General features: G+C 63.2%; 414 protein-coding genes, 4 tRNA genes, 1 other RNA gene, 4 pseudogenes and 1 riboswitch (2 of these 424 running past the window's edge). Of the genes and pseudogenes, 173 read left to right on the plus strand and 250 right to left on the minus strand.

The annotated features are described in order from the left end of the window. The 4 genes from PPGU16_RS08200 to mscL all read left to right on the plus strand — a co-directional run. On the plus strand, positions 1-884 hold the 3' portion of the coding sequence (locus tag PPGU16_RS08200; RefSeq protein ID WP_180722471.1) for a M20 family metallopeptidase. It extends 304 nt beyond the left edge of the window; the window shows 884 of its 1,188 coding nt (coding positions 305-1,188); the start codon falls outside the window, past its left edge; the stop codon is at positions 882-884. 146 nt (positions 885-1,030) lie between these two features. After that, on the plus strand, positions 1,031-2,278 hold the full coding sequence (gene argE / locus PPGU16_RS08205) for an acetylornithine deacetylase (RefSeq protein WP_180722472.1): 1,248 nt from the start codon (positions 1,031-1,033) through the stop codon (positions 2,276-2,278). 74 nt (positions 2,279-2,352) lie between these two features. Continuing rightward, positions 2,353-3,375, plus strand: coding sequence for a threonine/serine dehydratase family protein (locus PPGU16_RS08210; RefSeq protein ID WP_180722473.1), 1,023 nt, complete (start codon positions 2,353-2,355; stop codon positions 3,373-3,375). A gap of 192 nt (positions 3,376-3,567) precedes the next feature. Then, complete coding sequence (gene mscL / locus PPGU16_RS08215) at positions 3,568-4,017, plus strand: large conductance mechanosensitive channel protein MscL (protein ID WP_180722474.1); 450 nt, start codon at positions 3,568-3,570, stop codon at positions 4,015-4,017. 120 nt (positions 4,018-4,137) lie between these two features. Here mscL and PPGU16_RS08220 read toward each other — a convergent pair whose 3' ends face one another. The 3 genes from PPGU16_RS08220 to PPGU16_RS08230 form a co-directional block, all read right to left on the minus strand. Beyond that, complete coding sequence (locus tag PPGU16_RS08220; RefSeq protein ID WP_180722475.1) at positions 4,138-6,129, minus strand: hybrid sensor histidine kinase/response regulator; 1,992 nt, start codon at positions 6,127-6,129, stop codon at positions 4,138-4,140. 95 nt (positions 6,130-6,224) lie between these two features. Continuing rightward, positions 6,225-6,719, minus strand: coding sequence for a response regulator (locus tag PPGU16_RS08225; protein WP_180722476.1), 495 nt, complete (start codon positions 6,717-6,719; stop codon positions 6,225-6,227). 164 nt (positions 6,720-6,883) lie between these two features. Continuing rightward, positions 6,884-8,494, minus strand: coding sequence for a sensor histidine kinase (locus PPGU16_RS08230; protein ID WP_180722477.1), 1,611 nt, complete (start codon positions 8,492-8,494; stop codon positions 6,884-6,886). Positions 8,495-8,992: 498 nt separating this feature from the next. Here PPGU16_RS08230 and PPGU16_RS08235 point away from each other — a divergent pair, with 498 nt between their 5' ends. Continuing rightward, positions 8,993-9,490, plus strand: coding sequence for a hypothetical protein (locus PPGU16_RS08235; protein WP_007750376.1), 498 nt, complete (start codon positions 8,993-8,995; stop codon positions 9,488-9,490). Between the two features lie 109 nt (positions 9,491-9,599). On the opposite strand, the gene PPGU16_RS08240 is transcribed toward PPGU16_RS08235, so the two are convergent. Further along, on the minus strand, positions 9,600-12,053 hold the full coding sequence (locus PPGU16_RS08240; RefSeq protein WP_180722478.1) for an AsmA family protein: 2,454 nt from the start codon (positions 12,051-12,053) through the stop codon (positions 9,600-9,602). A 121-nt stretch (positions 12,054-12,174) separates the two neighbouring features. Here PPGU16_RS08240 and PPGU16_RS08245 point away from each other — a divergent pair, with 121 nt between their 5' ends. Both PPGU16_RS08245 and PPGU16_RS08250 read left to right on the plus strand, forming a co-directional pair. Next, positions 12,175-12,900: an ABC transporter ATP-binding protein gene (locus PPGU16_RS08245; protein ID WP_180722479.1), complete on the plus strand. Its 726-nt coding sequence runs from the start codon at positions 12,175-12,177 to the stop codon at positions 12,898-12,900. Continuing rightward, a complete protein-coding gene (locus PPGU16_RS08250) occupies positions 12,897-13,700 on the plus strand; it encodes an ABC transporter permease (RefSeq protein ID WP_180722480.1) in 804 nt (267 codons plus the stop codon). Before PPGU16_RS08245 ends, PPGU16_RS08250 begins: the two co-directional genes overlap by 4 nt. A gap of 104 nt (positions 13,701-13,804) precedes the next feature. On the opposite strand, the gene PPGU16_RS08255 is transcribed toward PPGU16_RS08250, so the two are convergent. Together PPGU16_RS08255 and PPGU16_RS08260 are read right to left on the minus strand one after the other, a co-directional pair. Further along, a complete protein-coding gene (locus tag PPGU16_RS08255) occupies positions 13,805-14,371 on the minus strand; it encodes a DUF6013 family protein (protein WP_180722481.1) in 567 nt (188 codons plus the stop codon). Positions 14,372-15,447: 1,076 nt separating this feature from the next. Next, positions 15,448-16,464, minus strand: a complete 1,017-nt coding sequence (locus PPGU16_RS08260) for a zinc-binding alcohol dehydrogenase family protein (protein WP_180722482.1) — start codon at positions 16,462-16,464, stop codon at positions 15,448-15,450. A 164-nt stretch (positions 16,465-16,628) separates the two neighbouring features. On the opposite strand from PPGU16_RS08260, the gene PPGU16_RS08265 reads away from it, so the two are divergent. Further along, positions 16,629-17,585 (plus strand): LysR family transcriptional regulator, encoded by a 957-nt coding sequence (locus tag PPGU16_RS08265; protein ID WP_180722483.1) that lies wholly within the window; start codon positions 16,629-16,631, stop codon positions 17,583-17,585. Positions 17,586-17,628: 43 nt separating this feature from the next. On the opposite strand, the gene PPGU16_RS08270 is transcribed toward PPGU16_RS08265, so the two are convergent. From PPGU16_RS08270 to PPGU16_RS08290, 5 genes are all read right to left on the minus strand, one after another. Continuing rightward, positions 17,629-17,940: a hypothetical protein gene (locus PPGU16_RS08270; RefSeq protein ID WP_180722484.1), complete on the minus strand. Its 312-nt coding sequence runs from the start codon at positions 17,938-17,940 to the stop codon at positions 17,629-17,631. A gap of 70 nt (positions 17,941-18,010) precedes the next feature. After that, positions 18,011-20,869 (minus strand): DNA ligase D, encoded by a 2,859-nt coding sequence (ligD, locus tag PPGU16_RS08275; RefSeq protein ID WP_180722485.1) that lies wholly within the window; start codon positions 20,867-20,869, stop codon positions 18,011-18,013. Positions 20,870-20,921: 52 nt separating this feature from the next. Continuing rightward, positions 20,922-21,908, minus strand: coding sequence for a non-homologous end joining protein Ku (gene ku, locus PPGU16_RS08280; protein WP_180722486.1), 987 nt, complete (start codon positions 21,906-21,908; stop codon positions 20,922-20,924). Positions 21,909-22,109: 201 nt separating this feature from the next. Beyond that, complete coding sequence (locus tag PPGU16_RS08285) at positions 22,110-23,345, minus strand: cytochrome P450 (protein WP_180722487.1); 1,236 nt, start codon at positions 23,343-23,345, stop codon at positions 22,110-22,112. A 135-nt stretch (positions 23,346-23,480) separates the two neighbouring features. Continuing rightward, complete coding sequence (locus PPGU16_RS08290) at positions 23,481-25,430, minus strand: glycoside hydrolase family 28 protein (RefSeq protein WP_180722488.1); 1,950 nt, start codon at positions 25,428-25,430, stop codon at positions 23,481-23,483. A 374-nt stretch (positions 25,431-25,804) separates the two neighbouring features. On the opposite strand from PPGU16_RS08290, the gene serB reads away from it, so the two are divergent. Then, positions 25,805-26,644 carry a phosphoserine phosphatase SerB gene (serB, locus tag PPGU16_RS08295; protein WP_180722489.1) on the plus strand — a complete coding sequence of 280 codons (840 nt, stop codon included), beginning with the start codon at positions 25,805-25,807 and terminating at the stop codon, positions 26,642-26,644. Positions 26,645-26,759: 115 nt separating this feature from the next. Here the strand turns inward: serB and PPGU16_RS08300 are convergent, their stop codons facing one another. The 5 genes from PPGU16_RS08300 to rimO form a co-directional block, all read right to left on the minus strand. Then, complete coding sequence (locus PPGU16_RS08300; RefSeq protein ID WP_180722490.1) at positions 26,760-27,944, minus strand: cystathionine beta-lyase; 1,185 nt, start codon at positions 27,942-27,944, stop codon at positions 26,760-26,762. A 40-nt stretch (positions 27,945-27,984) separates the two neighbouring features. Beyond that, positions 27,985-28,587 (minus strand): hypothetical protein, encoded by a 603-nt coding sequence (locus tag PPGU16_RS08305; protein WP_180722491.1) that lies wholly within the window; start codon positions 28,585-28,587, stop codon positions 27,985-27,987. Between the two features lie 155 nt (positions 28,588-28,742). After that, positions 28,743-29,927, minus strand: a complete 1,185-nt coding sequence (bktB, locus tag PPGU16_RS08310; RefSeq protein ID WP_180722492.1) for a beta-ketothiolase BktB — start codon at positions 29,925-29,927, stop codon at positions 28,743-28,745. 160 nt (positions 29,928-30,087) lie between these two features. Beyond that, on the minus strand, positions 30,088-31,026 hold the full coding sequence (locus PPGU16_RS08315) for a sugar kinase (RefSeq protein WP_180722493.1): 939 nt from the start codon (positions 31,024-31,026) through the stop codon (positions 30,088-30,090). A gap of 3 nt (positions 31,027-31,029) precedes the next feature. Continuing rightward, a complete protein-coding gene (rimO, locus tag PPGU16_RS08320) occupies positions 31,030-32,421 on the minus strand; it encodes a 30S ribosomal protein S12 methylthiotransferase RimO (RefSeq protein WP_180722494.1) in 1,392 nt (463 codons plus the stop codon). Positions 32,422-32,866: 445 nt separating this feature from the next. On the opposite strand from rimO, the gene PPGU16_RS08325 reads away from it, so the two are divergent. Continuing rightward, positions 32,867-33,253 (plus strand): aggregation-promoting factor C-terminal-like domain-containing protein, encoded by a 387-nt coding sequence (locus PPGU16_RS08325; RefSeq protein WP_180722495.1) that lies wholly within the window; start codon positions 32,867-32,869, stop codon positions 33,251-33,253. Positions 33,254-33,258: 5 nt separating this feature from the next. Then, a complete protein-coding gene (locus tag PPGU16_RS08330; protein ID WP_180722496.1) occupies positions 33,259-33,720 on the plus strand; it encodes a hypothetical protein in 462 nt (153 codons plus the stop codon). Positions 33,721-33,792: 72 nt separating this feature from the next. Here PPGU16_RS08330 and phaR read toward each other — a convergent pair whose 3' ends face one another. The 6 genes from phaR to PPGU16_RS08360 form a co-directional block, all read right to left on the minus strand. Further along, positions 33,793-34,371: a polyhydroxyalkanoate synthesis repressor PhaR gene (phaR, locus tag PPGU16_RS08335; protein WP_007742570.1), complete on the minus strand. Its 579-nt coding sequence runs from the start codon at positions 34,369-34,371 to the stop codon at positions 33,793-33,795. A 148-nt stretch (positions 34,372-34,519) separates the two neighbouring features. Continuing rightward, positions 34,520-35,260 (minus strand): 3-ketoacyl-ACP reductase, encoded by a 741-nt coding sequence (locus tag PPGU16_RS08340; RefSeq protein ID WP_180722497.1) that lies wholly within the window; start codon positions 35,258-35,260, stop codon positions 34,520-34,522. 179 nt (positions 35,261-35,439) lie between these two features. Continuing rightward, entirely contained in the window at positions 35,440-36,621 is a 1,182-nt protein-coding gene (locus PPGU16_RS08345; protein WP_036005719.1) for an acetyl-CoA C-acetyltransferase, read from the minus strand. 189 nt (positions 36,622-36,810) lie between these two features. Then, a complete protein-coding gene (gene phaC, locus PPGU16_RS08350) occupies positions 36,811-38,802 on the minus strand; it encodes a class I poly(R)-hydroxyalkanoic acid synthase (RefSeq protein WP_224032967.1) in 1,992 nt (663 codons plus the stop codon). Positions 38,803-39,229: 427 nt separating this feature from the next. Next, positions 39,230-40,069, minus strand: coding sequence for a peptidoglycan editing factor PgeF (gene pgeF, locus PPGU16_RS08355; RefSeq protein ID WP_180722498.1), 840 nt, complete (start codon positions 40,067-40,069; stop codon positions 39,230-39,232). Beyond that, the gene (locus PPGU16_RS08360; protein WP_180722499.1) at positions 40,066-41,349 is read right to left on the minus strand and encodes an RluA family pseudouridine synthase; all 1,284 of its coding nucleotides are present in this window, start codon (positions 41,347-41,349) and stop codon (positions 40,066-40,068) included. The genes pgeF and PPGU16_RS08360 overlap by 4 nt, the downstream gene beginning before the upstream one ends. Before the next feature lie 38 nt (positions 41,350-41,387). Between PPGU16_RS08360 and PPGU16_RS08365 the strand changes: the two genes are divergently transcribed. Then, on the plus strand, positions 41,388-42,245 hold the full coding sequence (locus PPGU16_RS08365; protein WP_036005095.1) for an outer membrane protein assembly factor BamD: 858 nt from the start codon (positions 41,388-41,390) through the stop codon (positions 42,243-42,245). Positions 42,246-42,355: 110 nt separating this feature from the next. Here PPGU16_RS08365 and rlmD read toward each other — a convergent pair whose 3' ends face one another. Further along, complete coding sequence (rlmD, locus tag PPGU16_RS08370) at positions 42,356-43,780, minus strand: 23S rRNA (uracil(1939)-C(5))-methyltransferase RlmD (RefSeq protein ID WP_180719572.1); 1,425 nt, start codon at positions 43,778-43,780, stop codon at positions 42,356-42,358. Between the two features lie 83 nt (positions 43,781-43,863). On the opposite strand from rlmD, the gene PPGU16_RS08375 reads away from it, so the two are divergent. Next, positions 43,864-44,727, plus strand: a complete 864-nt coding sequence (locus tag PPGU16_RS08375) for an endonuclease/exonuclease/phosphatase family protein (RefSeq protein WP_180719573.1) — start codon at positions 43,864-43,866, stop codon at positions 44,725-44,727. Between the two features lie 711 nt (positions 44,728-45,438). Next, on the plus strand, positions 45,439-46,578 hold the full coding sequence (locus PPGU16_RS08380; protein WP_180719574.1) for an IS481 family transposase: 1,140 nt from the start codon (positions 45,439-45,441) through the stop codon (positions 46,576-46,578). A gap of 178 nt (positions 46,579-46,756) precedes the next feature. Here PPGU16_RS08380 and PPGU16_RS08385 read toward each other — a convergent pair whose 3' ends face one another. Genes PPGU16_RS08385 through surE form a run of 5 tightly spaced genes read right to left on the minus strand, consistent with a single transcriptional unit; the run spans position 46,757 to position 51,426 of the window. Beyond that, positions 46,757-47,533 carry a 3'-5' exonuclease gene (locus PPGU16_RS08385; protein WP_180719575.1) on the minus strand — a complete coding sequence of 259 codons (777 nt, stop codon included), beginning with the start codon at positions 47,531-47,533 and terminating at the stop codon, positions 46,757-46,759. A 6-nt stretch (positions 47,534-47,539) separates the two neighbouring features. Continuing rightward, entirely contained in the window at positions 47,540-48,634 is a 1,095-nt protein-coding gene (gene rpoS / locus PPGU16_RS08390) for an RNA polymerase sigma factor RpoS (RefSeq protein WP_042315126.1), read from the minus strand. A gap of 16 nt (positions 48,635-48,650) precedes the next feature. After that, entirely contained in the window at positions 48,651-49,589 is a 939-nt protein-coding gene (locus tag PPGU16_RS08395) for a peptidoglycan DD-metalloendopeptidase family protein (RefSeq protein ID WP_180719576.1), read from the minus strand. Positions 49,590-49,594: 5 nt separating this feature from the next. After that, the gene (locus PPGU16_RS08400) at positions 49,595-50,671 is read right to left on the minus strand and encodes a protein-L-isoaspartate(D-aspartate) O-methyltransferase (protein WP_180719577.1); all 1,077 of its coding nucleotides are present in this window, start codon (positions 50,669-50,671) and stop codon (positions 49,595-49,597) included. Continuing rightward, positions 50,668-51,426 carry a 5'/3'-nucleotidase SurE gene (gene surE / locus PPGU16_RS08405; RefSeq protein ID WP_180719578.1) on the minus strand — a complete coding sequence of 253 codons (759 nt, stop codon included), beginning with the start codon at positions 51,424-51,426 and terminating at the stop codon, positions 50,668-50,670. Before surE ends, PPGU16_RS08400 begins: the two co-directional genes overlap by 4 nt. Before the next feature lie 290 nt (positions 51,427-51,716). On the opposite strand from surE, the gene PPGU16_RS08410 reads away from it, so the two are divergent. Next, complete coding sequence (locus PPGU16_RS08410; RefSeq protein WP_180719579.1) at positions 51,717-52,691, plus strand: NADPH:quinone oxidoreductase family protein; 975 nt, start codon at positions 51,717-51,719, stop codon at positions 52,689-52,691. A gap of 79 nt (positions 52,692-52,770) precedes the next feature. On the opposite strand, the gene PPGU16_RS08415 is transcribed toward PPGU16_RS08410, so the two are convergent. The 8 genes from PPGU16_RS08415 to ffs all read right to left on the minus strand — a co-directional run bounded on the left by PPGU16_RS08415 (position 52,771) and on the right by ffs (position 60,780). Further along, positions 52,771-53,595: an ABC transporter permease gene (locus PPGU16_RS08415; protein WP_180719580.1), complete on the minus strand. Its 825-nt coding sequence runs from the start codon at positions 53,593-53,595 to the stop codon at positions 52,771-52,773. Position 53,596: 1 nt separating this feature from the next. After that, positions 53,597-54,421: an ABC transporter ATP-binding protein gene (locus PPGU16_RS08420; protein ID WP_180719581.1), complete on the minus strand. Its 825-nt coding sequence runs from the start codon at positions 54,419-54,421 to the stop codon at positions 53,597-53,599. Between the two features lie 117 nt (positions 54,422-54,538). Next, a complete protein-coding gene (locus PPGU16_RS08425) occupies positions 54,539-55,576 on the minus strand; it encodes an ABC transporter substrate-binding protein (RefSeq protein ID WP_180719582.1) in 1,038 nt (345 codons plus the stop codon). Positions 55,577-55,646: 70 nt separating this feature from the next. After that, positions 55,647-56,891 (minus strand): CaiB/BaiF CoA transferase family protein, encoded by a 1,245-nt coding sequence (locus PPGU16_RS08430; protein WP_180719583.1) that lies wholly within the window; start codon positions 56,889-56,891, stop codon positions 55,647-55,649. A gap of 71 nt (positions 56,892-56,962) precedes the next feature. Continuing rightward, positions 56,963-57,559, minus strand: a complete 597-nt coding sequence (gene recR, locus PPGU16_RS08435; protein ID WP_180719584.1) for a recombination mediator RecR — start codon at positions 57,557-57,559, stop codon at positions 56,963-56,965. Between the two features lie 142 nt (positions 57,560-57,701). Then, positions 57,702-58,028: a YbaB/EbfC family nucleoid-associated protein gene (locus PPGU16_RS08440; RefSeq protein ID WP_006048866.1), complete on the minus strand. Its 327-nt coding sequence runs from the start codon at positions 58,026-58,028 to the stop codon at positions 57,702-57,704. A 73-nt stretch (positions 58,029-58,101) separates the two neighbouring features. Further along, on the minus strand, positions 58,102-60,489 hold the full coding sequence (dnaX, locus tag PPGU16_RS08445; RefSeq protein ID WP_180719585.1) for a DNA polymerase III subunit gamma/tau: 2,388 nt from the start codon (positions 60,487-60,489) through the stop codon (positions 58,102-58,104). 192 nt (positions 60,490-60,681) lie between these two features. Further along, positions 60,682-60,780: signal recognition particle sRNA small type (gene ffs / locus PPGU16_RS08450), an RNA gene on the minus strand. A 434-nt stretch (positions 60,781-61,214) separates the two neighbouring features. Here ffs and trxA point away from each other — a divergent pair. The 7 genes from trxA to PPGU16_RS08485 all read left to right on the plus strand — a co-directional run bounded on the left by trxA (position 61,215) and on the right by PPGU16_RS08485 (position 68,524). Further along, complete coding sequence (trxA, locus tag PPGU16_RS08455) at positions 61,215-61,541, plus strand: thioredoxin TrxA (protein ID WP_007586494.1); 327 nt, start codon at positions 61,215-61,217, stop codon at positions 61,539-61,541. A gap of 285 nt (positions 61,542-61,826) precedes the next feature. Beyond that, the gene (rho, locus tag PPGU16_RS08460) at positions 61,827-63,092 is read left to right on the plus strand and encodes a transcription termination factor Rho (protein ID WP_007586495.1); all 1,266 of its coding nucleotides are present in this window, start codon (positions 61,827-61,829) and stop codon (positions 63,090-63,092) included. Between the two features lie 145 nt (positions 63,093-63,237). Continuing rightward, positions 63,238-63,738, plus strand: coding sequence for a MerR family transcriptional regulator (locus tag PPGU16_RS08465; protein WP_180719586.1), 501 nt, complete (start codon positions 63,238-63,240; stop codon positions 63,736-63,738). A 71-nt stretch (positions 63,739-63,809) separates the two neighbouring features. Continuing rightward, a complete protein-coding gene (locus PPGU16_RS08470) occupies positions 63,810-64,646 on the plus strand; it encodes a M90 family metallopeptidase (RefSeq protein ID WP_180719587.1) in 837 nt (278 codons plus the stop codon). Between the two features lie 179 nt (positions 64,647-64,825). Continuing rightward, on the plus strand, positions 64,826-65,089 hold the full coding sequence (locus PPGU16_RS08475; RefSeq protein WP_036005045.1) for a type B 50S ribosomal protein L31: 264 nt from the start codon (positions 64,826-64,828) through the stop codon (positions 65,087-65,089). Between the two features lie 295 nt (positions 65,090-65,384). Continuing rightward, positions 65,385-67,142, plus strand: a complete 1,758-nt coding sequence (locus tag PPGU16_RS08480; protein ID WP_180719588.1) for an ArnT family glycosyltransferase — start codon at positions 65,385-65,387, stop codon at positions 67,140-67,142. 2 nt (positions 67,143-67,144) lie between these two features. After that, a complete protein-coding gene (locus PPGU16_RS08485; RefSeq protein WP_180722579.1) occupies positions 67,145-68,524 on the plus strand; it encodes an MATE family efflux transporter in 1,380 nt (459 codons plus the stop codon). A 195-nt stretch (positions 68,525-68,719) separates the two neighbouring features. On the opposite strand, the gene PPGU16_RS08490 is transcribed toward PPGU16_RS08485, so the two are convergent. Together PPGU16_RS08490 and PPGU16_RS08495 are read right to left on the minus strand one after the other, a co-directional pair. After that, positions 68,720-69,130, minus strand: coding sequence for a carboxymuconolactone decarboxylase family protein (locus PPGU16_RS08490; protein WP_180719589.1), 411 nt, complete (start codon positions 69,128-69,130; stop codon positions 68,720-68,722). Beyond that, positions 69,127-69,540 (minus strand): MerR family transcriptional regulator, encoded by a 414-nt coding sequence (locus tag PPGU16_RS08495; protein ID WP_180719590.1) that lies wholly within the window; start codon positions 69,538-69,540, stop codon positions 69,127-69,129. The genes PPGU16_RS08490 and PPGU16_RS08495 overlap by 4 nt, the downstream gene beginning before the upstream one ends. Positions 69,541-69,723: 183 nt before the next feature. On the opposite strand from PPGU16_RS08495, the gene PPGU16_RS08500 reads away from it, so the two are divergent. From PPGU16_RS08500 to PPGU16_RS08515, 4 genes are all read left to right on the plus strand, one after another. Continuing rightward, entirely contained in the window at positions 69,724-75,780 is a 6,057-nt protein-coding gene (locus tag PPGU16_RS08500; RefSeq protein ID WP_180719591.1) for an alpha-2-macroglobulin family protein, read from the plus strand. A 13-nt stretch (positions 75,781-75,793) separates the two neighbouring features. Next, a complete protein-coding gene (pbpC, locus tag PPGU16_RS08505) occupies positions 75,794-78,205 on the plus strand; it encodes a penicillin-binding protein 1C (protein ID WP_180719592.1) in 2,412 nt (803 codons plus the stop codon). Between the two features lie 182 nt (positions 78,206-78,387). Next, a complete protein-coding gene (locus tag PPGU16_RS08510; RefSeq protein WP_180719593.1) occupies positions 78,388-78,945 on the plus strand; it encodes a ComEA family DNA-binding protein in 558 nt (185 codons plus the stop codon). Positions 78,946-79,096: 151 nt separating this feature from the next. Continuing rightward, the gene (locus tag PPGU16_RS08515; protein WP_180719594.1) at positions 79,097-79,543 is read left to right on the plus strand and encodes a YidB family protein; all 447 of its coding nucleotides are present in this window, start codon (positions 79,097-79,099) and stop codon (positions 79,541-79,543) included. A 132-nt stretch (positions 79,544-79,675) separates the two neighbouring features. Here PPGU16_RS08515 and clpB read toward each other — a convergent pair whose 3' ends face one another. Next, positions 79,676-82,273 (minus strand): ATP-dependent chaperone ClpB, encoded by a 2,598-nt coding sequence (clpB, locus tag PPGU16_RS08520; RefSeq protein WP_180719595.1) that lies wholly within the window; start codon positions 82,271-82,273, stop codon positions 79,676-79,678. Between the two features lie 348 nt (positions 82,274-82,621). Beyond that, the gene (locus tag PPGU16_RS08525) at positions 82,622-83,119 is read right to left on the minus strand and encodes an Rrf2 family transcriptional regulator (RefSeq protein WP_180719596.1); all 498 of its coding nucleotides are present in this window, start codon (positions 83,117-83,119) and stop codon (positions 82,622-82,624) included. 240 nt (positions 83,120-83,359) lie between these two features. On the opposite strand from PPGU16_RS08525, the gene PPGU16_RS08530 reads away from it, so the two are divergent. Then, positions 83,360-83,920: a group III truncated hemoglobin gene (locus PPGU16_RS08530; protein ID WP_180719597.1), complete on the plus strand. Its 561-nt coding sequence runs from the start codon at positions 83,360-83,362 to the stop codon at positions 83,918-83,920. Positions 83,921-84,082: 162 nt separating this feature from the next. Here PPGU16_RS08530 and moaE read toward each other — a convergent pair whose 3' ends face one another. The 6 genes from moaE to PPGU16_RS08560 form a co-directional block, all read right to left on the minus strand. Further along, on the minus strand, positions 84,083-84,553 hold the full coding sequence (moaE, locus tag PPGU16_RS08535) for a molybdopterin synthase catalytic subunit MoaE (protein ID WP_180719598.1): 471 nt from the start codon (positions 84,551-84,553) through the stop codon (positions 84,083-84,085). Between the two features lie 20 nt (positions 84,554-84,573). Then, the gene (gene moaD, locus PPGU16_RS08540) at positions 84,574-84,831 is read right to left on the minus strand and encodes a molybdopterin converting factor subunit 1 (RefSeq protein ID WP_180719599.1); all 258 of its coding nucleotides are present in this window, start codon (positions 84,829-84,831) and stop codon (positions 84,574-84,576) included. Between the two features lie 62 nt (positions 84,832-84,893). Next, positions 84,894-86,159 carry a molybdopterin molybdotransferase MoeA gene (locus PPGU16_RS08545; protein WP_180719600.1) on the minus strand — a complete coding sequence of 422 codons (1,266 nt, stop codon included), beginning with the start codon at positions 86,157-86,159 and terminating at the stop codon, positions 84,894-84,896. Between the two features lie 872 nt (positions 86,160-87,031). Further along, on the minus strand, positions 87,032-88,480 hold the full coding sequence (gene thrC, locus PPGU16_RS08550) for a threonine synthase (protein ID WP_180719601.1): 1,449 nt from the start codon (positions 88,478-88,480) through the stop codon (positions 87,032-87,034). A gap of 30 nt (positions 88,481-88,510) precedes the next feature. Next, on the minus strand, positions 88,511-89,842 hold the full coding sequence (locus tag PPGU16_RS08555) for a homoserine dehydrogenase (protein ID WP_180719602.1): 1,332 nt from the start codon (positions 89,840-89,842) through the stop codon (positions 88,511-88,513). Between the two features lie 58 nt (positions 89,843-89,900). Then, a complete protein-coding gene (locus tag PPGU16_RS08560; protein ID WP_035539403.1) occupies positions 89,901-91,148 on the minus strand; it encodes a pyridoxal phosphate-dependent aminotransferase in 1,248 nt (415 codons plus the stop codon). Positions 91,149-91,712: 564 nt separating this feature from the next. Here PPGU16_RS08560 and PPGU16_RS08565 point away from each other — a divergent pair. The 11 genes from PPGU16_RS08565 to PPGU16_RS08610 all read left to right on the plus strand — a co-directional run bounded on the left by PPGU16_RS08565 (position 91,713) and on the right by PPGU16_RS08610 (position 102,901). Beyond that, entirely contained in the window at positions 91,713-92,087 is a 375-nt protein-coding gene (locus tag PPGU16_RS08565) for an Mth938-like domain-containing protein (protein WP_180719603.1), read from the plus strand. Positions 92,088-92,469: 382 nt separating this feature from the next. Continuing rightward, positions 92,470-94,314, plus strand: coding sequence for a glycosyltransferase family 39 protein (locus tag PPGU16_RS08570; RefSeq protein WP_180719604.1), 1,845 nt, complete (start codon positions 92,470-92,472; stop codon positions 94,312-94,314). 28 nt (positions 94,315-94,342) lie between these two features. Further along, positions 94,343-94,714 carry an SMR family transporter gene (locus PPGU16_RS08575; protein ID WP_180719605.1) on the plus strand — a complete coding sequence of 124 codons (372 nt, stop codon included), beginning with the start codon at positions 94,343-94,345 and terminating at the stop codon, positions 94,712-94,714. Between the two features lie 242 nt (positions 94,715-94,956). Beyond that, positions 94,957-96,108, plus strand: a complete 1,152-nt coding sequence (locus PPGU16_RS08580; protein WP_180719606.1) for a DegT/DnrJ/EryC1/StrS family aminotransferase — start codon at positions 94,957-94,959, stop codon at positions 96,106-96,108. A gap of 42 nt (positions 96,109-96,150) precedes the next feature. Then, positions 96,151-97,200 carry a glycosyltransferase gene (locus PPGU16_RS08585; RefSeq protein ID WP_180719607.1) on the plus strand — a complete coding sequence of 350 codons (1,050 nt, stop codon included), beginning with the start codon at positions 96,151-96,153 and terminating at the stop codon, positions 97,198-97,200. Next, positions 97,197-98,144, plus strand: a complete 948-nt coding sequence (locus PPGU16_RS08590; RefSeq protein WP_180719608.1) for a formyltransferase — start codon at positions 97,197-97,199, stop codon at positions 98,142-98,144. The genes PPGU16_RS08585 and PPGU16_RS08590 overlap by 4 nt, the downstream gene beginning before the upstream one ends. After that, positions 98,141-99,187: a bifunctional UDP-4-keto-pentose/UDP-xylose synthase gene (locus tag PPGU16_RS08595; protein WP_180719609.1), complete on the plus strand. Its 1,047-nt coding sequence runs from the start codon at positions 98,141-98,143 to the stop codon at positions 99,185-99,187. The genes PPGU16_RS08590 and PPGU16_RS08595 overlap by 4 nt, the downstream gene beginning before the upstream one ends. 12 nt (positions 99,188-99,199) lie before the next feature. Then, positions 99,200-100,096 (plus strand): polysaccharide deacetylase family protein, encoded by an 897-nt coding sequence (locus PPGU16_RS08600; protein WP_180719610.1) that lies wholly within the window; start codon positions 99,200-99,202, stop codon positions 100,094-100,096. Positions 100,097-100,268: 172 nt separating this feature from the next. Next, positions 100,269-100,730 (plus strand): peroxiredoxin, encoded by a 462-nt coding sequence (locus PPGU16_RS08605; RefSeq protein WP_180719611.1) that lies wholly within the window; start codon positions 100,269-100,271, stop codon positions 100,728-100,730. 123 nt (positions 100,731-100,853) lie between these two features. Then, positions 100,854-100,985 (plus strand): hypothetical protein, encoded by a 132-nt coding sequence (locus tag PPGU16_RS43045; protein WP_255221895.1) that lies wholly within the window; start codon positions 100,854-100,856, stop codon positions 100,983-100,985. 98 nt (positions 100,986-101,083) lie between these two features. Continuing rightward, on the plus strand, positions 101,084-102,901 hold the full coding sequence (locus PPGU16_RS08610) for a PhoH family protein (protein WP_180719612.1): 1,818 nt from the start codon (positions 101,084-101,086) through the stop codon (positions 102,899-102,901). 19 nt (positions 102,902-102,920) lie between these two features. Here PPGU16_RS08610 and PPGU16_RS08615 read toward each other — a convergent pair whose 3' ends face one another. Further along, positions 102,921-103,136 carry a hypothetical protein gene (locus tag PPGU16_RS08615; protein WP_180719613.1) on the minus strand — a complete coding sequence of 72 codons (216 nt, stop codon included), beginning with the start codon at positions 103,134-103,136 and terminating at the stop codon, positions 102,921-102,923. On the opposite strand from PPGU16_RS08615, the gene PPGU16_RS08620 reads away from it, so the two are divergent. Beyond that, positions 103,135-104,286 carry a C40 family peptidase gene (locus PPGU16_RS08620; protein WP_180719614.1) on the plus strand — a complete coding sequence of 384 codons (1,152 nt, stop codon included), beginning with the start codon at positions 103,135-103,137 and terminating at the stop codon, positions 104,284-104,286. The genes PPGU16_RS08615 and PPGU16_RS08620 overlap by 2 nt on opposite strands. 90 nt (positions 104,287-104,376) lie before the next feature. Further along, positions 104,377-105,183, plus strand: a complete 807-nt coding sequence (locus PPGU16_RS08625) for an SDR family NAD(P)-dependent oxidoreductase (RefSeq protein ID WP_180719615.1) — start codon at positions 104,377-104,379, stop codon at positions 105,181-105,183. A 27-nt stretch (positions 105,184-105,210) separates the two neighbouring features. Here PPGU16_RS08625 and PPGU16_RS08630 read toward each other — a convergent pair whose 3' ends face one another. The 9 genes from PPGU16_RS08630 to PPGU16_RS08670 form a co-directional block, all read right to left on the minus strand. After that, entirely contained in the window at positions 105,211-106,221 is a 1,011-nt protein-coding gene (locus PPGU16_RS08630; protein ID WP_180719616.1) for an inorganic phosphate transporter, read from the minus strand. Beyond that, a complete protein-coding gene (locus PPGU16_RS08635; protein WP_042310193.1) occupies positions 106,221-106,847 on the minus strand; it encodes a DUF47 domain-containing protein in 627 nt (208 codons plus the stop codon). Before PPGU16_RS08635 ends, PPGU16_RS08630 begins: the two co-directional genes overlap by 1 nt. A 148-nt stretch (positions 106,848-106,995) precedes the next feature. Further along, the gene (locus PPGU16_RS08640; RefSeq protein WP_007735136.1) at positions 106,996-108,384 is read right to left on the minus strand and encodes a replicative DNA helicase; all 1,389 of its coding nucleotides are present in this window, start codon (positions 108,382-108,384) and stop codon (positions 106,996-106,998) included. 165 nt (positions 108,385-108,549) lie between these two features. Next, on the minus strand, positions 108,550-109,002 hold the full coding sequence (rplI, locus tag PPGU16_RS08645; protein ID WP_180719617.1) for a 50S ribosomal protein L9: 453 nt from the start codon (positions 109,000-109,002) through the stop codon (positions 108,550-108,552). A gap of 27 nt (positions 109,003-109,029) precedes the next feature. Next, entirely contained in the window at positions 109,030-109,305 is a 276-nt protein-coding gene (gene rpsR, locus PPGU16_RS08650; protein WP_036004965.1) for a 30S ribosomal protein S18, read from the minus strand. A 2-nt stretch (positions 109,306-109,307) separates the two neighbouring features. Continuing rightward, positions 109,308-109,607 (minus strand): primosomal replication protein N, encoded by a 300-nt coding sequence (gene priB, locus PPGU16_RS08655; protein ID WP_180719618.1) that lies wholly within the window; start codon positions 109,605-109,607, stop codon positions 109,308-109,310. A gap of 65 nt (positions 109,608-109,672) precedes the next feature. Continuing rightward, on the minus strand, positions 109,673-110,047 hold the full coding sequence (gene rpsF, locus PPGU16_RS08660; RefSeq protein ID WP_036004960.1) for a 30S ribosomal protein S6: 375 nt from the start codon (positions 110,045-110,047) through the stop codon (positions 109,673-109,675). Between the two features lie 234 nt (positions 110,048-110,281). Continuing rightward, positions 110,282-111,232 carry an anti-sigma factor family protein gene (locus PPGU16_RS08665; RefSeq protein WP_180719619.1) on the minus strand — a complete coding sequence of 317 codons (951 nt, stop codon included), beginning with the start codon at positions 111,230-111,232 and terminating at the stop codon, positions 110,282-110,284. After that, positions 111,222-112,028 carry an RNA polymerase sigma factor gene (locus PPGU16_RS08670; protein ID WP_180719620.1) on the minus strand — a complete coding sequence of 269 codons (807 nt, stop codon included), beginning with the start codon at positions 112,026-112,028 and terminating at the stop codon, positions 111,222-111,224. The genes PPGU16_RS08665 and PPGU16_RS08670 overlap by 11 nt, the downstream gene beginning before the upstream one ends. 155 nt (positions 112,029-112,183) lie before the next feature. Between PPGU16_RS08670 and PPGU16_RS08675 the strand changes: the two genes are divergently transcribed. Next, positions 112,184-113,077 (plus strand): metallophosphoesterase family protein, encoded by an 894-nt coding sequence (locus PPGU16_RS08675; protein WP_180719621.1) that lies wholly within the window; start codon positions 112,184-112,186, stop codon positions 113,075-113,077. A gap of 11 nt (positions 113,078-113,088) precedes the next feature. Next, positions 113,089-113,466, plus strand: coding sequence for a cupredoxin domain-containing protein (locus PPGU16_RS08680; RefSeq protein ID WP_180719622.1), 378 nt, complete (start codon positions 113,089-113,091; stop codon positions 113,464-113,466). Positions 113,467-114,217: 751 nt separating this feature from the next. Here the strand turns inward: PPGU16_RS08680 and PPGU16_RS08685 are convergent. After that, positions 114,218-115,129: a LysR family transcriptional regulator gene (locus PPGU16_RS08685; protein WP_180719623.1), complete on the minus strand. Its 912-nt coding sequence runs from the start codon at positions 115,127-115,129 to the stop codon at positions 114,218-114,220. Between the two features lie 181 nt (positions 115,130-115,310). Between PPGU16_RS08685 and gcl the strand changes: the two genes are divergently transcribed. The 3 genes from gcl to PPGU16_RS08700 all read left to right on the plus strand — a co-directional run bounded on the left by gcl (position 115,311) and on the right by PPGU16_RS08700 (position 118,978). Then, positions 115,311-117,086, plus strand: a complete 1,776-nt coding sequence (gene gcl / locus PPGU16_RS08690; RefSeq protein ID WP_180719624.1) for a glyoxylate carboligase — start codon at positions 115,311-115,313, stop codon at positions 117,084-117,086. Positions 117,087-117,203: 117 nt separating this feature from the next. Further along, positions 117,204-118,004 (plus strand): hydroxypyruvate isomerase, encoded by an 801-nt coding sequence (gene hyi, locus PPGU16_RS08695; protein ID WP_180719625.1) that lies wholly within the window; start codon positions 117,204-117,206, stop codon positions 118,002-118,004. Positions 118,005-118,069: 65 nt separating this feature from the next. Further along, a complete protein-coding gene (locus PPGU16_RS08700) occupies positions 118,070-118,978 on the plus strand; it encodes a 2-hydroxy-3-oxopropionate reductase (protein WP_042310176.1) in 909 nt (302 codons plus the stop codon). 973 nt (positions 118,979-119,951) lie between these two features. On the opposite strand, the gene PPGU16_RS08705 is transcribed toward PPGU16_RS08700, so the two are convergent. The 8 genes from PPGU16_RS08705 to PPGU16_RS08740 form a co-directional block, all read right to left on the minus strand. Then, complete coding sequence (locus PPGU16_RS08705) at positions 119,952-120,239, minus strand: c-type cytochrome (protein ID WP_405032220.1); 288 nt, start codon at positions 120,237-120,239, stop codon at positions 119,952-119,954. A gap of 23 nt (positions 120,240-120,262) precedes the next feature. After that, positions 120,263-121,525, minus strand: coding sequence for a PQQ-dependent sugar dehydrogenase (locus tag PPGU16_RS08710; protein WP_180719627.1), 1,263 nt, complete (start codon positions 121,523-121,525; stop codon positions 120,263-120,265). A 313-nt stretch (positions 121,526-121,838) separates the two neighbouring features. Beyond that, the gene (locus PPGU16_RS08715; RefSeq protein WP_180719628.1) at positions 121,839-122,900 is read right to left on the minus strand and encodes an asparaginase; all 1,062 of its coding nucleotides are present in this window, start codon (positions 122,898-122,900) and stop codon (positions 121,839-121,841) included. Positions 122,901-122,954: 54 nt separating this feature from the next. Next, positions 122,955-123,881, minus strand: coding sequence for a CysB family HTH-type transcriptional regulator (locus tag PPGU16_RS08720; RefSeq protein ID WP_042310150.1), 927 nt, complete (start codon positions 123,879-123,881; stop codon positions 122,955-122,957). Between the two features lie 76 nt (positions 123,882-123,957). Continuing rightward, the gene (locus PPGU16_RS08725; RefSeq protein ID WP_180719629.1) at positions 123,958-125,016 is read right to left on the minus strand and encodes a sulfate/molybdate ABC transporter ATP-binding protein; all 1,059 of its coding nucleotides are present in this window, start codon (positions 125,014-125,016) and stop codon (positions 123,958-123,960) included. A gap of 15 nt (positions 125,017-125,031) precedes the next feature. Beyond that, complete coding sequence (gene cysW, locus PPGU16_RS08730; RefSeq protein WP_180719630.1) at positions 125,032-126,000, minus strand: sulfate ABC transporter permease subunit CysW; 969 nt, start codon at positions 125,998-126,000, stop codon at positions 125,032-125,034. After that, entirely contained in the window at positions 125,997-126,893 is an 897-nt protein-coding gene (gene cysT / locus PPGU16_RS08735; protein ID WP_180719631.1) for a sulfate ABC transporter permease subunit CysT, read from the minus strand. The genes cysW and cysT overlap by 4 nt, the downstream gene beginning before the upstream one ends. A 105-nt stretch (positions 126,894-126,998) precedes the next feature. After that, positions 126,999-128,057, minus strand: coding sequence for a sulfate ABC transporter substrate-binding protein (locus PPGU16_RS08740; protein ID WP_180719632.1), 1,059 nt, complete (start codon positions 128,055-128,057; stop codon positions 126,999-127,001). Between the two features lie 345 nt (positions 128,058-128,402). On the opposite strand from PPGU16_RS08740, the gene lexA reads away from it, so the two are divergent. The 3 genes from lexA to PPGU16_RS08755 all read left to right on the plus strand — a co-directional run bounded on the left by lexA (position 128,403) and on the right by PPGU16_RS08755 (position 130,191). Continuing rightward, the gene (lexA, locus tag PPGU16_RS08745) at positions 128,403-129,053 is read left to right on the plus strand and encodes a transcriptional repressor LexA (RefSeq protein ID WP_007587989.1); all 651 of its coding nucleotides are present in this window, start codon (positions 128,403-128,405) and stop codon (positions 129,051-129,053) included. 27 nt (positions 129,054-129,080) lie between these two features. Further along, positions 129,081-129,425: a hypothetical protein gene (locus PPGU16_RS08750; RefSeq protein ID WP_180719633.1), complete on the plus strand. Its 345-nt coding sequence runs from the start codon at positions 129,081-129,083 to the stop codon at positions 129,423-129,425. 118 nt (positions 129,426-129,543) lie between these two features. Then, a complete protein-coding gene (locus tag PPGU16_RS08755) occupies positions 129,544-130,191 on the plus strand; it encodes a DUF2939 domain-containing protein (protein WP_180719634.1) in 648 nt (215 codons plus the stop codon). Positions 130,192-130,227: 36 nt separating this feature from the next. On the opposite strand, the gene PPGU16_RS08760 is transcribed toward PPGU16_RS08755, so the two are convergent. After that, positions 130,228-130,692, minus strand: a complete 465-nt coding sequence (locus PPGU16_RS08760; RefSeq protein WP_036004912.1) for a universal stress protein — start codon at positions 130,690-130,692, stop codon at positions 130,228-130,230. Positions 130,693-130,970: 278 nt separating this feature from the next. Here PPGU16_RS08760 and nodI point away from each other — a divergent pair, with 278 nt between their 5' ends. Beyond that, the gene (gene nodI, locus PPGU16_RS08765; protein WP_180719635.1) at positions 130,971-131,885 is read left to right on the plus strand and encodes a nodulation factor ABC transporter ATP-binding protein NodI; all 915 of its coding nucleotides are present in this window, start codon (positions 130,971-130,973) and stop codon (positions 131,883-131,885) included. Between the two features lie 45 nt (positions 131,886-131,930). Then, positions 131,931-132,755 (plus strand): ABC transporter permease, encoded by an 825-nt coding sequence (locus tag PPGU16_RS08770; protein ID WP_180719636.1) that lies wholly within the window; start codon positions 131,931-131,933, stop codon positions 132,753-132,755. Positions 132,756-132,809: 54 nt separating this feature from the next. Here the strand turns inward: PPGU16_RS08770 and PPGU16_RS08775 are convergent, their stop codons facing one another. The 3 genes from PPGU16_RS08775 to PPGU16_RS08785 form a co-directional block, all read right to left on the minus strand. Beyond that, positions 132,810-133,232: a hypothetical protein gene (locus PPGU16_RS08775; RefSeq protein ID WP_180719637.1), complete on the minus strand. Its 423-nt coding sequence runs from the start codon at positions 133,230-133,232 to the stop codon at positions 132,810-132,812. 249 nt (positions 133,233-133,481) lie between these two features. Next, positions 133,482-134,540 carry a permease gene (locus tag PPGU16_RS08780; RefSeq protein WP_180719638.1) on the minus strand — a complete coding sequence of 353 codons (1,059 nt, stop codon included), beginning with the start codon at positions 134,538-134,540 and terminating at the stop codon, positions 133,482-133,484. Between the two features lie 266 nt (positions 134,541-134,806). Continuing rightward, positions 134,807-135,859 carry an NADP(H)-dependent aldo-keto reductase gene (locus PPGU16_RS08785; protein WP_180719639.1) on the minus strand — a complete coding sequence of 351 codons (1,053 nt, stop codon included), beginning with the start codon at positions 135,857-135,859 and terminating at the stop codon, positions 134,807-134,809. Between the two features lie 160 nt (positions 135,860-136,019). Between PPGU16_RS08785 and PPGU16_RS08790 the strand changes: the two genes are divergently transcribed. The 3 genes from PPGU16_RS08790 (at position 136,020) to PPGU16_RS08800 (ending at position 138,327) form a co-directional block, all read left to right on the plus strand. After that, a complete protein-coding gene (locus PPGU16_RS08790) occupies positions 136,020-137,465 on the plus strand; it encodes an MFS transporter (RefSeq protein ID WP_180719640.1) in 1,446 nt (481 codons plus the stop codon). A 29-nt stretch (positions 137,466-137,494) separates the two neighbouring features. Next, positions 137,495-137,707 (plus strand): DUF3820 family protein, encoded by a 213-nt coding sequence (locus PPGU16_RS08795; protein WP_180719641.1) that lies wholly within the window; start codon positions 137,495-137,497, stop codon positions 137,705-137,707. A gap of 341 nt (positions 137,708-138,048) precedes the next feature. Then, the gene (locus PPGU16_RS08800) at positions 138,049-138,327 is read left to right on the plus strand and encodes a hypothetical protein (protein ID WP_180719642.1); all 279 of its coding nucleotides are present in this window, start codon (positions 138,049-138,051) and stop codon (positions 138,325-138,327) included. Here PPGU16_RS08800 and PPGU16_RS43050 read toward each other — a convergent pair. From PPGU16_RS43050 to PPGU16_RS08835, 7 genes are read right to left on the minus strand one after another with little or no spacing between them, the layout of a single operon-like run. Further along, positions 138,324-139,127 carry a patatin-like phospholipase family protein gene (locus PPGU16_RS43050; protein WP_180719643.1) on the minus strand — a complete coding sequence of 268 codons (804 nt, stop codon included), beginning with the start codon at positions 139,125-139,127 and terminating at the stop codon, positions 138,324-138,326. The genes PPGU16_RS08800 and PPGU16_RS43050 overlap by 4 nt on opposite strands. Beyond that, complete coding sequence (locus PPGU16_RS08810; protein WP_180719644.1) at positions 139,124-139,603, minus strand: hypothetical protein; 480 nt, start codon at positions 139,601-139,603, stop codon at positions 139,124-139,126. Before PPGU16_RS08810 ends, PPGU16_RS43050 begins: the two co-directional genes overlap by 4 nt. A gap of 9 nt (positions 139,604-139,612) precedes the next feature. Continuing rightward, positions 139,613-139,945 carry a hypothetical protein gene (locus PPGU16_RS08815; RefSeq protein WP_180719645.1) on the minus strand — a complete coding sequence of 111 codons (333 nt, stop codon included), beginning with the start codon at positions 139,943-139,945 and terminating at the stop codon, positions 139,613-139,615. Continuing rightward, the gene (locus tag PPGU16_RS08820) at positions 139,942-140,277 is read right to left on the minus strand and encodes a hypothetical protein (protein WP_180719646.1); all 336 of its coding nucleotides are present in this window, start codon (positions 140,275-140,277) and stop codon (positions 139,942-139,944) included. Before PPGU16_RS08820 ends, PPGU16_RS08815 begins: the two co-directional genes overlap by 4 nt. Before the next feature lie 44 nt (positions 140,278-140,321). Then, the gene (locus PPGU16_RS08825) at positions 140,322-140,885 is read right to left on the minus strand and encodes a glycoside hydrolase family 19 protein (protein ID WP_180719647.1); all 564 of its coding nucleotides are present in this window, start codon (positions 140,883-140,885) and stop codon (positions 140,322-140,324) included. Between the two features lie 36 nt (positions 140,886-140,921). Further along, the gene (locus tag PPGU16_RS08830) at positions 140,922-141,488 is read right to left on the minus strand and encodes a hypothetical protein (protein WP_180719648.1); all 567 of its coding nucleotides are present in this window, start codon (positions 141,486-141,488) and stop codon (positions 140,922-140,924) included. Beyond that, on the minus strand, positions 141,485-141,922 hold the full coding sequence (locus PPGU16_RS08835; protein WP_180719649.1) for a hypothetical protein: 438 nt from the start codon (positions 141,920-141,922) through the stop codon (positions 141,485-141,487). Before PPGU16_RS08835 ends, PPGU16_RS08830 begins: the two co-directional genes overlap by 4 nt. Positions 141,923-142,110: 188 nt before the next feature. On the opposite strand from PPGU16_RS08835, the gene PPGU16_RS08840 reads away from it, so the two are divergent. The 3 genes from PPGU16_RS08840 to PPGU16_RS08850 all read left to right on the plus strand — a co-directional run bounded on the left by PPGU16_RS08840 (position 142,111) and on the right by PPGU16_RS08850 (position 144,417). Then, on the plus strand, positions 142,111-142,410 hold the full coding sequence (locus PPGU16_RS08840) for a chromo domain-containing protein (protein WP_180719650.1): 300 nt from the start codon (positions 142,111-142,113) through the stop codon (positions 142,408-142,410). A gap of 2 nt (positions 142,411-142,412) precedes the next feature. Beyond that, positions 142,413-143,159 (plus strand): SGNH/GDSL hydrolase family protein, encoded by a 747-nt coding sequence (locus tag PPGU16_RS08845; RefSeq protein ID WP_180719651.1) that lies wholly within the window; start codon positions 142,413-142,415, stop codon positions 143,157-143,159. 70 nt (positions 143,160-143,229) lie between these two features. Continuing rightward, positions 143,230-144,417, plus strand: a complete 1,188-nt coding sequence (locus PPGU16_RS08850) for an acyltransferase family protein (protein WP_180719652.1) — start codon at positions 143,230-143,232, stop codon at positions 144,415-144,417. Here PPGU16_RS08850 and PPGU16_RS08855 read toward each other — a convergent pair. The 25 genes from PPGU16_RS08855 to PPGU16_RS08975 form a co-directional block, all read right to left on the minus strand. Beyond that, positions 144,389-145,432, minus strand: a complete 1,044-nt coding sequence (locus PPGU16_RS08855) for a hypothetical protein (RefSeq protein WP_180719653.1) — start codon at positions 145,430-145,432, stop codon at positions 144,389-144,391. The two genes, PPGU16_RS08850 and PPGU16_RS08855, sit on opposite strands and share 29 nt — an antisense overlap. 8 nt (positions 145,433-145,440) lie before the next feature. Continuing rightward, positions 145,441-146,037: a YmfQ family protein gene (locus tag PPGU16_RS08860; protein ID WP_180719654.1), complete on the minus strand. Its 597-nt coding sequence runs from the start codon at positions 146,035-146,037 to the stop codon at positions 145,441-145,443. A 3-nt stretch (positions 146,038-146,040) separates the two neighbouring features. Beyond that, positions 146,041-147,159 carry a baseplate J/gp47 family protein gene (locus PPGU16_RS08865; protein ID WP_243460514.1) on the minus strand — a complete coding sequence of 373 codons (1,119 nt, stop codon included), beginning with the start codon at positions 147,157-147,159 and terminating at the stop codon, positions 146,041-146,043. A 46-nt stretch (positions 147,160-147,205) separates the two neighbouring features. Continuing rightward, positions 147,206-147,655 (minus strand): phage GP46 family protein, encoded by a 450-nt coding sequence (locus PPGU16_RS08870; RefSeq protein ID WP_180719656.1) that lies wholly within the window; start codon positions 147,653-147,655, stop codon positions 147,206-147,208. 3 nt (positions 147,656-147,658) lie between these two features. After that, positions 147,659-148,219 (minus strand): phage baseplate assembly protein domain-containing protein, encoded by a 561-nt coding sequence (locus PPGU16_RS08875; RefSeq protein ID WP_180719657.1) that lies wholly within the window; start codon positions 148,217-148,219, stop codon positions 147,659-147,661. Continuing rightward, on the minus strand, positions 148,216-149,271 hold the full coding sequence (locus tag PPGU16_RS08880; RefSeq protein WP_243460515.1) for a phage baseplate assembly protein: 1,056 nt from the start codon (positions 149,269-149,271) through the stop codon (positions 148,216-148,218). Before PPGU16_RS08880 ends, PPGU16_RS08875 begins: the two co-directional genes overlap by 4 nt. 23 nt (positions 149,272-149,294) lie before the next feature. Beyond that, the gene (locus tag PPGU16_RS08885; RefSeq protein ID WP_180719659.1) at positions 149,295-150,719 is read right to left on the minus strand and encodes a DNA circularization protein; all 1,425 of its coding nucleotides are present in this window, start codon (positions 150,717-150,719) and stop codon (positions 149,295-149,297) included. Beyond that, positions 150,716-152,446 (minus strand): phage tail tip lysozyme, encoded by a 1,731-nt coding sequence (locus PPGU16_RS08890; protein WP_180719660.1) that lies wholly within the window; start codon positions 152,444-152,446, stop codon positions 150,716-150,718. Before PPGU16_RS08890 ends, PPGU16_RS08885 begins: the two co-directional genes overlap by 4 nt. Then, on the minus strand, positions 152,439-152,612 hold the full coding sequence (locus tag PPGU16_RS08895) for a hypothetical protein (protein ID WP_180719661.1): 174 nt from the start codon (positions 152,610-152,612) through the stop codon (positions 152,439-152,441). Before PPGU16_RS08895 ends, PPGU16_RS08890 begins: the two co-directional genes overlap by 8 nt. A gap of 2 nt (positions 152,613-152,614) precedes the next feature. Beyond that, a complete protein-coding gene (locus PPGU16_RS08900) occupies positions 152,615-153,157 on the minus strand; it encodes a phage tail assembly protein (protein WP_243460516.1) in 543 nt (180 codons plus the stop codon). Positions 153,158-153,172: 15 nt separating this feature from the next. Continuing rightward, the gene (locus PPGU16_RS08905; protein ID WP_180719663.1) at positions 153,173-153,541 is read right to left on the minus strand and encodes a phage tail tube protein; all 369 of its coding nucleotides are present in this window, start codon (positions 153,539-153,541) and stop codon (positions 153,173-153,175) included. A gap of 58 nt (positions 153,542-153,599) precedes the next feature. After that, on the minus strand, positions 153,600-155,096 hold the full coding sequence (locus tag PPGU16_RS08910; RefSeq protein WP_180719664.1) for a phage tail sheath subtilisin-like domain-containing protein: 1,497 nt from the start codon (positions 155,094-155,096) through the stop codon (positions 153,600-153,602). A 2-nt stretch (positions 155,097-155,098) separates the two neighbouring features. After that, positions 155,099-155,353, minus strand: a complete 255-nt coding sequence (locus PPGU16_RS08915) for a DUF2635 domain-containing protein (RefSeq protein ID WP_180719665.1) — start codon at positions 155,351-155,353, stop codon at positions 155,099-155,101. A 9-nt stretch (positions 155,354-155,362) separates the two neighbouring features. Next, positions 155,363-155,944 carry a hypothetical protein gene (locus PPGU16_RS08920; protein ID WP_180719666.1) on the minus strand — a complete coding sequence of 194 codons (582 nt, stop codon included), beginning with the start codon at positions 155,942-155,944 and terminating at the stop codon, positions 155,363-155,365. 19 nt (positions 155,945-155,963) lie between these two features. Then, on the minus strand, positions 155,964-156,314 hold the full coding sequence (locus tag PPGU16_RS08925) for a head-tail joining protein (RefSeq protein WP_180719667.1): 351 nt from the start codon (positions 156,312-156,314) through the stop codon (positions 155,964-155,966). 4 nt (positions 156,315-156,318) lie between these two features. Further along, complete coding sequence (locus tag PPGU16_RS08930; RefSeq protein WP_180719668.1) at positions 156,319-157,356, minus strand: major capsid protein; 1,038 nt, start codon at positions 157,354-157,356, stop codon at positions 156,319-156,321. A 73-nt stretch (positions 157,357-157,429) separates the two neighbouring features. Then, positions 157,430-158,086: a head decoration protein gene (locus tag PPGU16_RS08935; RefSeq protein WP_180719669.1), complete on the minus strand. Its 657-nt coding sequence runs from the start codon at positions 158,084-158,086 to the stop codon at positions 157,430-157,432. Positions 158,087-158,128: 42 nt separating this feature from the next. Next, on the minus strand, positions 158,129-158,731 hold the full coding sequence (locus PPGU16_RS08940; protein ID WP_180719670.1) for a hypothetical protein: 603 nt from the start codon (positions 158,729-158,731) through the stop codon (positions 158,129-158,131). Between the two features lie 65 nt (positions 158,732-158,796). Continuing rightward, entirely contained in the window at positions 158,797-159,681 is an 885-nt protein-coding gene (locus PPGU16_RS08945; RefSeq protein ID WP_180719671.1) for a S49 family peptidase, read from the minus strand. Continuing rightward, the gene (locus PPGU16_RS08950) at positions 159,678-161,330 is read right to left on the minus strand and encodes a phage portal protein (RefSeq protein ID WP_180719672.1); all 1,653 of its coding nucleotides are present in this window, start codon (positions 161,328-161,330) and stop codon (positions 159,678-159,680) included. Before PPGU16_RS08950 ends, PPGU16_RS08945 begins: the two co-directional genes overlap by 4 nt. Beyond that, positions 161,330-161,599, minus strand: a complete 270-nt coding sequence (gene gpW / locus PPGU16_RS08955) for a gpW family head-tail joining protein (protein ID WP_180719673.1) — start codon at positions 161,597-161,599, stop codon at positions 161,330-161,332. The genes PPGU16_RS08950 and gpW overlap by 1 nt, the downstream gene beginning before the upstream one ends. 5 nt (positions 161,600-161,604) lie before the next feature. Continuing rightward, on the minus strand, positions 161,605-163,698 hold the full coding sequence (locus tag PPGU16_RS08960; RefSeq protein ID WP_180719674.1) for a terminase gpA endonuclease subunit: 2,094 nt from the start codon (positions 163,696-163,698) through the stop codon (positions 161,605-161,607). Further along, entirely contained in the window at positions 163,691-164,410 is a 720-nt protein-coding gene (locus tag PPGU16_RS08965; RefSeq protein ID WP_180719675.1) for a DUF1441 family protein, read from the minus strand. Before PPGU16_RS08965 ends, PPGU16_RS08960 begins: the two co-directional genes overlap by 8 nt. Before the next feature lie 196 nt (positions 164,411-164,606). Then, entirely contained in the window at positions 164,607-165,296 is a 690-nt protein-coding gene (locus PPGU16_RS08970) for a hypothetical protein (RefSeq protein WP_180719676.1), read from the minus strand. 22 nt (positions 165,297-165,318) lie between these two features. Further along, the gene (locus PPGU16_RS08975; RefSeq protein ID WP_180719677.1) at positions 165,319-165,570 is read right to left on the minus strand and encodes a hypothetical protein; all 252 of its coding nucleotides are present in this window, start codon (positions 165,568-165,570) and stop codon (positions 165,319-165,321) included. A 98-nt stretch (positions 165,571-165,668) separates the two neighbouring features. Between PPGU16_RS08975 and PPGU16_RS08980 the strand changes: the two genes are divergently transcribed. Beyond that, a complete protein-coding gene (locus tag PPGU16_RS08980; RefSeq protein ID WP_180719678.1) occupies positions 165,669-166,043 on the plus strand; it encodes a 4-fold beta flower protein in 375 nt (124 codons plus the stop codon). A gap of 114 nt (positions 166,044-166,157) precedes the next feature. Here the strand turns inward: PPGU16_RS08980 and PPGU16_RS08985 are convergent, their stop codons facing one another. From PPGU16_RS08985 to PPGU16_RS09075, 19 genes are all read right to left on the minus strand, one after another. Next, positions 166,158-166,862 carry a hypothetical protein gene (locus PPGU16_RS08985; RefSeq protein ID WP_180719679.1) on the minus strand — a complete coding sequence of 235 codons (705 nt, stop codon included), beginning with the start codon at positions 166,860-166,862 and terminating at the stop codon, positions 166,158-166,160. Continuing rightward, the gene (locus PPGU16_RS08990) at positions 166,846-167,049 is read right to left on the minus strand and encodes a hypothetical protein (RefSeq protein ID WP_180719680.1); all 204 of its coding nucleotides are present in this window, start codon (positions 167,047-167,049) and stop codon (positions 166,846-166,848) included. The genes PPGU16_RS08985 and PPGU16_RS08990 overlap by 17 nt, the downstream gene beginning before the upstream one ends. Further along, positions 167,046-167,615 (minus strand): hypothetical protein, encoded by a 570-nt coding sequence (locus PPGU16_RS08995; RefSeq protein WP_180719681.1) that lies wholly within the window; start codon positions 167,613-167,615, stop codon positions 167,046-167,048. The genes PPGU16_RS08990 and PPGU16_RS08995 overlap by 4 nt, the downstream gene beginning before the upstream one ends. A gap of 34 nt (positions 167,616-167,649) precedes the next feature. Beyond that, positions 167,650-168,087 (minus strand): hypothetical protein, encoded by a 438-nt coding sequence (locus tag PPGU16_RS09000; RefSeq protein ID WP_243460517.1) that lies wholly within the window; start codon positions 168,085-168,087, stop codon positions 167,650-167,652. Further along, the gene (locus tag PPGU16_RS09005; RefSeq protein WP_180719682.1) at positions 168,081-168,434 is read right to left on the minus strand and encodes a hypothetical protein; all 354 of its coding nucleotides are present in this window, start codon (positions 168,432-168,434) and stop codon (positions 168,081-168,083) included. Before PPGU16_RS09005 ends, PPGU16_RS09000 begins: the two co-directional genes overlap by 7 nt. Positions 168,435-168,448: 14 nt before the next feature. Next, positions 168,449-168,853, minus strand: coding sequence for a hypothetical protein (locus tag PPGU16_RS09010; protein WP_180719683.1), 405 nt, complete (start codon positions 168,851-168,853; stop codon positions 168,449-168,451). Between the two features lie 25 nt (positions 168,854-168,878). Next, complete coding sequence (locus tag PPGU16_RS42635) at positions 168,879-169,463, minus strand: PDDEXK family nuclease (RefSeq protein ID WP_243460518.1); 585 nt, start codon at positions 169,461-169,463, stop codon at positions 168,879-168,881. Then, entirely contained in the window at positions 169,460-169,894 is a 435-nt protein-coding gene (locus PPGU16_RS09020) for a hypothetical protein (protein WP_180719684.1), read from the minus strand. Before PPGU16_RS09020 ends, PPGU16_RS42635 begins: the two co-directional genes overlap by 4 nt. Continuing rightward, positions 169,891-170,106 (minus strand): hypothetical protein, encoded by a 216-nt coding sequence (locus PPGU16_RS09025; RefSeq protein WP_180719685.1) that lies wholly within the window; start codon positions 170,104-170,106, stop codon positions 169,891-169,893. Before PPGU16_RS09025 ends, PPGU16_RS09020 begins: the two co-directional genes overlap by 4 nt. Next, on the minus strand, positions 170,103-170,393 hold the full coding sequence (locus tag PPGU16_RS09030) for a hypothetical protein (protein ID WP_180719686.1): 291 nt from the start codon (positions 170,391-170,393) through the stop codon (positions 170,103-170,105). Before PPGU16_RS09030 ends, PPGU16_RS09025 begins: the two co-directional genes overlap by 4 nt. Next, positions 170,390-170,806 (minus strand): hypothetical protein, encoded by a 417-nt coding sequence (locus tag PPGU16_RS09035; protein WP_180719687.1) that lies wholly within the window; start codon positions 170,804-170,806, stop codon positions 170,390-170,392. Before PPGU16_RS09035 ends, PPGU16_RS09030 begins: the two co-directional genes overlap by 4 nt. Then, complete coding sequence (locus tag PPGU16_RS09040) at positions 170,803-170,991, minus strand: hypothetical protein (protein WP_180719688.1); 189 nt, start codon at positions 170,989-170,991, stop codon at positions 170,803-170,805. The genes PPGU16_RS09035 and PPGU16_RS09040 overlap by 4 nt, the downstream gene beginning before the upstream one ends. A 76-nt stretch (positions 170,992-171,067) precedes the next feature. Continuing rightward, the gene (locus PPGU16_RS09045; RefSeq protein WP_180719689.1) at positions 171,068-172,102 is read right to left on the minus strand and encodes a helix-turn-helix domain-containing protein; all 1,035 of its coding nucleotides are present in this window, start codon (positions 172,100-172,102) and stop codon (positions 171,068-171,070) included. Between the two features lie 59 nt (positions 172,103-172,161). Next, entirely contained in the window at positions 172,162-172,722 is a 561-nt protein-coding gene (locus PPGU16_RS09050; RefSeq protein WP_180719690.1) for a hypothetical protein, read from the minus strand. Next, positions 172,709-172,993: a helix-turn-helix domain-containing protein gene (locus tag PPGU16_RS09055; RefSeq protein WP_180719691.1), complete on the minus strand. Its 285-nt coding sequence runs from the start codon at positions 172,991-172,993 to the stop codon at positions 172,709-172,711. Before PPGU16_RS09055 ends, PPGU16_RS09050 begins: the two co-directional genes overlap by 14 nt. Then, complete coding sequence (locus tag PPGU16_RS09060) at positions 172,978-173,295, minus strand: hypothetical protein (protein ID WP_180719692.1); 318 nt, start codon at positions 173,293-173,295, stop codon at positions 172,978-172,980. Before PPGU16_RS09060 ends, PPGU16_RS09055 begins: the two co-directional genes overlap by 16 nt. Before the next feature lie 10 nt (positions 173,296-173,305). Beyond that, positions 173,306-173,494 carry a hypothetical protein gene (locus PPGU16_RS09065; protein ID WP_180719693.1) on the minus strand — a complete coding sequence of 63 codons (189 nt, stop codon included), beginning with the start codon at positions 173,492-173,494 and terminating at the stop codon, positions 173,306-173,308. After that, a complete protein-coding gene (locus PPGU16_RS09070) occupies positions 173,491-173,904 on the minus strand; it encodes a hypothetical protein (protein ID WP_180719694.1) in 414 nt (137 codons plus the stop codon). The genes PPGU16_RS09065 and PPGU16_RS09070 overlap by 4 nt, the downstream gene beginning before the upstream one ends. 75 nt (positions 173,905-173,979) lie before the next feature. Then, positions 173,980-174,261, minus strand: coding sequence for a hypothetical protein (locus PPGU16_RS09075; RefSeq protein ID WP_180719695.1), 282 nt, complete (start codon positions 174,259-174,261; stop codon positions 173,980-173,982). Positions 174,262-174,352: 91 nt separating this feature from the next. On the opposite strand from PPGU16_RS09075, the gene PPGU16_RS09080 reads away from it, so the two are divergent. Further along, on the plus strand, positions 174,353-174,577 hold the full coding sequence (locus tag PPGU16_RS09080; protein WP_180719696.1) for a hypothetical protein: 225 nt from the start codon (positions 174,353-174,355) through the stop codon (positions 174,575-174,577). A gap of 314 nt (positions 174,578-174,891) precedes the next feature. Here the strand turns inward: PPGU16_RS09080 and PPGU16_RS09085 are convergent, their stop codons facing one another. Continuing rightward, positions 174,892-175,155: a transcriptional regulator gene (locus PPGU16_RS09085; RefSeq protein WP_180719697.1), complete on the minus strand. Its 264-nt coding sequence runs from the start codon at positions 175,153-175,155 to the stop codon at positions 174,892-174,894. Between the two features lie 75 nt (positions 175,156-175,230). Here PPGU16_RS09085 and PPGU16_RS09090 point away from each other — a divergent pair, with 75 nt between their 5' ends. From PPGU16_RS09090 to PPGU16_RS09170, 17 genes are all read left to right on the plus strand, one after another. After that, a complete protein-coding gene (locus PPGU16_RS09090; protein ID WP_180719698.1) occupies positions 175,231-175,872 on the plus strand; it encodes a helix-turn-helix domain-containing protein in 642 nt (213 codons plus the stop codon). After that, on the plus strand, positions 175,865-176,092 hold the full coding sequence (locus tag PPGU16_RS09095; RefSeq protein ID WP_180719699.1) for a hypothetical protein: 228 nt from the start codon (positions 175,865-175,867) through the stop codon (positions 176,090-176,092). The genes PPGU16_RS09090 and PPGU16_RS09095 overlap by 8 nt, the downstream gene beginning before the upstream one ends. A gap of 147 nt (positions 176,093-176,239) precedes the next feature. Then, complete coding sequence (locus PPGU16_RS09100; RefSeq protein ID WP_180719700.1) at positions 176,240-176,449, plus strand: hypothetical protein; 210 nt, start codon at positions 176,240-176,242, stop codon at positions 176,447-176,449. Between the two features lie 7 nt (positions 176,450-176,456). Continuing rightward, positions 176,457-176,732, plus strand: a complete 276-nt coding sequence (locus PPGU16_RS09105; protein WP_180719701.1) for a hypothetical protein — start codon at positions 176,457-176,459, stop codon at positions 176,730-176,732. A gap of 4 nt (positions 176,733-176,736) precedes the next feature. Continuing rightward, the gene (locus tag PPGU16_RS09110) at positions 176,737-177,585 is read left to right on the plus strand and encodes a hypothetical protein (RefSeq protein ID WP_243460519.1); all 849 of its coding nucleotides are present in this window, start codon (positions 176,737-176,739) and stop codon (positions 177,583-177,585) included. A gap of 3 nt (positions 177,586-177,588) precedes the next feature. Then, positions 177,589-178,323, plus strand: a complete 735-nt coding sequence (locus tag PPGU16_RS09115) for a hypothetical protein (protein WP_180719702.1) — start codon at positions 177,589-177,591, stop codon at positions 178,321-178,323. Positions 178,324-178,408: 85 nt separating this feature from the next. Beyond that, positions 178,409-178,765, plus strand: a complete 357-nt coding sequence (locus tag PPGU16_RS09120; RefSeq protein ID WP_180719703.1) for a hypothetical protein — start codon at positions 178,409-178,411, stop codon at positions 178,763-178,765. 150 nt (positions 178,766-178,915) lie between these two features. Continuing rightward, entirely contained in the window at positions 178,916-179,356 is a 441-nt protein-coding gene (locus PPGU16_RS09125; RefSeq protein ID WP_180719704.1) for a hypothetical protein, read from the plus strand. A 12-nt stretch (positions 179,357-179,368) separates the two neighbouring features. After that, positions 179,369-181,129: a ParB/RepB/Spo0J family partition protein gene (locus PPGU16_RS09130; RefSeq protein ID WP_180719705.1), complete on the plus strand. Its 1,761-nt coding sequence runs from the start codon at positions 179,369-179,371 to the stop codon at positions 181,127-181,129. After that, on the plus strand, positions 181,126-181,383 hold the full coding sequence (locus tag PPGU16_RS09135) for a hypothetical protein (protein WP_180719706.1): 258 nt from the start codon (positions 181,126-181,128) through the stop codon (positions 181,381-181,383). Before PPGU16_RS09130 ends, PPGU16_RS09135 begins: the two co-directional genes overlap by 4 nt. Before the next feature lie 58 nt (positions 181,384-181,441). After that, complete coding sequence (locus PPGU16_RS09140) at positions 181,442-181,879, plus strand: hypothetical protein (protein ID WP_180719707.1); 438 nt, start codon at positions 181,442-181,444, stop codon at positions 181,877-181,879. Between the two features lie 64 nt (positions 181,880-181,943). Continuing rightward, positions 181,944-182,477 carry a hypothetical protein gene (locus PPGU16_RS09145; RefSeq protein WP_180719708.1) on the plus strand — a complete coding sequence of 178 codons (534 nt, stop codon included), beginning with the start codon at positions 181,944-181,946 and terminating at the stop codon, positions 182,475-182,477. Beyond that, positions 182,477-182,689 carry a hypothetical protein gene (locus PPGU16_RS09150; RefSeq protein WP_180719709.1) on the plus strand — a complete coding sequence of 71 codons (213 nt, stop codon included), beginning with the start codon at positions 182,477-182,479 and terminating at the stop codon, positions 182,687-182,689. Before PPGU16_RS09145 ends, PPGU16_RS09150 begins: the two co-directional genes overlap by 1 nt. A 57-nt stretch (positions 182,690-182,746) precedes the next feature. Beyond that, complete coding sequence (locus PPGU16_RS09155) at positions 182,747-182,986, plus strand: hypothetical protein (protein WP_180719710.1); 240 nt, start codon at positions 182,747-182,749, stop codon at positions 182,984-182,986. Then, positions 182,983-183,591: a hypothetical protein gene (locus PPGU16_RS09160; RefSeq protein WP_180719711.1), complete on the plus strand. Its 609-nt coding sequence runs from the start codon at positions 182,983-182,985 to the stop codon at positions 183,589-183,591. Before PPGU16_RS09155 ends, PPGU16_RS09160 begins: the two co-directional genes overlap by 4 nt. Beyond that, complete coding sequence (locus PPGU16_RS09165; RefSeq protein ID WP_180719712.1) at positions 183,591-184,004, plus strand: hypothetical protein; 414 nt, start codon at positions 183,591-183,593, stop codon at positions 184,002-184,004. The genes PPGU16_RS09160 and PPGU16_RS09165 overlap by 1 nt, the downstream gene beginning before the upstream one ends. Then, a complete protein-coding gene (locus tag PPGU16_RS09170) occupies positions 184,001-184,492 on the plus strand; it encodes a hypothetical protein (protein ID WP_180719713.1) in 492 nt (163 codons plus the stop codon). The genes PPGU16_RS09165 and PPGU16_RS09170 overlap by 4 nt, the downstream gene beginning before the upstream one ends. Before the next feature lie 112 nt (positions 184,493-184,604). On the opposite strand, the gene PPGU16_RS09175 is transcribed toward PPGU16_RS09170, so the two are convergent. Continuing rightward, entirely contained in the window at positions 184,605-184,844 is a 240-nt protein-coding gene (locus PPGU16_RS09175) for a hypothetical protein (RefSeq protein WP_180719714.1), read from the minus strand. Positions 184,845-184,886: 42 nt separating this feature from the next. Here PPGU16_RS09175 and PPGU16_RS09180 point away from each other — a divergent pair, with 42 nt between their 5' ends. Further along, positions 184,887-185,387 (plus strand): Lar family restriction alleviation protein, encoded by a 501-nt coding sequence (locus PPGU16_RS09180; RefSeq protein ID WP_180719715.1) that lies wholly within the window; start codon positions 184,887-184,889, stop codon positions 185,385-185,387. Here the strand turns inward: PPGU16_RS09180 and PPGU16_RS09185 are convergent. Further along, entirely contained in the window at positions 185,384-185,929 is a 546-nt protein-coding gene (locus PPGU16_RS09185; RefSeq protein ID WP_180719716.1) for a DUF6680 family protein, read from the minus strand. The two genes, PPGU16_RS09180 and PPGU16_RS09185, sit on opposite strands and share 4 nt — an antisense overlap. Before the next feature lie 32 nt (positions 185,930-185,961). On the opposite strand from PPGU16_RS09185, the gene PPGU16_RS09190 reads away from it, so the two are divergent. After that, positions 185,962-187,032, plus strand: coding sequence for a phage Gp37/Gp68 family protein (locus PPGU16_RS09190; protein ID WP_180719717.1), 1,071 nt, complete (start codon positions 185,962-185,964; stop codon positions 187,030-187,032). 32 nt (positions 187,033-187,064) lie between these two features. On the opposite strand, the gene PPGU16_RS09195 is transcribed toward PPGU16_RS09190, so the two are convergent. Then, entirely contained in the window at positions 187,065-187,592 is a 528-nt protein-coding gene (locus tag PPGU16_RS09195; RefSeq protein WP_180719718.1) for a hypothetical protein, read from the minus strand. 35 nt (positions 187,593-187,627) lie between these two features. On the opposite strand from PPGU16_RS09195, the gene PPGU16_RS09200 reads away from it, so the two are divergent. Genes PPGU16_RS09200 through PPGU16_RS09220 form a run of 5 tightly spaced genes read left to right on the plus strand, consistent with a single transcriptional unit; the run spans position 187,628 to position 190,307 of the window. After that, positions 187,628-188,101, plus strand: a complete 474-nt coding sequence (locus PPGU16_RS09200; RefSeq protein ID WP_180719719.1) for an ASCH domain-containing protein — start codon at positions 187,628-187,630, stop codon at positions 188,099-188,101. Continuing rightward, positions 188,098-188,313: a hypothetical protein gene (locus PPGU16_RS09205; protein ID WP_180719720.1), complete on the plus strand. Its 216-nt coding sequence runs from the start codon at positions 188,098-188,100 to the stop codon at positions 188,311-188,313. Before PPGU16_RS09200 ends, PPGU16_RS09205 begins: the two co-directional genes overlap by 4 nt. Further along, entirely contained in the window at positions 188,310-188,897 is a 588-nt protein-coding gene (locus PPGU16_RS09210; protein ID WP_180719721.1) for a J domain-containing protein, read from the plus strand. Before PPGU16_RS09205 ends, PPGU16_RS09210 begins: the two co-directional genes overlap by 4 nt. Next, complete coding sequence (locus tag PPGU16_RS09215) at positions 188,894-189,121, plus strand: DUF4224 domain-containing protein (RefSeq protein WP_180719722.1); 228 nt, start codon at positions 188,894-188,896, stop codon at positions 189,119-189,121. Before PPGU16_RS09210 ends, PPGU16_RS09215 begins: the two co-directional genes overlap by 4 nt. Next, positions 189,090-190,307 carry a site-specific integrase gene (locus PPGU16_RS09220; protein WP_180719723.1) on the plus strand — a complete coding sequence of 406 codons (1,218 nt, stop codon included), beginning with the start codon at positions 189,090-189,092 and terminating at the stop codon, positions 190,305-190,307. Before PPGU16_RS09215 ends, PPGU16_RS09220 begins: the two co-directional genes overlap by 32 nt. A gap of 669 nt (positions 190,308-190,976) precedes the next feature. Here the strand turns inward: PPGU16_RS09220 and PPGU16_RS09225 are convergent. From PPGU16_RS09225 to dusA, 3 genes are all read right to left on the minus strand, one after another. Continuing rightward, positions 190,977-191,447 carry a hypothetical protein gene (locus PPGU16_RS09225; RefSeq protein WP_180719724.1) on the minus strand — a complete coding sequence of 157 codons (471 nt, stop codon included), beginning with the start codon at positions 191,445-191,447 and terminating at the stop codon, positions 190,977-190,979. Between the two features lie 389 nt (positions 191,448-191,836). Further along, positions 191,837-191,912, minus strand: a tRNA-His gene (locus tag PPGU16_RS09230). Between the two features lie 92 nt (positions 191,913-192,004). Beyond that, on the minus strand, positions 192,005-193,006 hold the full coding sequence (dusA, locus tag PPGU16_RS09235) for a tRNA dihydrouridine(20/20a) synthase DusA (RefSeq protein WP_180719725.1): 1,002 nt from the start codon (positions 193,004-193,006) through the stop codon (positions 192,005-192,007). A gap of 341 nt (positions 193,007-193,347) precedes the next feature. Here dusA and PPGU16_RS09240 point away from each other — a divergent pair, with 341 nt between their 5' ends. After that, complete coding sequence (locus PPGU16_RS09240; protein ID WP_007588017.1) at positions 193,348-193,614, plus strand: hypothetical protein; 267 nt, start codon at positions 193,348-193,350, stop codon at positions 193,612-193,614. A gap of 336 nt (positions 193,615-193,950) precedes the next feature. On the opposite strand, the gene PPGU16_RS09245 is transcribed toward PPGU16_RS09240, so the two are convergent. Then, a complete protein-coding gene (locus PPGU16_RS09245) occupies positions 193,951-194,202 on the minus strand; it encodes a hypothetical protein (RefSeq protein WP_180719726.1) in 252 nt (83 codons plus the stop codon). A 35-nt stretch (positions 194,203-194,237) separates the two neighbouring features. Then, positions 194,238-194,438: a hypothetical protein gene (locus PPGU16_RS09250; protein ID WP_180719727.1), complete on the minus strand. Its 201-nt coding sequence runs from the start codon at positions 194,436-194,438 to the stop codon at positions 194,238-194,240. 198 nt (positions 194,439-194,636) lie between these two features. Here PPGU16_RS09250 and PPGU16_RS09255 point away from each other — a divergent pair, with 198 nt between their 5' ends. Then, positions 194,637-194,912 (plus strand): hypothetical protein, encoded by a 276-nt coding sequence (locus tag PPGU16_RS09255; RefSeq protein WP_180719728.1) that lies wholly within the window; start codon positions 194,637-194,639, stop codon positions 194,910-194,912. Positions 194,913-194,979: 67 nt separating this feature from the next. On the opposite strand, the gene PPGU16_RS09260 is transcribed toward PPGU16_RS09255, so the two are convergent. The 4 genes from PPGU16_RS09260 to ssuD are packed head-to-tail and all read right to left on the minus strand — an operon-like array spanning position 194,980 to position 198,197. Beyond that, a complete protein-coding gene (locus PPGU16_RS09260) occupies positions 194,980-195,195 on the minus strand; it encodes a TOBE domain-containing protein (RefSeq protein ID WP_012401038.1) in 216 nt (71 codons plus the stop codon). Positions 195,196-195,240: 45 nt separating this feature from the next. Beyond that, positions 195,241-196,149 carry an ATP-binding cassette domain-containing protein gene (locus PPGU16_RS09265; protein WP_180719729.1) on the minus strand — a complete coding sequence of 303 codons (909 nt, stop codon included), beginning with the start codon at positions 196,147-196,149 and terminating at the stop codon, positions 195,241-195,243. Then, on the minus strand, positions 196,146-196,976 hold the full coding sequence (gene ssuC, locus PPGU16_RS09270; protein WP_180719730.1) for an aliphatic sulfonate ABC transporter permease SsuC: 831 nt from the start codon (positions 196,974-196,976) through the stop codon (positions 196,146-196,148). The genes PPGU16_RS09265 and ssuC overlap by 4 nt, the downstream gene beginning before the upstream one ends. 57 nt (positions 196,977-197,033) lie before the next feature. Continuing rightward, positions 197,034-198,197, minus strand: a complete 1,164-nt coding sequence (gene ssuD, locus PPGU16_RS09275) for an FMNH2-dependent alkanesulfonate monooxygenase (protein WP_180719731.1) — start codon at positions 198,195-198,197, stop codon at positions 197,034-197,036. A gap of 593 nt (positions 198,198-198,790) precedes the next feature. Between ssuD and PPGU16_RS09280 the strand changes: the two genes are divergently transcribed. After that, a complete protein-coding gene (locus PPGU16_RS09280) occupies positions 198,791-199,210 on the plus strand; it encodes a hypothetical protein (RefSeq protein ID WP_180719732.1) in 420 nt (139 codons plus the stop codon). A gap of 32 nt (positions 199,211-199,242) precedes the next feature. On the opposite strand, the gene PPGU16_RS09285 is transcribed toward PPGU16_RS09280, so the two are convergent. Then, on the minus strand, positions 199,243-200,373 hold the full coding sequence (locus PPGU16_RS09285) for an enoyl-CoA hydratase/isomerase family protein (protein ID WP_180719733.1): 1,131 nt from the start codon (positions 200,371-200,373) through the stop codon (positions 199,243-199,245). A gap of 102 nt (positions 200,374-200,475) precedes the next feature. After that, the gene (locus PPGU16_RS09290; RefSeq protein ID WP_180719734.1) at positions 200,476-201,225 is read right to left on the minus strand and encodes a TetR/AcrR family transcriptional regulator; all 750 of its coding nucleotides are present in this window, start codon (positions 201,223-201,225) and stop codon (positions 200,476-200,478) included. 130 nt (positions 201,226-201,355) lie between these two features. Here PPGU16_RS09290 and PPGU16_RS09295 point away from each other — a divergent pair, with 130 nt between their 5' ends. Further along, positions 201,356-202,339 (plus strand): NAD-dependent epimerase/dehydratase family protein, encoded by a 984-nt coding sequence (locus PPGU16_RS09295; RefSeq protein WP_180719735.1) that lies wholly within the window; start codon positions 201,356-201,358, stop codon positions 202,337-202,339. 30 nt (positions 202,340-202,369) lie between these two features. Here the strand turns inward: PPGU16_RS09295 and PPGU16_RS09300 are convergent, their stop codons facing one another. Together PPGU16_RS09300 and PPGU16_RS09305 are read right to left on the minus strand one after the other, a co-directional pair. Next, entirely contained in the window at positions 202,370-202,657 is a 288-nt protein-coding gene (locus PPGU16_RS09300; protein ID WP_180719736.1) for a DUF1488 family protein, read from the minus strand. A 208-nt stretch (positions 202,658-202,865) separates the two neighbouring features. Further along, complete coding sequence (locus PPGU16_RS09305) at positions 202,866-203,141, minus strand: hypothetical protein (protein ID WP_180719737.1); 276 nt, start codon at positions 203,139-203,141, stop codon at positions 202,866-202,868. Between the two features lie 165 nt (positions 203,142-203,306). On the opposite strand from PPGU16_RS09305, the gene PPGU16_RS09310 reads away from it, so the two are divergent. Both PPGU16_RS09310 and PPGU16_RS09315 read left to right on the plus strand, forming a co-directional pair. Continuing rightward, positions 203,307-203,531 carry a hypothetical protein gene (locus tag PPGU16_RS09310; RefSeq protein WP_180719738.1) on the plus strand — a complete coding sequence of 75 codons (225 nt, stop codon included), beginning with the start codon at positions 203,307-203,309 and terminating at the stop codon, positions 203,529-203,531. 149 nt (positions 203,532-203,680) lie between these two features. Further along, positions 203,681-204,034, plus strand: coding sequence for a hypothetical protein (locus PPGU16_RS09315; protein ID WP_036005681.1), 354 nt, complete (start codon positions 203,681-203,683; stop codon positions 204,032-204,034). Positions 204,035-204,061: 27 nt separating this feature from the next. On the opposite strand, the gene PPGU16_RS09320 is transcribed toward PPGU16_RS09315, so the two are convergent. Both PPGU16_RS09320 and PPGU16_RS09325 read right to left on the minus strand, forming a co-directional pair. After that, positions 204,062-204,400, minus strand: a complete 339-nt coding sequence (locus PPGU16_RS09320; protein ID WP_180719739.1) for a DMT family transporter — start codon at positions 204,398-204,400, stop codon at positions 204,062-204,064. 3 nt (positions 204,401-204,403) lie between these two features. Further along, the gene (locus PPGU16_RS09325; RefSeq protein ID WP_180719740.1) at positions 204,404-204,901 is read right to left on the minus strand and encodes a heme-degrading domain-containing protein; all 498 of its coding nucleotides are present in this window, start codon (positions 204,899-204,901) and stop codon (positions 204,404-204,406) included. 256 nt (positions 204,902-205,157) lie between these two features. Between PPGU16_RS09325 and PPGU16_RS09330 the strand changes: the two genes are divergently transcribed. After that, positions 205,158-205,234: transfer RNA gene (locus PPGU16_RS09330), tRNA-Met, on the plus strand. A gap of 451 nt (positions 205,235-205,685) precedes the next feature. Here the strand turns inward: PPGU16_RS09330 and PPGU16_RS09335 are convergent. From PPGU16_RS09335 to PPGU16_RS09420, 18 genes are all read right to left on the minus strand, one after another. Then, complete coding sequence (locus PPGU16_RS09335) at positions 205,686-205,964, minus strand: hypothetical protein (RefSeq protein WP_180719741.1); 279 nt, start codon at positions 205,962-205,964, stop codon at positions 205,686-205,688. Positions 205,965-206,042: 78 nt separating this feature from the next. Beyond that, the gene (locus tag PPGU16_RS09340) at positions 206,043-206,990 is read right to left on the minus strand and encodes a hypothetical protein (RefSeq protein ID WP_180719742.1); all 948 of its coding nucleotides are present in this window, start codon (positions 206,988-206,990) and stop codon (positions 206,043-206,045) included. Then, a complete protein-coding gene (locus PPGU16_RS09345; protein ID WP_207795225.1) occupies positions 206,971-211,065 on the minus strand; it encodes an RHS repeat-associated core domain-containing protein in 4,095 nt (1,364 codons plus the stop codon). The genes PPGU16_RS09340 and PPGU16_RS09345 overlap by 20 nt, the downstream gene beginning before the upstream one ends. 308 nt (positions 211,066-211,373) lie before the next feature. Then, entirely contained in the window at positions 211,374-212,729 is a 1,356-nt protein-coding gene (locus PPGU16_RS09350) for a hypothetical protein (RefSeq protein ID WP_243460520.1), read from the minus strand. Positions 212,730-212,742: 13 nt separating this feature from the next. Beyond that, positions 212,743-214,983 carry a type VI secretion system Vgr family protein gene (locus PPGU16_RS09355; protein WP_180719744.1) on the minus strand — a complete coding sequence of 747 codons (2,241 nt, stop codon included), beginning with the start codon at positions 214,981-214,983 and terminating at the stop codon, positions 212,743-212,745. Positions 214,984-215,403: 420 nt separating this feature from the next. Then, a complete protein-coding gene (locus tag PPGU16_RS09360) occupies positions 215,404-215,667 on the minus strand; it encodes a PAAR domain-containing protein (protein ID WP_345961135.1) in 264 nt (87 codons plus the stop codon). Positions 215,668-215,758: 91 nt separating this feature from the next. Continuing rightward, positions 215,759-216,565, minus strand: coding sequence for a DUF6708 domain-containing protein (locus PPGU16_RS42640; RefSeq protein WP_243460521.1), 807 nt, complete (start codon positions 216,563-216,565; stop codon positions 215,759-215,761). Beyond that, complete coding sequence (locus PPGU16_RS09370; protein WP_275944271.1) at positions 216,565-219,735, minus strand: T6SS effector BTH_I2691 family protein; 3,171 nt, start codon at positions 219,733-219,735, stop codon at positions 216,565-216,567. Before PPGU16_RS09370 ends, PPGU16_RS42640 begins: the two co-directional genes overlap by 1 nt. 9 nt (positions 219,736-219,744) lie before the next feature. Then, a complete protein-coding gene (locus tag PPGU16_RS09375) occupies positions 219,745-220,641 on the minus strand; it encodes a hypothetical protein (RefSeq protein ID WP_180719747.1) in 897 nt (298 codons plus the stop codon). A gap of 20 nt (positions 220,642-220,661) precedes the next feature. Further along, the gene (locus PPGU16_RS09380) at positions 220,662-222,827 is read right to left on the minus strand and encodes a type VI secretion system Vgr family protein (protein ID WP_180719748.1); all 2,166 of its coding nucleotides are present in this window, start codon (positions 222,825-222,827) and stop codon (positions 220,662-220,664) included. 130 nt (positions 222,828-222,957) lie between these two features. Beyond that, positions 222,958-223,377 carry a lysozyme inhibitor LprI family protein gene (locus tag PPGU16_RS09385; protein WP_180719749.1) on the minus strand — a complete coding sequence of 140 codons (420 nt, stop codon included), beginning with the start codon at positions 223,375-223,377 and terminating at the stop codon, positions 222,958-222,960. After that, complete coding sequence (locus tag PPGU16_RS09390) at positions 223,374-223,943, minus strand: lysozyme (protein ID WP_434064392.1); 570 nt, start codon at positions 223,941-223,943, stop codon at positions 223,374-223,376. The genes PPGU16_RS09385 and PPGU16_RS09390 overlap by 4 nt, the downstream gene beginning before the upstream one ends. Continuing rightward, positions 223,867-224,985, minus strand: a complete 1,119-nt coding sequence (locus PPGU16_RS09395; RefSeq protein WP_180722584.1) for a type VI secretion system protein TssA — start codon at positions 224,983-224,985, stop codon at positions 223,867-223,869. Before PPGU16_RS09395 ends, PPGU16_RS09390 begins: the two co-directional genes overlap by 77 nt. After that, the gene (gene tssG, locus PPGU16_RS09400; protein ID WP_180719751.1) at positions 224,978-226,090 is read right to left on the minus strand and encodes a type VI secretion system baseplate subunit TssG; all 1,113 of its coding nucleotides are present in this window, start codon (positions 226,088-226,090) and stop codon (positions 224,978-224,980) included. The genes PPGU16_RS09395 and tssG overlap by 8 nt, the downstream gene beginning before the upstream one ends. Beyond that, positions 226,090-227,979 (minus strand): type VI secretion system baseplate subunit TssF, encoded by a 1,890-nt coding sequence (gene tssF, locus PPGU16_RS09405; protein ID WP_180719752.1) that lies wholly within the window; start codon positions 227,977-227,979, stop codon positions 226,090-226,092. Before tssF ends, tssG begins: the two co-directional genes overlap by 1 nt. Before the next feature lie 18 nt (positions 227,980-227,997). Beyond that, positions 227,998-228,534: a type VI secretion system baseplate subunit TssE gene (gene tssE, locus PPGU16_RS09410; protein WP_180719753.1), complete on the minus strand. Its 537-nt coding sequence runs from the start codon at positions 228,532-228,534 to the stop codon at positions 227,998-228,000. After that, entirely contained in the window at positions 228,531-229,391 is an 861-nt protein-coding gene (locus PPGU16_RS09415; RefSeq protein WP_243460522.1) for a type VI secretion system accessory protein TagJ, read from the minus strand. Before PPGU16_RS09415 ends, tssE begins: the two co-directional genes overlap by 4 nt. Positions 229,392-229,411: 20 nt before the next feature. Continuing rightward, the gene (locus tag PPGU16_RS09420; protein ID WP_180719755.1) at positions 229,412-230,113 is read right to left on the minus strand and encodes a TagK domain-containing protein; all 702 of its coding nucleotides are present in this window, start codon (positions 230,111-230,113) and stop codon (positions 229,412-229,414) included. Between the two features lie 579 nt (positions 230,114-230,692). Here PPGU16_RS09420 and tssH point away from each other — a divergent pair. The 14 genes from tssH to PPGU16_RS09490 all read left to right on the plus strand — a co-directional run bounded on the left by tssH (position 230,693) and on the right by PPGU16_RS09490 (position 248,250). Next, a complete protein-coding gene (gene tssH, locus PPGU16_RS09425; protein WP_180719756.1) occupies positions 230,693-233,413 on the plus strand; it encodes a type VI secretion system ATPase TssH in 2,721 nt (906 codons plus the stop codon). Positions 233,414-233,449: 36 nt separating this feature from the next. Further along, the gene (gene tssB, locus PPGU16_RS09430; protein ID WP_180719757.1) at positions 233,450-233,995 is read left to right on the plus strand and encodes a type VI secretion system contractile sheath small subunit; all 546 of its coding nucleotides are present in this window, start codon (positions 233,450-233,452) and stop codon (positions 233,993-233,995) included. 63 nt (positions 233,996-234,058) lie between these two features. Further along, on the plus strand, positions 234,059-235,555 hold the full coding sequence (gene tssC / locus PPGU16_RS09435; RefSeq protein WP_180719758.1) for a type VI secretion system contractile sheath large subunit: 1,497 nt from the start codon (positions 234,059-234,061) through the stop codon (positions 235,553-235,555). A 75-nt stretch (positions 235,556-235,630) separates the two neighbouring features. Then, positions 235,631-235,993, plus strand: coding sequence for a tlde1 domain-containing protein (locus tag PPGU16_RS09440; RefSeq protein ID WP_180719759.1), 363 nt, complete (start codon positions 235,631-235,633; stop codon positions 235,991-235,993). Beyond that, the gene (locus PPGU16_RS09445; RefSeq protein WP_180719760.1) at positions 235,990-236,496 is read left to right on the plus strand and encodes a hypothetical protein; all 507 of its coding nucleotides are present in this window, start codon (positions 235,990-235,992) and stop codon (positions 236,494-236,496) included. Before PPGU16_RS09440 ends, PPGU16_RS09445 begins: the two co-directional genes overlap by 4 nt. Positions 236,497-236,599: 103 nt before the next feature. Beyond that, positions 236,600-237,082 (plus strand): Hcp family type VI secretion system effector, encoded by a 483-nt coding sequence (locus PPGU16_RS09450; RefSeq protein ID WP_180719761.1) that lies wholly within the window; start codon positions 236,600-236,602, stop codon positions 237,080-237,082. 69 nt (positions 237,083-237,151) lie between these two features. After that, entirely contained in the window at positions 237,152-237,664 is a 513-nt protein-coding gene (tssJ, locus tag PPGU16_RS09455) for a type VI secretion system lipoprotein TssJ (protein WP_180719762.1), read from the plus strand. A gap of 12 nt (positions 237,665-237,676) precedes the next feature. Then, positions 237,677-239,023 (plus strand): type VI secretion system baseplate subunit TssK, encoded by a 1,347-nt coding sequence (tssK, locus tag PPGU16_RS09460; protein ID WP_180719763.1) that lies wholly within the window; start codon positions 237,677-237,679, stop codon positions 239,021-239,023. Positions 239,024-239,162: 139 nt separating this feature from the next. Then, positions 239,163-240,410, plus strand: a complete 1,248-nt coding sequence (tssL, locus tag PPGU16_RS09465; protein ID WP_180719764.1) for a type VI secretion system protein TssL, long form — start codon at positions 239,163-239,165, stop codon at positions 240,408-240,410. A gap of 28 nt (positions 240,411-240,438) precedes the next feature. Further along, positions 240,439-244,425, plus strand: coding sequence for a type VI secretion system membrane subunit TssM (gene tssM / locus PPGU16_RS09470; protein WP_180719765.1), 3,987 nt, complete (start codon positions 240,439-240,441; stop codon positions 244,423-244,425). 389 nt (positions 244,426-244,814) lie between these two features. After that, positions 244,815-245,360 (plus strand): NUDIX hydrolase, encoded by a 546-nt coding sequence (locus PPGU16_RS09475; RefSeq protein WP_180719766.1) that lies wholly within the window; start codon positions 244,815-244,817, stop codon positions 245,358-245,360. A gap of 19 nt (positions 245,361-245,379) precedes the next feature. Further along, positions 245,380-246,117 (plus strand): leucyl/phenylalanyl-tRNA--protein transferase, encoded by a 738-nt coding sequence (gene aat / locus PPGU16_RS09480; RefSeq protein WP_180719767.1) that lies wholly within the window; start codon positions 245,380-245,382, stop codon positions 246,115-246,117. Between the two features lie 135 nt (positions 246,118-246,252). Further along, positions 246,253-247,092, plus strand: coding sequence for an arginyltransferase (locus PPGU16_RS09485; RefSeq protein WP_180719768.1), 840 nt, complete (start codon positions 246,253-246,255; stop codon positions 247,090-247,092). A 123-nt stretch (positions 247,093-247,215) separates the two neighbouring features. Then, positions 247,216-248,250 (plus strand): quinone-dependent dihydroorotate dehydrogenase, encoded by a 1,035-nt coding sequence (locus PPGU16_RS09490; RefSeq protein ID WP_180719769.1) that lies wholly within the window; start codon positions 247,216-247,218, stop codon positions 248,248-248,250. Between the two features lie 55 nt (positions 248,251-248,305). On the opposite strand, the gene lepB is transcribed toward PPGU16_RS09490, so the two are convergent. From lepB to PPGU16_RS09505, 3 genes are all read right to left on the minus strand, one after another. Beyond that, positions 248,306-248,995, minus strand: a complete 690-nt coding sequence (lepB, locus tag PPGU16_RS09495) for a signal peptidase I (RefSeq protein ID WP_180722585.1) — start codon at positions 248,993-248,995, stop codon at positions 248,306-248,308. Positions 248,996-249,133: 138 nt separating this feature from the next. Then, complete coding sequence (locus PPGU16_RS09500; RefSeq protein WP_180719770.1) at positions 249,134-250,138, minus strand: Gfo/Idh/MocA family protein; 1,005 nt, start codon at positions 250,136-250,138, stop codon at positions 249,134-249,136. A 157-nt stretch (positions 250,139-250,295) separates the two neighbouring features. Continuing rightward, positions 250,296-251,006, minus strand: a complete 711-nt coding sequence (locus PPGU16_RS09505; RefSeq protein WP_180719771.1) for a FadR/GntR family transcriptional regulator — start codon at positions 251,004-251,006, stop codon at positions 250,296-250,298. 812 nt (positions 251,007-251,818) lie between these two features. Here PPGU16_RS09505 and PPGU16_RS09510 point away from each other — a divergent pair. Continuing rightward, positions 251,819-252,067: pseudogene (locus PPGU16_RS09510) on the plus strand (acyl carrier protein); the annotation flags it as partial. Positions 252,068-252,142: 75 nt separating this feature from the next. Here the strand turns inward: PPGU16_RS09510 and PPGU16_RS09515 are convergent. Next, positions 252,143-252,370 carry a hypothetical protein gene (locus tag PPGU16_RS09515; RefSeq protein ID WP_180719773.1) on the minus strand — a complete coding sequence of 76 codons (228 nt, stop codon included), beginning with the start codon at positions 252,368-252,370 and terminating at the stop codon, positions 252,143-252,145. Positions 252,371-253,117: 747 nt separating this feature from the next. Between PPGU16_RS09515 and PPGU16_RS09520 the strand changes: the two are divergent. From PPGU16_RS09520 to PPGU16_RS09550, 7 genes and pseudogenes are all read left to right on the plus strand, one after another. After that, positions 253,118-253,851: pseudogene (locus tag PPGU16_RS09520) on the plus strand (Crp/Fnr family transcriptional regulator). A gap of 449 nt (positions 253,852-254,300) precedes the next feature. Then, a complete protein-coding gene (locus tag PPGU16_RS09525; protein ID WP_243460523.1) occupies positions 254,301-254,966 on the plus strand; it encodes a 4'-phosphopantetheinyl transferase family protein in 666 nt (221 codons plus the stop codon). A gap of 527 nt (positions 254,967-255,493) precedes the next feature. Then, positions 255,494-265,378: a non-ribosomal peptide synthetase/type I polyketide synthase gene (locus tag PPGU16_RS09530; RefSeq protein ID WP_180719775.1), complete on the plus strand. Its 9,885-nt coding sequence runs from the start codon at positions 255,494-255,496 to the stop codon at positions 265,376-265,378. Between the two features lie 3 nt (positions 265,379-265,381). Then, on the plus strand, positions 265,382-267,718 hold the full coding sequence (locus PPGU16_RS09535; RefSeq protein ID WP_180719776.1) for a condensation domain-containing protein: 2,337 nt from the start codon (positions 265,382-265,384) through the stop codon (positions 267,716-267,718). Positions 267,719-267,799: 81 nt separating this feature from the next. Beyond that, positions 267,800-268,954, plus strand: coding sequence for a GDSL-type esterase/lipase family protein (locus tag PPGU16_RS09540; RefSeq protein ID WP_180719777.1), 1,155 nt, complete (start codon positions 267,800-267,802; stop codon positions 268,952-268,954). A 269-nt stretch (positions 268,955-269,223) separates the two neighbouring features. Then, positions 269,224-271,188: an HAD family hydrolase gene (locus tag PPGU16_RS09545; protein WP_180719778.1), complete on the plus strand. Its 1,965-nt coding sequence runs from the start codon at positions 269,224-269,226 to the stop codon at positions 271,186-271,188. Beyond that, entirely contained in the window at positions 271,176-272,360 is a 1,185-nt protein-coding gene (locus tag PPGU16_RS09550; protein WP_243460524.1) for an oligosaccharide flippase family protein, read from the plus strand. Before PPGU16_RS09545 ends, PPGU16_RS09550 begins: the two co-directional genes overlap by 13 nt. Positions 272,361-272,729: 369 nt before the next feature. On the opposite strand, the gene PPGU16_RS09555 is transcribed toward PPGU16_RS09550, so the two are convergent. After that, positions 272,730-273,464, minus strand: coding sequence for a glycosyltransferase family 25 protein (locus PPGU16_RS09555; protein ID WP_243460525.1), 735 nt, complete (start codon positions 273,462-273,464; stop codon positions 272,730-272,732). Here PPGU16_RS09555 and PPGU16_RS09560 point away from each other — a divergent pair, their 5' ends adjacent. Together PPGU16_RS09560 and PPGU16_RS09565 are read left to right on the plus strand one after the other, a co-directional pair. Then, entirely contained in the window at positions 273,465-273,842 is a 378-nt protein-coding gene (locus PPGU16_RS09560) for a hypothetical protein (protein WP_180719564.1), read from the plus strand. After that, a complete protein-coding gene (locus PPGU16_RS09565; RefSeq protein WP_180719780.1) occupies positions 273,823-274,995 on the plus strand; it encodes an acyltransferase family protein in 1,173 nt (390 codons plus the stop codon). The genes PPGU16_RS09560 and PPGU16_RS09565 overlap by 20 nt, the downstream gene beginning before the upstream one ends. Before the next feature lie 290 nt (positions 274,996-275,285). Here the strand turns inward: PPGU16_RS09565 and PPGU16_RS09570 are convergent, their stop codons facing one another. The 7 genes from PPGU16_RS09570 to PPGU16_RS09600 form a co-directional block, all read right to left on the minus strand. Beyond that, a complete protein-coding gene (locus tag PPGU16_RS09570; RefSeq protein ID WP_180719781.1) occupies positions 275,286-276,356 on the minus strand; it encodes an acyltransferase family protein in 1,071 nt (356 codons plus the stop codon). 167 nt (positions 276,357-276,523) lie between these two features. Continuing rightward, the gene (locus PPGU16_RS09575) at positions 276,524-277,627 is read right to left on the minus strand and encodes an acyltransferase family protein (protein ID WP_180719782.1); all 1,104 of its coding nucleotides are present in this window, start codon (positions 277,625-277,627) and stop codon (positions 276,524-276,526) included. A gap of 283 nt (positions 277,628-277,910) precedes the next feature. Beyond that, on the minus strand, positions 277,911-279,008 hold the full coding sequence (locus PPGU16_RS09580) for a glycosyltransferase family 4 protein (protein WP_180719783.1): 1,098 nt from the start codon (positions 279,006-279,008) through the stop codon (positions 277,911-277,913). Positions 279,009-279,124: 116 nt separating this feature from the next. Then, a complete protein-coding gene (locus tag PPGU16_RS09585; RefSeq protein WP_180719784.1) occupies positions 279,125-280,021 on the minus strand; it encodes a glycosyltransferase family 2 protein in 897 nt (298 codons plus the stop codon). A 308-nt stretch (positions 280,022-280,329) separates the two neighbouring features. Next, positions 280,330-281,730 carry a hypothetical protein gene (locus PPGU16_RS09590; protein WP_224030187.1) on the minus strand — a complete coding sequence of 467 codons (1,401 nt, stop codon included), beginning with the start codon at positions 281,728-281,730 and terminating at the stop codon, positions 280,330-280,332. Positions 281,731-281,788: 58 nt separating this feature from the next. After that, positions 281,789-283,006, minus strand: a complete 1,218-nt coding sequence (locus tag PPGU16_RS09595; RefSeq protein WP_180719785.1) for a glycosyltransferase family 4 protein — start codon at positions 283,004-283,006, stop codon at positions 281,789-281,791. Further along, the gene (locus tag PPGU16_RS09600) at positions 282,994-284,097 is read right to left on the minus strand and encodes a glycosyltransferase family 4 protein (RefSeq protein WP_180719786.1); all 1,104 of its coding nucleotides are present in this window, start codon (positions 284,095-284,097) and stop codon (positions 282,994-282,996) included. Before PPGU16_RS09600 ends, PPGU16_RS09595 begins: the two co-directional genes overlap by 13 nt. Positions 284,098-284,499: 402 nt before the next feature. On the opposite strand from PPGU16_RS09600, the gene PPGU16_RS09605 reads away from it, so the two are divergent. After that, the gene (locus PPGU16_RS09605) at positions 284,500-285,876 is read left to right on the plus strand and encodes a glycoside hydrolase 5 family protein (RefSeq protein ID WP_180719787.1); all 1,377 of its coding nucleotides are present in this window, start codon (positions 284,500-284,502) and stop codon (positions 285,874-285,876) included. A 95-nt stretch (positions 285,877-285,971) separates the two neighbouring features. Here PPGU16_RS09605 and PPGU16_RS09610 read toward each other — a convergent pair whose 3' ends face one another. Beyond that, complete coding sequence (locus PPGU16_RS09610; protein ID WP_243460526.1) at positions 285,972-286,829, minus strand: cupin-like domain-containing protein; 858 nt, start codon at positions 286,827-286,829, stop codon at positions 285,972-285,974. 278 nt (positions 286,830-287,107) lie between these two features. Then, positions 287,108-287,962 (minus strand): methyltransferase, TIGR04325 family, encoded by an 855-nt coding sequence (locus PPGU16_RS09615; protein WP_180719789.1) that lies wholly within the window; start codon positions 287,960-287,962, stop codon positions 287,108-287,110. Between the two features lie 424 nt (positions 287,963-288,386). On the opposite strand from PPGU16_RS09615, the gene PPGU16_RS09620 reads away from it, so the two are divergent. After that, on the plus strand, positions 288,387-289,484 hold the full coding sequence (locus PPGU16_RS09620; protein WP_180719790.1) for an acyltransferase family protein: 1,098 nt from the start codon (positions 288,387-288,389) through the stop codon (positions 289,482-289,484). Positions 289,485-289,997: 513 nt separating this feature from the next. On the opposite strand, the gene PPGU16_RS09625 is transcribed toward PPGU16_RS09620, so the two are convergent. The 7 genes from PPGU16_RS09625 to rnr all read right to left on the minus strand — a co-directional run bounded on the left by PPGU16_RS09625 (position 289,998) and on the right by rnr (position 301,509). Continuing rightward, complete coding sequence (locus PPGU16_RS09625) at positions 289,998-292,232, minus strand: GNVR domain-containing protein (RefSeq protein WP_180719791.1); 2,235 nt, start codon at positions 292,230-292,232, stop codon at positions 289,998-290,000. Between the two features lie 51 nt (positions 292,233-292,283). After that, complete coding sequence (locus PPGU16_RS09630; RefSeq protein WP_180719792.1) at positions 292,284-293,567, minus strand: polysaccharide biosynthesis/export family protein; 1,284 nt, start codon at positions 293,565-293,567, stop codon at positions 292,284-292,286. Between the two features lie 165 nt (positions 293,568-293,732). After that, the gene (locus PPGU16_RS09635; protein ID WP_180719793.1) at positions 293,733-294,806 is read right to left on the minus strand and encodes a sugar transferase; all 1,074 of its coding nucleotides are present in this window, start codon (positions 294,804-294,806) and stop codon (positions 293,733-293,735) included. A 958-nt stretch (positions 294,807-295,764) separates the two neighbouring features. Further along, positions 295,765-296,460, minus strand: coding sequence for a ribose-5-phosphate isomerase RpiA (rpiA, locus tag PPGU16_RS09640; RefSeq protein WP_180719794.1), 696 nt, complete (start codon positions 296,458-296,460; stop codon positions 295,765-295,767). A gap of 95 nt (positions 296,461-296,555) precedes the next feature. Next, entirely contained in the window at positions 296,556-297,434 is an 879-nt protein-coding gene (locus tag PPGU16_RS09645) for an N-acetylmuramoyl-L-alanine amidase (RefSeq protein WP_180719795.1), read from the minus strand. Between the two features lie 750 nt (positions 297,435-298,184). After that, on the minus strand, positions 298,185-298,928 hold the full coding sequence (rlmB, locus tag PPGU16_RS09650) for a 23S rRNA (guanosine(2251)-2'-O)-methyltransferase RlmB (protein ID WP_180719796.1): 744 nt from the start codon (positions 298,926-298,928) through the stop codon (positions 298,185-298,187). Positions 298,929-299,043: 115 nt separating this feature from the next. Continuing rightward, on the minus strand, positions 299,044-301,509 hold the full coding sequence (rnr, locus tag PPGU16_RS09655) for a ribonuclease R (protein WP_180719797.1): 2,466 nt from the start codon (positions 301,507-301,509) through the stop codon (positions 299,044-299,046). 397 nt (positions 301,510-301,906) lie between these two features. On the opposite strand from rnr, the gene PPGU16_RS09660 reads away from it, so the two are divergent. Then, a tRNA-Leu gene (locus PPGU16_RS09660) sits at positions 301,907-301,993 on the plus strand. Positions 301,994-302,216: 223 nt separating this feature from the next. Further along, a tRNA-Leu gene (locus tag PPGU16_RS09665) sits at positions 302,217-302,303 on the plus strand. 91 nt (positions 302,304-302,394) lie between these two features. Here the strand turns inward: PPGU16_RS09665 and PPGU16_RS09670 are convergent. Beyond that, positions 302,395-302,907, minus strand: coding sequence for a GNAT family N-acetyltransferase (locus PPGU16_RS09670; protein WP_180719798.1), 513 nt, complete (start codon positions 302,905-302,907; stop codon positions 302,395-302,397). A gap of 261 nt (positions 302,908-303,168) precedes the next feature. On the opposite strand from PPGU16_RS09670, the gene PPGU16_RS09675 reads away from it, so the two are divergent. The 9 genes from PPGU16_RS09675 to PPGU16_RS09715 all read left to right on the plus strand — a co-directional run bounded on the left by PPGU16_RS09675 (position 303,169) and on the right by PPGU16_RS09715 (position 316,685). Next, complete coding sequence (locus PPGU16_RS09675; RefSeq protein WP_180719799.1) at positions 303,169-304,392, plus strand: MFS transporter; 1,224 nt, start codon at positions 303,169-303,171, stop codon at positions 304,390-304,392. Positions 304,393-304,661: 269 nt separating this feature from the next. Beyond that, complete coding sequence (locus PPGU16_RS09680) at positions 304,662-305,597, plus strand: TetR/AcrR family transcriptional regulator (RefSeq protein WP_180719800.1); 936 nt, start codon at positions 304,662-304,664, stop codon at positions 305,595-305,597. Between the two features lie 246 nt (positions 305,598-305,843). Beyond that, entirely contained in the window at positions 305,844-308,342 is a 2,499-nt protein-coding gene (locus PPGU16_RS09685; protein WP_180719801.1) for an acyl-CoA dehydrogenase, read from the plus strand. A 252-nt stretch (positions 308,343-308,594) separates the two neighbouring features. Beyond that, a complete protein-coding gene (locus PPGU16_RS09690) occupies positions 308,595-309,779 on the plus strand; it encodes a M60 family metallopeptidase (RefSeq protein ID WP_224030177.1) in 1,185 nt (394 codons plus the stop codon). 203 nt (positions 309,780-309,982) lie between these two features. Beyond that, positions 309,983-311,410, plus strand: coding sequence for a 3-oxoacyl-ACP reductase (locus PPGU16_RS09695; protein WP_180719803.1), 1,428 nt, complete (start codon positions 309,983-309,985; stop codon positions 311,408-311,410). Between the two features lie 6 nt (positions 311,411-311,416). Next, a complete protein-coding gene (locus PPGU16_RS09700) occupies positions 311,417-312,334 on the plus strand; it encodes a MaoC/PaaZ C-terminal domain-containing protein (RefSeq protein ID WP_180719804.1) in 918 nt (305 codons plus the stop codon). A 142-nt stretch (positions 312,335-312,476) separates the two neighbouring features. Beyond that, entirely contained in the window at positions 312,477-313,796 is a 1,320-nt protein-coding gene (locus PPGU16_RS09705) for an acetyl-CoA C-acetyltransferase (protein WP_180719805.1), read from the plus strand. An 80-nt stretch (positions 313,797-313,876) separates the two neighbouring features. Beyond that, complete coding sequence (locus PPGU16_RS09710) at positions 313,877-315,664, plus strand: AMP-binding protein (RefSeq protein WP_180719806.1); 1,788 nt, start codon at positions 313,877-313,879, stop codon at positions 315,662-315,664. Between the two features lie 61 nt (positions 315,665-315,725). After that, the gene (locus PPGU16_RS09715) at positions 315,726-316,685 is read left to right on the plus strand and encodes a DUF1571 domain-containing protein (RefSeq protein ID WP_180719807.1); all 960 of its coding nucleotides are present in this window, start codon (positions 315,726-315,728) and stop codon (positions 316,683-316,685) included. Between the two features lies 1 nt (position 316,686). On the opposite strand, the gene PPGU16_RS09720 is transcribed toward PPGU16_RS09715, so the two are convergent. The 6 genes from PPGU16_RS09720 to PPGU16_RS09745 form a co-directional block, all read right to left on the minus strand. Next, positions 316,687-317,079 (minus strand): hypothetical protein, encoded by a 393-nt coding sequence (locus PPGU16_RS09720; protein WP_180719808.1) that lies wholly within the window; start codon positions 317,077-317,079, stop codon positions 316,687-316,689. Positions 317,080-317,101: 22 nt separating this feature from the next. Then, positions 317,102-318,685 carry an FAD-binding oxidoreductase gene (locus tag PPGU16_RS09725; protein ID WP_180719809.1) on the minus strand — a complete coding sequence of 528 codons (1,584 nt, stop codon included), beginning with the start codon at positions 318,683-318,685 and terminating at the stop codon, positions 317,102-317,104. 121 nt (positions 318,686-318,806) lie between these two features. After that, entirely contained in the window at positions 318,807-319,283 is a 477-nt protein-coding gene (locus tag PPGU16_RS09730; protein ID WP_180719810.1) for a hypothetical protein, read from the minus strand. 245 nt (positions 319,284-319,528) lie between these two features. Beyond that, entirely contained in the window at positions 319,529-320,323 is a 795-nt protein-coding gene (locus PPGU16_RS09735; RefSeq protein WP_180719811.1) for an anti-sigma factor family protein, read from the minus strand. A gap of 10 nt (positions 320,324-320,333) precedes the next feature. Next, entirely contained in the window at positions 320,334-320,852 is a 519-nt protein-coding gene (locus PPGU16_RS09740; RefSeq protein ID WP_042315018.1) for a sigma-70 family RNA polymerase sigma factor, read from the minus strand. Positions 320,853-320,885: 33 nt separating this feature from the next. Beyond that, a complete protein-coding gene (locus tag PPGU16_RS09745) occupies positions 320,886-321,035 on the minus strand; it encodes a hypothetical protein (protein WP_180719812.1) in 150 nt (49 codons plus the stop codon). A 514-nt stretch (positions 321,036-321,549) separates the two neighbouring features. Here PPGU16_RS09745 and hfq point away from each other — a divergent pair. Beyond that, complete coding sequence (gene hfq, locus PPGU16_RS09750) at positions 321,550-322,008, plus strand: RNA chaperone Hfq (protein WP_180719813.1); 459 nt, start codon at positions 321,550-321,552, stop codon at positions 322,006-322,008. A gap of 78 nt (positions 322,009-322,086) precedes the next feature. Here the strand turns inward: hfq and PPGU16_RS09755 are convergent, their stop codons facing one another. Continuing rightward, the gene (locus PPGU16_RS09755; RefSeq protein WP_180719814.1) at positions 322,087-322,314 is read right to left on the minus strand and encodes a hypothetical protein; all 228 of its coding nucleotides are present in this window, start codon (positions 322,312-322,314) and stop codon (positions 322,087-322,089) included. 270 nt (positions 322,315-322,584) lie between these two features. Here PPGU16_RS09755 and PPGU16_RS09760 point away from each other — a divergent pair, with 270 nt between their 5' ends. After that, positions 322,585-322,755: a hypothetical protein gene (locus tag PPGU16_RS09760; RefSeq protein WP_180719815.1), complete on the plus strand. Its 171-nt coding sequence runs from the start codon at positions 322,585-322,587 to the stop codon at positions 322,753-322,755. A gap of 264 nt (positions 322,756-323,019) precedes the next feature. Here the strand turns inward: PPGU16_RS09760 and PPGU16_RS09765 are convergent, their stop codons facing one another. The 14 genes from PPGU16_RS09765 to PPGU16_RS09830 form a co-directional block, all read right to left on the minus strand. Then, positions 323,020-323,733, minus strand: coding sequence for a DUF2968 domain-containing protein (locus PPGU16_RS09765; protein WP_180719816.1), 714 nt, complete (start codon positions 323,731-323,733; stop codon positions 323,020-323,022). Between the two features lie 48 nt (positions 323,734-323,781). Continuing rightward, positions 323,782-325,173, minus strand: coding sequence for a sigma 54-interacting transcriptional regulator (locus tag PPGU16_RS09770; protein WP_180719817.1), 1,392 nt, complete (start codon positions 325,171-325,173; stop codon positions 323,782-323,784). A gap of 31 nt (positions 325,174-325,204) precedes the next feature. Then, positions 325,205-326,980 carry a TadG family pilus assembly protein gene (locus PPGU16_RS09775; RefSeq protein ID WP_243460527.1) on the minus strand — a complete coding sequence of 592 codons (1,776 nt, stop codon included), beginning with the start codon at positions 326,978-326,980 and terminating at the stop codon, positions 325,205-325,207. Between the two features lie 7 nt (positions 326,981-326,987). Continuing rightward, positions 326,988-327,281, minus strand: coding sequence for a DUF3613 domain-containing protein (locus tag PPGU16_RS09780; RefSeq protein WP_224030169.1), 294 nt, complete (start codon positions 327,279-327,281; stop codon positions 326,988-326,990). Positions 327,282-327,409: 128 nt separating this feature from the next. Next, the gene (locus PPGU16_RS09785; protein ID WP_180722589.1) at positions 327,410-328,285 is read right to left on the minus strand and encodes a tetratricopeptide repeat protein; all 876 of its coding nucleotides are present in this window, start codon (positions 328,283-328,285) and stop codon (positions 327,410-327,412) included. A 36-nt stretch (positions 328,286-328,321) separates the two neighbouring features. Further along, positions 328,322-329,356: a type II secretion system F family protein gene (locus PPGU16_RS09790; RefSeq protein ID WP_180719818.1), complete on the minus strand. Its 1,035-nt coding sequence runs from the start codon at positions 329,354-329,356 to the stop codon at positions 328,322-328,324. 2 nt (positions 329,357-329,358) lie between these two features. Continuing rightward, complete coding sequence (locus PPGU16_RS09795) at positions 329,359-330,360, minus strand: type II secretion system F family protein (protein ID WP_180719819.1); 1,002 nt, start codon at positions 330,358-330,360, stop codon at positions 329,359-329,361. Beyond that, the gene (locus tag PPGU16_RS09800) at positions 330,353-331,705 is read right to left on the minus strand and encodes a TadA family conjugal transfer-associated ATPase (protein WP_180719820.1); all 1,353 of its coding nucleotides are present in this window, start codon (positions 331,703-331,705) and stop codon (positions 330,353-330,355) included. Before PPGU16_RS09800 ends, PPGU16_RS09795 begins: the two co-directional genes overlap by 8 nt. Positions 331,706-331,708: 3 nt before the next feature. Next, positions 331,709-333,070 (minus strand): fimbrial protein, encoded by a 1,362-nt coding sequence (locus PPGU16_RS09805; protein ID WP_180719821.1) that lies wholly within the window; start codon positions 333,068-333,070, stop codon positions 331,709-331,711. A gap of 57 nt (positions 333,071-333,127) precedes the next feature. After that, entirely contained in the window at positions 333,128-334,537 is a 1,410-nt protein-coding gene (locus PPGU16_RS09810) for a type II and III secretion system protein family protein (RefSeq protein WP_180719822.1), read from the minus strand. A gap of 95 nt (positions 334,538-334,632) precedes the next feature. Then, entirely contained in the window at positions 334,633-335,580 is a 948-nt protein-coding gene (cpaB, locus tag PPGU16_RS09815; protein ID WP_180722590.1) for a Flp pilus assembly protein CpaB, read from the minus strand. A gap of 85 nt (positions 335,581-335,665) precedes the next feature. Further along, a complete protein-coding gene (locus PPGU16_RS09820; RefSeq protein ID WP_238271239.1) occupies positions 335,666-336,142 on the minus strand; it encodes a TadE/TadG family type IV pilus assembly protein in 477 nt (158 codons plus the stop codon). A gap of 23 nt (positions 336,143-336,165) precedes the next feature. Next, entirely contained in the window at positions 336,166-336,660 is a 495-nt protein-coding gene (locus PPGU16_RS09825) for a prepilin peptidase (RefSeq protein ID WP_180719823.1), read from the minus strand. Positions 336,661-336,830: 170 nt separating this feature from the next. Beyond that, positions 336,831-337,019 (minus strand): Flp family type IVb pilin, encoded by a 189-nt coding sequence (locus tag PPGU16_RS09830; protein WP_180719824.1) that lies wholly within the window; start codon positions 337,017-337,019, stop codon positions 336,831-336,833. Positions 337,020-337,686: 667 nt separating this feature from the next. Here PPGU16_RS09830 and PPGU16_RS09835 point away from each other — a divergent pair. The 4 genes from PPGU16_RS09835 to PPGU16_RS09850 all read left to right on the plus strand — a co-directional run bounded on the left by PPGU16_RS09835 (position 337,687) and on the right by PPGU16_RS09850 (position 343,022). After that, the gene (locus PPGU16_RS09835) at positions 337,687-339,096 is read left to right on the plus strand and encodes a collagen-like triple helix repeat-containing protein (protein ID WP_180719825.1); all 1,410 of its coding nucleotides are present in this window, start codon (positions 337,687-337,689) and stop codon (positions 339,094-339,096) included. Positions 339,097-339,226: 130 nt separating this feature from the next. Then, positions 339,227-340,510, plus strand: coding sequence for a collagen-like triple helix repeat-containing protein (locus PPGU16_RS09840; protein ID WP_434064393.1), 1,284 nt, complete (start codon positions 339,227-339,229; stop codon positions 340,508-340,510). A 160-nt stretch (positions 340,511-340,670) separates the two neighbouring features. Beyond that, a complete protein-coding gene (locus PPGU16_RS09845; RefSeq protein ID WP_180719826.1) occupies positions 340,671-342,356 on the plus strand; it encodes a ShlB/FhaC/HecB family hemolysin secretion/activation protein in 1,686 nt (561 codons plus the stop codon). A 180-nt stretch (positions 342,357-342,536) separates the two neighbouring features. Continuing rightward, entirely contained in the window at positions 342,537-343,022 is a 486-nt protein-coding gene (locus tag PPGU16_RS09850) for a DUF2147 domain-containing protein (protein WP_180719827.1), read from the plus strand. Positions 343,023-343,146: 124 nt separating this feature from the next. Here the strand turns inward: PPGU16_RS09850 and PPGU16_RS09855 are convergent, their stop codons facing one another. The 6 genes from PPGU16_RS09855 to typA all read right to left on the minus strand — a co-directional run bounded on the left by PPGU16_RS09855 (position 343,147) and on the right by typA (position 352,989). Continuing rightward, positions 343,147-343,599 carry a transposase gene (locus PPGU16_RS09855; protein WP_180719828.1) on the minus strand — a complete coding sequence of 151 codons (453 nt, stop codon included), beginning with the start codon at positions 343,597-343,599 and terminating at the stop codon, positions 343,147-343,149. A gap of 158 nt (positions 343,600-343,757) precedes the next feature. Further along, complete coding sequence (gene zapE / locus PPGU16_RS09860) at positions 343,758-344,855, minus strand: cell division protein ZapE (protein WP_180719829.1); 1,098 nt, start codon at positions 344,853-344,855, stop codon at positions 343,758-343,760. A gap of 107 nt (positions 344,856-344,962) precedes the next feature. Further along, complete coding sequence (lpdA, locus tag PPGU16_RS09865) at positions 344,963-346,393, minus strand: dihydrolipoyl dehydrogenase (protein ID WP_180719830.1); 1,431 nt, start codon at positions 346,391-346,393, stop codon at positions 344,963-344,965. Between the two features lie 143 nt (positions 346,394-346,536). Next, a complete protein-coding gene (gene odhB / locus PPGU16_RS09870; protein ID WP_007587415.1) occupies positions 346,537-347,811 on the minus strand; it encodes a 2-oxoglutarate dehydrogenase complex dihydrolipoyllysine-residue succinyltransferase in 1,275 nt (424 codons plus the stop codon). Between the two features lie 142 nt (positions 347,812-347,953). After that, a complete protein-coding gene (locus PPGU16_RS09875) occupies positions 347,954-350,809 on the minus strand; it encodes a 2-oxoglutarate dehydrogenase E1 component (RefSeq protein ID WP_180719831.1) in 2,856 nt (951 codons plus the stop codon). 353 nt (positions 350,810-351,162) lie between these two features. After that, complete coding sequence (gene typA, locus PPGU16_RS09880; RefSeq protein WP_180719832.1) at positions 351,163-352,989, minus strand: translational GTPase TypA; 1,827 nt, start codon at positions 352,987-352,989, stop codon at positions 351,163-351,165. Between the two features lie 300 nt (positions 352,990-353,289). Here typA and PPGU16_RS09885 point away from each other — a divergent pair, with 300 nt between their 5' ends. From PPGU16_RS09885 to PPGU16_RS09905, 5 genes are all read left to right on the plus strand, one after another. Beyond that, on the plus strand, positions 353,290-353,805 hold the full coding sequence (locus PPGU16_RS09885) for a MarR family winged helix-turn-helix transcriptional regulator (protein WP_180719833.1): 516 nt from the start codon (positions 353,290-353,292) through the stop codon (positions 353,803-353,805). 57 nt (positions 353,806-353,862) lie between these two features. After that, a complete protein-coding gene (locus tag PPGU16_RS09890) occupies positions 353,863-355,371 on the plus strand; it encodes an efflux transporter outer membrane subunit (protein ID WP_180719834.1) in 1,509 nt (502 codons plus the stop codon). Between the two features lie 98 nt (positions 355,372-355,469). Continuing rightward, entirely contained in the window at positions 355,470-356,690 is a 1,221-nt protein-coding gene (locus PPGU16_RS09895; protein WP_180719835.1) for an EmrA/EmrK family multidrug efflux transporter periplasmic adaptor subunit, read from the plus strand. A gap of 50 nt (positions 356,691-356,740) precedes the next feature. Then, complete coding sequence (locus tag PPGU16_RS09900) at positions 356,741-358,303, plus strand: DHA2 family efflux MFS transporter permease subunit (protein WP_180719836.1); 1,563 nt, start codon at positions 356,741-356,743, stop codon at positions 358,301-358,303. A 674-nt stretch (positions 358,304-358,977) separates the two neighbouring features. Then, positions 358,978-359,994, plus strand: a complete 1,017-nt coding sequence (locus tag PPGU16_RS09905; protein WP_180719837.1) for an IS30 family transposase — start codon at positions 358,978-358,980, stop codon at positions 359,992-359,994. A gap of 162 nt (positions 359,995-360,156) precedes the next feature. On the opposite strand, the pseudogene truB reads toward PPGU16_RS09905, so the two are convergent. The 9 genes and pseudogenes from truB to PPGU16_RS09950 form a co-directional block, all read right to left on the minus strand. Then, positions 360,157-361,082 (minus strand): annotated as a pseudogene (gene truB, locus PPGU16_RS09910) (tRNA pseudouridine(55) synthase TruB). A 24-nt stretch (positions 361,083-361,106) separates the two neighbouring features. Continuing rightward, the gene (gene rbfA, locus PPGU16_RS09915) at positions 361,107-361,472 is read right to left on the minus strand and encodes a 30S ribosome-binding factor RbfA (protein WP_036005647.1); all 366 of its coding nucleotides are present in this window, start codon (positions 361,470-361,472) and stop codon (positions 361,107-361,109) included. 164 nt (positions 361,473-361,636) lie between these two features. Then, entirely contained in the window at positions 361,637-364,525 is a 2,889-nt protein-coding gene (gene infB / locus PPGU16_RS09920; protein WP_180719838.1) for a translation initiation factor IF-2, read from the minus strand. Between the two features lie 96 nt (positions 364,526-364,621). Next, positions 364,622-366,097, minus strand: a complete 1,476-nt coding sequence (gene nusA, locus PPGU16_RS09925; RefSeq protein ID WP_180719839.1) for a transcription termination factor NusA — start codon at positions 366,095-366,097, stop codon at positions 364,622-364,624. Beyond that, on the minus strand, positions 366,094-366,552 hold the full coding sequence (rimP, locus tag PPGU16_RS09930; RefSeq protein ID WP_036004653.1) for a ribosome maturation factor RimP: 459 nt from the start codon (positions 366,550-366,552) through the stop codon (positions 366,094-366,096). The genes nusA and rimP overlap by 4 nt, the downstream gene beginning before the upstream one ends. A 438-nt stretch (positions 366,553-366,990) precedes the next feature. Further along, on the minus strand, positions 366,991-368,802 hold the full coding sequence (gene rluB / locus PPGU16_RS09935) for a 23S rRNA pseudouridine(2605) synthase RluB (RefSeq protein ID WP_180719840.1): 1,812 nt from the start codon (positions 368,800-368,802) through the stop codon (positions 366,991-366,993). Between the two features lie 60 nt (positions 368,803-368,862). Next, positions 368,863-369,939: an SMC-Scp complex subunit ScpB gene (gene scpB / locus PPGU16_RS09940; RefSeq protein WP_180719841.1), complete on the minus strand. Its 1,077-nt coding sequence runs from the start codon at positions 369,937-369,939 to the stop codon at positions 368,863-368,865. A gap of 350 nt (positions 369,940-370,289) precedes the next feature. Next, the gene (locus PPGU16_RS09945; protein ID WP_434064394.1) at positions 370,290-371,522 is read right to left on the minus strand and encodes a pyridoxal phosphate-dependent aminotransferase; all 1,233 of its coding nucleotides are present in this window, start codon (positions 371,520-371,522) and stop codon (positions 370,290-370,292) included. A 107-nt stretch (positions 371,523-371,629) separates the two neighbouring features. Next, positions 371,630-372,532, minus strand: coding sequence for a LysR family transcriptional regulator (locus PPGU16_RS09950; RefSeq protein WP_180719843.1), 903 nt, complete (start codon positions 372,530-372,532; stop codon positions 371,630-371,632). Positions 372,533-372,947: 415 nt separating this feature from the next. Between PPGU16_RS09950 and PPGU16_RS09955 the strand changes: the two are divergent. Then, a pseudogene (locus PPGU16_RS09955) lies at positions 372,948-373,343 on the plus strand (transposase); the annotation flags it as partial. A 411-nt stretch (positions 373,344-373,754) separates the two neighbouring features. Continuing rightward, positions 373,755-374,024 carry a hypothetical protein gene (locus PPGU16_RS09960; RefSeq protein ID WP_180719844.1) on the plus strand — a complete coding sequence of 90 codons (270 nt, stop codon included), beginning with the start codon at positions 373,755-373,757 and terminating at the stop codon, positions 374,022-374,024. Positions 374,025-374,362: 338 nt separating this feature from the next. On the opposite strand, the gene PPGU16_RS09965 is transcribed toward PPGU16_RS09960, so the two are convergent. After that, positions 374,363-374,677 carry a hypothetical protein gene (locus tag PPGU16_RS09965; protein ID WP_180719845.1) on the minus strand — a complete coding sequence of 105 codons (315 nt, stop codon included), beginning with the start codon at positions 374,675-374,677 and terminating at the stop codon, positions 374,363-374,365. Positions 374,678-374,968: 291 nt separating this feature from the next. Between PPGU16_RS09965 and PPGU16_RS09970 the strand changes: the two genes are divergently transcribed. The 3 genes from PPGU16_RS09970 (at position 374,969) to PPGU16_RS09980 (ending at position 376,741) form a co-directional block, all read left to right on the plus strand. Next, entirely contained in the window at positions 374,969-375,655 is a 687-nt protein-coding gene (locus PPGU16_RS09970; RefSeq protein WP_180719846.1) for a YdcF family protein, read from the plus strand. A gap of 316 nt (positions 375,656-375,971) precedes the next feature. Continuing rightward, entirely contained in the window at positions 375,972-376,202 is a 231-nt protein-coding gene (locus PPGU16_RS09975; protein ID WP_131242816.1) for a hypothetical protein, read from the plus strand. Between the two features lie 281 nt (positions 376,203-376,483). Further along, positions 376,484-376,741, plus strand: a complete 258-nt coding sequence (locus PPGU16_RS09980; protein WP_007588495.1) for a hypothetical protein — start codon at positions 376,484-376,486, stop codon at positions 376,739-376,741. 103 nt (positions 376,742-376,844) lie between these two features. On the opposite strand, the gene PPGU16_RS09985 is transcribed toward PPGU16_RS09980, so the two are convergent. After that, the gene (locus PPGU16_RS09985; RefSeq protein WP_036004624.1) at positions 376,845-377,135 is read right to left on the minus strand and encodes a putative quinol monooxygenase; all 291 of its coding nucleotides are present in this window, start codon (positions 377,133-377,135) and stop codon (positions 376,845-376,847) included. A 315-nt stretch (positions 377,136-377,450) separates the two neighbouring features. On the opposite strand from PPGU16_RS09985, the gene PPGU16_RS09990 reads away from it, so the two are divergent. After that, positions 377,451-378,725: an EAL domain-containing protein gene (locus PPGU16_RS09990; protein WP_180719847.1), complete on the plus strand. Its 1,275-nt coding sequence runs from the start codon at positions 377,451-377,453 to the stop codon at positions 378,723-378,725. A 36-nt stretch (positions 378,726-378,761) separates the two neighbouring features. Here the strand turns inward: PPGU16_RS09990 and arfB are convergent, their stop codons facing one another. Continuing rightward, positions 378,762-379,169 carry an alternative ribosome rescue aminoacyl-tRNA hydrolase ArfB gene (arfB, locus tag PPGU16_RS09995; RefSeq protein WP_180719848.1) on the minus strand — a complete coding sequence of 136 codons (408 nt, stop codon included), beginning with the start codon at positions 379,167-379,169 and terminating at the stop codon, positions 378,762-378,764. A gap of 189 nt (positions 379,170-379,358) precedes the next feature. On the opposite strand from arfB, the gene PPGU16_RS10000 reads away from it, so the two are divergent. After that, entirely contained in the window at positions 379,359-380,018 is a 660-nt protein-coding gene (locus PPGU16_RS10000) for a VC0807 family protein (protein ID WP_180719849.1), read from the plus strand. On the opposite strand, the gene PPGU16_RS10005 is transcribed toward PPGU16_RS10000, so the two are convergent. Genes PPGU16_RS10005 through recC form a run of 3 tightly spaced genes read right to left on the minus strand, consistent with a single transcriptional unit; the run spans position 380,015 to position 389,108 of the window. Then, complete coding sequence (locus PPGU16_RS10005; protein ID WP_180719850.1) at positions 380,015-382,027, minus strand: AAA family ATPase; 2,013 nt, start codon at positions 382,025-382,027, stop codon at positions 380,015-380,017. The genes PPGU16_RS10000 and PPGU16_RS10005 overlap by 4 nt on opposite strands. Next, positions 382,024-385,743 carry an exodeoxyribonuclease V subunit beta gene (recB, locus tag PPGU16_RS10010; protein WP_180719851.1) on the minus strand — a complete coding sequence of 1,240 codons (3,720 nt, stop codon included), beginning with the start codon at positions 385,741-385,743 and terminating at the stop codon, positions 382,024-382,026. The genes PPGU16_RS10005 and recB overlap by 4 nt, the downstream gene beginning before the upstream one ends. Then, positions 385,740-389,108: an exodeoxyribonuclease V subunit gamma gene (gene recC / locus PPGU16_RS10015; protein WP_180719852.1), complete on the minus strand. Its 3,369-nt coding sequence runs from the start codon at positions 389,106-389,108 to the stop codon at positions 385,740-385,742. The genes recB and recC overlap by 4 nt, the downstream gene beginning before the upstream one ends. 223 nt (positions 389,109-389,331) lie before the next feature. Between recC and PPGU16_RS10020 the strand changes: the two genes are divergently transcribed. Continuing rightward, positions 389,332-391,773: an FUSC family protein gene (locus PPGU16_RS10020; RefSeq protein ID WP_180719853.1), complete on the plus strand. Its 2,442-nt coding sequence runs from the start codon at positions 389,332-389,334 to the stop codon at positions 391,771-391,773. Between the two features lie 12 nt (positions 391,774-391,785). On the opposite strand, the gene PPGU16_RS10025 is transcribed toward PPGU16_RS10020, so the two are convergent. Together PPGU16_RS10025 and PPGU16_RS10030 are read right to left on the minus strand one after the other, a co-directional pair. Further along, positions 391,786-391,992, minus strand: coding sequence for a hypothetical protein (locus PPGU16_RS10025; protein ID WP_180719854.1), 207 nt, complete (start codon positions 391,990-391,992; stop codon positions 391,786-391,788). A gap of 135 nt (positions 391,993-392,127) precedes the next feature. Continuing rightward, positions 392,128-392,610: an Lrp/AsnC family transcriptional regulator gene (locus PPGU16_RS10030; RefSeq protein ID WP_036004599.1), complete on the minus strand. Its 483-nt coding sequence runs from the start codon at positions 392,608-392,610 to the stop codon at positions 392,128-392,130. Positions 392,611-392,742: 132 nt separating this feature from the next. On the opposite strand from PPGU16_RS10030, the gene PPGU16_RS10040 reads away from it, so the two are divergent. After that, positions 392,743-393,375 (plus strand): cysteine dioxygenase family protein, encoded by a 633-nt coding sequence (locus tag PPGU16_RS10040; RefSeq protein WP_180719855.1) that lies wholly within the window; start codon positions 392,743-392,745, stop codon positions 393,373-393,375. Between the two features lie 94 nt (positions 393,376-393,469). On the opposite strand, the gene PPGU16_RS10045 is transcribed toward PPGU16_RS10040, so the two are convergent. The 5 genes from PPGU16_RS10045 to PPGU16_RS10065 form a co-directional block, all read right to left on the minus strand. Continuing rightward, positions 393,470-396,082, minus strand: a complete 2,613-nt coding sequence (locus tag PPGU16_RS10045; RefSeq protein WP_180719856.1) for a mechanosensitive ion channel family protein — start codon at positions 396,080-396,082, stop codon at positions 393,470-393,472. A 183-nt stretch (positions 396,083-396,265) separates the two neighbouring features. Continuing rightward, positions 396,266-396,871, minus strand: coding sequence for an NAD(P)-dependent oxidoreductase (locus PPGU16_RS10050; protein WP_243460528.1), 606 nt, complete (start codon positions 396,869-396,871; stop codon positions 396,266-396,268). Between the two features lie 148 nt (positions 396,872-397,019). Then, entirely contained in the window at positions 397,020-397,478 is a 459-nt protein-coding gene (locus PPGU16_RS10055) for an Rrf2 family transcriptional regulator (protein ID WP_180719857.1), read from the minus strand. Positions 397,479-397,584: 106 nt separating this feature from the next. Next, on the minus strand, positions 397,585-398,049 hold the full coding sequence (locus PPGU16_RS10060; protein WP_491565745.1) for a BCAL1086 family glycoprotein: 465 nt from the start codon (positions 398,047-398,049) through the stop codon (positions 397,585-397,587). After that, positions 398,046-398,540, minus strand: coding sequence for a GNAT family N-acetyltransferase (locus tag PPGU16_RS10065; RefSeq protein ID WP_180719858.1), 495 nt, complete (start codon positions 398,538-398,540; stop codon positions 398,046-398,048). The genes PPGU16_RS10060 and PPGU16_RS10065 overlap by 4 nt, the downstream gene beginning before the upstream one ends. 78 nt (positions 398,541-398,618) lie before the next feature. Between PPGU16_RS10065 and PPGU16_RS10070 the strand changes: the two genes are divergently transcribed. Both PPGU16_RS10070 and PPGU16_RS10075 read left to right on the plus strand, forming a co-directional pair. Beyond that, complete coding sequence (locus tag PPGU16_RS10070) at positions 398,619-399,200, plus strand: DJ-1/PfpI family protein (RefSeq protein WP_180719859.1); 582 nt, start codon at positions 398,619-398,621, stop codon at positions 399,198-399,200. A gap of 137 nt (positions 399,201-399,337) precedes the next feature. Further along, on the plus strand, positions 399,338-399,661 hold the full coding sequence (locus PPGU16_RS10075) for a hypothetical protein (protein ID WP_180719860.1): 324 nt from the start codon (positions 399,338-399,340) through the stop codon (positions 399,659-399,661). A 24-nt stretch (positions 399,662-399,685) separates the two neighbouring features. Here PPGU16_RS10075 and PPGU16_RS10080 read toward each other — a convergent pair whose 3' ends face one another. Next, complete coding sequence (locus PPGU16_RS10080) at positions 399,686-401,341, minus strand: sensor histidine kinase (protein ID WP_180719861.1); 1,656 nt, start codon at positions 401,339-401,341, stop codon at positions 399,686-399,688. A gap of 457 nt (positions 401,342-401,798) precedes the next feature. Between PPGU16_RS10080 and PPGU16_RS10085 the strand changes: the two genes are divergently transcribed. From PPGU16_RS10085 to PPGU16_RS10100, 4 genes are all read left to right on the plus strand, one after another. Next, entirely contained in the window at positions 401,799-403,001 is a 1,203-nt protein-coding gene (locus tag PPGU16_RS10085; RefSeq protein WP_180719862.1) for an ammonium transporter, read from the plus strand. A 123-nt stretch (positions 403,002-403,124) separates the two neighbouring features. Beyond that, a riboswitch (Fluoride riboswitch) is annotated at positions 403,125-403,185 on the plus strand. Between the two features lie 75 nt (positions 403,186-403,260). Continuing rightward, positions 403,261-403,641: a fluoride efflux transporter CrcB gene (gene crcB, locus PPGU16_RS10090; protein WP_180722595.1), complete on the plus strand. Its 381-nt coding sequence runs from the start codon at positions 403,261-403,263 to the stop codon at positions 403,639-403,641. Between the two features lie 281 nt (positions 403,642-403,922). Beyond that, on the plus strand, positions 403,923-404,174 hold the full coding sequence (locus PPGU16_RS10095) for a hypothetical protein (protein WP_180719863.1): 252 nt from the start codon (positions 403,923-403,925) through the stop codon (positions 404,172-404,174). Between the two features lie 15 nt (positions 404,175-404,189). After that, positions 404,190-404,456 carry a hypothetical protein gene (locus tag PPGU16_RS10100; protein ID WP_180719864.1) on the plus strand — a complete coding sequence of 89 codons (267 nt, stop codon included), beginning with the start codon at positions 404,190-404,192 and terminating at the stop codon, positions 404,454-404,456. 48 nt (positions 404,457-404,504) lie between these two features. Here the strand turns inward: PPGU16_RS10100 and PPGU16_RS43205 are convergent, their stop codons facing one another. The 3 genes from PPGU16_RS43205 to PPGU16_RS10115 all read right to left on the minus strand — a co-directional run bounded on the left by PPGU16_RS43205 (position 404,505) and on the right by PPGU16_RS10115 (position 407,039). Continuing rightward, the gene (locus PPGU16_RS43205) at positions 404,505-405,125 is read right to left on the minus strand and encodes a hypothetical protein (RefSeq protein WP_180719865.1); all 621 of its coding nucleotides are present in this window, start codon (positions 405,123-405,125) and stop codon (positions 404,505-404,507) included. A gap of 97 nt (positions 405,126-405,222) precedes the next feature. Beyond that, positions 405,223-406,098, minus strand: coding sequence for a CHAD domain-containing protein (locus tag PPGU16_RS10110; RefSeq protein ID WP_180719866.1), 876 nt, complete (start codon positions 406,096-406,098; stop codon positions 405,223-405,225). 110 nt (positions 406,099-406,208) lie between these two features. After that, positions 406,209-407,039, minus strand: coding sequence for a hypothetical protein (locus PPGU16_RS10115; protein WP_243460529.1), 831 nt, complete (start codon positions 407,037-407,039; stop codon positions 406,209-406,211). Positions 407,040-407,246: 207 nt separating this feature from the next. Between PPGU16_RS10115 and PPGU16_RS10120 the strand changes: the two genes are divergently transcribed. The 6 genes from PPGU16_RS10120 to PPGU16_RS10145 all read left to right on the plus strand — a co-directional run bounded on the left by PPGU16_RS10120 (position 407,247) and on the right by PPGU16_RS10145 (position 418,060). Further along, positions 407,247-407,714: a PRC-barrel domain-containing protein gene (locus tag PPGU16_RS10120; protein ID WP_180719868.1), complete on the plus strand. Its 468-nt coding sequence runs from the start codon at positions 407,247-407,249 to the stop codon at positions 407,712-407,714. A 305-nt stretch (positions 407,715-408,019) separates the two neighbouring features. Beyond that, positions 408,020-408,274 carry a hypothetical protein gene (locus PPGU16_RS10125; RefSeq protein ID WP_180719869.1) on the plus strand — a complete coding sequence of 85 codons (255 nt, stop codon included), beginning with the start codon at positions 408,020-408,022 and terminating at the stop codon, positions 408,272-408,274. Between the two features lie 572 nt (positions 408,275-408,846). After that, positions 408,847-409,683, plus strand: coding sequence for an IclR family transcriptional regulator (locus PPGU16_RS10130; RefSeq protein WP_180719870.1), 837 nt, complete (start codon positions 408,847-408,849; stop codon positions 409,681-409,683). A gap of 486 nt (positions 409,684-410,169) precedes the next feature. Then, a complete protein-coding gene (locus PPGU16_RS10135) occupies positions 410,170-411,585 on the plus strand; it encodes an MdtA/MuxA family multidrug efflux RND transporter periplasmic adaptor subunit (RefSeq protein WP_180719871.1) in 1,416 nt (471 codons plus the stop codon). 17 nt (positions 411,586-411,602) lie between these two features. Next, positions 411,603-414,740 (plus strand): MdtB/MuxB family multidrug efflux RND transporter permease subunit, encoded by a 3,138-nt coding sequence (locus PPGU16_RS10140; RefSeq protein WP_180719872.1) that lies wholly within the window; start codon positions 411,603-411,605, stop codon positions 414,738-414,740. 17 nt (positions 414,741-414,757) lie between these two features. Beyond that, positions 414,758-418,060: an efflux RND transporter permease subunit gene (locus tag PPGU16_RS10145; protein ID WP_180719873.1), complete on the plus strand. Its 3,303-nt coding sequence runs from the start codon at positions 414,758-414,760 to the stop codon at positions 418,058-418,060. A gap of 804 nt (positions 418,061-418,864) precedes the next feature. On the opposite strand, the gene PPGU16_RS10150 is transcribed toward PPGU16_RS10145, so the two are convergent. The 3 genes from PPGU16_RS10150 to PPGU16_RS10160 form a co-directional block, all read right to left on the minus strand. Further along, on the minus strand, positions 418,865-419,329 hold the full coding sequence (locus PPGU16_RS10150; protein ID WP_180719874.1) for a hypothetical protein: 465 nt from the start codon (positions 419,327-419,329) through the stop codon (positions 418,865-418,867). 109 nt (positions 419,330-419,438) lie between these two features. After that, a complete protein-coding gene (locus PPGU16_RS10155) occupies positions 419,439-419,996 on the minus strand; it encodes a peroxiredoxin (RefSeq protein WP_180719875.1) in 558 nt (185 codons plus the stop codon). 173 nt (positions 419,997-420,169) lie between these two features. Beyond that, complete coding sequence (locus PPGU16_RS10160; RefSeq protein ID WP_180719876.1) at positions 420,170-421,492, minus strand: EAL and HDOD domain-containing protein; 1,323 nt, start codon at positions 421,490-421,492, stop codon at positions 420,170-420,172. Positions 421,493-421,799: 307 nt separating this feature from the next. Here PPGU16_RS10160 and PPGU16_RS10165 point away from each other — a divergent pair, with 307 nt between their 5' ends. Both PPGU16_RS10165 and PPGU16_RS10170 read left to right on the plus strand, forming a co-directional pair. Further along, positions 421,800-423,629: a putative bifunctional diguanylate cyclase/phosphodiesterase gene (locus tag PPGU16_RS10165; RefSeq protein WP_180719877.1), complete on the plus strand. Its 1,830-nt coding sequence runs from the start codon at positions 421,800-421,802 to the stop codon at positions 423,627-423,629. A gap of 85 nt (positions 423,630-423,714) precedes the next feature. Beyond that, entirely contained in the window at positions 423,715-425,172 is a 1,458-nt protein-coding gene (locus PPGU16_RS10170; protein ID WP_180719878.1) for an HDOD domain-containing protein, read from the plus strand. A 66-nt stretch (positions 425,173-425,238) separates the two neighbouring features. On the opposite strand, the gene PPGU16_RS10175 is transcribed toward PPGU16_RS10170, so the two are convergent. Together PPGU16_RS10175 and PPGU16_RS10180 are read right to left on the minus strand one after the other, a co-directional pair. Beyond that, positions 425,239-426,588 (minus strand): EAL and HDOD domain-containing protein, encoded by a 1,350-nt coding sequence (locus PPGU16_RS10175; protein ID WP_180719879.1) that lies wholly within the window; start codon positions 426,586-426,588, stop codon positions 425,239-425,241. Between the two features lie 315 nt (positions 426,589-426,903). Then, on the minus strand, positions 426,904-427,695 hold the full coding sequence (locus PPGU16_RS10180; RefSeq protein ID WP_180719880.1) for an ABC transporter substrate-binding protein: 792 nt from the start codon (positions 427,693-427,695) through the stop codon (positions 426,904-426,906). 514 nt (positions 427,696-428,209) lie between these two features. Between PPGU16_RS10180 and PPGU16_RS10185 the strand changes: the two genes are divergently transcribed. The 7 genes from PPGU16_RS10185 to PPGU16_RS10215 all read left to right on the plus strand — a co-directional run bounded on the left by PPGU16_RS10185 (position 428,210) and on the right by PPGU16_RS10215 (position 438,810). After that, positions 428,210-429,496 (plus strand): anaerobic sulfatase maturase, encoded by a 1,287-nt coding sequence (locus tag PPGU16_RS10185; RefSeq protein ID WP_180719881.1) that lies wholly within the window; start codon positions 428,210-428,212, stop codon positions 429,494-429,496. A gap of 126 nt (positions 429,497-429,622) precedes the next feature. Beyond that, positions 429,623-431,314 carry an arylsulfatase gene (locus PPGU16_RS10190; RefSeq protein ID WP_197986834.1) on the plus strand — a complete coding sequence of 564 codons (1,692 nt, stop codon included), beginning with the start codon at positions 429,623-429,625 and terminating at the stop codon, positions 431,312-431,314. Between the two features lie 109 nt (positions 431,315-431,423). Further along, positions 431,424-431,681 carry a YtcA family lipoprotein gene (locus PPGU16_RS10195; protein ID WP_180719882.1) on the plus strand — a complete coding sequence of 86 codons (258 nt, stop codon included), beginning with the start codon at positions 431,424-431,426 and terminating at the stop codon, positions 431,679-431,681. Between the two features lie 30 nt (positions 431,682-431,711). Beyond that, a complete protein-coding gene (gene mdtN, locus PPGU16_RS10200; RefSeq protein ID WP_180719883.1) occupies positions 431,712-432,764 on the plus strand; it encodes a multidrug transporter subunit MdtN in 1,053 nt (350 codons plus the stop codon). 7 nt (positions 432,765-432,771) lie between these two features. After that, complete coding sequence (locus PPGU16_RS10205) at positions 432,772-434,859, plus strand: FUSC family protein (RefSeq protein ID WP_180719884.1); 2,088 nt, start codon at positions 432,772-432,774, stop codon at positions 434,857-434,859. Position 434,860: 1 nt separating this feature from the next. Beyond that, positions 434,861-436,318 (plus strand): MdtP family multidrug efflux transporter outer membrane subunit, encoded by a 1,458-nt coding sequence (locus tag PPGU16_RS10210; RefSeq protein WP_180719885.1) that lies wholly within the window; start codon positions 434,861-434,863, stop codon positions 436,316-436,318. A gap of 638 nt (positions 436,319-436,956) precedes the next feature. Next, positions 436,957-438,810 carry an IPT/TIG domain-containing protein gene (locus PPGU16_RS10215; RefSeq protein WP_180719886.1) on the plus strand — a complete coding sequence of 618 codons (1,854 nt, stop codon included), beginning with the start codon at positions 436,957-436,959 and terminating at the stop codon, positions 438,808-438,810. Between the two features lie 105 nt (positions 438,811-438,915). On the opposite strand, the gene astE is transcribed toward PPGU16_RS10215, so the two are convergent. The 10 genes from astE to PPGU16_RS10265 all read right to left on the minus strand — a co-directional run bounded on the left by astE (position 438,916) and on the right by PPGU16_RS10265 (position 450,402). Beyond that, complete coding sequence (gene astE / locus PPGU16_RS10220) at positions 438,916-439,968, minus strand: succinylglutamate desuccinylase (protein ID WP_180719887.1); 1,053 nt, start codon at positions 439,966-439,968, stop codon at positions 438,916-438,918. Next, complete coding sequence (gene astB / locus PPGU16_RS10225; protein WP_180719888.1) at positions 439,952-441,301, minus strand: N-succinylarginine dihydrolase; 1,350 nt, start codon at positions 441,299-441,301, stop codon at positions 439,952-439,954. Before astB ends, astE begins: the two co-directional genes overlap by 17 nt. 9 nt (positions 441,302-441,310) lie before the next feature. After that, on the minus strand, positions 441,311-442,774 hold the full coding sequence (gene astD / locus PPGU16_RS10230) for a succinylglutamate-semialdehyde dehydrogenase (protein ID WP_180719889.1): 1,464 nt from the start codon (positions 442,772-442,774) through the stop codon (positions 441,311-441,313). Positions 442,775-442,782: 8 nt separating this feature from the next. Further along, the gene (astA, locus tag PPGU16_RS10235; protein ID WP_180719890.1) at positions 442,783-443,808 is read right to left on the minus strand and encodes an arginine N-succinyltransferase; all 1,026 of its coding nucleotides are present in this window, start codon (positions 443,806-443,808) and stop codon (positions 442,783-442,785) included. Next, complete coding sequence (gene aruF / locus PPGU16_RS10240; protein ID WP_180719891.1) at positions 443,805-444,857, minus strand: arginine/ornithine succinyltransferase subunit alpha; 1,053 nt, start codon at positions 444,855-444,857, stop codon at positions 443,805-443,807. The genes astA and aruF overlap by 4 nt, the downstream gene beginning before the upstream one ends. 29 nt (positions 444,858-444,886) lie before the next feature. Continuing rightward, entirely contained in the window at positions 444,887-446,116 is a 1,230-nt protein-coding gene (locus tag PPGU16_RS10245; protein WP_180719892.1) for an aspartate aminotransferase family protein, read from the minus strand. Between the two features lie 925 nt (positions 446,117-447,041). Beyond that, positions 447,042-448,094, minus strand: coding sequence for a GlxA family transcriptional regulator (locus PPGU16_RS10250; RefSeq protein ID WP_180719893.1), 1,053 nt, complete (start codon positions 448,092-448,094; stop codon positions 447,042-447,044). A 24-nt stretch (positions 448,095-448,118) separates the two neighbouring features. Further along, positions 448,119-448,910: an ABC transporter ATP-binding protein gene (locus tag PPGU16_RS10255; protein ID WP_180719894.1), complete on the minus strand. Its 792-nt coding sequence runs from the start codon at positions 448,908-448,910 to the stop codon at positions 448,119-448,121. A gap of 63 nt (positions 448,911-448,973) precedes the next feature. Then, a complete protein-coding gene (locus tag PPGU16_RS10260; RefSeq protein ID WP_180719895.1) occupies positions 448,974-449,687 on the minus strand; it encodes an ABC transporter permease in 714 nt (237 codons plus the stop codon). A 25-nt stretch (positions 449,688-449,712) separates the two neighbouring features. Further along, positions 449,713-450,402 (minus strand): ABC transporter permease, encoded by a 690-nt coding sequence (locus tag PPGU16_RS10265; protein WP_054930207.1) that lies wholly within the window; start codon positions 450,400-450,402, stop codon positions 449,713-449,715. A 410-nt stretch (positions 450,403-450,812) separates the two neighbouring features. Here PPGU16_RS10265 and PPGU16_RS10270 point away from each other — a divergent pair, with 410 nt between their 5' ends. Next, the gene (locus PPGU16_RS10270) at positions 450,813-451,421 is read left to right on the plus strand and encodes a class I SAM-dependent methyltransferase (protein ID WP_180719896.1); all 609 of its coding nucleotides are present in this window, start codon (positions 450,813-450,815) and stop codon (positions 451,419-451,421) included. Between the two features lie 19 nt (positions 451,422-451,440). Here the strand turns inward: PPGU16_RS10270 and PPGU16_RS10275 are convergent, their stop codons facing one another. Beyond that, entirely contained in the window at positions 451,441-452,484 is a 1,044-nt protein-coding gene (locus PPGU16_RS10275; protein ID WP_180719897.1) for a patatin-like phospholipase family protein, read from the minus strand. A 123-nt stretch (positions 452,485-452,607) separates the two neighbouring features. Further along, the gene (locus PPGU16_RS10280; protein WP_434064395.1) at positions 452,608-453,177 is read right to left on the minus strand and encodes a hypothetical protein; all 570 of its coding nucleotides are present in this window, start codon (positions 453,175-453,177) and stop codon (positions 452,608-452,610) included. Between the two features lie 945 nt (positions 453,178-454,122). Here PPGU16_RS10280 and PPGU16_RS10285 point away from each other — a divergent pair. Next, positions 454,123-455,115 carry an LLM class flavin-dependent oxidoreductase gene (locus PPGU16_RS10285; RefSeq protein WP_180719898.1) on the plus strand — a complete coding sequence of 331 codons (993 nt, stop codon included), beginning with the start codon at positions 454,123-454,125 and terminating at the stop codon, positions 455,113-455,115. A gap of 100 nt (positions 455,116-455,215) precedes the next feature. Here PPGU16_RS10285 and PPGU16_RS10290 read toward each other — a convergent pair whose 3' ends face one another. After that, complete coding sequence (locus tag PPGU16_RS10290) at positions 455,216-456,241, minus strand: alpha/beta fold hydrolase (protein ID WP_180722598.1); 1,026 nt, start codon at positions 456,239-456,241, stop codon at positions 455,216-455,218. Between the two features lie 547 nt (positions 456,242-456,788). Between PPGU16_RS10290 and glgC the strand changes: the two genes are divergently transcribed. The 4 genes from glgC to PPGU16_RS10310 all read left to right on the plus strand — a co-directional run. After that, positions 456,789-458,063 carry a glucose-1-phosphate adenylyltransferase gene (gene glgC / locus PPGU16_RS10295; RefSeq protein ID WP_180719899.1) on the plus strand — a complete coding sequence of 425 codons (1,275 nt, stop codon included), beginning with the start codon at positions 456,789-456,791 and terminating at the stop codon, positions 458,061-458,063. 186 nt (positions 458,064-458,249) lie between these two features. Further along, positions 458,250-459,710 carry a glycogen synthase GlgA gene (gene glgA, locus PPGU16_RS10300; RefSeq protein WP_180719900.1) on the plus strand — a complete coding sequence of 487 codons (1,461 nt, stop codon included), beginning with the start codon at positions 458,250-458,252 and terminating at the stop codon, positions 459,708-459,710. Positions 459,711-459,971: 261 nt separating this feature from the next. Next, positions 459,972-460,835, plus strand: coding sequence for a pyridoxal kinase PdxY (pdxY, locus tag PPGU16_RS10305; protein ID WP_180719901.1), 864 nt, complete (start codon positions 459,972-459,974; stop codon positions 460,833-460,835). A gap of 125 nt (positions 460,836-460,960) precedes the next feature. Beyond that, positions 460,961-461,373: the 5' portion of a hypothetical protein gene (locus PPGU16_RS10310; protein ID WP_180719902.1), read on the plus strand. It continues 49 nt past the right edge of the window; only the first 413 of its 462 coding nucleotides appear in the window; the start codon lies at positions 460,961-460,963; the stop codon falls past the right edge of the window.

Here is a 461,373-nt window from a genome sequence, read left to right on the forward strand (position 1 = left end):
GCTGGCTCTATGGACGCGGCAGCGCGGACAGCAAGGCGGCCGTCGCGATCTTCGCGCATCTCGCCGCGGCATTCGCGCAGCGCACCGATACGCTTGCTGGGACGCTCTGCGTGCTGTTCGATCTCGACGAGCATACGGGCCGCTTCGGCGGCGCCCGCGCGTTTTTCGATGCGCCTGATGCGGTGAAGCCCGATGGCGTGTTCATCGGCTATCCGGGACTCGATCGCATCATCGTTGGCGCGCGCGGGTTCATTCGCGCGAGGCTCGTCGTGCGCGGCATCGCTGCACACTCCGGCGCAAGCAGCACGCGCGGACTCAATGCGGCGATACGCGGCGCGCGCCTCGCTGCGGCTCTGAACGCAGCCACGCTGCCCGTGGACCGCGCATTCGATCGCCCCGCGCAGTTGACCGTCACCGGCATCCGCGCGGGCGACGGCACCTTCACCAGCGTGCCGGATCGTTGCGAACTCACCCTCGATTGCCGCCTCACGCCAGGCTTCGATGCCGTCGAAGCGCGACGCCTGATCGAAGGCATCGTTTGCGATCAGGATGCGCAACATGATCCATCGCTCGCGACGTCGATCGAATGGATCGACGGCTGGCCCGCGTACCGCGTGCCGGAATCCCATCCGATGGCACACGCGCTGTATCACGCGGCACGCAACGCGCTGGGCGCGGCTCTGCCGCTGGCCGTCGCGGGACCGTCGAACATCGGCAATTACCTCGCGTCGCTCGGCGTGCCCGCGTTGTGCGGTTTTGGCGTGCGATGCGAAGGCATTCATGCGGCCAACGAGCGCGTCGAACTCGCCAGCATCGCGCCCGTCTATCGCGCGTACGAACACGCGTTGCTCACGTTGCTCGCGCCTGACAAGCCACGAGCCTGACCCGTCGCCAATAACGATTTCAGCGCGCACCATCAATTGCTGCATCGCGCAAAGCCCCGTCCCACAAGCAACCTGGCTTTATGAGCTTTGGCTAATTAAGCGTTTTTTGGGTATCATCAAAACACACCCAAGCTGGAGCCCAAGTCATGTCACAGGTCGCTGACAAAGCGCTGTCCGCCCAAACGTCGTCCCCTTCCGCTGCTTCCGCCGAGTCTTCTTCCCCCGCTTCGCTTCCCTGGGTCACACGCCTCGTGTCGATGGACACGGTCAGCCGCAATCCGAATCTCGGCCTGATCGAGACGGTGCGTGACGCGCTGCGCGAACGCGGCGTCGAAGCCACCCTCACGCACGACGAAAGCGGCAAATGGGCCAACCTGTTCGCGACGATTCCGGCGCATGACGGCGAGACGAATGGCGGGATCGTGCTATCGGGACACACGGACGTGGTGCCCGTCGACGGTCAGAAATGGGACAGCGACCCGTTCAAGCCCGAAGTGCGCGGCGACAAGCTCTATGGGCGTGGCACCTGCGACATGAAAGGCTTTATCGGCGCGGCGCTGACGCTCGTGCCGCAAATGCAGCAGACCAGACTGGCCAAGCCGATCCATCTGGCGTTCTCGTTCGACGAAGAAGTGGGCTGCGTCGGCGCGCCGCTGATGATCGCCGATCTGATGAAACGCGGCGTCAAGCCGGACGGCTGCATCGTCGGCGAGCCGACCAGCATGCGTCCCATCATCGCGCACAAGGGCATCAACGCTTACCAGTGCTGCGTGCGCGGCTTCGCGGCGCATTCGTCGCTCACGCCCAAAGGCCTGAACGCAATCGAATACGCGGCGCGGCTGATCTGCTACATCCGCGACATGGCCGACCAGTTCCGCGAGCAAGGCCCGTTCGACGAGCTCTACGACGTGCCGTTCACGACGGCGCAAACCAGCACGATCAAGGGCGGCAACGCGATCAACACGGTGCCCGCCGAATGCAGCTTCGAGTTCGAGTTCCGCAATCTGCCGACGCTCGATCCCGAGCCGATCTTCGCGCGCATCGATCAATACGCGCGTGAAACCCTGCTGCCGAAGATGCAGCGCGAACACGAAGCAGCCGCGATCGAGTTCACGAAAATCGCCGCAGCGCCCGGCCTCGATTCGACGGAACAGGCGGCCATCACGCAGCTGGTGCGCGCGCTCACGGGCGATCAGGACAAGCGCAAGGTTGCGTACGGCACGGAAGCGGGCCTGTTCTCGCTGGCGGGCATTCCGAGCATCGTGTGCGGCCCCGGCGACATCGTGCAGGCGCACAAGGCAAACGAATTCGTCACGCTCGATCAGCTGGCGCAGTGCGAGCGGTTCCTCGGCAAGTTCATTCACAGCATGTCGGTCGATGCGCACGCGCACTGACGCAAGCAACACATAACAACAAGCACAACAACAAGGCATACAACGCGGACCTCACCCACAAGACGACGCACGCCATGTCCACCGCCACGCCGCAGCACACCGACCGCACGATCGACGGCGAACCGATACCGACGCTCGACGACATCGCTTCGCAGCATTTTGCGCTGACGCCGTGGGTCGTGCGAACGCCCGTGTTCGACCGGATGGATTTTCCGACGCTCGAAGGCACGCTTGTCAACTTCAAGTTCGAGCTGCTGCAGGCGGGCGGCAGTTTCAAGGCACGCGGCGCGTTCTCGAATCTGCTCGCGCTCGACGAAGCGCAGCGTATTGCGGGCGTGACCTGCGTGTCGGGCGGCAATCACGCGGTCGCCGTCGCCTACGCGGCGATGCGTATGGGCATTAGCGCGAAGGTCGTCGTGATGCACGCGGCGAATCCGGCGCGTATTGCGCTGTGCCGGCAATATCGCGCGGAAGTCGTGATGGCCGACAACGTGAATGAAGCGTTCGAGATCGTGCGGCGTATCGAGGCCGAAGAAGGCCGCTATTTCGTGCATCCGTTCAATGGTTACCGGACCGTGCTCGGCACCGCGACGCTCGGCTACGAATGGGCGACACAGACACCCGATCTCGATGCCGTGATCGTCCCCATCGGCGGCGGCGGGCTTGCGGCGGGCATATCGACGGCGCTGCGTCTCGCCAATCCGCGCGTGCATGTGTTCGGCGTCGAGCCGGAAGGTGCGGACGTGATGAGCCGCAGCTTCGCCGCGAATCACACGGTCAAGATGTCCCACATGCATTCGATCGCCGATTCGCTGATGGCGCCGCATACCGAGCAATACAGCTACGAGCTGTGCCGTCGGCATGTCGACCGTCTCGTCACCGTCACCGACGACGCATTGCGTGCCGCGATGCTCACCCTGTTCACGCAACTGAAGCTGGCCGTCGAGCCCGCGTGCGCCGCCGCCACGGCCGCCCTGCTCGGCCCGTTGCGTGAGCAACTGCAAGGCAAGCGCGTCGGTGTGTTGCTATGCGGGACGAATACCGATCCTGGCACGTTCGCCGCGCATATCGAACAGGCGCGGGCAGCAGAAATTTAAGCGCTTCGCTTCACGTTCTGTCCGATTGCTGGCGCAGCGTTTGCACGCTCGACGTTTCCTCGTCACTTCTGCGACATATCGGCCGAACGAGCCTGGTGTACTGAAGGATCGTTGCGATCCGGCGCCAAATCATTTCACGTCGTGCCGATCGTTGGCTATCATGTCGCCATCGACTTCAAGGAGAACTGCCCGATGAGCATGATTACTGAATTCAAGGAATTTGCCCTCAAAGGTAACGTGATGGACCTCGCGGTCGGTGTGATCATCGGCGGAGCGTTCTCGACTATCGTCAACTCCGTCGTGAAGGATCTGATCATGCCTGTCGTCGGCGTCGCGACGGGCGGCCTCGATTTCTCCAACAAGTTCGTCCTGCTCGGACACATACCCGAGAATTTCAAGGGCAACCCCGAGTCTTACAAGGACTTGCAGACGGCGGGCGTCGCCGCGTTCGGCTATGGCTCGTTCATCACGGTGGCGATCAACTTCGTGATTCTCGCGTTCATCATTTTCATGATGGTGAAGTTCATCAACAAGCTGCGCGCGCCCGCCCCCGCCGCGCCCGAAGCGCCGCCGCCCACGCCCGAAGACGTGCTGCTGCTGCGTGAAATCCGCGATTCGTTGAAGAATTCGCCGCGTATCTGACGACGGTACTTCGAATCGGCACGCAAGCGGTGCCTGCATCAACTGAAGGGCGTGTTGCGCTTTGCGCGCAACACGCCCTTTTCTTTTACCAGGCTCAAGCGCAGCGCGCCTCCAACCCCGCTAGCCCGCTCGGGCTTCGCCCGCGTTTTTCTGCGTCTTCACGGCTGCCGCGCTCTCGATCACCTGCTCGAGTTGCGAGAAATTGACAGGCTTGGTCAGATGCGACGTGAAGCCCGCTTCGAGGCAGCGCCGGATATCCTCATCGCTCCCAAAGCCCGTCAATGCCACGGCAGGCGCATCGTCGCGCTCGCGGAATGCCTTGACGAAGTCGAGGCCGGTGCCGTCGGGCAGGCCTACGTCGCTGACGATCAGATCGAAGGTGGCGCTTTGCGTCGCCGCGAGTGCATCGGCCACCCTCCCGACGACGGTCACCTCATGGCCGAGCGTGCGCATCAGTTGCGCCATCACTTCGGCTGTGTCCGCGTGGTCCTCGATCAGCAAGATTCCCAGCCCGCCTGCCGGCTGCACGCTCGCCGCCTCAGGCGCGACCGGCTCGGCGTGCGGCTCCGCGGCCGTGGGCAGCGTGATCGTGAACGTCGCGCCGCAGTGTGCGCCGGGGCTTTGTGCCGTCACCGTGCCGCCGTGCGCGTCCGTCAGCGCCTTGGTGATCGCGAGTCCCAGCCCCAGCCCGCCGAACTGCCGCGACATGTTCTGGCTGCCCTGCTCGAACGCGTTGAAGAGCTTGCCGATCTGCTCGGGCTCGATGCCGACGCCCGTGTCTTCTACCGAAATCTGCACGTGCATCCGCTCATCGCGCGTGCGCACATAGATATGGCCGCCGTCCGGCGTGAACTTCGCGGCATTACGGATCAGGTTCCACAGCATCTGCTGCAGCCGCGCTCGGTCGGCGAGCACGAAATGATGATGCGCATCCGTGCTGATGTGCACGTCCTGCTGCTTGGTCTGGATCTCGCTGCGAAACAGTTCGAGCACGCTGTCGATCACGTCGTGCACGTCGACCGTTTCCAGCGACAGCCGCAGCTTGCCGTTCGCCACCCGCGTCAGATCGAGCAGATCGTCGATCAGACGCGCCTCCAGTTCGACGTTGCGGCGAATCATCACGACGCCCGCGCGCACCGCGTCCGGCAGGTCCTGCATCATTTCGAGCATGCGCGCGCCCGCCAGCACCGGCGTGAGCGGTGTGCGCAATTCGTGCGACAGCATGGCCAGAAAACGGTCTTTCGCGCGGTTCGCTTCTTCCGCCGCCTGGCGCGCGGCCTGCTCCGATGCAAGCAGACGCTCGCGCTCCTCGATGGCTTCGCGTTGCGAATGGATGTCCGTGCAACTGCCGAACCATTTGCTGACGACGCCACCCGCATCGCGCACCGCGGCAATGCGCGCGTCGAACCAGCGGTACGCGCCGTCGTGGCGGCGAATGCGGAATTCGCTGCGATAGTCGGCGCCGTCGCCGCGCACCGTTCTGAGCCAGGTGCGGCGCGTCGCTTCGCGGTCGTCGGGATGCACGGCGTCGAGCCATGCGAGGCCCTGCACCTGCGCGCCGTCGAGCCCCGTGTATTCGACCCATTGCTTCGACACGAAATCGCAGTCGCCATGGGCATCGCACGTGAAGACGAGGTGAGGCAGCGCCTCCGACAGCATCCGGTAATGCGCCTCGCGCTCACGCAGCAGCAGCGCTTCCGCCGATGCGCGCTGCAGCCGCATCTGCGATAGCACGCGTTCGACGGCTTCGGGCAGATAGTCGAGATAGTCGCCCGTTTTCGGCACGACGTCGGACACGCCCGAGCGCAGCGCTTCGATCACGCGCGATTCATCGGTAAAGCCGGTGACGAGAATGGCAGGGATGCGCACGCCTTCGTTGCGCAGGCGCCGGAAAAAATCGAGCCCCGTCTCCGCGCTGTCGAGCTGATAGTCGAGCACGATCAGATCGGGCGGATTCGCGACGATCGCGCGATGCGCCGCCTCGACGCTGCTGCTCAGTTCGACCCGGCAGCCGGCGCGCTCCAGCGACTTGCGCGCAAGGCGCAAGATGCCTTCGTCGTCGTCAACGACGAGCACGAGGGCGGCGGGTAGCGTGGTCACGTCTTCTGTCATGCCAGATGATTCAGTTCAATGGGACGAACGAGGATTGCGGCGTTGTTTCGTGAACATTGCGTGACTATCCGTGAAATGCTTCAACGCATCGGCAGTCATGCTGCCGGTGCGTAGCGCTGCCCCGGCGGCAGCTTCACGACCTGCAGGAAAAAGCCCAGCCGTCGCACGGCTTCGATGAATGCATCGTATTCGACCGGCTTCGTGATGTAGACGTTGCAGCCCAGTTCGTAACAGCGTTCGATTTCGCGTGGATCGTCGGTGGTCGTGAGCACGATCACGGGCATCGACGACGTCGACGGCGACTCCTTCAGCCGCCGCAACACTTCGAAGCCATCGACGCGCGGCATCTTCAGGTCCAGCAGCACCACGTAATTCGCGAGTTCGTCGCGCGCCGGGCGGCCATTGGCGCGGTCGCCGGCGCGCGGCTCGCCGAAGAAATAATCGAGCGCCTCCTGGCCGTCGCCGAAGCGGACAAAACCGTTTGAAATCCCCGCACGCCGCAGATTGCGCTCGACGAGCGTAGCATGCCCGTCATCGTCCTCGACCAGCACGATGCCGACCGACTTACCGACCGCTTCCCCGTGTGACATGTTCCCTCCGAAGCCCGTGCGCCGCATCTGTTTGATGCGTTGCGCGTGATCTGCGACCGCGTCATGGTACGACTCACCTGCCCGCTATTATGCGGCCGTTGGCTTACGGCTTGCCGCGCCTTTGCGCAGGGGCGCCGCTGGTTTTCATGTGCGTCGATTGTGCATCAATAGCGCATCGGCTGGTCGGGCAGCGTGACGAAGAACGTCGACCCCGCGCCCTCCGCCGATTCGACCCACACCCGCCCGCCGTGACGTTCGACTGTGCGCCGCACGAGCGCGAGGCCAATGCCGTCGCCTTGCGCGACATCGCCATGCAGCCGCTGGAACGCGCGAAATACTTTCGACATGTAGGCGGCCGGAATCCCTAACCCATTGTCGCGCACAAAGTATGTGCGCGTTCTTGGCGCCGACGCTTGCGTGGTGTCCGGCTGGAGACCGTCGAGCGCCCCGACTTCGATGCGCCCCGGCCGCGACGGATCGAGAAAATTGATTGCGTTCGAAAGCAACTGGCTGAACACCTGTTCGATTGCGGACGGATCGCCCCATGCCGAGGGCAGATCGCGCACGACGACCACGACCTTGCGCTCGTCGATGCGCTTTTGCAGCGCGTCGACGGCACGCGCGACCGCGCGGCCGACGCTCACACGCTGCCATTGATATTCGAGCCGCCCCACGCGGGAAATGCGCAACAGCGCTTCGATAATGGCCGCGGCGCGCGTCACCGACGAGCGCACATAGCGCAGCGATTCCTGCACGTCGCCATCGAGCACGTGCGCAAGGCGCCTGTGTTCGACGTCGGGCAGATGCGCATCGTCGATGGTCGCGCGCAGTTCGTCGCACGAAACCTGCAGTTCTTTCGAGAAACCCTGCATGTTCACGAGCGGCGAACGCAGATCGTGCGACACGCTGTAGATGAACATCTCGTTGTCCTGCGTCTCCTGGCGCAAGGTCTCGTTGACGCCCGCCAGTTCCTCCGCGCGCATTTGCAGCGACGTCTTGAGCGCGGCCTGTTTCTCGTCTGCCTCACGCAACAGCGCGCTGGTGCGATTCAACGCGGAATCGAGCGCGGCGATTTCGTCGTTGCCCGATAGCGGTGTGGGCAGCGGTTTCCCGCTGGCGAGCCGCTGCGCGTTTTCCGCCAGCACGTCCAGGCGCCGGCCAATGCTGCGCGCGAAGCCGAATGCCGTGCCCGCCCACAGCAGCATCGAAGCGATCACGGCGCCCGCCAGCGTCCATTGCTGGCGCTGGCGCGTTTTCGCGAGCGTCGCATTACGCTCGACTTCGAGCCGCGACGCTTCGTCGATGAATTCTTTCAACTGCGCGCGAAAGCGCATCACCTGCGCGGGCAACTCGCCGCCTTCGAGCGTGACGAACGGCTTCATCGTCGCGCCCGTGCGCAGCGACTGCGCGACGGACAGCGCCTGCTGCCGGTAGCTGTCCACCTCTTCGCGCATGCGTTGCACGCGCGCGGCCTGCTCGGGCGTGTCGGCGACGGCCGTTTCGAGCCGCGCGAGCCGGTCGCCGATATCGACCCACGCCGCATGGCGGTCCATGAATGACGCGTCGCCCGCGACGATCCCCGTACGCACGCGCGCGACTTGTCGAAGCACGGGGTTTTCGAGCGCGGTCGCCTGATAGAGGACCTGCTTGCTGTCCGACGAGCGCTCGACGGCGCGCGTGGTCTGAGCCTGCATGTCGAACACGACACCGAGCAGCGCCAGTTCGATGGCGCTCGGCAACGCGATCAGCAGTAGGCCTTTGGTGAACAGTTTCATGGATGGCTGGCGCAATGCGGCATGAACGTGCGAGGCAACGCAAACCGCTTCCCGACATGTGGAACAGGCGCGCAATCATGAGCCATGCGCATGCATCATCGCTGTGCGCCGCGCTTCTAACGTCGCGGCGCGACCAATGCTATCGATATTTTCACCCATACGCCGCGCCGTCGACGCGCCGGACCGGTGCAATCTGCGTCAAAGCCGCGCCGCAACTGGGACGCGGCCATTATCGGCGGGCCGAACGGATATTTCAATGCGCGCCGAGCAGGGCTTGGCGCACATAAAAATGTCTTTTTTTAAGGTGTCGGAAACACGCGCAGCGCGGGTGAGTCTATTATTGAGACCAGATGCACAGGGGATGCGAAAGCGCACGGCGACGCGATTCGGCCTGGTTCGCACGGAACGATGGAGTGAGACAGACGAATCACCGTGTATCCGGCATTTTCGTATGCTATAAAAGATCGACGTGCGGCGCGCGAAGCCGGGAGTGGTCGCATGAGGACGCTGCGTTTCTTGCAATTCTTTTTCAGGCGAGTTTTTATGTCCTTCCCGAAAAAGCGCAGGCGCGCGAAGGTGGACGGCGATGAGTCGTTCCTCGCCGTGCTGCGACACTTCAAGCCCTTCGGTCAGCTCGACACCAAGATTGCGCGCGCCCGCGCGCAAGATGAGCCGGTGCTCTACGCGCATGTGCTGCCGGGACTCGACGTCCTGCTATGCAGCGTGCGCGGCGCGCATCCGCCCTATCCCGCCGTCGCCGAGTTGCGGCGGCGCTGCATCGAATCCATCGCAAATGCGCTCGAGCAGCCGCTAGACGGACTGGAGAACGGCGGTTACTGGTACGAGGCCGACGGTTTCGGTTTTCTCGTGTTCGCGAGCCGCGCGAGAGCGCGCATCCTGCCCGAGTTCGGCGCGACGCGCACGGCCGCCAGTACGCGGCGCGGCGTGCGTCGTCAGGATGCAGCGGGCGACGCAACACCGCGCTCGCTACGTTGAATCCCGCCAGGTATCCGTAGCAATTCACACAAAAACACGGCCGCGAAGCTTCGCGGCCGTGGCGTTTTTTGCGGGTCAATCATTGCGGGCAATACATCCCCGCCCGCGCTCAACTTCCTTTGTATTCGGCCGCGTTTGCGGGCCCCGGCAGTGTCGCGCCGTTGTTCGGCTTTGCAGGCTGCTTCGACGGTGCTGTCGACGGCGAGACGGCCGACGCACCCGGCGTCCCCGGCGGCAGCGCCACGGCCTTGGCCTTTTCGCGCTGTCCCGGCGGCGGCGCCGTCGGATGCTGCGCCTCCATTGCCGCCATCAGTTGCTGACACGGTAGGGGCTTGTTGTTGCTCGGCGCGATCAGGGGAATCAGCGCGGCGAACGGATTGATCAGACCGAGCCCGACCATCGCGCCGCCGCGCACCGCGAGCGCCGCCGCATTCACGCCGACGTGCGGGTCCTTGAACGTGCCCTTCACATAGAGCGGCGAGCGCAGCGAGAAGATGCGGAAGCCCTTCGTATGCGGATGCACGCCGAGGTCCATCGACTCGTTCTTCAGGTTCACCGTGCCGTCCACGTTGATCACGGCGTCCTGCGTGTCGAGCGCGAACACGCGTGAATCGAGCACGCCGTCCGTCACGACGAAGTCGCCCGCCGCGCAATTGATCTGCACGTCGCGATTGCCGAACAGCTTTTCATAGACGACGTTCGCCACGTTCAGCCCGGCCGCTTCCATCAGCAAGCGGCTCACGGCGCCATCGGTGACGAGCAGCTTCACTTCGCCGTTCGACGAAGCTGCGAGCGCCGCGGGCGAATTGCCCGTCGCCGACAGCGCGGCATCGCCGTTGACTTCGCCGAGCGCGTTTTGCATGGTCTTCGCGGTCGGCATCAACTGCTTGAGCTTCAGGTGACGCGCTTCTGTCGAGACACGGCCTTTGAGCGGTGTCGCGCTGCCGTCGAGATGAATGTTCGATGCGAGTGAGCCGCCCGCGACGCCGAACTTGAGCGGCTCGAACGACAGCACGCCGTCCGTCATCACGACGTGCGTGTACAGATCGGTGATAGGCAGCGTCGGGTCCTTGATGATGCGGCGCCCCGTGAATTTCACGTTCGCGTCGATTGCCTTCCAGCGGTCGGTCTTGAACTCTTCGGTCGGCAGCGCCTTGTCGGATGGCTGGCGCGCGGTGTCGCCGCGCTTCGCCTTGCTCGCGTTGCTGTCCGCGCCGATGATCGGCGCCAGGTCCTTGAACTGCAACAGATTCGAGACAAGCGTGCCTTCGAGCAGCGGACGCGTCGCGCGCTGGGTGTAGATGACCGTGCCGTTCACATCGCTGCCGCCCACGCGGCCTGTAAAATTTTCATAGCGGAACACGCTGGCGCCCGGCTTGAAATTACCGATCAGATGGCCTTCCGTCGCGTACGGCGGCGTCTCGGGCAGCGTGATGCCCGTCAGGTCATACAGATGATCGAGACTCGTGCCCTGCAGCCACAGGCGCAGATCGACGGCGGCCAGATGCGCGGGATCCGTGACGGTGCCGACCAGTGCGATGCGCAGATCGCCCGCTTTCACGTCGGCCTGCACAGGGAACGGTCGCGCAGTGTCCTGCAATGCGAGCACGCCACCGAGCTTGCCGCTGCCCGATATCGGCGAGCGGTTGTAGGTGCCCTTCACGGTCCAACCGATTCCATATTGCGGCGCGTTCGTACCCTGCGCGACGGCGATGCCTGCGGCGCTCGCGGGCGTGCCGGACGCGGCCACGGACGCCGAAGCGCCCACGCCGGCCGTCGCCGCCGGCGCGGACGCGCCCGATGCAACAGGCACGGCAGGCGCCACCGCCGACGCGCCTGACGCCTCGGATGCAGCGGCCGCCTTCGCTTGCGCGGTCAACTGCTTTGCGCCCTGCTTGCCGACCACTTCCGCCGACGACCTGCGCGACGCCTCTTCCTGCTGCTTCATCGCTTCGCCGATCGGGATGGGCTGGCCGAGCGTATCGACGACAGCCTGCATGTCGATTTTTTTCTGCTGATCAGAAAGCGCGATATTGCCTTTGTTCAGCTGGATGTCGTGCAGATCGAGCTTCCATTCCGACGGTCCCGCCGACGACTTCAGCTTGAACGTCCAGTTGTTGCGTCCGTCAAGGAGCCGTTCGAGATCGACGGATGGATTCACCACATTGATTGCCGGGATCACGATGTCATGCGCGAGCAGCGGCAGCACCTTCACCTGAAAGTCGATTTCGTCGAGCGTCGCGAAGTGCTTCTGTTTAGTCCAGTCGGGATTGGCGATCGTGATGTTTTGCGCCGAGAAGCGCGGCCACGGCACCCACGAGCGCCAGCCCGTTTCGCCGATGGGATGGCGCCAGCCCACCTTCAGATCGCCTTCGATCGCGAACGGCCGGCCGATTGCCTCACTGACCTTGTCGTTCACATAGGGCCGCGCGCGGTTCCAGTCGAACGTCAGAACAAAGACCGCCAGCGCGACGATCAGGATCACCAGCACCGCGAACAGCCATGCAAAGGTCTTGCCGATTGTCTTGCCGACGGATATGCCAGTCGAATGCAGCACAGCCATGGGGGCTCCGAGAAATTACCAGCGTCATTCGTCTGCGCAGCACGTGCTGTGCCCGCGTGCGCGCTTCGTTATGATGATGCGCTGCGACACATTCCAATATGCCATGCCCCACGACACTCACATGACGGACGCGCCCCTCGTCCACGCGCAAGACCTCGTGCGGCGCGACGCGACGCGCGGCCAGACACTGCTGCACGCCACCAGCATCGCCATCCGTGCGGGCGAGCGGATTGCGATCACGGGCCCCTCCGGGTCGGGCAAAAGCGTGTTCATGCGCGCGCTCGCGCTGCTCGATCCACTCGATAGCGGCCAGGTGCTGTGGCGCGGCAGGCGCATCGCGCGCGCGGCGATCCCGCGCTACCGGCGCCACGTCGCGTATATCCGTCAGCGGCCCGCGCTGCTCGACGGCACCGTCGAAGACAATCTGCGTTATCCGTACACGCTGCGTGCGTATCGCGATGTGCGTTTCGATCGCGCGCAGGCGGCCGCACTCGCGTCGCAGGCAGGACGCGCGAGCGATTTTCTCGAGCGTTTTGCGAGCGAACTGTCGGGCGGCGAAGCGCAGATCGCTGCGTTGATCCGCGTCCTGCAGCTCGCGCCGGACGTGCTGCTGCTCGACGAACCGACGGCATCGCTCGATCCCGAATCCGCGCTGGCGATCGAAGGCCTGGTGCGCGCGTGGTTCGATGCCGCGCCGCAGGTGCGCGCATGGCTATGGGTATCGCACGATCCGGCGCAAGCGGCGCGCGTGAGCAACCGTCATCTGACGATGCGCGCCGGCGTGCTCGACGATGCGCAGTCCACTCTGCCGGATACGTCCGCGCACACCGGAGAGACGCCGCGATGACCTTGCAGAACCTCAGCCTCTGGGACGTCGCGCTCGCGGCGCTGCTGATCGTGGTGAACGGCGCGGTCTCCGTTCTGCTCAAGCTCGATCTCGAACGCAAGCTCGCGTGGGCGGCCGTGCGCACCGTCGTCCAGCTGCTCGCGATCGGCTATGTGCTGGCGTGGGTGTTCGCGTACTCCCGCTGGTATGTGGTGCTGCCGCTGATGATCGCGATGACGCTGATCGCGGGCTTTGCGGGCGCGGGACGCGGCTCGCGCACGTATGCCGGGCAGCGCGTCGACAGCATCCTGTCGATCTGGGCGAGCGCGTGGCTCGTGGCAGCCGTGGGACTGTTTGCCGTGATCCGGATTCGACCGTGGTACGAGCCGCAATATGCGATTCCGATTCTCGGGATGATTCTCGGCAATACGCTGACGGGCGTGTCGCTGGGTATCGAACGGATGACGGAGGAACTGACGGCGCGCCGCGACCGCGTCGACATGGCGCTCGCGCTCGGCGCGACGCGCTGGGAAGCTGCGCAGGGACCGGCGCGTCAGGCGGTGCGCGCCGGCATGATTCCGACGCTCAATCAGATGGCCGTGGTCGGCGTCGTGAGTCTGCCGGGGATGATGACGGGCCAGGTGCTCGCCGGGCAATCGCCGCTGCAGGCCGTGCGCTATCAGATCGTGATCATGTTTCTGATCGCGGCATCGTCGGCGCTGGGGACCGTGGGCGCCGTGCTGCTCACGTACCGGCGACTGTTTTCGCCGGAGCACCGGTTTCTGGCATCGCGGCTTATCGAACGGCGTTCGAAACGCTGACGTGCGGCGCGAGGCGCGCGCCGCAATCGATGCATGCACGCCGCATGCAATTCAGTCGATGTGCACGGCTTGCGATAACCGGCTCAGATGCCGGGATGCTTGCGTCAACGTTTGGCCGACACGGCTACCTGTGAGCCATCGCTGAGTGTCAGCGTCTTCGTGCTGCCATTGGTCGGCATGGTGAAGCGCAGCACCTGACTGACGCTCGTGTAGTTCGGGCACTTCAGCGACTTGCCGTTGTTCGACACGGCCTTCGTGCCCTTCGGCGTCTGCGCCTGGAAGTTCATCTGCACGGTCGCGGTGCCGTCTTTGGCGACGACAGGCGCGAACCGGATCTGCGTCTGCCGGATCATGGCGCCGTTCGTGTCGAGCGGCAGCGACGACAGGTCTGGGCAGTCGCCATCGGCTGCAACGGGGCCGCCGGGCGGCACGGTTTTCCACGTGAAGTCGTCCGATTCGCCGGAGCGGATGGTGCGCGTTTCCTGCGAGTTGCCGAACTGTTTCGACGTGACCTTGACCGTATAGCGGATGGGACCGTCGGTCGGCGCCTGCGAGGTCACGGTGATGGGTGTCGCCGCGTGCGCGGGTGCCGGCAATGCGGCGAGCGCAAGCGTTGTGCATGCGATAGAAGCGACAACAGAAACGGCGGGAAGTTTGAAGCTGATGCTCATACTGTCACCTCGTTGTTGTGCTGCCGCGCGGCGCCATGCAGGTGCGATCGCGCTGGCCGCGCGCGGCGGTTTTTTTGCATGTTGCACGGGAAGTCTAACGCCAAGTGGTTGGCGTGGAGTTGGGTTTGGGCTGGGATTAACCCGGGGGTTGGCGTTGTTTTTTGCGCTGCGCGCGGCGGGGGTGTTTGGCTGCGCATGCGTTGTCGGTGTCGTCTCGCTTTTGCGCTGGTATTTGGTGTTTGCGTTGGTGCCTTCGCGGTGCGGTTTGCTTTGGTTTGCGCTGGTAGTTTGCGCTGGCAGTTTGCGCTGGCATCCGCGTGATGTTATTGGTTTGCAAGCGTTGCCCCTGTGCGGGGCGGCACCTACTTTTCTTTGCCGCCGCAAAGAAAAGTAGGCAAAAGAAAGCGGCTCACACCGCCAATCCTTGTGTTTGCCTGAGGGCCCTCACAGGGTCTTACGCTTCACACGGCAACGCCCTGGTTCGGGTCCGTTGCCAACGTTCTCTCTGTATGCCTCACCCGCTTCGCGCGCCCGCATTACCGCATGCCGTGCCAGACAGTCCACCGCCGCCCAGGTGGCAAACTGTGTGTAGGCCCCTGGTGCTCCGCACGCCTCACTCCGGACCGATAGCGCACGCGTTCCACCCTGTAAGAGCGCCAGGCTATACGACGCGACAACCTACACACAGTTTGCCACCTGGACGGCGCAGACCGTTCGCTGCCGGTGGCCCAGGTACGGGTATTCGAAGCGGGTGAGGCGTTCATTCAAAGCGCTGGCGACAAGCACCAACCAGGGCACTGCCGTGTGAAGCGTGGGGACGTTGGGGGCCCGTGGATAAGAACAAGGATTGGCGGTGTGAGCCGCTTTCTTTTGCCTACTTTTCTTTGCGGCGGCAAAGAAAAGTAGGTGCCGCCCCGCACAGGGGCAACGCGTGAAGCACGCTAACAAAACGCGGATGCCAGCGCAAAGGCAAACCGCAGAAACCAACGAAAAACCCAAAAAACCAAAACACCAAACATCAACGCCCGCGCCGCAAAAGGCGCAATCCCCCGCGACATCGCAGGCAGAAAAAAACCCTAAAACCCGGTCAACACCAACTTCCCAATCGCCCGCCCCTCCTCCAGCAACTGATGCGCGCGCCGCAAATTCCCCGCATTGATCTTGCCAAGATCCTCACCCACCGTCGTCCGCAACGTACCCGCATCGATCAGCCGCGCCACTTCAGTCAGAAGCTTATGCTGCTCGATCATATCGGGCGTCCCGAACATCGACCGCGTGAACATGAACTCCCAATGAAACGCGGCGCTCTTCGCCTTCAGCAACTCGACGGGAACAGGCCGCGCATTCTCGACGATCGTCGCAATCCCGCCCTGCGGCTTGATCACAGCAGCGGCAGCCGGAAAATGCCGATCGGTGTCGTTGAACATCAACACATAATCGACCTGCTCAAATCCGATCTCCTTCAACTGCGCAGGCATATCGCCAAAATGATCGACGATATGATCCGCGCCCAGCTCCTTTGCCCATTTCGCCGATTCCGGCCGCGACGCCGTCGCAATCACCGTCAGCTTCGCCAGTTGCTTCGCGAGCTGAATGCCAATCGAGCCAACCCCACCCGCGCCGCCAACGATCAGCACCGACTTGCCCGCATCCGCGCCCTGCGGCGACACGCCAAGCCGGTCGAACAACGCTTCCCACGCGGTGATCGCCGTCAGCGGCAACGCGGCCGCATGCGTGAAATCGAGCGTCGCCGGCTTGCGGCCGACAATGCGCTCATCGACCAGATGAAACTCGCTGTTCGCGCCCGGTCGCGTGATGCTGCCCGCATAGAACACGGGATCACCCACCTTGAATAGCGTCACGTCCGGCCCGACGGCCTCGACCGTGCCCGCTGCGTCCCAGCCGAGCACGCGCGGCGTCTTCTCGACCGTGTCCTTCGGTGCGCGCACCTTGGTATCCACCGGGTTCACGGAAATCGCCTCGACCTTCACGAGAATGTCGTGGCCGCTGGGTTTCGGTTTGTCGAGTTCGATATCGATGAGCGACTCGGGGTTATTGATGGGCAGATAACGGGTCAGGCCAATAGCTTTCATGACGGCTCCTTGATTCTGTGACGGTTTTCCAGAGATTCGAAGGCAACGGCGGGCAATTCATTCGAAGCACCGCGCCGATCGCATTGACTCCACTGTAGAAAATTCTTTACGCTGCGAAAACCAACATAATGACTGAAACATCTTCTGGAATTTCCGAATAATCCATGGATCCGATCCCCCAGGCGTCGACCGATGAACGCGAGCGACTCGATCTGCTCGACGTCGCGCTGTTCGTGCGCGCCGCTTTGCTCGCCAACGTGTCGGCGGCGGGACGCGAATTCGGGCTGTCGCCCGCCGTCGCGAGCGCGCGCATCGCCAGTCTCGAACGGCTGCTGGGTGCGCGCCTGCTGCACCGGACCACGCGCCGCGTCAGCCTCACGCAGGAAGGCGAAGTCTTCATGACCCGCGCCGAAACGCTGCTCGACGCGGCGGCCGCCGCGCGTGCGTCGGTTGGGCGTGGCCAGGCCGAGCCGCAGGGGCGGCTGCGCGTGTCGATGCCGTCGTCGTTCGGACGGCAGCATGTGTCGCCCGTGATTACGCAGTTTCTGCGCCGCTATCCGGGTGTGAGCGTCGATCTGCGGCTCACCGACAAGATCGTCGATCTCGTCGATGCCGGCGTCGACGTCGGCATCCGGCTGGGCGCGCTGAAAGATTCGACGCTCATCGCGCGGCGGCTCGCGGCGAACCGTCGCGTGATCTGCTGCGCGCCATCGTATCTGGCCGCGCATGGCACGCCGCATCATCCGTCGGATCTCGCGCAGCATGAATGCGTGATCCTCTCCGATCAGCGCGACTGGTCGTTCGTCACGCCAGCGGGACCGTTGACGGTACGCGTCGGCGGGCGTCTCGCGACTGATAACGGCGAAGTGATCCGCGATGCGTTGCTGGCGGGATTCGGCATCGCGTTGAAATCGACCTGGGATGTCGCGCCGCATCTGCGCAGCGGCGAACTCGTGACGGTGCTCGATTCGTATCCACTTGGGGAAACCGTCGCGATCTGGGCGGTCTATCCGTCGCGCGCGTTCGTACCGCCGAAAACGGTCGCGTTCATCGACTTCCTCGCCGCGCATTTCGGCGACCCGCCCTACTGGGACAACGAACTGGACCGCGCGGCGAGCTGAAGCGCGCTAACGTGTGCCCGTTGCGCGCGCATCGGCTTGCGGGTCAGCGGCGCTTGCCTGGTTCGGTGGAGTTTTCGTTGGCCTGCGCGTCGTTCTGTGTGCGTTCCTGATAGTCATCGCCGCCGCGCCGGTCGGTGTCTTCGAGCCCGCGTTCGAGATCGCGATGCGCCTGCTTGCCGACGCCGCGTGGCTCATGTTCCTGCTGCGAGTCCGCGCTCTGATCCGATTCATGCGGCAATGGCGCGGCCTGTTCGTGAAACGGGCGCTTCGGTACGTTGGATTGATCGTTGCCTTCGGGACGCGTGGCCTGCTTTTCGTGCTCGTCGCCCGTCGCATGTTGTGGCGATGTCTTCATGATTCTCTCCCTGATGTGCACGCGATGACGCTGATGCGTCTCGTGCGTTGCCGCTGCGTGGAAGCAGCGCTCAATCGTGATCGGCCATATTCAGCCTGCGCCGCATGGCAGCCGTGATGCGCTGTTTCGTCTTTGCATAGTCGGCCCACGGGTCGCTTTTCAGCGCGTCTAGCCGCTCTTGCAGGTTCGCGATATTCCATTGATCGCCCGCCGTCGTGCCGGGCACTTCATCCCATGCGATCGGCACCGACACGCCCAGCCCCGGCCGCGCGCGCGGCGAATAGGCGCAGACGGTGCTCGACCCACGGTTGTTGCGCAGGTAGTCGACAAAAATCTTGCCCTTGCGATTCTGCGCGCCCATCTTCGCGGCAAAGTGCTTCGGCAGCGCCGTCGCCATATGCTGCGCGACGGCTTGCGTAAACGCTTTTACGTCGTCCCAACCCAGTTGCTTCGCAATCGGCACGACGACATGGAACCCTTTGCCGCCGCTCGTCTTGCAAAACGACACGAGGCCGAGTTCCTGGAGCAATTCGCGTGTAAGCTGCGCCGCTTCGATCATCCGCTTCCAGCCGAGCGCGGGGTCCGGGTCGAGATCGAACACCATGCGGTCGGGCTTCTCGATGTTCGCGGCCACCGCGTTCCATGTGTGCAGCTCGATCGTGCCCATCTGCGCGGCGCCCACCAGCGCCGCTTCGCTTTCGATGGTCAGCAGCGGCGGATGGTCCGGGTCCAGCCCCGGATGCTGCGTGATGTTCGGAATCGCGAGCTTCTGGCTGTGTTTCTGGAAGAACAGCTCGCCGCCGATATCCTCCGGCGCGCGCACGAGCGCGACCGGCCGGTCCTTCAGAAACGGCAGCATCCATGACGCGACCGACGCGTAATACTCGGCAAGCTCGATCTTGCGGGTGCCGGTGCTTTTGTCGATCACGCGGTCCGGATGCGAAATGCGCACGCCGGCAACCGTCGCGGTCGCTGTCTTGCTGGCGGACTTCGTCGCCGTCTTGCCTCCCGATTCCACGCCGCTCGCCTTCGCACGTTTCGTCGCAGGCGTCGGCTCGGCATCCGCCGCTTTCGACGCGCGCTTTTTCGCCGTCGATGTCTTCGCCTGAGCGGCGTTCATCTCTTCCGTGATCTGTTGCACGTCGGCTCCTTTGCCTGGCGCTTCGTGGACGATCTGCTTTGCAGGCTTGTCGCTGCGCAAACCGACGAACGACGCTTGTCGCACGACGCCGTCGCTCGTCCATTCCGCAAAATTGCATTCGGCGACGAGTTCCGGCTTCACCCAATGCACGGGCGTGCGGCTTCGTTCGCTCGGCTCGCTCGCGAAGGGCATCCAGGTCGTCTCCCGCGCATCGAGTTCCTTCTTGATCGAACGCAGTCTGGCCGCGTCGAAACCCGTGCCGACGCGCCCCGCGTATTGCAGCTTGCCCTTCGTGTCGTAGACGCCGAGCAGCAGCGCGCCGAATGCCTGGCGGCTGCCCGCCGGTTCCGAATAGCCGCCGATCACGAATTCCTGGCGGCGCCTGCACTTGAGCTTGATCCATGCAGGCGAGCGGCCCGACACGTAATAGCTGTCGCGCCGTTTGCCGATGATGCCTTCGAGCTGCATGTCGCAGGCGCTTTTCAGCAACTGGTCGGCGTCGAAGCCGAAGTCCTCGGAAAAGCGCAGCGTGTCGTCGTCGACCGTTTCGAGCACCGCATGCAGGATCGCGCGACGCTGTTCGAGCGGCACGCCGCGCAAGTCGTAGCCGTTCAGATACGGCAGGTCGAACAGGTACAGCGTGATGTCCTGCGGCCGGTTTGCATCGAACGCGTTTTGTAGCGCCTGGAAGCTCGGCACGCCATTGCTATCGAGCACGACGGCCTCACCGTCGAGCCACGCGTTGTCCAGTCCGATGCGCGCAACAGCCTTGACCTGCTTGCTGAACTTCGCGGTCCAGTCGTTGCCTGCGCGCGTAAAAATCTGCACGGCGTCTTTCGACGCGTGATCGATGCGCGCCAGCACGCGATAGCCGTCGAACTTGATTTCGTAGACCCAATCGTCGCCCGTGGGCGCGCTGTCGACGAGCATCGCCAGGTGCGGCTTCAGCGCGGCGGGAAGCTTCGCCTTCACCGCGCCTTCTATCGACGGATGACTGGCCAGTTCGCGCAGCGATTCGGCATTGCGAGTCGCGACGATGTCGGGGCGGTCGCTGCGCACGCCTTTCGCCTTGCGCGATGCGGCGGCCTTCGTCGCCTTGATCGATGCGTTTGCACGCTCCTCTTTACTCGTCGACTTGCCTGCAGCGGCTTTGCCGGAGCCGCTTTTGCCATTCGCGCCGCCGCGCGCGCCCGGCGCATCCGACAGCACGCTGCCCTGCAACTGTTCGAGCACGTCGAAATCGGCTTCGCTGCGCGCGTCTTCGTCGCGTTCCTTGATGAGCAGCCACTGTTCCTTGTCGCCGCTGCCGCGCATGTGGCTACGCACGAGTGTCCAGCCGCCGTGCAGTTTCTCGCCGTTCAGGTGAAACTTGAGCTTGCCGGCCTTGTACGCGTCGCGCGCGCCTGCTTCGCCGCCCGTCGGTTCCCACGTGCCGCGATCCCACACGATGACCGACCCCGCGCCGTAGTTGCCTTCGGGAATCGTGCCTTCGAACGAACCGTAATCGAGCGGATGATCTTCGACACGCACGGCCAGCCGCTTGACGGACGGATCGAGGCTCGGCCCTTTCGGCACTGCCCAGGACTTGAGCGTGCCATCGAGTTCGAGACGGAAGTCGTAATGGAGGTTTCGCGCGTCGTGTTCCTGGATCACGAACGACAAGCTGTCCTGTTTCGCGGTCTTGCGCATGGCAGTCTTCGAACGCTTCGCGCGTGCCGCGACACCCGACGGCTCCGGCGTGTCATCGAAGCGGCGCTTGCGCTGATAGGTTTCGAGCTTGTCGGCCATGGTCGATGTGCGCTGTGCGTTGCGTGGGCCTGGTCAGCGGCGCGAACCGTGCTCAGGCCGCGCGGCGCTTGCGCGCGGCCGTGCCCGTGCTCTTGCGCGCAGTTGTCCCGGAGCCTGTCTTCGCAGTGGCCCCGGTCGCGCGGCGGGTCGCTTTCTTCGCTGGCGCGCGTCGTTTCGCGGGTGCCGCTTCCTCGTCGTCCGCGTCCTCGCTGGCCGCTGCGCGCGTGGCGCCCTTGCCTTTGCCGCCGCGTCCGAGGCTACGCTTGAGCAGATCGGACAGGTCGAGAATGTCCGCCGACCGGCGTGCCTCGCGAGGCGTGTCGATATCCATCACTTCTTCCGTCTTACCGGCCTGCACCTTCTTGTCGACCAGCGCGAGGATGTCGTCGCGGAACGTGTCCTTGTATTGGGACGGGTCCCATGTGTCGCTCATGTCGGCGATCAGCTTTTTCGCCATGTCGAGTTCGCGCGCGGTCACGCCCGTCTTCTTCGCACTTTCGTCGGGCACCTTGAACTCGTCGAATGGACGCACTTCCGAGGCCCAGCGCAGCGTATTCAGCGCGAGCATCGGCCCGACAGGAATCAGCGCGGCCAGATGCTGCTTGTTGTGCATGACGACATTTGCGACGCCGATCTTGCCCGTCGCCTTCATCGCGTCGCGCAACAACGCGTACACCTTCTCGCCCTTGCGATCGGGTGTGAGGTAGTACGGCGTGTCGAGATAGAGAAACGGGATGTCGGGCGCGTCGACGAACGCGAGAATATCGACGGTCTGCGTCGACTCGGGATTGGCCGCGCGAATTTCCTCGTCGGTCATCACGACATATCGGTCTTTCTCGTACTCGAAGCCGCGCACGATGTTGTCGCGCGTCACTTCCTTGCCCGTGCGCTTATTGATCTGCCGATAGCCGATGGGATCGATCGAGCGCTTGTCGAGCAGGTTGAAGCCGACTTTTTCGGACTTGGTCGCTGGATACAGTTGCACCGGCACATGGACGAGACCGAAGCTGATCGCGCCTTTCCAGATCATATGAGCCATCGCGCGCTCCCGGGAGTTGAACTCCTTTCGAAGCAGCAAGCGTGCCCAGCGCCCACGCTGGCCGCTTCGCACGCCCCGCCATGTTCATGCGGGACGGTCGCAGCAGCGCGCCGCCATCCCGCTGTAAGTCTTGCCTCGGAGGCGGAAAAAGCTACGGATGCCGGAACACCGCTTCGAGTCTGCGCTTAGGGTGCGCCGAATTCACCCGACTGCGCACGGCACGGCCGCGTATCCGCGAAAACGCACGCGCCCGCCGCGCGTCGGCTCGCCGCTGATCCGGTATGAAGGAAAGCGCCGCACGAAGCGTCCAATGGCGATGCGCGCCTCGAGGCGCGCAAGCGACAATCCCGCGCATTGATGAATGCCGAAGCCGAACGCGAGATGCCGGTTCGGCATGCGGCGGATGTCGAAGCGGTCCGGCTGCGCAAACTGCTCGGGATCGCGGTTCGCCGCGCCGATGCACAGCGTGACGGGTGTGCCCGCCGCCACCGGCACGCCGCCGATTTCCGTATCGAGCATCGTCATCCGGTTGCCGAGCTGATTCGAACTCTCGAAGCGCAGGCATTCTTCGACGGCGCTGTCGATCAACGCTGGCTCGCGCAGCAACGCTTTGCGTTCGTCCGGCCACTCGCTCAGCGTGACGAGGCCGTTGCCGATCAGATTGGTCGTCGTTTCGTGACCGGCGTTCAGGATGAAGATGCAGTTTTGCAGCAGCTCGACTTCGGACAACTGCTCGCCATTTGCCTCGCCCTGGATCAGGCGCGTGAGCACGTCGTGTTGCGGATCGCCGGGCGCCGCGCGGCGTCGCGCGACGAGATCCTTCAGATACGCGACGAACTCCGTTACCGCGCGGTTGCCTCGCTCGTGTTGCGCAGGCGTCAGCGAAGGTTCGAGCGCGCCGAGAATCGCGAGCGACCAGTCGCGCAACGGCTCGCGTTCGTCGTGCGGCACGTCGAGCAGATTGCCGATCACCTCGACGGGAATCGCCGCCGCGAAGTCGCCGATCAGATCGATTTCTCCGCGCTCCGTCGCGCGATCGAGCAGGCCGTCGACGAGGAGCACCAGCCCGTCCTCCATCGCGGCAATCGCACGCGCCGTCAGCGCGCCTGCAATCAGCTTGCGCACCCGCGTATGCAGCGGCGGATCGTTGAAGACGAGGCTCGTCGTGTGATGCTCGAAAAGCGGCGTCGCGCCGTATTTCGGCGCGAACTCGACTTTCTTGTCGGAACTGAACGTCTTCGGATCGCGATAGACGGCCTGCACGTCGCGATAGCGCGTGAGAAAAAGCGAGCCGTCCGGCATGCGCTTGACGGGCTCGTGCGTGCGCAACGCGTGATAGACGGGATACGGGTCCGCGTGGAACGACGCGTCGAGGTGTCGCAAATCGAACTGGCGGGCGATGTCGGCATCGTTCGACGTCGCGTTGGACGGGTGCATGGGCGTCTCCTTTTTGATCTTCGCCGCGAGCGCGGCTGAACGTTTCGAGCCGTCAGTATGAACCATGCCGATGCCGTGTTGCTTGCATGCTGCGACGGGCGTGACGTCGATGCGCATCACGCCCGCCACTTTCGATCAGGACTTCGCCGGGAACGGCACGAACGCCTTGCTGCAATCGACGGGCGACACTTGCGAGCCCGCCGCGCGCATCAACGTCACGCCGCTGCCGGGCTGCAACGGCAACGTCGTGCCGCCTTCGCCAATCGAGAATTGTGCGTCCGCAACGGTCATATTCAGCGGCGCCACATCCGCAACCACGTTGTTCAGCGAGATCAGCAAGGGATTGACCACGGGCGGTGTCGGGAATCCAATCGTTCCCGCCGACCAGCCCGACCCAAGCAGAACGGGACTCGCCGAATTGAAGCCCTGGAACGTGTACTTCGATGCGTTCACGATGCGTATGCCGTCGAGCACGATACTTTGGAGGTTCGGATACAGCCCGAGGCTTTTCGTGGGACTGTAGTACGGCGAGAAAATCAGCGCCTCCGGGTCCGACGTCTGGTTGCCCGTGCGAATGCACACATTCGAATAACGGATGTTCGAGACGAGGCCGCCGCGGCTCCAGTCGGACTTGATGCGCAAACCGTTGTCGGCGCCGTCGATGGTCAGGTCATAGACGTTCACGTTGCTCACGCTCGGATACACGCCGCCAACGGGCGTCACGTCTGCATTGGCCACACCGTTGTCCGACCCCGCCGACTCGCTGCCGATCGACATCCCATGTCCTTCGTAAAAGTGGCTGTGCGCGACCGTGATGTTGTACGTGCGACCGTTGACGGCCGCAGTGCCGCCTTTGATCGCCATGTTGTCGTCGCCTGTGCGGATCGATGTGTACGCGATCAGCATGTTGCTCGCGTCGCCCGTCAGCTTGCCTGGGTTGCCCGGATTGCTGGTGATCTGACCGGAACTCGCCGGGTCGATGCCGTCGGTGTTCTTCGCGTTGACCGTGCTGTAGGGCACGCCTTTGTAGTTGTTCATCGCCTCGTAGGCGGCCGTCGGCGTGTAGATCTTGACGCCCCATGCAGTGAAGCCCTGCACGCCGCTCGGCACGACGTGAAACTTCGGCGCGTTCTGCAACGTCACGCGATACAGCGTGAAATTGCTGCCATTGTTGATCTGGATGAGACGCGGGTTGTTCTGCGACTTGTTCTGCACGACGTTCGCCTCATAGCCGATGTCCCACCAGCTCATCGCGGAGCCGTCGGCGCGCTTGAGCAGATTCGGATCGTCGCGCACGCTGCTGACGAGCTGGCTCCCACCGCGCCCGTCGATCGTGCCATCGCCAACGACCGCGCTGTTGCTCGTTTTGGCGGCTGTCATCAGCGCGTTGCAGCCGTTGTCGCTGGCAGTGATCAGGCCGCAGCTCGCCGTGCCTGGGGTCTTGTCGAACTGGCGCGGATCGCGCGATGCGAACAAGGTCACGCGTTCGTCGATCCATAACGTGACGCCGCTCGGCAGATTCAGCGGGCCGGACAGGAACGCGTTCGCCCCGTTCGCGCCAGACCGCAGACGCACCACTTTGTTTGTCGAAAGGCCTGTGCTCGCGGCGTTCGTGCATGCCGTCAGCGCGGCCTGGATGCGTGCGGTGTCGGGGGCCGTGTTGGCTGCGTCGGCGCTATCGGGCAGCAGGCCATTCGGTTGCGCCGTCAGTGCCGCGTCCAGCGACTGACAGATTTGCGTGGACGTCGGTAGGGTTGGTTCGGGCGGCAGCGCGGCGTCGAAGGTCGTCGTGCCAACCTGGAAGCCTGGCGTGGGCTGGCCGCCTGGGTCGCTGGCTGGCGTGGCGCCTGAGGCAGGCTGATCGGGTGTGGTCGCGCTGGCGTCGCTTGCGCTGGAAGCCGCAGCGGGCGCAACCGCTCCGTTGTTGTTCACGTTGCCGCCCGCTACGTCCGACGCTGCCACCCCCGACCCGCCGCCGCAGGCCGCGAGAAGCAGCGCCGTCGAAAGCGACGCGATCCACACCGAGGCCGTCCGTGCGGCTCGTGTCAACGTCGATGCAAGATGCTCGATGATACGGGTGTCCATAATCGCTCTGTTTTCCCTGGAATTTTCTAAGACAGGCAATCGCATCGGCAGACTTCCGACAGGCGCATCACGACCGCCCGTCATCTGACAAGCCGCGCCATTTGCCGAGATGTTGTCAAACAACGCAGGGAATATTAGCGATCCGAATCAATTAAAGGCCGTGTGGTAAACCCCGCTTGGCTCATCGATTCATTCCGTAGTACAAAGTATTATTAGCGGGATATTTTTGAGATAGCCCGGTCGCGAAGTCAGAACCGACGGCACGTCGACACCGTCACCCAACGCGCCCTCCCCGTCTGCCCGGCCGCGACGCGCGGAACCGTTACAATAGGCGGATTTCCCGTGCTGTCTTGCCGCCCACTTTCCGCGTCGACATGAATCTCGTCATCCAAAGCCTCACGCCGCTTGCCGCCGAACACCACAAACCGCTCGTCGCGCTGTCGCGCGGCTCGAAACTGTCCGTGATCGATTCGTGCGCGGTGCGCATCGACAATGCAGACCTCGCGCAGCGCGCCGACCTCGACGTCTACTGCGGAACGCATGCGCTCGACTACGCGTTCGTCGAAGCCGGCCGCCGGCTGACCGATTTCGGCCTCGTCGCAATGGACATGGATTCGACGCTGATCACGATCGAATGCATCGACGAGATCGCGGATTTCTGCGGACTGAAGGCGGAAGTGGCAGCCATCACGGAAGCGTCGATGCGCGGCGAGATCAAGGACTTCAACGAGAGCCTGACGCGCCGCGTCGCGCTGCTGAAAGGCCTCGACGCCAGCGCGCTCGAAAAGGTCTACGAAGAGCGTCTGCAACTGTCGCCGGGCGCGGAGAAAATGCTGGCGGGCGCGAAGGCCGCGGGCATGAAGACGTTGCTGGTATCGGGCGGCTTTACGTTTTTCACCGACAAGCTGCAAGCGCGCCTCGGTCTCGACTTCACGCGTGCCAACACGCTGGAGATCATCGACGGCAAGCTGACGGGCCGCGTGCTCGGCGAGATCGTCAACGCCGACGTGAAGGCGCGCACGCTGCGTGAAGCCTGCGACAAGCTCGGCATCGAGCCGATCCGCGCCATCGCGATGGGCGACGGCTCGAACGATCTGAAAATGATGGCGGCGGCCGGCCTGTCCGTCGCGTTTCGCGCGAAGCCGGTTGTGCGCGAAGCGGCGAGCGTCGCGTTTAATCACGTTGGTCTGGATGGGCTGTTGCGGCTTTTCTGAGCCCGCGCCGTTCGCTGCGCTTCGTTGGATCAAAACAAAAAGCCCGCTCGAAACCGAGCGGGCTTTTTAGTTTCTGCCTCGACGAAGCGCTACGAGCGCTTCACGCGCGACAGCTTCAACCCAGCGCGACGAGGCAACGCTCGATATCCGCGCGCAGATCCGCTTCTTCTTCGAGACCGACGTAGAAGCGCACCAGCGTGCCGCGATGCGGCCATTGCGCTTCGGTTCGCATCGACGCGACGTTGTACGGCATCGCCAGGCTTTGCGCGCCACCCCAGCTCCAGCCGAGCGAGAACAGTTCCAGCGATTCGCAGAACGTGTCGATCTGCTCCGGCGTATAGCGTGCGTCGAACACCACCGAGAACAGGCCGCCCGCGCCCGTGAAATCGCGTTCGTAGAATTCATGGCCGGGACAATCGGGCAGTGCCGGATGCAGCACCACAGCGATTTCCGGACGCGTCTTCAGCCACTTCGCGAGGTCGAGCGCGCTTTTATCGTGCTGTTCGAAACGCACTTTCATCGACGGCAGGCTGCGCAGGATCAGCGAGCAATCGTCCGCCGACACGCCAATGCCCATCCGCATGCGCGCCAGCTTCAGCTTCAGATGCAGTTCGCGGTCGACCGTGATCGTCGCGCCCATCAGCACGTCGCTGCCACCCGACTGATACTTCGTGAGCGCCTGCATCGAAATGTCGACACCGTGATCGAACGGACGGAACGAGAGACCCGCCGACCACGTGTTGTCGATCGCCGTGACGACACCGCGCGCGCGGGCCACAGCCGTGATCGCGGGAATGTCGGACACTTCCATCGTCACCGAACCCGGCGCTTCGAGCCAGATCAGTTTCGTGTTCGGCTGGATCAGGTCGGCGATGCCCGCGCCGATCATCGGATCGTAGTAGCGCGCCGTGATGCCGAAGTCCTTCGCGAGCCACTCGGCGTGATCGCGGTTCGGCGAATAGACGTTGTCGGGAATCAGCACGTCGTCGCCCGATTTCATAAGGCCGAAGTACACGTTCGAAATCGACGACAGCCCCGACGGCTGCAGCAGCGCATGATTGCCACCTTCGAGCGCGGCAAGGCGCTGTGCGAGCGCGATCGACGTCGGCGTCGCGTGCAGGCCGTAGCGCCATTGCGCGTCGTTGCGCCAGTCGAGCGCGCGCATCGCCGCGAGGTCCGGGAAAACGACCGTCGAGGCGCGCGCCACGGGCACCGAGAACGATTCCCAACCGGGTGTCAGCTGATCATCAGGCTGAACGATGCGGGTTTGCAAGCCGTGCTTCGGAGTCTTTTGAGTCATGGTCAGAGATAGTTGGATTCGTCAGTGATGCGCGCGGCGCTTATTCGCCGATCGTCAGATTGTTCACGCCGTTGACGGGCTGGCCGCCGGTGCGAGGCTGCGCGGGTTGCTGCGTTGGCAGTTGCGCTGGCTTCTGAGCCTGAACAGGCGCGGCCGACGGCGCTTTCTGTCCCGCTGCGAGCGGCCGCAACGAAAATTCCAGGGGATTGGAATCGTCGACATTCATCCGTTCGCCTTCGATCGAGCCATCGGCGGCGAACTTGCCGACCCAGTTGCCCGTGATATGCGTGCCGTCGTTCGACTCTTCGACTTCGAGCGTGTCGCCGTCGCGGTCACCCGCGATCAGGATCACCTCGCCCGTGTCGGCGAATTGATATTCGCCGTGCACGCCGGATGGGTCGTCGGTTTTCGCGCCCAGGCGCAGCACGATCTGCCGCTGGCCGAGCGTACCCGCGTACTGCGGAAACTTCGCGAACTCGGGGCTGGGCTTGAGCGGCAACTGGATCGGCGGCGGCGCCGCGAGTTCCTTGACGGCGTCGCTCTCCGCATGAGTCGCGACGGGCATCGCCGCCGCAACAGCCAATGCCGCGGCCGCGATCATCGCGGGCCACGACGCCCTGTGTTTCGACCTGGTTTCCTGCATCCGTTATTTCCTTTCAACCGGCTTGTTGGCGTCCTGTCTGGTGTCCTGCTAACACCTGATACCTCGATAACCCGCTTCGACCGGTTATACCGCAAGTTCGTTCAGAGACGGAGCGGCGAGACGTCACGTCGTCGCCGTCCCGACTCCCGAACGGATCAGATCCGCTCGAAGATCGCTGCAATGCCCTGCCCGCCGCCGATGCACATCGTCACGAGCGCATAACGGCCGCCGATACGCTGCAACTCGTACAACGCCTTGACGGTGATGAGTGCGCCCGTTGCGCCGATCGGATGGCCGAGCGAAATGCCCGAGCCATTCGGGTTCACCTTTGCGGGATCGAGGCCCAGTTCCTTGCTGACGGCGCACGCTTGCGCGGCAAACGCTTCGTTCGCTTCGATCACGTCGAGATCGCCGACCTTCAGGCCGGCGCGCTCCAGCGCCTTCTGTGTCGCGGGCACGGGGCCGATGCCCATGTAGTTCGGATCGACGCCCGCATGCGCGTACGAGACCAGCCGGCCGAGTGGCTTCGCGCCGCGCTTCTCGGCGACGCTGCGCTCCATCAGCACGACGGCCGCTGCTGCGTCATTGATGCCCGACGCATTGCCCGCCGTGACCGTGCCGTTTTCCTTCGCGAACACAGCTTTCAGTTTCGCGAAGTCGTCGGCTGTCGCGTTCATGCGGACGTGCTCGTCCGTGTCGAAGACGGTGTCGCCTTTCTTCGACGCGATCGTGATGGGGAGAATCTGTTCCTTGAAGTAGCCGCTTTCGATCGCCCTCGCCGCGCGGCGGTGCGATTCCAGCGCGAGCGCGTCCTGCGCGTCGCGGGAGATATCGTATTTCTTCGCGACGTTTTCGGCCGTTACGCCCATGTGGATCGTCTGAAACGGGTCGTGCAGCGCGCCAAGCATCATGTCGACGATGCTCGCGTTGCCCATGCGCTGGCCAAAGCGCGCCGACGGCATGATGTACGGCGCGCGGCTCATGCTTTCCGCGCCGCCACCGATCGCGATGTCCGCGTCGCCGAGCAACACGGATTGCGCCGCCGATACGATTGCCTGCAGGCCCGAGCCACACAGCCGGTTCACGGTGAGCGCAGGCGCATGCTGTGCGACGCCGCCGTCGAGCGCTGCGACGCGCGCGAGGTACATGTCCTTCGGCTCGGTATGGATCACGTTGCCGAACACGACATGGCCGACTTCGTCGCCGGAGACGCTCGCACGCGACAATGCCTCGCGCACGACGCGCGCGCCGAGATCCGTTGGCGCAAAGTCTTTGAGGCTGCCGCCGAAGTCGCCGATTGCCGTGCGTACGCCGCTCACTACCACCACTTCACGTTGCATCGCTTGCTCCTCTCTCTTTGTCTCAGATGAATGTCATGGGCGTCGTTGAAGACGCGCGTGACCTTGCCTTGCTGAACATACCCGAGTTGGCGGATTTCCGCGTTGAATCTGACGCCATTGTGCTGCGATGCGGGCGAACCCTGCGCGCTTCAGTGTGGGCTCAGGCGCCGAGAAGTTTTTCGACCGTCGCGCGGTCGGGAATCGGCGCGACGGCGCCGAAGCCTTGCGTCGACAGCGCCGCTGCGACGTTCGCGTAACGCGCCGCCTGGAAGGGATCGTCACCCTCGGCGATACGCGCGATGAATGCGCCGCCGAAGCAGTCGCCCGCGCCCGTCGCGTCGACGGCATTGACGACATGACCGGGCACGACGCGGCGCTCGTCAGGCGTCGCGATATACGAGCCTTCCTTGCCGAGTTTCAGCGCGACGACGCGCGGCCCTTGCGCGAGCAGAAAATCGACGATGTCGTCGCGCTCCGTCAAACCCGTCAGTTCGGTGACGTCGTCCCAGCTGGGCAGGCAGATGTCCGTCTGGCGGATCGCTTCGAGCATCACGGCACGCGCCCGCGCGAGCGGCCACAGCTTGAGGCGCAGATTCGTGTCGAAGCTCACGAGCACGTTGTTCGCGCGCGCGTGCGCTATCGCGGCGAACGCGGCATCGCACGCGCTCACGCTGATCGCGAGACTGATGCCGGACAGATGGACGACCTTGGCCGCTGCGATGGCATCGAGCGGCAGATCGCGCGGCGCGTAACGGCTCGCGGCGGAACCCGCGCGCAGATAGTCGAACTGATGGCCCGACGGACCGTGCGACACGAAATACACGCCCGTCGGCGCCTGATCGTCCACCCGCACGAACGAGGTATCGACATGCTCGCGCTGCCACAGATCGAGCAGCAATCGACCGAACTGGTCGTTCCCGACAGCCGATACGAAGCCCGTCGACGCCCCTTGCCGCGCAGCCGCGAAGCAGAAGTTCGACGTGTCACCGCCGAAGCCTTGCAGATAAGTCGGCTGGCCTTTTTCGGACTGGTTGAATTCGATCATGGCCTCGCCGAGCGCGAGGATCGAAGGCGTGCTTGCGCGCGAGATCGTCGACATTGCTTAGACCTCGCCCCACAGATCGTGGCCGTCGGCGCCCGTGATTTTCACCGACACGAAATCGCCGACCTTGTAGCGCTTCGACGCCTTGGTCGCGGGCGCGATATAGACGACGCCGTCGATCTCCGGCGCATCCGCCGCCGTGCGGCCGATACCGCCATCGGCATTGATTTCGTCGACCAGCACCTTCAGCGTCTTGCCGACCTTGCGCGCGATGCGCTTCGCCGACACTTCTTCCGCCACTTCCATGAAGCGCGCGCGGCGCGCCTCGCGGACTTCGTCGGGCAGCGCGCCGTCGAGTTCATTGGCACCCGCGCCTTCGACGGGCGAATACGCGAAACAACCAACACGATCGAGTTCCGCCTCGCGGATGAAGTCGAGCAGCGTTTCGAACTGCTCTTCCGTCTCGCCGGGGAAGCCCGCGATAAACGTGCTGCGAATGGTCAGGTCCGGACACATCTCGCGCCATGCGCGCACACGCTCGAGCACTTTCTCGGCGTTCGCGGGACGCTTCATGCGCTTGAGCACTTCAGGGTGCGCGTGCTGGAACGGCACGTCCAGATACGGCAGCACGTGGCCCTTGAACGGGCCTTCCGCCATCATCGGAATCACTTCGTCGACGCTCGGATACGGATAGACGTAATGCAGACGCACCCATGCGCCGTATTGCGCGGCGAGTTCGCCGAGCGCGCCGACGAGGTCCGTCATGCGCGTCTTGATCGGCTTGCCGTTCCAGAAACCCGTGCGGTACTTGACGTCGACGCCATAGGCGCTCGTGTCCTGCGAGATGACGAGCAGTTCCTTCACGCCCGACTTGAAGAGATTCTCCGCTTCGAGCATGACTTCGGCGACGGGACGCGACACGAGGTCGCCGCGCATCGACGGGATGATGCAGAACGTGCAGCGGTGGTTACAGCCTTCGGAAATCTTCAGATACGCATAGTGACGCGGCGTGAGCTTGACGCCCGCGGCGGGCACGAGATCGACGAACGGATCGTGCGGTTTGGGCAGATGGCTGTGCACGGCTTGCATCACTTCGCCCAGCGCATGCGGGCCCGTTACGGCGAGTACCTTCGGATGCACTTCCTCGATCAGGTTCGAGCCGCTCGCGCTCTGCTTCGCGCCGAGGCAGCCGGTCACGATCACCTTGCCGTTTTCGGTGAGCGCTTCGCCGATGGCATCGAGGCTTTCCTGAACGGCTTCGTCGATGAAGCCGCAGGTGTTGACGACCACGAGGTCCGCGCCGTCATAGGTGCCGGAGATCTCGTAGCCCTCCGCGCGCAGTTGCGTGATGATCTGTTCGGAGTCGACGAGGGCTTTCGGGCATCCGAGTGAAACGAACCCGACCTTCGGATTCGAAGCGGTCGGCGCGGCGGGGGTGGAAGTCTGCGACATAGAGAATGGTCCGGCGAGAGCGATGAGTGACGCGATATATGAGGGCTTGGGCGTGCAGCCCGGGCGCCGGAATCGCGGCAAACGTGGGTGCACCGTGCGACGGTGCACTCGTGGCGAGGTCCGTCGCGAAATGGGGCCATGTGGATCTTGTGGGAAGTCGGTTGGGCCCGCGCAAGCAACCTCGGATTATACCGTGGACGGGGTGCGCCGGGTTTGCCGGGGCGCGTCCCTTCGACGACGCTGTTCCTGCTCCGTGCAACTGCGAAACGACTGCGTCAAGTCCGGCTATCCAGCTTGCACAAGTATTGACAAATCATTACATCACTCCGATTCCATCGGAATCGTTTCTCTATTACTTTTCTTTCTCAAACGCAAAGTGACCAACCGCGGACACGGAAGAACAACGTCTACAAATAGAATTAATCTTAATGACAGAGACTAATAGATGAACGCTCAACACCCGCATGATCACCGGCCAATTAAACATGCGAAAAGAACCTGGCAGCAAAAAGCGACCACTGTGATTCCGCTTTATGTTCAATCGGCGCTAAGAACCGCCATCGACCTCGAGTCCGTTTCCTCCGCCGACTTCGACGATCTACTGTGGATCATGGCTCAGGAATCAGCCGGGATTGTCAATGCCCGCAATGGCGCTTCCACGGCTCGCGGCCTTTATCAGCTGCTTCATGCTCAGTACGGGTTGAATCCGCATGGTGAACATTCTTTCGGAAATGCCGTCGAAGAATGTCAGGGCGGCATCCGGTATATATACGGGCGATATCATTCCGCCAAGACAGCGCGAGATTTCTGGAAAAAACATCATTGGTATTAAATCTTATGCGCCAATTACTCAGCCTTATCGTGTTGCTATGCGCGGTGTCGATTCCCGGTTTCGCCTCGGACGTGATCCCGAAATTCGAGAACTATCCTGCTGCTCCAGAAACAGTACATAGAAAAGCAGCCGTGAAATTGGCGACCGCGCAAACTCGACGTTATGCGACGCAGTTGAGAGAAGCCCAGAAGCATCCCGTTGATTTCGCCGGCCATTTCGTGATGGCCAGTTGGGGATGCGGCGCGGGGTGCGTCATGGCGGCGGCCATCGACGCACCGACGGGCGCCGTCACCATGCTTCCCTTCACGGTTTCCGACTGGCCACTCGACGTAACCGAACCGCTGTCCTACCGGAAGGACAGTAGCCTGCTCGTGATTCGGGGCAGCCGAAGCGAAAAAGGCAACGGGACGTACTATTACGACTTCGGCGGCAAAGCCTTCCGCCTTCTGAAGGCGATCGAAGAATAACTGTGCCGGCGACGACGCGCCGCCCGGCGCGTGTCCGGGCGGAGTCAACCACGCGACGGGCGCTTTCTCGCCCTACTTCTTCTCCGGCTCCGGATTCCCTTGCGGCGTCGGCTGCGTAAACGGGAACGTGCTGAACATCGTCTTCGCCTGGTTCTGCATCTGCTCCTGCATCTGCACGAACATGTTCTTCGACTGCTCGATATAGCTGGTCATCATGCCTTGCATCATCGGAGCCTGCATGTTCATGAACTGCGACCAGACCTCCGGATTCATCGTCTTGCCCTCGTAGAGGCCCTTCGACTGATCCGCGAGTTTGCTCTGAATGTCGATGAACGCCTGGATGTTCTTTTCCAGGTACGTGCCCATCATGCCCTGCATCGCATGCCCGTAGAAACGGATGATCTGCGACAGCATGATCGACGAGAACATCGGCAGGCCGCCACTCTCCTCCTCGAGAATGATCTGAAGCAGGATGCTGCGCGTCAGGTCTTCGTTGCTCTTGGCATCGATGACCTTGAAATCCTCCTGATCCAGCACGAGCTGCTTCACATCGGTCAACGTGATGTAAGTGCTGGTCTCTGTATCGTACAGTCGACGGTTCGGATATTTCTTAATGAGTCGTTCGGCTGTTTTCTTTGTAGTAGTGGTCATGTAACGCCTTTGAGCGCGAATGAAGCGCAGAAACGGCGTCCTGTCGCACGCACAGCGAAACACTGCGCGTACGAGACGCCGCCAGAAACATCTGAACCATGTAACGTCCTGCGTTGTTCTTGCTGCGACAAAACAGGACGCTCACGGATCAGCCCATATGCAGGCCGCCGTTCAGCGAGAAGTCGGCCCCCGTCGAGAAGCCCGACTCGTCCGACGCCAGCCATGCAACGATCGACCCGATTTCATCCGGCGTGCCCAGACGGCGCACCGGAATCGTCGCGACGATCTTTTCCAGCACATCGGCGCGAATCGATTTCACCATGTCCGTGCCGATGTAGCCCGGCGAAACGGTATTGACCGTCACGCCCTTGGTGGCCACTTCCTGCGCGAGCGCCATCGTGAAACCGTGAATCCCCGCCTTCGCGGTCGAATAGTTCGTTTGACCGAACTGGCCTTTCTGGCCGTTCACCGACGAGATGTTGATCACGCGGCCCCAGCCACGCTCGACCATGCCGTCGATCACCTGTTTCGTCACGTTGAAGAGGCTGGTCAGGTTCGTGTCGATCACGGCCGTCCAGTCTTCATGCGTCATCTTGCGGAACACGACGTCGCGCGTGATACCCGCATTGTTCACCAGCACATCGATTTCGCCGACTTCGGCTTTCACCTTGTCGAACGCGGCCTTGGTCGACTCCCAGTCGCCCACGTTGCCTTCCGACGCAACGAAGTCGAAGCCCAGCGCCTTCTGGTCTTCGAGCCACTTCACGCGACGCGGGGAATTCGGGCCGCAGCCCGCGACGACCTTGAAGCCATCCTTAAGCAGACGCTGGCAAATGCTCGTGCCGATGCCACCCATGCCGCCCGTTACGTACGCAATTCGTTGTGACATAACACACACTCCATTATCGTTTTACGAGACGCCAGCCGCCTCGTGCTTCGCCTTCCAATGTCCGATGCATCGGGCGCGTTCGATGCAGCCATCCGCGCCAAAGTACCGGACCGCGCCGCGCTGCCAGTCGCCGTCAGGCGACACCGGCACGCGCGGCGGCCTCCTTGTGAAACGACCGCTTACGGACGCTCGAGCGCGAGCGCCACGCCCATGCCGCCGCCGATACACAGCGACGCGAGGCCCTTCTTCGCATCGCGCTTCTGCATTTCGTGCAGCAGCGTGACGAGAATCCGGGCGCCGGATGCGCCGATCGGGTGGCCGATCGCGATCGCGCCGCCGTTCACGTTCACCTTCGACGTGTCCCAGCCCATCTGCTTGTGCACGGCCAGCGCCTGCGCCGCGAATGCCTCGTTGATTTCCATCAGGTCGAGGTCGTTCACGCCCCAGCCCGCACGTTCCAGACAGCGGCGCGATGCCGGCACCGGGCCCATGCCCATCACCTTCGGATCGACGCCTGCGTTCGCGTACGCCTTGATGCGCGCGAGCGGCGTGAGACCGAGCGCCTCAGCCTTCTTCGCCGACATCACGACGACCGCCGCCGCACCGTCGTTCAGGCCCGACGCGTTCGCCGCCGTCACCGTGCCTTCTTTCGAGAAAGCCGGCTTCAAACCTGCCAGCGATTCGGCCGTGACGCCGTGGCGCACGAACTCATCCGTTGCGAACGACAGCGGATCGCCCTTACGCTGCGGAATCTGGATCGGCACGATTTCATCATCGAAGCGGCCCGACTTCTGTGCGGCTTCCGCCTTATTCTGCGAAAGTGCTGCGAACTTGTCCTGGTCTTCGCGCGAAATGCCGTATTCCTTCGCGACGTTTTCAGCCGTCACGCCCATGTGGTACTGGTTGTACACGTCCCACAGGCCGTCGACGATCATGCTGTCGATCAGCTTGGCGTCGCCCATGCGGAAGCCGTCGCGCGAGCCCGGCAGCACGTGCGGCGCCGCGCTCATGTTTTCCTGGCCGCCCGCGATGACGATGTCCGCGTCGCCCGCGATGATCGCGTTGGCGGCCAGCATCACGGCCTTCAGGCCCGAGCCGCACACCTTGTTGATGGTCATGCCGGGCACGGCCATCGGCAGACCGGCCTTGATCAGCGACTGACGCGCCGGGTTCTGTCCCGAGCCTGCCGTCAGCACCTGACCGAGGATGACTTCGCTAATTTGCTCAGGCTTGAGGCCCGAGCGCTCCAGCACGGCACGGATCACCGTGGCGCCCAGTTCCGGCGCCGCAATCTTCGCCAGCGACCCACCGAATTTGCCGACAGCCGTGCGGGCCGCCGATACGATCACTACGTCAGTCATTTTCGTTTCCTCCGGGGCTGCGGCGACATGCTCCACAGTACCCCGTCAAGTTGATAATCCGGTCAAGTCAGCATTACTGCGATACAGCGTCTGTCTCACTCCATCCGTCGTCACTCGTTATCCGTGTCGCGGCGGTCGCTCTTTTTACTTCGACGGCGACCGTAGCCAAATGATTCGGCACCCGAACGATTATTCGCGCTGCTGCACGTAGCGTCCAGGCGCGGGCTCGATCACCGGGAACTCGGCCGAGCCCGCTTGCGCCGCGGGCTTCACCTTCTTGCCGGCGAACTGGCCGAGCCAGCTCGTCCATTCGGGCCACCAGCTGCCGGGCGTTTCCGTGGCGCTCTCGAGCCAGTCGGCGGGATTGTCGGGCAGCGTTTTATCGTCGCCGGCTACCGACCAGAAACTGCGCTTCTTCTTCGCCGGCGGATTGATCACGCCGGCAATGTGCCCCGACGCGCCCAGCACGAACTTGCGCGGCCCCGTCAGCAGCGGCACCGACGCATACGCCGTTTCCCACGGCACGATGTGGTCTTCGCGCGAGCCGTAGATGAACGTCGGCACGTCGATACGCGACAGGTCCACCTTCTCGCCGCATGTGGTCAACGCGCCCGGATCGCGCAGCTTGTTTTCCAGATACGTGTTGCGCAGATACCAGCAGTACATCGGACCCGGCAGGCTCGTCGAATCGCTGTTCCAGTACAGCAGGTCGAACGGCATCGGCGTGCGGCCCTTCAGGTAGTTGTCGACCACGTAGTTCCACACGAGGTCGTTCGGGCGCAGGAACGAGAACGTATTCGCGAACTCGAGGCCGCGCATCAGACCAGGCGGCGTACCGTTCTTGCCGCCTATGGTCTGCTCGCGCATCTGCACATGCGCTTCGTCGACGAAGATGTCGAGGATGCCCGTGTCGGCGAAGTCGAGCATCGCCGTGAGCAGCGTCATCGACGCCGCCGGATGCTCGCCGCGCGCCGACGCCACGGCCAGCGCCGTCGCGAGCAGCGTGCCGCCGATACAGAAGCCGAGCGTGTTGATCTGCTCGCGGCCGCTGATCTGCCGCGTGGTTTCGATCGCGGCCAGCACGCCGTCGCCGATGTAGTCGTCCCATCCCTTCTCGGCGATCGACTGGTCGGCGTTGCGCCACGAAATCAGATACACCTGATGGCCCGACTCCACCGCGTGCGCGACGAGCGAGTTCTCAGGCTGCAGATCGAGGATGTAGTACTTGTTGATGCAAGGCGGCACGATCAGCAGCGGCCGCTCGTACACGGTGGCCGTGCGCGGCTTGTACTGGATGAGCTGCATCAGCTCGTTTTCGAACACGACGGAACCTTCCGACATCGCCAGATTCTTGCCGACGACGAAACGCGATTCGTCCGTCTGCGAGATCTTGCCGCGCTGCATGTCGTTGAGCAGGTTCATCACGCCCTGGCGCAGGCTTTCGCCGTTGCTTTCGAGCAGCGTCTTTTGCGCCTCGGGATTCAGCGCGAAGAAGTTGCTCGGCGAGGCGGCTGCCGTCCATTGCTGCACGGCGAAGCGGATGCGCTCGCGGGTTTTCTGATCGGTTTCGAGCGCATCGACCAGTTCCTGCAGATAACGCGCGTTCAACAGATACCACGCTGCCGTGTACGCGTAGACGGGCGTCGTCTTCCACGCATCCGAACTGAAGCGGCGGTCCTTGAGCTCGATAGCCGACGAGCTGGTCTGTGTGGACTGCTGCAGCAACTGCATCGCCTCGCGCGAATAGTCGGACTGCAACTGCTGAAGTCGCGTGGACGGGATCGATGCGCTCGGCACCTTCAACCCGGCAAGCTGCTGCGTGAACTGTTGCGCAAGCTGCGGATTGAATGCCTGCCCGAAGAATGCGTTGAACGGTTGCTGGCCTTCGGCCTGACCGCCCGGTTGAGCTTGCGTTTGCGCAAACTGTTTGGCCAGCTGTTCGAAGAAGGGATTCGCGAACGGCAGCGAGCCGGTCTGCGCCGTCGCCGCTTTCGCGAAGTCGGGCATGGCCGGAACACTAAATGGATTGCCGTTTGCTGCAGCCTGCGCGCCTATCGAACGCCATGCGTTCATCCAGGCATCGAACCATTGATGCACCCCTGCCGCATCCGCTTGCTGCTGCGTGCGGTCCGATGAGGTGTCCGTGCGAGAAGAAGTCGAGGAAGTTTGAGATGCAGCCATGCCTGCTTTTAACCGAAAGGTCCTCGCGGACGGGTTGAGAGGCAGGTACTTGCGCGGAAGGCGCGAGTGGATCGCGACCGCGTTACGCCCTTGCCCAGTGGAGAACATTCTTGCGCCCCATCGCAAGGCATGTCAATGCTTGTTCCCGATTTTGCCGCACTGCGATAATTTTTTCATCATCGTTTTCCCGATGTATATCAAGGCGATTTACCAGCGGATCAAACGTTCGTGGTGTGCAATGCAAAACGAGCCCGTTATGACGGGCTCGTCTGGCTCATGGAGGAACGCGCGGAACGCTTATGCACTGCGCAACCGCATAGGTCTTCTTACGTTCGCGCAGTGCAGCATAAGAATGTATGAGACCCTCATCGACGTCATCTCGCGCGCAGCAAAATTGTCTTTGCTCAGCGGCAGTTAGCGGCTTTTGTCATTGATCCGCGAGCCAGATCAGCGCGGCCATCCGGCCCGTCTCGCGATCGCGTCGATATGAGTAGAAACGCTCGCGTTCGGTGACCGTGCAATGATCGCCGCCCACCACGTTCGTCACGCCGATCTGCGCAAGACGCCAGCGTGCGAGCCGCGGCAGATCCGCGAGGTACTTGCCGGCGTTCAACGGGTGCTCGGCGAAGGCGCTGGCGACAATATCGCGTTGTGCGCCGCCGACACCCTTCATGAAGGCGTCACGCACGTCTGGTCCGACCTCGAAGGCCTGCGGACCGATGCAGGGGCCGAGATACGCATGCAGAACTGACATGTCAGTGCCCGCGAGCGACGCGACACGCTGCGCCGTGTTCTCCACGACACCCGACGCGAGACCGCGCCAGCCCGCATGCGCGGCGCCCACCGCGCGCCCCTGCGGATCGCACAGCAAAACGGGCATGCAATCGGCGATCATCACCACGCATACCGTGCCCGTCCGGTCGGTCACGCTGGCGTCGGCTTGCATCAGAGGCTCTCCGCGCTGTGTGGCGGCCAGCACGTCGTCGGCATTCACGACGGTCGCGCCATGAACCTGCGAGAGCCACGCGGCTTCATCTTGGCCTGTCAGCTTCATCAGACGTGCGCGGTTCGCTTCGACATGCACGGGCTCGTCGCCCGACTTCCTGCCGAGATTCAGCCCGCCCGGTCCGTCGACGCCATCGCGCCACGTGCCGAACGGCGGCAGGCTCACGCCGCCATTGCGCGTCGTGACGACTGCCCGCACGCGCGGCGACACGGACCACTCGGGGCGCAGCACATCGTTCGTGGTCAGCTCAGGCAGCGTCATGCGCGGTCGTCCTTGTCGGGTGAGGCTTCGTCGTCGGCATCGTCTTCATCGTCGTAGCCGTCTTCGATCGATGCTTCGGCTTCATCGTCGTAGTCGTCGTCATACTCGTCGAAATCCTCTTCGTACGCGGCTTCGTGCTCGCGGCCGAGGCCCAACGCTTCGGACAGTTCAGCGATATCGTCCGGCACGTCCGCGCGCCATTGCATCGTGCGGCCCGTGCGCGGATGAACCAGCGCGAGCCGCCACGCATGCAGCGCCTGGCGCGCGAAGCCGCCCGGCAGCGGCGCCACCGAACGCTTGCCGCGCGCCCGCCCATAAACGGGGTCGCCCAGCAGCGGATGGCCGATGTGCGCGCAATGCACGCGAATCTGATGTGTGCGGCCCGTTTCGAGATCGCAGTGAATGGCCGATACGGGCTGCCGCTCCCATATCGCCGAATCGATGCGCCGGAAGTGCGTGCGCGCCGGCTTGCCCGCTGCGCCCGTCACCACGGCCATGCGCGTGCGCTCACGCGGATCGCGGCCGATCGGCGCGTCGATCGTGCCTTCGTCGCGCATGTTGCCCCACACGAGCGCGAGATAGCGGCGTTTCACCGTACGCGCCTGCAGCTGGCGCACGAGATCGGTTTGCGCTTCGAGCGTGCGCGCGACGACCATCAGCCCGGACGTCTCCTTGTCCAGCCGATGCACGATGCCCGCGCGCGGCAGGCCCGCCGCCGCTTCGCCATAGCGATGCAGCAGGCCGTTGAGCACCGTGCCGCTCCAGTTTCCCGCAGCGGGATGCACGACGAGGCCGGCCGGCTTGTTGATCACGACGAGCGTGTCGTCCTCATAGACGATATCGAGCGGCACGGGTTCGGGCGTGAACGCGAGTTGCTCGGGCAGCAGATCGGGCACGAGCTCGATCGAGGCGCCAAGCGGCACCGGGTGGCGGATCTTCGCGGGCTGCCCGTCGACGCGCACGCGCTGCGCCTCGATCCAGCTTTGCAGCCGGCTGCGTGAAAACTCCGGAAAGACTTTGGCGAGCACCTTGTCGAGCCGCTCGCCAGCAAGCTCGGGCGGCACCGTGACGACGCGCGGCGTTTCGTCTGCACGCCGCGCGGAGCCTTGCTCCGCAGCGGATACAGACGGCGGGGCCAGCGCGTCGTCGACGAGATCGTCGTCGAGGGTATCGGCGCCCGGCTCACCTGCCGATACGTTGGCGGGGTCGGCGCTTGGGCTATAATCTTTGTTGCTCTTCCGCGCGCCCTGACCGGGGCGCGGAGTATTGGAACGGGTCATCGAGACTGGGTCACCTGGACGTAAAGCTAGACTGGAAAATGCGAGCCTTGAACATCATTACTCAAACTGTTCGAAAGACGGTGGCCCAAAAGCTGGCCAGGAAAGCAGCCCTCTATGGCGCTTCCATGGCGGCCGTTACGCTGGTAGCGGCCTGTCACGGCCTGCCGGAAAAGACCGACGAAACAGCCACGTGGACCAACAATAAATTATATACGGAGGCGCAAGACGCCTTGAGCGGTGGTGACTTCGGCAAGTGCGCGAAATATTTCGAAGCACTCGAAGGCCGCGACCCGTTCGGCCACTTCGCGCAGCAGGCGCAGATCAACGTCGCGTACTGCAACTGGAAGGACAGCGAAACGGACGCCGCCGACCAGGCCGTCAACCGCTTCATCCAGCTTCACCCGGATCACCCGGACATCCCTTACGCGTACTACCTGAAGGGCATGATCCACTTCAACGACGACCTGGGCCTGTTCGGCCGCTTCTCCGGTCAGGACATGAGCGAGCGCGATCCGAAGTCGCTGCGCGAGTCGTATGACGCGTTCAAGGTCGTCGTCGACAAGTACCCGCAGAGCAAGTACGCACCGGACGCGGCTCAGCGCATGCGCTATATCGTGAACGCGCTGGCGTCGCACGAAGTGCACGCAGCGGACTACTACTACCGCCGCGGCGCGTATGTGGCCGCCATCAACCGCGCGCAGCTCGCGATCAAGGAATACAAGAACGCGCCCGCGATCGAAGACGCGCTGCATATCATGATGCTGTCGTATCAGAAGCTCGATCAGCCGCAGCTTGCGGACGACACGAAGCGTATCCTGGCCGGCACCTTCCCGGACAGCCCGTACATCACGGGCCATGCCCGCCCGGGCAAGGAAAAGTCGTGGTGGCAGTTCTGAGCCGCCTGACGGAATAAGAAAAAACGCCACGGTTCATACCGTGGCGTTTTTGTTTCTGGCGTCCGCATTTCCGCGTTTTCGCATTGGGCGGACGCTTCAGCCCGTCACGTTCAGTCGCGCTCGAAGAGCGCAATCGACTCGACGTGCGACGTATGCGGGAACATGTTCACGACGCCCGCACCCTTCAAGCGATAGCCCGCTTCGTGCACGAGCAGGCCCGCGTCGCGCGCGAGCGTCGCCGGGTTGCACGACACGTAGACGATGCGCTTCGGCAACGGCCCTTCGCCGCTCTGCGCGATGTCCGCCAGCGCCTTCGACACCGCGAGCGCGCCTTCGCGCGGCGGATCGATCAGGTACTTGTCGAAGTGACCGAGCGCGCGGATGTCGTCGGCGGTGACTTCGAACAGGTTGCGGCTCGCAAACGACGTATGGCTGTCGACGCCGTTTTCCTTCGCGTTGTCGAGCGCGCGCGAGGTCAGCACCTCACTGCCTTCGATACCGACCACTTCGCGCGAGATCCGCGCGAGCGGCAGCGTGAAGTTGCCGATGCCGCAGAACAGATCGAGCACACGGTCGGTCTTCGCGGGCGCCAGCAGGCGCAGCGCACGACCGACCAGCACACGGTTGATCTGATGGTTGACCTGCGTGAAGTCGGTGGGGCGGAACGGCATGCGGATGCCGTATTCGGGCAGCGTGTAGTCGAGCTGCGCATCGAGCGGATAGAACGGATAGACCGAGTCCGGACCCTTCGGCTGGAGCCAGAACTGGACGTTGTGCTGATCGGCGAAATCGCGCAGCACCTGTTCGTCGGCCTCGTTGATGGGCTCCAGAACGCGCAGCACGAGCGCCGTCACCGACGAGCCGACGGCCAGTTCGATCTGCGGCATGCGGTCGCGGATCGACAGCGCTTCGACCATGTGCCGCAGCGGCACCAGCATGTCGGACACATGCGGCGGCAGCACTTCGCAGCTCGTCATGTCGGCGACGTAGCTGCTTTTCTTTTCGTGGAAACCGACCAGCACGCCGCCCTTCTTCACGACGTTGCGCACGGTGAGGCGCGCGCGATAGCGGTAGCCCCACGACGGGCCGTGGATCGGCCGGAACACGGTTTCCGGGCGCAGCTTCGACAGATGCATCAGATTGTCTTCGAGCACGCGCTGCTTGACGGCGATCTGCGCGCGCACGTCGAGATGCTGCATCGAACAGCCGCCGCAGATGCCAAAAAACTTGCACTGCGGGCGCGTACGGATCACGCTCTCTTTAAGGATATCGACGACCTGCGCCTGTTCGAAGCTCGGTTTTTTCCGGTAGCTCGAATAGGTGACGCGTTCGCCGGGCAGCGCGCCCTCGACGAAGATGACCTTGCCGGGCGAGCCGTCTTCCGTGACGGTGCGGCCGACGCCGCGCGCTTCCATGTCGAGCGACTGAATATCGAGTTCGGGCGCCTTGAACGGGCCAGCGGCAGCGTCTTCGCGCGCCTGCTTGCTCTTCCTGGACGAGCGCGTTTTACCAATGTGGGGGACAGTTTCGGACACCTGCGACTTCCTGACAGACTGTGTAAAAGTGGGACCAAACACGAGATTGTAGACGAACGACACACACCGACGGAGATTTGACGATGCGACTGATCAGCTGGAATGTCCAGTGGGGACGCAGTGCGCACGGGGACGTGAACTTGTCGCGCACGATCGACGAGGCTCGGCGGCTCGTCGATTTCGACGTGTTTTGCATACAGGAGGTCACGCGCGGCTTTTCGGTGCTGGCGGGTCATCCGGGCGACGACCAGTTCGCCGAGATTGCCGACGCCCTGCCCGGCTTCACGGTGCTGGAGGCAATCGGCGCGGATTTGCCCGCGTTGAAGCTCGATGCGCCCGCGGCGCCGCGACGGCAATTCGGCAATGCGATTGCGACGCGTCTGCCCGTCGAGCGTGTGATCCGGCATTCGTTGCCGTGGCCGGCTGATCCGGAGGCGCCGTCGATGCAGCGCGTCGCGCTCGAGGCTGTGCTGCGCGCGCCGGGCGGTCCCGTGCGGGTGATCGTGACGCATCTCGAGTTTTATTCGCTTAAGCAGCGGCTTGCGCAGGTTGATCGGCTGCGCCAGTTGCAGCAGGAGGCCGCTGGGCATGCGGCTCACCCCGTTCCTGCTGAGAATGCGATCGGGCCTTTTGCTGATACCGGGCGGCCTGTCAGCGCGATCGTTTGCGGCGATTTCAATAGCGCATATGGCAGTGACGCCTATCGGCGGATGCTGGAGCCGCTCGACGGTAGTCCTTCTTTTATCGATGCGTGGACCGCGTTGCATCCCGGGCAGACGCCGCCTATGACGGCGGGTGTCTATGACAAGGTCCAATGGGCGGATGGGCCGCTGACCTGTGATTTTGTGTTCGTTACCGAGGATTTGCGGACGAGATTACGTAGGTGTGAGGTCGATGGCGCGACCCGCGCTTCGGATCATCAGCCGATAGTTGTAGAGATGGGTTGATTTTTGTTTGTCTGCGACGCTGGGTGGTTTGCTTGTTTTTTGCGCTGGCATCCGCGTGATGTTATTGGTTCGCTAGCGTCGCCCCTGTGCGGGGCGGCACCTACTTTTCTTTGCCGCCGCAAAGAAAAGTAGGCAAAAGAAAGCGGCTCACACCGCCAGCCCATCTTCTTATCCACGGGCCCCCAACGTCCCGATGCCTCACACGGCCGTGCCCTGGTCGGTGCTCGTTGCCAACGCTTTGAATGAACGCCTCACCCACTTCGAATACCCGCACCAAGGCCGGCGGCAGCGAATGGGTTGCGCCGCCCAGGTGGCAAACTGTGTGTAGGTTGTCGCACCGAACAGGCTAGCGCCCTTACAGGGTGGAACACGTGCGCTACTGGTCCGAAGTGAGGCGTGTGGAGTACCTGGGCCGACACACCGTTTGCCACCTGGGCGGCGGTGGACCGTCTGGTACGGCATGCTGTAGTACGGGTGTGTGAAGCGGGTGAGGCGCACCGCAAGAGCGCTGGCAACGAGCGTGGGTCACGTGGTTGCCGTGTGAAGCGTAAGAACCTCTGGGGGCCCTCAGGCAGGGACAAGGATTGGCGGTGTGAGCCGCTTTCTTTTGCCTACTTTTCTTTGCGGCGGTGTACAGACTGGAGACATCGCTGACAGGTGTACAGGGACATGACTGACACTTTCGGGTAATCAAACGCCCGGATTCCAACCATGCCCTGGGATGTAAAAGACACCATGAATCGTCGCGAAGATTTCGTCTGCGAGGCCGCCACACAGGCGGTCCCGTTCAGCGAGCTATGCCGTAAATTCAAGATCACCCGCCAGACCGGCTACAAGTGGCTCGCCCGCCACAAGTCTGAGGGTAGCAAGGGGCTGGCCGACCGCTCCCGGCGCCCGCATCACAGCCCCACACGCTCACCGGAGCACATCGAGGCACTGGTGCTGGACCTGCGCCGCCAGCATGGCTGGGGCGGACGCAAGATCGCACGGCGCCTGCGCGATCTGGGCCAGATTGAGGTTCCCGCGCCCGCCACCATCACCGAGATCCTGCGACGCCACGGGCTCATTGATGAACAGGCGTCCCGCCAGCGCCAGCACTGGCAACGCTTCGAGCACGAGCATCCGAACTCGTTGTGGCAGATGGACTTCAAGGGCGACTTCCCGACCCTGGAGAGCGGGCGCTGCGCGCCGCTGACGGTCATCGATGACCACTCGCGCTACAACATCGTGCTGAGCGCCTGCGCGCGCACCACCACCGGGATCGTGCAGGCAGAGCTTGAGCGGGCGTTTCGCTGCTACGGACTGCCATCGCGCATCAACACCGACAACGGCGCGCCGTGGGGCTCGCCCAGTGCGCCGGGGCAGCTCACCGAGCTCGCGGTCTGGCTGATCCGGCTGGGCATCCAGGTGAGCTACAGCCGCCCATATCACCCGCAGACCAATGGCAAGGATGAACGGTTTCACCGCTCGCTGAAGGCTGAAGTGCTGGAGCGGCACACGTTCACCACGCACGCGCACGTGCAGCAGGCACTGGATCGCTGGCGGCAGGTGTACAACACCGAACGACCGCACGAGGCACTGGGGATGGCGGTGCCGGTCACCCGCTACGCGTGCAGCCTGCGCAGGATGCCGGAGCGGCTGCCCGAGCCCGAATACGGTTGCGGCGATGAAGTGCTACAGGTCAATGCAAGCGGCGTGGTGCGCGTGCGAGGCGAGAAAGTGAAGCTCTCGATTGCGCTCAAGGGGCTGCAGGTGGCAGCCCGCCCGAGCGAAGAAGACGACGGGGTGATCGAGATCTGGTTCGCCCATCAGCGAGTCGCAAAACTTGACCTGAAGACAGTAAAACCCTGACCATCATGTGTCAGCGATGTCTCTGTACATGTGTCAACCATGTCTCCAGTCTGTACACGGCGGCAAAGAAAAGTAGGTGCCGCCCCGCACAGGGGCGACGCGTGAAGCACGAAGGCAAATCGCGGATGCCAGCAAAAACAAAAGCAAACCACCCAAGCGTCGCAGACACCAAAACCCACTAATTATCGAACGCAGAGAGATACTCAGCCCAGTGTGGCGCCGCCTCCTGCGCCAAGGAGTTCTTCACGAGTGCGATTTCATCCGCATACTCTTCCGGCGAAAACCCACCGCGCATCAACTGAAACCGGCAATAAAGCAGATAGGTATTAACGACATCCGTCTCACAGTAATTACGGATCTCATCGATCCGCCCAGCCTGAAACGCGTGCCACACCTGCCCGCCATCCATCCCGAGCTTGCCGGGAAAACCACACAGCTTGGCAAGCGCATCGAGCGGCGCATTCGCCCGCGCCTGATACATCGCGAGCACATCCATCAAATCGGTATGCCGCGCGTGGTATCGGCTGATGTAGTTGTTCCACTTGAAATCGCGGTCATCCTCGCCAAGATCCCAAAACCGGTTCGCGCGAATGCCATTCACCAGCGCACGATAATTCAGCACCGGCAGATCGAAACCGCCGCCGTTCCACGACACGAGCTGCGGCGTGTACTTCTCGATCGTGCGATAAAACGACTGCACGAGCGAAGCCTCGCCGTCCGATGTCGTACCAAGCGACCGCACCCGAAAGCCACTGTTGTCGCGGAACACGCAGGAAATCGCCGCGACACGCTGCAGGTGATGCGGCAGAAAATCGCTGCCCGTCTTCTCGCGCCGCGCCGCAAACGCGTGCTCGGCCACTTCTTCGTCGGACATCGTTGCGGGAAGACTTTCAAGCCGGCGAATGCCGGCGACATCGGGAATCGTCTCGATGTCGAATACCAGAATGGGAGTCATCAGTTTCTAGAGAACAGCGTCCTTCCGAACGCCATTGGACGCAAAGAAGCGCTTCAGACGCACGAGCGCCTCTTGCTGGATCTGGCGCACACGCTCGCGCGTGAGGCCCATTTCGTCGGCGAGTTCTTCGAGCGTGGCCGGTTCGATGTGATTCAGCCCGAAGCGGCGTTCGATCACATGGCGGTGCTTGTCGGAGAGCCGCGCGAGCCACGCGCGCGTCAGCGTCTCGAGCTCGCGGTGCTGCACCTCGGCATCGGGCGACTGGCTCTGGTCGTCGGACAGCAGATCGAGCAGGCTGCTCGCCGGGTCGAGATCGAGCGGCGCATCGAGCGACGCCGTGTGCTCGTTCAACGCCAGGATATCGGTGACTTCGTCCGTCGTCTTGCCCGTCAGATACGCGATATCGTCGATGCTCGCGTCGCGGCGCTCGGCCGCTTCGCCCGAATTCATCGAATTCTTTTCGAGGTGGCGCTTCGCGCGCAGCACCTGGTTCAGCTCGCGGATCACGTGCACAGGCAGCCGCACCGTGCGCGCCTGATTCATGATCGCGCGCTCGATGCTCTGGCGAATCCACCACGTCGCATACGTCGAGAAGCGGAAGCCGCGCGTCGGATCGAACTTTTCGATCGCGTGCATCAGGCCGAGGTTGCCCTCTTCGATCAGATCGAGCAACGGCACGCCGCGATTCAGATAGCCCTTCGCGATGCTGACCACGAGCCGCAGATTGCGCTCGATCATCACCTGGCGCGCTTCGAATTCGCCCGCCTTCGCAAGGCGCGAGTAGCGCTGCTCTTCCTCGACGGTAAGCAGCGGCTTGACGCTGATCCGGTTCAGGTAGTGCTGGATCGTGTCGGCCGTGAGTTCGGCCTGCAGCAGCGCGCGAAAATCGTCGGCGTCGGGCGCGGAATCGTTTGCGCTTTCGCGCCCCTCGGATTCCTCGTCGCGACCCGATGCACGCTCTTCGGGATCGTTCGCGTTGTCGAGGTCCTCGACGTTGTCGTCATCGACCTCCGAAGCGCCAGCGTCGTCCACCGAAACAGGCGTGGCACGGCTCACGGACTCAGTCTCTGCTTGCGATGGGCGGCGCTTCGATTTCGGCATGGTCGTATCGCTTGGCTTATTGCGGCGGCAAATACTTCATTGGGTCGACAGGCTTACCCTGGCGGCGAACTTCGAAATGCAACATCACGCGGTCCGAATCACTGTTGCCCATTTCGGCGATCTTCTGACCTTTGGTCACCGCGTCACCCTCTTTTACCATCAAAGCACGGTTATGTGCATACGCGGTGAGATACGTCGCGTCATGTTTGATGATAATGAGATTGCCGTAACCGCGCAGCCCATTTCCTGCATAAACCACGCGACCATCAGCGGAAGCCTTTACCGCTTCGCCCGCCGATCCGCCGATGTTCACGCCTTTGTTCTTCGAATCATCAAAGCCGTTCAACAACGGGCCACGCACGGGCCACGCAAACGTCACGTTGCCATTCGACGCCGTCGCATCGCTGGCAGCGGGCGGCGGCGTGAGCGCCTGTGCACCGGAGGCGCCCGGCGCCGCACCGTAAATGGGCGGCTGGTTGGCCGCACCCGCCGAGGGCGCCGGCTGCACGCCCGCAATCGGCGCGCTCTGCACCGCGCCACCGCCGATCGGCGCCGTCGCGACACCCGGCACCACGGGTGCGCCGTTCGCGCCCGGCGGCGCCACGCGCAGCAACTGGTCGACTTCGATCTGGTTCGGGTTCGTCAGGTTGTTCCACGCGGCGATGTCGCGATAGTTTTGACCGTTTTCGAGCGCGATCCTATACAAGGTATCGCCAGGCTTCACTCGGTAGTAGCCCGGAGGCGGCGGGCCGAGCGGCACGGCAGGCTGCGCGCCGGGCGCGGCGCCCGGCTGCGTGACGGTGCCCAGGGTGCCGGAGCGATCGACGACGGGCGCCTGATCGAGCCGCGTTGCACATGCGGCCAGCACGGACAGCATGGCCACGCAAACGCTGCGCTGAGCGACGGACAACGGGACATTCAGGCTTGTTCTTTGCATCGCGCGAAACATACTCATCGGGGTTAAATCACTCCGGATTTTAAGGGGACAAAGAAAACGCGATCAAGCCGCGATTCGCGCCACTGCGCGGGCCCCGTGCGCTCGACGAGCGTGAGTACCTGCGACTGTCCGTCCTGCGATCCGACAGGCGCCACGAGCCGCGCGCCGATGGCAAGCTGCTCGAGCAGCGCCTGCGGCACATCGAGTCCGGCTGCCGCGATCACGATCGCATCGAACGGTGCTGCCGCCGGCAAACCGATGCGTCCGTCGCCGTAATGCAGACGGATGTTCGGGATGCGCAGTGGGCGCAGGTTCGTCTTCGCACGCTCGTAAAGTGGCTTGATGCGTTCAATCGAATACACGTCGCGCGCGACGTGGCTCAGCACCGCGGCCTGATAGCCACAGCCGGTGCCGATTTCCAGCACGTTCGCAAGCGTGCGGCCCTGCGCGGCCAGCTCGATCATCCGCGCGACCACCGAAGGCTTGGAGATGGTCTGGTGATGGCCGATCGGCAGCGCCGCGTCCTCGTAAGCCTGCGTGGCGAGACCGGGATCGACGAACATGTGACGCGGCACCATCGCCATCGCGTCGAGCACGCGCGGGTCCGTGATGCCGTTCGCCCGCAGCCTTTCGACCATCCGCTCGCGCACGCGTTCTGAGGTCAGCGTGACGGCACTCGTCAACGCGACGTTGGGCGCGCCCGTGCGTTCGAACGATGCCGTCACGGGGCGCGGCAACTGGTTGCGCGCGCCGTCATTGCGGATCGTGGTGACGCCTTTCGTATTGACGATTGCGGACGGACTTTTTGTAATCGCAGGCGTTCGCGCGGACGAACCGGCCGACTTCGCGTTCGAATTGAGGATGCCGGCCGCGCCCTTCGCGCCCGACGGCGCTTTTGCGGCGACGGCGCCGCTCACGCCGCTGCGCTTGCGGTCTGCGGCCTGCGTGTTCAGGTTGGGTACGGCCGCCCTGGTCGCGGCGGGCTTGGATGCAGCCGGCCTGGCCGCCCCCGCTTTCGCGCCGCGCGCGTCCGCCCGGCGCGGCTCGCGCACCAGGTCTTCGAGTCCAAGCGGAAAGCGTTTTGCGCGCTCGCCCGTCATGAAGCGCGGCTCCCGGCGCTCAGCCAGTCGCGCGCCGCGGGCAGCATTGCCGTATGGGTCAGGTCGAGTTGCAGCGGCGTGATGGACACGAAGCCGTTGGCCACCGCGTGGAAGTCCGTGCCTTCGCTGGCATCGCGCGCACTGCCCGACGGCCCGATCCAGTAGATCGGCTCGCCGCGCGGATTGGTCTGCCGGATCACCGGCTGCGACGGATGCCGCTTGCCGAGGCGCGTGATGCGCCACTCGCGCAGCTGCTCGTAAGGCAGGTTCGGAATGTTGACATTCAGCAACGGATAGCCCGGCAACGGACGCTCGAGATAATGCGCGACGATTTCGGCCGCGACGCGCGTCGCGTCTTCGAGATGCACCCAGTCTTTATCGACGAGTGAAAACGCGATGGCGGGCACGTTGAACATGATGCCTTCCGTCGCCGCGGCGACGGTGCCCGAGTACAGCGTGTCCTCGCCCATGTTCTGGCCGTTGTTGATGCCCGACACGACGAGATCGGGCGTATGGTCGAGCATGCCCGTCAATGCGATGTGGACGGAATCGGTCGGCGTGCCGTTCACGTAGTAGAAGCCGTTGGCCGAGCGCAGCACCGACAGCGGGCGCGAGAGCGTGAGCGAATTCGACGCGCCGCTGCAATTCTGTTCGGGAGCCATCACGGTGACATCGGCGAGCGGCTTCAGCGCTTCGTAAAGCGCAGCAAGGCCTGGCGCCAGATAACCGTCGTCATTGCTGAGTAGGATTCGCATCCGGCGATTGTAACCGAGGAAACAAGGCACGCGAACGACACACGGGCCCCGTGCATGCCTATGCTTTTCATGCGGCGCGGCATGTGCGCAGCGGCACGATGAAAGCGTACGGTCGTTCGAGCTTGCTTTACACTGCTTCGCTGCAAGGGTTCAACGAGCCGGCAGATGATGGCGTCACCGCGGCACACGCGTTGCCTCCACCACGCGACCGGCACGCAACCGGCAGCACGCTTATGAACCATGCATGAACCCGTGAAGCCAGCAACACACATCGACCGATGGGAGACACGATGCGCGCAATCCGCTGCAACCAGTACGGCCCGCCTGAAGGCCTGAGCATCGAGGAACTGCCCGACCTCGTGCCGCAAGTCGGCCAGATCGTCATCGACGTCAAAGCGGCGAGCGTCAACTTTCCCGACGTACTGATCATCCAGAACAAATATCAGTTCAAGCCGCCCCTGCCCTTCACGCCCGGCGCGGAAGTCGCGGGTATCGTGCGCGCGGTCGGCGACGGCGTCACACAGTTCCGGCCCGGCATGCGCGTGGTGGCCTACACGCAGCAAGGCGGCTTCGCCGAGCAGGCGGTCGCGGACGCGAGCGCGTGCGTGCCGTTGCCCGACGACGCCGACCTCGAAACGGCTGCCGTCTTCACGCTCGCCTATGGCACGTCGCATCACGCCGTGGTCGATCGCGCGGCGCTGAAAGCGGGTGAAACGATGCTCGTGCTCGGCGCGGCAGGCGGCGTAGGACTCGCCGCCGTCGAAATCGGCAAGGCGCTCGGCGCGCGCGTGATCGCGGCGGCATCGAGCGACGAGAAACTCGCGACCTGCGTCGCGCATGGTGCCGACGCAACCATCAACTACGCGACGGAAGACCTGCGCGAACGGATCAAGGCGCTCACCGACGGCAACGGGCCCGATGTCATTTACGACCCAGTCGGCGGCAGTTACGCTGAACCCGCCTTTCGCAGCATCGGCTGGCGCGGGCGCTATCTCGTCGTCGGTTTTGCGAACGGCGACATTCCGAAGCTGCCGTTCAATCTCGCGCTGCTGAAAGGCGCGAGCATCGTCGGCGTGTTCTGGGGCGATTTCGCGCGGCGTGAGCCGCAACGCAATGCCGCCGCATTTCAGCAGATGCTCGGCTGGATTCGCGAAGGCAAGCTCCAGCCGCTCGTGTCGGCGCGCTATCCACTCGAAGACACGGCGCGCGCGCTCAACGACATGGCACAGCGGCGCGTGCTCGGCAAAATCGTGATCACGCCGTAAGCATCAGTCCGTGCCTCAGACACAAACGGCGCGTGGCCTTCGCAGGTCACGCGCCGTTCGTATCTGGAACATCAGGCGGTCAGAGCTTTTCGGTCTCGCCGCTCTTCGGCTGCCATTTCATCAGGCGCTTCTCCATCGCGCCGACGATCGCATCCAGTATCAGCGCGAAGGCCGTCAGCACGAGGATGCCGGCGAACACGGTGTTGATATCGAACGTGCCTTCGGCCTGCAGGATCAGATAGCCGACGCCGCGCGCAGAACCGAGATACTCGCCGACCACCGAGCCGACGAACGCCAACCCCACCGACGTATGCAGGCTCGAAAACACCCAGCTCATCGCGCTCGGCAGATAGACGGCGCGCAGCAGCTGCTTGCGGCTCGCGCCGAGCATGCGCGCGTTCGCGAGCACGACCGGGCTCACTTCCTTCACGCCCTGATAGACGTTGAAGAACACGATGAAGAACACGAGCGTCACGCCGAGCGCGACTTTCGACCAGATGCCAAGGCCGAACCACACGCCGAAAATCGGCGCGAGAATCACGCGCGGCATCGAGTTGGCCGCCTTGATGTACGGATCGAACAAGGCGCTAGCGAGCGGCGACAACGCGAGCCACAAGCCGACGCCGAGCCCCAGCACCGTGCCGAGCGCGAACGCGAGCACGGTTTCGATCAGCGTGATCCACAGGTGCAGATAGATTTCACCGGACGCGAACCATTCCCAGATCCGCAAGAGCACTTTCTGCGGCTCGCCGAAGAAGAACGCGGCCTTGTTCGCGTCGTCGAAATAGAACGCGGGTAGCAGCGTCGGGCTCGTCAACACGTACCAGAGCACGAAGCACAGCACGAGCAGCAGCCACTGCCAGATCACCAGATTCGCGCGGTTCGGACGCAATGCTTTCCACATTTCAGTTGCCCTCCGGCGCGACCGTCAGTTGCTGCTGATAACCCTTGAGCACTTCATCGCGCAGCACACTCCAGATCTGCGCGTGCAGTTCGACGAAACGCGGATGCGAGCGCACTTCGGCGACATCGCGCGGGCGCGGCAAATCGATCGTGAACTCGCCGATCGGCCGCGTGCCCGGCCCCGCCGACAGCACCACGACGCGGTCCGACATCGCGATCGCTTCGTCCAGATCGTGCGTGATGAAGAGTACGGCCTTGCGCTTCGCGGCCCACAGATCGAGCAGTTCGTTTTCCATCAACTGGCGCGTCTGGATGTCGAGCGCCGAAAACGGCTCGTCCATCAGGATGATGTCGGGATCGAGAATCAGCGTCTGCGCCATCGCGACCCGCTTTCTCATGCCGCCCGACAATTGATGCGGATAACGGTCCCCGAAGCCGCCGAGACCGACGCGCTTCAGCCATTCGTCGGCGCGCGCGAGGGCTTCGGCGCGCGGCACGTCGTGAAACTGCAGACCGGCCAGTACGTTGTCGAGCGCCGAGCGCCACGGCATCAGCGCGTCGGCCTGGAACATGTAGCCCGCGCGCCGGTTGATGCCCGTAAGCGGTTTGCCGAACACCGTCACCGCGCCCGAGGACGGCTCCAGCAGCCCCGCGCCGACGTTCAGCAAGGTCGACTTGCCGCAGCCCGTCGGGCCGACGACGGAGACGAACTCGCCCGGCGCAATGCGCAGCGTCGTGTCCTTGACGGCGGTGTAGCTTTGCCCGTGCTTCTCGCGCGAGGCAAACGTGCAGGTGATGTTTTCGAGCGCCAGGGCGGCAACGGTCATCGTTCGGCTCGCTTGTTTCGATGCTTGGTTGGTTCGATGTCGCTATGTCATCCCGCGCGCGTGTCGCCGGGCACACGCCCGGCACCGGTCGAGATTGAATCGAGGCTGGATGACGCGTTATGCCTTGACCGTGGCGAGCGCCTTCTTCACGAAGTCGTTCGTCCAGGTCTTCGACAGATCGATCGGCTTGCCTTTTATCGTCTCGTCGAACGCCTGCAGCGTCTTCAGCGACGTCGCTGGGCCGTCGGCGGGCATCAGGCCATCGGGCGACATCGCCTCTTTCACGTGCTGCCACGAATCCAGATACAGCGCGCGGTCGCCGAGCAGATAGGACTCGGGCACGGTGTTGATCAGTTCGGTGCCCGTCGCCGTCTGCAGCCACTTGAGCGCACGCACCATTGCGTTGGTCAGCGCCTGCGTCGTATTCGGATTCTTGCTGATGAACGATTGCGAGGCGTACAGGCAGCCAGCCGGCATATTGCCGCCGAACACCGTACGCGTGTCGCTGAGCGTGCGCGTATCCGACACGATGCGAATCTCGCCCGAGCGTTCGAGCTTGGTCATCACCGGGTCGAGATTGGCAAGCGCGTCGATCTGGCCGGACTGCAACGCGGCGATCGCGCCTGCCCCCGCACCGACGCCGATAAACGACACGTCCTTCGCCGTCAGCCCGGCTTTGGCGAGCACGAAGCTCGCCATGATCGAGGTCGACGAACCCGGCGCCGTGACGCCGATTTTCTTGCCCTTGAGATCCGCGATGGTCTTGTAGTTCGCCATCGTCTTCTTCGACACGGCGAGCACGATCTGCGGCGCGCGGCCTTGCAGCACGAATTCGCGGAAGTACTGGTTCTTCGCCTGCAACAACAGCGTGTGCTCGAACGCGCCGGACACCACGTCCGCGCTGCCGCCGACAGCCGCTTTCAAGGCCTGCGAGCCGCCCGCGAAATCGGAAATTTCGATGTCGAGCCCTTCGTCCTTGAAGAAATTGCGGCGCTCGGCGATGGTGAGCGGCAGGTAGTAGAAGAGATTCTTGCCGCCGACGGCGATCGAGACTTTCGACGTTTCCAGCTTGCTTTGCGCGAACGCGAGCGGCGAGCCGACGAGCGAGGCGCCCGCGAGTGCCGCGCCGCCTGCGAGGAAGCTTCTTCGTTGCATGGTCCTGTCTCCGGTTTTTGTTCTATCGCGGGCTGGTCCGCCCGTCTTCGTGCGCTAACGCAGGCGCCCGCTACACGATCTGTTGCGCGTGCAACCTTGCAATGTGGTCCGCATCATAACCCAGCGTTTGCAGAACTTCATCCGTATGTTCACCCAGTTCCGGCCCGAGCCAGCGCGTCTCACCGGGCGTCTCCGAGAGCTTCGGCGTGACGTTCGGCAGCGTGATGTCGCGGCCGTCCTGCCACTTGAACGTCTGGATCATCTGACGCGCGACGTATTGCGGATCGGTGAACATGTCGGCCACGCTGTAGATGCGGCCCACGGGCACGTCGGCGGCGTTGAGCACGTCGAGCGCTTCGTCGATCGTGCGGCTGGCGAGCCACGCGGCGATCGCGCCGTCGATTTCCTGCGTACGCGGCACGCGGCCGTCGTTATGCGCGAGGGCAGGATCGTTCGCGAGGTCTTCGCGGTCGATCGCGAGCATCAGACGCTTGAAAATCGGATCGCTGTTGCCGCCGATCACAATGCTGCCGTCGCGGCACGGATAGGTGTTGGACGGAACGATACCCGGCAGCGATGCGCCCGTGCGCTCGCGCACCATGCCGTACACGCCGTATTCGGGCACCACGCTTTCCATCATGTTGAACACGGCTTCGTAAAGCGCGACATCGACGACCTGCCCTTTGCCGCCGTTCACCTGCCGATGATGCAGCGCCATCAGCGCGCCGATCACGCCGTGCAGCGCCGCGATCGAATCGCCGATCGAAATGCCGATGCGCGGCGGCGGCAGGTCCGGATAGCCGGTGATATGGCGCAGGCCGCCCATCGATTCGGCAATCGCGCCGAAGCCGGGACGGTCGCGATACGGGCCCGTCTGGCCGTAGCCGGACAGGCGCACCATCACGAGGCCGGGATTTTCCGCCGACAGCACGTCATAGCCGAGGCCGAGCTTGTCGAGCAGCCCGGGGCGAAAATTCTCGACGACGATATCCGCTTCCTTCGCGAGCTTGCGGACGATTTCCTTGCCTTCGTCGGCTTTCAGATTGATCGTCACGGACTTTTTATTGCGCGCCTGCACGGCCCACCACAGCGACGTGCCGCCCACTTCGGGATAGAGTTTGCGCCATTTGCGCAGCGGATCGCCGCCCTTCGGATCTTCGATCTTGATCACGTCCGCGCCGAACTCGCCGAGAAAGCGCGCGGCGAACGGACCCGCGATCAGCGTGCCGAGTTCGAGCACCTTGACGCCCGCGAGCGGTCCCTTGGGCTTTTCCGCTTCGGGCTTTTCCGTTGGCGTTGAAGTGGATGCGCTCATGTGTCTCCTGATCTTCGTTGTGCTGGCCGGGCGGTCCTGCTGTCACGCGATGTGGTTCGGACGACGCGCCGCTACATCGAGCGCCTGTCGAGCATCGCGCGCGCAATGGTGCCCGCGTCGACATATTCGAGTTCGCCGCCCACGGGAACGCCGCGCGCGAGCCGCGTCACGGAGAGGCCGCGCGCCTTGAGCGTCTGGCCGAGATAATGGGCCGTCGCCTCGCCTTCGTTGGTGAAGTTGGTTGCGAGCACGACTTCCTTGACGACGCCGTCCGACGCGCGTTTGACGAGCCGGTCGAAATGGATTTCCTTGGGGCCGATGCCATCGAGCGGGCTGAGCCGCCCCATCAGCACGAAATACAGGCCACGGTAGGTCATGGTCTGTTCGAGCATGATCTGGTCGGCGGGCGTTTCGACGACGCACAGCAGCGTCGGATCGCGCTCGGCGTCGCTGCACACCTCGCAGATCTGCGCTTCCGTGAACGTATTGCACTTCTCGCAGTGCTGCAGATGCTCGGTGGCGAACAGCAACGAGCGGCCCAGTTTCTCGGCGCCTTCCCGATCGTGCTGCATCAGGTGATACGCCATACGCTGCGCGGACTTCGGACCGACGCCGGGCAGCGCGCGCAGCGCTTCGACGAGCGCCGACAAGGCGGAGGGTTGTTTCATGCTGATACGGCGGCGTCGACGTGGTGTGGGTTGAATCGCGAATGTGTTCCGGCGCGCGAGGCCGCGCCGTTCTGCAACGAACGGCGAACGCGCGGGCATCAGGCCATGAGGCGATGCGCCGCGCGCGACACGCTGCGCGTTGTCAGAACGGCAGCTTGAATCCCGGCGGCAACGGCAGGCCGGAGGTCATACCGCCCATTTTTTCCTGCGCGGTGGCTTCTGCCTTGCGCACGGCATCGTTGAAGGCAGCGGCGACGAGGTCTTCGAGCATGTCCTTGTCGTCGGCGAGCAGGCTCGGATCGATCGACACGCGGCGCACGTCGTTCTTGCAGGTCATCGTCACCTTGACGAGGCCCGCGCCCGACTGCCCCTCGACTTCGATCTGCGCGAGTTGCTCCTGCATCTTCTTCATGTTTTCTTGCATCTGCTGGGCCTGCTTCATCAGCCCGGCGAGTTGACCTTTCATCATGGACTTGCTCCTTCGTAATAATGGATTCGGTTGGGCGCATGCGCGCACGCGTGATGAGCGGCGCGCGCGGAAGTCAGTGACCGGCCGCGCTCTGGCCGCCTTCGGCGCCCGGCGCGAGCGGGCGAACGGAGCCCGGCACGATGCTCGCGCCGAATTCGCGGATCAGCGATTGCACGAAAGGATCCGCGCCGATCTCGCGCTCGGCTTCCTGCTGGCGTTTCGCGCGCTCGATCGAATCGAGCACGGCAGCCGTGCGCCGCACCGGGCCGACTTCGACCTGCACGTCGATCTCGTTGCCCAGCCGCTCGGCGAGCGCCGCCTTGAGTTTCGCGATCTGCGCGGGCTCGGTGTAGAGCTGGACCGCGACGTTCAGCTTGAGCGTCTTGCCCTCGACGGCCATCAGCTCGCTGTTGAACGCGAGCTGATAAGCGATGCCCTTGAGCGGCAATGTCACGGCAAGCGCCGGCCAGTCGCCGTCGACGCCGATTGCATCGAGCGGCACGGCGGGCGGCAGTGTGCGGATATCGACGACGGGCGCGGCTGTCGCCGCGGACGCAGCGGGCGCATTGCCTCGCCCGACCAGCATGTCGTCCGGGCCGCTGTCGAAAACGGGAATGAAGTTGTCGTCGGGGGGCGCGAAGAACGCGTCGTCCGACGATGCGGGCAGGTAGTCGTCGGGAGGGATGTCTTCCCACGGCGGCACGCCGGAGCCGCCCTGCGGCTGTGCGGCACGCGGCGTCTGCGCGCGCGCGGCGGTTTCCTGCTGCGCGGCAGCCGCGGCGCGGCGCGCGGGATCGGGCGTCGGCACCCGAACGGCGACGCGCGGTGCGGCTTTGGCAGGCGCCGATGGCGTCGCCGCTGCGGGTGCGGCTGAGGCCGGACGGCCTCCCGTCGATACTTTCAGGCCCGCGTTGCGCAATACGTCGAGCGCCGCGCTCGCGCCGCCAGCGCGGCGCGGGGCGAATTCGGCTTGCGCGGGAGCGTTGTCTTGCGGCGCGGCGGTATCTTCCTGTTGCGCGATCGATGCAACCGGGGAAACGACGTTCGCTAGGGATTCGGATGAAGCCGAAGCCGCAGCCGCCGACAGCGGCGTGACGGCGGCATCGACGGGCGCGGCCTGGATTTCGGGCGCAGGCGCTGACGGCACGGCCGCTTCGGGAACCGCTTGCGGCTGAACCGGTGCAGGTTCGGGTTTCGCTACGGGAGCGACGCGGGGCGCAGTGGCCGCAGTCGCAGGAACCGCTGTCGGCGCATCGCTCGTGCGCGCCTGCGGCGCGGCAGCCACCGCCGCGACGGGCGCGCCCGTGCGCTTCGCTCCAGCAGCCGGGACGTTCGAGCGCCCAGCCGGCGTCACGCCGCCTCCGCCGCCACCGTTGGGCGCGGGTTCGAACGCGAGCATGCGCAGCAGCGTCATCGTGAAGCCAGCGTATTCATCAGGCGCAAGACCCAGCTCGCTTCGGCCGATCGTCGCGATCTGATAGAACAGTTGCACCTGCTCCGGACTCAGCGTGTCGGCGAAACGGCGCAGATCGGCGGCTTCCGGCCACTCGTCCAGCACCGACGACGGCGAAAACTGCGCCCACGCGATCTTGTGCAACAGACTCGCCAGATCCTGCAGCGCCGTCGAGAAGGACAGGCTGCGCAAGGCCATTTCGTCGGCAACCGACAGCACCGCCGCACCGTCGCCCGCGACCAGCGCGTCGAGCAGACGGATCAGATAGCTTTGATCGAGCGCGCCGAGCATGCCGCGCACGGCTTCCTCGGTGACCTGGTTCGCCGAGTAGGCAATGGCCTGATCGGTCAGCGACAGCGCATCGCGCATCGAACCGTCCGCGGCGCGCGCGAGCAGGCGCAACGCTTGCGCTTCGTGCGGAATGTTTTCTTCGCCGAGAATGCGCTCGAGATGCGACACGATATGACCCGCCGGCATCTGCTTCAGGTTGAACTGAAGGCAGCGCGACAGCACCGTGACGGGAATCTTTTGCGGGTCGGTCGTGGCGAGGATGAATTTGACGTGCGGCGGCGGCTCTTCCAGCGTCTTCAACATCGCGTTGAACGCGTGGTTGGTCAGCATGTGCACTTCGTCGATCATGTAGACCTTGAAGCGTGCATCGACGGGCGCGTACACCGCACGCTCCAGCAACGCGGCCATTTCATCGACACCGCGATTGCTCGCCGCGTCCATCTCGACATAATCGACGAAACGCCCTTCATCGATCTCGCGGCACGCGCGGCATACACCGCATGGCGTGGACGTGACGCCCGTCTCACAGTTGAGCGCCTTTGCGAAGATCCGCGACAGCGTCGTCTTGCCGACGCCCCGCGTGCCGGTAAACAGATAGGCATGGTGCAGACGGCCGCCGTCGAGCGCGTGCGTGAGCGCGCGCACCACGTGCTCCTGTCCGACGAGCGAAGCGAAATCCTTCGGCCGCCATTTGCGTGCGAGAACTTGATAGGTCATCCGGAAATTGTATCAGCAAGACTGACGCGTAAAGACGAATCGATCACGCGCCCGATGGCGTGCTCAGGCAAGGCGTGACAACGCTCTGACGCTTCATTGAATTTCGCTAAGGGAGCGATAGAACCTGCTGCGTGACGAACGACGCTGCGAAGAGAACAACGAGGGGAAATGAAACAGAGGCGAAAAAAGGAAGGTGACGAGCCTGACCCTCGGCACTGGCGGAAAACGGCTGTGGCTGCTTCGTTCCCGACCTGACCAGGTTGACCGCCCCTCCATGCGAGGAGGCCCGTCACGTCGTATTCTAACATCGCTCGTTGCGCCGCGCGAGAGGCTGGCTCGACAAAAGACGCAGAAACCCGTTCGAACGTCGTCGATGCCCTCTTGTGTTCGCGCGCGCGAACTCCAGATAGGTGGTGTCACGAGGGACCCGCCGCGCCCTGGCATCGACATCGGTATCACGTGAAGTGATGTGAGGCGCGGCGCGAAACCCTACTGTCGGAATGCGTACTATCACGACGGGCAACGCATAGCAATTTAGGCTAAACTGACGTTCAAGTGACCCGCAAAGCCAAGCCAGTCCGCCCTCCTGAAGGTGTCCCCACGATACTTCCCGCGGTGCGCTTCATGGTTTGCCCTGTGGCAAAGCGAACGGAAAGTTTTCTGATTTTGTTGTATCGTGGCGGGCATTCAAAGCAGGCCTCGAACCGAAAGAGGTATTCACACAAATGAGCGAACACATCAAGCATATTAGCGACGCGTCGTTTGAACAGGACGTCGTCAAATCCGACAAACCCGTGCTGCTCGATTTCTGGGCGGAATGGTGTGGCCCGTGCAAGATGATCGCGCCGATCCTCGACGAAGTTGCGAAGGACTACGCTGATCGCCTGCAGATCGCCAAGATCAATGTCGACGAACATCAATCCACGCCCGTCAAGTTCGGCGTGCGCGGCATCCCTACGCTGATCCTCTTCAAGAACGGCGCGGTTGCTGCACAGAAGGTTGGCGCACTGTCGAAGTCGCAACTCACCGCGTTCCTCGACGGCAACCTTTAATCTGCATGCACGGCACGCGCGCAGCAAGCGCGTTGCCCGGCTCGCGCAGTGCGTCGGCAGTGAAGTGACGCCGCGCATGAAGCGAGCCGCATGATTCTTGTTGTCGCTGGACAACAGACAACAAGAATCATGCGCCGACAAAGAACCGGCCGCGCAGGCTGGTTTTGGCGTGTGCTATGCTAGAATCCATAAAACGTCGAAAAGACGAGTAAGTCCTTGAGCGGTTCCGCTCACTTCTCCTCCCAGATTTCAATTCAGGTCGCACCTTCTCTGCGGGTTCTCCGTATGCATTTATCCGAGCTTAAGACTCAGCACGTGTCCCAATTGATCGAGATGGCCAATGGTCTCGAGATCGAAAGTGCGAACCGCCTGCGCAAGCAGGAACTGATGTTCGCCATTCTAAAAAAGCGCGCCAAAACGGGCGAAACGATCTTCGGTGACGGCACCCTCGAAGTGCTGCCAGACGGCTTCGGCTTCCTGCGCTCGCCGGAAACCTCGTATCTCGCCAGCACGGACGACATCTACATCAGCCCGTCGCAGATCCGCCGCTTCAACCTGCATACGGGCGACACGATCGAAGGCGAAGTCCGCACGCCGAAGGACGGCGAGCGCTACTTCGCGCTGGTGAAGGTCGACAAGGTCAACGGCCAGCCGCCGGAAGCCTCGAAGCACAAGATCATGTTCGAGAATCTGACGCCGCTGCACCCGAACAAGGTGCTGCTGCTCGAACGTGAAATGCGTGGCGAGGAAAACGTCACGGGCCGCATCATCGACATGATCGCGCCCATCGGCAAGGGCCAGCGCGGTTTGCTCGTCGCGTCGCCGAAGTCCGGCAAGACCGTGATGCTTCAGCACATCGCCCATGCGATCAAGCAGAACCATCCGGACGTGATCCTGTTCGTGTTGCTGATCGACGAGCGTCCTGAAGAAGTGACGGAAATGCAGCGTTCGGTGGCAGGCGAAGTCATTGCTTCGACGTTCGACGAACCGGCTGCGCGTCACGTGCAGGTCGCCGAAATGGTGATCGAAAAGGCCAAGCGCCTCGTCGAAATGAAGAACGACGTGGTGATTCTGCTCGACTCGATCACACGTCTCGCGCGTGCGTACAACACGGTCGTCCCGGCATCGGGCAAGGTGCTGACGGGCGGTGTCGATGCGAACGCACTGCAGCGTCCGAAGCGCTTCTTTGGCGCGGCCCGTAACATCGAGGAAGGCGGTTCGCTGACCATCATCGGCACGGCGCTGATCGAAACGGGCAGCCGCATGGACGACGTGATCTACGAAGAATTCAAGGGCACGGGCAACATGGAAGTGCACCTCGAGCGCCGTCTCGCGGAAAAGCGCGTCTATCCGTCCATCAACCTGAACAAGTCCGGCACGCGTCGCGAAGAACTGCTCATCAAGCCCGAGATCCTGCAAAAGATCTGGGTGCTGCGCAAGTTCATCCACGACATGGACGAAGTCGAGGCAATGGAATTCCTGCTCGACAAGATCCGCCAGACGAAGAACAACGCCGAGTTCTTCGACATGATGCGTCGCGGTGGCGGCTAAATAGCCATCGACATTCCGACCGCAAAAACGCCTGCTTTCGAGCAGGCGTTTTTTATTTTCACGCTCCCCGCCTGCGCACGCCGCGATGCGAATGCGCACCTATCTCTATAATGCTTCACGCCCCGCCGACCAGTGAAGCATCACCATGCCGAACGCCGATTCCCCCACGCTGCTGACCGTGCGCGACGCCGCCGAACGCCTGGCCGTCACGCCGCGCACGCTCAAATACTACGAAGAACGCGGACTGGTTACGCCCAGCCGCAGCGAAGGCCGCTATCGTCTGTACGATGAGGACGACCTCGAACGCTTTTCGCGCATCCTGCGTTTGCGCGCGCTGGGGTTTTCGCTGGCGGGCATTACCGAAATGCTGAAGCGCCCGCTCGAAAACACCGAAAGCGGACGCCGCGGCTATTCGATGGAATCGTTGCAGCAGATACGTGACGGTCTCGCGCAGCAGGTCGAATCGCTCGATGCGCGGATCGAATCCGTGCAGCGCGAACTGAAGGAAGCGCAAAAGCTCAAAGCGGAACTGAGCGACGATCTGGATTACGTGCAGCGCCGTCTCGCTGGCGAGAGTGCCGACGAACTGATCCAGAAGCGGCGCGCCTCCGCCGCGTTGAAGCGCGCCAAAAACACGAAAGCCTGAGCGTCACGCACGCCGTCCGGCATATCTCGCAACCGCTCAGCATCGATCACTCAAACGAATCCAGGCACGCGATGTTTTCGAAACTCACTCGATGGCTCGACACGCGCCGCCGCGACCGCGCGCTACGCACCTACGCGATCGACGACGCGCTCTGGCAGGCGACGCTCGACGGGCTGCCCTTCCTGTCGCATCTGGCGCCCGCCGATCTGCAGCGCCTGCGCGAGATGACGAGTCTCTTCATCGCACAAAAGGAATTCTCGACCGCGCACGATCTCGAATTGACCGAACGGATCACCGTCGCGATTGCCGTGCAGGCCTGCCTGCCCGTGCTCAATCTCGGGCTGGAACTGTATCGCGGCTGGGTCGGCGTGATCGTCTATCCGGGCGAGTTCGTGATCCGCAAGACGGTCGAAGACGAAGACGGCGTCGTGCATGAAGTCGAGCACGATGCGAGCGGCGAAGCGTGGGAAGGCGGCCCCGTGATTCTGTCCTGGGAAGACGCGCAGATGACGGACAGCGCGGACGCCTACAACGTCGTGATTCACGAGTTCGCGCACAAGATCGACATGGTGACGGGCGAAGCGGATGGCCACCCGCCCCTCTTTCGCAAGCTGCATGCGCCGCTCGATGCCGCGCAATGGGCCGACGTGTTCGACCACGCGTACGACCAGTTCTGCGCGAAGGTGGACGCCGTGCCGGATCGCCGCTGGACGCGCTTCGAGCGTGAATCGCTGATCGATCCGTATGCAACCGATCACCCATCGGAATTTTTTGCCGTCTGCAGCGAGGCGCTGTTCGTGAAACCACGCGAGTTCGAGGCGGAATATCCCGAGCTCTATCGGCTGCTCGCGCGCTATTACCGGCAAGACCCGGCCAGCACGGGCGCACTTGGCGATACAAATAGCTGATTCCAAAGGAAAAACGGCTGAAAACGAAGCTGTGCCGCGTCTGCCAAAAAACCTTCGGCAACCTCGTCAAAGGTCTGATTTTCTGGCATAATCCCCGTTTTTCGACCTTAGGCAAGTGGCTCGCGGTTGCGGAATTCTCCGGCTCCCGGGTTGGCTACCGCCAGATTAAAGGAAAGACCATGAAAGAAGGCATTCACCCGAATTACCGCGAAGTCCTGTTCGTCGATATGTCGATCGACTTCAAATTCGTGACGCGCTCGACCATCCAGACGAAGGAAACGGGCGAATTCGAAGGCAAGACGTACCCGCTGGCGAAGATCGAAGTCTCGTCGGAATCGCATCCGTTCTACACGGGTCAGCAAAAGATCATGGACACGGCAGGCCGCGTCGAGAAGTTCAACAAGAAGTTCGGCGCCCGCGCTTCGGGCAAGGCCGGCAAGTAATACCCCGCCGGTTACACGTGTGTGCCCCGACTTTCGTCCGGGCCGCAACGATGCAAAAAGGGCAGCGAAAGCTGCCCTTTTTTGTCGGTGGACGCCGTGTCGATTCACCGCCCGGCTTCGCATCGACACCCCGCCCGACCCTCGCCCGTTTACCTGCTGTGCAACCGTCTGTAAGGCAGCGTGTGACGCGCACCGCGCCACCCGTCTACAATGCCGCATGCCTGAATCCGAGACGCCTCCTGCGCTCCACCAATAACTCACGGCTGCCACGCGCGCGGCCCCACACGAACACCGCATGAGATCTGTCGTTCGCCTCACTGCCTCCGCTACCAGCGCGCTGCCGCGCTGGCTGCTGCTCACCATCTGCGTCGTGTATGCGTCGTTTGGCCTGTTCGGGCGCGACCCATGGAAGAACGAGGATGCAGCCGGCTTCGGCGTCATGTGGACGATGGCCAACGGCTCGCTGCACGACTGGCTGCTGCCGAATCTGGTCGGCAAGTACATGACCTCGGACGCGCCGCTCGGCTACTGGCTCGGCGCAAGCGCGATCCGCGTGCTGGACCCGCTCGTCGATGCAAGCAATGCGTCGCGCGTGTTCACCGGCCTGCTGTTCTGCGTGGCGTGCGCGTTCGTCTGGTACGCAGCCTATCTGCTCGGTCGCGGGCCCGAGGTCCAGCCGTTCAAATACGCCTTCGGCGGCGAGCCCGAGCCGCGAGATTATGGCCGCACGCTCGGCGACGGCGCGCTGCTGATCCTGCTCGCCACGTTCGGCCTCGCCGAACGTGGCCACGAAACCACGCCGCAGATCGCGCAGTTCGCCTGCATCGCGATGCTCGTCTACGGCCTCGTGCGGATGATCGACAAACCCGTCCAGGGCGCGCTGATCTGGGGTGGCGCGATCGGCCTCGTCACGCTGTCGAGCAGTCCTGTGCTGGTCGGCGCGCTGCTGATCGGCACCTTCGCGATGATGGTGATCGTGCACGAGACGCACTGGCGCACGCTGATGCTGGCCGGCCTGCCCGTCGCGCTGGCGCTGTCGGTTGCGTGGCCGCTCGCGGCCATCGCGCTCTACCCCGACGACGCCGTCTGGTTCCTCCAGCAATGGATGCGCGGCAGTCTGCATGCGTTCGCGGGCCCCTATGGCTCGACGCTGCTCTACGCCGTCAAAAACCTGTCGCTGTTCGCGTGGCCGGCGTGGCCGCTCGCGATCTGGGCGTGGTTCAGCTGGGCCGGCGTGCGGCGCGCGCCGCACATCGCTATTCCGCTGTCGGTGATTGCGCCGCTGCTGATTCTCGTCGTGCTGCAAAGCCATGGCTCGAACCGTCTATTCATCCTGCTGACGCCCGCACTGGCCGTCATCGCCGCGTTCGCGCTGCCGACGCTCAAGCGCGGCGCGATCAATGCGATCGACTGGTTCGCGGTGCTCAGCTTCACCGTGCTCGGCTCGTTCGTCTGGCTCGTGTGGCTCGCGGGCATGACGGGCTTCCCGCATCAGCTGGCGCGCAACCTCGCGCGCCTCGCGCCGGGCTTCACGCCGCAGTTCAAGATCCTGTCGTTCGTGTGCGCGGTCGCCGTGACCGTCTGCTGGTTCGTGCTGGTGCAATGGCGCGTGGCGCGTCATCCGAAGGTACTGTGGCGCAGCGTCGTGCTGTCGAGCGCAGGCACCACGCTGATGTGGGTGCTGCTGATGACGCTGTGGCTGCCCGTCGTCAACTACAGCCGGACCTACAAGGACGTGGCCCAGCAGATCGCCGCGCACCTGCCGGCCGACTACAACTGCATTTCGCCCGCGCGCCTCGGCGACGCGCAGATCGCCACGTTCGCTTACTTCGGCGACATGCATTTTTCGTTCGATGAAGACTGCGACGTGCTCCTGCGCCAGGACACGCAGGACTTCGGCGAGCCGAGCGCGATGTCGAACTTCGTCTGGAAACTCGTCTGGGAAGGCCGCCGCGTCGCCGACCGCGACGAACGCTTCCGCCTGTACGTGCGCATCGACCGGCCGCAGCCGCCCGTCAAGCGCCGCCCGTGGCGTCCGAAGAAAGCCGGCTGACCATGTTCGCCGATGTGCGGAAAATCGCCGGGCTAGCGTGGCCCGTGCTGATCGGCCAACTGGCGATCATCGCATTCGGCGTGATCGACACGGCGATGGTCGGCCGTTTTTCGGCAACCGATCTCGCCGCGCTCGGCCTCGGCTCATCGATCTACATCTCCGTGTATATCGGCCTGACGGGGATTCTGACGGCGCTGCAACCGATCGCCGGTCAGCTCTACGGCGCGGCGCGTTACGAAGAGATCGGCGAGGAAGTGCGCCAGGCGCTGTGGCTCGCGCTGGCGCTCGCCGTCATCGGCTTTCTGATTCTCTACTTCCCTCACCCGCTGCTGCAGGTTGCGCGTGCCCCCGAGGCGCTGCGCGAGCGCACCGTGTCCTATCTGCAGATACTCGCGTTCGGCTTGCCGGCGAGCCTCGCGTTTCGCGTCTACAGCTCGCTGACCAATGCCGTCGGCCAGCCGCGGCTCGTGATGATCCTGCAGATCGGCGCGTTGCTGCTGAAGGTGCCGCTCAACGTCCTGCTGATTTTCGGCAAGCTGGGCTTGCCGGCGCTCGGCGGTCCGGGCGCCGCGCTCGCCAGCATTCTGATCAACTGGACGCTCGCCGTCGTCGGCATGCTGGTGATGACGAAGCTCGACGTGTTCCGGCCGTTCGCGATCTTCCGGCACTTCTGCTGGCCGGTCTGGCGGCGTCAGGCGGCACAGTTGAAGCTCGGCGTGCCGATGGGACTGTCGTATCTGATCGAGGTCACGTCGTACACGTTCATGGCGCTCTTTATTGCGCGCTTCGGCACGACGACGCTGGCGGGTCATCAGATCGCAGGCAACATCGGTGCGGTGCTATACATGACGCCGCTGTCGATCGGCATCGCCACGTCGACGCTCGTCGCGCAGGCGCTCGGCGCGCAGCGTTTCGAGGCCGCGCGCACGCTCGCGCGGCACGGCATCGCGATGGCCGTTGCGATCGCGTGCTGCTATGGCGTGATCGTGCTCGCACTGCGGCCCGTCATCATCGAGGGCTACACGCCTAATCCGCAGGTCGTGCAGGCGGCGATGCCGCTGGTGCTGATCGTCGTTTTCTACCATCTGTGCGACGCGCTGCAGATCACGTCGGCGTTCGTGCTGCGCGCGTATCGCGTGGCTGTCGTGCCGACCGTGATCTATGCCGTGGCGTTGTGGGGCGTCGGGCTGGGCGGCGGTTATGCGCTCGGTTTCGACGTCGGCGGCTGGGTACCCGAATCGTTCACGGGCGCGCGCGGATTCTGGCTCGCGAATACGGCCAGCCTGTTGATCGCGGGTATCGGTCTCGCCGTGTATCTGCGGACGATCAGCGGACGGTCGGTGCGGATGGGCGCCGTGCAGCAGGCGGATAGCGCGGCCTGATTTCACTTCGAGCCTACGCCAACGTCGTTGCGCAAACCCTCCGTGCACCGACCTGCTTCCTCGCAATCCGACGATCTCCCCTTGTAGACTGAGCTTTCGAACGGCCCGCAAAGGTCGCCTCGGAGAATGGCGAAAAAACAGACCGTTAGTTGCATTCCAAGTCTTCCGCCAACCCGCACTGATCGGTCCAACGCCTCAGACAGCAGCCTCCACCGCTTCCTCTTCATCGCGCCGCTCGAACACTTCGCGCGCTGCGAACAGTGCATTCAACGCAGCCGGAAAACCCGCATACACGGCCATCTGCATGAACACTTCGACGATCTCGTCGCGCGTGCAGCCGACGTTCAATGCCGCTTCGATATGCACCTTGAGTTGCGGCTGCGCGTTGCCGAGCACGGCCAGCGCCGCGATCGTCGCGATTTCACGAGCGCGCAGGTCGAGTTGCGGGCGGCTATACACATCGCCGAACGGAAACTCGATCAGGAGCCGCGCGAAATCCGGCGCAATCGGTGCGAGCGACGCGATCACCTTCTCCCCTGCCGTTCCGTCGATTTCCTTCAGCTTGTCCCAGCCGCGTGCGTAGCGATCGTCGTGTGCGTGATTCATGGCGAGTCCTTTACAAATGAGTTGTCGATATGTCCTGTCGATGCTTCGCGCTCTGCGGCCTCATAAAACACGATCTTGTCGCTGATCGCCTCGAGGTTGGTCTGCAACTCGGCGATACGCGCGAGCACGGCGTCGCGATGTTCGATCAGCATCGCGCGGCGCGCGCCGAACGTCCCGTCGCCTTCGGCACGCAGCGCAGCGAACGCCTGCATGCCCGCGATCGGCATCCCCGTCGCCTTCAGGCGCATCACGAATTGCAGCCAGTCGAGATCCGCAGGCGCGTACAGGCGATGCCCCGCGTCCGCGCGGCCGATGGACCGCAACAATCCCGCCTGCTCGTAGTAGCGCAGCGTATGCGTGGAGACGCCGCTCGTCGCGGCGACCTGACCGATGGTGAGAGCTTTCGACATGACGGAACTCAGGTTAGGACTTCGAGTGAACTCTAAGTCAAGCGCTATCTGACAACCCGTGACAACGCGTGACAATGCGCGGATGTCAGCGTGATCCTACCTGTGAAGCAGGTTGGGAACGTCGTAAGCGTCAGTTAGAATCGGCGGCGATCCGAAAGAAAAATGAAACCGGGAGCGCAGTCGATGCCAAGCGGCACCATCAAACGTCAAGCGATATGGGCAGCCGCAGCGGCTGCGATGCTCGGTCTTCTCATCGGCGTCACCTGGCGCGCCGATGCAGCGCGCATCACGCAGGTCACACCACAAGGCAAGGTCGCGCAAGTCCGCCAGGTGGTCGTCAAGTTCGACGAATCGATGGTCGCGTTCGGCGCACCCGATCTGCCCGCGCCCGCGCGCATCAAGTGCAACGACGCGGCGGCGAGCGCTGGCCAGCCGCGCTGGATCGACGACAAGACCTGGGCTTGGGATTTCACCGCTGATCTGCCGCCCGGCGTCGCCTGCTCAGTCGATCTGAACGACGGTTTGAAATCGTCGGCGGGCCAGCCGTTGACGGGGCCGCGTCACTACGCGTTCGAAACGGGTGGCCCGTTCGTGCAGAACGTCCAGCCCTATGGCGGCGAAATCGAGGAAGACCAGGCGTTCGTCGTGCGGCTCAACGGCCCGGCGACGGATGCGTCGGTGCAACAGCACGTCTGGTGCGAATCGAGTGGTCTGGGCAACCGGATTCCCGTGAAGAATGTCGACACCGCGACCCGCACCGAACTGCTCAAGCGCTTCCGTCTGCAGAAGGAAGCGGCGCGCGTGCTGACGCTACAGTGCCAGCAAACGCTGCCGTCCGGCACGAAGGCGCAACTCGTCTACGGCAAGGGTGTCGCGAGTCCGAGCGGCATTACGAACGACGTCGAACGCCGCTTCGACTTCAACGTGCGCGAGCCGTTCGCCGCGAGCTTCAGTTGCGAGCGTGAGAACGCGAAGGCGCCTTGCACGCCTCTGCGGCCGCTGCGCGTGCAGTTCAACGCGCCCATCCTGCGTACCGATGCGGAAAAAATCCGTATCAAGGGGCCAAGCGGCGAAATCAAACCGACCTTCTCCCCTGACGACAAAGACCCGCAAATCACCACGGTCGAATTCGCCGCGCCGCTGCCCGAGCGCGCGGACCTGACCATCGAACTCCCTTCGAATCTCAAGGACGTCAGCGGCCGCGCGCTGACCAACGCCGACCTCTTCCCGCTCAAGACCGCGACGGCGCCGATGCCGCCGCTCGCAAAGTTTTCGTCCGGAACGTTCGGCATCATCGAGCGCTTCGCGGAACCGGATATGCCCGCGCTCGTGCCCGTCACGCTGCGCAACGTCGAAGCCGATCTTCATATCGCGGGGCTCAACGCGGGCAACGCCCAGTTCACGAAGCTGCGCGTCGACGCCGACAGCGACATCCGCCGCTGGATGCGCAACGTCGACCGCTTCGACGGGTTCATGATGGACCGTCAGTCGATCACCCAGCAGATGCCGCAACTGCTCGCGCACAATCCACATCCCGTGATCGTGCCGCGCAGGCCAGACGATGCCGACCCGGCCGAAGACCGCAAAAATCCGCTGATCGATGTCCGCTCGCTGTCGTTGCTCGCGGGTCAATCGAACCTCGAAACGCTCGCGCTGCCGAAGGCCGATCCAAAAGCGCTGCGGCCTTTCGAAGTGGTCGGCGTGCCCGTGACGAAACCAGGTTTCTATGTGATCGAACTCGCGTCGCCTGCGCTCGGCGCATCGCTGCTCGGCAAGCAGGCGCCGATGTACGTGCGCACGGCGGTGCTCGTCACGAACCTCGGCGTGCACTTCAAACAGGGGCGCGAGAACAGCGTCGTGTGGGTGACGACGCTCGACAAGGGCCAGCCCGTGCCGAACGCCGACGTGCACGTGAGCGATTGCAACGGCGACGAACTCGCGTCGGGCAAGACCGACGCGCACGGCGTGCTGACGATCAACCAGTCGCTGACGTCACGCAACGAGTGCAAGGAAGACAGCTTCGATGGCTTCTTCGTATCGGCGCGCATCGACGATCCGAAGACGGGCCACGACATGGCGTTCGTGCGCTCCGACTGGAACCGCGGCATCGAAGCATGGCGCTTCAACGTGCCGACCGACACGAGCATCCAGCAGACCGTGCGCGCCCATACCGTGTTCGACCGCACGCTGCTGCGCGCGGGCGAGACGGTGTCGATGAAACACATGATCCGCGTCGAGACGATGCACGGCCTCGCCTTTCCGAAGACGTATCCGACGCGCCTGACGATCCGCCATCTCGGCAGCGGACAGACCTGGCACATGCCACTCAAGTGGGCCGCCGACCACACATCGGATTCGACCTTCGCGATTCCCGCCGCGGCGAAGCTCGGCGAATACAGCGTCTCGCTCGATGACGGCGATGCGAGCACGGCGTCGAACGACAACACATCGAACGACGATAGCGACGACGACAGCGGCGCCGACTCGGCGCGCCATAGCTATTCGTCCGGCAGCTTCCGCGTCGAGGAGTTTCGACTGCCCGTATTCAAAGGCACGATCGCCGTACGCGACGAAAAGAATCACCCGCTCGTCGCCGCAAGCGAAGCGCCCGTCACATTGCAGATCGACTATATGTCGGGCGGCGGCGCGTCGGGCCTGCCCGTGCAGGTGTCGGCGCTCATGAAGAGCACCACGCCCGCTTTCGCCGGCACGTATCCCGAGTTCAGCTTTGCGCCCTATAAGAAGCGCAACGACGCCAACACATCGTCATCCGATGACGAAGAAAGCGAACAGGCCGCCGACGACGACACGTCGAAGCTGATCGCCGACAAGGAACCCGTCACGCTCGACCGCAACGGCGCAGGCAGCCTGAGCCTGAAGAGCCTGCCACAAGTCGATGCGCCCAAGCGCCTCGCGCTCGAAGCCACGTTCGCCGATCCGAACGGCGAAGTGCAGACGATCAGCGGCAACGCGACGCTATGGCCCGCGGCCGTCGTCGCGGGCGTGAAGTCGGGGCAATGGGTGTCGGTCGGCAACGCAGTGCCTGTGAAGGCACTCGCCGTCGATCTGCAAGGCAAGCCGCGCGCGGGCGTGCCGCTGGAAGTACGCGGCATTGCGCGCATCACGATCACGTCGCGAAAGCGCATGGTCGGCGGCTTCTATGCGTACGACAACCACACGGAAACGAAGGACCTCGGCACGCTGTGCAGCGGCAAGAGCGACGACCACGGCCTGATGACCTGCGACGCGAAGCTCAAGGAAGCGGGCAATGTCGATCTCGTCGTCACCGCGAAGGACGGCGAAGGCCATGCATCGACGGCCACGACATCCGTGTGGGTCACGCGTGAGGAAGACCTGTGGTTCGGCGGCGAAAACACCGACCGTATCGACGTGCTGCCCGAAAAGAGCGCCTACGAACCCGGCGAAACCGCACGCTTCCAGGTACGCATGCCCTTCCGCTTCGCCACCGCGCTGGTGGCCGTCGAACGGGAAGGCATCGTCGAAACGCATGTCGTGAAACTGGACGGCAAGGACCCGACCGTCGAGCTGAAAGTGAACGAAGCGTGGGGACCGAACGTGTACGTGTCGGTGCTCGCGCTGCGCGGACGCATCCGCGAAGTGCCGTGGTACTCGTTCTTCACGTGGGGCTGGAAGGCACCGCTCGAATGGGCGCGCGCGTTCTGGTACGAAGGCCGCTACTACGAAGCGCCGACGCCGCTCGTCGATCTGTCGAAGCCCGCATTCCGCTACGGTCTCGCCGAGATCAAGGTCGGCACGGCCGCGCATAAGCTCAACGTAACGGTCACGCCGGACGCGAAGTCGTACACGGTACGCGGCAAGGCGCATGTGAAGCTGCGCGTGCAGATGCCGGGCGGCAAGCCCGCGCCCGCCGGCACGCAGATCGCGGTGGCCGCCGTCGACGAAGCGCTGCTCGAACTGATGCCGAACAACAGCTGGGACGTGCTCGACGCGATGCTGCAACGGCGCGCGTATGGCGTCGAAACGTCAACGGCGCAGATGGAGATCGTCGGACGCCGGCACTTCGGTCGCAAGGCCGTGCCCGCGGGCGGCGGCGGTGGACACAGCTCGACGCGCGAACTGTTCGATACGCTGCTGCTGTGGAACCCCCGCGTGACGCTCGACGCAAACGGTGAAGCGACCGTCGACGTGCCGCTCAACGACGCGTTGACGAGCTTCCGTATTGTCGCGATCGCAGCCGTCGGCGACGGCACGTTCGGCACGGGCAGCACGTCGATCCGCAGCACGCAGGATCTGCAGCTGATCTCCGGCTTGCCGCCGCTGGTGCGCGAAGGCGACCAGTTCCGCGCGCAGCTCACGGTGCGCAACACGACCACGCGCGCGATGAAGGTTGTTGTGACGCCGAACGTGCCTGGGCTGTCGTTGCAAACGCAAACCGTCGATCTCGCTGCCGACTCTGCACGCGAAGTCGCCTGGACAGTCTCGCCGCCCGATGGTCTTTCCGAAGCCAATCCCGCGGCGTTGACCTGGAATGTCAGCGCGGCGGAACAAGGCGCATCGCACGCGACGGATGCGCTCAAGGTCACGCAGCGCGTGACGGCAGCCATCCCCATCACCGTGCAGCAGGCGACGCTCACGCAAGTCGACGGCGCGTTCACGCTGCCCGTCGCCGCGCCGCCGAACGCCACGGCTACGCAAGCGGGTGCGCTACGCGGCGGCATCGCGGTATCGCTGCAATCCAAGCTGTCGGATGGCATGCCCGGCGTGCGCCGCTGGTTCGAGCGCTATCCGTATAGCTGCCTTGAACAGCAGACGTCGGTTGCACTGGGTTTGCGCGACGCCACGCGCTGGCAAGGCGTAGTCGCGCGCATGCCCGTCTATCTCGACAAGGACGGTCTCGCCAACTACTTCCCGCCGGGCGACGACAGCGGCAACACGGGCAGCACCACGCTCACCGCCTATCTGCTGTCCGTCACCGACGAAGCCGCGAAGCTCGACCCGCGCTTCGCATTGCCCGACGATCTGCGCGCGAAGCTCGAAGGCGGCCTGGTCAATTTTGTCGAAGGCCGGCTCGAACGCAATTTCTGGGCGCCGCGCAAGGATCTCGATTTGCGCAAGCTCGCCGCGCTCGAAGCGCTGTCGCGTCACGGCGCCGCGCGTGCAAGCATGCTCGGCTCGATCGAAATCGCGCCGAACCAGTGGCCGACGTCGGCCGTGCTCGATTACTACGCGGTGCTCTCGCGCGTGAAGGACATTCCACAACGCGACGAAAAACTCGCACAGGTCGAACAGATCATCCACGCGCGGCTGACGTATCAGGGCACACGCCTCACCTTCTCGACGGCCGACAACGACGATCTGTGGTGGCTGATGTCGGGCACGGAAACCAACGCGGCGCGCACGGCGCTCACGTTCGTCGACATGCCCGCCTGGAAGGACGAGATGCCGCGCCTCGTCGCGGGGATGCTCGCGTTGCAGAAGAACGGCGCCTGGCAAACGACGACGGCGAACCTGTGGGGCTCGATTGCCGTGCAGCGCTTCTCGCAGGTATTCGAGAGCGTGCCTGTCACAGGGCAAACGAAGCTGCAACTCGGCTCGACGGACAAGACGATTTCGTGGAGCCAGCCCGCTGCCACCGCGGCGAACTATGCGTCCGCAACGGCCATCACGAAGACGGCCGACACGCGCAGCCAGCTGCTCCCGTGGCCGCCTGAAACGCGCAGCGCGCCCGTGTCCCTGACGCTGATGCACGACGGCACGGGCAAGCCGTGGGCGACGATCGAAAGCCTCGCCGCCGTCGCGCTGAAAGCGCCGTTCGCAGCGGGCTACCGGATCACGAAAACGGTCACGCCGATCGATCCCGCCGTGAAGGGCGTGAACACGCGCGGCGATATCGTGCGCGTGCATCTGGATATCGACGCGCAGACGGATATGACCTGGGTTGTCGTCAACGATCCCGTTCCGGCGGGCGCGACGATTCTCGGGTCGGGTCTCGGCCGCGATTCGGAGGCCGCGACGCAAGGCGAGAAGTCGAAGGGCGAGGCGTGGCCGGCATTCGTCGAACGCGGCTTCGACGGCTATCGCGCGTACTACGATTACGTGCCGAAGGGTAAGTTCTCGGTCGAGTACACGGTGCGGCTGAACAACGTCGGCACGTTCGGCCTGCCGCCGACACGCGTCGAAGCGCTCTACGCGCCGTCGACGTTCGGCGTGCTGCCGAATGCCGCCGTCGTCGTGAAGCCAGCGGCTACTGCGAAGTAAGGAGGGACGCGCAATGCGTGAATGCACGAATGCGATTTGCCGCCATGCTCTGCCCCGACAGCAGAGCTGGCGCATCGCGTTCGCGCGGATCGCGCTGTGCGTCGTGCTGCTCGCCGAACCGCTCGCCGCCCATGCGCTGCCTACGTTCGACGACGTGCGCACGCAATGGCGCAGCTCCGACTGGCTGCTGCTATCGCGCGATGGCGTGCCGCTGCAACGCACGCGCATCGACAAAACCGAGCGGCGCGGCGACTGGGTCGCGCTCGCGGACGTCTCGCCGGCGCTGCGCGAAGCGATCGTCGTATCGGAAGACAAACGCTTTTACGAACACAGCGGCGTCGACTGGCGCGGCGCGGCGGCCGCCGCGTGGGCGAACCTGTGGAATACGCGTACGCGCGGCGCATCCACGGTCACGATGCAATTGACCGGTCTGCTCAACGACGACCGTGAACGTTCGGGGCAACGTTCGATCGCGCAAAAGGCGAATCAGGCCGTCAGCGCGCTGTGGCTCGAACACACCTGGCGCAAGGATCAGATTCTCGAAGCCTATCTGAACCTCGTGCCGTTTCGCGGCGAGACGATTGGCCTGTCCGCGCTGTCGATCACGCTGTTCGGCAAGGCGCCGTCCGGTCTCGACGAACGCGAAGCCGCTGTTGCCGCTGCATTGATCCGCGCGCCGAATGCGCCGTATGCGAAGGTCAGCGACCGCGCATGCCGTATCCTGCGCGACATGCAGGCGCCCGAGCGCTGCGTGAATCTCCCCGCCTTCGTGCAACTCGCGTTCGCGCGCCCTGCTCCTGCCCTGCTGTCCGTCTCGCCCGATGCGCCGACGCTCGCGCCGCATTTCGCGCGTCGCGTCGCAAGCGAAACGCATCCCGTCGCGGGCGCGCGCGTGACGAGCACCCTCGATGCCAGGCTCCAGCGCTTCGCAAGCGACACGCTCACGCGCACGCTGGTCGAACTCGACGCGCCCGCGCATCCACGCAACGTGCACGACGGCGCCGTCGTCGTGCTCGATAACGCGACGGGCGACGTGCTCGCCTGGGTCGGCTCGTCGGGCGGACTGTCGGGGGCACGCGACGTCGATGCCGTGCTCGCGCGCCGCCAGGCGGGCTCGACGCTCAAGCCATTCCTCTACGCGCAGGCCATCGACGAACGGCGGCTCACCACCGCCTCGTTGCTCGACGACGCGCCGCTCGATCTCGCGGCGGGCGGCGGCCTGTATATACCTCAAAACTACGACAAGGACTTCAAGGGCTGGGTCAGCGTGCGCACCGCGCTCGGCTCGTCGCTGAACGTGCCTGCCGTGCGCACGCTCGTGATGGTGACGCCGCATCGCTTCGCGAAGACGCTCACCGCGCTCGGCTTGCCGCTCGAACAAAGCGGCGACTACTACGGCTATTCGCTCGCGCTCGGCAGTGCCGATGTGACGCTGCTGTCGCTGACCAACGCGTATCGCGCGCTCGCCAACGGCGGCCTCGCCGCGCCGACTTTCGATCTGCCTCGCCGCGCGCCGCCCGCCGCGCTTGCGCAACAACGCGTGTTCAGCGTCGACGCCAGCTACATCATCACGACGGTGCTGTCCGACAACAACGCGCGCACGCGCACCTTCGGCTTCGACAGCCCGCTCGCGACGCGCTTTTTCTCCGCGGCGAAGACGGGCACCAGCAAGGATATGCGCGACAACTGGACGGTTGGCTACACGTCGCGCTACACGGTCGGCGTGTGGGTCGGCAATGCGGACGGCCAGCCGATGTGGGACGTGTCCGGTGTGACGGGCGCCGCGCCGATCTGGGCCGCTATCGTCGGCTACCTGCACCGGCGCGTGCCGAGCGTCGCCCCGCGTGTGCCGGCAGGCGTCGTGCAGACGCGCGTGCGTTTTGACGGCAACGTCGAGCCCGCCCGCAACGAATGGTTCGTCGACGGTACGCAAACCCAGACAGTCGGACTGGCCGCGAATGCCATTTCAACCGGCAACGCGACGGGCATAGCGAACATGCCGCGCACATCGGACAAAACGGCCGTGTCGTCTTCGAATGCCGCGCCGCACATCGGTTCGCCGACGGACGGCACGCTGTTCGCGCTCGATCCCGACATCCCGGCCGCACGCCAGCGCATCGTCTTCGAACGCGCGAGCGGCTCGTCCGGGCGCGCCAACTGGCGCCTGGACGGCAAGCCGCTTGGCCGCGATGAACGCGTGCTGTGGCTGCCGTGGCCGGGCCGGCACGTGCTCGAACTCGTCAATGCGGATGGATCGAGCGCCGATTCGGTGCGCTTCGAAGTGCGCGGCGCAACGGCGCATCAGGCCGCGCCGCCGCGCGCGGGCAAGCCGGGCACGGCACGCGGCCACGCGGCGTCGCAACCGTCTCCCACTCCTCTGACATCCACACTGCAAGACAGCACAACGAACGGGCAAAAGCTTTAAATTTGGTGAGTTCGCATTGTCTTGTCACGATCCGAACGGTATAAATCGGCCGATTCACGCCTCGTCTCGCGCCGTTCGGTGAAAGAGGACAGTAAATTGTCCTATGCTTGAACGCAGTGCTTGCTCAAATGAAAGCGTCGTCCGTTCCCGGCTACCTGTTTGCCCTCAATGGAGTGATTGCCATGTTGAAAAAGCTGTTGATGTTGTTCGTCGCGCTCGTCCTGTCGCTGTCGGCGGGATTCGCGGCCGCTGTCGAAGTCAATTCCGCTGACCAGGCCGCGCTCGAATCGGTCAAGGGCATCGGCCCCGTCCACGCCAAAGCGATCATCGACGAACGCACGAAGAACGGCCCGTTCAAGGACGCCGACGATCTCGCCAATCGGGTCAAGGGCATCGGACAGAAGTCGGTGAAGAATCTCGAAGCGGCGGGCCTGACGATCAACGGCTCGTCCGCGCCGCCGACGGGCGCGCCCGCCAAGGCGCCGGCTGGCACGATGTCGAAATCCGCGCCCGCTCCCGCCGCAACCACGGCGCAAACGCCAGCGCCCTCCGCGCCTGCCGACGCCGCCTCGGGCAGCAAAGCCTCGAAGTCGAAGAAGAAGAGCAAGGCTGACGCCGCCGCAGCATCGGCACCCGCCGCTACGGCCGCCTCCGCGCCTGCGATGGCGTCGGAAACGACCGCTTCGAAGTCGAAGAAATCCAAGAAGAGCAAGGCCGCGTCCGCTGCGTCGGGCGTATAAGGACGCGCTATCCATCAGCGTCCAGTGGCCGCACTGCCTCACGCCTGTTAATGCCTGTCATAGGCTATCGGTGCCGCGCTCCGCGCGGCGTTTCGTTCCCCGCCGGCGCGCGCTTCACACACGTCGCACCGGTTTTTCAAGAGAGATTGCCATGAGCCTACTCGACTCCCTCGGTTCCATGCTCGGCGGCGGCAACTCGCCGCAAGGCGGTGGTGGCCAGGCTGCGCTGATCGCTGCCGCGCTCGAATTCGTCAACAACCAGCCGGGCGGCCTGAACGGTCTGATCCAGCGCTTCCAGCAAAACGGCGCGGGCGACATCATCAGCTCGTGGGTCGGCACGGGCGAAAACCAGCCGATCGCCGCCGACACGCTGCATAACGTGCTCGGCTCGGAAGCCGTCACCAATATGGCGGCGAAGGCGGGCGTCGAACCGTCGATGGTGACGGGCCTGCTGTCGCAGGTGCTGCCGCACGTGATCAACGCAGCGACGCCGAACGGCGAAGTGCCCGCGGACGGCAAGCTCGACGCAGGCGGCATGTCAGGCGCATTGGGCGCGCTCGGCCAGATCGCGGGTCTGTTCGGCAACAAGAACGCCTGAGCGCAGCAGTTCGCTGTGCGCGGCCTTTGCCGAAGCGCCGCGCATAAAAAAAGGGCAACGAATCCCTTCGTTGCCCTTTTTGTTTTGCATGCAGAACCGGACGTCGATCCCCGACGCCCCGTTCATTGACGCTTAGTGCACCACCCGGTCGAACACGAGCTTGCCGTTGTCCACCTCGACGGGAATCACGTCCTTCGGACCGAACTTGCCGGAGAGGATCAGCTTCGCGACCGGGTTCTCGATCTCCTGCTGGATCGCGCGCTTCAACGGCCGCGCGCCGAACAGCGGGTCGTAGCCGACCTTGCCGATCAGTTCCAGCGCCGCATCCGACACGACCAGCTGCATATCGAGCTTCGCAAGCCGCTCGTGCACGCGTTCCAGCTGGATCTTCGCGATCGACTGGATGTTCGAGCGATCGAGCGCATGGAACACGACGACGTCGTCGATCCGGTTCAGGAATTCCGGCCGGAAATGCAGCTTCACTTCTTCCCAGACGGCGTCCTTCACGGATTCTTCAGGCTGGCCGACCATCGACTGGATCACCTGCGAACCGAGATTCGAGGTCATCACGATCACCGTGTTCTTGAAGTCCACGGTGCGGCCCTGGCCATCCGTCATGCGGCCGTCGTCGAGCACCTGCAGCAGCACGTTGAAGACGTCCGGGTGCGCCTTCTCGATTTCGTCGAGCAGGATCACGCTGTACGGCTTGCGGCGCACCGCTTCCGTCAGATAACCGCCCTCTTCGTAGCCGACGTATCCCGGCGGCGCACCGATCAGACGCGCGACGCTGTGCTTCTCCATGAACTCGCTCATGTCGATGCGGATGAGGTGATCTTCCGCGTCGAACAGAAACGCTGCGAGCGCCTTGCACAACTCCGTCTTGCCGACACCCGTCGGTCCCAGGAACAGGAACGAGCCATACGGGCGGTTCGGGTCCGACAGACCTGCGCGCGAACGGCGGATCGCATCGGCGACGGCGCTGATCGCTTCATCCTGGCCGACCACGCGCTGATGCAGCTTCTCTTCGATCTGCAACAGCTTCTCGCGCTCGCCTTGCATCATCCGCGACACGGGAATGCCCGTTGCGCGCGACACGACTTCCGCGATTTCCTCGGCGCCGACCTGCGTGCGCAGCAGGCGCGGACGGGTCGGATTGCTCTGCTCTTCCGCTTCGGCCTTCGTGACCGCCTTCAGTTGCGACTCGAGTTGCGGCAGCTTGCCGTACTGCAGTTCGGCGACCTTCTCCAGCTTACCTTCGCGTTGCAGGCGTGTAATTTCCGCACGCGTCTTCTCGATCTCTTCCTTCAGCTGCGCGCTGCCCTGCACGGCTGCTTTTTCCGCCGTCCAGATTTCTTCGAGATCCGAATATTCGCGGTCGAGCCGCTCGATTTCTTCCTCGATCAGTTGCAGGCGCTTCTGCGACGCTTCGTCCTTCTCCTTCTTGACGGCCTCGCGCTCGATCTTCAACTGGATGCGCCGACGGTCGAGCCGGTCCATCTCCTCGGGCTTCGAGTCGATTTCCATCTTGATCTTCGACGCCGCTTCGTCGATCAGATCGATCGCCTTGTCCGGCAGGAAACGGTCGGTGATGTAGCGATGCGACAGTTCCGCCGCCGCGACGATTGCCGGGTCGGTGATATCGACGCCGTGGTGCAGTTCATAGCGCTCCTGCAAGCCGCGCAGGATCGCAATAGTCGCTTCGACGCTCGGCTCGTCGACGAGCACCTTCTGGAAGCGGCGCTCCAGCGCAGCATCCTTTTCGATGTACTTCCGATATTCGTCGAGCGTGGTCGCGCCGACGCAATGCAGCTCGCCGCGCGAGAGCGCAGGCTTGAGCATGTTGCCCGCGTCCATCGCGCCTTCGGCCTTGCCCGCGCCGACCATCGTATGGATTTCGTCGATGAAGACGATGGTCTGGCCTTCGTCCTTCGCGATGTCGTTCAGCACGGCCTTCAGACGCTCTTCGAACTCGCCGCGATACTTCGCGCCCGCGAGCAGCGCCGCCATGTCGAGCGACAGCACGCGCTTGCCCTTGAGCGTCTCGGGCACTTCGCCGTTGACGATACGCTGCGCCAGACCTTCGACGATCGCCGTCTTGCCGACCCCCGGCTCGCCGATCAGTACCGGGTTGTTCTTCGTGCGCCGCTGGAGGATCTGGATCGAGCGGCGAATTTCGTCGTCGCGGCCGATCACCGGGTCGAGCTTGCCCGCACGGGCGCGCTCGGTCAGGTCGATCGTGTATTTCTTCAGCGCTTCACGCTGGCTTTCGGCGTCCTGGCTGTGCACCTGCGCGCCGCCGCGCACGGCCACGATGGCCGCTTCGAGCGACTTGCGCGACAGGCCGTGCTCGCGCGCCAGACGGCCCGCTTCGCCTTTGTCGTCGGCGATCGCGAGCAGGAACATTTCGCTCGCGATGTAGGTGTCGTTGATCTTCTGCGCTTCCTTGTCGGCCTGATTCAACAGACCGGTGAGATCGCGGCCGATCTGCACGTTGCCGTCCGTGCCGCGCACTTGCGGCAGACGCGTGATGGCGTCGGCCAGGCCGGTTTGCAGCGCCTGCACATGGACACCGGCGCGCGACAGCAGCGAGCGCGCGGAGCCGTCCTGCTGCGCGACCAGGGCCGCTAGCAGGTGGACCGGCTCGATGTACTGATTGTCATGACCGACGGCAAGGCTTTGCGCATCGGCTAACGCTTCCTGGAATTTAGTGGTGAGTTTGTCGACTCTCATCTAGGAGACCTCCAATTTCGATTACCACCAAAATGAGGCGTTTTCTGCCAGTTTCAAGCGCTTTTTTGCATCAGGGAGAGAGAATCTGCACGCAGCGGCACGATCGTGCGGGACGCGCGAACGGCGCCGGAAGTCCGTCGACACAGCGGAGTGTAGCCCGACGCAGGATCGGGCGAAAGCAAGGTGCGAAGCAGGATGCGCGACCCGGCGCGCGCAGGCGGCGGGCAGTCGGCAAGCGCAGGCCGGCCCGGGCCTGCGGACACGCCCGGCGCGAGGTGCGCCCGGTCGAACGGGCGTTCCGTGAGGCCGCCGGGCGGCGGCGCCCGGGCTGCCCGCTCCACCCTGCGCTCAGGTACCCGTCGACACGGCAGGCACGATCGGCACGACGGTCGCCGACGGCTTCAGCCCGAGCAGCGACATCAGCGGCGACGCCGGCTCGGCGATGTCGCGGATCGTATAGCTGTCGAGTTCACGGAAGAAAGCCGTGCGGGCGGATTCGAGAATGTTCTTCAGCCGGCATTGCGACTGAATGACACATTCGCGATGCGAGCCGTTAGCGTCGGCGCCGTTGAAGCAGGCGACCAGCGCAAAGTCGTTCTCGGCCGCCCGCACCACTTCGCCGATGGTCAACGACGACGAATGTTCGTACAGCCGCAGACCGCCGTTGCGCCCCCGCACGGTCTCGACCCAGCCAAGTTCGGCGAGCCGCTGAACCACCTTCATCAGATGGTTCTTCGATATGCCATAAGCATCGGAGATGTCTTGTATTGTTGCCAGTCCTTCGGAACGAACCGCGAGGTAAAGCAGCACGCGCAGCGAGTAATCGGTATAGTCTGTGAGTCTCATTGAAAGGCAAATCGCGACGGAGTCAGCGTGCGGAATGTTCACGCCGGCTCCACTAACGCCGGTACTGCTGCCGGGCAATAACATGCGTCGATAACACATCTTATTGCCACGTTTATCTCGTTATTTCGCGTAACTATAAACGGTAACTTTCCTTTTAAGCGCACTTTTTCTGATTTTAGAGCGCGTCCGCTCAAAACGTTTGCGATGACGCGTTTGCCCCGACTCACTTTTGTTCCAGATATGAAGTCCGATATTTCTTCCGATATTCCCGCTATCGAGCGACTCGCCCCGCGTTACGCCGAACCCACCGAGGACAACATCCGCGAGCTGGTCTACGCGTTCTACGACCGCGTGCGAGCCGATGCACTGCTCGGCCCGGCATTCGAGCAGAAGCTCGCCAGGCGCTGGGACGAGCATCTGCCGAAGATGTGCGTATTCTGGGGATCGCTGGTGCTGGGCGCGAAGCAGTATCGCGGCAACGTGCAACAGGCGCACATGCCGCTGGCGGGCCTCGAGCCGCGCCACTTCAGCCGCTGGCTGTTTCTGTTCCTGGACACGGTCGAGTCACGTTACGAACCGCCGGCCGCCGTGCGCTTCATGGAGCCCGCGCTGCGTATCGCGCAGAGCCTGCAGCTGAGCAAGTTCGGCTGGGATTATCAGATTCCCGCCGAGCAGCAGGATTTACTGGATCGCATCGCGCCGCGCCGCCGCTCGCGCGAAGAGCACGCGGCCGAACATGCGCGGCCGCTTGGCGAACCATTTCCGGCGAAAATCATCGGTAAATCGCGCGACGACGATTAAGCTGATCGAATGGTCAGGATTAACCGTCGCGATTTGAGATTCGTGATTGGAGAATCGCGATTTAACATTTCACCCGGGATTATCGGGCCGCGTTATTTTTTTGAAACGTTCAACGAATAACGCTTAATCCGCTTTCGAATTCAGCGGGGATTCAACGCAAATTCAGCGCGAATTCAACGACTTCAGTCCCCAACGCGCGAGTGCGTCGTCGTCGGACACACGGGCATCGACCCAGCGCTCGCCGCTTTCGGTCTTCTCTTTTTTCCAGAACGGCGCCTGGGTTTTCAGGTAGTCCATGACGAACTCGCACGACGCGAACGCGTTGCCGCGATGCTTCGACGTCGTCGCGACCAGCACGATCTGATCGAGCGGCATCAGCTTGCCGACCCGGTGCACGATCAACACCTCGGTGCCGGGCCAGCGCTCGCGCGCCGCCTCGACGATCGCCTCCAGCGACTTCTCCGTCATGCCCGGATAGTGCTCGAGCTCCATCGTCTCGACGGTTTCGCCCTCGTTGATGTCGCGCACCGTGCCGACGAAGCACGCGACGGCGCCCACCTTCGGATTTTGCGCGCGCAGCGCGGCCACTTCCGTCGACAGGTCGAAGTCTTCTGTCTGGACTCGGACAGTCATATCGGTCCTCGCTGGCTGTGTCAGCCGCCCGTGACGGGCGGGAAAAACGCGACTTCGCAGCCGTCGGTGATACGCGCGTCCGCGTCCGTCATCACGTGATTGCAGGCCATGCGCAGCGCGCGGCCTTCGGCGAGCGTCTCGGCCCACACGCCGCCGCGCACGCGCAGCCACGCGCGCACGTCGCCGAGCGTCGCGATGCCTTCGGGTACGTCAACGGATTCGTCGGACTGGCCGAGCGCTTCACGCACGCTGGCGAAATATTTCAGCTGGATCTTCATCGTCGGTAACTGCTCAATAGCGACCTGGGGGTGGCGTGATCGTAACCTTATTGCGGCCGCGTTCAGTTCAGTAATTCGGAAAAAGGAATGAAACGCACGGTCTCGCCGGCGCTGATCGCATGATTCGGCGGATTGTCGATCAGGCCGTCGCCCCAGACCGTCGACGTCAGCACGGCCGAACTCTGGTTCGGGAACAGATCGAGACCGCCCGCGGCGTTGACCCGCGCGCGCAGGAATTCGTTGCGGCGGTCGCCCTTTCGCTGCGTGAAGTCGGCGCGCAGCGACAGCGCGCGCGGCGTCACCGTGCGCACGCCGGCGAGGCGCAGCAGGAACGGACGCACGAACAGCAAAAACGTGACGAAGCTCGACACGGGGTTGCCCGGCAGGCCGATGAAGAAGGTTTCGTTCGAGCCGGTGTCGTGTGCATCGGGCGCCGCCGTGCGGCGAATTGCGCCGAACGCGAGCGGCTTGCCCGGCTTCATCGCGATCTGCCACATCGACAGACGCCCTTCCGCCTCGACGGCGGGCTTCACGTGATCCTCTTCGCCCACCGAGACGCCGCCGCACGTCAGGATCAGATCGTGACCTTGCGCGGCATCACGCAGCGTTGTGCGCGTCGCGTCGAGTTTGTCGGGCACGATGCCGTAGTCGGTCACGTCGCAACCGAGCTTTTGCAGCAGGCCCGTCAGCGTGAAGCGGTTTGAGTTGTAGATGGCGCCGGGCTTGAGCGGCTCGCCGGGCATCGTCAGTTCGTCGCCCGTGAAGAAGACGGCGACTTTCACGCGCCGCACCACCTCCAGATTCGCACAACCGACGGACGCCGCGAGGCCCAGCGCCTGCGGCGTGAGCCGCGTGCCGGCGGGCAGGATCGTCGCGCCCTTGCGGATGTCGGCGCCCTGCTGCGTGATCCATTCGCCCGCTTTCGGCGTGTGCAGGATCGTCACTTCGTCGCCGGCCGCTTCCGTCTGCTCCTGCATCACGATGGCATCCGCGCCGGGCGGCACCGTCGCGCCCGTGAAAATGCGCGCTGCCGTGCCCTCGGCGAGCGGTTGCGGCGCGTGACCGGCCGGGATGCGCTGCGAGATGGGCAGACGGCGCTCGCCCTGCGATAGCTCCGAGACGCGTACCGCGTAGCCGTCCATCGAGCTTGTGTTCATTGGCGGCACATCGAGGGGCGAGATGACGTCGGCGGCAAGCACCCGGTTGATCGCTTCGAGCGTCGGCAGCGTTTCCTTGCCGGCGATTTGCGCGGCGGCGCCGAGTAGGGTCGCTAGCGCGTCGGCTGTCGAGAGCATCGGTGCGCGCGGCGCAGGTGATGGTGTGGACATCGGAGCGGATGGGGACGATTCGGAAAGAATCATTGTAGCGGGAGGGGACGAGGTGTGTAGTTGGCTGGTTTTTTTATATCTGCGATGCCGGGGGGCTTTTTTGTCTTTCGATTGGGGGCCTGGGTCGCTGCGGCCTTCATGGTGTTTGCGCTGGCATCCGCGTTATGGCTTTGGTCTGCATGCGTTGCCCCTGTGCGGGGCGGCACCTACTTTTCTTTGCCGCCGCAAAGAAAAGTAGGCAAAAGAAAGCGGCTCACACCGCCAGACCTTATTCTTATCCACGGGCCCCCAACGTCCCCTCACTTCACATGGCAGCGCGTCTGTTCGCGTACGTTGCCAACGCTTCGAATGAACGCCTCACCCGCTTCGAATTCCCATACTTGGGCAAGCGGCGGCGAATGGTATGTGCCGCCCAGGTGGCAAACTGTGTGTAGGTGGTCGCGCCACACAGGTTAGTGCTCTTACCAGAAACACCAACCTTGCTACCGAGTCCGGAGTGAAGCGCGTATGGTGCGAAAGCCGACACACAGTTTGCCACCTGGGCGGCGGAGGACTATCTGGCGCGGCGTGCCGCGACGCGGGCACGTAAGTGGGTGAGGCGTAGAGGCAGAACGTTGGCAACGAGCGCGAAACAAGGCGTTGCCGTGTGAAGCGTAAGAACCTTTGGGGGCCCTCAGGTAAATACTAGAACTGGCGGTGTTAGCCGCTTTCTTTTGCCTACTTTTCTTTGCGGCGGCAAAGAAAAGTAGGTGCCGCCCCGCACAGGGGCAACGCTAGCAAACCAGAAGCAAAACGCGGATGCCAGCGCAAAGGCAAATCACGGATCCCAGCGCAAATACCAAAACACCGCCCAGCGTCGCAGACAAAAAAACTTATCTGGTCCGCTCTGCCACGAACTCCTTCACTCGCTCCGCGTCATTCGCCAGCACTTCGAACCGCTGCGGCAAATCCTCGATCCCACTGAACGCGGCCGGACGCTCCGGCTCCCGCTCGAGCGCTTCGCGAATCGTCTCGCCGAACTTGATCGGTTGCGCCGTCTCCAGCACGATCATCGGCACGCCTGCCTGCAGATGCTCACGCGCAACCTTCAGGCCATCCGCCGTATGCGTATCGATCATCGTGTCGTACTGCTGGAACACGTCACGAATCGTATCGACGCGATCGTCGTGACTGCTACGCCCCGAAACAAAACCAAACTCCTGCACGCGCGCAAAGTCGCCGCTCGCCTGCAAGTCGAAGCCGCCCTTCTCCTCGACATCGCGGAATAACTGCAGCACGCGCCTGGGATCGCGCCCAAGCAGATCGAACACGAAGCGCTCGAAGTTCGACGCCTTCGAAATATCCATGCTCGGGCTGCTGGTGTGATACGTCTCCGACGACTTGCGCACGCGATAGATCCCCGTACGGAAGAACTCGTCGAGCACGTCATTTTCGTTGGTCGCGACGACGAGCTTTTCGACCGGCAACCCCATCATGCGCGCGATGTGACCGGCGCACACGTTGCCGAAGTTACCCGACGGCACCGTGAACGACACGCGCTCGTCGTTGCTCTTCGTCGCCGCGAAGTAGCCCTTGAAGTAGTACACGACCTGCGCAACGACGCGCGCCCAGTTGATCGAGTTGACCGTGCCGATCTTCTGCTGCGCCTTGAACGCGTGATCGTTCGATACGGCCTTCACGATATCCTGGCAATCGTCGAACACGCCCTCGATCGCGATGTTGAAAATGTTCGGGTCCTGCAGCGAATACATCTGCGCCGTCTGGAACGCGCTCATCTTCTTGTGCGGCGACAGCATGAACACGCGAATGCCCTTCTTGCCACGCATCGCGTATTCGGCGGCGCTGCCCGTGTCGCCCGAGGTCGCGCCGAGAATGTTCAGCGTTTCACCGTGCTTCGCGAGCGTGTACTCGAACAGGTTGCCGAGCAGTTGCATCGCCATGTCCTTGAACGCGAGCGTCGGACCGTTCGACAGTTCGAGCAGCGACAGCGGCGCGCCATTTTCGACACCGAGCGTCTTCAGCGGCGTGATCTGCGCCGCGTTCTCTTCGTCGCGCACGTTGCAGTACACCTGCGCCGTGTAAGTGCGGCGCGTGAGCTCGCGAAGGTCTTCGTCGGGAATGTCGTCGCTGAACTTGCGCAGGATCTCGAACGCGAGGTCCGCGTACGGCAACGCACGCCAGCGCGCGAGTTCATCCGCCGACACCTTCGGATACTCGTTCGGCAGATACAAACCGCCATCCTTCGCGAGACCGCCGAGCAGGATGTCGGAGAACGTATGGCGCTCGCCGATGCCGGCGCCGCGCGTGGAGATGTAATTCATGAGCTAGCCTCTTTACGTGTGTGCGGTGCGTCAGTTCAGCGCTTCCATGCGCAGCTTCGTCACCTTCGACACGACCGTCTTCAGCGCCTCGATGTTCGCGATCGCCGCGTTGACGTTCTTTTCGACCGTCTCGTGCGTAATCAGGATGATGTCCGTCTCGCCCTTCTTCGATACGTCCACCTGCTCCGATTCCTTCTGCAGCAGCGCGTCGATCGAAATGCCCGTGTCGGCCAGAATGCGCGTGATGTCGGCCAGCACACCCGTCACGTCGGCGACGCGCAGACGCAGGTAGTAGCCGCTCGTCACTTCGTCGATAGGGAGAATCGGCGTGCTCGACAGGCGGTCCGGCTGGAACGCCAGATGCGGCACGCGATGCTCCGGGTCGGCCGTATGCAGGCGGGTCACGTCGACGAGATCGGCGACCACGGCGGAAGCCGTCGGCTCCGCGCCCGCGCCCTTGCCGTAGTACAGCGTCGTGCCGACCGCGTCGCCATGCACCACCACCGCATTCATCGCGCCTTCCACGTTGGCGAGCAGACGCTTGGCAGGAATCAGCGTGGGATGCACGCGCAGTTCGATGCCGTTGTCGGCGCGGCGCGCGATGCCCAGCAGCTTGATGCGGTAGCCGAGTTCTTCCGCGTACTTGATGTCGATCGCCGCGAGCTTGCTGATGCCTTCGACGTAGGCCTTGTCGAACTGCACGGGCACGCCGAACGCGATCGCGCTCATGATGGTCGCCTTGTGCGCGGCGTCCACGCCTTCGATGTCGAAGGTCGGATCGGCTTCCGCGTAACCGAGTTCTTGCGCCGCCTTCAGCGCCGTCGCGAAGTCGAGGCCGCGGTCGCGCATCTCCGACAGAATGTAGTTCGTCGTGCCGTTGATGATGCCCGCGATGTACTGGATGCGGTTGGCCGTCAGGCCTTCGCGCAGCGCCTTGATGATCGGGATGCCGCCCGCGACGGCCGCCTCGAACGCGACCATCACGCCGTTCGCGCGGGCCGCTTCGAAGATCTCCGTGCCGTGCACGGCGAGCAGCGCCTTGTTGGCCGTCACGACATGCTTGCGGTTCTTGATCGCGCGCAGCACGAGCTCGCGCGCGATGCCCGTGCCGCCGATCATTTCAGCGACGATGTCGATAGTGGGATCGTCGACGACCGCACCGAAGTCGTCGGTAATCGCGACCGTGCCTGCTTCGCTGCCGAGCGCCGCTGTCGCCTTGGCGGGATTGCGCACGGCAATGCGCGCAATCTCGATGCCGCGGCCTGCGCGTCGGTTGATTTCTTCCTGGTTGCGGCGCAGTACCGTGAAGGTGCCGCTGCCTACCGTGCCGAAGCCCAGCAGTCCAACTTTGATCGGTTCCATGCAGCGTGTGTGTCGAGTGAGAGATTGGTAAATCGGTTCGGGCGCGGAGTGTCCGCGCTCAGGCCGCGTGGCGTTTGCGATAGCCGTCGAGGAAGCGCGCGATCCGGTGGATCGAATCGGCGAGGTCATCGACGTTCGGCAGGAACACGACGCGGAAGTGATCCGGCGTTTTCCAGTTGAAGCCGCTGCCCTGCACCAGCAGCACGCGCTCTTCAAGCAGCAGATCGAGGATGAACTGCTGGTCGTTTTCGATCGGATACAGCTTCGGGTCCAGACGCGGGAACATGTACAGCGCCGCCTCGGGTTTCACGCAGGTCACGCCGGGAATCGCCGTCAGCATGTCGTACGCGAGCTCGCGCTGCTTGTACAGCCGCCCGCCCGGCGCAATCAGTTCGTTGATGCTCTGATAGCCGCCCAGTGCCGTCTGGATCGCATACTGGCCCGGGACGTTCGGGCACAGGCGCATCGACGCCAGAATGCCGAGCCCTTCGAAGTAATCCTTCGCGCGGCGGCGGTTCTCGCCCGTCAGCCCCGACACCCACATCCAGCCCGCGCGGTAGCCGCACGAGCGGTAGCTCTTGGACAGGCTGTTGAAGGTGACCGTGAGCACGTCTTCGGACAACGACGCCATCGACGTGTGCGTCTTGCCGTCGTAGATGATCTTGTCATAGACCTCGTCCGCGAAAATCACGAGGCCGTGCTCGCGCGCGATCGCGATCAGGCCGAGCAGCAGCTCGTCCGAGTACAGCGCGCCCGTCGGGTTGTTCGGGTTGATGACGACCAGCGCCTTCGTGTTCGGCGTGATCTTTGCGCGGATGTCGTCGAGGTCGGGCATCCATGCGTTCGACTCGTCGCAGATGTAATGCACGGGCGTGCCGCCCGACAGGCTCACGCCCGCCGTCCACAACGGATAGTCGGGCGCGGGCAGCAACACTTCGTCGCCGTCGTTGAGCAGCGCCTGCAAGGCCATCACGATCAGCTCGGACGCGCCGTTGCCGATGTAGATGTCGTCCAGTTCGACGCCCACGACGCCCTTCTGCTGCGCGTAATGCATGATCGCCTTGCGCGCCGCGAATACGCCCTTCGAGTCCGAATAGCCCGACGAGGTGGGCAGATTGCGGATCATGTCCTGGATGATTTCATCCGGCGCTTCGAAACCGAACGGCGCCAGATTGCCGATGTTCAGCTTGATGATGCGATGGCCTTCCTCTTCGAGGCGCTTCGCATGTTCGAGAACGGGCCCGCGAATGTCGTAGCAGACGTTCAACAGCTTGTTGGATTTAAGTATCGGTTTCACGACGGGCACTTCGTCCTGGGTAAATGAGCGGGAACCACCGGGTGAGCGGGACCACGGAGCGCTCGCCCCACGCAGCGGGCAAGCAATGAGACGGGATTGCGCGGCGGGCGGTCCCGGGCCGCGCGGCGCGGGCCGGACCAGGCCGGCGCCAAGCATGATACGGGACGTGAGCGGCGCGCGGCCGTCGGGAGGCCGGACAGGCGTACGGGTGGTGCCTTCTGTCGACGCTTTCCGGGCACACACGGAGCACCCCACTGGCAGCGGCGGGCGTGATCGCCAGCCTTGCGGGCGCGGCTTGTGGCAGCGCGCGAACCTGAAGGGAGCCGCCGGGCGGCTAAAAAGTTATAATTTAGCGGATTTTGACCGACTTCCGCAATGCACCACGCAAGGCTCTGCAAGCCTGGAGCACGTGGCAGCGTACGGCGGCAAGCACCCGCCCACGCGCGCGACGTGCCCCAGCCGCGGTTCGCGCGGGTGCCCGGCGTCTCGACCGTCCCTGTGGCATTGAACCCGAGCTTGCGCATGCCGGTCGAACTGCGACTGCATGTCTAACGACGACCACGGAAAACCAGTTTGAAATTACACCAGGATTCAAGCGGCGCCCTGAACACCGTCACCGGCTATGGCGCCGGCTATGTCGACATCAATCTCGAACGTCATACGGGCAGCATCATCGTGATGCCGGAAAGCCCCGTCATCAGCTGGCCGGTGGCGTCGTTCGAGGCCCTTTCGCCCGAGCACTTCGCGCTGCTGATCGAGCCCGCGCCGGAAGTCGTCATCTTCGGCAGCGGCGAGCGCCTGCGTTTTCCGCATCCGCGCCTCACGGCCGCGCTCGCCGCCCACCGCATCGGCGTCGAGACGATGGACTTCAAGGCTGCCTGCCGGACCTACAACATCCTGATGGCGGAAGGCCGCAAGGTCGCCGCCGCGCTGCTGATCGAAGGCTGAACGCTGCGCCTGCGCGGGCTCGTCCAGAGAACGCCGCGGCGTTTTTGGATTCGCTGTCTTACGGATCAAGTACACTGCGCGGCCCGGCGCCCGAAAGCGGGCGACAGCGGGCCACGAAGCGGGCCACGAAGCGCGCCGCCCGAAGCACGCGCCATCAGGTTGCATAAGGTTGTGTTAAGGACCGCGCATGGACAATGCGCGCCGGCGCGCTGCGCCGCACCGGCTGCAGCGTAGTCGCGCCACACCCTGCCCGAGCGCGCTGACGGCAAGCCGGCAGCGGAATTCGCGCTGCGCGACGCCTCAACGCGCCGCAGCATAGGCCCCGTCCGAACGGAATAAGAAAGAAGCCGCGACAGCGGCGCCGACAAAGGTTGAAAAACACATGAACGACAAGCCGTCCGGGCTGACGCTCAATCGCACGACGGTCCTGCTGCTCGTGCTTACGCTGGCCGTGATCTGGTTCGTGCCGCTCGGCTGGCGCCATCTGCTGCCGAGCGACGAAGGCCGCTACGCGGAAATGGCGCGCGAGATGTTCGTCACCGGCGACTGGATCACGCCGCGCTACAACGGCTACAAGTACTTCGAGAAGCCGCCGCTGCAAACCTGGGCGAACGCGCTGTCGTTCGCGTGGTTCGGCATCGGCGAATGGCAGGCGCGCCTCTACACCGCGCTGACGGGCTTCGCGGGCGTGCTGCTGATCGGCTACACCGGCGCACGCGTATTCAATGTTGCGACGGGCTTCTTCGCCGCGGTCGTGCTCGCAAGCGCGCCGTACTGGTATCTGATGGGCCATTTCAACACGCTCGACATGGGCCTGTCGTTCTGGATGGAAGTCACACTGTGCGCGCTGCTGCTCGCGCAGCGCCCGGGGCTCGCCGCGCGCGAGCAGCGGCTGTGGATGTGGCTCGTGTGGGCCTCGATGGCGCTCGCGGTGCTGTCCAAGGGCCTCGTCGGGCTGATCCTGCCGGGCGCCGTGCTCGTGCTGTACACGGTGGTCGCCCGCGACTGGGCGATCTGGAAGCGTCTATACCTGGTGAGCGGGCTGATCGTGTTTTTCGCGGTCGTCACGCCGTGGTTCGTGCTGGTGCAGGATCGCAACCCCGAGTTCTTCAACTTCTTCTTCGTGGTCCAGCAGTTCAGGCGCTATCTGACGCCCGAGCAGAACCGGCCCGGCCCGATCTGGTACTTCGTGCCCGTGATGCTGGTCGGCTTCCTGCCGTGGTTGTCCCTCACGTTTCAGAGTGCGCGCCATGCGCTGCGCATGCCGCGCCAGGCGAACGGCTTTGCGCCCGTCACGCTGCTGTTCGTGTGGACCGCGTTCATCTTTCTGTTCTTCAGCGCGTCGCACTCGAAGCTGCTGTCGTACACGCTCCCCATCGCGCCCGCGATCGCGCTCGTGATCGGCATGTATCTGCCCCTCGTCACGCGTGAGCAGTTTCACCGGCATCTGACGGGCTACGCGCTGTTCCTCGTGGCGGGCGGCTTCGGCGCAGTGTTTCTCGGGCGTCTGGGCGACCGGCGCAATCCGAATGCGCTGTACCTGGAATTCCGCACATGGGTGTTCGCGGCGCTCGCGATCGGGTTCGTGTTGACGCTCGTGGCGATCTGGATCAACCGGCGCAGGCGCAGCGCTACCAACGGCGCGCAGAACGGTCTGCCCGCCGGCGCCATGAACACCACGCCGGGCGCCGCGAGCCTGAACGCAGGCGCGAACGCAACGTCGACGGGCATCGTGGGCGCGGCGACGGCGTTCGGCATCGGCTGGGTGCTGCTCGCGACGGTCGCCGGCACGGGCCACGACGCGTTCGGCCGGCTGTCGTCGGGCGCGCCGCTGGCGCCCGCCATCAAGACCGCGCTGGCGAAGCTGCCCGCCGACACGCCGTTCTACTCGGTCGGCGTGCTCGATCACACGCTGCCTTTCTATATCGACCACACGACGATCATGGTCGAGCATGCGGACGAACTGGCGTTTGGCGTGTCGGTCGAACCGCAAAAATGGGTGCCGACGATCCCGCAATGGGTCGAGCGCTGGAAGGCCGACCGCTACGCGATGGCGCTGATGTCGCCAGACCGCTACAAGGAATTCAGCGACCAGCATCTGCCCATGACCGTCGTCGCGCGCGATACCCGCCGCGTGATCGTGGAAAAGCCGCTTCCCGCCGATGCAGGCGGCACCTCGCAAGGCGCCGCCCCGGCCGCGGCGTCAGAGCCGCAGGCGCAGCAATGACCTGTTCCCTCACCCGAACTTTCCTTCGATGAACCCGATTTCGCTTTTCTGCATCCTCGCGGGCGTCGCGCTGAACGCGACGGCCCAACTGCTTCTGAAGGCCGGCACGAACGCCGTCGGTCATTTCGACTTCACGATGTCCAACATCATTCCGATCGGCTGGCGCATCGCAACACAGCCGCCCATCATCGGCGGGCTTACCTGCTACGTGCTGAGCGTGGTCGTGTGGATCGTCGGGCTGTCGCGCGTGGATGTGTCGATCGCCTATCCGATGCTGTCGCTCGGCTATGTTGTGAACGCGTTCGCCGCGTGGTATCTGTTCGGCGAAGTGTTGTCGGCGCAACGTCTCGTCGGCATCGGCGTGATCCTGGTGGGCGTGTTCCTCGTGGCGCGCAGCTGAGGGCGGCTGCCCGACCCGGTTCGGACGTAGAGGAAACGCCCCTGGCAAGCAGCCCTGCGTCTGCTAACGTATTCCGAATTGTTTCGAGCGCTGGACATTGGAGCGGAACTCGCACATTATCGCCGCCGCATTCCGGCACTGATCGGCGCAAGCGCGTCAATTTAAGCTTAATGAAAGCTAAATGCCGGGCTTCGTTAAGAAAAGCAGCCCGTGACCCTTTTTAATATCGAGCAAAACCATCCATGACCCAGTCATCCGTTCCGTTTTTGCCGTTCGTCCGTCCCGAGATCGATGAAGAAACGATCCGCGGTGTAGTCGACGTGCTCCGCTCCGGCTGGATCACGACGGGCCCGCAGAACCAGGCGTTCGAAAAGGCATTGTCGGAATACTGCGGCGGCCGCCCGGTGCGCACGTTCAACTCGGGCACGGCGACGCTGGAAATCGGTCTGCGCATCGCGGGCGTCGGCGCCGGCGATGAAGTCATCACGACGCCCGCGACGTGGGTGTCGACCAGCAACGTGATCCTGGAAGTGGGTGCGACGCCTGTGTTCGTCGATATCGACCCGGCCACGCGCAATATCGATCTGAGCCTGCTCGAAAAGGCGATCACGCCGCGTACCAAGGCAATCATTCCTGTGTTCCTGTCGGGCCTGCCCGTCGACATGGACCGCCTCTACGCGATCGCCCGCGCCCACAAGCTGCGTGTCATCGAAGACGCCGCGCAGGCGTTCGGCTCGACATGGAAGGGTGAACGCATCGGCAAGCTCGGCGACATCGTGTCGTTCAGCTTCCACGCAAACAAGAACCTGACCTCGATCGAAGGCGGCGCCCTGGTGCTGAACAACGAGGAAGAAGCCGTCCTCGCGCAGAAATACCGGCTGCAGGGTATCGTGCGTACGGGTTTCGACGGCATGGATTGCGAATTGCTGGGTGGGAAGTACAACCTGACGGACGTCGCGGCGCGGGTCGGCCTTGGGCAGCTGCAGCATATCGAGCGCTTCAATGCGCAGCGCAAGAAGCTCGCGCGCGAGTACTTCGATGGTTTCGAGGGCGGCGCGGCCGTCAGGCTCGGCATGGGCCTGCCGCTCGCGGACTTCGAAAACAGCAACTGGCACATGTTCCTCGTGACGCTGCCGCTCGCGCGCCTGTCGCTCAGCCGCGCCGCGTTCATGGAGCAGATGAAGGAACGCGGTATCGGCACGGGCACGCACTACCCGGCCCTCCACCTGTTCTCGCTGTATCGCGCGATGGGCTACAAGGAGGGCATGTACCCGCATGCGGAGCACTATGGCGCGACTACACTCACGCTGCCGCTCTTCACGCAGATGAATGAAGGCGACGTCGCGCGCGTGTGCCGCGCCGTCAACGAGATTTGCGAACAATACGGCCGGTAATCTGGTCAATCAAGCGGTCAACCAAGCGGAAACCCAGCGGAAATGAATCAAACGGACCCACGCCCGGTCGCGCCCGAACTCTCGGTCATCATCCCCGTGTACAACGAGGAAGCGGGGCTCGGCGAACTGTTCTCGCGCCTGTACCCGGCCCTCGACGCGCTCGGCACCGGCTACGAGGTGATCTTCATCAACGACGGCAGCCGCGACCGCTCGGCGGCGCTGCTCGCCGAGCAGTTCCGCGCCCGTCCCGACACGACCCGCGTGATCCTGCTGAACGGCAACTACGGGCAGCACATGGCGATCCTCGCGGGCTTCGAGCAGTCGCGCGGCCAGATCGTCGTCACGCTCGATGCCGACCTGCAGAATCCGCCTGAAGAAATCGGCAAGCTGTGCACGAAGATGCGCGAGGGCTTCGACTACGTCGGCACGATCCGCATCCAGCGCCAGGACAGCCTGTGGCGGCGCAAGGCGTCGCTGGTGATGAACCGGCTGCGCGAGCGCATCACGCGCATCAAGATGACCGATCAGGGCTGCATGCTGCGCGCGTACAGCCGCCATATCGTCGACACGATCAACCGCTGCGGCGAAATCAACACGTTCATCCCCGCGCTCGCCTACACGTTCGCGCAAAACCCCGTCGAAATCGAAGTCGCGCACGAAGAGCGCTTCGCGGGCGAATCGAAGTACTCGTTGTACAGCCTGATCCGCCTGAACTTCGACCTCGTGACGGGCTTTTCGGTCGTGCCGCTGCAATGGCTGTCGTTCATCGGCGTGATTCTGTCGATGGGCTCGGCCGCCCTGTTCGTGCTGCTGCTGATTCGCCGCTTCATCATCGGCGCGGAAGTGCAAGGCGTGTTCACGCTGTTCGCGATCACGTTCTTCATGCTCGGCGTGATCATCTTCGCGCTCGGCCTGCTCGGCGAATATATCGGCCGGATCTATCAGCAGGTGCGCGCGCGGCCGCGCTATCTGGTGCAAACCATCCTCGAACAACGCAACGGCGAACCGGTTGCCGCGCAGCCGCGCCAGTCGGTCATCCCGGGCGTGCAGCCCGCGCCTGTCACGGGCGACGACCAGGGACTCATCCGATGAAGCCGCGCGCCGTCGTTTTCGCGTATCACAACGTCGGCGTGCGCTGCCTGCAGGTGCTGCTCGCGCGCGGCGTCGACGTCGCGCTGGTCGTCACGCATGAAGACAGCCCCACCGAAAACATCTGGTTCGGCAGCGTCGCGACGGTGGCCGCCGAGCATGGCATTCCCGTCGTCACGCCCGCTGATCCCAAGAGCGCTGAATTGCGAGCACGCATCGTCGAGGCGCGGCCGGACTTCATCTTCTCGTTCTATTACCGGCACATGCTGCCCGTCGATCTACTCGCCGTCGCGCCGCGCGGCGCGTACAACATGCACGGATCGCTGCTGCCGAAGTACCGCGGCCGCGTGCCCACCAACTGGGCCGTGCTGAACGGCGAAACCGAGACGGGCGCGACGCTGCATGAAATGGCCGCGAAGCCCGACGCGGGCGCGATCATCGCGCAGACGCCCGTGCCCATCCTGCCCGACGACACGGCCGCGCAGGTGTTCGACAAGGTGACCGTGGCCGCCGAGCAGACGCTATGGCGCGCACTGCCCGCGCTGCTCAAGGGCGAAGCGCCGCATCTGCCGAACGATCTCGCGCACGGCAGCTACTTCGGCGGACGCAAGCCGGAAGACGGGCGCATCGACTTCAGCCAGAGCGGCCAGCAGGTGTACAACCTGATTCGCGCCGTCGCGCCGCCGTATCCGGGGGCATTTACCGACATCGGCGGCGAACGCTTCGTCGTCGCGCGCGCGCGGCTGGCGCCGCCCGGCGCGCCAGGCGGGGATTTGCCGCCCGGCATCCACGTAGGCGATAATGGCTTTTTTGCGACATGCGGCGACGGCCGCGTGGTCGCGATCCACGAATTGCGGCATCAGCGCGACGATCAGCACCAGACAAGCGAGCGCGTCGTCACCCCCGCCGAATTCACCCAGCTCACTCAATCTTCCCGTAACACATGAAAAAAGTCCTGATTCTGGGTGTGAACGGCTTCATCGGCCATCACCTGTCCAAGCGAATTCTCGAAACGACCGATTGGGAAGTGTTCGGCATGGACATGCAGACCGAACGCCTCGGCGATCTCGTCAACCACGAGCGCATGCATTTCTTCGAGGGTGACATCACGATCAACAAGGAGTGGGTCGAGTATCACGTGAAGAAGTGCGACGTGATCCTGCCGCTGGTCGCGATCGCCACGCCTGCAACCTACGTGAAGCAGCCGCTGCGCGTGTTCGAACTGGACTTCGAGGCGAACCTGCCCATCGTCCGTTCGGCCGTGAAGTACGGCAAGCACCTCGTCTTCCCGTCCACGTCGGAAGTCTATGGCATGTGCTCGGACGAGCAGTTCGACCCGGACGAGTCCGCCCTCACCTACGGCCCGATCAACAAGCCGCGCTGGATCTACGCGTGCTCGAAGCAACTGATGGACCGCGTGATCTGGGGCTACGGCATGGAAGGCCTGAACTTCACGCTGTTCCGTCCGTTCAACTGGATCGGCCCGGGCCTCGACTCGATCTACACGCCGAAGGAAGGTTCGTCGCGCGTGGTCACGCAGTTCCTGGGCCATATCGTGCGCGGCGAGAACATCAGCCTCGTCGACGGCGGCGCGCAGAAGCGCGCGTTCACGGATATCGACGACGGCATCAGCGCGCTGATGAAGATCATCGAGAACAAGGACGGCGTCGCGACGGGCAAGATCTACAACATCGGCAATCCGACCAACAACTTCTCGGTGCGCGAGCTCGCGCACAAGATGCTCGCGCTCGCCGCCGAATTCCCCGAGTACGCGGAAACGGCGAAGAAGGTGCAACTGGTCGAAACGTCGTCGGGCGCGTATTACGGCGCGGGCTATCAGGACGTGCAGAACCGCGTGCCGAAGATCGACAACACGATGCAGGAACTCTCCTGGGCGCCGACATCGACCTTCGACGAAGCGCTGCGCAAGATTTTCGAAGCGTACCGCGGGCATGTCGCCGAAGCACGCGCCCTCGTCGAACAACAGTAAGGGCTGCCGCGCTTGGCTCTGATCGTCCTGAAGATCGATGTCGATACGCTGCGCGGCACGCGTGAAGGCGTGCCGAATCTCGCGCGTATCTTCGACCGCTACAAGGCGCGCGCCACGTTCCTGTTCAGCCTCGGCCCCGACCACACCGGCTGGGCGATGCGGCGCGTGCTGCGGCCCGGCTTTCTGAAGAAGGTGTCGCGCACGTCGGTGGTCGAGCATTACGGCGTGAAACAGCTGATGTACGGCGTGCTTCTGCCCGGCCCCGACATCGGCGCGCGCGCCCGCTCCGAAATGCGCGCGATCCACGAAGCCGGCTTCGAATGCGGCATTCACACGTGGGATCACGTCTACTGGCAGGACAACGTGCGTTCGCGTCCGCGCGACTGGACCGTCGCGCAGATGCAGAAGAGCCACGACCGCTTCGCCGATATCTTCGGCATGCCGCCCGTCACGCACGGCGCCGCAGGCTGGCAGATGAACGGCCATGCGTTCGAGCAGATCGACGCGTGGGGCATGCAGTACGCGTCCGACGGGCGCGGGCATACGCCGTACTTCCCGGTCGTCGGCGGCCGCACGTTGTCGCATGTGCAGATGCCGACCACGCTGCCCACGCTCGACGAAGTGCTGGGCATCGACGGCATCGACACGCACAACGTCGCCGAGTGGATGTTGAAGCGCACCGAAAACAATCCGCACGATCAGGTGTTCACGCTGCACGCGGAACTCGAAGGCCAGAAACTCGCGCCCGTGTTCGAGCAACTGCTTGCCGGCTGGCGCGCGCAAGGCCACACGTTCGCCACGATGGGCGATTATCACGCCACGCTAGACCGTGACACACTGCCGTCGTACCCTGTGACGTGGGGCGAGATTCCAGGCCGTTCCGGCGAACTGATCGTTCAGCCCGACTAGGCGCGCGGCATGCGGGGCATCTTTCGACACGCGTTCGCCCACTGTCCGAGACCGCATTTGCCGAACGCGCAGCACGTCCCGAAGCACACCCAGCAATCCCGAAGAATGCGCTCAGGCGCGGCCCACGCCGCCGCCGACACCGATAACAATTGATAACAAACCGGAGGACCTCGTGCCCATCGCAGTCGATAAACCCGTTCCCGATTTCACCGCCCCGGCTACGGGCGGCGACTTCACGCTGTCCAGCCTGCGCGGCAAGAAAGTCGTCGTGTATTTCTACCCGAAGGACAACACGCCCGGCTGCACGACGGAAGGACTGCAGTTCCGCGACCTGTATCCGAAGTTCAAGAAAGCGGGCGCGGAGATCATCGGCGTATCGCGCGACAGCGTACGTTCGCACGATAACTTCAAGGCCAAGCTGGAACTGCCGTTTACCTTGGTATCGGATCCGGAAGAAACGCTGTGCACGCTCTTCGGCGTCATGAAATTGAAGAAAATGTATGGCAAAGAAGTACGGGGAATCGAGCGCTCCACGTTCGTCATCGATGCTGAAGGCGTGTTGCGCCGCGAATGGCGCGGCGTGAAAGTGCCGGGGCACGTCGACGAGATTCTGGAGGCTGTACAAGCGCTTTGAGGCGCGTTATATTGGGCCGCAATGAGTGCCTGTTCACATACTTTTTTCCGCAGTTGCGCTGCAGATCGCGTCGTCATCGCCGTTGACAGTACGGCCATGAGGCGAGCCACGAGGCGCAATGCGATGACCGAAGTCGAGCCGCTTGCCCCGTCTGCCGGGGCGGCGGCTTTTTTAATTGCGCGCAGCAGTTTGCGACGTTCGCAGCGCACTTTCGTCAAGGAGCCGATCGAAGACCAGGCGAACCGGCATTACTAATCCGACACGCGCCACCGGACGCAAATTGCGGGCGCACGACGCACGACAGTTTGCGGCAGGCGGCGAAGAATTGTGACCCGCTTTACTCGAGGGAAACCATGCCTTTGCCTACCCCACCCAGCAAGCTCGGCAATCTGTTGCCGCCTGATGAATACACGGCGAAGCCTGCAAAGCCTGGTCGAAAACAGGCGTATGAAGGGGAGCAAGCCGCATCGGCCGAATATGGCCGCGCCAACGTCGCCGCACCGATGACGCACGCCGCCAACGCGGCCACCACGCTGCGCCCCGTTCAGAGCGTCGCCGAGCCCGTTGCCGAAATCGCGCCACAGCGCGGTCGCAAGTCGAAGCAGACGGCCGCATTGCTGCAGCCCGTCCCGGCTGCGCCGGCATCAGCGCCCAGCACGGCAGCGCCTGTCGTCGCTCGTGGCAAGGGTTCCGCCGAAGCGCAAGCGCCCGCCGCCGCCAGCGCCAAACCGACCCGCACCGGCACGAAGAAAGGCACGGCCAAGACTGCGCAGGTGGAGGTTCGCAAGCTGTTCGTGCTCGACACCAACGTGCTGATGCACGATCCGACCTGCCTCTTCCGTTTTGAGGAACACGACGTCTATCTGCCCATGATGACGTTGGAAGAGCTCGACAATCACAAGAAGGGGATGTCGGAAGTCGCGCGCAACGCGCGTCAGGTCAGCCGTACGCTGGATTCGCTCGTCGCGAATGCAGGTGAAATGTCGGAAGGCATTTCGCTCGCGCGTCTGGGTAGCCGCGAAGCGCTGGGACGCCTCTACTTCCAGACGAAGCTCACGCATATCGAGCCCGTCGAAGGCCTGCCGCAAGGCAAGGCGGATAACCAGATTCTCGGCGTCGTGCGCGCGCTGCAGCGCGACCGGGAGGACCGCCAGGTCGTGCTGGTGTCGAAAGACATCAACATGCGCATCAAGGCGCACGCGCTCGGCCTGCCCGCTGAAGACTACTTCAACGACCAGGTTCTCGAAGACAAGGACCTGCTCTACTCCGGCATCCGTCAACTGCCGCTCGACTTCTGGGCAAAGCACGCGAAGGACATGGAGAGCTGGCAGGACACCAAGACGGGCACCACGTACTACCGCGTGACGGGTCCGCTGTGCGCGTCGATGCTGGTCAACGAGTTCGTCTATCTCGAGCCGCAGAATGGCGAGCCGACGTTCCACGCGATCGTCCGTGAACTGAACGGCAAGACGGCGCTCCTGCAGACGCTGCGCGACTACGGCCACCACAAGAACAACGTGTGGGGCATCACGGCGCGCAACCGCGAGCAGAACTTCGCGCTGAACCTGCTGATGAACCCGGAGATCGACTTCGTCACGCTGCTCGGCCAGGCGGGCACGGGCAAGACGCTGGTCGCGCTGGCGGCTGGTCTCGCGCAGGTGCTCGACGACAAGCGCTACAACGAGATCATCGTGACGCGCGCAACGGTTCCCGTCGGCGAAGACATCGGCTTCCTTCCCGGCACTGAAGAGGAAAAGATGCAGCCGTGGATGGGCGCATTCGACGACAACCTCGAAGTGCTGCAAAAAACCGACGACGCAGCGGGCGAATGGGGCCGCGCGGCAACCCAGGAACTGATCCGCTCGCGCCTGAAGATCAAGAGCATGAACTTCATGCGCGGCCGCACGTTCGTCGACAAGTATCTGATCATCGACGAGGCGCAAAACCTGACGCCGAAGCAGATGAAGACGCTCGTCACGCGCGCCGGTCCGGGCACGAAGATCATCTGCCTCGGCAACATCGCGCAGATCGATACGCCGTATCTGACGGAAGGCAGTTCGGGGCTGACGTATGTCGTCGATCGCTTCAAGGGCTGGGCGCACAGCGGGCATGTGACGCTGGCGCGCGGCGAGCGTTCGCGGCTGGCTGATTACGCGTCGGACATTCTCTAACGCGCTTTTCTTCGCTGGTTCAAAAGCCGCTTCCGGTGCACGCCGGAAGCGGCTTTTTCTTTGGGTTTCGGCTTTGATTGTTATGCGATGGGCATATCGCCGGTCGCTTTAAATCGACATTTAGCGCGTAAACTTCAAGTAACTCATCAAGATTTCTTGCGAGAGGCCCGTCAGACGGGCTACCATCGGGCATCACCGGCTTCTGGCGGGCGTTTTCGCTCGCCTTCGCTTTCATGCTTCGCCTCGCGCTGTCACTGTTGGTCGTCGCCCTGCTCGCCGCCTGCTCAGGCGCGCCGCAGAAGACCGTGCGCAGTTCGGGCGGATCGTATGCGTCGTCGGGCGGCGCGTATCGCACTACGCCACCGGGCTTCCCCCGTTTCGTCGACCACAGCATCGGGCGCGAGGAAATCTCGATTCAGGCCATGAGCCTTGTCGGCGTGCCGTATCGCTGGGGCGGCAATACGCCGGATAGCGGGTTCGATTGCAGCGGACTCGTGCACTACGTCGTGCAGCGCGCGGCTTCCGTGAACCTGCCGCGCACGACGGCCGATATGAGTTCGCGCGGCGACTCCATCGAACCCGACGAGATCGCGCCGGGCGACCTGATTTTCTTCAACACGACGGGACGCCCGCATTCGCATGTCGGGATTTATGTCGGCAAGCTGCGTTTCGTGAACGCGCCGTCGACGGGCGGCACCGTGCGGCTCGACTATCTGACCAATCCCTACTGGGCGAAGCGTTTCGACGGTATCCGCCGGGTGGCGCCCGCGCTGAACAAGCCAACGACGACGCCATTCGATGCACCGAGCTACGAGGCTGCGGCGCCTGTGTCTTCGGCGCCTGCGGTTGCAGCGACAGAAGCCGCGCCGAGGACACCGGCCGCGCCCGAAGTCGCTGGCGGCACGTATGGCGCGCCCCGCAGCGCTTACGTGACGCAGAATCGTGCTCAAGCCGCGCCAGTGGTCAATCAGGGCACGGCCGCCACGGCTGCCACCGCGGCAGCATCCGCCGATCAGTTCGAGCCGCCGCCGCCCGGCATGAGCGCCGCGCAAATGCAGGCGCGCGCAGCGGGCGCCATATCGCCGACCCAAGTCGCTTCGCCGGTTGCCGCCGCGCCCGCCGACGCCACACCGTCACGCGTCTACGGCGCTGCGCCCTCGCCTGCCTCCACTTCCGCGCCCGATGCCATCGACGCCGCCGCGGATGCCTACGAACCGCCGCCGCCCGCCGCCGTCGCAGCGCGCCAGGCTCGCCAGGCGCAGTTCTCCGGCGACAACCGCGAATCAGGCGGCGTACAGATCATGCGCGCGTCGACGGCTTCGCGCCCCATTCCCGCGCCGACGCAAACCAACGACGACCCGATCGCGGGCTTCGCGAACTATTGATTTGGGCGTCGGCCATCGACGCCCGATTCACCCGCGCCGCCGCACCTCTGCTATCTTTTGACGATATTTCCCTAACGGCGGGTGACGACGATGGATCTCGGGCTCAAAGACAAAGTGGTTCTGATAACAGGCGGCAGCAAGGGCATCGGACTCGCGTGCGCGCGGGCGTTCGCGATGGAAGGCGCGAAAGTCGCGATCGTGTCACGCGATCCCGCCAACCTCGCCCGCGCCCGCGAGCAGCTTTCGAGCGAGGGGCTGCATGTCCACCTGACGCGCGCCGATCTGCACGAGCCGCATAGCGCCGCCGACGTCGTCGAGGAAGCGACGTCCGCCGTCGGCCCGATCGACATCCTGATCAACAGTGCGGGCGCCGCGCGCCGCTACGACCCCGAATCGCTCGATGCCGCTGCGTTCAAGGCGACGATGGAAGCGAAATACTTCCCGTATATCTACCCGCAGCAGGAAGTGCTCAGGCGCATGGCCGAGCGCGTGAAATCCGGCGCGGCGAAGGAGCCGGGAACGATCGTCAACATCATCGGCATGGGCGGCAAGATCGCGAGCGATATCCATATCGCGGGCGGCGCGGCCAACGCGGCGCTGATGCTTGCCACCGTCGGCCTCGCGCACTATTACGCGCGTTATGGCATCCGCATCAACGCGATCAATCCGGGGGCAACGATGACGGAGCGTGTCGAGGAGGCACTGCAACTGGAAGCGTCGCGCGAAGGCATCGCGGCCGCCGATGCGCTCGCGCGCGGCGAAGCCCGCGTGCCGCTCGGACGTTTCGCGAAACCAGAAGAAATAGCAGACGTCGCGCTGTTTCTGGCGAGCCGCCGCGCGAGCTACGTGACGGGCGCGATCGTCCCGATGGATGGAGGCAGCGCGCCGCTGATCTGACCGCGGCGCGCCGTTTTTAGCGCAGCTTTACAGGAAGCGGTGACCGAGCCACCAGCCGGCCGCCGCGAGCACGGCGGACGCGGGAATCGTCAGTACCCACGCCCAGACGATATTGCCGGCGACGCCCCAGCGCACGGCCGACAACTTCTGCGTCGCGCCGACACCGACGATCGCACCGGTGATGGTATGCGTCGTGGATACGGGAATGCCGAGGAACGACGCGAGGAACAGCGTGATCGCGCCACCCGTCTCCGCACAGAAGCCGCCGACAGGCTTGAGCTTCGTGATCTTCTGCCCCATCGTCCGCACGATGCGCCAGCCACCGAATAGCGTGCCGAGACCCATCGACAGATAACACCCGCCGATCACCCACAGCGGCGGCGCATCGGCCGCTGCCGACGCATAGCCCGTCGCGATCAGCAGCATCCAGATGATGCCGATGGTTTTCTGCGCGTCGTTGCCGCCGTGGCCGAGGCTGTACAGACCCGCCGACACCAGCTGCAGCCGGCGGAAGCGCCTGTCGACCTTGCTTGGCGGCGTTCGGAAGTAGATCCATGACACCAGCAGCATGAAAAACGAGCCGAGCACGAAACCAAGCAGCGGCGACACGATGATGAACGTGACCGTTTTCAGCAGCCCGTCCCAGTTGAGCGCGGCCCAGCCGGATTTCGCCAGCGCCGAGCCCACCAGCCCGCCGATCAGCGCGTGCGACGAGCTGGACGGAATGCCGTAGTACCAGGTGACGATGTTCCAGCCGATCGCGCCGACCAGCGCGCCGAACACGACGTAGTGATCGACGATGCCGGGGTCGATCGTGCCCTTGCCGACCGTCTGCGCGACTTTCAGGTGGAAGATGAAATAGGCGATGACGTTGAACGCGGCAGCGAACGCGACGGCCTGTTGCGGCTTCAGCACGCCCGTCGAGACGACGGTGGCGATCGAGTTCGCCGCGTCGTGGAAGCCGTTCATGAAGTCGAACACGAGCGCGACGACGACGAGCGTCGCGACCGCCCAGATGGCGAGTTGTATCGAATGCATCAGGCGTTTTCCAGCACGATGCCTTCGATGATGTTCGCCACGTCCTCACACTTGTCGGTGATCGACTCGAGCAGCTCGTAGATCGCCTTCAGCTTGATCAGCGTCTTGACGTCGTCCTCCTCGCGAAACAGCTTCGACATCGCCGAGCGCAGCACACGGTCGGCGTCCGATTCCAGACGATCGATGTCTTCGCACGCCTTCAGGATCTCGCGCGCCTGCTTCATGTCCGACAGCATGGCGACGGCCGCCTGCACGCGCTCGCAGCAAGCGGTCGAAATGTGCGCGAGCTGGCTCGCTTCCGACGTCACCGCCCGCACGTCGTACAGCGAAATGGCCGTGGCGACGTCCTCCATCAGGTCGAGGATGTCGTCCATCGTGGTGATCAGCTTGTGGATTTCGTCGCGGTCGAGCGGCGTGATGAAAGTCTTGTGCAGCAGATCGATGGTTTCGTGCGTGAGTTTGTCGGCCGCTTTTTCGGCCGTCTGCACGTTTTGCTTGTGGATCTCGGCGTCACCGAGGTTGTCGATCAACAGTTCGAGTTCGTGGCTCCCCGCGACGATGTGCTTCGCGTGAGCGTTGAAGATTTCAAAAAATTTGCCCTCAGTGGGCATGAATCGACCGAACATTGGGGTCCCAGAAAATGGTCACGGTGGGGCTGTCATAAAACCGCAATATTGTACCGTTCCGGACCATTCCGGGTGTGGCGCGCAGCCGTGTTTTGTGCGCGCGCGCAACGGCGGGCGCAACCCGGTTCCCCCGTTCGCGCGGAGTGTGCTACTCGCTGCCGTAGAAATTCTGCGCGCCCGCAAAATTATCGAACTTCGTGAATTGCCCATGGAACGTGAGCCGAACGGGGCCGATTGGACCGTTACGCTGTTTGCCGATGATGATTTCGGCGGTGCCTTTGTCGGGGCTGTCCGGGTTGTAAACTTCGTCGCGGTAGATGAACAGGATCACGTCCGCGTCCTGCTCGATTGCACCTGATTCGCGCAGATCGGACATGATCGGTCGCTTGTTCGGGCGCTGTTCGAGACCGCGGTTCAGCTGTGACAGCGCGATCACGGGCACGTCGAGTTCTTTGGCGAGGCTTTTCAGCGAACGCGAGATTTCCGAAATTTCCGTCGCGCGATTTTCGCCCGACGACGAGCCGCTCATCAGCTGCAAGTAGTCGATGATGATGAGGCCGAGCTTGCCGCACTGGCGCGACAGACGCCGCGCGCGCGAGCGCAGTTCCATCGGGTTCAGGCCGCCCGTTTCGTCGATGAAAAGCTGCGCCTCGCTCATTTTCTGGACGGCATGCGTGAGCTTCGGCCAGTCTTCGTCCGTCAGGCGCCCAGTCCGCATGCGGTGCTGGTCGAGTCGGCCGACCGAGCCGAGCATACGCATGGTCAGCTGCGTGCCCGGCATTTCCATCGAGAACACGGCGACTGGCAAACCGTATTCGACGGCCACGTATTCGCCGATGTTCATCGAAAACGCCGTCTTACCCATCGACGGACGCCCCGCCACGATGATGAGCTCGCCGCCGTGCATGCCCGACGTCATCCGGTCGAGGTCGACGAAGCCCGTTGGCGTGCCCGTCACGTCGCTCGGATTGGCCGTGTGGTACAGCGTGTCGATGCGCTCGACGACCTGCGTCAGCAGCGGCCCGATTTCCAGGAAGCCCTGCGTGCCGCGCGCACCGTCTTCGGCGATCGAGAACACCTTCGATTCCGCTTCGTCCAGCAGCTGGCGGACTTCCTTGCCCTGCGGATTGAACGCATCGGCGGAAATTTCGTCGGCGACGGACACCAGCCGGCGCAGCACCGCACGATCCCGTACGATTTCCGCATAACGCCGGATGTTCGCCGCGCTCGGCGTGTTCTGCGCGAGCGCGTTCAGGTACGCGAGCCCGCCGACTTCTTCGGCCTTACCCGAGGTGGTCAGCGCTTCATAGACGGTCACGACGTCGGCGGGACGCGTCGACGCGATCAGCCTGCCGATGTGCTCGAAAATGAGGCGGTGGTCGTAGCGGTAGAAATCGCTTTGCGAGAGGAAGTCGGCAATGCGGTCCCATGCGGCGTTGTCGAGCAGCAGACCGCCCAGCACCGATTGCTCGGCCTCGATGGAATGGGGCGGGACTTTCAGCGACTCGATTTGAGGATCTTTCGACGGTGCGTTCATGGGGTGGAATTATCAGGCAAAGTGGGACGGCGGGATAGCATCCTGAAAATCGAATCGCCGCAGCGCGAGCAAAGCCAATGCGGGCAATAAAAAAGGCAGGGGCCGGTTTCCCGGCCCCTGCCCTTCACGCCAGCAACTGCCTGGCGATCTTATTTTCTGCCTGGCTTAGACGTGCTCGCCCAGCACCGACACCGTGACGTCAACCGTGACGTCCGTGTGCAGCGAGACGTGAACCGGGTGGTCGCCAACGATCTTCAGCGGGCCTTCCGGCAGACGCACTTGCGCCTTTTCAACTGCGAAGCCTTGCTTGCCCAGTGCTTCGGCGATGTCGGCGTTCGTCACCGAGCCGAACAGACGGCCGTCGACGCCAGCCTTCTGAGCGATCTGGATCGTCAGGCCAGCCAGCTTTTCGCCTTGTGCCTGAGCAGCCGTCAGCTTTTCAGCTGCGACCTTTTCCAGTTCTGCGCGGCGAACTTCGAATTCAGCGATGGCTTCCTTCGTTGCGCGGCGTGCCTTCTTGTTCGGGATCAGGAAGTTACGTGCATAGCCGTCCTTGACCTTGACGATGTCGCCCAGGTTGCCGACGTTCACAACTTTTTCGAGAAGAATGATTTGCATTCGGATGCTCCTTGTGACGTCGTCCGGTTAGGCCTTGTGCTGATCGGTGTACGGCATCAGCGCGAGGAAACGTGCGCGCTTGATTGCCGTGTCGAGCTGGCGCTGATAGTGGGCCTTGGTACCCGTCAGACGTGCCGGCGTGATCTTGCCGTTTTCGCCGATGAAGTCCTTCAGCGTATCGATGTCCTTGTAGTCGATCTGATCGACGTTTGCAGCCGTGAAACGGCAGAACTTCTTGCGCTTGAAGAGCGGGTTTTGTTGCTGACGACGCTTGTCGAATTTCTTACCAGTCGGGCGGGGCATGTTCAGTCCTTTCCAATGTCCTGCAATTCTGTGATGTGAAACACCAGAGTTCTCGCGTTGCGGCTTTTCTTCGCCAGGAAGCCGGTGAAGAGCGTTTCAACGCCCATTTCAACCCGCTCCAGCCTGCCGCTCGCCTCGCCGGCCGCGACCGCCTGCATGATCAGCTCGACGGTTCGGGCAACGCCCGCTTCGACGACCTGCGTGCGGTGTTGCAACGTACAGCCTGCAATCGGAACGCCAGCGGGGGTGTACCGCACTATTTCGCGTTCGACGACGCTCGCCGTGAGTTGCAGCCGGTTCATCGATTCCTTTTACGGACGCTGGGTGAGAGCGCGCCGCGTGACTCTGATGGCTTAATGGTTCTGCTTTAAGCCTGCGCTTCCGTCGGCTGCGATGCAGCCGCCTTCTTGGCTTCTTCGCGCTGCACTTCCTTCATCATCGGCGACGGGCCGGTTTCGGCCTTCTTCATCTTGACGATGAGGTGACGCAGAACGGCGTCGTTGAACTTGAACGCGTGTTCGAGTTCGTCGAGCGTGGTCTGGTCGCATTCGATGTTCATGCAGACGTAGTGAGCCTTCGCGAGTTTCTCGATCATGTAGGCCAGTTGGCGACGGCCCCAGTCTTCGATGCGGTGGATCTGGCCACCGTGCGACGTGATCGTCGACTTGTAACGCTCGATCATCGCGGGCACTTGCTCGCTTTGATCGGGGTGCACGATGAATACGATTTCGTAATGACGCATGTTCACTCCTTGTGCTGACTTATGGATAGAAGCCACCCGGGCGTCGGAACCGGTGTGGCAAGTGAGAAGCCGAAGAATATAACCCGAATCGGCACTGTTTGCAAGATAAAGCAGGTGGCATCTGCCGGATTCGGGCGTGTTTTCAATGATTTAGGGCGGCTGGCAGTGCGAAAACGCGCCGCCAGCCGCCCTTCGAATGCGCTGGGTTGCCTTTCACCCGCGCTCAAACTGCCCTCAACTGCCGGAATACGGCGCCCCCGGCTCCGTGCCATGCAGCCGGGCCGTCAGCGCGGCCTGCAACGCCGTCAGCGACTCGGGCGCGGCGTCCGTCACGGCCCACCACATCATCCCGTCGTCGCGCCAGCGCGCCACCGCATAGCCGTCCTGCACGATCGCCGCGCCCGGCTTGCCCGCCGCGCGGTCGTCCTCGGGGAACACGTAGACGTCGATCACATGCTTCGCGTGCCGGTACGTCAGCACGGCCACCCGCCGATGCCCGACGTAGTCGAGCCGTCCGCCCGCCAGCGGAAAGCCGCTCGCGGCGAGATCCTCGACGGGCGGCGCGTAGTCGAGCTTGCCGTTGAACCACGGCTTGACCGTGTGCTGATCAGACGACACCACGTCGATATCGTGCCCCGACAGCTGTGCGCGCACGTGGCTCGCCACCAGCTCGTCGACCAGCGGCATCGGTTCGCCCGTCCGGTGCAGCGTCACCGCGATGCCCGCCGCGACGAGCGCACAGAACGCCAGCGCGAGACCGCCGCGCCACGCTGCGCCCGTGTGCCATCCGCCGCCGCTCATCGCGCCGCCCGCGCCTTCGCCCGCCAGCGGGCCGAAGCCGCCGCCTTTCGGAAGTTGCGGCAATTGCGGCAGCCGCACCCAGTCGAACCAGCCTTTACGCCGCCTCGCGCGCGGCTCGGGCCGCATTTCGCTGTCGCGCGTTGCGCCTTGCGGCGCGGCAAGCTCCGTCGACGGCAGCGCCGTCATGATCCTCGCGCGCAGTTCATCCGGCGCGCGGTAGTAATTGGCCGAGCGCACCGCGCCCTTCATCGCCCGCACCATTTCGCTCTCCCTCCGGCAGGCCTCGCAGCTTTCGATATGCCGCTGCACGTCGCGTGATTGCGGCGGCGTGAGTTCGTGGTCCGCATTCGCATCGAGAAGCGGCCGTGCTTCGTTACAGTCCATCTGGCGCCTCCTGTGCGAGTCCGCCCGGCAACGCGCCGGGAGCGTGCGGCATCCAGCCGCTTTCGGTTTTACGTGCGGTATCGGGCACGACCCCGGGCGGTGGACCCTGGGTCCGCGCCGATGCGCGCATGGCTGGCCGCGCACCCGGCACATCGTCTGCCCCGTCCGGCGCGCGCTGCGTGGCGCCCCCATCGCGCGCGCCGCCTCTCGACTGCGCGCTCCCCTTCGATTGCAACGACGTCAACGCCGTCGCCAGCTTGCGTCGCCCCCGCGCGAGCCGCGACATCACCGTGCCGACGGGCAGATCTGCGATCGTGGCGATCTCGCGGTAGCTCAATTCTTCCAGCTCGCGCAGGATCAGCACCTCGCGATACTCGACAGGCAGCATTTCCAGCGCCTCGTGCACGAGCCGCGTGTTTTCATCGCGGATCATCAGCGCTTCGGGGTCGGGCGAGTTCGTGCTCCAGCCTTCGAACGTCTCGTCGTCGAGGTTCTCGTCGAACTCGATCGTCGCGTTGACGCCACCCGAGCGCCTTCGCCATTCCGTGTACCACGTGCGGCGCACGATCGCGAGCAGCCAGGGCCGCGCGGTCTCGCCGTGGAACGTGTCGAAGAAACGGTAAGCGCGCATGAACGCTTCCTGCACGACGTCGTCGGCATCGTGCCCGTTGCCGCATAGCCAGCGCGCAAGGTTGTACGCGGCATCGAGATGCGGCAGCGCCATCTGCTGAAAACGCAGACTGCGCGCAGCCTCGGCGCGCGCATCGCCTCCCGCATGTTTTCCGGTCTCATTCACCGATCGCCTCCAGGCTTGCCCAGACTTCACGGCTGCAAAACCCATCTCGAATCCAGTTTATTCCCGGTTTTCGCAACTGCCGTAAAAAATAAAGTGGGAATAGAAAGGATGGACTCGCAGTACCGCAAATGAGTCATTCACTCGCGAGGAGAACCATGCAAAACAATCTGAAATGTCTGAAGCGGCGCGATTTTCTGCGCCTGGCGGCCGTCGGCGGTGCGGCATTCGCGTCGGCGTTGCCCGGCTTCAGTTATGGACGCGACGACGATTTCTACTTCGTCCAGTTGTCGGATGCGCATTGGGGCTTCGAAGGCCCCCGCGTGAATCCCGATTCGAAAGGCACGCTGCCGAAGGCGATCGCCGCCGTCAACGCGCTGCCGTCGCCGCCCGATTTCGTGATCTTCACGGGCGATCTGACGCACACCACCGACGACACCGCGCTGCGTCACGAACGCATGCGCCAGTTCCAGCAGATCATCGCGCAACTGAAGGTGAAGCCGCTGTACCTGATGCCGGGCGAGCACGACGCGAGCCTGGACGCGGGCGCGGCGTACAAGGAGCACTTCGGCCAGACGCACTACACGTTCGATCACAAGGGCGTGCACTTCATCACGATCGACAACGTGTCGGATCCGGCGGGCCGCGTCGGCGAGCAGCAGATCGCGTGGCTTGCCGACGATATCGACAAGCAGCCGCAGGACGCGCGCATCGTCGTGTTCACGCACCGGCCGCTATTCGATCTCGCGCCGCAATGGGACTGGGCGACGCGCGACGGCGCGCAGGTGATCGACGTGTTGAGCCGGCGCAAGAACGTGACCGTGTTCTACGGCCATATCCATCAGGAGCATCACATGGTGACGGGGAACATCGCGCATCACGCGGCGCGCTCGCTGATGTTCCCGCTGCCGGCCGCGATGTCGCAGCCCAAGAAGCTGCCGGTTCCGTGGGACGCGTCCGAGCCGTATCGCGGGCTGGGATGGCGGCAGGTGCAGGTCGCGAGACCTTCAGGTGCGCTCGCGCTCGATGAAATGCCGATCAAGACTTCATAAGGGGGACCGCCATGCAGACTTTTGCCATCGACAGGAAGCGACGTCGTCTTTTCACATTTGTTGCCATGGGCGCCGTGCTTGCCGTCGCGGGCCGTTTCGATGCTCGCGCCGCCGAGCCGCGCGTTGTCAAGGTGAATGCGCGTAAGTTCGTGTTCACGCCGAATCAGATCAAGCTCGCGCCACATGAGAACGTTGTGTTTGAGCTGACCGCTCAGGATACGGTTATGGGGTTTGCGATTCCGCAGTACAACGTAAGGGCGGATGTGCCGCCTGGGGCAGTCGTGCGGGTGCCGGCGCAGGCCGGCGCGGCTGGCACCGTTGATTTCTTGTGCGATATTTTTTGTGGCTCCGGTCACGAGACGATGAGCGGGACGATTGTTGTTGGGTAAGGGGTTTTTTTGTCTGCGACGCTGGTGTGGCTTGCTTGTTTTTTTGCTGGCATCCGCGTGATGTTATTGGTTCGCAAGCGTTGCCCCTGTGCGGGGCGGCACCTACTTTTCTTTGCCGCCGCAAAGAAAAGTAGGCAAAAGAAAGCGGCTCACACCGCCAGCCCGTGTTCCTATCCACGGGCCCCCAACGTCCCTTCCATTCACACGGCAACGTCCTTGTTTCCGTGCGTTGCAAGCGCTTCGAACAGATGCCTCACCCGCTTCAAATGCCCGCATAACTGCCGGCGGCAGCGAATGGTATGTGCCGCCCAGGTGGCAAACTGTGTGTAGGTTATCGCGTCGTATAAGTTAGCGCTCTTACAGGGTGGAGCGCATGCGCTATTGGTCCGAAGTGGGGCGTGTGAAACACTACGGCCTACACACCGTTTGCCACCTGGGCGGCGGCGGACTATCTGGCACGGCGTGCTGAGATGCGGGAGCGTGAAGTGGGTGAGGCGTACAGAGAGAACGTTGGCAACGAGCACGAACTAGGGCGTTGCCGTGTGAAGCGTAAGACCCGTTGGGCGCCCTCAGGCAGGAACAAGGATTGGCGGTGTTAGCCGCTTTCTTTTGCCTACTTTTCTTTGCGGCGGCAAAGAAAAGTAGGTGCCGCCCCGCACAGGGGCAACGCTAGCGAACCAACAACATCACGCGGATGCCAGCGAAAACACCCAAACACCCCACCGCCGCGAGGCAAAAAAAAACGCCAACATCAACCAGCATTAACCCAGTAATCAGCCCGCGCATAAACCTCTTTCAAATAATCAATGAAATACCGCACTTTCGCAGGCACATACCGCTGCTGCGGATACACAGCAAGAATATCGTAATCAGGCAGCGCATATTCATCGAGCACGGTCTCGAGCTCGCCCCTTGCGAGTTGCTGATCGATTTCCCACGTCGAGCGCCAGCCGAGCCCGAGCCCTTCCGACACCCAGCGGTGCAGCAGCTCGCCGTCGTTGCAATCGAGCGTGCCGCCGACACGCACCGTCGTCAGCTTGCCGTTGCGCCGGAAATACCAGCCACGGTTCTGTCCGCCTTGCAGATTGAACGCGAGGCAATTATGCGCAGGCAGATCTTCGAGCGACTTCGGCTTGCCATGCTTGCGGAAATATTCGGGCGTGCCGCACACAACGCGCCGGTTAGTCGCCAGCTTGACAGCAACGAAGTTCGGATCAACGGCACCACCGATGCGGATCGACAGATCGTAGCCCTCACGCACCAGATCGACGACGCGATCAGTCAGATTGAACGACACCTGCAGCTCCGGCTTGTCCTTCAGAAATTCGGGCGCGAGCGGCGCAACATGCTTACGCCCGAAAGCCGCGGGCGCCGACACGATCAGATGCCCGTTGACCGAACGCCGCCCCGCCATCAGTTCGTTTTCCGCCTGATCCCATTCGCTGAGCAGGCCGCGGCAGCGTTCGAGAAACGCCGCGCCCTCTTCGCTGACGACGAGCCTGCGCGTCGAACGGTACATCAGCTTGACGCCAAGGCGCTTTTCGAGCGCGTCGATCCGGCGTCCGAGAATCACCGGCGACACGCCCTCCTCGAGCGCCGCCGACGCCAGGCTGCCCGCATCTGCAACCCGCACGAACGTTTCGATCTGTTTGAAGCGATCCATTTTTGTCTCTCCAGGCCCTGACGACGGGCGTCTCCCGGTCTCGCGCCCCAACAGGCGCCCCACCCGCATTCCATACTTTTTGTTTTGGAATAAGCGACCGTGATCGATCTTATCAAACCTTGGATGCAGTCTTAAAGTGTGCCTAACACCCATCCGCTTTACAGACTTCCAGGAGACATTCATGGCCAAGATGAGAGCCGTCGACGCAGCGGTGCTCGTGCTCGAAAAAGAAGGCATCGACACGGCTTTCGGCGTTCCCGGCGCCGCCATCAACCCGTTCTACTCGGCCATGCGCAAGGCAGGCAACATCAGTCACGTGCTGGCGCGCCACGTCGAAGGCGCATCGCACATGGCGGAAGGCTATACGCGTGCAGCGCCGGGCAACATCGGCGTGTGTATCGGCACGTCGGGCCCCGCCGGCACCGACATGATTACCGGCCTCTATTCCGCCTCCGCCGATTCGATCCCCATTCTCGCGATCACCGGCCAGGCGCCGCGTGCGCGTCTGTACAAGGAAGACTTCCAGGCCGTCGATATCGAATCGATCGCCAAGCCCGTCACGAAATGGGCCGTCACGGTGCGCGAGCCGGCTCTCGTGCCGCGCGTGTTCCAGCAGGCCTTCCATCTGATGCGCTCGGGCCGTCCGGGTCCCGTGCTGGTCGACCTCCCGATCGACGTGCAGCTCGCCGAGATCGAATTCGACATCGATACCTACGAGCCCCTGCCCATCTACAAGCCCGCAGCGACGCGCAAGCAGATCGAAGCCGCGCTCACGCTGCTCAACGATTCCGCCAAGCCGCTGATCGTCTCCGGCGGCGGCGTGTTGAACGCGGCGGCTGAAGACCTGCTCGTGCAGTTTGCTGAAACGATCGGCGTGCCCGTGATCCCGACGCTGATGTCGTGGGGCGCGATTCCCGACGATCACCCGCTGATGGCGGGCATGGTCGGTCTGCAGACGTCGCACCGCTACGGCAACGCGACCATGCTCGCCTCCGACTTCGTGCTCGGCATCGGCAACCGCTGGGCGAACCGTCACACGGGCAGCGTCGAGGTTTACACGAAGGGCCGCAAGTTCGTGCACGTCGATATCGAACCGACGCAGATCGGCCGCGTGTTCGGCCCGGATCTGGGCATTGTGTCCGACGCGAAGCTCGCGCTCGAACTGTTCGTCGAAGTCGCGAAGGAATGGAAGGCTGCGGGCAAGCTGAAGGACCACAGCGCATGGGTCGAGGAATGCCAGGCGCGCAAGCGCACGCTGCAGCGCAAGACGCACTTCGAGAACGTGCCGATCAAGCCGCAGCGCGTGTACGAAGAGATGAACAAGGTGTTCGGCCGCGATACGTGCTACGTGAGCACGATCGGTCTGTCGCAAATCGCCGCCGCGCAGTTCCTGCACGTGTTCAAGGCGCGCAACTGGATCAACTGCGGCCAGGCTGGCCCGCTCGGCTGGACGATTCCGGCAGCGCTGGGCGTGCGCGCCGCCGATCCGCAGCGCCCCATCGTTGCACTGTCGGGTGACTACGACTTCCAGTTCATGATCGAAGAACTGGCCGTGGGCGCGCAGTTCAAGCTGCCGTACGTGCATGTCGTGGTGAACAACTCGTATCTGGGGCTGATTCGCCAGGCGCAGCGCGCGTTCGATATGGACTTCTGCGTGCAGCTCGCGTTCGACAACATCAACGCGCCGGAACTCGAAGGCTATGGCGTCGATCACGTCGCAGTCGCAGAAGGCCTCGGCTGCAAGGCGATCCGCGTGTTCAAGCCCGAAGAGATCAAGCCGGCCCTCGAAAAAGCGCAGTCGATGCTCTCCGAGTACAACGTGCCCGTGATCGTCGAAGTGATTCTCGAACGTGTGACGAACATTTCGATGGGCGCCGAAATCGACGCGATCAACGAGTTCGAAGAACTCGCGGTGAGCCGCGCCGATGCGCCGAGCGCCGTCAGCCTGCTCGACTGATCACGCATCTGCTGTATCCGCCTCATCCGGGCGGGCGCGCTTCGAACCTCAGCGAGGACGAAGCGCCTCCGCCCGCGCCGTGCTGTTCAATTTGACCGACCAGAGAGAAAAAGCAACATGCCGAAATTTGCCGCGAATCTCACGATGCTGTTCAACGAAGTCCCGTTCCTCGACCGCTTCGCAGCGGCCGCCGACGCGGGCTTCGACGCCGTCGAATTTCTGTTCCCGTATCCCTATCAGATCGCTGAGTTGTCCGAGCGCCTCGAACAGAACAAGCTGAAGCTGGTGCTGCACAACCTGCCCGCCGGCAACTGGGAAGCGGGTGAACGCGGGATCGCTTCGCTGCCGGATCGCGTCGGCGAGTTTCAGGAAGGCGTCGGCCGTGCGATCGAATACGCGAAGGCGTTGAAGGTGCCGCAACTGAACTGCCTCGTCGGCATTCCGAAGGGCGTCGATGCCGACAAGGCGCGCGCGACGATCGTCGACAACCTGCGCTTCGCCGCTGCCGCGTTGAAGAAGGAAGGTATCAAGCTGCTCGTCGAGCCGTGCAACTCGTACGACATTCCGGGCTTCGCATTGAACCGCTCGTCGGAAGGACTCGACGTGATTCAGGCCGTCGGCTCCGACAACCTGTTCCTGCAATACGACATCTATCACATGCAACGGATGGAAGGCGAACTCGCCGCGACGATCAAAAAGAACTTCGCGCAGATCGCCCATATCCAGCTCGCCGACAACCCGGGCCGCAACGAGCCGGGCACGGGCGAAATCAACTATCCGTTCCTGTTCGATCTGCTCGATTCAGTCGGCTATCAGGGCTACATCGGCTGCGAGTACAAGCCGCGCACGACGACGGCAGAAGGCCTTGGCTGGCTGGAGAGCGTCGCGGGCGTGAAACGCGCCGGCGTGTCGGCCTGACCTTCGCCGGATCGCAACGACACAAACGAGCACATTTCGAACCTTATTCACTGGAGACTCATTCAATGGCAAAGATCGGTTTCATCGGCCTCGGCATCATGGGCGCGCATATGGCGCGCAATCTCATCAAGGGCGGCCATACGCTGTTCGTCAATGGCGCGTACCCGGTGCCGGAAGATCTCGCCAAAACGACCACGTCGGTCGCTGATTCGACGGCTGTCGCGCAGGCGGCCGACATCGTCGTGATCATGGTGCCCGACACGCCCGACGTCGCAAACGTGCTATTCGCCGATGACGGCGTGGCGAAGGGCCTGACGAAGGGCAAGCTGGTGATCGACATGAGCTCGATCTCGCCGCTCGACACGCAGGCGTTTGCGAAGAAGATCAACGAGCTGGGCTGCGACTATCTCGACGCGCCTGTCTCGGGTGGCGAAATTGGTGCGCGCGACGCGACGCTGACGATCATGGTCGGCGGCCCGCAGAAGTCGTTCGATCTGGCCAAACCGCTGTTCGACCTGATGGGCAAGAACATCTCGCTGATCGGCGACAACGGCGCGGGACAGACCTGCAAGGTGGCAAACCAGATCATCGTTGCGTTGAACATCGAAGCCGTCGCGGAAGCGTTGTTGTTCGCGGCGCGTTCGGGCGCGGATCCGGAGCGTGTACGCAAGGCGCTGATGGGCGGTTTCGCGTCGTCGCGCATTCTCGAAGTGCATGGCGAGCGTATGACGAAGCGCACGTTCAATCCTGGCTTCCGGATCGAGTTGCACCAGAAGGATTTGAACCTCGCGCTCGATGGCGCGCGCAAGCTTGGCATCGCGTTGCCGCATACGGCTAGTGCCCAGCAACTGTTCAGCGTGTGCGCGGCGAACGGCGGCAAGGCATGGGATCACTCGGCGATGGTTCGCGCGCTCGAAATCATGGCGAACTTTGAAGTCGCGCAGGCGCCTGCAGCAGATCAGAAGGCGGCTTGAGCGAGCCTGTCACGCTTTTAACGCAGCAACGGCTGCCGTGATGTCCGTTCATGGCAGCGACAGGTGGGGCGCCTGGTCCGGCGCGCGGCACGCATCGGATTGGGCAAATCATGTCGCTCTGGGCTGAGAGCGGCAAGTGGGGTCCGCAGCGGCACCCGGCGATAACGGGGAAGCCTTGGTCGGTCAGACGTTATCGTCGGGTGTCCTGCTGTGGTTTGGTTTTTGGTTCTTTTTTTTTGTCTGCGACGCTGGTGTGTTTGCTCTGGTTTTCGCTGGCATCCGCGTTTTGCCTTCGTGCTTCAGGCGTTGCCCCTGTGCGGGGCGGCACCTACTTTTCTTTGCCGCCGCAAAGAAAGTAGGCAAAAGAAAGCGGCTCACACCGCCAGTGCTTGTGTTTGCCTGAGGGCCCCCAAAGGTTCTTACACTTCACACGGCAACGCCCTGGTTCGCGCTCGTTGCCAACGTTCTCCCTCTACGTCTCACCCACTTCACGTGCCCGCGTCGCGGCACGCCGCGCCAGATAGTCCTCCGCCGCCCAGGTGGCAAACTGTGTGTCGGCTTTCGCACCATACGCGCTTCACTCCGGACTCGGTAGCAAGGTTGGTGTTTCTGGTAAGAGCACTAACCTGTGTGGCGCGACCACCTACACACAGTTTGCCACCTGGGCGGCACAAACCATTCGCTCCCGCTGGCCTAGGTACGGGTATTCGAAGCGGGTGAGGCGTTCATTCGAAGCGCTGGCAACGGGCAACGAACAACGGGTTACCGTGTGACGTGTGGGGACGTTGGGGGCCCGTGGATAGGAACACGTGCTGGCGGTGTGAGCCGCTTTCTTTTGCCTACTTTTCTTTGCGGCGGCAAAGAAAAGTAGGTGCCGCCCCGCACAGGGGCAACGCTAGCAAACCAGAAGCAAAACGCGGATGCCACCGCAAAACCAAAGCCAACCCACCACCGTCGCAGACAACAAAAAACCTCACCGCCCGAGACTATGATAAAACGCCGCCAGATTAGCAATATCATCCTCAGACAGCGGCTTCGCGACCAACGACATCATGTCATTCTGCCTCGCCCCCGACTTGAAGTCCTTCAACGCCTTAACCAGATAATCCTCATTCTGCCCCGCCAGGTTAGGCGCCTCAGGAATCTTGGCGACCCCATCCATTCCATGACATGCCTGGCACTGCACAGCCTTGGCCCGTCCCTTGGCGACATCGGCTGCATTCGCCGCGCAGGCGAAACCTGCCACAACGAACACAGCCACGATCGAATACCCGAATAAGCGCCTCATTTCGCGTACGAAATCCGATAAATCGCGCCAGCATAATCATCCGACACCAACAAAGACCCATCCTGCAACTGCTGCACATCGACAGGACGTCCCATGTACTCCCCGTTCGGCGTCAACCACCCTTCCGCAAACACCTCGGTCTCCCCGACCGAGCCATCATCCTTGACAGGGGTGAACATGATCCGCGCACCGATCGGCTTCGTCCGGTTCCACGAACCGTGCTCCGCATCAAAGATGCCGCCCTGGTACTTCTCCGGGAACATCTTGCCCGTATAGAACGACATCCCCAGATCCGCCGCGTGCGCAGCGTACTCGACCATCGGGAACACCACACCCGCAGGCGGCGTCTGGTCCTTGTATTCCTCCGTGCGCACATGGCCGCCGCCATACCATGGGAACCCATAGTTCGCGCCCGCCTTCGTCGCGTGATTCAGTTCGCCCGGTGGGATGTCGTCGCCCATGCCGTCCACCTGGTTGTCGGTGAACCATAGCGACTTGTCCTTCGGATTGAAATCGAGGCCCACCGAATTGCGCACACCATGTGCATAGACCTCGCGGTTCTTGCCGTTCTGGTCCATCCGGATGATGCCCGCGAGTCCGTTCTTGTCCAGCTCCGCGAGCTTGTCTTTCGGCGGCACGTTCCACGGCTGGCCGAGCGCGATGTAAAGCTTCTTGTCAGGCCCGACGCGGCAATAACGCGCGCCGTGGTTGAAGCTTTCGAACTGCGTCGGAATCAGCTTGCCTTGTGGCACGACCACTGCGGCGGCCACGTCCGGGCCGCCCTCGCCGAAGAACTGCGCGGCAGGGAACGCCAGCACACGGTTCTGCTCGACGATGTACAGCACGCCATCCGGCGAGAAGCACACGGCGTTGGGCACCTTGAACGTGACGGAACTCGCGAACTGGACGACGTCGTCGGCGACGCGCCGCTTGGTCCGGTCCGTCACCTGCCACACGCGATCCTTGCGCGTGCCGACGAACACCACGCCCGTCGACGGCTCGATCGTCATCGCCCGCGCCTCGGGCACGACGGCATACAGTTCGATCTTGAAGCCCGGCGGCAACTTGATCGCCTTCAGGTTCTCGCGCAGCGCGTCGGCGCGCGTGCCCGTCTGCGGCACCGTTTCGGCCGGCTTCGTGTTGCCCGTGGTCTTGAAGTTCGACAGCGTCTGCACGTTGTCCTGCGCCGCATACGCGGCCGGAAGGACCGCGAGTGCGGCGCCGATGGCGAGTGGCAATAACTTCAGGGATGCGTTCATCGGAGTGTCTCCTGTCATTCTGGTGCGGTTTGTTGAACCTGCAACGACGGATACTGGAAAGACATGAACGGAATTGGTGCAGCGTACGATGGCATCGCAAGCCGTTGCAAGTGCAACGGAACCCGTTTGCGATGGCATCTGAAAGCTTGCCGTGCGTCGGGCTACTGACTGTTATAGACGATGTTCAGCCAAACGTCTGAACGAATGCCTGCTATGCGGCATTCGCAAAGCAGGCTTCCATGCGAGGGAATGTGTACGAGCGACGCGATATATCCGCGAGAAACCATCGCGCCGTCTTGTGAGGCGGCAGGAATCAGTACGTATCGAAGACTTGCTGCAATGCAACCGGCGTCGTGTGACCTGCCGCAAGCGCGAGCATCAGCAGCACGCGTGCCTTGTACGGATTGAGCGCGCCTGCCGTGACGAAGCCGAGTGCATCGTCGGCGGCTGCGCCATTGCGCATCACATGCCCCGAGCCGACACGCGACGACCGCACGATCGCCACGCCTTTCGACGCAGCTTCGGCGAGCGCCGTCTGCACGGTCGCGTGAATCGATCCATTGCCCGTGCCCGCGACGACGATGCCCTTCACGCCCACTGATACGAGCGCGTCGACGGCCACGCGTGATACGCCCGCGTAGCTCGTCACCACTTCGACCATGGGCCATGCCGCGCCGGTCGACTCGATCGCGAACGGTGTCGCGCCCGTATGCGGCCGCACGACGCTGCGCTGAAACTCGACGCGCCCGTCCTGCACCCAGCCCAGCGCGCCGATCTCGGGCGACTGAAACGCATCGACGGCATACGTGCTCGTCTTCACGACGTCGCGCGCGCTGTGAATGCGGTTGTTGAACGCGACCAGCACGCCCTGCCCGCGCGCCTTGGCGCTGCCCGCGACAATCACGGCGTTGAGCAGATTCAGCGGGCCGTCGGCCGACAGCGCCGACGACGGCCGCATCGCCGCCGTCAGCACGACGGGCTTGTCGCTCTTGACGGTCAGATGCAGCAGATAAGCGGTTTCTTCGAGCGTATCGGTGCCGTGCGTGACGACCACGCCGTCGACTTCATCGGAAGCCAGCAACGTGTTGATGCGCTGCGCGAGCACGCTCCACAGCGCGAGCGTCATGTCCTTGCTGTCGACGCTCGCGACCTGCTCGGCCTGCACGTTCGCGACGGCCGCCAGCGACGGCACGGCGGCCAGCAACTGCCCGACGCCGACGACGCCTGCCTGATAACCCGATGTATTGGTCGCGTCGGGCGCCGCGCCCGCGATCGTGCCGCCCGTTGCCAGCACGGCGATGCGCGGCAGCGCGCGCGATGCAGAAGTAGAAGTGTTCATGGCGGCGATTGTAAGCGATGCGCCCGCCGCCGCCATCGATGAAAACGCGAGCCTATGGCGAGCCTAAGCGCGCCACGGGACACGGCGCCATCAGGCCGCTTCGCGCAACTGGCTCGCGATATCCGCTTCGTGCAATTGCGGCGCGAACATCTCGATCAGCCGGTACGCGTAGGCACGCAGGAACGCGCCCTTGCGCAAGCCGATGCGCGTCGTGCTCGCTTCGAACAGATGCTGCGTGTCGAGCGCGACGAGTTCGGTATCGCGCTTCGGATCGAACGCCATCGCAGCGACGATGCCGATGCCCATGCCGAGTTCGACGTAGGTCTTGATCACATCGGCGTCGATGGCCGTCAGCACGACGTCGGGCAGCGCGCCCACCTTCGCGAATGCCTGGTCGATGTGCGAGCGGCCCGTGAAGTCCTGGTCGTACGTGACGATCGGGTATTCGGCGATCTCTTCCAGCGTGATGTTCTCGCGACCCACGAGCGGATGCCCCTTCGGCACGACCACGACGTGATGCCACGAATAGCACGGGAACGTGACGATGTCGGGATAACGGTCGAGCGCTTCCGTCGAGATGCCGATGTCGGCCTCGCCGTTGATGATCATCTGCGCGATCTGCTGCGGGTTGCCCTGGCGAAGCGCGAGATGCACCTTCGGAAAAACCGAAGTGAACTGGCGCACCACCTTCGGCAGCGCGTATCGCGCCTGAGTGTGGGTCGTCGCGACGACGAGGTGGCCGTTGTCCTGATCCGCATACTGGCGCGCGACGCGACGCAGGTTCTCTGCGTCGAGCAGCATGCGTTCGATCAGCTGATGCACCGCCTTGCCCGGCTCCGTCAGCCCCGTCAGACGCTTGCCGCGTCGAATGAAAATATCGACGCCCAGTTCGTCCTCGAGATCCTTGATCTGCTTCGAGACGCCCGACTGCGACGTGTACAGCACGTTCGCGACTTCCGTCAGGTTCATGTTCTGCCGCACGGCTTCGCGCACGAAGCGCAACTGCTGGAAATTCATATCGATGTCTCCGGTTCGGCCAGAGTAAGTTTGTTTTTCAATGCCTGGGTTGACGCGACGTCGTTCAGTCCATCACTCAATGCGCGGGGAACACACGCAACGAACGCGGCACGGCCGTCACGCCGTCGCCGATCGCAAGTTGCAACTCGCGCCACGTTTCGCGGTCGAGTTCCGCTTCGAGCACACGGCCTTCGTGCCCTTCCAGTTCGACACGCACCGAGCCGCCCAGCGTCACCACGCGCCGCACGCCGACGACGATGCCGTCGCGATGTCCCGACGCCTGCGGATACAGCACGAGATCGTGCGGACGTACATAGGCGAACGCCGGGCCCTGAAAGTTCGCTTCGATTGCGATCGGCTGCGCGGCGCCATCGACGACGAAACCCTTGCCGTCGACGCTGCCATGCAGCCGGTTCGCCGCACCAAGAAACTCGTAGACGAACGAGGTCTGCGGATGATCGTAGACATCTTGCGGGCTGCCCACCTGCTCGACGTGCCCGTGATTCAGCACGACGATGCGGTCCGCCACTTCCAGCGCTTCTTCCTGGTCATGCGTGACGAAGATCGTCGAGATATGCAGGTCGTCGTGCAAACGGCGCAGCCAGCTGCGCAGTTCCTTGCGCACTTTCGCGTCCAGCGCGCCGAACGGTTCGTCGAGCAGCAGCACTTTCGGCTCGACGGCGAGCGCACGCGCCAGCGCGATACGCTGCCGCTGACCGCCCGACAGCTCCGACGGGTAGCGCTGCGCGAGCCAGTCGAGCTGCACGAGCTTCAGCAACTCATGCACTTTCTCGCGGATCACGGCTTCCGACGGGCGCTCCTTGCGCGGCTTCACGCGCAGGCCGAACGCGACGTTCTCGAACACCGTCATGTGACGGAACAGCGCGTAATGCTGGAACACGAAGCCGACGTTGCGCTCGCGCGCGCCCACTTCCGCGACGTCCTGACCTTGCAGCACGACCTGGCCCGCGTCGGCGTATTCGAGGCCCGCGATCACGCGCAGCAAGGTGGTCTTGCCACAGCCCGAGGGTCCAAGCAGCGCGACGAGTTCGCCCGGCGGAAAATCGAGCGAGACGTTGTCGAGCGCGGTGAAATCGCCAAAGCGCTTTTGCAGATTGCGTACGGTGATGCCCATCTTTGACAACTCTCCTTACTGGACCGATTGTGCGGCGGTATTCGTCGACTGGGTGGACGGCTTGCTCACGGGACCGGCATGGGCGGGCACATCGCGCGCGCTCGCCAGTTCTGCCGACATGTGACGCTCGGCGAGCAGCTTCAGGCCTAGCGTGACAAGTGCGAGCAATGCGAGCACCGACGCCACGGCGAAGGCCGCCGAAAAGTTATATTCGTTGTAGAGAATCTCGACGTGCAGCGGCATCGTGTCCGTCTGGCCGCGAATATGGCCCGACACGACGGATACCGCACCGAACTCGCCCATCGCGCGCGCATTGCACAGAATCACGCCATACAGCAGGCCCCATTTGACGTTCGGCAGCGTGACGCGCCGGAAGATCTGCCAGCCCGACGCGCCGAGCACGTGCGCCGCTTCTTCTTCATCGTTGCCTTGCGCCTGCATCAGCGGAATCAGCTCGCGCGCAACGAACGGGAACGTGACGAAGATCGTCGCGAGCACGATGCCGGGGACTGCGAAGATGATCTGCACGTTGTGATCGGCGAGCCACGGTCCGAACCAGCCTTGCGCGCCGAACATCAGCACGTAGATCAGGCCGGAGATCACGGGCGACACCGAGAACGGCAGATCGATCAGCGTCGTCAGCAACGCCTTGCCGCGAAACTCGAACTTGGCGATACACCACGACGCGGCAAGACCGAACACCAGATTCAGCGGCACGGCAATCGCCGCCGTCAGCAGCGTCAGCTTGATCGCCGAGACGGCATCGGGATCCGCGAGCGACTCGAAATAGAACGCAACGCCCTTGCTCAACGCCTGATAGAACACGGCGACCAGAGGCAACGCGAGGAACAGCGCGAGAAACAGCAGCGCGATGCCCGTCAGAATCCAGCGCACGACGCGCGGCTCCGTCACCGGATCGGGTCGGCGCGCGGCGTTGGCGTTGCCCGCGCCCGAGCGGGATAGCAACACGGAATCCTGGCTCATTGCGCACCTCCCGTCAGCGCGGCCGACGACACGACCGGCACGGAAGGCGCCGTGCGGCCACGGGTCGTGCGCCGCTGCAGATACCACTGCAGCGTGTTGATCAGCAGCAGCATCAGGAACGACACCACCAGCATCACGACAGCCAGCGCCGTCGCGCCCGCGTAATCGTATTGCTCCAGCTTCGTGATGATCAGTAAAGACGTGATCTCCGACTTCATCGGCACGTTGCCGGCGATGAAGATCACCGAGCCGTATTCGCCCAACGCACGCGCGAACGCCAGTGCGAAACCCGTCAGCAGCGCGGGAAACACCGACGGAAACACGACGCGCCGGAACGTCAGCCAGCGCGACGCGCCCAGGCACGCGGCCGCCTCTTCCTGCTCGCGCTCGAACTCCTCGAGCACGGGCTGCACGGTCCGCACGACGAATGGCAGGCCGATGAAGGTCAGCGCGACCAGCACGCCCGCCGGCGTGAACGCGATCTTGATGCCGAGCGGTTCGAGAAACTGGCCGACCCAGCCATTGCCCGAATAGATCGCCGCGAGCGAGATGCCCGCCACCGATGTAGGCAGCGCGAACGGCAGATCGACGACGGCATCGACGATGCGCTTGAACGGAAACTCGTAGCGCACCAACACCCACGCGACGAGAAAGCCGAACACCGCGTTGATCAGCGCGCCGCCGAGCGCCGAGAAGAACGTCAGCCGGTACGACGCGAGCACGCGCGGCGACGTGACGGCGCGCACGAACTGGCTCCAGTCGAGCGTAGCCGTCTTGAGAAAAGTGGCCGCGAGCGGAATCAGCACCACGAGGCTCAGATACGCCAGCGTGATGCCGAGTGTCAGGCCGAAGCCGGGTATCGCGCTCGGCTTGCGAAAGGTCAACGTCGTCATGCGAAAGCTCTTTCAGGTTTTATGCGTTGCAACGCGTGCCGTCGCACCATTGCCGAAAGCGCGCCCGAGGGCGCGCCTTTGTTCAAACATGGCCGCTGCGTGGTTTCACTGCGGCTGGTAGATCGAATCGAACACACCGCCATCGGCAAAGTGCGTCTTCTGCGCGTTCGTCCAGCCGCCGAACGAGTCGTCGACCGTGTACAGCTTCAACTTCGGAAACTTCTCGGTCAGCGTGGCCGGCACCTTGTTCGAACGCGGACGGTAGAAGTTCTTCGCGGCGATCTCCTGGCCTTCCTCGCTATAAAGGAAGTTCAGATATGCGTCGGCGAGCTTGCGCGAGCCGTGCTTGTCGACCACCTTGTCCACCACGGCGACGGGCGGCTCGGCCAGAATGCTCGCCGACGGCACCACGATCTCGAACTTGTCGGTGCCGAATTCCTTCACCGACAGGAACGCCTCGTTTTCCCATGCGATCAGCACATCGCCGATGCCACGCTGAACGAAGCTCGTCGTCGCGCCACGCGCGCCGGAGTCGAGCACGCCTGCGTTCTTATATAGCTTCGACACGAATTCCTTCGCCTTCTGGTCGTTGCCGCCCGGCAGATGCGCCGCGTACGCCCACGCCGCCAGATAGTTCCAGCGCGCGCCGCCCGAGGTCTTCGGGTTCGGCGTCACGATCGACACGCCCGGCTTCACCAGATCGTCCCAGTCCTTGATGTGCTTCGGGTTGCCCTTGCGCACGAGGAACACGATCGTCGACGTGTACGGCGACGCGTTGTCGGGCAGGCGCTTCTGCCAGTTCTTGTCGATCAGGCCCTTGTTGGCGAGTGCATCGATGTCGTAAGCGAGCGCAAGCGTCACGACGTCGGCCTGCAGGCCGTCGAGCACCGAACGCGCCTGCGCGCCCGAGCCGCCGTGCGACTGCTTGAAGGTGACCGACTCGCCCGTCTTCGCCTTCCATTCCTTGCCGAAGACCTGATTGACGTCCTGGTACAACTCGCGGGTCGGATCGTAAGAAACGTTGAGCAGCGTCGTATCCGCATGCGCCTGCGCGATCATCCCGACCGCCGACGCTGCGCCCAACGCGAGCGCCGCGACCAGTCGCTTCGCGCTGCTGCGCCTTGCCTTCTGTGCTCCTGCCAACCCCGTGATCCGAATGCCCATCGACCTTCTCCGTCTTGTTGGTGTGACTGCCTGTTTTCCGCTGATTGCCGCGTTTCGCTGCTGCGCAAGCGGCAAGCGCCTCTGCCGCTGCGCGGGCGTTGCTGCTGCATCAATGGAGGCCAGTCTATCCGGGCGGCTTCATCATTAAAAATAATGTTTCTTCATTTTTTAATACGCAATAGTGGTAAAGGAATGGTTTGCGTCCGTGCACGCGTTCTTTAGGCCGTTACAGCGTCGGCTTTCGACGTTCACACGACACCCGGCGCGACGAACTTAAAGTAAAGCTTGAAATGCGCCGAATACTGTATAAAAATACAGTCACCTGTCTATCCATACAGTGGCGCCATGACCAAACTCACCGCACGTCAGCAGCAGGTTTTCGAACTGATCCGCCGCGCCATCGAGCGCACGGGCTTCCCGCCCACGCGGGCCGAGATTGCCGCCGAGCTCGGTTTCAGCTCCGCCAATTCGGCGGAAGAACACCTGAGGGCGCTGGCGCGCAAAGGCGTGATCGAGCTGGCGGCGGGCGCGTCGCGCGGCATCCGTCTGCTTGCGGGCCAGGACGATTCCCCGCACCAGTTCACGCTGCCGCACGCGAGCATCATGCAGTTGTCACTGCCGCTCGTAGGTCGCGTGGCAGCCGGTAGCCCGATCCTCGCGCAAGAACATATCTCGCAGACATACACGTGCGACCCGTCGCTGTTCTCGAGCAAGCCCGACTACCTGTTGAAGGTGCGCGGCCTGTCGATGCGCGACGCGGGCATCTTCGACGGCGATCTGCTGGCCGTACAGAAGAAGAGCGAAGCGAAAGATGGCCAGATCATCATCGCGCGTCTGGGTGACGACGTGACTGTGAAGCGCCTGAAGCGCCGGCCCAACGGTATCGAGCTGATCGCCGAGAACCCCGATTACGAAAACATTTTTGTTCAGGCCGGCAGCGCGGAGTTCGCGCTGGAAGGCATCGCGGTCGGGCTGATCCGGCCGACTGAATTCTAATTAGCTGAACACTGTCTGGAGAGACTCATGGAACGCCTTGCCCGCTTGCTGCCCTTTCGCCAGTTCGGTCGTCTGCGCCATCTGCGCGAGCTTGTCCCTTGTGGTTCGCTGACGGCGCTTGCGTCGAACGTCGCGGGCCGCACGGCATCGCTGTTCGATGAAGAACCCCAGGCGCTGCCATCCGCGCAGCCGGCGTTTGCGCGCGTGTCGCTGAACTCGGGCCTCAATGCGGAACCGGCGCGGCGCGCACCCGTGCGGGTCTATCACGGGTCGTCGCGGCTCATCATGGTCGGCACGGTGGACGCCGTCTGCAATATGATCGATCGCGCGATTGCCGAGCAAGGCGATCAGCTGGCCCAACAGGCGGCGTGAGCGCGCCGCATGCGCTTGATATCGACGTCCGGAAACGCTTGCTTGCAAACTCGTGGGATCGTTTCAGTGCCGATCGGGTCCACACCTGATCGACATTGAAAACGGAGCGTTCTGCACAATGGCAGGTCTGGTAAAGATGAAAGGCCGGGTGGGTCGGCCACTTCTGATCGCGTTGATCGTGATCGTCGTCGTGGCTGCACTGGGTTATGCGTACGCATCGCCGTATATCGCACTTGACCGGCTCAAACGCGCCGCCGATTCCCGCGATGTCGACACGGTCAATGCGTACGTCGATTACCCGGCGCTGCGCGACAGCCTCAAGTTACAGGTCACGGGATTGCTGACGCGCCGGCTCGACGTGCAACACAACGGCAATCCGCTTGCCGCCATCGGCGCGATGATCGGTGTTGCATTGATAGGCCCGCTCGTCGATGCCTATGCGACGCCGGATGGTGTCGCCGCGTTGCTCAACGGCATTCCACCACGCGGCGAACCGGGCGAGCGCCCGCCTCCGCCGCCCGCTGCGCCAGCAGACAATCCGGCGCCCAATTCGCCACAAACGCCTGCGCCTGCGCCTGCGTCGAGCCAGGCTAACGCCAACGGCAACACGCCGCCTCAACCGCCGCAAACCACGGCGGGCTACCGCGGTGTCAATGAATTCGTCGTGACTTATCAGCACGGCGTCGGCGACACGCGCTATGCAGCGATCTTCCTTCGCCAGGGACTCTTTACCTGGAAGCTGTCAGCCGTGGATTTGAACGGCTGACGCTTCTTCACGCCACGTGCGCCGACGGCGGCTGCGTCACGCAGCCGCCTGTTCCTCTTCAGCCGCCGACGAGCACGCAACCAGAATGCTGCACGAGACGCGGTCAAGCAGCGGCGTATTGCCCGCGCCCATCCACCAGCGCGACAGCCCCGTGCGGCAGCGATGCCCGACCACCACGAGATCGGCGTGCAATTCATTCGCAAGCGAGGCAATTTCGTCGATGGGATGCCCGAACGCGAAATGCCCCGTCGCCTTCACGCCACGTTCCGTGAGCCAGTCGACGCCTTCCTGCAGGATTTCACGCGCGGTCTTTTCGAAGCTGCCGCACGCGACGTCCGTCAACAGGCCCGCGCTTTGCGCGATGCTCGAACGCATGTCGACGACCGACAGCAAATGCGTTTCCGCGCCGAGATCGAGCGCCAGATTCGCGCCGCAACGCAATGCCTTGCGGCCTTCACGCGAGCCGTCGTAGCACAGCAGAATCTTGTTGTAGCTCGCCATTTTGCTTCCCCCCATGCCCGCGACTATCGCGGTCTCATCTGAATCATGGTGCGCCGCAATTCGACATGCAAGGGATGGAAAACGCTAAGTGCGGTGGCCCGCGCAGTCCGGCATGACGCGCTGCAAGATCGTGCACCCGATCCGCCAGCGATACGCATCCATGCGCCAAACGCGGCACGCACGATGCCCTAAAATAGGCAGCCGCATGGCGCTTTGCACCCGCTTTGCACCGCGCTGTGTACCCGACAAGCACCTATTCAGGGAGCATCCGTCCACGTATGTCCGAAGCTGCAATCGAATTTCATCAGGTCGAGAAGCGCTATGGCGGGAAGACTGTCGTCGACGGCTTGTCGTTTCATGTGCGCGCGGGCGAATGTTTCGGACTGCTCGGTCCCAATGGCGCCGGCAAGACCACGACGCTGCGCATGCTGCTCGGCATCGCGGCGCCCGATGCGGGCAGCATCCGTCTGTGCGGCGAACCGATTCCAGTCCGCTCGCGCTTTGCGCGGGCGCGCGTCGGCGTCGTGCCGCAGTTCGACAATCTCGATCCCGATTTCACCGTCCGCGAAAACCTGCTGGTGTTCGGCCGCTACTTCGGCCTGTCCGCCGCGCAGTGTCGCGCGATGGCGCCGACGCTGCTCGAATTCGCGCGCCTCGAAAGCAAGGCCGATGCGCGCGTCAGCGAACTGTCGGGCGGGATGAGACGGCGGCTCACGCTCGCGCGCGCGCTCATCAACGATCCCGACGTGCTCATCATGGACGAGCCGACCACCGGCCTCGATCCGCAGGCGCGCCATCTGATCTGGGAGCGGCTACGCTCGCTGCTCGCGCGCGGCAAGACGATTCTGCTGACCACGCACTTCATGGAAGAAGCCGAGCGTCTGTGTCACCGGCTGTGCGTGATCGAGGAAGGACGCAAGATCGCGGAAGGCGCGCCGAATGAATTGATCGCTTCGGAAATAGGCTGCGACGTCATCGAAGTGTACGGCCCCGATCCCGTCACGCTGCGCGACGAACTGGCGCCGCTCTCGGTGCGCACCGAGATCAGCGGCGAAACGCTCTTCTGTTATGTCGACGACCCGCAACCCGTTCACGCGCGGCTGAAGCAGCGCGTGGGGCTGCGCTATCTGCACCGGCCGGCGAATCTCGAAGACGTGTTCCTGCGCCTGACCGGGCGCGAAATGCAGGACTGACGAGCACACACTCATTCGCCAACGACATCCAGGCGCACAGCACACATGGACTTACGCACTTACGACACCCCCGAACACGCCGCGGCACGCGAGCGCTTCGCCGCGCTGCCCGCGAACGCCGTCAACTGGATCGCCGTCTGGCGGCGCAACTATCTGGTGTGGCGCAAGCTCGCGCTCGCGTCGATGTTCGGCAATCTCGCCGATCCGATGATTTATCTGTTCGGACTCGGCTTCGGCCTCGGGCTGATGGTCGGACATGTCGACGGAGTCTCGTACATCTCGTTCCTTGCGGCGGGCACAGTGGCGTCGAGCGTGATGATGTCGGCGAGCTTCGAGTCGACGTATTCGGGCTTTTCTCGGATGCACGTGCAGCGCACCTGGGAAGCGATCATGCACACGCCGCTCACACTCGGCGACATCGTGCTCGGCGAGGTCGTGTGGGCGGGCAGCAAGGCCGTGCTGTCGGGCGCCGCCATCATGGTCGTGGCGGGCGCGCTCGGCTATGCGAGCTTTCCGTCGATGCTCATCGCGCTGCCCGTCATCGTGCTGGCGGGGCTGGCGTTTGCGAGCACGGCGATGATCGTGACGGCGCTCGCGCCCTCGTACGATTTCTTCATGTTCTATCAGACGCTGGTGCTCACGCCGATGCTGCTGCTCTCGGGCGTGTTCTTTCCGCTGTCGCAATTGCCGCCCGCTGCGCAATTCGCCGCGCAACTGCTGCCGCTTGCGCACACCGTCGACCTGATCCGCCCGGCGCTGCTCGACCGTCCGATGAGCGACGCGGCGCTACATGTGGCCGTACTGGCCGCCTATGTGGTGGTGCCGTTCTGCGTATCGGCGGTGCTGTTTCGCCGCCGCATGATGCGCTGAGGGCGCCGCGCGCAGGTTCCTGCGCGGCGGCGCCCTCAAGCAGATTGAATCAGATCACTCTTCGTCGTCCGACCACGGCACGTCGACGTCCGAGATGAACTCGACCGTCGCGAACGGCCCGCCTTCCTGCCGGCCGATCTTGCCGTCCGCGCGATGCCATTCGACGCGGAACATCGTGCCGGGATCGTCGGAGCGCAAACGGATCGTGCGCAACTCTTCCGGGTCGGCTTCCTCGACGGGGCCATCGAGCGAAACGAGCAGCGCCTGCGGCCACATACCTTCGACGGGATCGTAAATGCGGTCGCCGTCGGGAATCGACGTATGCGCTTCGACGCCGATCGTCGCCGATGCGTCGATGATCATCTTGCCCAATGCGCGCAGCACGGCTGTCGCGCGCGCCGAATTGGCCTGACGGATAGCGAGATCCCCACGCGTCAGCGCCTGTTCGAGTTTCGGATTGGTCTTTTGTTGGGCCATGCGATGTCCTGAATTAACTGGTTGGCGCTTGCACGCCGTTTTGTGCAGCTGAATGATTCGTCCTGTCTTGCGCCGCGTTGGCAGCATGAACGGGCGCCATCGTAGCATTTGCGTCCGTCCGCCTGCGTCTTGCAGTGCAACAAGGCAGCGTCCATGCAACCAGGCGATGCATCGCGATCGCGCGCTTGCCTCCCCAGTGTAGGACGAGATTCGCCGCCGCGACGCCGCGTTTTGATTACGGACGCTTGCTCAGAAGCCGAGCGCCACGGCCAGCAGCCCGGCCAGCACGCCGAACGCGACCACGCCGACGGCCACGACGGTCAGCACGCGCGGCCGGAACGAGCGCGCGAGCATCGCGAGCGACGGCACGCTGATGGGCGGCAGCGTCATCAGCAGCGCGCCCGCGGGGCCGACGCCCATGCCGAGCGACAGCATTGCCTGAATGATGGGCACCTCGCCTGCCGTCGGGATCACGAACAGCATGCCCGCAACGGCCAGCGCGACGATCCATACGATTTCGTTGCCGATCTCTGGCCCGACTTGCGGAAAGAGCCACGCGCGCGCTGCGCCGAGCAGCAGGACCAGCACGATGTATTCCGGCACGAGGCGCACGGCCATCCGCGCGAAGATCGATAGCCAGCGCGCGAACGGGTTGCCGTCACGCTGCTCGCCGACCAGTTCGACGAGGCGCGCATCGGCCGCCTGCGCTTCTGTGGGCGTGACGAGCCGGTTCGCCAGATAGCCGAGGCCGAACACCATCGCGATGCCGAGCACGAGCCGCAGCCCCGCCCAATGCCAGCCGAGCACGAAACCCATGAACACGAGCGTCGCGGGATTGAGCACCGAATTGCCGAGCCAGAACGCGATGGCGCCACCCGGCGAAGCCTGGCGCGCGCGCAGTCCGGCGACGACGGGCGCCGCGCAGCAGGTGCACATCATGCCCGGCAGCGCCAGCAGGCCGCCCGCCGCGACGCTGCCAAAGCCCGTCTTGCCGAGCAGCCGCGCCACCCAGTGCGCGGGCAGCAGCGCCTGCACGGCCGAACCGAGCAGCAGGCCGAGCAACATCGCCTGCCAGATTGCCTTGCCGTACGCGAGCGCGTAGGCCAGCGCCGCGCTCCACGACGGCGCAGGCGGGCTCGACGCCTTGCCCATCAGGATCGACGCGCCGATCGAATGCGTCGAGGCCGCCGTAAACGCGCGGTTGTAATACGGAAACCATTTGACGTAGAAAAGTCCCGCGATAGCGAGCAGCACGAAAATCGGCCAGGTCGAAGCGGCGGACGAAGGAGTGGGACGCGTGGCGTTCATCGTCGTGGGGGTCGGTCGTTGTGTTGTTGATTACGATTGCCGCTCGTGCGGCAGGTGCGGATTCGCGCGCCGTCGGGCGCCCGCATCGGTGCGCGGCAACGGTCCACTCTACACGGATCGAACGAGATCGTAAAAAGTGGGGGCGTAAGCGGCGCGACTGCTGGGTCTGGGTCGCGCGATCGTGCGATTGGGTGCGGGTGCGCCCGTGCGAACCCTTGCCGCCAGCGCGAACCGCGACATGGACGTCGCGGCGCGCGGCGTGCCGCTCAAGGCGCGGGGTTCGGCTGCAGTTCGTGCAGCGCGTCGATTTCGGCAAGCGCTTCCGCCGACAGCTTCACATTGGCGCTCGCGATGTTCTCTTTCAGCTGATCGAGCGAGGTCGCGCCGATCAGATTGCTGGTCAGGAACGGCCGGCTGTTGACGAACGCAAGCGCGAACTGCGCGGGCGACAGACCGTGGCGCTTCGCCAGCTCGACGTAACGGGTCGTTGCCTGCACGGATTGAGGCTTGCTGTAGCGCTGGAAGCGCTCGAACAGCGTGATGCGCGCACCCGCAGGACGCGCGCCGCCTTCGTACTTGCCCGACAGCCAGCCGAACGCGAGCGGCGAATACGCGAGCAGCCCGACATGCTCGCGATGCGAGAACTCGGACAGCCCCGCTTCGAACGTGCGGTTCAGCAGGCTGTACGGATTCTGGATCGACACGATGCGCGGCAAGCCGAGCTTCTCCGACGCGCGCAGAAATTGCGCGACGCCCCAGGGCGTTTCGTTCGACACGCCGATATGGCGCACCTTCCCTTCCTTTACGAAATCCGCGAGCACGCTGAGCGTTTCTTCGATCGGCACGGTGTACGCGTCGTCGATCCATGGATACGCCGGGCGGCCGAACGTCATCGTGCTGCGATCGGGCCAGTGCAACTGGTACAGATCGACGTAGTCCGTTTGCAGACGCTTGAGACTGCCGTTCAGCGCCTCCGTGAGGTTCTTGCGGTCATACTGGTTGCCCTCGCCGCGAATGTGACGCGGGTTGTGCGGCTGACGCGCAGGACCTGCGATCTTCGTCGCGAGCACGATCTTCTCGCGCATACTGCGATGCTGTGCGATCCACGTGCCGATGTAGCGTTCCGTCAAGCCCTGCGTTTCCGGGCGCGGCGGCACCGGGTACATCTCGGCGGCGTCGATCAGCGTGACGCCCTGAGCGAGCGCGTAATCGATCTGTTCGTGCGCGTCGCGCTCCGTGTTCTGCTCGCCCCACGTCATCGTGCCGAGACCGATCAGGCTGACCTTCACATCTGTTTCGCCGAGTCTGCGGTATTCCATCGCCTGGTTCCTGTTCGTGTTCTTGCGGGTGATAAATCGGTAAAAAGCGAAATTACCATGTCCGCGCGAACCGCGTGCGTGGCTAGAATGTCGGCTGGCCGCGCCGCGACCTGGTCCGACACATGGCCGGTTTCGATGCGCTTACAACGTTCGGAGAATCATGTCGATGTCAGATGCGCCGTCCACGTCATCCGCTCCTTCGAACGGACGGCAGTCGCTGATCGTGACGCTCGTGGCCGCGGCGTTTTTCATGGAGAACCTCGACGGCACGATCATCGCGACCGCGCTGCCGCAAATGGCGCAGTCGTTCAACGTGCATGCCGTCGATCTGTCGATCGGCATCACGTCGTATCTGCTGACGCTCGCCGTGTTCATTCCAATCAGCGGCTGGGCCGCCGACCGCTTCGGCGTGCGCAATGTGTTCACGGCGGCGCTGGCGGTGTTCACGGCGTCGTCGGTTGCATGCGGGATGACGAACGGGCTCGTCGAGTTCACGGCGGCGCGCATCGTGCAGGGCATCGGCGGCGCGATGATGGTGCCCGTCGGACGCCTCGCCGTCCTGCGCGCGACGCCCAAGGACGGCCTGATGCGCGCGATCTCGATCATCACGTGGCCCGGACTCGTCGCGCCCGTCATCGGACCGCCGCTCGGCGGCTTCATCACGACGTACTCGTCGTGGCGCTGGATCTTCTATCTGAACGTGCCGCTTGGGATGCTCGGCATCGTGCTCGCGTGGCGCTTCATCGCCGCGGAAGGCGAATCGCAGAAGCGTCCGTTCGATGGCATCGGCTTCGCGCTGTGTGGTATCGCAGGCACGGCGATCATGTACGCGATGGAACTGCTCGGCCGCTCGGACGCGCCGTGGCGCGAAGCGCTCGCGTTCCTCGCAGCAGGACTCGCTGCGGGCATCGGCGCCCTCTTTCATCTGCGCCGCAGCGCGCATCCCGTGGTCGATCTGACGGCGTTTCGCATCAAGACGTTTGCTGTCGCGATGGGCGGCGGCTCGCTGTTTCGCGTATCGATCAGCGCTGTGCCGTTTCTGCTGCCGCTGATGTTCCAGCTCGGCTTCGGCATGAACGCGTTCCATTCGGGGCTGCTGACGCTGATCGTGTTCGCCGGCAACCTGTCGATGAAGCTCGTGACGACGCCTGTGATGCGGCGCTTCGGCTTTCGTCCCGTATTGCTCGTGAATGGCGCGCTCGCCGCGCTCAGCATTGCGGCGATGAGTCTGCTGACGGCTTCGACGCCGCTCGTGCCGATGGCCGTCGTGCTGTTTGCGAGCGGCCTGTCGCGCTCGTTGCAGTTCACGGCCGTCAATACACTCGCGTTCGCCGATGTGCCGAAGCCGCAGATGAGCGGCGCATCGACGTTATCGAGCACACTCTCGCAAATGACGATGGGCATGGGCGTCGCACTCGGCGCGATCGCGCTGCGGCTCGCGGCGTGGTTGCACGGGCACGAAACGCAATCTGTGACGCCGGCCGATTTCAGCATTGCCTTCCTGCTGGTAGCGGCTGTCGGTCTGGTGGCGATCATCGATGTGTTCGGGCTCGAGCGCGATGCGGGCGCGCATGTGAGCGGGCATCATGGGCGGAAACGGGCTTAACTATCTGGCGCTGGATGTGTGGACTTGAAATGAATGTCGAACAGTTTGAATTGCTCGTGACGCGCACGATGCCCTACGGCAAATACAAAGGGCGCGTGATCGCCGATCTGCCGGGACATTATCTGAACTGGTTTGCGCGTGAAGGATTTCCGCCTGGCGAGATCGGCAGGCTGCTCGCGTTGATGCACGAGATCGATCACAACGGCTTGAAGGACATGCTGAAGCCGTTACGGAAAGGATGAATCTGCGTTTGACCTGATGCGCTGCCGTTCGACACTTCGAACGACAGCGCATCGCATATCACGGACGCCAAAACAAAAACGGCATTGCGATTTCTCGCAATGCCGTTTCTGAATTCTCTGGGGTGGCTGATGGGACTCGAACCCACGACGACAGGAATCACAATCCAGCCGTCGATTTCGCTCGCCGCCCCGCCATTGTTGGACATGACTAACCGGTCGTCGGAACAAATATAGCAGATCGCCCCACGATTTCATGCGGGTTTCAAGAGACCCGTTCCGAAATTCGGGGCTGGAAAACGCATCCGCTATACTGTATAAACGTACAGTGTTTTTGACGACTTATGCGCCTCACCCCGACCGACTTTCCGACCGTCAGCGACAACGAATTGAGGGATCTGTGGCGTCGACACCAGGACGCCGACGTGCGCCGCCTGATCCTCGAGGTGCATCGCGCCCGCGCCGTTATCCGGCAGGCTCACGCCGACGCGCTGGACGCCCAGCTGGCGATGTGGAACAAGCGGGACGGCGACCTGAAGGCGCAGCTGCAGGCCGTCATCGACGCGATGCTCGCGGAGAAAATCAGGCTGGGAGCGATGGGCGGAAGCCTGCCGAAGGGTTAGATCGAAGAGAGCGCGAGCTGCGTGTTCCTGTAGCCGTCTTCGTATAGCCGCTGGCGCGTGGCGTACGGCATGTTGCGGTCGAACGAACTCGCATAACCGGTCGGCACACGCACGATCGTCGCCCCGCTCCGTTGGTCCAGATCCACGTGCGCCGTCTCGTTTGCTGCCAGCATCAGGTCAATGATCCGTGGCGCGAGCGTGCTCAAGCCGTACGTGCCCGGTTTGAGCGCCGTGTCGTCCGACACCAGATAGATGCCCAGCCGTGGCACCTCGTCGACCGTCAGATCGCTCACCGGCACATTGTCGGCCGTGCCACCGTCGACGAGGAGCGCGCCGGCGGCGCTGACAGGCGGAAAGACAATTGGGATCGACGCGCTCGCCCGCGCCGCCACCGCAATCGGCACCGTTGGCGTGGTCTGACGCGAGAACTGGAATTCTTTCTCCGTCAGCAGATCGGCCGCGACGATCTTCAGGTCGAGTTCGAGGTCCGCGAACGTCTTGCCGCCGCTCCCGTCCTTCAGAAACGCTTCGAGCGCCTTACCCGTGCAAAGCGCCTGAAAGCGCAGCACCGCCCAGGGCGAGAATCGCATCATCGGCGACCAGTCCATCCGCATGCATAACTGGTGCATGTCGTCGAGACGCATACCGCCCGCATACATCGCTGCGACGATCGATCCGCCCGAGGTGCCTGCGAGCTCGATGATTTCGTAGCCGGCGTCGACGATCGCCTGCAGCGCGCCAAGGTGCGCGCCGAGGCGAAAGCCGGACCCGCTTAATGCCACGCGGATCCGTCTGCTCATGACGCAATGACCGCCGCGCTAGCCGCCGCTGGTGCCGAGGCCGGAGCCGGTGCAGCTGGCGTTGTGGTCGACGTCGCCGGCTGCAACGCAATCGCCGTATTGACCGCGAGCGTTGCCACATCGATAGCTGCGTTCGCGCTGTTCTTCATCTGCTGCTGCAGGTTCGAAGCATTCACGAGCGTTTTCAGCAACGGCAATCCCACGTCGACGAGCGCCTGCAGGTTCGGCTTGGTAACCGTTACGCCCGACGCGCAGACTTTATTGAGTGCGGGCTTGAAGTCGTTGTTGAGCGTGTTCAGCGCGCCACCAGTGAACACGCCGTCGTCCGTCATGATCTGGACGACCGTATTGGCATCAGCGCAGACGAGCGCGGTCGCCTGTTGGAAGGAAAGTGTCGGAGTCGTGGCCGGACAGCCCGCGAGCAGCGTTAGGGACGCGGCGAGGCCTGCCGCAAGCAGCATACGTAGTCGTTTCATGTGGGTCTCTTACTTGAGGGTTTTGATTGCCGTCACGGCTGCGCTGGCGGCGGCCGCGGCGACGTCTGATGCCGCAGTTGCGGCCGTTGCTTGCCCCTGGAATGCTTCGACGTCTGTTTCCCGGAGCGAGATGGTGAAGTCCCCTGTTGGGGTGCGTGTGAAGGTCGCGTCGACGGTGGCCATCTGCTTACCGTTCCACACACGCAGGACGCAGCAACCACTGGGGTTGCCCGCGGCATCCTGCATCGGCTCAACCTCATAGCGAGCCACGCCCGCATACCAGAGCGACGCGCAGCCCGACAGGCTCGCGAGCGCGATGGCCGCGCAGAGCGCTCGGATCATTGCAGCGTCGCCGCCGCGGCCGCTGGAGCGGGGACAGGCGCGGGCGGCGCTGCCGCAGTGATGGGCGTCGACACCGACACCTGCACCGAACGTTCCTTCTCGCGAGGTGCGCCGGCGAGCTCGCCGAGCTGCGCACCCTCGATAAGCGGAGTCACCGACGACTTCGAAGAGAAACCACCTGTGGACGCGTGATAGACACCCAGCCCCACGAGTGCCTGGCTGATCGCGAAAACGAGCGGATCAGCCGGGACGATCTTCGTGATCACGAGTGCGAGCCACATGGCGAACAGCAAAACAGCGGCGAGAAACTTCGCCCACATCGATGAGTTCAAGGTCAATCTCCTGTTGATAAGCCGCGCGAACGCGGCGGTTTAAATCAGATGCCGAGCGCCTGCTTGCAGCTCGTATAAAGAAGGTTGCGGTCGTCCATTCCTTCTGGCTGCGCCGCACTATTTGGATTGCCTAGGTTGATCGCGCGCGAGAGCGTCAGGAATGCGCTGGCGTCGGCATAGGCGTTGAAGTTACGGTCACTCCAGAACTGCGCGGCCGCGAGCGCAGCCGTCGACGGCTCGGCGATCAGATCCGGGTTGCCCTCGAGGTCGACACCGATCTTCTGGCCGGTCACCCGATAGTTGTATCGGCCAGTGATCTGGATCAGGCCGCCGCCGCGGTACCGGAAACCATCGCCGGGCTGGCTGTTGCCAAGCGCTTTAGATTTCGGCGTGAACGGCTCATATAGACGTTGCGCGGGCGTCGGCCCCCAGATCTCTCGCAGCCAGACGAAGCGGCCGCATTCGTGACCGCACTGGGCGACGAATGCAGACTGGCGGAGCGGAGAATCGATGTCGTACAGCGCCATCGCAGCGCTAAGCGGGTCGGCCCACTGGTTTGCACGGGCGAGCGATATCTGCAGCGCCGCGGCGAGCGTTTCGGGTGTCATGAGGGATTGCTCCAAGGCGCCAGAATGGCGCCGGATTCAACGGGCGCCGGCCCAGGGTTTCGCTGGCAGTGCCGGACGCACAGCGGTGTCCAGTTTCTTGCTCACGGCCTGCACGGTGCTGGCCGCCTCGTCGGTCTTCACCGCGACGTCGGTCACCTTCTGCTCGACTGTCGCCGTGGTCTTTTGCGCGGCGGAGGCGGCCGCGGCGGCTTCCTTCGTCTGCTTGAGCATCGCGGCCGTACGCTGATCGTTCACTCGCGCGCGATCGCCCAGAAAGCGAAGCGTGTATGCCGCCAGCTCGTTCGTCGTCTGCATGAGCGTTTTCATGTCGGCGACGTCGGCGGCCGTGCGTTTGTCCATCTCTTCGCGCGCCGCCAGCGTCGACTTGAGGCCGTTGATCTGCGATGAAAACTCGCGCGTGCATGCTGCCCGTTCTTCCGCACGCACAACCGGGAACCGCGCAACGAGCAAGGTGCGCTCGGCGGAGTTCATCCAGTTCATGATCGCCGCGCCGACGGCGCCGGCGAGCAGCACAACGAGCACGTTGATGATGTACAGGTCGACGCGAAACCAGACTGCCTTGATGTGTTCGCCTTTCGTCATGGGGTATCCGTCGGTCGACGGCCTCCGAGTTGCGATTGCAGCTGCGCGATAAAGCGGTCTTTCTCCGCGAGGCTGGCAACCAGCGCCTCGATCTTCAACCGGTCCTGCAGCCTGTCTTCGGCCGCCTGCTGCACCATCTTTCGATATCGCGCCTCGGAGACGGCGAGCAACCTTCGATATCGCGTTTCGCGCGCGATCGCCTTGTGATACTGGGACTCCCATTCCTTTGAGGCCCGGTCCAGGCTCTCCAGACTCTTTGCCTCGATCTCGTCGCGGCGAATGTCGAGCTGGCTGCTCGATTCGTCCCGTTTCAGGTCCGACAGCTGCTTGCGCATCCGCATGTAGCCGGCGGACAGGATCGATGAACACACAACGAGTGACGCCGAAATACCAGACAGCAGCTTGACGAGCGAAAAATCCTCGGTAGTCGCCATTGACGAACTAGCTCCCATGAAAGCTGCATAAAAAAAGCCGCCCGAAGGCGGCCGATGGCAAAGCGACACTTGACACTAGACCCTAAAGGTCTATTATTCGGCTCAGTGGTAGCGCATCCGCGCAGCCCTCATCCCGAAAGGACAGACCATGAAATTTACTTTTCGCGTTCGCGCGCGCCCACACCTCCATGCAATACACGCCTCCGACAACGAAGGATCTTGCCGACCTGAAAAAAGAGCTGGGTATGACCGGCAAACAACTGGCGGAGTTGTTCGGCATAGCGGGCGATCATCAGTGGCGAAAATACACAGGCGGCAATGCGCCGCGCCCAATGGCGCCGCAAATGCTGTTCTTCGCGATGGCTCGCCTCGAGCTAGACGGCGAGACAATCGAACGTGTGTTGCAGCGTATGCGCCGGGTCGGTGCGACGATCGACCTGACCGGCGAGCCCGATTTCCTGGTGCAAGGTGGAGAGCCACAGCTATAGCAATGTCACTGGGTTGCGCGGCTACGCTTAGCGCATGCGGGGGTGGTAATGGTGGAAAACCCGGCAACGCGCAGCCGGATCAACCGGCCTCGACCACTCAGCCCGCCTCGACACCGGTAGCTTCACCCATTCCGGTGATTATTGACGCCGAGGGCGATTCGACAATGTGGGGTTATCAATTAATCAACGGCGCATATGGACAGACGCCGAACAACCCACCTGCCTTGTTGCAGCAGCTGCTGCGAAATCAGTTCGGCACGTCGGCGATATCCGTTGAAAACAGGGCCGTTCCAGGCGCAACCCTCGAAGATCGAATCGCGGGAAGCGTCGTCTACGACAAACCATTCTCCGTATCGATCGCCCAGGAGCCAGCGAAGATCGTCCTCCTTAACTTCGCAATCAACGATTCGAACCCCGGCAACAACGAGTCGCCAGCGCTATTCCAGAACGATCTGCTGGAGTTCATCGCGCTGGCATGGGCTCAGGGGAAAATTGTCGTACTGGAAGAGCCGAATCCCGTGACGAACCCAGTGTATGCGAATCTGGCCACCTACTCACTAGTCATTGACAATGTGGCACAGACAATGAACGTCCCACTGGTAAAGCAATACGCATACATTCAGTCATTGCCGAACTGGCAATCGATGCTGACCGACGGTGGTCACCCGAACGACGCACTATATGCGATCAAAGCGCAGCGCGAGGCTGACGTGATCGGGCCGATCGTAAAGTCGCTCCTGCGAAACTAGCCTCCGTCAACCGTAAGGAATGGAAAGCCGCTTGAGGTATCATGAGCGGCTCGTCTTACCGCTCCTTACAATGAATTCCAACAGAAGACTGATCGAGCTTGACGCACTGCGCGGCGTCGCAATTATCTTCGTCATCTTCGATCACTCGATTATGTTTATTCCATGGGACATATGGGGTGGAAAATTCATCGCTCCATTTCCGGGAGTCACATTATTCTTTGTGATTTCTGGATACTCAATCACGCTTTCTCTATTCGCACACCGACGCACGTCAACCGCATCATCCATCAAAGCCTTCATGTGGCGGCGATTCTGGCGGATTCAGCCGCTCTCGTTGATCTGGGTTGGATTGATTTTGTTAGGGTCGACGATTGCAAACACCGCTGGATATTTTGGGTCTACCACTCAAAACCTTGAGAGTTCCTTTTATGTGCTGACTATGCTCGCAAACTGGAAATTCGTGAGCAGGGAAAGCTTAGGCGCATTCGGTGTCTATTGGTCACTGGCGATCGAGGAACAATTTTACTTAATTTATCCCTTCGTTTTCTTCGGCCTGAAGAGCAAGCGTGCCTTGTTATGGGCTTGCATCGCCGCGTTCGTCGCACTTGAGCCTTTTGTGCGGAACCCGTACCTGACAGAGCATCTAGGTCGATTTTCACTTCTAGGCGAATTTCTGCAGGGGCCTTGGTATCAACCGATTTTAGTAGGCGTGATCGTCTACATCGTTTCTGAAAGTTTCGTAGCAAGATTCGACACAAAGTATGATCGACCGCTACGAATTCTTGGATTCGGATGCATGCTGCTAATGCCTGCACTCTATATTTTGACTCGCGACGCATCGTTGATATTCGACGGAAGCCAATTGTTTTATACGCCGGTCCTTTCGGGATGCGTTGTATTCGCCGCAGCATTGTCTCAGCGTAACGCGGCGTTTGTTGGTTCGAAGGCCCTGTCTTGGGTCGGCACGCGTTCGTATGGTCTCTATTTATCGCACTTTCCGTGCAGCATGCTGATGCGTGAATTCTGGCATGCGGTTGCCCCCGCGCCGAACGGAGCGGGAACGCTGCTGGTCATTACCGGATTCTCATCGTACGCAATAGTCACGCTCGGAGTTACCGAAGTACTGCACCGATTCGTGGAATTGCCACTTATGGAATATGGTCGACGGAGCGCGGAGCGACTATTCCAGCGACAGCACGAAACTCCGAGCGTTAGGGATCAACGTCATCTTACGAGTATTGACCGCCAGTCGCCGTAGCTCCTGCCGTCGATCCCGGAAAGAAATTGGCTCCTCCGCTTCCGCTATTTACCACACCGTTCGTGGTTGCGGAGTAGCGAACTCCCGTAGCTGATCCAGAGAACACCACCGATGATGCTGTGACTAGGCCGAGAAACCCGGCGTTCACGAAACTCGTTGAGAATGCCGGCGTGCCGGTAATGGTGACTGTGATGCCCGTCGCGAATCCTATTGTCGCGCCTCCGTTCGACGCCAAGGCATGTACTGCGGCTCCGCCTGTAATAGAGTAACTGGCAGTCAGCCGTATTACACCGCCGTTGCTAAACAGATGCGCGCCCCCTGAGAATGCCCCGAACACAACGCCCGCGCCGACATCGATCTCACTGAAATTATCCGTCGTCACTACGGCCTGCGCGCCAGAGCCACCCGCCAACGTGACACCTTGCACCTGATATTGAGCCCCTTTAGATGCTACGAATATGTTCGTAGAAGCCCCTACCGTGAACGTGACATTCGCGGGGGCTGCGGTATTGCCTTGGATCACAACACTTGGCGCGCCTAGCGCTCCGATGATAGGGCCGACAGCGGCCAGCCCTACGGAATAGGCACCGTTTGCCATCTGAATTGTGGCAGTGAAGCCGTTCAGATCATAGTTCTGTTGAAGGACGCTATATGCCTTGCCGAGCGTCGCGAAGGGGCTGCCCGACGTGAGGCCATTGTTACTATCGCTGCCCGTCGCCGAGACATAAAGCGTCAGGTTCGCCGCTAGCCGGATGCGTGTCGAACCTTGGTAGCCTGTCCTGGAGAGGATTGCGATAGCGGCAAGGAGTTGATTGTAAGTTGTCTTGCTGGGAGTCAAGCCAGCGGCAACCACGACAGCACGCAACTCTTCCTGGATCATGTTCAGCCATGAGCCGCGAACATTTGTTGCGGGGGTTCCGGTCGCGGGATTGCCTTCCGTGAAAAACCCCTCCGCACTAGCGGCTTCAGGCGCCGGGAGCGAAGTCGCGGCGGTTGCGTCGTCGATACGATACATATGACCTCTTATGCGTAAGCAAATATCGGAATGGTGTGAGCCGGCTTGACGGCATTGAATTCACACTCAAGAACGTTGTTTCCCCATGCTGCGAGTGGATCTCCAGCTGCCATCGCGCCTGCTACTGCCCTCACGACGGTGTTCAATGGGGCCTTTATCTTCCAGGCGAAATTCCAGTCATATCCATTGACAGGATCTCCAGCCTTCAGCAGCCCTGCGCGTGCCTGTGTGTATTGCTCGATGACGACCGAATAGCCGAGCGCCGCCGCGAAATCGATGAAGTACCCGAGCGATTGGCCGCCGCTGTTTGCGAACCTCGCAACGACCTGCTGCTGACGCTGAGGGACGGTCGGCGCCGCGCCTGCACATGGATCTGGCAGCCCCAGAGACGACTCCCACTCCGGCAAAACTTCATATGCCGAAGTGGGGAACCCGTCGACGAGCAGCTGGTTGGAACGGGCTGTCAGACGCGCGAATGTCGGCGCACAGCCCGCAAGAGTCTTCGTCTGAACGGCGTCTCCGTCGCGTGGCCAGACGCGGCCGCGCGGCATAAGCGCCTGCAATACAGACAGAAAGTCCGCTGAAGTGAGATTCGGTGCGAGCATGGATTAGGCGTTGAATGTGACGCCGCCAAGGAGCGGGAGAGAACCGAAGCTGCCCGTGATATTCCCTGGGTATGGCGTGGTGACGCCGCTAATTACACCCGTTACAGAAGTGATCACAAATCCCGACGTGCCAGCGACAGAACCTATTGCGATCTCGATGTCCGAGCGATCAATCGTGGCGCCGCGCGGGTCACCATTCCGGAAGAAGACGTCCGCAATGGCTGCCTCGACGGCATTTCTCGTCGCTGTCGACCAGCTCGAGGTGCCGGAAAGTATGAATGAAAGCACGTTCTGTATCGGCGCACAGATCCAAACGAGCGCTGTTACAGGCTCCTTCGATACGATCGCATCGGCGACAACCAGTTGGTCGCCTGTTGCAACCGTGGCTCTCGGAAGACCGCCGGGCCCCTTGTCATTTTGTGACACGCCATTCGTGCCTTGAGGGAACCCTCCATGTGCCGCCTGCGCGTCATCAAGCATCACATACACGACCACGGTGCCCGCACCGAATCCGTTCGGCGCGCACCAAGCGCGTGTGACTCCCGCGACGGCGAGCGCCCATTGAACATAGTCCGGCGCCGCGCCGCCCTGCGGGGTTTGCTGATACGCCTCGAGCACGCGATCGCGAAACTCTTCCTGATCCTCGATGTCTGCGCCCGACGCCACAGTGCCTGAGACGGAACCCGTAGACTGGATTCCATCAACGGCCACATCAAGCGATACGACGGTTCCCGCATCAGCATTACCAGCTGCGCCGGCAACGTCGGCGACGATCGTGACGGTTACCGATCCACCGGATACTGTCTGGGTCGTCAGGACGGTATACGTCGCTCCATCACCACGAACAATCGCCGTACCGGCACTGAGCGGCTTGCCGTTGGCGCCCTGGAACGTGGCCGACAGTTGCGCCGTGCTCGCGTCCTTCTGATAAACCTTCTTCAAAGCGCCCCAAGCCTGCAGGTACTCGCCCTCGGCCGTGAATGGGTTTGTCTGCTTCGCGATCCAGTCGAGATACCCGTACTCCTCATTCGTCATGCCCGCGAGCACGACGCCAATGATCTTCAATGCTGCGAAGCGCAGTAGTGGGTCTGATCCCTCGAGCGCGGCCGCGATATCGGCCATCGCGTCAGCCCGGATCTGCGCGAGTGTCTTGCGTGCGTATGGCATATCAGGAGATCTGGTTCCAGGCCCACGCGTAGCTCTTCGATGCCACGGTGGTGCCGTCCTGTTTATAGAGAATGACCTGCAGGCCCATGAACGAAGATCGGACCCATTGCGCAAGCACGTCGATGCGCGCCGCCACGCCGTCGTCGATCATCCATTCGAGCGCCTCGCGCGCGTAGTCGACCGCGTTGTTGAGCGTTTCCTGCGTCTGCTTTGCGCGGCTGAGAAGCCATAGGCGAGATCCGATCGGCACATCCTCGCCGAGATCACCCCACCATCCCCGCGGATCATTTGTCCCATCCGGAATCGGGTCATCGGGGTTCGCCGTGCGATCGGTGAACAGGCTGATAAGAATGCCGTTGTCGAGATCGTTGCCAGTGGTGAGCGCGGGCCCCACGAGCTGCCAGTCGCCCCGGCTGTTGTCGACGTCCCAAACGATCGTGATATCGGGCATCGGTTACTCCGGCTGATTCGGCGGGTTTGACGTGCGAGTGCTTCCGCCGAGCTGGATATTCGGGACGTCGTGTGAGTGACCGTCGTATATCTGCCGATCGGCCGACATGCTACGTCCCGTCGTATCGACGTTGTCGGTGATGTCGCCCGTGCTCTCGATGGGCGCCTCGACTCGCAGCTTCGTCAGATTTGTGAACAGGACCGGGTTACCGCCGCCGTCGACCTTGATGCCTGACTCCGTCAGATAGACGGACTGCCCACGACTATCGTGAATCGCCACCTCGCCGCTCGCGAGCTGCTTCATCCGATAGGTGGCGTTTCCCGTCCCGATCACCACGCCGTTTGAGCGATCGCCGCCGCTGAAGATCACGACCGCATCCGATCCGTCGGGAGGGTTCGAGACGAAACCGTACTCCGCGCAGCGCGGAATGTTGTCGATGGTCTCGAGTGGGCTGAACTTGACCTGCATCCGCTGCACGTCGCCCGCATCAGCGACCAGTTGCACGATGCCGCGTGCCAGCCCATTCAATACGCGCCGTGCCGTGCGCGTCAGATAGTCGCTCATGGTGCGTTGGGCGCGCCGCGCACGACGTCGGGTGAGAGCGGCTGCAAGATGGTCGGCTCAGGCGTGAATGCCGCCGGCGGCATCAGCAGAAGGGACGCGTGGGTGCCGCCCTCTTCGTCGAGCGTGTAGGTGACTTCGGAAATCAACATGAAGGTCTCTTTCGGAATCTTGAGCGGCGGTATCGTGACCGGAACGAGCGTGTTAGGCGTCCAAAGCACCCCGCTGCCGTCCCGCCAACTGTCAGTCAGTACCCGAACGGCCTGCGATCGGCCTGCCCTGCGCGCCGCCTCCCAGTTCGCCCGCTCCTGCGCGATGTTGCGGCCGGCCTGAACCTGCTCGGAGACGACATACAAATTGCGAAATCGGTCGATTGTCGCGTCGGTGGCTGTTGCGACGGGCACCAGATTCACGCCCGCATCGCCCATCGTCTGCATCGTGAGCAGATACACATCGATCTGCGAATAACGCAGATCTGCCGCCCATTCGAATTCCGCTTCCTCAACGTTCTCGCCATAAATGAAACCCGAGGTATGCGCTTCGACGCCCGCGCGCGCGAGTCTCAAATTGCCGTCGGGCAAGTCATACGCGAGCAGCCCCGCATATCGCGAAACACGCTCGATGACCTCGAACGCCGATTCGCCGATCATCAGGTTGATCTGCGGGATGCTCGGTCCATCGTTGCCGTCGCTTGTCGCGGTGATGCCGTAGCTCTTCGCAAGCTTCTGTGCGATCTGCAGCGCATTAGACCCACTGATCTGACCACCCGGCCATACCGCACTGCAGTCGACCAGATCCTGACATTTCCCACGGCCGATCACCCTGATGAAGTGGCGCTCCGGTGCGACACCTGGAATAACGCGATCGACATACCCGGTGATCGCGACATCGTCCCCGAGAGCCACCTGACACTTCTGCCCGGGTATTGCGCTGATTGATTCGAGCTGGCCCGGGAACAGGTCCGTCATCTCGATCTCGAATTCGCTCGGCAGTCGCTCGATACCTCGCGTCACGCGAATGCGCTCCCAGCCCGAGACGTTGGATCCGTCGAGCATCAAAGTCAGATCGTCGGCCATCGTCAGGAAGAAAGCGCCTTGAATGTCTGAGGCATGAATGCCGGGTGTGCCGGGTTGGCTTGCGCCACGAGCTCATCGGCTCGGCTGGCGTCGCGGTAGAGACGCTGCGCGATCACGAGTGCCGGAAGATTGGCCTTGAAATTGAACGTGGCGATCGCCGCGAGACCCGCGCCACGTTTATTCAGATCCTGCACGACGGCAGCACGCAACGTGCGCAGAGCGCCATAAGTCGAATCCTCGCCCTGATTGCCGGCGACCTCGATCTCCGCATCAATCAGTGTCGTGACCGTCTCCCGAACGGCCGCGGCGTCATCCGAGGACGTCGGTTGATACCTCGACGCGGCAATCGCCACCGACGCAATTGCCGCGCGGCGAAACAGATCGCCGGAGGCGGATTGCATCGTTGCCATCGCGCCGCCGATCGTCGACGACGTCGTCGGAGCGCTCGGATAGAAGTCGGCCAGTGACGTCAGAAGCCGCATTCCATCGGCCGGACTCGGCGCGGCCGCCAGCAAAGAGTTGGCGACACCCTGCGCGCCACTCGCATATGCGTCGGTCGAGCTCGCGTCGAGGCCTGCCGCAGCCGCCGCCAGTGCATCTGATGCCGTCGACACTGCCGTGCGCGATTGAACCGCCTGAACGATCGCCTGATCGACCGTCGTAGCCGTCGATACTTGCGCGCCCGGATACTTGCTGAATGTCGGCACGGTCGCACTTCCGGCGAAACGGCCGAAAGCTCCCGGCAGGTTAAACACGAGATGCACGAGGTTTCGCGCATCGCCCACCAGATTCTTCGCGGTCGTGTACCAGCTGAGAGCTGTTCCGACGGCCATGTTGACGACCGAAGCACCATAGGCGAGCGTGCTCAATGCGCGAGCCGCAAAGTCGGCGGCCGCGGACAGCCCGAGCGCAGCTGCAGCGGATGCAATGAGGCTCGTCGTCCCGTTTGCGGCGGTCGGAAACACCCGATTGCCGCTCTCAACGAAATCAAACTGCAGCTCAAAGTACCGGCCCTTGTCCCAGCGCTCAATGACGCGGAAATCCATCAAGTTGACGGACCGCCGGCCATAAGTCGGGTGAATCAGCTCCCCGGAGTCCTCCGTCTCAACCAGTTTGATCAGGACCTCGCGTTGATCGACGACATCGTCGCCAACAAGAAACCCGAGCACCTGGAATCGACGCGCCGCACGCCCCATATCTTCTGCCCATGGCGTGTCGCGCTTTGGGTACTGGTGAAGCACATTCCGTCGACCAAAAGAGCCCTCCGCCGAGAGCGAGACAAACGGCATGCCGCGAAATGACGCCGGACGCAACCGGTCGAAATATGATCCCATCGTCCCACCGAGCCGCGCGGCGAGCGAGCTGGCGAGATTCGTGATGCCGGATGTTGTGCCAAGCACGGCACCCGCGCCGCCACCTACGTTCATAGAGCAGCTCCTAGATCCATCGTTTGGCCAGTGCGCACATTCGTATTGACGTTTCGCGACGAACTGACAGACGTGCGCGTGCCGCGCGGCGCACCCTGCAGGTTGATATCGACCTTCACGACCTGCTCTCCGGGCCCGAGTGACGCCTGCGTCGAGTCGGCGCCGGGTTGATTTGCGCCCGCAACCGTCGGACCGCCTCCATAAAGTCCGGATAGCTGGCCCGCGAACTGTGAGCGCGCCGCCGCTTCACTATCTGCAGCACCTGGCCGTTCGTACAGACGCGAGACGATATCCGCTGCCTGCTCCGGCGTTGACGCGCCAGCCAGCGCCGAACCCGCAGCCCGCTCATTGCCGTTGCGCAACTCGTAGTCGACGAAACCGAGCTGCTGCTCGAGCGTCGAGTTACCGATCCAGTTACCAGCCCATTTCTGGAACGCGTCCTGCCGATCCTTGTGCCATTGCGCAATTCCGTATGCCTGACCGTTATCGCCGACCGCCGTGGGGTCAACCTGACTCTCGCGTTGCAGGTTCGCGACGATGCCGATCGCTTGGGATCGCGACCATCCGCGCGACTGGAAATAATCGATAGCCGTTGTCGTGTTGCCATTGATGCCGGCGGCCAGCTCGTCGTTCGTGCTCAGGCCATTGCCACGAAGTGCATTGCCGAATCGCTCGAAGCCGGTACCAACTCGGGAGCCCAGGTGTGCGACGTGCATCAGGATCTCGTATGAACGCGATACCAGATCGAAGAAGTCGCTCGCGCCGCGCTTCGCCTTCTCCCAGTCGAAGCTCTTGACCTCATCCGACAGGAAGCGCACAGCGCCGGCGACGCCATCAATGAGCTTCTGCTTATTCTCGGGAACGGCCAGCCACTCGCTCATCAGTTCGATAGCGGGCTGCAAAACAGGGATGAGTGCGTTGCCCAGTGCGTCCTTCAGCGAGACGACGGAGAGCTCGAGCTTCGCGATGTTCTGCGCGTATTCCTCTGCCTGCCGGATCGCGCTCGGATCCATCGTCGCGTGCAGGTTGTCGAACTGCCGCACGAGATCCTGAATCGCGCTCGGCCCTTTGATAAGCAGCGGCAGGAGCGACTCGACACCGAATGCCTGGGCAATTTGGCGCGCGGACTGGATGTTGCCGCCCGCGCTGAGATTCGATCGAATGGCGCGGGACACGTCCAGCATCGCGCGCGACACGTCGACGGCGCCATCGGCCGTACGGTGCAGCCCGATCTGCCACGCGCTCATCAGCGCCAGCGTCTCCGGCGCGCGGCCGTTTACGGCGCCCTGCATGGTGTCGCCCAAAGCCTGCAGCGACGCGTCCATGCTGTCGGTCGAGAGGCCTGCCAGGCGAGCGACACCGCGATATTCCTGCAGCTGCTGCGTGTTGATACCGAGCAAGGTCGACGTGCGGTCGATTTCCTGTCCCGCGCGGCCCCAGCTTGTCACGATCGATGCGAGCCCGGCGATCGATCCAAGGCCACCGAGCAGACCGAGAGGCGTCGCGATCATCGTGATCTTGGCGAGCAGGCCGCCAGCTGCGCGCGTCGCCGACGTAAGGCCGCGCACCAGACGGCTCAGTCCAGTTTCCCGGCTCAGCGAGGCCAGCGACTTGCCCAAGGCCGTGACCGGCGCGAAGGTGCTCGCTATCGAACCCTTGACCTTGCGGACCGTCGAGGTCGCGCGGTCGACCGCGGTGATGACGAACTGGATCTTGTTGTTAGCCATTCTTGGGCTTTGCCGAAAGGATGCGCTTCGCTTCGATCAGGTGCCACTCGACGTCACTCCATGTGGCGTTCCAGAGCGACGCCGGCGCGATCTCCCAGAAGTGCGCGGCGTCCGCGAGCATCTGTTCCCAGCCGTCCGGGAGAGCGTTCGCGCCGGCGACCAGCATGCTCAGTCGGGCCGCCGGCGAATCTGAAAACCGTTGAAGTAGCCGGTGGCGGAGTGAAAATCGCGTGCGCTCAGCGCGCGGACCGTTTTGCGCGGCACCCGCGCGACGATCGAAATCAGTTCGATGGATGACGCGAACGGGCCGCCAGCCTGTCGTGCCTTGCGGCGCTGCAGGTTGGTCGGCTCGCACAGATCGAGCTTCGTCGCATTGAGCGCGGTCGCGTCGTCCGTCAGCTTCACGGGCGCCTGCAGCTCGAGCGAGAACTCATCCGGGCTGCGAACATCCGGCATGAGGACCGCTTCATCGGCGAAGCCGCTAAAGAAGTCCTCCGCTTCGTCGATCTCGCTGGAGAAAAGCTCGTCGACGACATCGATGGGCACGCCGCTGACGATAGCGACCAGCGCAACGACGAACCCATATTTGCCGCCCGATTTCTCGGCCTGCTCATAATCTCCAGCGAGAGGCTCGCGCAGCTGCAGCTCGGTGTACGTCTTTGCGTTTTCGCCCTTCCCGGCGGTAATCGGACGGCGAAACGTGAGGGTCATGGTTTCTTGCACGGATCAATTCTCCGACACGTCCGGACCTTCCCATTCCACGGGGAACGTGGCGTCTTCCGCCTTCGCCCCCTGAGGATTGACGGTCCACATGTTGCGGCCGATGACGGTTTTTCCGTTCGCCAGCTCAACGGTGACCGTCACGTCGTCCATCTGGTTGATCTGCTTGAGCGACAGGCCACCCATATCGCGCAACGTGGCTTTGATAGAGCCGACCTTCGGCTTTTCGCTGAAGCCGTGGACGGTGTCCTGCCCGGTCAGCGATTCGCGAGCGCGCTCGCTCGGGTCGTATTCGAAATCGCCAGCTACCGGGTACGACACGCCGTCGACCGACAGATACGCTGTGCCGGCAATGCGATTTTTCGTGTTCGACATTTCGTGCTCACAAAAAAGAGAAGCCGCCCGGAGGCGGCCTGTTTGGCATCAGCGTGAGTTACTGCAGCCTGAACTGGGCGAGCAGCGCGAAGATCCGCAGGCCGCCGATCAGTGTGCCGTCCCACAGCTCGTTGACGCGGCTCGGATTCTGCGAATCGATTTCGACAATGAGGCCGGCCGCGAACGCGTCGCTGTTCTGGACGTAGCCCTCGAACTCCATCGCCTTGTATTCGGCGATCTGATCAGCGCGGATGGTGTTCGGCGTCACGATGTTTGCGCCGGGCGCGAAGCGCGTGCCATTCGCTGCCAGCTTCTTCCGGCCGTATTTCGACGTGACGACGCCCTTCAGGCGGCGGAGAACATACATCAGCAGGAACAGGGTCTCGACCTGCAGGTAGCTGTTGTCCGGCTGGCCAAACGGGTTCTTCTGGTAGGTCGTGATCAGGTTTTCAACCGCGACCGTGCCATCGTCGGCGACCGTGAACGTGGAGATACCGTCGAACAGCAACGTGTTGCGGTCCGTGAGCGCGAAGCGCGACGCGACCGGCGGCGGCAGGAAACTCGACAATGCAACCGTCTGCAGCGGCAGACCGGGATCCGCCCGTAGCGCCGCCGCGACCGCACCGCTGTAATCTGCTGCCAGCAACCATGCGGGGGTCGGCGAGTCGTTGAAACCCATCACCGTCCCGTGCTGGTCGTTCCGTGTGACGCCGAACGTCGTGAGCGCGCCCACGGTGCCGCGATAGGCTGCGAAGAAGTGCCCGTAGATCTGCTTCGACCAGCTCCAGCGTCCGTTCGTATCGTTGAGGAAAGACTTCAGCGCATCGAGTGACGTCGCGTCCGTGTACGGCATCACGATGAAGTCGAACGGCGCATCGGCGAGATTCGCCAGCGCGGTGGTCAATGACGGGTTCACGGACCCGCCAGTCATCGCCGTGATCGTGAACGCCAGCCCCGTCGGCGTAACCTCTCCGTTGGCTGCGCCGCGGTAATTGACGCGAATGTCGATGTCGTTGCCGGCGAGCCCCTTGTTCTTCGCCGTGAAGTTCACCTTCGAGGTGGTGGTGCCGTCGACGGCAGCCGTCACAGGCAAATCGGTGTTCGCGTTAACCGTCGCCGTGAGTGCGGTCGCGAGTTGCGCCGCCGTTAGAGACGACGTCACGTTTTGCGTGACGAGTTGCCCGGCGAGGTACAGGAACAGAACGCCGGCTGCTGTTGCGGCCGCAGTGAAGTTAATCGAACCTGCGGCGGCGACGGCGCTCGGATCGTCGGCGAGCGGCAGATACCAGACTTCACCAAAGCTATCGCTATTGCGATAAGCGGCTGTCATCAGCGCGAGCATCGACCCCGGACCGCCCGCCGATTTCGCGTCCGCAGCGCCCTGGGAAATTACGGGAATGTTGGGCGTCGCGGCGCCGGCCGACGTGATCTGACCGATGACGAGTGCGTGCTGTGTCTGGGTGGCGCTATTGGCCTGACTGTTGTCGACTTCCGCGTAGAAAAGCGGAACCCGGATCTGGTCACCGGCCGGAATGTTCTTGAACGGTACCGTCATGATCAGGCGCTCCCTTCACGATGCGTCGACGTATCGTCAACGGCACTGGTTTCGGCGTGATCCTGATCACGCACTTCGACCTCGGTTTGCGGCGAAGCCTCCTTCGGCTCGGGCCGCTCGGCGAGCTCGACATCCTTGTCGCTCAAACGCTTCACCCAATAGAGGTGATCGTCCGGCACGTCGCGCCCCTCGTCGGGCAGGAAGTCCTTCATATCCGGGTCGCGGATCTTCATACCCGCTGCGGGTTTGACGAACATGCGTCACTCCTAATCAGAAAAATCGAGGTCGATAACACCCTCTGCACGCCCGTCGGGCCCCGTGCTACGAGGTGCCGGTGGAATTGCGTCGGGGAATGGCGGATCGGGGTACGTCCCGTTCGGGTCAAACGGGCTCGCGAGGTCGACGGTGAGCTGCATGCGCTCGAGCGTGTTATTCACATCGGGCTCGAAGGCCTCATAGATCTGGAAGTGCAGCGCGATACTGACGGCCGCGAAATGCACGCGACCGTCCGAGCTGTATTCCGTCGTTGTATCGATGGCCGGGAAGTCCTGCGTCTCGCCTCGAATGCCGACGTCGCGCAGCAGGATGTCCTCGATGGTCGCGCCGAGCGTATCGAGGGCGTCCTGCGCGACCTCCGCAGTCGACCCGGAAACGATTCCCCGGATCTCGATGACGAAATCCGTGTTGAACTGCGTCTGCCCGTTTGTTCCTAACGACGCTTTGCGCTCGGCACCATTTCGCACGAGGATCGCCGGCAGCTTCGACGGTGGCATGCTCCAATCTCCGGGTGACTGGATCGTTGGAGCGGCAGCTGCTCCCTGCAATGCGGCCACGACCAGCTGGCGCATCGCAGCGCGTCCTGTGGGATCAGCCATCGACGTTACTAACCAGATTGAGCATGAGACCGCCGCCGCCCCATCCATCGAGCCGCGCTTCGCGCACGACATAGACGAGGCCTGTGCGGATGATCTGCAGCTGGTCGTCCTGCACCGGCGCCGAGGCGAACTGCGATTGCTGGATCCCCAGCCGCGGCTGAACCGTCGCAACCTGTGCGCCGTCGACGATTGAGAGCTCGAGGAAGGCTTCGTCGAATACGCCGTCGATCTCGTACGGAACGGCACCAGAGACGGGTATGTACATCACCCGTTCCGCCTCGCCGAACGTCTTCATCACCACGCCGTTCATCCGGTCGGTGACGGCGCGCCAATCGAACGGCATTGGCTTATGCGCCGGCGCGGCCGGTCTGCAGCATCTCCGGCCGCGTGCAGATATGCAGCGGGTAGGAATAGCCTTCCATCTTCCAGAACGAATTGCGATCGCGGTCGGGGATGGGAATGACGTACATCGGCTTGCCCGGCGTGTTCACCCATTCGAACGATTCGCCCGGCGCCAGCGCGCGACGGAATACGCCGGGTGCGCCGACCGGGAAGAACTTGACCTTGTCGTCCGGAATCTTGATCGTCGTGTTGTCGTCCGAACCGCGGTAGTTCATCCAGTAGATGCCAGCGAACTTGAACGTGTCGAACGCGGCGCCCTGGCTGTCGTCGCGAAGATCTGCGGCCGCCGACCAGTTGATGTACGTGCGGATGACGTCGACGTGGTTGACGAAATCGTCGTAGAACGCATCGCCGCACATTGCGTATACACGCGTCGTCGGCAACCATGCGCCCTGCGCCTTGCGCATCATTGCGCGCCGGATGGCGTTGCAGATTGGGCGGATGCTGTTCGCGGTCTGTGCCGTGAGATCGAAAGGCACTTCCGCCGCAGGCGTGATGCCGAACTCGTCGAAGAAGTTGTAGATCACGGATCCCGACGCATCGAGGAGCAGCCCTTGCACTGCGCCCACACGGTGAAATTCCCACGTGTATTCGATGTTCTTCAGGATGCCCGTCGGGCCGCTTAGACGCCGCGCGACTTCCGCCTGCACCTGCATGAGTTCAGATTCGGTACCGAACGCACGGATGTCCTGAATTTCGTTCGCGGTGATTGTGTCGCTGTGCATCAAACGCGGCACGCGGAAGTAACGTGCTGCGCGCGTTTCGGTGACACGCTGCGTGCCTTCCGCACCACGCGGCGACGTCGGGATGAGGATCAGCTGGCCCTGACGCTGCTCGACGGCGAGCGTCGTATTACGGATCGGCTCGTCATCGAAGATATCGAGATCGCCGAGCCCCTGCGGCTGATACGGATATTTGTCGACCGCAGCGGTGAGCTGGATGGTCGAAAAGGCATCCTGATGGAAAACGTCCAAACTGGCCATTATTGGCTCCAAAAATAATAATGGCCGCGAACGCGGCCACGGGACAAACGAGGGAGATCTGCGGAGACAGGGGTTAGCGGGTGATGATCCCGAGCGCGGCGAGTTGCCCCTTTGCGGCATTCAGCTGTGCCGTCGTGATACCCGCCGGCCAGATCAACTCGCCACCGTTTACTTCCGCGTCGCGAACCACCGCAAGACCCGGCACGTCCGCCAACGTCGCGTCGTAGGTGCCGAACCCGATGCCAGCTGCGATCTGCGTGCCGTCGGTGGCCGTCGGATTCAGCGGCACCAGCGACGCGGAGAGGAGTGACACCGTGACGTCGAACTCGTCACCGACAACGAAATCCGTCGCGCCGTCGGCGATCGCGAACTTGATGCCATCGGAAAATGTCTGCCCGACGACGACGTCGCCAATGACGTCTCCCGTCGGATCGAACACGCGGAACGTGCCGCTGTTCGCCGCGGCCGCCGTGCAGCGCACGACGTAGATGCCTGCCTGCGCGTTCGGTAGTACCGGCGTCGTGGCATCGAGGGTGAATGCACCGTTACCGGTGTTGCCGGCCTTCGCCGCGGCTGCCGCAGTGCCGCCCGCCTTCTTCGCGACGACCTCGCCGGGAAGGTGTTTCACCGCACCACTGAACGTCATCGGGTCGCGCGAGCGGTGGCCGCGCGCTTCGGACACGAGGAAGCCACCATCGTGCCGGTTTTCAAGCAGAGGAGTCTGAGCCATGATCGGATTCCAGAGTGAGAGATTGAACTAAGGTTCCTGCGCTTAGCGGCGACGCTTCGCGCCGGCTTTCTGGAACGCGACGTCCCAGCTCGCCGCGATCGACTGCTCGCTGCTCGCGCTGCGATCGCTGTCGATTCCGAGGTTCGGATTCTGGCGACGTCCCCGACTACCTTCCGGCGCCGGAGAACCATCGAGAACCTCAATCGCCTCGCTGCGCGTCATGGACGTCGTGAAAGCGAGCTTGCATGCCAGAACCGGGTTGCGACCGGCGCCCTTGCTCGCAAAGATCGCGGCACAGCGCGCGCGTTCGCGACGACGCGCGCGAGCTGCCGCGCTGTTGCCGCGCATCTCTTCCTCATCGTCATCGTCTTCGGCGTCCGGATCGCTGTTGTTATCATCGTCAGCCGCACGCTTGCCCTTCTTGCCCTTGCCACCTTCGTTGTTCTGGTCGCCGTCTCCATCGCCATCGCCGTCGCCATCACCATCGCCTTCAGCGCGGCTTCCGCGGGCGTCGCCGTCCTCGCGATTCTGGCCATCGTCCTCGTCGGACGCGCGCTTGCCTTTCTTACCCTTGCCGCTGTCGTCGTTCGAATTGTCGTTCTCGTCCGATGCACGAGAGCCGCGGCCGAGATGGGCGAAGCTCAACCCACCTCGTGACATGAGGTTGCGTAACGTATTGCTCATTGGATTTACCCTGATGGTGGGATGAATCAGCCCAGCTCTTCGAGCAGGGACGCGAAAGCTTCGTCCGGTGCCATGACGGCATCGGCGAAGCCGATATCGACGCCGTCGGCGCCGAGAAAGGTGCCGGCCTCCGTGTCACGCACGACGGCCGTTTTGAGATCGCGATTGCGGGCGACGGTTTTGACGAAGATCTCGCCCATCTTGTCGACGTCGGACTGAAAGCGCGCGAGCGCCTCTTTCGACAGCGGATTGAATTCGTTGCCGTCGGCTTTCTTCGCACCGTAATGAATAAGGGTGACGTCGATGCCGGCTTTCGAAAGTGCCTGCGACATGTCGACGTGCATGCAGATCACACCCACGCTGCCGGTACCGCCCGTGCGCGGGACGATAATTCTGTCAGCGGCGCTTGCGATCGCGTAGGCGGCCGAATAGGCGCTCTCGGTGAGGACGGCCCAGATCGGTTTGCGTCCGCGTGCCTCATAGATCGCGTCGACCAAATCGAAGCAGCCCGCCACTTCGCCGCCCGGGGAGTCGATATCAAGCATGATCGCGCGCACATCCGGATCGCCGAGCGCCATGCTCAGCAGCGCGCGAATGCCGTCGTAACCCGTCATGCCGGAATAGGGCTCCAGCATGCCGAGCTTGTGCACGAGCGTGCCTTCGATCGGAATGCGAGCCACGCCCTGCGCAACGTCATAGGGCTTGTACTGCGCTTCTTCGCTATCGTCCTCGGCATCGAGAAACGCGCGCGCGCCGCCGTTCGTCAGCTCGAGCGTCGTGCCGTCGCCGCGAAAGAGATGCGAGATGCCGAAGCGGTCCGCGAGCGCGGCCATCACGACTTCTGCCTTGTGCGGCAGGATCGCTATCGGCACATTGAAAAGCCGCGTGGCAAGGTGGGGATAGTTGATCATGCTGCCTTTGGCTCTTCGGGAGGTTCGTCGGTACGCGAGGCAAGTTCGGCGCCGCCCCATTCGGGCAGCGGCATGCCGCGCTCCCTGAATGCCTGGATCTCGATCTGCCGCTGATCGATGACTTCTTCCCAGTCCAGGCCCTGCTCGGCCGCTTCCTGCTTAAGTGTGGTGAGCGCGGCATCCATCTTGAGAATGGAGCCCTGCGGCTCTTTGACAGGATCAACCCAGCCACGCGCGGGCCCGAGCCACGAGCACGCCGCGTACGCTGTCGCTGCCTCAATGAAGTCGGGCGCGCCCTTCGGCAGCGGCAGCTCGTCGTTCTCCATCGATTCGCGGAGCCACACTGCATACATGGGCGTCGCGGTGCCGGCCGAAAAATCCAGCCGACGGCGGATCAGCGTCTTCCAACCCTCGAGCATCGAGCCGCGCATGTTCGAGTAATTGCTTCTCGACCAGTCCTGCGTGACCTGCTCGATCGGTACGCCAAGCGCCGAGGCGACGCAGCCCTGCATCTCGTGCACGAACTCCGTAAAGCCGTTGTGCGGGTGATCGGACGTCAGTGCCTTGATCTCCTCGCCCGGCGCGAGAGCCGGCACACGCACGCCGTTGAACATGGCCGGGCGCTCATCGTTCCAGTCCTTTCGCAGGCTCTGATAGAACTTGAGTTCCTGATCGCCCCCGAGCGCATCCTGCACTTCGGCCGGATCGTATGGGCTCGTGACATACGTGCCGATCGACGCAGCGAGCGCGGCGGCCTGCAACTCGATCCCGTAGTAGCGCGCGAGCATCTTCGCGTGCGCCAGCACCGGAATGAACACGCCGATACCACGGTTCTGGCCAGCGCGATCGCGGTCATAGTCGTGAATCACGCGCCGCCAGCCGTCGTCATCTTCGCGCTCGACACGCTCCCACTCCATGCTCTCGACGGCGTTGTACCAGTCGTTCTGGTGCGCACGGCGGATGTGATACGCGATCGGCACGCCGTCATCGTCGACCTCGACGCCTCCGCGCAAGTGCCTCGTATCGACCATCTGCATGGGGTTCGACAGGCGGTCCGGGTCCACGACGAGATAGCACGTCGCGTAATGTGCGGCGCCGCGGTCGACGCGCTCGGGCTTCCAGTAGTTGACGATCAGATCTTCGCCGTCGATCAGCTTGTGACGCAGCGCAAGACGCAGCTGCTGCGAGACGGTGAGCTGCCGCGACACGTCGTTGTAACGGCCAAGGTCGTTCGAGAACAGGCGCCAGCGCGCCTCGGCAGCGCTCGCGAATTCCTTCGCCCACTGGATATCGAAGTTCGCCCCGCTGATCAGACGCAGCGCGCGATAGTCGGGCGCTGCGGACAGGCGCAGCGAAGCGCCGATCGCGTTGTCGAGTATCCTGGTGATACCACCGCTCGACCGCCCGTCATTGCGAACCTGATCGCGCGAGCGCGCGACCATCCGATCGCGGAATTGCGTGATCTCCGCATCGGGCGAACGGATCCATGGCAGCCACGCGCCCATCTCCTGCGTCTGCCATTCCGCGGCCTGGTACGGAAAATACGCGGCGCCAATCTGGCTGCCGAGAGGCATACCGTTCGGATACTCGCCGCGCGCACGACGAATGGGATTACCTCGCACGTCGACGAGCGTGATGTCTTTACCCATCAGAACACCGGCGTGATGTAGCGGCGGCGATTGATACAGACGCCCGGGTTGAGCGCCTGTTGCAGCTCGGCGATCAACATGCGCAGGTTGGCCATGCTTGTCTGCTGAAACGTCACGCTCCTCGAACCGTCGCCCTGCGCGTACGACACCGTGACGGCCTTCTCACCCGTGCGTAGATCGATCAGGGCCTGCTGCGCCTGGGCGAGCGCGGCCTGCAGCTGCGCATCGCTCATGCCGTAGTACGGCGAGCTGAGATCTGTAGTGGCCATAGGATTTAGCGAAAACGGTGAACAGCGGATTTCGACTTCTGCTGCGCGGTGCCGGAGCCCAACGTCGATTGCGGCGCGCTCGGCGCCGGTGTGGCCGATCCCGCGATCAGGGATGTGTTCGAGTCCCACGGCGCCGCCCACGACGGCGGCTTATTCCAGTCGATCTGCGACAGGCCGTGGAGATGCGCCATCACGTGCGTGAGCACCATCAGATCGAGCGCCTCGTTCCGGCGGCTCTTGATGGCCTTCTCCCATCGCCCGTTCTTCGCGCGCGTCTCGGCGGTCAGCTGCTCGAACCAGACGTGAGGTTCTTCGGGAGAGCGCAGCGCATATGGAAAATGCACGTACCACTCGCCGATCTCGGCCGACTGGAGCTGCCCCGACAGATCGTCCTTGAAGCTGTTCGGGTTGAACTGCGCAACGGGGACGGTGCCGCCGGCGGCCGCGCGGTTCGATTTGCGCGCGGTGTCCGGATACGTCACGACAAGCCGCTGCGCAAGCAACGCACTGGCGCCCTTCGTGGGAAGTACGGTCCACGCGTCGCGCCCTGCGATCCTGCCGATCAGGCGGACAATGCCGTCCATCTTTCGCCACCGTCGCCACGCGGAATACGCCTGCTGCGTCACGCCCGCTTCGCCGCCGCTATCGAAGCCGAAAGCGCGAATCGGCATCCGGCGCCGCGTGCCGTCGGCCAGCGGATATGTGCGCGTGATGATCTCGAGCAGCTGGTCCCAGTCGTCGGCGTTCGTCGCCGGATCGCCGAGCAGGCTCCCCTTCTCGATCACCCAGCTCTCGCCGTCGACGCCCCAGCCGCGCACCAGCCATTCGAAGCGCCCGCCGTTCGCGTCGACACCCGCAGTGAGGAACCGAACGCCCTCGGGGATCTCCGCGAGCTTGAGCGCCGCCTCGGCGCGCTCGGCAAGCACGTTCGCGTCGATCGATCCCGTGCCCCGCTTGGGCGAATACAGAAAGCCCCACTGCTTCGCGACGACCTGACGAAGCGTCTTGTCATCGCCGTCCACCTCATACTCGCGCTCGGCTTTCGCTTTCGCACGTGCGAGGCCACCGATGCCGCCCAGGATGAACGGCGACATGGCGCCGACGATCCAGAACCCAGCACTGTCGCGCGCCGCGAGCTCGCCGGTCACGACGCCGTCCTGCGAGATCTCCTGCCCATCGCCGACCCACCCGCCGAATGGCGAGCGGTACGCAGCGAGGTTCATGGCGCGCCGCTCGCGGTCCTCGATCAGACAGCCGTTCACCGGGCACACCAGGCGAGCCTTTTCCTGGATCTCGTCGAGGCTCCAGTCGTCCTGATAATGCAGCGTCATGTACCGTGCGGCGATTGGCACCGGGCTCGACCACGCGCCGCAGTGCGGGCACGGCCAGTACCAGACGCGTCGATCGCTATCGCCGTACAGCGCCATGATGCCGGCGGTCCAGTCACGCTCCGGAACCATTCCTCGCGCGCGGTCCGGGTGGCTCATCGCGAGCAGCATGGACTGGCGCCCGAACGTCTGGCGCCGCACGTCGAGCACAGCTTTGATGTCGCCCAGCGATTCGGGATACGCATCAACCTCGTCGGCGACGATTCTCGGCGCCGACTTGTTGATCAGGTTGTTGTCGTTTGCCGAAAGAAACTCGACACGCATCGCGTCGAACATCTTGAAGTGCAGCGAATCGTCGACAGGTTTCGACCCGAGCTTCATTGCCATCTCGGCGTGGCTTCGGATCTGCGTGTTGATCCGGCTCTTGACGAACGCCTCGAGGCCGGGGTCCGTCTGCATGTACCAGAGCATGTCGCCCGGATCGTTGGCGACCGACTTCAGCAGCCAGTTCTGCGCTATCTCCGTTTTGCCCGACTGGCCGGGCCCGACCACCACCGTCGTCAGATAGTCGAGCCGCGTGAGCGTCTCCATTGGCGCAACGAGATACGGCGCTTTCTCGTGGTGCCAGCGGCCGACAAATCCGCCACCCTGATTCGACAGCCGGCGATTCATCGCCGCGTACTGCGCCACCGTCTCGCGCTTCGGTGGTATGAATGCCGCTAAGGCCTCGCGACCGATCTGGTATGCGTCGGCGTAAGCGTGCTCAAGCATCGGGACCTAGCAGTACGTTCAGCTCGTCGACCATCGTGGCGCGCAGGTCGTCGGTCAGATCCCGGATGTCGTCCGCGTTTTCCTGCGGGAGACCGAGCTTGTCGACCACCTGGTCGGCGAGCCGGTCGAGCCCCTTGCCGAGGTGCACGAGCATCTTCGTGATCACCTGACGCATCACCTCGGCCTGCACCAGTTCGCCGCGATCGCGCCGCAGCTTGTCTTCGAGGATCTCGGCCTGCACCGCGTCGCGCCGTTGCCGCGCGCTCTGCTCACCGGCGTGAACGACGGGCTCGACACCCGCCGGCGGCACGACCGAGTACTTCGCGCCCGGGTATGGGTTGCCCGAGGCCTTCGGATCGCTGCGCTGATCGAAGTGCACGTCGGCGGAAGTCGCCGGTGCCGGCGCCGCCGCGCGCGATCCGCTTTCCAGATACGCGCGCACCGCGACGAGATCGAATGCCCAACCGCCGGCGCGGGTGCCGCGCTGCGCGATCGGGAAGTTCTCGTCGCCGTCGAGCCGACGGTCGAGCTTCGGTCGCGTCCATCCGAGCGCTTCGCAAAGCGCCGCCTTGCCGATCATCCCGTCGCTGCCCGCCGGTGTAACGACGCCCGGTGTAACGGTTTTCGCCTTCCCCCGAGTTTTGCCGCCACCGTCCGTTACACCACGCTTCCCAGACGCCGCGTGGCTTTGCGCTGCGTTTGATGCCGCCATAGGTGTAACGTGTAACGGGATTTTTTTACTCAACAGAACGGGAGAAACGGGCGCGCGCAGTGCCCGTGTGCCGGAAGGGCGCCCGGAAGGACCCGCCCCACCGTGGTGCTGACCCTCCCCGCTGCTCAAAAAACAGGCATGTCGCGCAAAGCCTTGCTGGGCGGGTCTCTCCGGGCGGTCCGCATCGCCGCTCGCATCACCGGCGGCGCGTCGCCACCGCCTTCGCCAATGCCTTGCCGAACTCGACAGGGAACGCGCGCTGCACGACCGCCTGTGCGCGGCTACCGAACTCGAGGTGCTGCCTGACAGGCTTGGCATCACCGAACCGGATCAGCAGCTTCAGGTGTCCGCTCTGATTCTGGCCGCGCAGTGCCTTCGTCTTCGCGCCTGGCGTACGCACCACCTTTGTGGGCGCGGGCCGCTGCCATACGCCGCCGATGCTTTCACCGCTGCGCGTCTTGATCGTCCCGACGAAGATGTCCGGTCTGCCTTTCAGCCTGTTGAGCGTCGTCGTCGACAGGTTGCCGTACTTGTTCAGCAGCGTCAGATCTTTGGGATTCAGCCACGTCTTGCCCGAGCCGATCAGCTTGTGTGTGCCGCCGAACTCATACGGTGCAAGGTAGGCTGCCGCGATGTCCTTGATATAGACGACGGCCTCAGGGTTGGACTTCGTCGCACCCTTCACCGCGACCGAGTTGACCGTGAACGGCGTTGGCCGATCAAAGATCTTCGGCATTGCGTCTTTCTCTGCCTTCGCCGCGAGGCGCGCGACTGCCGTGATCGTCTGTGCTATCGCGAACGGCAGCTGCTTGCGCTCAATGTCCGACAGTCCCCGTGCAACTGCCGCCGCGTTCGAGGCAACAGATATCGTGAACGGCGATGCCATGGTGAGGACATTCAGGAGGCAATCAGGCGGCCCACGCTGCCGAGCGGACGTCCGACGGCGGCTCGCTGTCGAAGTAGGGAATGGCCGGGATCTGCAGCGAATCGCGGCCGACGGGGAAGGCCTGCACCGCGATGTCGGTCGTGTCTTCCTCGTACAGACTGATCACGAGCGCGACCGTCGGCTGCGCGAAGAACGGCGCGCGCACGATGACGCTCTCGCCGAGGCGCGGGCGCGCGATCTTGGGCGTGGAGCCCTTGGGCTTCGGTTTGTTCATCGTTTTCGCCAGTTCGGAACGACCAGGGTTTACGCCGCCTTTAAAAAATCGCGGCAACCGCCACTTCCCTCGTCCATAACATTAAGAAGGATTCGCGAATGGACGCGGTATACGATAAGGACTGCACGCTGGTCGGCTGGTATCAACCTCAATCGGGCTATCTCTACGACGCCGGGATGAATTGGACCGCCTTCGTCTCGAACGGCCACGCTTTCTCTGCGGTCACCGGCAACTGGCTCGGCGCGGTGAAGAATGCGACGTTTCAGGACCAAAACGGAAAGGCTGCTTTGTGGATGCCCTCTGCTGGCGCGCCGGAAAGCGGGCTTAAGCCCCTCAAACCTCTGAAGCCCCTGAAACCGCTCAAGCCCCTCAAGCCGCTCAAACCCCTGAAGCCGCTAAAGCCTCTGCGACCGTTGAACCCGCTCGGCGGTTGGTCGCCCCTCAGTTTCGACGCGTGGAAATCGCAAAACTAACAGTTGTCGAAATGAAAAAGCCCGCGCGGGAGTGACCGTGCGGGCTATGGAGACACTTATTCACAGTGTCAGATTGACGCGTAATTTACGGTCGAAAACGGAAGTCGTCAAGCGTCAGTGTGCAGATTCGATAAACGGAAGCGTCGAAAGCATCTCGTCGGCGCGCTTCCGGGCCTTCGATTCGAGTCCGTCGACCGAACTCGCCAGATCCGGCTGCTCGATCGTCTCGTCATGGAGATGCGCCTCATCCGCGACGTCTGCAGTCGCCTCGCCCGCGGCGGCGCGCTTGCGTTTCGATGGCTTTACCTTCGGCTTCGAGCGCCCTTGAAACCACAGCTTGATGACCTGCCAATGCGCGTCGGCCGTCTTCTCCGACACCTCGCACTTAAGCGCCAGCGCCTTGATCTCGACCTTCATGCCTGCGGCCTTCTCAACCAGTCCGCGGCGCAGTTGGTAGTGCACGATGCGACCGGCGAGAACGCTCATCGCGGCTTGCGTGAGCAGGCTGATCGCTTGCTGATACTCGGGGTTCGGCGTGTATCCGGAGCAGCATGAGCGGCCGCACGCACACGGCCATGATCTCGGCGCGAATCGCGCAACGAGCACCGCGCGCTCGATATCCGTCAGCTGCTCGAGCTCGCGCCGGATCATGCCGGCCTGCCCGGCGCCGTCGTTGCCACTCAATCCCTTGCCGGTGCGCGGCGACGGTGATGCCATGCGGTCGACGAGCGAGCGGTCCGCACGCTGCATCGAATAGTTGAACGCGAATATCAGTGCGTCCTGCGGCGTGCGGAATAGTGTTTCAACCGTTTCTGTCATTGGTGGTTTCCTTGTATTGCGCACATCGCTTGCCGTATTTCCGGCCTTTTTTACAAACTCTCTTTGGCGCCTCGAGCGCATCCTTGCGCAGCACAGCGTGGATACACCCAACGCACCGCTCACCCCGCTTTTGCTCGAGCACGTCGGCAGGATCATTGAATTGCCATTGCTCGAGCTCGTCCGTCATGCGCTGTGCGCCGCTGGACCAAACACAGCCTCGGCTGCCAGATCCCGCCGAATCAATTTCCCCTGACGCATGTCGCGACGATGGTTGTCACGAGCGATGCGATGCCCTGCGACGTCCGGACGATCGCGCTTAAGCCGCTGCCACCAGTCCGCGTAGGTCTGCGCGCGCGGCTTCGGAGGTGGCTTCGGCGCGTCGATGCCTTTGCCGGCCTTGAACACCTCGACGTATTTGCCCGATGGCGATCGCGTCCATTTGCCCACGTGGATCTCGGCGCGGTTCTCCTTGATGAAGTTGGAGATCGATTGCGAACACACGCCAGCACGCGCCGCCAGCTCATCGCGTGTGGATTGCTTGCCCTTCAGAGCCTTCCAGATGGCTTTCTCAGTTGCTCGAAGAACGATTCCCGAGCCGAACAGACGTCGCACCGGCAGTTGCAGGACGTCACGACGCTTGCGCAGCGCCGGCTCCGTCCGCAAAGGCAACTCGCGAAGGATCTGCTTCGCGGTCCAGCCTTCGTCCCAGCGCTGAATCAGAATCGCGTCCTCTTCAGCGCTCCAATCCGGCATGCGCGCCGCCGACTGTCGTTGGTTATTCATCTATCTACTCCACTGATTCATCAACGGCGCCGTCACGCACGAGCGACCACTCGCGGTAACCGCGCCGCCACGTCGAAAACTTGAGCGCTCGCGGCGCATCACCCTGATCGAGCCATGCGTGGCACCAGAAGCACGCCGGCACCGTGTACCTGTCATCGGCCTTACGCGCGCCGCCCTTCCCGTGCTCGCTCTCGTTGCTGTGCGCGGGCACGATCGTTTCCTCCGGATCGCGCAGCGGACAAAGCAATGGGACGCGCAGATAGCAGATCTGGTCGCGGCAGGCATCGCGCATCTTCGCGTCGTGCCATTCGCGCTTCTTGCGCGTGCGGCGCTTGATCTCGCTGTTGCGCAGCCATTGCTTACGCGGCGTGAGGCTGCTGAACGGCGAGTGCGGCTTGCGCTTGAACTCCGTGCGCTGCAGCGGTTTCTTGCGTGTCAGCACGGCTCGCCCCGCAACTGCAGGACGTCATCAAGGCGAACACGGTTCTTGCCCGGCGGGAATTCTGGGAAGGCGGCCCGCTGGTTGAAATGCATCGGCACCGTGATCTCGACCTCGCCCGTTTCGAGGCGCGGCCATTTCTCCGGCGCCGTGATCCAGCCAGGCAAGCGCACGTACGCGGTGTACGTGATTCGTCCGCCTCGGCGCACCGTCTTGCGGAATCTCCAGCCGGGATTGGCATGCGTGCGCACGAGTTCGATCACCTCCAGCTCGAGCACGCAGGGCGGTCGGTCGCGCTGGGGCACGTCGTATACGGTGAATGCGGCCGGGATGATGAACGTCATGCGCATGCGTTGCTCCGCGATCAGCCTTCGGTGGCTTTCTTGCCGTCTTCCCCGTCGACGTCGGCCGGGTCGCGATCTTCCGCTGCACGATCTTCGGCTTCGGCTGCGTCACCGACGTCGGCATCGGTCGCAATGGCGGCGCGCGGAACGCTGTATGCGATCGCGCTCACGGACAACGTATTCAGATTCGGTTTCACGTCGTCGAACGAATGGCCGTCGTATGACAGGTAGCCGGAAAGGATGACCTGAACGTCTTTCGAATCGTCGTCGCGAAGCAGGTCGATGAAAGACCCAGCGATTGCGACAACCGGATCGCGGTCAATGCGGTGGAGCGGCTGCGACGCGACGATCGCGTCCATTTCCGAGGCGACGCGCGCCTTCGCTTCCGCTTTCGTGGGTACGGTGAAACTGATCGAGTAGCTCATGGGGATGCTCCGGGGTCGAGGGTTGTCACCAACTGCGGCTGGTGAGGTCTTCCACGCGCCAGCCATGGCGGCCGTCACGTTGAATTGCGAGAAATCGATGTGGAAACTGGGCAGCGGCGATCTTCGTCTTCGCACGCGCCTTGTCGGTCCAGCGCCCTTTCACTTCGATGAATATGAGTTCATTGGTCGCCGTGATGACCGGGAAGTCGGGCGTATAGAAGGTGTTGTCTGCGAGACGAAGCTTGAATGCCTCGAAGCGGTACCAGAGGATCTCGCCGGCATGAAGCCGCGCCGCCAGCACATGCTCATATGCAGCCTCCGTTTTGTTCATGCGGCCGGTGCCGAGGCGGCCGAGCGCTTGCATACGCTCGAGCGGCGACAGCGCCTGCGAATAGTCGACCGCGCCCCATGCCGCGATAACTTGCTGTGCGGTCTGTCCGGTTTGGGTCGCGATGCCGCGCGCGATCTTCTGCAGGGCGCCTTGGAGAGGTTCGCGGTCCGCCGACGCCAGGCGCGCCGCCGCACCCGCGATCGTCTCTGTGATGCGCGACGTGCCGATGCGGCCGTCGACGATTGCGCTCTCAGGAAAGCGGACGGTGCCCTTGCTCATCGCGACATCCAGTAGGCTGGGCCTCCGATGCCAATGGCGACTTCTTCACGTCGCTCGACCGTTTTTTCGATGCGAGCGCCGTGTTCGAGCCGGATTACTGCGAGCACGTCGCCGAGTTCAGCGATTCCCTCTGCAGGAACGTAGTGTTCCGTTGTGTGCGATATACGCGAGACGACGAACGTATAGCCTTGGCGCTCAACCTTTTGGATCTCGCGCACGACTTTCAAATCGACGTGCCCGCGCAGCGAGTAGTTGACGTGAACCGTCTTCACGCGGTCGTATGGCTCGAGACCCCACGCCGCCGGATTTGGAATCTCCCGCAAGACGCTGCCGGTTCGATCGGGAATCGTCATCGGAATGCGCTCCGGGAATTCGCATATTTCAATTTCTCCGGCTCCCATTGATTCATATGCGAGCAGCTTCTCGATCATGTCGGCACCTTCGCGCGGAGCTCGGGTCCAGAAGGGGTAATTACGAGCCAATCGGACCAGTCGAGGATGATCTTCGCTTGCGGCTGCCGTGCCGTCGCGTCGAACCAATCGGCGCCTAGGTTCTCTCGCGCCCATCGCTGTAGCGCATATGCTTCAAGGTCGGTCTCTGCAGACACCAACAGGAAGCCGTCGGCGCGGATGGTCGCTTTCATACCGGCACCCCTCCGCCAAACTTCGAAGCGGCGACCATTGAGCGCAGCTCAGCGACGGCTATCGGGCTCATTGCGACCGTGCGATCGTCAATGCGCACCATGACGTCCGTCGTACCAAAGCGCTTCCGCATCCAGCTATTCAGTTCAGCGACGAACTGCGCAGGCATAAGGCGCGCGAAATCGGGGTTGACCGTCATCCGCGGTACGTCCGCGCAAAGCGGGCTTTCAATGATCCGCACTCCAGCGAACGTCTCGACCGACCCGAGAAGTGCACGTTCTGGGCTCATGCTTCACCTCGCTTGGCGGCGCGCCGCCGTTCGTAAATCGCCTTGTTGATCTGTGTGCCGCCGAAACCGTCTTTCGGGGCGATGCCTTCGCCACAGTGCGGGCAGCACGGCACCATCGTGCGGCTGCGCCACGCACGCTCGATGCGGCGCGCCGCCAGCAACGAGATGCCCTGTTCCTGCGCGTTCCGGAGTTCGTTCTCGCCGCGACTCAGCTTCGCGATCGCGCGCTGGTAGTACTCGACGAAGTGGCCGAGCGCCCAGTACGGCGACAGCTGCACGCCGCAGTCGTCGCATTTCACGATGTCACCGTTGTCGTCGAGCGTGACGTGCATGTGGCGACATTCGCCGGCGGCGCGCACATAACTGCTCTTGCGCGCGACGCGCAGTGCGTCGATATCGATGACGTTGCTCAAAACAGCCTCCCCGTCAGCACCGTCCAGATCGTTCGCCAGAATCCCGGCTTGCTCTCGCGCGGCGGCCGCTTCTCCCACAGATCTCCATGCGGCCCGCACGGGCCAGTAAGGCTGCGCATCGTCGCGCACGTGCTCCCCCAGCCGTTGATCGGATCGAGCGGAGAAATCGGATGACGGCAAGCCATGGGCAGATTCGCAGGCGGGTTCAGCCCTGCGTGGCGACATGTCACGCACGTGCGCGGCGGCGCGCTGGGTTCGAACTCAGGACGCATAGTCGTCAACCGGCATGAGAGCGTCGCCGAACGTCTGGCGCGCGAACTGGTAAAGGTCGAGAGCGTTAAAACGCGTGGCATCCGCCAGCACGAATTCGGCGGCGCGCCGATCGTTCGAGGCTTTGACGACGAGCACGCGGTAGTAGCGCCAATCCTCGTCAGGCTTGCGCGGCTTCACGTTGAGCTCGGCGGCGCGGCGATCGACACCTTCGGGCGTGAGGTGCCACTCGGCGGCGTCAAAACCGGGTCTCGGGGTTGGCGACGCGTTGTCCGGCGCAAGCACCGCAGCGACAAAAGTGGCAACGAAGCCGACGTACGTCGGACGATCGTCGGTGTCGCGCTTGCGCGCCGCCGCGGCCGCTGCGTGTGCGCTGCGCAGTTGGTCTGCAGTCAAGCCGTCGGCTACCCAGCGCAGCACATGCACGCGATCTCGGCTGCGGTCGATCGTCAGGTCTTTGCCTCGATCGCGCTCCAGGGCAATGAGCAACTCAGTGAGTTCTGCCTCGGATGCGGTTTCGGGTTTGCTTATTTTTTCAACAGCAGCGGCAGCCGTGTTTTCGCACGCGTCTGCTGCTGCTTTAGTTGAAGGGTTAACTGCAGTATTAGACTGAACGTCCTTCAGTGCCTTTTTGTCGTTAGGTTCAGTGCCTTCCGGAACGACGTTCAGTGCCTTTTCCGAAGGTACTGAACCTCCTTCAGCGCCTTTATCCACAGGGCACTGAACGTCCTTCAGTGCCTTTTTATTGCGCCCTTTTTTCATAGGCACTGAACGTCCTTCAGTGCCTTCTTCGGCACGATCCGGGACCTCGAAACCTTCCGGAATGCGCGGGAAGTACTCATGGCGAGCCCACTTCTGCTTGCCGTAACCGTGCTTGCGTACGATGAACCAACCCAGCTCGGCGGCGACGGCGAGGTGCGTGCAGACCGATCGCTCCGAAAGACCGGTCTCTTCCGCCAGCATTGCTGTCGACGGGAAGCAGTCCTCGCCAAGGTCATTCAGATGGCACGACAGTGTGAGTAGCACGTGCCGCGTCGTGGGCGGGAGCGCCGACTTGATAATGGCGTGGCGCCATGTCCATGGTTTCATGGTGATACGGCCTCGCGGACATGTCGGGGAATGCGGCGCTGCGCGTCGATGCGCTGTTCCCAATAGCGGTAGTAGAGATTGCGGTACCACTTGCCGATCACGGCTTGAGGCACCTTCTCGCGGCCGAGGACGTGTGGCGCGCGGGCGAGCACGATCTCGTAGCCGTCGGGATGCGAGCTGAAGTGGTCGACGCGAGCGGGCTTCACATGCCAGATGCCGGCGTGGCCAGGCACAAATGCGGGAATGCCGAGCTGCTCGGGGACGACATAGACGAAGCGCGTGATCCATGAGGGCATGCCCAGCCACTTCGGCTTCGACAGATCCTTGCGCCAATCGGCGATCGACACCTTGACCTCGAGCTCGGTGCCATAGCCAGCGTCCGAGACCATCATGAAGTCCGCACGGTATTCATCGAAGCCGCGCTGGCCTGGACGCTCGAAACGCACCGTTGCCTCAGGAATCAGCGTGTTGCGTCGATGGTCGACGTGACGCCGGATCGCGGCCTCGACAAGGCCTGCGTTGATCGGCCGCGCGGTCTGGACGTCATTGCTGCTCATCACGCGCCGCCACGTTCACGCGGAAAAACATCCGGCGCCCCTCTCTAAACTGCGTGACGAGGCCCATCGCTTCCAGCACCTTGATTTGCCGACGCACGCCGCTGTCGGATATCCGGCATTTGACCGCGAGTTCAGGCACGCTCACCGTGCACTCGCCGGTGCTTTGCACGCTCAGGTGTGCAAGACGCAGCAACACCAGCAGCCCAAGACCGCTCAGTTCCGAGGGAACGTCGATCAGATCCCAGGTGCAGTTCGTTAAATGGTGCGACACACTGTCTCCGGATCGGTAACTGGATCGGCGAGCTCAACCGGCTCGCGAGTGTCGTTGGCTGGATCTGCATCGTCGATGCGCTGCAGAACGCGGTCGGGCGCCACCGCTTCGGAAACGACCCCGATCGGGATCATGAGCGGCCCCATCTTGAAACCCAGCATGCTGTTGCCCTCTATCAACCAGATCGGCTCGGCGCACGCGAAACTCAGAACTCCATCTAGGCGCAGAACGCGCACAATCGCGCCGTCATTCACGGTGCCAGTGCCAACAACATGCGCGCGATCTCCCGGCTTTACGTTCATAGGTCCGCCGTCAGTGACGTGGTTTTTGCAGCTCGCGCAAGCGCGCAAGTCCCAATACAGTCAGTGCCTCGTGCAGCTGCTCGTCGCGACGCATCATCGACAGCAACTCGCCCTTCACTGCCTCCTCGTTGTCTCCTGCCCGGGCGCGCGCAGTACGCAACGCCTCATTGGCCCGCCGTTGGGCGTCAGCGTCGGTCACCGCACCGTCTCCATCGCGAAGTACTCCTCGACCAGCCGCAGCGCCATATCGCGCGCCAGCCATTGCGCGATCGCGCAGTTGCCAAGCTGCTCCTGAACGACGCCGACCTTGTCGGCAGGCAGCTTGCGGCGCTTGCGGCCACTTTCATCGCGTTCGTCGGGGCGGAAGTAGTCGGAAACGTGCTGCTGGATGAGGTCGCACGTCGCGGCGAGATACGGTTGCGACATACCGCGGTGCCGACGGTGCTTCCAAGCGAGCGCGCAGACCTCGTGGTAGGTATTGCAGGCCTCGATCTCTTCGCGGGGCAGGAAGCGCGGCGCAGCAGAACTCGCGCGCGGCGACGGCAGATCGGGAACGGGAGCGGCCGGCTTTCGCGGTCGTCCGGATGGGCTGTGATAGTCAAATGTCATCGGAACACCTGTTGATACACCTGTTGGCGATTGGCGAAAATTTTTTGCATGGAAACCATGCAAAGCCCCGTAAATTCACGCGCCGCCAGGCAGCGCCATCTCCGGTACAACCCCGTTCGATACGGCCGATGCGAAGAGCAGCAGCCACGTCGACGGCAAGATGTTTCTCGTGTGCAGCGACAGTTCTGTGCCGTCTTGCTTTGTCGTGGTGAACGTGTCCGTCACCATCTCGTACACACCGCTTCTCAGACCTTCCTCGTCAAAGAGGCAGTGCAAAACCTGTTTGCGGATCGCTGGGTAGCGGTGCATCGCGTCAATGACGTCGCCCAGTACGTCCTGCAGCTCGCGCGCCGCCATTCAGGCTCGCGAGCAAAATTGGTGAGGGTTCACAGCCCGTTTAGAATCGGTGGCTCCCACACGCACCGTTTCTTCACGAAAAGGAACCCTCATGAACATCGAAAAGTTGTCCGGCATCGCGCAAGCGAACAACGTTCTCTTGGCCTGCATCGTCAAAAACCTCGAAAAGGTCGTACTTCATGGGGTGAAACGGGACTTCAGCGCGGCGTCAGAGTTAGCTATTGCCGGTTTCCTGAATTCAGGCGCATCCGACGAGTCAATCGACGCAATGCGGAAACAACTGGAGCAAATAAAGGCGCTCTTGGCTTCTCACTGAACAGCTCGCATTGCCCGCGGATAAATTCCGAAAGCTCGTCTCGTCTCTTCTCATCGACCCGATCTCGCCATCCGTCCGGCGCACCGAGTTCCGCTTCGAGCGTCGTGATCCCCGAGTCGGGCTCGCCCGGGTACAGGCAAGGCACGCGCGCACCTACCTCGAAATTGGGAAGCGGGATCGAAGCGCGACGGAACGCGTTGATCTCTCGCGCCCGTTGGTTAAGTGCTTCCCTCCAGTCGCTCCCGGCGAAGGTCTTCGTGCTCCGGGTCAGTCGGCCGCCGCGACGCGCGAACTTCGATTTGAAATGGCGCATCTCAGACGCCCTCCTCGTGCTGCACGGCAGCTATCGCAAGCTCTGGCCAGTGGTCTCGCCAGTCGTTGGGCCGAAGGTCTTTCCGCGTCACCTCGCCGTTCGTGAGGCGCTCGATCGCAACACAGCGGACCGGGGGGACAGGACGCTCTCGATTGAGCCATTGCTGCACGGTCGGTGGTTTCACCCCGATCGCGCGCGCCAGCGCAGCGTGGCCGCCCAAAAGCTTGCTGGCCCGCAGGACAGCTTCAGAGTTCGTTTCGCTCATGCGCTGCATTATATGGCATTGCCTCATCTTTGCAAGGCATTGCCGCATATGGCGTTATGCGGGTCAAATTAGGCAATGCTTACTGGAACAGAACTCGGCGCAGCGATCGCACGCGCCATCGAGCGAAAAGGCGTCACTAAGAAGGCGTTCGCGGACGCTATGGGCGTCAAACCAGCGTCCGTTCAGGACTGGATCAAGTACGGCCGCATCGCCAAGAATCGGATTGCCGACCTCGTGCAATACTTCAGCGACGTCGCGGGTCCGGACTATTGGGGGCTCGAGTACGTATCGACGGCGCCTAGCGTGGGCAAGATCGCAGGCTTCGTCCAGCTCATCGGGCGGGGGACGCGCACGCCTTCGGACTTGGATCCGAAAGATCAGTACATGGAACTCAGCCGCTATGCGCATGGCAAGCAGGGAGACAGTCCGTTCTCGAACGTTGTCGCGATGATTGCCCGCGCCGCGATGGAGGCAGACGCTCTCGGCGTCCCAACCGAGAAGCTGCTCGCCATACACAAAATACTGGTAACAGTCACGGACGCTCAAAAGGCCGTTTCGGTCGCAAATCGACGAATTGACGAAGTTGTAGCGGATGCAGAATTGCCCTCTGACAAAGAGGTTGAGGCTGCGTTAGCAGACCTTGGCCTCACCCCCGACCGAGGGTCTGCAAAGGATGGACGATCATCGAACCGGAGACACCACCGGAAGAGTGGTTGATCTCACCGCCTTCCGTCGAGCTACGCGCGCCGCCGAAGCACGGGCGCGGAAAGCCCGCGCGGGCGAAGTGACAACGTCGCTTCACATCGATATCTACCAGGACGGCAAGATCAATTCGAAGCCGCTTGTGGTTAGCCGTGCTCAGGCGCTCAGCCTCTTGAAACTCGTTCTCGCAGTCTCGAACCACCTCGTCGAAGTACACGCCGGCCGCGCCGGCTAACGCTCCCTCCTCCCTATCCCGCTATTTTGGTGCCGCTCCGGTAAGGCATCATATGCACTCGCATGAAAAAATATGGCATTGCCTCTTTACAATAGATATGGCATTGCCTAATATTCGCTCCAACAGATCGCAACACAGGAGCGAACGATGTCCCAGCAACAGCAAGCCAATCCCACTGCCAGCACGCGGCGCGGCGCTCGCGCTGTGAAATCGGCGCTGCGCGTCGCGCGCAACGTGCTCGCGCTCCTCGGCGTGTTCTTCGTGTACCTGCTCTGGCATGGCTATTCGGCCTATGAGGCCGAGATGGCCGCCAGCTCGCAGGACGTTGCGTGCGTGAAGTCCTCGCGCTGCATGTGAGACGGCGATGCGTCCGACTCCCTCCCGCCTTCCCGACGATCTCCTCGCGCCAGCGTGTCGCACGCTCGGCGTCGAGGGATCGCCCGATGAAGCGCTGCTCAATCCCGCTGTGCGCGCCGCCGTGCAGGCTGCCGTTCGCGCACAGATCGTCGGTCGTCCGCAGCGCCGCACCGGCCGCATGGTTACGCCGCGCGCTGCCGCCGCTATCCAGACGACGCTCGGTTTCGACGAAGGCACTGTCGATATCAAACGCCGTGCCGCGAATGACACCGACGAGGACTGACGCCATGAACACGCTCGGTTACATCAGCCTCGCACTCGCATCGTCCGGCGCAATCGCCTGGACAGCCACCACGGTCGCGAGGCGTTTCGACGCCGCGTTCGATTTCGATCTCCCCGCCCCCGCGAACGATGACCGGGCTCTTACGGAGGCGTGGTCGCGGCGCGTTCTCCGTGATGGATTACCTATGAGCCAGCAGCTGCGCGAAGGCCTTCCCGAACTCCCTGCGCGTATGCGCGCTCTGCCGCTCGACGAGCGCGGCTATCCGGTGCCGTACTTCGTCGCGTGGATTGACGGTAAGCCTGACTTCCGTGTCGCTGACCAGAAGAAGTTGGCGATCTGCCACAACCGGCATTGCTGCTGGCTTTGCGGCGAGCCGCTCGGTAAGTACATGGCATTCGTCATTGGCCCGATGTGCGCCGTCAACCGTACTTCGAGCGAGCCGCCGTCGCACACCGACTGCGCGAAGTTCGCAGCATCGGCCTGCCCGTTCCTCGCGCGTCCGAAAGCTGTTCGGCGCGCAAGCGGCCTTCCCGAAGACCGCGTCGATCCGGCAGGCCTCGGCCTCTCGCGTAACCCGGGCGTCGCGCTGGTGTGGGTCACCCGTTCGTATAAGCCGTTCAAGGCACCCGGCGGCGTGCTCTTCAAGATCGGCGAGCCCGAGCAGACCTTCTGGTATGCGGAGGGACGCGCTGCCACACGCGAAGAGGTGATGGACTCAGTCCAGTCAGGCCTGCCGCGACTGTATGAACTCGCGCATCTCCAAGGCGATGCCGCGGTGATGGAGCTCGATACGGCCGTTGCACGCGCCACGCGTCATTTCCCGCGGCACGCCGCGGCAGCACATCTGGGGTGAGCCGTGAGCGACACCGTCCATCCGAACATGTTTCCGCGCGCCGCCGACGCGAACGTGAGCGTCGAGGAAGTTGCGCCCGCCATGCAGCTCCCGTCGGCGGAGGCACCAGCGCGTCCGTCGACAGCCTGGGCAAATCCCATCACGTTTACGCAAGCTACAAAGCCTGCCGACGCCGAGACAAACGTCGATGCCGGCGAAACGAAAGCGTCGAAAGACGTGCCGAAAGCCTCGAAAAACGAGACAGGCGGCGCGAAACATGGGAAGACGACGCGTGCCGAACAGGCGATCGCTTCTCTGCGCGAGAAAGGGCCGCTGTCATCGAAGGACCTCTGCGAGACGATGGGTATTGATGCGGAGGTCGGGATCTCGCCGTACATCACGCAGGCGCTGAAGAACGGCTCGATCCGCCGCGATCGCGGCCGCTATTTCCTGCCCGGTCAGGAAGCAAGCCTTCCCGCGGCGAAGGAATCGCTGTCGAGAGAATCAGCACCAGCAGCGCCGACGAAGAAAGCAAATGCGAAGCCGGCGCTGTCAAGCGAACCGGAGAAGGCTGTCAATTCGGTCGACACCGATGTCAAGCCGGATCCGCGCGTCGCCGATTTCACGCTCGGCGTCGGAGACGCGGTGCTCACTCATTGGCTCGATGGCTCTGTGTCGCTGCAACGCGGCGCCACGGTGCTCGAACTCAGTCGCGAACAGACGCGGTTACTCACGATGTTCGTCGATCTCTGCAAATAGGTTTCTCGGTGGTCTCTCGTCACTCCCCCGTGTGGCGAGTTCGGTGGGCGGCTTGTTCGGCGCCCCGCTTTTTCAAGGACTTGAAATGACGACCTCAGAAAAGTTTGATCAGTGGGCAATCATCGAACTGTTTGGCCACGCTCGCATCGCTGGCCGTGTCACGGAGCAGACGCTCGGTGGCTGTGCCTTCGTGCGCGTCGACGTTCCCGCATTCGAGGCAGTTGGCCATAGCCACGCGACGCAGGCGTTCACGAAGCTCTTCGGTCAAGGCGCCATCTATTCGATGAGTTTCGTCGACGAAGCCGCCGCGAAGATGGTGGGCCGGCAGCTGCGCATTCAGCCGATCGATACGTATTCCCTCCGACAGGCGATGCAGGATCTGCCCGTCGATACCGGCCGCGATCGCCTGCAGTCATCGTTCCTTGAAGACCAGGCGTCCTAGGCGCTGCGCGCCGGTGCCGACGCCGTGGCAGATCCTCGCCTCACTCCACGACCGAAGCATCGACCTGCGCGAAGCACATCGACTCATTCGCGCGCATCTGCGCGCCGCCCAGCGTCGGCGTATGACGCGGACAACGAAGGAATCCCGATCATGAAAACGATCTTTATCTTCGACAACACGCGCGCCACCGACACTGACAGAAAGATCGTCGCACTCGGCGAGGACGGCCACATTATTGCGCACCTCGACTTCGACCATTTGACTGCGCCGCACTGCCGTTATGCGATGGGTGCAGAACACACATTCGTCGAACACGACGAGGCGCTCACAAAAGAGATTGTCTCGCACACGCGCCGCGTGCTCCTTCGACGCTATGACGAGATCTACGGTCAAGGCAACTGGATTCCGCTGTGGCTCGACAACCCACGCGTTTCGCCCGAATGGCGCCACGCCATGTCGCTCGCCCGCGAACTAGCCGTTAAGGTCGCGCCCCTCATTCCGACGCGCGGTTTCAGCGAGCGTGCTTTGCAGGGAATTATGCGCGACATCATCGCCGCTGATGCTGTGCCGCACGGCGTCACGAAACACTAAGGAGAAAGATCCGTGCAGACCACACAAGACGCATCCGTCGACTTCATGCCGCTCGGTTCTATCCGGCCGTCGCCGACCAATCCACGCAAGCGCTTCTCCGAGGCAGAACAGGCCGAAATGATCGCGAGCGTGCGCAAACACGGCCTGCTGCAGCCGATGCTCGTGCGCCCGTGGCCGGACGAGCCGGGGCTCTTCGAACTCGTCGCCGGCGAGCGCCGTCACCGCGCCGCCACTGCAGCAGGCTTGAAGGATGTGCCAGTGCTCGTGCGCGATCTATCGGACGACGAGGTGCTGCACATCCAGATCGTCGAGAACCTGCAGCGCAAGGATCTGCATCCGCTCGAAGAAGCCGACGGCTACAAGGTGCTGTCGGATCGCGGCCACACGCTCGAGCAGATCTCTGTCGAAGTCAGCCAGACGAAGACATACGTCGCGCAGCGGCTGAAGCTGTGCGCGCTCAATGCGTCGACGCGCAAGCTCTTCTTCGACGGGAAACTGAACGCGAAAACCGCGCTCGTCATCGCGCGCATGCCGACAGATCTGCAGGATAAAGCCGCAAAAGAGATCACGGCGTCGCGTTGGACAGGCGAACCCATGTCGCTGCGTGAGGCCTCGGACCATGTCCAGACGAATTACATGCTCCGGCTCGATCAGGCACCGTTCAAAACGGCTGACGAGCAACTGGTGCCCGCAGCTGGCGCATGCGGTCCGTGCCCGAAGCGCACCGGCAACCAGTCCGATCTGTTCGGCGACGTGAAGAGCAAAGACGTTTGCACCGATCCGGCGTGCTATGCGAAGAAGCGCGACGCTGCAGCCGCGCAGAAACGCGTCGAAGCTGAGGCAACTGGACGCAAGGTCATCGCGGGCAAAGACGCGAAAGTCACGCAACCGTATCAGCACGGTGCGTTGGTCGGTGGCTGGGTCAAGCTCGACGAGCGCTGCTACGACGATCCGAAGCAACGCACCTATCGTCAGATCATCGGCGCGAAGGGTGTGAAGTCGGCCGCACTGCTTGAGAGCCCGCACGGCGGCGAAATGATCGACGTCATGCAGAAGTCAGACCTGAAGAAGGCGCTGGCCGACAAGGGCATCCAGGCGCGCAGCACCGGCGCATCCAATCCGTCGCAATCCGCGGAGAACGCTAAGAAAAAGGCGGCCGATGCATATCGCGGTGAGCTCTTTCGTCAGGTGCGCGCGAAACACGAAGGCACTGGCCTCGACGATTTCGACTTGAAGATCGTCGCCGTTACGTTCTATCGGCGTCTTTGGAACGAGAACCAGCGCCGTCTCGCGAAACTGTACGACTGGGGCTCGAAGGCGATTAGCGAAGCTGATTTCGCAAAGAAGGTCGACAAGTTTGAGCAGAGCGACTCTGAGGCGCTGGGTCGTCTGGTGATGGACATCGCATTGATTGGCGAGTCCGTCGCTGAATCGTATTCGCTTAACTCGAAGCCGGAACTGCTCGAAGCGACGGCGCGCGTGCGCGGTATCGACCCGGGTGCCGTACGCAAACAGATCGAGGGTGACATGAAGCCGAAGCGGCCGACGCCCACGCCCGCGAAGACGACGCCCGCCAGCGCACCGAAACCGCCAGCGAAAGCTGACGTCAAGAAGCGCTTCGCGGTGAAGAAGGTTCCCGCCGCAAAGAAAGTGCCGGCGGCGAAGAAAAGCGCTGGTGTCAAGAAAACGGCGAAGAGCGCCTCGCCGGCGGAACAGTTCAACAAGGCTAACCCGGGCGCCGCGTGGCCCTTTCCGACTGACAACCGGCCATGAACGAGCAGCTCATCAAACTCGCGCGCGACGCCGGTCTGACTGTCGTTCTCGACGGCACGATCGGAACGCAGCACTACCACAGCGTGACGGGCTCCATCGACGCGCTCGAGCGGTTTGCCGACGCATGTGTGAAGTTGCCCGCGCCGTCGACGCCGCGCACGGCGCCCGGCGCCGCGATGTTGTTGATGGCATCGCAGGCACGCGTGCGCGAGCTGGAGAAAGAAGTCGAGATGTATCGCAGCAGGGAAATTTGAATTGCAGTACCGGGCGCGGCCGGACCACCGCGCGGTCAACCAACCTTTGAGGCAGACCATGAAGAAGCGCATCACCCTCGCAGTTGCAGCAGCTCTCGCACTCGCCGCGGCACCGGCCGCGTTCGCGGGCGGCTATTCGAACAATCAAACCTCGTCGTTCAGCGGCGGCTTCGGCTCGTCGTCGAGCACGTCGGGCGGCTCCCAGGCGTCGGCAGGCCAGAACGGCAATGGCTATTCGTCGCAGTGGAGCAACTCGGCTGGCGGCGGCTATGCGATCGGCGGCACTGTCATCGGCGCCGGCGCCGCGTCGTACGGATTCTCGGGTATCGGCGGCGGCGTCTCGGCGTCAGGCAGCTATACGGGCAGCACGTCGAACGCGAATGCCGGCGGCTACACGTCCGGCGATGGTTACGGCTCGAGCAAGTCGGGCGTCGGTACGGACGTGAGCGCATACGGCTACACGAACCTCGCGGCCACCTACTCGTACAGCCATTGATGAAGAAGGCCTTCGGTATTTCGGGTACCGAAGGCCTGACCGACCACCTTTGGGGGTGACAACGATGAACATGAAATCCACCGTCGTGCTGCTGATTCTAGCACTCGCTATTGCTGGCCACGCACATGCGCAAACGAGTACTACCGCGACCGCTACTCAGCAGTCCGCTGCCACATCCACCGCGCAAGGCTCTATCCAGTTCTCTCAGACGCCGGAACATACGACGGAGACCGTTCGCAATGTTAGCGCGCCGGTGCTGGGTGCCTATGCCTCTTCTTTCTCCCAGATGAACTGTGGCCAGACCGTCCAGTTCGGCGGCGCGATCGCCGGCGTCTCGCTGGTCGGCGGTGCGTCGCACAGCCTGCAGGACTGCAAGCTCGAGGTCGCTGCCGCCGAGACGGTCCGCCAGTCGACAGTCACCGACGATCAGACGGTGAAGACGAACCTTCAGAAGGCCGCCGTGCTGATCCGCTGTCAGGTCAGCAAGGAAGTCTATGACGCGTACCGCGCCGCCGGATTCGACTGTTCGCTGAAACCGGCCGATCTGCAATCGCGCACCGACACGCAGCCGGCGAACTACCGCATCGCGGGCGAGTGATGCGAAACGAAGCCGCGCGCCGCCGGGCGCAGTTCCTCGAACGCGCGCGCACCTACGCAACATCGCACCGGCCGACCGACGGCGCAGCGCACGGCCTGTGCAGCGCGTTTGTCGAGATGCTCGCGTGCGATCGCGGTGAACACGTGACCCTGACCATCGGTAAGACGGTCATTGCGCGTGGCGCCGCTCAACCGAGTAGTACGGCGCGCTAACCCTCGGAGCGCGTTTGTTTTGGTCGGGCTTCGGCCCAGTCATTTTTAGGAATCGATATGGACGACCATCAGCCGATTGAACCGCGTCACCGCAAGGCGATGAACGACGTCGCGGAAGTACTCGCCGACGTGTTCACCGACCAAGGATTCGTGTTGCTTGTTTTCCCGCTCAACGATGCCGTCGGCCGCATGAATTACATCAGCAACGCCGAGCGCGACGATGCGGTCAAGGCGATGGTTGAGTTCATCGCACACAGTGAAGGTCGCTTTCACGCGGTGCCGGAGACACGCCAATGAGCACGCAGCAAACCACCACTACGAAAGTCACCATGAAGATGGCGAAAGTCTCGTCGAATGACATCGAACAGACGCTCAGCCTGTGCGGGTTGCTCGAATCGATATCTAAGGGATATTACCCTTCGACCGCCGACTCCGAGGCCGACGAGCCGACATTCTTCGACGAGGACGACCCCGAGCATCTGCGCGTGTTCTATGACCGCGTTAAGGCCTACCTGGACACGGCACCGGGCGGCGTCTTCCGTGTCGCGTTTGGCTTTTCGATTCTGATGTCGAATAACGTCGTCGATCCGGATCTCGATCATCTCGAGCTGCATCCGCGCATCAAGGCTGCGCTGGAGAAAGCCGACGCGACGCAGCTCGTCTATCCGGCCGATATCACGCCGGAATTGCATCGCGTGCTCTCGTTGATGTGTTTCCAACTCGCCTCGTTCGCTCACATCTTCCGCGCCGCCGGCGCCGAAATCAAGACTCGTGCGGAGGATGAGCAGGCGTATTGCCTGCACTGGCTGATCAAGCTCGTCTTGACACACGGCGAGGGCTGGGCAGAACAGGCCGAGCTCGAAATTGCCGCGATTCGTGCAAAGCTCAAGGAGTCGAAATGATGCCCCGCAATCCAATCTTGATTGGCCAGGCCGAGGAAGTCGACCTGTTGCAGCCGCAAGTCCGCGCGATGCTGAACAGCGAGGGCTTCTATATTGGCGGCGATACGAAGCAGGAACGGCTGATGGTCGCTCTGGTATCACAGGGCGGCCGCGTGTTCTGTATGAAGGTCGACAACGAACTCGAGCCTTCGCGCTTCCTCCCCACTCTCACCCTGCATGGACCATACGGTCCGCAACCGCCGGCGCCGACTGCGGATCTCGCCGCGCTGCTCGAAAAGGCCCTTGCCGCGCTCGACGGCCTGTTCGCGCAGCTCATCACCAAAGATCCCGATTTCCGTCCGTCGAAGAGTGAGTACTGGGCGGACATGGTCGCGCTCTCCGATGCGATCAAGCGCGCTCGAGGTGAATCGTGAGCACCCAGCGCGAACGTTTCGAGCAGATTTTGCGGCAGGTTGTCGCGCCGGATTACATCGAAGACGTGCTCAGCATTGAAGGCGACGGCTATGCGGAATACGGTACCGTCCTCGCATGGGATGTATTCCAAATGGCTGAAAAGTTATCCACAGAAAAAGTGGATAACCCTGTGGAAACGTCACCGCTGACGAGCGCAACGCGCGACGTACTTGCTGAGCGTGTCCGTCAAATGGAGATCGAATGGTGGACGCCTGAGCGCGACGATCTGCATACGTCCGGCGAACTCGCAGAAGCTGCAGCTGCATACGCGAGCGAAGCGGCGCGATCGTTTGGCGGCTTACCGGGCAGTTGGCCTTGGGCGCTGGAATGGTGGAAGCCGACAACGCCGCGTCGCAATCTCGTGAAGGCCGGCGCGTTAATCCTCGCTGAAATCGAGCGCCTCGACCGCGCCGTTAGCGCCACAGCCAGCGACAAGGAGGACCTGTGAACACGATCACTCTTGGCGCGCTGATCGGCGCCGTCTACATGCTCTTCGCGCTCGCTATCGGCATGTCGTTTGGTGCGATGCTGAAAGCTCGTCGGAAAACGACGGACGCAGTTCAGCCTGCGGCGTCGACGCCGAGCTCGTCATCTTCATCAGGCGCATCTGGATCGTCGCCCATCATGCGCATCAGATCTTTCAGGAACTCGACGGTCACGTCTTCGTGGTCCGGCGTTCCCTGCACGCAGTCTTCGGGATTACGCAGCCCGCGTGCCTTCCGGATCGTGCGAACGGTGTTTTCCATGGAGCGCGCAAGGCTCCACATTGGGTCGTTTGGGTCAAGGCTGATGTTTTCCATGCATCGGTTGTCGGCAACCGCATTGAAAATCTTGAGGCCTGAATGAGAGAGAACAGCAAAAATCTACTGCCATGCCCGTTTTGCGGCGGCGAGCCGGAACTGAAGCATATGGGTCGCCACTATGGCGCGAGCTGTGCTGATTGGAAGTGCCAAGGCATGCAAGGCGCACTGATGCATCTCGAGGCCGGGTCAGCCATCAGCGCATGGAATCGCCGCGCCGCTGAAGCTTACAGCGCAGAAAAAAGCCCCGCTCCCGAAGGAGGCGAGGCAGGCGGTACGGGCGTTTCGAGGGAACACAGGGCGCCCGCATCTTCGAGTGTAGGCGGTCGGATCCAGTTTGCCAATGTCGACGACAGTGCGATGGCGAAAGATACGGAGGCGGTGATTCAACTCGTCGCGACGAAGGTCGGCGGACTCTTCGCGTGCATCGCACGCGGCATGGAGATCTCCGCGACAGCACTCGATGAAGCGCGCGACGCGGTGAACAAGGCGGTCGAGATGAGCACCGCTATCGCTGCAAGCGCAGAGAAGGGAGAAGGCTAATGCTGGTTTCGATCAAACGCTTCAAACTTGATCGGCGCGCGACCGGAGAGTACCTGAATTGCGCTCTGCATCAATTCCGCTTGACGCGCCTCTGTATCGCCATGCGCAGCGGGCGTATACCAGCTCTTTTTAAGAGCCACGCGATCGAATTTATAACCGAGGTCTGCTGCCATCTCGGAAAGCAGGTTTATGAACAGATCCTCACGTCGCTCGGCGAAAGCGTTCTGGTCGGGAAGATCAGCCACGTTTGGTGTCGAAAGGTGGTCGTGATACTCGTGCCATGCATCGAGCACGGCCTGTTCGCCAGACGTCCTTTTATGCGCCCTGCCTTCAGGCTTCCCATAAAACGTAAGGTCGATCATGTTCAACGCGCGAACGTGATCGGGCGACAAACGAGCGCCGCGAGTTGCCATCAACATATGAAAAACCGCGCTCTTGCGATTTCTGAACTCTCTCGCGCGCTCAACCCATTTCTGCGCCTGCACGGCCAAAATCGGCCCCGCGAACGTAGCGAAAGCAATAACCCATTCCCCGTCGGTCATATCCGGTCTCCGTTTGTTGGAGGAATCGTAGCATGAGCGAGAACAGCAAAATCGAATGGACCGACCACACCTTCAACCCGTGGGAAGGCTGCCAGAAAGTCGGGCCCGGCTGCGATCATTGCTATGCCGAGGCACGCAATGCACGGTTCGCCGGCGGTGCCGCGATCAACTGGGGCCCGGGTGCTCCGCGACGCCGCACGTCGGCGGCGAACTGGCGCAAGCCACTGCAATGGGACAAGGCGCATGCCGAGTTCTTCGCCCAGCACGGACGCCGCCAGCGCGTGTTCTGCGCATCGCTGGCCGATGTGTTCGACAACGCTGTGCCGGATGCGTGGCGCATGGACCTGTTCAAGCTGATCGGGGATACGCCGAATCTCGACTGGCTCGTCCTCACGAAGCGGATCGGCAATGTGCGTCCATACACGCAGCGCGACGGGCTCGCCTTCGATTTGATTGGCGACGGCCGCGTGTGGCTCGGCGCGACGATCATTAACCAGGCAGAAGCTGATCGCGATATTCCAAAGCTGCTCGAGGTGCCCGCCGCCGTCCGCTTCCTCAGCATCGAGCCGATGCTCGGCCCCATCGATCTAAGGCGATATCTGGACCCCACGGGTATCACCTGCATGGACGTGTGCCCAGACTCGCACTACATCGACGTCGACGCTGTCGACACGAGCACCGGCGGGGATGAGGTTGTCCCGCTGTGCCAGCACTGCGGTGCTGTCGCCTCGTGGACAGGGTTCGATGATGGAATCGACTGGGTGATCGCCGGCGGCGAGAGTGGACACGGTGCGCGACCGATGCATCCGTACTGGGCGCGATCGTTACGCGATCAATGTGCAGCCGCTAACGTGCCGTTCCTGTTCAAGCAATGGGGCGAATGGTATCCGGCGAGCATCGACAGCGAGGACGACAGAATCTATCTGCCAGATGGATCGCGCGTGCCTCTGAACGATGAAGAAGGCAACACGCGGATTCAATCGCATCTCTGGAGCTCACATTGGTCTGACCCAGTCACCTGCTATGACATCAGCGCAAGGATCGGCAAGAAGGCAGCTGGCCGCTTGCTCGATGGTCGCACGCACGACGAATTCCCGGAGTAAGCATGAGTGACCGTCGGAGCCAGCACTATCACCTACAGCTCTTCAAGCCCTGCAGACGCCTCGATCAATGCACGCTTGACGTGACGATCACGATAGATGCGCATGCTTCCATAGAAAACGGCGCAATCGTCCTCGTAATCACTAGCACCAATCAGCGTTCCTTTCACATCTACAAATTCTTCACATTTACCGAAGACTGGAGGCAGATACAGGCGCGTTGTGTCGACTTCATGCAGACCGCTATTGATGTGACATGCCGCGTTACGGCATTCGTTCAAAAGGACGCTGACGTCGGTAATCTTTTTTGTGACCTGGACGTCATCCGCAAACGTGATCGGCTTACCGGCATTCTTAAGTCTATGGACGCCGTCCGACAGGCAAGCAAGCGCGTAAGCAAATGCCGCGTGAAATATAACCGTCGGCGCCGCACCTTTCTCGAGAACCCCAGTCGCGAATATTGCAGCACATTCCCTCAATGCGCCGTAAATCCCCATTACCTGATTCCAAGATTCAGGCGTCCAATCTTTACGCTGCCGATACGTGACATCGATTTTTTCCATGGCTTTTCTGTCCCAATTTTTAGGGGGATCCTAGCATGAAGGCTCTTTCCATCCGCCAGCCGTGGGCGTGGCTGATCGTCAGGCCAGATCTCACAGGGGAAGCGCGCTCTGCAGCGATCGCAGCCGGCGTTCTGAAGGACATCGAAAATCGCAGCTGGCCGACGAAGTTTCGCGGCCGCGTGCTTGTGCATGCGTCGAAGAGTATGACCCGCGCCGAATACGAAGACGCGCAGGATCCGCTCTGGTCGCGCGGGGGCCCGACGATTGAGCTGCCGCCATTCGATCAGTTGCAACGGGGCGGCATCGTCGGCGCCGTCACCATTACGGCGTGCATTGCGCCAGCGGACCGCATCTCGAAATGGCATGTCGACGGAGCCTATGGATTCCGTCTCGTCGACGCGCGCCCCGTTCCATTCGTCGAATGCAAAGGCGCCCTGCAGTTCTTCGACGTGCCGCCCGACGTCGCCGCGCAGTTGCGCCAGATGCACGAACTCGGAGCGATCGCATGACGACGGAAACTGTGAACCTTGCTGCAGGCCTCGCCGCACAGATCGATCGCGTAACGACAATCCTTGGTCACTACATCGAGATCGGCCCGGCCGGAGTATTCGGCGCGATGTTTATCCGAGCCTCGCTCAAACGCGCGACCCAAGCGCTCGCGAGCGTCGATGTCGTCCAGATGATCCAGGCAATCGAAGATCTGAAGGAATACAACGAATGACTACCGCCTACCCGCTTCAATGGCCGACCGGTCGCAAGCGAACTGAACCGTATCGGCGATCGCGCGCGAAGTTCAGCACCACGTTTGCCGTCGCACGCGACGCCATCGTCGCGGAGGTTCGCCGACTCGGCGGCCGCGACCTCGTCGTTTCGACAAACGTCCCGTTACGACAGGACGGTCTGCCCTACGCGAACTTTCGCAAGCCCGACGACGAAGGCGTCGCCGTCTATTTCACATACGACGGCAAGCAGATGTGTTTCGCGTGCGACCGCTGGGACAAGGTCGAGCACAACATGCTGGCGATCGTCAAAACGATCGACGCGCTACGTGGCATCGCGCGCTGGGGCACTGGCGATATGATGGCCGCAGCTTTCACCGGCTTCACAGCCCTGCCCGCCCCGCGCGCGGAGCGACCTTGGCGGGAAGTACTCGGGCTGCATCCGCACGAAATGAGTCTCGTCGAGGCGCGGCTTGCCTTTCGGCGCCGCGCGAGCGTCGCGCATCCGGACAAAGGCGGCTCGCACGACGCCATGACCGAACTCAACCTTGCACTGGCCGCCGCCGAAAAGGAGCTGAACCGATGAGCGACTATCTCACCTCGACAGAACTGGCCGCACTCGTCGATTGCCGGCCGAACCAGCGCGCCGCCATGATCAAGTGGCTCGATCAGAACCATTGGCGCTACGTCGTCGACCGCAACGGCCTGCCGAAGGTCGCGCGCGCCTATCGCGACATGAAGCTCGGCGTATCAACTGACAAGAAGACATCACGCTACGATGCATCGCCAAACCTCCAAGCGTTCAACTGAGCAACGCACCGCAAAGAACGAAACCACCGGCGTCGACCGACTGTATAAGCGCACGGGGGCTCGCCGCATCTCGTACTGGTACAAGTTCCCGGACGGCCGCAGCCAGACTCTGGCCACGGCGCCGCTCGGCGATCGCCACATGATCGCGGTCGCCGAGCGCACCGCGAAGCGCCAGGCGCTCGACATTCAGGCTGGGCAGATCATCTCCGGATCCGTGGCCGAGATGATCGAGCGCTTTCGCGATGAAGTCGACCCGATGCATTACCGCGATCAGTCACGCGAGGGCAAGCAGGTCCGCAAAGGTCAGTATGAGCGCCTCACGCGCTTCTTTGGCCGCATGGCACCGCTCAGTCTGGAGACAATCCACGGCTATCAATATCTCGAACAGCGCGCGAGGGCTGGCGCGCCGGCCGGCGCCAACAAGGACATGGCGCTGATGACGACGATCTGCAATTACGCGATCCGATGGGGCCTTGTCAAGGCGAATCCGTTCGTTGGGATGATGCAGAACAAGACGGAGAAGGACGTCCGCGTGGTCGAACGCGGCCAGGTCGTGCGCTTCTATCTTTGGTCGCTCAAGCAGGAGCAGTCATATCGCACGATGGGGCTCGCCGCGATGTTCTGCTACCTCACCGGCTTCCGCGCCGCTGAGATCCGACCGTTTCACATGTCCGGGTTGATCGACGCCGGCGTGCGCGTCGAAAACGCAAAACGCAGAAAAGGGGAGCGCGCAGTCTATAAACTGCGCGAATGGTCGCTGCGCCTGCGCGTAGTCGTCGAGCGTGCGAAGCGCGACCGCAAAGTGGCCAGCCTGTTCCTCTTTCCGAATCGTACTGGCCAGCCCTATTCGAAGAGCGGGTGGTCGTCCGTATGGCAGGACGCGATGTATAGCTACATCGGCGCGTTCGATCCGGAGATCGCGACCGAGTACCAGGCCAAAAAGATGCACGAGGCAGCGCAACGAATCGCGAACCGCATCAATCGACCGATGCGCGGCGCGATGGAACTGATGATTACCGAGCACGGCGAGTACTTCGCGCTCTCCGACATCCGGCCGACGGCTATCACCGCAAAGCTCGACCAGCGTGACGACGACGCGTACGACTTCGCAGCGCACGCAAACCCCAGCACGACGCATCGACACTACGACCGACGCAAGGTCAAAATCGCAAAAGCGACCGAATAACTAGCCTTTCGGGATGATGCCCCCCAAAGCTCCGAGGCGAACCTTCTCCTCGCGCATCGCAACGATCATTTGCGTTCTACGCTGCTGCATCTCATCGGAGGTTGTTGGGTTGCATACTGATTGCGCCGCCACCCCCGCCACCACCCCCGCCAAAGAGATATGGCATGACAGCAGCGACCCGCGGAGGCGCCTTCCAATCGAATTTTCCGGCCAAAACGAAAGCCTCAATATCAATTAGGTGCCCGTCGGAGTCGTATTCGAACAGCAACATTGCACCTTCCGCGCCGCTGCCGCCGTTGCTGCCCAAGGGGCCACTCCCGCCACCGCCGCCGCCTCCCGCCGGCCACGCACCATCTCCGCCATGACCGCCGTGAAAGTCGCTTAGAGTAGTTTTGACGCGCTCCGAGTCACTCGATAAGTCGACAACAGCCGCTTCTTCAGTCTGGGAAGCGCACAGCATCAACCAACGGGAGTGTGCCTCTAGGTCCTCTTGCAGGGAGTCTTCAATCGTGCGGACGAGTTTTCCCAGCGCGACTGGCGCGTCTTGAGGCCGTTCTTGAAGATGGCTAGGGAACAAAAGACCAAACAAAGCAAGAGTGCGACCGTAAATCGTGCTGATGGGACAGGAAATAAGAGTCGCACCGGAGTGCGTGACGCTTAGCCGATAGGTCATGCCTTGAGTTCTGGGAAAGAGCTAGCCTGACCGCCGTCACCGCCGCTGCCGCCGGGCGCTCCGCCTCCACCTCCACCGCCTCCAAACATCCCGCCAGCACCGCCCGCCCCTCCAGTATTTTGGACGTTGAGGATGACGGAGATCGGGGCAGGAGGCGGGGGGGCACTAAACTCGCCGGAAGACCATTGACGCTGGAGGTCCTCTAACAGTTGCTTGTGATACGTGAGAATCTCGCCATGGGTGAGATTTTTCGACTGGCGTGTTGTCGAGTCGTAAATGTCGTGATGGTCAAAGCACAAGAAAACAATATTCTCCGGATTGTTGTTCGAAGAATTTTGATCCAGGTGGGCTAGCTGCCCGCGTTTCACCTTGAGATCTTTATGTAGCCCATAGCAGACGGCGCATCTCCGCCGGCTCTCAGCGAGCAGTCGCGCCTGAACGTCCTGAGGAATTGCTTTCCGATTCATAGTTATCTCGCTCGCGGTTTGTCGCTGTGGCGGTTATCTTGCGGTCCGGTAGTGCAAATACTGCCCGCGGTATCCGAGACTCCATTGCGAGCAGGGCCGAAGTTTTTCAGAGGTAGCAGCAGTACTAACGTTTCCCGCCGACTACCCACTGCAGTCGGGCGCGTTATTCGACGCGCCCGCTCACAAAGAAACATCGGGCTCATCCGAAACGTCGCTACTGTGAAAAACGCTGCTTATCACACGCCCCCGAATATTCCTTCTGGTATGCGCGCCGAACGAAAAAAGCCCGCACATTGTGCGGGCTTGCTTCCGAAATTCTATTTTCCGTTCCGAATTTCGCTATGTGCAATTCGGGAACACCTTTAACTACTTGATAACGCTCAATTCTCTGGGGTGGCTGATGGGACTCGAACCCACGACGACAGGAATCACAATCCTGGACTCTACCAACTGAGCTACAGCCACCACTGCACTACATCTTCGCCGCCTGCCGCAGAGCGGTGCTCAGCAACGAAGAAGCGAGATTATACAAACACGAACCGTATTTGCAAAGCCCTTTATTCAAAGATTTCGCTGGGCTCGCGCAAATGTTGTCGCGCTTCGTCGAAAATCGCGAGATCGCGCGCCTGGAGTTTCTTGCTGTCCGACAGCACGCGCCGCCATCCGCGCGCACCCGCCACGCCGCGATACAGCCCCAGCGCATGACGCACAATCGCGCCCGGATACGTGCCGCGCGCGAGTTCCGCGCGGCAGTACTCGATCAGCTTCGCTTCCGCTTCTTCGCGGGTCGGCGCGGCATCCGTCGAGCCGTAGAAACGCGCGTCGACATCGGCCAGCACGTAAGGGTTGTGATACGCCTCGCGGCCGAGCATCACACCGTCGACGTGCTGCAGATGGGCTTCGACTTCGTCGAGCGTCTTGATCCCGCCGTTGATGATGATCTCGAGTTGCGGAAAGTCGCGCTTCAGCCGATACGCGTAGTCATACTTGAGCGGCGGAATCTCGCGGTTCTCTTTCGGGCTGAGACCTTTGAGGATCGCATTGCGCGCGTGCACGATAAAGACCTCGCAACCGGCCTCGGCAATCGTGCCGACGAAGTCGCGCACGAACGCGTAGTCTTCGACGTCATCGACGCCGATCCGGTGCTTCACCGTCACGGGCACCGACACCGCATCGCGCATCGCCTTCACGCAATCGGCGACGAGTTGCGGCTCCTTCATCAGACACGCGCCGAATGCGCCGCGCTGCACCCGCTCCGACGGGCAGCCGCAATTCAGATTGATCTCGTCGTAGCCCCACTGTTCGCCGAGTTTTGCCGAGCGCGCCAGATCGTCCGGCTCGCTGCCGCCGAGTTGGAGCGCGACGGGCGCTTCGTCGGCGGTAAACGCGAGGTGGCGCTCGACGTCGCCGTGGATCAGCGCGCCCGTCGTCACCATCTCCGTATACAGCCAGGTGTGCCGCGACAGCGTGCGGTGAAACGAGCGGCAATGGCGATCAGTCCAGTCCATCATGGGCGCCACGGATACGCGGCGGGGACTGTAAACAGGCTTCGAAGACATGAGGCGGCAGACCAGAAAGAAAACAGCGTGAATTCAGCCCGCAATTTTACCGCAAGCGGGCCCTTCACCCCTCGTTTTGCGCTGCAACAACCCCGGAAGCCCATGATTTCCCTAAGGTTTTTCCGCCCGCGACGCCTGGTTTATAAGGGCGCATACGCAGCAAAACCCCGCCCAGCCTACCTCCCAGCATTGTTTCTAATCTCAGAATAGTAATTTCAAATTATCGGCACAAAAAACCGATAGTAGGGGTATACACTGGCTTCCATCGACGTTGCGAACAGACCGCTGCAAAGCAAAGACCGCAACGTCTTACTGAATCAAAACATTTCGGAGAGTTCACCATGAAGACCAAGCTTATCGCCGCAGTTCTGATCGCCGCTTCCGCCACGCTGGCTGCTCCCGCTTTCGCAAGCGGCTACGGTCCGGCTCCGCACTACAACCCGACGGTTGGCGCACCGGCATCGCAACAAGGCCAGAACGCAGAAACGCTGGCAGCTGAAGCGCAACAAGCCAACGCAAACGCCTACGGTGGCGTGCAAAACGGTTCGTCGCAAGCTGGCAAGCATGAGCCCGTGACGGGCCCGGGTTCGGTGTTCTTCGGCCACTAAGCCGAAGCCGGACCGCAAGCACACAGCAGTTTCGCAGCAGGCAGTACCCAGCAGTATCGAGCAGCACTGGTAGCACGCAGTACTTGCAGTTGTAGTGGTAGTCGAAGTGGCAGCAGGTAGTCTCGAAGTTGCAGTTCCAGATGTAGCAGTACCGCAATCAAAGCTTGACCGTAGTAAAGCAGTACCGTTGATGGCGAAGTAGCAGTATCTGGAAGCACCAGTAGTGTGAAGTTGCCGTACCCTGGTAGTACCACGCAGTCTGTTGTTGCAGGTGTAGTTCAGCCGGATGTTCTTCTGAGAGCATCCGGCTTTATTTTTTTGCGCCGTGTAAAACGCTCATCCGCCGGCCGCGAGAAGTTCGACATCAATCGCCTCGCGCGCCGCCCGGAATCCCGCTTCGGCCGCCGCGTGCTCGGTCGACCAGAAGCCGTCGATCGGCACGAGCCGCCAGTCCAGCATCACGGCGTCGTCCTTCAGTATACGGAAGTGCGCCTTGACGCCCGTGAGCACCTGCTCGACGCAGACCTCCATCTCGAACTCCTTGTAGCGCTCCTGATAGTCGCCCATGTCGATGCCTTTCGGCTCCATCGCGCGTCCCTCCGTCTCAGGTTCTCTCGTCAGCATCAATCGCAATCGCCGGACAGGTATTTCCTGCCGTCGCAGGTGATTTCGACACCCGCGCCCTTCCCCGATTTCGCCACCAGCCCTGCGCCCAGCAACTCTTTCTCGACGACGGGCTCGACGGCAGGCGCCGCCTGCCCCGTTCCGATGTCGTTCAGTTGCCGCAAGGTATCGATTGCATCTGCACTCAAGGACTTCGTCATCGCAGCCTCCGCATTCGTTGGCGGCGCGCCGCCCGTATGGCAATGCGCCAGTCGATGCTGAGTTCATGCTAGCACTTCCAGCCGGGATTGCCCGGGCCGCGACGCGCCCCCGCACGGTGACAGGATGCGAAGAAAACGCGTAGCCGCAGGGGCTGGCACGCGCCTAGCGACAACGAAAAAAACCGCAGGGAGAACCCAATGATTGCGACGATGATGAAACTCAGACGTCATGCATGGGCGTCGATAGGAAGCGCCGCCGTGCTGGCGGCATCGGCGGGTGTTGCGCAGGTGGCGTGGGGCCAGACCGTCACGCCGCAAGGGGGCGGCACGCCGATGGTAAAACCGCCGCCCGCGGCGGCTTCGGGCGCGGCGAGCGCGACCAATCCCGACAACATGCCCGTCAAGAAGCCACGCAAGCCGCCCAACGACGACATGTCGGTTCACCCGCCCGCCAGCGCGACGAACGCGAAATAGCGGGCAGCGTGTGAATCTGCGACGCGCTGCGGCTCAGCGACCGCCGCGCGTCGCGCGTAACAGCGCGTCACAGGCGCGCAATCGATACCTCCGTCGACTTGACGAGCGCGACCACTTCCGCGCCGACCTTCAGTTCGAGTTCGTCGATCGAGCGCGTCGTGATGACCGACGTGACGATGCCGAACGGTGTATCGACATCGACTTCGGACACGACGGGCCCGCGGATGATTTCCTTCACTTTGCCTTTGAACTGGTTGCGTACGTTGATCGCGGAAATGCTCATATCGGATAGCTCCGGTGGGTCGATGAAAAAGTATCCGGCCAGCGTTCAGACTGCCCAGCGGATATCGCGTGCATGCACGGTTTGTGTGTGAAGCGATGGTTCGTCGGTTGCGCGTGTCTTCATCACACGCTGCAACACGCGCTCTTCGATCTGCGCAAACGCCGCCGTCGCCCGTTCACGCGGCCGCGCGAGCGGCACGGCTTGATCGAGCGCGATCCTGCCCTCCTCGATCAGCAGAATGCGATCGGCAAGCGCGACGGCTTCCTGCACGTCGTGCGTGACGAGCAGCGCCGTGAAACGATGCTCGCGCCACAGCCGTTCGATCAGCGCGTGCATTTCGATACGCGTCAACGCATCGAGCGCGCCGAGCGGTTCGTCGAGCAGCAGCAGTTGCGGCCGATGCACGAGCGCGCGCGCCAGCGCGACGCGCTGCCGCTGGCCGCCCGATAACTGCGCGGGCCAGTCGTTCGCGCGTTCGAGCAAGCCGACTTCGTCGAGCACCGCGCGCGCCTTGTCCCGCGATGAACGGCCGAGTCCTAGCATCACGTTTTGCAGCACCGTCTTCCACGGCAGCAGACGCGCGTCCTGAAACATGATCCGCGTGTCGAAGGGCTGCGAGCCGTCGGCGTGTTTGTCGAGCGTGCCCGAGGTCGGCGCTTCGAGACCCGCGATCAACCGCAGCAACGTCGACTTGCCGCAGCCGCTGCGCCCGACGATCGACACGAAACTGCCGCGCTCGATCGACAGATCGAAGTCCGCAAGCACCGCGCGCTCGCCGTAGCGCTTGCCGACGCCGCGCAGTTCGACCGAAATATCCTGCTTTTCACGCGCGATCTCGCGCAGCGCGGGTGCTTGCGTCGATGCAAGCTCGTGCGTGCCCTGCTGCCGGCGTTCGGCTTCGATATCCACGCCCGTCATCCCGCCCATCAATACGGACAATGTGCTCGTACTCATGCCTTCGTTCCTCGTTGATACGCGGGATGCCAGCGCAGCGACACGCGCTCCAGGCCTTTCGCGAGCATGTCGGCGAGCTTGCCGAGCGCCGCGTACAACAGAATCCCGACCACCACCACATCCGTTTGCAGAAACTCGCGCGCGTTCATCGTCATGTAGCCGATGCCCGATTGCGCGGAGATCGTTTCCGCGACGATCAGCGTGACCCACATCAGCCCGAAGGCGAAGCGCACGCCGACGAGAATCGACGGCAGCGCGCCCGGCAGGATCACGTCGCGATACAGCGCGAAGCCCTTCACGCCGTAGCTGCGCGCCATTTCGATCAGGTTGGCGTCGACGGAACGGATGCCGTGATACGTGTTCACGTAGATAGGGAAGAACACGCCGAGCGACACCAGAAACACCTTCGCTTCTTCCTCGATGCCGAACCAGAGGATCACGAGCGGGATCATCGCGAGCGCGGGGATGTTGCGGATCATCTGCACGGTGGTGTCGAGTGCGATATCGACGGGTCGGAACAGACCTGTCGCAAGGCCGAGCACGAAGCCGATGCCACCGCCAATCGCGAAGCCGGACACCGCGCGCCACGTGCTGACCTTCACGTCCGCCCACATTTCGCCCGACTCGATCAGCGACCACGCGGCCTTCACGACGGCGAGCGGCTCGGGCAGCACACGCGTCGACAGCACGCCGCTGCGCGCGGCGACTTCCCACGCGAGCAGGATCACGAGCGGCACGATCCACGGCGCGAACCTGAGCGCGAACGGCCCGAGATTCAGGCGCACGAGACTCACACTCGCAGCACGGTTGCCAGAAACAGTCGACATAAACCAGCACTCCTTTCATCAAGCGATGCGTCGTTGCGCATCGCCTATGGACAACGATCAGCTTTGCGACGCCTTCGGCGCATAGTTGTTGCCGACGATCTCGCCGAACGGCCCAGACAGCGGAAGGTTTCCGCTCACCGCCGCGCGCTGCCGCCCCGGCAGCAGAGGGAACACGAGTTCGGCAAAGCGGTACGACTCTTCGAGATGCGGATAGCCGGACAGGATGAACGTTTCGATGCCGAGATCCGCGTATTCCTGCATGCGCGCCGCGACCTGCTCCGGACTGCCGACGAGCGCCGTACCCGCGCCGCCGCGCACGAGCCCTACGCCTGCCCACAGGTTCGGATACACCTCCAGCTCCTTGCGCGAACCGCGCTTGCCGCCGTGCAACGCGGCCATGCGCCGCTGGCCTTCGGAATCCATCTTCGAAAACGACGCCTGCGCGCGCGCAACCGTGTCGTCGTCGAGCTTGCTGATGAGCTTGTCGGCGGCAGCCCACGCTTCGTCTTCCGTTTCGCGCACGATCACATGCAGACGAATCCCGAACTTGATCTTGCGGCCGTGCTGCGCGGCGCGCGCACGGATGTCGGCGATCTTCTTCGCCACCGCTTCGGGCGGCTCGCCCCACGTCAGATACGTGTCGATGTGCTCGCCCGCCATCTCGTGCGCCGCCGGCGACGAGCCGCCGAACCACAGCGGCGGATGCGGATCCTGCACGGGCGGATACAGCACCTTGCCGCCCTTCGACGTCAGATGCTTGCCGATGAAATCGAAGCTCTCGCCCTGATGTGCGCTCGTCAGCAGGCCGCGCCAGATGCGCAGGAATTCGTCGGTGATTTCGTAGCGCGTGTCGTGATCGACGAACAGGCCGTCGCCTTCGAGTTCGGCGGCATCGCCGCCCGTCACGACGTTGATCAGCAGACGCCCGCCCGACAGGCGGTCGAAGGTCGACGCCATGCGCGCCGACAGTCCCGGCGACGAGATCCCCGGACGGATCGCAACGAGGAACTTCAGGCGCTTCGTGGCGGGAATCAGGCTCGACGCGACGACCCATGCGTCTTCGCACGAGCGGCCCGTCGGCAGCAGCACGCCCTCGTAGCCGAGCGTATCGGCTGCGACGGCGATCTGCCGGAAGTAGTCATAGTCGGCTGCGCGCGCGCCTTGCGAGGTGCCGAGATAGCGGCTGTCGCCGTGAGTCGGAATGAACCAGAACACATTCATCTGCAGTTCCTGCCTTGTTCGTCTGATGTCTGAGGGATGACGCGACGCGTTGCGTGCAGTTGCATGCGACAGGCGTGAGTGCGCCCTGCCGCGCACGCGCAGCGCATCGAAAACGGATGATTGAAGAAGACCGCGTTCAGCGGCGACAGCGAGGCGGCCTGCCCGGCAGGCCGGAATCGCGCGCCGCGGACGGCGCAGCCGGGCGAGCGCGAATGGGCATCGGATGGGACATCGCGACGGGTTCTCTCAAGTGAATCGATCTGATCGGCGCACGCAGCGCGCGGTATTCAATGTGCGCGATGCGTGTCGGGCGGCGGCGCCTTGCATGTGCTTCCCGCACACGCTTCATGCGTGCTGCGCCGTCTGCATGGGAAAACAGTCTATGGACCGCGCTCTGTCTTTTGAACGATTTTTTTGAGCTTAGGTTTTCCACTTTCGTGCTTTACCTGACGCTGCAGCATACGCCGCGCGAGCGAACCGTCCGCCAGCGCACCTGATCCGCTCCGCGCCGCCGATATAATGGCGCTCGTTCCGATCAACCTGCGCGGGCGTTGCGCAAAGTCAATGACGCCCGGCGACCGTCGCTGTCAAGCATGCAAAAAATCATCCTGCCGTTCGTGTCTGGCTTTCTGGCGTCGCTGTTCTTTCACGAGTCGACCCTCGCGCTCCTGCACGCCGCCGGACTCATCGACCCGACAGGGTTCTCGACCGCGCCGTTCGTGCCCGTCGGGCTGCCGGAGTTCATCGCCAACGCGATCTGGAGTTCGGTGTGGGGCGTGCTGATGGCGTGGCTGCTGCGCGTGTCGCCTGAGCGCCACGCGCCGTGGGTTCAGGCGTTCGTATTCGGCGGCATCGTACTGACGGCGGCGAGCGTGTTCGTCGTCGATCCCCTGCGCGGCATCTGGCCGACGGGCAACATGCTGCCGCGCCTTGCGCTCGGCTTCGCGTCGAATGCGATGTGGGGCTGGGGCGCGCTCGTGTTCATGCGCGCCTTCATGACGAGCGACGACTGAGGCCGCGCCCGCCCGTTTCTTCTTCTCTTGCTTCAGCCCTGCAGGTCACGCAACGGATGCTCGTTCGCGGGCCACGGGCTGTCGAACATCTTCTCGACGTCCGCGCGCGTCACGTCCTCGATGCGCGCAAAGCGCCACTGCGGCTTGTTGTCCTTGTCGATGATGCGCGCGCGGATGCCTTCCGGCGCGTCGCCGCGTTCGAACGACGAGCGCGTCAAGTCCAGATCACGGCGCAGGCATTCGGCCATCGTGCCTTCGGCGCGCGTCACCACTTCCAGCGCAACGGCCATCGACAGCGGCGAGCGCTCGCGCAGCACGGCGCCCGTTTGCTCGGCCCAGTCGGCGTAGGTGCAATCGCCTTCCCGATCGAGCGACTGGATGATCTGCACGAGGTCCGGCAACGCGAAGTGCCGGTCGATCGACGTGCGAGCGTCGGCGAGCGGCGACGTATCGGGCGTCGGCACGATCTTGTGCGATTGCGCTTCGTGCAGCACGGCGGCGACGACGTCGGCACCCTGCTCGAATGACTGCGTTTTCAGGCGGTCGATCAGCGCGGGAATCGCTTCATCGGGCAGCCACGCGTCGGCAAGACCGGCGTAGAGCGCGTCGGCGGGGCCGATCGTCTCGCCCGTCACAGCGAGATAGCGGCCGATCGCGCCCGGCGTGCGCGCAAGAAACCAGCCCGCGCCGACATCGGGGAACAGGCCGATGCGTGTTTCCGGCATCGCCATGCGGGTCGTCGATGTCACGACGCGCAAGCCGCCCGTGCGATGCGCGCCTTGCGAAATGCCCATGCCGCCACCCATCACGATGCCGTTCATGAAGGCGATATACGGCTTCGTATAGGTGAAGATGGCGTGGTCGAGCCGGTATTCGTCGATGAAGAACGTGTCCACGGCATCGCCGTCGCCGCGGCGGAACGACTCGTACAGGTAACGGATGTCGCCGCCCGCGCAGAAGGCGCGCTCACTCGTGCTGCGCACCACGACAGCCAGCACGTCGGGATCTTCGCGCCATTGGTCGAGTGCCGCGTGCATCGCGCGCATCATGTCCAGTGACAGCGCGTTGAGCGCCTTCGGCCGGTTCAGTTCGATGAAGCCAATGCGATTGGCGACATAGGCGATCAGCTCGTCGGAGCCGCGGGACGATTCGGGTATCGACATGGTGTGTGCGTGAAGCGGTTGAATGGGCATGCGACGCAAAAGGTAGCACGCGTATCGGACTTCTTCAGTGAAACCGGCAGGCTTGGACGCGCCGGCGTGGGCTCATGCGGCCTTTGGTTTCGATGATGCGACGCGCCGCGGCTTTGACGGCTTGTCGACGTGCTGCGTCTGATCGGGCGCAGCGCCCTCGCCTGTCGTTTCGCCGTTGTTCGCCGCTGTTGTCGCGTCGCCCGCTCCGAACCACGCGACGAGCGCGGCGTCCACCACGGCGTCGAGCGGCGCGCGCGGAAACACGGGGCAAGTCAGATGCAATGCGACGATGCCGTGCATCGTCGCCCAGAACGCCTCGGCGCATACCTGGCTGTCGGGCGCACCGGGCAGACGGCCGTCTGCCTTGAGCGCGTCGATCGATTCGATCATCAGACGGAAGGCTTTGTCGTCTGCATGGTCCGCGTCGTCTCCCCCATCAGTGTTCGCCTCGCCAACGAGCGCCGCGCCCGTATACGACGGGTCTTCCATGAAAATCAGCCGATACGTTTCCGGATGCGCGACGCCGAACGCGACATACGCGCGGCCGATCGCCTTGAGCCGGTCGGCGGCATCCTCGATGGCTATCAACGGCTCGAAACTGGCGAGCAGTTGCGCGTAGCCCTCCGCGCACAGCGCGCGCGCAATCGCATCGCGGCTTTCGAAATGCAAATACAGCGTGGCGGGCGAGTATTCGATCGCGTCGGCGATCTTGCGCATCGACAGCGCGCCAAAGCCCTCGCGCATGACGATGCGCCGCGCGGCATCGAGGATGCGCGTGCGCAGTTCCAGTTTCTGACGAGTCTTTCTTTCGGCGATTCCCATGACAGCGATTTTCCGGTTGACAAACTGAAAAGTCAATTTAAACTGAACATCGTTCAATGAACAGTGTTCAGTATATTTCTCGCGCTCAGTTTCAACTGACGGAACGCTGGCGCGGTCGACGGGAGATGTCATGGAAAACGCAGCACAGATCGGGCTGTTCGGCGCGGCGGGCGCCGCCGGACGCAGCATCGCCCACGCGCTCAGCACGGCGGGCCGAAGCTATCGGGTGATCGGACGCGGGCGGCAGGCGCTACAGGCGTCGTTCGGTCATGATCCGCTCGCGGAAGTCTTCACGTGGAATCCCGACGATCCCGCCTCGATCGCCGCCGCGGCATCTGGCTTGCAGACTGCGGTGTATCTGGTCGGCGTGCCGTATCACCAGTTCGAGCAGCATCCCTTGCTCATGCAAAAGACGCTCGACGGACTGCGTGCAGCCGGCGTGCAGCGCCTGGTCCTGATTGGCACCGTTTATCCATATGGGCGCGCGCGCAACATGCCCGTCACCGAGTCGCATCCGCGCGAGCCGCATACGTTCAAAGGCAAGATGCGGCTCGCGCAGGAAAATCTCGTGATCGACGCGCATGGCCACGACGGGCTCGAAACGCTCGTGCTGCGCCTGCCGGACTTCTATGGTCCGGGCGTCGAGCGCAGCCTGCTGCATGGCGTCTTCGAAGGCGCGGCGCAAGGTACGCGCGCGCAGATGATCGGCCCGATCGACGTGCCGCATGAATTCGTGTTCATGCCCGATGTGGGGCCTGTTGTCGAACGCCTTTCACGCACGCCTGAAGCGTTTGGCCGCGTGCTGCATCTGGCGGGCGCGGGCACCATCACGCAGCGCGACATCGCAGAACGCGCCTACGCGCTCGCGCAGCGCGAACCGAAACGGATGGTGGCGAACAAGACGATGCTGCGCATCATGGGTCTCTTCGACCCGCTGCTGCGCGAAATGGTCGAAATGCATTACCTGCTGACGGACCCCGTCGTCCTCGACGACTCGGCGCTGACCAGGTTGATTGGTCCCGTCGGAAAGACATCGTATGAAGCGGGCATTGCGCAGTCGCTGACGGCTGCGCAGCGTGCGGTGCGGCAGGCTGGTGGCGCGCAGGCGGCGTGACGGCGCCGCCCCGCAAACGCTTCATGCCGCTCAGCTGCTCGCGAGATTGCCCGGCGGGAAGTGGCCGCTCTTGAGCAAAACGGGCGTGCCGTTGCTGATCAGCAGATGTTCGCGCGCGACGGCTTCGATACGCTCGCGGCCGGCATCGAATGCGCGACGCCAGGCGTCGGTGTCGTTCCCATCGGCGCCGAAATGATCTTCGAGCGCTTCGACGGAAATCGCGCACGGCACCCGTTCACCGTCGACCAGCGCCGGAAACACCAGCGTCAGATTGAAGTCGCGGTAGGCGGGCGCGTCCGCGGGAAAACGAATCTCCATGGTGACCTCATCGGGAAAATCCGGCGTTCCAGGCGAGTGCCGCACAGGTGCGCGAGAACCGGCATGCGGACGACTGGCCCAATCAGCGGGCTTTATGGTACCCGTTGCGGCATGCGGCGGTCCAGCGTCGGGTATGGCGCGTTTTGCCGGGGCCGCTTCGCTGCCGTGAGGCACGCGTTTCGCCGATGCTGCGCATGAGCGCCAGGAATCACTCAACGTCGAGCAGCCGGTCGACATACGCGCGGCCCGCTTTCTCGACGAAGAGCAGCGCTTCGTCTTCCGTCGCGAAGCGATGCTCGTCGCCGATTTCGATCAGCGTTTCTATCCGGTGCGGATCGTCGGGCCCGCGCTCCGACAGACTGACCGATCCGACGTACAGCCCTTCCCGCTCGCCCGCGCGCCGCGCCTGCTCGTGCGGCGGCACGAGCCGCGCCGATGCGCTGATGTAATAGCCCCGATAAGGGCCGCTCACCCGCTCTGCCATGTTCGCCTCTCGTTAGCTGTTGTTGCAAGTCATCGGATTGACAGCACGCGGCACGCCACGTGCGATACATGGTAAGTCATCGCGCCGCGCGATAAGTTCTGTGTGGCCACGCCAACAGGCGCTCACGGGCGCGCCGCCTGCAATTTCCGGACGAGGACCGACGATATGGGAAAATATTGGCTTCGAGAGCGCGAGATCCCCGAACCGGACGCGGCCAACGCGTGGTTCGCATACGCGGAAAGTCACGGCATCGATATTCCGAAGGCGATCAGCATCTGGGAAGATGCGGCCACGGAAGAAGGCGCCGAAAGCCGGCGCGTCGTCGGCCAGGCGAACATCCGTATCGATCTGTCCGAAATGGGACACCCAAGCCTCCGGCCGCAATCCTGAGGCGTCGCCGTCCCGTCGAGCCTCGAGGCCCGCATCACGTTCGATGTGCGGCGCGCCAGCGATAGTTCGTCGCCCACATCGGGTTGACGTCGCTGGCGGCTCCTGTTTCACCGCGCTCGCGTCACAGCCTATTTCTGGAAGGAAACACAATGAAGTCGATCGAACGGCGCGCGCGCCACCCTCTTGTCTCCCACGCGATTCGTGCTGCGGCGCTGCCGCTTGCCGCACTCGCGATTGCGAGCCTTGGCGCATGCGCGTCGTCGAACGAAACCAAGCTGATCAATCTGCCCAACGGCGAAACCGGCTTCGCGGTCAGCTGCAGCGGCGCCGACGCGAGTTCGAGCTGGGCATCGTGCTATGTGCTGGCGGGCAAGGCGTGCGGCGCGACGGGTTACGACATCGTCTCGAAGGACAACGACGATGGCGGCCTGGCAGGCGGCAGCGTCACGAACGTGGTGTCGGCGAGCGTGAAGAACCGTTCGATGGTGATTCGCTGCAAGTGATTCGCTAGCAGTCAACGCCGCGCGGCGTCAGTGCGCCTGCATCTTCGAAAACAGGTTGAGCACCACGACGCCCGCGACGATCAGGCTCAAGCCCGCGACAGCCGCCATATCCGGCACCTGTCGGTACATCACGATCGCGACCAATGTGATCAGCACGATCCCGACGCCGGACCAGATCGCATACACGATGCCGACGGGCAGGCTCTTCAGCGTCAGCGACAGGCAGTAGAAGGAAATGCCGTAGCCGAGCAGCACGACGAGCGCGGGCACGAGACGCGTGAAGCCTTCCGACGCGCGCAGCGCCGAGGTCGCGATCACTTCGGCGACGATGGCGATGCCGAGCAAGGCATAGGGCGGCACGCGCATGCGTCAGGCCTTCGCAAGCGCGAGCTTGCTGTAGTCGTGGCCGAGTTGCGCGCACAGCGCCTCGACGACGAGCTCGTGATCCGAGCGCTGCGGCAGCCCCGATACCGTCACCGATCCGATCACACCCGCGCCCTTCACGGTCAGCGGAAACGCGCCGCCATGCGAGGCGTAGTCGGCCACGGGAAGGCTGTGCTTGTCGGCGAGCGTCCCGTTCGACTCCTGCAGCTTCAGCCCGATCGCGTACGAACTGCGGCGGAAATGCGCGACCGTGTTGCCCTTGCGGCGCGCCCAGTTGACGTTGTCCGGCGTCGCGCCTTCCAGCAGCGAGAAGAACATGGGCTGGCCGAAAGTGCGGATATCGATGGCGATCGCAAGGCCGCGCGCTTTCGCGACCTCATGCAGATACGCGCCGAGTTGCCATGTGATGTCGGCATCGAAGTGATGAAAGACAAGCGAGTGTTCCTGCGCAGCGATCGACTGCAAATCGTGAGCGATGTCCATGGCGTGTCGAGAGAGCGTTGATGGATGCGAGCCACACGCGTTACGAAGTCTCGTGCGGCGTCGAAGAACGGCGATTCTAGCGCACGTGTTGTGCGCTACGTGGCCATGCTCTCACAGTCGCGACGGACATTCGATGCGCCTTCGATGCACTTGTCGCCGCGAGCAAGATCACCGTCGCTTTCTGCACTTTCATGTCGATTCTTAAAAACTGATTGCATTGAGCATGCGGTTGCCCTATAATTTTTTCTTCGACGGACGCGGGGTGGAGCAGTCTGGCAGCTCGTCGGGCTCATAACCCGAAGGTCGTAGGTTCAAATCCTACCCCCGCAACCAAACAAGCAAAGGGTTACAACGCGTTGGCGTGTAGCCCTTTTTGCTTTTTGGGGTCCGTTTAAGTCTCAACGTAACCGCTGAAGGTCAATCGGTGACGCTGTTGAGTCGTTTTGCGCTCCTCGCGGAATTCACGCGGCGCGCGAGCCGGCCCACTGTATCGCGAGTAAATTCTATTGGCTCATGCCTGTCTAGGCTATCTTCACGCCCTGCTTCTGACCAACGGCCACGTATCCGTCCTCCAACGTCTGCTCGCTGCGAACAGACTTCATCCGCCAGATGCTTCGGTTCCCGATGCTGCGTCTAGGGCCGTCCTGCAGCGTCGTATACGTACCCGCGTACCGAGCGTCCCCCGCTGCTGCGCGTCGGCGGTGAGTCTGTCGTCGATGTCATACATGCGCCGGACTGTGTTGTACGCGATGCGCGCCTAGTCAGTTGCCCCCTGCCCCTGTGGTTATATGCGTACTCGCCCCGGCAAATACATGTGATACGCCGTGCCCGCACTCAAATTATCGCGGATCTTGCGGCCGTATAAGGCTGCTACGTTGCCTGCCTCGTCGGACCGGGGAAACACCTCGCTGCCATCGAAGCGCTCATGCCCGCTCTCGCGGCTCACGCCCACGCCTTGCAAGCGCGTGCGGATCGCCTCACCCGCTTCGCGGTTCCATTGCGGCACCCACATCCCGAGCGTGCGATTCGCGCAACCGAGTTTGAAGTGATCGCTGTCGATCACGGCCGACTTGTGATTACCACCGCCGAATTAGACGAGCAAAGGCCGCTCTTGCGGCCATTTTTTTCGTAACATGCAATCCTACAGTCCGGGCTGCTGATATAACCAACCCTCATCCTCTATAAATTTCTTGACTTTTGCATTCTTTTTTGGATCCTTAAACGTCACATAGGCACACTTAAGCGATTTCAGCTTTTTTAGCACAAAGAAATCGTCCACTTCAACATTCTCCAGATCTGTCATAAGCAAATTCTCCAACTCGTCCGCCTGCTCCAAAGAACCCACGCTTTCAAGTGCACTCGCACCGATAAATTGCAATGTTTTAAGTTTTTTGGGATTTTTAGTCATACACATGTTACGCATGCTCTTAACGTACCGAAAGGTGAGCGACGAGATATTTGGCAACTCCGAAATGAATGCAAAATTTCCTTGGTCCTTACATTTCTCCAAATCAATCTCAACGAGATTTGGCGTCTTGTCGACCAATAAACGGGAATTCGAAAGTAATTGACCCACTCTTAATTTATTAATATTTTCATTTCGAAACAGACCATTCAGATCAAGGCGAGCGACTGCAAGTGTTTGCAATTTTTTACACTTATTAATAACTTCCAATTGCTTTTTATTCACTCCCAGTTCAAATTCCAGTTCTACGAGATTACTAAACTTCTCAATCACACCAAGATCAATTTTCTTATCAAAATAGCCTCGCAATCTCAATCTGGTGATATCCCGCACCTTCGAGAGCTGTTCAATACTTTGAACAGGAAGCGTTAATACGGCGTTCATGGAAATGTCGCCTGCCCAACATAAAACCTGGAATATATCCAAGCCCACTAACGTGGTTTCGCTGGATTGCTCTCGCCCATCGATAGACAACACAATCGGCACTTGACTGTAGGCAAGCCGCGAATTCAGTGCGTTGAGAATATTAATAGACGCACCAAATCGTTCTATTTTTACGGAAATATTCGAGAGAGGTAAATTCCTAATCTCATCAATCGCTAACTTATCGAGTCTTAGCTGCATTTGCACACTTCCTTCCTTTATAGTGGGAAGCCACCCTCTCATCAATCACATCTTGATAGTTCACCCCAAACTCGGCCATCAACCATTCTTCGCCTCTCTGTCTTCTCCAGACTTTTTTCTTGTTGTCCATATTTACAGGACGCCGCACATTTGTCATCAAGTGAGCTAGATCGCTTTCTTTCATTCTTTCATAAACTATCTGCTCGACACCTTGCGCGACATCGGTATTTGGAATGCCCGTTAAAATGTCTGTAGCGACCGAACCGTTTTTATATCTCGTTTTCGCGTTTTGCTTTGCCTTTCCTACATATACCTCGTTGTCTCTAAGGTAAACAGTTGACAGCCCATAAGGGTCTGCCCATCCGAACAGATTGGGTGCAAATTGGTACGGATTAATACCGCCGTTCAGCCCAATGGGATCATGACTGATGAAGTAGCCAGTATCCGGATCAAAGTACCGATGCCGGTTATAGCTCAGGCCAGATTCGGCGTCATGGTACTGCCCCTGCAACCTCACCGGCTGATCGATCAGACACGTCTCAACATGATCAACCTTCCCCGTCACACCATAGTGCGCCTCCCACACGATCCGTCCGTCGCCCGCATGCAATCTGACCGGCGCGCCATTCGGATCGTTCTGGTAATAGTACAGCCCGGCTTCACCATCCACCACGCTCGCATCGCCTGACCGCGCCACGACCTGCATCGCCAGCGGCTCGAAGCTGTCGGGATGATAGACATAAAACCGCCCCGCATCCGCCGCGATGGAGGCCTGGTCCGCTCCGTCCGCCCCGCGCCTCAGCTCGCCAGCAAACACGTCGCCATCCCACAGGAACCACGTGCGCGCCCCCTGCTGTCCATGCCTGACACCTTCGACGCGTCGCCTCACCTCCGCAGCCGTTTTCCCTACCCGCCGCCCGAGTGCGTCGTACAGATACCGCCAGCACTCATTGTGCGTATTCTCGAAGCACGCAAGCCTTCCGAACTCGTCCCACTCCAGCCGTTGCACTCCGGTCGCACGGCTCTGCCGCTCGACGAGTTGTCCCGCCACATCCATTCGCCACAGTTCGCCATCTTCGTGCTGCAACACACGGCCCTGTCCATCCTTATGGGCCCGAAAGCGGTCGCCATGCAGGTCATAGACGAAGTGACGCAAACGCCCGGCCGGATCCGTATGCTCGACGATCCGGCCGAGCGGATCATAGCGATACCGATCCTCCCCGAGCCGGCTGTCCGACCGCATCACCAGATTGCCGCTGGCGTCGTAGGTGTAACCGGTATGTTCGTCGCGATGATCCGCGCGCATCGTGACGTGCTCGCTCAGCCGTCCTGCGCGGTCGTACTCGTAGCGGTGGCCAAGGGCAGCACTACAGCGCGTATTGGTAAGCCGCCCCGCCATATCTCGCGTGAAGCGTATTGGCTCGTGCCCGTCTATCTGCACACGCTGCACCTGACCAACCGCGTCGTACCCATACACCAGCGTCTGCTGCAAACAGACTTCATCCACCAGATGCTTCAGTTCGCGACGCTGCGTCTGAAGCCGCCCTGCATCGTCGTACACGTACTCCAGCGTCCCGAGCGTCTCCGATTGCTGCTGCGCCTCGGCGGTGAGTCTGCCGTCGACGTCGTACACGCGCCGAACCGTGCTGCACGCGTTGCGCGCCTCGGTTAGTTGCCCTCTGCGGTTATACGCGTACCGCTCTTCCTGTCCGCCTTCCCGTTCGACACGCCGACGCGTAATGCGCCCCATCGCATCGCAAGTGACTGACAGTGCATGGCCGAGTGGATCGATGGTGCGGATCAGATGACCGGCGGGATCGTACCCGTATCGACGGGACTGCCCGTAGTAGTCGATTTCTTCAGTCAGTCGCCCGGCCGCATCGCGCTTCAGATGCCACGTCTGACCAAGCGGATTCGTCACACCCGTCAGATGCTCTTCGGTGTCATAGTGATAGCGTGTAACGCCACCGTCCGGATCGATGCGGCTCGCCAGCTGCCCCTGCCCGTAGTAGCCAAATGCCGTCGTGTGACCCGACTCGTCCTGATACCGGATCAGGTTGTCTTCAGCATCGAATTCGCAGCGCACGTGGCGTCCGCCGGGAAGTTCGCAAGCCACCAGCCGGTCTTTTGCGTCCCACCTGTATGCCGTCGGCTCTTCGCCCGGCGCCTTCCGCCAGATCAGATTGCCTCGTGCGTCGTGCGAAAACGCGGTCGTGCGACCCAGTGCATCCGTCAGGCTCGACAGATGCCCCAGCGCGTCGTAGGCCAGCATCGTCGATTGACCGGCGGGATCAGTCACCTGCGCAAGCTGGCCCTGCGCGTCATAGTCAAACGCGGTCGCGATGCCCGACGGCGTCAACTGCTTCAGCAGATTGCCCCGGGCATCCCACGCCTGTTGCCATACGCCGCCTTCAGGGTCGGTAATGGCGACGGGCCGATGATCGCTGTCGTAGCGCGTGCGCACTACGCTTCGATCCGGCAACGTATGCGCGAGCAAGTTGCCGTATTCGTCGTACTCCCACGTCGTCGTGTTGCCCGCCGGGTCCACCTCCGCACTCGTGCGTCCCTGCCCGTCGTACTGGTAGCTGCGCACGCCGCCCAGTCCGTCGATACGCGCCACCGGCCACTGCTGGTCGTTGTACTGCAGCACCGTCACATGGCCAAGCGAGTCGGTAAAGCGCGTCTCCAGATGTTCGGGGTCGTATGTGAAGCGATAGTCGTAGAGGCCGCCATCACCCCACGCTCGTTCGACACGCCATACACCATCCTCATGCAATCGATGCCGGTACCAGAATGACAGCCCATTGCGGTCCGTATGCCGGACCATCTGCTGCGCATCGCCATATTCGAATCTATACGGCACGTCCAGCGCGTCGAGGACCGAGACCAGCGCACCTGACCTGTCCTGCCGATACCGAACCAGCGGATGAGTCCCCCCTTGCGCATTACGCAGGATGACCCTGCCGATGCATCCCTCCACGTCGCCAGCAAAACACTGAACGGCACGTCCGGTGGGCGCATCGCCGGACCATTCGATGAACTGCAGCACTGGCCCGCCTCGTGTGTTCTGTGCATCGCGTACCATCCGCCAACCGTTGCCGTTCAGATCGGACATCTGCGTCAGCTTCACGACCAAGGGTTTGCGTTGCCCAAGCGGTGGCACCTCGTCGCGCCAATGTTCCGGCAGTGCAAACGAATATTCGATGCCGGCGCGGGCACGTATTATCAGTATGCAATCCTGAATATATAGCGCATGGCCATGCTGGCGATCGTAGCGACGCTCTCCCCAGCCGGATGCGACGGGAAACTCATCAAACGCCGTCGCGTGGTCCGGGAAATAGACGGCTGCGCCAAACTGCCCGCCGTCCCGCACCAGTTCGACGCGGATATCGGCCGGACTCTGCCAACCGCGACCGGGAGCGCCAATAAACGTATCGTGGCTCGCGTAGTAGCGATCCCATGTCAAGGGCAATCGTCCATCGATGACGAAATCGTTCTGCTGGACAACCACTTCACCCGTAATCGAGTTAACCGGCTCCGCGTCGAAGATCACGCACTTGATATAGCCTGATGGGAACTTGTCGAACAGCTTCTTCGCCAGCTTCGACCCACGAAATGCCTTGAACAACGCGGCGACCACCGCCATCATGTTCATCACGGGCGGCCCACCAACCAGAACGGGATTGCCTGCCGGAATAGGCAGCAACACAGACGTGGGCAACGACGGGTATGTGCGATCCGTATGCGCGCTGTTGTGCCCCATCGGTTCCATACCCACGAACCAGCAACTGAGCGCGGGCAACGCCAGGAACGATAGCGGATCGTTGTTGGCCAGTACCGTACGGCTGCCCATGAACGACTCGGAGTCCTGCGATGGCCCTGTCGCGTCAGTACCCGCAAACCCCGCGCCCAACGGAAAGTGCAGACCCGGGACGTGGTAAGTATGCGTGCCTGCAGTCGCGCGCATGAAACCATTGATGAAAATGGGCCGTCCACCTCCGCCATTTCCGACATTGCCGCCGAGCGCATCGGTTACGTTCTGCGATAGCTCATTGACGGCGTGCATGGCGCTCATGCCTGCCTTCACGACGCTGCTGTTCATCACATCGTTCACGGCACCCGTTGCCGACTTGACGACGCTGCTGTTCGCGATCTTGTCGACTTCGTCCTGATGTTTCTCCAGAAACGCTGTCGCCTGTTCTTCGACGAAGCTGAACACGATGCTGCCGATTACCGCTTTTGCCGCACTGATGTATTCCTGTAAATCCAGCACGAAACCCACGTGCGGATGTGGAATGGGAATTGGCGCCGGTGACGGCGGAATGGTCACCTCGTGTACATCGATACCCACGACGGGCGTGAGGTGCGTCGCTGCAAGCATTGTCACGACGCCTCCCCGTCACCGGCGTCATCGACAAGTTGCCGCGAAACATCCTGCGCCGCCAGAGGCTTGATGGCCTCGGCCCAGTTGTCGCCGTATAGGTGCTTCAGGCGAGGAACAAGTTCCTCGCGCCGCTTATGTGACTTCTCGAAGAAGCCGGTCTGGTTGAGCATCCACGCCGTCACCCGTTGCAGATTGCTGTTCGCACGCAATGCAGGCTCGATCCAGTGCCCCGCGTCCAGCGCCGTGAAACCCGCGTCGAGTGCCTCTTGGTGACGGCCTGCCTTCTCGAGGCACCAGCCCTGCATGCGCCGGGCTTCGACTGCAAGAATGCCGTCCCGCTCCGCCGCTGCATGCGAAGCGGCCACGTCATAGCACCGAACGGCATCCATGTACCGGCCACGTATAAGATGCACACTCGCTTCGCCAAACAGACCGTTTACGATCAGCTTGTTCCCCGCTGCATGCCCTTGCTCCAATGCCTGCTGACCACGCTGCGTGGCCTCTTCGTAAGCAGCCAACGCCTCGTCATGAGATTGCCATTTCAGATAAGCGGCGCCCGCGAGCAGATGAACAACAGCGCTTTGATCAGGCCATTTTTGACCGGCCGTCACTTCCAGTGCTGCACGGCGCAGACTTTCGAGTCGCTTGGGATCATCGTGCGCCAGTGCCTCGGACAGTTCGACAAACAGTCGTCTGAACTGTCCCGAAGGACCACGCTCGCCAGATTGAGCAACCAACTCGCGCGACACCGACCGCATCTGATACCGCCCATGAATCACGCGGACGCGATCAGGCTGGCGTCCTTGCAACCATGCAAGCGGATCCGTCGCCGCACCGTACTGCACGATCCGGATTCGATCGGAACCCCAAGCCTGCTGACTCATGTCGTCTAGCAACAGGTCGAGCCAGCGCTCGAACTCCCGGTTCTTCGACACGATCCCCGGCGCGAGTATCAACACGACGCCGGGGAAAATGTCCGGATGATGAGCTATCAGACTTCCTGTCAGCATCAGCAGATACTGCGTCGATGTCTCACTGCCGCGCAGTGGCGGCGTCCAGTCCGCCGTCACGCCGCGTGCTGCGGAACCCTCTCTGCGGTTTTCATAGAAACGGGCGAGTTCCTGCGCCAGTGCGTCCGCGTATTGCGCGGCGCCCTCGAACGGGGACACCAGACGAATAACAGCGCAAGACAGTTCTTCCTGACTCTGAAAATACGCTTTGACAAGTTCAAGGTCGGCCGCATCGGTGCGCCAGTAAAGCAGGCGAGCGTGCTGGTCCTTTGCGAAGCGCAGCCAGTCTTCGTGAGCAGCCATCAGGCGACGCTCGACCGGATTTGTCGGTTGCCAGTTCTGCATCGATCAGTCGCCTTCAGGGGTTCAGTTTGAGGACGGCCCCCTGGACCGTATGCTCGCCCGTCGCGCTGCTCGTCACGGTCGAACCGTTTACGGCGTGAGTCGACGAGCCCGTCGACGTGACATTCACGCCCGTGATATTGATGTTGCCGGCAGCGTCCATGACGATCTGCGAGTTGCCGCATACGAGGCTGATCTTCGTCGTGGAGGTCAATACGACATCGCCGGTGACGTGCACTTCCTGCCCGCTACCTACCTGAATTAACTGGTGTCCCGTTACCTTCACGGTGTGAGTGGTCAGCAGATTCGAAGTCTTCGCCAGATGAACCGTTTCCGTGCTCGTCTGTGCGATTTCCTCTTCCCGGAAACCCGTGACCTTTAGCGTGTCGTTGCCGCCGACAATGCGGTCCCGATCTGATTTGACTTCGTAGCGCTGTTTGCCCGTGATCGTGGTCTTCTGATCTGCGCCGACTTCGACGGTGTCGTTCAGCTTGACTGAGCGCTCGCGGTTTGCATTAAGCGTGATGGTCTCGTTGCCTGTCACCGTTTCAGTTCGGGTTCCGGCCACGCTCGTGGTTTCGTTGCCACCTACCGACTTGGTGCGGTTTGCCATGACCGAGTGCGATTCATCGTTCTCGACTTCGGTGCGCATGTCCTTTTCGGCTTGCAGCCACAGTTCCTCGGAGCCTGGCTTGTCCTCGAAGCGGATCGCATTCGCGTTACCTGCACCACCCTTCAGCGAGCGTGACAGCAGTCCACTCTGCGTCGCATTGCCCGGCAGATCCCACGGCGGCATCGTCGCAGCGTTGTACAACCGCCCGACCACGATCGGTCGGTCGGGGTCGCCGTTCTCGAAGTCCACGATCACTTCCGTGCCCACGCGCGGAATATTGACCCCACCGAATCCACCGCCCGCCCACGGATACGACACGCGTATCCAGCACGACGCATTCTGGTCTTTCACCCCCGAGCGGTCCCAATGGAAACCCAGCTTCACACGGCCATACTGGTCCGTCCAGATTTCCTGGCCCGCCGGGCCGGTGACGATCGCCGTCTGCGGCCCGCTCGTGCGCGGCTTCGGATAGCGCGTACGCGATGGACGAAACACCGTCGTTGCCGGTTGCACCACGAACGCACTGCTGATCGTGTATTCGCCCGAACCGCTCGCCGCACCGATCTCCGTGGCCGAGAACCACGCGCTGATCACCAGGTATTCCCGGTTTGCCGGCCGATGCGGATAGCCCTCCAGCCGGAACGTCGTGCCGCACACCACGTCGCGCACCTGGCCGCTGCCCGAGGCGCGCTCACCATGCGCACGCACTTCTTCCATCCGCAGCCGCGCGAACTGTTCACCATGCTCCCGTTCCGTGTAATCCCCCGGCCACTCGTAGCGCTCGAAATCGTTATGCGCCGTCTCCTGCGGCAGTTCGTTCTGCGCGATCAACCCGGCCATCGGCTTCTTGAAGTCGTAATCGTTCGTTGTCCAGCGACCCGACTGCAGCGCACCGCTCATATCGAACGCGTCGATGTATTCCTGATCGATCCTGTGACCCGGCGGGTAATACCACAGCGTCTGGTAGGCAGTGCTCTCGACCGGCCTGTGCGCGCCGAGGTGATCGACGAGCACCATCCGGTGAAACGTGCCCGAATGCTCGAAGAACCAGTAGATGCCGTGCTCGGCCATCAGCCGCTGGATAAAGTAAAAATCCGTTTCCCCATACTGCACCTGATAGTCGAGCACGGGATACGAACCGCTCAGCCGCAGGTCGTACGAGTACATGTACTTGCCGAACACGTCCTCGATGATCTCCACCACCGTCTTGCGCTGGAATATGCGGTAGTCCGACGTCTGGTCGGCCAGCCAGATCCACGGCCTGAGCGCGAGCTCGTAGTTGCTCTGCCGGTCGGACTGGCTCACATAGCGTGCTTCCGTCACGATGCCGCTGATCTCGCGCGTGCCCGCGCCGATGTTGGACGCACCCGCCATCCCCTGCATGCCCGCAACGAAGGTGCCCATCCCTTCGAGCTGGATCGTGACCGTCAGCTCCTTGCCGATCATCTGTTTCAGATCGAGGTTGGCGGCCTCCGACTCCGGCATCTCCAGCGGCGTGCGGCACGACAACGTGTACGCGTAGATCGCCGACAACGCTTCCTCGCCCGCTACGCCCGTCAGTTCGAGCGCCGGTTCTCCCAGTGGCGATATGGGCAACGCGGGACCGCTCATCGTGAGAGTGCGGCCCTCATACAATATAAGCATGACTAAATTTCCTCACGACATTTCTTGCACTCACACCAATATGATGGACGATATTTTTGGCGCATCTACTGAAAGTAGGACCGTCAAGTTCGGACAAAACCCGACAGCGTCAGTAAGAGACGGCAGATATTTCCTGACCTTGTCTCAATCCTGCTACCCATCGGAAAATCGGTTCTGACAGACAATCGATACGATGCCAAACCGATCAAACAGTCCGTTATACGAACAACCTAATTTACTTAACGGCGAAAACCTAACCTATGCAATAGCGTCGACAAAATTTGATGAAATCCAGATAACGTTCATTGACTTCACTCTGCTCAGGTTTGCACGGGGACTACATACGCAATACGACTTCTGTGTGCGACGACGAGTCGACCCTGGCTCACAGTCGATGGATACGAATTCAGGCTTTTCGCCTCATTCCAGACCGAATCCTTCATCGCCTTCGATTAACACGCCGCCGTGGCTCGTTATATCGCCTACGCGCGCGACGCTCCTGCCGCTGAATGCGACGGACGGCGCGCCACTCACGATGACCGCCCCGCAACTGATCGTGTCCCCAACACCCGCCGCGACTCTGCCATTGACGAGCAAGCCGGTCGAGGCACTAGTTACAGCACCTTCTCCGTGTTCAGGACATTGATGACGATGACCGAGAAGAACGATATGACGCATTGGCATCTCTACTTAATTTGCATGGTGCCGCGAAATCTGCATGATCCATCGGGATATCAGGCACGTGTCGCAGGCGTGGAGAATCGGGGAGCAACGCTCAGGTGACGTGATCCAGTGATGACGCAGTCCTCGACTCGACATCCATCGCTTCAGGCCATTTCACTTTCGGCGCCAGCAGGCGTGCCAGATTCATCGTCGGTTCGTTGTTCCAGTCGCGTGGCTTCCGCTTCGATGGCGGCAATGCCTGCGGACCCTGTTGCATATAGGTGCAGACGTAAGCCCATGCCGCTTCGCCTCCAGCTTTAGCGCCAAGCTGGAACCGGTCGATCACTTCGTTCGTGCCGGGTTTGACGACCGAGAGCACCACACCCGCCTTGACGATATAGCCACCGTTCGCTGTCGCGCCACGCTGACGCCACGCTTCGGCACGGATATCGTCCCAGTCGTATGAGACTGTCCACACCGGCCAGCGCACAAAGGGGTTCCACCAGATTGCCTTGAACTCGTAGGCGTAGACCTTGCGACGTGCTCGATTGAAGCGAAGCGGTAAGTCGCGGGGTGGAGATATGTCCATTCGTACTCCGACACTCCCTCCCCAAACTCCAATCATCAAGACAAAAGCAGTTAGCAGAAGAAGACCGAGTGGCATCGGATTGGCGTCGTCAAACGTTAGGAATGCAAGCCAGATCATTCCAAAAGGGGCCAGGAACATGAGAGGAGCTATCCAAACGAGAAGACCGCGAAAATCGAGATAGGCGCGTGATAGCTCCACAAAAATATTGTCGACGTGGTTTGGCACGTTTGAGAACAGTCCGGGTGTCGCATGAGGCCGATCGTTCGGCCCGGGTAAATCACGTTCCCATCCTTGTGCCGGGGGATTCAGCAGCGGCTGCATGTCCGCCATCACAGACTCTCCTGAACTGTTAGTTCCGCAAAACCGTATTCATCCATCCGGTCCGGGTAGTACTTCACATGCACCGACGCAATCTCAATGTCATTGCCGCCTTCCTCCCCGCTGTTGAGAACAATCGCGCCGCTGATCACCTGAGGCGCGTCCTTCGTAAATACCGCGGGCGAAAGCGTCGCAGTGTCGTAATCTGCCTTGCCTTTCGGAGCCGGTTGCGAACTGCCCAGCGCCGATGTGTGCTCCTGTCGTGCCACCAGCACCTGGGTTCCGCCTCCATGTCGGGTCACGCCAAGAGTAAATGCGTACGCTGATGTCGCCGGGTTGTAGTCCGGAAGCACAATGCGGTAGGTCAGCGTATGTCCAAGATCGAATGCCATTCCATCCGCAGCCAGCGCCGCCATACCCGTCATTGGCCGCAGTGAAGCTTCGAAGCCCAGGTCCACACTCATCCCCAGCAACACTGCGTTGAGCGCCGCAATGGCCTCGTCCGCATCTTTCACACCGGTCCATGCAACCGACCCGCCCTTGTGATCGCCAAAGTAGCAGCGGCGCGCCCACATCTCCATTGGTGTCGACTCAGCGCTTTTGGCCCATTGCACAACTCCGTACGCAGCGAGACCGAGAATTAGGGCCACGCCGAGCGGGCCAAAAAGCATCGCTTCTGGCGCCATTGCCCCTGCTACGCCGAATATTCCAGCACCGAGCGAAAGCACGGCGGCACCGCTGTATGCATACATGGCACTTCCATCCCCCTGCCCAAACGCCCGCCCCGCCATAAACGCATCCTGCGACGCATCCACAAAACTCGACGCCGCCGCAATCACACCCGCGCGCTTCGCCAAGAACTCACCAACCGCCACCGCGCGCTCCAGCGCGCCAGCCGCCGCCGCTCCTGTCGCCAGTGGCTGCGCACTCTTTGCCAGCACCTGGGTGGCCACGCCCGTCAGTTCCACCGTCGATCCCAGCACCCCCACCGACGCCGACCATACCCCGATCAACGTCTCCGTATAGGCCGCCCCGACGGTCGTCTTCAATGTAGCGATATTGGTCTGCAGACTATCCCACTGTCCGTATAGCGACAGGTACGCCAGCAGCGCATCCTTGCCCCCAGCCGCCAGCCGCAGATTCCTCACCGTCCCGCTGGCGAACTGGTATGCCGTGCGCGAGCCCATCTCGATACCCTTCAATACCCTGATCGCTCCCGGTTCCAGCGTCTCCACGCCCACCACCAGCCGGCCGAACGCGGTGTACATTTCCTGCGATGCGCTGCCCTGCACCTGCAGCAGCCGCTTCTTTACCGACTCCGCGCTCTCCAGCGCCCACAGCGTGACGGTGATCGTCCGGTTCCTCACCGCGGCATTGGGCAACGAAATCATGCCGCCGAGAATCAGCGCGCGTACCTTCCTGCCGGACTGTGCCATCCCCTCGTGCAACTGATCGCTCAGCAGCTGAACGTACTCCGACACCGTCAGCTGGACGGTGACGCGCGTCACGTGCTGGCGCTGGTAAAGCCACGCCACACCCATGTTCAGATGCTTCTGCGCGTGCTTCACCCCATCGCCAACGTGAGCATGAAGACTGCCGACGGCACTGTTCACCGCCATCACGAGCACGCCCACCGACTGCCGCAATGCCGGCTGCATATACGCCTCGCCGGCGTCGTTACTTGTCAGCACCGCCTTGAGCGCTTCGTATAGCTTGCTCGAGTCGTTCAGACTCAGCTTGTTCTGGTCATCGAAGCTCGGCGCCAGCCCCGCGAGGAAGTTGGTGTTCTTCGCAAGCAACGCCTTATACGGCGGGCTGTTTTTATCGTTAAGCCATTTGTTCCACAGAATCCGCGTCGGCCCCGTCAGCGGTGGAGTCTGGTCCTTCTTTTTCGGATCGATCGGCTCAGGCACCTCGCTCGACCCGCCTGCCAGGCACAACGACATCATGTGGGTGTATGCGCAGCCTGAACCCGACTTCACGTTATCGCCGTCGTAGTCGTGTTCACACACCTCCAGCCAGCTGGACGATTCACACCACTGCGCCCAGCTCTTTCCGAACCCATCAATGCGCTTCTGGTACGAAGCCATCGTCCTGTCATACTCGTCCTGAAACTTCTTGCGCGCCCCTTCGTTGTAACGTTTTTCGAGCCGACCGTGCATGTCCTTCGTGACGCTCGCGGTCTCCCGCGCGGTAGCGTCCTTGACGTCCACCGATGGCAAAGGTGCCTTGGCTGCGAGATATGGGTTCTCGTTCCAGCGCTGAACACGTTCGGCCTCTGCCTTGACCGTCGATGCCGCCTGCTGCGCAGCCATCTTCGCCTCCTGCCCCTTCAGCCCGAGCAGCGCCCGCGAGGTGAAGTACTGATACCGGCGCATCGGGTCGGACGCCCAGGCCGCGCGCTCCTGCACGGACAGGTTGCGCAGCGAGTTGTACTCCTGCACCGTGCCGATCGGATCGGGTAGCAGCACGACGGGCACACCGTGTTTCAACTGGTACTTCGCGATTCCCGCCGTAACGAACGCCTGCATCGCACCGAGCCGGCGTGCCCGCGAATAAAAGGCGTGCACGCTGTCGAAATCCTGCGTGCCTGGCGCGTACTCCCATACCTGCTTCGCCAGTTGCAGCGTGTCGGTCAGCGCCATCACCACGTCCGTCTTCGCGACGCCCGCCGCCGAAGGATCTGTCTTGAACTGCCCGATGTTGTATGTCGAAAAGCGCGTCATCGGAGCCTTGCCGGCGCGGTAGTCGTCCAACACCTTCTTCGGCCACGCATCATTCGCGAACGCGATCTGCACCACCGAATGGCGGCTGTCGATGTTGATGAACGATGCAGCTACATCGTGGCCTTCGCTGATGCAGGCCTTGGACAGGGACTGGACCGGACCCGCTGGCGGCTGCAACGGATCGAACTGCCGCAACGCGCCTTCGGGCGTCACCTGATATGCCTGCCATACCTTGCGGTCCAGCAGCGCATACACATAGCCCTGGCGTAGCACACGCACATTGTTGTCCCGGAACTGCGCTTCCGTGCCCCGGTTGTACTTCGCACCGATGGCGGGTGTCGGTGCATACCGTAGCGGCAGCACGGGAATACCGGTTCGACCACACGCCTTGCACGTTCCCGGCTGGCATTGCGCAGTCTGCTGCGCGCTCTGGTTGAGTTTCTTAGAATCGGCCACAGGTGTTCCTTACGACAACGTCGCGACGATCTGGGCCCACATGGCGTCGCTGACTGTTTCGAACTGACTTGCAAGAGACGCCTCGCCAGCGGCTGCGCGTGCAATTGCACTACGCACTTGTGGATACGCATCAAGTCGGGGATGGATGAACAGCCGGTGCAGTGCAAATACGAGCTGATCCTCGAAATCAGTCAATCCAAGATCGCCTGCATCCAGCAGTTGCCCGTACGCCCGTGAAGCTGCGTCGGGTGGCAAAAGGCTCGGCCCGCGCCATCGCGCCGGGGTATAGGCAAGTTCATCCGCCTGAGCGGCGCGCCATGCCGCCAGAAGGCGCACCACCCAAGGCGCCCCGACCTGCACCGTCAGGCCGGCTTCCGAAATGCGTTGCGCGTCGGCCCTTGCCTGCGGCAGACGGGTAATCACTCCGCTCGCATTGGGATAGAGCCAGTCCCTTACCGGCCCTCGGAGCACGTTCGCATCCGCGGTGGAGGTCGCAGAAAGCAACTCGAGACGCATGGGCTCGAAGAACGGTATGAACTGGCTGCCGCGCCTGGTTTCAACAACGCATTGCTGCTCGATATATGCAGCGAGCGAGTACGGATGCTCTGCGCTGCTCAGCCACCCGCAGACGTAGCGCCGGTCATATCCCGCTTCCTGCTCCGAGTGACGAATCGATGCGTCGACGAGTTCCACATTCGGTGGCATGCCCGGCGCAGACAACGCGACGAGGCGTGGGCACGAGTTGGGCTCATGCGCCAGATCCGCGCGCGCGACCACCGTCATCACCTCTTCGCCCAGCGACTCCTGAAGGCGCGGTACGCCAATCCTTGCGTATTCGTCATATCCGGCAAGCGGATCGACCAACAGATAGAAGTATTCAGCCCGATCGTGCGCGCCGATCAGCATCTCACGGGCGAACGTCTTGCTCATCGCACACGCTCCGAGCAATTGATCAGTCCTCCAATCGCCGACGCACCGTTCAGACTGAGAGAATTACCGCTTCCACTGGATTGCGAAACCGCCCCCTTCAGGCGAATCGAGGCCGCCTCGATCACGACACCCGTCGCGTCGATCGTGATCGTGCCTCCGGGGCCTCTGATTACCATGGTCTCTGCCGCGTCGACCTCGAAAACTCGTGTTTTCTGCTCGATGCGCTGACTGGCCTGCAACTTGTGATGCCCCTGCACCGTCTGCTCGACGTTGCCGCTCGTCTCTGCAAAGTAATTCGCACCCGTCTTTTCGTGCCGGTTATTACCGACTTCGTCGATGCGATCCTTGTCAATCTGGCTCGCGTAGTTGCGGCCCACGGCGAGAAACGCGTTGCGTCCGATCTTGTGGCGACGGTTTTCGTTGATATCGACCTGCTCGTTGTTGCCCACCGTCTCGATACGGTCACGGCCGATGATCGTGGTCTCGTCATTTTCGATAGTCTTTATCCGGTCATGCTCGACCGCGTGGGACTCGTCGTTCTCCACTTCCACGCGCAGGTCTTTCTCCGCGTGAATCCATACTTCCTCCGCGCCTTTCTTGTCCTCGAAGCGGATCGCATTCGCGTTACCTGCACCACCCTTCAGCGAGCGTGACAGCAGTCCACTCTGCGTCGCATTGCCCGGCAGATCCCACGGCGGCATCGTCGCAGCGTTGTACAACCGCCCGACCACGATCGGTCGGTCGGGGTCGCCGTTCTCGAAGTCCACGATCACTTCCGTGCCCACGCGCGGAATATTGACCCCACCGAATCCACCGCCCGCCCACGGATACGACACGCGTATCCAGCACGACGCATTCTGGTCTTTCACCCCCGAGCGGTCCCAATGGAAACCCAGCTTCACACGGCCATACTGGTCCGTCCAGATTTCCTGGCCCGCCGGGCCGGTGACGATCGCCGTCTGCGGCCCGCTCGTGCGCGGCTTCGGATAGCGCGTACGCGATGGACGAAACACCGTCGTTGCCGGTTGCACCACGAACGCACTGCTGATCGTGTATTCGCCCGAACCGCTCGCCGCACCGATCTCCGTGGCCGAGAACCACGCGCTGATCACCAGGTATTCCCGGTTTGCCGGCCGATGCGGATAGCCCTCCAGCCGGAACGTCGTGCCGCACACCACGTCGCGCACCTGGCCGCTGCCCGAGGCGCGCTCACCATGCGCACGCACTTCTTCCATCCGCAGCCGCGCGAACTGTTCACCATGCTCCCGTTCCGTGTAATCCCCCGGCCACTCGTAGCGCTCGAAATCGTTATGCGCCGTCTCCTGCGGCAGTTCGTTCTGCGCGATCAACCCGGCCATCGGCTTCTTGAAGTCGTAATCGTTCGTTGTCCAGCGACCCGACTGCAGCGCACCGCTCATATCGAACGCGTCGATGTATTCCTGATCGATCCTGTGACCCGGCGGGTAATACCACAGCGTCTGGTAGGCAGTGCTCTCGACCGGCCTGTGCGCGCCGAGGTGATCGACGAGCACCATCCGGTGAAACGTGCCCGAATGCTCGAAGAACCAGTAGATGCCGTGCTCGGCCATCAGCCGCTGGATAAAGTAAAAATCCGTTTCCCCATACTGCACCTGATAGTCGAGCACGGGATACGAACCGCTCAGCCGCAGGTCGTACGAGTACATGTACTTGCCGAACACGTCCTCGATGATCTCCACCACCGTCTTGCGCTGGAATATGCGGTAGTCCGACGTCTGGTCGGCCAGCCAGATCCACGGCCTGAGCGCGAGCTCGTAGTTGCTCTGCCGGTCAGACTGGCTCACATAGCGCGCTTCCGTCACGATGCCGCTGATCTCGCGCGTGCCCGCGCCGATGTTGGACGCACCCGCCATCCCCTGCATGCCCGCAATGAAGGTACCCATCCCTTCGAGCTGGATCGTGACCGTCAGCTCCTTGCCGATCATCTGCTTCAGATCGAGGTTGGCGGCCTCCGACTCCGGCATCTCCAGCGGCGTGCGGCACGACAACGTGTACGCGTAGATCGCCGACAGCGCTTCCTCGCCCGCTACGCCCGTCAGTTCGAGCGCCGGTTCTCCCAGTGGCGATACGGGCAACGCAGGACCGCTCATCGTTATGGTCCGGCTCTTTACAAACGTTAGCATGACTAAAGACACTCCATATTTCTTCGACCGTCTGATGACGAACTCCCCTTCGCCTGCACGTCGGTTCCCGCGTTATCCGTAACCGCGGGGAACCGCAATCAGATTGCAGGTTTCCAGACCATCGCCTCGATTAGCGACAATGAAAGGCGTCCACCTTTCCAACAAGTCGTTCCGTTTCCTTGCTCATGCAGATCGTTTGTGCCGTTTGACGCATGGAGCCCTTTCCCCACTCGCGTTCGCTTTGACGCTTGCATGCGCTATCGCGCTGGCTCGTCCACTTCGAAACCTGCTCTTCGAGGCGAACCTTGCACGCCGGCGAATCCGCCTCCTTACGCGACACAGCGAGATGCAGATTCTGCTCGGCAACGACCTGATCGCGCCATGCGCAGAAGTTCATGCTGGCCTGACTGGCGTCGCAGTTCGCCACTAGCGCAGCGACCTCGCTCGCCGGTAATCCGCTGCGGCCGGCGATCTCGTCGATGGGATTGACGGTCGCTGCGTGAAGCGACGTGCACACGAGGCCGCCCAGGAAAAGAATGGCGAACTTCATTGCGCGTCCGCCGCTGTCCGAAAAGGCGCCGCCTCTTCCCGGCGACGGTTGACCAACCCTGCCGACCGTACGGGTTGCAGTCGACGGCCATGCACGTCTCGCGGATGCACATTCACGTTCCGGCTCATATGGGCGACGACATCGGCGTCCTGTCCTGCGTTAGCTGCGGCGAGAACCGGACGTGCCCCCGACGGCCCGGTGTTGTACGCATAACTCACCAGCGCATCGAACTGATCTTGCGTCAATTCGCGACGCTGCACCTGCCGGCGGACGGCGACCTCGGCGCTGCGCACGCTCACCGCCAGTTGCGCGTTGACGTCTGCGACGCTGACGGGTCGACGCATTTCATCGTCCGTACACGGGCCATGATGCGCCAGGCCACCCACGCCAAATGTGCAGTTGTTCGCTATGTCGTTGTAGTAATGAAGGACGGCACCCTCGCGAGCCCTTAACGCGCTCAGCCCTGCTGCACTCATCTGTTTGGTTTCGTTAGGCACCTTGGTTTTCCTCCTCGGTCGCCCATTGCGCAAGCAACTCGGACGGTATCGCCTTGACGACTTCCGCATACCGCTTGCCGACGAACTGCTCGGCTCGCCGCAGAAGTACGGGTATGGGACTGCTCGGCTCGTTCAGTTCGAACCAGTGACGCGCTTCGCGAATGCGCTCCAGCGCGGCCTCGCGACTGTGCGAAGCGGCAGTGATGCGCGGCGCGACCGGTTCAGCAACGGCGCGTTCAGCGAGGTCCACAGGTCTGGTTATCGCATCTTCATTCTTGGTTTCGGCGATTGCCGGATCGGCCGGCGTCATTTCATCGACCGCAGAGGCAAATGGCGACGCAGGGTGCCGCGGACCATCGCCAACGACTCGTTGCAGCAACCGTGTCAACGCAGAAAAGTCCGGCTGGTAGACGCCCAAGTGCTCTTTGCACCACCTCTCGATCGAACCGATGCTTGCGAGCGCTTCGTCGAATCCCGCCAGCATGTCCGGTTGCTGAATTCGCAGATCGTCGAGCTGTCGTCTGACCGATTCAGGCGCGAGCGCATCACCCGGACGCGGGTGCGCAAACGCGCGCTCGACGTCCCGCACCTGCAGGCGCGCCGCGGTCGAACGCGTCAACGCGATCTCACGCACGTCGGAAAGCAGACCATCGGTATCGGTCAGCGCCTGAAGCGCATTCATTCGAATCTCAAGCACCGCATCCTGATCGTCATCCATGCCTGGCTGCGGTTGAATCGCGTCGGGAAAAGCCGCAAGCCACGCGGCCAGCAATCCCAGGCCCTCTGCCAGTCCGGCGGATCCCGCAAGCCTCGTGCGGCAACGCGCGAATGGAATGGCCAGGCGCATGTCCTTGCTGCGCATCATCAGGCGCCGGCAATCGCGATCGACTTCGCTCCAGTTCACCGGTTCCGGCGTGCCGACGAAGTCGCCATACTGCGCATCCATCTTCGCGGCCATTTGTGCCGAAAGCACGACGAATTCGGGATCGTACTCAAGGTCGACTCCGCACGGCGCGCCGGGGTCGACAGGCGACATCCAGTCGTGTGGCAATGGCGCCGCAACCTTGGCAACTGATGCCTTCGAGGCTCCCTGCTTCTTGCTGCTACTCATACTGTCCTTCCAGTTGCGGGGTGATGCGACGCACGCCAGCCGCATCCACGGACTGATCGACGAACTGATCGACGTAGCGTTCGGGCTCGAAGCGCATGCCGGTAATCGGCTCGCCGCCAGGCGAACGACCGAGCCACCCTGACCAGCCGAGCTGCTGAGGACCGCCCATCACGGCGGGCGGTGCGCTTTGGGCGCGGATACGCAATTCCAGCTCCCATTCGAATTCACGGCTGATGAAGCTGCGCACCCAGTCGACGAGCCGCGGCAGTTCCGCTCCACGTGGCGTGAAGCGCAGGTATTCGTCGATATCGAGCGGACCGATAACGATCCGGAAGCGATGCTGACGGTCGGGCACCTGCTCGCCGAGCATCGCTCCATCGCCCATCGTGGCGGCAGAGCCAGGCTTGCCCATATAGCTGTGATCCTCCGGCGCCACGTCGATCCAATGGAAGACATATTCGTCGATCGCCACCGGCACGCCGAAATAGCGCGCGAGCGTCATGCGCAAGCCATCGGGATTGCGTGCTTCGCGAACGAGATGTGCCGACGCAGCCAGTTGTGCGTGGGCAGGCAAGGCTCGCTGCGCAATTTCTTTCGTATCCTGACCAGTCAGGCTCGCGACGTAGAACGAAAAGCGTTCACTGTCCGGCCCCGCACGATCGAGCCCGACCGTTGCCTGTGCAGCAGCCCAGGCTCGGTAAAGCAGCGTCAGATAGCGATGGTGGAAGATGTCCAGAAAATCGACCAGCGTCTGATCGCGGCGGCTTTCCTCACGCTCTCGAGCAATCTCCGTCATGTGGATAGGCAGCGGCCCGTTCGGCCCCAGCATGCCGAGCCCGAACAGGCGGACGTGCAGACGCCCATCCAGTTCGCCCACGCTCGCGATCTCGCGTGGCGCAAATGCCAGGCTCGGCTTCTGACCCAGCCGGAACGGCTCGGCACCGGGACGCAGCGCCGTACCGACAGGATCGATGCGGCAATCAGCGCCGATGCGCCGCATCAGCGACAGATAACCGTACACCCACGGCCGGGTCCGCAGCAGTTCGATAGTGTCCGTCGATAGCGCCGCCTCGCGCAGCATCGATGTGAACGGTGCCCGCTTCATCACGCCACTCCGCGCGTGCCCATGCGAACCGGCCAGCGCATCAGGCTGCCGCGTTGCATCGAGTGAAGCTCGGTCTGCGTGAACGAGTTGATCGACACGTGCCGCGCCAGATAGTGTTCGAGAATGAGCCCGAACAGGTAGGGACTCACGCCGGAAAAGCCGGACTCGTCGACGGTCAACTGGCATTCAATGCCCCGGCCGAACACCAGCGGCCCGCCGCCGGGCAACTTTCTCGCGACCGGCCGCGTCTTGACACCGACGAGGCTTTCCACCTGCCGCTGTGGGCTCGTATCGTCACCCGTCAGGAACAGGCGCAGCATGTCGCGTATGCCTCGCCCGCCAGGACGGTGATCCATATCTTCGAGCGGCAGGTAGTTGAAATTCAGCTGGCGGATGAGCCGCCACGCGTTCTCCCGCTCTGCGAACGGCGCTCGCGGCGTGCTGGGCGCGCGGATCAGGCCAACGCTCACCACGGGCACGGAATCGCTGGCTTTCAGATCATTGACACCATCGCGAGGCAACAGGTTGGGTAGATCCCGATTGGTCAGCCAGGCGTCCACGGACAGGTAGCGCATCCCTTCGTGATACGGCGCTTCATGCTGGTCGACCAGCGAGACAAAGGCCTCGGTCCCGATATATGGCGTGCGCGTGCCGTAGCGGCGTGCCGAGTCCGACATCAGACGACGTTCGCGGCGAAGCGAGAAGTAACGTCCGTGATTGCCTTCATCGTTGTTCAGCGTCTGATAGAGCGGCCGGAAATCGAGTTCCGCTGATTCCTTGCCGACCTGCCCGGTCAGCGAATCGACCGCATACACTTCGTAATCGAGCGGCGCGAGACGCTTCGGAACGAGATGGAACTCGGTGCTGGCCTCGTTCAGTTCGATACGCTCGATCTTGCGCGCAAACAGGTTGATCACCGGCGCGCAGAACAGCGCGAACCGCGATGCGTCGACAAGTCCGGCCAGCCGCTCCGGCGACTGATCGAGGAGCACCACGATCTCGGCTTCGCGCCCTTTGGTCTTTTTCAACCCCTCCCGCAATCCCGTCAACGTGAAGAAATAAAAGCGGCTCGGGCACGCGAAGTATTCGTGAAGCAGATTGTGCCCATGGAATTTCGACCAGACGAGTGGCAGCAGACCCTGCCCGGTGCCGAGGCCTTCGTGCACGACCGCGTTTTGCACGACGGCACCGAAGGGGCGCTCGACCTCGCCGAACGAACCGGGCTCGCCCGTGATCGACGCGACACCCGCTGCGTGAAGCAATTCGAAAAGGTGCGACGCGACCTGCTCATCCCCGGCGAGATAAATGGGCAACCGATCCAACCCCTGCAGATCGCAGATGTTGGCCTCACCCGTGCACCGCAGGCGCAAACGCAATGCGCCGCGTACATGCGTATGAGGCGGCACATAGCGGTCGAGCATGGGTATATCGGGTGGAATCCCCGTAAGCCGCGCCTCGGTAATCTCCAGCGGGTACAGCGTGACGTCCTGGCTGGTGCGGAATTCGCAAGCCGTTTTCTCGCCCGGTGGCGTGCGGCTTTTCAGTGCCGTGCCACGCGGCACAGAAAACCCCTCGACGAGATTGCCTTCCTTCGGGCTCGGAAAAAACCGCGCGACCGCCATCGACGGCGTGGGCGCAACGTAGTTCGGATAGATCACCTCGAGCAGTCGCCCCGTGAAACGGGGAAACTCCGCATCGAGCTTGAGTTGCATGCGCGCGGCCATGAAGCTGAACGACTCGATCAGCCGCTCGACATACGGGTCGGTCATCTCGCCGGCCTGCATCCCGAGCCGGCGCGCGATCTTTGGATGCATCTGCGCAAACTCGCCCGCCAGTTCGCGCGTGTACAGAAGTTCCTGGTTGTAGTAGTCGAGCAGTCGCGGGTCCATATATGTGTCCTGTGCTGGTCAGCGGGTGCTCGCGTGCAGGCGGCTCGTTTCCAGATCCAGCGAGCTTTGCACCATGAACTCCAGCGGATAAGGGTTCATGTCGATCATTCCCCGGATTTCGAAGGCCAGATGGTTGTATCGCCCCTTGCTATCCATTTCCGTCAAGGGCACGACCTTTACTGAGTCGGGAATGAGCCGAGGTTCGAACTCCCGGATTGCTCGCCGGATCGTCTCTTCGAGGTCTGCCCACTTATGTGAGGCCACGAATGCGCCGGCGAGCGGCGGCACACCGAAATTGATCGTCGATGCTGCAGCATGCGGATAGCGCTTGCGGTCAATCAGATCTTCGATGCTGGTCGCGTTCAGCAGAAACGCCAGATCGCGCTGGACGATGTCGCGCAACTGCGTGCGTGTGACGGCATATTCATCCGGCGTCTCGATTTGCCGGTGAGGCGCATCATCACGCAGCCTGTCGAGCAGCGTGGGCATCAGAAGCGCATCCGCCCGGCGCGGTGCGGCCGCCGTCCGATCGGGTAGATAGCGTTTGCGACTCATCGGGCCTGCCCTCTCTCCGCGTCGCAATATGCACCACTATCGTCGACCTGTTCAACGCCAAACTCGCACTCGGCCAGTTCGAACAGATCGAAGTCGCCAGCGCTCGTCGTCCACGTCTTCCGCCCGGAAGCGATCACACCTGTCCGTCCGGCATCACGCCATATCGTTTCGCAGCCCAGCTGGAGCGCTTCTGGAACGCGCTCCACCGGATCAGCGGCAATCGGATAGCGTGCCGGCATAAATCCACGCACGACAGTGCCGTCCTTCAGCGTGAGCGTGCACGACGCCCACACGAGGTCGATCAGCGTCGTCGGGCGTTCGATCCGCCAACTGCGGATGTCTGCGAGCGAAAGCCATCGATAGCGGCCAGCCGTCATCACCTCGCAGACGGGACCCAATCGCGAGTCGCTGTCGCCGATCCAGTCGAATGTGTGCCCGGCGCTCTTACCGCTGACGAGCGGCGCAAGTTCGAGCGCGCGTTCGCGCGCCTCATCCGATGCATCGAGTTGGCCTTTAGCGGCAAGTCGAAGCGCGTCGAGCATACCTTCCATCCATCCGCTGGCGCCGTCGACCACCACACCGGGTTTCTGCAACCCTGCCATCACTTTCCCGCGCCACAACTCCGCACGGACGAGATCGCGACACGCCTGCGCGACGGACGCCTGTGACAGTTCGAGTTGGGCGTAGACCTGAAGTTGCTGCACGGCGCGCGGCCACTCATACGTGATACAGAGCAACTGAAACAGTGTCCAGCGATGTGCGGCCAGCGCTGGCTGACGGCGAATCTCCGCTTCGACATGTGCAATCTGTGTAGCGGGCGAAACGTGGCGCATGGCGCCCGAAGTAACGTGCTGCATCGGCTGGCCGGTCATTCGTTCTATTCTGAATTCGTGCGATTCGAGGAGTGATCCAGCACAGCCAATGGGCTGTCGATGGCGAGCGTGTGATGGTCGCGCCGCGCTACCGTCGGCGGTACCGCCGCGGCACGGCGCGCCGCCGCCATGTGGTATTCAGGAGGCGCAAACAACCTCAGGACTTCAGGTATCGCCTCGGGCTGCCCGACATCGGAAGCACCACGACGCAATGGGCCAAACGCGTCTTCCACTTTCTCGATATCCGATAGCAAATCCCCGAGGGGCGCGGACATGTCGTCGCGACGATCGTCCCCCGCAGAGAACAGCGTCCATGCGTCGTCTTGTTGCGGCAGCGTCGAGCTCAGCCATGGAGCAGACGGAAAGGCATGCGGCGACTCGAGCGCCTGGTAATACTGATTCTTGAGCGCAGCCATGAGATCGGCACGATCGATGTGGCCGGGCGACTGGTTGCGTTCTCGAACTGACGCCTCGCGCGTCGAATCCGCCGAAGCACCCAACAGAGCAAGGATCGCGTTGTTATCGAGCGATGCACCCGGTGAAAACTGCTCCGTCCGGATGCTGCCAGGCGAGTTCCCCTCTGCTCTTTCCAGCGACGCGCCGCAATCCGACCCGCTGGCGACATCGCGTGTCCATGAAGCGCGTCGCCCATTTATTCGGCTACTGCGCGAGGGCGAAGGCTTACGGAAAATCGTGCTGAAGTACATGGGAAATGTCATTACATTGCGTCAATTTCGGATGCTTTTCGATGAGACTTGATCCACGAAGGATAAGCATACCGAATTAACTCACAACCGGAATATGATGTCCATAACAAACTTCGACAGCCAAAAATCAAACCTAGAGCTTTAATTCGAGATAAATTTAAAATCCCATAAAGACTTGAGAGATTATGAGAATCGCCTTGTACGAATCACCCTACCCATATAAGAAAAATCACGCACCAATAGAACATTGAAAATTCTTGAAAATGATCTTTTACCGATCATTTTTCCGTTTATTTTCATATATTTATACATGAACCATGGAGCAAAAATTCTTCTACATCCAGACTTGCTCCTTACCATATATCAATAAACCTCCAAATAATATATGAGATAAACCACCCCCAATCCCGACATTGACTGATTCAAGTTGAGACTCGCATAATTCAAAAACCGGCATAAAACGGTTGGCTTTTCTTTCGAAATCACACAAACAAGGCAGGCTATCGAAAGTTTGCCTTGCGAGGGAAGGAACGCCCTGTTCGATACGCAATACTAATAAATTCAATAGAAGACCAGTTCATGACGATTTCTCGCCAGGCGCTGTTCGGAAAACTCGGGGCCACCCTCTTCCGCAGCATCGAGTCCGCCACGACGTTTTGCAAACTGCGCGGCAACCCTTACGTGGAGCTCGCCCACTGGTTGCATCAACTGATGCAGTTAGCGGACAGCGACCTGCATCGCATCGCGCGTCATACGGGTATCGATCCCGCCACGCTGCGACGTGATCTCGCCCGGGCACTTGCTGCATTGCCGACTGGCGCCGGTTCGATCAGCGACTTCTCGCATCACATCGAACTCGCCATCGAACGCGCATGGGTGCTCGCCACGCTCGAGTTCGCGGATCGGCGCGTACGTGGCGCGTGGTTTGTCGCCGCAATCGCCGGAACCCCGGAATTGCGGCGCGTGTTGCTTTCCATATCGCCGGCGTTTGGACGGATTCCCGTCGACGTACCTTCTGACGAACTGGTCGCCTGGATCGACGGTTCACCCGAAGCGTCCGACTCGCCCTACGACAACACGGATTTTTCCGCCGCAGTGCCCGGTGAAGCATCGCAAGCGCTGCCGACAGGTTCGAATGGGACGCCTCTGGACCAGTACTGCACCGATCTGACGGCACGGGCCCGCGCCGGCGAGATCGACGTCGTGACGGGCCGTGGACAGGAAATCCGCACGATCATCGACATCCTCCTGCGTCGCCGGCAAAACAATCCCCTGCTCACCGGCGAGGCGGGCGTCGGCAAGACGGCCGTGGTCGAAGGACTGGCTCTCGCCATCGCCAGCGGCGACGTGCCTCCCGCACTGGCCGACGTGCGGCTGATGACGCTGGATGTCGGTGCGTTGCTTGCCGGCGCGAGCATGAAAGGCGAGTTTGAATCGCGCCTGAAAGCGGTGCTCGACGCCACCATCAAATCGGCGGCGCCCACCATCCTGTTCGTCGACGAAATCCACACCCTCGTCGGTGCAGGCGGACAGGCGGGAACGGGCGACGCCGCGAATCTGCTCAAGCCTGCGCTGGCGCGCGGGACGATGCGGATGATCGGCGCGACGACGTGGTCCGAATACAAGCGGCACATCGAGAAAGACCGTGCCCTCACGCGGCGCTTCCAGGTGCTACAGATCGCCGAACCACAGGAGCCCGCGGCCATCGACATGGTGCGCGGCCTTACGAAGACATTCTCCAACCATCACGGTGTCGTCGTCCGCGACGAGGCGATCCGAGCCGCCGTTGCGCTGTCGCACCGCTATATCCCGTCACGGCAATTGCCCGACAAGGCCATCAGTCTGCTCGACACGGCATGCGCGCGCGTGGCCCTGTCACAGCATGCGCCGCCCCGCGAACTGCAGGCCGTGCGCCAGAAGCTTCAAGCGGCAATCATCGAACGCGACCTGCTCGAACAGGAGGCACGCATCGGACTCGATGCGCAGAAGGCGCTCGCAGCGGCAAAGGCGCGAATCAGTGCATTCTCCACCGAAGCAAAAGCAATCGACGCGCATTGGCAAGCTCAACTTTCAGCCGCCAAGGCGCTCGCCGCGGCGCGTGAAGCCGCAATCGCAGAGAACGACACACAGCACGACAACGCCGCGCCGACCGTCGCAATGCTCGCCGAACTTGAACAGGTCCTTCACGATTTGCAGGGCGAAACACCATTCGTATTTCCCGAAGTGGACGAAGCGATCGTCGCGAAAATCGTCTCCGACTGGACTGGAATCCCAGTGGGCCGCATGGTCACAGACGAAATCACAGCGGTGCGGGCGCTGCCGGAAACCCTTGCGGCTCGCGTGATCGGACAGCCGGAGCCGTTGCGTCAAATCAGCGAGCGGGTCCAGACAGCGCGCGCCGGCCTTACCGATCCGAAGAAGCCTTTGGGCGTGTTCCTGCTCGCGGGTCCGTCCGGTGTCGGCAAGACGGAAACCGCGTTAGCGCTCGCTGAAGCGCTCTATGGCGGCGAACAGAACCTGATCACGATCAACATGAGCGAGTATCAGGAGGCCCACACCGTCTCTGGCCTCAAGGGTGCGCCGCCGGGATACGTCGGCTATGGCGAGGGCGGCGTGCTGACGGAAGCCGTGCGGCGCCGCCCGTATTCAGTCGTGCTGCTGGACGAAATCGAGAAGGCGCACCACGACGTGCACGAGCTGTTCTTCCAGGTCTTCGATAAAGGCTATATGGAGGACGGCGATGGCCGCTACATCGACTTCCGCAATACGACGATCCTGTTGACGAGCAACGCAGGTTCTGACCTGACAACAACCCTGTATGCGGACGCAGCCCTTGCCCCCGACCACGAAGGCCTGCGTGAAGCGCTGACGCCCGAACTGCTGAAGGTCTTTCCCGCGGCATTTCTCGGGCGTGTGACCGTCGTGCCGTACCGGCCGCTCGCGCATGCGTCGCTTGCAAGCATCGTGCGTCTGCATCTTGGCCGCGTCGCGCGCCGCATGGCCGACAGTCACGACATCGTCCTGCACATCAGCGAGCACGTGGTCGACTACATCGTTGCGCGCTGCCTCGTTCGGGAAACAGGCGCTCGCGTGCTGATCGGATTTATCGAACAGCACATTCTGCCGAGACTCTCCGCACTCTGGCTCGACGCGTTTTCGTCGAAGCGCACGCTGTCGCGCATCGATATCGACGTCGCCGACTGCAATGCCGCTCCGTCCACAGCAATCGTGTTCGCCGCGGTCGACAGCACTGCAATGGAAGACGCCGCCTCTCCTGTTCCCGTCGGCGAGATCCAATAACCCTCCCGACTATTTCCCACGCTTACGGAGTCATGCATGTCCGCTTCAAATAGTTCGCAGAAGTTCATTGCGCGCAACCGCGCCCCGCGTGTTCAGATCGAGTATGACGTCGAGGTTTACGGTTCCGAGAAGAAGGTGGAGCTGCCGTTTGTGATGGGCGTGCTGGCCGACCTTTCCGGCAAACCCGTCGAGCCGTTGCCGGCCGTCGCCGATCGCCGCTTCCTCGATATCGACGTCGACAATTTCGACGAGCGCATGAAGGCCATCAAGCCGCGCGTCGCATTCGCCGTGCCGAACACACTCACGGGCGAAGGTCAGTTGATGGTCGATATGACCTTCGAAAGCATGGAGGACTTCTCGCCTGCTGCCCTCGCCCGCAAGGTCGAGCCGCTGCGCGAACTGTTGCAGGCCCGCACCCAGCTGGCCAACCTGCAAACCTACATGGACGGCAAGTCCGGTGCCGAAGCACTTGTCAACAAGCTGCTGGCCGATCCCACTTTGCTGAAAGCGCTCGCCGCCGCGCCGAAACCGAAAGCGGCAGACGCAGCAGAACAGGACGACCCAGCCAACACGCTGAACTGATCGCCGGGCGTTGACGGAACCCATTCCAGCACGAACCGACTCCAGCACGACAGAGGAAATACGATGGCAACACAACAGGTACAGGCCTCATCCAGAGCCGCGACACACACGCAGAGCGATTTTTCACAACTGCTGTCACAGGAGTTCCGCCCCAAGACCGAGGCGGCTCGCGAAGCCGTTGAATATGCGGTGCAGACGCTCGCCGAACAGGCGCTGCGGCAGTCGACTACGATCAGCGACGATGCGTACAAAAGCATTGAAGCCATCATCGCGCAGATCGATCACAAGCTTTCGGAACAGATCAACCTCATCCTTCACCATCACGATTTTCAGAAGCTGGAATCGGCGTGGCGCGGCCTGCATCACCTGGTATCGAACACCGAAACCGATGAGCGCCTGAAGATCCGCTTCATGGATGTGTCGAAGGAAGAACTGCGTCGCACCATCAAGCGCTACAAGGGCCTGGCATGGGATCAAAGCCCGCTCTTCAAGCAGATTTATGAAGAAGAGTACGGCCAGCTCGGCGGCGAACCGTATGGCTGTCTCGTCGCCGATTACTACTTCGATCACACGCCGCCCGACGTCGATCTGCTGGGCTCGATCGCGAAGATCTCGGCAGCGGCACATACGCCCTTCATCTCGGGCGCTTCGCCGTCGGTGCTGCAAATGGAGTCGTGGCAGGAACTCGCAAACCCGCGCGACCTCACGAAGATCTTTACGCAGAATCTCGAATACGCGCCGTGGAATTCGCTGCGCAACACGGAAGACGCGCGCTACATCGGACTCGCGATGCCACGCTTCCTGTCGCGTCTGCCGTATGGCGCCCGCACGAACCCCGTCGACGAATTCGATTTCGAGGAAGACACCAACGGCTCCGACCATCGCAACTATGCGTGGGCGAATGCGGCGTATGCGATGGGTGTCAATGTCAATCGATCGTTCAAGCTGTACGGCTGGTGCTCGCTGATTCGTGGCGTCGAATCGGGTGGCACCGTCGAGAACCTGCCGTGTCACACGTTTCCGACCGACGACGGCGGCATCGACATGAAGTGCCCGACGGAAATCGCGATTTCGGATCGCCGCGAAGCCGAACTGTCGAAAAACGGCTTTATCCCGTTGGTACATCGCAAGAACACCGATCACGCGACGTTCATCGGTGCGCAGTCGCTGCAAAAACCGGCCGAATATTACGACCCGGATGCGACGGCCAATGCCAATCTGTCGGCCCGCCTGCCGTATCTCTTCGCATGCTCGCGCTTCGCGCATTACCTCAAGTGCATCGTGCGCGACAAGATCGGCACGTTCCGCGAACGCGAGGACATGCAGCGCTGGCTCAACGAATGGATCATGAACTACGTCGATGCCGATCCGGCTAACTCGTCGCAGGAAACCAAGGCACGCCGTCCGCTGGCGGCGGCCGAGGTCGTGGTCGAGGACGTCGAGGGCAACCCCGGCTACTACCAGGCGAAGTTCTTCCTGCGTCCGCATTTCCAGCTCGAAGGACTGACCGTGTCGCTGCGTCTCGTCGCACGGCTGCCGTCCGTAAAGGAAGCGGCCTGACCGGCTTCGACCACTCGATGCACCACGTGATCTGTCGTCGAAGCCGACGACAGATCCACCCTCACAGGAGATGCGATGGCCTGGACGTACAACCAGAGAACGGGAACGCTTACCGCTCCCGATGGACAGTTGACTGCAACGGATGGTTATTCGGGAGCGGGGCAAGGTCGCAACAATCCCGCAATGGAAAGTGAAGCAAACGTCGGTCCGATTCCTCGCGGAACCTATCAGATCCGAAGCGCACGACACTCGGTCCACACAGGACCCGTGTCGATGGATCTCGCACCGGGTACGGGCACCCACACTTTCGGTCGCAGCGCCTTTCTGATTCACGGCGACAACCTCACCCATACGGCGTCGCACGGTTGCATCATCCTGCGCCGAGAAGTTCGCGAGCAAATCAATGGAAGCACCGACAGGAAGCTGATTGTCCAATGAAGCGACATCTTCACTGCGCGCTTGCGCTGCTCGTTGCTGCGAGCCCCGTCTTCGCGCAACCGCTCACGCCTGCACAGGTTACGCGAGACATCCAGGCCCATGGCGCGCGCGCCACGGTGCAATCTCTGAACCGCGCGGGACGCCTCGACGCGGTTCTGAACCAGATCGCGACGGGAAACACGGCATGGGTCCGCCTTTCGCGCAGTTTGGCAAAAGGCACTGACGCGGGAGATTCGACCGGGCTGAGCGTCGCCCTTGCGCGGGCGCTGCCAAAGAATCCCAAAGCCGTGCTCGGCGTACTCGATGACGGGCCAGTCACAGGGGCGACGGTCGTGTGCAGCGTTCCGTTCATCGAACCCACGCCGCGTGAGATAAAGGACTACCTGGAGCGCGCCATTCCCGCGGTGAAGGGCACTTCGGTGTCGGAGCGTCTGCCGCAACGCGCACCCTGCCTGCGAGCATTGGAGCGCGTCGCAGAGCAAACATCAGCGCATTCATCGTAATCAAAGTGGCAACCGCAGCGGAACAGAGCATCCCCTGATTCGGCAAGGATGTCCGTAAAGCTAGCGTTGGCAGCATGTTTTTTACTCAAGGAAGGAGTACTAGATGGCACAGGATATTTTCATCAAGATCAACGGCATTGATGGCGAATCGCAGGACGCTGCGCACAAGAATGAAATCGAAGTGCGTAGCTGGGGCTGGCAGATCCTCCAGCAATCGAACATGCATATGGGCTCGGGCGGCGGCGCCGGCAAGGCGACCGTCGAAGACCTGGCGTTCGAACACCTCGTCGACCGTGCAAGCCCGAACCTGATGAAGTACTGCCTGACGGGCAAACACATCGATCAGGCCGTGCTGACCATTCGCAAGGCGGGCGGCAACCCGCTCGAATATCTGAAGATCACGATGAGCGATGTGATCGTCACACAGGTGCAACCGTCGGGCAGCAATACCGACGACGGCATCCGTGAACAGGTTCGTCTGTCGTTTGCCAAGGTCAAGCAGGAATACGTCGTGCAGAACGCCCAGGGCGGCAGCGGCGGCGCCGTCACGGCCGGCTACGACATCAAGCTCAACAAGGAAGCGTAAGCACCTTGCCATATGAGGTCCGGCGCGCGCCGGACCTTTCCACGCTCTACTCTCGCCTCTTTACTTCCGATGCGCCCGTCCTCTCGCGTCATTGCACTTGCTTCTGTGCTCGGACTCGCCGCATGCGCGAGCAACGATCCCAAAGCCGTTCACGAACCGGTCAAGATGGACCTGACGGTGACCGCGTCGTCCACTGTCAATCCCGATGATCAGAAACGCGCCGCGCCGATCGTGGTGCGCATTTACGAACTCAAGAACGCCGATGCGTTCAATGCAGCCGACTTTTTTTCTCTGCAAGGCAAAGACAAAACCGTACTCGCTGATGATCTCGTCGTGCGGGACCAGTTTCAACTGCGCCCTGGCGAAACCAGATACATCGAGCGGAATGCGGAGCAGGCAACGACCACTCTGGGTGTCATCGCGGCATACCGCGATCTACCGAATGCCGTATGGCGCGCCACCTGGTCGCTGCCACCCGCGCCACCGGCCGCGTGGTATCGCTTCGCGCCGAAACTCAAACTGACGATCAATCTCGACACCAGTGCGATCAAGATCACCGATGCACAACAACAGAACAAGTAACGGACCCTACGCATGAGCTGGTATAACAAGGTCACCTGGAGCGAGGGACTGTTCCTGCGTCCGCAACTCTTTCAGCAGCAGGAACGCTACATCGAGTATTTCGCACACAAGCGCGCTGCTCCCCTCTCGCCTTTTTTCTTCGGGTTCTCGCACTACGCGATCGACACAGAAGCGCTCGCGCTCGGCAAGGTCATCGTCAAGTCGGCGAGTGGTGTGTTCGCAGACGGGACGCCATTCGATACGCCAGGCACTACGCCGCCGCCCGCGCCGCTGACGGTGCGCGCCGAACATCTGGACCAGGTCATCCATCTCGCCGTGCCCATCCGCGTCCCCAACGCGGAGGAAACGACGTTCGACGAATCGTCGCATTCGCTGGCGCGCTACGCGGTATTCGATACGGAACTCCGCGATACGAACTCCGTCGGCCAGGGCCCCAAAACCGTCCAGCTATCCAATTTGCGGCTGCGGCTCGTGCCGCAGAAAGAAATGACCGATGCGTGGATCGGATTGCCCCTCACGCGGGTCAAGACGCTGCGCGCGGATGGCAGCATCGAACTCGACGACACGCTCATTCCGCCCGTTTCCGGATACGGTGCAAGCGCGCTGCTGATGAGCTGGCTCGCGAAGATTCACGATCTCACCCGTCTGCGCGCCGATGCGCTCGCCAAACGACTCACAGGCAGCGACGGCCAGGCCGGCACCGTTGCCGAAGTCTCGGACTATCTGCTGCTGCAAACGCTCAACCGCTACGAACCGCTACTGCAACATGTGCGGCGCGTCCCGACCACCTCCCCCGCCGATCTGTACGCGCTGCTGCTGAGCATGGCGGGCGAGCTCTCGACCTATGTGCGCCCGGAAACACGCCGGCCGCTCGAGAGCCATCCGCCCTACCAGCACATCGAGCCGCATGTCTGTCTGAAGCCTGTCGTCGATGATACGCATCTGCTACTCAACGCGGTGCTGGTTCGCAGCGCACAAAGTATTCCATTCGCCGATGCGGGATACGGCATGCGCAACGCGGTGGTCGATCCGGGGGAAATGCGCAGCTTCAATTCGCTTGTGCTTGCCGTGTCGGCGCAGATACCGCCCGATGCCCTGGTCCAGCAGTTTGCGATGCAGGCCAAGATGGGACCGTCCGAACGTCTGCCCGATCTGGTGCGCTCGCATTTGCCGGGCATTGCCCTTCAGGCACTGCCAGTGCCGCCTCGTCAGATTCCGTTCAACGCGGGCTTTGTGTACTACGAGCTCTCACGTACGGGCCCCTTGTGGGAGGCAGTCGCGCGGCACGGTGGCATCGCGCTGCACGTGGCGGGCGACTTCCCCGGGCTCAGGCTGGAACTGTGGGGCGTGCGCGGATAGCGCGGCACGCTCGAAGACAGGTGCGCTTCGTGAGAAGCGCCCGTTCATATGACATCAGGGGAACACAGTGAATCCAGACTCAGGACTGCCCTATTCCAGTACGGCCGTGGCACCGGACGACCGTCCCACGCACTCCGGTATGCACAGGGCCACTGGCGAGCCCGCATCCGATCCGAAACCGGATCCGACGGCCGAGCTACTGGCGAGCGTCCCAGCGGGTGAGTCGCCCGCTATGCGTCTGCGAGCCGTCGAAGCAGCACGCAATCCGCTGCTTGAAGCTGCGCGGCCGTTGCTGCGCGCGCTCGCCGACGTGCCGAACGATCTCGACTCGAAGAGTATCGATCAGTTACACGTGCTGCTGAAACAGGAGATGCGCGTCTTCCAGCGACTCTGCGAACAGGCCCGGATCCGGCGCGATCATATGATCGGCGCCCGATACTGCCTCGCGACCGCGCTCGACGAGTCTGCCGGGCAGACGGCCTGGGGCAAGCGGGAGACCGGCGTCGAATGGATTCGCAAGGGGCTCGCCACCGAGTTCCACGAGGACCGCCAGGGCGGCGACAAGATCTATTTGCTGATCGGGCGGTTGATGTCCGAGCCGCAGGAGCATCTCGATCTGCTCGAGGTCATCTATCGCATTCTGAGCCTCGGCTTCATGGGTCGCTACCGGCACGAGGCCGATGGGGCTCGCAAGCACGACGCCGTGCGTCAGCGGCTTTACAACGAAATCCAGACGCAGCGAGGCGTGGTGCCGATCGCCCTCTCGCCTCGCGCGCAGTCCGACGCGCGCGGGAAACGCATGTCGTTCTACGACTTTCCGGTCTGGATTACGTTCGCCGTGCTTGGGTTGATATTGCTTGGTCTGTTCGGCTGGTTCAAATATCACCTGCTTGATCATGGCGCAGTCGTGGAGAAGCAGATCGTCGACATCGGCCATATGACGCCGCCACCTGCCCCACGGTTGCCGCACCTCAAGGAACTGCTGAAGAACGAGATCGACGCCGGCACGGTCAGCGTCGATGAAGATGCACGTCATAGCTCAGTCACGTTCAGGGGCGACGCGATGTTCCCGCCGGGCGGCGTCAACGTGAATGCAGCCATGGGTCCGCTGATCGCGAAAATCGCCAGCGAAGTCGGCAAGGTGCCCGGCAAAGTCACGGTCACGGGCTACACCGACGACTTACCCATCAGGAGCCGCCAGTTCGCGTCGAACGATGCGCTTTCGGAAGAACGCGCCACCCAGGTCATGCAGATGCTTCAGGCCGCCGGCGTAGCCGCTGCACGGCTCGAAGCCATCGGCAAGGGGGAGGCGAACCCCATCGGCGATAACAGGACCGCACAAGGCCGCTCGCAGAACCGCCGTGTCGAAATCATGGTCACGCCCTGACCACGCTCATGCCCATCGGGATTCATGTATGAAGAAGGTGTTGTCGTTTCTGATATCGCGCTGGTTCTTTGCGTTCCTCGCGCTGGTGGTTCTCGGACTGTTGATCTGGTTTCTGGGACCCTTTCTCGCATTCGGTGGGCTCAAGCCCTTTGCAAGCGTGGGCATGCGCGTGCTCGTCATTGCGTTGCTGCTGGTTGGCGTGTTGCTCTGGCTCAAAGGCCGCTCGACGAGCATCGTATTCGGTGCCTTGCTGTGCCTGCTGATCTGGTACGCAGCGCCGTTGCTCAGTTTCGGACATACCGAGCCGTTCGCTTCTGTCGCGTCCCGTGTGATTGCCATTGCAGTGGTAATCGCACTCTTTGCTGCGTGCGGTCTGTACTGGGTCGTTCAGAGGATGCGCAGCGACGAAGCATTCCTCAAAAAGGCCCTGACGTTCGGCAACAGGAAAGATCCGTCACCCGCCGCAGGACGGCTGAAAGACGTCGAGACACGCGTCAACGGCGCATTGGCGCGCCTCAAGTCGATGCGTACGGGTGCACGCGGCATAGGACGGCTTTTCCAGGGCACCCGGTACCTGTACGAACTGCCCTGGTACATTGCGCTTGGCTCGACATCCGCCGGCAAGACGAGCGCCTTGCTTAATGCCGGTCTGGCATTTCCGGTTGGCAGTCCCGCACCACGGACGCCGGGCACGACCGTTGGCACGAGGAACGTCGACTGGTGGCTGACGAATGACGCGGTGCTGATCGACACGGCCGGGTACTACACGCATCACGGTGCGTCGACGCAATCATTGCCCGCGCTCCTGGACAAACGTGCCCCGGACGAAAAGAACGCCAGCCGCGATACCACGCGTCACAGCATGGACTTCCCGATGAGCGAGGCCGACTGGCGTCGGCGTATCGATGAAGGCGAGTGGCTTGGCTTTCTCGATCTGCTTCGCCGCCATCGCACGCGCGCGCCGATCAACGGAGCATTGGTAGCAATCAGTCTCGATGTGCTGACGGCGCCCGACCCGTCTGTACGCGCCGCTGAGGCCGAGACGTTGCGCGAACGTCTTGGCGAGTTGCGCGCGAAGCTTGGCATCCGCTTTCCGGTGTATCTGATCATCACACAGATGGACCGGCTGCCAGGGTTTGTCGATTACTTCGGATCGCTGACAGAGGAACATCGCGCGCAGATGTGGGGGTTCACGCTGCCCGTCGCTGGTTCGGCAGGTCAGGACAATCTCGCAGTTGCGTGCGACGGCGAACTGAGGCAACTCGTGACACGTCTTGCGAGCGGCTTGAACACACGCCTCGAGGACGAATACGATACCGACCGTCGCCGACGCCTCGCCGTCCTGCCCGAAGCGTTCGCTGCCCTTGCCGCTCCCCTTGCCGATCTGCTCGCGCAACTGTTCGTCGATTCGCGCTATGACGATACGCAACGACACGCGACACTAAGAGGCGTGTACTTCACCAGCGCCCTGCAGAGCGGGCAAAGCGTCGTCGCCGAACCACTTACCGTCGTGCAGCGACTCACTGCTGGACGCAGCAGCCTCCTGAAAACGGATGTGGCGGCGTCGACCGGCAACCAGAGCTATTTCCTGCACGATCTGTTTGCGAAGATCGTGATTCCGGAGTCGCATCTGGTGCGTCCCAACCTGCGCTGGGAATACCGCTTCCGCTTGCTGCGCCTGCTTGGTCATGCGCTCGGCATCCTGCTGTTCGTCTGGCTCGCGTTGGGTATGCGCATGAGCTTCGGCAACAACAGCGACTATCTCGATGCAATCGCGCGCAAGACGCAGGCACTCGCCGCGAAAGTGGCCGAGCTGTATCGCGAGCCAAAACCGGAGGCCGTCCCCGACACGCTGACTGAAGCCCGCTATCTGCCGACATTGACGGGCCTCGACCTGTCCGCCCCCGATAGCCGCTTCCGTTACGGTCTGTACAGTGCTCCCGGTGTCGTCGATGCGAGCCGCGACATGTATCGCGCGCTCGAAGACAATCTGCTGCTGCCCGTCATCGTCCATCGCCTCGAGGACGTCATCGCGCACGCAATGGCAAACAGGGACGCCAAGAACACGTACGATGCGCTGCGCGTCTACCTGATGCTGTACGACAAGGCGAAATTCAGCGCTACCGATATCAAGGCCTGGGTGCTGGATGACTGGGCGAAGAACGACAGTGCATCGATTTTCGGCGGGCGCGCCTCGATGATCGAACACGTCGAACAGCTTTTCTCTGGCGAGCGTGTCGTCCAGTCGCCGCTCATCCGCAACGACGCGCTGGTTCAGCAGGCCCGGGCGTTTCTCGATGGAAGCAATGCGACACAGCGCCTTTACGATCGCGCCAAAGCGGACATGCAAAAAGAGGCGCCTGACGAATTCACTCTGTTGCGCGCGGTCGGCCCCCAGGCCGGCACCGTGTTCACGCGGGCGAGCGGCGCCCCTTTGTCGCGCGGCGTGGCCGGCCTCTTTACGTTCGACGGCTACCGCAACCTGTTCGACAGGCGCTTGCCGGAATTCGTCCGGGCCGCACGCGATGACGACGCATGGGTGATGGGGCGTTCCTATCTCGGCGAGGCTCAAAAAAAAACGGCTGAAATCGTCAGCACGGCGACGGGCGGCGACGATCCGCTGACGGAAGCGATCCGCCGGCTCTACCTGACCGAATACGCGCAGCAGTGGGATGCATTCCTCGCCGACATCCGCACGGTGACGGGAACCAGCCTCGCGTTCAATCTTCAGGTGCTGCGCCAGTTCGCTGCACCGGACTCCCCGCTCGCCCGGCTCGCGCGCGCGGCCGTGCATGAAACGACGCTCACACAGTCGATGACATCCGCCGACGGCTCGCTTCTGCAAAAGACCACGAACCAGCTCAGCCAGAAAGCCGACAAGACATTCGGCATCCGCGCGGAAGAACGCGTCGAACGCGAACTGGTCGACAGCCACTTCGCGGCGCTGCGCGAGATGGTGACGGGCAACAGCGACACACCGACAGGAAACCAGCCTGCGAGCGCACAGGCCGGCGCGACGGGGCTCGATGGCGTGACGAGCCTGCTCAACGATTACTACACGGCGCTGACCGTCGCCGACAATGCGATCGCGAACAACAGCATGCCGCCCGCCAGCGACGCCGCAGCGAAGCTCAAAATGGCGGCCAACACCATGCCGGCGCCGTTTCGGGAGGTGTTGCTGGGCCTGTCGGTCCAGGGCTCGCACGAGGTGAACCAGGGCATCGGCCAACTGCTTTCGCGCCAGATGCAGGCCGTCGTCAGCGACACCTGCCGGCTGACCGTCGAGGGCAATTACCCGTTCGCTCCCGACAGCACGCGTGACGTGAACATCGACGACTTCACGCGCGTGTTCGCGCAAGGCGGGGTGATCGACGATTTCTTCGCAAAGAATCTGGCGCCATTCGTCGACACATCCTCCACACCGTGGCGCTACCGTACTTTGCCCGGTGCGACCGAGCCGGTGCAGGGTCCCGACCTCGAACCGTTCCAGCACGCCAGGCAGATCCGCGAGACATTCTTCGGGGACCAGGGCAAACAGTTGCTGTGGAAGACGGATATTCGTGTGCCGGAACTGGACCCGACCGTGACCTCCTTCGCGATCGACATCGACGGCCAGAGCACGCAGTACCAGCACGGCCCCGTCACGCCGTTCCCGGTCAGTTGGCCGGGTCCGCGCGGCGGCGTGCATGCCGAAGTCACCGCGAGTCCTCGCATTCACGCCGAAACCTCCACGATCGCCGCGGACGGCCCCTGGGCTCTGATGCGTCTGCTGCGAAAAGGGCAGATCATCCAGACCGCCACGCCGGGCCGCACGCGCGTCGCATTCGATTTCGACGGACGCAAGGCGGTACTCGACCTCGCCAGCGCCGGCAGCGTCGCCAATCCGCTGACGAGCGATGTCCTCACCACGTTCCGCTGCCCCAGCTCGATGCCGATGTTCAGTCTGCCCGACAGCGGGCCGCCGCCCGGCTTACCGCCGGCCGCGGCCGGAGCGAACCCGGCTCGTGCCAACTGATACAGAACAGGCAATTTTTGCAGGGCCAGTTCGATGGGCGGCGGATTTCGAGTGGTCGGTCACAGCGTATAGCTGGCAATCACGAAACACGGCGCAGTGTTGTACGTTTACACAGTATTGCGCCGTGTTCATTGAATAGTCGAACGTCCGCAACCGTCTATCCGCGTATTGGACGTCGCCCGGAATCCGTTGGGCGCGCGAGACCTTCGAACCCTTCGAGGCCGACTCGCCGTGAAGCAGCGCAGCCAGCCACGCCAGAATTCGTCGCCGAGCCCGTTTGCCCCGACCGGTCCTCCCGCTCGACGGTTGGCCCACGCTCCATCCCCGTCCGTCATCGTCACGCCGCTCCCCGGTGATACACTCCCATCACCGTTTCCCATCCCTTTCCTATGAAATTCTGTTCCGTCTGCGGCCACGCAGTGAGCCTGAGCATTCCGCCCGGCGACAACCGTGAGCGCTTCGTCTGCGCGAGCTGCGGCACCGTGCACTATCAGAATCCGCGCAATGTGGTCGGCACCGTCCCCGTCTGGGATGACAAGGTGCTGCTGTGCCGTCGCGCGATCGAACCGCGCTACGGCTTCTGGACCCTGCCCGCAGGCTTCATGGAAATGGGCGAGACGACGTCGGAAGCCGCCGCGCGCGAAACACTGGAAGAAGCCGGCGCGCGCGTCGAAGTGCAGAACCTGTACACGTTGCTGAACGTGCCGCACGTGCATCAGGTGCATCTGTTCTATCTCGCGCGGCTGCTCGATCTCGACGTCGAAGCGGGCGAAGAGAGCCTCGAAGTGCGCCTCTTCGAAGAGCACGAAATTCCATGGGGCGACATCGCGTTCCCGACCGTCGCGCAAACCCTGCGCTTCTTCTTCACCGACCGCGCGTCGGGCAACTACGGTCTGCACACGGGCGACATCTTCCGCTCGCTGCGCGACGGCTGACCACCACCACAGCTGTCGCATGGTTCCCTGGCTAGGCCCCGACGATCCGTTTCCACCCGTCGAACGCGCGCTGTCCGCAGCGAGCGGCGCGCCGGGCTTGCTCGCGGCAAGCGCGGACCTGTTGCCGTCGCGTCTCATCGACGCGTACCGGCGCGGCATTTTCCCGTGGTACTCGGACGGCCAGCCCGTGCTCTGGTGGACACCCGACCCGCGCATGGTCCTGCGTCCGCGCGAGTTCAAGATCTCGCCTTCGCTGAAAAAGACACTCAAGCGCGTGCTGCGCGACGACGCATGGGAAATCCGCGTCGACGCTGACTTCCCCGCCGTGATGCGCGCCTGCGCGCTCGCGCCGCGCCACGGCCAGCGCGGCACCTGGATCACGTCGGACGTGATCGAGGCTTACACGGCATTGCACCGGCGCGGCGAAGCGCACAGCATCGAAACGTGGCACGAGGGAAAGCGCGTCGGCGGCTTGTATGGCGTGTCGTTCGGCAAAATGTTCTTTGGCGAATCGATGTTTGCGGACGTCACCGATGCATCGAAAATTGCGCTCTCCGCGCTCGTCTTCCACTTGCGACGTCACGAAATAGAAATGATAGACTGCCAGCAGAACACGTCGCATCTGGCGTCGCTGGGCGGCCGCGAGATCGCGCGCAAGGCGTTCGTCGCGCATGTGCGCGCGAATGTCGACGCAGCGCCAATCCCCTGGTCGTTCGACAAGACCGTCGTGCGCGATCTTTTTGCGCCGGCGGCGTGATGCGTAGCGTCGTCGAGGGCCGACGCCGCGTGAACGATGACAATCGCCATGGACGCGTCCGCCGGGCACGCTGCAAGCTACCGTCGAGCAGCGAGCCGGATTGGCAAATCCAGAAACGCTTCGAGAGCTGCTAACGTGACTCACCCGAATGAGCTGCCGCTTTCACCGCTTTCGGCGCTGCAATTCTATGCAACAGCGCCTTACCCTTGCAGTTATCTGGAAGGGCGCGTCGCGCGCTCGCAGGTTGCGACGCCCAGCCATCTGATCAACTCCGACGTCTATACCGAACTCGTGCGCGCAGGCTTCCGCCGCTCGGGCGTGTTCACGTACCGGCCTTACTGCGACGGCTGCCGCGCGTGCGTGCCCGTGCGGGTGCCCGTCGAACGCTTTACGCCGAACCGCACGCAACGGCGCGTGTGGAAACGGCACGGCAACCTGATCGCCACCGTCGCGCCGCTGCATTACGACGAAGAGCACTACGCGCTCTACATGCGCTATCAGTCGGCGCGCCACGCGGGCGGCGGCATGGACCGCGACAGCCGCGATCAGTACGAGCAGTTCCTGTTGCAAAGCCGCATCAATTCGCGCCTCGTCGAATTCCGCGAGCCCGCCAATCCCGGCTATGCGGGCCACCCCGACATGCCCGGCACGCTGCGCATGGTCAGCATGATCGATATTCTCGGCGACGGACTGTCGTCGGTGTATACGTTCTTCGATCCCGACCTGCCGCACACGAGCTTCGGCACCTACAACATCCTCTGGCAGATCGAGCAGGCGCGCAGCCTCAAGCTGCCGCACGTGTATCTCGGTTACTGGATTCGCGAAAGCCCGAAGATGGCTTACAAGGCCAATTTCACGCCGCTCGAAGGGCTTTTCGACGGCACATGGAAGGTGCTCGACCCCACCGCGCTGGACCTCTCCCCCGTCGATGCCGCGAAAGCCGGCATACGCGGGATACGCGGCGAACGAGGCTGATCTGCTTTCGCGCAGTCGCGGCCGCCCGCGACGCCCGATCCCTTCAAAACCGAAACGTCGATAGCCGCCGCGCCGAACCGTTAAAATAGCGGGTTCTCATTTTCAGCCGCCAGGCGCCCCGCCGTGTTCAGTTCCCTCTATCCGCTCGTACGCGCCCAACTCTTCCGCATGGACGCGGAAGACGCCCACCATCTCACCCTGCGCATGCTCGGCGCGGCCGGACGCACCGGCATCGCGGGCGCGCTCGCGCCGCACGTGCCCGATTCGCCGCGCACCGTGATGGGGCTCACGTTCCGAAACCCGGTCGGTCTCGCGGCGGGTCTCGACAAGGATGGCGCATGCATCGACGGTCTGGCGGCGCTCGGCTTCGGTTTCATCGAAGTCGGCACCGTGACGCCGCGCGCGCAGCCGGGCAATCCGCGCCCGCGCATGTTCCGCTTGCCGCAGGCGAACGCCGTGATCAACCGGATGGGCTTCAACAACGCAGGCGTCGACCAGTTCGTGAAGAACGTGCAGGCCGCGCGCTATCGCGGCACGCTCGGGCTGAACATCGGCAAGAACGCCGACACGCCGATCGACCGCGCCGCCGACGACTACCTGTACTGCCTCGAGCGCGTCTATCCGTTCGCCAGCTACGTGACCGTCAACATCTCGTCGCCGAACACCAAGAACCTGCGCCAGTTGCAAGGCGCCGACGAACTCGACGCGCTGCTCGCCGCGCTGAAAGACAAACAGCAGCGTCTCGCCGACCTGCACGGCAAGCTCGTGCCGCTCGCGCTGAAGATCGCGCCCGATCTCGACGACGAGCAGATCAAGCAAATCGCCGATACGCTGCTGCGCCACCGTTTCGAAGGCGTGATCGCGACCAACACGACGCTCTCGCGCACTGCCGTGCAAGGCCTGCCGCACGCCGACGAGGCTGGCGGCCTGTCGGGGCGCCCTGTGTTCGATGCGTCGAATGAGGTGATCCGCAAGCTGCGCGCGGAGGTCGGGAGCGAGGTGCCGATTATCGGCGTGGGCGGGATTTTCTCGGGCGCAGACGCGCAGGCGAAGCTCGATGCGGGCGCATCGCTCGTGCAGCTCTATACGGGCTTCATCTATCGCGGCCCGGCTCTGGTTGCGGAATGCGTGCAGGCGCTCGCCAATCGCCGGGGTTGAGGCAAAAACCGGCGGCGCGCGAACAACCGGCTAGCGATGCAGCCGTAACGCCACGCTATCGCGCCGCCACTGCATCGAGCCGCGTGCCGAACCGGTCGAAGCGCGGCTTGTAGTAGTGATCCGGGTCGAGCGAAAACGCCACGCGGCGCGTGCGGCCCATCAGCTCTTCACGCGGAAAGAAGCCGAAATAGCGCGAATCCGCGCTGTCATCGCGATTGTCGCCGAGCATCAGATATTCGCCCGCGGGTACCGTCACGGGGTCGAACGAGCGGCGCGGGCTGGGCGCGACTTCCGAAAGCCGCACCACATGCGCAACGCCCGCGAAGCGCTCGGTCAGATAGTCCCCGGGCGAAGCGACGTCGCCGGGCAGCGGCGCTAGCGCAAGCGGCTGATAACTCGCGCGCACACCGTTCACGTACAGCACGTTGTCGCGCATCGCGACGATATCGCCCGGCAGACCGATCAGGCGCTTCACGATCAGTTCGTGCGCGGCGGATGAATCGATCGTCACGATGTCGCCGCGCTGCGGATCATGCAGATGCGCGATCGCAATATGCGTAAGCGGCACGCGCAGATCGTAAGCCATCTTGTCGACGAGGATGCGGTCGCCCTCGCGGATGGTCGGCAGCATCGAGCCGCTCGGCACGACGTTCCAGTCGGCAATCGCGCTGCGAAACAGCACCATCAGAACGATAAACGCGGCGAGACTCTTGTACTCGCGCCACAGTCGGGCCAGCATGCGCATCATCGCGCTCCTCGAAACAGCTTGTACACGGAAGGGAAACGAAACCGGCCGGCCAGGTTTTCAGGGGCAAACGGGACGGAACATCCATCCCGCGCCGGCCGCGACGATCCTATCATTGCGCGCGCCCGCGGCGCAGCGTCACTCGCAGGGAAACCTGAGCCCCAGCGCCGCGCGCGCCGCATCGGCCATCGCGATCATCTGGCGCGACTTCGCGTGCGTCATGATGGGACTTTCGAGCTCGCCACTACGAATCAGTTCGCAGAAATGTGCGGTCTCGTAGTTCAGGCCGCCGCCTTCGAACGGCGCATCGAGCTCGACCACGCGACCGTCCACGTAACGCACCGTCGCGCGCGCCGGGTTCCACCAGTTCTCGTGAATCGTGATGTGGCCCAGCGTGCCCGCGATGAACGCATCGCCCTTGCCGAACAGATCCAGTCCGCAAAAGAGCTGTGAGATGCCGCTTTCGTGGCGGCTATTGAGGCTCGCGAACGTATCGACGCCCGTCCGCCCGAGCCGCCCGAGCGTCTGCACGTCGAGCGGCGCGCCGAGCCAGTCGACGGCGAGAAACATCTCGTAGATGCCGATATCGAGCAGCGCGCCGCCCGCCTGCTCGAACGACAGCGACGGATGATCGTCGGGCACGCCCGGCACCGAGCAGCCAGCGCGCACGAGACCGATCGCGCCGATGGGATCGTCTGCGAGATGGGCGCGCAGCTTCCTGTAGAGCGGATAGAACGGCGGCTTCATCGCTTCCATGAAGAGCCGCTGCGAAGCGCGCGCGCTGTCGATCACGCGATCGAGTTGCGCCGCGTTGACCGTCGCGGGCTTTTCGCACAGCACATGGATACCGGCTTCGAGCGCGGCCGTCGCGTAGTGCGCGTGGCTGTCCTGCATGGTCGCGATATAGAGCGCGTCAATGCCGCTTTGAAGGAGTGCGTCGAAGCTGTCGAGCGCCTGTCCGCCATGTTGCTGCGCAAACGTTTCAGCGGGAGCGCGGCGGCGCGACCAGACTGCCGTCGCCCGCGTGTCGGGGACATGCGCGAGGCTTTGCGCGAAACGATGGGCGATGCGGCCTGTGCCAACGATGCCCCAGCGTAATGTCGCGAGATGCCCGGAATGGTGGTGGGTTGCTGCGTTATTCATCGGTCGCAAGAAGAGTGTCCGTCCAGTGAGTGACAGCCGACATTGTCGCCGATGTCGCGTATCACTTCGTCGAACTCGCCTTCGCGCGGCCTGGGGGGCTGCCGGTGCTGCCGGGTGAAACCTGTTGAAACTCGAACTGCGCTGCCTCGTCTTCCTGCTATGCCGCAGCGTCCGGCACGGCACCGCTCAGACGGCTCATCGAGAAGTCGATCAGCGCAATGGACGCCGTTTCCGCTTCTTTCGCATCATGCCGTTCGATCGCCTCGACCACGCGCGAATGCAGCCGCACCGTTTCTTCCCATGCGCTCTGCGGCAGATCGACGAGTGGCTTCAACGCGGACAGTGCACCGCGAATGATGGCGGCCATCTGCTGGAAGAACTGGTTGCCGCTCGCAATCACGATACGCGTATGCAGCGCTTCATCCGCAGTCTGATGCCCGGGTTCGCCGGGCGGGCTGTTGCGGAAAGCCTCGAACGCATCGCGGATCGCGGCGATGTCCGAGGCGTTGCCGCGCGTGGCCGCCTGCGCGGCGGCGCGCGGTTCGATCAGCACACGGAACTCGATCACGTCGCGCAAGAACGTCGGATCGGGCTTCGCACGAAAGCGCCAGTTCACGACATCCTCGTCGATCATGCGCCAGTCGTGCATCGGCCTGATGCGCGTGCCGATCTTGGGCCGCACGTCGAGCATATGACGGGCGAGCAGCATCGACAGCGCCTCGCGCATCACCGTGCGGCTGACGTCGAATTCCTTCGACAATACGTCTTGCGGCGGTAACACCGCACCGTACTTCTCTTCGACGATCCCGGTCACAAGACCATCCATGACCTTGCTGACCAAGGAACGCTCTTTATTGGTTTGTTCCATCATCCTTCTCCCCGATGCGGCGTTTCTCGCCTGCGATGAATGTTGATCACGTGCCCTCGTGTCATTTTTTATTTGTGAACAATACGTTGCGTTGCTTTATCTGGATGCGCCAGTCGGGAAATTACTCGACAGGGTATTCCCTCCGAACAATTGTTTCTTTCGTGTAACGCGTCGTGAAGCGAAGCCTGAATCACATCGCAACCAGCCTGCGCAAATGGGGAAAAATTGCATCGAAAGTACTGCACGCATAGGTCCGATAATCCCTTGCGGTTACATTCGTTACGTTTGTTACCGATCGAATCAATTAGCAGTCCGCATGCAAATCACCAGGACGTATCGTCTCTCACCGCTCCATCCATTGATCTGCCCGTCTGCGTGTCGAGCGTACTGCGCCTCTGCTATCCGATATGTCCTCCTCTAATAACGGTCTGGCCATCATCCTGTGCAAACATGCATCGCGCTCACCCGAATCATCTTCTTTGTCAATCACGCGTCAATGCTTCGATGCAACACATCTGAGCGCCATTGGAACCGATCTTCAGCATCCCACTCTGTACGTGTACCCACACTTTTGTCGCGCTTTGGCATCGAGGCGAGCCATGTGCCTGAAGACGTGCAACGCGTTATCCGCACCCTTGCCATTCCGTGTGCCAACGCACTGACGCCGACGCGTCGCAATCCGTTAAATAGATTCAACCGGCACACCCGTCGCGATTGACCATATGGATCCTCGACTGGCCCTGGCAGCCGCAAGCCCAACGCCGGACTCAACGCCACTAGCGGCTGGCCTACACTCATTGAGGGCTGCGCTCATGAAAACGGTACTGCGACGCATTCTTTCCGAATGGGCACGACTCGACGTGCCACCCGACATGCTCGCCGACGACGCAGACCTCTATGCAGCCGGCCTCTCGGCCATCGGGACCGTGCAGCTGATGCTGTCGATCGAAGATGAGTTCGATGTCGAGATTCCCAACCGGATGCTCAGGCGCGACGTCTTTTCGAGCATCGATTCGCTGGCGGCTGCCGTCACCGAATTGCAGGGGGCTCGCACCGGCAGCGGGATCAACGCGTCGCTGATGCAGGCGGCGGCCTCTGCCGGCGCCTTCTCGCCCGACACCCTGTAGCAGCCGCGCTTACCGTGGTGGCATGTGCCAGCGGGAGCGGCCGCTGCACAGCAGGTCGTCGCGACCGATGAAGAATTGAACGGTCGCGCCTTGATTCTCATCAATGAGACAAACCGGACGCAGACCGCGCAGGTCGAAATCGCCTCGCTGCGTGAATGCGCCTTCAACGTCTCGCGTGCAAGCGCGCCCGCCCGACATCGACAACGCGAGCCACGCGGTGCTCATGAAGCGCTCCATTTGCCCGAGCGCCGCGCTACACAGGCTTTATCCATATAGGCGCGCACGGTGCCGCGAGGACGAACTCCTGGTACTCAACGCGACAAGTCGATTTATTGCTGCAAAACGTTTGCGCTTCCCACACGGCTGGAAGTAGCCCATCCAACTGAAGAATAACGGGACGCGCCAACACTCCTGCGACAGCCGTTGGTATTCGTACGACACAATCGCCTTCTAAAAATCCCGCTCTCCGCCAAAAATCGATTTTCGGTGCGGCAGCACACTAAATTCATGGAACACATCTGAATCAAATCGCGTTCAGAGCGGAATCACTCATTGGTGGGCGTTTCGCCCGTGTTTCATACCTGCGAGGGGCCGAGAGGTATTCGCCCCGCTATTTTCAACCCATGCAAAATCAGTGGGTTAGTCGCTATAAGTTAATATGAATTCTCGAATCCGCCGACAAATGCCATTGTGCAGTTTTGAAACAAAACGATACGTTTTAGCCGATTCGACAAAGTTCCTCGCGACGCTGCGCCGCACCAGCGCTCATTTTCCAGTCGATTGGCACAGTCCTCGCTAGATGGTGGGCGCAGCAAAAATGCCAACGTCGATGCAGAGATTAAAACAACCGCATCGACGGATGGTTGACGGGGCCGGTCTGTACGTATCTCGCCGCGAGCCAGGCGGCAAGACATCGGGAAGCGTGCAGCGCCGGGTTAAAAAACAAGGGGTCGTGCAGGGCACGGCTTCATGCGAGGACCGATCATGTTGACGCTTCAATCCGATCTGCACGGCAATCATTTGCTCGGCGCATTGCCATCCCATGAGTGGCAGGCCATTGCCCTCACCTCGAACTCGTTCATCTGCGCACGGAGCAACTGCTGTGCGATTCGGGTCAACGCATTCATCACGTCTACTTCCCGACCACGGCCATCATCTCGATGCTGTCGACGATGGAAGACGGCGGTTCCGTCGAGATCGCTGCAGTGGGCCGCGAAGGCATGACGGGCGTGCCGGTGCTGACGGGCGGCGAAACCATGCCGAACCGCGTGCAGGTACAGTGCTCGGGCTTCGCGTACCGGATGACGGCACAAGCGCTGCGTCAACAGTTCGCACGCTCGGATTTCCTGCGTCGCCTGATGCTGCTCTACATGCACGCACTGCTCACCCAGGTTGCGCAAACGGCTGCCTGCAACCGGCATCACTCGTTGAACAAGCAACTTTGCCGGTGGCTGCTGATCGAAGTCGACCGTGTCGCATCGGATGATCTGTCCGTCACACAACAGCTGATCGCCGACATGCTCGGCGTGCGCCGCGAAGGCATCACGGAAGCGGCCGGCAAGCTGCACAACGACGGCCTGATCCACCATAGCCGCGGCCACATCCGCGTGCTCGATCGCAAGGGTCTCGAAGCACGCGCATGCGAATGCTACGGCCTCGTGAAACGCGAGTTCGACCGCCTGTTGCCGCGCCTGCGTGAAGCCGAAACGGTGAGCTGAAGTGTGCGGCTGCGATGATGTCGACGGCGTCGATTGCGGTTCGCAGCGTGCAGGTGAGCAATCGACAGCTTTGAACGGTTCCGTGAAGCGATAGCGTGCGGCGTCAGCATTCGGCTGGCGATCGCACGCGATAGCGGATCTCATCGCTCAAACGACGCCTGGTTGTGCCGTGCAAACGTCGAGTTGCAACGTTGATTCAATCTCGTATCGTCTTGCATTCGCCGTACGCTCGATGCAACTTCACATTGCCGATCGATTAGCAATCCGGATTACCTAAGGAATGCGTCGACGATGAACGGACCGTAGACCATGTCATGGCTGATTGCAGCGGATGATGCGCGCGATCCGCTGATGTCGATCCTGTAGAATCGCTCAGCCTATCGTCAGTCGAGTCCACGCTTTCAATGCCCTCTTCTCTCCTTACACCGCCGTCTCCGCAAGAAGTACATGTGTGGGAATGGGATCTCGATCTCTGCGCTGGCGAGTATGACGGGCACTGGGAAACGTTATCGGAAGAAGAATGCGAGCGCGCCAACAAGTTCCGCTTCGAACGGCATCGCCGCCGATACGTGGCAGGTCGCGGCGAACTCAGGCGCCTCCTTGGTCGCTATCTCGCGTTAGCACCGTCGGAGATCATCCTTCGCTATGGTTCGGATGGCAAACCGTTCTGCGCAACCCAGCCTGCTGAATGGACGATCTGCTTCAACCTCAGCCACAGCGAGAATATGGCGGCGCTCGCCATCTCGAACGGTTTCGAGGTCGGCATCGACGTAGAACAGTTCCGCCCGATCGAAGAGAGCTTGCCGCTCGAAGTGTTCTCCGTCCAGGAGCGCGCGCAATTCACCGCGTTGCCGGACGCGGAACGGCAGAACGTCTTTTTTGAGAGCTGGGCGCGCAAAGAGGCCTGCCTGAAGGCGCTCGGCACCGGCTTCATCCTGCCGCCGACCCATTTCGAGTTCGATCTTTCCGTTCACGGCGACACGACACCCCGCCTCGTCGGCGGCGAGGCGGAAGAAGCGGCGCACTGGCGCGTTCTCGCCTTGTCTTCCAGCCCGGCCTGCGCGGCAGCGGTGGCGGCACGACGCACGAACTGGTCGATCGTCAACATGAACTGACGCGTCTCGCACGCCTGTTCGTATCTTCTCGCAGCCAGTTTCGTCGCTCCATTTACATCGCAGTACCAACTAAATATACGGTCGACAATTACGAGCATGCGCCTATCCTCTCTTGCTCGCGAGCCTCGACGCAGTTTCGCCACGCGCAACACCCCTGCCATTCGTTGACCGTCGCGTCGACGCAGCCCTCATTCAGCCGACATTGCGCTTACTGGCAACCCGGCTCACACCACCGAAAGCAGGTCAGGAGCATCGCCACGATGCACCTGTTTGCGGCATCGGGAGCGGCTTGGCGCCATTCCGCACGAACTCCTCTGCTCAAAGTGTTGTTGCGTCGCTCGTGTGTGCGACGGCGTACGGATAGGCATCCCGCAGAAGTTTAACTTTCACTTACCGCAAATTTCGCGTTTGAGGCGTGGACAGCCACGTGCTGCCTGCGCTTCCCGTGACCGGCCCCGCCCATATGAGCGCCAAGCGCCACGCGTGGCTCAGTTCAATACCTTCAGCAAACTTCTGGAGACCGGCAGATGTCACATAGAGATGGATATTTGAGCGACTTGCCGAGCGGCGCAGGTCATGGACCTGGCGTGGCGGCGCGCTTCGATGCCGTATGTGGCGAGTTTGGTGATCATCTCGCTGTGATCGACACGACGGGTGAAGAAAGCTACGCCGCGCTTGGCGAGCGCTCCGCCCGTCTCGCGACCGCCCTCGGCAGCATGGGACTGGAGCGAGGCGATCGTTGCGCCATCATGGTTCCGCGCAGCCGGGACACGCTGGCTTTGATGCTGGCCATCCTGCGTCTGGGTGCCGTCTATGTGCCGCTGGACCCCGCCTATCCCAAGGCACAGCTCGATTTCATCGTGGCCGACTGCTCGCCGAGACTCATCATCGCGGATGGGGCGGCGCTTGCCAGCATTGGCGGACTGGATGGCGTACTGATCGATCTGGCGGAGATCGTCGCGTCGTCGGCGGCTGTCGATCCTGCTCCGATGCATGCGACGGGCCCTGACGACCCGGCGTACATCATGTATACGTCCGGCTCGACGGGCAAGCCCAAGGGCGTGATCGTCCCGCATCGCGCGATTCTGCGCCTGGTGCACGCCCAGACCTTCACTAACCTGTCGCCGGAAACGCGCTTTCTCAACCTCGCGCCGCTCGCCTTCGATGCCAGCACGCTGGAGATCTGGGGTCCGCTGCTGAATGGCGGCAGCGCCGCGATCATCAACGAAGTCCAGCCTTCGCTCGACACGATCGCCTCCGAAATGGCGCGGCTCGGCGTCACGAGTGCGTGGTTCACGGCCGGTCTTTTCAATGCGCTCGCCGACTATCGGCTGGAAGCCTTTCTGCCCCTCAAGGAAGTGCTGACGGGCGGCGACGTGCTGTCGCCCGTGCATATCCGCAAGGTCATGGAAGCGCATCCCGGGCTGCAGATCATCAACGGCTACGGGCCGACCGAGAACACGACATTCACCTGCTGCTACCGCATTCCGCGCGACAGCGAAGCATTGGCCAATGGCGACGCCATTCCCATCGGCGACGCGATCGCGGGCACGCGCGTCTATATCGTCGACGACAAGCTGGTTCCCGTCGCCGATGGCGAAGTCGGCGAACTCGTCACGGGCGGCGATGGCGTGGCGCTCGGCTACCTCAATCGCCCCGAGCTGACGGCGGAAAAATTCATCGACGACGTCTTCATCCCGGGCGGCAAGCTCTATCGCACGGGCGACCTCGTCCGTCGTCGCGCGGACGGCGCCATCGATTTCCTGGGCCGCAACGATCGGCAGATCAAGATCGCGGGCAAGCGCATCGAACTCGATGAAATCGAACATGCGCTGCGTGTCGCGCCCGGCGTCGCCGATGCGGCCGTGGCGGCATTCGAGGGCCGTCGTGGCAAGTCCATTGCCGGCTTCGTGAAAGCCGACGCCGAGTCTGCCACGGTTTTTCTCGACGGTTTGCGCGCACATCTGAAGGCGGCGTTGCCCGACTACATGATGCCGACGGAACTGCGTGTCCTGCCGGACTTCCCGCTGACGCCGAATGGCAAGATCGATCGCAAAGCGCTGCTTGCGGGACTCGATACGCCTGCTGCCGCAGCACCTGTCGAACCCGAGCCGATCGACGACGATTTCGCCGGGAAGCTGGCCGCCGTGTTCGAAGGGCTGCTCGGCAATCCCGTCGATCGCCGCGCGAACTTCTTCGACCTCGGACTGCGCTCGCTCGATCTGATGCGGGCACACGCCATCATCGCGCGCGACGTGTCGGCCAGGGTTGCGCTGGTGGATCTGTTCCGCCATCCCAATGTCGAGGCACTGGCCACGCATCTGCGCAATGCGCTCGGGGTCGCACAGCAACGGACCATCGGGCGCCGCCGGGACTTGCAAGACGGATCGATCGCTGTCGTCGGCATGTCCGGACGGTTTCCTGGCGCGCGCAATGTCCGCGAGTTCTGGGCCAACATCCTCGCGGGGCGCGACTGCATCACGCATTTCGACGTAGCGGAACTGGAAGACAGTTTCGACGATGGCTCGCGCCGCGAAGAACGCTATGTGAAGGCGCGGCCGATACTTCAGGACGTCGATCGCTTCGACGCTGGCTTCTTTGGGGTGATGGCGCGTGAAGCAGCGCTGACCGACCCGCAACAGCGCCTGTTCCTCGAGATCGCCTGGGAAGCGTTCGAAGATGCCGGCTACGATCCTGCGACGATCGCCGGTGCCGTCGGAGTGTTCGCCGGCACCTCAATGAACACCTACTTCCTCAAGCATGTGCTCACGGATCGCGGCGTGATCGACGAGTTCACGAGCCAGTTCCAGATCGGCGAGTATCAGAAGCTGGTCGGCGCCGGCGATTTCGTCGCCACCCGCACGGCCTACAAGCTCGGCCTCACGGGACCGGCCATTTCTGTACAGACGGCATGCTCGACCTCGCTGACGGCGATTGGCCTCGCGGTCGAGAACCTGCGGGCGGGACGCTGCGACATGGCACTGGCGGGCGGCGTGTCCGTCACCTTTCCGCAGAAGCGCGGCTACTTCTACGAAGAAGGCGGGATGGGCGCGCCCGATGGCGTTTGCCGTCCATTCGATGCGAACGCGAAGGGCACCGTATTCGGCAGCGGCGCGGGCGTAGTCCTGCTGAAACGTCTCGACGACGCCATTGCTGACGAGGACCCCATCTATGCGGTGATCCGTGGTGTCGGCATGAACAACGACGGTGCCGACAAGGTCGGCTTCACCGCGCCTAGCGTCGATGCACAGGCCCGCGCAATTGCTATCGCGCACGCCGAGGCAGGCATCGATCCCGCCTCCGTGGGCTATATCGAAGCCCACGGCACGGCGACGCCGCTCGGCGATCCGATTGAATTCGCGGGCCTCGTGCAGGCATTCCGCCTGGGCGGCGTCGAGGGCGGCCAGTTCTGCGCGCTCGGCTCGGCGAAGGCCAATGTCGGACACCTCGACGCGGCCGCCGGCGTGACGGGTTTCATGGCGGCGGCCCTTGCGCTGCGCAACCGCACCTTGCCGCCGCTCACGCATTTCCATGCGCCGAATCCTGCCATCGACGTGACGAACAGCCCGTTCTTCTTCAACGAGACTGTGCGTCCCTGGGCTGATAGCGCCACGCCGCGCCGCGCGGGTGTGAGTTCGTTCGGCGTCGGCGGCACGAACGTCCACGTGGTGCTGGAAGAAGCACCTTGCCGTGTCGACGCAGGTGAGCAGCAAGACGGGCTGCAGATACTGCCGCTTTCGGCGAGAAGCGCGGCAGCGCTCGAACGCGCGAAGGCCAATCTCGCCGGACATCTGGCAGCGAATCCCGGCGTCTCGCTCGCCGACGTGGCCGCGACGCTGCAAACGGGACGCCGCGCCTTCACGCATCGCGCCGTGGTGATCGCGGACAGCGTCGATCAGGCCAAGGCGAAGCTGCAAAAAGGCGCCATCGAAGCACAGGCGCCTCAAGCCGCGCCGCCCGTCGTCTTCATGTTCCCCGGCCAGGGCTCGCAATATCCGGGCATGGGCCAGGCGCTCTATCGCACCGAGCCGGTTTATCGCGAATGGATCGACAAGGGCGCCGAGGCGCTGGCGCCCCATCTCGGGCTGGATATCCGGACCCTGCTGCTCAGCGAGGCACCGGAAGGCGACGACACCCCGCACCCCATCCGATCGACGATCTACGCGCAGCCCGCCCTCTTCCTGGTCGAATATGCGTTGGCGCAGTTGTGGATGTCGCGCGGCATCAAGCCGACGGCGATGATCGGCCATAGCGTCGGCGAACTGGTTGCAGCCTGCGTGGCCGAAGCGATCGCCTTCGAGGATGCGCTGTACCTCATCGCGAAGCGCGGCGCGCTCATGCAGTCGGCGGAACCGGGCGCGATGCTGGTGGTGCGACTGTCGGAGGCCGATCTCAGGCCCCTTCTGCCCGCCGATGTCGACCTGGCCGCAATCAATGCGCCGACCCTCAGCGTGGTGGCCGGCCCCTTCGCCGCCATCGAGGCTTTCGAGGCTACGCTGAAGGCGAGCGATATCGAGCATCGGCGTCTGCACACGTCTCATGCGTTCCACTCGCGCATGATGTCCGGCGTCGTGGAGGATCTTGCGAAGCTCGCGGATACGCTTTCGTTCGCACGCCCGAAGATTCCGTATGTGTCGTCGGTGACGGGGCAATGGGCGTCGATGGATCAGCCCGTGCCCGGACGTTACTGGGCCGGCCATTGCCGCGACGTGGTGCGCTTCAGCGACGCGCTGACCATGGTGACGGCGGAAGGCAAGCCGCTTCTGCTCGAAATCGGCCCCGGCCGGACGCTCACGACCTTCGCGATGCAGGGCTTGCCCAAAGACCGCTATCTGGCCGCGATTGCCTCCCTGCCCGATTTCGCGATGCGCGACCGCGAGCTTGCGTTGCTCGCCGAAGCGACCGGGCGGCTGTGGCTGAACGGCGTCACGCCGGACTGGAAGACCGTCCAGTCGGCAAACGCCCGCCGCGTTTCGCTGCCGACGTATCCGTTCGAACCGGAACGCCACTGGATCGATGCGCCTGCAACTGCTGCTCCACGCACCCAGACGACGGCCGCTGCGGTAATCGCCGCGCCGGCCACGCCCGATGCCATAACCATTATTCCTAAGACCGCCATGGACCAAACCGTACAAATCGACCGCAAACCGCGCCTCATTGCCGAACTGGCCTCGCTTCTCGCTGAGATTTCCGGCGAGGCGCCGGATACGTCCGACCCGAACATGACCTTCTGGGACCTCGGTTACGACTCGCTGTTGATGGGGCAGGTCTCCCGGCAGTTGCGCCGCCGCTACGACGTCACGGTCAGCTTCCGGCAGATCATGAGCGACTACCCGACGCTACCTGCGCTGGCGCAGTTCCTCGACGGCGCCATGCCGCCTGATCCGGAACAGCCGGCCGCGCCGGCCGTGGTCGAAGCCGCGCCCGTCGCTGTTGCGGCACCCGTCGCCGTCGCCGCTATGGCCGCCCCCATCGGGACCGCGCCCGTCATGGCCGCGCCTTCGGCTTCGGGCGATATCCAGTCGGTGATCCGCGACCAGATCGCTGCGATGCAGTCCCTGATGGCGCGTCAGCTCGACGTGCTGCAAGGCGCGCCGATGGCCGTTCAACAGCCCGCCGCCGTGATCCAGACCGCAGCAGCGCCGGTCGTGGCGGTCGCCGCGCCCAAGCCCGCCGCGGCGCCCGTGCAGCCCGCCGGCCCCGAGATCAAGTTCGAGGAAAACCGCCCGACGCGCTTCACCGCGTACAAGCCCGGCGCCACGAACTCGGCGCAGATGACGGATGCGCAGACGGCGTTCATCGCGGATCTGACGGCCCGCTACTCGGCGAAGACGCCCACGTCGAAAGCTCGTACGCAGTCCTACCGTGCGGTGCTCGCCGATCCGCGTACGGCCAGCGGCTTCCGCGAGGAATGGAAAGAGCTGGTCTATCCTGTCGTCGCTCAACGCTCGAAGGGTTCGAAGATCTGGGACGTCGACGGCAACGAATATATCGACATCGTCAACGGCTACGGCCAGACCGCGTTTGGCCACACGCCCGATTTCGTGGTGGACGCCGTCAACGCGCAGATGGCGGAAGGCTTCGCGATCGGACCGCAGTCCCCGCTGGCGGGCGAGGTCGCGCAGATGTTCGCCGACATGACCGGCCACCAGCGCGTCACCTTCTGCAACACCGGCTCCGAAGCCGTGATGGCAGCGATGCGCCTCGCGCGCACCGTGACGGGCAAGGATAAGATCGTCTGCTTCGACGGCGACTATCACGGCCAGTTCGACGAAGTCCTCGTCAAACCGGGCAGCGAAGCAGGTGTCCCGCGCGCTTTCCCGCTCGCCCCCGGCATCCCGCAGAACTCGGTGGGCAACATGGTCGTGCTGCCCTACGCCAGGTCCGAAAGCCTCGAGTGGATCAAGGCCAACATCGACGATATCGCGGGTGTCCTGTTCGAGCCGGTGCAGTCGCGTCATCCGAATCTGCGGCCGAAGGAATTCGTACAGCAGCTGCGCGAGGTCACGGCGGCCAACGACTCCGCGCTGATCTTCGACGAGGTCGTGACGGGCTTCCGGGTTCATCCGGCCGGCATGCAAGGCTATTGGGGCATCCAGGGCGACATGGCGACCTACGGCAAGGTAGTCGGCGGCGGCCTGCCCGTCGGCGTGCTCGCGGGCACCGCCCAGTACATGGATGCGCTCGACGGCGGCCAGTGGCAATTCGGCGACGCTTCGGTACCCGAAGTACCGCCGACCTTCTTCGCCGGTACGTTCGTGCGTCACCCCGTGGTGCTGGCAGCGATGAAAGCCGTGCTGCTGCATCTGAAGGAGGCCGGCCCGACGCTGCAGGAGAAGCTCGCCGCGCGCATGGACGGACTCGTGCAGCGTATCAATGGCCATCTGGAGAAAGTCGGCATCGCGGCGCGCGCCGAATCCTTCTCGAGCTGGTTCTACGTCAGCTTTGCAGGCGAAGACCGTCTGGGAAGCCTGTTCTATCCGTATATGCGCTACCTTGGCGTTCACATCATGGAAGGCTTCCCCTGCTTCCTGACGACCAGCCATTCGGATGAGGACATCCGCAAGATCGGCGATGCGTTCATCGAAAGTATCGCGGCGCTTCAGCGCGTTGGCATTCTCGGCAACACGCAGGACGCTCCGGCTTCCGTGCCGCAGGCCGAACCGCTTACGCAGGCTGCCCTCACGGAACCGCAGAAAGAAATCTGGCTGTCGGCTCAACTGGGCAACGAAGCTTCGCTCGCGTTCAACGAGTCGTTCACGCTCGAACTGAACGGCGAACTGAACGAGGCCGCGTTCGAACGCGCCTTCGCGGCAACGGTCGCCCGCCACGATGCGCTGCGTGTTCACTTCTCACGTGTCGGCGACATGATGTTCGCCGATCCGGCCACGATCGTGCCGCTCGAAAAGATCGACCTGTCCAGCCACGCGGATGCCGCTGAACAACTGAAGACCATCATCGATGCCGAAGCCCGCGAGGTCTTCGATCTCACACGCGGTCCGCTCGCGCGCGCCGGGCTGGTGCGGCTCGAAAGCCAGAAGTGGGCCTTCGTGTTCACTGCCCATCACATCATCTGCGACGGATGGTCGATCAACATCATCCTGCGCGATCTGTCCGCTCTGTACGCGGCGGAAGTGTCGGGCGCACAGGCGGAACTCGACGAAGTGCAGAGTTTTCTCGCCTTCGCCAAGGCGCAGGACGAGGCTGGCGTCGACGCGGACACGCGCGATTTCTGGATGAATCTCCATCGCAACCCCGCGCCGCAGCCCGATCTGCCCGGCGACCGTCCGCGCCCGGAACTCAAGAGCTTCAGCGGCGCTTCGACGACACGCCATCTGGGTGCCGATCTCCTGAAGCAGGTGAAAACGGCTTCGTCGAAACAGGGCTGCTCGCTGTTCGCCACGCTGTTCGGCGCCGCGCAGGTGCTGTTCGGCCGCCTGTCGAACAATGACGATGTCGTGATCGCCGCACCGATGGCTGGCCAGTCGCAAGCAGGCGAAGCGCTGCTGGTCGGGCACTGCGTCAACTTCCTGCCGCTGCGCGTCAAGTTCGACCGCAACCAGCCTTTCGCCACGCACATGAAGGCGGTGCGCGATCACCTGTACGACGCCGGTGACCGGCAGAACTACACCTATGGCGCGCTGGTGCGCGACCTCGGTGTCAAGCGCGATCTCAATCGCCTTCCGTTGACCGATCTGCAGTTCAATCTGGAGAAGGTCGACGGCGAGCTCGACATGGCGGGTGTGACCACGCGCTTCGCGCCGAACGCGAAGGCCTACAGCAACTTCGATCTGTTCCTGAACGTGATCGAGTCGGCAAAGGGTCTGCGTCTGGACTGCGACTTCAACACCGACGTGTACGACGAAGCGACGATCCAGCGCTGGCTCGGCTACTACGAAAACGTGCTGACGGCGATCGCCCGCGATGCCGAAACGACGGTCGCAGCACTGTCGCTGCTCAACGATGCCGAGATCCATCACCTGCGCGACGAGCTGAACGACTCCCGGCGTGCCTACGATCTGTCGCAGACGACGCCGGCCATGATCGCCGCGCAGACCCGTCAGACGCCCAATGCGCCGGCCGTGTCGGATGAAGTCCTGCGCCTGAGCTACGGCGAGCTCGACGCAAGCGCCAGCCACATCGCCCGCAGTCTCGTGGCGGCAGGCATCGCGCCGCGCGGACGCGTCGCCATCGCGATGGACCGCAGCGTGATGACGGTCGCCGCCATGATCGGCGTGTGGCGGGCCGGTTGCGCCTACGTGCCGCTCGACATGACGATGCCGCCTGCGCGTCTGCGCCAGATCCTCGACGGCGCCGACGTCGCCGCCATCCTCACCGATGGCGCCAGCCGTGCGGTGCTGGAACCGGGCGCACATCGCGTGCTGGATCTGGAGACGCTGCTCGCGCAACGCGACGACACGGCAGTGACGCTGCCCAGCGTATCGGAGGCGGACCCGGCCTACGTGATCTTCACGTCGGGCTCGACGGGCCAGCCCAAGGGCGTGGAGATTCCCCATCGCGCGCTGAGCAACTTCCTGCTGTCGATGGCGGAAGCGCCGGGCTTTACCGCTAAAGACCGCATCGTTGCCGTCACGACGTTCTCCTTCGATATTTCCGGTCTCGAACTGTTCCTGCCGTTGATCGCTGGCGGGCAGACCTTTATCGCGGGCCATGCCGAGGTACGCACCGGCTACGAGCTGGTGACGCGACTGAACGAGCAGGCTGCCACCGTTCTCCAGGCAACGCCGTCGCTGTGGCGCATGCTGCTCGAAGCCGGCTTCAAGGTCCCGCAGGGCTTCAAGATCCTGTGCGGCGGCGAGCCGCTGCCGCGCGATCTCGCCGACGCGTTGCTGGCGACGGGCGCTGAAGTGTGGAACCTCTACGGCCCGACGGAAACGACGATCTGGTCGTCCGCTTCGCGTGTCGTTGCAGACGGCGCGGTGGTGATCGGTGCGCCCCTCGCGAATACGCAACTGCATGTGCTGACCGACGACCTGCATCTGGCGCCGCAAGGCGTGAGCGGCGAACTGTGGATCGGCGGTGACGGCCTCGCAAAGGGCTATTTCAATCGGCCCGATCTGACGGATGCAGCATTCCGGTTGGTTTCGATCGAGGGCGCTGCGCCGTGCCGACTGTACCGCACGGGTGATCTGGCGAAACGCCTCGCCGATGGCTCGCTGCAACACCTCGGCCGTCGCGACCAGCAGATCAAACTGCGTGGCTTCCGCATCGAGATCGAGGAGATCGAGGCTGCGTTGCGCAAGGCGCCCGGCGTGGCCGCCGCTGCCGTCGCGCTGCATACCGTCGGCGACAGTCCGCGCCTCGTGGGCTACATCGTCGCGTCTGCTGCCGACAAGGCCGACCAGGGTGCCGTCGCCGCGCATGTCGCCGGGCAGTTGCCTGGCTACATGGTGCCGACCCTGTGGATGACGCTCGACGCACTGCCGCAGACCAGCAACGGCAAGCTCGACCGCAAGGCGCTGCCCGTGCCGACGGCGGACATGGTGGCCACGCCCGTGCGTCAGCCGCAAGCGGCGCTCAAGGTGGTGCCGGCCGCCCCGATGCCGATCGAGCCCGCAGCGGCTGAAACCATCACGATCGAACCCGTGGCCCTGACGCAGACGCAGTCGACGATCGCTGCGATCTGGGGCGACGTGCTCGGCCTCCAGCATGTCGGCATCGACCAGCAGTTCTTCAGCCTTGGCGCAGACAGCCTCCAGCTGTTCCGCATCGTCGCGCGGATGAACGAGCGCGGCCTGGGTGTCGATGCGCGTCAGCTCATGAAGAACCTGACGATCGCCGAACTGGCGGCGAGCCTCGATGGCCCGCCGGCGGAAGAGCTGATGGTGGCGCCTGCCGTCGCCCGGCCGTCGATTCTCAATTTCAAGCGTCGGGTTGCAGAAGGAGTCTGAGCGATGAACGGATTAGCCTTGAAGATCGCCCCTGCTCACGAGGTCGAAGCCAGCTACGCCCTGTTTCCGGCGACCGCCTGCCAGGTGAGGTTCTGGCATGAGCAGAAGGCGTCGCCGAAGGCCTCCGCGCTCAACATCGCGTTCCGGCTGCAATTGTCGGGGCCGCTGAAAGCCGCGAGCATCGAACAGGTGCTCCGCGAACTGGTCGCGCGGCACGAGGTATTGCGTACCGGCTTCCTGATGACGGGTGCGGGGCTGCGGCAGCAGGTCTGGAGCCACGCACCCTTCCAGCTCGAAGTGGTCGACCTCACCGGCTTCGAGGAAAAAGATGGCCTTACGGAAGCGGAGCGTGTGGGCGGACAGCAGGCGCGCACGCCCTTCGCCTTGTCGTCGCCCTCCTTCTTCCGGGCCGTGTGGTTGCCCCGGTCGATCACGCAGGGCGAACTCCAGCTGACCTTCCATTCGCTCGTGATGGACGGCTGGTCGTTCGCGATCCTCGTGCGCGAACTCGTGGAAGGACTCGCCGCCGTGCATGCCGGCCTCGAGCCCGCTTACCCCGATGTCGATCTTCACCATGGCGACTACGCGCTGTGGAAGGAAGAGTTCCTTGCCAGCGGCGCGCTCGATCTCGCTCGCACCCACTGGCACCAGGAACTTCGGGATTTCAGCCGCTTCGACGTTCCCGGCGACCGTCCCAGGCCGCAGGCGCGACGTTTCCAGGGCATCATCCGCTCCATTCTGCTGCCCGGCGCGCTCAGCGACCGCCTGATTGCGGCTGCCAAGGCGCAAGGCGTCACGCTGTTCAGCGTGGCGGCCGCGGGCCTCGCGATGGCCTTGCAAAAAGCGGCCGGCCAGACGAAGGTCGCCATGGGCACGCAGATGTCGGTGCGTGACCAGCAGGAACTCGAGGGCGTGGTCGGGCCGCTGATCAACACGGTGATACTGCGCCTCGACATTCCTCAAGGCAGCACGGTTGCCGCCGTCACAGCGCAGTGCGGCGCCAAGCTCAGCGACGCCATCGAACATCTGCACCTGCCGTTCGAGGAGATGATGGAGATGGCGGGCGAGGTATCCGATGCGGAACGCCCGCCGCTGTGTTCGGTCAATTTCGCCCTGCAGCAAAGCTTCGTCGGCGTGGGCGATGAGGTTCGCCGGGGCGAGTTCGCCGCGACGACCTCGCCCTCCTTCAACGCAGGCGCGCTCTACGACCTCAACTTCTTCATGGTGCGGCGCCCGGACGGCTGGCGCATCTCGTGTGAAGGCGACACGGATCTGTACGACATCGAGACGATCGACGGGTATCTGGCGAAATGGCGCGCGATGCTGGAAACCGTCGAGATCGACGCGAAGCTGCCGGTGGCGCCCCCTGCCGCGAAGGCGACGGCGACATTCGTGGCGGGCGTCGGCAACAGCGGGTTCATGAGTCAGGCCGAACTGGAGGCGAAAGCGCGCAATATCGTGCGCTTCAACGAGAACGCGCCGGGAACGCCCATCATTGCGCTCAACAACACGGCCGTGTTCTATGAACTGGCGCGGCAGATCGGCACCGAACGCCCCATCATCGACATTCCGATGATCCCGGAAGGCGCCCCGCGCGAGTTCCCGCAGCGCGCGTTCCAGGACGTCGCCGCGGACGCCGTGCGGCTGATCAGGCTGGCCCGGCCAACAGGCCCGTATATCCTGATGGGGCACTGTGTGCTCGGCGCGCTGTCGCTGGAAGCGGCCCATCAGCTCAGGCGCGAAGGCGAAACGGTCGAACTCGTCATCCTCAACGATTCCTGGTGCCCGGGTTATCGCGAGTCGATGCCGTGGTACGACCGGCAGTTGCGCAAGATGCAGGTGCGCGCGGACAACATTCCGCGCGATTTCCGCAAGGCCCTGCGAGGCGAGACATCGATGGTTTCGTTCCTCAACCAGTATCGGATCGTTCGCTGGCTCGGCATTGCCAATCTTGCTCTCAAGCTCGGCCTGATTCAGGGCAATGCTTCGGAGCATATGGTGTCGGAAAACCGCTGGTACATCGAGTATCTGCTGGCGCAGCAGGCGCGGTATCGCCCCGCTCCCTATGACGGCGACGTGCAGATTTTCCGCAGTGGCCAGGTGCTCAATGGACGCCTGTTCGCACACGACCTGGGATGGCAGTCAGTCGTAACGGGCAAACCTGGCAACCTGGTTGTCACCGAAGTGCCGGGCATGCACGACCAGATCTTCCGCTCGGCGGGCGCGGCCGTCATTGGCAAGCAACTGCGTGAGCGCCTGGCGGGCATCGAGGGCAGCACGGCTGAAACCGCTGGCGGGCCGGACGCGCCGGCAGCAGTCCTGAGCCGCGCCAAGGCTTAGATTCGACGCCGGATAGGCACGCTTCAGGTTGCAGGCGGGTTGCGATCGGATGGCGGGCGGATTGAATGAGGTGGTACGGCTATGTTTCGTTTGCGCAGAGTGTTACTGCTGGTCTTTTGCGGTGTCCTGACGGGGGCCGGCCTGATTTATGGCAGGCTGGCCGGGGCTGACCTGTCCCGTCGGCCGGCCGCTGCTGTCGCCGACGGACAGACTGTGCCGACTGACCGGATACGCCTTGCCGTGCTCGGGGATTCCGACAGCCAGTCCTATCACGATTCGCGAACGGCCAGAGAGCCGAACGCGCGAGGCGGACCCTGGCGCGCGACCACCTGGCAATGGACCGAGGTCCTGGGCCGGTTGCGCGGCGACCAGATCGACCAGGGCCAATGGGGCGCCTGGGGCACCAACAAGTATCGCGCGTACTTCGACGAAGCATTCGGCTCGCTCGCGCGGGCGCCCGCCAAGGAAGACTACCGCTACAACTTTGCCATCAGCGGCGCCTGGACCAATCAGTTGATGGGACACCCGATGCGCCAGGCGACCCGTCTCGTCGCTCTGATGGACACCGAGCCACAGGCCTGGAAAGGCGGCGTTGTGCTGATCCGGATCGGCATCAACGATCTCGGTCAACACGACATCCTCGATGAAATGTCGCGCGATCCGAACGGCCCGCTTCCCACGGCGCGGATCAACGCTGCGATCGGGGAAATCGGCAAGGCCGTCGCGCTGATCCGCCAGCACCATCCTGAAACTTACATCCTGCTCATTGGCGTGCTCAGCAACGCGGACTGGTCAGGCGAGTTCGACAGCTGGCAATCCGCCAAAGCGATCTCCAATATCGATGCCGGACTAAAGCGCTTCGACGACGGCTTGCGCAAGCTGGCCGCGTCGGATCGCCATATCGCCTTTCTTGGCGATCGCGCCTGGTTCGCGGGACTGTGGGGCACGCGCGACGAGCAAGGTCGTCCGGCTTACAAGACGGTGCGTCTTTCGCCCGGCTGGGCCATCACCAATACATCTGGTGACGATCCGCACAACGCCGCCACGTCCGACGGTCATGCGGGCGTGGTGTGGAATACCCTTTGGGCGCAACATCTCGTCGCCTCGCTGAACGCCGCATTCGGGTTGCATCTCAAACCGATCACGGATGCCGATGTCATCGACTTTCTGAAACCGAGCTTCAAGGCGAGCGAACGATCCGCCTCGGAACTATCGACTCCCGTCACGGCAAACTGACCCGGCGCGCGTGATGACCTGCTGACGCGAAAGCCGGCCGAAAGCGGCCCGGTCCCCCGTCGGTCCACGCCCGGCAAATACCCTGTCCTGCGTACGCCCACGCACAAACACGCCATCCGTGATTGTTCACAATGGGCCGCAGAGTCATGCAGGCGCGTCCTCGCCATGCATCGACTGGACCGATATACAGAGCTCCGCGCCGCGACACACAGGCCGCACATGGAGCCGATGAATCAAACACAGCTTGATTGCTGAGAGGATGGCCCTTCGTGAAGTCTCTCCCACAGCTGCTGCAAGAAGCGCAAAGCACCCTGCTTTGCGTCGATGCCTTCGATACTTTGCTGCTTCGCAAACCCGCATCGCTGGAGCAACGCCTGTTGAAAGTGGCGAAGCTGTTCTGCGAACGTCTCGCGCTGCGTCCGGCCGAACTCGCCCCTCATGCGCTCGCCCGGCGCCGCCGCCAGATCGAGCACATCGCTTACCGGGCCCGCAACGTCGCCGGGCGTGGCGAGGTCCGCCTGGAAAGCATTGCATCCAGCTTGCTGGGACTCGTCCATGTCGATACCGCGTACGTGCCTGAATGGATTGCGTGCGAACTCGCCGTGGAACGCGAATGCCTCGTGCCGAATCTGCCGTTGATACGCGCGCTCGAACGGCTCCGCGCAAGCGGTGTTTCGCTGCGTGTGGTGAGCGACACGAGCTTGTCCGGCGACGCACTGCGGCAACTGATCACGGCAATCTGTCCGCCCGGTCTGCAATGGGATGCGATTCATACGAGCGCCGACCTGCAGCTCACGAAACGCGATGGAACGATCTTCGCGGCAGTGTCGGATGCAGCGGGTGTTCCGCTTTCGAAGATGGCGCACCTTGGCGACGATCTCGTCGCTGACTGCACGATGCCGCGCCGTTGCGGGATGACGGCCATCCTGCGCCCGCGCTCCCGCTTGCACGTCGCCTTGCTGCGCGCCAACGCCGTACTCGCGCGCGGCCAGTCGCAGTGGCATCACTGGCAGCACCGCCAGGCACAGAAACGCAAAACGGAGCGCGGCTCTGGCACGGCGGGCGACACGCTCGTCCAGGACGTGCTGGGTCCTGTGTTCGCGGAATACTGCCGCAAACTGCATGTCTACCTCGAACAGACGGCGGCCATCGAAGGCCCTGTGGTCGCGCTGTTTTGCGCGCGCGGGGGACTCGGGCTCCAGAAACTGTACGAGCTCTATGCCGCGCAGCTTCCCGCCCGCAGCGATATCAGTATCCAGCCGCTGATGATCTCGCGGCTCGTCGCGGCGCGAGACGCGTTCGTGTACGGTGGCGACGGCGTAGTCGACGAACTCGACTATTCTTTCGAAGTGCGTAAGGTCGCAGCGCTCGCGCGCGCGCTCAGTGGCACCGACATGGCACCGAACGGCAACTACGCGACCGTGCGCGAGTTCATCGACGCGTTGCGCAGCGGACGCGAAGCGCACCTGCACGAGCAGATCGTCGAGCAGGCCAGGCGGTTTCGCGAAGTGTGGCAAACCATCACGGCAGGCAAGCAGGGCATCGTGCTGTGCGATACCGGTCTCTATGGTTCCACCTTCAAGATGCTCATGCAGAGCAAGCTCATCGACCGGGGCCACTGTGTCCAGCTCGCGCGCAGCGACTACAAGCATCTCGGGCGTGCTCACTTTCCGTCCGTAACCGGACTGCTGACGGAGCGCAACGGCTACAAGCCCGGCGACTCGATCTCATCAGTGCTCGCGTTCTGGCATCTGATCGAAAGCCTGGTCGAGCCCGATCTCGACAGCGTGCGCCGCTTCGACCGACGCGCCGACGGCAGCCTCGTTTCCAACCTCGAAACGGAAGGCTGGCAGCAAAGGCTCGTGCGCATGCCGGACCCGAAATTCGAGGACATTGCCCGCTTTGTTGCCCAGAGTGCGAAACGGCCCCCCGCGGACACGTCGCTTGCCGAATTCGAACTGGCGGCCAAAACCCTGGAACGCGTGATCATGTTCCCGGACCCGGAACTGGTCAACCGGCTCGCCGAGCGGGACCGGTCGCTCGATTACGGGCGCGACGACACGGTCAAGGTGACGGGTCCGAACCTCAATGAAGCCAGCGCATGGACGCGGCTGTTCGTGGCGAAGCAGTCGCTCTGGCCCAGCGGAGCCGTAGTGCGCGCCTTTCCACACTCGCATCGACTCGTGCAGAAAACGATCCGGTTCGGCTACACGGTGCGATCATGGATTCGGTAAAGCCCTCGAAAACCCACGCGGAGCTTGCTGCGACGTATATCGCCTACGTCGTCCGCTACGTCTACCCGCTGCTGCTCCTGCCCTTCTACGGCAGAACGCTGGGGCCGGCAGGCTATGGCGTCGTGCTGGCCGGCATGTCGCTGTCGAACACGCTCTGGCGATTCGTGAATTTCGGATTCCCGACCGTCGGCGGGCGCGATACGGTCTACGCCAAAGACGGCGCGGAACGCGCGGCCATCCTGTCGAGTCACATGACGGGCCGAATACTGCTGTGCATCCCCACCGCGATTTTCGGGCTCGGCGCCGTCGCATTCTCCCCCGTGCTGTCGGCCCATCCGATGCTAGGCTGCACGACGGTGCTGCTCGGCCTGCTCGCCGCGTTCAACCCGGGCTGGTATTACACGAGCACGGGACGCGCCAGAACAAGTGTGATGATCGAGGTCGTCGGATTTGTCACGTCGCTCGCCCTCATCTTCATGTTCATCCATGAGCCATCCGATCTCTCGCGGGTTTTCTTTCTGCTGCTGGCTTCCTGCCTCTTGCAAACAGTGCTGGGCTTCGGCGCAATCAGGCGAGAGTTTTCCGGATGGTTTTCGTCGATCCGGGCCGGTATCGATCTGATCCAGCGCTCGAAGACCATTTTCATCTACACGGGCACGTCCGTTCTGCTGATCACGGCCTCGACCTACCTGCTGTCCGTGCTCGCGCCGGCCACCGAGGTCAGCGCGTTCGGCGTGGCCGAGCGACTCATCGCCGTTGCGCTCAGCCTGACGGTCCCCGCCTCCCAGATTCTCATTCCGAAGGTCACGTATCTCGTCGGTGTGGATCCGGCGAAGGCGAACCGACTCGCATGGGGAATATTGACCTTCTTCCTTTTCGGCGCACTCGGCGGTGTCGCCTTCACGATGCTCCTTGCCGACTGGCTGGTGCCACTCGTGTTCGGCAAAGGGTTTCAGTCATCCATCCCGGTGCTGAAAGTTTTCGTGCTGGTTTTGCCGTTGAGCGTCGTCAACCAGGCACTCGGACTTTACTTTCTGATTCCCCGACATCGCGATGGCGTGCTCGCGCGTGCCGGCGTGGCGACCGCAGTCGTCAGCATCGTCGCCGCCATTCCGCTCGCGATCCATTGGGGGCAATGGGCATGGTGGCCTCGCGTCTGTTGGGAGAACTGACGCTGCTGACGACTCTGCTCGTCTCTCTGGTCCGGTCCGGTTTGATCAGCGAGATCTTTACGATCGGCAGTCCCGTTCTCGTCCTGCGGCCCGGCGAAAAAGGGTGACCGTGCGATGCTGGACAAACGCAAGGGCGCGTCGCAGCGCGACGCGCCGAGTTGGGCAGTACTTCCCGATTCAATAGGAACTCGACGACGATTCGCCCGAAGCAGCATTCATGGCGTGCTGGCGAATGTGACGCAGGCCGTGACCCTCGTCGAATACTGCGATGTCACGGGCATGGCGCGGGCACGAGTGCCGGGGAAGAATTATTGCTGGTTAAGCAGGCCGACGTGACTCATCTGAAATGAGTCTCGCCAGATAGATCGATCAGATTCCATCTTTATAGCTGGACCTGATTTTCACCAGACCTTGATTCCAGACACGCAGCGTTTGAATGAAATCATATACGCCACGGAAAGGTGCTTTAGCTCTTTGAACCCAGACCGACCCAGGCTTCCACTCGGCTCTCTCCTCTCCTATCACGGAGGCAATCCCCTTCTTTCCGCTCTTTAGCCAGACATCCTGGATGCATGGCGCGGGGTGCAATTGATAGATGTGCACCTCTTCAAGATCGCCGCTGAACATGACGAGATCGACCGCGCGATCGGAGGATGCAAAGCGCTCGATCATCTTGCGGCATCCGTCGTTCGAAATCAGATAGGCGCCTGCACCCGTGTGATTGCTCCGTAACCGGTGCAGTCCCGTGCGGGCCGACAGGTTCAGGCCTTTTCGATCAATGATGATGCCCGCCAGGGAAGTTTCCATTTTGATGATGTCATAGCGGAATCCCCGCGAAAGCTTTTCGTTCAGGGAATCGAGAAGACTCCTCGCATCCCGGCAAAAATGAACATCGTCCTCGAGCACGAGCGCATGATCGATGCCTTCCTCCACCACCTTTTTCCAGATCGAATAGTGGCTGAGCGCCGCGCCCTTTTCAGGCGCGCTACACGTGCCACGCAGCAGCGGCAGATCCAGCGTTCGACTCATTGCTTCTACGTGCGCCGGCCCTAAGGCAGGGAATCTTTCCCAGGCGTAGCCCAGCCTGTCGAGCTGGACTGTCATGTGGCTCAGTCGATCGGTAGACTTGTCGAGATTGATGACGAATATCTTCATTTTCTCTACGGCCCCAAGTTAGAAATGCAGCGTCGCGCGCGGATGTCGGCACCGGCGGTCGCCTCAGCACACGGTGTGCGTACCCTACGACCCAGCGTAAGTTTTTTCCCGGATTTGTTCCGTGGGTTGCCTAACAATTTCTGGGAAACGCCTGCCCACGACGTCGGCGTGGCGCGCCCGGCAATGCTGGCGCTGCGTTGCCCATCGAACACATTCGCCCCAACCGGGCCGCTAGACTCACTGACAGCGATGGTCAAGGTGCGGGGCATCTACCTCGCCGTGGTGGGACAGAAAATATGGGGTTGCGATGGCTACGAAAAACAGTAGATACGATGCACTCGACGGCTTGAGAGGCGTCGCGGCCATCGCAGTGATGATGTCGCATTTCAGTCAGGAGGCGTTCAAGAACGCCTACGTGGCCGTCGATCTGTTTTTCATGCTGAGCGGCTTTGTCATCGCTCACTCATATGGAACACGGCTGCTCGGCGGAATGACCACGCTCGAATACGTAAAAAGACGCGTGATCCGGCTGTATCCGATGCTGCTGATTTCCTTGCTGATCGGCGTGCCTGTGCTGATCCATGCAAGAATGCTCGGCCTGTCGACCTACCCGATGCCGAGCATCGTTTCGGCAACCATTCACAATCTGTTCTTCACTCCTTATATAGGCCATCTCGGCAACGCGAACATGGCGACGACGGGCGCCGTTGCGGCTTCCGATTTCACGATCGGTGAGATATTTCCGGCGAATCCGCCAGCGTGGTCGCTTTTCTTTGAAATGGTGGCAAGCATCGCGTTCGTAATCGTCGTCCGCTTGAGCCGGTCGACGATGTTCAAGATCATCGTCATCAGCGGTCTCATGTTCCTGATCACGGGAGCTCTCACGAGTTTCGAGAACCATGGGCACTCTATCGTCGATTTCTCCCAAGGCTGGTCCGGAAGCAGAATGGATGGCGGGTTTTACCGTGTGTCATTCGGCTTTGTGGTTGGCGTCCTGCTATACAACCTGAAGAGTTCCGGCGTCGATCTGCGCATCATGGAAGCCCTGAAACAGGTACTGCGCAATTCATACGGTCTGTATATCGTTGCGCTCGTGATGTTTCTGTTTCCGATGTCGCTTCGCGGGGTGTATCCGGCATTGGCTATTTTCTGCGTCGCGCCTTGCCTGGTGATGGTCGGCGCGAATCTGTCCTGCGCGTCGACTTACGAAGCGAAGATCGCGCAGTTTCTCGGTTGGCTCTCGTACCCGGTTTACCTCCTGCATTTTCCGATTGGCCGGGCTGTGTTCATGCTGATCGGAAAGCCAAACGAGCCGTCGACAGTTCCGATCGTCGTCGCTTGTGCAGTGACGCTCGTGAGCGCGATCGTATTGACGCGATATGTCGAGGAGCCCGTGCGCGCTTTCCTGTCGAAGAGACTCGTTCGACGGCCTGTAACGTCGGCGGTAACGCCGCCTGGCGGAATGATGGCGGATCAGTAGACTAGGGGATCGCGTGGTTTTGTGCGAGGGGGTAATCGTACCTCCCTCTCAACAAAGGATGGAGCGGGCGGCCACGCTGCTTATGACCGACTCGACTTCACGCCGCCATTCAATTTCGTAGCGCTCAGCGGGATCTGCGAATTCAAAGGAGTCGATCTACGCTCGTGCCTGACCGCAGTGCATTCCCACATCGCGGACCACAAGGTGCATCGGATTGACACGCCTTTATCTGCGAACGTCTCAGAGCGGTTAAGCGAATCGCCCGACCCGCTGCTCTGCTCGACGCAGCATCAGGTCAGTGCCGTCTGGCGAATCCGCGACCGCTTGCTCTCGAGCCGGGCAAGCAACGGCTTCTCCAGGTAAAGGTGAACAGCGGCTGAGAACGCAACCGCGAGGCCCGCCACGCAGATAGCCGCCAGATAGAGACTAAGCGAACTGTGGAACGTCCCGGATTTGACGGCCCTCGCGAACACGTTCATCCAGAATCCGTGAGTCAGATAAAGCACATAGGACGCGTTGCCGAGCACTGTCAGGGCACGTCCGATCCGGCTGCCACTGTCGTCCGTGTGCACGAATGCGGCCACCAGCAGCGTCGCAGGAATCCCCCAGGTCCACCATCGGAATGAAGGCGACAGGCCAGAGGTCGTTTCATCGGGTGAGGCTATAGAAGCCCACCAGAAAAGCGCAACGCACGTCATCAACACCAGCCACCTGACACGAGAGCTCAATTCAGGCAGCCGTGCGCTAATCGCGCCAAGAAAGATGCCGCATACAAATTCGATGACGAGCGGGTTGCCATAGTACTGGCCTTGTGTCGTGGCGCCGACCATATTGAGCACGACAGGCACACCGGCCAGCAGGGCAACAATCAGCGCGGCCCGGTATCTTTGCCACGGAAGACAAAGTGCCGCCGTACAGATCAGGTAAAAGTAAAGTTCATAGACGAGCGTCCACGCAACACCCATGATCTGACCGGACGATGTCGTGGGTGGCAGCAACAGCACCGACTCGATCAAGCCTACGGCGTCGATCTGCACGTGCCGGTACGCGATACCGCTGCAAGACAGCGCTACCACGATGGCCAGACATCCCCAATAAGACGGCATGATTCGCGTGAGACGACGGGTGAAGAATTCCTTGGCCGACGTTTGCGAGGAAAAGCCTCCCGTCGTATGCCACATTACCAGCCCGCTGATGACGAAAAAGATGTCGACACCGCACGCTCCGACGCGCTGCGCGGAAGGCGCAACGAGCGCCAGCGGACTTCCCGAAGCCTCTTCGAGGATATGGTGGGCCAATACCGCAAAGGCGGCCAGAAAGCGCAGATGTTGCAGCCCGTAAAGTCTGGTATGGCGTCCCATATATGTCGTCAGTGAATTCCGGCGATTGCGGAAAAGGCCGATTCGCCAAAATCGGCCCTGGTAGCCCCGTTCTTAACTGCGTCAATTCTCCAGGCTATTCGGGAGCGCAGGTCGATGAACCGTCCGCGTTGACACAGTCCAAGGCGCCCGACGTGCGCCAGATCGCCTCAGGTTCTCGCCTGCTGGGTTCCTGCCGACACGCCGTCGACAGCACTCCCCTTGCCTGGCCGCGCCCGCAGCAACCGGCGGCCGAAGCGCATGGTCGGCATTTCGAACCTGCGGTAGGACAAGATCGCAAAGCCCACCGTGCAAGGCAGGAAAATGGCAAAGAACAGCACGACGCGCGCCACAGGCCCGACAGGCAGATGGCTCACCAGCAGCGACGACCCGCGCATGATGAAGAGATGCGTGAGGTAGAGGCTGTACGACGCGTCGCCGATCAGCAGAAGCAGCTTCGGATACTGGATATCGCGACGACCCATGACGACGCCGGCGAATATCGCCGCGGCAGGCGGTCCCCACATGAGGCCACGCATGTCGAATGTGCCGTCTGCGGACGGCCCCGTCATCAGCCAGCCCGTCACACCCGCGACAATCAGCGCGATCTGCGCAAGCGCGCCAATCCGGAATCCCGAGAGGCGCGACTGCGCGAATACCACGCCGAACACGAATTCGAGAATGATCGTATGCGTCCAGCCTCTAAGGATGAGGTACTCGGGCTTCAACACAAGACCGAGCGCGACCAGCGTCACGAATATCGCCACCACCGCGAGATAAACGCGCCGGATACCGAGTAGCAGGACCAGCGAAAGGACGGCATAGAAGAACATCTCGAAGTTCAGCGTCCAGCCAAGTCCCAGCACCGGTTCTGGCGCACCCGTCATCGGGTTCGTGGACGGCACGAAGAGCAGCGAGCGCAGAACGTACGCTATTTCATAGCAGTTCTTGTTCTTGAGCGCGGGCAGCGCGAGACCGATGGCGATCGACAGCAGCGTCGCCACCCAGTAGAGCGGCACCACGCGCACGATGCGATCGCCGATGAACCATCGGGCCGTCGTGCTCCCGGAGCGTTGCCCCGAGATGATATACATCATCACGAAGCCGCTGACGACGAAGAAAATATCGACGCCGAACAGCCCCTTCGTGTTGATGAGCGGCCACAGGTGCGATGCGGGTGCGCCATGGTGGCCCACCTCGGCCGCCGCGTGGCAAAACACCACTAGCAAGGCCGCGACCGCGCGAAGCACCTGAACCGAGTCCAATCTCTTCATTGCACTGCCCTCCGAAACCGGCTTGCAAGCCAGCGCGCCGGCGTGGACATCTGACAAATCCCTTCTTTGGTGCGTTTCGTCATGCGTCGACTGAGCAGCTTTCGATTCCCGTCACCGTCGCGTGACGGACAGCGGAGTCCGGATAACGAAGGCGCACGACGGGTGTGCGCCTACCGCAATGTACGGGCGGGCCGTGTGACAGACCGTTCGAAAAGCCACACACCGCCTATGCGCGTGAAGCAGATCGTCCAAATCAAGCGACAGTTCCGGCTTGTGATTTCCGCTAGGCGGGCGTGACGGCTTTCACGGCCTCGAACAGGTTTCGCGCCGCCCGTTTCCAGGTGAAGCTGCCAGCCTGCCGACGCCCCGCCGATATCAGAGACTGGCGCACGCCTTCATCGTCGAGCGCCGCTCGAATCTTTTGGCTCCACGCGTTGGCATCCAGGGGGTCCGCGTAAAGAGCGGCCTTGCCGCACACTTCCGGAAGCGCGCCGAACGGTGCGGCCACCACCGGACAGCCAAGCGCCATCGCCTCCAGTGGCGGCAAACCAAACCCTTCCGTCAGCGATGGGAACGCAAGTGCGCCAGCGTTCACCATCAACCCCACCAGTTCCGGATCAGTGACCCGGCCGGCAAACTGCACATTGGGCGACACGATGTGCCCGAGCTGTTCGAACTCGGCTTTCGTCGCTCCGCCGAACAGCACGAGCGCGACATCCTTCAGTTCGGGCTTTGCGAAGGCCTTGAGAAGAATGGCGATGTTCTTGTGCTTTTGCGTGTTCGCGAGCGCGAGCACATAGCGTCTCGGCGTGAGTTTCAATGTCGCGAGTTGCCCGTCATCAGGCGCCACCTGCAGAACATGGTCGCAGCCGTTGTGTACGACCACGATCTTGTCGGCACTGGCAACGCCGTAGCGTACGAGTTCGTTCCGCGAAAACTCCGACACGGTGACGATGAGCTTGTGCCGTCTGCCGATGAAGAAGAACAGAAACTTGTACCACAGCCGAAAGCCCAGCGAATAAGACTCCGGCGCGGAATAGACCTGTGCATCGTGGATCAGCGTCGCGCAATCGCGATGACACAGTGGCCCGAGATTGCAAAGGTTGAGAATGAAGTCCTTTCTGCGAGCCAAAGGAAGATAGCATTGCTCCCACGCTATCCGGTGTATCCGGCGAACCAGCGGATTCTCCTGAACGCACAGGATCTTTCGATAAGGCGGGACCTTGACGCTATCTCGGATGACGAGCGCGTAGTCCGCGGCATTGCCCGATTGCTCCGCAATCAGCGCATCCGTCGCCGCAATGAGTTGCTCGGCAACCTTGTGCACGCCGCTTGGCGGTGCGCCAAAGAACTTGCCGTTGAACGCAATTGTCTTGTACATGCAGCATCGCCTCGTTGGCAGATGGTTAGCTGTCTGGAAGTCGCGCGGTTTCGCGACTGCGAACATCGTCCCCGGCGTGGCCATTCCCCCACAGCGATTTGCGCTCCGGGGTTCGTTTATAGTTTTGCGGCCCGCTCAGGTGTGAGCCTGCCGCGCACGAAGTCCCACAGGCCGATCAGATTGCCGCCCAGCCGGCCGCGGCGGTCGATCCAGGGCTCCGGCGCAAAGCTGCGCACGACGTTGCTCGCGACATTGCGCAGAACATGATCGAGCGCGGCGCGCAAAGGCATGGTCTTCTTTCTCGCCAGATAGAGCGGATTGATGACCTGCGAATAGCCGAGCTTGCGGCCGGACACCCTGCCCCGCTTGACCCCCAGATGCACGCCGAGTGCCGTGTTGATGCGCACGACACGACCGCCCCGATTCCAGATCTGGCCGCCAAAATCGCGATCTTCCTGCCAGCCATACAACACGAGACGCTCGTCGAACCGGAGTCCGGCAATGCTGCTGGCCCGGAATGCCATGTTGCATCCGTAGGGTCCGCCCGTCGACGCGACGTTCAGGATTGCCGGAACGTCGATGGCTGTTGCGAGAATCGCTTGTCCTTCTTCAACGGAATAACCCGGCCCGTGGATGCCATCCGCGAGTACCGTTCCCGTGACGCAGGCAATAGCGGGATCGCTGTCCAGCGTCTTGAGCACTTCCGCGATCCATTTGCTGTGCATCAGGAAATCATCGTCCAGCAGTACTACGACATCGAAGTCACCCGGCACGTGCTTCAGCGCATGATTACGTTGCACGGTCAAACCAGGCTGGCCTTTGATCACGAGCAATCCGGGTCGGCTTGCGAGCGTGCCCGCATCCTCGTCCGTTACACAGGAGACGATGATCAGATCCGGCCGCACGGTCTGCGAATCGACGAAGGCGACGACACGTTCAAGCACTTCGGCGCGCCCGCGTGTGGCGAAGATCAGGCAGACCTTTGCATCCCTGGCGGACGATGGCAGGCTCATTTCCCCGGACAGGGCTACTTGCGAACAGACAGTCGAATTCAACATTCACCTCGTCGGCCAATGCATGCTTTTCTGGAAACCGGAAAAGACAGCCCGTCTTGCGCCGGACTCAATCGTTCCGACCGCGCCAATGGAGCAAGCCATTCCAGCCAGCATCTCGACGACCATGCTATCGGTGCCGCAGACGCAGCACTGCTGCCTACCCCACGCAAACGCACGTATCCCGAACGCCGAAGCGTGCACTGCATGCGATGCGACTCATGGCTGCCTGCACCCGTCCCGATCGAGCAAAGCAACAACAGAGGCGCTCATCCCTGAATGCGGCGCGCGCCCCATTCCTGACGCCCGGGCGCGCGTCTCGGCACGCGCTGCGAAAGCGCGCTCGCTGCAGCCGCAAACAGGTAGAAGGTCGAGCCGAGTTCGAACACGCCGGCTGCAAGCGACGCGACGATCAAGGTCGCGAGCATGCCATGCCGTGCCGCGTGGCAGACGGCGCGTTCCGTCAGCGGGTAATGCGACGACACGGGCGACAGCAGCGTTTTGCCGAGGAACATCCCATAGCAGATCACGCCCACGATACCCAGGTTTGCCAGCACCACCACGAGGAAGCTCGATGCACGAATGCTGCCCAATCCCACGCCGATCCCGTATGTCTCAAGAAAGTTGGTCACGCCTTGCGTGTTCCAGCTCATTCGTTCGATACCGGACGAGCTATCTGCCTTGCTCATGACCGTGGTGTCGACGAAGTCGGCCAGCGCTTTCGCCACGCTCGGCATGAAGAGGATGACGTAGAGGGTGCCGAGCACGCCCGCGCAGGCGGCGATGATCCACATGCGCTGCTGGCGCTCGACGGCGCCGGGCGCGACACGCCCCGGCCGACTGATCACCTGTATGCACATATACGCTGCAAGTCCGACATAGGCGGTGCCTGAAGTGGACATCAGCAACAGTGTGCCCGTCGCGATCGCGAGCGCGCCTGCCAGTTTCGGACGATAGCCGAGCAGCCAGAGATTGAGGCAGAACACGAACAGCGGCAGCGTGAAACTCGAAAACGCGGACGTCTCGGCGAACGTGCCGGTGATACGCACCAGTCCGCCCAGCTCTTCGCCGCTCAAGTCGGCGTACTGAGCCGTCTTGATGACCGACATCACATCCAGACCCACAGCATGCGTGACGAAATCGATCACGCCCGCGGACACATCGAGGATCGTGAGCAGAAAAATGCCGTTCGCGAGCGCCCGGTAGGCGCCACGATATTTGAGGAACGCATACATGCAGGCAAACACGACCAGATCGCCCACCAGATAGATCGCCTGCGAAAGATTGCCCGAAACGGGGCCGAGCGGCTGCACCACGATGGCGCCCGTGAGACCGCGGTCGACCGGGAACACGAAGGTCGAGCCCTGCAGAAGACGCGGCAGCATAATGGCGCCGGCGACACCCCACACGCAGGTACAGAGCAGCCAGAAGCCCGGCTTGTCCATCGAGAGCGCGTCGCCGATTCCCTTGCCGCCGACGAGATTGAACGCCCTTAGCGCAAAGAAAACGAGAAAGAGCTGTGCCGGCATGATGCCGATCGTGCCCAGACTCAGCGCAAGCGTCATTGCGAACAGCGAAAACGCCGCCATCGCGTAAATGGCGCCGCGAAATGACGTATAGAGCACCAGTAGTCCGATGACGATGACCAGGACTCCGTATATGGACGGCACTGCTTCACCTCCTGTCCGTTCACTGCATGCAGGCGTGAACGACCTGTTGTTGCACGACTCAGGCGGAACGCCAGCGGCGAATCTCCGGCGCCGGATCGGCGGGTACCCGGCTGGCTTCGACGGCGCGCTCCACCACGCCCAGGAATTCACGCTTGAAGCGCTCTTTCGTAAAGCGCAGCGCGTTGCGGCGGCACACGTCCGCGCGGAACGGCGGCGACTGTTCGAAGCGCTCCACCGCGTCGACGATGGACGCCACGGTCTGTTCGCCGAAAAAGAGTCCAGTCGCGCGTTCGGGGTCCTGTGATTCGACGACGATCTCCCGCACGCCGCCACGGCCCAACGCAATGACAGGCGTCCCGCAGGCCTGCGCTTCGACCACCGAAATACCGAAGTCTTCTTCCGCGGCAAACACGAATGCACGCGCGCGCTGCATGTAATCCACCAGCGCGGCATCGGGCTGATAGCCGAGCAGCGTCACATTGGGTGTCGCGCATGCCTTGGCGCGTGCGAAATCCGTTCCGTCGCCGATCACCACGAGGCGCCGCGAAGGCATCGCCGCGAAGGCTTCGACGAGCAGCGGAATGCGTTTGTACGGAACCATGCGCGAGGCAATCAGGTAAAAGTCCTCGCGCTCCGTGCTGAGTTCGAAACGCTCGACATCGACGGGCGGATAGACCACCGTCGCATCGCTACCGTAGGCCTTGCGAATGCGCCGGCCCACGAAGGCCGAATTGGCGACAAAGGCATCCACGCCATGCGCGGTGCGATGATCCCAGATACGCATGTAATGAAGCAGCAGACGCACGATCCAGCTCTTCATGCCGCGCTGCATGCCCGCTTCGGCCAGATATTGATGCTGCAGATCCCACGCGTAACGAATCGGCGAATGCACATAGCTCACGTGGACCTGATGCGGGCCCGTCAGCACGCCCTTGGCCACCGCATGGTTCGACGAAATCACGAGATCGTAGCCGGACAGATCGAACTGCTCGATCGCCAGCGGCATCAGCGGAAGATAGTGGCGAAACGATTTGCGCGCACGCGGCAGATGCTGGATGAACGAGGTATGCGCGCGTTTCCCGCCCAGCACGTCACGCTGCGCTTCAGGAAAAAAATCGACGACGCTGTACAGATCGGCATGGGGGAACAGTTGAAGAATCTGCTCGACCACTTTTTCCGAACCTGCATACGCAGCGAGCCAGTCATGTACGAGCGCTACGCGGCCAAAGCGACGTATGTCGTTAGCAGGGGTTGGGGCAAGCGTTACATTAGCCACGGCGAAATCTCCTCGATCAACCGGGCAGCCGTCGCGCGCCAGGTCAGTTCTTCTGTCCGTACGCGGCCTCGCTCGCGCAGGCTTGCACGCAACGTGGCGTCGGCGGTGATCCGTTCGAGCAGGCGCGCCAGTTCTGCGGGATCGTCGGGCGACGTGTAGAGCACGGCATCGCCGCACGCTTCCTGCACGGCGGGCAGTCTCGAAGCGATGACGGGACAGCCCAGTGCCAGCGCTTCGACGGGCGGCAGTCCGAAGCCCTCGTAGCGCGACGGATAGACAAAGCATGCTGCACGCCGGTAAAGCGCGGCCAGTTCGCCATCGCTCACGTAGCCGAGGTGCTTCACGAAGGCGGGTAACGCATCCCTGCCCGCCCCGTACACCCGCGCATCGCCGCCGCCCACCACCACGATGTCGAACTGCGCATCGTCGATGAGACGCGCGGCTTCGGCCACGAGCTGAAAATTCTTGTGCCGGTTGAGGCTCCCGACGGCAAGCACGAAAGGACGCCCGTTCAGCGTGGGCGCCACGGTCCCTTCATCCTCTTGCACGCGCAACATGTGCTCGCCGCTCTCCGACACGACGCCGATCTTGCCGGCTGGAATCCGGTAGGCGTCACACAGTTCACGCCGCGAGAATTCCGACACGGTAATGACACGCTGAGATACGCGGCCAAGGCGCGGCGCCATCAACCGATACCAGGCGACAAACGACCGGCTGTAGCTGTCCGGCACGCGCGTGGGCGCCGCATCGTGCAGGACCGTCACCTGACGGCGGTACAGCAGCGGTCCCGAGTTGCACAGATTGAGCAGCAAGCGGCCGCGCGCAGCCTGCGGTAACGCGAGTTGCTCCCAGCGCAGACCTCCGCCTTTACCGCTGGCTCGCAGCCCGACGTGCCGAAACGGATTGGACATACCAGTCAGCGCTTCGGGCACGATGATCTCGACCTGCAATCCGGCCACGAGCGGATCACGCAACTCGATCAGTTGATCGAGTGCCCGGATGGTCTCGAACGCGAAGCGATCGACACCCGTCGCACGTCGACCGAGGAAGCGACCATTGATCAGCAGATTGGGGGCATGCGCGTGTTTCATCGACAGGGTCCGAGGTATCGCTCATGACCGGACGTCATCCGTGCGCGAAGTCACCGCAGCACACGACCGGATTCGACAAGCCACGCCTTGCTATTTATATGGCTCGAAGTGTGGCCGATGTCCCCTCTTGCGAATGTTCGCCGTCGCTCATGGCGTGTCAATTCGCGTGCGCCATCCCAATACTGAACGCCTGAGCGTTATCTGCAGACCGCGCCGTTTGCACGACAAGTGAAATCCGATGTGCCGCGGAACAGGTATCCGTTCGCCGTCGCACACACCTGGGATGCAACGACGCCTCAGAATGAGCGCTGCATGCGCCTCCACCCGAGGCGAACCCATCGAGGAAGCCGCCGTGGAGCAAAGCGCCCGCGGCCGGCCACCTTCGTACGCGAGGAATACGCCGTGAAGCATCCTGTAGCAAGCATCCCTGCCCTGCCTGACCGCCAATCCCTCTCTCATGGTTCGCGCCGCGCAGGCCGGGCGACGCTGCACAGACGGCTCGAAAGCCTCGCTGCGGCCCTTTGCGCGCTTGCATGGGTATCGGCCGCGTACGCTGCCGATCCCGTGCGAGCCATGCCTGTCGACGCCTTCATCGACACGCTCGGTGTCGTTACCCACGTCAACTACACGGATGGCGCGTACGCGAATGTGCGCAACGTCGCCGACAATATGAAGTGGCTCGGCATCCGCCACGTGCGCGACTATACGCCCGGCCCGAGCGCACCGTTCGGGGCGTATTCCTACCTCGCGCAGCACGGCGTGCGGTTCAATTTTCTGGTGCGCTCGAACATCGCGGAGTCGATCGAACTGGCCGCGAAGCTGAATACCGAAGTGCCCGGCAGCATCGCGGCCATCGAAGGCTTCAACGAGATCGACAACTTTCCCATTCCGTACCGTGGCCTGACGGGCGCGGCGGCCGGACTCGCCGCCCAGCGCGAGATCTACGCGCGTGTACGCGGCACGAAGGAACTCGCGGGCGTCCCCGTCTACGATCTCACCGGCTTCGACACCCGAACAGTCGAAACGCGTGCCGATTCCGCCGATTACGCCAATCAGCATGCGTACCCGCAAAACGGCAATCAGCCTACCTACAACTCGCCCGGCGGCAGCTGGATACCCGCGGCCATTTACAGTGTCAAGAAGTTCAACCTGCCGATCGTCATCACCGAGTTCGGTTACTTCTCGATGCCGCAATCGGGTTGGTACATGATCGGCGTCGACGAGGCGACCCAGGCCAAGGCCATTTTGAACGGCTATATGGATTCGGCGGCGGCGGGCGTGAAGCGGATCTATGTCTACGAACTGCTCGACGAAAAGTCCGATCCTCAGAACAAGAGCGGCGAGATGCACTTCGGGATGTTTCGTTTCGATAACAGCCCCAAGCCCGTGGCCCACGCGGTTCGCAATCTCACGTCGATCCTCAACGCCAGCACGGCGACACGTGCCAAGAGCGCGGCGCGCAACACGCTCCCGTACACGCTGTCGGACATGCCCCCATCGGCGAACAGTCTGCTGCTGCAGAAAAAGGACGGCCGCTTCGTGCTCGTGCTGTGGAACGAATCGCAGATCTGGGACCGGGCGAAGGGAACGCCCGTTACGATGCCGCCTGCACGCATCAACGTCGATTTCGGTGCGACGGCACGCCGTGTCGATGTGTACGATCCGCTCGTGTCGGCGGCGCCGATCACAACTCAACGCGACGTGCGTCAACTCCCCGTAGACGTGCCCGACCACGTCATTCTGCTTGAAGTCACGCTCGCGGATACGCCAGGATCCTGAGGGTCTGCGGCATCATGAGATTCAAGCCTCAGCAATGCGAATGTGGGCACGAGCAGCGCGTATCGGCTCGCCTGCTGTGCCCACGATGTTCGGCTTCAGCGCTTGACCAGTCGCCGAACCGCATTCAGCGGTGATTTCAGCCGCGTCATCGGCGCGAAGACGACTTCCGAATAGGTCTTTGGATCGCGGCTCTCCAGCGTGGAGATGACTGTTCTCTTCACACTGTCGCGCAAGGACGAGAGCCCCGGCGGCACCGGCTTCAGACCTATCCTGCGCAGAATGTAGTTCGCCTGATAAACCCTCGCACGGTCCTCGAGAGACCTCATGCAGTAGCCAATGCTCACACTCACCGAGATATTGTCGTCGTTCTTTACCCAGTGCGGCGCCAATGGCGGGTGATGTACCACGTGTCCCGGTTCGAGCCTGTAGACCGTACCGCGATCCTGCATTTCCCGACGATAGAACGCCGCTTCGGCATTTCCGTTGTAGAAGCGTTCGACCTCACGATCCGGCACCAGCTCGCGATCGCTCGCAGGGAACAGGCACACGTCCTTCGAGCCCTGCACCTGGAAGAGAAAGTTGGTCTCGTGATCGATATGGAACGGTGTCGAGATATTCGGCGACGCGAGGAACAGCGTCATAGTTGCCCACGTGATGTCCTCGCGCAGCGGCAAGCCCGACAAGGCTTCAAGTTCGGACGTAATGCTGTCAAGCACTTCCGCATACGCGGGGTCGTAATCCTGCGCGCGGCTCAGCTTGATCCACGTACCCATTTCACCCAGACGGGACACCGTCTCGGCCAGCCGCTCGCTCTGCGGCATCGCCGTGAACTTCGCATCGATCGAGGCGCGCTTGAAGTTGAGAGCACTGAAATCGCGGTTCGAATGGCGGTCGATTACCCGCCTGGCGAGTTCAACGATCCTGGGGATTTCGAACAGGCCGCTTTGATGCAACGTATGTTCGAACTTGAATGAATGGAGATTGAAATTGCTTTTGAATTCGCTCGTGGACACCTGAAGAATCTTGTCGTCGAAGGGCAACTGGTGCGATGGATCAGTCAACACAGTAGCATCGCTCGGCACAGACATGGGACACCTTCACGGTTAGAGAAACAATGCGAATGCACTTCTATCAGGCAACAACAGGGAGACCGGGTTCGTCACCGCGCAGCCTGTGCCTGGCGCCGCTGTCCTTCGTGCGCGCCTGCCGCGCTTTTCCCACTGCATCTCTTCTATGTCGCTGCCGTTGCGGGATGACGCTCGAAATGCACGCCTTCGAGAAACGGTACGGCACGTTCGGGATGGAACGGGATGTCCACGCTCAGTTCCGGAACCATCCATCGGTCGCGCAGACGGTAGCCATGCGCTTCGAAATAGTCCATGAACTTCCGACGGCTGAAGAGCCGATACGGCATCGCGCTCGTCACATGATTCTGTATCGTCCAGACTTCGCCGTCGTCCATCAGCGGCACTTTGTTGATGAGGATGTGGGACGGCAGAGTCTTCACGTTTTCGAGAATGCCCGGCCCTTTCTCGCCGAGCGGATCGGGCAGATATTGCATGACGCCCAGCATCAGCATGATGTTGGACGACGGCGCTTCGACGAGCTCCGTGCCGAAGCTGATCATCGGCGATTTCAGCTGTTGATGGCGAGCGATGCCGCGCTTCACCATTGCCGGGACGTCGACGACGTGCCAGCGCATGGGGGAAGACAGAAGGCCATAGCGCATACAGATTTCATAGAAGACCCCACCAGCGCCGCCGACGTCGAGGATCGCGTTGCCTGACTTCAGCAGCTTGGTCAGCCACAGCAGCACGGCAAACTGCGAGGTCTGAAAAACTTGCGGTGCGGCTTCTTCCGGCTTCTCGTTGACGAGAATTTTCGCGATGCCCTCGTCGTTCCAGCCGACCTTGTTGAAATCCGTCGCAGCACGCTCGGCATCCTCGAAGCTGCCGTAAAGGCCGAGGAAATTATTCATCTGCTGGCACCAGACGGTCTTCGCGTAGAGCCGGGGCAAACCCGGAATTTTTCCGAGCCAGGCGCCGATGAAGCTATGCATCAAAATGGCTTTCAGCACTTTCTTCATGAGAGTTCCAGGTGAGCGTGACAGCAATTTCCACGATGCATGCGCGCATTCTCATTGCACGCAGCGAGCACGCTTTCAGGCTACTACCCCGCCTGTCGGTCAAACGTGCGTTGACTAACATCCCCGCCTATTGAGCCTGGATTGATGGGAGAGCGAGATGCTCCCTATGAGCCGGATGGTGTTCTGCGAGAGATGGCCAGCGCTAGCCGAAGACGAAGGTCTGCGGGGCCCGATCAGGCGAGAAAGTCCGGATCAGGCGGACCGCGCGGGGTCAGTATGCGAATCCGTTTCGCCATTTGCTGGATTGCGTACGGTTACCCACAAAACTGCGCACTCGCTTGCAGCTTTGTAATGTCAGAATAACCGCGGCAATGCGGAGCATCCGCTCCGGCCGGCATTGGAACGCGCGGACCGCGCCCCTTACATGAACAAGCTCCAGTCCCTTACCGTGTTGCGCGGCGTTGCGGCTGTCACGGTCATCTTCTATCACATCATGGCGCCGACCGGGCACACCCTCGGTGAATTCGGCGTCGACATATTCTTCGTGCTGAGCGGCTTCGTCATCGCGCTGGTACTGGACAGCCCTCGCCTCACTGCGCAGCGCTTCCTGTCCGATCGCATTGCGCGGATCGTGCCGCTCTACTGGGTGCTGACGTTCGTGGTACTGGCGGGCACGCTCATCGCGCCTTCGCTGTTCAACTCGACGACAGCCGACCTGGGCAACCTGCTGAAGTCGCTCTTTTTCATTCCCTATCGCAAGGAAAGCGGGCTGATCTTCCCGATGCTGTTCGTCGGCTGGACGCTGAACTACGAAATGATGTTCTACGTGGTCGCGGCCATCTCGCTGGCGCTGACGCGTCGCCACCGGCTGTTGTTCGCGTCGGCGTTGATCTTCGTGATTTTTTGCGCAGCGAGTGCGTCGGGTTCACGCGACGCGTTTGCCGAGTTCTATTCCTATCAGCGCGTCTTCGAGTTCCCGCTCGGCTTCGTGGTCTACCGGCTGTGGAAGCGCGGCGTGCGTATCAGGCCTGCGCTGGCCGTGGGCATCGCCATCGCCGCCTATGTATGGATGGCATACGTGAACTGGAACGAACTCTCCCGTGCACATCTGCTCTACTTCGGCGTTCCTGCTTTCCTGCTGGTCGTCAGCAGCTTGAGCCTCGAATCGAAGATCGGTTCGGGTCCGTTGACGAAAGGCGCGCTATTCATAGGCGATGCCAGCTATGCGATCTACCTGAGCCATCCGTACTGTGTCGAAGCCGTGCGCAAACTGCTGACGATCGATGGCTTCGACGCCACGTCGCCCGTCGGCGTCGCAGTCATCATCGTCATCGCGACAGCCGTCGGCGCCGCGCTCTACTGGTTCGTCGACAGGCCGCTGCACAGCCGCGCGCGCCGACTGCTGCAATCCTTGCCGCCTGTGCGGCTGCCCGGATCCCGACTGGCGGGCCTGAAGCACGAGATCATCGCTGCCGACGACCGTTCCACGCGCAACGTACAAGTCAATCACGACGCACGCTGAGCCGTCACGCGCCCGCAAACGAATCGCTGCGCGCAAATCCAGAGTCGTGTTCTCCGGCGACCGTCGACGCGGGTTGCGCGTGTCGCGCAGCAACTTCTCGAAGCGCGTCGAGCGGGATCTTCAGATAGCGCGTCGGAGCGCGGAGAACGCGCAATTATGTTGAGCGTTGCCGTTCACTCATCGAGCGTTGTTGTCGCCGGGCGTGCGGAATGCGACGCCGCAGCGCGATTTGATCGCATACGTAAGTGAGAACCGAGTGCCGACGCGCGCAAGTCGCGGGAATTGGAAAACGCCCGGTACGCTGTTCGTACAGGCGCAGACCACGGTTGCAAACGGAAGCATTTCGAGAACATCCCTGACACCCGCACGACGCGCTCGCGCAAGCGCGCGATGGTCCGCCGTGCGGGCTATGTCGATCCGTCGTCGATCGTCATTGAATCAATGCCTTCAGGAACGCGCAGGCATCGATCATCGTCGCAGCCGTGCATGACAGCCCTGACGTCCGTCATGCGTTCAGCTCGCGGTACCCGCGTCGCCACCCGTATTGCTGTAGCTCGCGTAGCCATAGGCGGCATATTCGCTGCCGTACTTGCCGGGCCGCGACGTCATGTCGTTGAACACGACACCGCGCACGGGCACGCCGATCTGTTCGAAGCGTCGCACCGATTCGCGCAGCTCCGACACGCTCGTCACCCCCTGGCGCGCGACCAGGAAGACCATGCCCGCCAGGTTGGCGACGATGCCTGAGTCGGCCACGGGCAGGATGGGCGGTGCGTCCATCAGCACGACGTCGTACTCCCGGTCCGCCCATTCGACGAAGCGCTTGAAGCGGCTATGCCGAAGCAGCTCGCTCGCATTGGCCACATAGCCGCCGTTCGCGACGAAGTCGACACCCGGCATGATCTGCCGATGCACCGCGCTCTCGTAGTGCATGCCCTGCATGATGTCCGTGATGCCAGGGCTCGAACGCACGCCTACACAGGCGTTCAACGTGCCGCGCCGCAGATCCGTGTCGATCAGCAGCACGCGCTGGCCCGACGCCCCCAGCAGCGCCGCCAGATTGACCGACACGAACGACTTGCCGACCATCGGTGTCGGCCCGGCGAGCAGGACGACATGATTGGGCGCATCGCGCAACGCGAACTCGAGCGCGCCGCGGAAGCTGCGCAGGCTTTCGACGGCGGCATCGAACGACGCCGTGCACGCCAGCACGCTGCAGGTCCCCGGCACGCCTTCTGGCAGACGGCGCGTGAGAGATTGCTGCACGCGGCTGCGCGGTACGGAAGCATAGACGTGCAGTCCCGCGCCTGCCTCGATTTCGTCGACCATCGCGATACCGCTATTCATCCTGCGCTTGAACAGCACGAGCGCCGCGCCAACGAACAGACCCGTGAGCGAACCCGCCACCACGATCAGCGCGCGCTTGGGCCGGATCGGGCCCTCCGGCACGGCGGCGCTGTCGATCAGACGTGCGTTCGAGACCTTGCCCGCCTTGGCCAGACGCAACTGCTCCTTGGTGTTCAACAGATTCGTGTAGATGTTCGTGTCGACCTGGACTTCTCGTTGCAGGCGCAGCACGCTTTGTTCGAGGGGCGGCAGCCGCTTGGTCTGCACGGCCAGTTCGGCCATCGCCTTCTCGGCCTCCTCCAGTTGCCCGTTCATCGCAATCAGCGCGGGGTTGTCGGGCATATAGCGCGCGTCCAGCTGGGCGCGCTGCTGCCGCAAGTCGGCAATGCGGTTTTGCGCCTGCGCCGAACTCTGCAACAAGGCCGCGGCCTCCGCACCCAGGTCGACCGCACCGTGCTCCGAACGGAACTGGTTGTATTCTTCTTCGGCTCGCTCCAGCGTCGCCTTCAACTCCGGCAATTGCTGGTTGAGGAACGCGATCGATTTCTCCGCTTCCTCCTGCGTGCGCTGCACTTTCTGGCGCATGTACTCGTTGCCGATCGCATTCAGGATCACGCTCGTCTTCACCGGGTCGTCGCCTTCCAGCGCCGCGCCGATCACCGACGACTCCTTGCCTTTCTCGGAGATCATCAACCTGCTTTGCAAACCCAGGGTCGCGGCAAGTTCGGACGAGCGCGACAGTTCGAAGGTGGCGCCGGGGTGTCCGTCGATTGCGCTCACCAGCAGGTCGATCGCGCCGCCCGGCACTTCGACGTGCAGCGTCTCGCCGACGCGGCCCTGCAGGTCCATGCCATTGTGCGCGAGCGTGTACACGCCGTCGCCTTTGAGCGTGAGGATGAATCTCGCCCCATGCATCCGGTCGGGCACGTCGAAGCGCGCCACGGTGATCGCCTCGTCGCCCCATGCGTAGCCGCCACGGCCCGACCAGCTCGACACGTTCAGGTGAGTCGCGATCCATCGTCCCACCACCGGGAAATAGCGCGGCGCGGCGTTGATGTAAAGCTGGGTGGCCTGGACGGCACGCGAGATAACCATCCGCGAGCGCAGCACCTCGATCTCCGCCGAGGCTGCCGTTTTCACCGCGAACATGGCCGACACATCGGCTAGCGCGTTTTTCGCGGCGCCATCGCTATCCTCTACGTGGATGAGCATGTCCGCCTGATAGACGGGGCGCGCGAGCATCGCGTAGACGAGGCCCACGAGCGTAAAGAGCGCCGCAATGACGACGATGGTCTTGCGGCCTTCATACAGGGTATCGAGAAGCTTGCCGACATACCCGCCCTCCGGCGGCATTACGCCGTCGTCGGCCGACCCCTCTAGCAGATATTCACGCTGTTTCAATCTATCTCTCCGTCGGTGCCTGCAATGACGCCGGGCACGTGCATATGAGTATCAGTAGCCGATTGCCCGGGTGGTCGCAGCCGCCTGGGTAGCGGGCAAGATCAGACCAATGACGCGGCTCCATTTGACGAGCGAGGAAGCATCGACGAACACGACATCGTTCGGCTTGAGTTCGAATGAATCCGCCGTGGCCATTGCCGAGGCCGACGTCGCGTCGAGGTGGTAGACCACGCGCTGGCCCGCATCGCGGCCGCGCACGACGTATACCTGCGACGCATCGCCGGAAATCTGGCTGATGCCGCCCGCGTCGCCCAGCGCCTCGTTCAGCGTCATGCGCCCGTTGTTGAACGGCAGCCCGCCGGGACGCTGCACTTCGCCGATCACGAAGACCTTGCTATCGTTTTGTGCATAGACGCGTATCAGGTCGCCGTCGCGGAGGATGATCCGGTCCGGGTTCACGTTGTTGCGGATCATGTCAGGCATGTCGACGACCACCGTGTCATCCCCGCGCGTCAACGACACCTTCGAGCGATCCGACTTGTCCGTAAAGCCGCCTGCCCGGTTGATCGCCTCGGGAAGCGTCATCGCCACGTCGTTGAGCACCTGCACGCCCGGCGTTCTTACTTCGCCATCCAGATAAATGCGCTTGCTGCGGTACGTCTCGACCCGCACCGTCATCTGCGGCTGCCTGACGTAGCGGCCCAGTTTGCTCGTGAGCATATCCCGAACGCCCATCTCCGAGAGCCCCTGGACCTTGATGGGCCCGATATAGGCGTACTGGATAAAGCCGTTCGTATCGACCGTGTAGCCCGGCGCGACGGCCGAGCCACCAGCCGTATTCGACCCGCCTCCCGTCGTTGCCGCCGGCATGCTGAGTTCCGGGTGATCCCACACGACGATGCTGAGCACGTCGCCCGGCCCGATCACATAGGGCTCCGCCTTCGCGAACAGATTGCGCACACTGTCGGGCACACCCGTCGGCCGATCCTGCTGCTGCTTCGAGACCAGATCGTCGGTGATTTCGACGAGCGAACCCGCGGGCGCGCGATCGCTGCCCGACGCATCCTGCGAGCCTGCGCGGCCCGCCGCGGTCTGCGCGGCGCCCGCCGCCCCAACGGTGCCCGACGGCATATTCCTGAAGGTCATCCCCGGCGACAGCATGCATCCCGACAGCAGCACAGCTGCGGCCGCGGGCGCTGCCCATCCGGAAGCGACGAAACGAAACGCGCGTGCGAGGTCGAGCCGCGCACGCGAGCATACCGTTTGCCGCCACGAAGACAGGCGCGCGGTGCGCGCCTGTGTCATCCACTTCTCGCCAACCCGGTTGAGTTGCATGGTCAAACCCCCTGTTGCGTGTTGGCTGTCCCGCTGCGTACCATGCGCGGCGGATACGGGCCCGGTGCTACTGATTCCACGATGCCTGGTGATGCCCTCTCGTACATGCCCATGCCCGCGTTGCCTCGTGCCACGAGCGACGTTCAGACTGCAATCTCCGCAAAGTCAGTAAGCGCCATTCCCTTTGATCACAACAAAGATCGTCTTGAAGAGAATGCCGATGTCGCTGTGCAACGACCAGTTCTTCACGTAGGTGACGTCGAGCGACACCCGCGTGGCGTAATCGGTTTCGCAGCGCCCGCTCACCTGCCAGAGACCGGTGATGCCGGGCGTCGCCATCAGGTAGTATTTGCTGTTGGCACCATAGCGCTCCAGCTCCTGGGCAACGATCGGACGCGGCCCGACCAGGCTCATCTCGCCGCGAACGACGTTCCATAGCTGCGGCAGTTCGTCGAGGCTCGTGCGGCGCAGGAAGTGGCCAATGCGCGTCACGCGCACGTCGTTCTTGAGCTTGAACTCGCGCTCCCACTCGGCGCGCGCCACGGGATCGCTCGCGAGCAACTCTTCGAGCACCTGCTGCGAATTGACCACCATCGAGCGGAACTTGAGGCAGCGAAACTTCTCGCCATTGCGGCCCACGCGTGTATGGCCGTATATCGACGGACCTCCGTCCAGCTTCACGACCAGCGCAATCAGCACGAGCAAGGGCAGCAGCGCCAGGATCATCGTCAGGCCGACCGTGACGTCGAAGACGCGCTTGACGGCGTGCCTGACCGCGCCCGTATGCGGTTCGGTCTCGACCAGCTCGTGCTCCGTTTCCTCGCCGTGCAGCCATGCGGTGGCCTGGCGAGCCACACTGAATTCCGCAAAGAAAAGCGTGTGCGAAGCAAGCAGCGAGATGCCCGTGGTCAGTGTCCAGTAGATGAACCACGGCATGGAAATCAGGTTGTCGCGATGAATGGCGTAGAGCAAGGCAAGCCCGCAGAGCTGCACGGCGAGCCATGCGAATGCCGTCCGGCCGGCGACGCTCGCGACGGGATGCCGCCCTCGCGGCGGATAGGTTCCACACGCTGGAAATACCGATAACGCCAGCGCCGCGACGAACGCGACGAGCGTTGGGTCGAGCTGATGCGCAGGACCCACTGCTGCCACGTTGAAGTTCAGGTTCAGGTGCAGTGCGCCGAAAGCGCCCAGCACGATTAGCGCGATATCGATCGCACGATGCACCAGCTCGGACATATTCCTACCCCACTGCGTCGCGTGTTCAATGGTCGATGTTTAGCCGCCGCTGTTTGCATAGTCGTCGCTCGCACCGGGAAAGCCATCGTGCCCAGCAGCAAACTTGCTGCCCTGTTTGCTGCTGCACGCTCTCGCTTTCGCGGGTCGCCCACTCTGCGCGGTCCCCTGTGATGTCGCGGCCGGCCGTCGATACACGTCGGCAACGCGCAAATCACATCGATAAGGTACGGGGATGGCAGCAGCGATTCCGTGCGCAATCCCACCAACGATTCGCGATCGTCGGACACGCCTTCCGTGCAATCCGATTAGATGCGGCGACAACATTGCGCGTTGCGTGCGCGAGCGCACGCAACGCGTGTTCGAAGAGTTGAAATCGCTGCCGGGTGATTGTCGAGATCGAAAAACGTTTTGCGATTCTTCGATTCGAAGAGATCCGCGACGCGTGTCAGGCGTGCGTTTGTCGCGGTCGTATTGCCAGATGGCTTACGCAGGAACGTCTCTCTGTCGCGCTCGAACGGTGCCTCTTATAGAGGGTCGTGTGCACGTAGTGTGCGCGAGCGTACATATTCCGATGCTCAAGGTCACTACGATCCATCCGCGGGCGCGCACGCGCGCTATCTGATCGGTGCATGCGACGCACTTTCGATTCGTAATCTTAACTACTTACGGGAGAACGCTTTCCGTACCGCGTTCAGTCGACGAGAGCCCGCGTATACCCGGATCTCGAAGGCGACGGGTTTCACGCAGTGCTGTCGTCGCTCGCTCAGTTGCGTGCTCGGGATATCGAGAGATGCGTGCGGTCCGGCTATTCCACTTGGACCGCGTGCATTGGAAAGAAGAAGATGGGAGCGGTCCGGCTGGCCGTCGTGGGATAGCGTCGCGTCGTGAGTACGATGGCACTACGCGATAACCGCCGGCGCGGTTGCGCTGCGCTCACGCGCACCGGTGGCTGGAGTAGTCAGCGTTTCGAGTAGTCGATCGTCTCGACGCCGTTCGCCGTGCCGAGCAGGCAGAGATCGGCGCCGCGCGTTGCGAACAGGCCCACCGTCACGACACCCGGCCATGCATTGATGTGCGTTTCGACCGTGCGCGGATCGCTGATGCGCAGGCCCTTGACGTCGAGGATCTCGTTGCCGTTGTCGGTGATATAGGGCGAGCCGTCCTTCGTCACGCGCACCACGGGCACGCCGCCCATCGCCGTCACGCGGCGGCCGATTGCCGTGCGCGCCATCGGCACGACTTCGATGGGGAGCGGAAACTGGCCGAGCACATCGACGACCTTGCTCGCGTCCGCGATGCAGACGAACTTCTCCGACACCGACGCGACGATTTTCTCGCGCGTGAGCGCACCGCCGCCGCCCTTGATCATTGCGCCGCCGTGATCGATTTCATCAGCGCCGTCGACATAGACGGGCAGCGATTCGATGTCGTTCAGATCGAACACCTGGATGCCGTGCGATTGCAGGCGCGCCGTCGTCGCGACCGAGCTGGACACCGCGCCGCGAAAGCGCGACTTGTGCGTGGCGAGCGCGTCGATGAAGCAGTTCGCCGTCGAACCGGTGCCGACACCGATGATGGCCCCTTCGGGCACGTTGGCGACTACGTAGTCGGCGGCGGCTTGGCCGACCAGTTGCTTGAGTTCGTCTTGAGTCATGATGGGAAATGCCAGGGCAAGCGGAAAACTGCAAGTTTACCGGAGTCGAAGCGTGGGGCCGGATTTATTGCACGTGTTGAGCGTGCGCCTCTCGTTCATGGCGCCGGCCGCGCTGGTTCTGGCGCGGCAGCCTGCGTGTACTTGTCGAGCAGCGCCTGCGCGATCGCATCGGTTTGCGCATCGGGATTACCCGAGTAATCGGTGGGACGGAAATGCATCTGGAACGCGGCGAACACGCGGCGCGTCCTGTCGTCGAGCACGCCGTCCGTCGCGACTTCATAGCCGTAGCGCGCGAGCTTTTGCTGGAGCGCGCGGACGTCTGCGGGCGCATGCGGATCGCGGCCTGCGAGTTCCTTTGCGACGGTCGCATCGTCGGGCCAGGCGCCGACGCCTGCATCGTAGAGCTGCTTCCACGGGAAGAGCGGGCCTGGGTCGATCTTGCGTTGCGGCGCGATGTCGCTGTGGCCGACGACACGGGTCGGCGGAATGTTGTATCGCGTGACGATGTCTTTTGCGACGCGGATCATCGCGTTCACCTGCTCCGGCGGATAGGGTTGCCAGGTGCGGCCTTGCGGTGTGTCGATGGGGCCGAGGTTGACGTTTTCGATGCCGATCGAGGCGGCGTTCAGTTCCGTTGTGCCTTGCCAGGCGCTGAGGCCCGCGTGCCAGGCACGTTGTGATTCCGGCACCAGTTGCCAGACGATGGGCTCGCCGTTTTTTTCTTTCGGATGATCGGGGATGACGTAGTGGGCGCTGACCTGTTCCTGCGTGAGAACCTCTAGCGACTGTTTTTCGTCGATCTCGGTGTAGTGCATCACGAGGAAGCGGATGCGGGTGTCCTGGTATTGCGCTGGGCGCGAGGTGTCGGTGTAGTAGGTGTGGTGGTTGATGAGACTCGGGGTGCAGGCTGTTGTCAGTAGCGTTGTTGCTGCTGATAGCGCGAGCCGCGCCAAGGGGTTTGAGGTGGGGTTCATTGCTTTTTGGCTCGGTCGGTTTTTTTGGCCCAGGCAGGTTTTGCCTTTTCGCTGGCATCCGCGTTGTGTCTTTGGTCTGCTAGCGTTGCCCCTGTGCGGGGCGGCACCTACTTTTCTTTGCCGCCGCAAAGAAAAGTAGGCAAAAGAAAGCGGCTCACACCGCCAATCCTTGTTCTTGCCTGAGGGCCCCCAAAGGGTCTTACACTTCAATCGGCAACGCACCTGCTCGCGTCCGTTGCCAACGTTCTCTCTGTACGCCTCACCCGCTTCATGTGCCCGCGTCACAGCGCGCCGCGCCAGACAGTCCGCCGCCGTCCAGGTGGCAAACAGTGTGTAGGTATTCGCGCCTTACACGCATCACTCCGGATTGGTAGCAAGGCTGGTGTTTCTGGTAAGAGCACCAACCTGTGCGGTGCGACACCCTACACACTGTTTGCCACCTGGGCGGCACATACCATTCGCTGCCGCTTGCCGTCGTATGGGTGCCTGAAGCCGGTGATGCGATTGTTCGAAGCGTTGGCAACGAGCACCGGCCAGGGTCACTGCCGTTTGAAGCGCGGGGACGTTGGGGGCCCGTGGATAGGAACACGCGCTGGCGGTGTGAGCCGCTTTCTTTTGCCTACTTTTCTTTGCGGCGGCAAAGAAAAGTAGGTGCCGCCCCGCACAGGGGCAACGCTAGCAAACCAATAACATCACGCGGATGCCAGCGAAAGCGAAAGCAAACCCCACCAGCGTCGCAGACAAAAAAACCTACTTCTTAACACCCCTCTGCCGCACGGCTTCAAACAAACAAACCCCTGATGCAACAGAAACATTAAGGCTTTCCACAGACCCAGCCATAGGAATATTCATCACCTCATCACACGTATCACGTGTCAGCCTGCGCATCCCTTCCCCTTCAGCACCCATAACCAGCGCAACAGGCCCATCGAGCTTCGTCTCAAACAGCGACGTAGTCGCTTCCCCGGCCGTGCCAACAACCCACACCCCTGCATCCTTCAACTCCCGCAACGCGCGAGCGAGATTCGTCACGGTAATGTACGGCACCGTATCGGCCGCACCACTGGCCACCTTCGCCGCCGTGGCATTCAAACCCACCGCCCGGTCCCGCGGCGCAATCACAGCATGCGCACCCGCCGCATCGGCAACCCGCAAACACGCGCCGAGATTGTGCGGGTCCGTAATCCCATCGAGCACCAGCAACAACGCCGGCCCCTGAACGCCATCGAGCAGTTCGGCCAGGTTCTGCGCCAGCGGCAGATCGCCCGCGCGCGCCACCACGCCCTGGTGCCGCTCCGTATGCGCAAGACCCCACAGCCGCGTCTCGTCGGCGGCAATCAGGCGGACTCCCGCCTCTTTCGCCACGGCCAGAAATTCGTTCATCCGGCGATCGCGGCGGCTCTGGTCGTAATAGATCTCTTCGACCGTCGATGAATCGTGACGCAAGCGTGCCGTCACCGCATGAAAACCGTAGAGAACCTTGAGACGTGACATGACTGAAACAACCTTTGAATGAGCGCGCCTGACCGAACCAATCGAACCGGTCAAAGCGCACCCGATGAGAATGAGCGCCGCGCACGCACGAAACGCACGCGGCGTTAATACAGAATCAACGCTTCTTGTGGACCGGCTTGGCAGTCGACTTCGACGCCGCGCGCTTCTTCGACGCCGCCGCCTTGCGCGCCGTGCGCGCTTCCTTCACGGCCGCCGTCTGCGCGGGCGCCGCCTTCTTGCGCCGTGCACCGTCGGCTTGCGTCGCGCGATCGATGGAACGCACACGCGGCCCGCCGAGATCGCTCGCCTTGTCCAAAGGCGCCGCGCGATGCGACTGCGACTTCACGGGCGTGTCCCGCACCAGACGGAAATCGATCTTGCGCGCGTCGAGATCGACGCGGCTCACCTGCACCCGCACGCGATCCGACAACCGATAACGAATGCCCGTGCGTTCGCCGCGCAGCTCGTTCTTGATCTCGTCGTACTGGAAATAGTCCGAGCCCAGTTCCGTCACGTGCACGAGCCCTTCGATAAACAGCGCATCCAGCTGCACGAAAATGCCGAACGACGTCACGCCGCTCACCATGCCGCCGTACTCTTCGCCGAGCTTGTCGCGCATGAAGTAGCACTTGAGCCACGCTTCGACATCGCGCGAGGCTTCGTCCGCGCGGCGCTCGTTCGCCGAGCAATGCAGGCCGAGTTCTTCCCAGATCGCCGTGTTCGGACGGCCGCGGTTGGGACGATTGCCGCGCTTCTCGTCTTCCGCCTGCAGCGCGCGGGCACGCGGCGACAGCGCCGTGTTCAGCTCGACGCCGTGCGGCGCCTGCGGCTCGTATTTGCGGCCCTGCAGGATCGCGTAGATCGCGCGGTGCGTGAGCAGGTCGGGATAACGGCGAATCGGGCTCGTGAAGTGCGCGTACGCCTCATACGCGAGACCGAAGTGGCCTATGTTGTCCGGGCTGTAGACGGCCTGCTGCATCGAGCGCAACAGCATGGTCTGCAGCATCTGCGCGTCGGGACGGTCGCGGATATGCGCCATCAGCGCGGCGTAATCGCTTGCGTGCGGCGTGTCGCCGCCGCCGAGCGTCAGACCCATGCCGCGCAGGAAGGTGCGCAGGTTTTCGAGGCGCTCCGCCGTCGGCCCCGCATGCACGCGGTACAGGCCCGGATGCTTGTTGCGCTTCATGAAGTCGGCGGCGCACACGTTCGCGGCCAGCATGCACTCTTCGATCAGCTTGTGCGCGTCGTTGCGATGACGCGGCACGATCTGCTCGATCTTGCCCTGCGCATTGCAGACGATGTACGTCTCAGTCGTATCGAAGTCGATTGCACCACGCTTCTGGCGCGCGGCGAAGAGCGACTTGTAGACGCCGTACAGGTTCTGCAGTTGCGGCAGCAATGCGGCGCGGCGCGTCGCTTCCGGACCCTTCGTATTGGTCAGCACGGCGGCGACTTCCGTGTACGTGAGACGCGCGGCCGAATGCATGACGCCGGGATAGAACTGATACGCCTTGATCTCGCCGCGCGCGGTGATGACCATGTCGCACACGAGCACGCAACGGTCCACATTCGGATTGAGCGAACAGAGACCGTTCGACAGCTTCTCCGGCAGCATCGGAATCACGCGGCGCGGGAAATATACCGACGTGCTGCGCTCGATCGCATCGACATCGAGGCCGCCGTCGGGCAGCACGTAATGCGACACGTCGGCAATCGCGACGATCAGGCGGAAACCGTCGCCGCGCCCGACCTTCACCGGCTCGCAATAGACGGCATCGTCGAAGTCGCGCGCATCTTCACCGTCGATCGTGACGAGCGGCACGTCGCGCAGATCGACGCGGTGCTTCATATCGACGGGCCGCACTTCGTCGGGCAGCTTCGCGGCGGCGTCGAGCGCTGCCTGGCTGAACTCGTGCGGCACGCCGTACTTGCGCACCGCAATTTCGATTTCCATGCCGGGATCGTCGATATCGCCGAGCACTTCGACGACGCGACCCAGCGGCTGCGAATGACGGCTCGGAAAGTCCGTCAGCTCGACCACCACGACCTGCCCGACCTTGGCCTTCTTGGTGTTCTGCGTGATCAGGATGTCATGGCCGATGCGCTTTTCTTCGGGCGCGACGATCAGCGCGCCATTCTCGTTCAGCAACCGGCCGATCACGCGTTTGTTCGCGCGGTCCGTCACCTCGACGATGTGGCCTTCGGGGCGTCCGCGCCGGTCATAGCCGACGATGCGCGCCAGCACGCGATCGTTGTGCATGACCTTCTGCATTTCGCCCGTCGGCAGGAACAGGTCGTCCTGGCCGTCGTCGCGAATCAGAAAACCGTAGCCGTCGCGATGGCCCTGCACGCGGCCCGCGACGAAGTTCGACGGATGGGTCAGCTGATAATGGCCGCGCTGATCGAGTCTGATCTGGCCATCACGTTCCATCGCGGCAAGGCGCTTGAAAAACCCTTCGCGCTCCTGGCGCTTGATCGACAGTGCTTCGGCGATGTCGTTCGCTGCAAGCGGCGTTTCACTCGTGCGCAGCACGCCGAGGATTTCTTCGCGGCTCGGAATCGGATACGGATATTTGCTCAAGGGCTTGTCGATGATTGTTCTCGTTGCGTGGACGTCGGCGGATGGATGACGCTGCTCTAACTGAACTTGAACTGCAACTGCTGCTCTTGTGACTGCGATGACTGCGACTGCTCTCTGACCGTCGACAACCGTGAGGCCGCGAATGCGGCCCTGAGCGAGGCCTCGTCCGAGGTCCCGCCGGCCGTCGCGCGGACCCTTGACGGATGTTCGACGCCGGCCTCCTACTGCGGGGATTCTAACACCCGTCTCGCCCGCTACGCGCCGCCCAGCGGGCGCTTGCGCGAAGTACGCGGTGCTCGTGCGCGAGCATGGCGGCTGTCATGCGAATGTTTTCGCGAAATGCTTGACACGCTTATTCGAGACGCTATAATCGCTGTCTCTGCTTCAAACGCACCTTGCCCAGGTGGCGAAATTGGTAGACGCACTAGGTTCAGGTCCTAGCGGTGGCAACACCGTGGAGGTTCGAGTCCTCTCTTGGGCACCAGATTCAAATGAAAAGCCGCCTTCGGGCGGTTTTTCATTGTTGTGAGTGTATTGCGCTTCGCGGTGGTTTTACGATCCCGAGGAAGCAACGCAGGAAGTTGCAGTAACGGTTGATCGTCGAGTCATTTGATGCGCGAACAACCAGACGAAAAGATGAAGCGTTTTCAAAATACCCATTGACACGCAGAATCTTCTCGTTAAAATAGCGGTCTAGCTTGAGACGTGCCCAGGTGGCGGAATTGGTAGACGCACTAGGTTCAGGTCCTAGCGGTGGCAACACCGTGGAGGTTCGAGTCCTCTCCTGGGCACCACTCTCTCGAAGCTAAAAACAGATCACCCCGCAAAGCGATAAGCCTGCGGGGTTTTTTGTTTTGGGCGTCTGCTCATCGAGGCGCTTCACATTCACACGTCGGTAACGCCGTCTCGCGTCAGCCTGAACCGGACATATCCGTCCACGTTCCCCTCGCGCTTCATCCCCAGCTTCTGTGCGACGCGCCGCGAAGCGGCATTGCCCTCTGCAATACCCGCCACAACCGACTCCAGCCCGACCGTCCCAAACGCATGCGCGACAACGCTACGCGCCGCCTCGCTGGCAACTCCTCTGCCCCACGCATCGCGCACGAGCCGCCAGCCGATCTCGACCTCTGGCCCGTGTGTGTCTTCCGGAATCAGCAGCACCCACCCGACGAACCGTGCCGGCGCGCTGCGCTCGACAATCGACCAGTAGCCCAGCCCATCCGGATAAGCGCGCGTGATGCGATCCACGACAAACCGCCGATGCGCATCCGGCTCGTGCCACGGACCATCGACATGACGCGTCACGTCGGGATCACGGTCCATCGCGATGCAATCGTCGAGATCGGCTAGCGTGCGCGGTCTTAAAGACAAGCGTTGCGAAATAAAAGAAGGCAGCAATTGTTATTCCCGTTAATTACGAATTACAAACTCCATCCAATCATCATTAATACATTAATTACATTCCCCAGACATTATTCCTGATTCCCTCAGCGATTATCCAGGGGTTAGCACGGATAGAAGCAGCTTGTTGCATGCAACCGCTTAATCGTCGGCGTACACTCTCTGAAGCCTTTAGCTACGGGGGCGAGGCGTGCCACCTCAAGCCTTTCAAACGGCTTTTGAATCGCACGGATTATCGGAGACAGGAGAACAATTGAAATGAGCTGGACTCGGGAACAGAGAAACGTCACGATCGCGGCATATTTAGGCTGGACTCTAGACGCATTCGATTTCTTTCTGATGGTTTTCGTGCTGAAAGATATCGCAAGCGAATTCGGCACCGATATCAAATCGGTTTCCTTCGCCATCATGTTGACCCTGATGATGCGGCCCGTCGGCGCGCTCATCTTTGGTTACCTCGCCGACAAGTTCGGCCGGCGTCCCACGCTGATGGTCAACATCGCGTGCTTTTCGCTGCTTGAACTGCTGTCCGGCCTCTCGCCGAATCTCACCACGCTGCTCGTGCTGCGCGCCCTGTTCGGCATCGCGATGGGCGGCGAATGGGGCGTCGGCGGCGCGCTGACAATGGAAACCGTCCCGCCCAAAGCGCGCGGCTTCGTCTCCGGCTTGCTGCAAGCAGGCTATCCGAGCGGCTATCTGCTCGCGGGGCTCGTGTTCGGTCAGCTGTACCAGTACATCGGCTGGCGCGGCATGTTCTTCGTCGGTGTGCTGCCCGCCCTGCTGGTGCTGTATATCCGCGCGCACGTGCCCGAATCGCCCGCGTTCAAGACGCTCGAAAAGAAGACCCGCCCCGGCCTCGTCGCCACGCTCAAGCAGAACTGGAAACTGTCCGTCTACGCGATCATCCTGATGACGGCGTTCAACTTCTTCTCGCACGGCTCGCAGGATCTGTATCCAACCTTCCTGCGCGTGCAGCACAATCACGACGCCCATACCGTGCAATGGATCACGATCGTCCTGAACATCGGCGCGATCTGCGGTGGCCTGTTCTTCGGCGCGCTGTCCGAGCGGATCGGCCGCAAGCGCGCCATTTGCATTGCCGCGCTGATCGCGCTGCCCGTGCTGCCGCTGTGGGCATTCTCGTCGACGCCCGTGCTGCTCGCAGCGGGCGCGTTCCTGATGCAGATTTCGGTGCAAGGCGCATGGGGCGTGATTCCCGTGCATCTGAACGAAATCTCGCCGGATGAAATTCGCGCGACCTTTCCCGGCCTCGTCTACCAGTTGGGCAATCTGATCGCGTCGGTGAACGGGCCGCTCCAGGCAGGTATCGCCGAAGCGCACGGCAACGACTACGCGACCGTGATGGCGACCGTGATCGGCATCGTGGCCGTCGTGATCGCCGTCTTTATCCTGTTCAGCCGCGAACGACGCGGCGTAGATATGACACAATCTGCCGAACAGGTCGCGGCGACGGTACACTGAACGCACGCACCGCACATCCAACATAAGGGCGCCACGGCGCCCGGGCCAATGCAGCAGATACGAGGCCGCTCCGATTCGTTTCGGAGCGGCCTTTTTTGTCCGCGTCGTCTGCGAGGGCACGCGCGGTCGGACACTTTTAGAGGGGTTTATCGACACTCACCTCTTGCCCGATCACGGACTGCATTCTTATCCTGAAAAAGAACGCACGTTTCAAATTCCAATTTGAATCGATTGTTTGGGCCGGTGAGAGCCGGCAAAGGGAGACATCAATGACAACACGGACGACGAACCGCCACCCCGGCGACACGAAATCGCGCATCCTCGATGCCGCCGAGACGCTCTTCATCGAATGCGGTTATGAAGCGATGTCGCTGCGGCAGATCACGTCGAAGGCCGAGGTCAATCTGGCCGCCGTCAACTACCACTTCGGCAGCAAGGAAGCGCTGATGCACGCGATGCTGTCGCGCCGCCTCGACCTGCTGAATCAGGAGCGCCTCAAGCTGCTCGACCGCTTCGACACACTGCTCGGCGCGCGCCTGACCTGCGAGCACGTGCTGGGCGCGATGTTCATTCCGGCGCTGCGCGTATCGCGCGACACGCGGATCGGCGGCAAGGCGTTCCTGCGGCTGCTGGGCCGCGCCTACACCGATCCGTCGCCGTTCATCCGCGATTTCCTGAACGCGCACTATGCGTCCGTCGCCGTGCGGTTTTTCGACGCGTTCCAGCGCGCGCTGCCGCACCTGCCGCGCGAGGAACTCGGCTGGCGGCTGCACTTCGCAATCGGCGCACTCTCCGGCGTGCTGGCGGGCGCCGACACCGACAGCCTGATCAACGAGTTCTCGCAAGGCAAGTCGATGAACGACCTGCAACTGATCGCGCGACTCGCCTCGCTGATCGTGTCCGCGCTGAAGGCGCCGCTGCCCGACGCGAGCCAGCTCGCCGTGTTCGCCTCCGTGCTCGGCGATGCGGGGAGCGACGACATCGCATGCGATGCGGTGCGGCAGGCGGCGCAGGCCGGATCGCAGGCGGCCCCATCGGAACCGCGGACTCAAGCGACGCCGCAAGCACCGCAGGCACACCCGTCGACGGACGCCGCACACCGCACCGGACTGGGATCGTTCGCGCAACCGGCGCAACCGGCACAAGCCGACCGGCAGGCCGACTCGCGCGATTACGGCACCACGCATTACGCGGCGCACGGCTGACGCACGCTGCGGCAAAAGGCACGGGAACAACCGCAGGCACCCGCGCAGGTGCCTGCCCTTCACGTTCAAATGACGCCGCTTCCGTGCCGAAACCGCATTAGACGCGCCGCTCGAAGCGTCGGGCACACAGGCTGCAACGGATAAGAGCGGGCCGCTCGCCCCGCATCAGACAACTCGAAGATATCGCGGGCCGGACGTGCATCGCGGGCCGCGCTCGCCCTGAAAAAACGAAAAGGAGGGATCGCCATGACCTGGTTCATCGTTGCGCTGATCGTCGCCGCTGCGGCGCTCGTCTATGTGCAGGCCCGGGCATCATGGTGGCTCGCGTTCCTCGTCGCGTGGGTCGCCGCTGCCTTCGTGACGCGCACAGCCGGCGTGACGGCGACGATCCTGCTGTCGATCGTGCTCGTCCTTCCCGCGCTGGTGCTGACGCTCAAGCCGCTGCGCCGCGCATGGCTCAGCGCGAGGGTGCTCAACGTTTTCCGCAAGATCCTGCCCGACATGTCGCCGACCGAGCGCGACGCGATCGAAGCGGGCACCGTCTGGTGGGACGCCGCGCTCTTCTCCGGGCGCCCGCATTGGGACACGCTGCTCGGCTATGGCCCGGCCAGGCTGTCGGTCGAAGAACAGGCGTTCCTCGACAACGAATGCGAGCAACTCTGCGACCTCGCGAACGACTGGGAAACCACGGCCATCTGGCAGGACCTGTCGCCGCAAGCATGGCAGTTCGTCAAGGACAAAGGCTTTCTCGGGATGATCATCCCGAAGCAGTACGGCGGCAAAGGCTTCAGCGCCTACGCGCATTCACAGGTCATCATGAAGCTCGCGACGCGCTGCTCGGCGGCCGCCGTCTCGGTGATGGTGCCGAACTCGCTCGGACCCGCCGAACTGCTGCTGCACTACGGCACCGACGCGCAGAAGAATCACTATCTGCCGCGTCTCGCGCGTGGCGACGAGATCCCCTGCTTCGCGCTGACGAGCCCATACGCGGGCTCCGACGCGGCGGCGATTCCCGACGTCGGCATCGTCTGCAAAGGTACGTTCGAGGGACGCGAGACGCTCGGCTTTCGCGTCACGTGGAACAAGCGCTACATCACGCTCGGGCCAATTGCGACGGTGCTCGGCCTCGCGTTCCGCGCGCTCGATCCCGACCACCTGCTCGGCGGCGACGACGAACCGGGCATCACCTGCGCGCTGATTCCGACCCGTCATCCGGGCGTGAACATCGGCCGCCGTCACTGGCCGCTCAATGCCGTGTTCCAGAACGGGCCCAACTCGGGCAACGACGTGTTCATCCCGCTCGACTGGGTGATCGGCGGACGCGCGCAGGTCGGCAACGGCTGGCGCATGCTGATGGAATGCCTCGCGGCGGGCCGCGCGATTTCGCTGCCGTCGTCGAACGTCGGCATGTCGAAAATCGCGGTGCGCGGTGTCGGCGCGTATGCGGCCGTGCGGCGACAGTTCCGCACGGCGATCGGCAAGTTCGAGGGCGTGCAGGAAGCGCTCGGGCGCATGGGCGGCAACCTCTACGTGATGGACGCCGCGCGCCGCCTGTCCGCGCAGGCCGTCGATCTCGGCGAAAAGCCGTCGGTGATTTCGGCGATCTCGAAGTACCACATCACCGAGCGCAACCGCGAAGTGATCGACGACGGCATGGACGTCGTCGCGGGCAAAGGCATCTGCATGGGGCCGTCGAACTTTCTCGCGCGCGCGTACCAGCAGGTGCCCATTTCGATCACCGTCGAAGGCGCGAATATCCTCACGCGCTGCCTGATCATCTTCGGCCAGGGCGCGATACGCTGCCATCCGTACGTGCTCAAGGAAATGGCCGCGACACGCGAACCCGACCGCGCGAAAGCGCTGCGCGATTTCGACGACGCGTTCTTCGGGCATATGAGCTTCACGCTGTCGAACGCGGTGCGCAGCTTCGTGCACGGCTTGACGGGCGGTGTGCTGATCGCGAAGCCGCAGCGCGCGCATGCGCCGCTCGCCCGTTACTACCGCGCGGCAACGCGACTCTCGACAGTCTTCGCGCTGCTCGCCGACGTCTCGATGCTCGTGCTCGGTGGCGAGTTGAAGCGGCGCGAGCGCATCTCGGCGCGTCTGGGCGACGTGCTGTCGCAGCTCTACCTGATCTCAGCGACGCTCAAGCGCTTCGAAGACGAAGGCCGCCACGGCAGCGATCTCGCGCTCGTGCAATGGGGTGTCGAAGATGCGCTGTATCGCGCGCAAACCGCTCTCGATGGCGTGCTGCACAACTATCCGAACCGTCTCGCAGCCGGCCTCGTGCGAGTGCTCGCGTTTCCGTTCGGCCTGCCGCATCGCGCGCCGTCCGATACGCTCGGCAGCACGATCGCCGAGCTGATGCAGACGCCGGGCGACACGCGCGACCGGCTGCTCGCGGATTCGTACGTGCCGCACGCCAGCGTCGACGCAATCGGCTACGGCGAGCTGGCGTTCGCGCTGACGCCGCAGGTCGCGCATCTCGAGCAGCGCTTGCGCGAAGCCATCAAGCGTGGCCGCATCGAGCCGATTCCGCAAAGCCTCGCCGATCTCGCCGAATGGACGGAAGCGGCGCAACAGCGCGGGCTGATCGACGAAGACGAGCGCAAGGTGCTCGACGACTACGCGCGCTATGGCGCAGAAGTCGTAAAGGTCGACGATTTTCCCGCCGACTTCGGCCTGCTCGCCGACCTGCAACGGCGCAAGGAGGCGCTCGACAAGGCGATGGAACTGGCCGCGTGACCCATCGGCTCGATTCGCCACGCATCATTTTGATGGTTACTGCAGGGCGGCGACCGGCAAACGCCCTGCTTTCGTCGCCAATCCATTAGTATTCCCAAAAACAACTCGAATAGGGACGTTCAGATGCTAAGGATTCCAACACTTGTCGACCTTGCGTGTATTGCCTCGGCAGCGTCCGCTGCCAATTTCGACAACCGGTCGGGACGCTATTCATTCACGCCGCTACCTTCGGCCGAAGCCGAGATGAAACGGATGAACACGATCATGGAACTGTCGGATCAGCAACCGACGGGGCGCTACGTGCGCATGGGCGAGACCGTGCGCGTGAACGTCAGCGGCATGCCCAACGGGTATCGCGCAAGCGCCATGGTCGGCTTCCGCTCCATGTACGGAAAGTCGCCGGGCCAGCAGGCGGCGCCGCTACGCAACGGCAGCAACCGCTTCGTCGCGAGGCAGAACGGTCCGCTGTTCATCCGATTCACCTCGCCCAACAGCAAGCCCGCCGCGTCGACTGAAATCGACGTATCGATCGCGGATGGCAAGCCGTTGCCCCTTTTCGTGCAAGACCGCACGAGCATGGACGACTGGCGGGCGCAACTGGACAACTACGCGGACGCGCCGTTCGTTCAACTCGTCGGCCAGCACAGCATGATTACGTTGCCACGCAGCGTGTATCGGCACGCGCCCATCGCCGACCCATCGACCACTCTGGCGGCCATCGCGCAGGTGCTGGCGATGCAGGATGCGCTGGCAGGATTCGACGACACAAAACCGACCGACGCGCGCACGCCGCTGCGCGAGCACTTCGTGGTCGACTTCCGCACCTCGCCCAAGGAAAGGACCGGCGTGTACATGTACGCCACGGATCAATTCATCGGCATGTTCGCGGACAACACGACCGATCTGACCGACCCGGCGCGCCTGCGCAACGAATGGGCGATCTGGCATGAGGTCGGACATACGCACCAGCAGGACTCCTGGACATGGGAAACGCTCGTCGAAGTCTCCGTCAACCTGTTCTCGCTGTATGTGCAGGAGAAGCTGGGCGAGCCCAACCGGCTGGACGAGCCCGAATATGACGGCATCACGCCCCGCGAGCGGGCGCGCGAGTATCTGGCCCGCGCGGCGCGCAACTACGTATCGGACCCGGGCGGCAAATACGAGGAACTGACGTTCGTGCGGCTCGTGATGTTCGATCAGCTGAAGCGCGCCTACGGCTGGAATCTTTTCACCCGGCTGTTCAAGTATTACCGCGAGCATCCTCTGCCTTACAACGTATCGGAGACGAAAAAGGTCGACGAGTTCGTGGTGGCGATGTGTACGGTATCCGGCAACGACCTGCGTCCGTTCTTCGAAAAATGGGGCTTGCGGGCCAGCGCGGACGCCTACGGCAAGATCGCCGCGCAGCGTCTTCCCGTGCGCGCGATCGAGACCTGACCGGCGAGGGATGAAGCTTCCGGCTGCGACGCGGCTGACCGCTGACAGAATCGGCCCCACGCGCGAGCAACCCAGCGCAACGCACCGCAACATGCCCATGCAATCACCCCGACCTCGCAAATCCGCCCCCCAACTTGCGGCAAGTCACGCGGTCCGTGCACACTGTCGTTCATCCGCCGGTCCGGGGGCCAGGAGCCAATAACGTGAACGATTCCTACCTGAACTTCGTCAATTCGCCGCTGGGCGCGCGGGTCGCGCGCTCGCTCGGTTTGCCGAAGCCCGAGGTACTGCGCCGCTATCGCGCCGACGCACCCGAATTCGACGGCCTCATCGCCGTCGGCGCGGGCCCCGCGCCCCAACTGCTCGACGCGCTCGCCAATGTCGTCGCGCATATCGGCATGACGAGCGTCGCGCATGCCAGCGCGGGCCTGTGGGTGCCGCTCGCGAACCGCCACGGGCTAATGACGGGCCGCTTCGAACCCGCCGATCCCGCAACCGGCGCCCAGGCGCGCGTGCGGGCGCTCGTGTTCGATGCGAGCGGTATCGAAAGCAGCGCGCAGCTCGACACGCTCTACGCGTTCTTTCACGACGCGCTCCGCTCGCTCGACCAATCCGGCCGGATCGTCGTGCTCGGCCGTCCGCCCGAAGCCTGCGCGAGCCCGCGCCAGTGGACGGCGCAACGCGCGCTCGAAGGCGTGACACGCTCGCTGGGCAAGGAAGCGCGGCGCGGCATCGCCGTGAATCTGATGTATGTGTCGCAAGGCGCCGAAAACGGCCTCGAATCGACGTTGCGCTTCTTTCTGTCGCCGCGCTCGGCGTACGTGTCGGGCCAGGTCGTGCGCATCGGCGCGGCGCCCGGCGGAATGACTCAAAACGTCGGCGCGGATTTCGACTGGACCCAGCCGCTCGCCGGCCAGCGTGCCGTCGTGACGGGCGCGGCGCGCGGCATCGGCGCGGCGATTGCGAATGTGCTCGCCGCGCAAGGCGCGCACGTGATCGGCATCGACATCCCCAGCGCGACCGATGCGCTCGACGCCACCCTGCGCCAGATCGGCGGCACGGCGCTCGCGCTCGACATCGCCGCGCCGGAAACGCCCGCGCAGATCGCCGCCGCGCTCGACGAACTCGGCGTCGACGTGTTCGTGCACAACGCGGGCATCACGAAAGACAAAACCATCGCGAAAATGACGGAAGCGGCGTGGCGCAATGTGATCGACATCAACCTGTCGGCGCAGGAGCGCATCGACGACGCGCTGCTCGAAGCGGGCACGCTGCGCGACGGCGGCCGCATCGTTTGCGTCTCGTCGATCAGCGGCATCGCGGGCAACCTCGGGCAGACCAACTACGCGGCCTCGAAAGCGGGTGTAATTGGCCGCGTTCAGGGCATGGCGCCGTATCTGGCCGCGCGGCGCATCACGATCAACGCGGTCGCGCCCGGCTTCATCGAAACGCAGATGACCGCGAAAATGCCGCTCGCGCTGCGCGAAGCCGGCCGCCGGATGAATTCGATGAGTCAGGGCGGCCAGCCCGCCGACGTCGCGCAAACCATCGCCTGGCTTGCGCATCCCGGCTCGGCGGGCGTGACGGGCCAGGTCGTGCGTGTGTGCGGACAAAGCCTGATAGGAGCGTGACCCCTCATGGCGTTCTACGACTCCAGCTCGATGTTCGGCGCGCCGCGCCTGAAAACAGTCGTGCTGCCCGAGCTGCCCAAACCCGCGAAGCTGTACGCGCGGGCCCTGTCGGGCGTGGTCAAGGGCTTCCAGCGCAACCGTTCGACCGATCTGCCTCTGCTTCGGCTCGTGCGCCCCGCCGTGTCGCTCGATTCGGTTGCGATCGAGCGCTATGCGCGCGTGTGCGGCTTTTTCCCCGAGCAGGGCATTCCGTTCACGTTTCCGCATCTGCTCGCGTTTCCGCTGCATCTGCTGTTGCTGACGGACCCGGCGTTTCCGTGGTCCGCGCTCGGCATCGTCCATCTGGCGAACAGCGTGCACATGCGCCGCCCGCTTTCGTTCGACGACACCTTGCGCGTCGAAGTCGAATTCGGCGCGCGCCTGCGCCATGACAAGGGCCAGGCGTTCGTGCTGCAGACGCGCGTCTACCGGCGCGGCGAGGCCGTCTGGGACGGCGACAGCGTGTATCTGAAGCGCGGCGTCGCGGCGAGTGGCGATCCGCTCGCACCGCTGGAGACGGCGGGCGACGCGCTGGTGCGCGCGGCGCGCTGGCAACTGCCGTCGCAACTGGGCCGCGACTACGCGAAGGCATCGGGCGACTTCAATCCGATTCATCTGTCGATGCTGTCCGCGAAAGCGTTCGGCTTTCCGCGCGCGATCGCGCACGGCATGTGGACGCTCGCCCGCACGGCGGCCGCGCTGCAGCCGCCCAAGCGGCTCGCCGACGCGACGCTCGCAGGCGAATTCAAGCTGCCGATGCTGCTGCCGGGCGAAGCGTCGCTGTGGACGGCATCGCCCTCGCCCACTGCGCGCGACTTCGAAGTGCGCGATCCCGAAGGCGGCAAGCCGCATCTGCGCGGCCGCTTCCAGTGGAATCTGCAATGACGCCGTGCCGTGCGCGCACTGCCGCGCGGCAAACATCCGACGTTGGAATCAATGCCCGGCCTGATCCGTTTCAAGCAGGTGCCGGGCGCTGCATGCACGATCCGATCCGCCCAACAGACGGACACGACCAGGGAGCTCGTTGATGCCAGAAACGCCATCTTCATTCTTGCCGGCGCCCACTGCGCGCCGCGTCGCGATACTGGGCGGCAACCGCATCCCGTTCGCGCGCTCGAACACCGCCTACGCGACGGCGTCGAACCAGGACATGCTGACTTTCACGCTGCAAGGCCTGATCGACCGCTACGACCTGCATGGCGAGCGCCTCGGCGAAGTCGCGGCGGGCGCCGTCATCAAGCATTCGCGCGACTTCAACCTGACGCGCGAAGCCGTACTGTCGACCACGCTAGCGAAGGAAACACCCGCCTACGACGTGCAGCAGGCGTGCGGCACGGGCCTTGAAGCGGCGATTCTGGTGGCCAACAAGATCGCGCTCGGCCAGATCGAGGTGGGCATTGCGGGCGGCGCCGATACGACGTCGGATGCGCCCATCGGAGTCAACGAGCGGATGCGCAAGATCCTGCTCGAAGCGAACCGCGGCAAGTCGGCGGGACAACGGGTCGGCGCGCTCGCGAAGCTGCGCCCCGGCATGTTCTTCAAGCCGCTGTTGCCGCGTAACAGCGAGCCGCGCACGGGGCTGTCGATGGGCGAGCACTGCGAGCTGATGGCCAAGCGCTGGGGCATTTCGCGCGAGGCACAAGACGTGCTCGCCTACGATAGCCACCGCAAGCTGACGGAAGCCTACGCGCGCGGCTTTCTGAACGACCTGATGACGCCGTTTCGCGGTCTCGCGCGCGACAACAACCTGCGCAGCGATCTGACGCTGGACAAGCTGGCCACGCTGAAACCCGTATTCGACCGCGACGCGGGCACGATGACGGCGGGCAACTCGACGCCGCTGACGGACGGCGCATCGGCCGTGCTGCTCGCCAGCGAGGCATGGGCGGCGGCGCGCGGCCTTCCCGTGCTGGCGTGGCTGACGTGGCACGAAACGGCCGCCGTCGATTTTTTCGACAAGAAGGAGGGATTGCTGATGGCGCCTGCGTACGCCGTGCCGCGCATGCTGAAACGCGCGGGGCTGACGTTGCAGGATTTCGACTTCTACGAAATTCACGAGGCGTTCGCGGCGCAAGTGCTCTGCACGCTCGCCGCCTGGCAGGACGATGAGTACTGCCGCACGCAACTGGGACTCGAAGGCGCGCTGGGAACCATCGATCGCGCGAAAATGAACGTGAACGGCGGCTCGCTCGCGACGGGCCATCCATTCGCCGCCACGGGCGGACGGATCGTCGCGGGACTCGCGAAGATGCTCGCGCAGCTCGACAAGCCGGCGGGCACCGCGCGCGGGCTGATTTCGATCTGCGCGGCGGGCGGCCAGGGTGTGGTCGCGATTCTGGAACGGTAGAATCGCGCGCCATCCGCACCCGCACGATTCATGCACACGACACATACAACGACAAAGCTAGTACTCCGGGAGACACCGCTATGACCGAGCCGACTACATCACATTCGACGCAGACGCCGATGCAAACCCAGACGCAGGCACAAACGCAAACGCAGCGCGCGCCCAACACGGACGGCATCTGGTACGACTCCTATGCGCCCGACGTGCCGCGCGAGATCGACGTGTCGCAGTATGTGTCGCTCGTCGCGTTCTTCGACGAATGCACGACGCGCTTTCGCGAGCGTGTCGCCTATGTGAGCGTCGGCGAAAGTCTCACGTATGGCGAACTGGCGCGCAAGGCGACGGCGTTCGCGGCCTACTTGCAGAGCATCGGCGTGAAGCCCGGGGACCGCGTCGCGATCATGCTGCCGAACACCTTCCAGTATCCGATCGCGCTGTTCGGCGTGCTGAAGGCAGGCGCGATCGTCGTCAACGTGAATCCGCTCTATACGGTGCGCGAACTGTCACATCAGTTGAAGGACAGCGCCTCGCAGACCATCGTCGTGTTCGAGAACTTCGCGAAGACCGTTGAAGACTCGCTGCCGGGCACCCGCGTGCAGAACGTGATCGTCACGGGGCTCGGCGACCTGCTCAAGGACGGACTGAACCTGAAAGGCAAGCTGATCAACTTCATGCTGCGCCACGTGAAGAAGCTCGTGCCCGCGTACAACCTGCCCCAGGCCGTGTCGCTGCTGGATGCGCTCGCAACGGGTTACAAACGCACGCTCGCGCCCGTGCAGATTTCGCCCAACGACCTTGCGTTCCTGCAATACACGGGCGGCACGACGGGCGTCGCGAAAGGCGCGATGCTCACGCACCGGAACATGGTCGCGAATCTGCTGCAGGCGAAGGTCTGGGCGGAAGGCCAGTTGACCGACGACATCGAAACGGTACTCACGCCGCTGCCGCTTTATCACATCTACTCGCTGACCGTGAACGCGATGATCTTCATGGGACTGGGCGGGCGCAACATCCTGATCGCGAATCCGCGCGACATCAGGATGGTGATGAAGATCCTGCGCAACGAAACCTTCACGGGCATCACGGCCGTCAATACGCTCTACAACGCGTTCCTCGACAACGAGGAATTCCGCAACCGCGACTTCTCGAAGCTCAAGCTCGCGATGGCGGGCGGCATGGCGATGCAAAAGGCCGTGGCCGACCGTTTCCGCGAGGTGACGGGCAAGCCGATCATCGAAGGCTATGGGCTGACAGAGTGCTCGCCCATCGTGTCGATGAACCCGGTGAACCTCAAGCACATGCGCGAGTTCGACGGTTCGATCGGCCTGCCCGCGCCGTCCACTCAGGTGCGCTTTCGCAAGGACGATGGCAGCTGGGCGAATATCGGCGAACCAGGCGAGCTGTGCGTGCGAGGTCCGCAAGTCATGAAAGGCTACTGGAATCGTCCCGAGGAAACCGCGAAGGTGCTCGACGACGACGGCTGGCTCGCGACGGGCGATATCGGCGTGATGGATTCGCGCGGTTATATCCGGCTGATCGACCGCAAGAAAGACATGATTCTTGTGTCGGGTTTTAATGTGTATCCGAACGAGATCGAGGACGTGATCGCGATGCACCCCGACGTGCGCGAAGTGGCCGCGATCGGTATTCCCGACGTCGCGCAGGGCGAGCGCGTGAAAGTGTTCGTCGTGCGGCGCAACCCTTCGCTCACCGAGGAACAGGTGATCGCGCATTGCCGCAAGAATCTGACGGGCTACAAGGTACCGAAGGTCGTCGAGTTCCGCGACGAGCTTCCGCAAACGAATGTCGGCAAGATCCTGCGGCGCGAGCTGCGCGATCAGGAGCTGGCAAAGCAGACAACCTCGTGACGGTTTCGCTCGCCTGACCGCGTAGCAACGGCGAAGCCTTCCGCGCTTTTGGGAGCGATCGATGCGTCACCCGGAGTTGGTGGAAAAGCGGTTCCGCTATCGGTTGGGTCATGGCACGCGCTGGCTATCGCTGATCGTCGCGCCGCTGGCTTGCGTGTTGATCGCGGGCGCGGCCGCCGCGCAGAACGATGCGGCCGCGCTGGCCGCGCATGTCGCCCCGCAGGTCACGCTGGGCGCCAGCGAGGCCGTCGCGAATGCCGCGAAGCTGCCGCTCGAGCAGCAGGTCAAGTGGCTGCGCAATGCCGCGCAAAGCGGCGCGCTCGAGCAGATGGACGACGCGCAGCTCGTCGCGCTGTTCGAATCGTTCGATCCGCTCACGGTGCCGCGCTATATCGAGGAAGGCCCGAACGGCTACCCGTCGTACGAGTTCACGATGCTGCGCCAGGAGCGCATTCGCGGCATCTGGCCACGCCGGCCCGATCACATGCTCGTGCGGCTCACGCGCGAGCCGCTGCGCATCTACGGCCGCTGGCTGCCCGACGGCCCGCACGCCGGCCAGGAGATCATCTACGACGAGTCGAAACGCGCCAACCAGATGTACGGCCACCTCGGCGGCATCTTCAACATCATCCCGCTGTGGACCTCGATCAACGGCACGCTCGCGCGCTCGCAATCGAACCATCAGGTGCGCGATCTCGGCACCGAATTCATCGCGCAGCAGTTTCTCGACGAAGGCAAAAAATTCGCCAATGTGGGCATCACACGGCCCGCGCAGATCGACGTGCGAACCGTCGACGGCGTACGCGTCGTCGCCTTCACCTACGAAACGCCCACGGGCCAGCCCGATTACTACGCGAAAAAGGAAGTGCTCGGCCTCGATCTGCGGCACCCGTATTTCCGGATGGCCGAATCGTACGGCAACGACGGAGAGATTTTCGAGCGCATCGTGTTCCTGACGATCACGCCAAAGACCTTCGACGACATGGCGTTCGATCCCAAAAACCCCGAGTACCGGTTCTGATTCAGGTCGTCAATGCGAACGCGACGCACGCGTGCTGCGGCACGCTGCGCGCTTGCGTGACGGGCGCGGCGGGCGGCAGCGCGAGCCGCGCGAGCACGAAGAAGTCGGCGGCACGCGTGACACCGACGAGCGTCAGCCGGCCAGCCGAGCGCATCGCGCGCGGCGCGAGCGAGTCGTACCAGAGCGTGGCGATATCGGCGTGCGGCGCGGCGCTCACGTCGAACACGGGCACACGCATGCGCGCGGCGTGATCGCCCAGCGCCGTCGATTCGGGCAGCGCCGTGTCGATTAGCGCGAGGTCCGCGCGCAGCCCATCCAGACGAAGCCACGGCGCGCCGAAAGCCGGTGCCGCCGACAGCCATGCGCCCGCTGCGATGAATGTGCGCCGCTGCATGTCATGCCCTCATGCTCATGGTTCACGTATATCCGCGCCAGTTACGAAACGCCTTCGGCCAGATGCCCTGCTTGCCCGGCGACAGGATGCCCGCCGGATCGAGCGCGTCCTTGATCGTCTCCGACAGGCGCAGCATGGCGCCGTCGTTGAAGTTGTAGCGCGCCGCGGCGAAGTCCATATAGACGAGGTGCGAGCGGTACTCGCCGTAACCCGCGCCGTGCGCGTCGCTCATCCACGCGCGCAGCAGATCGCCGGCCAGTTCGCTCTGCCGCGCGTCGCTCTTGTCGAAGATCGCGGCAGCGATGTGATGCAGGTGCCGCTCGCCCGATGTGAAACCGCCGTAGTAATCGAAGCCATATTCGTTGGCGCGCGCCTTCGCCATCGAATACTGGCGCATCGCGTCGCGGCCCGTCGCCGGACAGACAGGCGAGAAGTCGACGTGCGCGCCGCTGCTGCCGCCGCGCCAGTCGAGCATGCGGAACGCCGTCATGCCCGGAATGCCCGCGAGGTTGCGGTCGCCGCCCGCCTCCGGCTCCGCGTTGCCGTCGTAGGTCTTCGACAGCATCCGCGCACCCGGAATGCGGCCGAACGCGCGCCGCACGATCGCGTCTCGCGCATCGATCACTTCGCGCTCGCCGTAGAGTGCGTAATGCAGGTTCCAGCGGCCGATTTTCAGCGCCTCGGTCATCGACGCGATCGCGCTTTCCGGCATCACGCCCTTGCCCTGATACCACTGCGAGCGCGGCCCGATACCCGCCGCGCGGCGCAGCGCGCCTTCGATGACCGCCTGGTTGCCGATCGTGCCGTTCAGCCGCAACGGCCGCAGCGTCTCGACGACTGCTTCCAGATCGTCGTCGCGCTGAAACTGGATTTCGCCCAGCAGATACGCGCTCGGCGCGGGCATCAGCCAGACGCCCATCTTCGTGACGATGCCGTAGTTCGACTGCATGAACATCGGATCGAACGACGGCCCATAGCCATACCTGAACGCCTGCCACGACGTGCCGATCTCGATCCCGCCCATGCCCGTGCGCACGAGGTCGCCATTCGCGAGCACCACTTCCATCCCGCATTGGGCCGCCGCGTGATCGCCGTAGGCCGTCGTGCCGAAGCCGCGCTCCAGCGTGTTGCCGACGATGCTGCCCCAGCCCGCCGCGGGCGGATCGACCCACAGCTTGTAGCCGCGCTCGCGCAGATGGTGATGCAGATCGAAGTAGCTGACGCCGGGTTCGACGAGCGCGTAGGCAAGTGGCTCGTCGACAGCGAGAATCCGGTTCATCCGCTGCAGGTCGAGCACCACCGATCCCGGCAAACGCGGCGCCGCGCCGCCGTACGCGAAATTGCGTCCCGTCGATACCGTCCAGAGCGGAACGCGGTACTCGTTCGCGACGCGCAGGATCGCGCGGATCTCATCGACGCTCGCCGGCAACACCGCCGCCGACGGCACGAACGATGCCGCGAGCGTCCCCGGTGCGAACGGATCGGCATACGCCGCGAGGCTTGCCGGCGACGATGCGACCTGCGTGGCGCCGACGATCGCCTCGAAGGCGGCGAGCGCGCGGTCGAACGTTGCGGCAGAAATGTCCGGCGGCAGGATGCGTGTCAAAGTGTTCCCTCGTCGTGTCGAAGCGGTATCGGCTGGCTAGGTTGCTGAGAGGCAGCGGGTTCGAGTGTGTTCAAGACTCGCAGGCGACGAATAGCGCTCGCGCGACACGCATCGCCCACGATCAACGCCGGTGCCCGCCGCCCATGCCACCCATGCCGCCCCATGCGTGACCGCCGCCCCAGCCGTGCATGCCGCCCGTCCCGTGGAATCCGCCATGGCCCATGCCGCCCGGCCGCCCCCAATGCACATGGTTCATGTGATGGAAATGATGAAACCGGTCGACGAACACGAACGACGCGCCGAAGCCCACGGCGACAGGCGGCCCCCAGTACCACGGGTCATAGTAAGGATAGGCGGGAATCGGATAGACGACGGCCGCTGAGTCGTCGGCCTGCTGGATCTGCCATGTCCCATCCGGCTGCTGGCAAGCAAGGCCGCTGATCTGCTGCATGGTGCCGTCGATCTCCGCCTGACCGACGATGTTGCGGCATGTCATCTGATCGTTGAGCGGCTCCTGCGCGGCAACGGGCGGTGAAGCCGTAACCGCGCATCCGGCGCACACGCACAGCGTCGCGCCGAGTCCAAACAAAGTACGCATGATGTGTCCTGCCCGACGGTGCGGCGTTGCGGCACGTTCGTGTGCCGTCGCCGTGAAGACGCCATCGATTCGCCTTGCAGGACGCGCGGCCAATGGCCGCTGCAGATTCGCCGGGAGCGAAAATCACGCGCCTGCACAACTTAAACGCTTGTGCACAAGGCGCTATTCCTGCTGCGCGGGAAGCGGCGCCGCGCATCGTGTTACACGATGTTTCCGGCACCTGGAAGGTCGATGCGGCGCAGCGATTACTGCCACGTTTCCGGACGGCCGCCGAGTTCGCCGCACACTTCGATCGCGATCGAGCGCAGCTTGTCTTCCTCGATCGGACCAGACAGCGCGTAACCCATGTGATCGTTGATCCAGTAGAAGGTGCGCCGGTTGCCGTCGCGGAACAGACGGAACGCGGTCTCGTCTTTCGGGATGCCCGTCACGTAGAGCGTGAGGCGCGCGCCGCCCTGGTTCTCGTACATGAATTGCGCGGCAGGCCCGGCTTCGCCCGGCAACAGCCTTCCGCCGACGAGCGTATAGCCGTACTCCTGCAGCGAAGGCACGGACAGATGCCGGTTCAGGCGCTTCGACAGCCAGTTGATCAGATGCTCTTCCTCGGCGGCCGCTACCTCGACGGGATGACGGCGCTCCGGCGTATAGACGGCGTAGGCGATATCCGCGCGCCGCGCGAACGACATCACGTCGCCATTGCCGCCGCCCGTCAGGCGCGGCACCAGCGGGCCGAGCGCAAGCGCCAGCCCCGCGCCGACTGCGAGCCAGCATGCCGCGACGGCCACGCGGCGCCACCACGGAATGCGCGCGCGCAGCACGATGAACGGCGGCTCCTCGCGTTCGGGCGCGCCGCACAGCGCCTGCAGCGCGGCCTTCTGCGCACGCCACGACGCGACCTGTGCGGACGCCTGCGGGTCGCGCGCCAGATGCTCGCGCACGGCGGCGCTCTCGCTCTCCGGCAACTCGCTGTCGACGAATGCCGACAGCGCGCGCAGATCAGGCGCGTTCGCGGAACCGGTAGTGTGTTCGTCGTTGTTCATTGCGCGCTTCTCACCTGGCCTTCACCACTTTCAGCGACGGCGACTTGTGGACAGGCCCTTCCGTCAACAATGCCCGCATGTGCTCGCGGGCGCGAGACAGCCGCGACATCACCGTGCCGATCGGCACGCCTAGCGCCACGGACGCCTCCTGATAACTCAACTCCTCCACGCAAACCAGCAACATCACTTCGCGTTGCTCGACGGGCAGACAATAAAGCGCGCGCTGCACATCGCGCAACACCAGACCGTCGACTTCGCCGCGCGGCGCTTCGAGATTGCGCCATGGCGCGCTCTCGTCGTCGACGGCGATTTCGCGGCGCACCCGCAACTGGTCGATATACAGATGCCGCAAAATAGTCAGCAGCCACGCACGCAGGTTGCTGTCCGGGCGGAAGCCTTTCCAGCGGGCGAGCGCGCGCTCGGCCGTATCCTGAACCAGGTCGTCCGCCCAAGCTGGGTCGCCCGTCAGTGCGCGCGCATAGCGCCGCAACTGAGGGAGCCACGAAATCACTTCCGCTTCGAAGTTCACCCGGCGCAAGCTGTCATGCGAGCACAGGCATTGTCAATAGCCGCCACTACTACCGCTCGAGCCGCCGCTGCTCCCACCCGACGAACTCATGTCGCCCGTGGATTGACACGCGGTCAGCGAGAGGGACGCAATCCCGAGCGCGAGCACGACGAATACGGTCGATACCAGTCTGGACACTTTCATGTAAAACCTCCTGCACGGCGCGGCGCGACGTATCGCATAGCCATGCGTTGAACCGGCGGCACGCACGCGTGCGACAGACGACGCGACGCCGGCGACCCATTGGACAGTTGAGGAAACCTCGTGCAAAGACGGACGCCCGTTTGCGATGCGTGCTGCTGACACGTCCGTCTTGCCATCTCACGGCTTCGCGGCTTTCGTGCGATGCCTGACCGATAAACGCTCGTGGCAGGCGTTTTATTCCGCGGCATGCGCGAATGGCGACATTTCTGGTCTGGAGCGAGCGTGCGTATCGACGCCGTCCGGCGCCCGCAACCGCCGTGAACGTTGGCTGGCGCGCATAGCGCCGCAGGATTTGGTAACTCAACGTTACACTTGATCTTTAATGGATGCTTCCGCGCCCACAAGTGGTTATAGTGGGCGTCAACCCCGTTCGACGTTTGGACCCATCATGTCAGCGTAAAGCGACAACGGGTAAAATCACGACGAACAACCGTTTCTCTACACACAATTGTCCATGCCTTCCGCAGAATCGCATCCGCAAAACGACTTTATGAACGCAGCGCGCAAAGAACGTAAGCGCGTGGAGATTTACCTCGTCAACGGCATTCGCCTGACGGGCTGCATCGAGTCGTTCGACCAGTATCTGGTGATGCTGCGCACGCCCGTCGGGCTGCAAGGCATCTACAAGCGCGCCATTTCCACGATCCAGCTCGACACGGGCACCCGCCCCGCGCCGCGCGCAGGACGGCCGTCGCATGGCGAGCATTCCGCACGCGGCCCGCATGGTTCGCGTGAACACCGCGAGCCCCGGGAACCGCGCGAGCCGCGTGAGTCGTATGGCGGTTCGCAAGGGTCGTCGGACCGGTCTTCGTCGTCGGACGCGCCCGTGGTCGTCACCCGCCGCCGACGCCTGTACGGCGCTGGCAATAACGGCAACGATCAGGGTAACAACGGCGGCGGCAGCAGCGAATAAGGCCGGATAAGCCCAACGGGCTTCACGGCAGCGTGAGGCGCGCGCCCGGCGCGCCTGCACTGCAACACGGGCGGCTGGCTAGCCGGGACGACTGGCCAGCTGCTTGAGCATCCTCTCGATCCGCACGCCCTGTTGGGCAGTCAGTTCATACCCGCACTTCACTTCGAGCACCCGTCGCTGCCAGTAGCGGGCGTTCAGCCGATGCACCATCGGCTGACGCATTGCCCACTCCAGATGCTCCAGTTCCGATTCGACAACATGTGACGCGCTCAGGCGCTGTCCGCTGCCATATCCATTCGGTTGCATGGTTGCCCTCGTAAGCCAGCCGCGCCCGGCGCCTACGTGTGCGCCGACGTCGTGTGACACCGTTATAACGAACGATCCCGCGAGAAATTCCATTGGCCTGCATGGAACCTACAACATGCTTTCGCGATGTTCAACCTGAGTCGCTAGTCGGCGTGCGATTCGCGCCACGCTGGGGGCGTTGTGTGTGCGTTTGGCCTATGCCATAGGCCCAGGCGGCTGCGATGGCATGATTGCGTTATGCTGAGTTCAATCTACGCAGCGGAGCGTGTCATGTCCACATCGAAGCACCCCACCCCGAAGGCACCCGACAAACATCCGTCCAGCGACGAACGTCTCGACGAAGCGCTCGACGAGACCTTTCCTGCCAGCGACCCGATCGCGGTCGATCCGGAACCGGACGACGACGATAACCGTCAAGGCAAGCAGAAAAAGTCGCGCTGAGGAAGGCCGTTGCAGAGCGAGATATGCCATCCGCGCGGACGCTGCGCGCACGCGGGATGGATGAAGACGGCCGTCTGACCGATGAAGAGCGTGCCGTACGTCGATGCACGGCTCACGGTGCTATCGCCGCACGCGTCGATTCCAAACGCCTCGCGGCGCTGCAGACGAACCCACCCCCGCATGGTCAGATGCGTGGTGTGAGTCCGGTCAGACACACGAGGCGGAGCCGCGAAGCCGTCGAAGGCCCGCGCGGCTCACGCAAGGTCAGCGCACTGCCAGGCCGCTTTCGAGCTGACGCTGCAGATCGCGCACCTGGCGCTGCGCCGCGCGCAACTGCTCCTGCGACTGCGCCTTCTGCTGCGCCAGCGCCGCAGCTTCCGCACGGGTCTGCTGCTGCATGCTGTTGACGATGGTCTGCTGCTCGTGCGCGATGTTCAGGTCGGCCTGCAGACGGTTCGCGCGCTCCTGTGACAGCGCGACGAGGTGATCCGTGTAGGCCTTCTGCGCTTCGAGCTTGGTGCGGCGGATTTCGACATCGGACAGCTGTGCCGTCTGACGCGCGAAGTCGCGGTAAATCTGCTCGGCGCGCGCTTCGTCCTGCGTCTTGATCACGCGCCAGAAGTTCTTCTGCTGGAAGAGCGCGACGTAGTACGTCATGTCCTTGCCATAGAACAACAGGCTTGCCCCGTAGCTGCCGTTGTAGGTCGTGCGCAATTCGGTGACGTCGGCGCCGTGAATCTTCTGTTGCAGTTCCGCGACATTGCCCGTCGCCGACTGCTTCGCCTCGTCTGGCGTGAGCGCAATCGTTTGACTGTCCGCCGTGACGGGAGCAGCAGCAGGCGTTGTCTGCGCGACGATCACACTCGCTGCGTCGTCCGTGCCGTTACTGGCAGAACTCTGCGCGTAGACCCCTTGAACGCCCCCGAAAACGATCATTGCCGACATCACGATGTGTCGAACTTTCGACTTCTGGTCCATGTAATTTCTGCTCGTGTCGTGTTTTAGTTTTGCAAAACCGTTCAATTATTACTCACTTTCACGAGTTTCGGGTTCCTCGTCGAAAATTTGGTACTTACGCATCTTTTCCCACAGCACCTTGCGGCTGATACCGAGGTATTGCGCCGTGTCCTGGCGGCGCCAGCTGTTCGCATCGAGCGCGGCGAGCACGCGGTTACGCTCGTCCATATCCCACTTGCTGCGATCGACGAGCACTTCCGCTGCGCTCTCGGCAGGCACGGGCTGCGTGCTGCGCGCAACCGCAAGCAGCCGGTGCAGCCGCGCCGCGTCCCACGCGCCGATCTGCCGCACCGTCACGCCGATCCGTTCGGCCAGGTTGCGCAGTTCGCGCACGTTGCCGGGGAAGTACGTGTCGGCGACGGCGTCCGCGAGCCAGTACGGAATATCGGGCAGCGACGCGAGCCGTTCGGCTCCGACCACGGACGCGATGAACGCCTTGAAGATGGCGATCTTGTCGACGGCGCCCCGCTCTTCCAGCGACGGAATTTTCAGTTCGATCACGGCAAGCCGGTAGTACAGGTCCGCGCGGAACGTGCCGTCCTTCACGAGTTGCGGCAGATGCCTGTTGGTCGCCGCGACGAGCCGGAAGTCGAGCTTCACGGGCGTCGCCGAACCGATGCGCGTAACCGCGCTGTCCTCGAGCACGCGCAGCAGCTTCACCTGCTGGTACAGCGGCAGGTCGCCGATCTCGTCGAGAAACAGCGTGCCGCCGTCGGCCTGTTCGAAATAGCCCTTGTGCGCGCCCACGGCCCCCGTGAACGATCCTTTCGAGTGGCCGAAGAACAGCGACTCGAACAGCCCGTCGGGAATCGCGCCGCAGTTCACGGCGATGAACGGGCCGCGCCCATAGCGCGAATGTTTTTCGTGCAGCAATTGCGCGATGCGCTCCTTGCCGACGCCCGTTTCGCCATGCACGAGCACGCTCGTCTCGCAGTCGGCGAACGTGTCGACTTCGTGCAGCAGCGCCTGCATGCATTCGGAGTTCGCGACGAGCGCGCTCGACTCCAGCGTCTGCGCGGAATGCGCGCGCAGTTGCACGATCAGCTTCGTCACCATGCTGCGCAGTTCGGCGCAGGTGAAGTCGAGGGGCAGCACGTGCGAGTACTCGGCGGGGTACATCGCCGGGTCCTGGTCGCGCGGCGCGGCGCCGACCCAGATCACGGGCATGCCGTGCGTCGCCTGCAGATCGCGCACGGCGAAGCCCGCCGTATCGATCACCGACACGCTGATGAGCGCGAGCGACGGCCGCACCGACGTGCGCTCCACCGAGATCGCGACATCGTCGGCGCGGATCACCTCGACTTCGAAGCTCGCCATGCAGCGCGCGACGCGATCGACGATATCGGCCTTGCCCTCCCAGACATACAGGTCCAGTTCCTCGATTTTCGTGGTGGCTCTCATAGGCAGAAATTCATTGAATGGCCGTTTCGTTTTAGTTGACGAGCTGCGCGTCGCTGCACGACAGCGAGATCGCATGGACCGTGCTCACGCCAATCTGCACACCGAGTAGTTGCAGCAAGGGGACGAGCACGGTGTCGAGGCTGCCGAGGATCGGTTGCAGCGTATCGGCGAGCGACTGAACGCTCTGCTGGTAGGCGTCCGACTGCCCTGCCGTCAGCCGCACGCCGGCGAGCGTCAGATAAACGTGGGTCGGCAGTTGCGAGATCAGCTGGCCGAGCAGCCCGCCCGTTTCCGCGCCGAGCGCGTTCGCATTGCCGCCCTGCGTGTCGTCGCCGTCGCCTGCGGCGCCGTTGAAGGTAAGCGTCTCGGGTGCCTGGCTCTGCAACGACAGGTTCAGTCCCGACGCGGGCGTGTGCGTGCCCACATGGACCGCGACCAGCGATCCGAGCAGGCTCGCCACTTTCGCGGGCTGCTGGCATTGCGCTGCGCTCGTCGTATTGGTCAGCTTCGCCGCGGCATCCCCGCCGATGCACGCGCTCGCCACGCCTGTCTGCGTGACGAGTACGGTGCTCGTGCTGGCCGCCTTCGATGCCGCGCACTGCGTCTGCGTCAGGGCAGCCGTGCCGTTCGCGCCTTCGATATAAAGCGGAAGGTCGACGGTCGCGAGCAGAGGAATGTTCAGGTTCAGATCGAGATACACCCGCACCTGCGCGGCATGCGCGCTCGTCCGGTAGTTGCCGCTGCCGTCCATCCCCGCCTCGCCGACGGCGATCACGGGCGGTTGCAGGATCGCGGCCTGCGCCGTCAGGCTCACAGGCAACGTGATGCCCGGGATCGCCGACGGGTTGAGCGCCGCGCCGAGATCGAGCGCCGACGTGCCGCGCGCGAGTTCCGCAGCGACGATCACTGCATCGAGCGCGCTGATCGTCGCCGAAGCGGCCGCCTGCCGGTCGGCAAGTCCGATCGCGAGCAAACCGGGCGCGCCCGCGCCGCCGTCGCCGAGCGCGATCTTCGCGCCGCCGCTCACCGCCGCCTGAATCGTCGTCAGCGCGGACGTCACGTTGGCACTCGCGACGTTGTTCCGGCTGAGCACGCTCACCATCGCGCCGGCGAGATCCGCCACCGACGCTTTGGCGTTCAGCAGTTCGTCGATCGACGCGACGCCGACTTGCGTGGCGAGATCGCCGAGCCGCACGTTCGTCGACGCGAGCGCTTGCCACGTCGCGACGTCGAGCGACACGCTCGCGCCGAGCAACGCGCTCAGCAATCCGTTGATCGCGCCGCCCGACAGCGACGCCAGATTCGTCGACAGCGAGAACGACGCCGTATCCGTCGCCTTCGCGGTCGCGACGGCCTGCACATCGCGCGCCGGACCGATGAAGAAATGCTTCACGCTTTGGGTTGCCGTCACCTGCACGGCATTGAGCGGCGCCGCGCCCGACGTGTCGAATTGGGCGGCACCGCTTGCCGCCGTCCATCTGCCGCAGGTCACGCCGACGGGAGCACTGCCCGTATAGCCGTTGCGCGCCGCCGACTGCTGCGCGGAAGCCGTCGCGCCTGCGCAGCCGCCCGCCATGCCGATGGTCTGCGCGCCGGCAACGGCGGCCATGTCGGCCGCCTGTTGCAACTGACGGCGCACGAGAAACACATTGCCGACGTCGAGCACGCCCAGCGCCGCGACAGCCGTGCCGAGCCACACGGCCGCGAGCACGGCCGTCGCGCCGCGCTGACGGTACGCGCGCACGTGCCTGGAACGGTGCACGAAAGTTCGCATCGACGATGGACGGTCGGTCTCGAGCAAAGGCATTTCAGCTCTACTGTGATGCGCCCATGTTCGTGTAATCGACGCGCAGCAGATTGCCGCTCCCGCCCACCGACGAACCGAACGACACGGGAATCTTCGCCTTGAACGACTCCATGTAGCGCTGGTACGCGAGGCCCGCTTCATCGCCGAGCATCGTCAGAGGCGGCGCGGCTTGCGCGCCGCTGCGCTGCAGGTCGAGCCAGTCACGCGTCGAGTGACCGATTTCGCTTGCGAGCGGAGTGGCCGCCTCCGGGCTTCCGCCTGCTTCCTGCGCGCTGGCGCTGCCTGTCACGGCCAAACTCATGGCCAAACTCATGAGCGAACGCATGACAACACTCATGCACAGGCACAAGCCCGCCGCGCCGATGCCATGCCCTCCCGTCTTCGTTTTCATCGCTTTCTCCCTGATCCTTTGCGGCCGCACGCGCCGCGTCATTGCGCAAACCGTTGCAGCAAACGCTGAGGCTGATCGACGGCCTGCACACTCGCGACTGACGGCGTCGGCGCCGGCAGCGCGGTGGCCGCGCCTGGCGCATGAGGTACAGCGGGCTTCGCCGCGCGTGGATCGTTCACGCGGCGCGCACGGCTCGCGGCTGCCACTTTCGCCGCCTCGTCGCGAAGCTGCGCGCGCACGTCGGGCGCAAGCTTCTGCTCCTTGACGAGCGCCTGCGCGCGCGCTGTCTGTCCATCCGCGAGCAGATACAGCGCGATGTTGCCGATCACCTTCTGGTTGTGGCCGTCGAGTTCCGCCGCTTTCATCAACGGCACGCGCGCGCCCGCGACATCGCCTGCGCGCAGCCGCGCATAGCCGAGATCGGACAATGTCGCGACATCCGTCGGCGCGAGTTCCGCGGCCTGTCCGAGCGACTGCGACGCGCGCTCGAAGTCGCCCGACGCGCCCGCCAGCAGACCCAGCCCGCGATAGCCGCGCGCAGCGAGCGGCGTGTTCAGCAATTGCGCGTAGGCCGACGCGCTTGCCGCCGGCTGATCGGTCGCGCGCAATGCGTCGGCGCGCAGCAGGATCGAATCGGGCGATACGCCGTACTGTTTCTCGTAGGCGTCGATATGCGCGAGCGACGCGTAGTACAACCCTTGCGCCTGCATCCTGTCGATCAGGCTGAGGTACATGCCGGGCGTATCGGGCGCGGTGTCGCGCGTCGATTGCTGGAGCTTCGCCTCGCGCTCGGCCTGCGGCCCGACGCCGTAGCCCGACTCTTTCACCGCGCACGCGCCGAGCAGCGCGCAGCCGGCAACCAGCGCGACTACTAATCGCAGCGGACTCGACCGCGTAGTCTGAAATGAGCGCATCGTCGTGTCGTGCTTTTTCATGATGTTTCGTTTTCCCTAACGATGCACCGCCGACGCCGACAGCGAATGCACGACGGCCAGCACGCCCGGCCCCGCCGTCACGATCAGCAGCGCGGGCAGCAGCGTGACGACCATGATCCCCGTCATCTTCACGGTCAGGCGGCCGATACGTTCGCGCAGCATCGAGCGACGCACTTCGCGCAGACGGTCGCCGAACTGCTTGAGCGGTTCCTGCACCGCGCCGCCATGCCGGTCCACCTGAACCAGCAAACGCACGATCGCGCGCAGATCCTCGTTCCCGTAGCTCGATGCGAGACGGTGTAGCGACTGCTCGCGCGTGCGGCCCGCCGCGGCCTGCCGCTGCGCGATCGCGAGTTCGCCCGACAGCACGGGCAGCACGCTGCGAAAATCGTTGACCATCACCTGCAGGCTCTGATCGAGCGACAAACCGACGCCCTGCAACAGACGCAGCAGATCGACGAGCATCGGCAGTTCGTCCGTCACGGCACGACGCCGCGCCGCCGCGCGACGCCTCACGACGAACTTCGGCAGCATGAAGCCCGCCAGCAGCGCGAACACGACGACGGCCGGCCCGCGCGAACCCTGCGGATGAAACCCCATCAGCGCGAGCGCGACGAGCGGCAACACGATCGCGCCGCCGATCCGCGCGATCAGGAACAGGCCACGCGCGCGAGCATCGACGAAACCGCACTGCTCCAGCACGCGCCGGTCTTCATCGGCGACGACCTGACGGCCGAGCGGCGTGTCGAGCCAGCGCATGCCCGCTTCCGACGCGCGCGCAAGCAACCGTTGCAGACCGTTCGAAGCTGCTGGCGCCGATGCGCGCATGGCGCCGTCAAACCCGGCGTGGCCCGCACGGCCGCCCGCGGTTGCGGCTGCTGTTGCGCCGGAAGCCGGCGCCGCCTGCGCGGCGCGCCGCGCCAGTGCGTCGGCCAGCACCCGCGCACTGCGCCGCGCAGCCGCATGACGCCTCCACAACGCCATGCCCATGAGCAGCAACGCGAGCCCGACGCAGGCAACGGCAAGCGCGGCGAGACGGTGCGCGTCCATCGTCAGCCCTTTAACCGCGCAAGGCGGTACAGCAGGAACGCACCCGTCATCTGCAGCGCGAACGCGAGATACACGAGGCGTTGCCCGGATGCGTCTTTCCACATCCACGCGAAATACTGCGGATTCGACGCGATCAGAAACACGCCGATGCCGATGGGCAGCAGCGTCAGCACCCACGCGGAAAGCCGCGTTTCCGCCGACATCGCCGACAGCTCGCGCTCAGCCTGTTCGAGATCGCGCATGAACGACGCCATGCGGTCGAGCATCACGTCGGCGCGTCCGCCGTATTTCACCGACAGGCGCAGCACTGCGCCGAGCAGTTCGAGTTCGTTCGCGCGATACACCTGCGCGACGTGACAGAGCGCGCGATCGATTTCGACGCCCGCGCGCAGCATCTGCGAGACGTGATCGAGACATTGGCGCAACGGTGCTTCCGTGGTCTGCAGCGAAGCCTGGAACGCGGCGGGCACGCTGTTGCCGAGCACGATCAGACGCACGATGCCGTCGAGAAACGACGGCAGCTGACGCACGATCATCTGGCGGCGCTTCAGGATGCGGCGCGCCATCAATACGTAGAGCAGCACGGCGCAGGTGACGAGCGTCATGCAGAACACACCCGTTCCCGCGCGGCTCCCGGCGAACGCGGATAACGCGAGCGAGCCGGATAGCGCGCAGAGCGCGGGCAGTCTCGCGTTCGACATGCCCGCGCGGTTCATCGACTGATCGAATGCGAGCGCCATGCGCGCCTTGAGCTTGCGCCAGCCGGTTGCTGCCTCCGCCGTCTGCGCGAGCGCCTGCGCGCGCAGCACGCCCGTCTGGCTGCCGATGCCCGCAGCCGCGCCGCCACTCGCCAGGGCGGGCTGCGCGATCTGCGCCATACGGCTGTCGATGAAGCGCTCGGTGCTCGCGCGTTCCTTGTGCTGCGCGCCGCGCTGCATGACGATCAGCGCCCCGGCCACGCACAGCAGCGCGAGTGCGGCCACGATGAGCGCGACGCTAAACATTGAAGCCCCCGCCGCCGCTCTGACCGAAGCCGCCGCCGAATCCGCCGCCGATCGCACCACCCAGCGCCTGCCTGAACCGCGCGAGCTTCGGCGAATGCGGATGAATGCCGAGCGACGTCCAGTTGTCGGTCTCTTCGCCTTCGGGCGAGGTCAGCGGTTCGAAGCGATAGAGTTCCTGCGTCGCGATGATGTTGTCCGACAGTCCCGTGACCTCGGTGATCGACAGGATGCGGCGTCTGCCATTCGAGAGCCGCCCGATCTGCACGATGAAGTCGATCGCATTCGCGATCTGCCGCCGCAAGCTCGATTCCGTGCCCTGGAAGCCCGCAAAGCCCGCGAGCATTTCGAGCCGGTACAGACATTCGCGGGGCGAGCTCGCGTGCACGGTGCCCATCGATCCATCGTGTCCCGTGTTCATTGCCTGCAGCATTTCGAGCACTTCGCCGCCGCGCACTTCGCCGACGATGATGCGGTCCGGGCGCATCCGCAGCGTGTTGCGCAACAGGTCGCGAATCGACACGAGGCCATTGCCGTCGAAGCCGCCCGGCCGGCTTTCGAGCCGCACCACATGCGGGTGATTGAGCGACAGCTCGGCCGTGTCCTCGATGGTCACGACGCGCTCGGCTTCGGGGATATGAAACGCGAGCGCGTTGAGCAGCGACGTCTTGCCCGAACTCGTGCCGCCCGACACCAGAATATTGCAGCGCGCCTGCACGGCCGCTTCGAGCAGCGCGCCCAGCTCGGCGCTGTACGTGCCGTTGGCGAGCAGATCGTCGGGACGCAGCGGGTCTTTGCGGAACTTGCGGATCGACACGACCGGCCCGTCGATCGACAGCGGCTCGATCACCACGTTCACCCGGCCGCCGTCGGGCAGCCGCGCGTCGACCATCGGGTTCGACTCGTCCAGACGCCGGCCGATGGGCGCGAGAATGCGCCGCACGATCCGCAGCAGATGCGCGTTGTCCGCGAAACGCACGGGGATTTTCGCGAGGATGCCGTGGCGCGACACGTAAACGTCGTTGTAGCCGTTCACGAGGATGTCCTCGACGGCGGGATCGTTCAGCAGATCCTCGATCGGCCCGAAGCCCGCCAGTTCCTTGGTCAGCGCCTCGGCAATCCGCCGCACCTCGCTCTCGTTGATCGGGATGCGGCGCAGACGCACGAAGCTGTCCATCTCCAGATCGACGAACTGGTTGATCGCATTGCGCGACCAGCGGCCGAACTCCGCGCCGAGTTCTTCGATGCGCGTGAGCAGATGTTCGTGCGCCGCGTTCTTGATGTCCTGGAACTGCTGGCTCTGCTCGAACGCAGGGGCGTCGTCGGCAAATTCGATTTCTTTTGCCATTGTCTATGACCGTTTGCTGGAAGTGGGAAGGAAGCGGCGGAATGCATCGAGCGCGGACTTGCCGCGCGCGCGTGGCGGCGGTGTGGGCATCGCGGCGTCGGCTGCGTCGTCCGCTTTGGTCGCTTTGGTCGCTTTGGCCACTTTTGCTGCTTTGGCCGCTTTGCGTGGTTTGCCGTCAGCGCCCTGCTCTGCGGGCGCGCCTGCGAGCCTCGTCACGAGCAAGTCGAGCGCGCGCACGTACGGATCGCGCGGCGCGGCCTCGGCGAGCAGGTGGCCCTGATTCATCGCCTGGCCCAACGCGACGCGCCGCTCGGGCAACGTCGCGATCAGTTCGAGTTCGAGTCGCTGCGCGATCTGCGCAGGCGTAAGACCCAGTTCCGGCGACGCCTTGCTGACGACGAGGCGCACCTTCTGCGCGATCTTCTCTGCTTCCATACCGTGCTCGCGCAAGCCGTCCAGTACGCCGACGGCCGACACGACGGACGGCACGCCCTGATCGCAGACGAGCCAGGTTTCGTCGGCGGCCTGCACGACGTTAGCGATGAACTCAGTGTTCGTGAAGCCGCCGAGATCGACGATCTGCTGATCGAAGAACGCGCGCAGCCGGTTCAGCAATCCCACCGACGACGCATGCGAGACTTCGCGCATATCGCCGAGATCAGCGGGCAGCGTCGTGAGCGCGAGGCCGCTCGCGTGATGCGACAGCGCGGTGTGCACGAAGGTCTGATCGAAGCGGCGCACGTTGCGCACGGCTTCGACGAAACCGAACTCGCACTTCGTGTTGAGCAACAGCGTGCCGTCGCCAGCCGGCAAGCCGAGATCGAGCAGCAGCGCCTCGCGGCCTTGCGCGGCATCGCGTCGTTGCAGCAGTACGGCGAGATTCGCGGCCAGCGTCGACACGCCCATGCCGATACGCGCGCCGACGATCGCCGTCAGCTTGCCGTGACGGCTTACGGGCTCGACGATGTTCTCGAACACCTCGCGCGTGATACGCAGCGCATCGGCGGCAGGCGCGCACAGGTCGATGAAATCGCGCACGCCCGCGCGCAACGCGGCGAGCGCGCTCTCCGGCTCGCGCACCGAGCCGAGCGCGACGATCTGCAGGCCCGGATACGCGGTGCGCGCCGCGTTCGCCGCAGCGCTCGCGGCCACGACCCGGCCGCCCGAAAAATCGACGAACACGAGCGAAGGGTTGAGCGTGCCGATGCGCTGCACGAGCGCGTTCGGATCGAGGCTCACCGCCTCGACCGCACCCGCCGACACGAGCGATCCCGCCAGCCAGCGCGCGTGCTCGTCGGCTTGCGTCGCGAGCACGAAGCAGTCGGTGACGGCGCGGTCAGTCAAAGCGTAAGTTCTCGCGTTCATGTTGCCGTTCCTGTTGCGGCGGCCCGCCCGTTGCCGTTGTCGATTCCTGCCGCGCGTTCATTTCGAGAATCCGGGCGCGGCATCGCGCGACGCGGCGCCGCCGAGCAGCGACCGCCAAACGGGCGCGTCGCGCTGCTCGGATTGCTCGCCGGGCGTCGACGGCATCGCCGCGCCTTTCGCGAGCGGCGACACCAGATGCGGCGAGACGATGATCAGCAGCTCCTTGTCGCTCTGCGAGTAGTTCAGTTGTTTGAAGAACGCACCGAGGATGGGCAGGTCGCCGAGCACGGGCACCTTGTCGACATTCGAGGCCGTCTCGCGATCGATCAGCCCGCCGATCACGAAGCTCTCGCCATCGCCGAGTTCGACGGTCGTGTCGGCGCGGCGCGTGGTGATGGCAGGCACCGAGATCCCGTTCACCGTCACGGCGTGCACGAAGTCGAGCTGACTTGCTTCGGGCGCGACTTTCAGCGCGATGCGCTGCGGGCTGAGCACGGTCGGCGTGAGCGTGAGGCCGACGCCGTACGGCTTGTATTCGATCGACGTCGTGCCGAGCCCCTGCGGCACGGGTACGGGAATCTCGCCGCCCGCGAGAAAGCTCGCGCTCTGGCCGGACAGCGCGACGAGCGTCGGCTCGGCAAGAATGCGCGCGAGGTTGTTGCTCTCCATCAGGCTCAGGTCGGCGAACAGGTTGTGCGCGACCGAGCCGAACACGAGGTTGAAGGCGGACGAGATCGGCATCGTCGAATCGAACGACGTGCCCTGGCCGGGCGTGAAGGTTGCCTTGTTCAGCGACGACGGTCCGAACGAACCGAACGCGAAGCCGTTGTAGCCCTTCGAGAAATTGAAGCCGATCTGCTTGAGCACCGCGCGGCTGAATTCGACGACGCGCACGTCGACCTGCACGACCGGCCGCGTTGTGATCGTCGAGGCGTCGAGCACCGCGCCGCCCTTGCCGCCTTTGCCGTCCGCGCCCACTGACGAGACTGCGCCCGCCGCGACGCTGGCCGCCCGCTGATGCGATTCCATCGTCGCAGCCTTGCCCCTGATCACGGCCGTGCCGCCGAGCACCTTCACATCCGGCGTGCTGCCGTCGAGCAGACCGCCTGCGGCAGCGGATGTGACGTTCACCGTATAGGTGAGCGGCGCATCGCCGTCGCGCTCCCACAGCATCACACTCGTCGTGCCCGCCGATTTGCCGACCAGCAGCACGCCGCCGCGTTTTTTCGCGCCGCCTTTGAGGATCAGCACATCGGCGACATTCGGATCGCCGACGGCGACGCGCGTCAGCGTGCGCCCCGCCGCGAGCGTCTGCTGCGCGCCGACGGCGAGGTCGATGACCGGCGCGGCAGCGGGCGCCGGCGCGATGCCCGCGCTGTCGGCTGCGCCGCTCGCGACGGGCCGCACCGCCATCGGCAGTACGCACACGATCATGGCCACGCGCCACGCAAGAATCCTTTTTCTCATGTTCCCCTGGACGCGCATTCGCGCCCTCCCTGAAGCACGCTTTTTTTCATCGACGGCTCATCGCGCCGCCCGCTTTTATCGCGCCGCGCGCGTCGTCACCACGCGACCGTTTCCGACCGGCCGCCGCGTATCACTTCGATTCCACCGCGCGTCTCATGCGCGCCTGCGACGAGGCGCGCAGGCGCACTACCCGGCGCGCCGCGCGGCACGGCCGCTGGTGCGGGCAATGACTGTCGCCCGTTGCTGCCCGACAGTTCGTCGAGCGCGACGCCTGCTGCCGCGCGCGTCGACGGCGGCGCGTCGCGCCCCGCCGCTGTCTTCAGCACGCCCGGATACGCGGGCAACGCGGCGGCATCGAGCACGTCGGTGTCGCGCGGGTTGCGCAGCGCGAGCACGAGGCGCCCCGCGCCTTCGGCGAGCGCCAATCTGTCGACGTCGGCGAGCGGCACGGCGAGCACGGCGGTGCGCGCGGGTGTGTTCGCATCGGGCGTGCCGTTGGCGGCGACGTTGCCCCACGCGAGCACGCGCACGCGCGACAGCAGCAGCCGCGCCTGCGTGCGTTCGACTTCCGATTGCCCCGCGGGACCCGCGCTCATTCCGTCGCGCTTCAATGTGAAAAACACGTCGACGAGATTGCCCGGACGCAAGCGGTTGCTGACAGCATTGGTTTCGTCGACGCGCACGGCCACCGCGCGCTCGCCCGGCTCGACGCGCTCGGCGATGCCCGACGACAGTTGCGCCTCGAGCACGGGCGCCTGCGCGCCGATCTCCGCAATAGGCACGCGGCCGGCGACCAGCGACGGATCGTTGAAGGCGCCCGACGGGTTGATGGGCAGACTCTGGATGCGCAACGCGTCGGCGGGAATCGGCTGTCCGGCGGGCAGCGCGCGCAGCGCGACGACCACCTGCCAGGCCGCCGATGCCTGCGCGACGGGCGCCGCCACCGGCGCGGGACGGCGTGCCAGCGTCAGCGCGAGCACGCCGAGCACGACAGCGAGCGCGATCAGCACCCCCGCGGCGATCCGGGTCACGTTGGGACTCAGATTCGGCATGGTTCGCCTCCTGCGCCTACCCGCGTGCTGCGGGCCAGGTCATGTGCCAATGGGAAGAACGGGCGCGGCATCGCGATCACAGCACATACCCCGGGTTGAGTTGAACCATCGACGTGCTCGTCAGTTGCGCGGGCAGCGCGACATCCAGCAGCGGCACGGGCGGCACGAGCGGATTGGTCTGGTAGTTGTAGGTGAGCGTGACGGTGACGCAGCGCATCGTGCCGTCGAACGTGCAAGGCGCCCAACTCGCGTCGCATGTCGCTTTCGCCGCGAGCCAGTTGGTCAGGTTCGTCGCGGCCGAGCACGCGGCCGCCGTGCGGTTGTCGAGCGCAGCATTCACGTTTTGCGCATGCTGATAATTGAGCGCGGCGCGCGCGCCCTCTTCGGCTGCGAGCGTCAGGCTCTGCTGTGCGACGAAGATCAGGCTGAACGTCACGATCGCGTAGAAGATCATGAAAAAGAGCGGAAACACGAGCGCGAATTCGACGGCGCTCGCGCCGCGCTGACGTCGCCGCGCGTGGCACGCGCGATCGCATTTGCGTGCTGCTTGCAGGGTTCGCGTCGGCGCGTGCACGATCACGCTCCTCCCAGTTGACGCAGCGCGAGCATGCCGAGCGCCGGGATCCCAAGACACGTCACGTACGGCGTCGCGCGGTGGCCGCGCAATTCGAACGTCGCCTCGCCGCTGCGGACGAGCGTGGCGAGCCGCGTGCGCGTCGCGAGCAGCAGCGCGAGCGCATGCAGCCCCGCGAGGATGCTCGCGGCAATCCACAGATCGAGCAGCGCATGCGGGCCGCACCATGCGCCGAGCACGGCGAACACCTTGACGTCGGCGGCGCCCATCACGTGCAGCGCGAAGAATGGCAGCAGCGCGGCAAGACCGAGCAGCGCGCCCAGCGCGGCCTGCGCCGGCGCGATGCCGAACGGCATGCGCGCCGTGAACGCGCAGGCGAAGGCCGCAATCAGCCCGGCCACGATCGACGCGTTCGCGACGCGCCGATGGCGAAGATCGCTCGCCGCCACTGTCAGTGTCCATGCAACGAACATAAGACTTCCAATCCAGGCAGTCATAGGGATTCAGCAATCTTTACCGGTCTGATAATTAGCGATGCGAATTAATTGCGACACTCCATGCAATTCGCATTAGTGAGCTATTCGTTTTGAACAGACGCAAACCGTCAACGAGCGTCGCTGGCGACGCTCGTTATTCGATGCTTTTAGATAAACCGTTTAAGCTGCTATTACGTTTTAGCAGCTGTAGCAGCCGAAGATATTTTCCCGGCGATATTATCGAACAGTGTCGACAAATTGGTTCCTACAGAACCTGCGGAGGTAGCGATTGCAATGGCGACCACACCTGCAATCAGGCCATATTCGATTGCCGTGACGCCCTTGTTGTCTCTCAGGAATTGGCTGGCGAAATGCTTCATTTTGGTGACCCTCGGACTTTCTATTCGTTGATTTGATGACGCTGGCAATGCTCTCGCAGACGGCCCATGAAGGACATTCTCTCTTATGCCCCGTACGGTTTAGATGCCTTGGCCTGAGGCCTTTTATCTGCCATGAACCTGCTGGCGTTGATGCGTTAATGCAATCTGAAATGAGTTGTGTGTTCTATAGCGCACCTCCCTTGCCAGGCGCCAATATGTTTCAGATTTATAACTTAACAATCTTTTGGAAGCAATCGCGTTACGCCACAAATTTTCAGACCGTTGCGTTTGAACCATTCAACGTTCCTGTAGATTAGCGGCAGTCTGTGCGTCTTAGCACATAGGGGATTCCATGAGTTAGATTGACTGCACCAAGCGCCCGCTTAAGCCGTTTGTTTCAAGCATCGCGTTACCCAGCGTTACCCATCCTCCCGTAACGAAACGGCGCTCCCGTAACGTTACGCCGTGATTCGCCGCATCACATTCCCATCCGCTTAGCGTTCCTCAACAGTTTCCCGCGCGCTGCCCGACTGCCCGCAAAGACGCGCCAGCGTTGGCGCAGCGTGCTCCAGCCGCATCGTCTCCCCGTTTCCTCATACGCAATGGCATAGCTGTTGCAGATATAGGCGTGCAGCACCACACACAACATGAGAGATCCGAGGACGAAATGAAAATTCAAACGACACATGCCCTGGTTCGGGCTTCGATCATTGCGGGCGCCGTGACGGCGTTGCTGTCTCTGGCAGCTTGCGGCGGATCGGGATCGTTGAGCCAGGGCACGGGGGGCGGCAGCAGCGGCACGTTATCGACGGGGGGCGCAAGCGGCCCGGATGGCAGTGCCGCGGGAACGGGAGGCAGCACCAACGCAGGCAACGGTTCCGGCGGTGGCTCGGACAACAACGGCAACGGCTCCAATCCGGCGACGAAGACGGCCAACCAGGTCGGCACGGTCTCGGCCGGTGCCGGCGGCGTCGTGACGGATGTCGGCTCGACGGTATCGGGCGTCGGCAGCGCGATCGGCTCGCAGACACTGCCGGGCGTCAGCGCCGACACGACCAAGGCGGCGGGCGGCATCGTGTCGAATCTCGGCGCTGCTGTGTCGACGCTCGGCAACGGCGTCTCGCAAGGGCTCGGGCAACTGGGTGCGACGAGCGATCCGGTGGGCACCACCGTAGCGAGCACGGGCAGCGTCGTGAGCCACGTCGGCGGCGCGGTGACGAGCGCGGGCGCGCTGGTGCAAAGCGTCGGCAGTGGACCGCTTGCGCCACTCGCCGCCGTCACGACGCCGCTTGGCGGCGTCGTCGAAACGGTAGGCGGCGCTGTGACCAACGGCGGCAACGCGCTGACCACAGCGTTGTCGACGGGGCCCGTGCAGCAGGTCACGCAGCAACTCAGCACAGCCATCACGCCGATCACGTCGATGGTCGCGGCGACCACGCAGACGGTCGGCAACACGACGGGCATCGGCGCGCCCGTCAATGGACTGCTGACGACGCTCGGCAACCAGCTCGTGAAGACAGGCGGCATCGTCGCGACGACGGGCGGCAGCAATCCCGTCTCGGCAGGTCTCGGCAATGTGGTGGGCGATGCCGGCAAAACCACTATCGCGGCCGGCGGACTGCTGACGGGCGGCTCGGGCGGCAATCCACTGGCGCCGTTGACGGGCGCGCTCGGCGGCCTGACGGGCGGTACAGCGGGCGCAGGCGGCTCGGGCGCGGGCAGCCCGTTGAGCGCCGTGACGGGCGCGCTGGGCGGCATCACGGCCAGCGTCACCGGCAACGTCGCAGTCGGGGTCACGGGCAGCTCGGGCGGCGGTAATGCAGCTTCAGGCAGCAACCCGCTGGGCGGCCTCACGAACGCCGTCACGGGCGTCGTCTCGACGGTCACGGGCGCCGTCGCCGCGCCGACGGCATCGACCGCTTCTTCGCATGCCACTTCGACGGCTTCCACCGGTTCAACCGCGCCCGGCGGTCTTTCGCTCACGTCGACCGGCGGCGGCACGAGCGGACCGGCCAATCCCCTTTCCGGGGTCACGTCGCTCGTCGGCGGCCTGCTTGGCGGCGGCGCGAAGAAGTAGCCACGGTTGAGCCGGAACGCGCCCAATCCCTCGCGCTCCGGCTCGTCCCGATTTGCAAATCGACAGCGAGCGCGCGGCAAACCCGGCGCGCGAGCGTCCCACGACGTCCCCCGACACCGAGGAGCACTCCATGCACACGCAACGTTTTTCCATTCCCGAAACCATGCGCGCCGCATTGCCCGCCTTTCCTGAAATACGCGCTCCATTTCCCGCACTCGTAATGGCGTGCCTGCTGACGGCGTGCGGCGGGCATAGCGTCACCGCGTCGTCGCCCACGCCGCCATCGAACAGCACAGGCGGCGGCGATACGACGCCGGGCGGCGGCACCACCACGACCACGGGCACGACGGGCACGGTATCGACGGTCGCCAAGACGGCCGACGATCTGGGCAGCACGATCGGCTCCGTCACGCTGCCGGGTGTATCGCCGCAGGTCACGCAAGGCCTCGGCAGCACGGTGTCGGGCGCGGGCGGCACGGTCAACGCACTCGCCGATGCGGTCAGCAACGGCCTCGGCCAGATCGGCACGACGTCCAATCCCGTCGGCACCACGGTGTCGGGTCTGGGCAATGTCGTCAGTTCGACGAGCGGCGTCGTGCATGGCGTCGCGACGACCGTCGATGGACTCGGCACAGGCAATCTCTCCGCCCTCTCGCCCGTCACGACGCCCGTGGCGGGCACGCTCGACGGCGTAGCCAACGCGCTCAACGCGGGCGGCGTGACGCTCGGCCGCACGCTGTCGTCGGCTCCCGTGCAACAGGTCACGCAACCGCTCAGCACGGCCGTCACGCCGCTCGTCATCACGCTCGGCCAGGTGACGCAAAGCGTCGGCACGACGACGGGCCTCGGGCAGCCCGTCTCGGGCGTGCTCGCGCAAGTCGGCGGCGCGCTGCAGAACGCGGGCAACACCGTTGGCGGCACGACGCAAAACCCGCTCGGTGCAGACGTGGGCTCGCTAGTCGGCGCGCTCGGCAACACGGTCACGAACACGGGCGGTCTCGTCAATCCGAACGGCCCGAACGGCTATGCACCGATTCCGGGGCTGATCGTGAGTCTCGTCGGCGGATCGACGGCCCTCGTGCGACCCGGTCCGCCGCCGTCGACGGCAGGCGGTCTGCTCAGCCCGCTGAACGGCCTGTTGTCGGGCGCCGGTCTCGGCGATAACGCCCTCGGCTCGGTATCGACGCTGCTCGGCAGCACGCCGCTCGCGGGCGCCGCAACGAGTTCGGGTTCGGGGACTCCATTGGCGTCGGTGACGGGCGTGCTCGGCGGCGCGACGGGCGGCAATGGATCGGGGAGCAACCCGCTGGCGCCCGTCACAGGCCTCGTCAGCACGCTTACGAGCACGCTGGGTTCGACCACGGGCGGCTCGACGCCGTTAGTCGGCGCTCTGCTGCCTTCGGCGAAGAAATGACGCGCGCGCGGGCGCGACGCACGCGCCCGTGTCCGAGGCGGTGAAGAAATCGCACTGAATCACCCGTATCACCGAACGACACAAATACGAGAGAAGCGCACGTGACGCCCAGCCAGGCGCGCGTACGCAAAACAACAACAGGCCTTCCGAGGACACACCGATGAAACTGGGGACCAGGCAATGGACACTCCTGCTTGCGGCCGTCGCCGCAAGCGCGGTTCAGGCACAAACCCGACCGGCTGTGAGCGGCAACCCGCTCGAGGCACTGCCCCAAATCAAGGCGCCCGAAAAAGGCCCGAACGCGACAGCGCAAATCCAGCCGCAAGCGCCGCAACTCCAGGAACTGCTCGCACGGCATCTCACGCCGACCAAGGTTCAGGTCGAAGGCGTCAAGTCGATTCCCTTCAACGACGTCGCGCGGCGCTTCACGCCGCTCGTCGGCAAGGACATCACGATCGGCGAGTTGATCGAAGTCGCGAACGGCGTCACGCGTCTTTATCAGGAACGAGGCTATGCGCTGTCGTTCGCGTTCGTGCCAGCGCAGACGTTCGAGAACGGCGTCGTGCGCGTGACGATCGTCGAAGGCTACGTCGCGAACGTGAAAGTGACGGGCAAACCCGGCAAGACCGAGGACAAGATTCGCGCGATCGCCGCGCTCATCACGGCGGACCGGCCGCTGCGCCGCGCGACCTTCGAGCGCTACATCAACACGATGGGTCTCCTGCCCGGCGTGAAAGTCGCGGCGAACGTGCCGCCGCCGCAGACCACTGACGGCGCGACCACGCTGGAACTCAACGTCGATCGCAAGCCGTTCGATATCAGCACGGGCATCGACTTCAATCACCCCGGCGTGCAAGGGCTGCTGACGGCGACCGAGAACGGGCTCACGTCGCTCGGCGAGCAGTTGAGCGTCTCGGCACTGCTGCCGAAGGGGCGCGACAACGTCACGTATCTTGCGGCGCATGGCGCGCTGCCCATCGGCAGCGAAGGCATGACCGCGAAGATCGATGCGTCGCACTATCGCGGCAATCCGAAGGACAATCCCGGCTTGCCGTCGTATGTCGAGCGGACAGTGATCAACGACAGGATCGGCGGCTCGCTGTCGTATCCGTTTATCCTGAGCAACGCGCGCAGTCTGACGGGAACGGTCACGGCCTACGCATCGCACGATGAAGACCGCTTCAACAATACGATCACGGGCGCGTCGATCGGGCTGCGCTCGCAGGTGCGCGTACTGCAGTTGCAGGCCGACTACGCGGACGTGAAAACGGGCCAGGCGCGCAAGGCCAGCCTCAACGTCGCAAAAGCGTTCGACATACTCGGCGCAGGCAAGGCCGGCGACTCGAACATCCCAGGCACGACGACCGTCAATCCCGCTTCGATCACCTTCGTGCGCACAGGCGCGAGTTTTTCGCAAACCAACGAGTGGCCGCTCGGCATCGGCACGACGGTCGCCGCGACGGGTCAATACAGCCCCGACACGCTGCCGACCTCGGAGCAGATCTCGTTCGGCGCGCAACGCTTCGCGCAAGGCTATCAACCGGGCGAGACATCGGGCGATTCGGGCTGGGGCGCGTCGTTCGAAATCAATCGCGCGATCGCGCTCGGCTTCACGTATCTGCGCACGCTCACGCCGTATGTGTCGTTCGACATGGCGCGCGTCTATCTGCATGCGGGCACGCCGCAGCCGAACAGGCTTGCTTCCGTGGCGATCGGCTTTCGGATTTCCGACGCAAAGTATTACAGCCTCGATCTGTCGGTTGCGAAGGCGGTCGGCGATGCGCCCGTCGAGAACGCGTCGCGCAGTCCACGCATCAATGCGACGTTTTCGTATCAGTTGAACTGACACCTGCGTCGTTGCAAGAACATGCGCCAATTAGAGCATTCACTATCAAACGACGCGGAGACTTTCACGTATTCTGCCCTCTCCCATGCATCGAAACACAGGCATGGCGCCGCCTCGCATCAGCACTCACACGGCGCCGCGCGACATCCATCGCGACGATTTTCAACAAGGAGGACGACAATGACTTCACTCACCCAGCGCGCGCGCTTTGCGCTCGGCACTACGTTGAAACAGGCGGTCGTAGCCGGCGCGCTGCTCGCGGGCGCCGTCACGGCATTTGCGCAGGCCGACACGCCGGTCGGCACATGGCAGACCATCGACGATCACACGGGCCAGCCCAAGGCGCTCGTGCAGATCACGCAGGACGCGAACGGCAGACTGAGCGGCAAGGTCATCAAGGGGCTTGGTGCGAATGACCAGCCGGATCGCCGCTGCACCGCCTGCACGGACGCGCGCAAGGATCAGCCGATTCTCGGCATGACGATCATCGACGATATGAAGAAGGACGGCGAAGGCTGGGACGGCGGGCGGATTCTCGACCCGGAAAACGGCAAGCTCTACAAATGCAAGATGCACGTCGAAGACGGCGGGCAGAAGCTGGTGGTGCGCGGCTATATCGGCGTATCGCTGTTGGGGCGTTCGCAGACGTGGGTTCGACAGAACTGAGGCTGTCGCGCGGTGTTCGCTTTTCGATGAGAGCGGCACAGCAGGCACGTAAAAAAGCCGGTCTGGCGATTAGTCTCGCCAGACCGGCTTTTTGTTGTCGCGTGCGCTCAATTCGTTCGATCCGTCATGCCGCGTTCTTGAAAGGGCTGGTGTAGTCGAACATCAGCGGTGCCGCGGGCACGCCAGACGGCGGCGTGAACAGCGGCGTGGCGGGCACGCACGGTTGCGCGGCATCGTTCGCGGCTGCGGCCACGTTCGGCGCATGGGTGCGCATGCGGGATTCCATCGTGTTGCACAGTTCGCTGCCTGCGTCGCCGAACAGCTGGTCCATCACACGTTGCAGTACGCCAGCCTGATGCCACGCCTTGAAACGGCGGTGACAGGTTTGATACGAAGGGTATTTGCGCGGCATGGCGGACCAGGTAGCGCCGCTGTAGATCACCCAGAGCACGCCGTTGAGCACGGAGCGGGTGTTGGCAAGCGGCCGGCCGCGCAGTTCGGAACGCGGACGCAGTTCCGGCAGCAGCGGCGCGATGCGCTGCCATTCTTCATCACTAATATCGCGATAGGGGGTCATGGGTTCTCCATTCGTCAAGAGTATTTCGACGATATAGAGTCGCCCCACTAGCGAATATCAGAGCAATCCGAATCTTGAAAATGCATCGCCAGCCGCTGCCGTATGGTTCAGCGCGTATCGCGCTATCCCAAACGGTGCGGCCACAGGCTGGAATTTGATCAGGTGAGCGATGTATCGACGATCCGTCGCGGCGCATCCAGGTATTCCTGCGACTGCATCTCGACGATACGCGAAACGGTCCGCGTGAACTCGTTGGCCATCGGCCCTTCCGTGTAGAGTTCTTCGGGCGGCACGGCGGCCGACATCAGCAGTTTGACCTTGTGATCGTAGAAAACGTCGATCAGCCACGTGAAGCGACGTGCTTCGGACTGCATACGAGGCGTCATCTGCGGAATGCCGGACAGAATCACCGCGTGGAAGCGGCTCGCCAGTTCGAGGTAGTCGTTCTGCGAGCGCGGGCCGCCGCACAGCGTCGCGAAGTCGAACCAGACCACGCCGTCCGCGCGGCGCAGCGCCTTCAGTTCGCGCTTCTCGATGCGCAGCAGCGGGCTTTCGTCGGGCACGGCGGCGAGCTTGCCGAACGCGTCGCGCAACGCCTTGTCGGAGGCGGCGCCGAGCGGCGTGTGATACACCTCCACCTGCGACAGCGTGCGCCGCCGGTAGTCGATGCCCGCATCGACGTTGATCACATCGAGCTTGCTCTTGATCAGTTCGATGGCAGGCAGCAGACGGTCGCGATGCAGGCCGTCGGGATAGAGCAGATCGGGATCGTAGTTGGACGTCATCACGAACTGCACGCCGTTCGTGAACAGCCGATCCAGCAGCCGGTACAGGATCATCGCGTCCGCGATGTCGGACACGTGGAATTCGTCGAAGCAGATCAGCCGATAACGCTTCGCAATGCGCCGCGCGAGTTCGTCGAGCGGATCGGCCTGCCCTTTCAGTTCTTCGAGTTCGCGATGCACTTCCCGCATGAACTCGTGAAAATGCAGACGCGTCTTACGCACGAGCGGCACGACCGCGTAAAAGCTGTCCATCAGGAAGCTCTTTCCGCGCCCTACGCCGCCCCACATATAGACACCCTTGGGCAGATCAGGGTGCATGATCAGCTTCATAAAGGCGTTCGGACGACGTGCCTTATACGCAGCCCACTCTTCATAGCACTGTTGCAGACGATCGACGGCCGCGCGTTGGGCCGGATCAGACTCGTATCCCCGGGTCTGCAGTTCCTGTTCGTAGTATTCGGTGACGTTCATTGTGTGAGACAGCAATGAAGAAGGCGGGAGGGATTCAACCCACCCGCCTTCGTCGTGTTTCGCTCTCAGCCCGTGTTTCGCATAGTTCAGAACCGGGCAGATGCGTCTTACATGTTCAGCGCGCGCTTGTCGACGGCGAGCGCCGCTTCACGCATCACTTCGGACAGCGACGGGTGCGGATGGCAGATACGGCCGATGTCTTCCGACGCAGCCTTGAACTCCATCGCGACAACCGCTTCGGCGATCAGATCCGACGCATTCGCCGAGATGATGTGCACGCCGAGCAGTTCGTCCGTCTTCGCGTCGGCGATCATCTTGACGAAACCATCCGCCTTGTTGATGCCGAGCGCGCGGCCGTTCGCCATGAACGGGAACTGGCCCGTCTTGACTTCGCGGCCTTCAGCCTTGAGCTGCTGTTCCGTCTTGCCGACCCATGCGATTTCCGGTTCCGTGTAGATGACCCACGGCACGCAGTTGTAGTCGATGTGCGGCTTCTGACCGTCGATGATTTCGGCAACCAGCACGCCTTCGTCTTCCGCCTTGTGCGCGAGCATCGGGCCGCGCACCACGTCGCCGATTGCGTACACGTTCGAGACCGACGTCGCGCAGTGATCGTCGACGTCGATGAAGCCGCGTTCGTTCGCCTTCAGGCCGATCGCTTCGAGGCCGAGGTTGTCGGTGTTCGGCACGCGGCCGATCGACACGATCAGGCGGTCCGCGTCGAGCGTCTTCGCGTTGCCGTCCTTGTCCGTGTACGAGATCGACACGCTGTTGTCGCTGGCCTTCACTTCGCCGACCTTCACGCCGACGTGAATGTCGAGACCCTGCTTCTTGAACTGCTTCGCGGCTTCCTTCGCGAGCGCCTGGTCGGCGGCGCCGAGGAACTCGGGCAGCGCTTCCAGCACGGTCACTTCGGCGCCCAGACGGCGCCACACCGAGCCCAGTTCGAGGCCGATCACACCCGCGCCGATCACGGCGAGCTTCTTCGGCACTTCGGTGAACGACAGCGCGCCTTCGTTATCCGCGACGATCTTGTTGTCGACGGGAACGTTCGGCAGGTGACGCGCCTTCGAGCCCGTCGCGATGATCACGTTCTTCGCCGTGACCACTTCCGTTTCGCCTTCGCCCGACACTTCGATCTGCACGCCGGCGTCCGTCTTGCCCGTGAACTTGCCATGGCCCTTGAGCCACGTGATCTTGTTCTTGCGGAACAGGAACTCGATGCCCTTCGTCATCTTTTCGACGATGCCTTCCTTGCGGGCCAGCATCTTCGCGATATCGACCTTCACGTTCTCCACGCTGATGCCGTGGTCCGCGAGGTGATGCGACGCGTTTTCGAACTCTTCCGACGACGCGAGCAGCGCCTTCGACGGAATGCAGCCGACGTTCAGGCACGTGCCGCCCAGCTTCAGCGCGCCGGCCGGGTTCTTCCACTTTTCGATACAGGCAACCGTTTTGCCGAGCTGCGCAGCGCGAATGGCCGCGATGTAGCCGCCGGGACCGGCACCGATCACGACGACGTCAAATTCTTTGGACATGACTATCCTTTTTGGCTAACCGACGCGGCCGCGCTTCGCGGCGCGCGTGGCTTCAGATACTGCGGAAATGCGAGAGACACTCGATGCAGATATGGCGACGGCGGCGCGCGGTTTCAAGCCGCGCAGCCGCCGCGCATCCTGCATTACAGGTCGAGCAGCAGACGGGCCGGATCTTCCAGCGCGTCCTTCATCGCGACCAGCGACAGCACGGCTTCGCGGCCGTCGATGATACGGTGGTCGTACGACAGCGCCAGATAGTTCATCGGGCGGATCACGATCTGGCCGTTTTCGACAACTGCGCGTTCCTTCGTCGCGTGCACGCCGAGGATCGCCGATTGCGGCGGGTTGATGATGGGGGTCGACAGCATCGAGCCGAACACACCGCCGTTCGAGATCGAGAACGTACCGCCCGTCATTTCTTCGATCGACAGTTTGCCGTCCTTCGCCTTCTGGCCGAATTCGGCGATCTTCTTCTCGATGTCCGCGAGGCTCATCTGGTCCGCGTTGCGCAGGATCGGCACCACCAGACCACGCGGCGAGCCGACAGCGATACCGATGTCGAAGTAGCCGTGATAGACGATGTCGTTACCGTCGATCGACGCGTTCACCAGCGGGAACTTCTTCAGCGCATGCACAGCCGCCTTCACGAAGAACGACATGAAGCCGAGCTTCACGCCATGTTCCTTCTCGAACTTGTCCTTGTACTTGTTGCGCAGGTCCATCACGGGCGCCATGTTCACTTCGTTGAACGTCGTGAGGATGGCGTTGGTTTGCTGCGACTCGAGCAGACGCTCGGCGATACGCGCACGCAGACGCGACATCGGCACGCGTTGTTCCGGACGATCCTTCAGCCACTGGTCGGCCGATGCCGGCGCGCCCACTTGCGGCAGGGCCGGCTTGGCAGCGCGTGCGGGTGCTGCTGCCGGTGCCGGCGCAGCCTTGGCAGCCGGCGCGCCTGCGGCGACGGCATCCTGCTTCGTGATGCGGCCATCTCGGCCCGTGCCGGCGACGTCGCCTGCAGCAACGCCCTTCTCGGCCAGAATCTTCGTTGCAGCCGGCGATGCCGTGGTGCTTGCGCCTGCCACAGCCGCAGCTTGCGCGGGAGCAGCCGCTGCCGCGGGCTCAGCTTGCGGAGCCGGCTTGACTTCGGCTTCGACAGCCGCTTCGCCCGCCTTGCCTTCCGTGTCGATCTTCGCGATCACTTCGTCGGCGACCACGATATCGCCGTCGTTCTTGATGACCTGCGCGAGCACGCCTGCCGACGGAGCCGGCACTTCGAGCACGACCTTGTCGGTTTCGATTTCGATCAGGATTTCGTCCTGGGCGACCGCTTCGCCCGGCTTCTTCTTCCACTGCAGCATCGTGGCTTCCGAGACCGACTCGGACAGCTGGGGGACCTTGACTTCAACAATAGCCATTTGATTTCTCTGAATACGTATCGGATGACAACGAACCTTGTGCGAGCCGCGTCCGATATTTGCGCGTAGAGACGCGCTTACATGGGATGTTCAGACGCGGGGCGGGAAAGCGCTCAGCGCTTTCCCGGTTCGCTCTCTGTGGTTATTTAACGATGGACGCGCCTTTCAGACGGCCAAACGCGCCTTCGATCAGCGCCTTCTGCTGCTCGTAGTGCTTCGCGTAGTAGCCGACAGCGGGCGAAGCCGAAGCCGGACGGCCGCTGTATGCCAGCTTCTGTCCTTCCTTCATGCCTTCGCGCAGGTGATGTTCGATGTAGAACCACGGGCCCTGATTCTGCGGCTCGTCCTGCACCCACACCACTTCGGTTGCGTTGTCGTACTTCTTCAGTTCGGATTCGAACTGCTTGTGCGCGAACGGATAGAGCTGTTCGATACGCACGATCGCGACGTCTTGCGCCTTCGCTTCGCGGCGATGCGCGACGAGGTCGTAGTACACGCGGCCCGAGCAGACCAGCACGCGCTTGACCTTCTTGGCGTCGATCGCGTCGTCCGTTTCGCCGAGAACCGGCTGGAACGAGCCCTTCGCGAGTTCCGACAGATCCGATACAGCTTCCTTGTGACGCAGCAGCGACTTCGGCGTGAAGACGACGAGCGGCTTGCGGAACAGGCGGATCATCTGGCGGCGCAGCAGGTGGAAAACCTGTGCGGGCGTGGTCGGTTGAACGACCTGCATGTTGTGATCTGCACACAGTTGCAGGAAGCGTTCGATACGCGCCGACGAGTGCTCCGGACCCTGGCCTTCATAGCCATGCGGCAGCAGCATCGTCAGGCCCGACACGCGGCCCCACTTCACTTCGCCCGACGAGATGAACTGGTCGATCACGACCTGCGCACCGTTGACGAAGTCGCCGAACTGCGCTTCCCACGCGACGAACGTGTTCGGCTCAGCCGTCGAGTAGCCGTATTCGAAGCCGAGCACGGCTTCTTCGGACAGCACCGAGTCGATCACCGTGAACTTCGCCTGACCTTCGGCGATGTTCTGCAGCGGCACGTACGTGCCGTCGTTCCAGCGTTCGCGGTTCTGGTCGTGTAGCACGGCATGGCGGTGCGTGAACGTGCCACGGCCCGAGTCCTGACCGGTCAGGCGCACGGCATAGCCCGATGCGACCAGCGACGCGAATGCCAGATGCTCGCCCATGCCCCAGTCGAGTTGCGCTTCGCCACGGCCCATTGCACGGCGGTCGTTGATCACGCGCTCGACGAGCGGGTGAACCTTGAAGCCTTCGGGGATCGTCGTGATGCGTTCGGCCAGACGCTTGAGTTCGGCGAGCGGCACGGCTGTGTCGGCTGCGTCCGTCCACTTGCGGTTCAGGAACGGAACCCAGTCGACTGCGTACTTGCTCTTGTAGTTCGACAGGACCGGGTCGACCGTGTGGTGACCTTCGTCCATCGCCTTGCGGAATGCCTTGATGAATTCATCGCCTTGATCGGCGGTGATGACGCCTTGCTGCACCAGCTTTTCCGCGTACAGCGCGCGCGTGCCGGGGTGCTTGGCGATCGTCTTGTACATCAGCGGCTGCGTGACGGCGGGCGTGTCCTGCTCGTTGTGACCCAGCTTGCGGAAGCAGATGATGTCGATCACGACATCCTTGTGGAACTGCATCCGGAAGTCGATGGCCAGTTGCGTAGCCAGCACGACGGCTTCGGGATCGTCGCCGTTCACGTGCAGCACGGGCGCTTCGATCATCTTGACGACGTCCGAGCAATACAGCGTCGAGCGTGCGTCGCGCGGGTCGGACGTGGTGAAGCCGATCTGGTTGTTGATGACGATGTGCAGCGTGCCGTGCGTGCCGTAACCGCGCGTTTGCGCGAGGTTCAGCGTCTCCATCACGACGCCCTGGCCTGCGAAGGCCGCGTCGCCGTGGATCTGCACGGGCAGCACTTGCAGGCCGTTCTCGTCGCCGCGACGGTCCATACGGGCCTTCGCCGAACCTTCGACCACCGGGTTGACGATTTCGAGGTGCGACGGGTTGAACGCGAGCGACAGGTGAACCGGGCCGCCTTCCGTTGCGACATCCGACGAGAAGCCCTTGTGGTACTTCACATCGCCGGCGGGCAGGTCGTCGACGTGCTTGCCTTCGAATTCGGCGAACAGGTCGGCAGGCATCTTGCCCAGCGTGTTGACCAGCACGTTCAGACGGCCGCGGTGGGCCATGCCGATGACGATTTCCTGCACGCCGCTCTTGCCTGCGTGGTGCACGACTTCGTCCATCGATGCGATGAAGCTTTCGCCGCCTTCCAGCGAGAAGCGCTTCTGACCGACGTACTTGGTGTGCAGGAAGCGCTCGAGGCCTTCGGCTGCCGTCAGACGGTTCAGGATGTGCTTCTTCTTGTCAGCCGTGAAATTCGGCGTGGAGCGGATCGATTCGAGACGTTCCTTCCACCAGCGCTTCTGTTCTGGATCGCTCAGGTACATGTACTCGGCGCCGATCGTGCCGCAGTACGTGTCGCGCAACGCCTTGACGATGTCCCGCAGCGAAGCCTGCTCGAAACCGAAGTACAGGTTGTTCGTGTTGAACGTCTGGTCCATGTCGGCTTCGGTGAAGTCGTAGAACGCAGGTTCAAGCTCGGGAATGTTCGGACGTTCGCGGCGCTTCAGCGGATCGAGGTTGGCCCACTGCGAGCCGAGGAAGCGATAGGCGCCGATGAGGGACTGCACATAGACCTGCTTGCGCGCGGTGGTGAGATCCTCACCACCCGTGCGCGGCAGGAAGGCATTCGCCTTTGCGCGCTGAGCAAATGATTCGACGATCGGGCCATGAGCCACGTCGTTGGCACTGGTGCCATCCGATGCAGGAACGTTCTGCAGAGCGTCGAAATAGTTGCGCCAGGTCTCGGGCACTGACGCGGGATTGTCGAGATATGCTTCGTACAACTCTTCTACGTACGGAGCATTGCCGCCGAACAGATACGAGTTCGACTGGAATTGCTTCATCATTTTACGCTCACCTTTCTTCGAGCTTCTCGAGAAATAGCGGGTTACTGAACCTTCCGCGACACGGCCTGACCGTTTAGCGGATTGCGCGAATCAAGTCTTGCTTGGAAGGACCTAAAACTTGCACTCGCGGGAGCATATCACATAACCCATAGTTGACATAGGACAGGTCCCAACTGGAAAGCCCGTGGTACGGGGCTTTGCGGCAAGTTTTATGCTTGCGTAACAGTGTTTGCGGCACTGCAGAAGAATACTTTAGGCGCTTATCGGAAGCGCTGCAGCGAAACGCGCAACGCCAATGTAAAAAGCCGCCCGAGGGCGGCTTTTTACTGAGACTTTCGCGAGACTTCGCGCGATCAGTCGACGGCTGCTTCGCGGCTTGCGCGGCGGCGCTCGTGCTCCTTCAGATGGCGCTTGCGCAGACGGATGCTTTGCGGCGTCACTTCGACGAGTTCGTCTTCATCGATGAATTCGACCGCGTATTCGAGCGACATCTGGATTGCCGGCACGAGGCGCACGGCTTCGTCGGTGCCCGACGCACGCACGTTGGTCAGCTGCTTGCCCTTGATCGGGTTCACGACGAGGTCGTTGTCGCGGCTGTGAATGCCGATGATCATGCCTTCGTACAGCGCGTCGCCCGGCTTCACGAACATGCGGCCGCGATCCTGCAGCTTCCACAGCGCGTAGGCAACGGCCGCGCCGTCGTCCTGCGAGATCAGCACGCCGTTGCGGCGCTCGCCGAGCGAACCGTCCTTGACGGGCGCGTATTCGTCGAACACGTGGCTCATCAGGCCCGTGCCGCGCGTGAGCGTCAGGAATTCGCCCTGGAAGCCGATCAGGCCACGCGCCGGAATGCGGTACTCGAGACGCGTACGGCCACGGCCGTCCGACGCCATGTCGAGCATTTCGCCCTTGCGGCGGCCCAGCTCTTCCATCACGCCGCCCTGGTGCGAGTCTTCGAGGTCGACCGTCAGCAGTTCGTACGGCTCGTGCTTCACGCCGTCGATTTCATGCAGCACGACGCGCGGACGCGACACGGCCATCTCGTAGCCTTCGCGGCGCATGTTTTCGATCAGGATGGTCAGGTGCAGTTCGCCGCGGCCCGACACTTCGAACACGGTTTCGTCGCCGGTGTCTTTCACGCGCAGCGCGACGTTGTGGTTCAGTTCCTTCATCAGACGGTCGCGGATCTGGCGGCTCGTGACGAACTTGCCTTCCTTGCCTGCGAGCGGCGACGAATTCACGAGGAAGTTCATCGTCAGCGTGGGTTCGTCGACGGTGATCATCGGCAGCGCTTCGGGCGCTTCCGGCGCGCAGATGGTCGCACCGATGCCGACTTCTTCGATACCGTTGATCAGCACGATGTCGCCGGCTTCGGCTTCGGCGACCTGCACGCGCTCGAGGCCTTCGAACGACAGCACCTGGTTGATCTTGCGGTTCAGGATCTCGCCTTCCGGGCCGAAGCGGATCACGACCTGCTGACCCGGCTTGATACGGCCACGCGTGATGCGGCCCACGCCGATACGGCCAACGTACGTCGAGTAATCCAGCGACGTGATCTGCAGCTGCAGCGGACCGTCCGGATCGGCCGGGCGAACCGGCACGTGCTCGAGAATCGCTTCGAACAGCGGGCGCATCGTGCCTTCGCGGATGCTCGGATCGAGACCGGCGTAGCCATTCAGGCCCGACGCGTAGACGATCGGGAAGTCGAGCTGGTCTTCGGATGCACCGAGCTTGTCGAACAGGTCGAACGTCTGGTTGATCACCCAGTCGATACGCGCGCCCGGACGGTCGATCTTGTTGATCACGACGATCGGCTTCAGACCCAGCGCGAGCGCCTTCTTGGTCACGAAGCGGGTTTGCGGCATCGGACCTTCGACGGCGTCGACGAGCAGCAGCACGGAATCGACCATCGACAGCACGCGCTCCACTTCGCCGCCGAAGTCGGCGTGGCCCGGGGTGTCGACGATGTTGATGTGCGTGCCTTCGTATTCGACTGCGCAGTTCTTGGCGAGAATGGTGATGCCACGCTCTTTTTCGATGTCGTTCGAATCCATCACGCGTTCAGCGATCTGCTGGTTTTCGCGGAAGGTGCCGGATTGACGGAGCAGCTGGTCGACGAGCGTGGTCTTGCCGTGGTCGACGTGAGCGATGATGGCGATATTGCGGAGAGCGCGGGACATAGGAACCTGGAGACGCTGGGATACGAATGGAGTGCGCCACCTGCCCAGCCACCTTCGCCAAGCCCAAAGCGCACTTTTGGGAACCAATAATTGTAGCACGTACGGGTGACTCTTTTCTGGTATTCCCTGATAGCGCCCCCCGCCGTCTCGATAAAGCGACACGCAACACGTCCTTCCCAGCCGCCTCGCACTCTCCTTCCACGCGAGAAAGATCCTTGCCTAAGCTGTAATAACGCTTGCCGTGTCAATTATTCGTCTCTACAATCCTGCATAGTCAACCATTGCATTCGCACGAGAATCATGACCGAACCGTCCCACACGCCATCGCCCGAAGTCAGCGAATACCAGCTGGGCGAAAGCGTCGGCTATCTGATTTCCCGCGTGAAGTCGACGATGTCTAACCTCGTGACGCAACGCACGATGGCCGAACTCGGCATCACCAGCCAGCAGGCCAGCGTGCTGTTCATGGTCGCCAGCGGCAAATGCCTGCTCGCCGCCGAACTCGCGCGGGAATACGGCATCGACGCCAGCGCGGTGACGCGCCTGATCGATCGCCTCGAAAAACGCGGCTTGCTGACGCGGGTGCGCAGCGCGGAAGACCGGCGCGCGGTGCGCCTTGCACTGACGGCCGAAGGTCACGCGATCGCCGCGCGCATGCCGGCCGTCTTCACCAGCGTGACCGATAAGCTGCTGTCCGGCTTTTCGCCTGAGGAAACGGGATTCCTCAAGAGTCTGCTGAGACGCGTGCTCGCGAACAGCTGTGAAGCGGCCAGCGAAACCCGTGACTCGGCAAGTAATACCGATAACAAATCGTAAGAAATTAGTTGCATCGTCCATTATAGAAAAATGCCATTACACGCAAAGAGTCGAGCGATGAAATTCCTTTCCAGGCCCGCGCCCGCTTCATCGGGCCGCGCGGCCGTCGCCGCGGCCGTGGCGGCGTTCGCCCTCGCCGGCTGCGCGAACTACTTCGATCTTAAGGACGACAAGCAGATTGCGTCGACCTCGCAGTTCGAAGCCTCGCAAAGCCTGCCAGCCGAAGGCGGCCAGTGGCCGGCGCTCGACTGGGCCAACCAGTTCGGCGACCCGCAATTGCCGAAGCTGATCGCGGAAGCGCTCGAAGGCAATCCGTCGATCGCGCAGGCGCAGGCGCGCATCGCGAAGGCTTCGTCCTATATCGAATCGTCGAAGTCGGCGCTTTATCCGAAGGTCGAAGGCAGCTACTCGTGGACCCGCGAGCTGTATTCCGCCAATGCACTATTCCCGCCGCCTTACGGTGGCACCTGGTACAGCGAAAACAACGTGCTCGCCAGCGCTTCCTGGGATCTCGACCTGTGGGGTAAGAACCGTCAGCGGCTCGGCCAGGCCGTGTCGCAGGAAAAAGCTGCCGAAGCGGACATGCAGCAGGCGCGTGTGACGCTCGCCTCGTCGGTCGCGCGCACGTACAACTCGCTCGCGCAGCTGTATGCGCTGCGCGATATCGCCGAACGCGAGATCAAGAACCGCCAGACCATCGGCGTCATCGCAAACGACCGCGTGAAAGCCGGCCTCGACACGAACGTCGAGCGTCAGACGGCCAACGGCAACATTGCGACGAGCCAGTCGAACCTCACCGAACTCGACGGCCAGATCACGACCACGCGGTACGAACTCGGCGCGCTGCTCGGCAAAGGCCCGGACCGCGGCCTGCAGATCGCCAAGCCGACGTTCAATCCGGGCGGCGTCGTCACGCTGCCCGACAACGTGCCTGCCGATCTGATCTCGCGCCGCCCGGACATCGTCGCCGCCCGCTGGCAGGTCGAAGCCGCGATGCACGACGTCAAGGAAGCCAAGGCCGAGTTTTTCCCGGACGTGAACCTCGCGGCCGGCTTTGGTTTCGATGCATTCGGCTGGGGCAAATTCCTGACGTCGTCGAGCCGCCAGATCCAGTTCGGCCCGGCAATTCACTTGCCCATCTTCGATGCCGGCGCGCTGCGCTCGCAACTGAAAGGCCGCTTTGCCGACTTCGATCTCGACATCGCGAACTACAACCAGACGCTCATCAACGCGCTCTCGGACGTGGCCACGCAGATTTCATCGATCCGTTCGCTCGACCACCAGCAAGGCGACGCGCAGCGCGCGCTCGACGCGTCGACGAAAGCGTACGAACTCGCCGTGATCCGCTACAAGGCGGGGCTCTCGCCGCAGTTGCAGGTGCTGACGGCCGACCAGAACCGCCTCTCCGCCGAACAGACGGTGACGAACCTGAAGATGCGCCGCCGCGATCTGCAGATCGCGCTGATCAAGGCGCTGGGCGGCGGTTTCGACGCGACGCAGACGGGCCTCATCGTGCCGACTGACGCGCCCGCGTCGTCGACCTCGACGGCCCATGCGGCCAACTGAGCGCGCAACAGCCCGGGCAAAAGCACAAGCACAAGCACACGCACACCCGATTGCGATCCGAATAAACGATACAGACTGACAGAATCCGGAGCATATCCATGAGCACGCCCCAACAACCCGCGAACGCGCAGCCGGCCAGCAACGGCAAACGCAAGCGCATGATGACGCTGCTCGTCATCGTGATCCTGATTGCCGCGATTGCGTACGGCCTCTACTACTTCCTCGTTGCGCGCTTCCACGAAGAGACCGACGACGCGTACGTGAACGGCAACGTCGTGCAAATCACGCCGCAAGTGACGGGCACGGTCGTCGCTGTGAACGCGGACGATACGCAGACCGTCAAGGTCGGCGATCCGATCGTCATGCTCGATCCCGCCGATTCACGCATCGCGCTGCAATCGGCGGAAGCGAATCTCGGCCAGGTCGTGCGCCAGGTGCGCGGCCTCTACGCCGACGACAGCCAGTACCAGGCGCAAGTCGCCGTGCGCCAGGCGGACCTGTCGCGCGCACAGGACGATTTGAAGCGCCGCATGCAGGTTGCCCAGACGGGCGCCGTGTCGCAGGAAGAAATCTCGCACGCGCGCGACGCCGTCAAGAGCGCGCAAGCCGCGCTCGACGCGTCGCAGCAGCAGCTCGCGTCCAACCGCGCGCTGACGGCGAACACGACGATCGCGAGCCACCCGAACGTGCAGGCCGCGGCCGCGAAGGTCCGCGACGCGTATCTGAACTTCGCGCGCAACACGCTGCCCGCGCCCGTCACCGGTTATGTCGCGAAGCGCTCGGTGCAGGTCGGCCAGCGTGTCGCGCCGGGCAATCCGCTGATGGCGATCGTGCCGCTGAACGCCGTGTGGGTCGACGCGAACTTCAAGGAAGTGCAGCTCAAGCACATGCGCATCGGTCAGCCTGTCGAACTGACGGCGGACGTGTATGGCTCCTCGGTGAAGTATCAGGGCAAGGTGGTCGGTTTCTCGGCGGGTACGGGCTCGGCGTTCTCGCTGCTGCCCGCGCAGAACGCGACGGGTAACTGGATCAAGGTCGTGCAGCGTCTGCCCGTGCGTATCGCCCTCGATCCGCAGCAACTGGAAAAGCATCCGCTGCGTATCGGCCTGTCGATGCAGGTCGAGGTGAGCATCAAGGACGACACGGGCGGCGAGCTCGGCAACGCGGTGAACACCGTGTATCAGACCAACGTGTTCGACAAGTACGGCGATCAGGCCGACGCGGAAATCGCCCGCATCATCACTGAAAATGCCGGCCCGAATGCAGGTCAGCCGCAGAAGTCGACGAGCGGCTCGAAGGCCGCGGCCAAGCTGATGTAAGCGGCACGCATCTGCCACACATCTGCATCAGAACAAGGTTCGAACAATAGATGGCTCAGTCTCAAGCGCAACTCCCTCATCCGCCGCTCGAGGGCGCGCAACTGGTGATCGGCACCATCGCGGTGTCGCTCGCCGTTTTCATGAACGTGCTGGACACGTCGATTGCGAACGTGTCGATTCCGTCGATCTCCGGCGACCTTGGTGTGTCGTCGGACCAGGGCACGTGGGTGATCACGTCGTTCGCGGTGGCCAACGCGATCTCCGTGCCGCTCACCGGCTGGCTCACCGACCGCATCGGCCAGGTGCGCCTGTTCATGGCGTCGATCGTGCTGTTCGTGATCTCGTCGTGGATGTGCGGGCTCTCGCCGAACCTGCCGTTCCTGCTCGCTTCGCGCGTGCTGCAGGGCGCGGTGGCCGGCCCGATGATTCCGCTGTCGCAAACGCTGCTGCTCGCGAGTTATCCACGCGCGAAGGCGCCGATGGCGCTGTCGATGTGGGCGATGACGACGCTGATCGCGCCTGTTGCCGGTCCGATTCTGGGCGGCTGGATTTCGGACAACATCTCGTGGCCGTGGATTTTCTACGTGAACATCCCGGTCGGGATCATCGCGGCGCTCGCCACATGGGCGATCTTCCGCAACCGCGACTCCGTCATTAAGAAAGCGCCGATCGATATGGTCGGTCTCGTACTGCTGATCACGTGGGTCGGCTCGTTGCAGGTGATGCTCGACAAGGGCAAGGATCTCGACTGGTTCTCATCGACGACGGTCGTGGTGCTCGCGCTGACGGCTGTGATCGCGCTGGCGTTTTTTATCGTGTGGGAGCTGACGGACAAGCATCCTGTCGTCGACCTGTCGCTGTTCAAGCTGCGCAATTTCACGGGCGGCACAGTGGCGCTCGCGATCGGCTATGGACTGTACTTCGGCAATCTCGTGCTGCTGCCGCTCTGGCTGCAAACCGACATCGGCTACACGGCGACGGACGCCGGGCTCGTGATGGCGCCTGTCGGCGTGTTCGCGATCATCCTCTCTCCGCTGACGGGGAAGATTTTGCCGCGTACCGATCCGCGCTATATCTCGACGGCGTCGTTTCTGGTGTTCGCGTTGTGCTTCTGGATGCGATCGCGTTATACGACGGGCGTCGATACGTATTCGCTGATGCTGCCGACGTTGATTCAGGGTATCGGCATGGCCGGGTTCTTCATTCCGCTCGTGTCGATTACGTTGTCGGGGTTGCCGGGGAATCGGATTCCGGCGGCGTCGGGGCTGTCGAACTTCGTGCGGATCATGTGTGGTGGGATCGGTACGTCGATCTTCGAGACTGCCTGGGATCATCGATCGATTCTGCATCACGCGCAGCTGACCGAGCATGCGAATGCGTATAACCCGGTGTTCAATCAATCGGTTACGCAGATGGGCGGGATTGGGCTGAGTCAGTCGCAGGCGTATGGGCTTGTTAATTCGATGACGACGCAGCAGGCAGCGCAGCTTGGGGTGAATGATCTGTTCTATATATCGGCGGGGATTTTTGTCGCGCTGATTGCGTTGATCTGGGTGACTAAGCCTGAGCGTGCGGGTGGGGATTCTGCCGCTGCGGCGTCGGCGGCGCATTGAGTTTGGGGGTTGATTTGCCCTTTGGGCGATTGGTCTGGTTTGCTTGTGTTTTCGCTGGCATCCGCGTTTTGTAATTGGTGCTTCACGCGTTGCCCCTGTGCGGGGCGGCACCTACTTTTCTTTGCCGCCGCAAAGAAAAGTAGGCAAAAGAAAGCGGCTCACACCGCCAGCACGTGTTTCTATCCACGGGCCCCCAACGTCCCCACCCTTCACACCACAGTGCCCCCGTTGGTGCTCGTTGCCAACGCTTTGAATGAATGCCTTACCCGCGTCAAGCACCCGTACAACGGCGAGCGGCAGCGAATGGTTGGCGCCGCCCAGGTGGCAAACTGTGTGTAGGCTGTCGTGTCGTATTGGGTAGCGCTCTTACAGGTTGAGGCGCGTACGCTATCGGTCCGAAGTGAGGCGTGTGGAGCGCTTGGGCCGACACACAGTTTGCCACCTGGACGGCCGTGGAATATCTGGCGCGGCAACCTGTAACGCGGGAGCGTGAAGCGGGTGAGGCGCACTGCAAGCGCGCTGGCAACGAACGTGGGTCACCTGGTTGCCGTGTGAAGTGCAAGAACCTGTGGGGGCCCTCAGGCAAACACAAGCACTGGCGGTGTGAGCCGCTTTCTTTTGCCTCGAGTTCTCAAGTTTGAAGTGCAACACCCCGCCTCATATAAGGTGTTGCTATGGAAAAACGATACCAACAACTCCAGCCTGAAGAGCGGCTGACGATTGCCAGCCAGCATCTGCAGGGTTCAAGCATACGGGCCATGGCCCGTATGCTTGGGCGCTCACCTGCAACGGTGAGTCGCGAACTGGCTCGCAACTGCGGGCCTGACCGCTATGCTTCGGTGCCGGCCCAGGCGTTAAGCGTGGCGCGACGTGTGGCTGGCCGGCGCCCCGCCAAGCTCGATCCGCAGGGTGTTACATGGCGCATCGTCCTCACGCTGCTGGACTGGAAATGGTCGCCTCAGCAGATATCAGGTACGCTCAAACGTATGCACCCGAATGATTCGTCCCAGCGGGTCTCGCATGAGACCATCTATACGGCTATCTACGCTCGTCCGTATGGGGAACTGCGTCGCCAGCTCGTCGCCTGTCTGCGCCACCATCGCAGCGATCGCATGCCGCGAAGTCGAGGCACAGACCGGCGCGGTCAGATTCCAGATATGGTCAGCATTCATGTGCGCCCACCCGAGGTGGACGACCGCGTGATGCCGGGCCACTGGGAAGGCGACTTCATCAAGGGTGCAAACAATGCCTCTTCCGTGGGCGTGCTGGTCGAACGCTCCAGCCGCCTTGTGCTGCTTGCCCGCATGGACGATGCGACAGCTGCCTCGGCACTCGCGGGCTTCTCCGCCAAACTGAATTCCATCGCTGCGCCGCTGCGACAGAGCTTCACGTACGACCAGGGCAAGGAAATGGCCTGCCACCAGGAGCTCGCGGCCGCGACCGGTGTGAAGGTCTATTTCTGCGACCCTCACAGCCCCTGGCAGCGTGGCACGTGCGAGAACACCAATGGTCTGCTACGCCAGTATCTGCCCAAGGGCACGGATCTCTCGGTCTACAGCCAGGACGACCTTGATGACATCGCTGACAGCCTCAACAGCCGGCCACGTGCCACACACGCTTTCCACTCGCCGTTCGAAGTCTTCGCCACCATGCTTGCACTTGCTTCTCAACCTGATAATTCCGTTCACTAGGCATTGTGTTGCGCTTCACATTTGAAACCGCCCCTACTTTTCTTTGCGGCGGCAAAGAAAAGTAGGTGCCGCCCCGCACAGGGGCAACGCTTGAAGCACCAATAACAAATCGCGGATGCCAGCGCAAAGTCAAACCAAAACCAAACCGCAAAAGCAAAAAACCTAACTCACGATTAACCGCTCAGGCGCCAACACCCCTCACCCACTCTCGCGACGCCGAGCAGCCTGCCCTCGCTGGCATAAACCCGCGTCCGCGTAGCGCAAAGAACACGCTCATCAACAGCAAGATCAGCAAGCCGTAACCGCTGACCATGCAAAAACCGACGAGTCGCCTCAGCATCGAGCTGAACAGACGGAAACGTCGACAGCAGCGCATCAACAGGTTGAAGCCAGGCATCGCGCTCATCCGGCAGCGCATCAGACAACGCATCCAGCGTCACCGAATTAGCGAGCGTCAACGCGCCGACGCCCGTGCGCCGCAGCATCACGAGATGCGCACCACAGCCGAGCGCCTCGCCGATATCCTCGGCCAGCGTACGAACATACGTCCCCTTGCTACACGTCACGCGAAACGTCACATCCGGCAACGCGCACGCGAGAAGTTCGAGCGCATGAATCGTCACCTGACGCCCTTCGCGCTCGACAGTCTGCCCCGCGCGGGCGTACTCGTACAGCGGCTTGCCGTCGCGCTTGAGCGCCGAATACATGGGTGGCACCTGAACGATCTCGCCGCGAAACTGTGCAAGCGCCCCTTCGACAGCGGCCTGATCGCACACGACGTCGCGCGTTTCGACCGCTTCGCCTTCGGCATCGCCCGTCGTCGTGCGAATCCCGAGGCGCATCGTGGCTTCGTATGTCTTGTCCGCTTCGAGCAGATCCTGCGAAAACTTCGTGGCTTCGCCGAAGCAAAGCGGCAAAAGTCCGGAGGCGAGCGGATCGAGCGTGCCCGTGTGGCCCGCCTTCTTCGCGAGATACAGACGCTTTGCGCGAATCAGCGCGTCATTGCTCGACAGACCGACCGGCTTGTCAAGCAGCAACACGCCATCCAGCGCGCGGCGCGGCACCTTGGGACGTTGATTCTGAGTCATATCTGCGCGTGCCTCTACCTGCGATCAGTCGTCTTTCGCGCGCGAAGCATTCGCTTCGTCGATCAAACGCGACATCTCGACCGCGCGCTCGATCGTCTTGTCGTAATGGAAATGCAGCGTCGGCACCGTGTGGATATGCAGGCGCTTGAACAGCAAATTGTGCAGATGACCGGCGGCGTGATTGAGCGCGTCCTGCGTCTGATGCGGATCGCCCGTCAGCGTCGTGAAGTAGACCTTCGCGTGCGCATAGTCAGGCGTCAGTTCGACGCTCTGAAACGTGACGATGCCGATGCGCGGGTCTTTGACCTCGCGGATCAGATCGGACAGATCGCGTTGAATCTGATCGGCGATCTGCACATTGCGATTGGGAGAAGTACGTTTCTTAGGCATGGTGAATCCGTGATTCGAGCTACCGAATAGGCAAAGTGTTCGCGCATTCGGCGGCAGCAAGCCGCGGAGTCCAACGCAAACACCACAAACAATCGATACAAAAACAAAGGGGCGGGACCGGGCTTCAGCGCCCCGCCCCGCCCCTCATGCGCTTGACGCCTGACTTACAGCGTACGCGCGACTTCCGTGACTTCGAAGACTTCGAACTGATCGCCTTCCTGGACGTCGTTGAAGTTCTTCACCGACATACCGCATTCGAAGCCCTGGCGCACTTCCTTGACATCGTCCTTGAAGCGCTTGAGCGAATCGAGCTCGCCCGTGTGAATGACGACGTTGTTGCGCAGCACGCGCACCGACGACGAACGCTTGACCACACCGTCCGTGACCATACAGCCCGCCACCGTACCAACCTTCGGCACCTTGAACACCTGACGGACTTCGACCATACCCGTGACGACTTCGCGCTTCTCCGGCGCCAGCATGCCCGACATCGCCGCCTTCACCTCATCCACTGCGTCATAGATGATGTTGTAGTAACGGATGTCGATGCCGTTGGTTTCCGCCAGCTTGCGCGCCTGCGCATCCGCACGCGTGTTGAAGCCGATGATGACCGCCTTCGATGCCGTTGCCAGGTTGACGTCCGACTCGCTGATGCCACCGACCGCGCTGTGCACGATCTGCACGCGCACTTCGTCGTTCGACAGCTTGAGCAGCGACTGCACCAATGCTTCCTGCGAGCCTTGCACGTCGGCCTTGACGATGAGCGGCAGGTATTGCACTTCGCCTTCGCCCATCTGCTCGAGCATGTTTTCCAGCTTCGCGGCCTGCTGCTTCGCCAGCTTCACGTCGCGGAACTTGCCCTGACGGAACAGTGCAACTTCGCGCGCCTTGCGGTCGTCCGGCATGACGATGACTTCTTCGCCCGCCGCCGGCACTTCCGACAGACCCTGGATTTCAACCGGGATCGACGGACCTGCCGCCTTGGTCGGCTTGCCGGTTTCGTCGAGCATGGCACGCACGCGGCCGTAGGCGCTGCCTGCCAGCACGACGTCGCCGCGGTTCAGCGTCCCCGACTGGACGAGGATCGTTGCAACCGGACCCTTACCCTTGTCGAGCTTCGCTTCGATCACAAGGCCCTTGGCCGGTGCATCGACAGGTGCCTTCAGTTCCAGCACTTCCGCCTGAAGCAGCACGTTTTCTAGCAGATCGTCGATACCCGCGCCCGTCTTGGCCGATACCGACACGAACGGCGAATCGCCACCGTATTCTTCCGGCACGACGCCTTCCGCGACGAGTTCCTGCTTCACGCGGTCCGGATTCGCGTCCGGCTTGTCGATCTTGTTGATCGCAACGACGAGCGGTACGCCGCCAGCCTTCGCGTGTGAGATCGCTTCTTTCGTCTGCGGCATCACGCCGTCATCCGCTGCGACGACGAGAATCACGATGTCGGTTGCCTTCGCACCACGCGCACGCATTGCCGTGAACGCTTCGTGACCCGGCGTATCGAGGAACGTGATGACGCCGCGCGGCGTTTCGACGTGATACGCGCCGATGTGCTGCGTAATGCCGCCCGCTTCGCCAGCCGCAACCTTCGCGCGACGGATGTAGTCGAGCAGCGAGGTCTTGCCGTGGTCGACGTGACCCATGACCGTGACGACGGGAGGACGCGGCAGCAAAGGTGCGTCGGAGATTTCGCCTTCGACCAGCATCGCTTCCGGATCGTCCAGCTTCGCCGCGACGGCATGGTGGCCCAGTTCTTCGACGACGATCATCGCCGTTTCCTGGTCCAGCATCTGGTTGATCGTGACCATCTGGCCAAGCTTCATCATCACCTTGATGACTTCCGAAGCCTTCACCGACATCTTGTGCGCGAGGTCGGCCACCGTGATGGTTTCCGGCACGTGCACTTCACGCACGATCGGCTCGGTCGGTGCCTGGAAGGTCGTGGCTTCCTGATGCTTGCCACGGCCCTTCGGACCGCCGCGCCAGCCGCGATCGACGCCGCCGCTCGTGTCGCCGCGCGTCTTGATGCCGCGGCGCTTCGCTGCGTCGTCCTGCCAGCCGCCCTTGCCGCCGGCCTTCTTCTTGTCGCCGCCGGGACCTGCCGGTTGCGCAGTCGCTGCCGGTTGCGCCGTTGCGGGCGCAGGCTTCTTCGCGGCGGGACGCGCGGACGCTTCGCCAGCCGGACGCGCCGGCTTGTGCAGCGTGCCCTTCGCTTCGGCGGGCTTGGCCGGCTCGGCGGGCTTCGGTGCCGGTTCCGGCGCCTTGACCTGCGCCTTGCGCGGCGTGTTCATCATTTCGCGGATCGCGCGTGCTTCGGCTTCGGCCTTGGCGCGGCGCTTCGCGACTTCTTCCTGTTCGAGGCGCGTCTTCTCGGCCTGTTCGCGTGCAGCGTCTTCGGCCTTCTTCGCCGCTTCACGCTGCGCGGCGCGTTCTGCCGCTGCGCGCTCTTCGTCCTGCGACGACGCACGCTCCTGCTCGGCCTGCTCGCGAGCTGCCGCTTCGGCCACCGCCGCTGCGCGCTTCTTCGCCGCTTCCTCTTCGGCGCGACGACGCTCTGCTTCGGCTGCCTGTTCGCGTGCCTGACGCTCGGCTTCTTCAGCCTCGAGACGCTCTTGGCGCTCCTTCAGCTCCTGAGCCTGCTTCTCGAGCAGTTCCGCCTCATGACGCGCTTCTTCCTCGCGACGCTGAAGTTCGAGATCTTCCGCTGCGACCACATTGTTCGATGCTTCCGCGCCTTGCTCGACGGCTTCGTCACGGCGGACGAACGTGCGCTTCTTGCGCACCTCGACCTGAATGGTACGAGCTTTACCCGTCGCGTCGGACTGCTTGATCTCCGACGTATGCCGCTTGGTCAGCGTGATCTTGCGCTTGTCGGCATCGTTCGAGCCGTGTGACTTGCGCAAGTGGTCAAGCAGACGCGCCTTGTCCGTTTCGGACAAGGCATCGTCCTCACTCGCTTTCTGAACACCTGCCGCATGCAGCTGCTCGAGCAGCACGCCTGCAGGCATCTTCAGTTCCGCGGCAAATTGGGCTACGTTGTTACTCGCCATTCATTCCTCTTAATGCAAGGACCAATTCCTTGCGGTTAGCATCGGGTCATGCAGCCTTACGGCCGCGATCAGGTCAGTGGTTCATGGTCTTGGATCTCATTGAAACCAGTGTTCACGGGCCTTCATAATCAACGCCTTGGCGGCGTCTTCATTCATGCCGGTCATCTCGACCAGCTCGTCGACAGCCAGTTCCGCCAGCTCGTCGCGCGTCTGGATCTGGTGTTCGGCCAGCTTTGCGAGCAGCTCGGCGTCCATTCCGTCGAGGCTCTTCAGGTCGAGCGCAACGCCTTCGACCTTCTCCTCGTTCGCAATCGCCATCGTCAGCAGTGCGTCACGCGCGCGGTTACGCAGCTCGTGAACCGTGTCTTCGTCGAATGCTTCGATTTCGAGCATCTCGTTGAGCGGCACGTAAGCGATCTCTTCGAGACTCGTGAAACCTTCGTCGATCAGGATGTCGGCGACTTCTTCGTCGACATCGAGACGCGCCATGAACAGGTCGCGCAGTACGCTGCGTTCCTGGTTCTGCTTTTGCGCAGACTCGTCCGGCGTCATGATGTTGATCTGCCAGCCGGTCAGTTCGCTGGCAAGACGCACGTTCTGGCCGCTGCGGCCGATAGCGACGGCCAGTTCGTTTTCGTCGACGACGACGTCCATCGAATGCTTTTCTTCATCGACGACGATCGACTGGACGGCTGCCGGCGCGAGCGCGCCGATCACAAACTGGGCGGGATCTTCCGACCATAGCACGATGTCGACGTTTTCGCCACCGAGCTCGTTACGCACAGCCTGCACACGCGAGCCGCGAATGCCGACGCAGGTGCCGATCGGATCGATGCGCTTGTCGTACGCGACCACGCCAATCTTTGCACGCACGCCCGGATCGCGCGCAGCCGCCTTGATTTCCAGCAGGCCCTGCTCGATTTCCGGCACTTCCATTTCGAAGAGCTTCATCAGGAACTCGGGCGCCGTGCGCGACAGTTCGATCTGCGGACCGCGCGCGGTGCGATCAACCTTGCCGATGTATGCGCGAACGCGGTCGCCGACGCGCAGGTTTTCCTTCGGAATCAGCTGGTCGCGGCGCAGGAGCGCTTCGACACGGCCCGATTCGACGATGAAGTTGCCCTTGTCGAGACGCTTGACGGTGCCCGTCATGATGCTTTCGCCGCGCTCGAGGAAGTCGTTCAGGATCTGCTCGCGTTCCGCGTCGCGCACCTTCTGCAGGATCACCTGCTTGGCAGCCTGCGCGCCGATACGGCCGAATTCGATGGACGGAACGGGTTCTTCCAGGAAGTCGTCGATCTGTGCGTCGGCCTTCTGCTCGCGCGCTTCGAACAGCAGGATTTCCTGATCCGGCTCCTGCAGCCCTGCCTCGTCGGGCACGACTTTCCAGCGACGGAACGTCTCGTGCTCGCCGCTTTCACGGTCGATATGAACGCGGATGTCCGCGTCTTCGTCGAAGAGTTTCTTGGATGCAGACGCGAGCGCTGCCTCGAGCGCGGCAAACACCACGTCCTTGTCGACATTTTTTTCGCGTGCCAGCGCATCCACCAGCATCAACACTTCGCGACTCATTGTTTGCGGCTCCTAAAGTCAACTTTCGGAACGAGGCGTGCCTTGTCGATATCCGCGAGCGTGAAATCCAGCATCGCGGCGCCTTCCTTCCCTTCAAATTCCAGACCGATCGTTTCGCCTTCGGGAGCATGCAGGATGCCCCGGTACGATTTCCGTCCGTCCAATGGCTTTTTCAATGTGATGACCGCCTCGCTGCCCGCGAAACGTTCGAAGTCCGCCAGTTTTTTCAGCGGACGGTCGAGACCCGGCGACGAAACTTCAAGACGCTCGTAATCGATGTTTTCGACCGTCAGTACGTGCTGGAGCTGACGGGTAACTTTTTCGCAGTCTTCGATCCCGATGCCGGCGGGCTGGTCGATATACACGCACAGCATGCCGCGCCCGGTGCGCTCGAGATCGACGAGCTCATAGCCGAGGCCCACGACCGTGGTTTCAATCAGTTCCGTCAGTTGCACAGTGCCCTCTAAGATGTTCGCGCTGCAACCTTCGCGATACACCCGCGAGCTGCGCGCCAAGCCGGCGCACGTTCGTGCTACCCGAGATGCCGATCCACATAAACTAAGCGGCAAAAAAAAATGGGCGAAACGCCCATCATCTTATTGCCGGTGGTCGCACCTGAGCCGCACATGAAACCGCACGCCCAGTGACTTCGTGATTGTAGCCATTTTTCACGATGAACGCAAACCGCCGACCGGCCACTGAGGCCCATTTGCGGCTGATTCCGTCGCAATCAAGGTACGAAACCGGGTGTTTTACGGCATTTACCGCCGACGCCCTCGCGCACCGCAAACCACCAAAGCAACGCTGCACAACGCAAACCGGGGCGCGAACGCCCCGGTAGTTCAATCATGCATCGCGCCGGACCATCAAGACCGCCCGCAACGATGGCGCGATCAGCGTCCGCGCGACCGGTTGCGCGGCGCGCCGCCGCTGCGATTGCCGCCGCCGGCGTTCGGATTACCGCCCGTGCGATTGCCGCCGCCATTCGAACGGTTGCCACCCGGCGCGCCGTTCGGCGTACGGCCACCGCCGCTGCCGCCGCGCTTCGCATTGGCGCCCGCGGCCGCGCGGTTGCCCGAAGGCGCGCGATTGCCGTCGACGTCGCCGCGACCAGGACCAGGACGGCCACGCCCTTCGCCGCGATTGGGGTTCGCATTGCCGAAGCCGCCGCCAGCGCCAGAATTCAACGCACCGAATGCGCCCGCGCCCTTACCACCGCGCCGGTTCTGGCCGCCCCCGCGAGGCTGCTGCTGATCGAAACGTCCGTGCGACATCAGCACCGGCTCGCGGTTGATGAAGCCCATCGACGTCTGCATCGGATCAGGCTGACGACGCTCCGGCTCGCCGCGACGTCCGCCGCCCTTCTCTTCGGCGGGCGCCTTCAGGCCCACCGACGCCAGCAGGCTGCGCACCTGATTGTCCTCGAGCTCTTCCCAGCGTCCGCGCTTCAGGCCGCGTGGCAACGTGATCGGACCGTGACGCGTGCGGATCAGCCGGCTCACCATCAGGCCGACGGCTTCGAACATCCGGCGCACTTCGCGGTTGCGCCCTTCGGCGAGCGCGACGTGATACCAGTGATTCGTACCCTCGCCGCCGCCATCGCGAATCCGCAGGAAGTTCGCAGGACCATCGTCCAGCTCGACGCCGTGCAACAGCTTCTGCCGATTGCCTTCCGCCAGTTCGCCAACCACGCGTACCGCATATTCACGCTCGACGCTGTAACGCGGATGCATGAAGCGGTTCGCCAGATCGCCCGACGTGGTCAGCATCAACAGGCCTTCCGTGTTGAAGTCGAGGCGGCCGACAGCGAGCCACTTCGCCGTCTTCATCGGCGGCAGCTTGTCGAATACCGACGGACGGCCTTCCGGATCAGCATGGCTGACGATTTCGCCCGTCGGCTTGTGATACAGCAGCACGCGCGGCGGCTTGTTCTGCAGCTTGCGCTTGACGGGCTTGCCGTTGATGCGCACCAGATCGGTCGGCATGATGCGCTGGCCTATGTGCGCCGGCTCGCCGTTGACCGACACGCGGCCGGCGACGATCAGCTCTTCCATCTCGCGGCGCGAGCCCATGCCCGCCTCGGCGAGCACCTTGTGCAGCTTGGGAGCATCGTCGTCCGGCGACAGCACGCGCTTGGGCGCGGCAGGCCGGCCACGGCGCAGCATCGGCGCACGCACGCCGCCTGTTCCCGTGTTGTCGGCATCGAAGGCCGGCGACGTCACCCAGGCGAACAGATCGTCCTGCTTGTCGCCTTCTGCGGCTGCCACAGGCGCCACGTCACCCGCTTCGCCGCCACGGCTCTTGCGCTGACTGCCCTGATTACCTTGCCGCGGAGCTTGCTGGCCGCCCTGCTTGCCGCCCGCGCGGCGACCGCCCTGGCCTTGTCCCTTTGCGGCCGCGTCCTTGCGCGGCATCCGCACTTGCGCGACGACTTCGCCGTCGGGCGGTGCTTCCGTCACGACGGGCGCCGGTTGCGCGGCGGCGTCGGCCGCCTTCGCCTTCGTCCCCGCGCGGCGACGCGCGATCAGGCTGCGCGGACCGCGTCGCAGGCCGCGGCGCGGACGCTCGTCGCCTTCGGCGTCCGGCGCGTGCGCGCCGCGTTCGCTATCGCCCGCGGACGTTTGCGCCGTGCGCGTTTCGTCGGGGCGCGCAGCAGCGACGGCGCGCTCGGATTCGGACGAATCGGTGTCGTGGATGTCTGTCAAAACAACCTCAAAATGTCAGGTCGCGCGCCCGTTGCGGGCGCGGCAAAAAGTACGGTTACGTCAGGCGCTGCGCGACTCGGTTTCGTCGTCGGCGAGTTCGCCCGCGTCGGGTGCGGTGTCGCGGCGATCATGATGATCGTCATGCACCGCTTGACTCTGGTCTGGTCCGGCCGGGTTGGCGCGAGCCGCGTCCCCAGTCTCGTTATGCAAGTCGCGCGTATCTTCGTGTTGCTCTTCCGACTGCGCGTCGGAACCGGCCGCATGAGCCAGTTCTGTGTCGTGCGTCTCGTGCGTCGCCTCATCGGCGATGCGGTGTTCGGTGTGCGCCAACGCATCCGTGCGCTCGACGCCGGGTTCGGCATGGTCGACAGATGCTTGCGACGCTACGTGCAGGTTTTCTTCAAACGTCGTCGCTTCGGCAGCATCTGGCTGCGACGGCGTTTCTTCGCTGACGCGTTCGGCTTCGACAGCGGCATCCGGCGCTTCAACGCCCTCCGATGCAGCATGAGCCATGCCATCGACGGAGGCGTCCACTGCTTCCATCGCGATGCCTTCGACATCGACCGATTCGCCGTCCGTGAACTCGATTGCGTGCTGCGCGAGCAGGTCGATGTTCGACTGCGCCGACGGATCGTCGAGTGGCGGCAGTTCTTCGAGCGACTTCAGACCGAGGTCGTCGAGAAACGAGCGCGTCGTCGCGTAAAGCGCCGGGCGGCCCGGCACGTCGCGATGGCCGATCACTTCGATCCAGCTGCGGTCTTCGAGCTGCTTCACGACCTGCGTATTCACGGTCACACCGCGAATTTCCTCGATATCGCCGCGCGTGACGGGCTGCCGGTACGCGATGATCGCCAGCGTCTCGAGCACGGCGCGCGAATACTTCGGCGGCTTCTCGGGATGCAGGCGGTCGAGATACGTGCGCATCGCAGGCTTGCTCTGGAAACGCCAGCCGGACGCCAGTCCGACGAGTTCGACACCGCGTCCGGACCAATCGTGCTTCAGGTCTTCAAGCAACGTGCGGACCGTATCCGCCGACACGCCGTCGGCAAACAGCTTACGCAAATCACCGAGCTTTAACGGCTCCTGCGCGCAGATCAAGGCAGTCTCGAGGACGATCTTCGCCTCTTGGGTATTCATGCAGCTAGGTCAGACCCTGTGGTCAAAGAAACCGGATCAAACAGACGATGTGGAACTGAAGACGCGCTCGCCCGATTCTGATCGGTCATATTGATGGGAGCACGCACCGGGGGGAGGCGAAAAAGGCATCGAGCCAAACCCAGCCGGACGACGGAGCAGCGAAATTCCGCGAGGGAACCGCGTGACTGGCTGCCATATTACGCAAAAACAATCGGTGCGTAAAGACGAAATCCAAACTGCACCGTAATCGACATGTACGGCGATGCATAACGCGTCGGCGCGCCGCGTGACTTCGGCACGCGGCGGCTTTTCACATGGCCCTTTTCACACGGCCAGTATGTTCAATGCATTCAGCGCGCGGCGTCGTGCCGTTCGAGGTAAGCCTTGAGCCGCTCCACGCCCGCATCGAGCCGCGCCGTGTCACACGCGTAGCACCAGCGCACGAAGCCCTCACCTTCAGGCCCGAATGCACTGCCGGGCGCGAGCCCCAGCCTCGCATCGCGTACCAGCGCCTTGCACAGATCGAGACTGCGCGACGCGCCCGGCAACGAGAAGAACACGTACATCGCACCCGGCGGCGCCTTCGCATCGACGCCCGGCACGCTCGACAGCGCGCGCACCAGGTGATCGCGCGACGCCCGCAAATCGCCGACCAGTTCATGCGTGAACGCCGCGCCCTGCTCGATGGCCGCAATGCCCGCCTGCTGCACGAACGCCGGCGAACACGACGTGTTGTACTCGACGAGCTTGCCGAGATCGTCCATCAGCGAGGCCGGCGCGACGATCCAGCCGAGCCGCCAGCCCGTCATCAGCCACGCTTTCGAGAACGAGTTGACGCAGATCACGCGCTCGTCGCGCGCAGCGAGGTCGAGGAACGACGGCGCGCTTTCGCCCGGCTCGCTCGCGTAGTAAAGACGTTCGTAGACTTCGTCGGCGACGATCCAGATGCCGTGGCGCCGACAATGCTCGAGCACGATGCGCTGCTCGTCGCGGCTCATCACCCAGCCGGTCGGATTGTTCGGCGAGTTCAGCATCAGCAGCTTCGTGTCCGGCGTCAGCGCGGCGAGCAGCCGCTCCAGATCGAGCTGCCAGCCCTCTGCACCATAAACGAGCGACACCGTGTCGACCTGCGCGCCGAGAATCTTCGGAATCTCGACGAGGTTCGGCCACAGCGGCGTCACGGCGACCACGCGGTCGCCCGCGCCGACCACCAGCTGCGCCGCCAGCATCAGCGCATTGACGCCCGCGCTCGTCACGGCCACATGCTCGACCGAGGTCGGCCCATGCAGCGCGCTCACATAGCGGGCGAGCGTCTCGCGCAACGGCGCGATGCCGAGGTTATGCGTGTAGAACGTCTCGCCCGAGGCCAGCGCCGCGCTCGCGGCATCGCGAATGAAGGGCGGCGTCACGCGGTCGGACTCGCCGAACCAGAACGGCAACACGTCCGGCAAACCAAAGCCGGCGTTCGCCACTTCGCGGATCTGCGACGGACGCAGCGCGCGCACGGCGTCGCGGGCATCCGGTCTTTTGATTGGCATCGATGATTCAGGCATCTGAGACTGGGGCAAGTCCATTTCGCGCATCGAGGGTCCCGGCGGGTCTGTCGAAAGATGCGAGTGTAGCGTGTCGCAAAATACAGGCGGAGTGAATCCCGCACACGGTGCGCGCGATCGCAGCGCTAGCGCTTGCGTCAGCGCAAGTCCTCGGTCCGGCCGGGCACCTGATGGATCAGATTCCACACGGCGTCGGCGGCGGGCGACAGCGAGCGGTCGCGCCGCCGCACCAGTTCGACGGTCCGCTCGGCCCGCGGCACGAGCGGCCGGGCGACCAGCGACGATCCCGCCGGCAGCGGCATCGCGAGCCACGGCAGTACGCTCACGCCGATACCCGCCTGCACCAGTCCGAATACCGTCGACGGATGGCCGAGCTCCTGCACGATATTGGCGCTCACGCTGTGCGCTTCCAGTGCAGCGTCGATGATCGGCCGGCTGCCCGACGCCTGATCGAGCATCACGAGGCGCTCGCCGTCCAGCTCGCGCCACGCGACCTCGCGGCTCGACGCGAGCGGATGATCGTCCCGGGAAACGAGGCAGAACGAGTCGGTCATCAACGGTTCGGTGAACAGGTCGTCAGCGGACAGCGGGCCGATCACCACGCCGAAATCCACTTCGCCCGACTTGACCTTGCGCACCACATCGCTCTGCACGTCGTCGCGCAGTCCCAGCGTGATATAGGGAAACTGCGTGCCGCACGCCGCGACGATATTCGGCATCAGCCGACACGCGATGGTCGGGCTGGCCGCCACCATCACGCGACCGCGCCGCTGCTCGCCGATTTCGCGAATCTCGCGCAGCGCGTCGTCGAGATCGGTCAGGAGGCGCGACACGCTTGCGACCAGATTGCCGCCGACGTCCGTCAGCTGGACTTCGCGCGTCGTCCGGTCGATCAGCTTCAGGCCGATTTCGGCCTCCAGCTCGCGCACGCACCGGCTGACGGCCGATTGCGTCAGCCCGATTTCGCTTCCCGCGCGGCTGAAGCTCTGGAGCCGAGCAACCTCGATGAATACGCGCAGTTGGCGCAGCGTCACATTCATCCCCTCTCCTCATGAATGACGTCGTTTGATGCGGATTTTAATCCCTGCAACGCGTTCGCGCGTTGTTTCGTCGCCTTCGCTGCAATGCAGCAAGAAGGCGCAAACGCACGCGGGACGGGCCTGATTGCACAAGATTGGTGATTGTCCCGATTTGCGTGATGAGTTTTTTGGATTCTCATACGGGCCAGGCTAACGCCCGGAACGGCTTGATGTGGCGGGGCTTCGGGGCGGTTAAGTGCAAGGTGGCACGCTTCATGCATTTCCCCTTGCACAAGAGTCGGCGCCGATTCGGACTGGTGAAAAAGTCCGCCAGGCATAGGCCGGCTCTCCGCCGGCGCCCGATACCGATCGGGCGCATGAAGAGTGCGCAGCGCGGGGCAGCGCACCGGAGTTAGCTTCGCTGAGGTGAAACATGATGGTGTTCGACGATTTGAGAGACAACGAGTGGGCGCTGGTTGAGGCGTTGTTCTGTGCGGAGCCGGCACGGAGCGAACGCCGTGGTCGACCACGCGTCGAAGCTCGCGCGGTAGTCAACGCCGTGTTGTGGGTTTTGTCGACGGGCGAGGGCTGGTCCAAGTTGCCGGGCCGCTATCCGTCGCCGCCGACGTGCCGTCGTCGCTTCGACGAATGGCAGGCGGACGGCACACTCGCGGAAATTGTGAAGCGACTTGGCACTAGCGGCCGCGAGATTTCGCTGCGCGGGCGCATCGGCGCAACGGCTGCGAAGCCGCCTGCACCGCCGAGCCGCGACCGTCTGCGCGGCGCGTTCTGGACCAATCCGGAATCGTGGCGCGCGCCCGTCAAGATGGCCTGATCGAGCTATTCACGCAACCGGGCGCCCTTGGGCGCCCGGCGCGTTTCTGAGGCCGGCGCCCATCCGGCCCGATTCCCCTTGATCTGAGGCGAGGCGTCGTTCCGGCGCGCGGGTTCGATCGCATGCGCGCGGACGCTGTTTCCGCGTCTCCGCTTCCTCGACGACAGCCTGATCCGTCGCTCGATTTTTTCCGCCGGTTACAACCCCGGTGTGCCCGCCTTCGCGCATCGCCGCGCGCCCGCGGCGACGCCCTTCCCGCCCGCCTGCTTCCGCAGCCACCCGATCAAGATATCGACGGTGACGGGACGAAACATCCATTTACTTTTATTTACAGCATGCTTTCGCCGCGCGGCATACCGTATGAGTATGCAAACAAGCCCGTCCCGGCCGGCTTGTCGGGAACCGATCATGAGGCCAATGTCACTGTATGTCTGCGGCCTGCTCATGTCACTGCTCGCTGCGACTGCATCCGCGCAACAACGACCGCAAGGCTGGAACTGGCGGCCGGAGCAGCCTGCCACGCTTCAGGCATGGCAGCAGGCGGAAGCGCGTAACCAGAATTTCACCCCGCCGACGCCGCGTGGCGATCTGCGTGGCGATATCGCGAGCAATGTGCGCGTGAGACCCGATGGCCAGCGCGAAGAGGCGCAGCAACGGCGCGCTCCCGGTGCGCATTGAGTCGGGCGCGTGGCGCGCCCGACCGCCCCCTGGCGTACGACGAAGATGTGCAATCTCGGGAACCACCTGCCGTGTGGCCAGTCTCACCAGTGCCATTAAGCACAGCGTGGCAGAAGTAATTCCGGTATGCCCGTATCCTCGTGATACGGGCTTTTTTTTGGCGTCGACGGTCGCTCAGGTCCGCGCAGCATGGCGCGCCGCCCTGTACGAATCGGGCGTCATAAAGGAAGTGTAAAAATGGGGAAATGACGGCGACATGCCCTCGACGCGCCTCATGCGGCGCGTTTTCCGCGCGCTACGTTGTTCTCACGTGCGCGCGCCCTGCGAAGCACCGTCGACTAGACGGCAGCCGCCCTCTCTCCGGCGACCGCGCCGGCGAAAACATAGATGCGCACCCGGCGCGCGTCCCAGTCGAGAGAGCGCTCATCGCGCGCGAGCCGCGCAAATTCGGCGCGGCCGAGTTCGGTCAGCACCGCAATGTCCACAGGCGCATGGAAACCCGGCGCGGGAGCGACTGTCCGTTGGCGAACGGTGTCCATCATGCCAAGCGAACGGAGATATTGAAAAACGCCCGGGCGCTTGGCCCACGGCACCTGACGGTATTGCGCCCGTCGCAGCGCCTCGAGTACGACTTCGTTGGAATAAGCGGTCATCTCACTTCTTTCTTAAAGTGCAGCCATGACTTATTTGTTCGCGACACAATGGCACGTCTGCTGACGTGCGCACGGCGGAGGGCGAAGATTTCACGCCTTGTCCGCCAATGCGGCCATTGGCCGCCGTTTATTTCGGCCCCCGTGTGAACGCCGTGCTAGCGTTCTGCTTCCAACTGGCGGCGATGCGTCCGAAATGGCGCGATAGTCCGCTCGTCGAATGTCCGAATACCATACGTTACCCCAATAAAATTGATTCTCTTAACTTTATTGCTGCTTTTTTTTGCAGCTTTTATGCTGCTGCGCAGCGCCCGCACGTTGATCGGCGTGACGACCATCGTGGTTTTCTGGGCGCTCGGCGCGGGGTGGCTGGCCCAGCCTTTGCTCGATCTCGCCCAGCGCGGTGCGCCGCCCGGCGGACAGACGGTTGCTCCCGCAACGTACGCAGCTCACACCGCCATCGTGATGCTCGGCACGGGCACGATTCAACGCGAGGGCAAGCTCGTTCCGCCCACGGACGGCATCGCCCGCATCGTCAAGAGCGCCGATCTCTACGCGCGCTGCAAGCGGGTCAGTCCCGTGTGCCATGTGATCGTGAGCGGCGGCAATCCGCAGCAGCACGAAGCGACGGAAGCCGACACCTACCTGCCCTACGTGCTGCGCGAAGGGGTGCCACGCGGCGACGTCATTCTGGAAAACACCAGCCTGACGACATACGAAAACGCCCGCAACGTCTCTGCCATTCTGCCGGACGGATATTACGGTTCGTTGATCCTGGTCACATCCGCCTTTCAAATGCCGCGAGCCTTGCTGGACTTCCACCGCTTCGGGATGAATCCGCTGCCCATCGTGTCGAACACCCGTCGGGCAACGCGCGGCCTGCTACCGCGCCGGATCAATTTCTTCAACGCCGAGATCGCGTTGCATGAACTGATCGGCATTGCGCAGTTTCATGTCTACCGGCAGATCGGCTGGTTCTGATTCGCGCGGCGCAGTTCGCAGCTTGCTTAGCTATCCGATGGATTCGAAGCGAGCTGCCGCCCCCTGCCTGTCATGCACGAGCGGGAAAATCTGACTTGCCGCGACACGCGCGGCGAAGCGCATCACAATACGATCGATGCGCGATGGCTTCTGCTGAGCGCCTTCGCGCAGGCCACGCACGGTTGTAACCAGACGTAACTGTATGTGAATCCTGTTACAGAAGACACGCTGGACTGAACATTGCTGGCTAGAATGCACTGTCGTTCCAACGGACAGGCCATACTCGGGTCCATAACCACTCTCTACGGAGGCAACGATGAAGAAAGTGTCCCTGGCAATCCTGGTTTCCCTTTCGGCACTGACGGGCGCGGCTTACGCGCAAGATCAAGGCGTGCGGATGAGTACCGATCCGGCAAAGGCCGCCGACGTCGAGCAGCGCGCGCAAGATCTGCAGGCAAAGCAGCAGGCGATGGAAAGCGCACCGCCTGCGCCGATGAAGCATCAAAAGGGCATGCACCACAAGAAGCCGGCCGCGCCGGCCCAGTAAGCGCCCTGCGTTGCGCATCGGCCGAAGCGCATAGAGGCATCATGCAGGCGCGCTTCCCGGCCGGATGACTGCGCAATGCAAAAAGCCGAAGCCGTTCAACACGGCCTCGGCTTTTTTATTTTGTGCCGCGGGGCGTCGACGACCTACGACCTACGACGTACGGCGTGTAAATCGCGCCGATCGCATGTCGCGAGGCGCGCATCGACGTTATGCTAAAGTCGCGCACCGAAGAATCAACCCAATTCACCCAACCCGCGTGCGCCCCTGGTGCGGAGGACAGAATGAGCAACATCCAGCTGGACATCGAATGGACTGAAGCAGCATCCCGCAAGATCGAAAAACTCATGCCGCGTGGCAATCAGGATGCGTTCCTTGCGCTGCCGCCCGTCGAATGTCTGCCGATGGAAGGCGACGTGCTGTTTCTCGGACCGGCCGGCAAGCAGCAGCCGTTCATCGTCGCGGAGCGCCAGTATCATCACGAAGGCGACGCCGACTGGACCATCATCCTGATCCTCGACGTGCCGCAAGCAACCCACTAAACGTATTGCGCGCCCGATTGCTTCAGCGCGCTTCGATCCGGGCCCGGCCGCCACGCTGCCGGGCCTTGCTGTTTTCAGCCTCGCCTGCTGCGCCTGCCAACTATCAGGCGATCTTCGACACGATGCGCAGTTCCGCCGATTCGATCCATTGCGCGGACGCCTTCTTGTAGGCCTCGATATGCGCGGACTTCGCATGCGCGGCCAGCGCTTCCTCACTTTCCCAACGCTCGAAGAACACGAAACGGCGCGGCTCGCGCAAATCACGGTGCAAATCGTACTGCAACGCACCGCGCTCCTTGCGCGTCGGTCCGACAATGCCTTCGAGCGCCGCGCGCAACTGCTCTTCATGTCCCGGTTTCGCCACCGAGATCGCCACCACCGCGATTTCCGACATGCTGCACTCCAGTTCTGAAAAACCAGCAGCATAGCGCCGCTGCCACAAATGCGTCGGCAATCTGCGCCAACTTCGAGTCATAACAGCGCAGACACTTGTACCCGTCTGTGATTACCCGAACATTCGAATCGCATACGAACTGCTAGACTGATTTCGACTAACTGAGCTGCACAACTGAGCGGAGTCGCGCGTGACAGGCATCGATCCGATCGCCTTCGAGCCCGACCTCCATTGCGCCGATGTTGCGCATGCCTGCCACCGGCATGTCGCTGCACACGGGCGAGCGCCGCACGCTGCATAGGACAATCTGCCGTCATGCCAAACGTCGACGATACGACGCTCACTGGCCTTCTGCAGCATATGGTGCAGGACGAGGCCGGATGGGCCGCGCCGTGGCGAACCATTACGTTGCGCAGCGTCTTCCAACCGGTCGTTTCCGTCACGCATCAGCGCGTAGTCGGCTACGAAGCGTTGCTGCGGGCCTTCGATCCCGTCGGCCATCCGATCTCCCCCGCCGTGCTGTTCTCAGGCACCCGCTCGACGGCCGACGCGCGCGCGCTCGACCGCCTCGCCCGCTGTCTGCATGTGGCGAACTTCATGGCGCAAGGCATCGATACCGGATGGCTGTTCCTGAACACGCGTCCGCAGGTATTCGAAACGGGCTGGCCGCAGCGCCCGTTCATCGATGAACTGTCGGAGCATTTCGGACTGCCGCAGGAACGCATCGTGATCGAGGTGCTCGAGCAGCCCGCCGACGACGAATCCGCCGTCGCCAGCATGCTCGCCGCTTCGCAGCCGCGCGAATTCCTGATTGCCATCGACGACTTCGGCACCGGCTTCTCGAATTTCGATCGCGTGTGGCGCTTCCGGCCCGACATCGTGAAGCTCGACCGCTCGCTGGTAGCGCGGGCGGGCCGCCAGGACAACGACAACTCGCTGATCGGCCACCTGATCAACATGCTGCATCAGTCGGGCACGCTGGTGCTCGCCGAAGGCGTCGAAACGGAAGACGAACTGATGACGCTGATGCAGGCCGACGTCGACTTCATCCAGGGCTACTGGTTCGGCCAGCCGAAAGCGTCGATCCAGGCGGCGACCGCGCGTGTGCCGGAACTGATCGAGCAGATGTGGCAACGTTTCGACAGCTACGAGCGCTCGCACTCGCGCTATCAACGGCCGGGTTTCGAAGGATTCACAGAAGCCGTGCTCGCGGGCGCCGCGCTCTACATGCAGACGGGCGATCTGGAAGAGGCGGCGAAGCCCGTCTTCCTGCTGCCCGATGCGCGCCGCGTGTTCGTGCTGAGCGATCGCGGCGAGCAACTGGCGCCGTCGATCACCGCGAGCGGCACGCCCTCTCCGCCCGCGCGGCTCGCGCCGCTCTTTCCCGACACCCGCAACAACTGGTCGAGGCGCGCGTATTTCAAGCATGCGCTCGCCGCGCCGGGACGCGTCGCGATGATGGGACCGCACTGCTCGCTGATGGATGGCCAGGATTGCTACACGGCGGCTGTCACCGTCCAGCGCGACGGCGCGACGCATGTGTTCTGCGTCGATTTCCTGCCCGAAGTGCGTAATCCGTGTCCCGTCTGAGCTAAAAGCACGCGGCGCCGCCGCGCCTGCCGCGCCCTAGTCGTGCGAGATCCGCTGCCGTCCTGATTTCACGTCGCTGCGCTTCGCCTTGCTTTCGAGCCGGCGTTCTTTCGACGCACGCGTCGGCCGCGTCGCGACGCGCGCCTTGCGGGTCACGCTGACGCTGTCGATCAATGCGTCGAGCCGCGCCAGCGCTGCCGCACGGTTCATGTCCTGGGTGCGGTATTCCTGCGCCTTGATGATGACGATGCCGTCGCGGGTGATCCGATGGTCGCTCATCGCGAGCAGGCGCATTTTCAACACCTCGGGCAACGACGACGCGCGCACGTCGAAGCGCAGATGAATCGCGCTCGATACCTTGTTGACGTTCTGCCCGCCCGCGCCCTGCGCGCGCACGGCCGTCAGTTCGATTTCGTTCGGCGGGATCGGATAGCGTGAAGTCATGTCAAAGAGTCGTGCGAGGAACGGGAAGTGTAACCGGCTATTTGCTGGCACATCAGCGGTATGCGAATTGCGTGCACGCAGCGCGGCATGTGCGTTGCCTGCACATCGCCCACCAGCGCGGCACGGATTTGCCGTCCATCGCCGATCTCGCCGATACTGGTACTTTCAGCCCGAGGGCCGATTATCGTGATGAAAATGCGCCCCGCGCAGGTGCTCGAACTCGTCGTCAATCTCGTGTTGCCGTGGGTCGCGTACCGTCTCACGCAGCCGTACTGGGGCGACACGGGCGGATTGATTGCATCGGCCGTGCCGCCCGTCGCGTGGAGCGTCGTCGAACTCGTGCGCTTCAGGCGCGCCGACGCGCTCAGCCTGACGGTGCTGCTCGGCATCGTGCTATCGATCGGCGCGATGGCGCTGGGCGGCGACCCACGCATGTTGCTGTTCCGCGAATCGCTGGTATCGGGCGCGATCGGCGTGGCGTTTCTGCTGTCGCTGCTGGTGGGCCGGCCCGCCGTCTTCTACCTGACGCGCGCGTTCGTCGCCCGCGAAATGACCAACGGCGCCGCCCATATCGACATGCTGTGGCGCGAGCGCCCGGCGTTCGCGCGCGGAATCCGGGTGCTGACGGCTACATGGGGCCTCGGCCTCACGGGCGAAACCGCGCTGCGCGGCTGGATGGCGTGGCACTGGCCGATCGAGCGCGTGCTGGTGGTATCGCCATTTGTCGGCTATGGCATTTTCGGCGCGCTGATGATCTGGACGCTGTGGTATCGGCGCACGCTGCGCGACCTCGCGCAAAGCGAGGCGGAATCCGAAACGGAACCGCCGCCCAGCACGGCCGCCAACTAGCGCACGTCATCGCGCATCGCCTCGACGATGCGCGCGGCGAGGCCGGAGTCGCGCTGCGTCGGCGTCGCGATCGCGCGCATCAGCACTGCCCGCGAGCCGACCACTTCGACCCGCTCGCGCGCCCGCGTGACCGCCGTATAAACAAGCTCGCGCGACAGCACCCGGCTGAAGGTCGACGGCAGCATCAGCACCGCGTGTTCGAACTCCGAGCCTTGTGACTTGTGCACGGTGAGCGCGAAGGCCGTGTCGTGCGGCGGCAGCGCCGCGGGCGACACCGTGCGCAGGCTGCCGTCCGCGCCACGGAAGAACACGCGCAGCGCGCCGTCCGCGCCCGGCAGCGCGATACCGATATCGCCATTGAACAGACCCAGCGCATAGTCGTTGCGTGTGACCATGATCGGCCGGCCCGCGAACCATTGCGCGCCGACGGCCAGCGGCACGCGCGCGATGCGGCGCACCTGCGCGGCCATCGCGGTATTCATCTGCTCGACGCCGCGCGAGCCGAGCCGCGTCGCGCACAGGATGCGGAAACGATTGAGCGCGTCGAACAGCGCCAGCGCGTGCGAGGCCGCGCCTGCCACGCCGTCGGAGAGCGCCGTCGCGAGCGTGTCCGCGTAGGGCGCAAACCCAGCCGCGAGCCGCTGGATCGTGCGCTCGGACGGCGTGGCATCGGTGTCTTCGTGAAACGCCGCCGCGCAGGGTTCAGCGGGATCGATCCGCAGCACGTCGAGCGCGTCCGGCGCGGCGCCGCGCCGGATCGCCAGCGACAGCCGGCCGATCGCCGACTCCAACCCAAAGCGATAGTTTCGTTCGAGCCACACGACGCAGTCGGCGAGCGGCGCCGGTTGCGCATCCGGCGATGAAGACGGCATGTCGGGCGGCATGCCGAACAGGTCGTCGAAGAACGGTGGATCTTGTTCCGACCGAGCATCGTCGCGGCCAGTGGGCAGCGCATCACGCAATCGGCGTTCATCGATTCCCAGCGCCGTCGCAATCGAGCCGACGCCCTTCGCCGTGAACGCGGGTTGCGCGCTCAATTCGGCGAACACGGCGCCCGCTTCGACGGCCGCCAGTTGATCCTTGTCGCCGAGCATCACGAGATGGGTGTCGGGTGCGAGCGCATCGAACAGGTGCGTCGCCATGGCGACGTCGATCATCGACGCCTCGTCGATCACGATCACGTCATACGGCAGCGGATTGTCCCGATGATGCCGGAAGCGCCCATTCGGCCCGGTGCCCAACAGCCGATGCAACGTGAACGACGTTTGCGGCAGACGCCCCGCGAGTTCCTGCGGCAACGAACTGGCGCGCGCGAGCAGCGCCTCCTGCATCCGCTGCGCGGCCTTGCCCGTCGGCGCGGCGAGCGCGATACGCAAGTCCGCGCGCGCATCCAGCAGACAGGCGAGCACGCCGACCACTGTGGTCGTCTTGCCCGTGCCCGGGCCGCCGCTGACGATCGTCAGCCGCCCGGACAGCGCCATCACGGCAGCCACGCGCTGCCAGTCGATCTCATCGTCCTGCGGCTCCCCGAAATAACGCAGCAGCCTGTCGCGCAAGCCTCGAGAAAACATGCCCGCCGATACGGCATCGTCATGCTCGCCTCGCGCATGTCCGACGAGCGACTGCGCCAGCCGCCGCTCGTAATCGTAGTAGCGCGCGAGATAAAGCCGCCCTTGCCCATCGACGACGAGCGGGCGCAGCGCATGTGCCGGCTGCATGCCGTCGCTTGCGACGCCGCTCGCGAGCAACGCGTCGCGCACATGCCCGAACTCGGCGTCGTAGCGCTGCGCAAGTTCGTCGAGCGGCACGCACACGTGTCCCTCCGATGTCGCGCGGCTCGCGGCGAACGCGGCGCGAGCAGCCCAGCGCACGCCGTCCGCGGACGCGCCGCCGCGCTGCGCCAGCGCGCTCACGCGACGCGCGAAACCTTCGGCGAGCGCCGTGCTGAAATCCGCGGGCGCGGGGACATTGACCTCGACATCGGGCAACGGCTGATCGAACGTGCTCATTGCGCGCCTCCGTCCATCAATGCGTCGAGCGCCACGACGAGCGCGTAATCGGGCCGCCGCGCATGCACGCCGGCCACGTGTTCTCCATGTCGCCAGTCGGGCCGCACGCCGCGCACGAACAGATACAGATAACCACCGATGTGCCTGTCATAGTCATAGTCCGCGAGCCTCAGCCGCAGATAGCGATGCAGCGCGACGACATAAAGCAGCGCCTGCAGGTGATAGGCGTGGCTCGCCATCGCTTCGTCGAGCGGCGCGGCGGCGTAGTCCTCGGGCGTGTCGCCGAGATGATTCGACTTCCAGTCGATCACCCAGAAGCGCCCCTCGTGCTCGACGATCATGTCGATGAAACCTTTGACGAACCCGCGCAGCACACCTGGTTCCAGCGCGACATCGGGAAAGCCGTGCGCGGCGAGCAGCGCGCGCAACGCGGGAAAGTCCAGCGATGCCGCCGAGAACAGAAACTCCATCTCGTTGAGCCGGCGTTTGGGATCGAGCGAGGCGAGCGTCATGCCGGGCACCAGTTCCGTACTCACGATATCCGCGAGCAAACGGTGCATCATCGCGGGCAGACGTTGCGCGAGTTCCGGCTCGGCGGGCGCCGGCCGCTCGTGCAGCGCGCGTTCGATCGCGTGCGGCCACGTGCTGCCGTCGGAGAAATCCGCGAGTTCGAACATGCGATGCAGACACTCGCCCGCCGCCGGACCGCGCGGAAACGCGAGGATATCGTCGGGTGCGAGTTCGACGGGCGCCGTGGCGACATCGAAAAGAGCAACGCCTGTGTCACCGGTGGCGACATCCGCCAGTTCGTCGTGGTCCGGACGCGCTTCTTCGCTCGGAGCCGATGCGTCGTCGGTGCGCGAACCCGCCGCGATCAGCGAGCTGAAGCTCGCCATGCGCCACGTGTCGCGCAACGCGCGCTGGTTCATCCGCGCCCGCATCCGGGCGCCGCTGTCGGCCACGCTTTCCAGCGGCACGCGACGCGTCACGGCTGGCAGATCCGCGATGGCCACGGGGTCGCCAGATAGCGCCTCCCAATGCTGATAGACCGAGTCGTCATCGAGCGGCTTCGAGAGCCATTCATCGAAATCGCGCGCTTTGCCCGCAACGAGCCAGTTCAACACACTGCGCGCCGATTCCTTCGTCGATCTCGACGCCAGATATGCACCCGCCACCAGGTAACAGCGATACACGGCGCGCGTCAGCGCGACGTAGATCAGCCGCGCGCGTTCGGCCGCCTGTTCGCGCATGGCCTGGCCGTTCGCGTGATCGGACTGCTCGTCGTCGCAGCCGTAATGAAGCACGGCCGAACCGTCGTCATCGTGATATTCGAGCGCGTCAGGCAGGACCGTCGCATACGGCTCGCGCAGGCGGCCATCATTGAGGAACGGGCAGAACACGACGGCGTATTCGAGGCCCTTCGACTTATGCACGGTGACGATCTGCACGAGGTTGCGGTCCGATTCGAGCCGCAGCTGCGCTTCTTCGCCGCCACGCCCGCTTTCCGCACGCTGGGCGGCGAGCCAGCGCAAGGTCGGCGCGATGCCCGGCTGCGTCGCGGCGCGCGCCTGCACGAGTTCGGCCAGATGGTTGACGTTGGTCAGCCGCCGCTCGCCCTCTGCACCTTCCACGAGCCGCTGCGCGACGCGCAGTTCACGCATCAGCGTGCGCCACATCACGGCGAAGCCGCGCTCGTGCCACAGCATGCGGTAACGCGAGAAGCGTTCGACCCAGCTCATCGCATCGACGGAATGCGCGGCGTCACCCGACGTGGACGATGCATCGTCGACCTGCTCGAGCCGCCACAGCGTTGCGGCATCGAGACCGAACCAGTCGGTCGCGAGCGCGGCGCGCAGGCGGCGCAAGTCGCCCGGCGTATCGACGGCGGCCAGCACACGCTCGATCTGCTCGGCGTCGAGCGATTCGAACACGGATGCCTGCGCCAGTTCGACACTGCCCACGCCCCACGCGGACAACACGCGCTTGATCAGACTGCCCTGCTTGTGCGTCTGCACGAGTACGGCGATGTTGCCGGGCGCGAGCGGCCTGTCGCCGATCGTCACGCTGCCCTCGCGCGCGCCGCGCAGCAGACGCACGATCTCCGCCGCGCACGCTTCGCTCGCCGCGCGCTGCGCGTCGCGCTTGGTCAGCACCGCGTCGCCCTTCGGCAATGTCCAAACGCAGAAGTCGCCGCCCGCCGCGCCGTCTCGGTCGATGAACGGCGGCCGTTGCCGCTCGCCCGCTCGCACGGGTTGATAGTCGAGCCCTTCGAGCACGAACGCCCGCGCGTTCGCCTCGAATATACGGTTGCATGCCTCGACGATGGGCGCCGTCGAGCGCTGATTGACGGCGAGCGTATAACGCGCCGACGCCTGTGCGCGAGCGGCGAGATAGGTATGCAGATCCGCCGCGCGGAAACTGTAGATCGCCTGCTTCGGATCGCCGACCAGAAAGAGCGGTCCCTTCGGCGCGAAGATACGGTTGAAGATCGCGAACTGCAGCGGGTCGGTATCCTGGAACTCATCGATCAGCGCCGCGGGATAGCGCGTGCGCAGCGCGTCCGCAAGCCACACGTGACTGGCGAGCGCGCGATACAGGTTCGACAGCAGATCGTCGAACGACACGACGCGGCGCGTGCGCTTTCTCGCCGTCAGTTCGTGCGGCGCGTAGTCGAGCCACTTCTGCACCAGACCGAGCCAGCGCGCGCGCTGCGCCGCTTCCGCCGCGAGCGAGGCTGCGGCCAGTTCGTCGGCTGCAATGAAGAATGCATGCGCGGGCGGCTCGAAATTCTTCTTCGTGCCTTTCGTCAGCGCAGTGGCCGTCAGTTTCAGCGCCACTTTCGGCGGCGGCGCGTGGCAATCGTCCTGCGCGAAATAGTCGCTCCACGCGCTGATCGCGGCGCTCACCGTTTCAGCCTTGTGCGAAGTCTTGCTCAGACGCTCCTGTGCCCGTTCGAGCAGGCGCACGATGTTGTCGCGCTCGGCATGCCACATCTCGCAGGCTTCGTCGAAGCGCGCCTGCATATCGTTCGGTGCACCTTCCGCTACGCCGATGTCACCCCAGCGCAACTGAGCGAGCGGCTTCTTCAGGCGCCGCGCAAGCTGTTCGTCGAGCGATGCGGGACCCGCGCCCTTCTCGACCAGCCATGCCGCGAACGACGAATGCAATGCCGCGACGGGTTCGATCTGCTCGCGCCAGAAGTCGGCGGCCAGTTCGAAGCGCAACGCTGCGTCGTCTGCTTCCATCTCGAATGCGAACGGCATCGCAGCGGCAAACGGCGCTTCCTGCAACGCGCGCTGACAGAACGCGTGAATCGTGTGGATGGCGGCCTGATCGAACGTGCGCAACGCACGGCGCACCGTTTTCGCGGCCGCTTCGAGGTCGATGCCGCGTTCTTCGGAAAGCGTCGTCTCGAATAGCCGGACGATGAACGGATCGCCGCCATCGTCGCCCGTTTCGATTGCGCGCTGCACTTCGGCGAGACGCCCCCGTATGCGTTCATGCAGCTCTGCCGTCGCGGCTTTCGTAAATGTCACGACGAGAATCTGATCGGCGCTCAGATTCTTCTCCAGCAACAGCCGCACGTAGAGCGCGCAAATGTTCCATGTCTTGCCCGTTCCCGCCGATGCCTCGATCTGATTGACGCCGTCGAGATCGCACGCGAACACGTCGAGTTCCTGCGCGGCGGCCGCATGCATCCATGCCGTGCCGCTCATGATGCGCTCCTCAAATGCGCAACCAGCGGCTTGAATACGATCGCGGCAAGTGTGCCGAACGGCTCGTCGAGCGTCAGCGTCGTGCCGCGAAACGCGATGCGCAACGCAGCGTCATCGGACTCGCCTCGCACGCGGTCGCTGATCCATGCACCTTGCGCGGCGGAATCGCCATCGCTGATCTTTGCCCATGCGCTCTTCGGAAAAAAGCGCAGCGGAAGCGCGCGCCCTGCGCTGAACAATGCGGCAAGCGGCGCGAGTTGATCCAACGGTTTTTCGACGGGCGCGAGTTCGAACGACTCGCCGCTTGCATGCCAAACGGTGCGGCGTGGACCGTCGGGCAACGACGCGCAATAGACGAGATGCGACAGCCATGCGGACAGATAGTCGCGCGCCGTGGGACGCGCGTAACGGAACACGACCTGCCCCGTCGGCGTCAGCAAATTGAGTGTGCCTTGCAGTTGCAACGGACCTTCCGATGTTTTGCGCAATGTTGAATCATGAGGACCGAACAGCGCGATGTCGCCGGTGTCGGGCCAGCGCGCGTCGATGTCGAGCGAGAACGGCAGGCGCGTGACGCCCGACGCCACTTCGCGCCGCACGCGGTCGGCAAGGCCACGCAGCGCCGACAGTTCGCGCGTGCGCCATACCGCGCCCGTCGCGCCGCCCGGCAACTCGGGGCTTGCTTCCGCGACGCGCTGCACGCGCTCGAACGCTGCGCTGTCGAAGTCCGTATCGAGCAGTGCGGGTAACAGACGCTCGGCCAATGCATCGCGGCCCGCGAAGTCGAGTTCGAACGGCTCCATGTCGAGCAACTCGCCCTGTGCGTCGGAAAGCACGATGCCGAGGCGATCGCGCAGCAAGGCGCGCGCGGGGTGTCGCCAGAAACGCTGGAAGTCGTCGAACGGCACGGGCTCGTTCAGTACGGCCGGCAACGGCGCATCGAAGAATGGCGCGGGCGCCTCACCTGACGGCGCGGCGAGCAACGCGGCCAGTTCCGCGCGGTCGGTGTCGTAGGTGAACAGGCCGCTCTTCGCGTTGAAGTAATCGGACGCGAAAGGCTGCAACGGATGCTCGACGATGAACGCGCGCCGCGCCGAATCGAGTTCGACCGGCGACGCATCCTCTGCGGACGAAACACGCGCGAGGTGATCGAGCAGTTCATCGACGAGCGCGGCAGGCGGCAACGGCGCGTTGTCGCGAATGCTGCGCCCCGTGTAGGCGATCAGCAGCCGGTCTTGTGCGGCGAGCAGCAGATCGAGGAAAAGGTTGCGCTCGTCGTCGCGCCGCTGGCGATCGCCCGCCTTGCCGAACGCCGCCATCAGGTCGAACTCGTCGGCGCGCGCAAGGCTAGGCAATACGCCGTCGTCCATGCCCAGCATGCAGACGATCCTGAACGGCAAGCCACGCAGGCTCGTCAGCGACGAGAACGTGACGCTGCCCCACGGCACGCCGCCGCGCGCCGGGTCGTCGAGCGCTTCGGACAGCGCCGTGCGCACCACGGCCGCCGGCAACGCAGACTCGCCCGCGCCTGCGCGCATGGCATCGCTCATGGCATCGACGGCATCGCGCACAGTGGACACGCTGTCCGCGAAATCGACGCCGCCATCGAAGCAGCGGCCCAGCACTTCGAGCAGCAACTGCGTCCACTCGACGGGCGTCATGTCGTCGGCGCAACGGCGCGCGAACGCATCGACGTCGTCGACGAAACTCGCGAGGCGCCCGAGCAGTTCCGCATCCGAGCCGTCCGCGCCTTCGACGGGCAGCCAGGCATCGACCGGCTGGCCGCCTTCGGGCATCGCGTAGCCGAGGAAAAGCCGCGTGAGCGCGTCGGCAAATGTGTGGCGCGCGACGGGAATCGCGCTGTCGGCAGGCGGCACGGGCGCGAGACCGCGCCGCGCGCCCGCTGCCGCGAGCCACTCCTGAATGTCTTCTAGCGCCGCCGCGTCGATGCCGTAGCGGGCGGCGATCGCGTCGACACGCAGCCATTCGATCAGCTCCGGCGCGCCGACATTGCGCTCGGGCAACGCGAGCCAGTCGAGCAGCACGCGCGCCACGGGATTCGCCTGCGAAGGCGGCAAGCCGGTGATCCGATACGGAATGCGGCGCGTGTCGCCCGAGGGCGCGGTGCCGAACACAGCGTCGATCAGCGGGCCGGCCGCGCCGAGATCGGGCAACGTGACCAACACGTCAGAAGGCTGCAGATCGTCGAACTCGTCGAACCAGCCCAGCAGGCGGTCGTGCAGCACTTCGAGCTGGCGCGCGAGACTATGGCACACGTGCACTTCGATACCGCGCTCCTCGGGCTGCGTGTCGAGCTCGCGCTCGTCGCGCAGATCGAGCATGCCGTTCTGCACGGCGGCGAGCCAGGTCGGCGCGGCGTTTTCGGCGAAATACGAGGCTTCGGACGAGGCCGCGCTTTCCGTCAGTTCGTGCAGCATATGAAGCTGCGCCTGCGTCTGGCGAGCCCATTCGGCCAGCAGCGGATGGCCGACTTCCTGATAGTCGAGCTGACCCGCCGCATCGAGCGCTTCGACACGCCCCACGCTGACGATGTCGAACCAGAACTCGCGGCACGGGTTCATCGCGTACACCCGCACATCGATCCAGCGCGACAGCTCGCGCAGCAGCGCGATATGCAAAGGCGGCATGGTCGGCAACGCGAACACGCTGACGGACTCGGGCCACTCGGCGCGGGCGATCGCGTCGAGATCGAGCGAGCGCACTTCGTCGAGAAAGCGATAGGCAGGCGGCGTGGCGGCGTCCGCCGAATGCGCGTCGCCTGCGACCTCACCCAGCAGCGTGCGCCACAAGGCGCCCTGCCAGCGCTCGTCCTCACGCACCGCGGCGCTCGCGCCCGTCAGGCGCGGACCGGAGTCGTCCGCGGCGCCGCTTGCGAAGATCGAACCGCCCTTCTGCCATTGCAACAGCCATTCGGGACGATAGGTCAGATAGTGGTCGAGCACGGTCGCGACGCGGCGCGCGAGTTCGTAGCGCATCGGCGCGTCGGCGGCATCGAGGTAACTGCGCAGGCGCGGCGACCCATTCCACGGCCGCGCTTCATCGGCATCGCCGAGCAGACGGTAGCAGCGCCACACCAGCCGGTCCGGCGAGAAAGGCGAACTTTTCGGCACGTCCTTGATGACGCCGCCGATCTGCGTCCACAACCACTGCGCCAGGTAACTGAACTGGATGTTCGCGCACACGCCCTGACGCGCGGCGATATCGAGTTCCAGCCGCCTCCGTACGGCCGCGCTCGGCACGATCACAGGTTGCGCCGTCCATGGACTGGAAGGCGTGGCACCGAGTCCGTCGAGCAACGCGCCGACGAGGACATCGTACCGGTTCGAATAGAAAAGCTGGAGCATGGAATGGCTTGGAACAGGCGGCGCCGCGCTGATGCACGGGCCGTGTGAAGAAACGATGCGACAGCATAACAAACGCATTCGCAGACACGAAACCTGGCCATCCGGCAGATGGTCCGGGCATGGGCAAATCAGTTAGACTCGACGGCAGTTCGAGCTGGGAACAGACCGGGCTTCTGATCCAGATGCATCATCAACATATAGACACGAGACACCCAGGCGGTCGATGCGCTATTCAGTCGAAATCAAGAAGTTTCTGTATAGCCAGTACTTTTATGGCGGCTTGCGCATCGCAGTGGGCGTGTCGCTGCCCGCCGTCCTTTGTCTGATCGTGTTTCACAACCGCGAGCTCGGCTTCACGATCGCCACGGGCGCGCTCGGCGCGTGCGCCGTCGACATGCCGGGCCCGCTCAAGTACAAGCACAACGAGATGCTCGCGTGCAGCGTGATCGGCTTTCTCGCGGCGCTCGCCACCGGGCTGGCCACCGTCAATCCCGTCGCGCTGTGGTGCACCGTCGTGCCGCTCACCTTCGTGCTGTCGCTGATCGTCGTGTACGGCAACCGCTGGCCGCAGATCAGCTTCGCGACGCTCTTCATGATGGTCGTCACGCTCGAAGAGCACTTCACGCCGATGCAGGCGCTCATCAACGCGTCGTGGATACTCGTAGGCGGACTGTGGTTCACCTACTGGTCGACCTTCGTGAGCCGCTGGATGATGTACCGGATCGAGCAGCAGGCGCTCGCCGAGAGCGTGTTCGCCCTCGCCGACTATCTGCTCGCGCGCGCGGACTTCTTCGACCTCGACAACGATCTCGACGAGTGCTACCGCAACCTCGTTGCGAAGCAGATCGCGGCCGTAGCAATGCAGGACGCCGCGCGCGACATCGTGCTGCGCAACCTGCCCAAGCTGAAGAGCGGCCGCTTGCAGCCACGCCGCGCGACGCTCTTCAACCTGTTCATCCACACCGTCGATCTGCACGAGCAGTTCGTCGGTGCGCATACCGACTACCCGCTCGTGCGCAATACGTTCGGCGGCTCGGACCTCCTGATCTTCTATCGCGATCTGATCCGCAAGGCGGCCGCGGACCTCGAAGACATCGGTCTCGCCGTGCTGCAGAACGAGCCGCCGCGCGCGCGGATCAACGTGAAGGCAGAGTTGCGCGCGATCGAATACGAAATCGAGCAGATGCGCAAGCAGGACTTGCCGAAGAAGAATCCGGAAGCCTACTCGACCGTCTCGGCTTCGTTCAGACGCGTGTGGAGCGCGACGCGCCTGATCGACCGGATGCGCAAGAACCTGGCGAACGAAGAAAGCACGAAGGAAACCGATCTGCGCATCGACCAGGCGCTTACGCGTTTCGTGTCGAGCCGCCGCGTGCCGTTCGGCTCGATCTTCTCCAACCTGACGATGGCGTCGCCCAGCTTCCGGCACGCGTTGCGCATGACGATCGCCGTCGCGATCGGCTTCTGGCTCGGACGCCTGTTGCCGCTCACCAATGCCTACTGGATCGTGATGACGACCGTCATCATTCTGAAACCCGGTTACTCGCTGACCAAGCAGCGCAACGGCCAGCGTATCGTCGGCACGCTGATCGGCTGCGCGGCGAGCATCGCGCTCATCATGAGCGTGAAGGAACCGCATATTCTCATCATCGTGATGTTCGCGTGCATGGTGATGAGCTACAGCCTGCTGCTGTTCAACTACACGGCGAGCGTCGTGTTCACGTCGTCGTATGTGCTGCTGATGTTCCATCTGCTTGCGCCCGGCAGCCTGCATATCATCGGCGAGCGTGCCATCGACACGGTCGTCGGCTGCGCGATCGCGATTGCCGCGAGCCATCTGTTCCCGTATTGGGAATATCGGCTGATGGGCAAGCTCGTCAACGACATGATCGCCGCGATGCGCAGCTATCTGGAGGCGAGCTGGTGGTGGGGAGGCAAGCCGGCCGCGGCCGTCATCTCGCCTTCCGCGCTAACGGAAGCGGCCGCGCTGGCGCCCGCCGTGGCCGTCGCGGAAATTGTCGCGAGCGGCGCCAACGGGATTGGGGAAACCTTCGGCAACGCTGCTGCTGCGGCACCGAATGCATCAGGAGCGGCAACCGCATCTGCTGCTTCGCCAGGCGCTACGGCCAAAACATCAGCGCCCACGCCCGCCGCCGCTGCCGCCGCGAGCGCGCTCGATCGCGACTACCGCTACCGGCTCGCGCGCAAGAACGTGCATGTCGCGTTCGCCAATCTCGGCCAGGCCTTTCAACGGATGATGCTCGAACCCAAGTCCGCGCAGAAGTTCGTGCCGGAACTGAACGACCTGCTCGTCCGCTCTCACGTACTCGCCTCGCAGATCACGGCGGTCGCGCCGTTGTTGCGCACGTCGTCCCAACAGATGGGCGGGCCGTCGCATCAGCCCTTGCAACGCGCGCTGACGGTGATCCGCGACAACCTTGCGAAAGCCGAAGAAGGCGACCCGCCTCCCGCCGATCAGGTCGACATTTCGAAGCAGTCGACGCGTGAACTCGATGCGATGGTGATCGAAGCGGAACGCTCGCCCGACTACACGCCGGACGCCGTGCATGATCTGAAACTGCTCGCGCATCAGTGCAAGCAGATGCTGGCCGCGTCGTTTCAGATTCGCAAGGATGCGGGCGTGATCCGTTTGCCCGAGAACTGAAGCGCGTCGCGCTTACTGCGACGCGCCCTTTGCCGCATTGACGGCAGCCGCCGCCGCGGAGGCTGCTGGCGCCGTCGAATCGGCGGGATTTTCGCGGTCGTACTCGCGCTTTTCGGAAATCGCGTTGTAGAGAATCGTCGCGATCACCAGCAACACGACAACGACGATAAACACTGCGATGCCCAGCGTCGGGTTCTTCTTCTTGCGCGGATCGTTCATGTGTCGGGCTCTGCTTGCAGGTTGATGCGGCGGAGCGGGCATTCTACGCCGAAGCACCTTGCGCGCGGCTTGCAGTCCGGCACGCCCGCGCGGTGACGGAACCACCTCGTCGCGACGCGAAACCAACCGGCAGCGCTAACGGCTTTCCGCAACCACCGACGCCCGCACCGGCAACGCCGTCGAATACTTGATCTGTTCCATCGCGAAGCTGGAACTCACATCGTAGAGCGGCACGGCACGGATCAGTTGCTTGTAGACGCGGTCGTAATCGTCGATGTCCGAGACGACGACGCGCAGCAGGTAGTCGGTCTCGCCGCTCATCCGGTAGACCTCGACCACTTCGGGAATGTCCTGCACCGCGCGCGTGAAATCCTGCGCCCAGGCCTCCGTGTGCTGGTTCGTGCGCACGGCGACGAATACCGTCGTGCCGACGCCCAGCTTGCGCGGGTCGCACAGCGCGACCTGCGCGCGGATCACGCCCGCTTCCTTGAGCCGTTGCACCCGCTTCCAGCATGGCGTCTGCGACAGGTTCACCCGCGCCGCGAGTTCCGCGATCGGCATCGTCGCGTCTTCCTGCAGGAGTTCGAGCAGCCGCCGATCAATGATGTCCATTCCCATCTTTCCACCCAGATAGAAAATTATTCTATTTCTCGTCAAGACGAGGGAATTATATGAAAACTCTTTCTCCGCGCAAATCGGTATAAATGAGGTCAGTTCTGATCTCGAAAAACAACGTCCGCGGAGCCTTCCATGAACCCGTCAGCCGGCCTGATCACACGCGAATCCTCGATGGCCGAAACCCCTCCCGTCGCCTGCGGCATCCCCGCAGCGGGCGCGATCTCACAACTGTGCGCGACGCTCGACGCCGCCTTCGACGCCTGCGCCGGCACCGATGATCCGTCGCGGCACGCGGCCTTCGCGCGCAGCGTGCGCGCGGCGCTTGCCGAAGCGGCCGCCGACGCGTCGCTGCTCACCGATGCGCAACGCGAAGGCGCCGCAGCCTGCTATCGCCGTCATCTGCTCGCCGTCGATCCACAAGGCCGCTATGCCATCGCCGCGCTCGTCTGGATGCCCGGCCAGGCGAGCCCGGTTCACGCGCATCACACATGGTGCGGCTATGCAGTGATCGACGGCACGCTGACGGAAACCATCTACGACTGGCACGCAGACACCGATTGCGCGACACCCGCGCGCGACCAGTTGCGCGAACCAGGCGCCGTGTCGTTCACGCGCTCGGGCCGCACGGGCATCCATCGGCTCGGCAATTGCAGCGGGAATGCCGCCGTCTCGCTGCACATCTACGGCGTGCCCGGCGAACAGATCACGACGCATGTGAACGACATCGTGCGCGTCGCCGACAGTATGCAGGCCGTTGCCGCCTAGGTACGCACCGCCTCATCCGCGCGCTGTACCCATCAAACGAAAGGCGTCACGCATGAACGCGTGACGCCTTTCTCATACAAACCTTCATCCTCTTTCACGTCTTTCCGCCATCGCCCGCCGTTGGAATCTGCGGCGGCACGGATGCCGTTTGTCCCGTCGATGGCGGCGCCGGACGTGGCTCATGCGACACGTCGCGCGCCGGCGGCATGGCACCGCCCTTCTTCGGCCTGAACGGCGTCGTCGTGCCCGTCGCGGATTCGCGCATGTGTGCCTCGTGCTGCGCGTGTTCCTCCTCCCGCAACACCTCGCCCACTTCGTCACCGCGCGACGTATGTACGCGCATCTGCGGCACGGGAATCTCGATGCCCGCTTCGTCCATCTTGCGCTTCAGGCGCAGATTGAACGCGCGCGCCACGCTCCACTGCTGCAGCGGACGCGTCTTGATCTGCCCTTTGACGACCATCCAGTTCGGGTCGAAGCGGTCGAGTCCCCACACTTCGACGGGGCCGAGCATCTCGCGACGGTAACGGAAATCGGCCATCAGGTCTGCGCCGACCGCGCGAATCAGTTGCGTGACCTCGTCGACATCGGCGGAAAACGGCACGCGCACTTCGAATACCGCATACGCGAAATCGCGCGACAGGTTCTTCACGATCTTGATCTGCGAGAACGGAATGGCATGGATCGCGCCCTGGCCGTCGCGCAACCGCACGGTGCGGATCGACAGATATTCAACGGTACCCGCGTGTCCGCCGTCGATATCGATCCAGTCGCCGACCGAGATCGTGTCCTCGATGATGATGAACAGGCCTGTAATCAGGTCGCTCACCAGCGACTGCGCGCCGAAACCGATCGCCAGACCGATCACGCCCGCGCCCGCCAGCAGCGGCGTCACGTTGATGCCGAGATTGGCCGCCGTGACGATGCCCGCAATTGTCAGGATCGTCACGAACAGCACATTGCGAACGAGCGGGAGCATGGTGCGCGCGCGCATGCTCGGGTTCTTCGACTTGTTGCGCGGGCCGCTTGGATTGACGGCTTCCTGGATCGCCGTGTCGATCAGGATCCACACGAGCCACGACACGAACACCGTGATCAGGATCGCCGTCAACGCGTGCGCGATGCCGCGCGCCGTGACGCTTTCTTCGATGATCTGCGCAAGCGACACGTCCCACAGGCGCGACGCGAATTCGAAGTACGCGAGCCAGACGAACAGCGTGATCAGCGTGCCCGCGAAACGCAACAGACGCGTCAGATAAGGCGAGCGGCGCCGACGGCGCGTATTGCGAGGCCGCGTCACGCGCAGCACGATGGCCGACAGGAAGAACGCGAGCACCAGCAGCAGCGCCGTCACGACGGAAATCTGCAACACATTCTCACCGCTGCCGATGCCGCCGATCGTCGCGATCACGGAAGCCGTCGCGAGCACGAGCATCGGCACGTGCCAGAGCGACGCGAGCACTTCGAAGCCGTCGGTAGCGGCCTTGTGATCGTGGCGCTGTTCGTAAGCGCGATTGCGGATCAGGTGCGCGACGGGACGGCGAAATGCGAGCGCGAAGTACGCGGTCAACACGGCTGCCGTCATGTTCGAAACGGTCGACACGAGCGCCGCGAGATTGGTGCCGAGTTCATGCGCGACGTCGTAATTGACGGCGGCGTCGCCGAGCGCGCTGCAGATGCCGATCGCGAACAGCGGCCGGCGCGCCTGCTCGATCAGCACGCGTACGGCGGCACGTCGATGGCCCGAGCCGAACAGCGAGAACATGATCAGGCAGATTGCCGAGAACACGGCGCCCGCGACGATCGCATACGCGATCACCATCGCGATCGTGCGGCCGAGTGAATCGGGCATCGAGCGCACGAACATCAGCGCCGCGACGAACGCGACGATCCACGGCCCGACGCGGCGCAGCGCGAAGATCAACAGTTCGCGCGTGGTCGGATTGGGATCGAGCCGCACGACGATACCAAAGCGCGCGTGAATCCTGCGCTGCAGGTAAATCAGGCCCGCCGCGCACGCACCCCACCCCGCGAGCACGGCGATCATGTTCAGCAACACGCGGCCAAAGTGCTCGCGCCCCTGGCTCGTGACGATCGTATAGATTTCGTTGCCCGCCGCGTTGAAGCGGCCCGACCAGTAATTGAGCGGTGAGCGCCCTTGCTGCACGTCGGTTTCGAACGAGGCAATGCCCGCGGCGATCGCGCCGAGCAGGCCGGCGCTCGACGGCGCGCTGGCGGACACGGGCGGCCCGACCGTCTTGGTCGCGTCGCGCAGTTTTTTCAGCTGCGTGACGAGCGCGGTGCGCTGGCGGTCGCTGTCGAGTGTCGTGATCACGCTGTCGAGCGATTTCTCCAGCTCGGCCTGGCTGGCGGGCGACGGCGCCGATGCCGCATCCGCCGCCGACGCGCCCGACGCGGGCGCCGCCGTCGAGACCGTCGCGCTATTGATCAGGCTCTGCAGCGCGGGAATCATCGGCGCGCCGGGTGTGGCACCCGCGGCGTGCGCGGTGCCCGGCATGCCGAGGCACGCGCCAGCGAGCGCGAACCACAGGCACAAGGCGGACGCGAGCGCACCCGAACGCCCCCGGCGCAATGCTCGGGCGTGCGAAAAGAATTGGGATAAAGCGCGAAAAACGGCGTCAATCGCCAGAAGCCCGCCGGATGACGGCGCAGCCCGCGATTCACGCCGCGCGAGGCATGACTTCATGGCAATCCGTGACTGTTATGCAAGCATCTTGCATGGGAACGGGAGACGCCAAGTTTAGCGGGTGTCGTCGAGGGAAAGCGCCCCGATGCGTAACCGAATGTTAGTGCACTTGCGCCGCGGCGCAACAGTCGCTCATGCGCGCCGCGCGGCGGATGCGCGGCGCCCGGCCATGTTTCGAACCCCTCAGTACGCGACGGTCGCGAGCTGGTGAACGAAACGACCCTGCTCCAGCTCGTCGACGAACGCGATCGCGTAGTCTTCCGCCGAAATGCTGCTGTTGCCCTGCGCATCGACGATCAGCGCGTTGGCGCCCGTGCGGAACGTGCCTTTGCGCTCACCTGGCGCGATCAGCGCGGCGGGCGCGAAGAACGTCCAGTCGATATCGCTGGCGGCACGCAGGATGGGCAATACGTCGCGGTGCGCGAGCGCGATTGCCCTGTAGGCTTCCGGAAAGCCTTCCGTGTCGACCAGTTGCTTGCCGGGCGCCACTTCGAGCGAACCCGCGCCGCCCACCACGACGAGACGTTTGACACCCGCCGCGCGCGTGCCTTCGATCAGCGCGCGGGTCGCCTTGTCGATCTGCGTGAGATCGTTCTGCGGCGGCGCATAGGCGCTCGCGACGACATCGTGTCCGCGCGCTCCCGCTGCAATGCTCGCCGCATCCGTCACGTCGGCCTGCGCCGCTTTCAGGTTCGCGACATCGGCAGGCACGCGCTCGGGATTGCGCGAGAAAGCCGTCACCTGATGCCCGCGACGCGCCGCTTCCGCCGCGATGCGCGAGCCGATCATGCCCGTTGCGCCGAACAGCGCGATCTTCAGTGCTTGCTCATGTCAATGTTCCTTCCGCTTAAATGTAACTACGTCGATTACATATTTGTTTAAAAAAATTGGGGCGAGGCCCCGCACTTCGTGCTTCTGCTTCTTGCTTCGATTGCGTTCAGCCCTCCGCGGCTTTGCGCTTGCGTTCGCGTGCACGTTCCGCGCGCACGACGTCGGCCGTCGCATCGGCCAGCGTGCGCGACGCCAGCGACGCTTCGAGCGCCTGTTGCGCATCGCCGATGATGCCCGTCAGCACGGTCTGGATGTTGCGCCCGACCATGCACGCCGGGTTCGGCGTTTCGCGATGCATGGCGAACAGCTGCGCATCGTCGACGGCGCGGTAGACGTCGAGCAGCGTGATGTCCGCCGGCTCGCGCGCCAGCAGCGCGCCGCCGCCCGCGCCCAGTTGCGACGTGGTGAGGCCCGCTTCCGCGAGCATCGCCAGCAGACGCCGGATCAGCACGGGATTCGTGTTCACGCTGCCCGCGATCATGTCCGACGACAGCGGCACGCCCTCCTGCAACGACAGCAGGGCGAGCACATGAACCGCAAAGGCAAATCGGCTACTCGTATTCACAACGTTAGATCATCCGATGCGCATCAGACGCGCAAACCCTCTCGCACCAACGTGCGACGAAGTGTAATCACTATAGTTACACTTATCACGCCGGTCAAGCACGGGTTTATTTGTCCATCTGCTTCTGGGCGTCGCTGGCTTCGGAAGGTGCGGATTGCGCGCTGGTCGTCGATGCTTCGCTCGACCATTGCTGCAGCTTGCGTCCTGCCGTTTCCAGTCCTGCGCCCGTCGAGCCCATCGCCTTGTTGACGGCGGCGTTGGTCGCACTGGCGGCGCTATCCAGATTGGCGCGCGCCTGCGACGCGAGCGCGTTCGGATCGAGGTTGATCGTCGGGCCGGATGCGGCCGTGTCCAGATTCTGTTGCGCCGTGGCCTTCGCGGCGTCGACCTGCTGGCCGACATAGCTTGCGGCCTGGTCGAGCTTCTGGCCGGCCTGCTGCGAGAGATCGTTGAGCTTCGTCGATGCCTGCCCCGCGGTTGCATCGTTTTTCTGGCAAGCGGCAAGGCCTGCGAGCAGCATGGCAGCGAAGGCAGTCGTACGGATGAGCGGATGGCGTGAGAGTGGTTTCATACGTGTGGTCGAGCCGCGGCGAGCGGCTTCATCATGCGAAAACGCCTCAATGATACGCCGTTGCGCGTGACGGACTCTTCGGACTCCACCGCGAAGCCCGCGCACTCGAATGCGTGCCTCGCGCTGACACTGACGTCGGCCGTCAACGCGAGCGTGCCTGCAGCGCGCGTCCGCGCTTCGAGCCGCGCGAGCAGTTCTCCTGCGAGCCCTTGACGCATAAACGCCGGCGCGACATAGAGCATCTCGATGTGATTTGCCGGATGGAGTTGCCCGAACCCGCCATAGGCGCTGCCGCGCAAGACGACGAGCGTGACGCCGCGCGCAAGCCGTGCGCCGAACGCGGCGACGTCGTCGGCGGCTGACGCCCATGCCTCGCGCGCCGCCGGGTCGTAACCCACGGCGGCTAGCGCCGCGTCGCGAAAGAGGGCAGCGAGCGGCGCAGCATCAGTGGGCCGGAACAGGCGAAACACGAAAGGAATGGGTTCGGTCATGCGTTCGCAATGTTGTCAACGACCCTGGAGTAGACTGGCCGTCGTTCGACGTGTTCCCTCAACCACTGGAGGCATGCGATGGCAGCAAAGAAGATTCTGTTCCTGACGGGCGACTTCGCCGAGGATTACGAAACGATGGTGCCGTTCCAGGCGCTACAGGCAGTCGGTCATATCGTCGACGCCGTGTGTCCCGGTAAACGCGCGGGCGAGCGCGTGAAAACGGCGATTCACGATTTCGAGGGCGACCAGACGTACACCGAGAAGCCCGGCCACTACTTCACGCTGAACGCAAGCTTCGATGAGATCGATCCGTCGCAATACGACGCGCTCGCGATCGCCGGCGGCCGCGCGCCGGAGTACCTGCGGCTCAACGCGAAAGTGATCGACCTCGTGCGCCAGTTCGCCGAGAGCAACAAGCCGATCGCCGCGATCTGCCACGCCGCGCAACTGCTCGCCGCCGCCGACGTGATCCGCGGCAAACGCATTTCGGCCTATCCTGCGTGCGCGCCCGAGGTGAAACTGGCGGGCGGGGACTACGCGGACATTCCCGTCGACGCCGCCGTCACCGACGGCAACTTCGTTACGGCGCCCGCGTGGCCCGCACATCCCGAATGGCTGCGCCAGTTCCTGGCCGTGCTCGGCACGCGTATCGAACTGTGATCCAGATCGAGGCCGGGCATGCGTCCGGCCTGTCGATCAGGCATGCATACGCGCTGTCTATCCTGTTTGAGAGTTCTCTGATTTCCACGATTGGAACGGCTGCCTAAAGTCGCGGGTTGACTTCGGAAGGCTCCATCATGGATCTCACAAACTGGGTGATTATTCTCGCTGTCGCGCTGATCTCGCTAACCTTCTTCTGCTCGCGCGCGCCGGCAAACTGGTCGATCGAAAACCGCGCGCGACGCTTCACCGGCACGCGTCTGCTCGCTCAGGCGGTGCTGTCGTTCTGGACCGCCCTTCTTGTCCTCACGCGCGGACTGTTCGCGCTGGGTTCACCCGCCATTCACGTCGCGCCCACGGTCATCCTGTCGGGCGCGCTGCTTCTGATCATCGCGAGCGGCTACTGGTCAGTCCGCGGCCGCAGAATGCTCAAGCCGCGCCGGCTGTTCTCCCCCTCCTGAGCGCTTCGCGGGCGCCCTGCGGCGCTAGCGGGCGTCCGCCCGCAACACCTGTCCATCGCCCGCTGCCGCTGTCTCCTGCTCGTCGTCGCGAGACGGCGCAGCGGCATCCGGCAGCGCCACATAGAACGTCGTCCCCACACCTTCCGTCGATTCCGCCCACACGCGTCCGCCGTGCCGCTCGACCATGCGCCGCACCAGCGCCAGACCAATCCCCTCACCCGCGGCCACATTGCCGTGCAGCCGCTGGAACGCGTTGAACAGGCGCGGCATCGCGATTTCCGGAATGCCCAGCCCGTTGTCCTTCACATAAAAGATGCGCAGCGTCTGCACGCCAGGCGGCACAGGCGCCGTGCCGATCTCGACCACGCCCGTGCGCTCCGGGCTCAGATAATTGATCGCGTTGCCGATCAGGTTCGCGAAGATCTGTTCGAGCGCCGTCGGATCGCCCCACACGGGAGGAAGCGCCTGCACGATGACGCGCGCGCGATGGTCGCGAATGGTGGCCTGCATCGCGTCGATCACACGTTGCACGATGTCGCGCACCTCGACCTGTTGACGCCGGTATTCGACACGCCCAACGCGCGATAGCCGCAGCAGCGCGTCGATGATGTGCGACGCGCGCAGGACGGCCGTCTGCAGAAAATGCAGCGCCTCGCCGATGTCCTCGTCGATCAGCCGCTCGACACGCTCGCGCTGCTGCATCGACAGTGACGACTGACGCAGGGCTTCGCGCAGGTCGTCGCAGGCATGGATCAGTTCCTTCGAAAAACCCTGCAGATTGACGAGCGGCGCGCGCAGATCGTGCGACACGCTATAGATGAACGTCTCGTTTTCCTGGGTTTGCTGGCGCAATGTTTCGTTGATCTGCACGAGTTCGGCGGCGTGACGGCCCAGATCGGACTGGAAGCGCGCCTGCTGGCGCTCCGCTTCGAGCAGCTTGCGGCTCGTCATGTGCAGCGTCAGATCGAGCCGCGCGATTTCATCGTTGCCGGGCGTGAGCGGCGCCAGCGGCTCGTTGCTGGCGAGCCGGCTGGCATTGTCCGACAGCAGCGCGAGCCGGCCGCGCACGCCGCGCGCGAACACCCAGAACGCAATCGCGACGAATACCAGCGAGCCGAACACGGCCGCGACGATCAGCGACTGCTGCCGCTCCCGCGCCGCCGCGGCCTCGGCCGAGCGCACCGAATCGAGTTGCCGCTCCTGCGCCTGGAACGCGGCGATCTGCGCGCGAAAACCATCGAGCACATCGGTTCCAGCAAGGTCGCGAAAACGCTGCAGCACATCGCGCCGGCGTCCCGAGCGGATCAGGTCCTGCACGCGGTCCGACCATTGACGGTACATCTGCACGGCCTGGCGGATCTGCGCGGCGCGCTCGACTTGCGTGGGATTGTCGGCGACGAGTTCGGCGAGCCGGTCGATGCGCCGGTCGACGTCCATCCAGAACGCCACGGGCGTGGAGGTGTCGCGCGTGCCGCTGACCACGGCGCCGCGCAGCCGCACCGATTCGAGCAGCACGGGCGCGAGAATGCTGGCGGTCTGACGCAGCACGTCCTCGCTGTGCATGCTCCAGTGCTCGGCCTGTTCGGCATCCGACTGCGCCTTGATGAGACCCGACAGCAATGCCAGTTCGAAGACGGCGGGGATCGCAATCAGAAGCAGGCCTTTGGTCGTCAGTCTCATGCGCGCGCCGGGAGAGTCGGAAGCCGGCGGGTCGCGCCGGGACGGCACATTATGTCGGCGATTGCAGTCCGTGACAAAGCGCGGCGCGGCGGACACTTCGCCAGTCTGGTGCAGGCGGGAGACCGTCGGGCGTGTTTGACGCCGATCCTGATCTAGCCGTTTTCCGTTGCCCTTTTTTGCGCAGCCCGTGTCGTTATGATTTCGAAGGGAAATGTTAAGCGAATCACAGGAATATGCCCGTTTTTGGGATATCTGAATGCCCCAATTGCGCACCATTGCACATTAACGGTGCCGATATGTCGAATGCACACTGCGTCACCGGATAAACCGAAACACCGTCCGATCCACGCCAGCCCATTCCAGTGCAGTTCCGCACCGACAACACGCGCTGACGCCTCTATTTGGCCCACTTCTTGCATCCGATGCCCGCTTTTTGCGCATCGCAGGATCCAAACGGATGGACAGTCTGAAAACCGGCACCGATACCCTCTTTCTTCTGCTCGGCGCGGCGATGGTGCTCGCGATGCACGCGGGCTTCGCGTTCCTCGAGCTGGGCACGGTCCGCAAGAAAAATCAGGTCAACGCGCTGGTGAAGATTCTGGTCGACTTTTCGGTATCGACGATCGCCTATTTCTTCATCGGCTACACGATCGCTTACGGCGTCCAGTTCTACGGCAGCGCCGAAACGCTCGCCGCGCACAACGGCTATGCGCTGGTGCGCTTCTTCTTCCTGCTGACGTTCGCCGCCGCGATTCCCGCGATCGTGTCGGGCGGCATCGCCGAGCGCTCGAAATTCAATCCGCAGCTGTTCGCGACCTTCGTGCTGGTCGGGTTCATCTATCCGTTTTTCGAAGGGATCGTCTGGAACGGCCACTACGGCATCCAGACGTGGCTCACGCAGACGCTCGGCGCGCCGTTCCATGATTTCGCGGGCTCGGTGGTGGTGCACGCGTTCGGCGGCTGGGTGGCGCTGCCCGCCGTGATGCTGCTCGGCGCGCGCCACGGCCGCTATACGCGCGACGGCCGCATCGCCGCCCATCCGCCGTCGAACATTCCGTTTCTCGCCCTCGGCGCGTGGGTGCTGGCCGTCGGCTGGTTCGGCTTCAACGTGATGAGCGCGCAGACCATCGACAAGATCAGCGGCCTCGTCGCCGTCAACTCGCTGATGGCGATGGTCGGCGGCACGCTGACCGCGTGGCTCGCGGGCCGCAACGACCCGGGCTTCACGTACAACGGCCCGCTCGCGGGACTGGTGGCCGTGTGCGCCGGCTCGGACGTGATGCATCCGCTCGGCGCGCTGGTGACGGGCGCGGTCGCAGGCGTGCTGTTCGTCTATATGTTCACGATCGTGCAGAACCGCTGGCGCATCGACGACGTGCTGGGCGTGTGGCCGCTGCACGGTCTGTGCGGCGCATGGGGCGGCATCGCGGCGGGCATTTTCGGCCAGCACGCGCTGGGCGGACTGGGCGGCGTGTCGTTTGTGGCGCAGGTGATCGGCACGCTCGGCGGCGTCGTGTTTGCGACGCTCGGCGGCACGATCGTCTATGGCGCGATCCGGATGACCGTCGGGCTGCGCATCGACCAGGAAAACGAGTTCAACGGCGCCGACCTGTCGATCCACAAGATTACCTCGACGCCGGAACGCGAGACGGTCGGGTGATGGCATCCGGCGCACGACTGCAAGCGCGTCGCGTCTGGTGTAATCTCGCGTTTCCGGGATCGGGACATGCCGTTCGGCGCGCCGCCGATCCTTCATACAAACGCGCGCGCCGATGATAGACTTGCGCGCGCCGGAGATGGCATTCTCCTAAACCGCCCTCGTGGCTGATGATGCCTGCTTCGCCCGGAACCTGCGGACGTTGCAGCGTCACGCCTCGCCGCAGCCCGGTTCGTCGATGTTCGGCTTTCCAGGCTTGCTCATGTATCTGTCCATTCTTGCCGTCGGTATCGGCGGCGCACTCGGTTCGCTGTTTCGCTGGTTTCTCGGTCTGCGCCTCAACGCGCTCTTTCCGACGCTGCCGCTCGGCACGCTCGCGTCGAATGTGATCGCGGGCTACATCATCGGCGTGGCCGTCGCGTACTTCGGTCGCAATCCGCAGATCGCGCCCGAATGGCGGCTCTTCATCATCACGGGCCTGATGGGCGGCCTGTCGACGTTCTCCACGTTTTCCGCCGAAATCGTCCAGCATCTGCAGCAAGGGCGCCTCAACTGGGCCGCGGGGGAGATCGCGATTCACGTGACCGCGTCGGTCGTCATGACCGTGCTCGGTGTCGCGACAGTGGCCGCCGTCTCGCGCTGACGGCGCGCGCACACCGCGCCACGGGATGCGTCCGCCCCGATGATGACTGACACCCGCCGTTCATCAAAAGATCATCGCTGAACGCCGCCGCGCGCGCGTCGCGTGGCTGTATCATCGACGTCATATGCGGCGGGCATCGTGATAACCGATCATGCACGCACCGCCGCCGAACGCGCGACGAGCCTCGCATCGTCGCATCGTCGCCAAAAAAGGGCTTGGGCCCGGACGGCGCGCGCGGCGCCCGCTTCGCGCACATCCTATGCAAGCCAGCCGGGGACCTCTTGAAGTACAGATATCTTTCGCGTCGTTCGTTGCTTCCGCTGAAGCGCAGCGCAGAGGAGTTGTCGTTTGCGTTTTCGGAGCTGCTCGCGCAGCCGCTCAGCCGGCCCGAAGCGGCCGCACGTTTCGAAACCCTGTGGAACGAAGTCAACGACGCCGCGCAGTCATGCGACGACAGCGATGCCGCCTTCACGTACATCGCGTTGCTGCACAGCATGGACCAGCGCTGGCGGTTCCTGAGATCGATGAACTAGCGGGCAAAAACGACCGTGTCCTCCGATCAGCCCGACGACGAGCAGACCCACGCGGCAGCACGGCCGCCCCGCTTCGCCGACGAAATCGAAAAGGACTTTCTGGATCTGCTGATGTCGGGCATTCCGCCCGATGTCGCGCACGACAAGTTCGAGCGGCTGTGGGACGAGACGAACGCCCTCGCCGCATCGTCGATGATGACGGCGCGAGGGCTTCCGTATATCGCGCTGCTCAAGCGCATGCATTCGGCGTTCGCGGAGCGCTATCCGCGCCGAAACGGCTGAGCGCGAATGTCCAGGCAGAGCGGCGGCACGCGCGGCCGCCACGCCGACTTACGACTTCGCGGGGCGCCCCGTCTTGACCGCTTCGAGTTCCTGCACGGCCGCGATCAGCCGTTTGGCCGGCGACACGGCGAGCAGGTTCAGGCCCGCGCGCAGCAGTTCGCTTTTCTTCACCGAAATGCCCGCATCGAGGCAACGCTGCTTGAGTTCGGCGATTTTCGCGTAGTCGGACTTGGGCATCGTAAAGCTGTCGCGGACGACCTTTTCCTTCTCTTTCTTCACGCGCGGCTTTTTCTCGACGGCCGTGGCGGGTGCCGGTGCGGCCTTCGCCGTCTTGACGGCCTTGACTGCCTTCGGCGCCTTTGCAGGCTTCACATTCGCGGCAGGGCTCGCGCTGCCGGCAGGCTTGACTGCCTTTTCCGTCTTCGCGCTCTTTGCCGCTTTCACCGTGCTCGTCGGCTTCGTGACCTTGGCGGTCTGCGTGGCTTTCGGGGTTGCACTGGCTGCTTCCGGCGCGCTCGCGGGCACCTGTTCGACGGGCGCTGCCCGCTTCGCTTCCGTCGTCCGCGAAGCCTTGACTGCCGGCTTTTTCGTTTCCGTAGCCGGTTCCTTCGCGCTCTTCGGGAAGTGGAAGGCCTTCCTGGTGGGTTCCTTGATTCGTGGCGTGCTCATCGTGTTTCCTCGTTAACGGTATAAACAGTATATACGGTTTAACGGACAGTGCTGCTCGCCGTCAAATGCGAAGCATGATGTGTGAAGACGGCGCCCGCTACGCTTCGCGCAGCAACTGCACCGCCTCGCGGCGGCAGGCCTTGCGACGCTCTTTCAGCAACGCAAGGGCCGCGTGCGCCTCGGTCTCGTCGGAGAACAGATTGGTGTTTTCGCGCAACAGCGCAATGCTGGCGGTCACGTCGTTGAGTTCGCCGAAGCACTGCTGCAGCTTCTTGAGACGCTTCAGCGTATGGTCGTGGCCGACGTCGTCGAGCACGGGCCCGAAAAGCTCGATCAGATAGCGAACCTTCTTGCCCGCCTTGCGCACGTCATGGAGCAGCTCATAGTCGGCGCGTTTCGCGCGGGACGCCTTGCGCATCCGCTTTCGCAGCGACTTCTCGGCGACGTGTACGCGCTTCGCTGCAAACTTCTGCAGTGCGTGCCGTTCGGGCGCCGTGTTCAATTCCTTCGATGTGCTTGCAAGCGCGCCATGCAGCACGTTGCGTATATCGGCGTTGACGAGCGTCTCGCGGCTCGTGGCCAGCGCGCGCTCACGCGCTTCGAGCAGGCAGGCGGGTGCGGCGCCCAACGCGCCAGCTTCACTCTCTTCGTTCCTCTCCCCCGCCAGCAGTTCCAGCAGGATGTCCCAGTCGCGCGTCTTACCGGCGGCATCGGCGAGAAAGCGGTACAGCGAGCGCTGCCGCGTGTTTTCCGGCCTGTCGAGCAGCGGACGATACGCCCACCACAACGAGCGCAAACGCCGCAGCGCAACGCGCAGCTGATGCAGGGATTCCGGCGAAGCGTCGGCGTGAATGGAGGCGTTGTGCGAAAGCGCTTCGTCGACGAGCGGCGCAGCGAGGGCGGCGAACGTCGACTCCGCTTGCACTTCGCCGTTGTGTCCGGCGACCTCATGCGTGCGATCGTCGTGTTTCATGGGGCCTCGTATTGGGAGCGACAACAAGATGCCTTGCGATGCATCGATCGATGCAGCACACATCATACGCTTTCCCGATCGCGCCAAAATCGCGTCGTCTGACGCTGCGGCTATCTGTCCTGCGGCAGATGGCGGGCGGCGAAAGTCGGCAGATCCATCACGAGACAGAAGCCCTGGCCTGCTGCGAGCACGCAGTCGCCTGGAACCGCCGCGCGCTCTTCGCGAAGCGGCTTGCGTCGCAGCGCAACGACGCCCTGAATCCAGCGCCGGAATGCGGGCAACGGCCATCCGCACAACGCGACGTCCGCAGCCTGCACTTCCACGTTGTCCTCCTGCAGCCAGCCACCGATGTAGTTGCGCGCGCGTAACTGCAATTGCGGGCTCATGACACTCACATGTCCGCTGCCGTTCGCCACGCTCTCGCCGGGAGCGAGATAGATGAAATAGTGAGGCGCGAGTATCTGCGTACCGGCGACGATATCCTTCGCGCTACGTCCCACGTGACGCGCGGGCAACACGATCTCGCGCGCATCGGGCGCCGTGTGCGCCCGCATCTCTGTCAGCTTGACGCGTAGTGCTTGAATTTTTTGCCTGCAGGCATTCGTCCAGCGCTGTTCGGCATCGTCGAAATCGAGTGCGAGCGTGCTGAGGTCGCCCGTATGCATGGACTTCGCATCCGCGAGCGTGCGCCGCGCGGCGACGATCGCCTTCGGCGCGCTCAGCGAGATGTACCTCGACAGTTCGCGGTCAACGTCATCGTCATCGATCCGGTATTCGAGCAGGCACCAGCGCAATGACGGATCGTTAAGGGCGACGTCGGCGCGCAAGATGCGGCCGCCGAGCGCCGTCGTCGCATAGAGATATTCGACTGCCTTGCGCGTCGTCGGCGCGGGCGGTTGGAGTGCAGCCGGATCGGGCTGTGGGAGATTCAGGGTGTCCATGTTCATTCCTGCGTCGGTGTTCGCATTGCCGCGCGCAGTTTCAATCAACGCACGGTGATGACCCAGCACAGCTAAAACTACGCCACGTCTCCGACGCCTCGCTCGCAGACCAGCACGCACACGGACGTCACGCCTGTCGCGCGCCGCGCGAACGGACAGGCACGCCGGATGCGCTATGCATCCCGTGGACTTCCAAAGGAGGAAATGATGACCATACTTGACCCGAAAACGAACCCGGCACGTGGCGGCGCAGGCATCGTAGGCGGTGGCGTGGGCGAAGGTCCGGGGCCTGAAGTGATGGCTGCGGCAACGCTGGATGGCAACAAGGTCGTCTCGTCGGACGGCGAACACGTCGGCAAGATTTCCGACATCATGCTCGACGTGCGCAGCGGACGCGTCGCCTATGCGGTGCTGTCGGAGGGCGGGTTCCTCGGCATGGGCAGCAATCTGCACGCAATCCCGTGGAGCGCGCTGACCCTCGATACCGACGAGAAGGTGTTCCGCGTCGATATCACCGCGCAACGCATCAAGGACGAACCGGGCTTCGACAAGGATCATTGGCCGTCGATGGCCGACGAGACCTGGGGCACGCAGATGCACCAGTACTACAACCGCGATCCGTACTGGACCACGACGTCGGTGGATCCTGTCGCAGTGCGGGACCCGAGGCTTTGATCCCTGGTTGACGTTGCTCGCCCGTCGTCTAGCCGGGCGAACGCCACTTTAGCTGCCATCGCGGCGGCCGTCCTGACGGACGGCCGCCGCGCATTTTTATGGGAGTGCGACGTTGGACCGAACACGGCATTCCGACACCGGCAATGCGTGAAGTGTTCGTCCGCATCCAACATCGAAGCGTCATCCCGTCGATCCGGATTCAGCTCTACGGCCCGCAGAAGCCCGCCCCGCCTCATTGAAGCGACGCCATCACCATCGTCGGCACGGTCATTGCGCTTGTTGGCCGTGTCAAACAGGAGCAGGACATGATGCGCCACTATCCGGATGCAGCCGAATCGAAATCGATCCGCACGACGACCATCGTCGCGATCGCCGCGCTCGCCCTCATCGCGGCTTGCGGGACTGGGATTGCGGCACTTTTCGGGCTTCTGCCCGAATCAGAAAATGTCGCCGTCACCGCGACCACGATACCGCTGGTCGATATCTGGCGAAATGAGCCAAGCGCCCCTATCCGGCCGCAGTCCGACAACGGGGATTCGGGAACGTCCGTGGAGCAGTGACCCGGCACGGTCGACGCGACTCGCATCGACCGTTTCGCCCTCAGCAGGCCCCCGTTTCACGACATATTTCCCCTCCGCATCGTCCCTGCCAGTTACAAACGCGCGGCGAACCGTCGGAAATAGATCCGGCGAAACGTCGTCGCGTTCTCCCACAGTCCCGATAGAGCGGACCCAATTACGTGTGAAAAGCACAAATCGAAAGCACAAAAAAAAGGCGCCATGTTTCCATGGCGCCTTCAAAAAGTTCTAGCCATTCCGAGGGCCGTGCTAGAACCTGAGAGACGGTACTGAAATACTGCTTGGGAAGCGGCGCCGCAGCGACTGCATCTGCTTGAGACACGCGCGCGATTACTGCTCGCTTTCGAAATATAGTTCCATTTTTTATGGTAATGCTGACTAAGTCAAGCAAAATTTAATCGCCGCGGACTGCTTAAAAATTACAGTCCTATACAATGAATCATCGTAGGAAAAAGGGACTTAGGCCTTGCTGAGAGAGGGCCTGGGGCGCTTTACTGGAGCCTCCATCCTGAAGCGCGTTCCATAATATTGAAATAACGTTTCATAAAAACCACATGAACCAGTCATCGACGCGCCCGGCCGTCATGGATCCCGCAAAGGAAAAAGACGGTTCCGGCGACGAGGTCACCGCGCTCGCGCGCGGTCTGACGGTGCTCCGGCGGGTCGCAGCCGCCGACGCCCCACTGTCCAACCGCGAACTGACCGAACTGACGGGCATTCCAAAACCGACCGTCTCCCGGATCACCGCGACCCTGGTGAGCGCCGGCTTTCTGTTCCGCCTGCCCGACAGCGAGCGTTTCGTGCTCACGTCGTCCGTGCTGGAGTTGAGCAACGGCTTTCTGCGCAACTTCGACATCCGCGCCCGCTCGCGGCCTTTCCTGATCGAACTGGCCGAGCGGACCTCGCTGTCCGTGCACCTCGCCGTACGCGACCGGCTCGAAATGGTCGTCATCGATGCGATCAAGCCGCGCTCCGCCGTGCTGGTGTCGCGCCTCGACGTCGGCTCGCGGATGGACCTGAGCCGCACCGCCGTCGGCCGCGCGTATCTGGCGGCGCTCACCGACACGGATCGGGAAAAGCTGCTGATCGGCTTGCAGGCCGCTGCCGGCGACGACTGGGGTAACATCAGCGCCCGGCTCGACGCGGCGCTGCGCGAAACGACCGCGCAAGGCTTCGCGATCGCGACGGGCGAATGGCACGAAGGGCTCAATGCGATAGCGGCCGGCTTCATCGGGCCTTCGGGCGAACGTTACGCGGTCAATTGCGGCGGCTCCGCGCATCAGTGCCCGCGCGACTGGCTCGTGTCGCGCGCAGCACCGGCGCTGCTCGAAACGATCGACCGGATCGTCCACGAGATCGGCGGCACGCCGGGACGCCGGCTCGACGCCTGAGCACGGCGGGCCGCAGCTGCACGGTGCAGCAGCCAGCCAATGAGAAAACCGACATCCCGCTGACGCACGGCTTTCGATCGCGCGAAAACTGTGTAACGGTCGTAATCCGCCGAAAAATACGCCGCTGGACTGTAACTCGGCCCGGGACGTAGCATCATGCTTTCCCGCGCGCCCGGGGAAGCTGCCAGTCTCCCGCGCCCCGCCTGCGCATGCGCATCGGCGAAGCGCCCGGCAACGGCGCGGCGGCGGGCACCAGCACGGCCAACAGGGAGGAGCCGTCAATCAGGCCAGTCACGTGTCTGGCCGCCAACGCGGCCGCCGTCACGTCACGGTCATCGCGATGAATCACGCATCAACTAGCATCGCGCAGGCATGCGCGATCAACACCAGGCGGCGCCCGGCGATACACGGCCGCGCATCGCACGTTGACGCCAGCACGTTTGCCCCAACACGTTTGCCCTATTAAGCCAGTCACCTGATCGAACGATGGACGAACAAAAAAAGCAGCCTGAAGCTTCACGTAACACCGCCCCCGCCAGCCCGCCTCCCGGGCGCGATCCCGGTCCTGGTCCTGGCGCCGTCAAGCGGCATCGCGGGCGCACGATCGCGCTGATCGTCGCCGTCGTGGTGATCGCCGGCATCGTGCTGGTGCGCTGGCATCCGTGGAGCAAGAACGCTGACGGCGCGAGCGCGGCAGCGGGCGCCAGCGGCGCGCAGGCGGGACGTGCCGGCGGCGGGGGCCGTCGCGGCGGCGCAGGCGGCGCGAACCAGCCGCAACCCGTTCACGTGGCGACCGTGAAGCAAGGCGAAATGCCCGTCGTGCTGAATGCGCTCGGTACCGTCACGCCGCTCGCGAACGTCACCGTGCGCACGCAGTTGACGGGCACGTTGCAGACGGTCGCATTCCAGGAAGGTCAGATGGTCAAGAAAGGCGATCTGCTCGCGCAGGTCGACCCGCGTCCGTATCAGATCAGTCTTGCGAATGCCGAAGGCACGCTCGCCAAGGACACGGCGCTTCTGCAAACCGCCCGTCTCGACCTGAAGCGCTATCAGACGCTGCTGTCACAAGATTCGATTGCGAGCCAGCAGGTCGACACGCAAGCGTCGCTCGTCAAGCAGTACGAAGGCCAGGTCAAAGCGGATCAGGCGAACATCGACACCTTCAAGCTCGATCTCACCTACGCGCGCATTACGGCGCCCGTCTCCGGCCGCGTCGGCCTGCGCCAGGTCGACGCCGGCAACTACGTGACGCCGGGCGACACGAACGGCGTCGTCGTGATCACACAGTTGCAGCCGATCAGCGTGATCTTCACGACCTCGGAAGACAACCTGCCCGCCATTCTCAAAGGCATGCGCGCGAACCAGAAGATGTCGGTGACGGCGTACGACCGCAGCAACACGACGTCGCTCGAAGCCGGCTATCTGGAAACCATCGACAACCAGATCGACACCACCACGGGCACCGTGAAGCTGCGCGCGACCTTCCAGAACAACGAAGGCCTGCTGTTCCCGAACCAGTTCGTCAACACGCGCCTGCTCGTGAACGTCGTGAAGGACGCCGTGATCGTGCCGACCTCGTCGGTGCTGAACGGCTCGATGGGCGCGTTCGTGTATGTCGTGAAGCCCGACAACACGGTGACTGTGCGCGCCGTGAAGGTCGGCCCCGTCGACGGCGAGCGCACCAGCATCGCGTCCGGCCTGCAGGTGGGCGAGCGCGTCGTGATCGACGGCTCGGACCGGCTGAAGGAAGGCGCGAAGATCACCATTCCCGCCGATCGCCCGCGTGGCGCGTCGGGGGCTTCGGGCGCATCTGCGGCCCGCGCGGCTTCGGGCGCGTCCGGTGCGATGGGTGCCTCCGGCACGCATCGTCACCGGCACGCGTCACAGACGTCGGCGGAATAAGGCACGGCTGAAACCGCATGAATCCATCCCGCGCTTTTATCCTGCGCCCGGTCGGCACCGCCCTTCTGATGGCGGCGATCATGCTGGTCGGGCTCGTCGCACTGCGTTTTCTGCCGCTGTCCGCGCTGCCCGAAGTCGATTACCCGACCATCCAGGTGCAGACGTTCTACCCGGGCGCGAGCCCCGATGTGATGACGTCATCGGTGACGGCGCCGCTCGAACGCCAGTTCGGGCAGATGCCGTCGCTGAACCAGATGTCTTCGCAAAGCTCGGCCGGTTCGTCGATCATCACGCTGCAGTTCAGTCTCGACCTGCCGCTCGACGTCGCCGAGCAGGAAGTGCAGGCGGCCATCAACGCGGCGGGCAACCTGCTGCCGTCCGACCTGCCCGCGCCGCCTATCTACGCTAAGGTCAACCCCGCCGACGCGCCGATCATCACGCTCGCGATCACCTCGAAGACGCTGCCGCTCACGCAGATCCAGGACATCGCCGACACGCGCCTCGCGCAGAAAATCTCGCAGGTCGCGGGCGTCGGTCTCGTCAGCCTGTCGGGCGGCCAGCGCCCTGCCGTGCGCATCCAGGCCAATCCGCGCGCGCTCGCGTCGTACGGGCTGAACCTCGACGATCTGCGCACCACGATTTCGAACCTCAACGTCAACACGCCGAAGGGCAACTTCGACGGCCCGTCGCGCTCGTACACGATCAACGCGAACGACCAGCTGACGGACGCCGACGCATACAAGAGCGCCGTCGTCGCGTACAAGAACGGCCGCCCGGTGATGCTGACGGACGTCGCGACCATCGTGTCCGGCGCGGAGAACACCAAGCTCGGCGCATGGGTCAACAGCACGCCGGCGATCATCCTGAACGTGCAGCGCCAGCCTGGCGCGAACGTGATCCAGGTGGTGGACAGCATCAAGAAGCTGTTGCCCACACTCCAGCAGTCGCTGCCCGCCGCGCTCGACGTGCAGGTCGTCACCGACCGCACCACGACGATCCGCGCATCCGTGCGCGACGTGCAGTTCGAACTGCTGATGTCGGTCGTGCTGGTCGTGCTGGTGATGTATCTGTTCCTCGCCAACATCTACGCGACCATCATCCCGAGCCTGTCGGTGCCGCTCTCGCTGATCGGCACGCTTGCCGTGATGTACCTGTGCGGCTTCTCGCTGGACAACCTATCGCTGATGGCACTGACGATCGCCACGGGCTTCGTGGTCGACGACGCCATCGTGATGATCGAGAACATCGCGCGCTATGTCGAGGAAGGCGAGTCACCGTTAGAAGCCGCGCTCAAAGGCTCGAAGCAGATCGGCTTCACGATCATTTCGCTGACGGTCTCGCTGATCGCAGTGCTGATCCCCCTGCTCTTCATGGGCGACGTGGTAGGACGCCTGTTCCATGAGTTCGCGATCACGCTCGCCGTGACTATCGTGATCTCGGCCGTCGTGTCGCTCACGCTGGTGCCGATGATGTGCGCGAAGCTCTTGCGCCACACGCCGCCGAAGGAAAGCCACCGATTCGAAGCGCGCGCGCACGCGGCCATCGACTGGGTGATCGCGCGCTATGCCGTCGCGCTCGAATGGGTGCTCGACCGGCAGCGCTCGACGCTCGTCGTCGCCGTGCTCACGCTCGTGCTGACGGGCGTGCTGTACGTCTACATTCCGAAGGGCTTCTTCCCGACGCAGGACACGGGCGTGATCCAGGCCATCACGCAGGCGCCGCAGTCGGTGTCGTATGCGTCGATGGCCGAGCGCCAGCAGCAGCTCGCCGCGGAGATCCTGAAGAACCCGAACGTCGAGAGCCTGACCTCGTTCATCGGCGTGGACGGCAGCAACATCACGTTGAACAGCGGCCGCATGCTGATCAACCTGAAGCCGCGCGACGACCGGGACGCGACCGCGAGCCAGGTGATCCGCCAGTTGCAGCGCGACACGTCGCACATTCCGGGCGCGACGCTCTATATGCAGCCAGTGCAGGATCTGACCATCGATTCGACCGTCAGCCCGACGCAATACCAGTTCATGCTGACCGATCCGAATATCGACGAATTCGCGACGTGGGTGCCGAAGCTGATGGACCGCCTCGCGCAGTCGCCTGAAATCGTCGACGTCGCGACCGATCTGCAGAACAACGGCCAGTCGGTGTATGTCGAGATCGACCGCGCGTCGGCGGCCCGCTACGGCATCACGCCCGCCACGGTCGACAACGCGCTCTACGACGCATTCGGCCAGCGCATCATCTCGACGATCTTCACCCAGTCGAACCAGTACCGCGTGATTCTCGAAGCGCAGCCGACCATGCAGCACTACACGGAGTCGCTGAACTCGATCTATCTGCCGTCGTCGACGTCGTCGGGCGGACAGGTGCCGCTCAACTCGATTGCGAGCTTCCACGAGAAGCCCGCGCCGCTGCTCGTCACGCACCTGAGCCAGTTCCCGGCCACGACCGTCTCGTTCAACCTCGCACCGGGCGCGTCGCTTGGCGAAGCCGTGAAGGCGATCCAGCAGGCGGAAAAGGACGTCGGCCTGCCGGCCTCGTTCCAGACGCGCTTCCAGGGCGCGGCGCTCGCGTTCCAGGCGTCGCTGTCGAACGAGCTGTTCCTGATCCTCGCCGCCATCGTCACGATGTACATCGTGCTCGGCGTGCTGTACGAGAGCTTCGTACATCCCATCACGATTCTCTCCACACTCCCGTCGGCAGGCGTCGGCGCGCTGCTTGCGCTGCTCGTCACGGGCCACGATCTCGACATCATCGGCATCATCGGTATCGTGCTGCTGATCGGTATCGTGAAGAAGAACGCGATCATGATGATCGACTTCGCGCTCGAAGCGGAGCGCGAGCACGGCAAGCCGCCACGTGAAGCGATCTATCAGGCGTGTCTCCTGCGCTTCCGCCCTATTCTGATGACGACGATGGCGGCGCTGCTCGGCGCACTGCCGCTGATGCTCGGCACGGGCGCGGGTTCGGAGTTGCGCCGCCCGCTCGGTATCGCAATTGCCGGTGGCCTGATCGTCAGCCAGCTGCTGACGCTCTTCACGACGCCCGTGATCTATCTCGGCTTCGATTCGATTGCGCGGCGTCTGCGCGCGCGCTTTCATCGTGAAGGTCATGGCGACGGTCCGACCCGGCCGCCCGCCACCGACGCCGACGTCTGAATGAAGAGGCCGAACCGATGAACCTGTCGCGCCCCTTCATTCAACGCCCGGTCGCCACCACGCTGCTGGCTATCGGCATTGCGCTGGCGGGTCTCTTCGCATTCGCGAAGCTGCCCGTCGCGCCCTTGCCGCAGGTCGATTTCCCGACCATCTCGATTCAGGCGAGCCTGCCGGGCGCGAGCCCGGAGACGGTCGCGACCAGCGTGGCCAGTCCGCTCGAACGGCATCTCGGCACGATCGCCGACGTCACCGAGATGACCTCGTCGAGTTCGGTCGGCTCGGCGCGCATCACGATGCAGTTCGGCCTGAACCGCAACATCGACGGCGCCGCGCGCGACGTGCAGGCGGCCATCAACGCGGCGCGCGCCGACCTGCCCGCCAGCCTGCGCTCGAACCCGACATACCACAAGGTCAATCCCGCCGACGCGCCGATCCTGATTCTCGCGCTCACGTCGAAGACGATGACGGCGGGCCAGCTGTACGACTCCGCAGCGACCGTGCTGCAGCAGTCGCTGTCGCAGGTGGACGGTGTCGGCGAAGTCGATGTGAGCGGCTCGGCGAACCCGGCCGTGCGTGTCGAACTGGAGCCGCAGGCGCTGTTTCACTACGGCATCGGTCTCGAAGACGTGCGCGCGGCGCTCGCGTCGGCGAATGCGAACAGCCCGAAAGGCTCGATCGAGTTCGGCCCGAACCGCGTGCAGCTCTACACGAACGACCAGGCGAAGAAGGCCTCGCAATACAAGGACCTCGTGATCGCGTATCGCGATGGCGCCGCCGTGCATCTGTCCGATGTCTCTGAAGTCGTCGATTCCGTCGAAGACCTGCGCAACCTCGGCCTGATGAACAACGAGCGCTCGGTGCTGGTGATTCTCTACCGGCAGCCGGGCGCGAACATCATCGAGACGATCGACCGCGTGAAGGCGATGATCCCGCAGCTGAAGGCGTCCCTGCCCGCTGCTGTCGAAGTCACGCCGACGGCCGACCGCTCTACGACGATCCGCGCGTCGCTGAAAGACACGCAGTTCACGCTGATGATCGCCGTCGCGCTCGTCGTGATGGTCGTGTTCCTGTTCCTGCGCAACTGGCGCGCCACGCTGATTCCGAGCGTCGCGGTGCCGATCTCGATCATCGGCACGTTCGCGGCGATGTACCTGCTCGACTTTTCGATCGACAACCTGTCGCTGATGGCGCTGACCATCGCGACGGGCTTCGTGGTCGACGATGCGATCGTCGTGCTGGAGAATATCTCGCGGCATATCGAGAACGGCATGCCGCGCATGAAGGCGGCCTTTGTCGGCGCGCGCGAAGTCGGCTTCACGGTGATGTCGATCAGCATCTCGCTGGTCGCCGTGTTTCTGCCTATCTTGCTGATGGGCGGGATCGTCGGGCGGCTGTTCCGCGAGTTTGCGCTGACGCTGTCGCTGGCCATCGGTGTCTCGCTGATCGTGTCGCTGACGCTCACGCCGATGATGTGCTCGCGCCTGCTGTCCGAGCCGCACGAAAAGAAACAGGAAGGCCGTTTCGCGCGCTGGCTGGAGCGCGGCTTCGACTGGATGCAGCGCGGCTACGAGCGCACGCTCGGCTGGTCGCTGGCGCATCCGCGGCTGATTCTGCTCGTGCTGATCGCGACGATCGGGCTGAACGTGTATCTGTACATCATCGTGCCGAAGGGCTTTTTCCCGCAGCAGGACACGGGGCGGCTGGTGGGCGGCATACAGGCCGATCAGTCCACGTCGTTCCAGGCGATGAAGGTGAAGTTCTCCGAGATGATGAAGATCGTCCAGGCGAACCCGGCTGTGGACAGCGTGGTCGGCTTCACGGGCGGACGGCAGACCAATTCGGGCTTCATGTTCGTGTCGCTCAAGTCGAAGAGCGAACGGAAGATTTCCGCCGATCAGGTGATCCAGCAGTTGCGCGGGCCGCTGTCGGACGTCGCCGGCGCGCGCACGTTCCTGCAGGCGGTGCAGGACATTCGCGTGGGCGGCCGGCAGTCGAACGCGCAATATCAGTTCACGCTGCTGTCCGACACCACCGCCGATCTTTATAAATGGGCGCCGATTCTGACGGAAGCGCTGCAAAAGCGCCCCGAACTCACCGACGTCAACTCCGACCAGCAGCAAGGCGGTCTGGAAGCGATGGTGACGATCGACCGGGCGACGGCGGCGCGTCTGAACATCAAGCCCGCGCAGATCGACAACACGCTGTATGACGCGTTCGGCCAACGGCAGGTGTCGACCATCTACAACCCGCTGAACCAGTATCACGTCGTGATGGAAGTTGCGCCGAAATACTGGCAGAGCCCTGACATGCTCAAGCAGGTGTGGGTCAGCACGTCGGGCGGCAGCGCGAGCGGCTCGCAGTCGACCAACGCGACGGCGGGTACGGTCACCTCGAGCGCGACGTCGAGTGCATCGTCGGCTGGAACGGGCGGCACGACGTCATCGAGCGCCGCCGCCGTCGCAGGCGATGCCGCGCGCAATCTGGCCAACAACTCGATTGCGGCGAGCGGCAAGTCGAGCGCATCGACGGGCGCGGCCGTGTCGACGTCGAAGGAAACGATGATTCCGCTGTCCGCGATCGCGAGCTTCGGACCGGGCAGCACCCCGCTCGCGGTGAACCACCAGAGCCAGTTCGTCGCGTCGACGATCTCGTTCAATCTGCCACCTGGCAAGTCGCTGTCGGAAGCGACGGACATCATCTACCAGACGATGGCTGAGATCGGCATGCCGGCGACGATTCACGGCAGTTTCCAGGGGACGGCGCAGGCATTCCAGCAGTCGATGTCGGATCAACCGATTTTGATTCTCGCGGCGCTGGCGGCGGTTTATATCGTGCTTGGCATTCTTTACGAGAGCTATATTCATCCGCTGACCATTTTGTCGACGTTGCCGTCGGCGGGGGTCGGGGCGTTGCTGGCCCTGCTGCTCTTCAATACGGAGTTCAGCATCATCGCGCTGATTGCGGTCATTTTGCTGATTGGCATCGTGAAGAAGAACGCGATCATGATGGTCGATTTTGCGATCGACGCGTCGCGGCAGGGGCTTTCTTCTCGTGATGCGATTGAGCAGGCTTGTCTGCTGCGCTTCCGGCCGATCATGATGACCACTTGCGCCGCGTTACTCGGCGCGCTGCCGCTCGCGTTTGGGCGCGGTGAAGGGGCGGAGCTGCGCGCTCCACTCGGCCTCGCTATTGTGGGTGGGCTTATTGTGAGCCAGATGCTCACGCTCTATACCACGCCCGTTGTTTATCTTTATATGGATCGGATTCGGGTTCGGTGGGAGAGAAGGCGTAATCGAGGGGCTGCGGCTTCAAGTGCGTAAGGGTTGGTTTTTTTGTCTGCGACGCTGGGTGGGGTTTTTTGGGGTTTTTTGGGGTTTTTTGGGGTTTTTTGGGGTTTTTTGGGGTTTTTGGGGTTTTTGGGGGTTTTCGCTGGCATCCGCGTGATGTTATTGGTTCGCAAGCGTTGCCCCTGTGCGGGGCGGCACCTACTTTTCTTTGCCGCCGCAAAGAAAAGTAGGCAAAAGAAAGCGGCTCACACCGCCAGCACGTGTTCCTATCCACGGGCCCCCAACGTCCCCACGCTTCACACGGCAGTGCCCGGGCTGCTACCCGTTGCCAACGCTTCGAATGAACGCCTCACCCACTTCAAACACCCATACAACGGCAGGCGGCAGCGAATGGTATGTGCCGCCCAGGTGGCAAACTGTGTGCAGGTTGTCGCGTCGTAAAGGGTAGTGCTCTTGCACGCTGGGCGCGTGTGCTATCGGTCCGAAGTGAGACGTGTGGAGCACTCGGGCCGACACACAGTTTGCCACCTGGGCGGCCGTGGACTATCTGGCGCGGCAACCTGTAACGCGGGAGCGTGAAGCGGGTGAGGCGCACGGAGAGAACGTTGGCAACGGGCGCGGACTGGCGCGTTGCCGTGTGAAGCGTAAGAACCTGTGGGGACCCTCAGGCAAACACTAGAACTGGCGGTGTGAGCCGCTTTCTTTTGCCTACTTTTCTTTGCGGCGGCAAAGAAAAGTAGGTGCCGCCCCGCACAGGGGCAACGCATGCCAACCAATAACATCACGCGGATGCCACCGCAAAGGCCAAACCCCAAAACCAAACCCCAAAACCAAACCTTAAAGCTTCTGCGCCATCGCGAGATCAAATATCCTGACCCACTGCCGAGCCTCGCGCTCGGACCCAACCGGTAAGCGCCACTCGGGATGCGCCACGTCCTTCACATCGAGCTTGACCTGCCAGCGCTCCCCATCCCGCACTGGCTGCGCGCCACGAAGATCCGCAAAAATATACGAGCCCCGCAAACCGGCGACCTGCACGTCACACAACCGCTTCCCCGCCGCGAGGCGAACCCCACCCCACTCACCTTTGAGTTCATGAGTCCAGTCGCCGTCGCGAATATTCGCCGACACTTCCTTATGCCGACGCCACCACCAGGCAAGCGCCGCAACCACCAGCGCGGCAAAGAGAATCGCCACACCCACGGCCACGCCAAGCCCAAAATGCGCGGAGAGCGCATGAAACGCCTGCACGCAGCCATAAATCAACGCAATCAGAGCAAACAGCGCAACGACGATAGGCATGGCAACGAGTCCCGCGAAGGCAGGCGCGATATCTAAAGCCTAAGCAACAACACAGCAACCAGATACCGCACAGCGTAAAAGGAAAACATCGACCGACGCCCGCGCAGGGCTACTTATGCGTCGCAGCCCACTCCTTGAGCGCCTGCATCGTATTCTCGACGTGTTTGTCCGGCGAAAGGCTCGTGTACTCGTAAATGATCTTGCCGTCAGGCGCAATCACATACGACACACGGTTCGCCATCGATGCATGCATCGGCAGCCCCGCGTCGTATGCATTGATGACCTTCGAGTCGGGATCGGCCGCGACGGGGAACTTGCTGCGGCATTCGCTGACCGAGAACTTCGTCAGCGTGTCGATGTTGTCGTGCGATACGCCAATCACAGTCGCACCGTACTTCTTGTATTCGTCCACAGCTTCGGCGAATTCGTGCGCCTCGATCGTGCAGCCCTTCGTGAACGCTGCCGGATAGAAGTACAGCACCACAGGGCCCTTCTTCAACGCGTCGGCAAGCGCATAGGTGTACGTCTTGCCGCCCAGCGATGCCTGCGTCGTGAAGTCCGGCGCATTGTCGCCAGGCTTGAGCGTCGCGGAAGCCGTCAACGCATACAGCGACATCCCCGCGCACAGCACAGCTGCCAGCGCGAACGGCACAATCTTTAGCTTCATGTCGAATCCTCGAATCGTAAGCGCACGATGCCCGTGCAACGCCTCGCGACGCTATGCCTTACAACATGAAGCGTCGAGGCCCCAAGCTTGCGCTCCCTATTGGACCACGTTTGACGATTGCGCGTCGTCAGCCGGACAAGACCGCCGCATAAGACGCGCGCCGCGTTCGCCAATCAGTCGCCCAGGTGCGCGCCGAACCATGCCGCTGCCGACAGATTCAGCTCGGCCAGCACGATCGGCGTGAGCGCGCCGAATTCTTTCAGCGACTGCGCGCTCGCCACAGCAGCCGCATCCTGCGCCTCGCCTGCCGCTTCCGCGATGCTCAGCAGCGCGCCCATCTGCCCCGCGCGTTCGACGATCGCATCGCGAATCATCGGCGACAGGTCGAGCGGATCGAGTGTCGCGTCCGGCGTCGAATCGACGAGCACATGCACCAGCGAGAACACACCCGTCAGGAACGCGGCGTCGGCAAACGCCTCGTCGTTCGGGCGAATCCAGCGCGCCGCCAGCTCCATGAAGCGCGCACGCGTCCCCGCCAGTTGCACGAGCGGATCGGAGCGCCACGGCAGGTCGCCGCCGCCCGCGTACAGCAGCAGTTGCGCCCAGCGCGCGATCTGCCGCGTGCCCGTCGCGATGATCGCCTCGCGCAGCGATGCGATGTTGCGCCCGAGGCCGAATGCGCTCGAATTGACGAGCCGCAGCAGTTGCATCACGACATTCGGATTGCGCTTGAGCTCGTCTTCGAGTTCGACGATGCCCGCGTCGCGCGCGAGCAGTGCGAGCAATCGCAGCAACGAGGTGCGCGACGAGCGCGTACGGCGCGCCGACAACACCTGCGGCCGCGCGAAGAAATAGCCCTGGAAGAGATCGAAGCCGAGATCGCGGGCGAGCGCGAAGTCTTCACGCGTCTCGACCTTTTCGGCTATCAGCGTCTTGCCGTAACCGGCGAGCGTCTTTGCGAGAGCCGGCAGTTGCGTGCGGTCGGTCTGCAGGAAATCCACCTTGACGATATCCGCGTACGGCAGCGCCGTGAGCAGGTTCGGCGACAGCTCGCATACGTCGTCGAGCGCGACGCGAAAACCCGCGCGGCGCAGGTCGGCGATGCGCGCGATGAGCCGCTCGTCGAACTGCACCGTCTCGAGAATTTCGAGCACGAAGCGCTCGGGCTCCATCAGATGCACGATGTCGTCGAACAGCAAATCGCGGCCGATGTTCACGTAGCCGCGATGCGTGCCAAGTACGGAAGGCACACCGATGCCGCCGATCGTGCGCACCACCACCTGGGCGGTGGCCTGCGCGTCGTCGGAAACCTGCGCGTAGTTTTGCGCGCTGCCGCGAAACAGCAGCTCATAAGCGTGCAGCGCACCGTCACGGTCGAGAATAGGCTGACGCCCGACATAGACGAACTGCGCCGATGAGATCGCCTCGTCCTCTTCGCCTGCTTGCGCAAACGTTTGGGGGCGGCCGGCTTCGTCGTTTTGAAACGGATCAGACATGTTTGACGGCTGCTTGGATTCGGAAAACGGCTTGCTTGCGGGGTCGCCAACTCGCGCCCCATCAGGGGAATAACGGAGCGCGTTCGCCGCCACTTTAGCGGAATCCACCGGCGATGCACAGGCATCCGGGGTAGCCGCGAATCCTTACCATATGTTATGGCGCTTTTTATGTCTGAAAGCTAAAGATTCCGCCGCAAACGTCGTTATCCCGTTCTGATGGACGGCCTCGCGCCTGCCCCGATCGGTCGGATGGCGGGCGCTGCAAGGCCGTCCAGCCTCAAGACGAACCGGGTAGTCAGCGATACACATGGAAGCGACCAGGATCACCCCAGCCCGCCGGGGCTTGCTGCGCACGGCAATCGACCGGTTCCGCGCGGCCCGTCAGCCTGCGCGCGCGACGGTTGCACCGGCCTCGCCAGGTGTCCCGCACGGGCTCGAACAGGCCGCGCACGCCGTCGACTTCCTTGCGCACGTGGCGCGCAATCTCACCTTTCTGTATGTCTCCGAGGCGAGCCTGCGCTTCATTGGCTATCACCGAGAGTATCTGCAAACCGTCACGCTGCACGAACTCGTCGCGCCCGGCGACGTCGCCCGACTCGACGCTGCGCTGCGCCGCGCCGACGAAAGCGGCGCCGTCGAGAAAATCACGCTGGATCTGATCAAGTCGCTGACCTACCCCGTGCCCGTCGAGCTGCGCATTGCCCGCAACTGTCACGACGGCATCGAAGGCTATGCGATCGCCGGCTTCGACGTGTCGAGCTGGCGCGCGACGGAGGCCAGCCTCAAGCATCAGCTGCATCACGACAACCTGACGGGGCTCGCGAACGTGCCCGCCCTCGTCGAAGAAATGCGTCACGCGCAGCAGAAGGCGGACGCGACGGGCAAGTCGGCCGCCCTGCTGCTGCTCGATCTCGACGACTACCAGCGCGTGAACCGCGCGCTCGGCTACGACGCCGGCGACGAGATGCTGCGCGACACCGCGCGCCGCCTGTCCAACATGACGACGCAAGGCGAAGTGATCGCGCGTATCTCCAGCGACGAGTTCGCGATCCTGCTGCCGCCCGCGCACGCGCGCGCCGACACCGCGATCGCTGCCGAAGCACTGGCGCGGCGCCTGTTGACGGCGATCCAGCAGCCGTACACGTTCAACCGCCAGCCGGTGCATCTGTCGGCGAGCGTCGGCATCGCACTGTATCCGGACACGCAGCACGCGGGCGAATCATCCGAGCCCGCGCCGCGCGACAGCCAGCTGTTGCGCTGGGCGGACCATGCGCTGGCACGCGCAAAGGCGGCAGGCGGCAACACGCTCGCGTTCTACGTGCCCGACGACAGTCCCGCCGACGCCGAGCGCCTGAAGCTCGAATCGGACCTGTACGACGGCGTGCGCAACGGGGAGTTCTCACTGCACTTCCAGCCGATCACGAGCAGTCAGTCGCACGGCGTGGTCGGCGTCGAAGCGTTGATCCGCTGGCAGCATCCCGTCCACGGGCTCGTGCCGCCGTCGATGTTCATCCCGCTCGCCGAATCCGTCGGCCTCATCAACTACCTGGGCAACTGGGTGCTGAAGGCCGCGTGCATGCAGTTGATACGTTGGGACATACAAGGCATCCGGCTGCAATACGTCGCGGTCAATGTGTCGCCGCAGCAGTTCCGCGACCCGCGCTTCAAGGAAAGCGTGCGCGAGGCGATCGCGCTCACGGGCATCGATCCGCACCGCGTCGTGTTCGAGATCACGGAAAGCCTGCTGATGCACGACCCGCAGCACGCCACGGCGTTGCTCGAAGAACTCACGGGTCTCGGCATCCGCTTCGCCGTCGACGATTTCGGCACCGGCTATTCGAGCCTTGCGTATCTGCAACGCTTTCCGCTCGCGAAACTGAAAATCGACCGGAGTTTTGTGGAGAATCTGCTAACCTCGCGCAACGATCAGGCGATCGTCAGCGCCGTCGTCGGCCTCGCGCAAACCCTCGATCTCGAACTCGTCGCCGAAGGCGTCGAAACGGAAGCACAGCGTGAGCTACTCACCGAGATGGGCTGCGGCCACATTCAGGGCTGGCTCGTCTGCAAGGCACTCCCATCGGAAGAACTCGCACAGCGCTTCGCATCGCGCGCGCTTCACGTGCATGGTGAAGCGTGACTGACATGACGCGTGTTGATATTGGGCACAGTCCACGTCACGACTTGCCACTCACTGGAACTTGTATGGCTCTTGCGGGACTCTCATGCTAAAGGCTGCGCTGCTTGACCGGCTCTGGGCTCGCATGAACGAGCGCGGCGATTTCCCGATGCTGCAGCAGTCGCTCCGCTCGACGATGGCCGCGATGAATAACGATGACCTCGATTTCAGCGCCCTCGTGCAGATCGTGCTCTCCGACTTCGCGTTGACACAGAAGGTCTTGCGTCTCGCGAATTCGGCGATGTACATGGCGTTCGGCGGCAACATCACGACCGTCTCTCGCGCGCTGATGGTGCTCGGCATGGATGCCGTCGGGCATCTCGTCGTAGGCCTGAAGATCGTCGATCACTTTCATCACAGCGTGCCGCGCCGCATCGACGCGAAACTCGAACTCAACCGCACGATGCTGTCGGGCTGCGTCGCCCGCAAGCTCACCGAGCGCGGCGATCTGCGCGACGGCGAAGAGGCTGTCGTCTGCACGCTGATGCGCCAGATCGGCAAGCTGCTCGTGGTGTTCTATCTCGACGCCGAGTGGGACCATATTCGCCGCCAGATCGATACGGGCATGGGCGAGAACGAAGCGTGCGAAACCGTGCTCGGCGTGACGTTCCATGAAATCGGCCTCGAAGCAGCGTCGCGCTGGCGCCTGCCGGAGATGATCCGCATCGGCATGACGGAATTCGATCCGCTGCAGGACGACGAACCGCGCCAGGTGCAATGGCTGCGCGCGATCACGAACTACTCGACGGAAGTCGCGAACGTGCTCACGCAGCCGCATCTGCCTCAGGCACAGCGCGATGTGCGCATCGCCGAGCTTGCGCAGCGCTACAGCCGCACGCTCAACACTGACCCAGAAGTACTCGTCGACATGAGCCTGACGCTCGCCGAAGAAGAGACCCGCGACGGCGTGATGCGCGAGATCTTCGAACTGCGCGCGAATGCCGACGCGATCGCTCGCGAGGCACTCGACCCGGAGTCATGTATCCGTGCCGGCGTGAGCGAATTGCAGGCGCTGCCGAGCGACAGCGGACTCGCGCCCGCGCTTGCGATGGCGTCGGAAACGGTGCTCGCGGGTTTGCAGTTCGAGCGCACTGTCGTGTTCGTGCGCCATGGCAGCGGCATCTTCAAGGCGACGATGGGCTTCGGCGCCAAGATCGAAGCCGCGCTGCCGAAGCTCAGCTTTGCAACGGCCTTCGCACCCGACGTGTTTCATCTCGCGATTGCGAACTCGGTCGGCATCTTCATCGAAAACGCGCGCGATCCGAAGATGCATGCACGCCTGCCGGACTGGTATCGCCGCGCGTTCGAAGGCGTGCATTCATTCGTGCTGCTGCCCGTAGTGCTGGAGAACAAGTCGACGGTCGCCCTGCTCTATGGCGACTGGGCGCATCATGACGTGCGGCGCCGCATCTCGCAGCGGGAAATGGCCGCGCTCAACGAACTGGCGCGCGAGTTGGGACGCTTCTTCGCGCATGCGCCCGTGAGCGAAGTCGAAACGCTCTAACCAAAAACGCGCGCCCTCTTCCATCGACATGCGCGGCTCATCAGTTCGAGCCGCGCATCTCCCGCCTCAATCTTCGATCCGCTCCAATCCCGTCGCCTCGGCGCTGCGGTCGGCAACGCCCGCCCACGCGGCCGACACAAGGCCCATTTGCGCGACGTCGAGCACTTGCAGACCTTCGAGCCGTTCGCACGCGCTTTCGATATCGGCCCATGCGCCGCGTTCGAGCGCTTCGACCACCGTCAGCAACGTGCCCAGCACGCCTTCGCGCAACAGGATGGCGTCGCGGATCGGCTTGGACAGCACGAGCACATTGAGCGTGTGTTCGAGCGAGCCGCCGAACACCGAGTCGACGAACGAGAACACGCCCGTGAGAAACGCCGCGTCGGTTTCGTCGCGCCCCGCCTCGGGTAGACGCTGGACGGCGAGTTCCATGAAGCGCGCACGCGTCGCGGCGAGTTGCAGCAGCGGATCGTCTTCGAGCGCGACCTTGCGGCCGTCCGCGTAGAGCAGCAGCTGTGTCCAGCGCGCGATGCGGTTCGTGCCCGTCGCGTTGATCGCTTCGCGCAAGGTCGTGACCTTGCGTCCCATCGCAAGACCGCTCGAATTGGCGAGACGCATCAGATGCATCACCAGCACCGGGTTCAGCTTCAGCTCGGCTTCGAGCTGTGCGACGGTCGGCTCGCCGCCGAGCAGCTGCAGCAGATTCAGCAGCGCGTGACGCGGCGCGCTGACCTTGCGCGCGGCGGCGCCCTGCGGGTGCGCGAAGTAATAGCCCTGAAAGCGGTCGAAGCCGAGATCGAGCGCCTGCTCGAACACGTCCTGCGACTCGACGCCCAGCGCGATCAACAGCTTGCCCGCCGATTTCAGCACGCTCGCGAACTTCGGCAGCATGGCCTGCGGAATGCGGTGCATGTCTATCTTCACGGCGTCCGCGTACGGCAGCAGGCGCGCGAAGGTGTCGTTGGCCTGCGCAACGTTGTCGATCACGAAGCGATAGCGGCGGCCATGCAATTCGACGATGCGCGAAATCAGTTCATCGTCTGCGACGATGTCGGGCGGCAGTTCGAGCATGAAACGCTCGGCGGGCAGGCTGCGGATCGCGTCGTCGAACAGCAGCTCGCGCGTGACGGGCAGATAACCGGGATGATTGGCGAGCGCCGCGCGCACGTCGGGCTGCAGGAGCGCCTGGATGATGACTGAGGCGGCGCTGGCTTGCGCCTCTGGCTGCCCGGCTTGAGCTTCCTGCTCGCCGGATTCGGCGGCGGGCGCCTGATACAGCTTGAGTTCGAACGCGCACAACATGTTGTCGCGGTTCAGGATGGGCTGACGGGCAAACGAAACGTTTGCGCGCGCGTCCTGCGCAAAGCCCGGAACGTCTTCTGCCTGGCGTTCCTCAGCGACTGCGGTGGTGGTCATTCCGGTCCCCTGTCCGGCCAGCCTTCGCACTTCATTGCTTATGCTGGTCCCATGCAAGTAGTTGCGGCGAAGCGTGGCGCTTCGTGCTCTCGTCTGTTGAGTATCGTTCTGGCGGCTTCATCCGATATGCCTGGCTGCACCCGCAGCATATCGAGCCGTCTTTCCCCGTGCGCAGATTTTAGCGCACGCCGCCATGCGCAGGAGCAAGAACAAGCGAAAAAAGACTGGAAAACAAGGGCAAAAAAAACGGCCGCATGAAGCGGCCGTTTCGACGTTCGGCTCCGGCGCGGCGATCCGCGCCGGATGACGTGCGCATTACTTCAGCGTGACCTTGACGTCGAAATACTTTGCTGCGAGCCGGTCGATCGTGCCGTCGGCTTTCAGTTCCTTGAGCGCCTGGTTGACGGCGTCCTTCAACTGGGCGTCGCCCTTGCGCAGACCGAAGCCGACGCCCGAGCCGAGCAGCTTTTCATCCGACACGGCCGGACCGGCGAATTCGAATCCCGCCCCTTGCGGCTTCTTCAGGAAGCCCTTCGACGCCGCTTCCCCGTCCAGGAATGACGCATCGAGACGGCCCGCGACGAGGTCGGCATAGACCTGATCCTGCGCCTGATACGGAATCACGTCGACACCGAGGGGCGCCCACTTCGCCTTTGCGTAGGCCTCCTGGATCGAGCCTTGCAGCACGCCGACGTGCTTGCCCTTCAGCGATGCCGCTGTCGGCTGCAAACCGCTGCCCTTCTTCGCGATCACCTGGTTGGGGATCACGTAGATGGGATCGGTGAAGTCGATGACGGCACGCCGCTGGTCGGTGATCGACATGTCCGAGTTGATCGCGTTGAACTTGCGCGCCTGGAGCGCGGGGATCAGACCGTCGAACGCGTTCTCGACCCACACGCATTTCGCCTTGAGCTTGGCGCAGACTGCATTGCCGATGTCGATGTCGAAGCCCTGCAGTTCGCCCGCGGGCGACTTCGATTCGAACGGCGCATACGACGCCTCGACGCCGAAGCGGATTTCCCTGATCTCGGCTGCCGATACGTTCACTGCCAGCGTAGCGCCCGTCAATGCGGCGAGCACGGCCATCTTTTGCCAACTCATTTTCATCAAAGCTTTTCCTCAAGAAGTGCCTGTGGCGGAATGCCCCGCCCTGGACGTGCCGCGATCATGGGCACGCCAAAAATACGGTTCAAACGCCGTCGTTCCGTTTGGTGCGGCGCACAAGGCGACGCGAGCGCGGGATTTTACAGGGTCTTGCTCGACCACCTCGTCAAGCCGGCTGATTCTGTGTTGGGTCGTGCGCCTCGCGATGACAGCCCGAATCCGAAAAAATCTGTCGCACCGACGCAATGCCCCTTAGGAAATGAGCCGGCACAGAAGACGTGGCCAGGCGGTTGTGATGCAAATCTGTCGATTGACTCAGAACGACTACAAGACGCCACGCCTGGGGCGCGTCAGGCTACCCGGCGTCGCACGACGACGCAATACGCCTTTAGGCCAATACAACAATTGATTCGGATTGCGTACGATATTTTCATTAAGGATTTCCGCATTACTTCTCTCAAAAAATAACCCTGGCGTCTGACTCATCCCCGGCGACTCCCTTCAAGCATCGATTGCAATGAAACACAGCACGGCCATTCCGCTGACACCCCTGCCGACCAGCGCGGGCGACGTCGACGCCCCGCCATCGGGCCCGCGCTTCAAGCGACGTTTTCACGTGATGGCCAAGCCGACGGGGTCGGCCTGCAATCTCGATTGCACGTATTGCTTCTATCTCCACAAGGAACAGCTGCTCGACCAGCGCCGCGGCGACTTCATGAACGAGCAGACGCTGGCGACGTTCATCCGCCAATACATCGAAGCGCAGGACGGCGAGCAGATCGTGTTTTCCTGGCAAGGCGGAGAGCCGACGCTCATGGGGCTCGACTTCTTTCGCAAGGTCGTCCGTCTGCAGGAGAAGTACAAAAGCGCGCACCAGCGCATTGAAAACAACCTGCAAACCAACGGTACCGCGCTCGACGACACGTGGTGCGCATTCCTCAAACAGCACGACTTTCTCGTCGGCCTGTCGATAGATGGGCCGCGCGAACTGCACGACGCCTACCGCGTCTCGCGCTCCGGCAAGCCCACGTTCGACCGGGTCATGCGCGGGCTCGAATGCATCCACCGTCACGGCGTCGCGTTCAATGCGCTCGCCGTGATCAACCGCCTCAACGCACGCAGACCAATCGACGTCTATCGCTTCCTCACGCGAGAAGTCGGCGCGACTTACCTGCAGTTCAATCCATGCGTGGAGGCGAGGACATTCAAACAGGTCGCGCCGCAATTCTGGGACGAGGCATCGATTCCCGTGGTCGGCAGCGAACGGGCGAAACCGGGCGCAGCGGATTCCGTCGTCACCGACTGGTCCGTCGATCCCGACGACTGGGGCTATTTCCTGAGCCGCACTTTCGACGAGTGGTATCGCGAAGATCTGGGCCGGGTGCTGGTCAACCTGTTCGAGACGGCCGTCGCGCAGACCATGGGCCTGCCCTCGCAGCTTTGCATCACCGCGCCTTTCTGCGGCAAGGGGCTCGCGATGGAGCACGACGGCCGCGTCTATTCCTGCGATCACTACGTCTATCCCGAGTACGAACTGGGCGACATCGCCAGCCACCCGCTTCATCACCTCGCGTTTTCGGAGCGCCAGAAAGCTTTCGGATTCGGCAAGAAGGACACCCTGCCGAAGTACTGCCTGCAATGCCAGCACCTGAACCTGTGCTGGGGCGAATGTCCGAAGAACCGGCTGGTTCGTGCGCCGGACGGCGAGCCCGGACTCAACTACCTGTGCCCGGGAATCAGGCAGTTTCATTCACATGCGGGCCCAAGACTGCGGCAGATCGCCCGCAGCCTCCACGCCGGATAGCCGGGCCGGCCCGTCATCCACGCGCTCCAACACAAAGCGGATGGAAATCCGTTTGCGTCGCCTCCTGCCGTTGCGTTTTAGCAGGAGATATTCAAGTGCAGCACCCATAGCCAACAAGAGCAATCGATGAACAAAAAGACCATGCCTCTCAGGCACATGCTCAAACGCAAGGTCGTCGCGGCGCTGTCCGCGGCGGTCTCCGGATGGCTGGCATTGAGCCCCGCCGCGTACGCAGCCGACACCACCCGGCCGCCGAATATTCTGGTCATCTTCGGCGACGACATTGGTCAAACCAACATCAGTGCCTATGGCAAGGGTGTCGTCGGCTATCAGACGCCCAATATCGACCGCCTCGCGCATGAAGGGATGATGTTCACCGACTACTACGCGGAGAACAGCTCGACGGCCGGCCGCTCTTCTTTCATTACCGGGCAATCGCCGTTGCGCACGGGCTTGAGCAAGGTGGGCATTCCCGGCGCGACGCAGGGGCTGCAGGCGTCGGATGTGACGATCGCTCAGGCGCTCAAGCCGCTCGGCTACGCGACGGGACAGTTCGGCAAGAATCACCTGGGTGACCGCAACGAATATCTGCCCACCGTCCACGGCTTCGATGTGTTCTACGGCAACCTGTATCACCTGAATGCGGAAGAAGAGCCGGAACGCCCGTACTGGCCGAAAGCCAATACGCCGCAAGGCAAGGCCTATGCGAAATATTTCATGCCGCGCGGCGTGATGGATTGCAAGGCTTCGGACCATGATGACGCGACCGTCGATGCGCGTTTCGGCAAAGTCGGCAAACAGGTCTGCACGGATACGGGCCCGCTCACGTCGAAGCGGATGGAAACCATCGACGACGAGACGACAGGCCGCGCCATCGACTTCATGAAAGAACAGGCCCGGTCGGACAAACCGTTCTTCGTCTGGATGAACACCACGCGCATGCACGTGTTCACCCACGTACGCCCGGAGTACAAGGACAAAGGCGGCATGGTCGGCAACACGTACGCCGACGGCATGTGGGAGCACGATCAGGACGTCGGCAAACTGCTCAAGTCGCTCGACGAAATGGGGATCGCCGACAACACGATCGTCGTCTATACGACGGATAACGGCCCGAACCAGTTCTCGTGGCCGGATGCCGCGACGACGCCGTTCCGCAACGAGAAGGACTCCAACTACGAAGGCGCGTTCCGTGTGCCCGCCATGGTGCGCTGGCCCGGACACATCAAGGCGGGAGAGGTGTCCAACGAACTCGTCTCCGGTATGGACTGGTTCCCCACGCTGCTCGCGGCCGCCGGTGACACCGGTATCAAGGAGCGTCTGCTCAAGGGCGCGAGCATCGGCGGGCGCACCTTCAAGAACCATCTGGACGGCTACAACCAGTTGCCGTACCTCGAAGGCAAGCAGGAGAAGAGCGAGCGCAAGGAGTTCTACTACTTCGACGACGACGGCGTGCTCGTCGACATGCGTTATGAGGACTGGAAGTTCGTCTACTGCGAACAGCGCGCGCCCGGCGGCTTTGCGGTGTGGAACAACCCGCTGACCTGTCTGCGTGTGCCGAAGATCTTCAACCTGCGCATGGACCCCTACGAACGCGCCGACGTCGTCTCCGACCAGTACTACGACTGGACGACCAAGAACGTCTATGTGCTCTACGGTGCGATTGCGGAAACAGCGAAGTTCCTCGACACCTTCGTCGCGTATCCGCCCGCGCAGACGCCCGCCAGCTTCACGGTAGACGGCATCCGCGCCGGCGTCGATGCCGAAATCGCGCGCAACAACGCCCGTGCGAAAGCGATGGCCAAAAAGGACGACTAACGCGATCCCGTCTTGCGAGGCACGCGCCTGCCGCGTGCCTCGCGGCCGACGCCGCACCCGGCGCCCGATTCGCGACGCCTGCCCGCGTCGACATCATTCTTCGAAGGCTATGCCTGTGATTAGACCGATCCTGTTGATCATGCTCAGCCTGGCCGCCTCGGGCTGCACGATGCCGCAATCCATTTCCGTGCTCGGCGCGTTTTTTCCGGACTGGCTGTTTTGCGCCATCGCCGGTCTCGTGCTGGCGCTCATCGTGCGCGGCATTCTGATCCGGCTCGGACAGGAGCGCACGTTCGGCCCGCCCGTCATGGTGCAGCCCACGTTGATGCTGCTCTTTTCGCTGCTGGTCTGGCTGGTCTTCTTCTAACGCTGCAATCTCGTCATTCAGAGCCTTCCGATGGCCGTTCGCCCCAATACATTGAAAAGCAGAAAGTGGCCCGCGCTGGCGCTTGCCATTGTCACGCTGGCCCTGCTCGCCTACGTCATCTGGCGCGCGGATACCGCACCCGGCACCGATGACGCCTATGCTCAGGCCGACACCATCGATGTGGTGCCCGAAGTCAGCGGACGCATCGTCGAGATGGCCGTCAGGGACAATCAACGGGTCAACAGGGGCGACCTGCTGTTCCGCGTCGATCCGCGTCCGTTCGCGGACGAACTGGCGCGAGCCAACGCATCGCTCGTCGCGCTCGACAAGCAGATCGCGCTCACGCGGCGCGTGGTCACGGCACAGCAGTACGGCGCCGATTCCGTGCATGCGCTCGTCGAACGGGCCCGCGTCGCGGCGGCGCAAACCGCGGAAACACTGCGGCGCACGCAGCCGCTGCTGGCGCCGGGCTATGTGTCCGCGGAAGACGTCGACCGCGCCCGCACCGCGCAACGCGCGGCCGAGGCCGACCTGACGGCGGCGCGGCTCCAGGCGCAACAGGCCGCCTCGGCCGTCACGGGCGTCGACGCGCTGGTCGCGCAGCGCGACGTGGTTCTCGCCGACATTGCGCTGATGCAGTTGCGCCTCGACATGGCGACGGTGCGCGCCCCGTTCGACGGTCGCGTCGTGTCGCTGAAAACCTCCGTCGGCCAGTTCGCTTCGGCGCTCAAGCCGGTCTTTACGCTGATCGACACGGAGCATTGGTACGTCATCGCCAACTTCCGCGAGACCGAACTGAAGAACATTCGCGCCGGCACACCCGCCACCGTCTATCTGATGAGCGACACGGGCAAGCGCTTCAAAGGCACCGTCGATTCCATCGGCTACGGCGTGCTGCCCGACGACGGCGGCCTCGTGCTCGGCGGACTGCCGCGCGTCCAGCGCAGCATCAACTGGGTGCGGGTGGCGCAGCGTTTCCCCGTGAAGATCCTCGTCGATCAACCCGATGCGGAACTGTTCCGGATAGGCGCGTCAGCCGTCGCGCAGCTAAACCCGCAGGCCGCCAAACAACCCCATTCCTGAGTCCCCGATGAACCTGGCCGACTACATGCCGGAGCGTCTCCGGGCTCTGGCAAGCTTTTTCCGCGAGGAACTGACTGAGGCGCGTCCCGGGCGCGCCGCTCAGGCAACCCAACTGGGGGCGCTCTGTCTGCTCGTCGTGCTGGTGTCGATGACACTGCGAGTGCCGATGATCGCGGTGTCCCTGATCGTGCTGTTTTACGGCGTGCAGCCGAACGCGTTCTTTACGAAAGTCGTTGCCTTCGTATTCGTCGTCGCGACCGTGCTCGACGTCGGCTGCCTGTTTCTGGTGCTCAAATACGCTTACGGTTATCCGCTGATCCGTATCGCGGCGGCCGGCCTGATTCTGCTCGGCAGCATGTATCTGATGCGCGTGAACAAGCTCGGGCTGATGTTTTTCGCGGTTGCGCTGGTGGCCGCGTACGGTCAAACCATTCCCGATTCGCTCGACTTCCCGGAAATTGCAGTACGCGCGTTGATGTGGGCCGTCGTCGCGGGCATGTATCCCGTTCTGCTCATGGTGATCGTGTGCGGCTATCTCATTCCGTCGCGTCCCGTCGCACTGTTGCAGCGAGAATTGCATCGTCAGCTTTCCGATGTATCGGCGCGTCTCGATCAGATGCACGGTGCGCCGATCGATGCACCGGTTGCATCACCCGCCGCCCGCATCGAAAAGGACACGCTGGCGCTGCAAGGGCTGCACACCTTCGCCATTTCCGACGACGCGGCCTACCGTGCGCTCGCGCCGTACTGGAACGCTTGCATCGCCGCCGTCGGCTACCTGCGCGCGACCGCGAACGCGCTTGCCGCACGCCGGCTTCCGATGGGCGATGCCGGACGTGCGCTCGTGAGCAGACTGAAGGACGAAGTGTCGGCGCTGAATGCGTCAGTCGAACAGGCAGTGCCCTATCGCGGCAGATGGATACCGACCCGCGCTGAACGCGCAACCGCCATGACGTTCGGTCTGGACGGCGTGTGCCAAACCTTGCAAGCCCTGGCGCGCTTCGACCTCGGGCAACCCGTGCCGAAGGCTCCAAAGGACGCCTTGTTCGTCCCCGACTCGTTGACGAACCCGGCGTATCTGCGTTTTGCACTCAAGGTGGCACTGGCCGCATCGATCTGTTACGTGTTCTATCACGGCGCGCAGTGGGACGGCATTCATACCAGCTTGCTGACCTGCGTGATCGTCGCGTATCCCAGCACGGGCGCGTCGTTCCAGAAAATGATGCTGCGCTGTGGCGGCGCATTGATCGGCGCGCTGCTCGCGTTGCTCACGACCGTGGTCATCATCCCGCGCCTGGACGGCATCTTCGGCTTTCTGCTGATGCTCGCGCCGATCTTCTTCGCGGGCGCCTGGGTGGCGACGGGCTCCGAGCGCTCTTCGTATATCGGCACGCAGTTCGTGTTCACCTTCGCGATGGCCACGCTCGAAAGCGGCTTCGGTCCATCTACCGATCTCGGCGAGATTCGCGACCGCGCGATCGGCATATTGATCGGCATCGTCGTATCCGCTGTGGTCTACACGTTCATCTGGCCTGAGAGCGAGGCGAATACGCTTCGCCAGAAACTCGCCGATGCGCTGCGCGAAGCGGGCAAGCTCATTCGCCACGCCGAGTGCGCGGGGGGTTCCGAACAGTTGGGCTATCTGCAGCAACGCGTGGCGTGCTGGACCGCGCTCAAGAACTGCGAAGACATGGCCGGGCGCGTGACGCTGGAAGTCAACCTGCGAGCCGGCACGCGGCAAGCGACGTTGCAACGCGCGCGAAACGTTCTGGACGGCTGCCGGCAGATTCTCGATCAATGGGACGTCTTGCGTGACAGCCTCCGCGCCGAAGGGCACGAGCAATCAGATCAGGCATGGGACGCATGGCGTCAGCAGGCAGCCGAGGTGCTCGACGACTACGCGGACCGTTTGGCTGCGCAGCCGCCCACGGCCGCCCCGCCCCGCTTGCCGCCCATTGCGCCGTCCGCCAACGCATCGCCCGCTCTTGCCGCGCAAGCGCGGCGACTGGCCATGCAGATCATCGAACTACCGGACTGGACGCCGGTTGCTTCCGGCATCGACACCGCCGCCGTGCAACCGGGAAAGAGCATTTGACATGACACACACACTCTCTCGCCTCAGACTCGACATACTGATCTGCTGCACAGCCCTGCTGTCAGGCTGCGCGTTGATCCGCAACGATACGGCGCCGCACGCGCAGATTGCGCCCGAGCAGATCCGGCTTGCCGACGACATCCATCTCGCGCACGACGGCTGGCCTGACGCGCAATGGTGGAAGCGTTACGACGACCCGCAACTCGACGCATTGATCGAACGCGCACTGGCAGGTTCACCGACTATCGCGATGGCGCGTACACGTGTCGCCCAGGCGGGTTCTCAGGCGGATCTGCTCCGAGCCGGTACCGGTCTGCAGGTATCCGCGTTCGCGCTCATCAACGAGCAACGCGCATCGGCGAACGGTTTTCTGGGTCCCTATGCGCTGAACCTGCCGCGTCTCGGCATCACCGGTCCGTGGTACACGGAAGGCGCGCTCGGATTGGTCGCGGATCTGAATATCGACTTGTGGGGCATGCACCGTTCGGCCGTCGAAGCCGCGCTCGGCGTGCAGAATGCGCGTATAGCCGAAACGGCCGCTGCGGAACTGGATATCGCGTCGGGCATCGCGCAACTCTACTTCAGCATGCAGACCACCTATCGGCTGCTCGAGTTGCTGCAACAAACGAAGCAGGTGCTCGACTACGCAGTCGACGCACATCAGGGTAAGGTCGAGCACGGACTGGAAGCGAAGGTGCCATTGCACGGCGCACGGGCACAGGTGCTGGCCGTCGACCGTCAGATCGTCGCCGCGCAGGCGCAGACCAAGGCGATGCGCGAATCCATCCGGGCGCTCGCGGGCGCGGGACCCGACGACCTGAACGACATAAAACCCGTGCCGCTGCCGCGCGTGGAAGCGAGCCTGCCCGATACGCTGCAATATGAACTGCTCGCCCGACGCCCGGACCTTCAGGCCATGCGCTGGTATGTGCAATCGTCCTTCAGCCAGATCGATGCCGCGAAGGCCGCTTTTTATCCGAGTCTCGACATCAAGGCGCTGATCGGCCTCGACTCGCTTCATCTCGACAAGCTGTTTCGCAGCGCCAGTCAACAGATCAATCTGATACCGGGCCTCTATCTGCCCGTCTTCGACGGCGGTCGTCTGAACGCGAACCTGCATGGCACGCGCGCCGCCAGCGACATGTTGATCGAGCAATACAATCAGGCGGTGCTCAATGCCGTGCGCGACGTTGCCGTCAGCAGCAGCCGTCTGCAGGCACTCGACGACGAGCGCGCACTTCAAATGGAAAAGGTCGACGCAACCCGCTTCGCGCAGGAATCAGCCGAGGCGCACTACGAGCGTGGGCTCGCAAGCCGTCAGATCGCCACCGAGACCCGCCTGCCCGTGCTGGCTGAACAGATGGCGCTGTTGCTGCTCGACGGACAGCGCCTGACGGAAAGCATCGCTTTGACCAGGGCGTTGGGTGGCGGCTATCAGCGGGCTAGCGGGAATCCCTGAGCCAGGTCCGGGTGAAACTGGATAAATCTTGCATCTGGTTGAACAAGCCCGCGGCATCGTCGACCGTTCCGCCTGAATCTGCCAGTGAGCGCAGAGGCGGACCGGGTTGATGCAGTGCATCGTCCATGCGCTCCTTCTCGCATTTTCGGAATCGGCCGATATCGGTCCTAAGACCGCATCGATATTTTGCGCGGGCGATCCTTGTGCGCCGGTCCACAGCACTGTCCCAAGGCCGCATTCCAACTCCTGCTCACGGCTGCGTCATGCAGCTAGCACTAAAAAAATCTGACATGAACAACACCTTATCCGGTCGCGACGAGCCCAATTGGGGCCTTGTCCGACTCAGGCGGTCCCTGTGCTGCCTGCTACTTGTTCCATACCTTCTGACGGCATGTGGGGGCGGTGACGGTGGCTCACCCGCTGTGCCGCATACCAGCGATGCAGTCGCTGCCGCGTCCGAGCCCGCTGCGCAAGTCGCATCCAGTCACTCTGCAAATTCCAACCAGGTGACGCCTTGGGTAACGGACGCTTTAGCGGCAACACAGACGCTCCCTGCGTCGCCCGTTGCATCGAGCGCGCCCGTCAATTCAGCCCCCGCCACTGCGAAGGCGATGCTTGGCGCGACGGCGGGCATGGCCGTGAGCGACCTCACGCCGCCTACCGGCATTCCTGGCGATGTGGTCACAATCACGGGCGCAGGCTTCACCAATGCCACACGCGTGATCTGGCGAGGCGGGCAGTTGCCATCTCATGATCTGTCTGCCAACCAGATGTTGATCCTGCTTCCGCAGATCAACTCCGCACAGGACCTGAACGGTACCGTGACGCTCATTCGCGAAGACAATGCCCAGGTAACGTCGAACGCCTCGCTCACTGTCCAGGCCCTGCCCCAACCTTCGGCGCTTTCCGTTACTAATGCACACGAAGGCGACCAGGTGCGAATCGACGGGAAATACCTGATTCCGCCGCTCATCAAGTCGATGATGATAGGGGACATGGAATTCCTTCCCACCTCCGCAAACGGTGCAGGCACGCAACTCTTTTTTACGGTACCGAAGGGCGCAACGAGCGGATCGGTCGTGTTGCTCGACTGGAAGGGGCACAGGATATCCGCCGGCACGCTCAATGTCATTCCACCGACGCCTTCGATCGAAATCACCAGCGTACAGTTTTCGCAAGGGCCGTTGTACACGGTCAGCGGTCCCACCGTCGACAAGAACGTCCGGCTCGTCAGTCAGCGTGATCTTCTTGTACGGCTGCGTTTGAAACCCGCTGAATCGCTGGGGCAAATCAAACCCGAGGTGCTGCTGGCGTACGGCAACGACGCTCAGGCGGTGCAGGTCGTTTCGATGGCGGGGCCGGCCACGCTCAGCACAACGTCGGTCGCCGAGAACGACATGGCCAATAGCTACACCTATTCGATTCCGGGCAGCGCGATCGACAAAGGTTTCTTCTTCGCCGTCAAAGTCAGCGACTCGCGATATCCGGACGCAACGAAGATCTTCAATTACACACCGCCCGCGGGCGCGCTCAGCGGGGGCACCTACATTCGCGTACACCTGGTTCCGACCGTAAGACCGGATGGAGTGCGTGCAAAGATCGACCCTGAGCATTTCAAGCGGGAATTGATGGCGGTCTATCCGCTTTCGACGGTCGATGTCGTTGTCGAACCCGACTTCCATTGGACTGTGGGCAGTCAGATTTCCAACGACGACATTCTCGATCTGCTGTCGGACATGAACACGCTGCGTTCGAGTTCCCAGTCGAACAACTATGACTTCTACGTCGGTGTGATGGCCTGCTATTGTTCTTCAGTGGCAGTTTTCCAAGGGCGTGCACTGGTCGTCGCGGATACGTGGTATGGAAGCAATGCGAACGCCGTGACTGAGGCTGCGATGCACGAGATCGGCCACAACTTTGGACGCCTCCATCCATGGGACGATGCGAACTCACCGTACAGAAATGGTGGCGTGATAGGCAGCGGGCCCTGGTTGCCGGAGGTCGGGCCTGACTACAGCCTCTCGTTCGTCGATCCGTCCACCCGCTATGACATCATGTCCTACGACATACCCGATGCCATTTCGCCCTACACCTTCTCCGGCGCATACGACTACTTGAAGGCAAACCTGCCGCTGTCCGCCAAACCGAAGTTGCTGCGCGCCAGTGCGCCGGTAGGCCAGGCGCTCTTCATCACGGGCAGCATCAATCTGGACAGCGGAAAGGCGCGCCTGCGCAAGCCGACGAGTGTGAGCGCGTCGCCGGACACCGTTGCGATGGCCGCAGACTCCACGCCGGGCAGCCAGGATTATGTGCTCGAGATAAACACGGCGACAGGCAGCTATCGCTATCCGCTGCAGCCTAAAACGGTTGTCACCGAACGTAGCGCGCAATCTCTCGCCAGCTTTGAATTGAAAGTCGCGCCCGTGGGACAGATACAGCGTATGCGAGTGCGGCGCGGAGATACGCTCCTGCTCGATCAGTCCAGCATGTAAGGCAAACTGACATCGATGCAGCGTTGAAAAGGCCTCACAGATTGCATCTGTGAGGCCTTTCTGTTTGCACGCCCCATCGCCAGGTCGCTCAACATTGCGGAGGATTCAGATCAGAATCGCGTGCGTCTCGGCCGTCGTCTCGACAACCAGCAGCCCCGCCCGTAATCCGGGTTTCACCGTTGCGTTCGGAAACACGATGCGCTCCTCGTCATGCCGCACGACATAGCGGTAGTCGCCATCGCGCGCGAGGACCGTATCGCGCGTGAACGCCGTGAAATTGGCCACGTCTTTCGCGAGCAGCAACTCGAATGCATCGCTTTGCTTGGTGATCTGATCGATGACGGTAAAGACGCGCGGCAGCGGTAAGGAAGCATCGCCGTGCTCACCGGCAATCAGTTGCCGCAGCGCCGCATCGGCCGAGGCAAATCGCTCAAGATCGTTCTGCCCGAAGGGGCGAACCTTCCCAAGCTCCAGCGTGCAGGCATCCGCGCCGCAAGCCTCGGCAGTGAAATGCGAGTACGTATTGCCCTTGGTGGTATGCAACAGCACCGCCGCGATCCGCGCATCTCGCAGCCATTCGAACATTGCGCGCGACAACGGCGCGCCCGTATGCGGCAGCAGCGCGAACTGCTCGAACACGGAAGCGCGTATCGCAGTGTGCAGATCGATATGCCATCGCGCGCCGGGTGCATCGGATGCTGCAGCGAAAAACTGCTGCGCGATCCGTTCCAGCGCCGCAGCACGCGGCGTCTCGTGGCTCGCGGGCAACTGCGTGTGACGCCCGCTGAAAAGCCGGTTCAGATCGTCGTCGATATAACGGCACGACTCGCGCATCGCCTGCACGTTGCCGAGGATCACCAGCAGCCGGCAAGCTAGCGCCGCGCGTCCCTGCGCGATATCGCGCACCACGAACGACAGCAGCTCGATCGGCGCCGTCTCGTCGCCGTGAATGCCCGCCGACGCCAGCACGCTGCGACCGTCGCCGCCCTGAAATCCGGCGGGTTCGAAAAGCAGCACGCCGTCGTCGATCCATGTCCAGCGCACGCCGTGTGCGCACACGCCTTCGCGCGCATCGTCGGCGGGCCGGTGGCCGGCCAGCGTAAACGCGAGGAAATCGTCGAGCATCGCCGGCACGGACGGATCAGCGCTGGAAGTCATACAGCGAACCCAGACCGAGAATCTGCGTCAGCTCATCGAGCGCCGTGCGCGACTCGACGAGCAATTTCGGATCGGCGAGATCGATCGGCGCGAGGCGGTCGCGATAGTGCGTGTCGATCCAGCTATCGAGGCGCGTGAAGAGTTTGTCGTCGATCCACACGCCAGGCGTCACCGCGCCCCGCTCCGCCTCGTTCAGCACGACCCGCAAGCGCAGGCAGGCCGGGCCGCCGCCGTTCTTCATGCTCTCGCGCAGATCGAACACCAGCACATCGTCGATGGGCGCCGTGCTGGCGACCAGTTCGTCGAGATACGCCGCCACGCGCGGATTCTCACGCGACTCCTGCGGCACGACCAGCACCTGCTTGCTGCTGGTTCCGTCGTTGAGCAGCAGCAACTGGCTGTTGAACAGATACGACGACACGGCGTCGGCGACGCTCACCTGCGCGTCCGGCACTTCGATCACGTTGAACTCGCCATTGAGCTTCGAGAGCTTCGAACGCAGTTCGTCGTACACCGCCTTCTGCTCGACGAACGCGAGCTGATGGCAAAACAGCGTGCGCGCGTTGCCGACCGCGATCACGTCGTTGTGGAACACGCCGGCGTCGATCACTTCGGGCGTCTGTTGCGCGTAGACGGTCGCGTCGTCGGCAAGACCGTGACGATGCGCAACCGCGCGGCTCGCCTCGAAGGTCTGACGCGCCGGATAGCGCTTCGGCTCCGGTCCGCGGCGGTATTCGCTGCGTCCATAAACGAAGAACTCGACGCCCTTCGCACCATACTCCGCGCAGAAACGCGTGTGGTTCGCCGCGCCTTCGTCGCCGAGCGCGGGCGTGCCGGGCAGCGCCTCGTGCACGACGAAGCGCGACGGGTCCGCGAAAATCGCGCGCAGCGTGCGGCGCGTCGCTTCATGCTCGATCGCGCGATGCAGCTTGCTGGTCAGGTTTGCCGGCGTGAAATGCACGCGGCCGTCCTGCGTATCCGCCGACGGGCTGACCGTCGCGGCATTCGCCGTCCACATCGCCGATGCCGAACTCGCCGCCGCGAGCAGTTCCGGCGCGTTCTTCGCAACACGCTCGATCACGCTAGCGTCGTCGCCGGAAAAACCAAGTTCGCGCAACAGACGGATCGACGGCCGCTCCTGTGGCGGCAGCACGCCCTGTTTGAAACCGAGATCCGCGAGCTGCTTCATCTTGCGCAGGCCCTGCTTCGCAGCGGCCTTCGGGTTCGCGACGGACTTCTCGTTGCTCTGCGACGCGACGTTGCCGAACGACAACCCCGCGTAATTGTGGGTCGGGCCGACAAGTCCGTCGAAATTGGCTTCAGTGGCTTGCATCGTCGATCCTTAGAAATGAAGACCCGGCGACACGCTCGCGGGCATTTGCAGTTGCGCGCTTTCGACAGAGGCCATCGGGTAGGCGCAATAATCGGCCGCGTAGTACGCGCTCGGCCGGTTGTTGCCCGAGCGGCCCGTGCCGCCGAACGGCGCCGCCGAAGAAGCGCCGTTGGTCGGCCGGTTCCAGTTCACGATGCCGGCGCGGATCGCGCGCTGGAAGTGTGTCCACAGCGCTTCGTCGTCGGCGAGCAGGCCCGCGGACAGGCCGAACTCCGTGTCGTTCGCACCCGAGATCGCATCGTCGAACGAGTCGTAACGGACGACCTGCGCGAGCGGCCCGAAGTGTTCTTCGTCGGGCAGGTTGGCAACGTTCGTTACGTCGAGAATCGCGGGCGACACGAAGCCCATCTTCGGATCGCGCTGCTCCATCTTCAGCAGGGGTTTGGCGCCGTCAGCGATCAGCCGCGCCTGCGCTTCGACCAGACGCGCCGCCGCGCGCGCCGAAATCACCGCGCCCATGTACGGCTGCGGATCGGCGTTGTATTCGCCGACGGCAATGCGCGAACTGACTTCGACGAGGCGAGCCAGAAACTGGTCGCCGAATGCATCGTTCGGCACGAAGATGCGGCGCGCGCACGTGCAGCGCTGCCCTGCCGACAGGAACGCCGATTGAATCGTGTGATGCACGGCGGCATCGAGATCGGCGACGGGCGCGACGACGAGCGGGTTGTTGCCGCCCATTTCCAGCGCGAGCACGATCTCGGGACGGCCGCCGAACTGCTTGTGCAGCAGCGTGCCCGTATCGGAACTGCCCGTGAAGAACAGCCCGTCGATCTGCCGATGGTTCGCGAGCGCCACGCCCGTATCCTTCTCGCCCTGCACGAGATTCAGCACGCCAGCGGGCAGGCCGGCGTCGCGCCACACTTCGACGGTCACGCGCGCCACGCCTGGCGCGAGTTCCGAAGGCTTGAACACCACCGCGTTGCCCGCGATCAGCGCAGGCACGATATGCCCATTCGGCAAGTGGCCCGGAAAGTTGTACGGCCCGAACACGGCGACCACACCATGCGGACGATGACGCAACACCGCCGTGCCGTCGGCCATCGCGGCACGCCGCTCGCCCGTGCGTTCGTTGTACGACTGGATCGAGATGTCGACCTTCGCCGCCATCGTCGCGGCTTCCGTGCGCGCTTCCCACAACGGCTTGCCCGTCTCGCGGCCAATCGCTTCAGCGATCGTTTCCTTGCGTTCGTTGATCAACGCAGCGAAGCGGCGCACGACGGCGATGCGCTCGTCGAGGCTCACGGCCGACCACATCCCGAACGCACGGCGCGCGCTCATCACGGCGCGATCGACGTCTTCCGCCGACGCGCTATTGCCTTCCCACACCGTCGCGCCCGTACCGGGGTTGCGCGATGCGAATGCGTGTCCTGTGCCGGCGACCCATTCGCCGTCGATGAAAAGCTCGCTCATGTCAGTCCTTATTTCTGTTTCAGGGGCAGCACGCGCACCGGCTCGCCTGCCTTCACGTTCAATGCTGCCGCTTCGTCCGCCGTCAGACGGAACACGCCGTTGTCGACGACACCCGCCGCGACGCCCGTGCGGAAATCGTCCAGCGACGTATTCGAGACGAGCGAACGCGGGCCGCCTTCCGGCGCTGCGGCGGCAACGATCTCGACAGGCACGACGACGCTCTCGCGCACCGTGCGCAGATCGGCGACGTGGCATTCGAGCACGGGGCCCGCATCGAAAATATCGACGTGGTTCTCGTAGCGCAGCCCTTCCGCTTCGAGCATCTTGCGGGCGGGCAGCGTGTCGCTGTGCGTGAGGCCGATCGCCTGCTGCGCTTCATCCGGCAGCAGTTCGACGTACACGGGGAAACGCGGCATCAGCTCCGCGAGGAACGACTTGCGGCCATGCGAGCTGAGATAGTCGGCGGCATTGAAGTCGATCTGATAGAAATGCGAGCCGACCGCGCGCCAGAACGGCGACGTGCCGTCCGCATCGAAATGGCCGCGCAACTCCGCGCAGATACGCTGCGGAAAGCGCTCGCGAAACTGCGCGATGAACATGAAACGCGAGCGCGACAGCAAACCGCCCACGCCATGCGCGCGATAACGCGGGCTGAGAAACAGCGAACACACTTCCGCGTAGCCCGTCAGATCGTGCGAGATGTTGAGCGCGCGCATGCGCGTCCAGATGCCGAGATCCTGCGACGCATGCACGACCGTGCTCACGCGATAGTTATAAAAGGGCTGCTCGAGTCCGACGGCCGTTTCGATGCCGCAGACGCCGGCGATATCCTTCGTCTGCGAATCTTCCATCACGAAGAAGTAACCTTTTTCGTGCGGCACGGCCTTGTCCTCGATCGTGCGGCGCACGCGCTCGACGCGTTCGGCGAGCGCATCGCGATCCGGCTTGAAGGTCGTGAGACCGGGACCCGTCTCCTGAGCGAGCGCGACGAGCGCGTCCACATCGCCCGTTTGAACGACGCGAACGACGATCATTGTGCTTCTCCCGTGGTGTGTGTCTGTTCCTGCTGATGCAGCGGCACGCAGCGCACCGTATCGCCGTCCTGCGCGTCGAGCGCGTGGCGCGCGGCAGCCGGCAGCAGCGCGCCGCCGTCCGACTGCGCGGGCAGATCGGCAAGCACGCAGCGGAACTCGCCCGGCTTGTTGCTCGCGACCAGATACGTCGCGCCCTGTTGCGCCGACGCTTCGCGCACGGTGCGTGTCTCGTTGCGTTTCACGCACGCGCTGCGCTCGATCTGCGCGGTCAGCACGGGGCCGGCATCGAAGATATCGACGTACCGGTCCGTCTCGAAGCCTTCTTCCATGTGGATGTCGTACGCGAGCAGCGCCTTTTCGTCGGGCTCGCCGAGCACGCGCTGCGCGGCTTCCGGCAGCAACGGTACATAGATCGGATAGCTCGGCATGACTTCAGCGATGAACGTGCTGCTGCGGCCGCCCGACTGCACTTCGATATCGGCGAAATTGCGGCCGAAAAACTTGCGGCCCACGGCTTCCCAGAACGGCGACACGCCCGTATCGTCCGTCACGCCGAGCAGCAGCGAGAACACTTCCGACGTGAAGCGCTTGCGATTCGCGGCGATGTACATCATCCGCGCGCGCGACATCAGGTGCGCAGCGGCATCGCCGCGCATCGCCGGGTCGATATAAAAGCCGGCGAGACGGCTCTTGCCCGTCAGTTCATGCGACATCGTCAGCGCGTGAATCTTGCGATTCACGTGCAGTTCACGCGACGCGTGAATCAGCGCGTCATTGCGGAACACGTAGAACGGTTCCGAATAGCCCGCTGCCGCGACGATGCTCGACGTGCCGTGCAGCTTGCCCGTCTCGCTGTCTTCCAGCACGAAGAGATAGAACTCCTCGCCCGGAAAATCAACCTCCGCGCGAAACGAGTCCTCCGACAACGCGACGCGCGCCTCCAGCGCGCGCCGGTCGTGCGGCAGCGAGTGCAGCACGGGCTGCGCAGTGCGCGCCATCTGTTGCAACGCGTCGAGATCGGCCAGGCGGCCAGGGCGGACGAAGAGCATCGTGGTCTCGTGTAATGTGGCTTGACGGATTACTTCGCGAGCGCCGTTGCGCCGACGACTTCCTCGATCGCCTTTTCGAAGCGCGCGAGGCCTTCGTTCATGTCGTCGGCGGGAATGATCAGCGAAGGCGCGAAACGCAACACGTCGGGACCTGCCATCAGCATGATCACGCCGTGCTTGCCGGCTGCCGTGACGAAGTCTTTCGCGCGGCCCTTGAAGGCTTCCGTGAGTTCCATGCCGATCAACAGACCCTTGCCGCGCACGTCCTTGAAGATACCGAAGCGTTCGTTGATCTTCGCGAGCGTTGCCTTGAATTGTTCGCTGCGCGCGCGCACGCCTTCCAGCAGCTTCGGGTCGCTGACGAGATCGACCACCTTCAGCGCGATGGCCGTCGCAAGCGGATTGCCGCCGTACGTGGTGCCGTGCACGCCGACCTTGAAGTGCGCGGCGAATTCGTTGGTGGTCAGCATCGCGCCGATCGGGAAACCGTTGCCGAGCGCCTTGGCGGTGGTCAGGATGTCGGGCGTCACGCCCGTATCCTGGTACGCATAGAAGAAGCCCGTGCGGCCGACGCCCGTTTGCACTTCGTCGAAAATCAGCAGTGCGCCGTGCTGGTCACAGGCTTCGCGCAGCGCCTTCAGGAACGCGGGATCGGCGGGGATGACGCCGCCTTCGCCCTGCACCGGCTCGACGATCACCGCGCAGGTTTTCGGGCCGATCGCGGCGCGCGCCGCTTCGATATCGTTGTAAGGCAGGTGCCGGATGCCGCCGGGCACGGGGCCGAAGCCTTCCGAATACTTCGGCTGTCCGCCGACGCTGACCGTGAAGAACGTGCGACCGTGGAACGACTGGGTGAACGAGACGATTTCGTCTTTCTGCGCGCCGTGGCGGTCGAAGGCGACGCGGCGCGCGAGCTTCAGTGCCGCTTCGTTGGCTTCCGCGCCCGAGTTCGCGAAGAATGCGCGATCGGCGAAGGTCAGCTCTTCGAGGCGTTTGGCGAGACGCAGGACAGGCTCGTTCGTGTAACCGTTACCGATGTGCCACAACCTGGCACCCTGATCGTGCAGAACCTTCAGGAGTTCGGGATGCCCGTGGCCCAGCGCCGTCACGGCGATGCCGCCTGCGAAGTCAACGTAGTCCTTGCCTTGCGTGTCCCAAACGCGGGAACCGGCGCCGCGGTCCGGTACGAAAGACGCTGGCGCGAAGACGGGGACCATGACTTCGTCGAAAGTCTGGCGGGTCACATTCTGGTCGTTCATGTTGGGGCCTCGGGTTTGGTTCACTTTGACGGTTCTTAGTTTAGGTGACAGTGGGCGGGGCGTCTTGCGTGGAAGCGACGGGTTCTTTTTTTATGTCTGCGACGCTGGCGGGTTGGGCGGTGGGTTTGTCTGCGACGCTGGTGGGGTTTTGTCGCTTTTTGCTTGCATTTGCGGGGTGGTTGTCGGTGCTGCGCAAGGCTTGTCGGTGTGGTTTGCCTTTGCGTTGGCATCCGCGTGATGTTATTTGTTCGCAAGCGTTGCCCCTGTGCGGGGCGGCACCTACTTTTCTTTGCCGCCGCAAAGAAAAGTAGGCAAAAGAAAGCGGCTCACACCGCCAGCCCATGTTCCTATCCACGGGCCCCCAACGTCCCCACCCTTCACCCGGCAGCGCCCGGATCCGGTGCCCGTTGCAAACGCCTTGAATGAATACCTCACCCGCTTCGAACACCCATACTTTGGCCAACGGCAGCGAGTGGTATATGCCGCCCAGGTGGCAAACTGTGTGTAGGTTGTCGCGTCGTAAAGGGTAGCGTTCTTACAGGGTAGGACGCATGCGCGAGCGTCCGGAGTGAGGCGTGTGGAGCACAGGGGGCCGACACACAGTTTGCCACCTGGGCGGCGGTGGACTGTCTGGCACGGCGTGCTGCAGCAAGGGAGCGTGAAGCGGATGAGGCGCACTGCAAGAGCGCTAGCAACGAGCGTCGGTCACGTGGTTGCCGTTTGAAGCATAAGACCCTGTGGGGGCCCTCAGGCAGGAACAAGCACTGGCGGTGTGAGCCGCTTTCTTTTGCCTACTTTTCTTTGCGGCGGCAAAGAAAAGTAGGTGCCGCCCCGCACAGGGGCGACGCTTGAAGCACGCTAACAAATCGCGGATGCCAACGAAAACCCAAAAAAGCAAAAAGCAAAAAGCGAAAAACAAAAACCACTACCCCCGCTCAGGCGGCTCAATCATCGCCGCGGGCCGCGGCTCGCTAATAGCCGCATTGGCACCACTGCCATGCTGCTTCTCGATGAAATTCCTCCGCTCTTCCCGCGGCGTCACGCCAAACTTCTCCCGATACGCATTAGAAAAATGCGCTGCAGAAGAAAACCCACACGCGAGACTAATCTGCACAACCGACTTGCTGGTCCGCTGCAACTGCGTCCGCGCCTTCGCAAGGCGCAATCCGAGGTAGTACTTCGATGGCATCGACCCAAGATACTGCCGGAACAACCGCTCCAGCTGCCGGCGCGAAACGCCAACCAGCCCGGCGATCTCATCGGAAGTCAGCGGATCCTCGATATTCGCTTCCATCAACAGCAAAGCGTCATTCAAGCGAGGATGCCGCTCGCCCGGCGCCGTCACGAACGGAATCCGCTGACGCTCCTCGCCGGACCGCAAGGTCCCCACGCCCATCGTATCGGCGATACGGTCAGCCAGTTCCGGCCCGTGCTCGCGGCCAATCATGGCCAGCATGAAATCGACCGTCGCCTGCCCGCCCGCGCACGTCGCGCGATCACGATCGATCTCGAAGATCTGCTGCGTAACGATCGACCGCTCGAACTGCTCGGTGAACTGCTGATACGTCTCCCAGTTCACGCTCACCCGGTAGCCGGACAACTGCCCCGCCATCGCCAGCCACCACACGCCGTGATGAATGCCCGTCACGAGCGGCGTACGCTGCCCGACACGCGACAAACTCGCCAGAAACAGCCGGTAATCCGCAAACTGCTGAAAGCGCTCGCTAACGATAATCAGCCAGTCGCACGAAATCGCATCGCCGAATGCGGCATCGGCGGGCCACTGCGCGCCGCCCGTGAGCGGCACAGGCCGGCCGTCCCACGAGCACACCTGCCAGCGGTACAGCGCGCGGCCATCGATCTCATTGGCGAGATTCAATGCATCGACGATAGGCCCCACGCCCGACATCGAAACGGGGGGCAACGCGACGATCGCGACCTGAGTCGTGCGCGCCGGACTGGACGACGGACGTGGCATTAACGTGTGTTGCGCAGCGCCGGATTACTTGAGGCTGCCCGACAGGAACTGCTTCAGCCGCTCGCTCTTCGGCGTGGTCAGCACCTCGGACGGCACGCCCTCTTCTTCCGTGCGGCCCTGATGCAGGAACATTACATGGTTCGACACGTTGCGCGCAAAGCCCATTTCGTGCGTCACGACGATCATCGTGCGACCTTCTTCGGCGAGCTTCTGCATCACCTTCAACACTTCGCCGACCAGCTCGGGATCGAGCGCGGAAGTCGGCTCGTCGAACAGCATCACGTCCGGGTTCATCGCGAGCGCGCGCGCAATCGCCACACGCTGCTGCTGCCCGCCCGACAGATGCGACGGGTACTGCTTCTCCAGACGCGGCGCAAGACCGACCTTCTCGAGATACTCGCGCGCGCGGTCTTCGGCTTCCTTGCGCGACAGGCCGAGCACGTGAATCGGCGCTTCGACCACGTTCTCCAGCACGTTCATGTGCGCCCACAGGTTGAAGTGCTGGAACACCATCGCGAGCTTGGTGCGGATGCGTTGCAACTGCTTGTGATCCGCGACCTCGAAGTTGCCGTGGCGATCGACCTTCGTGCGCACCGCTTCGCCGTCGACTACGATCTGCCCGGCGTTCGGCCGCTCCAGAAAATTGATGCAGCGCAGGAACGTGCTCTTGCCCGACCCGCTCGCACCGATGATGCTGATCACGTCGCCCTTGTTGGCATTCAGCGAGACGCCCTTCAGCACTTCGTTATCGCCATAGCGCTTGTGGATGTCCTGCACGGCGAGCTTGCAGGCTTCCGTTTGAGTCGTGTGGAGCAAGATGCTCTCCCAGAGTAAAGACGGGTGAAACGGATGCAGACGTGTAGTCGGGTCGCTGCGCGGTCAATGCCCGCGCACGGCCAGATACGCGAGCCAGTGGCGCTCGGCGCGCCGGAACAACGCAACCAGCGCGAACGATACCGCAAGATAGATCAGCGCCGCGAGCCCGAAAGCCTCGAACGAGCGGTACGTTGCGGAGTTCGCATCGCGCGCGACCTTCAGCACGTCGGGCACGGTGGCCGTGAAGGCGACGGTGGTCGCGTGCAGCATCAGGATCACTTCGTTACTGTACAACGGCAGCGCGCGGCGCAGCGCGGACGGTATCACAATCCGCCGGTACATCGTGAACCAGCTCATACCATAGGCGCGCGCGGCTTCCACTTCACCATGCGAGGTCGCGCGAATCGCGCCCGCGAAGATCTCCGTCGTGTACGCGCAGGTGTTCAACGCGAAGGCGAGAATCGCGCAGTGGAAGCCACTGCGGAAGAACGAATCGAGCAGCGCATGCGAGCGCACGAACTCGAGGCTGTACATGCCCGTGTAGATCAGCAGCAGCTGCACATAGAGCGGCGTGCCGCGAAACACGTAGGTGTAGAGGCGCACGGGCGTCGACAGCCAGCGCTTCTTCGATACCCGCGCCACCGCGAGCGGAATCGACGTCACGAAGCCGATGCCGATCGATGCGACCAGCAGCCACAACGTGACGGCAAGACCCGAGAGGCGCTGCCCGTCCCAGTAGAGGAACGCGCGCCAGAACTGGTTGAGAATGTCGATCATGGTCGTCTCCTGCGCGTGGCGCGAATTAGAGTTCGGCGTGTCGAACGCCGATCGAATAGCGCTTCTCCAGCCAGATCAGCACGAGGTTCGACACGGTCGTGATGGCCAGATAGATCGCCGCGGCAACGAGGATGAAGAAGAACATGTTGAATGTGCTCTTGCCAGCGTCCTGCGCGGCCTTGACGACATCCGCGAGTCCGATGATCGACACCAGCGCCGTCGCCTTCACGAGCACCTGCCAGTTGTTGCCGATGCCCGGCAGCGCGAAGCGCATCATCTGCGGGAACAGGATGCGGGCGAACACGCGCGCCCCGCTCATGCCGTACGCCGCGCCCGCTTCCAGCTGGCCTCGAGGCACGGCGAGAAACGCGCCGCGAAACGTCTCGGTGAAGTACGCGCCGTAAATGAAGCCGAGCGTGAGCACGCCGGCGACGAACGGGTCGATGTCGAATTGCGGCAGGTTCAACGCGTCGGTCAGGTTGTTGACGGCGATCTGGATGCTGTAGAACAGCAACAGCATCAGCACGAGATCGGGCACCGAGCGGATCAGCGTCGTGTAGCCCGTCGCGATGGCGCGCATCGGCCGGTTGAGCGACAGCTTGGCCGCCGCGCCGATCAGGCCGAGAACGACGGCCGTCGCCAGAGACAGAACCGACAACTCGATCGTCTTGATCGTGCCGTCGAGGAGCACCGGGCCAAAGCCATATAAGAACACGCGTGTCTCCTTTGAGGTTATCCGGAGCGCCGCAAGGAACTGCGGCATGGCGCGGATACTCGCAAGCAAAAATAATTTGCTCAAACCGGGACATGCGCCTGTTGTGCATCGCAACATTCGCGAACGCGCCGCACGGCGGGCGTTGGACGCCCGGTATAGCGGGCGCTATCCGTTTGTAAGCAGAGGGTGCGCGCGTTGCGTGTGCCGCGAATTAGCAAGTTTGCGGTCGCTTTTTCGATAGACGCGTGAAGCCGCCCGCATGCTCGCAAACCTGCGCCGATTGGGGCTTTCCCTGAAAGACAGCAGGACGCGATGCTGCCAGGCGCTTCCCACCGAAGCCGTCCGGATGCACACGCGTTAGACTTGCCTCAACCTTTCGACACCCGACGCTTCGCGACAAGGATCGCCGCATGACACTTCGCCCCGATGCCACGACGCTCGACGCCTACAGCCGCGACGCCGCCCGTTACTCACGCGAATGGCGCGACCAGCCGCCGCCCGACGACATGTACGCGCTATGGGAAAACCATCTGCTGCCGACGGGCAAGACGGCCGATATCGGCTGCGGCAACGGGCGCGATGCCGCGTGGCTCGCGGACCATGGGTATCGCGTGACGGGTTTCGATGCGTCGGAGGGTTTGCTCGACGAAGCGCGGCGGCTCTATCCGCAGATCACGTTTCGCATGGCGTCGCTGCCGTCGCTCGCCGAGATCGACGAAGCGTTCGACAACGTGGTTTGCGAAACCGTGCTGATGCATCTGCCCGTCGACGCGATCACCGATGCCGTCGACAATCTCGTGCGCATCCTGCGGCCCAACGGCATGCTGTATCTGTCGTGGCGCGTGACGGAGGGCGCGGACGCGCGCCAGCCGGATGGACGGCTTTACTCGGCGTTCGAGCCGTCGCTCGTCACGGACGCGCTGACCAGTTGCGTGATCCTGTTCGCCGACGACACGACGAGCGCCAGCTCCGGCAAGCGCGTGTGCCGCATCATCGCGGCCAGGCGCTCCGAGGACTGAGCGCGCATCGGATCGCGTTTCAATCGATGCCGAGACACGCGCGGATCGCAGGCAGCATCGCCTCGACGGCCGCGCGCCCTTCCGCAATCGCGGGCGCTGCGCGGTGAAAGTCGAAGATGCCCATGCCGGCGAGGCGCGGCTGGATCAGGATGTCGGCCGGCTCGCCCGCGAGGCGGCTGCGCGTGATCCGCACCTGCATGATGTCGATGCTTTGCGCGATCGAACTGAGCATCGACGGCACGCGCGCGCTCGGCGCGGGCGCCACGCGCACATCGCGTGAATGCTGTTCGGGCGAAGGCTGCAGCCAGCCCGGAAAGGGCTTGCCGTTGCGCCGTAGCAGAACGGGCGGCGCTGGCGTCGCGATCACGGGCGGCGGCGCATCGGGATCGAGCGGCAGTGGCTCGGACTCTTCGACGGCCCGCTCGATGACGGCCTCGATCGATTCTTCCGTCGGCATGGGCGGCAGATCGACCACCGCGCCGCCGAAGTCGCGGCCATTGAGAATGTCGTTGTTCAGGTCAACGGCGATCACGCAGTCTGCCCGCATGCCGCGCGCAGCCGACACGGGCACGGGGTTCGACAGCCCGCCGTCGACGAGCCACACGCCCTCGTGCAGCACCGGCGTGAAAATGCCCGGAATCGCAATCGACGCGCGCACGGCATCGACCACGCCGCCGTCCTGCAGCCATGTCTCGCGGCCCGAATCGAGCTCCGTCGCGACGGCGGCGAACGGTAACCGCAACTGGCTGATCTCGCGTCCGTTGAAGCGGTTCGCAAATACCTGGATGACTTTCCTGCCGCCGAGCAGCCCGCCCGAAAACCGCAGATCGAGCAGACGCACGACCGACTGCCACGTGAGTCCCGTGACCCACTCTTCGAGCCAGTCGAGATCGCCATTCGCATAGACGGCGCCGACCAGCGCGCCGATCGACGTGCCCGCTACCAGATCCGGCTTGATGCCCGCGTCGTGCAACGCCCGGATCGCACCGATGTGCGCCCAGCCGCGCGCGGCCCCGCCGCCGAGCACGAGGCCGATGCGCTTGTATCGCCTACGTGTGGCCATTGTTGTTTTCTCCCTTGTTTACAGGCGTTTTCTGCTTGGACCGTGGCGCGCGGCGTTTGTTGTCGGCCTTCTTTTAGCGTTCGCTTCCCACCGCCCCGCCCACCCCGGGTTATCCGCCCTCCGTCAGTGCCCGCGAATCACGTCCGAGCGCGAGGTCGTGTAGACGATGTGATTGACGTCGAAATGCACGTTGAAAAAGCCCTCCTGGGTGACGCCGCCTTCACGCCACTTCCAGCTCCATACCGTCTCGGGCTTGAGCGGATAAACGGCCACTTCGCCGGGCTTGCCGAGCAGACGGCGCACTTCGTCTTCCGTCATGCCGATGCGAACCTTCGCGAAGTTCGCTGCCGTCAGCACCTGCGTGATCGCCTGCAACGTGCCGTCCGGCCCGATGTCGACCATGTACGTATTGAGGCCTTGCGGACCGCGCGGATATTCGAAGCGCTTCGAGCCGTCGGTGAACTGGCGCTCGGTTTCGGGCTTGCCCATCTGGTCGCGGATCTGCGCTTCCGTCGTGACGCCGGGTGTGAGGCCCTTCAGAAGCAGCGCATCCGGTTTGACGGCGTTGAAAAATTCCTTGAGCTTTTGCACGGCTTGCTCGCTCTGCTGGTCGTCGCAGCCGGCGAGCGCGGACAGCGCGCCTGCCATGGCCACGGAAAGCATCATGTTGCGCAACGAGGTGCGATTAACCATCTTCGATAACTGGCAAAGACAAACGTGTGAACGACACAGAGCATAACCCGGTCGACAGCCGGATCGCGAACGATGGCTGTGCAGATGTGTATGGAAAGTTAAAGAATTGCTACGCGAGATTTCTCGTGCGCGAGAAACGTGACTTTCGACGAACGCAGGGGAAGGTTGGCGGATGGGAACGTGACGGCGCATGCCGCGAACATCGGAAGCGTTTCGGCCAGAAGCCACATGTGCTTCTGGCCGTGACGCAATTTTCACTGCTATGACGACCGCAAACGACAGCGGCCGCTGGCCCCTCGACTATCCGGCAAGTGCTGACAATCTAGCGTCAGGTTCGAAAATGCGCGAGAGCGCGTTTACACCGAATCGGCTGACGAATCACAGGCGATCTCGCGTGCTGCGGCCAACGTTTAGTGTCGGCACGCCAGCCTCATGGTTGCGTGATGCGTGTGTAGTCGTCGCGCCGACGCGCCGGGCCGCGAGCCTGCACCCGGCTGACCCGGCCGACCCGGTTCGTCCGGGTGTGCACTGCGTAGCCGACCTACGCGTGACGTGAGGGGCCGACCGGCGTCGAGGTCCGTGGAGGCCGCCGTCTCGTCACGCAGGCATGCGTTGCGCAGATCCGCGTCGTTGGCGGCGACGGTGACACATTAACGCGTGCGCGCGTGCGATTCCGTGCGACGGCACACGCACAGGAGCGTCTCGAAGCAACCGGCAACGCATTTCGAGCCCTGTTTTCAGGGGTTTTCTGCATCGCTGCCGGCGCGGCTCCCGCTTCGCGCAACCGCCGACCCTGCTGCCGGCAGGGACATGATCAGCCTGCCAGCAGGAACGGGAGCGCTTTGGCACAATCCCGTTTTCCCGCACGCCACGCGGACCTGCGCTTCGTTCTTGCAAAAGACCTTCGTCCTTGCAAAAGACGATAGTTGGCCGCACATCGATTCCATGATCCCCTTTTCCGTTCTCGACCTTTCTCCCATCACGGCCGGCGCGAGTGCGGCCGATGCATTCCGTAACTCGCTCGATCTCGCGCAACATGCCGAGCAGTGGGACTACAAGCGCTTCTGGCTCGCCGAGCATCACAACATGACGGGTATCGCGAGCGCGGCGACGTCGGTCGTGATCGCGCATGTCGCGGGCGGCACGAAGACGATCCGCGTCGGCTCGGGCGGCGTGATGCTGCCGAATCACGCGCCGCTCGTGATCGCCGAGCAGTTCGGCACGCTGGCGTCGCTGTTTCCTGGGCGTATCGATCTGGGCCTCGGCCGCGCGCCCGGCACCGACCAGACTACCGCCCGTGCACTGCGCCGCGATCTGCAAGGCAGCGCCGATTCGTTCCCTGACGACGTCGTCGAACTGCAGCGCTACTTTGCCGATCCCGTGCCGGGTCAGCGCGTGCGCGCCGTGCCGGGCGCGGGTCTGAAGGTGCCGTTGTGGTTGCTCGGCTCGAGCCTGTTCAGCGCGCAGCTGGCGGCGGCGCTCGGTCTGCCGTTCGCGTTCGCATCGCACTTCGCGCCCGACTACATGATGCAGGCGCTGCACGTGTATCGCGCGCAGTTCCGTCCGTCGGAGACGCTCGACAAGCCTTACGCGATGGTCGGCGTGAACCTGTTCGCCGCTGACACAAACGACGAGGCACGCCGCCTCTTCACGTCGCTGCAGCAGCAGTTCATCAATCTGCGACGCGGCACGCCGGGCCAGTTGCAGCCGCCCGTCGATCATCTTGCGGTGTCGGAGATGGAATTGAGCAGCGTGCAGCACTCGCTTGCGTGCTCGGTCATCGGCGATCGCGAGACGGTTCGCGACGGCCTGCGCTCGATCATCCAGCAGACGGGCGCCAACGAGCTGATGCTCACCGCGCAAATTTACGATCACGCGGCGCGTCTGCGGTCGTTCGAAATCGGCGCGCAAGTGCGTGACGAACTCGGCGACGCCTGAGCCTTAGAGCGCCGGCAACCGCACCGGAGCGCGCCAGCACGCGCGTCCGGCTGAAGCGAAGGCGCATTGCTGCCTTCGCTTCGAGCGCGTCATCGTTCGCTCAATTCTTCACCGACACGGCGGCAAGCCCATCCAGCAACGCCTTGTGAAACGCCGCCGGGTCCTGCATCTGCGGCGCATGACCGAGTTCGGCGAACTCGACCAGCGTCGCGTGCGGAATCGCCTTCGCCGCCGACTTGCCCAGTTCCGGGTAATGACCGATCTTCGCGCGCACCTCGGGCGCCGCGGCGTCCTTGCCGATCGCCGTCGTATCCTTCTGACCGATCAGCAGCAGCGTCGGCATCTTCAGCAGTCCAAGTTCATACACGACGGGCTGGGTGTAGATCATGTCGTACAGCAGCGCCGAATCCCACGCGACTTCCTTCTTGCCCGGCCCGCGATACATCCCCGCGAGCATCTGCACCCACGGCTCGAAATCGCTGCGCCACTGGCCCGAGTAGTAAGTCGCCTGCTCGTAGCGGCGTATGCCGTCGGCCGTCGTCTTCAGTTCGCGCTCGTACCACTGGTCGACTGACAGCGACGGCACGCCCTTCGCCTTCCAGTCCTCCAGCCCGATGGGATTGACGAGCACCAGTTGCTGCGTCTGCGCCGGGTACATCAGCGCGTAGCGGATGGCCAGCATGCCGCCCGTCGAATGCCCGACGATAGTCGCGTTCTTCACGCCGATCGATTCGAGCAGCGCATGCGTGTTGCGCGCGAGCTGCTGAAAGCTGAACTGGTAGCGCCGCGGCTTGCTCGACTTGCAAAAGCCGATCTGGTCGGGCGCGATCACGCGATACCCCGCCGTCGACAGCCGCTCGATCGTGCTTTCCCATGTCGCGCCGCAAAAATTCTTGCCGTGCAGCAGAACGACGGTGCGGCCGTTCGGATGCTCGGGCGCGATGTCCATGTAAGCCATGTGCAGCGCCTCGCCCTGCGACGTGAACTCGAACTGCCGCACGGGCGCGGGATAGTTGAAACCCTGCAACTCGGGCCCGTACGCGGGACCATCGTCGGCGGGTGCGTTCGACGCAGGCGCGGCGCCGGCATTGACGGCATCGGCGGCGAACGCATCGAGGCCCAGCATGGCGACGCAGGCGGACAGGGAAACGGCGACGAGGGACGAACGGATGGTCATAAGGTGGGCGGAGAAGGACAAGGGCAAGGACAGGAGCAAGGAAAGCACGAGCCCGCCATGATGCCTGCGTCGCGGCCCATTTGCAGCGCCGCGTGCAACCGCCCTCGCCTGACGCACCGGCATCCGCGGCATCAAACAGCCGTTTCAATTCCCCACGCGCGCTCGGCGCGCGACCCGTCCGGCATAAATTGCCCGACCAGCCGGCATCGGGCGTGGCGAGGCCGCCTTTTCTACCGCCCCATGAGTCGCCTTCCCCGCTGGAGCGGGAACCGAATGTGGCATGGCGAACGCGGCATGTTGCGCGCGGCAGGCGCATGGTCCAGACTAATCGCTGGCTGGCGGGAACATGCATTGCAAACGTCAGCTCAGGGCCAGGCCAGAAGCCGTCGCCATAAGAACGGGACTACAAGAACAACGTACAGCGTCAGATAAAAACATAGCAACGCCGGGGCAAAGAAAAGCTTCCACCAGGGCTCACCCATAAACGGAGACGCACATGGATTCGCCGGCAAGCCTCAACGATCTGCAACACACGACACTCGCCATCGTCCTCGCAGGCGGACGCGGCACGCGCCTCGGGCCGCTGACGAACAAGCGCGTGAAGCCCGCCGTGCACTTCGGCGGCAAATACCGGATCATCGATTTCGCGCTGTCCAACTGCCTCAACTCGGGCATCCGCCGCATTGCCGTCGTCACGCAGTACAAGGCCCACTCGCTGCTGCGGCACGTGCAGCGCGGCTGGGGCTTCCTGCGCGGCGAGTTCAACGAATTCATCGACCTGTGGCCGGCGCAGCAGCGCGTCGAAGGCGCGCACTGGTATCGCGGCACGGCCGACGCCGTATTCCAGAACCTCGACATCATCCGCTCGATCGGCCCGAAATACGTCGTCGTGCTGGCGGGCGATCACATCTACAAGATGGACTACACGCGGATGGTGATGGATCACGTCGAATCGGGCGCCGATTGCACGGTCGGCTGTATCGAGGTGCCGCGCATGGAAGCGACGGCGTTCGGCGTGATGCATGTCGACGAGCAGCGCCACGTGACGGGCTTCGTCGAAAAGCCCGCCGACCCGCCCGCGATGCCCGGCCGACCCGACATCGCGCTCGCCAGCATGGGCATCTACGTGTTCAGCGCCGACTACCTGTACTCGCTGCTGGAGGAGAACATCAGCAGCGTCGCGACCGACCACGACTTCGGCAAGGACATCATTCCGCGCGTCGTCACGTCGGGGACGGCGATCGCGCATCCGTTCAGCATGTCGTGCGTGTCGTCGGACCCGACTGTCGAGCCCTACTGGCGCGACGTGGGCACGATCGACGCGTACTGGGCCGCGAATCTCGATCTGGCCTCGACGATTCCCGCGCTCGACCTCTACGACCGCAACTGGCCGATCTGGACGCATCAGGAACAGCTGCCGCCCGCCAAGTTCGTGCGCGACCTGAACGGCCTGCAGGGCTCGGGCACCAATCTGATCGTTTGCGGCGGCTGCGTGATCTCCGGATCGCAGATTTCGCGCTCGGTGCTGTCGTCGAATGTGGTCGTGAATTCGTTCTGTAACATCGCTGAGGCAGTCTTGTTGCCGCAGGTGTCGATCGGCGCGAGTTGCCGGTTGCGCAAGGTCGTGATCGACCGCGGCTGCCAGATTCCCGACGGCACCGTGATCGGCGAAGACCCAGTGCGCGACGGCGAACGCTTCTACCGGACCGACAGCGGCGTCGTGCTGGTGACGGCCGAGGCGCTCAAGCGGCAGTCGGCGGCCGCGCGGTAGCGTCTGGCGGCCGGACACGGCAGGCACGGTGCTGGCAGGCGGCAAAGCACCGCGGTGCGCGGCGCTCTGCCGCGCTCCGTCAAGCTCCGTCATGCGTGCGCTGCACGGTGCGGATATACACCATGCGACGCGCGGAAACGACACTGCGCAAATCCACCGCAAACCTAGCGAACAGGACTGAAGCCCATGACGATCCGCGCGCTGCATGTCGCAAGCGAGCTGTATCCCCTTCTGAAAACGGGCGGCCTCGCCGATGTCGTGGGCGCGCTGCCGCCCGCGCTGATCGAGCTGGGTGCCGACGCGCGCGTGCTGCTGCCCGGCTTCCCCGCCGTGGTGGCCGGGCTGTCGGACCTGCAGCCCGTCGCGCGGATCGGCGATCGCTTCGGCGCGTCGAACGTCTCGCTGGCGCGCGGCACGCTGCCCGCGAATGGACTCGTCGTCTACGTGATCCGCGCGGAGACGCTGTATGACCGCGGCGGCAACCCGTATCTCGACGCCGAGCACGTGCCGTACGGCGACAACGCGCAACGCTTCGCGATGCTCGGCTGGACGGCGGCGCAAATCGCGCAGCATCTCGACCCCACATGGGCGCCGCAAATCGTCCACGCGCACGACTGGCACGCGGGGCTCGCATCCGCCTACCTGAAAGCGGCCGAACGCGAACACGGCAAGCCCGCCGCGCGCACGATCTTCACCGTCCACAACCTCGCGTATCAGGGCGTCTTCCCGTCGCATCAGTTCGGCCAGCTCGGCCTGCCCGCCGACTTCTTCCATATGAGCGGCGTCGAGTTCTACGGACAGATGTCGTTCCTGAAAGCGGGCCTGTTCTACAGCGACCGCATCACGACCGTCAGCCCGACCTATGCGCGCGAAATCCAGACGCTTGCGCAGGGCGGCGGCCTGGACGGGCTGTTGAGCCAGCGCTCGCACGATCTGTCGGGCATTCTGAACGGCGTCGACTATACGGTCTGGCAGCCCACCACCGACTCGCTGATCGCCGCGCACTACACGGACACGCGCCTGGCCGGCAAGCGCGCGTGCAAGACGGCACTGCAGGAGCGTTTCCATCTCGCGCAGAAAAGCGACGCGCTGCTGTTCGGCGTCGTGAGCCGGCTGACCGAACAGAAAGGCCTCGATCTGCTGCTCGCGGCGCTGCCCGAAATCATCAAGCGCGGCGGGCAACTGGTCGTGTTCGGCACGGGCGACCCGGCGCTCGAAAACGGCTTGCAGCTCGTCGCGCAAGCGCATCCCGAGAGCGTCGCCGTCGAACTCGGCTTCGACGAGACGCTCGCCCATCAGATCGTCGCAGGCAGCGACGTGATTGCCGTGCCGTCGCGTTTCGAGCCCTGCGGCCTGACGCAGCTCTATGCGCTTGCATATGGGTCGCTGCCGCTCGTGCATCGCGTGGGCGGTCTCGCCGATACCGTCGTCGATGCGTCGCTGGAGAACATCGCCGACGATCTGGCGACCGGCTTCGTGTTCGAGCGCTTCGAGCCCGAAGCGCTCACGGCGGCGATCCGCCGCGCATTCGCGCTGTATGCGCGGCGCACCGACTGGAAAGCCACGCAGCGCCGCGCGATGCGTCAGGACTTCGGCTGGGGCGCATCGGCGGAACGCTATCTCGCGCTCTATCGCGAGCTGGTGTGAGCGGATCAGCGGGTCAGTGCGCCACATGATCTTGCGCAACATCCGCTTGCGCATTGATGGTTCGGCGCAACATGACGGGGCCGGAGCGATTCCGGCACGCGAAAACTCATGTATCTTGTGACGAACAGGGCGTGACGCGCCCGTCGGCGACGCGCCGTCGCTCGTCGTTCGTGGTTCGCCGCGCCAAAGCGGTGCATCGAAGCTCGCCCATCCGTTGCGCATTTTTCTTCCGGCGCCCTTCCCGCGCCGTATCGGTTCGACATGAAAAACGTTCTGAGCATCCAGTCGCACGTCGTATTCGGGCACGCGGGCAATAGCGCCTCGGTGTTCCCGATGCGGCGTCTTGGCGTCAATGTGTGGCCGCTCAACACGGTGCAGTTCTCGAACCATACGCAGTACGGACATTGGGAAGGCAGCGCGATCGATGCGTCGCAGATGCTCGCGCTCGTCGAAGGCATTGGTGCGATCGGCGTGCTGCCGCGCTGCGACGCCGTGCTGTCGGGCTATCTCGGTACACCGGAGCAGGCGCAGTCGGTGATCGAGATCGTGCGCGCCGTGAAGGCGGCGAACCCGCATGCGCGCTATTTCTGCGACCCGGTGATGGGCACGACGACGGGCTGCCGCGTCGAGCCGGGCATCCAGGAGTTTCTGGTGCGGACGATGCCCGAAGTGTCCGACGTGATGTGTCCGAACCATAGCGAACTGCAACGGCTCGTCGGGCGCGAGATCGAGACCGTCGAGGAAGCCGTCGCGGCGTGCCGCGAGGTGATGGAGCGCGGGCCGAAGATGATGCTCGTCAAACATCTGCTCGATCGCAACAGCCTCGCCGACCGCTTCAACATGCTCGTCGTCACGGAGCGCGAAGCGTGGATGGGGCAACGACCGCTTTATCCGTTCGCGCGGCAGCCGGTAGGCGTCGGCGATCTGACGAGCGCGGTATTCGTCGCGCGCACGCTGCTCGGCGACTCGGTGCGCAGCGCCTTCGAACATACGGTCGCCGCCGTGAATGCCGTCGTGCACGCGACGTGGGATGCGGGGCGCTATGAGCTGGAAATCATCGCCGCGCAGGATGAAATTGCCCGTCCACGGGAATGGTTCGATGCGTGGGTGGTCGAGTCCGCCTGAACCGCGGGCGTCACGCAGCGGGCACGCGACACGCCTGCGTCAGCCCGACGTCCTATAATGCGTGCCGCGCCGTAAAACGCGCGGCATTTTTTATTGGCACTGGTTGACTGGCAAGAGAGGCATCGATGGACGGCACTATCCGCAGCGAACGTGAAGAGCAGTTTGAAGAGTTGTGCATCAGCGTCGACGCAGACGAGATGCACGAGCAGGAAGCGATCGAATTCTTCGAAGCGCAATTCGGCGAAGCGGATTTCGACGCCGCGCAATGGCTCGATATTGCGCTGTACTATTCGCCCGCCGTCGCGCGCGGCATCGTCGATATGGTCACACCCGACGACAAGGCGCGCAGCAACATCGCCCAGGTGATCGCGGACAACCTCGACATCTCGTACGGCGAAGACGAGTGCCAGCAGTTCGCGGAGACCATCCAGTTCGCGCTGGCCAACGGCATCCCTGTCGATCTCGACGTGGTGCTCGACGGTTGTCACCGCGCAATCGACGACCTCGATACATGGGCCGAAGACGACGTGAAGGAACC

Source organism: Paraburkholderia largidicola (assembly GCF_013426895.1).
Taxonomy (GTDB): domain Bacteria; phylum Pseudomonadota; class Gammaproteobacteria; order Burkholderiales; family Burkholderiaceae; genus Paraburkholderia; species Paraburkholderia largidicola.

What these genes read in the sequence shown, in the direction of transcription:
- ssuD (WP_180719731.1), bottom strand. Translation starts at nt 198,197, where the DNA reads ATGAATGTGTTCTGGTTCATTCCGACTCACGGCGACAGCCGCTATCTC.
- PPGU16_RS08235 (WP_007750376.1), top strand. Translation starts at nt 8,993, where the DNA reads ATGAGGACGCTGCGTTTCTTGCAATTCTTTTTCAGGCGAGTTTTTATG.
- pgeF (WP_180722498.1), bottom strand. Translation starts at nt 40,069, where the DNA reads ATGACGCTGCCTGAGCTGACCACGAACGATGTGCTGCGCCCCGAGTGG.
- PPGU16_RS09775 (WP_243460527.1), bottom strand. Translation starts at nt 326,980, where the DNA reads ATGCCTTTGCTCGAGACCGACCGTCCATCGTCGATGCGAACTTTCGTG.
- PPGU16_RS08975 (WP_180719677.1), bottom strand. Translation starts at nt 165,570, where the DNA reads ATGAACAAACCGAAGCCCAAGGGCTCCACGCCCAAGATCGCGCGCCCG.
- PPGU16_RS08380 (WP_180719574.1), top strand. Translation starts at nt 45,439, where the DNA reads ATGCCCTGGGATGTAAAAGACACCATGAATCGTCGCGAAGATTTCGTC.
- PPGU16_RS09260 (WP_012401038.1), bottom strand. Translation starts at nt 195,195, where the DNA reads ATGAGCATTTCCGCGATCAACGTACGCAACCAGTTCAAAGGCAAAGTG.
- PPGU16_RS08590 (WP_180719608.1), top strand. Translation starts at nt 97,197, where the DNA reads ATGAAGCCGCGCGCCGTCGTTTTCGCGTATCACAACGTCGGCGTGCGC.
- PPGU16_RS08595 (WP_180719609.1), top strand. Translation starts at nt 98,141, where the DNA reads ATGAAAAAAGTCCTGATTCTGGGTGTGAACGGCTTCATCGGCCATCAC.
- PPGU16_RS09025 (WP_180719685.1), bottom strand. Translation starts at nt 170,106, where the DNA reads ATGAAAGCGACCATCCGCGCCGACGGCTTCCTGTTGGTGTCTGCAGAG.
- hyi (WP_180719625.1), top strand. Translation starts at nt 117,204, where the DNA reads ATGCCGAAATTTGCCGCGAATCTCACGATGCTGTTCAACGAAGTCCCG.
- ligD (WP_180722485.1), bottom strand. Translation starts at nt 20,869, where the DNA reads ATGGCCGACAAGCTCGAAACCTATCAGCGCAAGCGCCGCTTCGATGAC.
- PPGU16_RS08230 (WP_180722477.1), bottom strand. Translation starts at nt 8,494, where the DNA reads ATGAAACTGTTCACCAAAGGCCTACTGCTGATCGCGTTGCCGAGCGCC.
- PPGU16_RS09165 (WP_180719712.1), top strand. Translation starts at nt 183,591, where the DNA reads ATGCCCCGCAATCCAATCTTGATTGGCCAGGCCGAGGAAGTCGACCTG.
- PPGU16_RS08330 (WP_180722496.1), top strand. Translation starts at nt 33,259, where the DNA reads ATGCGCCAATTACTCAGCCTTATCGTGTTGCTATGCGCGGTGTCGATT.
- PPGU16_RS09675 (WP_180719799.1), top strand. Translation starts at nt 303,169, where the DNA reads ATGAGCTGGACTCGGGAACAGAGAAACGTCACGATCGCGGCATATTTA.
- PPGU16_RS09700 (WP_180719804.1), top strand. Translation starts at nt 311,417, where the DNA reads ATGGCGTTCTACGACTCCAGCTCGATGTTCGGCGCGCCGCGCCTGAAA.
- recR (WP_180719584.1), bottom strand. Translation starts at nt 57,559, where the DNA reads ATGAAACAACCCTCCGCCTTGTCGGCGCTCGTCGAAGCGCTGCGCGCG.
- PPGU16_RS09790 (WP_180719818.1), bottom strand. Translation starts at nt 329,356, where the DNA reads ATGGACGCGCACCGTCTCGCCGCGCTTGCCGTTGCCTGCGTCGGGCTC.
- PPGU16_RS09720 (WP_180719808.1), bottom strand. Translation starts at nt 317,079, where the DNA reads ATGCAGCGGCGCACATTCATCGCAGCGGGCGCATGGCTGTCGGCGGCA.
- PPGU16_RS09735 (WP_180719811.1), bottom strand. Translation starts at nt 320,323, where the DNA reads ATGAACAACGACGAACACACTACCGGTTCCGCGAACGCGCCTGATCTG.
- PPGU16_RS09205 (WP_180719720.1), top strand. Translation starts at nt 188,098, where the DNA reads ATGACGACGGAAACTGTGAACCTTGCTGCAGGCCTCGCCGCACAGATC.
- PPGU16_RS08510 (WP_180719593.1), top strand. Translation starts at nt 78,388, where the DNA reads ATGTTGAAAAAGCTGTTGATGTTGTTCGTCGCGCTCGTCCTGTCGCTG.
- typA (WP_180719832.1), bottom strand. Translation starts at nt 352,989, where the DNA reads ATGTCCCGCGCTCTCCGCAATATCGCCATCATCGCTCACGTCGACCAC.
- PPGU16_RS10075 (WP_180719860.1), top strand. Translation starts at nt 399,338, where the DNA reads ATGGATCTCACAAACTGGGTGATTATTCTCGCTGTCGCGCTGATCTCG.
- PPGU16_RS10190 (WP_197986834.1), top strand. Translation starts at nt 429,623, where the DNA reads ATGAACAAAAAGACCATGCCTCTCAGGCACATGCTCAAACGCAAGGTC.
- PPGU16_RS09445 (WP_180719760.1), top strand. Translation starts at nt 235,990, where the DNA reads ATGAAGCGACATCTTCACTGCGCGCTTGCGCTGCTCGTTGCTGCGAGC.
- PPGU16_RS10270 (WP_180719896.1), top strand. Translation starts at nt 450,813, where the DNA reads ATGACACTTCGCCCCGATGCCACGACGCTCGACGCCTACAGCCGCGAC.
- scpB (WP_180719841.1), bottom strand. Translation starts at nt 369,939, where the DNA reads ATGAATACCCAAGAGGCGAAGATCGTCCTCGAGACTGCCTTGATCTGC.
- PPGU16_RS08315 (WP_180722493.1), bottom strand. Translation starts at nt 31,026, where the DNA reads ATGTCGACGATCTCGCGCGCAAGCACGCCTTCGATCCTCGCGCTCGGC.
- PPGU16_RS08790 (WP_180719640.1), top strand. Translation starts at nt 136,020, where the DNA reads ATGTCGATGTCAGATGCGCCGTCCACGTCATCCGCTCCTTCGAACGGA.
- PPGU16_RS08220 (WP_180722475.1), bottom strand. Translation starts at nt 6,129, where the DNA reads ATGACAGAAGACGTGACCACGCTACCCGCCGCCCTCGTGCTCGTCGTT.
- PPGU16_RS09120 (WP_180719703.1), top strand. Translation starts at nt 178,409, where the DNA reads ATGACGACCTCAGAAAAGTTTGATCAGTGGGCAATCATCGAACTGTTT.
- aat (WP_180719767.1), top strand. Translation starts at nt 245,380, where the DNA reads ATGGTTCCCTGGCTAGGCCCCGACGATCCGTTTCCACCCGTCGAACGC.
- PPGU16_RS08855 (WP_180719653.1), bottom strand. Translation starts at nt 145,432, where the DNA reads ATGTATCGTATCGACGACGCAACCGCCGCGACTTCGCTCCCGGCGCCT.
- PPGU16_RS10030 (WP_036004599.1), bottom strand. Translation starts at nt 392,610, where the DNA reads ATGGGAATGGACATCATTGATCGGCGGCTGCTCGAACTCCTGCAGGAA.
- PPGU16_RS09785 (WP_180722589.1), bottom strand. Translation starts at nt 328,285, where the DNA reads ATGCGCTCATTTCAGACTACGCGGTCGAGTCCGCTGCGATTAGTAGTC.
- PPGU16_RS08865 (WP_243460514.1), bottom strand. Translation starts at nt 147,159, where the DNA reads ATGGCCGATATCGCGGCCGCGCTCGAGGGATCAGACCCACTACTGCGC.
- PPGU16_RS10185 (WP_180719881.1), top strand. Translation starts at nt 428,210, where the DNA reads ATGAAACACAGCACGGCCATTCCGCTGACACCCCTGCCGACCAGCGCG.
- PPGU16_RS09760 (WP_180719815.1), top strand. Translation starts at nt 322,585, where the DNA reads ATGTCCACATCGAAGCACCCCACCCCGAAGGCACCCGACAAACATCCG.
- PPGU16_RS08915 (WP_180719665.1), bottom strand. Translation starts at nt 155,353, where the DNA reads ATGTTCGTCAAACCCGCAGCGGGTATGAAGATCCGCGACCCGGATATG.
- PPGU16_RS09160 (WP_180719711.1), top strand. Translation starts at nt 182,983, where the DNA reads ATGAGCACGCAGCAAACCACCACTACGAAAGTCACCATGAAGATGGCG.
- PPGU16_RS08245 (WP_180722479.1), top strand. Translation starts at nt 12,175, where the DNA reads ATGACGGACGCGCCCCTCGTCCACGCGCAAGACCTCGTGCGGCGCGAC.
- PPGU16_RS08725 (WP_180719629.1), bottom strand. Translation starts at nt 125,016, where the DNA reads ATGGGCATCACCGTACGCAATCTGCAAAAGCGCTTTGGCGATTTCACC.
- PPGU16_RS09705 (WP_180719805.1), top strand. Translation starts at nt 312,477, where the DNA reads ATGCCAGAAACGCCATCTTCATTCTTGCCGGCGCCCACTGCGCGCCGC.
- PPGU16_RS08585 (WP_180719607.1), top strand. Translation starts at nt 96,151, where the DNA reads ATGAATCAAACGGACCCACGCCCGGTCGCGCCCGAACTCTCGGTCATC.
- PPGU16_RS08910 (WP_180719664.1), bottom strand. Translation starts at nt 155,096, where the DNA reads ATGACGGTACCGTTCAAGAACATTCCGGCCGGTGACCAGATCCGGGTT.
- PPGU16_RS09585 (WP_180719784.1), bottom strand. Translation starts at nt 280,021, where the DNA reads ATGAGCCTGCCATCGTCCGCCAGGGATGCAAAGGTCTGCCTGATCTTC.
- PPGU16_RS08835 (WP_180719649.1), bottom strand. Translation starts at nt 141,922, where the DNA reads ATGGCGACTACCGAGGATTTTTCGCTCGTCAAGCTGCTGTCTGGTATT.
- tssK (WP_180719763.1), top strand. Translation starts at nt 237,677, where the DNA reads ATGAGCTGGTATAACAAGGTCACCTGGAGCGAGGGACTGTTCCTGCGT.
- PPGU16_RS08440 (WP_006048866.1), bottom strand. Translation starts at nt 58,028, where the DNA reads ATGATGAAAGGTCAACTCGCCGGGCTGATGAAGCAGGCCCAGCAGATG.
- PPGU16_RS08760 (WP_036004912.1), bottom strand. Translation starts at nt 130,692, where the DNA reads ATGGCGAGCTACAACAAGATTCTGCTGTGCTACGACGGCTCGCGTGAA.
- PPGU16_RS09060 (WP_180719692.1), bottom strand. Translation starts at nt 173,295, where the DNA reads ATGAACGTAAAGCCGGGAGATCGCGCGCATGTTGTTGGCACTGGCACC.
- PPGU16_RS09195 (WP_180719718.1), bottom strand. Translation starts at nt 187,592, where the DNA reads ATGGAAAAAATCGATGTCACGTATCGGCAGCGTAAAGATTGGACGCCT.
- cysW (WP_180719630.1), bottom strand. Translation starts at nt 126,000, where the DNA reads ATGAGCCAGGATTCCGTGTTGCTATCCCGCTCGGGCGCGGGCAACGCC.
- PPGU16_RS09875 (WP_180719831.1), bottom strand. Translation starts at nt 350,809, where the DNA reads ATGATGAAGCAATTCCAGTCGAACTCGTATCTGTTCGGCGGCAATGCT.
- PPGU16_RS08810 (WP_180719644.1), bottom strand. Translation starts at nt 139,603, where the DNA reads ATGAAACGACTACGTATGCTGCTTGCGGCAGGCCTCGCCGCGTCCCTA.
- PPGU16_RS10000 (WP_180719849.1), top strand. Translation starts at nt 379,359, where the DNA reads ATGAAAATGCGCCCCGCGCAGGTGCTCGAACTCGTCGTCAATCTCGTG.
- PPGU16_RS08395 (WP_180719576.1), bottom strand. Translation starts at nt 49,589, where the DNA reads ATGAGTATGTTTCGCGCGATGCAAAGAACAAGCCTGAATGTCCCGTTG.
- PPGU16_RS09990 (WP_180719847.1), top strand. Translation starts at nt 377,451, where the DNA reads ATGCCAAACGTCGACGATACGACGCTCACTGGCCTTCTGCAGCATATG.
- PPGU16_RS08365 (WP_036005095.1), top strand. Translation starts at nt 41,388, where the DNA reads ATGCGAGCCTTGAACATCATTACTCAAACTGTTCGAAAGACGGTGGCC.
- priB (WP_180719618.1), bottom strand. Translation starts at nt 109,607, where the DNA reads ATGAACCGGCTGCAACTCACGGCGAGCGTCGTCGAACGCGAAATAGTG.
- PPGU16_RS09325 (WP_180719740.1), bottom strand. Translation starts at nt 204,901, where the DNA reads ATGGACATCGCTCACGATTTGCAGTCGATCGCTGCGCAGGAACACTCG.
- PPGU16_RS10070 (WP_180719859.1), top strand. Translation starts at nt 398,619, where the DNA reads ATGGCAGCAAAGAAGATTCTGTTCCTGACGGGCGACTTCGCCGAGGAT.
- PPGU16_RS08640 (WP_007735136.1), bottom strand. Translation starts at nt 108,384, where the DNA reads ATGAACGCACCGTCGAAAGATCCTCAAATCGAGTCGCTGAAAGTCCCG.
- PPGU16_RS08860 (WP_180719654.1), bottom strand. Translation starts at nt 146,037, where the DNA reads ATGCTCGCACCGAATCTCACTTCAGCGGACTTTCTGTCTGTATTGCAG.
- PPGU16_RS08485 (WP_180722579.1), top strand. Translation starts at nt 67,145, where the DNA reads ATGTTCGCCGATGTGCGGAAAATCGCCGGGCTAGCGTGGCCCGTGCTG.
- PPGU16_RS09255 (WP_180719728.1), top strand. Translation starts at nt 194,637, where the DNA reads ATGATTGCGACGATGATGAAACTCAGACGTCATGCATGGGCGTCGATA.
- PPGU16_RS09345 (WP_207795225.1), bottom strand. Translation starts at nt 211,065, where the DNA reads ATGAGCGCCATGCACGCCGTCAATGAGCTATCGCAGAACGTAACCGAT.
- PPGU16_RS08895 (WP_180719661.1), bottom strand. Translation starts at nt 152,612, where the DNA reads ATGCTGGTCGCCGGCGCGAACGCTCTCCCGGACGGCTGGGAACAGATG.
- rbfA (WP_036005647.1), bottom strand. Translation starts at nt 361,472, where the DNA reads ATGCCTAAGAAACGTACTTCTCCCAATCGCAATGTGCAGATCGCCGAT.
- glgA (WP_180719900.1), top strand. Translation starts at nt 458,250, where the DNA reads ATGACGATCCGCGCGCTGCATGTCGCAAGCGAGCTGTATCCCCTTCTG.
- PPGU16_RS09145 (WP_180719708.1), top strand. Translation starts at nt 181,944, where the DNA reads ATGAACATGAAATCCACCGTCGTGCTGCTGATTCTAGCACTCGCTATT.
- PPGU16_RS09765 (WP_180719816.1), bottom strand. Translation starts at nt 323,733, where the DNA reads ATGGACCAGAAGTCGAAAGTTCGACACATCGTGATGTCGGCAATGATC.
- PPGU16_RS08325 (WP_180722495.1), top strand. Translation starts at nt 32,867, where the DNA reads ATGAACGCTCAACACCCGCATGATCACCGGCCAATTAAACATGCGAAA.
- PPGU16_RS08680 (WP_180719622.1), top strand. Translation starts at nt 113,089, where the DNA reads ATGCAGACTTTTGCCATCGACAGGAAGCGACGTCGTCTTTTCACATTT.
- lepB (WP_180722585.1), bottom strand. Translation starts at nt 248,995, where the DNA reads ATGCGCATGCTGGCCCGACTGTGGCGCGAGTACAAGAGTCTCGCCGCG.
- PPGU16_RS08920 (WP_180719666.1), bottom strand. Translation starts at nt 155,944, where the DNA reads ATGCGCCAGCTGGTCGTGGCCGCATTGCAGGGAGCAGCTGCCGCTCCA.
- PPGU16_RS08780 (WP_180719638.1), bottom strand. Translation starts at nt 134,540, where the DNA reads ATGAACGCCACGCGTCCCACTCCTTCGTCCGCCGCTTCGACCTGGCCG.
- PPGU16_RS09850 (WP_180719827.1), top strand. Translation starts at nt 342,537, where the DNA reads ATGACTTCACTCACCCAGCGCGCGCGCTTTGCGCTCGGCACTACGTTG.
- PPGU16_RS09375 (WP_180719747.1), bottom strand. Translation starts at nt 220,641, where the DNA reads ATGCTGATCGGCGCGCACGATCGGGCTGAATACTTCTATCTGTTGGTC.
- PPGU16_RS08385 (WP_180719575.1), bottom strand. Translation starts at nt 47,533, where the DNA reads ATGACTCCCATTCTGGTATTCGACATCGAGACGATTCCCGATGTCGCC.
- PPGU16_RS08830 (WP_180719648.1), bottom strand. Translation starts at nt 141,488, where the DNA reads ATGACGAAAGGCGAACACATCAAGGCAGTCTGGTTTCGCGTCGACCTG.
- PPGU16_RS09900 (WP_180719836.1), top strand. Translation starts at nt 356,741, where the DNA reads ATGGCTCAGTCTCAAGCGCAACTCCCTCATCCGCCGCTCGAGGGCGCG.
- PPGU16_RS08885 (WP_180719659.1), bottom strand. Translation starts at nt 150,719, where the DNA reads ATGAACGTAGGTGGCGGCGCGGGTGCCGTGCTTGGCACAACATCCGGC.
- PPGU16_RS09530 (WP_180719775.1), top strand. Translation starts at nt 255,494, where the DNA reads ATGTCACATAGAGATGGATATTTGAGCGACTTGCCGAGCGGCGCAGGT.
- PPGU16_RS08500 (WP_180719591.1), top strand. Translation starts at nt 69,724, where the DNA reads ATGCCAAGCGGCACCATCAAACGTCAAGCGATATGGGCAGCCGCAGCG.
- PPGU16_RS09805 (WP_180719821.1), bottom strand. Translation starts at nt 333,070, where the DNA reads ATGAACGCGAGAACTTACGCTTTGACTGACCGCGCCGTCACCGACTGC.
- aruF (WP_180719891.1), bottom strand. Translation starts at nt 444,857, where the DNA reads ATGCTCTTCGTCCGCCCTGGCCGCCTGGCCGATCTCGACGCGTTGCAA.
- PPGU16_RS09795 (WP_180719819.1), bottom strand. Translation starts at nt 330,360, where the DNA reads ATGTTTAGCGTCGCGCTCATCGTGGCCGCACTCGCGCTGCTGTGCGTG.
- PPGU16_RS08270 (WP_180722484.1), bottom strand. Translation starts at nt 17,940, where the DNA reads ATGAAGACATCGCCACAACATGCGACGGGCGACGAGCACGAAAAGCAG.
- PPGU16_RS08465 (WP_180719586.1), top strand. Translation starts at nt 63,238, where the DNA reads ATGCCGAACGCCGATTCCCCCACGCTGCTGACCGTGCGCGACGCCGCC.
- PPGU16_RS08300 (WP_180722490.1), bottom strand. Translation starts at nt 27,944, where the DNA reads ATGACTCAAAAGACTCCGAAGCACGGCTTGCAAACCCGCATCGTTCAG.
- PPGU16_RS08290 (WP_180722488.1), bottom strand. Translation starts at nt 25,430, where the DNA reads ATGGACACCCGTATCATCGAGCATCTTGCATCGACGTTGACACGAGCC.
- lexA (WP_007587989.1), top strand. Translation starts at nt 128,403, where the DNA reads ATGACCAAACTCACCGCACGTCAGCAGCAGGTTTTCGAACTGATCCGC.
- PPGU16_RS08905 (WP_180719663.1), bottom strand. Translation starts at nt 153,541, where the DNA reads ATGTCGAACACGAAAAATCGCATTGCCGGCACAGCGTATCTGTCGGTC.
- ku (WP_180722486.1), bottom strand. Translation starts at nt 21,908, where the DNA reads ATGGCTCATATGATCTGGAAAGGCGCGATCAGCTTCGGTCTCGTCCAT.
- PPGU16_RS08415 (WP_180719580.1), bottom strand. Translation starts at nt 53,595, where the DNA reads ATGTGGAAAGCATTGCGTCCGAACCGCGCGAATCTGGTGATCTGGCAG.
- PPGU16_RS09450 (WP_180719761.1), top strand. Translation starts at nt 236,600, where the DNA reads ATGGCACAGGATATTTTCATCAAGATCAACGGCATTGATGGCGAATCG.
- PPGU16_RS08715 (WP_180719628.1), bottom strand. Translation starts at nt 122,900, where the DNA reads ATGGCGGCGGCGGGCGCATCGCTTACAATCGCCGCCATGAACACTTCT.
- pbpC (WP_180719592.1), top strand. Translation starts at nt 75,794, where the DNA reads ATGCGTGAATGCACGAATGCGATTTGCCGCCATGCTCTGCCCCGACAG.
- PPGU16_RS08265 (WP_180722483.1), top strand. Translation starts at nt 16,629, where the DNA reads ATGGATCCGATCCCCCAGGCGTCGACCGATGAACGCGAGCGACTCGAT.
- PPGU16_RS08420 (WP_180719581.1), bottom strand. Translation starts at nt 54,421, where the DNA reads ATGACCGTTGCCGCCCTGGCGCTCGAAAACATCACCTGCACGTTTGCC.
- PPGU16_RS08630 (WP_180719616.1), bottom strand. Translation starts at nt 106,221, where the DNA reads ATGCATTCGATACAACTCGCCATCTGGGCGGTCGCGACGCTCGTCGTC.
- PPGU16_RS08685 (WP_180719623.1), bottom strand. Translation starts at nt 115,129, where the DNA reads ATGGATCGCTTCAAACAGATCGAAACGTTCGTGCGGGTTGCAGATGCG.
- PPGU16_RS09285 (WP_180719733.1), bottom strand. Translation starts at nt 200,373, where the DNA reads ATGTCGATACCCGAATCGTCCCGCGGCTCCGACGAGCTGATCGCCTAT.
- PPGU16_RS09550 (WP_243460524.1), top strand. Translation starts at nt 271,176, where the DNA reads ATGGATTCGGTAAAGCCCTCGAAAACCCACGCGGAGCTTGCTGCGACG.
- PPGU16_RS08545 (WP_180719600.1), bottom strand. Translation starts at nt 86,159, where the DNA reads ATGTCCACACCATCACCTGCGCCGCGCGCACCGATGCTCTCGACAGCC.
- astB (WP_180719888.1), bottom strand. Translation starts at nt 441,301, where the DNA reads ATGCAAGCCACTGAAGCCAATTTCGACGGACTTGTCGGCCCGACCCAC.
- PPGU16_RS09040 (WP_180719688.1), bottom strand. Translation starts at nt 170,991, where the DNA reads ATGGCTTGCCGTCATCCGATTTCTCCGCTCGATCCGATCAACGGCTGG.
- PPGU16_RS08945 (WP_180719671.1), bottom strand. Translation starts at nt 159,681, where the DNA reads ATGATCAACTATCCCCACCTTGCCACGCGGCTTTTCAATGTGCCGATA.
- PPGU16_RS09110 (WP_243460519.1), top strand. Translation starts at nt 176,737, where the DNA reads ATGAACACGCTCGGTTACATCAGCCTCGCACTCGCATCGTCCGGCGCA.
- PPGU16_RS08400 (WP_180719577.1), bottom strand. Translation starts at nt 50,671, where the DNA reads ATGACGGGCGAGCGCGCAAAACGCTTTCCGCTTGGACTCGAAGACCTG.
- PPGU16_RS43045 (WP_255221895.1), top strand. Translation starts at nt 100,854, where the DNA reads ATGACCGAAGTCGAGCCGCTTGCCCCGTCTGCCGGGGCGGCGGCTTTT.
- PPGU16_RS09050 (WP_180719690.1), bottom strand. Translation starts at nt 172,722, where the DNA reads ATGAGCAGCAATGACGTCCAGACCGCGCGGCCGATCAACGCAGGCCTT.
- pdxY (WP_180719901.1), top strand. Translation starts at nt 459,972, where the DNA reads ATGAAAAACGTTCTGAGCATCCAGTCGCACGTCGTATTCGGGCACGCG.
- PPGU16_RS10115 (WP_243460529.1), bottom strand. Translation starts at nt 407,039, where the DNA reads ATGGACACCCTGAATCTCCCACAGCCCGATCCGGCTGCACTCCAACCG.
- PPGU16_RS09645 (WP_180719795.1), bottom strand. Translation starts at nt 297,434, where the DNA reads ATGAACCCCACCTCAAACCCCTTGGCGCGGCTCGCGCTATCAGCAGCA.
- PPGU16_RS08850 (WP_180719652.1), top strand. Translation starts at nt 143,230, where the DNA reads ATGAATTCCAACAGAAGACTGATCGAGCTTGACGCACTGCGCGGCGTC.
- PPGU16_RS08345 (WP_036005719.1), bottom strand. Translation starts at nt 36,621, where the DNA reads ATGACTGACGTAGTGATCGTATCGGCGGCCCGCACGGCTGTCGGCAAA.
- dnaX (WP_180719585.1), bottom strand. Translation starts at nt 60,489, where the DNA reads ATGACCTATCAAGTTCTCGCACGCAAATGGCGGCCGAAGGATTTCGCT.
- PPGU16_RS10150 (WP_180719874.1), bottom strand. Translation starts at nt 419,329, where the DNA reads ATGCCTATCGTCGTTGCGCTGTTTGCTCTGATTGCGTTGATTTATGGC.
- rho (WP_007586495.1), top strand. Translation starts at nt 61,827, where the DNA reads ATGCATTTATCCGAGCTTAAGACTCAGCACGTGTCCCAATTGATCGAG.
- nodI (WP_180719635.1), top strand. Translation starts at nt 130,971, where the DNA reads ATGTCCGAAGCTGCAATCGAATTTCATCAGGTCGAGAAGCGCTATGGC.
- PPGU16_RS08845 (WP_180719651.1), top strand. Translation starts at nt 142,413, where the DNA reads ATGTCACTGGGTTGCGCGGCTACGCTTAGCGCATGCGGGGGTGGTAAT.
- PPGU16_RS09030 (WP_180719686.1), bottom strand. Translation starts at nt 170,393, where the DNA reads ATGAGCCCAGAACGTGCACTTCTCGGGTCGGTCGAGACGTTCGCTGGA.
- PPGU16_RS10020 (WP_180719853.1), top strand. Translation starts at nt 389,332, where the DNA reads ATGCGCTATTCAGTCGAAATCAAGAAGTTTCTGTATAGCCAGTACTTT.
- PPGU16_RS09515 (WP_180719773.1), bottom strand. Translation starts at nt 252,370, where the DNA reads ATGGAGCGCTTCATGAGCACCGCGTGGCTCGCGTTGTCGATGTCGGGC.
- PPGU16_RS10005 (WP_180719850.1), bottom strand. Translation starts at nt 382,027, where the DNA reads ATGAGCACGTTCGATCAGCCGTTGCCCGATGTCGAGGTCAATGTCCCC.
- PPGU16_RS09690 (WP_224030177.1), top strand. Translation starts at nt 308,595, where the DNA reads ATGAACACGATCATGGAACTGTCGGATCAGCAACCGACGGGGCGCTAC.
- PPGU16_RS09965 (WP_180719845.1), bottom strand. Translation starts at nt 374,677, where the DNA reads ATGACCGCTTATTCCAACGAAGTCGTACTCGAGGCGCTGCGACGGGCG.
- PPGU16_RS08340 (WP_180722497.1), bottom strand. Translation starts at nt 35,260, where the DNA reads ATGTCACAACGAATTGCGTACGTAACGGGCGGCATGGGTGGCATCGGC.
- PPGU16_RS09885 (WP_180719833.1), top strand. Translation starts at nt 353,290, where the DNA reads ATGACCGAACCGTCCCACACGCCATCGCCCGAAGTCAGCGAATACCAG.
- PPGU16_RS09135 (WP_180719706.1), top strand. Translation starts at nt 181,126, where the DNA reads ATGAACGAGCAGCTCATCAAACTCGCGCGCGACGCCGGTCTGACTGTC.
- PPGU16_RS08720 (WP_042310150.1), bottom strand. Translation starts at nt 123,881, where the DNA reads ATGAATTTCCAGCAGTTGCGCTTCGTGCGCGAAGCCGTGCGGCAGAAC.
- PPGU16_RS08225 (WP_180722476.1), bottom strand. Translation starts at nt 6,719, where the DNA reads ATGTCACACGGGGAAGCGGTCGGTAAGTCGGTCGGCATCGTGCTGGTC.
- dusA (WP_180719725.1), bottom strand. Translation starts at nt 193,006, where the DNA reads ATGTCTTCGAAGCCTGTTTACAGTCCCCGCCGCGTATCCGTGGCGCCC.
- PPGU16_RS09290 (WP_180719734.1), bottom strand. Translation starts at nt 201,225, where the DNA reads ATGGGAATCGCCGAAAGAAAGACTCGTCAGAAACTGGAACTGCGCACG.
- PPGU16_RS08625 (WP_180719615.1), top strand. Translation starts at nt 104,377, where the DNA reads ATGGATCTCGGGCTCAAAGACAAAGTGGTTCTGATAACAGGCGGCAGC.
- PPGU16_RS10160 (WP_180719876.1), bottom strand. Translation starts at nt 421,492, where the DNA reads ATGTCTGATCCGTTTCAAAACGACGAAGCCGGCCGCCCCCAAACGTTT.
- PPGU16_RS09280 (WP_180719732.1), top strand. Translation starts at nt 198,791, where the DNA reads ATGCAAAAAATCATCCTGCCGTTCGTGTCTGGCTTTCTGGCGTCGCTG.
- PPGU16_RS09300 (WP_180719736.1), bottom strand. Translation starts at nt 202,657, where the DNA reads ATGGAGATTCGTTTTCCCGCGGACGCGCCCGCCTACCGCGACTTCAAT.
- tssB (WP_180719757.1), top strand. Translation starts at nt 233,450, where the DNA reads ATGTCCGCTTCAAATAGTTCGCAGAAGTTCATTGCGCGCAACCGCGCC.
- PPGU16_RS43205 (WP_180719865.1), bottom strand. Translation starts at nt 405,125, where the DNA reads ATGAGCACGCCACGAATCAAGGAACCCACCAGGAAGGCCTTCCACTTC.
- PPGU16_RS09680 (WP_180719800.1), top strand. Translation starts at nt 304,662, where the DNA reads ATGACAACACGGACGACGAACCGCCACCCCGGCGACACGAAATCGCGC.
- PPGU16_RS09005 (WP_180719682.1), bottom strand. Translation starts at nt 168,434, where the DNA reads ATGCGCATGACGTTCATCATCCCGGCCGCATTCACCGTATACGACGTG.
- PPGU16_RS08775 (WP_180719637.1), bottom strand. Translation starts at nt 133,232, where the DNA reads ATGGCCCAACAAAAGACCAATCCGAAACTCGAACAGGCGCTGACGCGT.
- PPGU16_RS10175 (WP_180719879.1), bottom strand. Translation starts at nt 426,588, where the DNA reads ATGACCACCACCGCAGTCGCTGAGGAACGCCAGGCAGAAGACGTTCCG.
- gcl (WP_180719624.1), top strand. Translation starts at nt 115,311, where the DNA reads ATGGCCAAGATGAGAGCCGTCGACGCAGCGGTGCTCGTGCTCGAAAAA.
- hfq (WP_180719813.1), top strand. Translation starts at nt 321,550, where the DNA reads ATGCCTTCCGCAGAATCGCATCCGCAAAACGACTTTATGAACGCAGCG.
- PPGU16_RS09945 (WP_434064394.1), bottom strand. Translation starts at nt 371,522, where the DNA reads ATGCGCGAAATGGACTTGCCCCAGTCTCAGATGCCTGAATCATCGATG.
- PPGU16_RS09020 (WP_180719684.1), bottom strand. Translation starts at nt 169,894, where the DNA reads ATGATCGAGAAGCTGCTCGCATATGAATCAATGGGAGCCGGAGAAATT.
- PPGU16_RS09140 (WP_180719707.1), top strand. Translation starts at nt 181,442, where the DNA reads ATGAAGAAGCGCATCACCCTCGCAGTTGCAGCAGCTCTCGCACTCGCC.
- astE (WP_180719887.1), bottom strand. Translation starts at nt 439,968, where the DNA reads ATGACTTCCAGCGCTGATCCGTCCGTGCCGGCGATGCTCGACGATTTC.
- PPGU16_RS09715 (WP_180719807.1), top strand. Translation starts at nt 315,726, where the DNA reads ATGCGTCACCCGGAGTTGGTGGAAAAGCGGTTCCGCTATCGGTTGGGT.
- PPGU16_RS08785 (WP_180719639.1), bottom strand. Translation starts at nt 135,859, where the DNA reads ATGGAATACCGCAGACTCGGCGAAACAGATGTGAAGGTCAGCCTGATC.
- PPGU16_RS09580 (WP_180719783.1), bottom strand. Translation starts at nt 279,008, where the DNA reads ATGTACAAGACAATTGCGTTCAACGGCAAGTTCTTTGGCGCACCGCCA.
- PPGU16_RS10025 (WP_180719854.1), bottom strand. Translation starts at nt 391,992, where the DNA reads ATGAACGATCCGCGCAAGAAGAAGAACCCGACGCTGGGCATCGCAGTG.
- PPGU16_RS08880 (WP_243460515.1), bottom strand. Translation starts at nt 149,271, where the DNA reads ATGCTCGACGGATCCAACGTCTCGGGCTGGGAGCGCATTCGCGTGACG.
- PPGU16_RS09100 (WP_180719700.1), top strand. Translation starts at nt 176,240, where the DNA reads ATGTCCCAGCAACAGCAAGCCAATCCCACTGCCAGCACGCGGCGCGGC.
- arfB (WP_180719848.1), bottom strand. Translation starts at nt 379,169, where the DNA reads ATGACTTCACGCTATCCGATCCCGCCGAACGAAATCGAACTGACGGCC.
- PPGU16_RS42635 (WP_243460518.1), bottom strand. Translation starts at nt 169,463, where the DNA reads ATGAGCAAGGGCACCGTCCGCTTTCCTGAGAGCGCAATCGTCGACGGC.
- PPGU16_RS08985 (WP_180719679.1), bottom strand. Translation starts at nt 166,862, where the DNA reads ATGACAGAAACGGTTGAAACACTATTCCGCACGCCGCAGGACGCACTG.
- PPGU16_RS09225 (WP_180719724.1), bottom strand. Translation starts at nt 191,447, where the DNA reads ATGAATCGGAAAGCAATTCCTCAGGACGTTCAGGCGCGACTGCTCGCT.
- lpdA (WP_180719830.1), bottom strand. Translation starts at nt 346,393, where the DNA reads ATGTCCAAAGAATTTGACGTCGTCGTGATCGGTGCCGGTCCCGGCGGC.
- phaC (WP_224032967.1), bottom strand. Translation starts at nt 38,802, where the DNA reads ATGGCTGCATCTCAAACTTCCTCGACTTCTTCTCGCACGGACACCTCA.
- PPGU16_RS09185 (WP_180719716.1), bottom strand. Translation starts at nt 185,929, where the DNA reads ATGACCGACGGGGAATGGGTTATTGCTTTCGCTACGTTCGCGGGGCCG.
- PPGU16_RS09215 (WP_180719722.1), top strand. Translation starts at nt 188,894, where the DNA reads ATGAGCGACTATCTCACCTCGACAGAACTGGCCGCACTCGTCGATTGC.
- PPGU16_RS09855 (WP_180719828.1), bottom strand. Translation starts at nt 343,599, where the DNA reads ATGACCCCCTATCGCGATATTAGTGATGAAGAATGGCAGCGCATCGCG.
- PPGU16_RS08475 (WP_036005045.1), top strand. Translation starts at nt 64,826, where the DNA reads ATGAAAGAAGGCATTCACCCGAATTACCGCGAAGTCCTGTTCGTCGAT.
- PPGU16_RS10250 (WP_180719893.1), bottom strand. Translation starts at nt 448,094, where the DNA reads ATGCCACGTCCGTCGTCCAGTCCGGCGCGCACGACTCAGGTCGCGATC.
- PPGU16_RS09800 (WP_180719820.1), bottom strand. Translation starts at nt 331,705, where the DNA reads ATGGCAAAAGAAATCGAATTTGCCGACGACGCCCCTGCGTTCGAGCAG.
- PPGU16_RS09265 (WP_180719729.1), bottom strand. Translation starts at nt 196,149, where the DNA reads ATGAGTACGAGCACATTGTCCGTATTGATGGGCGGGATGACGGGCGTG.
- PPGU16_RS10080 (WP_180719861.1), bottom strand. Translation starts at nt 401,341, where the DNA reads ATGAGACTGACGACCAAAGGCCTGCTTCTGATTGCGATCCCCGCCGTC.
- PPGU16_RS09420 (WP_180719755.1), bottom strand. Translation starts at nt 230,113, where the DNA reads ATGTACTTCAGCACGATTTTCCGTAAGCCTTCGCCCTCGCGCAGTAGC.
- thrC (WP_180719601.1), bottom strand. Translation starts at nt 88,480, where the DNA reads ATGAATTACATCTCCACGCGCGGCGCCGGCATCGGCGAGCGCCATACG.
- PPGU16_RS43050 (WP_180719643.1), bottom strand. Translation starts at nt 139,127, where the DNA reads ATGAGCAGACGGATCCGCGTGGCATTAAGCGGGTCCGGCTTTCGCCTC.
- PPGU16_RS09295 (WP_180719735.1), top strand. Translation starts at nt 201,356, where the DNA reads ATGGAAAACGCAGCACAGATCGGGCTGTTCGGCGCGGCGGGCGCCGCC.
- PPGU16_RS09415 (WP_243460522.1), bottom strand. Translation starts at nt 229,391, where the DNA reads ATGCAGCACGTTACTTCGGGCGCCATGCGCCACGTTTCGCCCGCTACA.
- PPGU16_RS08620 (WP_180719614.1), top strand. Translation starts at nt 103,135, where the DNA reads ATGCTTCGCCTCGCGCTGTCACTGTTGGTCGTCGCCCTGCTCGCCGCC.
- PPGU16_RS09305 (WP_180719737.1), bottom strand. Translation starts at nt 203,141, where the DNA reads ATGGCAGAGCGGGTGAGCGGCCCTTATCGGGGCTATTACATCAGCGCA.
- tssF (WP_180719752.1), bottom strand. Translation starts at nt 227,979, where the DNA reads ATGGACCCGCGACTGCTCGACTACTACAACCAGGAACTTCTGTACACG.
- PPGU16_RS09985 (WP_036004624.1), bottom strand. Translation starts at nt 377,135, where the DNA reads ATGTCGGAAATCGCGGTGGTGGCGATCTCGGTGGCGAAACCGGGACAT.
- odhB (WP_007587415.1), bottom strand. Translation starts at nt 347,811, where the DNA reads ATGGCTATTGTTGAAGTCAAGGTCCCCCAGCTGTCCGAGTCGGTCTCG.
- PPGU16_RS09355 (WP_180719744.1), bottom strand. Translation starts at nt 214,983, where the DNA reads ATGCTTATATTGTATGAGGGCCGCACTCTCACGATGAGCGGTCCCGCG.
- PPGU16_RS09620 (WP_180719790.1), top strand. Translation starts at nt 288,387, where the DNA reads ATGAACAAGCTCCAGTCCCTTACCGTGTTGCGCGGCGTTGCGGCTGTC.
- ssuC (WP_180719730.1), bottom strand. Translation starts at nt 196,976, where the DNA reads ATGTCGACTGTTTCTGGCAACCGTGCTGCGAGTGTGAGTCTCGTGCGC.
- PPGU16_RS09390 (WP_434064392.1), bottom strand. Translation starts at nt 223,943, where the DNA reads ATGCGGAAGTCGTCAAGGCGATACCGTCCGAGTTGCTTGCGCAATGGG.
- PPGU16_RS08935 (WP_180719669.1), bottom strand. Translation starts at nt 158,086, where the DNA reads ATGGCTCAGACTCCTCTGCTTGAAAACCGGCACGATGGTGGCTTCCTC.
- PPGU16_RS10205 (WP_180719884.1), top strand. Translation starts at nt 432,772, where the DNA reads ATGAACCTGGCCGACTACATGCCGGAGCGTCTCCGGGCTCTGGCAAGC.
- PPGU16_RS09175 (WP_180719714.1), bottom strand. Translation starts at nt 184,844, where the DNA reads ATGGAAAACATCAGCCTTGACCCAAACGACCCAATGTGGAGCCTTGCG.
- PPGU16_RS09105 (WP_180719701.1), top strand. Translation starts at nt 176,457, where the DNA reads ATGCGTCCGACTCCCTCCCGCCTTCCCGACGATCTCCTCGCGCCAGCG.
- PPGU16_RS10170 (WP_180719878.1), top strand. Translation starts at nt 423,715, where the DNA reads ATGCTAAAGGCTGCGCTGCTTGACCGGCTCTGGGCTCGCATGAACGAG.
- crcB (WP_180722595.1), top strand. Translation starts at nt 403,261, where the DNA reads ATGTATCTGTCCATTCTTGCCGTCGGTATCGGCGGCGCACTCGGTTCG.
- PPGU16_RS09970 (WP_180719846.1), top strand. Translation starts at nt 374,969, where the DNA reads ATGCTGCTGCGCAGCGCCCGCACGTTGATCGGCGTGACGACCATCGTG.
- PPGU16_RS08240 (WP_180722478.1), bottom strand. Translation starts at nt 12,053, where the DNA reads ATGGCTGTGCTGCATTCGACTGGCATATCCGTCGGCAAGACAATCGGC.
- PPGU16_RS10120 (WP_180719868.1), top strand. Translation starts at nt 407,247, where the DNA reads ATGACCATACTTGACCCGAAAACGAACCCGGCACGTGGCGGCGCAGGC.
- trxA (WP_007586494.1), top strand. Translation starts at nt 61,215, where the DNA reads ATGAGCGAACACATCAAGCATATTAGCGACGCGTCGTTTGAACAGGAC.
- PPGU16_RS09535 (WP_180719776.1), top strand. Translation starts at nt 265,382, where the DNA reads ATGAACGGATTAGCCTTGAAGATCGCCCCTGCTCACGAGGTCGAAGCC.
- PPGU16_RS09960 (WP_180719844.1), top strand. Translation starts at nt 373,755, where the DNA reads ATGAGGCCAATGTCACTGTATGTCTGCGGCCTGCTCATGTCACTGCTC.
- PPGU16_RS10065 (WP_180719858.1), bottom strand. Translation starts at nt 398,540, where the DNA reads ATGACCGAACCCATTCCTTTCGTGTTTCGCCTGTTCCGGCCCACTGAT.
- PPGU16_RS08870 (WP_180719656.1), bottom strand. Translation starts at nt 147,655, where the DNA reads ATGCCCGATATCACGATCGTTTGGGACGTCGACAACAGCCGGGGCGAC.
- PPGU16_RS08635 (WP_042310193.1), bottom strand. Translation starts at nt 106,847, where the DNA reads ATGTTCGGTCGATTCATGCCCACTGAGGGCAAATTTTTTGAAATCTTC.
- PPGU16_RS09840 (WP_434064393.1), top strand. Translation starts at nt 339,227, where the DNA reads ATGCACACGCAACGTTTTTCCATTCCCGAAACCATGCGCGCCGCATTG.
- PPGU16_RS08800 (WP_180719642.1), top strand. Translation starts at nt 138,049, where the DNA reads ATGCGCCTCACCCCGACCGACTTTCCGACCGTCAGCGACAACGAATTG.
- PPGU16_RS09350 (WP_243460520.1), bottom strand. Translation starts at nt 212,729, where the DNA reads ATGCAGAACTGGCAACCGACAAATCCGGTCGAGCGTCGCCTGATGGCT.
- glgC (WP_180719899.1), top strand. Translation starts at nt 456,789, where the DNA reads ATGGATTCGCCGGCAAGCCTCAACGATCTGCAACACACGACACTCGCC.
- PPGU16_RS09835 (WP_180719825.1), top strand. Translation starts at nt 337,687, where the DNA reads ATGAAAATTCAAACGACACATGCCCTGGTTCGGGCTTCGATCATTGCG.
- gpW (WP_180719673.1), bottom strand. Translation starts at nt 161,599, where the DNA reads ATGGCCACTACAGATCTCAGCTCGCCGTACTACGGCATGAGCGATGCG.
- PPGU16_RS08825 (WP_180719647.1), bottom strand. Translation starts at nt 140,885, where the DNA reads ATGACACCCGAAACGCTCGCCGCGGCGCTGCAGATATCGCTCGCCCGT.
- PPGU16_RS08615 (WP_180719613.1), bottom strand. Translation starts at nt 103,136, where the DNA reads ATGAAAGCGAAGGCGAGCGAAAACGCCCGCCAGAAGCCGGTGATGCCC.
- PPGU16_RS08555 (WP_180719602.1), bottom strand. Translation starts at nt 89,842, where the DNA reads ATGGAACCGATCAAAGTTGGACTGCTGGGCTTCGGCACGGTAGGCAGC.
- PPGU16_RS09180 (WP_180719715.1), top strand. Translation starts at nt 184,887, where the DNA reads ATGAGAGAGAACAGCAAAAATCTACTGCCATGCCCGTTTTGCGGCGGC.
- PPGU16_RS09770 (WP_180719817.1), bottom strand. Translation starts at nt 325,173, where the DNA reads ATGAGAGCCACCACGAAAATCGAGGAACTGGACCTGTATGTCTGGGAG.
- PPGU16_RS08970 (WP_180719676.1), bottom strand. Translation starts at nt 165,296, where the DNA reads ATGGCATCGCCGTTCACGATATCTGTTGCCTCGAACGCGGCGGCAGTT.
- astD (WP_180719889.1), bottom strand. Translation starts at nt 442,774, where the DNA reads ATGAGCGAGCTTTTCATCGACGGCGAATGGGTCGCCGGCACAGGACAC.
- PPGU16_RS10085 (WP_180719862.1), top strand. Translation starts at nt 401,799, where the DNA reads ATGGACAGTCTGAAAACCGGCACCGATACCCTCTTTCTTCTGCTCGGC.
- PPGU16_RS09010 (WP_180719683.1), bottom strand. Translation starts at nt 168,853, where the DNA reads ATGAGCTACTCGATCAGTTTCACCGTACCCACGAAAGCGGAAGCGAAG.
- PPGU16_RS08710 (WP_180719627.1), bottom strand. Translation starts at nt 121,525, where the DNA reads ATGAACGCATCCCTGAAGTTATTGCCACTCGCCATCGGCGCCGCACTC.
- PPGU16_RS08250 (WP_180722480.1), top strand. Translation starts at nt 12,897, where the DNA reads ATGACCTTGCAGAACCTCAGCCTCTGGGACGTCGCGCTCGCGGCGCTG.
- PPGU16_RS09615 (WP_180719789.1), bottom strand. Translation starts at nt 287,962, where the DNA reads ATGAAGAAAGTGCTGAAAGCCATTTTGATGCATAGCTTCATCGGCGCC.
- PPGU16_RS10195 (WP_180719882.1), top strand. Translation starts at nt 431,424, where the DNA reads ATGCCTGTGATTAGACCGATCCTGTTGATCATGCTCAGCCTGGCCGCC.
- surE (WP_180719578.1), bottom strand. Translation starts at nt 51,426, where the DNA reads ATGCGAATCCTACTCAGCAATGACGACGGTTATCTGGCGCCAGGCCTT.
- mscL (WP_180722474.1), top strand. Translation starts at nt 3,568, where the DNA reads ATGAGCATGATTACTGAATTCAAGGAATTTGCCCTCAAAGGTAACGTG.
- rplI (WP_180719617.1), bottom strand. Translation starts at nt 109,002, where the DNA reads ATGCAAATCATTCTTCTCGAAAAAGTTGTGAACGTCGGCAACCTGGGC.
- PPGU16_RS09200 (WP_180719719.1), top strand. Translation starts at nt 187,628, where the DNA reads ATGAAGGCTCTTTCCATCCGCCAGCCGTGGGCGTGGCTGATCGTCAGG.
- PPGU16_RS08980 (WP_180719678.1), top strand. Translation starts at nt 165,669, where the DNA reads ATGGACGCGGTATACGATAAGGACTGCACGCTGGTCGGCTGGTATCAA.
- PPGU16_RS09085 (WP_180719697.1), bottom strand. Translation starts at nt 175,155, where the DNA reads ATGAGCGAAACGAACTCTGAAGCTGTCCTGCGGGCCAGCAAGCTTTTG.
- PPGU16_RS08285 (WP_180722487.1), bottom strand. Translation starts at nt 23,345, where the DNA reads ATGCACCCGTCCAACGCGACGTCGAACGATGCCGACATCGCCCGCCAG.
- PPGU16_RS09710 (WP_180719806.1), top strand. Translation starts at nt 313,877, where the DNA reads ATGACCGAGCCGACTACATCACATTCGACGCAGACGCCGATGCAAACC.
- PPGU16_RS09380 (WP_180719748.1), bottom strand. Translation starts at nt 222,827, where the DNA reads ATGCTAACGTTTGTAAAGAGCCGGACCATAACGATGAGCGGTCCTGCG.
- rpoS (WP_042315126.1), bottom strand. Translation starts at nt 48,634, where the DNA reads ATGCCGAAATCGAAGCGCCGCCCATCGCAAGCAGAGACTGAGTCCGTG.
- PPGU16_RS08530 (WP_180719597.1), top strand. Translation starts at nt 83,360, where the DNA reads ATGAAGTCCGATATTTCTTCCGATATTCCCGCTATCGAGCGACTCGCC.
- PPGU16_RS10260 (WP_180719895.1), bottom strand. Translation starts at nt 449,687, where the DNA reads ATGATCGACATTCTCAACCAGTTCTGGCGCGCGTTCCTCTACTGGGAC.
- PPGU16_RS09310 (WP_180719738.1), top strand. Translation starts at nt 203,307, where the DNA reads ATGGGAAAATATTGGCTTCGAGAGCGCGAGATCCCCGAACCGGACGCG.
- PPGU16_RS09745 (WP_180719812.1), bottom strand. Translation starts at nt 321,035, where the DNA reads ATGAAAGTGTCCAGACTGGTATCGACCGTATTCGTCGTGCTCGCGCTC.
- PPGU16_RS08490 (WP_180719589.1), bottom strand. Translation starts at nt 69,130, where the DNA reads ATGAATCACGCACACGACGATCGCTACGCACGCGGCTGGGACAAGCTG.
- PPGU16_RS08575 (WP_180719605.1), top strand. Translation starts at nt 94,343, where the DNA reads ATGAACCCGATTTCGCTTTTCTGCATCCTCGCGGGCGTCGCGCTGAAC.
- PPGU16_RS10110 (WP_180719866.1), bottom strand. Translation starts at nt 406,098, where the DNA reads ATGAAACACGACGATCGCACGCATGAGGTCGCCGGACACAACGGCGAA.
- PPGU16_RS09845 (WP_180719826.1), top strand. Translation starts at nt 340,671, where the DNA reads ATGAAACTGGGGACCAGGCAATGGACACTCCTGCTTGCGGCCGTCGCC.
- serB (WP_180722489.1), top strand. Translation starts at nt 25,805, where the DNA reads ATGAATCTCGTCATCCAAAGCCTCACGCCGCTTGCCGCCGAACACCAC.
- PPGU16_RS09315 (WP_036005681.1), top strand. Translation starts at nt 203,681, where the DNA reads ATGAAGTCGATCGAACGGCGCGCGCGCCACCCTCTTGTCTCCCACGCG.
- PPGU16_RS08900 (WP_243460516.1), bottom strand. Translation starts at nt 153,157, where the DNA reads ATGACCCTCACGTTTCGCCGTCCGATTACCGCCGGGAAGGGCGAAAAC.
- PPGU16_RS09080 (WP_180719696.1), top strand. Translation starts at nt 174,353, where the DNA reads ATGAACATCGAAAAGTTGTCCGGCATCGCGCAAGCGAACAACGTTCTC.
- PPGU16_RS10040 (WP_180719855.1), top strand. Translation starts at nt 392,743, where the DNA reads ATGAACCCGTCAGCCGGCCTGATCACACGCGAATCCTCGATGGCCGAA.
- PPGU16_RS09975 (WP_131242816.1), top strand. Translation starts at nt 375,972, where the DNA reads ATGAAGAAAGTGTCCCTGGCAATCCTGGTTTCCCTTTCGGCACTGACG.
- PPGU16_RS08210 (WP_180722473.1), top strand. Translation starts at nt 2,353, where the DNA reads ATGTCCACCGCCACGCCGCAGCACACCGACCGCACGATCGACGGCGAA.
- PPGU16_RS08950 (WP_180719672.1), bottom strand. Translation starts at nt 161,330, where the DNA reads ATGGGTAAAGACATCACGCTCGTCGACGTGCGAGGTAATCCCATTCGT.
- PPGU16_RS08770 (WP_180719636.1), top strand. Translation starts at nt 131,931, where the DNA reads ATGGACTTACGCACTTACGACACCCCCGAACACGCCGCGGCACGCGAG.
- PPGU16_RS08305 (WP_180722491.1), bottom strand. Translation starts at nt 28,587, where the DNA reads ATGCAGGAAACCAGGTCGAAACACAGGGCGTCGTGGCCCGCGATGATC.
- PPGU16_RS09505 (WP_180719771.1), bottom strand. Translation starts at nt 251,006, where the DNA reads ATGGAACAAACCAATAAAGAGCGTTCCTTGGTCAGCAAGGTCATGGAT.
- PPGU16_RS09360 (WP_345961135.1), bottom strand. Translation starts at nt 215,667, where the DNA reads ATGCCAATGCGTCATATCGTTCTTCTCGGTCATCGTCATCAATGTCCT.
- recB (WP_180719851.1), bottom strand. Translation starts at nt 385,743, where the DNA reads ATGAGCGGCACGGCATGGATGCATGCGGCCGCCGCGCAGGAACTCGAC.
- PPGU16_RS09730 (WP_180719810.1), bottom strand. Translation starts at nt 319,283, where the DNA reads ATGCGTACTTTGTTTGGACTCGGCGCGACGCTGTGCGTGTGCGCCGGA.
- PPGU16_RS10275 (WP_180719897.1), bottom strand. Translation starts at nt 452,484, where the DNA reads ATGGCCACACGTAGGCGATACAAGCGCATCGGCCTCGTGCTCGGCGGC.
- PPGU16_RS08470 (WP_180719587.1), top strand. Translation starts at nt 63,810, where the DNA reads ATGTTTTCGAAACTCACTCGATGGCTCGACACGCGCCGCCGCGACCGC.
- tssJ (WP_180719762.1), top strand. Translation starts at nt 237,152, where the DNA reads ATGCGCCCGTCCTCTCGCGTCATTGCACTTGCTTCTGTGCTCGGACTC.
- PPGU16_RS08495 (WP_180719590.1), bottom strand. Translation starts at nt 69,540, where the DNA reads ATGTCGAAAGCTCTCACCATCGGTCAGGTCGCCGCGACGAGCGGCGTC.
- PPGU16_RS08525 (WP_180719596.1), bottom strand. Translation starts at nt 83,119, where the DNA reads ATGAGACTCACAGACTATACCGATTACTCGCTGCGCGTGCTGCTTTAC.
- PPGU16_RS09570 (WP_180719781.1), bottom strand. Translation starts at nt 276,356, where the DNA reads ATGGGACGCCATACCAGACTTTACGGGCTGCAACATCTGCGCTTTCTG.
- PPGU16_RS08755 (WP_180719634.1), top strand. Translation starts at nt 129,544, where the DNA reads ATGGCAGGTCTGGTAAAGATGAAAGGCCGGGTGGGTCGGCCACTTCTG.
- PPGU16_RS08375 (WP_180719573.1), top strand. Translation starts at nt 43,864, where the DNA reads ATGCGACTGATCAGCTGGAATGTCCAGTGGGGACGCAGTGCGCACGGG.
- PPGU16_RS09340 (WP_180719742.1), bottom strand. Translation starts at nt 206,990, where the DNA reads ATGCAGCTAAGACTCGATAAGTTAGCGATTGATGAGATTAGGAATTTA.
- PPGU16_RS09385 (WP_180719749.1), bottom strand. Translation starts at nt 223,377, where the DNA reads ATGAAGTTCGCCATTCTTTTCCTGGGCGGCCTCGTGTGCACGTCGCTT.
- tssM (WP_180719765.1), top strand. Translation starts at nt 240,439, where the DNA reads ATGAAGAAGGTGTTGTCGTTTCTGATATCGCGCTGGTTCTTTGCGTTC.
- PPGU16_RS08480 (WP_180719588.1), top strand. Translation starts at nt 65,385, where the DNA reads ATGAGATCTGTCGTTCGCCTCACTGCCTCCGCTACCAGCGCGCTGCCG.
- rpiA (WP_180719794.1), bottom strand. Translation starts at nt 296,460, where the DNA reads ATGACTCAAGACGAACTCAAGCAACTGGTCGGCCAAGCCGCCGCCGAC.
- PPGU16_RS09220 (WP_180719723.1), top strand. Translation starts at nt 189,090, where the DNA reads ATGCATCGCCAAACCTCCAAGCGTTCAACTGAGCAACGCACCGCAAAG.
- PPGU16_RS08260 (WP_180722482.1), bottom strand. Translation starts at nt 16,464, where the DNA reads ATGAAAGCTATTGGCCTGACCCGTTATCTGCCCATCAATAACCCCGAG.
- PPGU16_RS09210 (WP_180719721.1), top strand. Translation starts at nt 188,310, where the DNA reads ATGACTACCGCCTACCCGCTTCAATGGCCGACCGGTCGCAAGCGAACT.
- PPGU16_RS08700 (WP_042310176.1), top strand. Translation starts at nt 118,070, where the DNA reads ATGGCAAAGATCGGTTTCATCGGCCTCGGCATCATGGGCGCGCATATG.
- PPGU16_RS09320 (WP_180719739.1), bottom strand. Translation starts at nt 204,400, where the DNA reads ATGCGCGTGCCGCCCTATGCCTTGCTCGGCATCGCCATCGTCGCCGAA.
- PPGU16_RS42640 (WP_243460521.1), bottom strand. Translation starts at nt 216,565, where the DNA reads ATGGCGGACATGCAGCCGCTGCTGAATCCCCCGGCACAAGGATGGGAA.
- nusA (WP_180719839.1), bottom strand. Translation starts at nt 366,097, where the DNA reads ATGAGTCGCGAAGTGTTGATGCTGGTGGATGCGCTGGCACGCGAAAAA.
- PPGU16_RS09980 (WP_007588495.1), top strand. Translation starts at nt 376,484, where the DNA reads ATGAGCAACATCCAGCTGGACATCGAATGGACTGAAGCAGCATCCCGC.
- PPGU16_RS08925 (WP_180719667.1), bottom strand. Translation starts at nt 156,314, where the DNA reads ATGCCGTTCGATTGGCGCGCCGTCACCGACCGGATGAACGGCGTGGTG.
- PPGU16_RS09890 (WP_180719834.1), top strand. Translation starts at nt 353,863, where the DNA reads ATGAAATTCCTTTCCAGGCCCGCGCCCGCTTCATCGGGCCGCGCGGCC.
- PPGU16_RS09905 (WP_180719837.1), top strand. Translation starts at nt 358,978, where the DNA reads ATGGAAAAACGATACCAACAACTCCAGCCTGAAGAGCGGCTGACGATT.
- tssG (WP_180719751.1), bottom strand. Translation starts at nt 226,090, where the DNA reads ATGAAGCGGGCACCGTTCACATCGATGCTGCGCGAGGCGGCGCTATCG.
- PPGU16_RS09190 (WP_180719717.1), top strand. Translation starts at nt 185,962, where the DNA reads ATGAGCGAGAACAGCAAAATCGAATGGACCGACCACACCTTCAACCCG.
- PPGU16_RS08515 (WP_180719594.1), top strand. Translation starts at nt 79,097, where the DNA reads ATGAGCCTACTCGACTCCCTCGGTTCCATGCTCGGCGGCGGCAACTCG.
- rlmB (WP_180719796.1), bottom strand. Translation starts at nt 298,928, where the DNA reads ATGTCACGTCTCAAGGTTCTCTACGGTTTTCATGCGGTGACGGCACGC.
- PPGU16_RS08425 (WP_180719582.1), bottom strand. Translation starts at nt 55,576, where the DNA reads ATGCAACGAAGAAGCTTCCTCGCAGGCGGCGCGGCACTCGCGGGCGCC.
- PPGU16_RS10125 (WP_180719869.1), top strand. Translation starts at nt 408,020, where the DNA reads ATGATGCGCCACTATCCGGATGCAGCCGAATCGAAATCGATCCGCACG.
- PPGU16_RS09475 (WP_180719766.1), top strand. Translation starts at nt 244,815, where the DNA reads ATGAAATTCTGTTCCGTCTGCGGCCACGCAGTGAGCCTGAGCATTCCG.
- infB (WP_180719838.1), bottom strand. Translation starts at nt 364,525, where the DNA reads ATGGCGAGTAACAACGTAGCCCAATTTGCCGCGGAACTGAAGATGCCT.
- argE (WP_180722472.1), top strand. Translation starts at nt 1,031, where the DNA reads ATGTCACAGGTCGCTGACAAAGCGCTGTCCGCCCAAACGTCGTCCCCT.
- PPGU16_RS08255 (WP_180722481.1), bottom strand. Translation starts at nt 14,371, where the DNA reads ATGAGCATCAGCTTCAAACTTCCCGCCGTTTCTGTTGTCGCTTCTATC.
- PPGU16_RS09950 (WP_180719843.1), bottom strand. Translation starts at nt 372,532, where the DNA reads ATGAATGTGACGCTGCGCCAACTGCGCGTATTCATCGAGGTTGCTCGG.
- PPGU16_RS09825 (WP_180719823.1), bottom strand. Translation starts at nt 336,660, where the DNA reads ATGACTGCCTGGATTGGAAGTCTTATGTTCGTTGCATGGACACTGACA.
- PPGU16_RS08960 (WP_180719674.1), bottom strand. Translation starts at nt 163,698, where the DNA reads ATGCTTGAGCACGCTTACGCCGACGCATACCAGATCGGTCGCGAGGCC.
- PPGU16_RS08930 (WP_180719668.1), bottom strand. Translation starts at nt 157,356, where the DNA reads ATGGCCAGTTTGGACGTTTTCCATCAGGATGCCTTTTCGACCATCCAG.
- PPGU16_RS09635 (WP_180719793.1), bottom strand. Translation starts at nt 294,806, where the DNA reads ATGTCCGAGCTGGTGCATCGTGCGATCGATATCGCGCTAATCGTGCTG.
- PPGU16_RS10140 (WP_180719872.1), top strand. Translation starts at nt 411,603, where the DNA reads ATGAATCCATCCCGCGCTTTTATCCTGCGCCCGGTCGGCACCGCCCTT.
- bktB (WP_180722492.1), bottom strand. Translation starts at nt 29,927, where the DNA reads ATGCAACGTGAAGTGGTGGTAGTGAGCGGCGTACGCACGGCAATCGGC.
- PPGU16_RS09600 (WP_180719786.1), bottom strand. Translation starts at nt 284,097, where the DNA reads ATGAAACACGCGCATGCCCCCAATCTGCTGATCAATGGTCGCTTCCTC.
- PPGU16_RS08580 (WP_180719606.1), top strand. Translation starts at nt 94,957, where the DNA reads ATGACCCAGTCATCCGTTCCGTTTTTGCCGTTCGTCCGTCCCGAGATC.
- PPGU16_RS09500 (WP_180719770.1), bottom strand. Translation starts at nt 250,138, where the DNA reads ATGAATAACGCAGCAACCCACCACCATTCCGGGCATCTCGCGACATTA.
- tssE (WP_180719753.1), bottom strand. Translation starts at nt 228,534, where the DNA reads ATGAGTCGCAAACGCTATCTACCCGATCGGACGGCGGCCGCACCGCGC.
- rpsF (WP_036004960.1), bottom strand. Translation starts at nt 110,047, where the DNA reads ATGCGTCATTACGAAATCGTATTCATCGTGCACCCCGATCAAAGCGAG.
- moaE (WP_180719598.1), bottom strand. Translation starts at nt 84,553, where the DNA reads ATGACTGTCCGAGTCCAGACAGAAGACTTCGACCTGTCGACGGAAGTG.
- PPGU16_RS08430 (WP_180719583.1), bottom strand. Translation starts at nt 56,891, where the DNA reads ATGAGCGCATCCACTTCAACGCCAACGGAAAAGCCCGAAGCGGAAAAG.
- PPGU16_RS09630 (WP_180719792.1), bottom strand. Translation starts at nt 293,567, where the DNA reads ATGCAACTCAACCGGGTTGGCGAGAAGTGGATGACACAGGCGCGCACC.
- PPGU16_RS10135 (WP_180719871.1), top strand. Translation starts at nt 410,170, where the DNA reads ATGGACGAACAAAAAAAGCAGCCTGAAGCTTCACGTAACACCGCCCCC.
- PPGU16_RS10285 (WP_180719898.1), top strand. Translation starts at nt 454,123, where the DNA reads ATGATCCCCTTTTCCGTTCTCGACCTTTCTCCCATCACGGCCGGCGCG.
- PPGU16_RS08990 (WP_180719680.1), bottom strand. Translation starts at nt 167,049, where the DNA reads ATGACGGACGAGCTCGAGCAATGGCAATTCAATGATCCTGCCGACGTG.
- tssC (WP_180719758.1), top strand. Translation starts at nt 234,059, where the DNA reads ATGGCAACACAACAGGTACAGGCCTCATCCAGAGCCGCGACACACACG.
- PPGU16_RS08750 (WP_180719633.1), top strand. Translation starts at nt 129,081, where the DNA reads ATGGAACGCCTTGCCCGCTTGCTGCCCTTTCGCCAGTTCGGTCGTCTG.
- PPGU16_RS09685 (WP_180719801.1), top strand. Translation starts at nt 305,844, where the DNA reads ATGACCTGGTTCATCGTTGCGCTGATCGTCGCCGCTGCGGCGCTCGTC.
- PPGU16_RS09075 (WP_180719695.1), bottom strand. Translation starts at nt 174,261, where the DNA reads ATGGCGGCGCGCGAGCTGCAGGACGTACTGGGCGACGTCATTGACGCG.
- PPGU16_RS08795 (WP_180719641.1), top strand. Translation starts at nt 137,495, where the DNA reads ATGAATGTCGAACAGTTTGAATTGCTCGTGACGCGCACGATGCCCTAC.
- PPGU16_RS08410 (WP_180719579.1), top strand. Translation starts at nt 51,717, where the DNA reads ATGCGCGCAATCCGCTGCAACCAGTACGGCCCGCCTGAAGGCCTGAGC.
- PPGU16_RS08840 (WP_180719650.1), top strand. Translation starts at nt 142,111, where the DNA reads ATGCAATACACGCCTCCGACAACGAAGGATCTTGCCGACCTGAAAAAA.
- PPGU16_RS09810 (WP_180719822.1), bottom strand. Translation starts at nt 334,537, where the DNA reads ATGAGAAAAAGGATTCTTGCGTGGCGCGTGGCCATGATCGTGTGCGTA.
- PPGU16_RS10180 (WP_180719880.1), bottom strand. Translation starts at nt 427,695, where the DNA reads ATGAAAATGAGTTGGCAAAAGATGGCCGTGCTCGCCGCATTGACGGGC.
- PPGU16_RS08815 (WP_180719645.1), bottom strand. Translation starts at nt 139,945, where the DNA reads ATGATCCGAGCGCTCTGCGCGGCCATCGCGCTCGCGAGCCTGTCGGGC.
- moaD (WP_180719599.1), bottom strand. Translation starts at nt 84,831, where the DNA reads ATGAAGATCCAGCTGAAATATTTCGCCAGCGTGCGTGAAGCGCTCGGC.
- zapE (WP_180719829.1), bottom strand. Translation starts at nt 344,855, where the DNA reads ATGAACGTCACCGAATACTACGAACAGGAACTGCAGACCCGGGGATAC.
- PPGU16_RS08965 (WP_180719675.1), bottom strand. Translation starts at nt 164,410, where the DNA reads ATGGCGGCATCAAACGCAGCGCAAAGCCACGCGGCGTCTGGGAAGCGT.
- PPGU16_RS08570 (WP_180719604.1), top strand. Translation starts at nt 92,470, where the DNA reads ATGAACGACAAGCCGTCCGGGCTGACGCTCAATCGCACGACGGTCCTG.
- PPGU16_RS08995 (WP_180719681.1), bottom strand. Translation starts at nt 167,615, where the DNA reads ATGCCGGATTGGAGCGCTGAAGAGGACGCGATTCTGATTCAGCGCTGG.
- PPGU16_RS10290 (WP_180722598.1), bottom strand. Translation starts at nt 456,241, where the DNA reads ATGCTGGGCCTCGATGCGTTCGCCGCCGATGCCGTCAATGCCGGCGCC.
- PPGU16_RS09440 (WP_180719759.1), top strand. Translation starts at nt 235,631, where the DNA reads ATGGCCTGGACGTACAACCAGAGAACGGGAACGCTTACCGCTCCCGAT.
- PPGU16_RS10210 (WP_180719885.1), top strand. Translation starts at nt 434,861, where the DNA reads ATGACACACACACTCTCTCGCCTCAGACTCGACATACTGATCTGCTGC.
- PPGU16_RS10045 (WP_180719856.1), bottom strand. Translation starts at nt 396,082, where the DNA reads ATGAAGTCATGCCTCGCGCGGCGTGAATCGCGGGCTGCGCCGTCATCC.
- phaR (WP_007742570.1), bottom strand. Translation starts at nt 34,371, where the DNA reads ATGACCACTACTACAAAGAAAACAGCCGAACGACTCATTAAGAAATAT.
- PPGU16_RS10050 (WP_243460528.1), bottom strand. Translation starts at nt 396,871, where the DNA reads ATGATCGGCTCGCGCATCGCGGCGGAAGCGGCGCGTCGCGGGCATCAG.
- PPGU16_RS09250 (WP_180719727.1), bottom strand. Translation starts at nt 194,438, where the DNA reads ATGACGAAGTCCTTGAGTGCAGATGCAATCGATACCTTGCGGCAACTG.
- PPGU16_RS09070 (WP_180719694.1), bottom strand. Translation starts at nt 173,904, where the DNA reads ATGACATTTGACTATCACAGCCCATCCGGACGACCGCGAAAGCCGGCC.
- PPGU16_RS09125 (WP_180719704.1), top strand. Translation starts at nt 178,916, where the DNA reads ATGAAAACGATCTTTATCTTCGACAACACGCGCGCCACCGACACTGAC.
- PPGU16_RS09395 (WP_180722584.1), bottom strand. Translation starts at nt 224,985, where the DNA reads ATGAGTAGCAGCAAGAAGCAGGGAGCCTCGAAGGCATCAGTTGCCAAG.
- cysT (WP_180719631.1), bottom strand. Translation starts at nt 126,893, where the DNA reads ATGACGACGTTGACCTTTCGCAAGCCGAGCGCGATACCCGGCTTCGGC.
- PPGU16_RS09755 (WP_180719814.1), bottom strand. Translation starts at nt 322,314, where the DNA reads ATGCAACCGAATGGATATGGCAGCGGACAGCGCCTGAGCGCGTCACAT.
- PPGU16_RS10245 (WP_180719892.1), bottom strand. Translation starts at nt 446,116, where the DNA reads ATGAACGACCAGAATGTGACCCGCCAGACTTTCGACGAAGTCATGGTC.
- PPGU16_RS08675 (WP_180719621.1), top strand. Translation starts at nt 112,184, where the DNA reads ATGCAAAACAATCTGAAATGTCTGAAGCGGCGCGATTTTCTGCGCCTG.
- rimO (WP_180722494.1), bottom strand. Translation starts at nt 32,421, where the DNA reads ATGTCGCAGACTTCCACCCCCGCCGCGCCGACCGCTTCGAATCCGAAG.
- PPGU16_RS08740 (WP_180719632.1), bottom strand. Translation starts at nt 128,057, where the DNA reads ATGGGCATTCGGATCACGGGGTTGGCAGGAGCACAGAAGGCAAGGCGC.
- PPGU16_RS09540 (WP_180719777.1), top strand. Translation starts at nt 267,800, where the DNA reads ATGTTTCGTTTGCGCAGAGTGTTACTGCTGGTCTTTTGCGGTGTCCTG.
- PPGU16_RS08875 (WP_180719657.1), bottom strand. Translation starts at nt 148,219, where the DNA reads ATGAGCGACTATCTGACGCGCACGGCACGGCGCGTATTGAATGGGCTG.
- PPGU16_RS08610 (WP_180719612.1), top strand. Translation starts at nt 101,084, where the DNA reads ATGCCTTTGCCTACCCCACCCAGCAAGCTCGGCAATCTGTTGCCGCCT.
- astA (WP_180719890.1), bottom strand. Translation starts at nt 443,808, where the DNA reads ATGATCGTCGTTCGCGTCGTTCAAACGGGCGATGTGGACGCGCTCGTC.
- PPGU16_RS10060 (WP_491565745.1), bottom strand. Translation starts at nt 398,049, where the DNA reads ATGAAACCACTCTCACGCCATCCGCTCATCCGTACGACTGCCTTCGCT.
- PPGU16_RS09240 (WP_007588017.1), top strand. Translation starts at nt 193,348, where the DNA reads ATGAAGACCAAGCTTATCGCCGCAGTTCTGATCGCCGCTTCCGCCACG.
- PPGU16_RS08665 (WP_180719619.1), bottom strand. Translation starts at nt 111,232, where the DNA reads ATGGACTGTAACGAAGCACGGCCGCTTCTCGATGCGAATGCGGACCAC.
- PPGU16_RS10145 (WP_180719873.1), top strand. Translation starts at nt 414,758, where the DNA reads ATGAACCTGTCGCGCCCCTTCATTCAACGCCCGGTCGCCACCACGCTG.
- PPGU16_RS09565 (WP_180719780.1), top strand. Translation starts at nt 273,823, where the DNA reads ATGGCTACGAAAAACAGTAGATACGATGCACTCGACGGCTTGAGAGGC.
- rpsR (WP_036004965.1), bottom strand. Translation starts at nt 109,305, where the DNA reads ATGCCCCGCCCGACTGGTAAGAAATTCGACAAGCGTCGTCAGCAACAA.
- PPGU16_RS09780 (WP_224030169.1), bottom strand. Translation starts at nt 327,281, where the DNA reads ATGAGTTTGGCCGTGACAGGCAGCGCCAGCGCGCAGGAAGCAGGCGGA.
- PPGU16_RS09155 (WP_180719710.1), top strand. Translation starts at nt 182,747, where the DNA reads ATGGACGACCATCAGCCGATTGAACCGCGTCACCGCAAGGCGATGAAC.
- PPGU16_RS09245 (WP_180719726.1), bottom strand. Translation starts at nt 194,202, where the DNA reads ATGGAGCCGAAAGGCATCGACATGGGCGACTATCAGGAGCGCTACAAG.
- PPGU16_RS09575 (WP_180719782.1), bottom strand. Translation starts at nt 277,627, where the DNA reads ATGAAGAGATTGGACTCGGTTCAGGTGCTTCGCGCGGTCGCGGCCTTG.
- PPGU16_RS09555 (WP_243460525.1), bottom strand. Translation starts at nt 273,464, where the DNA reads ATGACAGTCCAGCTCGACAGGCTGGGCTACGCCTGGGAAAGATTCCCT.
- mdtN (WP_180719883.1), top strand. Translation starts at nt 431,712, where the DNA reads ATGGCCGTTCGCCCCAATACATTGAAAAGCAGAAAGTGGCCCGCGCTG.
- tssL (WP_180719764.1), top strand. Translation starts at nt 239,163, where the DNA reads ATGCACAGGGCCACTGGCGAGCCCGCATCCGATCCGAAACCGGATCCG.
- PPGU16_RS08360 (WP_180722499.1), bottom strand. Translation starts at nt 41,349, where the DNA reads ATGACCCGTTCCAATACTCCGCGCCCCGGTCAGGGCGCGCGGAAGAGC.
- PPGU16_RS09090 (WP_180719698.1), top strand. Translation starts at nt 175,231, where the DNA reads ATGCTTACTGGAACAGAACTCGGCGCAGCGATCGCACGCGCCATCGAG.
- PPGU16_RS08890 (WP_180719660.1), bottom strand. Translation starts at nt 152,446, where the DNA reads ATGGCTAACAACAAGATCCAGTTCGTCATCACCGCGGTCGACCGCGCG.
- recC (WP_180719852.1), bottom strand. Translation starts at nt 389,108, where the DNA reads ATGCTCCAGCTTTTCTATTCGAACCGGTACGATGTCCTCGTCGGCGCG.
- PPGU16_RS10130 (WP_180719870.1), top strand. Translation starts at nt 408,847, where the DNA reads ATGAACCAGTCATCGACGCGCCCGGCCGTCATGGATCCCGCAAAGGAA.
- PPGU16_RS09830 (WP_180719824.1), bottom strand. Translation starts at nt 337,019, where the DNA reads ATGAAGCATTTCGCCAGCCAATTCCTGAGAGACAACAAGGGCGTCACG.
- tssH (WP_180719756.1), top strand. Translation starts at nt 230,693, where the DNA reads ATGACGATTTCTCGCCAGGCGCTGTTCGGAAAACTCGGGGCCACCCTC.
- PPGU16_RS09150 (WP_180719709.1), top strand. Translation starts at nt 182,477, where the DNA reads ATGCGAAACGAAGCCGCGCGCCGCCGGGCGCAGTTCCTCGAACGCGCG.
- PPGU16_RS10280 (WP_434064395.1), bottom strand. Translation starts at nt 453,177, where the DNA reads ATGGTTAATCGCACCTCGTTGCGCAACATGATGCTTTCCGTGGCCATG.
- PPGU16_RS10155 (WP_180719875.1), bottom strand. Translation starts at nt 419,996, where the DNA reads ATGAAGCTAAAGATTGTGCCGTTCGCGCTGGCAGCTGTGCTGTGCGCG.
- clpB (WP_180719595.1), bottom strand. Translation starts at nt 82,273, where the DNA reads ATGAGAGTCGACAAACTCACCACTAAATTCCAGGAAGCGTTAGCCGAT.
- PPGU16_RS09895 (WP_180719835.1), top strand. Translation starts at nt 355,470, where the DNA reads ATGAGCACGCCCCAACAACCCGCGAACGCGCAGCCGGCCAGCAACGGC.
- PPGU16_RS10165 (WP_180719877.1), top strand. Translation starts at nt 421,800, where the DNA reads ATGGAAGCGACCAGGATCACCCCAGCCCGCCGGGGCTTGCTGCGCACG.